Source organism: Parahoeflea alexandrii (assembly GCF_024105735.1).
GTDB lineage: Bacteria > Pseudomonadota > Alphaproteobacteria > Rhizobiales > Rhizobiaceae > Hoeflea > Hoeflea alexandrii.
In genome coordinates this window covers 1,339,972-1,797,442 of the sequence record NZ_JAAAML010000001.1, presented here as the reverse complement: position 1 = coordinate 1,797,442, position 457,471 = coordinate 1,339,972, and the positions used below count along the sequence as shown (strand labels likewise).

Annotated in this window: 434 protein-coding genes, 10 tRNA genes and 1 riboswitch (2 of these 445 running past the window's edge); of the genes, 198 read left to right on the top strand and 246 right to left on the bottom strand. The window is 61.7% G+C overall.

What is annotated here, in order from left to right; all coding sequences use genetic code 11:
* Window positions 1–653, bottom strand: the 5' portion of a protein-coding gene (locus GTW23_RS08355) for an MFS transporter (RefSeq protein ID WP_252915363.1). 556 nt of this gene lie to the left of the window's left edge; 653 of the gene's 1,209 nt are visible here — the first part of the coding sequence; the start codon lies at window positions 651–653; the stop codon falls past the left edge of the window.
* Between the two features lie 247 nt (window positions 654–900).
* Here GTW23_RS08355 and GTW23_RS08350 point away from each other — a divergent pair, with 247 nt between their 5' ends.
* Complete coding sequence (locus GTW23_RS08350; protein ID WP_252915362.1) at window positions 901–1,722, top strand: AraC family transcriptional regulator; 822 nt, start codon at window positions 901–903, stop codon at window positions 1,720–1,722.
* Window positions 1,723–1,948: 226 nt separating this feature from the next.
* Complete coding sequence (locus tag GTW23_RS08345) at window positions 1,949–3,601, top strand: Na/Pi cotransporter family protein (protein ID WP_252915590.1); 1,653 nt, start codon at window positions 1,949–1,951, stop codon at window positions 3,599–3,601.
* A gap of 36 nt (window positions 3,602–3,637) precedes the next feature.
* Here GTW23_RS08345 and GTW23_RS08340 read toward each other — a convergent pair whose 3' ends face one another.
* Complete coding sequence (locus GTW23_RS08340) at window positions 3,638–5,101, bottom strand: NAD(P)H-hydrate dehydratase (protein WP_252915361.1); 1,464 nt, start codon at window positions 5,099–5,101, stop codon at window positions 3,638–3,640.
* 382 nt (window positions 5,102–5,483) lie between these two features.
* On the opposite strand from GTW23_RS08340, the gene GTW23_RS08335 reads away from it, so the two are divergent.
* The gene (locus tag GTW23_RS08335) at window positions 5,484–5,822 is read left to right on the top strand and encodes a P-II family nitrogen regulator (protein WP_152008683.1); all 339 of its coding nucleotides are present in this window, start codon (window positions 5,484–5,486) and stop codon (window positions 5,820–5,822) included.
* A 60-nt stretch (window positions 5,823–5,882) separates the two neighbouring features.
* Window positions 5,883–7,292 (top strand): type I glutamate--ammonia ligase, encoded by a 1,410-nt coding sequence (glnA, locus tag GTW23_RS08330; RefSeq protein WP_152008682.1) that lies wholly within the window; start codon window positions 5,883–5,885, stop codon window positions 7,290–7,292.
* A 99-nt stretch (window positions 7,293–7,391) separates the two neighbouring features.
* Here the strand turns inward: glnA and GTW23_RS08325 are convergent, their stop codons facing one another.
* The 6 genes from GTW23_RS08325 to GTW23_RS08300 all read right to left on the bottom strand — a co-directional run bounded on the left by GTW23_RS08325 (window position 7,392) and on the right by GTW23_RS08300 (window position 13,745).
* On the bottom strand, window positions 7,392–8,435 hold the full coding sequence (locus GTW23_RS08325; RefSeq protein ID WP_252915360.1) for a TAXI family TRAP transporter solute-binding subunit: 1,044 nt from the start codon (window positions 8,433–8,435) through the stop codon (window positions 7,392–7,394).
* Between the two features lie 16 nt (window positions 8,436–8,451).
* On the bottom strand, window positions 8,452–9,495 hold the full coding sequence (locus GTW23_RS08320; protein ID WP_252915359.1) for a coiled-coil domain-containing protein: 1,044 nt from the start codon (window positions 9,493–9,495) through the stop codon (window positions 8,452–8,454).
* Window positions 9,496–9,802: 307 nt separating this feature from the next.
* Window positions 9,803–11,287: an aspartate aminotransferase family protein gene (locus GTW23_RS08315; RefSeq protein WP_382263765.1), complete on the bottom strand. Its 1,485-nt coding sequence runs from the start codon at window positions 11,285–11,287 to the stop codon at window positions 9,803–9,805.
* 24 nt (window positions 11,288–11,311) lie between these two features.
* Window positions 11,312–12,325 (bottom strand): NAD-dependent epimerase/dehydratase family protein, encoded by a 1,014-nt coding sequence (locus GTW23_RS08310; protein WP_252915358.1) that lies wholly within the window; start codon window positions 12,323–12,325, stop codon window positions 11,312–11,314.
* Complete coding sequence (locus GTW23_RS08305) at window positions 12,322–12,768, bottom strand: DMT family transporter (protein ID WP_152008678.1); 447 nt, start codon at window positions 12,766–12,768, stop codon at window positions 12,322–12,324. Before GTW23_RS08305 ends, GTW23_RS08310 begins: the two co-directional genes overlap by 4 nt.
* Before the next feature lie 134 nt (window positions 12,769–12,902).
* Entirely contained in the window at window positions 12,903–13,745 is an 843-nt protein-coding gene (locus tag GTW23_RS08300) for an alpha/beta hydrolase (protein ID WP_252915357.1), read from the bottom strand.
* A 130-nt stretch (window positions 13,746–13,875) separates the two neighbouring features.
* Between GTW23_RS08300 and parE the strand changes: the two genes are divergently transcribed.
* Both parE and GTW23_RS08290 read left to right on the top strand, forming a co-directional pair.
* The gene (parE, locus tag GTW23_RS08295) at window positions 13,876–15,954 is read left to right on the top strand and encodes a DNA topoisomerase IV subunit B (protein WP_252915356.1); all 2,079 of its coding nucleotides are present in this window, start codon (window positions 13,876–13,878) and stop codon (window positions 15,952–15,954) included.
* Window positions 15,955–16,102: 148 nt separating this feature from the next.
* Window positions 16,103–16,486 carry a DUF4189 domain-containing protein gene (locus GTW23_RS08290; RefSeq protein WP_244615157.1) on the top strand — a complete coding sequence of 128 codons (384 nt, stop codon included), beginning with the start codon at window positions 16,103–16,105 and terminating at the stop codon, window positions 16,484–16,486.
* Between the two features lie 12 nt (window positions 16,487–16,498).
* Here GTW23_RS08290 and GTW23_RS08285 read toward each other — a convergent pair whose 3' ends face one another.
* The gene (locus GTW23_RS08285) at window positions 16,499–17,638 is read right to left on the bottom strand and encodes a DUF2336 domain-containing protein (protein WP_152008676.1); all 1,140 of its coding nucleotides are present in this window, start codon (window positions 17,636–17,638) and stop codon (window positions 16,499–16,501) included.
* A gap of 306 nt (window positions 17,639–17,944) precedes the next feature.
* On the opposite strand from GTW23_RS08285, the gene GTW23_RS08280 reads away from it, so the two are divergent.
* On the top strand, window positions 17,945–18,400 hold the full coding sequence (locus GTW23_RS08280; RefSeq protein ID WP_152008675.1) for a MaoC family dehydratase: 456 nt from the start codon (window positions 17,945–17,947) through the stop codon (window positions 18,398–18,400).
* Window positions 18,400–19,299 carry an HpcH/HpaI aldolase/citrate lyase family protein gene (locus GTW23_RS08275; RefSeq protein WP_252915588.1) on the top strand — a complete coding sequence of 300 codons (900 nt, stop codon included), beginning with the start codon at window positions 18,400–18,402 and terminating at the stop codon, window positions 19,297–19,299. Before GTW23_RS08280 ends, GTW23_RS08275 begins: the two co-directional genes overlap by 1 nt.
* Before the next feature lie 6 nt (window positions 19,300–19,305).
* On the opposite strand, the gene GTW23_RS08270 is transcribed toward GTW23_RS08275, so the two are convergent.
* Window positions 19,306–19,920 carry a flavin reductase family protein gene (locus tag GTW23_RS08270; protein ID WP_252915355.1) on the bottom strand — a complete coding sequence of 205 codons (615 nt, stop codon included), beginning with the start codon at window positions 19,918–19,920 and terminating at the stop codon, window positions 19,306–19,308.
* 5 nt (window positions 19,921–19,925) lie between these two features.
* A complete protein-coding gene (locus GTW23_RS08265) occupies window positions 19,926–20,504 on the bottom strand; it encodes a nitroreductase family protein (RefSeq protein ID WP_382264204.1) in 579 nt (192 codons plus the stop codon).
* A 106-nt stretch (window positions 20,505–20,610) separates the two neighbouring features.
* On the opposite strand from GTW23_RS08265, the gene GTW23_RS08260 reads away from it, so the two are divergent.
* Window positions 20,611–21,540 carry a hypothetical protein gene (locus GTW23_RS08260; RefSeq protein WP_252915353.1) on the top strand — a complete coding sequence of 310 codons (930 nt, stop codon included), beginning with the start codon at window positions 20,611–20,613 and terminating at the stop codon, window positions 21,538–21,540.
* On the opposite strand, the gene GTW23_RS08255 is transcribed toward GTW23_RS08260, so the two are convergent.
* The 4 genes from GTW23_RS08255 to GTW23_RS08240 all read right to left on the bottom strand — a co-directional run bounded on the left by GTW23_RS08255 (window position 21,537) and on the right by GTW23_RS08240 (window position 25,444).
* Entirely contained in the window at window positions 21,537–22,382 is an 846-nt protein-coding gene (locus GTW23_RS08255) for a lysophospholipid acyltransferase family protein (protein ID WP_252915352.1), read from the bottom strand. The genes GTW23_RS08260 and GTW23_RS08255 overlap by 4 nt on opposite strands.
* Window positions 22,383–22,485: 103 nt before the next feature.
* Window positions 22,486–24,492, bottom strand: a complete 2,007-nt coding sequence (thrS, locus tag GTW23_RS08250; protein ID WP_252915351.1) for a threonine--tRNA ligase — start codon at window positions 24,490–24,492, stop codon at window positions 22,486–22,488.
* 164 nt (window positions 24,493–24,656) lie between these two features.
* On the bottom strand, window positions 24,657–24,995 hold the full coding sequence (gene yidD / locus GTW23_RS08245) for a membrane protein insertion efficiency factor YidD (protein WP_252915350.1): 339 nt from the start codon (window positions 24,993–24,995) through the stop codon (window positions 24,657–24,659).
* Complete coding sequence (locus GTW23_RS08240; protein WP_252915587.1) at window positions 24,995–25,444, bottom strand: iron-sulfur cluster assembly scaffold protein; 450 nt, start codon at window positions 25,442–25,444, stop codon at window positions 24,995–24,997. The genes yidD and GTW23_RS08240 overlap by 1 nt, the downstream gene beginning before the upstream one ends.
* Before the next feature lie 298 nt (window positions 25,445–25,742).
* Between GTW23_RS08240 and folE the strand changes: the two genes are divergently transcribed.
* From folE to GTW23_RS08225, 3 genes are all read left to right on the top strand, one after another.
* Window positions 25,743–26,345 carry a GTP cyclohydrolase I FolE gene (folE, locus tag GTW23_RS08235; RefSeq protein ID WP_252915349.1) on the top strand — a complete coding sequence of 201 codons (603 nt, stop codon included), beginning with the start codon at window positions 25,743–25,745 and terminating at the stop codon, window positions 26,343–26,345.
* A gap of 27 nt (window positions 26,346–26,372) precedes the next feature.
* Window positions 26,373–26,822, top strand: coding sequence for a phosphoribosyl-AMP cyclohydrolase (gene hisI / locus GTW23_RS08230; protein ID WP_252915348.1), 450 nt, complete (start codon window positions 26,373–26,375; stop codon window positions 26,820–26,822).
* A 112-nt stretch (window positions 26,823–26,934) separates the two neighbouring features.
* Window positions 26,935–27,909: a patatin-like phospholipase family protein gene (locus GTW23_RS08225; protein WP_152008666.1), complete on the top strand. Its 975-nt coding sequence runs from the start codon at window positions 26,935–26,937 to the stop codon at window positions 27,907–27,909.
* 110 nt (window positions 27,910–28,019) lie between these two features.
* Here GTW23_RS08225 and GTW23_RS08220 read toward each other — a convergent pair whose 3' ends face one another.
* Together GTW23_RS08220 and GTW23_RS08215 are read right to left on the bottom strand one after the other, a co-directional pair.
* Window positions 28,020–28,448: a CBS domain-containing protein gene (locus GTW23_RS08220; protein ID WP_152008665.1), complete on the bottom strand. Its 429-nt coding sequence runs from the start codon at window positions 28,446–28,448 to the stop codon at window positions 28,020–28,022.
* Between the two features lie 255 nt (window positions 28,449–28,703).
* Window positions 28,704–29,441 carry a rhomboid family intramembrane serine protease gene (locus GTW23_RS08215; protein WP_252915347.1) on the bottom strand — a complete coding sequence of 246 codons (738 nt, stop codon included), beginning with the start codon at window positions 29,439–29,441 and terminating at the stop codon, window positions 28,704–28,706.
* Window positions 29,442–29,784: 343 nt separating this feature from the next.
* Between GTW23_RS08215 and GTW23_RS08210 the strand changes: the two genes are divergently transcribed.
* From GTW23_RS08210 to GTW23_RS08200, 3 genes are all read left to right on the top strand, one after another.
* Window positions 29,785–30,411 carry a PAS domain-containing protein gene (locus tag GTW23_RS08210; RefSeq protein WP_193217249.1) on the top strand — a complete coding sequence of 209 codons (627 nt, stop codon included), beginning with the start codon at window positions 29,785–29,787 and terminating at the stop codon, window positions 30,409–30,411.
* A gap of 86 nt (window positions 30,412–30,497) precedes the next feature.
* Window positions 30,498–31,109, top strand: coding sequence for a PilZ domain-containing protein (locus GTW23_RS08205; RefSeq protein ID WP_193217248.1), 612 nt, complete (start codon window positions 30,498–30,500; stop codon window positions 31,107–31,109).
* Window positions 31,110–31,537: 428 nt separating this feature from the next.
* The gene (locus tag GTW23_RS08200; RefSeq protein ID WP_244615390.1) at window positions 31,538–32,137 is read left to right on the top strand and encodes a transglutaminase-like cysteine peptidase; all 600 of its coding nucleotides are present in this window, start codon (window positions 31,538–31,540) and stop codon (window positions 32,135–32,137) included.
* 199 nt (window positions 32,138–32,336) lie between these two features.
* Here GTW23_RS08200 and GTW23_RS08195 read toward each other — a convergent pair whose 3' ends face one another.
* On the bottom strand, window positions 32,337–32,864 hold the full coding sequence (locus GTW23_RS08195) for a gamma carbonic anhydrase family protein (RefSeq protein WP_252915346.1): 528 nt from the start codon (window positions 32,862–32,864) through the stop codon (window positions 32,337–32,339).
* A gap of 145 nt (window positions 32,865–33,009) precedes the next feature.
* Complete coding sequence (locus tag GTW23_RS08190) at window positions 33,010–33,345, bottom strand: DUF6949 family protein (RefSeq protein ID WP_252915345.1); 336 nt, start codon at window positions 33,343–33,345, stop codon at window positions 33,010–33,012.
* A gap of 191 nt (window positions 33,346–33,536) precedes the next feature.
* Here GTW23_RS08190 and GTW23_RS08185 point away from each other — a divergent pair, with 191 nt between their 5' ends.
* Window positions 33,537–34,190, top strand: a complete 654-nt coding sequence (locus GTW23_RS08185; RefSeq protein ID WP_152008659.1) for a hypothetical protein — start codon at window positions 33,537–33,539, stop codon at window positions 34,188–34,190.
* Here the strand turns inward: GTW23_RS08185 and GTW23_RS08180 are convergent.
* Together GTW23_RS08180 and cysE are read right to left on the bottom strand one after the other, a co-directional pair.
* Complete coding sequence (locus GTW23_RS08180; protein WP_152008658.1) at window positions 34,183–34,389, bottom strand: DUF3126 family protein; 207 nt, start codon at window positions 34,387–34,389, stop codon at window positions 34,183–34,185. The genes GTW23_RS08185 and GTW23_RS08180 overlap by 8 nt on opposite strands.
* Before the next feature lie 114 nt (window positions 34,390–34,503).
* Window positions 34,504–35,328, bottom strand: a complete 825-nt coding sequence (gene cysE / locus GTW23_RS08175) for a serine O-acetyltransferase (RefSeq protein ID WP_152008657.1) — start codon at window positions 35,326–35,328, stop codon at window positions 34,504–34,506.
* Between the two features lie 187 nt (window positions 35,329–35,515).
* On the opposite strand from cysE, the gene GTW23_RS08170 reads away from it, so the two are divergent.
* Window positions 35,516–36,322, top strand: a complete 807-nt coding sequence (locus GTW23_RS08170; protein ID WP_252915344.1) for an enoyl-CoA hydratase-related protein — start codon at window positions 35,516–35,518, stop codon at window positions 36,320–36,322.
* A gap of 4 nt (window positions 36,323–36,326) precedes the next feature.
* Here GTW23_RS08170 and GTW23_RS08165 read toward each other — a convergent pair whose 3' ends face one another.
* Window positions 36,327–37,217, bottom strand: coding sequence for an alpha/beta fold hydrolase (locus tag GTW23_RS08165; RefSeq protein ID WP_252915343.1), 891 nt, complete (start codon window positions 37,215–37,217; stop codon window positions 36,327–36,329).
* Entirely contained in the window at window positions 37,217–38,008 is a 792-nt protein-coding gene (locus GTW23_RS08160) for an alpha/beta fold hydrolase (RefSeq protein WP_252915342.1), read from the bottom strand. Before GTW23_RS08160 ends, GTW23_RS08165 begins: the two co-directional genes overlap by 1 nt.
* A gap of 178 nt (window positions 38,009–38,186) precedes the next feature.
* On the opposite strand from GTW23_RS08160, the gene GTW23_RS08155 reads away from it, so the two are divergent.
* Both GTW23_RS08155 and GTW23_RS08150 read left to right on the top strand, forming a co-directional pair.
* Window positions 38,187–38,432 (top strand): zinc-finger domain-containing protein, encoded by a 246-nt coding sequence (locus GTW23_RS08155; RefSeq protein WP_152008653.1) that lies wholly within the window; start codon window positions 38,187–38,189, stop codon window positions 38,430–38,432.
* A gap of 165 nt (window positions 38,433–38,597) precedes the next feature.
* Window positions 38,598–39,773 (top strand): FAD-dependent monooxygenase, encoded by a 1,176-nt coding sequence (locus GTW23_RS08150; RefSeq protein ID WP_252915341.1) that lies wholly within the window; start codon window positions 38,598–38,600, stop codon window positions 39,771–39,773.
* On the opposite strand, the gene GTW23_RS08145 is transcribed toward GTW23_RS08150, so the two are convergent.
* From GTW23_RS08145 to GTW23_RS08125, 5 genes are all read right to left on the bottom strand, one after another.
* Window positions 39,752–40,504 (bottom strand): TIGR02117 family protein, encoded by a 753-nt coding sequence (locus GTW23_RS08145; RefSeq protein WP_252915340.1) that lies wholly within the window; start codon window positions 40,502–40,504, stop codon window positions 39,752–39,754. The two genes, GTW23_RS08150 and GTW23_RS08145, sit on opposite strands and share 22 nt — an antisense overlap.
* A gap of 11 nt (window positions 40,505–40,515) precedes the next feature.
* A complete protein-coding gene (locus tag GTW23_RS08140; protein WP_152008650.1) occupies window positions 40,516–41,313 on the bottom strand; it encodes an amino acid ABC transporter ATP-binding protein in 798 nt (265 codons plus the stop codon).
* A gap of 14 nt (window positions 41,314–41,327) precedes the next feature.
* The gene (locus GTW23_RS08135; protein ID WP_152008649.1) at window positions 41,328–42,461 is read right to left on the bottom strand and encodes an amino acid ABC transporter permease; all 1,134 of its coding nucleotides are present in this window, start codon (window positions 42,459–42,461) and stop codon (window positions 41,328–41,330) included.
* A gap of 3 nt (window positions 42,462–42,464) precedes the next feature.
* Window positions 42,465–43,673 carry an amino acid ABC transporter permease gene (locus GTW23_RS08130; RefSeq protein ID WP_152008648.1) on the bottom strand — a complete coding sequence of 403 codons (1,209 nt, stop codon included), beginning with the start codon at window positions 43,671–43,673 and terminating at the stop codon, window positions 42,465–42,467.
* Between the two features lie 137 nt (window positions 43,674–43,810).
* A complete protein-coding gene (locus GTW23_RS08125) occupies window positions 43,811–44,833 on the bottom strand; it encodes an amino acid ABC transporter substrate-binding protein (RefSeq protein ID WP_152008647.1) in 1,023 nt (340 codons plus the stop codon).
* Window positions 44,834–45,184: 351 nt separating this feature from the next.
* Here GTW23_RS08125 and GTW23_RS08120 point away from each other — a divergent pair, with 351 nt between their 5' ends.
* Window positions 45,185–46,372 (top strand): cystathionine beta-lyase, encoded by a 1,188-nt coding sequence (locus GTW23_RS08120; RefSeq protein ID WP_252915339.1) that lies wholly within the window; start codon window positions 45,185–45,187, stop codon window positions 46,370–46,372.
* A 12-nt stretch (window positions 46,373–46,384) separates the two neighbouring features.
* Here GTW23_RS08120 and GTW23_RS08115 read toward each other — a convergent pair whose 3' ends face one another.
* The 8 genes from GTW23_RS08115 to GTW23_RS08080 all read right to left on the bottom strand — a co-directional run bounded on the left by GTW23_RS08115 (window position 46,385) and on the right by GTW23_RS08080 (window position 51,673).
* Window positions 46,385–48,607 (bottom strand): PAS domain S-box protein, encoded by a 2,223-nt coding sequence (locus GTW23_RS08115; protein ID WP_252915338.1) that lies wholly within the window; start codon window positions 48,605–48,607, stop codon window positions 46,385–46,387.
* A gap of 34 nt (window positions 48,608–48,641) precedes the next feature.
* A complete protein-coding gene (locus GTW23_RS08110) occupies window positions 48,642–49,073 on the bottom strand; it encodes a response regulator (RefSeq protein ID WP_252915337.1) in 432 nt (143 codons plus the stop codon).
* Window positions 49,074–49,090: 17 nt separating this feature from the next.
* The gene (locus tag GTW23_RS08105) at window positions 49,091–49,780 is read right to left on the bottom strand and encodes a response regulator transcription factor (RefSeq protein WP_252915336.1); all 690 of its coding nucleotides are present in this window, start codon (window positions 49,778–49,780) and stop codon (window positions 49,091–49,093) included.
* Between the two features lie 169 nt (window positions 49,781–49,949).
* A tRNA-Arg gene (locus tag GTW23_RS08100) sits at window positions 49,950–50,026 on the bottom strand.
* Between the two features lie 42 nt (window positions 50,027–50,068).
* Window positions 50,069–50,374: an ETC complex I subunit gene (locus GTW23_RS08095; protein ID WP_252915335.1), complete on the bottom strand. Its 306-nt coding sequence runs from the start codon at window positions 50,372–50,374 to the stop codon at window positions 50,069–50,071.
* A 90-nt stretch (window positions 50,375–50,464) separates the two neighbouring features.
* Window positions 50,465–50,541, bottom strand: a tRNA-Pro gene (locus tag GTW23_RS08090).
* An 81-nt stretch (window positions 50,542–50,622) separates the two neighbouring features.
* Window positions 50,623–51,090, bottom strand: a complete 468-nt coding sequence (locus tag GTW23_RS08085) for a DUF192 domain-containing protein (RefSeq protein ID WP_252915334.1) — start codon at window positions 51,088–51,090, stop codon at window positions 50,623–50,625.
* A gap of 7 nt (window positions 51,091–51,097) precedes the next feature.
* Window positions 51,098–51,673, bottom strand: coding sequence for a cold-shock protein (locus GTW23_RS08080; RefSeq protein ID WP_152008640.1), 576 nt, complete (start codon window positions 51,671–51,673; stop codon window positions 51,098–51,100).
* A gap of 190 nt (window positions 51,674–51,863) precedes the next feature.
* Between GTW23_RS08080 and GTW23_RS08075 the strand changes: the two genes are divergently transcribed.
* The 3 genes from GTW23_RS08075 (at window position 51,864) to GTW23_RS08065 (ending at window position 53,971) form a co-directional block, all read left to right on the top strand.
* Complete coding sequence (locus tag GTW23_RS08075; RefSeq protein ID WP_152008639.1) at window positions 51,864–52,304, top strand: VOC family protein; 441 nt, start codon at window positions 51,864–51,866, stop codon at window positions 52,302–52,304.
* A gap of 371 nt (window positions 52,305–52,675) precedes the next feature.
* Window positions 52,676–53,743 carry a D-Ala-D-Ala carboxypeptidase family metallohydrolase gene (locus GTW23_RS08070; protein WP_252915333.1) on the top strand — a complete coding sequence of 356 codons (1,068 nt, stop codon included), beginning with the start codon at window positions 52,676–52,678 and terminating at the stop codon, window positions 53,741–53,743.
* Window positions 53,744–53,896: 153 nt separating this feature from the next.
* Window positions 53,897–53,971: transfer RNA gene (locus GTW23_RS08065), tRNA-Glu, on the top strand.
* A 198-nt stretch (window positions 53,972–54,169) separates the two neighbouring features.
* Here the strand turns inward: GTW23_RS08065 and recJ are convergent.
* Both recJ and glpX read right to left on the bottom strand, forming a co-directional pair.
* Window positions 54,170–55,969: a single-stranded-DNA-specific exonuclease RecJ gene (gene recJ, locus GTW23_RS08060; protein WP_252915332.1), complete on the bottom strand. Its 1,800-nt coding sequence runs from the start codon at window positions 55,967–55,969 to the stop codon at window positions 54,170–54,172.
* 185 nt (window positions 55,970–56,154) lie between these two features.
* Window positions 56,155–57,141 (bottom strand): class II fructose-bisphosphatase, encoded by a 987-nt coding sequence (gene glpX, locus GTW23_RS08055; RefSeq protein WP_193217247.1) that lies wholly within the window; start codon window positions 57,139–57,141, stop codon window positions 56,155–56,157.
* A gap of 316 nt (window positions 57,142–57,457) precedes the next feature.
* Here glpX and GTW23_RS08050 point away from each other — a divergent pair, with 316 nt between their 5' ends.
* Window positions 57,458–58,906, top strand: coding sequence for a hypothetical protein (locus tag GTW23_RS08050; RefSeq protein ID WP_252915331.1), 1,449 nt, complete (start codon window positions 57,458–57,460; stop codon window positions 58,904–58,906).
* A 64-nt stretch (window positions 58,907–58,970) separates the two neighbouring features.
* Here the strand turns inward: GTW23_RS08050 and GTW23_RS08045 are convergent, their stop codons facing one another.
* The 3 genes from GTW23_RS08045 to GTW23_RS08035 all read right to left on the bottom strand — a co-directional run bounded on the left by GTW23_RS08045 (window position 58,971) and on the right by GTW23_RS08035 (window position 62,195).
* Window positions 58,971–60,293, bottom strand: a complete 1,323-nt coding sequence (locus tag GTW23_RS08045; protein ID WP_252915330.1) for a homoserine dehydrogenase — start codon at window positions 60,291–60,293, stop codon at window positions 58,971–58,973.
* A gap of 87 nt (window positions 60,294–60,380) precedes the next feature.
* Window positions 60,381–61,601: an LL-diaminopimelate aminotransferase gene (locus GTW23_RS08040; RefSeq protein ID WP_152008634.1), complete on the bottom strand. Its 1,221-nt coding sequence runs from the start codon at window positions 61,599–61,601 to the stop codon at window positions 60,381–60,383.
* 78 nt (window positions 61,602–61,679) lie between these two features.
* Complete coding sequence (locus GTW23_RS08035) at window positions 61,680–62,195, bottom strand: hypothetical protein (protein ID WP_252915329.1); 516 nt, start codon at window positions 62,193–62,195, stop codon at window positions 61,680–61,682.
* A 166-nt stretch (window positions 62,196–62,361) separates the two neighbouring features.
* On the opposite strand from GTW23_RS08035, the gene phaC reads away from it, so the two are divergent.
* The 4 genes from phaC to radC all read left to right on the top strand — a co-directional run bounded on the left by phaC (window position 62,362) and on the right by radC (window position 66,747).
* Window positions 62,362–64,200, top strand: coding sequence for a class I poly(R)-hydroxyalkanoic acid synthase (gene phaC, locus GTW23_RS08030; protein ID WP_382264207.1), 1,839 nt, complete (start codon window positions 62,362–62,364; stop codon window positions 64,198–64,200).
* Window positions 64,201–64,290: 90 nt separating this feature from the next.
* Window positions 64,291–65,013 carry a DNA/RNA nuclease SfsA gene (gene sfsA, locus GTW23_RS08025; protein ID WP_252915327.1) on the top strand — a complete coding sequence of 241 codons (723 nt, stop codon included), beginning with the start codon at window positions 64,291–64,293 and terminating at the stop codon, window positions 65,011–65,013.
* Window positions 65,014–65,059: 46 nt separating this feature from the next.
* Window positions 65,060–65,887, top strand: coding sequence for a type I methionyl aminopeptidase (gene map / locus GTW23_RS08020; RefSeq protein WP_152008630.1), 828 nt, complete (start codon window positions 65,060–65,062; stop codon window positions 65,885–65,887).
* A 50-nt stretch (window positions 65,888–65,937) separates the two neighbouring features.
* Complete coding sequence (gene radC / locus GTW23_RS08015; RefSeq protein WP_252915326.1) at window positions 65,938–66,747, top strand: RadC family protein; 810 nt, start codon at window positions 65,938–65,940, stop codon at window positions 66,745–66,747.
* On the opposite strand, the gene GTW23_RS08010 is transcribed toward radC, so the two are convergent.
* The 5 genes from GTW23_RS08010 to GTW23_RS07990 all read right to left on the bottom strand — a co-directional run bounded on the left by GTW23_RS08010 (window position 66,744) and on the right by GTW23_RS07990 (window position 72,070).
* The gene (locus GTW23_RS08010; RefSeq protein WP_252915325.1) at window positions 66,744–68,321 is read right to left on the bottom strand and encodes a cryptochrome/photolyase family protein; all 1,578 of its coding nucleotides are present in this window, start codon (window positions 68,319–68,321) and stop codon (window positions 66,744–66,746) included. The two genes, radC and GTW23_RS08010, sit on opposite strands and share 4 nt — an antisense overlap.
* A gap of 191 nt (window positions 68,322–68,512) precedes the next feature.
* Window positions 68,513–69,934 carry a trigger factor gene (gene tig / locus GTW23_RS08005; protein ID WP_152008627.1) on the bottom strand — a complete coding sequence of 474 codons (1,422 nt, stop codon included), beginning with the start codon at window positions 69,932–69,934 and terminating at the stop codon, window positions 68,513–68,515.
* Window positions 69,935–70,114: 180 nt separating this feature from the next.
* A tRNA-Leu gene (locus GTW23_RS08000) sits at window positions 70,115–70,199 on the bottom strand.
* Window positions 70,200–70,349: 150 nt separating this feature from the next.
* Complete coding sequence (locus tag GTW23_RS07995) at window positions 70,350–70,961, bottom strand: GDYXXLXY domain-containing protein (RefSeq protein ID WP_252915324.1); 612 nt, start codon at window positions 70,959–70,961, stop codon at window positions 70,350–70,352.
* Window positions 70,958–72,070 carry a DUF2157 domain-containing protein gene (locus GTW23_RS07990; RefSeq protein ID WP_252915323.1) on the bottom strand — a complete coding sequence of 371 codons (1,113 nt, stop codon included), beginning with the start codon at window positions 72,068–72,070 and terminating at the stop codon, window positions 70,958–70,960. The genes GTW23_RS07995 and GTW23_RS07990 overlap by 4 nt, the downstream gene beginning before the upstream one ends.
* Window positions 72,071–72,341: 271 nt before the next feature.
* Here GTW23_RS07990 and GTW23_RS07985 point away from each other — a divergent pair, with 271 nt between their 5' ends.
* The 5 genes from GTW23_RS07985 (at window position 72,342) to GTW23_RS07965 (ending at window position 75,770) form a co-directional block, all read left to right on the top strand.
* Window positions 72,342–72,482: a DUF1127 domain-containing protein gene (locus GTW23_RS07985; RefSeq protein WP_152008625.1), complete on the top strand. Its 141-nt coding sequence runs from the start codon at window positions 72,342–72,344 to the stop codon at window positions 72,480–72,482.
* 438 nt (window positions 72,483–72,920) lie between these two features.
* Window positions 72,921–73,064: a DUF1127 domain-containing protein gene (locus GTW23_RS07980; protein ID WP_152008624.1), complete on the top strand. Its 144-nt coding sequence runs from the start codon at window positions 72,921–72,923 to the stop codon at window positions 73,062–73,064.
* A gap of 304 nt (window positions 73,065–73,368) precedes the next feature.
* Window positions 73,369–73,515 carry a DUF1127 domain-containing protein gene (locus GTW23_RS07975; RefSeq protein ID WP_152008623.1) on the top strand — a complete coding sequence of 49 codons (147 nt, stop codon included), beginning with the start codon at window positions 73,369–73,371 and terminating at the stop codon, window positions 73,513–73,515.
* A 109-nt stretch (window positions 73,516–73,624) separates the two neighbouring features.
* Complete coding sequence (gene trmFO / locus GTW23_RS07970) at window positions 73,625–75,061, top strand: methylenetetrahydrofolate--tRNA-(uracil(54)-C(5))-methyltransferase (FADH(2)-oxidizing) TrmFO (protein ID WP_252915322.1); 1,437 nt, start codon at window positions 73,625–73,627, stop codon at window positions 75,059–75,061.
* A 235-nt stretch (window positions 75,062–75,296) separates the two neighbouring features.
* Entirely contained in the window at window positions 75,297–75,770 is a 474-nt protein-coding gene (locus GTW23_RS07965; protein WP_252915321.1) for a hypothetical protein, read from the top strand.
* Between the two features lie 42 nt (window positions 75,771–75,812).
* Here GTW23_RS07965 and GTW23_RS07960 read toward each other — a convergent pair whose 3' ends face one another.
* From GTW23_RS07960 to yajC, 6 genes are all read right to left on the bottom strand, one after another.
* A complete protein-coding gene (locus GTW23_RS07960; protein ID WP_252915320.1) occupies window positions 75,813–76,790 on the bottom strand; it encodes a sterol desaturase family protein in 978 nt (325 codons plus the stop codon).
* Window positions 76,783–77,241: a hypothetical protein gene (locus GTW23_RS07955; protein ID WP_152008619.1), complete on the bottom strand. Its 459-nt coding sequence runs from the start codon at window positions 77,239–77,241 to the stop codon at window positions 76,783–76,785. The genes GTW23_RS07960 and GTW23_RS07955 overlap by 8 nt, the downstream gene beginning before the upstream one ends.
* A 139-nt stretch (window positions 77,242–77,380) precedes the next feature.
* Window positions 77,381–78,235 carry a phytoene/squalene synthase family protein gene (locus GTW23_RS07950; RefSeq protein WP_252915319.1) on the bottom strand — a complete coding sequence of 285 codons (855 nt, stop codon included), beginning with the start codon at window positions 78,233–78,235 and terminating at the stop codon, window positions 77,381–77,383.
* A gap of 19 nt (window positions 78,236–78,254) precedes the next feature.
* The gene (locus GTW23_RS07945; protein ID WP_193217245.1) at window positions 78,255–78,641 is read right to left on the bottom strand and encodes an Mth938-like domain-containing protein; all 387 of its coding nucleotides are present in this window, start codon (window positions 78,639–78,641) and stop codon (window positions 78,255–78,257) included.
* A 3-nt stretch (window positions 78,642–78,644) separates the two neighbouring features.
* Window positions 78,645–81,215 (bottom strand): protein translocase subunit SecDF, encoded by a 2,571-nt coding sequence (gene secDF / locus GTW23_RS07940; protein WP_252915318.1) that lies wholly within the window; start codon window positions 81,213–81,215, stop codon window positions 78,645–78,647.
* Between the two features lie 94 nt (window positions 81,216–81,309).
* The gene (yajC, locus tag GTW23_RS07935) at window positions 81,310–81,633 is read right to left on the bottom strand and encodes a preprotein translocase subunit YajC (RefSeq protein WP_152008616.1); all 324 of its coding nucleotides are present in this window, start codon (window positions 81,631–81,633) and stop codon (window positions 81,310–81,312) included.
* Window positions 81,634–81,939: 306 nt separating this feature from the next.
* Between yajC and GTW23_RS07930 the strand changes: the two genes are divergently transcribed.
* Window positions 81,940–82,809 carry an ATP-binding protein gene (locus GTW23_RS07930; RefSeq protein ID WP_252915317.1) on the top strand — a complete coding sequence of 290 codons (870 nt, stop codon included), beginning with the start codon at window positions 81,940–81,942 and terminating at the stop codon, window positions 82,807–82,809.
* A 199-nt stretch (window positions 82,810–83,008) separates the two neighbouring features.
* Here GTW23_RS07930 and GTW23_RS07925 read toward each other — a convergent pair whose 3' ends face one another.
* The 14 genes from GTW23_RS07925 to GTW23_RS07860 form a co-directional block, all read right to left on the bottom strand.
* Window positions 83,009–84,736: a peptidoglycan DD-metalloendopeptidase family protein gene (locus GTW23_RS07925; protein ID WP_252915316.1), complete on the bottom strand. Its 1,728-nt coding sequence runs from the start codon at window positions 84,734–84,736 to the stop codon at window positions 83,009–83,011.
* A gap of 105 nt (window positions 84,737–84,841) precedes the next feature.
* The gene (locus GTW23_RS07920; RefSeq protein WP_252915315.1) at window positions 84,842–85,495 is read right to left on the bottom strand and encodes a protein-L-isoaspartate(D-aspartate) O-methyltransferase; all 654 of its coding nucleotides are present in this window, start codon (window positions 85,493–85,495) and stop codon (window positions 84,842–84,844) included.
* A 3-nt stretch (window positions 85,496–85,498) separates the two neighbouring features.
* A complete protein-coding gene (gene surE, locus GTW23_RS07915) occupies window positions 85,499–86,257 on the bottom strand; it encodes a 5'/3'-nucleotidase SurE (protein ID WP_252915314.1) in 759 nt (252 codons plus the stop codon).
* 24 nt (window positions 86,258–86,281) lie between these two features.
* Window positions 86,282–87,565 (bottom strand): serine--tRNA ligase, encoded by a 1,284-nt coding sequence (gene serS / locus GTW23_RS07910; protein ID WP_252915313.1) that lies wholly within the window; start codon window positions 87,563–87,565, stop codon window positions 86,282–86,284.
* A gap of 81 nt (window positions 87,566–87,646) precedes the next feature.
* Complete coding sequence (tatC, locus tag GTW23_RS07905; RefSeq protein ID WP_152008610.1) at window positions 87,647–88,486, bottom strand: twin-arginine translocase subunit TatC; 840 nt, start codon at window positions 88,484–88,486, stop codon at window positions 87,647–87,649.
* Window positions 88,483–89,208 (bottom strand): Sec-independent protein translocase protein TatB, encoded by a 726-nt coding sequence (gene tatB, locus GTW23_RS07900; protein ID WP_252915312.1) that lies wholly within the window; start codon window positions 89,206–89,208, stop codon window positions 88,483–88,485. Before tatB ends, tatC begins: the two co-directional genes overlap by 4 nt.
* A 41-nt stretch (window positions 89,209–89,249) precedes the next feature.
* Window positions 89,250–89,453 carry a twin-arginine translocase TatA/TatE family subunit gene (locus tag GTW23_RS07895; RefSeq protein WP_152008608.1) on the bottom strand — a complete coding sequence of 68 codons (204 nt, stop codon included), beginning with the start codon at window positions 89,451–89,453 and terminating at the stop codon, window positions 89,250–89,252.
* Between the two features lie 38 nt (window positions 89,454–89,491).
* A complete protein-coding gene (locus tag GTW23_RS07890; protein ID WP_290128934.1) occupies window positions 89,492–90,610 on the bottom strand; it encodes an ABC transporter ATP-binding protein in 1,119 nt (372 codons plus the stop codon).
* Window positions 90,611–90,645: 35 nt separating this feature from the next.
* Window positions 90,646–91,332 (bottom strand): SMC-Scp complex subunit ScpB, encoded by a 687-nt coding sequence (gene scpB, locus GTW23_RS07885; RefSeq protein ID WP_244615387.1) that lies wholly within the window; start codon window positions 91,330–91,332, stop codon window positions 90,646–90,648.
* A 68-nt stretch (window positions 91,333–91,400) separates the two neighbouring features.
* Window positions 91,401–92,201 carry a segregation and condensation protein A gene (locus GTW23_RS07880; RefSeq protein ID WP_252915311.1) on the bottom strand — a complete coding sequence of 267 codons (801 nt, stop codon included), beginning with the start codon at window positions 92,199–92,201 and terminating at the stop codon, window positions 91,401–91,403.
* An 87-nt stretch (window positions 92,202–92,288) separates the two neighbouring features.
* On the bottom strand, window positions 92,289–93,305 hold the full coding sequence (gene nagZ / locus GTW23_RS07875; protein ID WP_252915310.1) for a beta-N-acetylhexosaminidase: 1,017 nt from the start codon (window positions 93,303–93,305) through the stop codon (window positions 92,289–92,291).
* A gap of 121 nt (window positions 93,306–93,426) precedes the next feature.
* Window positions 93,427–96,618, bottom strand: coding sequence for an SPOR domain-containing protein (locus tag GTW23_RS07870; RefSeq protein ID WP_252915309.1), 3,192 nt, complete (start codon window positions 96,616–96,618; stop codon window positions 93,427–93,429).
* A 60-nt stretch (window positions 96,619–96,678) separates the two neighbouring features.
* Window positions 96,679–98,439 (bottom strand): arginine--tRNA ligase, encoded by a 1,761-nt coding sequence (gene argS / locus GTW23_RS07865; protein ID WP_252915308.1) that lies wholly within the window; start codon window positions 98,437–98,439, stop codon window positions 96,679–96,681.
* Between the two features lie 63 nt (window positions 98,440–98,502).
* Complete coding sequence (locus GTW23_RS07860; protein WP_252915307.1) at window positions 98,503–99,708, bottom strand: deoxyguanosinetriphosphate triphosphohydrolase; 1,206 nt, start codon at window positions 99,706–99,708, stop codon at window positions 98,503–98,505.
* Between the two features lie 140 nt (window positions 99,709–99,848).
* Between GTW23_RS07860 and erpA the strand changes: the two genes are divergently transcribed.
* The 3 genes from erpA (at window position 99,849) to GTW23_RS07845 (ending at window position 101,379) form a co-directional block, all read left to right on the top strand.
* Window positions 99,849–100,184 (top strand): iron-sulfur cluster insertion protein ErpA, encoded by a 336-nt coding sequence (gene erpA, locus GTW23_RS07855; protein WP_152008601.1) that lies wholly within the window; start codon window positions 99,849–99,851, stop codon window positions 100,182–100,184.
* Window positions 100,185–100,236: 52 nt separating this feature from the next.
* The gene (gene xth / locus GTW23_RS07850) at window positions 100,237–101,019 is read left to right on the top strand and encodes an exodeoxyribonuclease III (protein WP_152008600.1); all 783 of its coding nucleotides are present in this window, start codon (window positions 100,237–100,239) and stop codon (window positions 101,017–101,019) included.
* A gap of 108 nt (window positions 101,020–101,127) precedes the next feature.
* Window positions 101,128–101,379, top strand: a complete 252-nt coding sequence (locus GTW23_RS07845; protein WP_152008599.1) for a hypothetical protein — start codon at window positions 101,128–101,130, stop codon at window positions 101,377–101,379.
* Window positions 101,380–101,478: 99 nt separating this feature from the next.
* Here GTW23_RS07845 and GTW23_RS07840 read toward each other — a convergent pair whose 3' ends face one another.
* The 6 genes from GTW23_RS07840 to GTW23_RS07815 form a co-directional block, all read right to left on the bottom strand.
* Window positions 101,479–102,276, bottom strand: a complete 798-nt coding sequence (locus GTW23_RS07840; protein ID WP_152008598.1) for a tetratricopeptide repeat protein — start codon at window positions 102,274–102,276, stop codon at window positions 101,479–101,481.
* Entirely contained in the window at window positions 102,263–103,987 is a 1,725-nt protein-coding gene (gene ilvD / locus GTW23_RS07835; protein ID WP_152008597.1) for a dihydroxy-acid dehydratase, read from the bottom strand. The genes GTW23_RS07840 and ilvD overlap by 14 nt, the downstream gene beginning before the upstream one ends.
* 360 nt (window positions 103,988–104,347) lie before the next feature.
* Window positions 104,348–107,161, bottom strand: a complete 2,814-nt coding sequence (locus GTW23_RS07830) for a valine--tRNA ligase (protein WP_252915306.1) — start codon at window positions 107,159–107,161, stop codon at window positions 104,348–104,350.
* A gap of 251 nt (window positions 107,162–107,412) precedes the next feature.
* The gene (locus GTW23_RS07825) at window positions 107,413–108,204 is read right to left on the bottom strand and encodes a PopZ family protein (RefSeq protein WP_252915305.1); all 792 of its coding nucleotides are present in this window, start codon (window positions 108,202–108,204) and stop codon (window positions 107,413–107,415) included.
* 182 nt (window positions 108,205–108,386) lie between these two features.
* Window positions 108,387–109,739 carry a TolC family outer membrane protein gene (locus GTW23_RS07820; RefSeq protein ID WP_252915304.1) on the bottom strand — a complete coding sequence of 451 codons (1,353 nt, stop codon included), beginning with the start codon at window positions 109,737–109,739 and terminating at the stop codon, window positions 108,387–108,389.
* A 183-nt stretch (window positions 109,740–109,922) separates the two neighbouring features.
* Window positions 109,923–110,597 (bottom strand): protein-L-isoaspartate O-methyltransferase family protein, encoded by a 675-nt coding sequence (locus tag GTW23_RS07815; RefSeq protein ID WP_252915303.1) that lies wholly within the window; start codon window positions 110,595–110,597, stop codon window positions 109,923–109,925.
* Window positions 110,598–110,799: 202 nt separating this feature from the next.
* On the opposite strand from GTW23_RS07815, the gene GTW23_RS07810 reads away from it, so the two are divergent.
* Window positions 110,800–110,873 (top strand) — tRNA-Cys (locus GTW23_RS07810).
* Between the two features lies 1 nt (window position 110,874).
* Here GTW23_RS07810 and GTW23_RS07805 read toward each other — a convergent pair.
* Entirely contained in the window at window positions 110,875–111,198 is a 324-nt protein-coding gene (locus GTW23_RS07805; RefSeq protein ID WP_252915585.1) for a hypothetical protein, read from the bottom strand.
* 173 nt (window positions 111,199–111,371) lie between these two features.
* Between GTW23_RS07805 and GTW23_RS07800 the strand changes: the two genes are divergently transcribed.
* From GTW23_RS07800 to GTW23_RS07775, 6 genes are all read left to right on the top strand, one after another.
* A tRNA-Asn gene (locus GTW23_RS07800) sits at window positions 111,372–111,446 on the top strand.
* Between the two features lie 179 nt (window positions 111,447–111,625).
* Window positions 111,626–113,086: a cryptochrome/photolyase family protein gene (locus tag GTW23_RS07795; protein WP_252915302.1), complete on the top strand. Its 1,461-nt coding sequence runs from the start codon at window positions 111,626–111,628 to the stop codon at window positions 113,084–113,086.
* The gene (locus tag GTW23_RS07790) at window positions 113,083–114,423 is read left to right on the top strand and encodes an NAD(P)/FAD-dependent oxidoreductase (RefSeq protein ID WP_252915301.1); all 1,341 of its coding nucleotides are present in this window, start codon (window positions 113,083–113,085) and stop codon (window positions 114,421–114,423) included. Before GTW23_RS07795 ends, GTW23_RS07790 begins: the two co-directional genes overlap by 4 nt.
* 2 nt (window positions 114,424–114,425) lie before the next feature.
* Entirely contained in the window at window positions 114,426–115,277 is an 852-nt protein-coding gene (locus GTW23_RS07785; protein WP_252915300.1) for a DUF1365 domain-containing protein, read from the top strand.
* A gap of 37 nt (window positions 115,278–115,314) precedes the next feature.
* Complete coding sequence (locus tag GTW23_RS07780) at window positions 115,315–116,565, top strand: SAM-dependent methyltransferase (RefSeq protein WP_252915299.1); 1,251 nt, start codon at window positions 115,315–115,317, stop codon at window positions 116,563–116,565.
* A gap of 142 nt (window positions 116,566–116,707) precedes the next feature.
* Window positions 116,708–118,066: an MFS transporter gene (locus GTW23_RS07775; protein WP_252915298.1), complete on the top strand. Its 1,359-nt coding sequence runs from the start codon at window positions 116,708–116,710 to the stop codon at window positions 118,064–118,066.
* A gap of 109 nt (window positions 118,067–118,175) precedes the next feature.
* Here the strand turns inward: GTW23_RS07775 and GTW23_RS07770 are convergent, their stop codons facing one another.
* Together GTW23_RS07770 and GTW23_RS07765 are read right to left on the bottom strand one after the other, a co-directional pair.
* A complete protein-coding gene (locus GTW23_RS07770; RefSeq protein ID WP_252915297.1) occupies window positions 118,176–118,985 on the bottom strand; it encodes an SDR family NAD(P)-dependent oxidoreductase in 810 nt (269 codons plus the stop codon).
* An 84-nt stretch (window positions 118,986–119,069) separates the two neighbouring features.
* The gene (locus GTW23_RS07765; protein WP_152008588.1) at window positions 119,070–119,714 is read right to left on the bottom strand and encodes a ChrR family anti-sigma-E factor; all 645 of its coding nucleotides are present in this window, start codon (window positions 119,712–119,714) and stop codon (window positions 119,070–119,072) included.
* A 272-nt stretch (window positions 119,715–119,986) separates the two neighbouring features.
* On the opposite strand from GTW23_RS07765, the gene GTW23_RS07760 reads away from it, so the two are divergent.
* The 6 genes from GTW23_RS07760 to GTW23_RS07735 all read left to right on the top strand — a co-directional run bounded on the left by GTW23_RS07760 (window position 119,987) and on the right by GTW23_RS07735 (window position 124,534).
* Window positions 119,987–121,027: a cysteine synthase A gene (locus GTW23_RS07760; protein ID WP_252915296.1), complete on the top strand. Its 1,041-nt coding sequence runs from the start codon at window positions 119,987–119,989 to the stop codon at window positions 121,025–121,027.
* A 4-nt stretch (window positions 121,028–121,031) separates the two neighbouring features.
* Window positions 121,032–121,757: an alanyl-tRNA editing protein gene (locus GTW23_RS07755; RefSeq protein WP_252915295.1), complete on the top strand. Its 726-nt coding sequence runs from the start codon at window positions 121,032–121,034 to the stop codon at window positions 121,755–121,757.
* Window positions 121,758–121,981: 224 nt separating this feature from the next.
* Window positions 121,982–122,371, top strand: a complete 390-nt coding sequence (locus GTW23_RS07750; protein WP_252915294.1) for a hypothetical protein — start codon at window positions 121,982–121,984, stop codon at window positions 122,369–122,371.
* 179 nt (window positions 122,372–122,550) lie between these two features.
* A complete protein-coding gene (gene sseA / locus GTW23_RS07745) occupies window positions 122,551–123,414 on the top strand; it encodes a 3-mercaptopyruvate sulfurtransferase (protein WP_252915293.1) in 864 nt (287 codons plus the stop codon).
* Window position 123,415: 1 nt separating this feature from the next.
* Window positions 123,416–123,997 (top strand): GNAT family N-acetyltransferase, encoded by a 582-nt coding sequence (locus GTW23_RS07740; protein ID WP_252915292.1) that lies wholly within the window; start codon window positions 123,416–123,418, stop codon window positions 123,995–123,997.
* 66 nt (window positions 123,998–124,063) lie between these two features.
* Complete coding sequence (locus tag GTW23_RS07735; RefSeq protein ID WP_152008582.1) at window positions 124,064–124,534, top strand: DUF1203 domain-containing protein; 471 nt, start codon at window positions 124,064–124,066, stop codon at window positions 124,532–124,534.
* A gap of 70 nt (window positions 124,535–124,604) precedes the next feature.
* On the opposite strand, the gene ald is transcribed toward GTW23_RS07735, so the two are convergent.
* The gene (gene ald, locus GTW23_RS07730) at window positions 124,605–125,723 is read right to left on the bottom strand and encodes an alanine dehydrogenase (RefSeq protein WP_252915291.1); all 1,119 of its coding nucleotides are present in this window, start codon (window positions 125,721–125,723) and stop codon (window positions 124,605–124,607) included.
* Window positions 125,724–125,889: 166 nt separating this feature from the next.
* Here ald and GTW23_RS07725 point away from each other — a divergent pair, with 166 nt between their 5' ends.
* The 3 genes from GTW23_RS07725 to GTW23_RS07715 all read left to right on the top strand — a co-directional run bounded on the left by GTW23_RS07725 (window position 125,890) and on the right by GTW23_RS07715 (window position 127,650).
* A complete protein-coding gene (locus GTW23_RS07725; protein WP_252915290.1) occupies window positions 125,890–126,354 on the top strand; it encodes an Lrp/AsnC family transcriptional regulator in 465 nt (154 codons plus the stop codon).
* 80 nt (window positions 126,355–126,434) lie between these two features.
* Window positions 126,435–127,181 carry a siderophore-interacting protein gene (locus GTW23_RS07720; protein WP_252915289.1) on the top strand — a complete coding sequence of 249 codons (747 nt, stop codon included), beginning with the start codon at window positions 126,435–126,437 and terminating at the stop codon, window positions 127,179–127,181.
* 106 nt (window positions 127,182–127,287) lie between these two features.
* Window positions 127,288–127,650, top strand: coding sequence for a hypothetical protein (locus tag GTW23_RS07715; protein WP_210385778.1), 363 nt, complete (start codon window positions 127,288–127,290; stop codon window positions 127,648–127,650).
* 135 nt (window positions 127,651–127,785) lie between these two features.
* On the opposite strand, the gene GTW23_RS07710 is transcribed toward GTW23_RS07715, so the two are convergent.
* Window positions 127,786–128,082 (bottom strand): HlyU family transcriptional regulator, encoded by a 297-nt coding sequence (locus GTW23_RS07710; protein WP_252915288.1) that lies wholly within the window; start codon window positions 128,080–128,082, stop codon window positions 127,786–127,788.
* Window positions 128,083–128,311: 229 nt separating this feature from the next.
* Between GTW23_RS07710 and GTW23_RS07705 the strand changes: the two genes are divergently transcribed.
* The 3 genes from GTW23_RS07705 to GTW23_RS07695 all read left to right on the top strand — a co-directional run bounded on the left by GTW23_RS07705 (window position 128,312) and on the right by GTW23_RS07695 (window position 131,890).
* Window positions 128,312–130,303, top strand: coding sequence for a bifunctional 2',3'-cyclic-nucleotide 2'-phosphodiesterase/3'-nucleotidase (locus GTW23_RS07705; protein WP_252915287.1), 1,992 nt, complete (start codon window positions 128,312–128,314; stop codon window positions 130,301–130,303).
* 177 nt (window positions 130,304–130,480) lie between these two features.
* Complete coding sequence (locus tag GTW23_RS07700; protein WP_252915286.1) at window positions 130,481–130,798, top strand: PilZ domain-containing protein; 318 nt, start codon at window positions 130,481–130,483, stop codon at window positions 130,796–130,798.
* Between the two features lie 105 nt (window positions 130,799–130,903).
* On the top strand, window positions 130,904–131,890 hold the full coding sequence (locus GTW23_RS07695; protein WP_252915285.1) for an alpha/beta hydrolase: 987 nt from the start codon (window positions 130,904–130,906) through the stop codon (window positions 131,888–131,890).
* A 6-nt stretch (window positions 131,891–131,896) separates the two neighbouring features.
* Here the strand turns inward: GTW23_RS07695 and ilvA are convergent, their stop codons facing one another.
* The gene (gene ilvA / locus GTW23_RS07690) at window positions 131,897–133,171 is read right to left on the bottom strand and encodes a threonine ammonia-lyase IlvA (RefSeq protein WP_252915284.1); all 1,275 of its coding nucleotides are present in this window, start codon (window positions 133,169–133,171) and stop codon (window positions 131,897–131,899) included.
* A 64-nt stretch (window positions 133,172–133,235) separates the two neighbouring features.
* On the opposite strand from ilvA, the gene GTW23_RS07685 reads away from it, so the two are divergent.
* The 3 genes from GTW23_RS07685 (at window position 133,236) to GTW23_RS07675 (ending at window position 137,005) form a co-directional block, all read left to right on the top strand.
* Entirely contained in the window at window positions 133,236–134,690 is a 1,455-nt protein-coding gene (locus GTW23_RS07685) for a TrkH family potassium uptake protein (RefSeq protein ID WP_252915283.1), read from the top strand.
* 86 nt (window positions 134,691–134,776) lie between these two features.
* Window positions 134,777–136,279, top strand: a complete 1,503-nt coding sequence (locus tag GTW23_RS07680) for a methyl-accepting chemotaxis protein (protein ID WP_252915282.1) — start codon at window positions 134,777–134,779, stop codon at window positions 136,277–136,279.
* Window positions 136,280–136,375: 96 nt separating this feature from the next.
* Entirely contained in the window at window positions 136,376–137,005 is a 630-nt protein-coding gene (locus tag GTW23_RS07675) for a hypothetical protein (RefSeq protein ID WP_252915281.1), read from the top strand.
* A gap of 131 nt (window positions 137,006–137,136) precedes the next feature.
* Here the strand turns inward: GTW23_RS07675 and GTW23_RS07670 are convergent.
* Window positions 137,137–137,223, bottom strand: a tRNA-Leu gene (locus GTW23_RS07670).
* A 145-nt stretch (window positions 137,224–137,368) separates the two neighbouring features.
* Window positions 137,369–137,968: an NAD(P)H:quinone oxidoreductase gene (gene wrbA, locus GTW23_RS07665; RefSeq protein ID WP_252915280.1), complete on the bottom strand. Its 600-nt coding sequence runs from the start codon at window positions 137,966–137,968 to the stop codon at window positions 137,369–137,371.
* 189 nt (window positions 137,969–138,157) lie between these two features.
* Here wrbA and GTW23_RS07660 point away from each other — a divergent pair, with 189 nt between their 5' ends.
* Together GTW23_RS07660 and GTW23_RS07655 are read left to right on the top strand one after the other, a co-directional pair.
* Window positions 138,158–138,919, top strand: a complete 762-nt coding sequence (locus GTW23_RS07660; protein WP_252915279.1) for a competence/damage-inducible protein A — start codon at window positions 138,158–138,160, stop codon at window positions 138,917–138,919.
* Between the two features lie 85 nt (window positions 138,920–139,004).
* Window positions 139,005–139,847 (top strand): universal stress protein, encoded by an 843-nt coding sequence (locus GTW23_RS07655; protein WP_152008543.1) that lies wholly within the window; start codon window positions 139,005–139,007, stop codon window positions 139,845–139,847.
* 43 nt (window positions 139,848–139,890) lie between these two features.
* Here GTW23_RS07655 and GTW23_RS07650 read toward each other — a convergent pair whose 3' ends face one another.
* Complete coding sequence (locus GTW23_RS07650; protein ID WP_252915278.1) at window positions 139,891–140,484, bottom strand: LysE family translocator; 594 nt, start codon at window positions 140,482–140,484, stop codon at window positions 139,891–139,893.
* 198 nt (window positions 140,485–140,682) lie between these two features.
* Between GTW23_RS07650 and gpt the strand changes: the two genes are divergently transcribed.
* From gpt to GTW23_RS07615, 7 genes are all read left to right on the top strand, one after another.
* Window positions 140,683–141,180 (top strand): xanthine phosphoribosyltransferase, encoded by a 498-nt coding sequence (gpt, locus tag GTW23_RS07645; protein ID WP_152008541.1) that lies wholly within the window; start codon window positions 140,683–140,685, stop codon window positions 141,178–141,180.
* A 201-nt stretch (window positions 141,181–141,381) separates the two neighbouring features.
* Window positions 141,382–141,717: a hypothetical protein gene (locus tag GTW23_RS07640; protein WP_152008540.1), complete on the top strand. Its 336-nt coding sequence runs from the start codon at window positions 141,382–141,384 to the stop codon at window positions 141,715–141,717.
* Entirely contained in the window at window positions 141,714–143,411 is a 1,698-nt protein-coding gene (locus GTW23_RS07635) for a methyl-accepting chemotaxis protein (RefSeq protein ID WP_252915277.1), read from the top strand. The genes GTW23_RS07640 and GTW23_RS07635 overlap by 4 nt, the downstream gene beginning before the upstream one ends.
* 267 nt (window positions 143,412–143,678) lie before the next feature.
* The gene (locus GTW23_RS07630; RefSeq protein ID WP_252915276.1) at window positions 143,679–144,179 is read left to right on the top strand and encodes an NUDIX hydrolase; all 501 of its coding nucleotides are present in this window, start codon (window positions 143,679–143,681) and stop codon (window positions 144,177–144,179) included.
* 720 nt (window positions 144,180–144,899) lie between these two features.
* On the top strand, window positions 144,900–148,703 hold the full coding sequence (locus GTW23_RS07625) for a vitamin B12-dependent ribonucleotide reductase (RefSeq protein WP_252915275.1): 3,804 nt from the start codon (window positions 144,900–144,902) through the stop codon (window positions 148,701–148,703).
* A gap of 173 nt (window positions 148,704–148,876) precedes the next feature.
* Window positions 148,877–149,230 carry a hypothetical protein gene (locus GTW23_RS07620; RefSeq protein ID WP_252915274.1) on the top strand — a complete coding sequence of 118 codons (354 nt, stop codon included), beginning with the start codon at window positions 148,877–148,879 and terminating at the stop codon, window positions 149,228–149,230.
* 9 nt (window positions 149,231–149,239) lie between these two features.
* Window positions 149,240–149,617 (top strand): hypothetical protein, encoded by a 378-nt coding sequence (locus GTW23_RS07615; RefSeq protein WP_252915273.1) that lies wholly within the window; start codon window positions 149,240–149,242, stop codon window positions 149,615–149,617.
* Window positions 149,618–149,898: 281 nt separating this feature from the next.
* Here GTW23_RS07615 and GTW23_RS07610 read toward each other — a convergent pair whose 3' ends face one another.
* Window positions 149,899–150,276, bottom strand: a complete 378-nt coding sequence (locus tag GTW23_RS07610) for a DUF6481 family protein (protein WP_375588424.1) — start codon at window positions 150,274–150,276, stop codon at window positions 149,899–149,901.
* 328 nt (window positions 150,277–150,604) lie between these two features.
* Here GTW23_RS07610 and GTW23_RS07605 point away from each other — a divergent pair, with 328 nt between their 5' ends.
* Window positions 150,605–151,348, top strand: coding sequence for a metallophosphoesterase (locus GTW23_RS07605; RefSeq protein WP_252915272.1), 744 nt, complete (start codon window positions 150,605–150,607; stop codon window positions 151,346–151,348).
* 96 nt (window positions 151,349–151,444) lie between these two features.
* Here GTW23_RS07605 and GTW23_RS07600 read toward each other — a convergent pair whose 3' ends face one another.
* Window positions 151,445–152,656, bottom strand: coding sequence for a glycerophosphodiester phosphodiesterase family protein (locus GTW23_RS07600; protein WP_382264211.1), 1,212 nt, complete (start codon window positions 152,654–152,656; stop codon window positions 151,445–151,447).
* A gap of 187 nt (window positions 152,657–152,843) precedes the next feature.
* Here GTW23_RS07600 and GTW23_RS07595 point away from each other — a divergent pair, with 187 nt between their 5' ends.
* Complete coding sequence (locus GTW23_RS07595) at window positions 152,844–153,062, top strand: alkylphosphonate utilization protein (protein ID WP_152008534.1); 219 nt, start codon at window positions 152,844–152,846, stop codon at window positions 153,060–153,062.
* Between the two features lie 35 nt (window positions 153,063–153,097).
* On the opposite strand, the gene GTW23_RS07590 is transcribed toward GTW23_RS07595, so the two are convergent.
* From GTW23_RS07590 to GTW23_RS07565, 6 genes are all read right to left on the bottom strand, one after another.
* Window positions 153,098–154,312, bottom strand: coding sequence for a cation:proton antiporter (locus tag GTW23_RS07590; protein ID WP_252915270.1), 1,215 nt, complete (start codon window positions 154,310–154,312; stop codon window positions 153,098–153,100).
* An 85-nt stretch (window positions 154,313–154,397) separates the two neighbouring features.
* Window positions 154,398–155,876 (bottom strand): protein adenylyltransferase SelO, encoded by a 1,479-nt coding sequence (locus GTW23_RS07585; RefSeq protein WP_252915269.1) that lies wholly within the window; start codon window positions 155,874–155,876, stop codon window positions 154,398–154,400.
* 87 nt (window positions 155,877–155,963) lie between these two features.
* Entirely contained in the window at window positions 155,964–156,470 is a 507-nt protein-coding gene (gene msrA, locus GTW23_RS07580) for a peptide-methionine (S)-S-oxide reductase MsrA (RefSeq protein ID WP_252915268.1), read from the bottom strand.
* Window positions 156,471–156,920, bottom strand: coding sequence for a peptide-methionine (R)-S-oxide reductase MsrB (msrB, locus tag GTW23_RS07575; RefSeq protein ID WP_152008531.1), 450 nt, complete (start codon window positions 156,918–156,920; stop codon window positions 156,471–156,473).
* A 151-nt stretch (window positions 156,921–157,071) separates the two neighbouring features.
* Window positions 157,072–161,262 carry a translocation/assembly module TamB domain-containing protein gene (locus tag GTW23_RS07570; RefSeq protein WP_252915267.1) on the bottom strand — a complete coding sequence of 1,397 codons (4,191 nt, stop codon included), beginning with the start codon at window positions 161,260–161,262 and terminating at the stop codon, window positions 157,072–157,074.
* A gap of 1 nt (window position 161,263) precedes the next feature.
* Complete coding sequence (locus GTW23_RS07565; protein ID WP_252915266.1) at window positions 161,264–163,201, bottom strand: autotransporter assembly complex protein TamA; 1,938 nt, start codon at window positions 163,199–163,201, stop codon at window positions 161,264–161,266.
* A gap of 332 nt (window positions 163,202–163,533) precedes the next feature.
* Here GTW23_RS07565 and GTW23_RS07560 point away from each other — a divergent pair, with 332 nt between their 5' ends.
* Window positions 163,534–166,089 (top strand): GcvT family protein, encoded by a 2,556-nt coding sequence (locus GTW23_RS07560; RefSeq protein ID WP_252915265.1) that lies wholly within the window; start codon window positions 163,534–163,536, stop codon window positions 166,087–166,089.
* Between the two features lie 4 nt (window positions 166,090–166,093).
* Window positions 166,094–166,906 (top strand): 2-keto-4-pentenoate hydratase, encoded by an 813-nt coding sequence (locus GTW23_RS07555; RefSeq protein WP_252915264.1) that lies wholly within the window; start codon window positions 166,094–166,096, stop codon window positions 166,904–166,906.
* Between the two features lie 117 nt (window positions 166,907–167,023).
* On the opposite strand, the gene sufA is transcribed toward GTW23_RS07555, so the two are convergent.
* The 7 genes from sufA to GTW23_RS07520 form a co-directional block, all read right to left on the bottom strand.
* Complete coding sequence (gene sufA / locus GTW23_RS07550) at window positions 167,024–167,413, bottom strand: Fe-S cluster assembly scaffold SufA (RefSeq protein WP_152008526.1); 390 nt, start codon at window positions 167,411–167,413, stop codon at window positions 167,024–167,026.
* 108 nt (window positions 167,414–167,521) lie between these two features.
* Window positions 167,522–167,902: an SUF system Fe-S cluster assembly protein gene (locus GTW23_RS07545; RefSeq protein WP_152008525.1), complete on the bottom strand. Its 381-nt coding sequence runs from the start codon at window positions 167,900–167,902 to the stop codon at window positions 167,522–167,524.
* A 103-nt stretch (window positions 167,903–168,005) separates the two neighbouring features.
* Complete coding sequence (locus tag GTW23_RS07540) at window positions 168,006–169,244, bottom strand: cysteine desulfurase (RefSeq protein ID WP_152008524.1); 1,239 nt, start codon at window positions 169,242–169,244, stop codon at window positions 168,006–168,008.
* Entirely contained in the window at window positions 169,237–170,508 is a 1,272-nt protein-coding gene (gene sufD / locus GTW23_RS07535; RefSeq protein WP_252915263.1) for a Fe-S cluster assembly protein SufD, read from the bottom strand. The genes GTW23_RS07540 and sufD overlap by 8 nt, the downstream gene beginning before the upstream one ends.
* Before the next feature lie 43 nt (window positions 170,509–170,551).
* Window positions 170,552–171,307 carry a Fe-S cluster assembly ATPase SufC gene (gene sufC, locus GTW23_RS07530; protein ID WP_152008522.1) on the bottom strand — a complete coding sequence of 252 codons (756 nt, stop codon included), beginning with the start codon at window positions 171,305–171,307 and terminating at the stop codon, window positions 170,552–170,554.
* Between the two features lie 118 nt (window positions 171,308–171,425).
* The gene (gene sufB, locus GTW23_RS07525; protein ID WP_252915262.1) at window positions 171,426–172,895 is read right to left on the bottom strand and encodes a Fe-S cluster assembly protein SufB; all 1,470 of its coding nucleotides are present in this window, start codon (window positions 172,893–172,895) and stop codon (window positions 171,426–171,428) included.
* A gap of 154 nt (window positions 172,896–173,049) precedes the next feature.
* Entirely contained in the window at window positions 173,050–174,222 is a 1,173-nt protein-coding gene (locus tag GTW23_RS07520; RefSeq protein ID WP_252915584.1) for a cysteine desulfurase family protein, read from the bottom strand.
* A gap of 245 nt (window positions 174,223–174,467) precedes the next feature.
* Between GTW23_RS07520 and GTW23_RS07515 the strand changes: the two genes are divergently transcribed.
* Both GTW23_RS07515 and GTW23_RS07510 read left to right on the top strand, forming a co-directional pair.
* Window positions 174,468–175,145 carry an alpha/beta hydrolase gene (locus GTW23_RS07515; RefSeq protein WP_252915261.1) on the top strand — a complete coding sequence of 226 codons (678 nt, stop codon included), beginning with the start codon at window positions 174,468–174,470 and terminating at the stop codon, window positions 175,143–175,145.
* A gap of 448 nt (window positions 175,146–175,593) precedes the next feature.
* The gene (locus tag GTW23_RS07510) at window positions 175,594–176,901 is read left to right on the top strand and encodes an ImmA/IrrE family metallo-endopeptidase (protein ID WP_252915260.1); all 1,308 of its coding nucleotides are present in this window, start codon (window positions 175,594–175,596) and stop codon (window positions 176,899–176,901) included.
* A 185-nt stretch (window positions 176,902–177,086) separates the two neighbouring features.
* Here the strand turns inward: GTW23_RS07510 and GTW23_RS07505 are convergent, their stop codons facing one another.
* The 24 genes from GTW23_RS07505 to GTW23_RS07390 form a co-directional block, all read right to left on the bottom strand.
* Window positions 177,087–177,788 carry an ABC transporter ATP-binding protein gene (locus GTW23_RS07505; protein WP_252915259.1) on the bottom strand — a complete coding sequence of 234 codons (702 nt, stop codon included), beginning with the start codon at window positions 177,786–177,788 and terminating at the stop codon, window positions 177,087–177,089.
* The gene (locus tag GTW23_RS07500) at window positions 177,781–179,070 is read right to left on the bottom strand and encodes a lipoprotein-releasing ABC transporter permease subunit (protein ID WP_252915258.1); all 1,290 of its coding nucleotides are present in this window, start codon (window positions 179,068–179,070) and stop codon (window positions 177,781–177,783) included. The genes GTW23_RS07505 and GTW23_RS07500 overlap by 8 nt, the downstream gene beginning before the upstream one ends.
* 27 nt (window positions 179,071–179,097) lie before the next feature.
* Window positions 179,098–180,441: a proline--tRNA ligase gene (proS, locus tag GTW23_RS07495; RefSeq protein ID WP_252915257.1), complete on the bottom strand. Its 1,344-nt coding sequence runs from the start codon at window positions 180,439–180,441 to the stop codon at window positions 179,098–179,100.
* A 477-nt stretch (window positions 180,442–180,918) separates the two neighbouring features.
* The gene (locus GTW23_RS07490) at window positions 180,919–181,152 is read right to left on the bottom strand and encodes a hypothetical protein (protein WP_152008515.1); all 234 of its coding nucleotides are present in this window, start codon (window positions 181,150–181,152) and stop codon (window positions 180,919–180,921) included.
* A gap of 114 nt (window positions 181,153–181,266) precedes the next feature.
* Window positions 181,267–181,548 carry a DUF1467 family protein gene (locus GTW23_RS07485; RefSeq protein ID WP_152008514.1) on the bottom strand — a complete coding sequence of 94 codons (282 nt, stop codon included), beginning with the start codon at window positions 181,546–181,548 and terminating at the stop codon, window positions 181,267–181,269.
* A 12-nt stretch (window positions 181,549–181,560) separates the two neighbouring features.
* A complete protein-coding gene (gene mce / locus GTW23_RS07480; RefSeq protein WP_152008513.1) occupies window positions 181,561–181,965 on the bottom strand; it encodes a methylmalonyl-CoA epimerase in 405 nt (134 codons plus the stop codon).
* Window positions 181,966–181,975: 10 nt separating this feature from the next.
* Window positions 181,976–183,643 carry a ribonuclease J gene (locus tag GTW23_RS07475; RefSeq protein ID WP_152008512.1) on the bottom strand — a complete coding sequence of 556 codons (1,668 nt, stop codon included), beginning with the start codon at window positions 183,641–183,643 and terminating at the stop codon, window positions 181,976–181,978.
* 134 nt (window positions 183,644–183,777) lie between these two features.
* A complete protein-coding gene (locus GTW23_RS07470; protein ID WP_152008511.1) occupies window positions 183,778–184,521 on the bottom strand; it encodes a biotin--[acetyl-CoA-carboxylase] ligase in 744 nt (247 codons plus the stop codon).
* 18 nt (window positions 184,522–184,539) lie between these two features.
* A complete protein-coding gene (gene nuoN, locus GTW23_RS07465) occupies window positions 184,540–185,982 on the bottom strand; it encodes an NADH-quinone oxidoreductase subunit NuoN (protein WP_152008510.1) in 1,443 nt (480 codons plus the stop codon).
* Between the two features lie 20 nt (window positions 185,983–186,002).
* Window positions 186,003–187,514, bottom strand: a complete 1,512-nt coding sequence (locus tag GTW23_RS07460) for an NADH-quinone oxidoreductase subunit M (RefSeq protein ID WP_152008509.1) — start codon at window positions 187,512–187,514, stop codon at window positions 186,003–186,005.
* Window positions 187,514–189,499 carry an NADH-quinone oxidoreductase subunit L gene (gene nuoL, locus GTW23_RS07455; RefSeq protein ID WP_252915256.1) on the bottom strand — a complete coding sequence of 662 codons (1,986 nt, stop codon included), beginning with the start codon at window positions 189,497–189,499 and terminating at the stop codon, window positions 187,514–187,516. The genes GTW23_RS07460 and nuoL overlap by 1 nt, the downstream gene beginning before the upstream one ends.
* A 7-nt stretch (window positions 189,500–189,506) precedes the next feature.
* Window positions 189,507–189,815 (bottom strand): NADH-quinone oxidoreductase subunit NuoK, encoded by a 309-nt coding sequence (gene nuoK / locus GTW23_RS07450; protein ID WP_152008507.1) that lies wholly within the window; start codon window positions 189,813–189,815, stop codon window positions 189,507–189,509.
* Between the two features lie 26 nt (window positions 189,816–189,841).
* Window positions 189,842–190,456, bottom strand: coding sequence for an NADH-quinone oxidoreductase subunit J (locus GTW23_RS07445; protein ID WP_252915255.1), 615 nt, complete (start codon window positions 190,454–190,456; stop codon window positions 189,842–189,844).
* A gap of 143 nt (window positions 190,457–190,599) precedes the next feature.
* Window positions 190,600–191,085 carry an NADH-quinone oxidoreductase subunit NuoI gene (gene nuoI / locus GTW23_RS07440; RefSeq protein WP_193217239.1) on the bottom strand — a complete coding sequence of 162 codons (486 nt, stop codon included), beginning with the start codon at window positions 191,083–191,085 and terminating at the stop codon, window positions 190,600–190,602.
* Between the two features lie 58 nt (window positions 191,086–191,143).
* Entirely contained in the window at window positions 191,144–192,190 is a 1,047-nt protein-coding gene (gene nuoH, locus GTW23_RS07435) for an NADH-quinone oxidoreductase subunit NuoH (protein WP_252915254.1), read from the bottom strand.
* A 14-nt stretch (window positions 192,191–192,204) separates the two neighbouring features.
* Window positions 192,205–194,286 (bottom strand): NADH-quinone oxidoreductase subunit NuoG, encoded by a 2,082-nt coding sequence (nuoG, locus tag GTW23_RS07430; RefSeq protein ID WP_252915253.1) that lies wholly within the window; start codon window positions 194,284–194,286, stop codon window positions 192,205–192,207.
* Between the two features lie 118 nt (window positions 194,287–194,404).
* Complete coding sequence (locus tag GTW23_RS07425) at window positions 194,405–195,262, bottom strand: NADH-quinone oxidoreductase subunit E (protein WP_252915252.1); 858 nt, start codon at window positions 195,260–195,262, stop codon at window positions 194,405–194,407.
* Between the two features lie 81 nt (window positions 195,263–195,343).
* Entirely contained in the window at window positions 195,344–196,651 is a 1,308-nt protein-coding gene (gene nuoF, locus GTW23_RS07420) for an NADH-quinone oxidoreductase subunit NuoF (RefSeq protein ID WP_152008502.1), read from the bottom strand.
* A gap of 9 nt (window positions 196,652–196,660) precedes the next feature.
* On the bottom strand, window positions 196,661–197,944 hold the full coding sequence (locus GTW23_RS07415) for an NADH-quinone oxidoreductase subunit E (protein WP_252915251.1): 1,284 nt from the start codon (window positions 197,942–197,944) through the stop codon (window positions 196,661–196,663).
* Between the two features lie 84 nt (window positions 197,945–198,028).
* Window positions 198,029–199,219, bottom strand: coding sequence for an NADH-quinone oxidoreductase subunit D (locus GTW23_RS07410; RefSeq protein WP_252915250.1), 1,191 nt, complete (start codon window positions 199,217–199,219; stop codon window positions 198,029–198,031).
* Window positions 199,220–199,230: 11 nt separating this feature from the next.
* Entirely contained in the window at window positions 199,231–199,833 is a 603-nt protein-coding gene (locus GTW23_RS07405; RefSeq protein WP_152008499.1) for an NADH-quinone oxidoreductase subunit C, read from the bottom strand.
* Between the two features lie 11 nt (window positions 199,834–199,844).
* A complete protein-coding gene (locus tag GTW23_RS07400) occupies window positions 199,845–200,420 on the bottom strand; it encodes a NuoB/complex I 20 kDa subunit family protein (protein ID WP_152008498.1) in 576 nt (191 codons plus the stop codon).
* On the bottom strand, window positions 200,411–200,776 hold the full coding sequence (locus GTW23_RS07395; RefSeq protein ID WP_252915249.1) for an NADH-quinone oxidoreductase subunit A: 366 nt from the start codon (window positions 200,774–200,776) through the stop codon (window positions 200,411–200,413). Before GTW23_RS07395 ends, GTW23_RS07400 begins: the two co-directional genes overlap by 10 nt.
* A gap of 537 nt (window positions 200,777–201,313) precedes the next feature.
* Window positions 201,314–201,390, bottom strand: a tRNA-Asp gene (locus GTW23_RS07390).
* A gap of 233 nt (window positions 201,391–201,623) precedes the next feature.
* Between GTW23_RS07390 and GTW23_RS07385 the strand changes: the two genes are divergently transcribed.
* Window positions 201,624–201,699, top strand: a tRNA-Val gene (locus GTW23_RS07385).
* A gap of 42 nt (window positions 201,700–201,741) precedes the next feature.
* On the opposite strand, the gene GTW23_RS07380 is transcribed toward GTW23_RS07385, so the two are convergent.
* Window positions 201,742–202,893, bottom strand: a complete 1,152-nt coding sequence (locus GTW23_RS07380) for an anhydro-N-acetylmuramic acid kinase (protein ID WP_252915248.1) — start codon at window positions 202,891–202,893, stop codon at window positions 201,742–201,744.
* A 218-nt stretch (window positions 202,894–203,111) separates the two neighbouring features.
* Here GTW23_RS07380 and tyrS point away from each other — a divergent pair, with 218 nt between their 5' ends.
* A complete protein-coding gene (tyrS, locus tag GTW23_RS07375; protein ID WP_252915247.1) occupies window positions 203,112–204,365 on the top strand; it encodes a tyrosine--tRNA ligase in 1,254 nt (417 codons plus the stop codon).
* 58 nt (window positions 204,366–204,423) lie between these two features.
* On the opposite strand, the gene GTW23_RS07370 is transcribed toward tyrS, so the two are convergent.
* On the bottom strand, window positions 204,424–207,816 hold the full coding sequence (locus GTW23_RS07370; protein ID WP_252915246.1) for a DUF3971 domain-containing protein: 3,393 nt from the start codon (window positions 207,814–207,816) through the stop codon (window positions 204,424–204,426).
* A gap of 126 nt (window positions 207,817–207,942) precedes the next feature.
* Between GTW23_RS07370 and GTW23_RS07365 the strand changes: the two genes are divergently transcribed.
* The 3 genes from GTW23_RS07365 to GTW23_RS07355 all read left to right on the top strand — a co-directional run bounded on the left by GTW23_RS07365 (window position 207,943) and on the right by GTW23_RS07355 (window position 210,678).
* Window positions 207,943–208,410 carry a peroxiredoxin gene (locus GTW23_RS07365; protein WP_152008493.1) on the top strand — a complete coding sequence of 156 codons (468 nt, stop codon included), beginning with the start codon at window positions 207,943–207,945 and terminating at the stop codon, window positions 208,408–208,410.
* 30 nt (window positions 208,411–208,440) lie between these two features.
* Window positions 208,441–209,271 (top strand): ferritin-like domain-containing protein, encoded by an 831-nt coding sequence (locus GTW23_RS07360; protein ID WP_252915245.1) that lies wholly within the window; start codon window positions 208,441–208,443, stop codon window positions 209,269–209,271.
* A gap of 105 nt (window positions 209,272–209,376) precedes the next feature.
* Entirely contained in the window at window positions 209,377–210,678 is a 1,302-nt protein-coding gene (locus GTW23_RS07355) for a M23 family metallopeptidase (protein ID WP_252915244.1), read from the top strand.
* Between the two features lie 93 nt (window positions 210,679–210,771).
* Here GTW23_RS07355 and GTW23_RS07350 read toward each other — a convergent pair whose 3' ends face one another.
* Window positions 210,772–211,269: a fasciclin domain-containing protein gene (locus GTW23_RS07350; protein WP_252915243.1), complete on the bottom strand. Its 498-nt coding sequence runs from the start codon at window positions 211,267–211,269 to the stop codon at window positions 210,772–210,774.
* Between the two features lie 296 nt (window positions 211,270–211,565).
* On the opposite strand from GTW23_RS07350, the gene GTW23_RS07345 reads away from it, so the two are divergent.
* A complete protein-coding gene (locus GTW23_RS07345; protein WP_252915242.1) occupies window positions 211,566–213,098 on the top strand; it encodes a DEAD/DEAH box helicase in 1,533 nt (510 codons plus the stop codon).
* 101 nt (window positions 213,099–213,199) lie between these two features.
* Here GTW23_RS07345 and GTW23_RS07340 read toward each other — a convergent pair whose 3' ends face one another.
* Window positions 213,200–214,159, bottom strand: a complete 960-nt coding sequence (locus tag GTW23_RS07340) for a LysR family transcriptional regulator (protein ID WP_252915241.1) — start codon at window positions 214,157–214,159, stop codon at window positions 213,200–213,202.
* Window positions 214,160–214,272: 113 nt separating this feature from the next.
* On the opposite strand from GTW23_RS07340, the gene GTW23_RS07335 reads away from it, so the two are divergent.
* On the top strand, window positions 214,273–214,713 hold the full coding sequence (locus GTW23_RS07335; protein WP_252915240.1) for a cupin domain-containing protein: 441 nt from the start codon (window positions 214,273–214,275) through the stop codon (window positions 214,711–214,713).
* Window positions 214,714–214,742: 29 nt separating this feature from the next.
* Window positions 214,743–215,135 (top strand): hypothetical protein, encoded by a 393-nt coding sequence (locus GTW23_RS07330; RefSeq protein WP_252915239.1) that lies wholly within the window; start codon window positions 214,743–214,745, stop codon window positions 215,133–215,135.
* Between the two features lie 70 nt (window positions 215,136–215,205).
* Here the strand turns inward: GTW23_RS07330 and GTW23_RS07325 are convergent, their stop codons facing one another.
* On the bottom strand, window positions 215,206–215,535 hold the full coding sequence (locus GTW23_RS07325; protein ID WP_252915238.1) for a TfoX/Sxy family protein: 330 nt from the start codon (window positions 215,533–215,535) through the stop codon (window positions 215,206–215,208).
* Window positions 215,536–215,631: 96 nt separating this feature from the next.
* Between GTW23_RS07325 and GTW23_RS07320 the strand changes: the two genes are divergently transcribed.
* A complete protein-coding gene (locus tag GTW23_RS07320) occupies window positions 215,632–215,793 on the top strand; it encodes a DUF2256 domain-containing protein (protein WP_252915237.1) in 162 nt (53 codons plus the stop codon).
* A 50-nt stretch (window positions 215,794–215,843) separates the two neighbouring features.
* Here the strand turns inward: GTW23_RS07320 and GTW23_RS07315 are convergent, their stop codons facing one another.
* The 6 genes from GTW23_RS07315 to GTW23_RS07290 form a co-directional block, all read right to left on the bottom strand.
* A complete protein-coding gene (locus GTW23_RS07315) occupies window positions 215,844–217,487 on the bottom strand; it encodes an NTP transferase domain-containing protein (RefSeq protein ID WP_252915236.1) in 1,644 nt (547 codons plus the stop codon).
* 3 nt (window positions 217,488–217,490) lie between these two features.
* Complete coding sequence (locus tag GTW23_RS07310) at window positions 217,491–218,201, bottom strand: XdhC family protein (RefSeq protein ID WP_252915235.1); 711 nt, start codon at window positions 218,199–218,201, stop codon at window positions 217,491–217,493.
* On the bottom strand, window positions 218,201–218,548 hold the full coding sequence (locus tag GTW23_RS07305; RefSeq protein ID WP_252915234.1) for an XdhC family protein: 348 nt from the start codon (window positions 218,546–218,548) through the stop codon (window positions 218,201–218,203). The genes GTW23_RS07310 and GTW23_RS07305 overlap by 1 nt, the downstream gene beginning before the upstream one ends.
* A gap of 77 nt (window positions 218,549–218,625) precedes the next feature.
* Window positions 218,626–219,852: a vWA domain-containing protein gene (locus GTW23_RS07300; RefSeq protein ID WP_252915233.1), complete on the bottom strand. Its 1,227-nt coding sequence runs from the start codon at window positions 219,850–219,852 to the stop codon at window positions 218,626–218,628.
* A 13-nt stretch (window positions 219,853–219,865) separates the two neighbouring features.
* Entirely contained in the window at window positions 219,866–220,792 is a 927-nt protein-coding gene (locus GTW23_RS07295; protein ID WP_252915232.1) for an AAA family ATPase, read from the bottom strand.
* Between the two features lie 42 nt (window positions 220,793–220,834).
* On the bottom strand, window positions 220,835–221,329 hold the full coding sequence (locus tag GTW23_RS07290) for a flavin reductase (RefSeq protein ID WP_324288476.1): 495 nt from the start codon (window positions 221,327–221,329) through the stop codon (window positions 220,835–220,837).
* 178 nt (window positions 221,330–221,507) lie between these two features.
* Here GTW23_RS07290 and GTW23_RS07285 point away from each other — a divergent pair, with 178 nt between their 5' ends.
* The 6 genes from GTW23_RS07285 to GTW23_RS07260 all read left to right on the top strand — a co-directional run bounded on the left by GTW23_RS07285 (window position 221,508) and on the right by GTW23_RS07260 (window position 226,861).
* Window positions 221,508–222,632, top strand: a complete 1,125-nt coding sequence (locus GTW23_RS07285; RefSeq protein ID WP_252915231.1) for an ABC transporter substrate-binding protein — start codon at window positions 221,508–221,510, stop codon at window positions 222,630–222,632.
* Entirely contained in the window at window positions 222,629–223,639 is a 1,011-nt protein-coding gene (locus GTW23_RS07280) for a P1 family peptidase (protein ID WP_252915230.1), read from the top strand. Before GTW23_RS07285 ends, GTW23_RS07280 begins: the two co-directional genes overlap by 4 nt.
* A 146-nt stretch (window positions 223,640–223,785) precedes the next feature.
* Window positions 223,786–224,370 carry a hypothetical protein gene (locus GTW23_RS07275; protein WP_252915229.1) on the top strand — a complete coding sequence of 195 codons (585 nt, stop codon included), beginning with the start codon at window positions 223,786–223,788 and terminating at the stop codon, window positions 224,368–224,370.
* 77 nt (window positions 224,371–224,447) lie between these two features.
* Window positions 224,448–225,776, top strand: coding sequence for an adenylosuccinate lyase (gene purB / locus GTW23_RS07270; RefSeq protein ID WP_252915228.1), 1,329 nt, complete (start codon window positions 224,448–224,450; stop codon window positions 225,774–225,776).
* A 146-nt stretch (window positions 225,777–225,922) separates the two neighbouring features.
* Window positions 225,923–226,153, top strand: coding sequence for a hypothetical protein (locus GTW23_RS07265; RefSeq protein ID WP_252915227.1), 231 nt, complete (start codon window positions 225,923–225,925; stop codon window positions 226,151–226,153).
* 153 nt (window positions 226,154–226,306) lie between these two features.
* Window positions 226,307–226,861: an RBBP9/YdeN family alpha/beta hydrolase gene (locus GTW23_RS07260; protein ID WP_152008475.1), complete on the top strand. Its 555-nt coding sequence runs from the start codon at window positions 226,307–226,309 to the stop codon at window positions 226,859–226,861.
* 16 nt (window positions 226,862–226,877) lie between these two features.
* Here the strand turns inward: GTW23_RS07260 and GTW23_RS07255 are convergent, their stop codons facing one another.
* Together GTW23_RS07255 and GTW23_RS07250 are read right to left on the bottom strand one after the other, a co-directional pair.
* Window positions 226,878–227,639 (bottom strand): HpcH/HpaI aldolase family protein, encoded by a 762-nt coding sequence (locus tag GTW23_RS07255; protein ID WP_252915226.1) that lies wholly within the window; start codon window positions 227,637–227,639, stop codon window positions 226,878–226,880.
* Window positions 227,640–227,757: 118 nt separating this feature from the next.
* Window positions 227,758–228,078 carry a DUF1476 domain-containing protein gene (locus tag GTW23_RS07250; protein ID WP_152008473.1) on the bottom strand — a complete coding sequence of 107 codons (321 nt, stop codon included), beginning with the start codon at window positions 228,076–228,078 and terminating at the stop codon, window positions 227,758–227,760.
* A gap of 225 nt (window positions 228,079–228,303) precedes the next feature.
* On the opposite strand from GTW23_RS07250, the gene purC reads away from it, so the two are divergent.
* Genes purC through GTW23_RS07230 form a run of 4 tightly spaced genes read left to right on the top strand, consistent with a single transcriptional unit; the run spans window position 228,304 to window position 230,669 of the window.
* Window positions 228,304–229,068, top strand: a complete 765-nt coding sequence (gene purC / locus GTW23_RS07245) for a phosphoribosylaminoimidazolesuccinocarboxamide synthase (protein WP_152008472.1) — start codon at window positions 228,304–228,306, stop codon at window positions 229,066–229,068.
* 18 nt (window positions 229,069–229,086) lie between these two features.
* Entirely contained in the window at window positions 229,087–229,329 is a 243-nt protein-coding gene (purS, locus tag GTW23_RS07240; RefSeq protein WP_152008471.1) for a phosphoribosylformylglycinamidine synthase subunit PurS, read from the top strand.
* A gap of 3 nt (window positions 229,330–229,332) precedes the next feature.
* A complete protein-coding gene (purQ, locus tag GTW23_RS07235; RefSeq protein WP_152008470.1) occupies window positions 229,333–230,007 on the top strand; it encodes a phosphoribosylformylglycinamidine synthase subunit PurQ in 675 nt (224 codons plus the stop codon).
* A gap of 8 nt (window positions 230,008–230,015) precedes the next feature.
* On the top strand, window positions 230,016–230,669 hold the full coding sequence (locus GTW23_RS07230) for an alpha/beta fold hydrolase (protein WP_252915225.1): 654 nt from the start codon (window positions 230,016–230,018) through the stop codon (window positions 230,667–230,669).
* A 15-nt stretch (window positions 230,670–230,684) separates the two neighbouring features.
* Here GTW23_RS07230 and GTW23_RS07225 read toward each other — a convergent pair whose 3' ends face one another.
* Window positions 230,685–231,992, bottom strand: coding sequence for a flavin-containing monooxygenase (locus GTW23_RS07225; RefSeq protein WP_252915224.1), 1,308 nt, complete (start codon window positions 231,990–231,992; stop codon window positions 230,685–230,687).
* 184 nt (window positions 231,993–232,176) lie between these two features.
* On the opposite strand from GTW23_RS07225, the gene GTW23_RS07220 reads away from it, so the two are divergent.
* The 4 genes from GTW23_RS07220 to GTW23_RS07205 all read left to right on the top strand — a co-directional run bounded on the left by GTW23_RS07220 (window position 232,177) and on the right by GTW23_RS07205 (window position 235,488).
* Window positions 232,177–232,554 carry a hypothetical protein gene (locus GTW23_RS07220; protein ID WP_152008467.1) on the top strand — a complete coding sequence of 126 codons (378 nt, stop codon included), beginning with the start codon at window positions 232,177–232,179 and terminating at the stop codon, window positions 232,552–232,554.
* A 145-nt stretch (window positions 232,555–232,699) separates the two neighbouring features.
* Window positions 232,700–234,931 (top strand): phosphoribosylformylglycinamidine synthase subunit PurL, encoded by a 2,232-nt coding sequence (gene purL / locus GTW23_RS07215; protein ID WP_252915223.1) that lies wholly within the window; start codon window positions 232,700–232,702, stop codon window positions 234,929–234,931.
* Between the two features lie 21 nt (window positions 234,932–234,952).
* Window positions 234,953–235,186 (top strand): BolA/IbaG family iron-sulfur metabolism protein, encoded by a 234-nt coding sequence (locus tag GTW23_RS07210; RefSeq protein ID WP_152008465.1) that lies wholly within the window; start codon window positions 234,953–234,955, stop codon window positions 235,184–235,186.
* Between the two features lie 8 nt (window positions 235,187–235,194).
* A complete protein-coding gene (locus tag GTW23_RS07205; protein ID WP_252915222.1) occupies window positions 235,195–235,488 on the top strand; it encodes a hypothetical protein in 294 nt (97 codons plus the stop codon).
* Window positions 235,489–235,504: 16 nt separating this feature from the next.
* On the opposite strand, the gene GTW23_RS07200 is transcribed toward GTW23_RS07205, so the two are convergent.
* On the bottom strand, window positions 235,505–236,374 hold the full coding sequence (locus GTW23_RS07200) for a phosphodiester glycosidase family protein (RefSeq protein ID WP_252915221.1): 870 nt from the start codon (window positions 236,372–236,374) through the stop codon (window positions 235,505–235,507).
* 99 nt (window positions 236,375–236,473) lie between these two features.
* Between GTW23_RS07200 and grxD the strand changes: the two genes are divergently transcribed.
* The 5 genes from grxD to GTW23_RS07175 all read left to right on the top strand — a co-directional run bounded on the left by grxD (window position 236,474) and on the right by GTW23_RS07175 (window position 240,256).
* The gene (grxD, locus tag GTW23_RS07195) at window positions 236,474–236,806 is read left to right on the top strand and encodes a Grx4 family monothiol glutaredoxin (protein WP_152008463.1); all 333 of its coding nucleotides are present in this window, start codon (window positions 236,474–236,476) and stop codon (window positions 236,804–236,806) included.
* A 114-nt stretch (window positions 236,807–236,920) separates the two neighbouring features.
* Window positions 236,921–237,403, top strand: coding sequence for a YtoQ family protein (locus tag GTW23_RS07190; RefSeq protein WP_252915220.1), 483 nt, complete (start codon window positions 236,921–236,923; stop codon window positions 237,401–237,403).
* Window positions 237,404–237,580: 177 nt separating this feature from the next.
* A complete protein-coding gene (locus tag GTW23_RS07185) occupies window positions 237,581–238,483 on the top strand; it encodes a PI-PLC domain-containing protein (protein WP_252915219.1) in 903 nt (300 codons plus the stop codon).
* Window positions 238,484–238,510: 27 nt separating this feature from the next.
* Complete coding sequence (locus tag GTW23_RS07180; protein ID WP_252915218.1) at window positions 238,511–239,224, top strand: TIGR02453 family protein; 714 nt, start codon at window positions 238,511–238,513, stop codon at window positions 239,222–239,224.
* A gap of 15 nt (window positions 239,225–239,239) precedes the next feature.
* Entirely contained in the window at window positions 239,240–240,256 is a 1,017-nt protein-coding gene (locus GTW23_RS07175; RefSeq protein WP_252915217.1) for a DUF1176 domain-containing protein, read from the top strand.
* A 23-nt stretch (window positions 240,257–240,279) separates the two neighbouring features.
* On the opposite strand, the gene GTW23_RS07170 is transcribed toward GTW23_RS07175, so the two are convergent.
* Complete coding sequence (locus GTW23_RS07170; protein ID WP_252915216.1) at window positions 240,280–241,311, bottom strand: Gfo/Idh/MocA family protein; 1,032 nt, start codon at window positions 241,309–241,311, stop codon at window positions 240,280–240,282.
* 323 nt (window positions 241,312–241,634) lie between these two features.
* Here GTW23_RS07170 and GTW23_RS07165 point away from each other — a divergent pair, with 323 nt between their 5' ends.
* A complete protein-coding gene (locus tag GTW23_RS07165) occupies window positions 241,635–242,882 on the top strand; it encodes a multidrug effflux MFS transporter (RefSeq protein ID WP_252915215.1) in 1,248 nt (415 codons plus the stop codon).
* A 12-nt stretch (window positions 242,883–242,894) separates the two neighbouring features.
* Here the strand turns inward: GTW23_RS07165 and GTW23_RS07160 are convergent, their stop codons facing one another.
* From GTW23_RS07160 to rpsD, 4 genes are all read right to left on the bottom strand, one after another.
* The gene (locus GTW23_RS07160) at window positions 242,895–243,731 is read right to left on the bottom strand and encodes an inositol monophosphatase family protein (protein WP_252915214.1); all 837 of its coding nucleotides are present in this window, start codon (window positions 243,729–243,731) and stop codon (window positions 242,895–242,897) included.
* Entirely contained in the window at window positions 243,728–244,579 is an 852-nt protein-coding gene (gene ttcA / locus GTW23_RS07155) for a tRNA 2-thiocytidine(32) synthetase TtcA (RefSeq protein WP_252915582.1), read from the bottom strand. The genes GTW23_RS07160 and ttcA overlap by 4 nt, the downstream gene beginning before the upstream one ends.
* Before the next feature lie 122 nt (window positions 244,580–244,701).
* Window positions 244,702–245,631, bottom strand: coding sequence for a glutaminase (locus GTW23_RS07150; RefSeq protein ID WP_252915213.1), 930 nt, complete (start codon window positions 245,629–245,631; stop codon window positions 244,702–244,704).
* A gap of 90 nt (window positions 245,632–245,721) precedes the next feature.
* Window positions 245,722–246,339 (bottom strand): 30S ribosomal protein S4, encoded by a 618-nt coding sequence (gene rpsD / locus GTW23_RS07145; RefSeq protein WP_152008454.1) that lies wholly within the window; start codon window positions 246,337–246,339, stop codon window positions 245,722–245,724.
* A 397-nt stretch (window positions 246,340–246,736) separates the two neighbouring features.
* Here rpsD and pepT point away from each other — a divergent pair, with 397 nt between their 5' ends.
* Entirely contained in the window at window positions 246,737–247,969 is a 1,233-nt protein-coding gene (pepT, locus tag GTW23_RS07140; RefSeq protein WP_252915212.1) for a peptidase T, read from the top strand.
* A 128-nt stretch (window positions 247,970–248,097) separates the two neighbouring features.
* Here pepT and GTW23_RS07135 read toward each other — a convergent pair whose 3' ends face one another.
* The 4 genes from GTW23_RS07135 to GTW23_RS07120 all read right to left on the bottom strand — a co-directional run bounded on the left by GTW23_RS07135 (window position 248,098) and on the right by GTW23_RS07120 (window position 252,137).
* Window positions 248,098–248,490: a GFA family protein gene (locus tag GTW23_RS07135; RefSeq protein ID WP_252915581.1), complete on the bottom strand. Its 393-nt coding sequence runs from the start codon at window positions 248,488–248,490 to the stop codon at window positions 248,098–248,100.
* 374 nt (window positions 248,491–248,864) lie between these two features.
* Entirely contained in the window at window positions 248,865–250,385 is a 1,521-nt protein-coding gene (locus tag GTW23_RS07130; RefSeq protein ID WP_252915211.1) for a helicase HerA domain-containing protein, read from the bottom strand.
* A 139-nt stretch (window positions 250,386–250,524) separates the two neighbouring features.
* Entirely contained in the window at window positions 250,525–251,316 is a 792-nt protein-coding gene (murI, locus tag GTW23_RS07125) for a glutamate racemase (RefSeq protein WP_252915210.1), read from the bottom strand.
* Window positions 251,313–252,137, bottom strand: a complete 825-nt coding sequence (locus GTW23_RS07120) for an RNA methyltransferase (RefSeq protein WP_252915209.1) — start codon at window positions 252,135–252,137, stop codon at window positions 251,313–251,315. Before GTW23_RS07120 ends, murI begins: the two co-directional genes overlap by 4 nt.
* A gap of 326 nt (window positions 252,138–252,463) precedes the next feature.
* Between GTW23_RS07120 and GTW23_RS07115 the strand changes: the two genes are divergently transcribed.
* From GTW23_RS07115 to GTW23_RS07100, 4 genes are read left to right on the top strand one after another with little or no spacing between them, the layout of a single operon-like run.
* A complete protein-coding gene (locus GTW23_RS07115) occupies window positions 252,464–253,675 on the top strand; it encodes an NADP-dependent isocitrate dehydrogenase (protein WP_152008448.1) in 1,212 nt (403 codons plus the stop codon).
* A 3-nt stretch (window positions 253,676–253,678) separates the two neighbouring features.
* On the top strand, window positions 253,679–254,107 hold the full coding sequence (locus GTW23_RS07110; RefSeq protein WP_152008447.1) for a hypothetical protein: 429 nt from the start codon (window positions 253,679–253,681) through the stop codon (window positions 254,105–254,107).
* A complete protein-coding gene (locus GTW23_RS07105) occupies window positions 254,104–254,730 on the top strand; it encodes a DedA family protein (protein WP_152008446.1) in 627 nt (208 codons plus the stop codon). Before GTW23_RS07110 ends, GTW23_RS07105 begins: the two co-directional genes overlap by 4 nt.
* Entirely contained in the window at window positions 254,727–255,338 is a 612-nt protein-coding gene (locus GTW23_RS07100) for a glutathione S-transferase family protein (RefSeq protein WP_252915208.1), read from the top strand. The genes GTW23_RS07105 and GTW23_RS07100 overlap by 4 nt, the downstream gene beginning before the upstream one ends.
* Window positions 255,339–255,379: 41 nt before the next feature.
* On the opposite strand, the gene GTW23_RS07095 is transcribed toward GTW23_RS07100, so the two are convergent.
* The 4 genes from GTW23_RS07095 to recA all read right to left on the bottom strand — a co-directional run bounded on the left by GTW23_RS07095 (window position 255,380) and on the right by recA (window position 261,047).
* Window positions 255,380–256,036, bottom strand: coding sequence for a GyrI-like domain-containing protein (locus tag GTW23_RS07095; RefSeq protein WP_252915207.1), 657 nt, complete (start codon window positions 256,034–256,036; stop codon window positions 255,380–255,382).
* Window positions 256,037–256,060: 24 nt separating this feature from the next.
* Window positions 256,061–256,912, bottom strand: a complete 852-nt coding sequence (locus GTW23_RS07090) for an AraC family transcriptional regulator (protein WP_252915206.1) — start codon at window positions 256,910–256,912, stop codon at window positions 256,061–256,063.
* A gap of 167 nt (window positions 256,913–257,079) precedes the next feature.
* Window positions 257,080–259,737 carry an alanine--tRNA ligase gene (gene alaS / locus GTW23_RS07085; RefSeq protein ID WP_252915205.1) on the bottom strand — a complete coding sequence of 886 codons (2,658 nt, stop codon included), beginning with the start codon at window positions 259,735–259,737 and terminating at the stop codon, window positions 257,080–257,082.
* 212 nt (window positions 259,738–259,949) lie between these two features.
* Window positions 259,950–261,047 (bottom strand): recombinase RecA, encoded by a 1,098-nt coding sequence (recA, locus tag GTW23_RS07080; protein ID WP_152008441.1) that lies wholly within the window; start codon window positions 261,045–261,047, stop codon window positions 259,950–259,952.
* A gap of 243 nt (window positions 261,048–261,290) precedes the next feature.
* Here recA and GTW23_RS07075 point away from each other — a divergent pair, with 243 nt between their 5' ends.
* Genes GTW23_RS07075 through GTW23_RS07065 form a run of 3 tightly spaced genes read left to right on the top strand, consistent with a single transcriptional unit; the run spans window position 261,291 to window position 263,478 of the window.
* Window positions 261,291–262,268, top strand: a complete 978-nt coding sequence (locus GTW23_RS07075) for a carbohydrate kinase family protein (RefSeq protein ID WP_252915204.1) — start codon at window positions 261,291–261,293, stop codon at window positions 262,266–262,268.
* Window positions 262,265–263,188 (top strand): pseudouridine-5'-phosphate glycosidase, encoded by a 924-nt coding sequence (locus GTW23_RS07070; protein WP_252915203.1) that lies wholly within the window; start codon window positions 262,265–262,267, stop codon window positions 263,186–263,188. Before GTW23_RS07075 ends, GTW23_RS07070 begins: the two co-directional genes overlap by 4 nt.
* Window positions 263,189–263,229: 41 nt before the next feature.
* A complete protein-coding gene (locus tag GTW23_RS07065) occupies window positions 263,230–263,478 on the top strand; it encodes a BrnA antitoxin family protein (RefSeq protein ID WP_252915202.1) in 249 nt (82 codons plus the stop codon).
* Window positions 263,479–263,831: 353 nt separating this feature from the next.
* Here the strand turns inward: GTW23_RS07065 and GTW23_RS07060 are convergent, their stop codons facing one another.
* Window positions 263,832–264,479, bottom strand: a complete 648-nt coding sequence (locus GTW23_RS07060; RefSeq protein WP_152008437.1) for a YiaD family glycine zipper/OmpA-like lipoprotein — start codon at window positions 264,477–264,479, stop codon at window positions 263,832–263,834.
* A 206-nt stretch (window positions 264,480–264,685) separates the two neighbouring features.
* Between GTW23_RS07060 and GTW23_RS07055 the strand changes: the two genes are divergently transcribed.
* Entirely contained in the window at window positions 264,686–265,018 is a 333-nt protein-coding gene (locus tag GTW23_RS07055) for a hypothetical protein (RefSeq protein WP_252915201.1), read from the top strand.
* A 102-nt stretch (window positions 265,019–265,120) separates the two neighbouring features.
* Here the strand turns inward: GTW23_RS07055 and GTW23_RS07050 are convergent, their stop codons facing one another.
* Both GTW23_RS07050 and cckA read right to left on the bottom strand, forming a co-directional pair.
* Window positions 265,121–265,777, bottom strand: coding sequence for a hypothetical protein (locus GTW23_RS07050; protein WP_152008435.1), 657 nt, complete (start codon window positions 265,775–265,777; stop codon window positions 265,121–265,123).
* A 365-nt stretch (window positions 265,778–266,142) separates the two neighbouring features.
* Window positions 266,143–268,764, bottom strand: coding sequence for a cell cycle histidine kinase CckA (gene cckA, locus GTW23_RS07045; RefSeq protein WP_252915200.1), 2,622 nt, complete (start codon window positions 268,762–268,764; stop codon window positions 266,143–266,145).
* 292 nt (window positions 268,765–269,056) lie between these two features.
* Here cckA and GTW23_RS07040 point away from each other — a divergent pair, with 292 nt between their 5' ends.
* Together GTW23_RS07040 and GTW23_RS07035 are read left to right on the top strand one after the other, a co-directional pair.
* Window positions 269,057–270,286 carry a flagellar biosynthetic protein FliO gene (locus tag GTW23_RS07040; protein ID WP_252915199.1) on the top strand — a complete coding sequence of 410 codons (1,230 nt, stop codon included), beginning with the start codon at window positions 269,057–269,059 and terminating at the stop codon, window positions 270,284–270,286.
* Window positions 270,287–270,288: 2 nt separating this feature from the next.
* Window positions 270,289–270,804 (top strand): phosphatidylglycerophosphatase A family protein, encoded by a 516-nt coding sequence (locus GTW23_RS07035; protein ID WP_252915198.1) that lies wholly within the window; start codon window positions 270,289–270,291, stop codon window positions 270,802–270,804.
* Between the two features lie 46 nt (window positions 270,805–270,850).
* Here the strand turns inward: GTW23_RS07035 and GTW23_RS07030 are convergent, their stop codons facing one another.
* On the bottom strand, window positions 270,851–272,146 hold the full coding sequence (locus tag GTW23_RS07030) for a hemolysin family protein (RefSeq protein WP_252915197.1): 1,296 nt from the start codon (window positions 272,144–272,146) through the stop codon (window positions 270,851–270,853).
* A gap of 312 nt (window positions 272,147–272,458) precedes the next feature.
* On the bottom strand, window positions 272,459–272,878 hold the full coding sequence (gene dksA, locus GTW23_RS07025; RefSeq protein WP_152008430.1) for an RNA polymerase-binding protein DksA: 420 nt from the start codon (window positions 272,876–272,878) through the stop codon (window positions 272,459–272,461).
* A 292-nt stretch (window positions 272,879–273,170) separates the two neighbouring features.
* On the opposite strand from dksA, the gene GTW23_RS07020 reads away from it, so the two are divergent.
* The 4 genes from GTW23_RS07020 to GTW23_RS07005 all read left to right on the top strand — a co-directional run bounded on the left by GTW23_RS07020 (window position 273,171) and on the right by GTW23_RS07005 (window position 277,063).
* The gene (locus GTW23_RS07020) at window positions 273,171–273,704 is read left to right on the top strand and encodes a SixA phosphatase family protein (RefSeq protein WP_152008429.1); all 534 of its coding nucleotides are present in this window, start codon (window positions 273,171–273,173) and stop codon (window positions 273,702–273,704) included.
* Between the two features lie 131 nt (window positions 273,705–273,835).
* The gene (locus GTW23_RS07015; protein WP_252915196.1) at window positions 273,836–275,308 is read left to right on the top strand and encodes a YcjX family GTP-binding protein; all 1,473 of its coding nucleotides are present in this window, start codon (window positions 273,836–273,838) and stop codon (window positions 275,306–275,308) included.
* Window positions 275,305–276,426 carry a YcjF family protein gene (locus tag GTW23_RS07010; protein ID WP_252915195.1) on the top strand — a complete coding sequence of 374 codons (1,122 nt, stop codon included), beginning with the start codon at window positions 275,305–275,307 and terminating at the stop codon, window positions 276,424–276,426. The genes GTW23_RS07015 and GTW23_RS07010 overlap by 4 nt, the downstream gene beginning before the upstream one ends.
* A gap of 97 nt (window positions 276,427–276,523) precedes the next feature.
* On the top strand, window positions 276,524–277,063 hold the full coding sequence (locus GTW23_RS07005) for a hypothetical protein (protein ID WP_152008426.1): 540 nt from the start codon (window positions 276,524–276,526) through the stop codon (window positions 277,061–277,063).
* A 15-nt stretch (window positions 277,064–277,078) separates the two neighbouring features.
* On the opposite strand, the gene folK is transcribed toward GTW23_RS07005, so the two are convergent.
* From folK to folP, 3 genes are read right to left on the bottom strand one after another with little or no spacing between them, the layout of a single operon-like run.
* A complete protein-coding gene (folK, locus tag GTW23_RS07000) occupies window positions 277,079–277,600 on the bottom strand; it encodes a 2-amino-4-hydroxy-6-hydroxymethyldihydropteridine diphosphokinase (protein ID WP_267661620.1) in 522 nt (173 codons plus the stop codon).
* Window positions 277,593–277,961, bottom strand: coding sequence for a dihydroneopterin aldolase (folB, locus tag GTW23_RS06995; protein WP_252915194.1), 369 nt, complete (start codon window positions 277,959–277,961; stop codon window positions 277,593–277,595). Before folB ends, folK begins: the two co-directional genes overlap by 8 nt.
* The gene (folP, locus tag GTW23_RS06990) at window positions 277,954–278,832 is read right to left on the bottom strand and encodes a dihydropteroate synthase (protein WP_252915193.1); all 879 of its coding nucleotides are present in this window, start codon (window positions 278,830–278,832) and stop codon (window positions 277,954–277,956) included. Before folP ends, folB begins: the two co-directional genes overlap by 8 nt.
* 105 nt (window positions 278,833–278,937) lie before the next feature.
* Between folP and GTW23_RS06985 the strand changes: the two genes are divergently transcribed.
* A complete protein-coding gene (locus GTW23_RS06985) occupies window positions 278,938–279,555 on the top strand; it encodes a DUF922 domain-containing Zn-dependent protease (RefSeq protein ID WP_152008422.1) in 618 nt (205 codons plus the stop codon).
* A gap of 493 nt (window positions 279,556–280,048) precedes the next feature.
* On the opposite strand, the gene GTW23_RS06980 is transcribed toward GTW23_RS06985, so the two are convergent.
* The 3 genes from GTW23_RS06980 to GTW23_RS06970 all read right to left on the bottom strand — a co-directional run bounded on the left by GTW23_RS06980 (window position 280,049) and on the right by GTW23_RS06970 (window position 281,934).
* Window positions 280,049–281,074: an NAD(P)/FAD-dependent oxidoreductase gene (locus GTW23_RS06980; protein ID WP_152008421.1), complete on the bottom strand. Its 1,026-nt coding sequence runs from the start codon at window positions 281,072–281,074 to the stop codon at window positions 280,049–280,051.
* 27 nt (window positions 281,075–281,101) lie between these two features.
* Window positions 281,102–281,422, bottom strand: coding sequence for a 2Fe-2S iron-sulfur cluster-binding protein (locus GTW23_RS06975; RefSeq protein ID WP_252915192.1), 321 nt, complete (start codon window positions 281,420–281,422; stop codon window positions 281,102–281,104).
* 143 nt (window positions 281,423–281,565) lie between these two features.
* A complete protein-coding gene (locus tag GTW23_RS06970) occupies window positions 281,566–281,934 on the bottom strand; it encodes an Hpt domain-containing protein (protein ID WP_152008419.1) in 369 nt (122 codons plus the stop codon).
* A gap of 376 nt (window positions 281,935–282,310) precedes the next feature.
* On the opposite strand from GTW23_RS06970, the gene GTW23_RS06965 reads away from it, so the two are divergent.
* Both GTW23_RS06965 and GTW23_RS06960 read left to right on the top strand, forming a co-directional pair.
* Window positions 282,311–287,368 carry an apolipoprotein A-IV repeat region-like domain-containing protein gene (locus tag GTW23_RS06965; RefSeq protein ID WP_252915191.1) on the top strand — a complete coding sequence of 1,686 codons (5,058 nt, stop codon included), beginning with the start codon at window positions 282,311–282,313 and terminating at the stop codon, window positions 287,366–287,368.
* Between the two features lie 683 nt (window positions 287,369–288,051).
* A complete protein-coding gene (locus GTW23_RS06960; RefSeq protein WP_152008417.1) occupies window positions 288,052–288,330 on the top strand; it encodes a hypothetical protein in 279 nt (92 codons plus the stop codon).
* A 78-nt stretch (window positions 288,331–288,408) separates the two neighbouring features.
* On the opposite strand, the gene GTW23_RS06955 is transcribed toward GTW23_RS06960, so the two are convergent.
* From GTW23_RS06955 to GTW23_RS06940, 4 genes are read right to left on the bottom strand one after another with little or no spacing between them, the layout of a single operon-like run.
* A complete protein-coding gene (locus tag GTW23_RS06955; protein WP_290128927.1) occupies window positions 288,409–289,041 on the bottom strand; it encodes an ABC-type transport auxiliary lipoprotein family protein in 633 nt (210 codons plus the stop codon).
* Window positions 289,042–289,085: 44 nt separating this feature from the next.
* Entirely contained in the window at window positions 289,086–290,456 is a 1,371-nt protein-coding gene (locus GTW23_RS06950; protein WP_152008416.1) for an MlaD family protein, read from the bottom strand.
* Complete coding sequence (locus tag GTW23_RS06945) at window positions 290,456–291,322, bottom strand: ABC transporter ATP-binding protein (RefSeq protein WP_252915189.1); 867 nt, start codon at window positions 291,320–291,322, stop codon at window positions 290,456–290,458. The genes GTW23_RS06950 and GTW23_RS06945 overlap by 1 nt, the downstream gene beginning before the upstream one ends.
* 10 nt (window positions 291,323–291,332) lie before the next feature.
* Window positions 291,333–292,523, bottom strand: a complete 1,191-nt coding sequence (locus tag GTW23_RS06940) for an ABC transporter permease (RefSeq protein WP_252915188.1) — start codon at window positions 292,521–292,523, stop codon at window positions 291,333–291,335.
* A 100-nt stretch (window positions 292,524–292,623) separates the two neighbouring features.
* Between GTW23_RS06940 and dgcA the strand changes: the two genes are divergently transcribed.
* The 3 genes from dgcA to GTW23_RS06925 all read left to right on the top strand — a co-directional run bounded on the left by dgcA (window position 292,624) and on the right by GTW23_RS06925 (window position 297,502).
* Window positions 292,624–293,607 (top strand): N-acetyl-D-Glu racemase DgcA, encoded by a 984-nt coding sequence (gene dgcA, locus GTW23_RS06935; protein ID WP_252915187.1) that lies wholly within the window; start codon window positions 292,624–292,626, stop codon window positions 293,605–293,607.
* A gap of 250 nt (window positions 293,608–293,857) precedes the next feature.
* Entirely contained in the window at window positions 293,858–296,173 is a 2,316-nt protein-coding gene (locus tag GTW23_RS06930) for an NADP-dependent malic enzyme (protein ID WP_252915186.1), read from the top strand.
* A gap of 156 nt (window positions 296,174–296,329) precedes the next feature.
* Entirely contained in the window at window positions 296,330–297,502 is a 1,173-nt protein-coding gene (locus GTW23_RS06925) for a DUF2865 domain-containing protein (protein WP_252915185.1), read from the top strand.
* A 1-nt stretch (window position 297,503) separates the two neighbouring features.
* Here the strand turns inward: GTW23_RS06925 and GTW23_RS06920 are convergent, their stop codons facing one another.
* The 7 genes from GTW23_RS06920 to GTW23_RS06890 form a co-directional block, all read right to left on the bottom strand.
* The gene (locus tag GTW23_RS06920) at window positions 297,504–298,724 is read right to left on the bottom strand and encodes an MFS transporter (RefSeq protein ID WP_152008410.1); all 1,221 of its coding nucleotides are present in this window, start codon (window positions 298,722–298,724) and stop codon (window positions 297,504–297,506) included.
* A complete protein-coding gene (locus GTW23_RS06915; protein ID WP_252915184.1) occupies window positions 298,721–300,412 on the bottom strand; it encodes an NAD+ synthase in 1,692 nt (563 codons plus the stop codon). Before GTW23_RS06915 ends, GTW23_RS06920 begins: the two co-directional genes overlap by 4 nt.
* Before the next feature lie 131 nt (window positions 300,413–300,543).
* The gene (locus GTW23_RS06910; protein ID WP_252915183.1) at window positions 300,544–301,359 is read right to left on the bottom strand and encodes a DODA-type extradiol aromatic ring-opening family dioxygenase; all 816 of its coding nucleotides are present in this window, start codon (window positions 301,357–301,359) and stop codon (window positions 300,544–300,546) included.
* A 1,042-nt stretch (window positions 301,360–302,401) separates the two neighbouring features.
* Entirely contained in the window at window positions 302,402–302,824 is a 423-nt protein-coding gene (locus GTW23_RS06905; RefSeq protein ID WP_152008407.1) for a GFA family protein, read from the bottom strand.
* Window positions 302,825–303,013: 189 nt separating this feature from the next.
* Complete coding sequence (locus tag GTW23_RS06900; RefSeq protein WP_252915182.1) at window positions 303,014–304,516, bottom strand: vWA domain-containing protein; 1,503 nt, start codon at window positions 304,514–304,516, stop codon at window positions 303,014–303,016.
* A 238-nt stretch (window positions 304,517–304,754) separates the two neighbouring features.
* Window positions 304,755–306,128: a class II 3-deoxy-7-phosphoheptulonate synthase gene (locus GTW23_RS06895; protein WP_152008406.1), complete on the bottom strand. Its 1,374-nt coding sequence runs from the start codon at window positions 306,126–306,128 to the stop codon at window positions 304,755–304,757.
* Between the two features lie 169 nt (window positions 306,129–306,297).
* Complete coding sequence (locus tag GTW23_RS06890; RefSeq protein ID WP_252915181.1) at window positions 306,298–307,035, bottom strand: gamma-glutamylcyclotransferase; 738 nt, start codon at window positions 307,033–307,035, stop codon at window positions 306,298–306,300.
* A gap of 69 nt (window positions 307,036–307,104) precedes the next feature.
* Here GTW23_RS06890 and GTW23_RS06885 point away from each other — a divergent pair, with 69 nt between their 5' ends.
* The 3 genes from GTW23_RS06885 to trxC all read left to right on the top strand — a co-directional run bounded on the left by GTW23_RS06885 (window position 307,105) and on the right by trxC (window position 309,670).
* The gene (locus GTW23_RS06885) at window positions 307,105–308,475 is read left to right on the top strand and encodes an aldehyde dehydrogenase family protein (RefSeq protein ID WP_252915180.1); all 1,371 of its coding nucleotides are present in this window, start codon (window positions 307,105–307,107) and stop codon (window positions 308,473–308,475) included.
* Between the two features lie 120 nt (window positions 308,476–308,595).
* Window positions 308,596–309,222: a hypothetical protein gene (locus GTW23_RS06880; protein WP_252915179.1), complete on the top strand. Its 627-nt coding sequence runs from the start codon at window positions 308,596–308,598 to the stop codon at window positions 309,220–309,222.
* Window positions 309,223–309,229: 7 nt separating this feature from the next.
* Window positions 309,230–309,670, top strand: a complete 441-nt coding sequence (gene trxC, locus GTW23_RS06875; RefSeq protein WP_252915178.1) for a thioredoxin TrxC — start codon at window positions 309,230–309,232, stop codon at window positions 309,668–309,670.
* A gap of 181 nt (window positions 309,671–309,851) precedes the next feature.
* Here the strand turns inward: trxC and GTW23_RS06870 are convergent, their stop codons facing one another.
* Window positions 309,852–310,565, bottom strand: coding sequence for a helix-turn-helix transcriptional regulator (locus tag GTW23_RS06870; RefSeq protein WP_252915177.1), 714 nt, complete (start codon window positions 310,563–310,565; stop codon window positions 309,852–309,854).
* Between the two features lie 86 nt (window positions 310,566–310,651).
* Here GTW23_RS06870 and GTW23_RS06865 point away from each other — a divergent pair, with 86 nt between their 5' ends.
* Window positions 310,652–311,047, top strand: coding sequence for a RidA family protein (locus GTW23_RS06865; RefSeq protein WP_252915176.1), 396 nt, complete (start codon window positions 310,652–310,654; stop codon window positions 311,045–311,047).
* A gap of 175 nt (window positions 311,048–311,222) precedes the next feature.
* On the opposite strand, the gene GTW23_RS06860 is transcribed toward GTW23_RS06865, so the two are convergent.
* A complete protein-coding gene (locus GTW23_RS06860; protein ID WP_252915175.1) occupies window positions 311,223–312,035 on the bottom strand; it encodes a hypothetical protein in 813 nt (270 codons plus the stop codon).
* 223 nt (window positions 312,036–312,258) lie between these two features.
* Between GTW23_RS06860 and GTW23_RS06855 the strand changes: the two genes are divergently transcribed.
* A complete protein-coding gene (locus tag GTW23_RS06855) occupies window positions 312,259–313,125 on the top strand; it encodes an alpha/beta hydrolase family protein (RefSeq protein WP_382264215.1) in 867 nt (288 codons plus the stop codon).
* Between the two features lie 6 nt (window positions 313,126–313,131).
* Here GTW23_RS06855 and gor read toward each other — a convergent pair whose 3' ends face one another.
* From gor to rpiA, 3 genes are all read right to left on the bottom strand, one after another.
* A complete protein-coding gene (gene gor, locus GTW23_RS06850) occupies window positions 313,132–314,520 on the bottom strand; it encodes a glutathione-disulfide reductase (protein WP_252915173.1) in 1,389 nt (462 codons plus the stop codon).
* A gap of 207 nt (window positions 314,521–314,727) precedes the next feature.
* The gene (locus GTW23_RS06845) at window positions 314,728–315,264 is read right to left on the bottom strand and encodes a DUF2059 domain-containing protein (RefSeq protein WP_152008398.1); all 537 of its coding nucleotides are present in this window, start codon (window positions 315,262–315,264) and stop codon (window positions 314,728–314,730) included.
* A gap of 18 nt (window positions 315,265–315,282) precedes the next feature.
* On the bottom strand, window positions 315,283–315,981 hold the full coding sequence (rpiA, locus tag GTW23_RS06840; RefSeq protein WP_152008397.1) for a ribose-5-phosphate isomerase RpiA: 699 nt from the start codon (window positions 315,979–315,981) through the stop codon (window positions 315,283–315,285).
* A 270-nt stretch (window positions 315,982–316,251) separates the two neighbouring features.
* Between rpiA and GTW23_RS06835 the strand changes: the two genes are divergently transcribed.
* Entirely contained in the window at window positions 316,252–316,941 is a 690-nt protein-coding gene (locus tag GTW23_RS06835; RefSeq protein ID WP_252915172.1) for an HAD family hydrolase, read from the top strand.
* A 123-nt stretch (window positions 316,942–317,064) separates the two neighbouring features.
* A tRNA-Val gene (locus tag GTW23_RS06830) sits at window positions 317,065–317,139 on the top strand.
* A gap of 97 nt (window positions 317,140–317,236) precedes the next feature.
* On the opposite strand, the gene GTW23_RS06825 is transcribed toward GTW23_RS06830, so the two are convergent.
* Window positions 317,237–317,956 carry a GntR family transcriptional regulator gene (locus GTW23_RS06825; RefSeq protein ID WP_343200295.1) on the bottom strand — a complete coding sequence of 240 codons (720 nt, stop codon included), beginning with the start codon at window positions 317,954–317,956 and terminating at the stop codon, window positions 317,237–317,239.
* A gap of 243 nt (window positions 317,957–318,199) precedes the next feature.
* Here GTW23_RS06825 and GTW23_RS06820 point away from each other — a divergent pair, with 243 nt between their 5' ends.
* The 6 genes from GTW23_RS06820 to GTW23_RS06795 all read left to right on the top strand — a co-directional run bounded on the left by GTW23_RS06820 (window position 318,200) and on the right by GTW23_RS06795 (window position 323,894).
* Window positions 318,200–319,204, top strand: a complete 1,005-nt coding sequence (locus GTW23_RS06820) for an ABC transporter ATP-binding protein (RefSeq protein ID WP_152008395.1) — start codon at window positions 318,200–318,202, stop codon at window positions 319,202–319,204.
* Between the two features lie 49 nt (window positions 319,205–319,253).
* Window positions 319,254–320,546 carry an ABC transporter substrate-binding protein gene (locus GTW23_RS06815; RefSeq protein WP_152008394.1) on the top strand — a complete coding sequence of 431 codons (1,293 nt, stop codon included), beginning with the start codon at window positions 319,254–319,256 and terminating at the stop codon, window positions 320,544–320,546.
* Between the two features lie 72 nt (window positions 320,547–320,618).
* Window positions 320,619–321,485 carry an ABC transporter permease gene (locus GTW23_RS06810; RefSeq protein ID WP_152008393.1) on the top strand — a complete coding sequence of 289 codons (867 nt, stop codon included), beginning with the start codon at window positions 320,619–320,621 and terminating at the stop codon, window positions 321,483–321,485.
* A gap of 1 nt (window position 321,486) precedes the next feature.
* Window positions 321,487–322,329, top strand: a complete 843-nt coding sequence (locus tag GTW23_RS06805; RefSeq protein ID WP_252915171.1) for an ABC transporter permease — start codon at window positions 321,487–321,489, stop codon at window positions 322,327–322,329.
* Window positions 322,330–322,335: 6 nt separating this feature from the next.
* Complete coding sequence (locus GTW23_RS06800; RefSeq protein ID WP_252915170.1) at window positions 322,336–323,016, top strand: aspartate/glutamate racemase family protein; 681 nt, start codon at window positions 322,336–322,338, stop codon at window positions 323,014–323,016.
* A gap of 2 nt (window positions 323,017–323,018) precedes the next feature.
* Window positions 323,019–323,894: a GNAT family N-acetyltransferase gene (locus tag GTW23_RS06795; protein ID WP_252915169.1), complete on the top strand. Its 876-nt coding sequence runs from the start codon at window positions 323,019–323,021 to the stop codon at window positions 323,892–323,894.
* A gap of 36 nt (window positions 323,895–323,930) precedes the next feature.
* Here GTW23_RS06795 and GTW23_RS06790 read toward each other — a convergent pair whose 3' ends face one another.
* The gene (locus GTW23_RS06790; protein ID WP_252915168.1) at window positions 323,931–325,286 is read right to left on the bottom strand and encodes a flavin monoamine oxidase family protein; all 1,356 of its coding nucleotides are present in this window, start codon (window positions 325,284–325,286) and stop codon (window positions 323,931–323,933) included.
* 427 nt (window positions 325,287–325,713) lie between these two features.
* Here GTW23_RS06790 and GTW23_RS06785 point away from each other — a divergent pair, with 427 nt between their 5' ends.
* Both GTW23_RS06785 and GTW23_RS06780 read left to right on the top strand, forming a co-directional pair.
* Window positions 325,714–326,673, top strand: a complete 960-nt coding sequence (locus tag GTW23_RS06785; protein WP_252915167.1) for a DnaJ C-terminal domain-containing protein — start codon at window positions 325,714–325,716, stop codon at window positions 326,671–326,673.
* Window positions 326,670–327,008 (top strand): chaperone modulator CbpM, encoded by a 339-nt coding sequence (locus GTW23_RS06780; RefSeq protein WP_152008387.1) that lies wholly within the window; start codon window positions 326,670–326,672, stop codon window positions 327,006–327,008. The genes GTW23_RS06785 and GTW23_RS06780 overlap by 4 nt, the downstream gene beginning before the upstream one ends.
* 126 nt (window positions 327,009–327,134) lie before the next feature.
* Here GTW23_RS06780 and GTW23_RS06775 read toward each other — a convergent pair whose 3' ends face one another.
* Window positions 327,135–327,800 carry a pyridoxamine 5'-phosphate oxidase family protein gene (locus tag GTW23_RS06775; protein ID WP_252915166.1) on the bottom strand — a complete coding sequence of 222 codons (666 nt, stop codon included), beginning with the start codon at window positions 327,798–327,800 and terminating at the stop codon, window positions 327,135–327,137.
* A gap of 83 nt (window positions 327,801–327,883) precedes the next feature.
* Window positions 327,884–328,906, bottom strand: coding sequence for a carbon-nitrogen hydrolase family protein (locus tag GTW23_RS06770; protein ID WP_252915165.1), 1,023 nt, complete (start codon window positions 328,904–328,906; stop codon window positions 327,884–327,886).
* 133 nt (window positions 328,907–329,039) lie between these two features.
* Here GTW23_RS06770 and GTW23_RS06765 point away from each other — a divergent pair, with 133 nt between their 5' ends.
* The 5 genes from GTW23_RS06765 (at window position 329,040) to GTW23_RS06745 (ending at window position 332,975) form a co-directional block, all read left to right on the top strand.
* Complete coding sequence (locus tag GTW23_RS06765) at window positions 329,040–330,074, top strand: AraC-like ligand-binding domain-containing protein (RefSeq protein ID WP_252915164.1); 1,035 nt, start codon at window positions 329,040–329,042, stop codon at window positions 330,072–330,074.
* A 371-nt stretch (window positions 330,075–330,445) separates the two neighbouring features.
* The gene (locus GTW23_RS06760) at window positions 330,446–331,201 is read left to right on the top strand and encodes a helix-turn-helix transcriptional regulator (protein WP_152008383.1); all 756 of its coding nucleotides are present in this window, start codon (window positions 330,446–330,448) and stop codon (window positions 331,199–331,201) included.
* A 42-nt stretch (window positions 331,202–331,243) separates the two neighbouring features.
* Complete coding sequence (locus GTW23_RS06755; protein WP_152008382.1) at window positions 331,244–331,906, top strand: acyl-homoserine-lactone synthase; 663 nt, start codon at window positions 331,244–331,246, stop codon at window positions 331,904–331,906.
* The gene (locus GTW23_RS06750; protein WP_152008381.1) at window positions 331,903–332,136 is read left to right on the top strand and encodes a hypothetical protein; all 234 of its coding nucleotides are present in this window, start codon (window positions 331,903–331,905) and stop codon (window positions 332,134–332,136) included. Before GTW23_RS06755 ends, GTW23_RS06750 begins: the two co-directional genes overlap by 4 nt.
* 293 nt (window positions 332,137–332,429) lie before the next feature.
* Window positions 332,430–332,975 (top strand): hypothetical protein, encoded by a 546-nt coding sequence (locus tag GTW23_RS06745; protein WP_252915163.1) that lies wholly within the window; start codon window positions 332,430–332,432, stop codon window positions 332,973–332,975.
* A 96-nt stretch (window positions 332,976–333,071) separates the two neighbouring features.
* Here the strand turns inward: GTW23_RS06745 and iolG are convergent, their stop codons facing one another.
* Genes iolG through iolD form a run of 5 tightly spaced genes read right to left on the bottom strand, consistent with a single transcriptional unit; the run spans window position 333,072 to window position 338,697 of the window.
* Complete coding sequence (iolG, locus tag GTW23_RS06740; protein ID WP_252915162.1) at window positions 333,072–334,061, bottom strand: inositol 2-dehydrogenase; 990 nt, start codon at window positions 334,059–334,061, stop codon at window positions 333,072–333,074.
* 24 nt (window positions 334,062–334,085) lie between these two features.
* Entirely contained in the window at window positions 334,086–334,937 is an 852-nt protein-coding gene (locus tag GTW23_RS06735) for a class II fructose-bisphosphate aldolase (protein ID WP_252915161.1), read from the bottom strand.
* On the bottom strand, window positions 334,934–335,776 hold the full coding sequence (locus GTW23_RS06730; protein WP_252915160.1) for a 5-deoxy-glucuronate isomerase: 843 nt from the start codon (window positions 335,774–335,776) through the stop codon (window positions 334,934–334,936). Before GTW23_RS06730 ends, GTW23_RS06735 begins: the two co-directional genes overlap by 4 nt.
* Window positions 335,777–335,805: 29 nt before the next feature.
* Window positions 335,806–336,786 (bottom strand): 5-dehydro-2-deoxygluconokinase, encoded by a 981-nt coding sequence (gene iolC, locus GTW23_RS06725; protein ID WP_252915159.1) that lies wholly within the window; start codon window positions 336,784–336,786, stop codon window positions 335,806–335,808.
* Window positions 336,787–336,831: 45 nt separating this feature from the next.
* Entirely contained in the window at window positions 336,832–338,697 is a 1,866-nt protein-coding gene (gene iolD / locus GTW23_RS06720; protein ID WP_252915158.1) for a 3D-(3,5/4)-trihydroxycyclohexane-1,2-dione acylhydrolase (decyclizing), read from the bottom strand.
* 138 nt (window positions 338,698–338,835) lie between these two features.
* Between iolD and GTW23_RS06715 the strand changes: the two genes are divergently transcribed.
* The 3 genes from GTW23_RS06715 to GTW23_RS06705 are packed head-to-tail and all read left to right on the top strand — an operon-like array spanning window position 338,836 to window position 342,014.
* The gene (locus GTW23_RS06715; protein WP_252915157.1) at window positions 338,836–339,939 is read left to right on the top strand and encodes a Gfo/Idh/MocA family protein; all 1,104 of its coding nucleotides are present in this window, start codon (window positions 338,836–338,838) and stop codon (window positions 339,937–339,939) included.
* 11 nt (window positions 339,940–339,950) lie between these two features.
* Complete coding sequence (locus tag GTW23_RS06710) at window positions 339,951–340,841, top strand: TIM barrel protein (protein ID WP_252915156.1); 891 nt, start codon at window positions 339,951–339,953, stop codon at window positions 340,839–340,841.
* Window positions 340,842–340,856: 15 nt separating this feature from the next.
* Entirely contained in the window at window positions 340,857–342,014 is a 1,158-nt protein-coding gene (locus GTW23_RS06705) for a Gfo/Idh/MocA family protein (RefSeq protein WP_252915155.1), read from the top strand.
* Between the two features lie 200 nt (window positions 342,015–342,214).
* Here GTW23_RS06705 and GTW23_RS06700 read toward each other — a convergent pair whose 3' ends face one another.
* On the bottom strand, window positions 342,215–342,580 hold the full coding sequence (locus tag GTW23_RS06700) for a hypothetical protein (protein ID WP_252915154.1): 366 nt from the start codon (window positions 342,578–342,580) through the stop codon (window positions 342,215–342,217).
* Between the two features lie 248 nt (window positions 342,581–342,828).
* Between GTW23_RS06700 and GTW23_RS06695 the strand changes: the two genes are divergently transcribed.
* From GTW23_RS06695 to GTW23_RS06685, 3 genes are all read left to right on the top strand, one after another.
* Window positions 342,829–343,422 (top strand): TetR/AcrR family transcriptional regulator, encoded by a 594-nt coding sequence (locus GTW23_RS06695; RefSeq protein ID WP_252915153.1) that lies wholly within the window; start codon window positions 342,829–342,831, stop codon window positions 343,420–343,422.
* Window positions 343,423–343,667: 245 nt separating this feature from the next.
* A complete protein-coding gene (locus GTW23_RS06690; RefSeq protein WP_252915152.1) occupies window positions 343,668–344,156 on the top strand; it encodes a CYTH domain-containing protein in 489 nt (162 codons plus the stop codon).
* Window positions 344,153–345,061 (top strand): CHAD domain-containing protein, encoded by a 909-nt coding sequence (locus GTW23_RS06685; RefSeq protein ID WP_252915151.1) that lies wholly within the window; start codon window positions 344,153–344,155, stop codon window positions 345,059–345,061. The genes GTW23_RS06690 and GTW23_RS06685 overlap by 4 nt, the downstream gene beginning before the upstream one ends.
* A 126-nt stretch (window positions 345,062–345,187) precedes the next feature.
* Here the strand turns inward: GTW23_RS06685 and GTW23_RS06680 are convergent, their stop codons facing one another.
* From GTW23_RS06680 to GTW23_RS06670, 3 genes are all read right to left on the bottom strand, one after another.
* Complete coding sequence (locus tag GTW23_RS06680; protein ID WP_252915150.1) at window positions 345,188–345,571, bottom strand: rhodanese-like domain-containing protein; 384 nt, start codon at window positions 345,569–345,571, stop codon at window positions 345,188–345,190.
* Window positions 345,568–346,482, bottom strand: coding sequence for an MBL fold metallo-hydrolase (locus GTW23_RS06675; protein ID WP_343200294.1), 915 nt, complete (start codon window positions 346,480–346,482; stop codon window positions 345,568–345,570). Before GTW23_RS06675 ends, GTW23_RS06680 begins: the two co-directional genes overlap by 4 nt.
* A 95-nt stretch (window positions 346,483–346,577) precedes the next feature.
* Window positions 346,578–347,558 carry a cation diffusion facilitator family transporter gene (locus GTW23_RS06670; protein WP_252915149.1) on the bottom strand — a complete coding sequence of 327 codons (981 nt, stop codon included), beginning with the start codon at window positions 347,556–347,558 and terminating at the stop codon, window positions 346,578–346,580.
* A gap of 197 nt (window positions 347,559–347,755) precedes the next feature.
* Here GTW23_RS06670 and GTW23_RS06665 point away from each other — a divergent pair, with 197 nt between their 5' ends.
* Both GTW23_RS06665 and GTW23_RS06660 read left to right on the top strand, forming a co-directional pair.
* Entirely contained in the window at window positions 347,756–348,511 is a 756-nt protein-coding gene (locus GTW23_RS06665; RefSeq protein WP_252915148.1) for a globin domain-containing protein, read from the top strand.
* A 109-nt stretch (window positions 348,512–348,620) separates the two neighbouring features.
* Complete coding sequence (locus tag GTW23_RS06660) at window positions 348,621–349,238, top strand: DedA family protein (RefSeq protein WP_252915147.1); 618 nt, start codon at window positions 348,621–348,623, stop codon at window positions 349,236–349,238.
* Here GTW23_RS06660 and GTW23_RS06655 read toward each other — a convergent pair.
* Window positions 349,222–350,220 carry a LacI family DNA-binding transcriptional regulator gene (locus GTW23_RS06655; RefSeq protein WP_252915146.1) on the bottom strand — a complete coding sequence of 333 codons (999 nt, stop codon included), beginning with the start codon at window positions 350,218–350,220 and terminating at the stop codon, window positions 349,222–349,224. The genes GTW23_RS06660 and GTW23_RS06655 overlap by 17 nt on opposite strands.
* A 202-nt stretch (window positions 350,221–350,422) precedes the next feature.
* Between GTW23_RS06655 and GTW23_RS06650 the strand changes: the two genes are divergently transcribed.
* From GTW23_RS06650 to GTW23_RS06605, 10 genes are all read left to right on the top strand, one after another.
* On the top strand, window positions 350,423–351,370 hold the full coding sequence (locus GTW23_RS06650) for a sugar ABC transporter substrate-binding protein (protein ID WP_210385830.1): 948 nt from the start codon (window positions 350,423–350,425) through the stop codon (window positions 351,368–351,370).
* 83 nt (window positions 351,371–351,453) lie between these two features.
* Window positions 351,454–352,575, top strand: a complete 1,122-nt coding sequence (locus GTW23_RS06645; protein ID WP_152008359.1) for an ABC transporter permease — start codon at window positions 351,454–351,456, stop codon at window positions 352,573–352,575.
* Window positions 352,576–352,606: 31 nt separating this feature from the next.
* Window positions 352,607–353,365 (top strand): ATP-binding cassette domain-containing protein, encoded by a 759-nt coding sequence (locus GTW23_RS06640; RefSeq protein WP_244615380.1) that lies wholly within the window; start codon window positions 352,607–352,609, stop codon window positions 353,363–353,365.
* Window positions 353,366–353,619: 254 nt separating this feature from the next.
* Entirely contained in the window at window positions 353,620–354,597 is a 978-nt protein-coding gene (gene phnD, locus GTW23_RS06635) for a phosphate/phosphite/phosphonate ABC transporter substrate-binding protein (protein ID WP_152008357.1), read from the top strand.
* A 62-nt stretch (window positions 354,598–354,659) separates the two neighbouring features.
* On the top strand, window positions 354,660–355,460 hold the full coding sequence (gene phnC / locus GTW23_RS06630; RefSeq protein WP_152008356.1) for a phosphonate ABC transporter ATP-binding protein: 801 nt from the start codon (window positions 354,660–354,662) through the stop codon (window positions 355,458–355,460).
* Complete coding sequence (gene phnE, locus GTW23_RS06625) at window positions 355,457–356,272, top strand: phosphonate ABC transporter, permease protein PhnE (protein ID WP_152008355.1); 816 nt, start codon at window positions 355,457–355,459, stop codon at window positions 356,270–356,272. The genes phnC and phnE (GTW23_RS06625) overlap by 4 nt, the downstream gene beginning before the upstream one ends.
* Entirely contained in the window at window positions 356,272–357,090 is an 819-nt protein-coding gene (gene phnE, locus GTW23_RS06620; protein WP_152008354.1) for a phosphonate ABC transporter, permease protein PhnE, read from the top strand. Before phnE (GTW23_RS06625) ends, phnE (GTW23_RS06620) begins: the two co-directional genes overlap by 1 nt.
* Window positions 357,087–358,010 (top strand): HAD-IIA family hydrolase, encoded by a 924-nt coding sequence (locus GTW23_RS06615; RefSeq protein ID WP_252915145.1) that lies wholly within the window; start codon window positions 357,087–357,089, stop codon window positions 358,008–358,010. The genes phnE (GTW23_RS06620) and GTW23_RS06615 overlap by 4 nt, the downstream gene beginning before the upstream one ends.
* Before the next feature lie 143 nt (window positions 358,011–358,153).
* Window positions 358,154–360,544, top strand: coding sequence for a phosphoenolpyruvate synthase (gene ppsA / locus GTW23_RS06610; protein ID WP_252915144.1), 2,391 nt, complete (start codon window positions 358,154–358,156; stop codon window positions 360,542–360,544).
* Between the two features lie 59 nt (window positions 360,545–360,603).
* Complete coding sequence (locus GTW23_RS06605; RefSeq protein WP_252915143.1) at window positions 360,604–361,551, top strand: 1-phosphofructokinase family hexose kinase; 948 nt, start codon at window positions 360,604–360,606, stop codon at window positions 361,549–361,551.
* Window positions 361,552–361,560: 9 nt separating this feature from the next.
* Here the strand turns inward: GTW23_RS06605 and GTW23_RS06600 are convergent, their stop codons facing one another.
* The 3 genes from GTW23_RS06600 to GTW23_RS06590 form a co-directional block, all read right to left on the bottom strand.
* The gene (locus GTW23_RS06600) at window positions 361,561–362,493 is read right to left on the bottom strand and encodes an L-lactate dehydrogenase (RefSeq protein WP_252915142.1); all 933 of its coding nucleotides are present in this window, start codon (window positions 362,491–362,493) and stop codon (window positions 361,561–361,563) included.
* Between the two features lie 223 nt (window positions 362,494–362,716).
* A complete protein-coding gene (locus GTW23_RS06595) occupies window positions 362,717–364,591 on the bottom strand; it encodes a L,D-transpeptidase family protein (protein WP_252915141.1) in 1,875 nt (624 codons plus the stop codon).
* 214 nt (window positions 364,592–364,805) lie between these two features.
* Window positions 364,806–365,666 carry an AraC family transcriptional regulator gene (locus tag GTW23_RS06590; RefSeq protein ID WP_252915140.1) on the bottom strand — a complete coding sequence of 287 codons (861 nt, stop codon included), beginning with the start codon at window positions 365,664–365,666 and terminating at the stop codon, window positions 364,806–364,808.
* A gap of 123 nt (window positions 365,667–365,789) precedes the next feature.
* Here GTW23_RS06590 and GTW23_RS06585 point away from each other — a divergent pair, with 123 nt between their 5' ends.
* Window positions 365,790–366,866 (top strand): sensor histidine kinase, encoded by a 1,077-nt coding sequence (locus tag GTW23_RS06585; RefSeq protein ID WP_252915139.1) that lies wholly within the window; start codon window positions 365,790–365,792, stop codon window positions 366,864–366,866.
* Here GTW23_RS06585 and arsB read toward each other — a convergent pair.
* A complete protein-coding gene (gene arsB / locus GTW23_RS06580) occupies window positions 366,863–367,936 on the bottom strand; it encodes an ACR3 family arsenite efflux transporter (RefSeq protein WP_252915138.1) in 1,074 nt (357 codons plus the stop codon). The two genes, GTW23_RS06585 and arsB, sit on opposite strands and share 4 nt — an antisense overlap.
* Before the next feature lie 224 nt (window positions 367,937–368,160).
* Here arsB and GTW23_RS06575 point away from each other — a divergent pair, with 224 nt between their 5' ends.
* The 3 genes from GTW23_RS06575 to GTW23_RS06565 all read left to right on the top strand — a co-directional run bounded on the left by GTW23_RS06575 (window position 368,161) and on the right by GTW23_RS06565 (window position 371,811).
* Window positions 368,161–369,768 (top strand): fumarate hydratase, encoded by a 1,608-nt coding sequence (locus GTW23_RS06575; RefSeq protein ID WP_252915137.1) that lies wholly within the window; start codon window positions 368,161–368,163, stop codon window positions 369,766–369,768.
* Window positions 369,769–369,911: 143 nt separating this feature from the next.
* Complete coding sequence (locus GTW23_RS06570) at window positions 369,912–370,982, top strand: GGDEF domain-containing protein (RefSeq protein ID WP_152008345.1); 1,071 nt, start codon at window positions 369,912–369,914, stop codon at window positions 370,980–370,982.
* 208 nt (window positions 370,983–371,190) lie between these two features.
* Entirely contained in the window at window positions 371,191–371,811 is a 621-nt protein-coding gene (locus GTW23_RS06565) for a L,D-transpeptidase (protein ID WP_152008344.1), read from the top strand.
* A gap of 57 nt (window positions 371,812–371,868) precedes the next feature.
* Here the strand turns inward: GTW23_RS06565 and GTW23_RS06560 are convergent, their stop codons facing one another.
* Window positions 371,869–372,477 (bottom strand): pyridoxamine 5'-phosphate oxidase family protein, encoded by a 609-nt coding sequence (locus GTW23_RS06560; RefSeq protein ID WP_152008343.1) that lies wholly within the window; start codon window positions 372,475–372,477, stop codon window positions 371,869–371,871.
* Window positions 372,474–373,463, bottom strand: a complete 990-nt coding sequence (locus tag GTW23_RS06555; protein WP_252915136.1) for an alpha/beta fold hydrolase — start codon at window positions 373,461–373,463, stop codon at window positions 372,474–372,476. The genes GTW23_RS06560 and GTW23_RS06555 overlap by 4 nt, the downstream gene beginning before the upstream one ends.
* 46 nt (window positions 373,464–373,509) lie before the next feature.
* Here GTW23_RS06555 and GTW23_RS06550 point away from each other — a divergent pair, with 46 nt between their 5' ends.
* A complete protein-coding gene (locus tag GTW23_RS06550; RefSeq protein WP_152008341.1) occupies window positions 373,510–374,010 on the top strand; it encodes a MarR family winged helix-turn-helix transcriptional regulator in 501 nt (166 codons plus the stop codon).
* Window positions 374,011–374,018: 8 nt separating this feature from the next.
* Here GTW23_RS06550 and GTW23_RS06545 read toward each other — a convergent pair whose 3' ends face one another.
* Complete coding sequence (locus GTW23_RS06545; RefSeq protein WP_152008340.1) at window positions 374,019–374,387, bottom strand: gamma-butyrobetaine hydroxylase family protein; 369 nt, start codon at window positions 374,385–374,387, stop codon at window positions 374,019–374,021.
* A gap of 174 nt (window positions 374,388–374,561) precedes the next feature.
* Between GTW23_RS06545 and moaA the strand changes: the two genes are divergently transcribed.
* From moaA to GTW23_RS06510, 7 genes are all read left to right on the top strand, one after another.
* Window positions 374,562–375,575, top strand: coding sequence for a GTP 3',8-cyclase MoaA (moaA, locus tag GTW23_RS06540; protein WP_152008339.1), 1,014 nt, complete (start codon window positions 374,562–374,564; stop codon window positions 375,573–375,575).
* Between the two features lie 170 nt (window positions 375,576–375,745).
* Window positions 375,746–376,654 (top strand): DMT family transporter, encoded by a 909-nt coding sequence (locus tag GTW23_RS06535; protein WP_252915135.1) that lies wholly within the window; start codon window positions 375,746–375,748, stop codon window positions 376,652–376,654.
* Window positions 376,655–377,111: 457 nt separating this feature from the next.
* Complete coding sequence (locus GTW23_RS06530) at window positions 377,112–378,341, top strand: multidrug effflux MFS transporter (protein WP_152008337.1); 1,230 nt, start codon at window positions 377,112–377,114, stop codon at window positions 378,339–378,341.
* Between the two features lie 248 nt (window positions 378,342–378,589).
* Entirely contained in the window at window positions 378,590–379,387 is a 798-nt protein-coding gene (locus tag GTW23_RS06525) for an ABC transporter substrate-binding protein (protein WP_252915134.1), read from the top strand.
* 104 nt (window positions 379,388–379,491) lie between these two features.
* Window positions 379,492–380,292, top strand: coding sequence for an ABC transporter permease (locus GTW23_RS06520; protein ID WP_252915133.1), 801 nt, complete (start codon window positions 379,492–379,494; stop codon window positions 380,290–380,292).
* Window positions 380,289–381,119, top strand: a complete 831-nt coding sequence (locus GTW23_RS06515) for an ABC transporter permease (RefSeq protein ID WP_252915132.1) — start codon at window positions 380,289–380,291, stop codon at window positions 381,117–381,119. Before GTW23_RS06520 ends, GTW23_RS06515 begins: the two co-directional genes overlap by 4 nt.
* Before the next feature lie 73 nt (window positions 381,120–381,192).
* A complete protein-coding gene (locus tag GTW23_RS06510) occupies window positions 381,193–382,005 on the top strand; it encodes a class I SAM-dependent DNA methyltransferase (protein WP_252915131.1) in 813 nt (270 codons plus the stop codon).
* 189 nt (window positions 382,006–382,194) lie between these two features.
* Here GTW23_RS06510 and GTW23_RS06505 read toward each other — a convergent pair whose 3' ends face one another.
* Both GTW23_RS06505 and GTW23_RS06500 read right to left on the bottom strand, forming a co-directional pair.
* Window positions 382,195–382,911, bottom strand: coding sequence for a hypothetical protein (locus GTW23_RS06505; protein WP_252915130.1), 717 nt, complete (start codon window positions 382,909–382,911; stop codon window positions 382,195–382,197).
* A gap of 184 nt (window positions 382,912–383,095) precedes the next feature.
* Window positions 383,096–383,926, bottom strand: a complete 831-nt coding sequence (locus tag GTW23_RS06500) for an aldo/keto reductase (protein WP_252915129.1) — start codon at window positions 383,924–383,926, stop codon at window positions 383,096–383,098.
* 274 nt (window positions 383,927–384,200) lie between these two features.
* Here GTW23_RS06500 and GTW23_RS06495 point away from each other — a divergent pair, with 274 nt between their 5' ends.
* Window positions 384,201–384,734, top strand: coding sequence for a tetratricopeptide repeat protein (locus GTW23_RS06495; RefSeq protein ID WP_252915128.1), 534 nt, complete (start codon window positions 384,201–384,203; stop codon window positions 384,732–384,734).
* A gap of 119 nt (window positions 384,735–384,853) precedes the next feature.
* Here the strand turns inward: GTW23_RS06495 and GTW23_RS06490 are convergent, their stop codons facing one another.
* Window positions 384,854–387,316: a penicillin acylase family protein gene (locus tag GTW23_RS06490; protein WP_252915127.1), complete on the bottom strand. Its 2,463-nt coding sequence runs from the start codon at window positions 387,314–387,316 to the stop codon at window positions 384,854–384,856.
* Between the two features lie 94 nt (window positions 387,317–387,410).
* On the opposite strand from GTW23_RS06490, the gene GTW23_RS06485 reads away from it, so the two are divergent.
* Both GTW23_RS06485 and GTW23_RS06480 read left to right on the top strand, forming a co-directional pair.
* Entirely contained in the window at window positions 387,411–388,280 is an 870-nt protein-coding gene (locus GTW23_RS06485; protein ID WP_252915126.1) for an NAD(P)-dependent oxidoreductase, read from the top strand.
* 1 nt (window position 388,281) lies between these two features.
* Entirely contained in the window at window positions 388,282–389,031 is a 750-nt protein-coding gene (locus tag GTW23_RS06480; RefSeq protein WP_252915125.1) for a DNA alkylation repair protein, read from the top strand.
* Between the two features lie 32 nt (window positions 389,032–389,063).
* On the opposite strand, the gene GTW23_RS06475 is transcribed toward GTW23_RS06480, so the two are convergent.
* From GTW23_RS06475 to GTW23_RS06455, 5 genes are all read right to left on the bottom strand, one after another.
* On the bottom strand, window positions 389,064–389,519 hold the full coding sequence (locus GTW23_RS06475) for a DUF302 domain-containing protein (protein WP_152008328.1): 456 nt from the start codon (window positions 389,517–389,519) through the stop codon (window positions 389,064–389,066).
* A gap of 160 nt (window positions 389,520–389,679) precedes the next feature.
* Window positions 389,680–390,171: an Lrp/AsnC family transcriptional regulator gene (locus GTW23_RS06470; RefSeq protein WP_252915124.1), complete on the bottom strand. Its 492-nt coding sequence runs from the start codon at window positions 390,169–390,171 to the stop codon at window positions 389,680–389,682.
* A gap of 105 nt (window positions 390,172–390,276) precedes the next feature.
* Window positions 390,277–390,939: a uracil-DNA glycosylase family protein gene (locus GTW23_RS06465; RefSeq protein ID WP_152008326.1), complete on the bottom strand. Its 663-nt coding sequence runs from the start codon at window positions 390,937–390,939 to the stop codon at window positions 390,277–390,279.
* A gap of 7 nt (window positions 390,940–390,946) precedes the next feature.
* The gene (locus tag GTW23_RS06460; protein WP_152008325.1) at window positions 390,947–391,558 is read right to left on the bottom strand and encodes a glutathione S-transferase; all 612 of its coding nucleotides are present in this window, start codon (window positions 391,556–391,558) and stop codon (window positions 390,947–390,949) included.
* 29 nt (window positions 391,559–391,587) lie between these two features.
* Window positions 391,588–392,184: a thermonuclease family protein gene (locus GTW23_RS06455; RefSeq protein ID WP_252915123.1), complete on the bottom strand. Its 597-nt coding sequence runs from the start codon at window positions 392,182–392,184 to the stop codon at window positions 391,588–391,590.
* A 115-nt stretch (window positions 392,185–392,299) separates the two neighbouring features.
* Between GTW23_RS06455 and GTW23_RS06450 the strand changes: the two genes are divergently transcribed.
* The gene (locus GTW23_RS06450) at window positions 392,300–393,847 is read left to right on the top strand and encodes a sensor histidine kinase (RefSeq protein ID WP_382264220.1); all 1,548 of its coding nucleotides are present in this window, start codon (window positions 392,300–392,302) and stop codon (window positions 393,845–393,847) included.
* 30 nt (window positions 393,848–393,877) lie between these two features.
* Here the strand turns inward: GTW23_RS06450 and cobT are convergent, their stop codons facing one another.
* Entirely contained in the window at window positions 393,878–394,894 is a 1,017-nt protein-coding gene (cobT, locus tag GTW23_RS06445) for a nicotinate-nucleotide--dimethylbenzimidazole phosphoribosyltransferase (protein ID WP_152008323.1), read from the bottom strand.
* 129 nt (window positions 394,895–395,023) lie between these two features.
* Between cobT and GTW23_RS06440 the strand changes: the two genes are divergently transcribed.
* The 4 genes from GTW23_RS06440 to GTW23_RS06425 all read left to right on the top strand — a co-directional run bounded on the left by GTW23_RS06440 (window position 395,024) and on the right by GTW23_RS06425 (window position 399,253).
* A complete protein-coding gene (locus GTW23_RS06440; RefSeq protein ID WP_252915122.1) occupies window positions 395,024–395,806 on the top strand; it encodes an adenosylcobinamide-GDP ribazoletransferase in 783 nt (260 codons plus the stop codon).
* Window positions 395,807–395,855: 49 nt separating this feature from the next.
* On the top strand, window positions 395,856–396,083 hold the full coding sequence (locus tag GTW23_RS06435) for a DUF1289 domain-containing protein (protein ID WP_152008321.1): 228 nt from the start codon (window positions 395,856–395,858) through the stop codon (window positions 396,081–396,083).
* A gap of 5 nt (window positions 396,084–396,088) precedes the next feature.
* On the top strand, window positions 396,089–396,778 hold the full coding sequence (locus tag GTW23_RS06430; protein ID WP_152008320.1) for a TIGR02281 family clan AA aspartic protease: 690 nt from the start codon (window positions 396,089–396,091) through the stop codon (window positions 396,776–396,778).
* Window positions 396,779–396,946: 168 nt separating this feature from the next.
* Window positions 396,947–399,253 carry a DUF1217 domain-containing protein gene (locus tag GTW23_RS06425; RefSeq protein ID WP_152008319.1) on the top strand — a complete coding sequence of 769 codons (2,307 nt, stop codon included), beginning with the start codon at window positions 396,947–396,949 and terminating at the stop codon, window positions 399,251–399,253.
* A 67-nt stretch (window positions 399,254–399,320) separates the two neighbouring features.
* On the opposite strand, the gene GTW23_RS06420 is transcribed toward GTW23_RS06425, so the two are convergent.
* Window positions 399,321–400,139 carry a sulfite exporter TauE/SafE family protein gene (locus GTW23_RS06420; protein ID WP_252915121.1) on the bottom strand — a complete coding sequence of 273 codons (819 nt, stop codon included), beginning with the start codon at window positions 400,137–400,139 and terminating at the stop codon, window positions 399,321–399,323.
* A gap of 263 nt (window positions 400,140–400,402) precedes the next feature.
* Window positions 400,403–401,473: an extensin-like domain-containing protein gene (locus GTW23_RS06415; RefSeq protein ID WP_252915120.1), complete on the bottom strand. Its 1,071-nt coding sequence runs from the start codon at window positions 401,471–401,473 to the stop codon at window positions 400,403–400,405.
* A 244-nt stretch (window positions 401,474–401,717) separates the two neighbouring features.
* On the opposite strand from GTW23_RS06415, the gene GTW23_RS06410 reads away from it, so the two are divergent.
* Window positions 401,718–402,095, top strand: coding sequence for an acyl-CoA thioesterase (locus tag GTW23_RS06410; protein ID WP_382263966.1), 378 nt, complete (start codon window positions 401,718–401,720; stop codon window positions 402,093–402,095).
* A 146-nt stretch (window positions 402,096–402,241) separates the two neighbouring features.
* On the opposite strand, the gene GTW23_RS06405 is transcribed toward GTW23_RS06410, so the two are convergent.
* Both GTW23_RS06405 and dusA read right to left on the bottom strand, forming a co-directional pair.
* Complete coding sequence (locus tag GTW23_RS06405; protein WP_252915119.1) at window positions 402,242–403,051, bottom strand: class I SAM-dependent methyltransferase; 810 nt, start codon at window positions 403,049–403,051, stop codon at window positions 402,242–402,244.
* Window positions 403,052–403,091: 40 nt separating this feature from the next.
* Window positions 403,092–404,087: a tRNA dihydrouridine(20/20a) synthase DusA gene (gene dusA / locus GTW23_RS06400; protein WP_152008315.1), complete on the bottom strand. Its 996-nt coding sequence runs from the start codon at window positions 404,085–404,087 to the stop codon at window positions 403,092–403,094.
* A gap of 174 nt (window positions 404,088–404,261) precedes the next feature.
* On the opposite strand from dusA, the gene GTW23_RS06395 reads away from it, so the two are divergent.
* Window positions 404,262–404,531, top strand: a complete 270-nt coding sequence (locus tag GTW23_RS06395) for a hypothetical protein (RefSeq protein ID WP_152008314.1) — start codon at window positions 404,262–404,264, stop codon at window positions 404,529–404,531.
* Between the two features lie 56 nt (window positions 404,532–404,587).
* A complete protein-coding gene (locus GTW23_RS06390; protein ID WP_152008313.1) occupies window positions 404,588–404,854 on the top strand; it encodes a DUF7218 family protein in 267 nt (88 codons plus the stop codon).
* A 94-nt stretch (window positions 404,855–404,948) separates the two neighbouring features.
* Here the strand turns inward: GTW23_RS06390 and GTW23_RS06385 are convergent, their stop codons facing one another.
* Window positions 404,949–405,386 (bottom strand): 6,7-dimethyl-8-ribityllumazine synthase, encoded by a 438-nt coding sequence (locus GTW23_RS06385; RefSeq protein WP_152008312.1) that lies wholly within the window; start codon window positions 405,384–405,386, stop codon window positions 404,949–404,951.
* A 78-nt stretch (window positions 405,387–405,464) separates the two neighbouring features.
* Window positions 405,465–405,594, bottom strand: a riboswitch (FMN riboswitch).
* 180 nt (window positions 405,595–405,774) lie between these two features.
* Between GTW23_RS06385 and GTW23_RS06380 the strand changes: the two genes are divergently transcribed.
* The 3 genes from GTW23_RS06380 (at window position 405,775) to GTW23_RS06370 (ending at window position 407,447) form a co-directional block, all read left to right on the top strand.
* Complete coding sequence (locus GTW23_RS06380) at window positions 405,775–406,344, top strand: type 1 glutamine amidotransferase domain-containing protein (RefSeq protein WP_252915118.1); 570 nt, start codon at window positions 405,775–405,777, stop codon at window positions 406,342–406,344.
* Window positions 406,345–406,445: 101 nt separating this feature from the next.
* A complete protein-coding gene (locus tag GTW23_RS06375) occupies window positions 406,446–406,856 on the top strand; it encodes a host attachment family protein (protein WP_252915117.1) in 411 nt (136 codons plus the stop codon).
* A 165-nt stretch (window positions 406,857–407,021) separates the two neighbouring features.
* A complete protein-coding gene (locus tag GTW23_RS06370) occupies window positions 407,022–407,447 on the top strand; it encodes an acyl-CoA thioesterase (protein ID WP_252915116.1) in 426 nt (141 codons plus the stop codon).
* A 27-nt stretch (window positions 407,448–407,474) separates the two neighbouring features.
* Here GTW23_RS06370 and GTW23_RS06365 read toward each other — a convergent pair whose 3' ends face one another.
* The 22 genes from GTW23_RS06365 to GTW23_RS06260 form a co-directional block, all read right to left on the bottom strand.
* Window positions 407,475–408,419 (bottom strand): branched-chain amino acid ABC transporter permease, encoded by a 945-nt coding sequence (locus tag GTW23_RS06365; protein ID WP_152008308.1) that lies wholly within the window; start codon window positions 408,417–408,419, stop codon window positions 407,475–407,477.
* Window positions 408,419–409,309 (bottom strand): branched-chain amino acid ABC transporter permease, encoded by an 891-nt coding sequence (locus GTW23_RS06360; protein ID WP_152008307.1) that lies wholly within the window; start codon window positions 409,307–409,309, stop codon window positions 408,419–408,421. The genes GTW23_RS06365 and GTW23_RS06360 overlap by 1 nt, the downstream gene beginning before the upstream one ends.
* The gene (locus tag GTW23_RS06355) at window positions 409,306–410,025 is read right to left on the bottom strand and encodes an ABC transporter ATP-binding protein (protein WP_252915115.1); all 720 of its coding nucleotides are present in this window, start codon (window positions 410,023–410,025) and stop codon (window positions 409,306–409,308) included. Before GTW23_RS06355 ends, GTW23_RS06360 begins: the two co-directional genes overlap by 4 nt.
* Window positions 410,022–410,795, bottom strand: coding sequence for an ABC transporter ATP-binding protein (locus GTW23_RS06350; RefSeq protein ID WP_252915114.1), 774 nt, complete (start codon window positions 410,793–410,795; stop codon window positions 410,022–410,024). Before GTW23_RS06350 ends, GTW23_RS06355 begins: the two co-directional genes overlap by 4 nt.
* A gap of 143 nt (window positions 410,796–410,938) precedes the next feature.
* The gene (locus tag GTW23_RS06345) at window positions 410,939–412,141 is read right to left on the bottom strand and encodes an ABC transporter substrate-binding protein (protein ID WP_252915113.1); all 1,203 of its coding nucleotides are present in this window, start codon (window positions 412,139–412,141) and stop codon (window positions 410,939–410,941) included.
* Between the two features lie 68 nt (window positions 412,142–412,209).
* Window positions 412,210–413,301, bottom strand: coding sequence for a cupin domain-containing protein (locus GTW23_RS06340; protein ID WP_252915112.1), 1,092 nt, complete (start codon window positions 413,299–413,301; stop codon window positions 412,210–412,212).
* 143 nt (window positions 413,302–413,444) lie between these two features.
* Window positions 413,445–414,287, bottom strand: a complete 843-nt coding sequence (gene kynA, locus GTW23_RS06335) for a tryptophan 2,3-dioxygenase (RefSeq protein ID WP_252915111.1) — start codon at window positions 414,285–414,287, stop codon at window positions 413,445–413,447.
* A complete protein-coding gene (kynU, locus tag GTW23_RS06330; RefSeq protein WP_252915110.1) occupies window positions 414,284–415,477 on the bottom strand; it encodes a kynureninase in 1,194 nt (397 codons plus the stop codon). Before kynU ends, kynA begins: the two co-directional genes overlap by 4 nt.
* 4 nt (window positions 415,478–415,481) lie before the next feature.
* A complete protein-coding gene (locus GTW23_RS06325) occupies window positions 415,482–415,892 on the bottom strand; it encodes a RidA family protein (RefSeq protein ID WP_152008300.1) in 411 nt (136 codons plus the stop codon).
* A gap of 36 nt (window positions 415,893–415,928) precedes the next feature.
* The gene (locus tag GTW23_RS06320) at window positions 415,929–417,554 is read right to left on the bottom strand and encodes an AMP-binding protein (RefSeq protein WP_252915109.1); all 1,626 of its coding nucleotides are present in this window, start codon (window positions 417,552–417,554) and stop codon (window positions 415,929–415,931) included.
* A gap of 1 nt (window position 417,555) precedes the next feature.
* Window positions 417,556–418,722 carry an acyl-CoA dehydrogenase family protein gene (locus GTW23_RS06315; protein ID WP_252915108.1) on the bottom strand — a complete coding sequence of 389 codons (1,167 nt, stop codon included), beginning with the start codon at window positions 418,720–418,722 and terminating at the stop codon, window positions 417,556–417,558.
* Window positions 418,722–419,525 carry an enoyl-CoA hydratase family protein gene (locus GTW23_RS06310; RefSeq protein WP_252915107.1) on the bottom strand — a complete coding sequence of 268 codons (804 nt, stop codon included), beginning with the start codon at window positions 419,523–419,525 and terminating at the stop codon, window positions 418,722–418,724. The genes GTW23_RS06315 and GTW23_RS06310 overlap by 1 nt, the downstream gene beginning before the upstream one ends.
* Before the next feature lie 4 nt (window positions 419,526–419,529).
* Window positions 419,530–420,000 (bottom strand): MarR family winged helix-turn-helix transcriptional regulator, encoded by a 471-nt coding sequence (locus tag GTW23_RS06305; protein WP_267661667.1) that lies wholly within the window; start codon window positions 419,998–420,000, stop codon window positions 419,530–419,532.
* Window positions 420,001–420,026: 26 nt separating this feature from the next.
* Window positions 420,027–420,788, bottom strand: coding sequence for an SDR family NAD(P)-dependent oxidoreductase (locus GTW23_RS06300; RefSeq protein WP_152008296.1), 762 nt, complete (start codon window positions 420,786–420,788; stop codon window positions 420,027–420,029).
* 2 nt (window positions 420,789–420,790) lie between these two features.
* Window positions 420,791–423,085: a bifunctional salicylyl-CoA 5-hydroxylase/oxidoreductase gene (locus GTW23_RS06295; protein ID WP_252915105.1), complete on the bottom strand. Its 2,295-nt coding sequence runs from the start codon at window positions 423,083–423,085 to the stop codon at window positions 420,791–420,793.
* 274 nt (window positions 423,086–423,359) lie between these two features.
* Window positions 423,360–424,514: an aminotransferase class V-fold PLP-dependent enzyme gene (locus tag GTW23_RS06290; protein ID WP_252915104.1), complete on the bottom strand. Its 1,155-nt coding sequence runs from the start codon at window positions 424,512–424,514 to the stop codon at window positions 423,360–423,362.
* Between the two features lie 83 nt (window positions 424,515–424,597).
* The gene (locus GTW23_RS06285; protein WP_252915103.1) at window positions 424,598–425,437 is read right to left on the bottom strand and encodes an ATP-binding cassette domain-containing protein; all 840 of its coding nucleotides are present in this window, start codon (window positions 425,435–425,437) and stop codon (window positions 424,598–424,600) included.
* Window positions 425,427–426,305 (bottom strand): ABC transporter ATP-binding protein, encoded by an 879-nt coding sequence (locus GTW23_RS06280; protein WP_252915102.1) that lies wholly within the window; start codon window positions 426,303–426,305, stop codon window positions 425,427–425,429. Before GTW23_RS06280 ends, GTW23_RS06285 begins: the two co-directional genes overlap by 11 nt.
* On the bottom strand, window positions 426,302–427,153 hold the full coding sequence (locus GTW23_RS06275; protein ID WP_252915101.1) for an ABC transporter permease: 852 nt from the start codon (window positions 427,151–427,153) through the stop codon (window positions 426,302–426,304). Before GTW23_RS06275 ends, GTW23_RS06280 begins: the two co-directional genes overlap by 4 nt.
* Complete coding sequence (locus GTW23_RS06270; protein ID WP_267661669.1) at window positions 427,146–428,156, bottom strand: ABC transporter permease; 1,011 nt, start codon at window positions 428,154–428,156, stop codon at window positions 427,146–427,148. The genes GTW23_RS06275 and GTW23_RS06270 overlap by 8 nt, the downstream gene beginning before the upstream one ends.
* Before the next feature lie 64 nt (window positions 428,157–428,220).
* Window positions 428,221–429,753 (bottom strand): ABC transporter substrate-binding protein, encoded by a 1,533-nt coding sequence (locus tag GTW23_RS06265; RefSeq protein ID WP_252915100.1) that lies wholly within the window; start codon window positions 429,751–429,753, stop codon window positions 428,221–428,223.
* A 25-nt stretch (window positions 429,754–429,778) separates the two neighbouring features.
* Window positions 429,779–431,353, bottom strand: coding sequence for a phytoene desaturase family protein (locus tag GTW23_RS06260; RefSeq protein WP_252915099.1), 1,575 nt, complete (start codon window positions 431,351–431,353; stop codon window positions 429,779–429,781).
* 131 nt (window positions 431,354–431,484) lie between these two features.
* Between GTW23_RS06260 and GTW23_RS06255 the strand changes: the two genes are divergently transcribed.
* The 6 genes from GTW23_RS06255 (at window position 431,485) to GTW23_RS06230 (ending at window position 438,748) form a co-directional block, all read left to right on the top strand.
* Entirely contained in the window at window positions 431,485–432,276 is a 792-nt protein-coding gene (locus GTW23_RS06255) for a cyclase family protein (RefSeq protein WP_152008289.1), read from the top strand.
* A gap of 28 nt (window positions 432,277–432,304) precedes the next feature.
* On the top strand, window positions 432,305–433,882 hold the full coding sequence (locus GTW23_RS06250; protein ID WP_252915098.1) for a phytoene desaturase family protein: 1,578 nt from the start codon (window positions 432,305–432,307) through the stop codon (window positions 433,880–433,882).
* Entirely contained in the window at window positions 433,879–434,370 is a 492-nt protein-coding gene (locus tag GTW23_RS06245) for a MarR family winged helix-turn-helix transcriptional regulator (protein ID WP_152008287.1), read from the top strand. The genes GTW23_RS06250 and GTW23_RS06245 overlap by 4 nt, the downstream gene beginning before the upstream one ends.
* 18 nt (window positions 434,371–434,388) lie before the next feature.
* Window positions 434,389–436,536, top strand: a complete 2,148-nt coding sequence (locus tag GTW23_RS06240; protein WP_252915097.1) for a thiamine pyrophosphate-dependent enzyme — start codon at window positions 434,389–434,391, stop codon at window positions 436,534–436,536.
* Between the two features lie 3 nt (window positions 436,537–436,539).
* Window positions 436,540–438,123, top strand: a complete 1,584-nt coding sequence (locus GTW23_RS06235; protein WP_252915096.1) for an indolepyruvate oxidoreductase subunit beta family protein — start codon at window positions 436,540–436,542, stop codon at window positions 438,121–438,123.
* Window positions 438,124–438,301: 178 nt separating this feature from the next.
* Complete coding sequence (locus GTW23_RS06230; protein ID WP_152008284.1) at window positions 438,302–438,748, top strand: PACE efflux transporter; 447 nt, start codon at window positions 438,302–438,304, stop codon at window positions 438,746–438,748.
* An 80-nt stretch (window positions 438,749–438,828) separates the two neighbouring features.
* Here the strand turns inward: GTW23_RS06230 and GTW23_RS06225 are convergent, their stop codons facing one another.
* On the bottom strand, window positions 438,829–440,436 hold the full coding sequence (locus GTW23_RS06225) for an ABC transporter substrate-binding protein (RefSeq protein ID WP_152008283.1): 1,608 nt from the start codon (window positions 440,434–440,436) through the stop codon (window positions 438,829–438,831).
* A gap of 422 nt (window positions 440,437–440,858) precedes the next feature.
* Between GTW23_RS06225 and GTW23_RS06220 the strand changes: the two genes are divergently transcribed.
* From GTW23_RS06220 to GTW23_RS06210, 3 genes are read left to right on the top strand one after another with little or no spacing between them, the layout of a single operon-like run.
* On the top strand, window positions 440,859–441,839 hold the full coding sequence (locus GTW23_RS06220) for an ABC transporter permease (protein WP_152008282.1): 981 nt from the start codon (window positions 440,859–440,861) through the stop codon (window positions 441,837–441,839).
* Window positions 441,836–442,750, top strand: coding sequence for an ABC transporter permease (locus tag GTW23_RS06215; RefSeq protein WP_152008281.1), 915 nt, complete (start codon window positions 441,836–441,838; stop codon window positions 442,748–442,750). Before GTW23_RS06220 ends, GTW23_RS06215 begins: the two co-directional genes overlap by 4 nt.
* Window positions 442,747–444,366 (top strand): ABC transporter ATP-binding protein, encoded by a 1,620-nt coding sequence (locus GTW23_RS06210; RefSeq protein WP_152008280.1) that lies wholly within the window; start codon window positions 442,747–442,749, stop codon window positions 444,364–444,366. The genes GTW23_RS06215 and GTW23_RS06210 overlap by 4 nt, the downstream gene beginning before the upstream one ends.
* An 18-nt stretch (window positions 444,367–444,384) precedes the next feature.
* Here GTW23_RS06210 and GTW23_RS06205 read toward each other — a convergent pair whose 3' ends face one another.
* Window positions 444,385–445,104 carry an HAD family hydrolase gene (locus GTW23_RS06205; protein ID WP_152008279.1) on the bottom strand — a complete coding sequence of 240 codons (720 nt, stop codon included), beginning with the start codon at window positions 445,102–445,104 and terminating at the stop codon, window positions 444,385–444,387.
* 71 nt (window positions 445,105–445,175) lie between these two features.
* Here GTW23_RS06205 and GTW23_RS06200 point away from each other — a divergent pair, with 71 nt between their 5' ends.
* On the top strand, window positions 445,176–446,138 hold the full coding sequence (locus GTW23_RS06200; RefSeq protein WP_152008278.1) for an alpha/beta hydrolase: 963 nt from the start codon (window positions 445,176–445,178) through the stop codon (window positions 446,136–446,138).
* A 23-nt stretch (window positions 446,139–446,161) separates the two neighbouring features.
* On the opposite strand, the gene GTW23_RS06195 is transcribed toward GTW23_RS06200, so the two are convergent.
* The 12 genes from GTW23_RS06195 to pgk all read right to left on the bottom strand — a co-directional run.
* Window positions 446,162–448,180, bottom strand: coding sequence for a CocE/NonD family hydrolase (locus GTW23_RS06195; protein ID WP_252915095.1), 2,019 nt, complete (start codon window positions 448,178–448,180; stop codon window positions 446,162–446,164).
* Window positions 448,181–448,330: 150 nt separating this feature from the next.
* Window positions 448,331–449,536: an arginine deiminase family protein gene (locus GTW23_RS06190; protein WP_252915094.1), complete on the bottom strand. Its 1,206-nt coding sequence runs from the start codon at window positions 449,534–449,536 to the stop codon at window positions 448,331–448,333.
* Window positions 449,537–449,690: 154 nt separating this feature from the next.
* Window positions 449,691–450,356 (bottom strand): Crp/Fnr family transcriptional regulator, encoded by a 666-nt coding sequence (locus GTW23_RS06185; RefSeq protein ID WP_193217225.1) that lies wholly within the window; start codon window positions 450,354–450,356, stop codon window positions 449,691–449,693.
* Between the two features lie 263 nt (window positions 450,357–450,619).
* Window positions 450,620–451,291, bottom strand: coding sequence for a phosphoribosyltransferase (locus GTW23_RS06180; RefSeq protein WP_252915093.1), 672 nt, complete (start codon window positions 451,289–451,291; stop codon window positions 450,620–450,622).
* Window positions 451,292–451,398: 107 nt separating this feature from the next.
* Window positions 451,399–452,121 carry a phosphoglycolate phosphatase gene (gene gph, locus GTW23_RS06175; protein ID WP_252915092.1) on the bottom strand — a complete coding sequence of 241 codons (723 nt, stop codon included), beginning with the start codon at window positions 452,119–452,121 and terminating at the stop codon, window positions 451,399–451,401.
* Window positions 452,118–452,675: a thioredoxin family protein gene (locus tag GTW23_RS06170; RefSeq protein WP_252915091.1), complete on the bottom strand. Its 558-nt coding sequence runs from the start codon at window positions 452,673–452,675 to the stop codon at window positions 452,118–452,120. The genes gph and GTW23_RS06170 overlap by 4 nt, the downstream gene beginning before the upstream one ends.
* 34 nt (window positions 452,676–452,709) lie before the next feature.
* Window positions 452,710–453,384 carry a ribulose-phosphate 3-epimerase gene (gene rpe / locus GTW23_RS06165; protein WP_252915090.1) on the bottom strand — a complete coding sequence of 225 codons (675 nt, stop codon included), beginning with the start codon at window positions 453,382–453,384 and terminating at the stop codon, window positions 452,710–452,712.
* Window positions 453,381–454,328 (bottom strand): CbbX protein, encoded by a 948-nt coding sequence (gene cbbX, locus GTW23_RS06160; RefSeq protein WP_252915089.1) that lies wholly within the window; start codon window positions 454,326–454,328, stop codon window positions 453,381–453,383. Before cbbX ends, rpe begins: the two co-directional genes overlap by 4 nt.
* A 59-nt stretch (window positions 454,329–454,387) precedes the next feature.
* Complete coding sequence (locus tag GTW23_RS06155; protein WP_252915088.1) at window positions 454,388–454,780, bottom strand: ribulose bisphosphate carboxylase small subunit; 393 nt, start codon at window positions 454,778–454,780, stop codon at window positions 454,388–454,390.
* Between the two features lie 23 nt (window positions 454,781–454,803).
* The gene (locus GTW23_RS06150; protein WP_252915087.1) at window positions 454,804–456,267 is read right to left on the bottom strand and encodes a form I ribulose bisphosphate carboxylase large subunit; all 1,464 of its coding nucleotides are present in this window, start codon (window positions 456,265–456,267) and stop codon (window positions 454,804–454,806) included.
* A gap of 51 nt (window positions 456,268–456,318) precedes the next feature.
* Window positions 456,319–457,398, bottom strand: a complete 1,080-nt coding sequence (gene fba / locus GTW23_RS06145) for a class II fructose-bisphosphate aldolase (protein WP_252915086.1) — start codon at window positions 457,396–457,398, stop codon at window positions 456,319–456,321.
* Window positions 457,399–457,410: 12 nt separating this feature from the next.
* On the bottom strand, window positions 457,411–457,471 hold the 3' portion of the coding sequence (pgk, locus tag GTW23_RS06140; RefSeq protein WP_252915085.1) for a phosphoglycerate kinase. Its footprint extends 422 nt past the window's final position; only the last 61 of its 483 coding nucleotides appear in the window; its start codon lies off the right edge, out of view; the stop codon is at window positions 457,411–457,413.

Sequence of the window (457,471 nt, the reverse complement as noted above, 5' to 3'; positions counted from 1 at the left end):
TGCACCAGGGCCGTGTCTGCCGCCGGACGTCCGGCAGAAGCCCGGCGATAGGCCGCGTACCAGCGGCTGACCCAGGTCAGGATCACCATCCCGGTCAGGGCCGCCAGCCCGAACCAGGCGACGGAAGCCTGGCCGTTGGGAACGATGATGAAAGCCGCCAGCAGCGGACCACTGGCCGTCCCGATATTGCCGCCCACCTGGAACACCGATTGCGCCGTACCGTGCCTACCGCCCGATGCCAGCCGGGCGATCCGCGACGATTCCGGATGGAACACGGCCGAACCAAGTCCGACCAGCGCCGCTGCGAGCAGCAGCAGCGCATAGTAGCCCGCAGACGACAGCAACAGGAGCCCTACCAGCGTGAACCCGGTTCCAACCGGCAGTGCATAGCCGATCGGCCGCTTGTCGGTGAACGCCCCGATCGCCGGCTGCAGCAACGAGGCTGTGAACTGAAAGGCAAAGGTCAGCAGGCCGATCTGCGTAAAGCTGAGATCATAGTTGATCTTGAGTATCGGGTAGATCGCCGCCAGCACCGACTGCATCGTGTCATTGAGAAAATGGCAGATGCTCAGCGCCACCACCACTGAAAACGCAGCCGGCGTTGCAGCCTTGGTGACTGGACCTGCCCCAGTGGTTTCGGGAACGACACTCATGGTTTTTCCTCGGCATCAGGCCAGGCATCAAAGCAGGGTTGTGACCTGCTGAAGAGCCGCCTCCAAACATCGACGTGACGAACAGCTCTGTCAGACCCGCATCTGACAGGCAGCAACGAACCCCGCGTTACGGTCCCATCCACCACGTCAAAGCCTGACCGGAGCCTTCGTTTTGTCACTGATACATGCCTTGCCTGCAGCCCGCCTTCGTGGTTTGGTCTAGTCTTTACGCATTTGGGCCAAAAACATGTCGCTTTCGAGCATCCCGCGGAACCCCTCGCCCGCCGTCGCATCATCGCAACCCCACCGCGCCGTGGTCGAAGCCTCAATCATGCCGGCCGTCGCCTTCGCGCACCGATTGGATCGCGACGGACATTTCACCGAACACGAACACAGCCGCTCGCAACTCCTGCACCCGATCACCGGTGTCGTCATCGTCAACACCTCAGCCGGACGCTGGATGGTGCCGCCCGACCACGCCTTGTGGATACCCGCTGGTGTCCGCCACGCGGTCGACACGATTGGCCGGGTCGAAATGCAGTCGGCCTATGTCAGGCCCAATGCCGTGGAAGGCCTGCCAGCCCACCTGCATGTCACGGGAATGACGCGGTTGATGCGCAGTCTGCTTGCCGAAACGGTCAGGCTGGGGCCGGATGCGGCCGACCCCCGGGCGCAGCTCATTCAGGAAGCATTGCTGCACGAAATACCGTTGTTGCCCGAGCGGCCACTCGGCCTTCCATTGCCGCGAAGCTCGCGTCTTGCAGCATTGTGCCGCGATTTCGTGGCGCAGCCATCGGCCCGCGTCGAGATTGACGACTGGGCCAGTGAGGCCGGCATGAGCCGACGCAGCTTCACCCGCGTGTTCCGCCAGCAAACCGGGCTTAGCCTTTCCGCCTGGCGCCAGCAGGCCTGCGTCATGGCGGCGCTGCCGCGCCTGAGCGCAGGTGAACCGGTCACTGCGGTTGCGATCGATCTGGGCTACGAAAGCCTGCCCGCCTTCACCACCATGTTCTCCCGCGTTATGGGTGCGCCGCCCAGAACTTATCTCAAGAACCAACGCGCGCATTGAAACCGAACCCGGTTTCAGGCACTGCAGTCCATCCCAAGCGGATATGCGCGCAAAACGGGCGCAGACTGATTGAATCCCCAATAAGTAAGCAAATTGTGACATTTGTGAAAATACGATAATCTGAGTCGCACTCCCGTCAGATCCGGCGCGCATGGACAGCAAGCCTTCGTTGGCTGGATCCGGCATGCCACCGGCTCTGGCGTTTCATTTCAGTCTCAGGTGTTTCATGTCCGGAATGGTCGTTTTCATCAATCTTGCCGGCGCGGTAGCGCTTTTGCTCTGGGCGACACGTATGGTCCGCACCGGTATCGAGCGGGCCTACGGGAACATTCTGCGCGAAAAGCTGCGCCTTGCGATCGGCAACCGGATCACCGCGGCCATAGCAGGCTTTTTCTTTGCGATAGCCCTGCAGAGTGCAACAGCGGTGGCGCTGATCGTCGCGGGCTTCGTTGCCAGCGGCTATGTCTCCACCGCGATCGGCATAGCAACGCTGCTCGGTGCGGATCTCGGATCGGCACTGGTCGTGCGCATCCTGCGTCAGGATCTCTCGCTGCTGATCCCGGTGCTGCTGCTTGCCGGAACCATTGCGTTCCGGGCTAGCGAGTCACGGCAATGGCGCCAGGTCGGGCGGATCCTGTTCGGGCTGGGACTGCTGCTGCTCTCGCTGCGCCTGATCGGAGAGGCATCGATCCCGCTCAAGACCAGTGAGATCCTGCCGGTCATCATAAACTACCTGTCGCGCGACTGGATTACCGCCTTCGTGCTTGCCGGCCTGCTCGCCTGGGCCTTCCATTCGAGCGTTGCCGCCGTGTTGCTGCTTGCGTCCCTGGCGGACCGGGCGTTGATACCACCCGTTCTGATCATTCCGCTGGTGCTCGGCATCAATTTCGGTGCGGCGGTCATCGGTGCTGTGCTGACCCGAGGCGAGCGCATCGATGCGCGGATCGTGCCGTTGGGCAATGTCGCCATCCGCGGGTTCGGCACGCTGCTGGCGCTCGCTGCACAACTCGCTTTCGAACTGGAAAGCAGTTTCTTCTCCGCTCAACCCGGCGATGCCGTGGTGCTCGTGCACCTGGCCGTCAACCTCGCAGTGCTTGTCTTCGGCCTGCCATTCTGCGGTCTCGTCGGCAAGATCCTGAAGGCCTGGCTGACGCCAGTGATCCAGCTTGATGAACAAGAGGCCGAAACCCGCATCACCGCGCTCAACCCGGACCATCTTTCTGATCCGAAGCAGGCAATCGCCAATGCCACCCGCGAGGTGCTGACCGTCTGTGACCGTATAGAACTGATGTTGACCTGGATTTTCGACGTGTTCGACAAGCTCGACAAGCAGAAGATTGCCCGCATCGAGGATCTCGACGATGAGGTCGACGAGACCCATCGCGAGATCAAGTTCTACCTGGCAAAGATCTCGCAGTCCGAACTCGACGACAGGTCCGCGGCGCAGCTGCAGGATTTGCTCGGCGCCACCATCAAGCTTGAGCAGGCCGCCGACATCATCGCCCAGAACATGGTGACGAGGGTGCGCAAGAAGCACGCACGCGATATCGCCTTCTCCGCCGAGGGCTGGCACGAACTCAAGGGCCTGCACAAGGAAGTCATGCGCAATGCGCGGCTCGCCTTCAACCTGTTTGTCAGCCGTGACGTCGACCACGCTCGCCAGCTTGTCGCCCAGAAGGAGGTTGTCCGCACCATGGTGCGCAACAGCGAGGAGAGCCACATGCAAAGGCTGCGCGACGGCAACGACGACAGCTACGACAGCAGCTCGATCCACATCGACACCATGCGAGATCTCAAGGAGATCAACTCGCTGTTCGCATCGATTGCCTACCCGGTTCTGGCCGGAGCCGGAATGCTGCGCAAGAGCCGGCTGCTGTAGCCCCGGGCCGGCACCACCGCCCGGACTCGAAGCGGTTCAAAGGGCCGGAATGTGCGCGGGCAGATCCTCAGCGGTCAGCCCCCTGCCAGCCCGGCGTGCGGCCTCCCCATGCATGGCGACACCGGCGCAGGCAGCTTCGAATACCGGCATGCCCCGCGCCAGCAATCCGCCTATGATCCCGGCGAGCACATCGCCGCTGCCCGCAGTCGCCAGCGAGGCCGGCGCATCCGCATTTACCGCGGCGCGTCCATCGGGAGCCGCGATCACGCTATCCGCGCCCTTGTAGACGACAACCGCATTCTGCGCCCGCGCCGCAGCCCGCGCCCGGTCGATCTTTGACAGCGTTACGTCATCGGCAAGATCGGCGAACAGGCGGCGGAACTCACCCTCATGCGGGGTCAGGACAAGACGTGTCTCACCGGCAAACAACTCCGCCAGTTCCTCGGTCTTTCCGGCGAAAGCAGTCAGTCCATCGGCATCCAGCACAACCGGCTGGCCGGCTTCAGCCAGCAGGGAAGTATAGGCCCGCGCCTTTTCCAGGTCCCCAAATCCCGGCCCGATCACGAACCCAGACAACCGGCTATCACCAAGCCAGTCCGTGAGCTCGGCGACATCCCGAATTGCCCTCTGCATGATGGCGGTCAGGTGGGTGGCCTGGACCATGACCGCACTCGGCTGCGCCGCAACCGTGACAAGCCCGGCGCCACACCGGAGCCCGGCCATGGCCGAAAGCCGCGCGGCTCCGGAGGAAATCAGAGGCCCGGAAAAGACAACCAGGTGCCCGCGCGTGTACTTGTGCTGGGATGCCGCACTGCCAGGCATGTGTGCTGCATAGAGACCTCGATGATTACGCCAGACCGTATCATCACTCGCGATCAATCGTGCCGGTATGCCGATATCGCACAAATGCATCTCACCGCAAAGCTCCCTGCCCGGCATCAGCAGATGCCCAGGCTTCAATGCGGCGAAGGTAACCGTGTGAAGCGCTCGAAAACAGGCGCCGGTCGGCTCTCCCGTGCGCCCGGAAAGTCCCGATGGCAGATCGACCGCGACAACCGGCGTTTTCGCTCGGCCGGCACGCTCGATCAGCGCCTCGACATCGCCACTGACCGGCCGGTCCAGCCCGGCGCCGAACAAGGCATCGACAATCACGTCACCGGCGCGCGGCCGCCAGTCCGCAAACGGGCAGATATCACCGGGAAACAGGGCCCGCGCACGAGCCGCATCGCCTCCGGGCTTTGGCTCCATGCCGAAGCGCTGAACCTCCATTCCGCTGCGCTCAAGAAGCTTTGCAGCGACATGTCCGTCGCCTCCATTGTTGCCCGGCCCGCACAACACGACCGCACGCTGTGCTTGCGGGAAGCGCGCAAGCACGACCGCAGCCACATGGGCGCCAGCGGACCGCATCAGGCCAAAACTGTCGATGCCGCTATCGGCGGCAGCCTTGTCAATTTGGCCCATCGCATCGGGCGAGACCAGAACGGTTCTGTCTATTGCCATGTTGTGTTGGTGACATGGCCTTACGGCAACGGTCAAGACGGCTGCGCCAACGAGGCCGCCAACACACCCCCATCACAATTATGCACACAATATAGGCATTCAGGGTGAAAAACATGCAGATGATGGCGCACAAAAAATCATCAACAATGAAATCCATTTTTGTGCATTTGCTGCAAATCGTGCAAGAACTGAGCCCCCAAAGGCTCGAGGTGACAAATCGAGCCAGCTTTTCCGGGGAATTTGCGTTGAATTTTAATTTCTTCACCCGGATCCGGAGTTTTTTCGACAAAGTGGCACGGCGTGTGCTTTGATAGACGCGAGTGGGTATTTGGCGTCAGTCTAGCTGCCCGCTTTCACAGGACAGAGCGGAGAATTGGTTCTCATGAAAAAGATCGAAGCGATCATCAAGCCGTTCAAGCTTGATGAAGTGAAGGAAGCTCTTCAGGAAGTCGGCCTGCAGGGCATTACTGTCACCGAGGCCAAGGGTTTCGGTCGCCAGAAGGGCCACACTGAACTCTATCGCGGGGCAGAGTACGTCGTAGACTTCCTGCCCAAGGTGAAGGTCGAAATCGTTCTCGCGGACGAAACGGCGGAAGCAGCGATAGATGCAATTCGCAATGCAGCCCAGACCGGCCGCATCGGCGATGGCAAGATCTTCGTTTCCAACATCGAGGAAGTTATCCGCATCCGGACCGGTGAAACCGGCAACGACGCCATCTGACCACTGTGCGCGGCCGCGCGCCGTGCACCCATCGTCATTTATAAACAGGGAATATCGCACATGACGACTGCCACTGAAATCCTCAAGCAAATCAAGGACAACGACGTCAAGTTTGTCGATCTGCGCTTCACCGACCCGAAGGGCAAGATGCAGCACGTGACCATGGACGTGTCCTGCGTCGATGAAGATCTTTTCGCCGATGGCGTTATGTTCGACGGTTCATCGATCCAGGGCTGGAAAGCCATCAATGAATCCGACATGGTTCTGATGCCGGACACCTCGACCGTCCACATGGATCCGTTCTTTGCACAGTCGACCATGGTCATCTTCTGCGACATTCTCGATCCGATCACAGGTGAAGCCTACAATCGCGACCCGCGCACGACCGCCAAGAAGGCTGAAGCCTATCTGCAGGCATCCGGCCTCGGTGATACCGTCTATATCGGTCCTGAGCCTGAGTTCTTCATTTTTGATGACGTCAAGTACAAGGCAGACCCTTACAACACCGGCTTCAAGCTCGACTCGTCGGAACTGCCATCCAACGACGACACCGACTATGAAACCGGCAACATGGGCCACCGCCCGCGCGTCAAGGGTGGCTACTTCCCGGTTCCGCCGGTTGACAGCTGCCAGGACATGCGTTCCGAAATGCTCACCGTTCTGGCCGAAATGGGCCTCGTGGTTGAAAAGCATCACCACGAAGTGGCATCGGCCCAGCACGAACTGTGCATGGTCTTCGACACCCTGACCCGCATGGCCGACAAGACCCAGATCTACAAGTACGGCGTCCACCAGGTTGCCCACGCCTATGGCAAGACAGCAACCTTCATGCCGAAGCCGGTCTTTGGTGACAACGGTTCGGGCATGCACGTGCACCAGTCGATCTGGAAGGGCGGCAAGCCGACTTTCGCCGGCGACGAATACGCTGGTCTGTCTGAAAACTGCCTTTACTACATCGGCGGCATCATCAAGCATGCCAAGGCGATCAATGCCTTCTCGAACCCGTCGACCAACTCCTACAAGCGTCTTGTTCCCGGCTACGAAGCTCCGGTGCTGCTGGCCTACTCGGCTCGCAACCGGTCGGCATCCTGCCGCATTCCGTTCGGCTCTTCGCCGAAGTCCAAGCGCGTTGAAGTCCGCTTCGGTGATCCGACGGCCAACCCGTACCTCGCCTTTGCTGCCATGCTGATGGCCGGCATTGACGGCATCAAGAACAAGATCCATCCCGGCAAGGCCATGGACAAGGATCTCTATGATCTTCCTGCCAAGGAACTCAAGAAGATCCCGACCGTTTCAGGCTCGCTTCGCGAGGCGCTCGAGAACCTCGACAAGGACCGCAAGTTCCTCACCGCCGGCGGCGTTTTCGACGACGACCAGATCGATGCTTTCATCGAGCTGAAGATGGCCGAAGTCATGCGTTTCGAAATGACTCCGCACCCTGTCGAATTCGACATGTACTACTCGGCCTGATCGACCAACACCGGGCCGCCCTGGCGGCCCGGCACAACAAAGCCGGCGAACCTCTTGTGGCTTCGCCGGCTTTTTATTAGATATTACTTATATTTATCGTCAGTTCTTCAGCCGCTGCTTTAGCAGATTGAGATATTCCTCATTGCTGTCCGCGGGTGCGGGCTGGGCCGTCTTGGTGCACTCCGGAGCATAGTCGAGTGCCATGCCTGCCTTGACGCAGGACCCGACCTGCCAGCCTGGCGGCAGCGCCGTCAGATCGACCGATTTCCATTTCGGATGGCCGGTTTCACGCAGTCTTTCCATGTTGTTGAGGACCAGGCTGGAGAAGTCCGATACCGTGGTGCAGCTCTCTCGATGGTAGGCGTTGCGGTTCGGATCGTAATCATACGTCATCAGCACCGCCTTGACCGCGACCAGGTCGACACCCTCCCGCTGAAAACCATAGGTCCCGCCGGGAATGCTGGTCTCGGTGTAGGTCGCCAGCAGCGGCGCCTCCGTTATGGGCAGAAGATGGAACTTCTCCGGGTCGATATCGGCCTTGGCAAACAACGAAGCCGGTGCCCCTGCGACATAAAAGAAGGCATCGATCTCGCCGGCCTGAAGCTTCGGCAGCGCCTGGTCCGGATTGAGCGGCAACCTCTCGGCGTCCTTGACCTGAAGAATGTCGAGGATCAGCGAGGCGGTAAGGAATGTACCGCTGTCCTTGACCCCGATGGCCACTCTCTGTCCCTCGAGATCCCTGATCCCGGAGAGGCCGGACCTCGCCAGAACATGAACCTCCTCATTGTAGAGCGGAAACATGATCCGGACGCCGCGCACCGCATCCTGGATTTCGGCGTCATTGGCCTCGAAGGTCTTGAGATACTCGAGCACATCACTCTGGACGATACCGAACTGGGTGTTGCGCCGCTTGCGCACGCCGACAAAATTTTCCAGCGAGCCTGCGCTTTCCATCACGTTCAGCGTCAATCCGCATTGAGCCCCAAGCGCGGCCATGTCCTGACCGATCCGTATATAGGTTCCGGTCGGCCCGCCGGTCATGATGTTGCGCTCGAATTCCTGGGCATGGCCCGGGCTCGCGGCACACAGCGAAATGCCGGCCGCCAGTGCCAGCCCCCGCAAACCGATGACAAAATCTCTCAAGGGCGTTCTCCTCATCTCAGCAGCTGCTGTTCAGGTCGCGGATCAGATTGCGCAGCGTCAGAATCGGCACCCGGTCGAACAGGCTTTCAAGCGCGCTCGTAACGCATTCGCCGCTGACCAGGCGATCGGCCAATTCCTGCCGTTCCGCCTCGCCCAGTGTTTCAAGGCCGGGCGCGGTGCGCAAGGCCTGGGCAACATCGCCGCGGTCACGCGGATCAAGGGCTGAAGCAGCACCTTGCGCGTCGTGCTCCTCCTGCGGCTGTTCGGGCAAGACATCTGTATTCTCAGCCTGATCGGTGTTTACTGCAGCCTCAACTTCATTGTTGAGCGCTTCAATCGCCAGACGGGCCGCCTCCAACTCTCTCCGCGTTGATGTCAGGCTCTCTTCCAGTTCGACGATCCGCGCTGCCTCGGCGACCTGGTCCTCGGATGCAGCCTTGAGCCGGGCTTCGAGCGCAACCTGATCTGCCTGAAGCGTTTCTGCCTGGCGTTTCAACTGATCCCGCTCCGAAGTCAGCGCCGGCAAGACCTCGCCCTGCAGCCGTTCCAGTTCCGCTTGCAGCCTTTGCCTGTCGGTCTCGGCTTGCCGTTCGAGCGCCTGGCGTTCGGCTTCCAGGGCTTCAAGGCCGGACCTGAACGCCTCGTTCTCCGCAGCCAAACCGTCACGCTCGCGTTCCAGCGCATCCATGGCTCCAATGGTCTCTTCCGGCAATGCTGTCGGGGTGTTGCTGGCGGCGAGTTGCTGTGCCAACGCGTCCAGATCTCCGGCCATCCGCGCAACATCCGCCTTCAACGCTTCGACTTCAGCAGCCCTCGCGGCCTCGGCGGCGCGGGCGTCACTGAGCTCATCTCGGGCCTCGGCCAGCGCCTTGTTGAGTTCGGCTGTCTCAACCTGCGCTGCATCGCTGACGACACTCTGGCCGTCCTGAAGGACCAACGAGGCAGAATAGCCGCCAGCCCCGCCGACCAGAAGGGCAATCAGAACCGCGATCACCGTGCGAGCGCCACCGCGCCTGGCAACAGCCCTGAAATCGTTGTCCCTACCCCACTGGTTTGCCAAATCGCTGCCTTCCCTGCGCAAGCACGTGCCATTTTCTTGCCGGATGCAGCCGAGGCAGCCGCTCATGGCACCGTCTGCAAGCGACACATCCACTGCCGCCAAGAGGTACCGGCAATGCGCCGGACGCGCAAGCAAGGCACCACACTCCCAGGCGGCCGCTAACCCTTGCTTCGTTTTATCTGGTTAGTCAGCACATTCCCCGCAAGACCGGAGCTCTGATTGTCCGCTGCGAAAACACAAAAGGCCGGGACGCGATCACACGCGCCCCGGCCGATTGGGTGACTTCTGAAAGCCTGATGCCAGAGACCTACTTCTTCGCCTGGCTGCCGATGAAATCACGGACGATGCGGACGATGCCGCGGCCGAGCACCGCATCGAGCGCGGTGATGAACTCATCCACATGCTCGCGACCACAGACAAGCGGCGGCTCGAGCCGGATGACGTTGCGGTTGTATTCGGTGAACGCCACTAGCACATTGTGATCGCGCAGCAGTTCGGCGCCGACAAAGCCCGACAGCGACCCCTTCAGCTTGTCGTCCAGCAGCGCCACCATGGGCCTGAGCAATGCCGGCAGGGTCTGGCTGAAGTCCTGGAACTCGAGCCCGACCATGAAGCCGCTGCCCCGCACATCCTTGATGATCTGCGGATACTTGGCTTTCAAGCCGTTCAGCCGTTCGATCAGGTAGGACCCGACCCGCTCGGCATTGCCGATCAGATCCTCGTCATACATGACGTTGAGCCCCTCGATTGCCGTGACACAGGCCTCGCCGATGCCACCAAAGGTGGCCTGGGCATGGATCATCGCGGTCTTCGGCGTGCCATAGGCCTTCATGTAGACCTTGCGGGAAGCGATCATTGCCGCCATCGCGGTCTTTCCGCCGCCGAGCGACTTGGCCAGCGCGGTGACATCCGGCACGACACCGGCCTTCTCGAAGGCAAAGAAGTGCCCGGACCGGCCCATGCCGCACTGGACTTCATCGGCGATCCACAACACGCCATGCTTGTCGCACAGCGCTCTCAGCTCCTGCCAGAATTCCACCGGCGCTTCGATGATGCCGCCGCCGCCCTGGATGGTCTCGAGCACGATGACGCCGATTTCCGGATCCGCTTCGAAAGCATTGCGAATGGCATCGATATCGCCGAAGGGTACCTTCACCGTGTTGCCGGTCAGCTGGAATTCGCCGCGGTAGAGTTCGGAGTCGGTCAGCGACAGCACGCCCTTGGTCTTGCCGTGGAACGAGTTCTGCGCATAGACGATCTTCGGTCGGCCGGGACCGGCGGCGCGTTCGGCCACCTTGATCGCGGCTTCCATGGCCTCCGATCCGGACGAGCCGAGGAACACCATGTCGAGGTCACCGGGTGCAATCGCGGCGAGGTTCTTGGCCAGAGCCGACGCATACTGGCTCATGAAGGCGATCGCGATCTCGTGACGATCCTCGTCCTGGAACTGCTTGCGCGCCTCGATGATGCGCGGGTGATTGTGGCCCAGCGCCAGCGAGCCGAAGCCGCCGAAGAAATCGAGGATCTTCCGGCCGTTCTGGTCGGTATAGTACATCCCCGACGCGGTCTCGATCTTGACCTTGTGGAACCCGAGAAGCTTCATGAAATGAAGCTGGCCGGGATTGATGTGATCCTTGAACAGCTCGGTCATTTCAGCGACCGACATCGCCTTTGCATCCGCCACCGTCAGCAGGTCGGGACGGTTTGTGCGGCCTGCAGGCGCGTGGCTGCCAGCGCCGGCATCAGACAAGGGCGGAGCGTCGACGGCGACGCGTATTGGGGTATCTAGCATGGTTCAGGCTCCTTCGGAACGAGTTCATTCGGCCGGTGCGACCTGGGCGGCAGCGGAAGACCCGCCGCGCGCCTTGGCTGCGCGATATTCGTCATAGGCCGCGATCAGCATGTCTTCATCGCGGTATTGCGGCACCCAGCCGAGCTGACGCTCGCCCTTGGAAACGTCGAGAACGCAGTTCTCGTCGGCAATCAGATACTGTTCCGGATCCATGATCGGCATGTTGACAAGGTCAAACAGGTCCAGCGTCCGCTTCACCGCCCAGCCCGGGGTGGGGATCAGGAACGATTTCGAACCGGCATGCTTGACCAGATCACCGAGGAGCTTGCGCACCGGCGGCGGGTTGATCGAGCCCAGATTATAGGCCTCGTTCGGAACGCCCGCCTTCCAGGCCAGCCGCGCGGCTTCCGCACAGTCGAACACAGAGATGAACTGATACGGGTTTTTGCCCGACCCGATCATCGGTACCGGCAGGCTGGCATCGATCAGCTTGAACAGTTTCTCGAGGATCCCGAGCCGGCCCGGGCCGATGATCAACCTTGGACGGAACAGCGATATCGACATGCCCCGCGTCCGCCAATCGGCTGCCAGAACCTCGGTATCGAGCTTGGACTGGCCGTATTCGCCAAGCGGCGCAACCGGATGGTCCTCGGTCATCGGGAACGTGACGGTGTGCCCGTAGATCATGTCGGTGGTGAAATGCACCAGCTTGCTGGCGCCCGCCTTGTCCATAGCCTCGATGATGTTCTTCGTACCGTCGTAATTGACCGGATAGAAGAACTCATGACGCTTGGAGCGGATCTGCAGCGGCGACAACATCTTGGCCGAAAGGTTGTAGACCATGTCGTCTGCGGCGATCGGCACATTGGCGACCATGTCCGGCCTGGTCACATCGCACTCAACGATCGTGGCATCGCGATAGAATGCCCGGTTGTCGTTGACGATATCGGCGATGATCACCTCTTCGCCATCTGCGAGCAGTTTCTTAGCAAGATGGCGTCCGACAAAGCCGTCGCCGCCGAAGAGAATGTGTTTCATCGCGTGATCTCATTTGCTGCTACGTTGATCTTGGAAAGCTGTGCGGACTGCTGCGCCTCGCCGGCTGTATCGTCCCGACCGGACTGGGCGATCAGCACGGTCCCGACGCAGATGAAGGCGATTCCGGCAATGCGCCAGCTGTTGAGGTCTTCCTTGAAGAGCACAAAGGCAAACACGGCCACGGCCACATAGGCGAGGCTCAGGAAGGGATAGGCAAACGACAGTTCAACCTTGGACAGCACATACAAGTGCGACGCCATCGAGATGACGAAAGTGGCGAGCCCGGCAAAGACCCAGGGGTTGAACAGGATCTGGAAGATCCGCGCGATCATGGTGTCGGCGGTAAAGGAGACAGGCCCCAGAGAAATCATGCCCTGTTTGAGCATCAATTGTGCCGCCGCATTGGTCAGCACAGTAAACAGAATGAAGACGATATATTTCATGTCCCGCTCCAAATTAGGATTGGTGCGGTTCTAGTCGTATTTCCCCAATATCCGGTTGATCGGCGCGGTCAATTTTTCCTTAAATTGAATCTATTCCCGAAATGAACCGTTCTCACCTGCAGTCAGGCAGCGGATCAGCGGCGCCTGAAGACAAATTCGAGCGTCTGTTTCCAGTCCGTCATCCGGATGGGTGTGCCATGCGAACCGGTGTCAAACAGGATGAATTGAGCCGGGTAGCCACCGGCACTGCGCCGGACAGCGTCGAAGACGGACTTCTGGTCCTGCCAGTCATAGACCGTATCGTAACTGCCATGGGTAAAGACCAGGGGCAGTTTCGAGCGCACGGCCAGGCTCCTTGCCAGTGTCATGTCAGGTGCACCGCCGAGTATTGCCATGCCCGCAAGCCGCGGCACCACAGCCGGGTCATTGGCAAGTTTCGAACAGATGATCGATCCCATCGACGCGCAGGCCAGCAGCACCGGAGCCCTCCCCGCCATGATCAGCGCCTTGATATCCCTGGCCCCTGCATCGTCGAAACTCGACACGGTCGGAGACAGGTATGCGCCGCCATTGAGCACCATCAGGTTCTTGAGCCGGTTGAAATTGCCCCCGAAGGTATAGTCATTCATGCCGAGCCGTTGGTCGCCGCCCCGCCCGTGTACGAAAATCACGGCGAGCCGGGCCCGCGCATAGTCACCGGCGACGCCGGTTTCGATCTTGCGGCCATTGGCTTCGTGTACCGCCACCCGGCTGTATTTTCGAACGCCGGTCGCCACATAATTTGATCGTACGCGCCTTTCCGGTTCGCTGTCTCGGCGATGGATGTCGCGCATCTTGTCGTAGTCGACTACGAAGAACGTCCCCTCGTCGGCCACCGATAGGATGCCGGGATAGGCAAACAAGCGGTCCTTGTGCCCTCTGAGGTCGAGTGCCTGGGCGGGAACAATCGCGCCCGGCATCAGCGTCAGGACGAGCAATAACGCGCCGGGCACGACAAGAACGTCGCGCCAAGCCGCAAACCAAATGCTACACAGTCGATTGAAGGAATGGATTCTGGCACACTCCGGCTGATTCGTTTCCACAATCTACATCAGGCATTACGGCGATATGGACGATTCCAACGATCTTTTTTCCACAACTGGCACCGCGGCGGCAACACCCGAGTCAAAATCGGAAGACATAACGCCCAGGCAAGCTCCGGCTGCGGCGCCGAAAGCGGCACGCCCGGCGGTCTCCAAATCCGGAGCGCCGGCCAGCGGCGACGAGTATGATGCCTCCACCATCGAGGTCCTCGAGGGCCTGGAACCGGTGCGGCGGCGTCCGGGCATGTATATCGGCGGCACCGACGAGCGCGCGTTGCACCACCTTTTCGCAGAAGTCATCGACAACTCGATGGATGAAGCCGTCGCCGGACACGCCAATTTCATCGAAGTCGAGCTTGATGCCGAGGGATATCTTTCCGTAACCGACAATGGCCGCGGCATCCCGGTGGAAAACCATCCAAAATTTCCCGGCAAATCCACCCTCGAGGTGATCATGACCGTGCTGCATGCAGGCGGCAAGTTCGACAGCAAGGTCTACGAGACCTCGGGCGGTCTGCACGGTGTCGGCGTTTCCGTGGTAAACGCCCTGTCGGATGACCTTGTGGTCGAAATCGCCCGCAACAAGAAGCTCTACCGCCAGCGGTTCTCCCGCGGAATCCCGCAGGGTGGCCTTGAAGAACTCGGCGATATCCACAACCGGCGTGGCACAAAGGTCCGGTTTCATCCAGATCCGGACATCTTTGGCGCAGGCGCGCGCTTTGATCCCGGCCGGCTCTACCGCATGGCCCGCTCAAAGGCCTATCTCTTCGGTGGAGTGGAGATCCGCTGGGTCTGCGCACCGTCGCTGGTCGAGGGCACGGAAACGCCTGAGAAGGCCGTGTTTCATTTCCCCGGCGGTCTCAAGGATTATCTCGAAGCCTCGCTCGGCAAGGAACACCGGGTTAACCGCGACATCTTCGCAGGCAAAACGGAACGTCCCGGCGGCCATGGCTCGCTCGAATGGGCCATAACCTGGTATGGCGGCGATTCCTCCATCAATTCCTACTGCAACACCATTCCGACGCCGGAGGGCGGAACCCATGAAGCAGGATTGCGGATTGCGCTGACCAAGGGTCTGAAATCCTATGCTGAACTGACCGGCAACAAGCGAGCCGCCGCCATCACCACCGACGACGTGATGATCTCGTCGATAGGCATGCTTTCGGTCTTCATCCGTGAACCGGAATTTGTTGGTCAGACAAAGGACAAGCTCGCAACCGTCGAGGCCCAGAGGATCGTCGAAAACGCCATACGCGATCCATTCGACCATTTCCTTGCAGATTCTCCCGCCGAGGCAGACAAGCTGCTCGAATGGGTCATCGATCGCGCCGATGAACGGGTCCGGCGGCGCAAGGAGAAGGAAGTCAACCGCAAGACCGCGGTACGTAAACTCAGGCTTCCAGGCAAGCTTGCCGATTGCAGCCAGACCAGCTCCGAAGGCGCCGAATTGTTTATCGTCGAGGGCGATTCCGCCGGCGGCTCAGCCAAGCAGGCCCGCAACCGTGCCAACCAGGCAATCCTGCCTCTGCGCGGCAAGATCCTCAACGTCGCCAGCGCCGGACGCGAAAAACTGGGCGCCAACCAGCAGATCGCCGATCTGGTTCAGGCGCTGGGATGCGGCACACGGTCAAAGTACCGCGAGGAAGATCTGCGTTACGATCGCATCATCATCATGACCGATGCGGATGTCGATGGCGCGCACATCGCGTCCCTGCTGATCACCTTTTTCTACCAGGAGATGCCCGAACTGATCCGCCAGGGGCACCTCTATCTCGCCGTTCCGCCGCTCTACAAGCTCACCCAGGGCGCCAAATCGCTCTACGCGCGCGACGATGATCACCGGGTTGAGCTCCTGGAGACGGAATTCACCGGCCGTGGCAAGGTGGAGATCAACCGCTTCAAGGGTCTTGGTGAAATGCTGCCGGCGCAGCTCAAGGAGACCACCATGGATCCGGCCAAGCGAACGCTGCTCAAGGTGGCCGTCGATGCGACCGATCCTGAATCGACCCGTGATGCCGTCGACAACCTGATGGGAACCAAGGCCGATGCCAGGTTCCGTTTCATCCAGGAACATGCAGCTTTCGCCGACAATCTCGACATATAGGCTGATCGCCAGTGCTTTGGAGGCTTGGTCGAGAAAGGTGAACCCTGCTTCTTCATCGGCGATGAACCGAGCATAAGCAGTTGCTTAAAGACGATAATCCTGCTGTAACATCGCCAAGCAATCATGCAATGTTCGGGGGGACAATGATTTGAGCAATCTTGCGATATCCTTTCTTAAGCGCACGATACTGGCCGCCGCGATAGCCATATCGACGGCTGGCGCAGCGGTCGCGGCGGACAAATTCGGGGCCATTGCGTTTTCGAAGTCGACCGGAGCCTACGGGTTTTCCTACGATCATCAATCGCGCCGTGATGCCGAGGCCCGCGCCATGTCCGAGTGCAAGTCACGCAGCCGCGGCTGCATGATCGGCATCTGGTTCAAGAATGCGTGCGGTTCCGTCGCACTTGGAACCAATGGCTGGGGGAGCGCATGGGCAGGCTCACGCGGCAACGCAGAACGCGCAGCTGTCGCCAACTGCTCGAAACACACCGGCAACTGCAGGGTGCTGGCCTGGACCTGCACGGCGCGGTAACCTGATTGCCGCCTACGCGGCCTCGGCCACCAGCGACTGGGCATAGTCGCGCGACTGACTGCGCTGCCAGCTCAGATGCATCGACTCGACAAGCCGCAACAGCTCGGCCACGGACGGCTGCAGTTCTGCGTCCTGCCAATGACGTTGCAGCAATTCGGTGGTGACACGCCCGGTGTCCACGTTTGCGTTGTTGCGCGATGCCGCGCGCCAGATCTGGGTCGCGGTGACAAACACCGGCGCAAGGTCGCCGCCAAGCCCGATCGACCTGTAAAGCGCCCGCATCGCGGTTTCACGTCCATCGACGAGAATGCCTCTTACCCGCGATTCGCTCATTCCTGACAAGGATACCACCGCGCCCGCGAAGAAATCGACATTCCCGGTGCAAAGAGCATGGATGAGAAAGGCGGGGGTCAGGCGTCCGGAGATGCGAAGGTGCTCCACCAGCGCCGGGATCTCGGCCGTGACAACCGTTTCCGCAAGCCTGAGCGTCGCGTTCATGCAGGCCTCTTCGGTGATCTTGCGCCCCCTGCCGCTGCCGATCGCCGCGCGGACAAGATCCGATCCGGCCAGCGCCGCACCCAGACGCTCAACCAGCGACTGACGCACGTCGCAGGGCAGATCCGCACGGTCAAACAGACGCGCCCGGATCTCCGGGTCATCGCCGAACCGCTCGGCGATCCGCCGCAGCGAAATCCGTGCCAGCGACACGTGCGGATTGTCAAGCAGGTCGCCCACGGCCGCGACCTCTCCGACCTCGGCCATTGCGGCCGCAACCGATATGGAAACCGGGCAGCGGAACGCCACGAACCTTTGCAGCGAAGACCGTCCACTTGCAACGATCTCAATCAGGTCATTGTCGCCCAGCACCGGCGAAAGCGCGATGATCCGCCCCGCAACCTCGATCTGGTCGCTGGCAAGCCCAAGCACCACGCTGCGCGGCGCGTGTTCGACCATCGCCAGCCCCTCGGCAAGCGAGAGGCGGACCTTTGGAGAAGGGTCTTCCATCAGCAGCGCCAGGGCGGCCTCCGCCTCGCGGCGTTCCGCCTGGTTCATCTGTCCCTGCGCGTAGGCCCTAGTCAGAGCCTTGGTGGCAAGGCAGCGATCACCGACCTTGGCGGTTTCCGACCACTTCAAAAACGAACTTACGATCATGAATTTGCGACCCCACTCGGTACCAGTTGCTCGACACTAGAGTGAAATGGTTTACGATCGGTTCACCATGATTGTTAAGGCCCCGGCAGTGCGCGGTTGCATGAGCGAGCCTGACCGGCCCTGATACCAAAAGGCCATGAAGCCGCGACAACGGCCCGGGATTTGCGAATCTATTCAACATCATCGCGTTATGTGACCCTGATGCCCCCTCCCGCTGTGGAGCTTCGGGATTCTTAAGCAACTGGAACTTGCGCATCGGTTTCGAACGCGGCATCAATAAAGCTCAGATTGTGTGAGGAGTAAGCCATGCGCGGCATGTATCTTGAGGAATTCGAACCGGGCGCGGTGATTTCCCACACCTTGCGGCGGACCGTCACCGAAATGGACAACATGCTGTTTTCCAACATGACGCTCAATCCGCAGCCGCTGCATATCGATTTTGAATTCTGCAAGACCACCGAGTTTGGCCAGCCGCTGGTCAACTCCCTCTTCACTCTGGGATTGATGATCGGCATTTCCGTCAACGACACGACTGTCGGCACCACAATCGCCAATCTCGGCATGAGCGAAGTCACTTTCCCGCATCCGCTGTTTCATGGCGATACCGTGCGCGTGGAGACAAAGGTTCTCTCGGTGCGCGAATCGAAATCAAAGCCCGATCGCGGCATTGTCGAGATGGAGCATCAGGCCTTCAATCAGCACGACAAACTCGTCGCTCGCTGTGTTCGCCAGGCGATGATGCGCAAGAGGCCTCAGTCATGATGCGGTCTCTGCTGTTCGTACCCGGGGATTCGGAACGGAAGATGGCAAAGGCGGCGGACACAGGTGCCGACGCGCTGATCCTCGATCTTGAGGACTCCGTGTCACAATCGCGCAAGGCCGATGCCCGACAGATCGTGACATCCTTTCTCAACGCCGCCGACCGGAGCGCCGGAACCCCTTGGCTGATCGTGCGCGTCAATGCACTCGATACCGGCATGAGCGATGAAGATCTCGCTGCCGTCATCTCCGCTTCCCCCGATGCGATCCTTCTCCCGAAAGCAGGCTCGGGCGCCGACATCCAGCACCTCAGTGCCCGGATTGCTGTCCATGAAGCCGAAGCCGGCTTGGAAGACGGCAAGATCAAGATACACGCCCTGATGACCGAAACGGCCGGCGGCATGCTGTCCGCAGGCTCCTTCGCCGCCAAGTCAGAGCGGCTTTCGGCGCTGGCCTGGGGCGCGGAGGATCTGGCCGCGGACATCGGTGCATCGTCCAACAAGAATGAAAACGGTGCCTACACCGATGTGTTCCGCATGGCCCGAACCCTGACGATATTGGCAGCCGCCAATGCCCGCGTCGATGCCATCGATACCGTGTTTACGGATTTCCGCGACATGGAAGGCCTGGATGCCGAATGCCGCGCGGCAGTCCGCGACGGCTTTACCGGAAAGATGGCGATCCATCCCGATCAGGTGGCGGTGATCAACAGGGCTTTCACGCCGCCGCCGGAAGATGTTGAGCGTGCGGTCCGGATCCTGGCGCTGTTTGCGGCGGCAGGCCCCGAAGCGGGGGTCCTGTCACTTGACGGAAAGATGATCGACAGGCCGCATCTGCGCCAGGCCGAACGGATTGCGCGCCGGGCGGGACTTGAGCCGCATACCTTGCCCGAGATCAGCTAGACCGGGTCACTTTTTCAAAGGCCAGGGCGGGCGCCGAAGTTCAAAAGTCTGGGAGCCATCGGCGTAGTCCATGTAGCCGAGCCTCGCCAAAGGTGCCACCGCAGCCATGTCGAGCCTGCCGTTGACCAGTGCAGCCTCGTCGATGTGAATGCCAACCACCTGACCGATAACGACGAAGGCATCGCTGTATTGACCATCGAGCGCTTTCGGCTGGAACATTTCAGTCACCTTGCACTCGAGCGCGGCATGAGCCTCGGCCACGAAGGGCGCATTGATCAGCCGCGCTTCGGCCATTTCCAGTCCGGAAAAGCCGAACTCGTTCTCGCCATAGGGAGCATTGGCCGAGGACAAGTTCATCTTCTCGGTCAAGGCGCGGCCGACCATGCTGGTGGTGAAAACGCCGGTCTCCTCGACATTGCGCAGGGTATCCTTGCGCCCGACTGAGGAAAACATGACCATCTTGGGGTTGTCGGAAATCGCGTTGAAGAACGAATAGGGTGCCAGATTGACCGACCCGTCTGCGCCCCTAGAGCCGATCCAGCCGATCGGTCGCGGCGAAACGATTGCCTTGAACGGATCATGCGGCAGGCCGTGAGCATTGTCCTTGGTTTCGTAAAACATGGCTCTCACTCACCTGCGAACGTAACAATGTCGGCAAGCGCCGGCCGTGGCCGTTCTCCCGGATGCATTTTCGGCGTGCCGATATGCATGAAGCCCGCGACCTTTTCACCATCGGCAATTCCGAGCACGCCGTACGCGTCTTCGTCAAAGGCAAACCATTCTGTCAGCCAGTTGGAAGCATAGCCAAGTGCATTGGCCGCCATCACCAGGTTGAGGCACACGGCACCAGCACTCATCACCTGTTCCCATTCAGGTATCTTGACGTGGGGAGCAGCGCGCGAAACCACCGCGATCACCACCGGTGCACGCGTCAGCCGGCTCTTCTCGACCGCGATCATGTCGTCTGCCATGTCCGGCTTCCGCGCCATGGCCATACCCGCGAGTTCCAGCGACATCCGTTCGCGAACGTCACCCGCATAGACGATGAACCGCCACGGTGCGAGCTTGCCGTGATCGGGAACCCGGCTGGCAAGCGTGAGCATTTCCTCGATCTCGCCCCGCGACGGACCCGGCTCGCTCATCTGGAAGGCGGGAATTGAGCGGCGGGTTTCAAGATAGGATTTCAGGGCAGCATTGACCGGCATGTCTTCCTCGTGCATTCAGGTTCGACCGAAAACGGCCATGAATTTGCCATGGCTTTGGGGTCCAAGTGACCTCTCGCATTCAAGAAGTCAACCGGACCGCGCCCGCATGAACAGACTGTCGATTGTTCTACTCTCTGCCCTGTCATTGCTGACGCCACCGTCCGCTGCCAATGCTCAGGATGCCTTCGGCAACAGCGGCGATCCGAAAATCGCGTTGCCGGGACTGACAGAATACGCACCGGCAGATTCCGATGGCGCGGCCGCGGCGGTCCGCAGGACCGTCAGGATGGAAGCGGCACTGACAGAGAACGGCGAACCGCTCAGGCATGGCCTGACCTGGCGGATCTTCCATCCGACGCCCGGCACCGACGGCAAGCTGCCGCTGCTTGCCAGTTCGGAAGGCGGTTCGGCCGAGTTCGAATTCGAGCCCGGCGATTATTTCCTGCACGTGGCCTTCGGACGCGCAGGTGTCACCAAGAAGCTGACAGTGCCAAGGGACGGCCCGATCGAGAAGCAGCACATTGTCATGGAAGCCGGCGGATTGATCCTCAACGCCGTCTCCGGGATCGATGCCCGCATCCCTTCAACCCAGCTTCGCTTCAACATCTACAAGGCCGAAGAAGGCATCGATGGCGAGCAGCAGCTTGTGGTCGAGGACGTCAAGCCGAACACGATCGTCAGGCTCAATGCCGGCACCTATCACATCGTCTCCGAATATGGGTCCGTCAATGCCGTCATCCGCTCCGACATCCGGGTCGAGGCCGGAAAGCTGACCGAGGCGGTCATTCAGCACCGCGCCGCCCAGCTGACCCTCAAGCTGGTGGCCGAACCCGGTGGAGAGGCGATCGCCGACACCGCTTGGTCAATCCTCACATCCGGCGGTGACGTGGTCTCAGAAAGCGTCGGCGCCTTCCCCACCATCGTTCTGGCCGAAGGCGAATACACCGCCATCGCACGCAACAAGGCCAAGGTGCACCAGCGCGACTTTACGGTGGTCGCTGGTCGGAATTCAGACGTGGAAGTCTTGCTGAACTAGGCGATTTCGAGCCGTTTTTCGGGTGCGCGCTGTGGCATTTCGAGTTCGAAAACAGCGTCGTAAAGCCTCCCGAGCAGCTGCTTCCGGTCGGAGATCTTCGCAAGCTCGTCGGCTTCGAGTACTTGGCCCGGATAGGCGACGATCGCCGAGCCGGACAGCCTCCGGAACTCACGCACCAGAAGCGACGTTCGCAACGTCAGCGACACCCGGCTTGCCAGATGGAACAGGGCGCCGCACTGACCCTCGAAATAGACCGGGATCACCGATGCCCGGGCGGCCTGCACCAGGCGTGCGGGAAACATCTTCCAAGGCAAGTCCACCGCACGGCCGAACCCTTTCGGCGCGGTCGCAACGCCACCTGCGGGGAACACGACGATGGTCACGCCTGCCTTGAGCAGTTCCACGGCCTGCTGCCGCGTTGCCATGTTGATGGCCATGGCCTCCCGCGTCTCATCAAATGAAATCGGCAAGGCGAAGGGCGCGATTTCCGGGATTTTCATCAGGTCATTGTTGATCAGCACCCGGAACGGCCTGCCGAGTGCCTCAGCCATGGCCAGAACCGCAATGCCGTCACCGATCCCGTAGGGATGGTTGGCAATGATCACGAGAGGGCCATCGGGCAGATTGCGCGGCGGCCACTCGGACCTGATATCCAGCCGTATGTTGATCAGCTCGAGCATGCGCGAGAAGACATGCCGCCCCTGCGGAACGATCTCCCGGCTCCAGATCTGGTAGAGCCGAAAGTAGCGGTCGCGGCCTGACAGGCCTTCGATCGACCGGATGATCCAGCGTTTGAACCGCGGCTGGTTCTGGTTGGCGTAGCTAAGCTGATCGAGGCGCATGGTGACTCTCGAAGAATGACACGGTCACTCCGAATGCCACGTCTCCATGAAAGTCATGTGACAACCGGCGCGGCATGGTTTTTCCCGCCGCGCCGGAAAGGGGTCAGGCCGCTCGCGACGCCTTCTCTGCGTTCTTGCGCAGAACGTCGGGTGGCGTGGCTTCCTCGGCCAGCTTCGCAATCGCGTCGGCAAGCGTCATCGACGCCTGGTCACGGCTGCCAAGCCGGCGGATATTGACAGTCTGCTCTTCCGCCTCGCGCATGCCGCAAACCAGGATCACCGGCACCTTGGCCAGCGAATGCTCACGGACCTTGTAATTGATCTTCTCATTGCGGAAGTCGGTATCGACCTGAAGCCCCGCATCCCGCAGCTTCTGAGCCACGGTTGCGCCATACTCGTCAGCCTCTGACGTAATCGTCGCCACCACGACCTGCAGAGGCGCAAACCACAGCGGCATGTGGCCGGCATGGCTTTCGATCAGGATACCGAGGAAGCGCTCGAGCGATCCGCAGATCGCGCGGTGCACCATGACCGGCTGCTTCTTTTCCGAATCCGCGCCAATGTAGAAGGCGCCGAAGCGTTCAGGGAGGTTGAAGTCGACCTGGGTCGTGCCACACTGCCAGTCACGGCCGATCGCATCGCGCAGGGTGTATTCGAACTTCGGACCATAGAAGGTCCCCTCGCCCTCATTGATGCCGACCTTGATGCGTCCACCGGATTCGGCTGCCATCTTGTCGAGCACCTTCCTGAGGATATCCTCCGCGTGGTCCCACATCGCGTCGGTGCCAACACGTTTCTCAGGCCGTGTCGCAAGCTTGACGACCACTTCCTCGAAGCCGAAATCACGGTAGACCGACATCATCAGGTCATTGATCTTCAGGCACTCCGCCTCGAGCTGCTCCTCGGTGCAGAACACATGCGCATCATCCTGGGTGAAGGCGCGGACCCGCATCAGCCCGTGCAGCGCGCCCGAAGGTTCGTAGCGGTGCACATTGCCGAATTCGGCCAGCCTGACCGGCAGATCGCGGTAGGATTTCAGCCCGTGCTTGAAGATCTGCACATGGCCGGGGCAATTCATCGGCTTGAGCGCGAAGATCCGGTTGTCGGCCTCCTCGTCGTCTGGATTGGTGAAGGCATGGGCGGATTTCACCGCGAACATGTTTTCCTGGTACCAGCCCCAGTGGCCCGAGGTTTCCCACAGGCTCTTGTCGAGGATTTGCGGTGCATTGACCTCTTCATAGTCGTTCTCGAGCCGCCGCCGCATGTAGGCGACGAGGTTCTGGAACATCTTCCAGCCCTTGGAGTGCCAGAATACGACGCCCGGCCCCTCTTCCTGGAAATGAAACAGATCCATCTCCCGGCCAAGCCGGCGGTGATCGCGCTTCTCGGCTTCTTCCAGCATGTGCAGATAGGCATCGAGTTCCGCCTGCTCGGCCCATGCCGTGCCGTAGATGCGGGTCAGCATTGTGTTGTTGGAATCACCGCGCCAGTAGGCACCCGCGACCTTCATCAGCTTGAAGGCGGTGCCGATCTGACCGGTCGAGGCCATGTGCGGACCGCGGCAGAGGTCGAACCAGTCGCCCTGCTTGTAGATCTTGAGATCCTGGTCAGCAGGTATAGCCTCGATCAGCTCGACCTTGTAGGCCTCGCCCTTGTCCTCGAACACCCGCTTGGCCTCATCGCGCGACCAGACCTCCTTGGTGAAAGGCTTGTTGCGGGCGATGATCTCCTTCATCTTCTTTTCGATCACCGGCAGGTCTTCCGGCGTGAACGGCTGGTTCCTGGCAAAATCGTAATAGAAGCCGTTCTCGATCACCGGACCGATGGTCACCTGGGTGCCCGGAAACAGCTCCTGCACGGCCTCTGCCATCACATGCGCGGTATCATGGCGGATCAGTTCCAGCGCCCGGGGATCGGTGCGGGTGACGATTTCCAGTGCGCCGTCGCGCACCGGGTCGCTCAGATCGGTGAGTTCACCGTCGAGCGCGATCGCAACCGCCTTTTTGGCCAGCGACTTGGATATCGACTCGGCCACCTCGCGGCCGGTCGTGCCGGCAGGGTATTCACGCTTGGAGCCATCGGGAAATGTGAGGGATACGGCGGATGCCATGGCAGTCTCTCCTTGATCCAGTCCCGCCAACGAACGCGGGTGGTTGAGTATGGTGTGTGTGCAGGGCGGCGTTTACGCGATTTGACGGGGGGCATCAAGTATCGGCAACCTGCTTGGCCGGGCATGCGTGGACGAAGCTTCTGCGCGGCACTCGCACAAGTCCATTATTCGTGGGCACACCGGCGACCAAATGCGGCAAACCTCCACGGCGCCCACCACACGAACCGGGGACCGAGAGTTTCAGGCACATTGTCGATGCCGTGGGTGCCTCCTGGGCCGCAGCGACCGACCCTGAACAGCGCCATCCATCCACCGTTCCACAGCCCGTGCCGGGCGATGGCCTCGTAGGCATACTCGGAACAGGTCGGCAGATGGCGGCACGAGTTGCCAATGAACCCGGAGAGCGTGAGTTGATAGAACCGCACCAGCCCGGTGCCAAGCAGCCGTCCCGGCGTTTTCGGCCAGGGGCCGGCCCAATTGCGGCCGGCGGATGTGGCACGCATCAGGCTGCGTCTTCCTTGTCCTTGCGTGCCTCGATCTGGTCGAGGCAGTCGACCACCGCGTCGAATGTCAACAGCGTCGAGGCATGCCGTGCCTTGTAGTCGCGAACAGGTTCGAGGAACTTGAGATCGGCAAACCGCCCTTCCGGTGCCGGGCCGTTTTCCTTCAGCATCCGACGCATGGTTTCGCGTACCTCGCGCAGTTCTGCAGCACTTGCCCCGACAATGTTGCGCGCCATGATCGAGGACGAAGCCTGACCAAGCGCACAGGCCTTTACGTCCTGGGCGAAATCGGCGACCTGATCGCCATCCATCTTCAGCCAGACCTTGACCTTCGAGCCGCAGAGCTTCGAATGGGCCGAGGCTTCGGCATCCGCATCCTCAAGCATGCCGATACGCGGGATGTTACCGGCAAAATCCAGGATCCGGGCATTGTAGACATCGTCAATCATCACTTCGGACCTTTCCTGTATTGCGATCCCGTCGTTCGGCTTGCGACACGAGATGGCGACGGCCATCTCGACGCGCGCCTCATGATGACTATATAGTAACCGTCAGGCGTTCGGCAAAACCTGTTTGCCGGAGCCAAGGGAGACCGTGCCGGAGGGTGAGCGCCCGAAAGCCCCGGAACCCGCTGGACACGAAATTCGGCGTGATCGAGTATCGGGCACCCGATTAAAATGTCCAACTGCGTGGTCCGATCGAATGTGAACAACGTAAAGGGTGCAATTCCCTACGGAGACCACGAGCATGGATGCCATCGTCAACAGCCTGAAGACAAACGACAATCGCCCAACCGAGGCAGAAGCGGAAGAAGCCGTTCGCACGCTGCTGCGCTGGGTTGGTGACGACATCAACCGTGAGGGCCTGCTCGATACCCCGAAGCGCGTGGTCAAGGCCTACAAGGAACTGTTTTCCGGCTACGATCAGGACGCCGAGGAAGAACTCGGCCGTACCTTCGAGGAAGTCGCCGGCTATGACGACATCGTGCTGGTCAAGGACATCCCGTTCTTCTCCCATTGCGAACACCACATGGTACCCATCATCGGCAAGGCGCATGTCGCCTACCTGCCCGACGGTAAGGTTCTCGGCCTGTCGAAAATCGCCCGCGTGATCGAGATCTATGGCCGCCGCCTGCAGATCCAGGAAACCATGACCGCCCAGGTTGCCCATTCCATCGACGACGCCTTGCACCCGCGCGGTGTCGCGGTGATGATCGAGGCCGAGCACATGTGCATGGCCATGCGCGGCATCAAGAAGCAGGGCTCGACAACAATCACCACGACCTTTACAGGCGCTTTCAAGACGGATCCGCACGAACAGGTCCGTTTCATGACACTGATCAGGGGTTGATTGCAGACCCCAGCATGAGGGGTTCCGATGACACCGTCATTCAAGACACCATCAGATGACAAGTCCGTGCTTGAGGAAGGCACGGACATATCTCCCCGTTTCGATGCCATGGGGTTGATCACCGCCGTGGTCGCGGACAGCCGCGACAACGAAATCCTCATGCTCGCGCACATGAATGACGAGGCTCTCAGGCTCACCATCGACACGGGAATCGCCCACTACTGGAGCCGGTCACGAAGCGCGCTGTGGAAGAAGGGCGAGACTTCGGGCAATCTCCAGATGGTCGATGAGATCCGGTTTGACTGCGATCAGGACGCCGTCCTGCTCAAGGTTCGCGTCAGCGGATCAGATGCCACATGCCATACCGGGAGGCGCTCTTGTTTTTACCGGAAAGTCGTCAAGACCGACGGCGAAACCCGGCTGGAAACCGATTCCGCGCCGCTTTTCGACCCAAAGTCTGTGTATACCGATCATTAGGCAAGCTGCGCCATTTTGGGTCAACTGCCCGCATCCTTCATGATTTTGCAACCCATGTCTGATGTCATGACCCTGAACGCGGAGGAGTGTTCGGCAGGGAAGGACCTGGGAAATGCTGAACTGGAACATGAGCCGTACCACAGAGCCAGTGGCTGCCGCTGACAGCGGCGACGTCATGGCCATGACACCGGTAGGTGGGATGCAACACAAGCCTTCGCAAAAACCCAAGATTGCCCTGGCGCTGGGCGGCGGCGCCGCCCGCGGCTGGGCCCATATCGGGGTTCTCCGGGCACTGGATGAAGCCGGCGTCGAAGTCTCGATGATTGCCGGCACCTCCATCGGCGCCCTTGTCGGCGGCTGCTACCTGGCCGGTCGGCTCGATGAACTCGAGAATTTCGCCCGCAGCCTGACCATGCGCCGCATCGCCGGCCTGCTCGATTTCGCCATCGGAGGCGGCGGCCTGTTTGGCGGCATGCGGCTTAACGACCGCATGCAGGAGCACCTGATCGGCGTCAACATCGAGGATATGGACAGGACTTTCGTTGCCGTTGCCGCGGAGCTCAACACCGGCCACGAAGTCTGGATTTCATCGGGGTCGCTGATTACCGGCATTCGCGCCTCTTATGCGCTGCCTGGCATTTTCGAGCCGGTTCGCTGCAACAACCGGATCCTGCTCGACGGCGCACTCGTCAATCCGGTGCCGGTTTCGGTCTGCCGCGCGCACGAGCAGCCGCTGGTGGTCGCAGTCAATCTGCATTACGATCTCTACGGTCGCTCGGCCGTCATCAAGCACACCGCAAGCGACCCGGCGCCCACCTATGATGGCCCGGAACGCCGCCAGAGGGCGCGCGAAAGCCGTGTCGGCATGACTTCGGTTATGGTGCAGGCCTTCAACATCATTCAGGACCGGATTTCCCGGGCACGTCTTGCGGGAGATCCCCCCGATCTTTCGCTGCATCCGAGGCTGTCGGACATCGGTCTGTCGGAATTCCACCGCGCCAGCGAAGCCATTGATCGAGGCTACCAGGAAGCCTCCGCCAAACTCGGCGAAATCATGCGCATGCAAGCAATCCTGGCGCCACTCTGAGCCAACAGCCAGCAACGAGAACCGGACCTCCGGCCTCATTAGAACACTGCGACCGGCTCGGCCCGCTTGCCGCTCCGGTCACGATGGTACCTGGTCCAGTGCTTGCCAGATCAGCCCGCGATGTAGGCCTTGATCTCCTCGGCCTCCCGCTCGACGTCCTCGATCCGCCGCCGGACCACGTCGCCGATCGAGATGATGCCGATCAGCGTTCCGTCCTTTTCGACCGGCAAATGCCTGAACCGGCCATTGGTCATCAGTTCCATCACCTGGTTGACGGTATGATCCTCACCACAGGTCGTCACCTTCGACGTCATGATGGCGGAAATCGGTGCGGTCAGGGCTCCTGCGCCTTTCGATGCAAAGGCACGGACGATATCACGTTCGGAAAGAATGCCTGCGATCTTGCCACCGTCACCGGTCACGACCACAGCGCCGATTTTGTTGTCTGAGAGAAAACGCACAGCCTCCTCGGTGCCCATAGAGGGATTAACGGTAACGACATTGCGTCCCTTCTGGTCAAGTATTTGTTTTACAGTCATTCAATCCTCCTTCCGCCAGATGCCCACTTGGTCCCGGTGCTCCCCCGCACCAGAACCCAAGCATATGGTGCGCTCGAACTCGAGCGTTTGCAAGCCTGCGCAGGTTCCGTCCCGCGTTGCTTGCCGGACACTCTTCGAGCTGTCCCGGAACGGGTCAGGAGATCTCTGCCATCCCCGCGGATCCACGAAAAAGGGCACCTGCGGCAGTGCTTTTCACACCGCCGGGACGACAAGGTTCACAAACCGCCCATGCAATCAATAAGCGTCCGATTGGCTATGGCCGATCGGATCGAACAGGGAAAAGGCCAGAAACCCGAACAGGAAGCCGCCGACATGGGCCTCCCAGGCGATCGCCGAATCGGCAATACCAAAGGAAAATCCCACTGCCGCCAGCAGGTTGATACCGAACCAGACCACGAGAAAACCGAACACTGTCCGGTTGGTCAGCGACTGGGCTATACTCAGGCGCTCATTGAGATGCGCCCGGTCGCGGCGGAAACCGCCCCCATCACCGAATGCAAACCGTGCCGCCGCGCCCATCAGCGCGGAGACCACGCCCGATGCACCGACCATGATGCTCTGGTCGCCCCAGTGGAAAATAAGGAAAAGCGCCGCCGACGCCAACGCGCTCAAAAGCCAGAAGATAACAAACCGGACCGGGCCAATACGGCGGGCGACAACCGCACCGAATGCAGCCAGCCAGAAACAGTTGAGTGCCAGATGCGCGTAGCCGCCGTGAAGCAGGGAATAGGTGATGGGCGACCAGAGATACGGACCCGCCTGCCCGGCCATGGAGACGGCATAGCGCTGCGGGATAAAGGCTGTCTGCAGATAGATTTCGAGCACTGCGGCCCGTGGCAGCAGTGAATCGAGCGCCACCTGTATCGCCACCATCAGCAGAACCATCGCCAGAACAACATTGGGCAGATTGAACACCGGCTCGCGCTTTCGCGATTCCGGGCCGTGGCCCGCTGGATCATTCTTATGGCTCATGCGAAAGCACTCTCTCTTCAGCTCACACCGACGTCACGAGCAGTAGAACCCATGCCCCGCACTGGCAACAGCGGGACAAAAAAAAGCCGTTCGCGCTGTGCGAACGGCTGGTCGAGTCCCCTCGTCCGAATTGTGCTGAAGGACATCCCTTCAAGAACTGATGGCCCAGAATGGCACGCACTCCGGGCAGCCGCAATCCAAACCGAAAATTAACCTTAACGGCGGCGCGGTGGCATGGTTTTCGCTTCGTTAAAGCCAGATCACGCCGTGGAGATCCGGTTGCGCCAGATTGGCACGACACCGGATCAAAATGGCACCTCGAAACGATTGGTGGCGAGCCGACATGAAACACAAGAACAGTTTTGAACTCTTCGAATACTGGACTGAGAAGCGCGGCAAGCGGGCCGCACCGAGCCGGATCGACATCGAACCTGCCGATATCCGCACTCTCCTGCCGAATGTCTTCATTTGCGATCTTGCAGCAGACAACCAGTTGAACTTCCGTCTCGCGGGTACAGCCCTGTGCGCGCTCCATGGCAGAGAACTCAAGGGCTCGTCCTTTGCTTCACTCTGGCTTGCCGACGGCGTTCGCAATGCCGGACGCACCGGCGCTTCCGTCGCAACCGGCGCAACCCCGGCCGTCATGTCACTCGATTGCCTGAGCCAGGGCGGACGAGTGGCGCAGGCAGAGATGCTGCTGCTGCCCATTACCGGTCCCAGCGGCCTCAACGACCGGTTGATCGGCCTTTTGTCGGTCTTTGATGCACCCTACTGGATCGGCCATGAACCTGTGGTCGGCCTGTCGACAACCGGCATCCGTTTCATCGATCAGAGCCGCAATCCGGTCTTTCTGGCAAACCGGCCGGAGGTCAGGATGCAAGCCTCTTCTCCGAATTTTGCCAATGGATTCAATGCAAATCGAAAGAAAGTGGCCCATCTGGTTGTGCTTGACGGCGGGCGTCGCGATTAACGAGTATAATCGACCGGCGCTTACCCATTGTTAACACTGCGCAGATTAACATGAGGGCTCAAATGTCAGGGAATCGACAGGCTCTCATGTTATCCGCAAGCTCCGCATCACAGCCGACCGACGGCAATGACACCGGCGAACAGAAGTTTCACCGGGTGACCATTTCGGTGCAGGGACGGTTCATGCGTGCGGACCACTCCGAGCATGACTGTATCGTCGACGCCATGTCCCCTTTCGACGCTGTCATCCTGAGCAGCTCCCGCCCGGAAACCGGTGAGCGCATCGTTGCCTATGTCGATTACATCGGCCGCATCGAGGGCAAGGTCACCGAGGCCGGGCTTCGCGCCTTCACGATTTCGCTCAACGCCACCGACCGCAAGCGCGACAAACTCTCCGCGCAGCTGACATGGCTTGCAAACAAGCACGAGCTCGGCCTGCCCGAAGACCGCCGCCACGAGCGCGTTTCGCCCAACAATCCGGTTTCCGAAATCCGCCTCGACGACGGCAGGCGATACCCATGCCGCATCATCGACCTGTCTGTTTCCGGCGCAGCCGTGGAAATCGACGTTCGTCCCGCCTTCGGCACCATGGTGCTGCTCGGCAATATGCGCGGGCGGGTGGTGCGCCATTTCCAGGAAGGCATCGCCATGGAATTCATGACGCTTCAGCCCGAGGAAACAATCGACAAACTATCCTAGAGGCCCTCCACTTGGGCGCCCTTATTGAAAGCCGGTCCTGTGACCGGCTTTTTTTGTGCGAACGGTTGAGGGCTGGCCGCCGCCATCTGCCGACGGCTTAGCGCTGGTGAAACACGGCTGCCCGGCTCCACCCCTCACCCTCCAGAGTCGCCACCCTTCCCATCCAGCAACGACGTCCTGACGCCTCATGCATTCGCACGTGTGCGTGATCGCGCGCGGTCAGAACAAACCACACTTGGTTGTCAAAACCTGAACCCGCAGGATCGAATTTTATAATTGTTTTAGATCAATTTTAATACAGATTTATACTTGTTTTAGTCGCATTAGACTCAACTAAGTACTTAATTATACTGTTGTTTTTTGCGTCATGTCAAAACCTGCATGGCATTGTTGTCCCATAACGGGGAAACAAGACAATGCACACACACATGCAAGCACTGGGGAAATTTGCTGCGGCCTGTGGCCTGGCAATCACATTCAGCACCGCCTCCATGGCGACACCGACAAATCTCGTTGCCGCCGGCAACACCAACCCGCCAATCGGACATTACGAGTTCTGCAAGAACTATCCGGATGAATGCACCTCGCTCGGTCGCGATTCAGGCCCGATGGCACTTACCCGAAAGCGATGGGCAACCATGCTCGAGGTCAACACCAGGGTCAATCAGAGCATCCGGCCCGACACCGACCTCAACATATACGGCGTCGAGGAGCTTTGGTCCTATCCGCGCTCGGTCGGAGACTGCGAAGACTACGTGCTGCTCAAGCGCCACATGCTCATGCAACAGGGATTTTCGCCCAAGGATCTGCTGATCACCGTGGTCCTTCAGCCAAATGGCGATGGTCACGCGGTTCTCACCGTCCGCACCGATTACGGTGACTACATTCTCGACAACATGCGCGGTGATGTCCGTTTGTGGTCGGAAACCGGCTACACCTTCATCAAGCGCCAATCACCTGAACACGCGGCCCGATGGACCAAGCTCGGACCAGGATCGGCCTCCAAGGTCGGCGCCATCAACAATTGATCTTGACGTTCCGGACTTAGGGCCTGCGGGGGCCGTCCGGAACAAGCAATCGCAACCGGTTGCTTACAACAGCCGGTTCAGGGTCAGGCTCTGGTCGAGTCCCCATGCTTCCCCGCAACGGCCAGGCCTCGAGCCGACCCCAATGTCCCCTGGGGTCGGCTCCTTCTTTTTCTGCAGAGCCGCAACGGCAGAGTTCGACCTAATCGATCCGCTTCAGACCTTGCGAAAATCGCCTGGCATTTTCAACATAATGCTCGGCCGAGAGTTTCAGCATGGCTTCCGCACTGGCATCTAGCTGTCTCACCACCTTGGCCGGCGACCCCATCACCAGTGAATTGTCAGGAATGACCTTGCCTTCCGTCACCAGCGCTCCCGCGCCGATCAGGCAATTCTCTCCGATCTGGGCTCCATTCAACACGGTGGCCCCCATGCCCACCAGGCTGTTGTTACCGATCGTGCATCCGTGCAGGATCGCCGAATGGCCGATAGTGCAGCCCTTGCCGATCACCAGCGGATATCCCATGTCCGTATGCAACACGCAGTTTTCCTGGATGTTCGACCCCGCACCGACCGTGATCGGTTCATTGTCGCCCCGCAGCACGGCGCCAAACCAGATGCCGGTACCCTCCTGCAGTATGACATTCCCGATCACCTGAGCGCTTTCCGCCACGTAGTAGAATCCATCAGGCAGTTGCGGCTGCTTGCCATCCAGGCTGTAGATCGCCATTCGATACTCCTCTCTAGCGTCACCGATGCCGAAACCCGAACACGCAGGCCTGGAAGCGAAAGCCCCCCTGATGCCATGAACCTGCGTCATTTCGATAGTCTCATACCATGTTAAATCAGGCTGCTCCGCCACCGCTAACATCAGCCTAAGCCAGAAAATAGCCGCTCGCAAAAGCCATCTGCAGAACAAGCACACCGGAACAGATCGACCATCCCGCGGCAACCAGTGCAAGAACGGCATACAATGGGAGCGATACCATGCCTGCCCGCCAGTTTCTGAAACCGTTGATCAGCAGCAACCGGGGACCGACAACAGCGGCAAGCGCCAGCTCCATGCCGACCCGGACCGGATGCGCCCGCATGCCGGCAAACTGCGGCTCACGCCATCCGGCAAGCCGAACAAGCTCGAGCCCAACCCAGGCGGCGGCAAATCCGGTCGCCATGGCGAAAATCGTGGCAAGGAAATCGAGAGAATAAATCATTGGTTAACCATGTCCGGTCCAGTGTTTGCATTCGTCAAGACATCAAGCAAGCGCCATGCCGCAGCGGGATGTTCCACTTTGGCACACATCGAAATCACTGGCACTCCATGTCCGAGACCTCATCCACACTTGAACACGCTCCATTGCTCTCGCCGCGCTTTGTGTGGAGGTTGACCGCGGTGATCGTGGTCATGTGTCTCGTCACCGCTGCAATTGCACTGACGGGCCGGATGATCGGAAAAAGCATTTCCTATGCCGGCAACACGGCCGACCGCACCATTCAGGAGATCGTCATCGGCGATGACGTCATCCACCTTCCATCGAATGTGATCCGGTTCGAAAGCCAAAGGGCGTCAGGCGTCCAGAATGCGGTGGACACCTATTTTTCCTGGCCTGGAATGAATGGCTATAGCGAAGCGCGCCGGGACATCTTCAACCAGACGCGGTCGGCCAACGGGTTGATTTTTGCGCGCATTACCCAGGCGACAATGTCCAGAGACATGTCCGGGCGGTTCGAGCCGATCTACAAGCGCCTGACCGACGGCCCGCCGCTTGCCGGGCCCAACGGCCTCGATTCCTTCCGGCTCCGCCCCGGTGCGGGCTATGCCAACGAACTGATGTATGTGGAGCGCACCGCAGGCCAGCGGCCCTATGCGGTGCGATGCCTGGTCGAGGATCTGACTGGAGCAGACAGCGGGTTTACCACCCAGACCGGTTGCCAGCGTGATATCTTCATTGGCAAGGACCTGTCGGTCACCTACCGGTTTTCGATCGATCTTCTGCCGCATTGGCGTGAGATCGAGCGCGATGTCCGCAACCGCCTCGAGACCGCGCTGGTCAGGTAAGGTCGACGTCGAGAATGGCCATCGAGAAATTGTATGACAGATCTCCGTCTTCATCGTCACGGAAAACGATGCCGAGAAACTCGTCACCGAGATAGACTTCCGCCGAATCATCCTTCCGCGGCCGGGCCTTGATCACCATCTTGTCATTGAAAATGCGCTTGAAATAGGCGTCCAGCTTGATGATTTCGTCCGGTTTCACAGTGCTCTCCTGGGCAATTGGGTTCGACCGGCTTTTGACACGGACCGCGGGCTAAATCAAACCCGCGATCCCGCCAAAGGACAAAAATCCCGCATCAACTGCGCGTGAGCGTGCTCAGTTGCCGCCGTTGAGCATCTGGTCCATCGCCCGCGATGGCTCCGAGCATCCGGCTGTTCCGACGACCCGTGCAGGTACCCCCGCGACAGTGGAATTGGGTGGAACCGGTTTCAGCACGACCGAGCCGGCCGCCACGCGGCTGCAATGGCCGATCTCGATATTGCCAAGCACATTCGCGCCGGCGCCGATCAGCACACCGTCCCTGATCTTCGGATGACGGTCGCCTGTCTCCTTGCCGGTACCGCCGAGCGTGACGCCCTGCAGGATCGACACGTTGTCGCCGATGGTCGCGGTCATGCCGACCACCAGACCGGTGGCATGATCGAGGAACAGCCCCTTGCCGACCTTCGCCGCCGGATGAATGTCGGTCTGGAAGATCTCCGAGGAGCGACTTTGAAGATACAGCGCCAGGTCCACCCTTCCCTTGCCCCACAGCCAGTGGGCCAGACGGTGGGTCTGGATGGCATGGAAGCCCTTGAAATAGAGCACCGGCTGGATGAACCGGGTGCAGGCGGGGTCACGGTCATAGACGGCCTGGATGTCGACCCGCAGCACCGAGCCCCACTCCCGCCAGTCACTGACCATTTCAAGGAAGGTCTGGCGCAGGATGTTGGCTTGAAGATCCTGGTGATCGAGCCGTTCGCAGACACGGTGGATCACTGCTTCCTCAAGCGACGGCTGGTTCAGCACGGTCGAGTAGAGAAACGATGCAAGCAGCGGATCCTGCGCAATTGATCTTTCGGCTTCCAGGCGAATCGAATCCCATATCGGGTCGATCGCCTTGACGGATTCACCCGCCCGCACACCTGATTTCGCTGACATTGCCGCCTCCGGGCCCGCTTCCGGGCTTGTTTGCACCTTCAGCACCAAAGCAGGTTTTTCTTGACCCGCCGGATGCACTGAAGCGCCTTGATAAGGTGTCCAGGACCGATGTTCAAACGAAGAGATTTGAACGTAGCCTTCAATAAAGGATAAGACACATCCGGCAAAAAACAATCGGGCGGATGAAATGGACGTAAACATATCCTTTGCAAACGGCGGAATTGGTGCCGCTGCCAATGAAAGCGGTGTCGGTTTTCTCACCGTCAGCAGGCCGGAAAAACGCAATGCATTGACCGATGCAATGTGGCGGTCGGTACCCGATGCAATCAATTGGCTGGTCGTCGAGCAGCACGTCCGCGTCGTCATCCTGTCCGGTGCCGGAGGCCGTGATTTTTCCGCCGGTGCCGATATCGGTGAATTCGCCACCCTGCGCAAGGACGCTACCACGGCGCGCGACTACGAGGCGGGCAACTCGGCAGCTTTCGCAGCAGTGCGCAACTGCCCGGTGCCCGTTATCGCATCGGTGCGGGGCATCTGTTTTGGCGGCGGTTTCGGCCTTGCAGCAGCAGCGGATCTGAGGCTGGCAGACCATACGGCCCGTTTCGCCATTCCCGCTGCCCGTCTTGGCCTCGCCTACCCGCTGGACGCCGTGCAGGATCTCGTCAGGGCATTGGGGGACCAAGAGGCGCGCCGGGCGCTCTATTCAACCGCCGAACTTTCCGCCGCGCAGGCCTTGGCCTGCGGATGCCTTCTGAAGCTGAGCGAGCCTGACGAGCTTGACAGCGATGCGCTGGCCCTCGCCGCGTCGATTGCCGGGGCAGCGCCCCTTTCCGTTCGCGCCTCAAAGGCTGCGATCGCGGCAGTGCAAAGCAACCATGAAGAAGACTACAAACGTGCGGCTGGTCTTGCAGCGTCGACCTTCGACAGCGCCGACTACGCGGAGGGCCGCCGCGCTTTCATGGAAAAGCGCAAACCCGCCTTCAACGGCCGCTGAGATCTCAGCACCGCCCCTCGAGCTTGTCGAGAAACGCAGAAATTGCGTCATTGAAGGCATCGTTGCGGTCGCCCGCCACCATGTGTCCGGCCCCCGACACATCGACATAATCGGCATGGGGCACCATTTCGCGGAAGGCTCTGACCGCTTCCTCGGTGACCAGCTCGGATTGCTGGCCGCGCACCAAGAGCACCGGGATTTTCAACCCGCATGCCGCTTCGATCAGACGCTGCTGACCGGTTTCCCAACCGTGATTGATGTTGCGTGGGCCATCGATAAAGGCCGGATCCCAGTGCCAGCGGTAGCGGCCGTCGGCGCCCAGCCGGAGGTTCTTTGCCAGACCGTCCAGCGAACGACGCGGCGCCCGGTTCGGCAGATAGGCGGCAATCGCGTCGGCCGCTTCCTCGAGCGTGGCGAAACCTTCGCGCATCCGTTCCGCCATGAAACCCTGAATGCGGCTAACGCCATCGGCATCCATGTGCGGCGTGATATCGACAAGAACCAGACCCGCAAGCAGTCCTTGTCCTCCAAGATGCTCGGCCATCAACCCGGAAATACCACCAAGCGAAGCGCCGACCAGGACCGCTTTCCTGCCGGTCATTTCGGCAATTTCGCGGCTCACCGCAACAGCGTCGGCTGCATAATCATCAAACGCATAACCTTTGTCCTCGACCCAGGCGCTGTCGCCGTGACCACGCTGGTCGAGCGTAAATGCCATGTGGCCCGCATCGGCGATTCGCCGTGCGGCGCCGCCCCAGGCATGGCGTGTCTGTCCGCCACCATGCAGCAGCAGCACCGGATTGCCATGCACTTCACCCCGCGGCTCGTGCACATCGGCAGCCAGCAGATTGTCTGATACACCTTTGAAATTAATTTGTTTTTTCATGTCTTTCATCAAATTGATCCGGCTTCCACGTCACCAAAAAATTCGAGCGCCGCAGCCTTGAAAACCTTGTCACCAACCGCAAGCATGTGGTCGCGGTTGGGAATATCCAGCGCCCTCGCCCGCAGCATCAGGCCCGCAAGGCCTTCGGCTGATCCGGCAATGTCGTCACGGCTCCCGACGCCGATCAGAGTTGGCACGGTGAGCCGGGCAATCTCCTCCCGGCTCACCAGCGTCCGCGAGGTCCGGATGCAGGCGGCCAGCGCCAGCCGGTCGCTCTTGGTCTGCTCGGCAAAGGCCCGGAACATGCGGCCTCGCTCGTCGCTGACATCATCGATTGACGGCGCCAAGAGGGCGTCGGCGATCGGATCCCAGTCCCCGACCCCGTCGATCATGCCGAGCCCCAGACCGCCGAACACCAGCGAATGAACCAGGTCCGGTCGCGCAATTGCCAGGAACGCCGAGATCCGCGCACCCATCGAGTAACCCATCACATGCGCGGATCCAATGCCGAGCGAATCAAGCAGGCCTGCCGCGTCCGCAGCCATGGTTTCGGGATGATAGGCTTCGGCATCGTGCGGCTTGTCGGACTGGCCGTGCCCGCGATTGTCGAGTGCAATGACCCGGAAACCGGCCTGATCGAGCGTCTTGACCCAGCCAGGGAACACCCAGTTTACATGAGCGGTGGAGGCAAATCCGTGAATCAGCAACACCGGAAATCCGTCCGGACTGCCCGCCTCGTACCATGCGATTTCAACATCCCCGGACGTAAACCGCCCGGCCTGCAGCCGATCCAGATTCATGTGAGGCCCCTTTCGCACCCTACCTATCTCAATCCCGTCGCCTTGCAAATGTTCCGGTCTGATGATGACTGCATTGCTCCCCACAAGTATCAGCGCTGTCTTCAATTACCGGCTACACTTTTGCCGGACCAGCGTATAAGGTCCGCTCGAAATCGAGTTCGCCACGACGGAGAGATCTATGGCTGACCACAAAATCCCGCATTTCCAGAATGACGCGGGACACGCCTCTATCGAAATCGGCGTCAAGGAATTCATGTGCGTGGGTGCCAACCCGCCTTTCGATCACCCGCACGAATTTCTCGACATGGGATCGGACAGCGAGAAGGTCTGCCCTTACTGCTCGACCCTCTACAAGTACAATCCGGCTTTGCACGGCGATGACACTCTGCCTGCAGGCTGTTCCTGGGCATACGCCGCAGCCTGAGACCGTTCCGGCCCGGATTGACTGGGTGAGAGCCGCGGACACGGCACCGGGTCAGAACCCCGGGACACAACCCCGGGACACAACATTGCCCGGATTTCCGACCTTCGTTTTCTCAAAGCCTTCAGGTCGAAAGACAGATGCTCTTTGCCGTGTCGGGAGGACGCAGTGACGGTCCGTAACATTCTGATCATCGGCGCGGGTATTGGCGGCCTGACAAGCGCGCTCTCCTTCGCCCGCCCGGGCCACGAAGTTCACCTTGTCGAACAGGCACCGGCCTTGAGCGAAGTCGGCGCCGGCCTCCAGGTTTCGCCCAATGCGAGCCGCATCCTCATTGCACTCGGGCTCGGCGAGGCCTTGCAGCGAGCAATGGTCCACCCGCACGAGATTGTGCTGGCCTCCGGCGGATCGCTGCGCAAGATCACTCATGTCCCCTGTGGCGCGTTTGCCGCCGAGCGGTGGGGTGCGCCTTATGGCGTCATGCATCGTGCCGACCTGCAAACACTGCTGCTAGATGCGGTCAACACCCAGCCCAGCTGCCATCTGCATCTGGGCCAGCGGATCAGTGCGACCGGAATGGGAGACCTTGCCAACCGCCTGGGAATGCCGCGCCCAGATCTTGTCGTCGGCGCCGACGGCGTCTGGTCTGAGATCCGGAAGCTGATCAAGGGGGCGCCGTCGCCACGCTTTTCCGGTCAGGTTGCCTGGCGGTTCAAGGTGCCAGCAGATGTTGCCCGTTCGGTGTTGAACCCGGCCAGTGTCACCGCACTTCTCGGACCCAGAACGCACCTCGTTGCCTACCCGCTAGAGAACGGAAAAACGTTCAACATGGTGGCGATCACCCGAGGCAACGATCCCGGCCAGACCTGGGCCCAGCGCGAACAGCCCGACCGCCGCCAGGATCTGCTCACCGCCTTTTCCGGCTGGCACCGGGATCTGGTCGCAATCCTGCGCCAAGCGCCGGAAATGACGCGCTGGCCGCTTTACGAACTGCCCGACGGCCCCTGGCATGATGGGGCGAGCACCATACTGATCGGCGATGCGGCGCATGCCATGACACCTTTCGCAGCCCAGGGCGCAGCGATGGCCATCGAGGATGGCTATGAACTTGCCCAGGCTTGCAACGGCGTTGAAGGAGAACTGGCCGCCACGCTTCAGGCCTATCAGGCCAAGCGCCGGGCACGTGTGGGCCGCGCCCGTTCCCGCGGTGCCTTCAACCAGTTCGCCTATCATGCCCGCGGTCCGATCCGCCTCGGCCGGGACCTGGTTCTGGCGCTGCGGCAGCCGGAAAACCTGGCAGCCGAACTCGACTGGCTTTACGCCTACCGCGCCACAGGGCTGTAACCGAACCGGTTTGACGTATTGTGCAACCCGAGACTTGTGGTCAGCAAAACCGGCAACGGCGTCCACCATCCGGTCGCCAGTCCCGCCTGCCTGAGCATCCGCGCGGTCCAGACATTGCATCCAACGATTGCATTGAACCGCCCTTCCGCCTCATAAAACCGGTCATAATCTCCGTAGCTGGCGCCCGCAACGAGAACCGGTACGCCATCGGGCGTTCGGATGAAGCTGGCAAGAACCGACTGGAGCAGACGTTGAAAGGATGCCTCGTCGAGTTCGATCGTCCGGACCGTCGGATGGCTTTGGTCGATGTAACCTGCAAGTCCGACATGCATCACCGACCGGTCCAGCGTCAGGGCTCTGAGCACCGGACCGGGTTTGAGATCCGACCATGTCGGCGTTTCGATGTAAAAACTGCGGCCACCCCATCCGGCGATCAGATACTCGACACCTGGTTGGGCCGGGTCAAGCCCGTCGGCCGCCATGAATGCGAAGTCAGCAGCCACCTCACGCGTTACCGGCAACGCCAGATCGGTATGGATCTCGCTGGAAAGCACCAGAACGGTCCGCATGTTGCCGAGAGCTCGGGAATCGGTTGCATCCGCCACAGGGAACAAAGCCGACAAGGGCCTCGGAACAACAGTCCCGAGGCCCAATGAAACGAGTATCAGAAGCGCCGCGGCCAACAGACATCGCCAGACACGGGGCCGGCGAGCGCCGGCGCCCGGTGCCATATCCTTCGACCCTAGTGCAGGATCTGGCTGAGGAACAGCTTGGTCCGCTCATGCTGGGGATTGTCAAAGAACTCGCCCGGCTCGTTCTGCTCGACGATCTGGCCCTGGTCCATGAAGATCACGCGGTTGGCGACCTGGCGCGCAAAACCCATTTCGTGGGTGACGCACAGCATGGTCATGCCTTCTTCGGCAAGACCCACCATGGTGTCGAGCACTTCCTTGATCATTTCCGGATCGAGCGCCGAGGTCGGCTCGTCAAACAGCATGATGCGCGGGTTCATGCACAGCGACCGGGCGATCGCCACACGCTGCTGCTGACCGCCCGAAAGCTGGCCCGGATACTTGTTCGCCTGTTCCGGGATCTTCACCCGTTCCAGGTAGTGCATGGCGATTTCCTCGGCCTTCTTCTTCGGCATCTTGCGCACCCAGATCGGCGCCAGGGTGCAGTTCTCGAGGATGGTCAGGTGCGGAAACAGGTTGAAGTGCTGGAACACCATGCCGACTTCGCGGCGAACCTCGTCGATCTTTTTGAGATCATTGGTCAGCTCGATGCCATCGACGATGATCTTGCCCTTCTGGTGCTCTTCCAGCCGGTTGATGCAGCGGATCATCGTCGATTTGCCCGAGCCGGAAGGCCCGGCAATGACGATGCGCTCGCCGCGCATGACCTTGAGATTGATGTCACGGAGAACATGAAATTCACCGTACCACTTGTTCATGCCGATGAGCTCGATCGCCACATCGGTTTCCGACACGGTCATTTTTGAAGGACCGGCACCTTCTGTTGCTGCTGCGTTGCTGTCAGCCATGGTTGAGTTCCCTTTTATCGTTTGTGGCCAGTATCGAGACGCCGTTCCATATAGGCGGAATAGCGCGACATGCCGAAGCAGAAGATGAAGAAGACGAACGCGGCAAAGACGAAACCGGTCGCCGGCGTTGCAGGTGAAATCCAGTTCTGATCGTTCATGTTCTGCTGAACGATGCCGAGCAGGTCAAACAGCCCAATGATGAGGACAAGGCTTGTGTCCTTGAACAGGCCGATGAACGTGTTGACGATGCCTGGAATGACCAGTTTCAGAGCCTGCGGCATGATCACCAGACGTGTGCCCTGCCAGAAGGTCAGCGCCATCGCGTTGGCTGCCTCGTACTGCCCCTTGGGGATCGCCTGCAGACCACCGCGGATCACCTCGGCCATGTAAGCCGAAGAAAACAGTGCCACGCCGATCAGCGCCCTGAGCAGCTTGTCGAATGTCACACCGTCCGGAAGGAACAGTGGCAACATCACGGAGGACATGAACAGCACCGTGATCAGCGGAACGCCACGCCAGAACTCGATGAAGATCACGCTGAACATCTTGACGATCGGCATCTCCGACCGGCGCCCCAGCGCCAGCAGGATCCCGAGCGGGAAAGACACCACGATACCGACGATCGCCACGACCAGGGTCACCAGCAGACCGCCCCACAGGGCCGTCTCGACCGGTTCAAGCCCGAACTGGCCGGTGAGCAGGATGAAGGCCAGTATCGGGAAGACCACCAGCAGATAAAGCGCGTTCTCACGCTTGTAGGGCACCGAGGGGATGGCGATCGGGACAAGGCCGGCGATCAGCAGAAGCCCGGACAGGTTGACCCGCCAGCGTTCCTCGATCGGATAGCGTCCATAGATGAACTGACCGAACTTGGCCTCGACAAAGGCCCAACAGGCACCGGTTCCTGGCCCAAGGCAGGCTTCGCGGCTGTCACCGGTCCAGACCGCGCTGATAAAGGCCCAGTCGATGATAGGTGGGATTATCCACAGCAGGAAAAGGGCTGTCACGATGGTCAGGATCGTGTCGCGCGTGCTTGCGAAAAGGTTCTCCTTGAGCCAGCCACCGACACCACCGGTCGAAACCGGAGGCGCCATCGTCGGGCTTTCTTCAGAGCGAACATACCGTATTGAAGTTGGGAGTGTTTCCATGGTTCAGCGCTCCACCAGTGCGACACTGGAGTTAAACCAGTTCATGAATGCCGAAGTCAGCAGAGAAAGGGTGAGATAGACCAGCATGGTAATCGAGATCACCTCCACCGCCTGTCCGGTCTGGTTGAGCACCGTACCGCCGAAGATCGACACAAGGTCAGGGTAGCCGATGGCAACTGCCAGCGAAGAGTTCTTGGTCAGGTTCAAGAACTGGCTGGTCAGCGGCGGAATGATGACCCGCATCGCCTGAGGCACCACCACAAGACGGCTGGTCAGGTTTGGCCTGAGACCCAGCGCGAAGGCTGCCTCCGACTGACCATGTGACACAGCCAGGATACCGGCGCGGACGATTTCGGCGATGAACGAAGCCGTGTAGAGCGACAGCCCCAGAAGAAGCGCCATGAACTCGGGCTGGATCACCCAGCCGCCAACCATGTTGAAACCCTGAAGGCTGGCATATTCGAGCGACATCGGCATGCCGGTCACCAGGAAGGTCAGCAGCGGCAGCGCGATCACCAGAGCCAGCCCGGTGAGGAAGACCGGAAACTGCTGGCCGGTAGCCATCTGCCGCTTCTTGGCCCAGCGGCCGATAAAGAACCAGGCGACGACCGCGATGATGAAGGCAAAGAGAATGAACTGGGCCCCGCCCTCCGGGACGATGCGCGGCATGTAGAGCCCGCGGTTGTTGAGGTTGAAAACCACCTCGACGCCAGGCTCCAGTCCAACGGCGCGCGGCGACGGCAGGATGGAAAGCACTGCCTTGTACCAGAACAGCAGCTGCAGCAGCAGCGGGATGTTGCGCAGCGTCTCGACATAGACGGTGGCGAATTTCTGCACCAGATAGTTTTTCGACAGCCTGGCAAGACCGACGATGAAACCGATCACCGTGGCAAGGAAGATACCGATGATGGCCACCACCATCGTGTTCAGCAGACCGACGAAGAAGGCCCGAAGATAGGTGCTGTCATTGGTATAGGGAATGAAGGACTGGCCGATATCGAAACCGGCACGTTCACCGAAAAATCCGAGGCCGGAGGCAATTCCCGCCCGCGCCAGATTGTCAATGGCGTTGCTTACACCCGAATACACCAGAAAGATGACGGCAATGATAAGCAATGCCTGGAATACAAGGCCACGCGCCTTGGGATCATTCATCAACGATACGCGTCCGGCATCGTCAGCGTCAGCTGAGACGCCTGTTTGATGAGCCATGTCTGTCCCCAACTCTTTTCGTCCGGACCTTGTGGCCGGATCGTTTGATTGCCTGCCGTCGTTGCGTCAGGTTCTTGCGGTTCCGGATGGAACCGGAGAAAGCGGGCCCCGAAGAGCCCGCTTTCAGTTTTGGGTGCTTAGCGAAGCGGCGGTGCGTACTGCAGACCACCCTTCGACCACAGCGCATTCACGCCGCGTGCGATACCGAGCGGGGTCGAAGCGCCGACATTGGCTTCAAAGACTTCGCCATAATTGCCGACTTCCTTGATCACGTTGTAGGCCCAGTCGTTGCCAAGGCCGATGCCTTCGCCGAAAGTGCCTTCCTTGCCGAGCAGACGCATGACGTTCGGGTCGGTGGAATTGGCCATTTCATCGACATTGGCCGACGTGATGCCCATTTCTTCGGCGTTCAGCATGGCGTTGTGAACCCACTTGACGATGTTGAACCACTGGTCATCACCCTGGCGAACCACGGGGCCGAGCGGCTCCTTGGAGATCACTTCCGGAAGAACCATGTGCTCGTCGGGAGCCGACAGGCCGAGGCGGATCGAATACAGGCCCGACTGGTCGGTGGTGTAGACGTCGCAACGGTTGGCGTCATAGGCAGCGTTCACTTCTTCAAGCTTCTCGAACACGACCGGGTTGTAGGTCATGTCGTTGGCCTTGAAATAGTCGGTCAGGTTCAGCTCGGTGGTTGTTCCGGTCTGCACGCAGACCGAAGCGCCCGAAAGCTGCAGCGCGGAATTCACGCCGAGCGACTTGCGCACCATGAAGCCCTGGCCGTCATAGTAGTTCACGCCGGCAAAGTTGAGACCCAGCTGGGTGTCACGGCTCATGGTCCAAGTGGTGTTGCGCGAAAGCACATCGATCTCGCCAGACTGCAGAGCGGTGAAACGCTCCTTGGCCGAAAGCGGGCTGAACTTCACAGCGGTTGCGTCGCCGAAGACGGCTGCAGCAATACCGCGGCAAAGGTCAACGTCGATACCCGACCAGTCACCTGCGTCGTTCGGAGCGGAAAAGCCGGCGAGGCCGGTGGAGACGCCGCACTGGACGAATCCCTTTGCCTTGACATCATCGAGAGTCGCGGCGGAAGCAGCAGATGCTCCCATGCCAGCAACGGCAGCGATGCCAACGACAGCCGACAGAATCTTTTTGTTCATTTGATACAACCTTTTTTTCTGTTGCCCTGTTTTGGGTGCGACAAAGGCGGCAGGAGCCATTTACCTGGCTCTCAGCCGTATCTCTTAGCGCCCAAGCATACCATGCCGAAATCCGCCATGGGTCAAGTCTTCCATGGTCGAAAATTGTCAAATCAAACGATTCGCATGATAATTTCGGCCTCGGCGGACAGGCGGAATAAGTCACTCTGACGCAGCACGGCCGCCTCTCCTGACACAAATCGTCGCCCTGAGCGCAGCTGCTGCCGGTTCTTGTGATTGCCGACCACTCACGATAGATCTTTCCGCCTGAAGACACCCCAATGATGCAACTCCCAGGCAGACGGATCCGGCATGAGCAGCAAGAGCAAGACTTCGCAAACGGGCATCAACACGCGGCTGGCCCATACCGGTCATGATCCGCGCAGCTTCCACGGTTTCGTCAATCCTCCGGTGGTCCACGCATCGACCGTCCTCTTCCCCGATTCGGCCACCATGGTCTCCCGTGACCAGAAATACACCTACGGCACCTACGGCACCCCGACCACCGACGCGTTGACATCCGCTATCAACGAACTGGAAGGCTCGGAAGGAACCGTAGCGCTGCCTTCGGGCCTCGCAGCCGTTACCGTTCCTTTCCTGGGCACGCTAAGTGCCGGAGACCACCTGCTCGTCGTCGATTCAGTCTACGCCCCGACGCGCAACTTCTGCCACGGCATGCTGGCCAGGTTCGGCGTTGAAACCAGCTATTACGACCCGGCAATCGGGGCGGATATCGAAAGTCTGATCCGGCCCAATACAAAGCTCGTCCACACCGAAGCGCCTGGCTCCAACACGTTCGAGATGCAGGATATCCCGGCTATTGCCGAGGTTGCGCATGCGCACGGCGCGCTGGTCTCGATGGACAACACATGGGCCACGCCGCTCTTTTTCAAACCGCTCGATCATGGCGTGGACATCTCCATTCACGCCGCCACGAAATACCCGGCCGGTCATTCGGACGTCCTGATCGGCACGGTCTCGGCCAACAAGCAGGCTTGGCCTGCGCTGTGGAAGGCCTTTGCGATGCTGGGCGTTTGCGCCGCACCGGACGACAGCTACATGACCCTGCGCGGATTGCGCACCATGGGGGTCAGGCTGGACCGGCACCAGCAAAGCACCCTGGCGATTGCCCGCGCGCTCGAAAACATGCCTGGCGTTGCCAGGGTGCTGCATCCTGCACTGGAAAGCTTTCCGGGGCACGCGTTGTGGAAGCGCGATTTTTCCGGGTCGTCCGGCATCTTCTCGATCGTTCTCGACGTGGCCGACACCGCCAGGCACCAGGCCAAGGCACATGCTTTCCTTGATGCCCTTGAGATCTTCGGGCTGGGCTACTCCTGGGGTGGTTATGAAAGCCTCGCCGTCCACGCCAACCTGAGCGACAGGACCGTTGCCCTGCCACCCAAGGAGGGTCCGGTGATCAGGCTGCAGATCGGACTTGAGGATGTGGAGGACCTGATGGCTGACATCGAGCGCGGCCTGGACGCTGCTAAAGCCGCCTGATAGCCCGCGCCCTCAAACCGGCAGGGAAACCACGAACCGGGCGCCATTCCGGTACTCCGTATCGAGCACTATGCTTCCGTCATGGCTTTCGGCGATGCGGCGGCAAAGTGCCAGCCCGATTCCCGTGCCCGAATAAAGCTTTTCATCGACATGCAGACGTTGAAACACGCCGAAAATTCTTTCCGACTGCACCGGATCGATTCCGATGCCGTTGTCTTCAACGATGATCTTCACCCCCTCCGGACCGGTTCTGGCATGCACGCGGACAACCACTGCCACCCCCTTCCGGCCATATTTCAGTGAATTGGCGAAAAGGTTTTGAAACATCTGGGTGAGAAGGTTTCGGTCACCGTCAACGGAGATATCCGCTTCGAGTTCGAGCCGTCCCTTGACCTCGATGACGTTGACGGCAAGGTTATCCCAGGCCGCAGCCAACGCCTCGGACAGCCGGAAACTCTCCGGATTGATCTGCTGATAGGCCAGTTGGGAAAACTCAAGCAGATTCGAAATCATCCGCTCCATCGAACTGACTCGATCTGAGATGTAGCCCGAGAACTGTGCCAGCTCATCTGTCTTTCCCGCACTGACATCTTCGGCGATCATGTCTGCGAACAGCCTGATCTGTCTGAGCGGCGCCTTCAGGTCATGCGACACGATCCCGCTGAATTGCTCGAGTGCATCATTGCGCAGCTCGAGCTCCCTGGACTGGTCCGCTATCCTGGTCTGGAATTCCCGGATCTCGGAAATGTCGCGCCCCACCGAGACGAGCTCCACCGGTTCGCCGTCCTCGAACACCATCAGGTTTGACCACTGGTACCAGAAGTGCTTACCCATCGAATCAACCATCGCCTGCTCGCTCGCCTTCAGAGGCCGTTCCTCCGACAGGCTCGATAGATGCGCGATCAGCAATGGCTTGTGTTGCTCCGGCACAAACTCGAGAAATTTCCGCCCGATCATCTCGTCTGCAGAAAGCCCTACAAACCGGGCATAGTGCTCGTTGACATAGGTCAGCGTGGTATCCGGCGTTGCACGGGTAATGAAATCCGGAATGTTCTGCACCAGCGTCTGGAATTCATGCTCCTTGCGCGCCAGCGCCCGCTCGATTTCCCGCCGCTCGGTAATGTCTTCGGCAAAGGACAGGATCACCGGTTCCGGTGTCTCATCCATCAATTCCAGCCGCACCCTGCAGTCATAGGTGCTTCCATCCTTGCGCCGGTGGCAGGTCTCGGTGACCAGCACCTTTGTTTCCCCCGAAACGATCGGGGCAATCTTCTCGGCAATTTCCAGTGGGCTGTGCCCGACATTCAGATCGAGCGGATTGAGGTTGCGCAGTTCCTCCATGCTGTACTGGAGGTTCTCACGCGCCGACTTGTTGGCGCTGATGATCCGGCCGTTCTTGACGGAGATCAGATAGACTTCCTGCTTGACCCCCTCGATGATCAGGCCGAGCTGTTCTGCCTCACTCCTGATCTTGTTCAACGCCGTGATATCGGTTCGAACACCGACCCGGAAATTCTGCTCGGTCACGCGCTCTTCGACCAGCATGATCCTGTCCGGATTGAGATGCTGGACGAAGGGGTCCCCCGGCCGGTTATGCCGTTCCAGCCGCATCCGCAGCCATTCATCCTGTTCTTCAACCGTCTCCCCGGCATCAGGATACTGACCGTGTTCCAGCCCGTAGCGCAACACTGTCTCGAATGTATTGCCAATCCTTATGGCTGGAGCGGACAGTGCGTAGATCTCACGGTAAGCGTCATTGCACAGCACCAGCCGGTCCTGATCGTCATAGACGACAAACCCTTCCGCAATGGCATCCAGAGCGGTGTTCAGTATTGCTTCCGCCCGCAAGCGTTTCGCCCGCGCCTTGTAGACTTCGCTGAGATCGCGGACCAGGGCGACTGAACCGATCGCCTCTCCATCGGCCGTTTCGAGCCGGCTCACAGTCAGTTCGGCCGGAAACACACTGCCGTCCTTGCGTCTGAGGTCAAGGCGTCGGTGTATGGGATCGACCTTCAGGCTCAGGGGATAAACCGCGTTGCGCATCTCCTCTGCATCCACACTGGAGGCATAGAGGCCAACGGCATTCATCCCGACCAGCTCCTCGCGGGTGAAACCAAATTTTTCCGTTGCTGCGGCATTGGCGGCTACGACCTGTCGATTGCCGTCAACGACAAGAACCGGGTCCGGCAAAGTGTCGTAAAGAGCCTTGAGCAGATTCTCTGGGGACAGCTGCATCGGGCTTACAGGTCCCGCACGGCCGGTGACCGGGTCACATGTAGTCTTCGGAGCATGTGTCGGAAAGCTGCTCTTTCGTGTATTCTTCGATGATGAAACTTATGACGGTGCGATCGATCTCGTCCTTGCCAATTTTGAAATCGACGCCGTATTCCCTGATTTGCTCGAAATACTTGCCGCTGATATCCGATGAAATGATTCCGATCGGTCCGATGAACCCGGCCTGTCTGAGCTGCGGCGCGGTTTCCCGGAAATCGTTGTTGGGCACCAGGCGGTTGTCCAGAAACACCATGTCGATCGCGCCGGATTTCACCTTTTCAACGGCTGCCTCGATATCTCCCACATAGTCCAGATCGACTGCCTTGCCCTCGGCTTTCTCGAGTTTGCGCCTGAGCAGAACGTGCTCGGCAGGATCATCATCGACCAGCAACACCCTGACAGGAGTGTCATTCCGTGTGTCACTCATGATTGGCCTCCCGTTTTCTAGGTGATCAGACCGCTGCGGATGGCCGATGCCACCATCTGCGCCCGATTGACGACATGCAGCTTGCGCAGGACCCCGGCAATGTAGGAATTGACCGTGTGCTCGGACAGTCCGAGGATGATCGCGATCTCCGCAGACGTTTTTCCTTCCGACGTCCAGCGGACGATCTGCAACTCCCTGTCGCTCAGGCCGCTGATCGAATCCAGAGACAGGATAACCTCGAAATAGCGTTGGAAGATCAGTGCTGCATCGAGGGCAATCGAAGCAAGAGACTGGTGTTCCACCTCGGGATTGTCTCCGACCATGACCAGTCCATGCCGTTTTCCGCTCGCCCCATGCAACGGCACGATTGCCGCAACGGCTGATCCACTCGGTGTCAGCACCTCGGACGGGGTTTGCGCCAGGTCCAACACGCCGGGTGCCGACGAGCGTTGCAGATACTGCACCACCGGATCGTCCACGCCGATCACCAGGCTGCCAGGATCACAAAACCAGGAAACCGGAAAATTGTGCAGCGCATGGGTGTGTTTGAAGTCAATTCCCTGGTCCTCAGCCGCGATCTCGGCAACGCCGAAATGGGAAAAACCATGACTGTCCGTCAGGGATTTGAACAGCCGGAAGAAATCGATCCGGTTTAAAGCACGTGCAAGCTCAGGACCAAGATGGAGGGCGGTTTCCGTCACCAGCATAATGTCTCTTTCGAATCCGATGTTTCGATAACGCTGCGATAATCAAAGGCAACATCACATGATATGTCATATGTTATACGGCATTTGAGCAAGTGTGAAAATGCCCGCCGCGTGTGTCGTCCGGCTGCAGGTAACAAAATGTCTCTCGAAGCAGTGACAGTCATGCGAATGGCGACCCCTGCAGGATTCGAACCTGCGACCGTCGGCTTAGAAGGCCGGTGCTCTATCCAGCTGAGCTAAGGGGCCGTTACGCTTGACCAGACATTCGATGCGGCCAAACGCCGGTTTCTAGTGGGTCCAGGGCTGGCGGCGGTCAAAGCGGAAATTGTCCGAGTAGGCGACCCGGCGCCGCTTGCTTTCCTTCGGCTCGTCCACCCGGTAGGCAATTCCGTTGCGGGTTGCATAGGCAACCGCCGCATCACGTGTTTCGAACGTCATGCGGATCTGGCTCTTCATGTCGGCGGAGGATGTATAGCCCATCATCGGATCGATACTGCGGGGCTTCTCCTGCTCGAATTCGAGAACCCAGTCGAGGCTCTTGGCCTTGCCCGATTGCATCGCTGTCTTTGCGGGACGATAGATTTTCGCGGTCATGTCCCAATCCCTCTTCATGGCGGTTTCCACCGTAAGAGGCGGAACACGGCGCCCTAATTCATCACGTCCGGAAACCGGATGCGAAAAAAGTGGTCGGAGCGGAGAGATTCGAACTCCCGACCCTCTGGTCCCAAACCAGATGCGCTACCAGGCTGCGCTACGCTCCGATGCCTAAGGCGTGACCCGGATACACCGGAAAGCCATGCCCCGCAACTCCAAATCGTCGCTTATCCGGACATGGCGGCAAATCAGTTGCCGATCACCCGGTGCCGCACCCGGTCACCCACCGAAACACCGGTCTTCGCGGCCGTTCCGGCATTCAATTCGAGCACATACCGGACCGGGCTTCCAGACGGGATGATGGTCTCCGAATAGGGAACCGTGTTCTCTGCTATACGGGCGATCCGCCCGTTCTCCGCGATGAAGAGCATATCAAGCGAGAGCGGCGTGTTTTTCATCCACATCAGAACGTCGCGTGTCTGGTCAAATCTGAACAGCATCCCGTGGTCGGCTGCCATGCTCTGCCGGTTCATCAATCCGGTCGCCCGGTTTTCGGGTGTCAGCGCCAGCTCGACCGTAAAACCGACCGACCCCTTGGAAGTATCGATGAAAAGCCGTTCCGAATCGACGGGAAGCGGACCCGCCACCAAGGCAGCGGGACCGAAACACAGAACCAGGAAAATCAGGAATGCCGCGACCTGCTTGAAGTGGCGCATGGCAGCGTCAGTGGGAATTCGGGATGGGCGCATCGATATCCGGATGGATTTCGGCCGCCATAAGGCCCTTCTCGCCGTCGCCGAACCGCACCAGCACCACCTGGCCAGGCCGCAGCTCCGCCAGCCCGTAGCGCCTGAGCGTCTCCATGTGGATAAAGATGTCTTCCGTCCCCTCGCCCCGGGTCAGGAAGCCGAACCCCTTGGTCCGGTTGAACCACTTGACGATCGCGCGTTCAAGTCCGCTGGACGGCTTGACCTGCACATGGGTGCGGACCGGCGGCAGTTGCGATGGGTGAACCGCCGTCGAAGTGTCCATGGAGATGATTCTGAATGTCTGGTAGCCGCGTTCCCGCTTCTGGATTTCGCAGACAACACGGGTGCCTTCAAGAACGGTTTGATATCCGTCGCGGCGCAGGCAGGTCACGTGCAGAAGAACATCCTCCATTCCGTTGTCCGGAATGATGAAACCGAACCCCTTGGCGACGTCAAACCACTTGATGACGCCGGTAATCTCCATGAGATCCACCGCGTCGCCGCGGGCCTCGGCGTCAGCCTGGTTTTTCTCTGAGGACCTTTCCCCCATCCGGATGCCTCTCCAATACGCGCCACAAACAACTGAAGTGATTCTTGATTAAAACATTAACATTGTATTGCGAGGACAGCGCAAGCCCCGCCTGAAAACTTGTTCATTCATCCCCGCATATCCTTCGGCCATTGCCTCATGGACTTTTCCGCCTATCGTTACGCCCATCAAGAATCATGAGGTAAAGCCAATGCGTTATCTGCACACGATGGTCCGAGTCTCCGACGTCGATGCATCTCTCGACTTCTACTGCAACAAAATGGGACTTGTGGAAATCCGTCGCCATGAAAGCGAAGCCGGCCGTTTCACGCTGATTTTTCTGGCCGCGCCGGAAGACAAGGAGCGCGGGCTGGCCGAACAGGCGCCTCTTCTCGAACTAACCTACAACTGGGATCCGGAAGACTATGACGGCGGCCGTAATTTCGGACATCTCGCCTATGTTGTCGACAATATCTACGACCTGTGTCAGTCGCTGATGGAGAACGGTGTCATCATCAACCGTCCACCGCGTGACGGCCGCATGGCCTTCGTCAAGTCGCCCGACGGAATCTCGATCGAGCTGCTGCAGAAGGGTGACGCTCTTGAGCCCGCCGAACCATGGAAGTCGATGGAGAACAGCGGCACCTGGTAAGGCTCGCCGACAAGATGCCCGGAACTGTCGCTGTGCCGGGTCTTCGCGACGCACAAGGCTCACGCAACGATCGAGCCTTAGCCTTGGCTCAAGGGTCATGCTTTCGCCGTATTTGCGACGCATCGCATGGATTTTGGCGTCCGCGCCGGAATGCCTTATCAATGTGCCTGCATGCTCGTTTACAAAATCGTCGCAAATCGGTAGGCACTTTTTCGGACCTTCGGGTCCGCCACTGCAACAGACCCCGGGGGCTCCAGAGTTTGCAAACAGGCGGGAACAAAACGGGCAACGGGCGCGGCACCTCGCGTGCGTTGCTGTTGGCCGGAGCGGCAGTCATTCTCAGTGGATGCGTGTCGGCAGCTGACCCTGAGATGTTTGCCGTTCAGGGCTTCACACCAGGCACTCCCGGCCTCGCCGACAGCGGCATGATCGTTGATCCCTCCACGCAGATGGCCATGAACGGTGACACCGCGACCCAAACCGCCGGTGGCGTTCCTATGCCGGTCCCCTCGCCCAGTGCATCCGACGCAACAAGCCGCATGCCTGCGCCGACGGATGCAGCGCCCCAGACGGCGCTGTCCCCCGGACAATCGGTTGTCATGGCCAGCACAGAGGTAGACGCGCTCAATCGCGGCATCACGCAAACCCAGACTGCCCAGCCCGTTGCCAATCTCTACACGGCCCCGGCGGCCCCGGTAGCGGTTGAGGCAACGAACACGGCTCTGCAGCCGGCCGCTGAACAGGCTGTGCCTTCCGGTGAAACTGTCGCTGCAGAGGATGACGCGTCAGTCGCCGAACCGCAGCCTCCGGTGCAGGAACTCGCCGTTGTCGCGCCACCCAAGAAGAAGTCGATCTTTGCGCGCATGTTCGCCCCGCAGAAGACTTCGAGCAGCGATGCCCGCGCAGGCACGAAAAAACGTCTCGTATCTCAGAAGCCAGCTCCGGTAACAGTTGCGTCCGCCGGGGCAAGTGCACTTCCAGGCGTCAACGTGGCGAGAGCCCTTGGCACGGAATCGCTGAACGCCCCGACGGATCCCGACTCGGGCCAGATCCAGCTCGCCTCCGCCGCAGGCCTGGCGCGCCTTGCACCGAACGGGCTGCACCTTCAGACCGAGAAGGTGGAAGTTGCCTGTTTCAAGCCTCAGCTTGTCCGCACGCTCAAGAGCATCGAGCGCCATTACGGCCGCCCGGTGATGGTCACTTCCGGATACCGCAGCCCCAAGCACAACCGGCGAATCGGTGGTGCGTCGGGATCGCGCCACACCTCCTGTGAAGCAGCAGACATCCAGGTCGAGGGCGTTTCCAAGTGGCAGTTGGCAAAGTACCTGCGCTCGATGCCGGGCCGGGGTGGCGTCGGCACCTATTGCCATACGGAATCGGTTCATATCGATATTGGAAACAGCCGTGACTGGAACTGGCGCTGCCGTCGCCGCAAGTAAAACCGGGCCGGAAACGGCGAGGCTTTAGCGTCGCCCTCCACCTGACTTCTCCCAAGCCAAAAAATCTTCACACGGATGTCATTTTTTTCTCTCTGAGGCCAATTATCCGCTTGCGGTCCGAAAGCGGTCTGATTATAAGACGCCTCATCGCACGCGCCCTTCGTCTATCGGTTAGGACGCCAGATTTTCATTCTGGAAAGAGGGGTTCGACTCCCCTAGGGCGTGCCACCCTCTTCAAGCACTTAGCTTGAAATTCTCACCTGAAAAATGAACTTGGCCATTGCTCACGGACAGCGGCCGCTGTGCGGTCGTTTCGCTGTCCAGGCTATCTGGCAAGCGCCGTGAAATGGGACCGATCGAGCCGCCTGGAATGGATCTGCGGCGAACCCTGGAGGCGCTGCGCGCAGCATGTCAGCAGGGGCTCTCCTAGCGTGCCGGCGCGGCGTCGGTGACGCGCATCTGGACCCGCCTGACACCCTGCCAGTAATCCGCCGAGAGCGTACCCGCGACATGAAAACTCATGCCCTGCCCGCCAAGCAGCGCGGCTCCCATTTCCGTATCGGCCGCTCGGAATGCGATTCCGTTCAGGCGGCCTCCGTCGGGACCGGCAAAGGACAGCTTGATGTGATTCTGCCCGACCACGCGGGCGTTCTTGAGCGTGTGACCGGGCATCGCAAAGACAGGCTGTGGATGACCGGCACCGTAAGGCCCGGCGCGCTCGATCATGTCGACCAGATCCAGAGTTGCGCCCGACGCGGAAACAGCCCCGTCGATCTTCAGCCGGTGCGTCGATGTCAGCCCCGCCACCGCTTCCTTGGCGCTGTCTTCGAAGAACGCCCGAAGCTCTCCGAGGCGGCTCTGCTCCACGGTCAGTCCCGCAGCCATCGCGTGCCCGCCGCCCTTGACCAGCAGGCCGGTTTCCACCGCCTTGCGAACCAGCCTTCCGAGATCGATCCCAGGCACTGAGCGGCCCGAGCCGGTGCCCTTGCCGTTGCCGTCAAAGGCAATCGCGAAGGCCGGCCGGCGATAACGTTCCTTGAGTCGTGAGGCGAGCAGCCCGACCACGCCCGGGTGCCATCCCTGGCGTTCAGTCACAATGATTGCGGGTCCCTCGCCACTGGCCATTTCGGCCGCAGCTTCCGCGTCGGCTTCCTCCAGCATTGCGGCCTCTATGGCCTGGCGTTCGCGGTTGAGCTCCTCGAGCCGCTCGGCGATCGCTGCCGCTTCGTCGCGATCCTCAAGCGTCAGCAACCGGCTGCCCAGCGCCGCGTCACCAATGCGCCCGCCGGCATTGATCCGCGGACCGATCAGGAAGCCCAGATGATAGGGCGTCAGGGGACCGTTGACACCGGCTCTCTGCGCAAGCGCCGCAAGCCCGATATTGCCCATGCTCCGCGCCGCAAGCAGCCCCTTGACCACAAAGGCACGATTGAGCCCCCTGAGCGGCACCACGTCGCATACTGTCGCCAGAGCGACGAGGTCCAGGGATGCCAGCAGATCAAAGCTGGAAGCGCGGCTGTCGCCCTTGCCGCGCAAAAGCCGCAAGGTGCCCGCCAGCACCATGAACACCACGCCGCAGGCGCACAGGTGCCCGAGACCCGAGAGGTCATCCTCCCGGTTCGGATTGACCAGCGCGCGGGCCACAGGCAGCTCGTTTGCCACCTGGTGATGGTCGATCACCACGACATCCACCCCGCGCCGCGCGGCCTCCGCCAGCGCCTCGTGGCTGGTCGAGCCGCAGTCAACCGTGACGATCAACCCGGCTCCGCGATCGACAAGCTCGCCGATGGCCGTCGGATTGGGTCCGTAGCCTTCGAAGATCCGGTCGGGAATATAGATCTCGCTGACAACACCGAAATGGCGCAGGAAGCGCTGCATCAGCGCGGAGGAAGCAGCCCCGTCGACATCATAGTCGCCAAAGATCGCCACCCGTTCGTTTCGGGCAATTGCCTGGCCGATCCTCTCGGCCGCCTTGTCGCAATCCGTCAGCTTCGAGGGGTCGGGCATCAACGCCTTGATGGTCGGGTCGAGAAAGGCCTTCGCGTCACCGATGGCGATGTCCCGCCCGGCCAGGACGCGCGCGATCACATCCGGCAACCCGGTCGTCTGAGCAATCGAGATCGCCTTGTTCTCGCCAGCCATGTCGAGCCGCGCCACCCATTTCTGGCCGGAAAAGGATTGCTCAACCCCGAGAAAAGCGCGCTCCGATGTGGTCTTGCCTGTCATCCACTCACCAACCTGTTGCCGCCGTGCCGGGTATGCATCGACAGGGCCAAGGACCGCTCATAGCGCAAACCGGCCGGTGCGGCAAAGCAGCCCTGACGGACCCGACAGACAGTTTCGCCCCGTCTTCGGCGGAAGACGGGGCGAAACAATTGAACCATTGAACGCGGAAACCGGAAACGCCGGTTCTAGTCGAACTTGGCCAGGTCCTGATGGCGCGCCTTGATCTCACGCACGGTGCGCGATGAGGAGCGCATGACAATGGTGTGGGTGACGATCGCATCCCGGGCAAACCGTACGCCCTGCAGCAGGTTGCCGTCCGTGACACCGGTGGCAGCAAACAGCACGTCACCGCGCGCCATTTCTTCCATCGTGTAGATCTTGTTGGGATCGGAAATCCCCATCTTGGCGGCGCGAGCCACCTTCTCCTCAGTGTTAAGCTGGAGCCTGCCCTGCATCTGGCCGCCAATGCACCTCAGCGCCGCCGCGGCGAGAACCCCTTCGGGCGCGCCGCCGATACCGAGATAGATGTCGATGCCGGTCTCGTCGGGATCGGTCGTGTGGATCACTCCGGCCACGTCACCGTCGCCGATCAGCCGGATCGCGGCACCGGTGGCCCGCACCTCCTCGATCATGCGCGCATGGCGGGGCCGGTCGAGAATACACGCAGTTACCTGGTCCACGGAAACACCCTTTGCACGGGCGACCGCGTGAATGTTCTCGGTGGCCGAAGCCTCCAGCGCAACCGTGTTGGCCGGATACCCCGGGCCGATGGCGATCTTCTCCATGTAGACGTCCGGCGCGTAAAGCAGGCTGCCTTTTTCCGCAATCGCGATCACGGCCAGCGAATTCGGCAGGTTCTTGGCGCAGATCGTCGTGCCTTCGAGCGGGTCAAGCGCGATGTCCACCTTGGCGCCCTCGCGTGTGCCGACTTCCTCGCCGATATAGAGCATCGGCGCTTCATCGCGCTCACCTTCGCCGATCACCACGGTGCCGTCGATCGGGAGCCGGTTCAGCTCCTGGCGCATGGCGTCAACGGCCACCTGGTCGGCAGCCATTTCATCGCCCCGTCCGCGAAGCCGGGCCGCGGCAACCGCCGCCCGCTCGGTCACGCGCGCAATTTCAAGCGTCAGAATCCGGTCCAGCCCGCTCGTTTCCATCGATGGTTTCGCCATGTTCAGATTTTCCTCAGGGTAAATTCTTGGCCGCTCATACAGCTTTGAAAGCTATCAAGGCAATGTGAACCGCGCATTAAAAGCCGTTGTTTTTTCGAGATAATGGCCTGATCCAACACTAAATCGATTAAAGCGTGCGCTTTCCCGGCCCACCCTTCGGCGCCCGGCGCGCGAACCGGCCGTGGGTCACCGGCGCTTGCCTGCACGGCAACGTCCCTAACCGGTTCATCAATGGTAAAGGTCGATGCGCTGTGGCGGCTTGCACATCGCCTCTCGACTGGTAGACCTGACATCACTCAACCCAGAGGAGAGCCCCATGAACCACCCGATCGCCGGTCTAATCCTTGCCGTGTGCTGTCTCAGCTTCATGACCGAATCAAGGGCAACAGAAGCAGCCGCCCCGTTTGCGGCGAAAACGGTGGCCGAGCGCGACGCGGCCCTGCAGGCTCTTGAAAATGAACGACGGTCTCCCGAAACTGCCATGACACTTGCCACCTGGCAGGCGCTCTCCTCGATCGAGAGATTCGGGCAGGCGCTGCACCGGCACGGCTTCCGCTCTCCTCGTATCACCCTGCTTCCGCTGCTGCGGTTGCCGGTGCCCGAGAACGCGACCCCCGAGACCATGACCTACGAGACATGGCGCAGCACCCTTGCCGAACTCGTCGCCGATCTCGATAAAGCCAAATCCATGCTGGCCGATATCCCGGACGATGCAGAGATCGGTATCGATGTCGACTTGAACGCCTTGCGCTTCGATCTCAATTCAGACGGCCTGCTCGACGAAAGCGAAAGCGTTGCCGTGATCTTCCAGGCGATCAGCGGGCCGCAACGCCGTGGCCGGACGGCTCGCGCCCAGACAAATGACGACACGCAGTCATCGCCCCTTTCGCCGTCCTTCCGGTTTGACCGCGCCGACGGCTACTGGCTTCAGGGCTACGCGAATTTCGTCTCCGCCAACGCACGCATGTGGCTGGCCCACGATTTCAGCAAGACCTTCGACACCTCGTTTCAGATGTTCTTTCCCGGCGCGGGGATGGCCGCAGCAGCGCCTGACCGTGCGGACGTCGCCCGGCAGAAAATCAATGCCCAGATCAGACGCAACCCCTATCTGGGTCTGGAGTTTGCCGAAACGGAAGAAGCAAAACAGAGGTTGTCGCGAGAGATCGAGGCGCTTCCGGCGTCCAGGCAGCAACGCCTGGAGCGGGATGCGAAAATGGCGATGATGCTTTATCAGAGGGAGCTTCGCGGGACGGGCAACGGCGGCCTCAACTCCGAGATTTTTGACGCCATAAGCCTTATCCATACGGTCAATTGGCCGCTTGCAGACGCTGATGCGAGAGCCGGGATCCGTCTCGATCTGCTCGAGATGGTACGTTTGTCCCGCCTGAACTGGCGGTCGATCCAGGCTGAAACGGACAATGAGCGCGAATGGCTGCCGGGTCCACAGCAGCCCGGGCCGCACCCCCTGACAACACTTGAGGTCAGCGGGGAAACCGTCGCGGCATGGCATGATGCGCTGGACCTGTTTGAAAATGCGCTGGAAGGCCGCATACTGCTGCCGCACATCCGGTTTGCGGACCGCGGATTCAACCTGAAAAGGTTCTTCGACGAGCCCACGCCATTCGACTTGGTCCTGACAATCACCGGCCCGGGTGCCCAACCCTACCTGGAGACGGGGTCGGTGGCCTCGAACCGTGATTGGAGAGAGCTCACACGCGCCTTCGGACGGAACGGATTCTGGTCCTACGCGATCTGGTTCAACTAGGCGCGCGACGCTGCGAAGCGCCAGCAGGCCAGCGGCTGAACACCGCCGCTGTTCCGACCTGGTTTCAGCTTTCCCGGGTCCGCTCGATCCGGATCACCTGCGGCTCACCGGAGAGATAGCCTTCGCTCTTGATGGCGTCTACGGCGGCGCGCACCCGGGATTCCGTGGTCGCATGCGTGACCAGGATGACCGTCTGCGGCCCCGCCTCGGCGGCGGAGGGACGTGCCCGCTGGACGATCGATTCCAGTGAGATGTCGTTCTTCGCCATCAAGGTGGCGATGGAGGCGAACACCCCTGCCCGGTCATCCACCTTGAGCGAGATGAAATAGCCGCCTTCATGGCTCTGGATCTGCGCCCGCGTGTAGGGTTCGAGCTTGTCAGCTGGACGGCCAAGCGCCGGCGCATGCTGATGGCCGGGCCGGCTCTTGGCGATGTCGGCGATATCCCCCAGAACCGCTGAAGCCGTGGCATCGCCGCCGGCACCGGGCCCGGAAAGCATCAGTTCGCCCAGAATATCGGCCTCGATCGTCACCGCATTGGTCACGCCTTCGACCTGGGCGATCATCGATCCCTTCGGCACCATGGTCGGGTGCACACGCTGCTCGATGCCGGTCGCCGTGCGCTGCGACACGCCAAGAAGCTTGATCCTGTAGCCAAGCTCATCGGCGGCGTGAATATCGTCAATGGAGATATTGGTGATGCCCTCGATATAGACTTCGTCCGCAGCAATCTGCGTTCCGAACGCAAGGCTGGTCAGGATCGAGAGCTTGTGCGCGGTGTCGTTGCCTTCGATGTCGAAAGCCGGGTCGGCCTCCGCGTAGCCAAGCCGCTGCGCTTCCGCCAGACACTCGGCAAATCCCATGTTGTCGCGCTGCATCCGCGTCAGGATGTAGTTGCAGGTGCCGTTGAGAATGCCGTAGATCCGCGTCACAGCATTGCCGGTCAGCGATTCCCGCATGGCCTTGATCACAGGAATGCCACCGGCAACAGCGGCTTCGAAGTTCAGCAGGACACCGTTGGATTCGGCAAGCAGTGCGAGTTCGACGCCATGCCGCGCCAGCATTGCCTTGTTGGCCGTAACCACGTGACGCCCGGCGGTCAGCGCGGCAGTCGCCGCTGCATGGGCAGGATCGCCCTCCCCGCCGATCAGCTCGACCAGGACATCGATATCGGCGTCGCGCGCCATCACCACCGGATCATCGAACCAGGCCACGCCGTCAAGGTTGAGACCCCGGTCGCGGCTGCGGTCGCGGGCGCACACAGCGGTAATCGAAATTTCGCGACCGCAGATATCGGCCAGCAGATTGTGCCGGCTGGAAACGATCTGGAACAGTGCCGCGCCGACAGTGCCTAGGCCCGCAATGCCGATTTTCAGGGCATCAGTCATATCAAGAACCACCTGTATGGGATTGCCCGCAACGACTGTGCGGGCCAATGAAACTCCCGGCGGGTTTAACGGCGGCAAGCCGGACGGTCAACGCCGGGCGGTCAGGGAAACCACATTCTCGCCGCCGCCATTGGTGGCGGTCGAGAAGAAACGCTTGATGTTGCGGGCCGCCTGGCGGATGCGATGCTCGTTCTCGACCAACGCTATGCGGACATGTTCGTCGCCATGTTCACCGAAGCCGATGCCGGGTGCGACCGCCACGTCGGCCTTCTCCACCAGGAGTTTCGAGAATTCCAGCGACCCCAGGTGCTTGAACTGGTCCGGGATCGGCGCCCAGGCAAACATTGTCGCCGCCGGCGGCGGCACAACCCAACCGGCCTTGCCGAAGCTGTCCACGAGCACGTCGCGACGGCGTTTGTAGACCGAGCGGACTTCGGCAATGTCGGAGCCATCACCATTGAGCGCCGCGGTCGCCGCCACCTGGATCGGAGTGAATGCGCCGTAGTCGAGATAGGATTTGACCCTTGTCAGCGCGGAAATCAGCCGCTCGTTGCCAACCGCGAAGCCCATCCGCCAGCCCGGCATCGAAAAGGTTTTCGACATGGAGGTGAATTCGACGCAGATGTCCATCGCCCCCGGCACCTCGAGAACCGAAGGTGGCGGCATGTCGTCGAAATAGATTTCGGCATAGGCCAGGTCGGAGAGCACGATGATGTCGTGTTTCCTGGCAAAGGCCACGACCTCCTTGTAGAAATCGAGCGTCGCCACATAGCTGGTCGGGTTGGACGGATAATTCAGGATCAGTGCCAGCGGCTTGGGGATCGAATGCCGCACGGCGCGTTCAAGCGCCGCAAAGAAACTGTTGTCCGGCACCACGTCAAGCGAACGGATGACGCCTCCCGACATGATGAACCCGAACGCATGGATCGGATAGGTCGGATTCGGGCACAGGATCACGTCGCCCGGAGCGGTAATCGCCTGGGCCATGTTGGCAAACCCTTCCTTCGACCCCAGCGTGGCGACCACCTGTGTGTCGGGATTGAGTTTGACGCCAAAACGTCTCTGGTAATAATTGGCCTGGGCGCGCCTGAGCCCCGGAATCCCGCGCGAGGTGGAATAGCGGTGGGTACGCGGATCCCGGACCGCCTCACACAATTTGTCGACGATGGCCGTGGGTGTCGGCAGATCGGGATTGCCCATCCCGAGATCGATGATATCGGCGCCCCCGGCCCGCGCCGACGCCTTCAGCCGGTTGACCTGCTCGAAGACATAAGGTGGAAGTCTGCGGACCTTGTGAAATTCTTCCATGGAATTCCCCGGAATTGTGGGCTTGACTGCGCTGTCTGATCGCACGGATTTGCGTCCAAACCAAGTCAAACGCAAGCGCTAATTCTCGATTTCCTGCTGCGTGTCATTGCCATGGTTGGCCGCAAGCGCCCGCAATTGCCTGAGCCGCGCCTCGTATTGGGCCCGCGCATCGGCCGTGGTGGCCCGGTTTCGCAGCAACTCGGTCATCTCGGCTTCCGCCGCCAGCTTGTCCGCTTCGCTCAATTGCACATTTGCCGCGACAGGCTGCCGGCCAAACGTCGGATACCGCCCGCTCCGGCTGGCGCCGGCAGCGACGAAATCGCTGGTTCTCGCCGGAGCGGTCTTTTCGATCGGGACAGGCGAAATAAACCCGGGATTGTTGCGCACCACCCCCGGCGTTGAGCTGCCGCCTCCGGCTGCCTCGCCGGGTGGTGGCGTTGTCGCGTCAGAAACTGTCGTCTCATCCACCGGCACGACATCGGACCGCACGACCTGGGCCTGCCTCGGGGCCGCGTCTTCCAGCGAAGCGGTCTGGCAGCCGGCCACGATAAGGCCGGCGAGGCAGACAAGTGCGGGACGAATTCTCGGTCTCATGATCGTGATTATTCCGGTCTCCACCAAATGGTGGTCATGACATGGACAAAAAAAGCCCGTATCAAGAAAGGATAGATGCCAGTAACGGCACACAAGCAAAGCAAGTAAGCCGATTTAAGGCAGAAGACGGGCCGGAGGCAAGCTCGGGAACTCAGGAGGAGGCGCCATCATGGCGGACAAGGGGAAAACCACGGCCGGAAAAGATGGCGCGGAGACAAGCTCATCTCCTGCGGACGCCTATATTGTCAGGAACCCCGAAGCCTTTGCCCGCAACGTCGCACGCATGCTCGAAGGCCTTGGCAAGGCAGCCTCCGCCTGGGTGGAACCACGCGAAAAGGGCGAGGTCGTCGACACCGTTTCCGAACCCATGGCCGACATGGTCAAGACCTTTTCCAAGGTCGGGGAGTACTGGCTATCCGATCCCAAACGCGCGCTCGAGGCACAAACCTCTCTGCTGACAGGCTATTTCGACATGTGGAGCCAGTCAGTCAAGCGCATGTCCGGCGAAGACGAAAGCCCCAAACCGAAAACCGGCGACAAGCGCTTCTCCGATCCTGATTGGGAGAACAATCCGTTCTTCGAGTTTCTCAAGAACGCCTATTTCATCACATCGGACTGGGCCAACAAGCTTGTCGACGACAGCGAGGGCTTGGACGAGCACACAAGGCACAAGGCCGCCTTCTATGTCCGCCAGATCACCAGCGCGCTGTCGCCGGCCAATTTTCTCGCCACCAATCCCGAGCTCTACAAGGAAATGGTCGCGTCCAATGGCGAAAACCTGGTCAAGGGCATGCAGATGCTTGCCGAGGACATCGCCGCCGGCAAGGGCGAGTTGCGGCTGCGTCAATCCGATGCGTCGAAGTTCAAGGTCGGAGAGAACGTCGCCGTTTCGCCTGGCAAGGTAATCGCCCAGAATGAAGTCTGCCAGATCATCCAGTACGAGCCTTCGACCGAAACCGTTCTCAAACGCCCTCTGCTGATCGTGCCGCCCTGGATCAACAAATTTTACATTCTCGACCTCAACCCCAAGAAGTCTTTCATCAAGTGGGCCGTCGACCAGGGCCATACGGTGTTTGTGATTTCCTGGGTCAATCCCGACCAGCGCCATGCCACCAAGGACTGGGAAGCCTACTCGCGAGAGGGCATTTCCTTTGCGCTCGACACCGTCGAAAAAGCCACCGGCGAGCGCGAGGTCAACGCCATCGGCTATTGCGTCGGCGGAACATTGCTGGCCGCAACCCTTGCCTTGCACGCTCAGGAAAAGGACAGCCGGATCGCCACCGCGACCTTCTTCACCACGCAGACCGACTTCACCTATGCCGGGGATCTGAAGGTCTTTGTCGACGAGGCTCAGATCGCGTCCATCGAATCGGCAATGCAGAAGAACGGCTATCTCGACGGCTCCAAGATGGCGACCGCATTCAACATGCTGCGAGCGTCCGACCTGATCTGGCCCTATGTGGTCAACAACTACCTCAAGGGCAAGGATCCGATGCCCTTCGACCTGCTCTACTGGAATTCGGATGCGACCCGCATGCCCGCGGCCAATCACTCCTACTACCTGCGCAATTGCTATCTCGAGAACAACCTGTCTCAGGGCAAGATGGAGCTCGCCGGCAGAACGTTGAAGCTCGGGGACATCAAGATCCCGATCTACAATCTGGCCGCAAAGGAAGATCACATCGCCCCTGCCCGCTCAGCCTATATCGGCGGCAAGCTGTTGGGCGGCGAAGTCACCTATGTGATGGCCGGATCCGGTCACATCGCCGGCGTCGTCAATCCGCCGGAAGCCGGCAAGTACCAGTTCTGGTCGGATGGCCCGCAGAATGCCGAGTTCGAGGACTGGGTAGCCGGCGCCAGGGAAACACCCGGTTCCTGGTGGCCGCACTGGCACAACTGGATCCGCGAGGGCTCGAATGAAGAGGTTCCGGCACGCAAGCCCGGCGGCAAGAAACTCAAGCCGATCGAGGATGCGCCGGGCTCCTATGTTCGCTCCCGGGTTTGAGCAACCCCACCCGAGCGCGACCAATGAGGGCTTGGCCCGCTAGACCACCCGTGTTTTCAGCACGGCGCGCACTGTGCTAGGTGCCGGAGCATGAAGTTCGACCCGCCCCTGGTGCCCGCCACTCTCATCCGCCGCTACAAGCGCTTCCTCTTCGACGCGGAACTCGAAACCGGAGAAAGGATCACCGGGTCGTGCCCCAACACGGGCTCGATGCGTGGTCTGACAACACCCGGCTCCAGATGTTTCCTCACCCGGCATTCCGGAGGCACCCGCAAATACCCTCACGCGCTTGAACTGGTCGAGGCGGACGGCACGCTGGTAGGCATCAACACCGCGCGCCCCAACCGGCTGGTTGAAGAAGCGATTGACCGGGGCCTGATCAGATCTCTCGAAGGCTACACCGAACGCAAGGCCGAGCAGAAATACGGGATCAATTCGCGCATCGATATTCTGCTGAGCGACCCGTCGAAGGGATTGGCCTATGTCGAGGTCAAGAATGTCCACTTCCGCCGCACCGGCCGCATGGCTGAGTTTCCCGACAGCGTCACCGCACGCGGCGCCAAGCATCTCGAGGAACTCGGCGCCATGGTGGAGGCTGGACACCGCGCCATAATGGTCTATCTCATTCAGCGCAGCGACGTCGACAGCCTCAGCTTGTGCCGCGATCTCGATCCGGCCTATGCCTTAGCCTTCGATCGCGCCATGAAACGCGGGGTTGAAGCTTGCGCCATACGATGCAAGATCACATCTGAGCATATAGATGCTGAAACGATGGTTCCCGTTGAGGAATCCGGTGTAAACAGCGTATCATGAAGCAATACCGGCCCTTGCGGCCGCGACAAGACAGAGTGAGCCTGACATGGTTACCTATATCGATGCCGCTTCGGCCCCGATGAAAAACACCGGCCAGATCCGGCTTTACGGCCCGGAAGGCTTCGAAGGCATGCGCAAGGCGAGCCAGATTACCGCCCGCTGCCTTGATGAACTGGTCAGCCGCGTAGTCCCCGGTGTAACCACCAACGAGATCGACCGTTTCGTCTACGAATTCGGCATGGACCACGGCGCCCTTCCCGCAACACTCAACTACCGCGGCTACACGAAATCCTGCTGCACCTCGATCAACCACGTCGTCTGTCACGGCATTCCCAATGACAAGCCACTGCGCGAAGGCGAGATCGTCAACATCGACGTCACATACGTGCTCGATGGCTGGCATGGCGATTCAAGCCGGATGTACCCCGTCGGCGAGATCAAGCGCGCTGCCGAGCGGCTGCTGGAAATCACCCACAAGACGCTGATGCTGGGTATCGAGGCGGTCAAGCCCGGCGCGCGGACCGGCGCCATCGGCGAAGCGATCCAGAAATACGCCGAAGCCGAACGCTGTTCGGTGGTCCGCGATTTCTGCGGCCATGGCGTTGGAAAGCTGTTTCACGACGCACCCAATATCCTGCACTACGGCCGCGCCGAGGAAGGTCCGGAAATGCGTCCCGGCATGATCTTCACCATCGAGCCGATGATCAATCTGGGCCGTCCCCACGTCAAGGTTCTCTCGGACGGCTGGACAGCCGTGACCCGTGACCGATCACTGACGGCACAGTACGAGCACACGATCGGCGTCACAGAAACCGGATGCGAGATCTTCACCCTCTCGCCAGCCGGTCTGGACCGGCCCGGCCTTCCCGCATGACATCACGCCGTCGCCCAGGTCTGAAGGAGGAGGGACCGGAGGCAGACGGCATGAACGATGAACGTCTTGGAGCTGAGCCTTCCGACGACCTGCCGCAGGACGAACGCACCTACTTCGCCGAGAGCCGCCAGGGCAAGACCCGCGGACAGGCGCTCGGTCCCGGAGCTGACGCCGCACCTGCCGCACGCGACGAGCATTTTCACGGCCACCGCGATCGGCTGCGTCAACGCTTCCGCGACGGCGGCGACCGGGCGCTCGCCGATTACGAACTGCTCGAGCTGCTGCTGTTCAGGCTGATCCCGCGCCGCGACACCAAGCCGGTCGCCAAGGCGCTGCTGGCCCGGTTTGGCTCCCTGGCCGAAGTGCTCGGCGCACCGGCGCACCTGCTTACCGAGATCAAGGGCGTCGGAGAGAGTGTCGCCACCGAGCTCAAGCTCACCGCTGCAATCGCCCACCGCATGCTCAAGGGCGAGCTCAAGGACCGGCAGGTGCTGGCCTCCTGGACGTCAGTGATCGAGTATTGCCGCGCGGCGATGGCGTTCGAGGCCCGCGAGCAGTTTCGGGTGCTGTTCCTCGACAAGAAGAATGCCCTCATCGCCGACGAGGTGCAGCAGACGGGTACAGTCGATCACACACCAGTCTATCCACGCGAGGTGGTCAAGCGCGCGCTCGAACTCTCCGCCACCGCGATTATTCTGGTCCACAATCACCCTTCCGGCGACCCGACCCCGTCACGCGCTGACATCGAGATGACCAAGCTGATCATCGACACCGCCCGCCCGCTTGGGATCACTGTCCATGACCACATCATTATCGGCAAGGACGGCCATGCGAGCCTCAAGGGGCTGAAGCTGATCTAACCGGACGCGGATTCGTCCCATACCCTCATTTCGGAGCTGTCGAAAAACCGTTCGGAATCAGTCCGCACCTCCTCCAGCCGTTCCTTCTTCATCTTGCCGAGCGACCCCATGATGAGTCCCATGCGGTGGTTCTTCTTCAGAACCTTCTCGTTCTCGTACAGGAAATTCCAGTAGAGATAGTTGAACGGACAGGCCTTCTCCCCGCTCTTCTGCTTCACATCGAACCGGCAGGAACCACAATAATCGCTCATCTTGTTGATGTAGGATCCCGAGGCCGCATAGGGCTTGGAGGCGACGAAGCCGCCATCGGCGAACAGGGCCATGCCCACCACATTGGGCATCTCCACCCATTCATAGGCGTCGGAATAGACGATCAGGAACCACTCTTGGACCTCGCGCGGATCAATGCCGGCAATCAGGCAGAAATTGCCGATCACCATCAGCCGCTGGATATGGTGGGCATAGGCGTTGGATCTGGTTTCCGAGATCGCCTGGCTCAGGCAGTTCATAGCTGTTTCGCCGGTCCAGAAAAAACCCGGCAGGGGTCGCGTCGCCTCCAGCGCATTGCTGTTGGCATAGTCAGGCATCTTCAGCCAGTAAACACCGCGAATGAATTCGCGCCAGCCAATGATCTGCCGGATGAAGCCTTCGACCGCGTTGAGCGGCGCGTCTCCGTCCCGATAGGCCTGCTCGGCCTTTTCACAACACTCACGCGGGTCCAGCAGGCCGCAATTGATCAGCGTCGAGAGGTGACTGTGAAACAGCAGCGGCTCGCCCTGTTTCATGGCGTCCTGCCAGTCGCCGAAACAGGGAAGCGCTTCGGCCACGAACCAGTCGAGATAGGCTTTCGCATCCTTGGCCTTCACCGGATAATCGAAGGGTTCGAGATCGCCAAAATGCCCGTCAAACCGGTCGGCGACGAGCTCCATCACTGCGCGCGTGGTCTCGTCGGGTGCAAATTCGGGACGCTTCGGAACCTTGATCGAATCGGGCAGCGACTTGCGGTTCTCGGCGTCATAGTTCCATTCTCCGCCGGTAGGCTCGCCATCGTCCATCAGATATCCGGTCCGCCGCCGCATCTCGCGGTAGAAATACTCCATCCGCAGTGATTTCGGCTGACCGCCATCATCTTTCGTCGCCCAGCTGACGAAGTCTTCATGGCTCGCCAGAAAACGGTTATCGGCCAGGATGTCGAGATCGACGTCAAGTTCCTCGCGCCAGCTCTCGGCCGCCTCGAGCACCCGCATTTCGGACGGCTCCGTCATGACCACGCGGGCCGCGTCATGCCGTTCCACCGCTTCGGCCAGCGCGCTGCCGAAATCGCCAGGACTGTTCTGTGCATCCAGGCACAGATAGTCGACCGTAAAACCTTCGTCCCGGAGATTTTCGGCGAAGTGCCGCATGGCCGAAAACAGGAACGCAATCTTCTTCTTGTGATGTTTGACCGAAGTCGCCTCGGCCATCACCTCCGCCATGAAGATCACATCGGTGTCGGGTCGGGCATCTTCAAGGCTTGAAATCCAGCGCGACAGCTGATCGCCCAGGACAAATCTCAGTACTTTGTCTTTTACCATGAGGTCTCCCGGCTCAGGCCAGAAATGCCGCAACCATCAGCGGCGGGCCTGCCCTACCTACGGTGCAGGATGCGATATGGATTGCCGGGCACGGGACTGGCCGGCATCCGTCTGCCGTCGGCAAATGCTGCCCACAAACGCAAAAACGCCGGAGCAAGCCCCGGCGTTTTTCCGATCTGGGAACGAAGGGCTTACTCGGAAGCCGCTTCATCCTTCTTGGCGGCCTTTTTCTTGGCAGGCGCCTTTTTCTTCGCGGCCGGCTTTTCCGAGGCTTCCGCCTCGTCTTCGGCCATCAGCTCGTCCTTGGTCACCGTCTTGTCGGTCACCTCGATGACGGTCATCAGGTGATCGACGGTCTTTTCTTCGAAGATCGGCGCGCGCAGCGAGGCGACGGCGCCGGGTGTCTTCTGGAAGTATTCGTAGATTTCCTGTTCCTGGCCCGGGAACCTGCGAACCTGTTCGAACAGCGAGCGCTGCAGCTCTTCGTCGCTGACTTCGACACCGGCCTCTTCGCCGATCTTCGACAGAACCAGTCCAAGGCGGACCCGGCGCTCGGCCAGGGCGCGGTACTCTTCCCGCGCGGCTTCCTCGGTGGTGTCCTCGTCGGCGAAGGTCTTGCCGTTGTCGGACAGTTCCTGGTTGATCTGGCGCCAGATGCTTTCGAACTCGGCGTCGACAAGCTTCGACGGCGTATCGAACTTGTGCGCTTCATCGAGCTGATCAAGGATCTGCCGCTTCAGCTTCTGGCGGGTGACCTGACCATACTGATCTTCGATCTGCGACCGCACGATCTCGCGCAGCTTGTCAGCCGACTCCAGGCCCAGCGTCTTGGCCAGTTCGTCGTTGATTTCCAGCTCGCCCGGTGCGGCAATGGCCTTGACCTTGATATCGAAGGTGGCTTCCTTGCCGGCAAGGTGTGCAGCCTGGTATTCGGCAGGGAAGGTCACGGTGATGACCTTCTCGTCACCTTCCTTGAGGCCAACCAGCTGCTCCTCGAAACCCGGAATGAAACGGTTCGAGCCGATCACCAGCTCCGCATCCTGGTCGGCGCCGCCTTCGAAAGGCTCGCCATCGACCTTGCCGAGGTAGTCGATCGTCACCTTGTCGCCGTCGGCGGCCTTGCCCTTCTTGGGCTCGAAGCTGCGGCTGTTTTCGGCAACGCGCAGCACCTGCTCCTCGACTTCTTCGGCAGGAACTTCAACCACTTCACGGACAACCTTCACGCCCGAAAGATCGGCGATATCGAATGCCGGGATCACTTCGTAGGACATGGTGAACTCGAAATCGGCCGCACCGTTGAGGATCTGGTCGGCTTCCTTCTCGTCCTCGGTCATCGAGATCTCGGGCTGGGTCGCCGAGCGTTCGCCCCGCTCTGCAAGGATAGAGGCCGGCTTTTCCTGGATCATTTCATTGACCAGCTGCGCCATGATCGACTTGCCGTAGACCTTCTTCAGATGCGAGATCGGCACCTTGCCGGGGCGGAAGCCCTTGATCTGCATCTTGCCCTTGGCTTCGGCAAGCTTCTCGTTCATCTGCGATGTCATGTCCGCAGCCGGAACGACAATCTTCAATTCGCGCTTCAGCCCTTCGGCAAGCGTTTCGGTTACCTGCATGTTCAAACCTTCATTTCCTCGCGACTGCGACCGTTCGGGTTGGCCCCGCGACTGGGCCGGTTCTCCGGCGTCGCTTGTGGCTTTCTTCATTATAAGCCCCAGACCGGATCAACCGACTGAATGCCTTTCGTGCACGCCCTGCCATCCAACACCATGCGGTGATCGGACCGGACCTTAATCTGGTGCGGGTAGAGAGACTTGAACTCCCACGCCTTGCGGCACCAGAACCTAAATCTGGCGTGTCTACCAATTTCACCATACCCGCTCTTAGGGCCGCAAAACCACGCTCGCGCGAGGCGACCCTGAACGCGGTCGCTCTATATCACCCGATTGCCGGTGATCAAAGGAAAAATCACCCCGAGCGTCAGGGATTTTGAGGCCTATTGTTGCACCGGGCGGTTTTGAAGCCGGCTTTTCAGTACAACGGCTCCTCATATAGGGTCTCGCCGTCGATCATCAGGCGGGAAATTTGTGGCTCTCCATCCTCTGACACGCGAACCGCGACTGTTGTCCGGCCTTCGTTCTGTGCCTTCTCGATCTCGAGCCCCTCGCCTTCGGGAACATAATAGCGTTCGATCCCAAATCTCAGCGGACCAATGGAATTCAGCCCGCCGTCGGGACGAGCGACCGTTATGCGCACTGGCAGCGACCTGAGAACCACGAGTTCCTGCAAAGCCATCACCGAGGGCTTCGAGAAACGAGCAGCCTTGGGGACATAGGCACCATCGCCGCCCGGTGCCAGGATCAGCCACACCGGCGCGGTCGTGTCCTGCGCGGGCCAGCCGCCCTCGATAAGGCCTTTATCTATGGATGAGATGTCGGTGTAGCCCAGACGGACATAATCGCCGCGCATCAGATCGCGCGGATCGACCGGTTCGGTCTTGAGCACGATTTCAGCCCCGTCACGCAGGATTGCGGCACGGCCCTGTATCATCACGACCAAACTTCCGACCAGAACAACGCTGCACACGATCGCTGCCAGCAGCGGATTGAGTTCGCGGCGGAGCAGCCTATCCAGCATGCTCATGACAGGCCCTCCCCGCTCTTGAAGCGCTTTTCAATCTTCATCACGACAAAGGCGACAACGGCCAGCACCACGCCTCCGAAGAACAGAAAGCCGGAGCTGCCCAGAAGTGAGCCCAGGGTTTCGCTGACCACATAGATGGTTTCGCAGGCAAAGGCGAAATAGGCAAAGGTTCGAATCAACCGGTTCTCTCTGCCGGCCATGATGAGGAGGATGACGCTCGCTGCCAGAATGAGCCCGGCCAAGCCCACCTCCCACGCAAGGCTGGCATCATGGAGATCCAGCTGAACCATGCCGAGCCCTGACAAGATCAGAAAGGCGCCATAGGCCGACAGCACCCCGTGCCGCGCCACCACGCCGGCCAGAATCGGAGGCGCAAGCGATCCCATGACAAAGGCTGCAACGCCGATCACCGCCAGCATGTAGCCCGGATTGCTGTCCGTCGTCTCGACAACAACCCAGATGACCCATCCAAGACAGAGTAAAGCGCAAAGATGCCCCGCGACGACGGAGCGCGACCGCCAGGCCGACACCCCGATCGCAATCGCTACCGCCAGCACACTCAGGTATGCAGCCACATTGATCAGGTCGACCGACCGGAAATCGAAGACTGCGGCCTCAGCGAAAAGGTAGCCGAGACCCAAAAACCCTGCACCGATGGCGGCCATCGCCGACGAAAACGCCAGCGATACGACCAGCGCCCCGATGGTCCATGTCAGCATGAAGGCGGCTTCGTCACCACTGAGATGATACATCTGCCCCACCAGGGCGACACCTGCCCCGTAGCACAGCACCGCAAACACAAGTGCCGCTTCCATCACCCAGCGGGCGTTGCGGCGCACGGCAAAGGCCGCCGCCACCAAGGCGCCCACAATAAAGAAGATGATCATTGCCACACGCACGGGCCGGGCGATGGCTTCCCAATTGGCCGCGATGAGCGCCACGACCGCGCCACCCAGCAGCAGGGCAGCCAGTACCGCCAGCACGCTGGAAAGGCTGAAGCCTGTATGGCGACGGTCATGATCCTTGAGCAGCGCCTGGCCTTTCTCCGGCTCAAGCAATCCGGTCCGGATCCAGTGATCGATTTCGCGCGACAGGTATCTCCGAAACATCTGGCGATTCTTCCCTTGCAGCAGCCGGTTTCGAGATTACATCAACGGCCGAACCGCACAACGGCGAGATTTAAGGCACACTGCCCGCTGATTGCGGCCACATTGCACAGCTCTGAGGCAAATAACACTGGATCACCACCCAGTTATGCGTTCTCGGAATGGCTTCCATGACGATATTGCACTGCACAAATCGATTGAATGCCCCTATATTCAAAACATCGGAACGCCACGGTGGTGGACCGGACAACAGCAGGACAAAGGACGATCGACCATGAAACTGATCCAATCCTACGCCAGCTGGCGGAAGTACCGCGAAACCTGCGTCGAGCTGAACCGGCTTTCGGAACGCGAGTTGAGCGATATCGGCATGACGCGGGGCGATATTCCATTCGCCGCACGGCGCGCCCTGTAACAGATTTAGGAATTCGGAGCGGCATCCTCCTCCTCCCAATAGCCGCTTCGATGTGACTGGCGTTCATCCTCCTCCCGAGCGTCAGTCTCCCAAAATGACGCCCACCGGATCCTCCTCCCCCGGTGGGCGTTATTTTTTTGTCCGCATTGCATCATCCCACCAAACATCATCTCCCTTAAAGCCCGCTGGTCAGCGCGCTTATTCGAGCCGCTGCCATTGCGCCCAGCGGCACGGATCGCGCTCACTGATTGCCAAGCCATTTTCCAAGCCATGCAAATTAACGATCATTAACAACCGTTTGTTAAGGCGCAATGCACAAACCGCATGGCTCCTTTGCAATATTTTGCACTGCACAAAACACCCGTTTGCACCTATATCAGGATCAACCAAACACGGCGGCCATTCTTCGGAACGGCACCACATCGAAAGGAAAAGACCATGAACTTCCGTAAGGCTTACAAAGACTGGCGCGAATACCGCAACACCGTCAACGAACTCTCCCGCATGTCCGAGCGCGAACTCAACGACCTCGGCATCTCCCGCGGCGACATCCCCTTCGTTGCACGCCGTCCCGGCCAGTAAACGGCAACAGCCCTGACCGGTCCGATTGACCGGTCATGTCAAACGGCGCCCTGGAAACAGGGCGCTGTTTCTGTTTGAGCGCTTGGTAAAGTCTGCAGCCGTGTCCGGTCACCCCGATCGCGGCAGTGCCCAACTATTGATCATGTCGAAGTATTGACAATCCGATAATCCAGCCATTCCGGGCTTGCATATCAGGGCTGCGATTATTGCGCTGCACAAATGGGCAGCAATCGCCTATATGACAGGCATAAGATTGCTTACATCGTCATCACCGCCCGAACCGGGCGCACCTCAGGAGACTGCCATGAAGATTCTCAGCAGAGCCCGCAACTGGATGAAATCGCGCCAGACTGCACAGGAACTCGCAAACCTTTCCAACGAGACCCTCGCCGACATCGGCCTGACCCGTTTCGACATCGACAACGTGGCCCGCGGTCTGCGCACACGCTGATTGCATACACACTGTCCGTTCGTTACGGCGTCCCTCGGGGCGCCGTTTTCGTTTTGGTCGAACAGAAAACAGCTTTGAGACGGCATCGCGCCCGTGGTAAATGGACGCCATGACCCAGACCAGACCTTCACCCGCCCCGATCCACGTCATTGGCGGCGGACTCGCCGGCTCCGAAGCCGCCTGGCAGATCGCCCGGCGCGGCCTTCCGGTGGTCCTGCATGAAATGCGCCCGGTGCGCGGCACCGACGCACACAAGACCGACAGCCTTGCCGAGCTGGTCTGTTCCAACTCGTTCCGTTCCGATGATGCGGAAAACAACGCCGTCGGCGTCATTCACGCGGAAATGCGCATGGCAGGTTCGCTGATCATGTCCTGTGCTGACGCCAATCAGGTTCCCGCCGGCGGCGCGCTTGCCGTCGACCGTGAAGGCTTTGCCCAGGCCGTAACCGATGCGGTTGAGGCCGAGCCGCTGATCACCATCGCACGCGAGGAAGTCACCGGCCTGCCGCCGGCAGAGTGGGATCAGACCATCATCGCCACCGGACCGCTGACCGCACAGGGGCTCGCGGAAGCCATCAGTGCCGAGACAGGCCAGGACGCGCTGGCCTTTTTCGATGCCATCGCACCGATCATCCATACCGATTCGATCGACATGTCGGTCTGCTGGTTCCAGTCCCGCTACGACAAGGTCGGGCCTGGCGGCTCCGGCAAGGATTACATCAACTGCCCGATGGACAAGGATCAGTATGACGCCTTCATCGACGCACTGATCGCCGGCGACACCACCGGTTTCAAGGAATGGGAAGGCACGCCCTATTTCGACGGCTGCCTGCCGATCGAGATCATGGCCGAGCGGGGCCGCGAGACCCTGCGTCACGGGCCGATGAAGCCGATGGGGCTGACCAATGCGCACCAGCCCGACATCAAGCCCTATGCGGTTGTACAGCTGCGCCAGGACAATGCGCTCGGCACACTTTACAACATGGTCGGTTTCCAGACCAAGCTGAAATACGGAGCCCAGGGCGACATCTTCCGGATGATTCCGGGCCTTGAAAACGCTGAATTTGCAAGGCTCGGCGGCCTGCATCGCAACACCTATCTCAACTCACCGCTGCTGCTTGACGGAACCCTTCAACTCAAGAGCCGGCCCGGGCTTCGCTTTGCCGGGCAGATCACCGGTTGCGAGGGATATGTCGAAAGCGCGGCCATCGGGCTGCTGGCCGGCCGCTTCGCCGCAGCCGAGCGCCTTGGCGACGAACTGTCCGCGCCGCCGCTGACATCTGCCTTCGGCGCACTGCTCAATCACATCACCGGTGGTCACATCATCAGCAACGATGAGCCGGGCAAACGCTCGTTCCAGCCGATGAATGTCAATTTCGGGCTGTTTCCGCCGCTGGAGCCGGGCGCCATAGTTCGCCCGGAAGGTGGCGGCCGCTTCCGCGGCAAGGAAAAGGCCAAGGCAAAGAAACAGGCCATGGCCCGCCGTGCCCTGAATGACTTCGGTGCCTGGCTGGGTCAGTCCGGCGCGCGGCAGGCTGCCGAATAGCGCCCTTCTTCCAATCGAACGATTGACCCACGCCTTCTGGCGTTTCACCATGCCCTTCTTAAACACAGGGGTGGGCGTCATGGGGTTTGAAAGCGGGGCAATCAACGCAAGTACCAAAGGCTTCGCGGCAGCAGCAATGCTTGCCGCTGTTGGCGCGGCGCCAGCTCAGGCTGCAACCGAATGTGCCGATGCGGTCCGAGCCCTGATACAGGGCTCGCCATCGATAGAGATTCCAGTGAGAAGCAGGTCGACCACGACGATGGCCGGTGGTCTGAAAATGGTCAATCTCGGACTGACCGAAGGCAAGAACCACCTGACGATGGACGAAAACGGCGTTCCGGTTTCGCTCTTTCGCGAGGACAAGTTCTACACCACCGCCGACAAGGGCGAGACCTGGACGCTGGTGCAGACCTATTCGCCCGAGGTGATGGCGCAGACCCGCGAGGGACTTGCCTCCCAGGCCGAGAACGCAACCAACATCACCTGCAACTACGGCGTCGACCTGGATGGCAGGTCCGTCAACCACTTCACCGTGGACTACGCTATCTACAACACCGGCACCCCGGTCCACAGCGAGTACTGGGTGGAGCCCGAAACCGGTTTTGCCTGGAAAGCCAGAACAGTCACCGATCCCGGCGGCAACGAAATCATCATCGAACAGGTGAGCGAGCCTGCGCCGGGGGAAAGCCCGCCCGACCCGGACAACTGACCGCCGGGTTTCAGGCTGGTAACGGTGCCATTGCGCGGGCAGCTATTCCGCTGCCGCTACCGGCGTCGATGCACCGGGGCCGGTAGCGCGGCCTGGCAGGCCCGGCATGCCGGCGGCCTCAGGATGCAGTGCTACATAATCGGCCTTGAGCAGTTCCGAGCCTTTTCGCGACCCGTCGTGGCTCCAGCCCGGCGGCGCGAACAGATAGGACAGCCTCTGCCTGATGTTCAAGCCTGGCCGCATCGCATCCCTGAACATGTCGACCCATTCATGAAAGGCGACCCGCACCGGGTTGAACGTGCCGATGTTCTTGACGATGCCGTAGCGCGGCATGTCCTCGTCGAGTTCGGGCACGAAGGTGCCGAACATCCGGTCCCAGATGATCAGCGTGCCGGCATAGTTCGAATCGAGATAGCGCGGATTGGTGGCATGATGCACCCGGTGGTGTGACGGCGTGTTGAAGATCGCCTCGATTGGCTTCCACACCCGGCCAATCGTCTCGGTATGGATCCAGAACTGGTAGACCAGGTTGAGACCGCCGACAAACAGCAACAGCACCGGATGAAACCCGATCAACGCCAGCGGTATCCTCAGGATGAACATGCCGGTGAATGTTCCGGTCCAGCTCTGCCTGAGCGCGGTTGAAAGATTGTAGTGCTGCGAGGAGTGGTGGATGACATGCTCCGCCCAGACCCAGCGGCAACGATGCGCAATCCGGTGGTACCAGTAGTAGCGCAGATCATCGAGCAGGAAGCAAAGCGCTATCACCCACCAGGAGCTGCCGAGGTCAACGAGGCGGAACTGCCAGGCCCACATCAGGACGCCGAAGGCTACGAAGCCGAGCAGCAGGCCCGATGCCACATTGCCCACCCCCATCAGCAAAGAGGTCGTGGTATCGCGTGTCTCATAGTCGCCACGCCCCTTGAGATAGCGGATCACGAAGACCTCTATGAGGATGGCGATCACGAAGAACGGAATCGCCATCTGCGTTACATCGGGAAAATCCTTGAGGTCAGGCATTGCCGTTTTCCTCAGGTGTTTCATGCCCGGGGCTCGCCAGGGCAAATGTGCCGCAAAGCCAGAGCGAGACCTCCGCAGCGTCCTCGGTCGAATCGAAAACATAATCTCCGCCCTTGAGCGTCGATTCGTGGAACTGTACCCGTAGACCAGGCTGCTCCTCGAGAGCTTCCACGCTGACGTCGCCGGGAAGGATCAGCCGTGCCACCTGATGCCGGCCCATACTTTGTATGAAGCCGGTCTTGCCATCCGCCAGCCTCAGGAAGCTGGCATTGCCGTCCTTCGTCATGGTGACGGAGCGGATCGCCTCACCGGGATAGGCGCGGGCGAACTCCATGATGACCTCGCCGTGGTCACGACCGGTCCTCTGGCGCGATCCGCCGGTATAGTGAACCACGCCGATCACCAGCATGACCGCGAAGGCGACGACAACGATCAGGGCTCCAAGACTCATGCATTCCTCCGACTGACGTAGCTTGCGACCGCGTCAACGTCTCGTGACTATGCCGCTCCAGCTAACACTGCGCAAGCCACCATAGAATCCTTGCGCGAGGCGGTTTTCCGCACAAATCGAGCGAGCATCAATGAAAAACTCAGATACTTCCGCGCCGCGCGGCGCTCCAGAGCTGCCACTGCCGCCGCCATTGCGGCAAGCGAACCGAGGTGCTGAGGCAGCCGGCGCCCTCGCGCTCGGCTCTGGCAAAAACCGATTCGGCAAGCGCGACCGGCAGATAGGCCGGGCGGGCGGAAGCCGGAACACCGGTCAGGGCCCGCCTCGCCTTGTCGAGATGCTCGCGACCGAAGCCGGCGAAGGCACGAACCGCATTCGTCACCCTTTCGGTTTCCGTGCCAACCAGGAAAGCCTCGCGATCGAGCCCGGTCGCCGCCAGCAGGTCGCCAGGAATGAAGACCTGTCCCCGCGCCTGGGAAATGGGAAGCATCAGCAGATGCCCTGCCACGGCCTGCGCAACGCCGGCATGGCCACTGGCCGTCGCGCTCAGCGTGGAGGCATCCGGATCGATCAAAAACGCCGACATCTGCAGAAGCGCGGAAGCCGTCTCGCCCGCGTAGCCCTCGTAACTGGTGCGGTCAGGCATCGGATCGTCATAGAGATCGAACACCCGCGCGTCACACATGGCAATCAGCGGAGCGACGGGCATTGCCCGCCGCTCTATTACCTCAACCAGGGCGGAAGCAACCGGATGCGCCCGCGCCTCGCTATCCCTTTGCCCGTAAAGCACATCCCTCCACCACTGCAGACGGACTTCCCCGGGCAGGGCTTCGCGAATCCTGTCACGGATGGATGCGATCTCGGTGTTGAACAAGAACAGCGCCAGCAGGTCGTTGCGAACGGCGTCAGGCATCAGCAACAGCGAGAGGTACCGGTCGATATCCGCCTCGCGAAGCGCTGCCAGCATGCCTGACCGGGAACTGTCAGCCGGCTGCATTGACGAGGCGGCCATCCGCTCAGACAGCGATCAGCGCGACTGCCACCGCGCGTGATTCGGCCAGCATGACATTGTAGGTACGCACTGCGGCCCCCGTGCTCATGGGATCCGAAGATACATTGGCAGCCCGCAATGCCGCTTTCAGATCGACCGGCAAGGGCCGGATCGAGGAGCCGGTGCCAACCAGCAGGAACTCTATGTCCCCGGCTTCATCGAGAACGCGCCGGAACTGCTCCATGTTCAGCGGCATATCCTCCGTCACATCCCAGCCGTGCACGCCAGACGGCAGACACAGGATTGAGCCGCGGTGCGACATCTCCGCAAACCGGAATCCGCCATTGCCATAGGCGTCTATCGGCGGCCTTCCCGGAAAATGCGCCTCGCGGATCTCGATGCCTGACCCCATCCGTCAGGCCCTGCTCTGGCCCGGCATCTCGGGAGGCGTCTCTCCTTCGGTCTCCGCATCCAGCCCGACCCGGAAATTGTCCGCACGGAGCTTGAAAAGGATCAGCACCGGCGCCGCGATGAAGATCGAGGAGTACGTGCCCACAGCGACACCGAAGATCATGGCGAATGTGAACGAGCGGATAACCTCCCCGCCAAAGATGAACAGAGCCAGAAGCGCCAGAAGCGTCGTGACAGAAGTCAGGATGGTTCGCGGCAACATCTGGTTGATCGATAGATCAAGCAGCCCGGTCAACGGCATCTTCTTGTAACGCCTCAGGTTCTCGCGCACACGGTCATAGACGACAACCGTATCGTTGAGCGAATAGCCGACAATCGTCAGCACCGCCGCGATACTCGAAAGGTTGAACTCTATACCCGACAACACGAAGATCCCGATCGTCAGCACCACATCGTGCAGCGTCGCGATAATCGCGCCGAGCGCGAACTGCCACTCGAACCGGAACCAGATGTAGACCAGGATCGCAAGCAGGGACGCGATCACAGCGATCGTGCCGGCCTGGGCCAGCTCGCCCGACACCGTCGGTCCGACAACCTCGACACGGCGGATGTCGTAATCGCCCTCGAGTTCGCCGCGCACCAGGGTGATGACGGTCTGCTCGGCATTCTCGCCGCCGCCCTGCGCCTGAACCCGGATCAGCACTTCACGCGGTGAGCCGAACTCCTGTACCTGGATATCGCCAAGATTGAGCTCGGACATGCGTGCGCGGATATCGGCAACATCGGCATTGCCTTCCTTCGCCTGGACCTCGATCATCGATCCACCCTTGAAGTCGATGCCGTAGTTCATGTTGATCGTGGCAAACAGAACCATTGCACCGACCGAGAGTACGGCCGACAGCATGAAGGTGAACCTGCGCAACTTCATGAACCGGAAGGTGAAATCGCGGATGATGCCATCCAGCGCCCCCCTCGGCATTGATTTTGGCCGCCTGCGCTTGACCCACTCGGCCACCATCCACCGGGTAAAGGTGAAAGCCGTGAACACGGTGGTGACGATACCGACGGCAAGCGTCACCGCGAAGCCGCGCACCGGACCGGTGCCGAGATAGAACAGGATCACGGCTGCGATCAGGGTGGTCACGTTGGCATCCAGAATGGTCGCAAAAGCCTTGGAGAAGCCCGCGTCGATGGCCTGAATCAGTGATCGGCCCGAACGATGCTCCTCGCGGATGCGCTCGTAGATCAGCACGTTGGAATCGACCGCCATACCGACGGTCAGCACAATACCCGCAATACCAGGCAAGGTCAGCGTCGCGCCGATCATGGTCAGCACCGCCATGATCATCACAACGTTGGCAATCAGCGCCAGATTGGCGATGAAGCCAAGCATGCCGTAGGCCACGAACATGAAAAACAGCACCAGGACCGCGCCAATGATACCGGCGATTTCACCGGCGGCCACCGAATCGGCGCCGAGGCCGGGCCCGACGGTCCGCTCTTCGATCACCGTCAGGGTTGCGGGCAATGCACCCGCGCGCAGCAGGATCGCCAGATCGTTGGCACTCTGAACATCGAAATTGCCGGAGATCTGTCCGGTACCGCCGAGAATCGGTTCGCGGATCACCGGTGCCGAAATCACCTGTTCATCGAGCACGATGGCAAAAGGCAAACCGACATTCTGCGTGGTTGCCTGGCCGAACCGCTGCCCACCTTTGGAATCGAAGCGGAAGCTGACGATCGGCTCATTGGTGCGCTGGTCATATCCGGCCTGCGCATCGACCAGGTTTTCACCCGAAACCAGGACAGAACGCTGGATGAGATAGGGAATCGGCGGGTCATCGGTTGTGTAGAGAACTTCCGAATTTGCCGGCGGTCGACCCTGGATGGCTTCCTGCACCGGCATCGTGGTGTCCACCATGCGGAAGGCCAGCTTGGCGGTCTGGTTGAGCAGGCTCTTCAGACGCTCCGGATCGTCAAGACCGGGAACCTGGACGAGGATCCGGTCTGCACCCTGCCGCTGGATGACAGGCTCGGTCGTTCCGAGTTCGTCGATACGCTTGCGCACCACCTCGATCGACTGGGTAACGGCGGACGAAATCCGGTAGGTGATGCCGTCATCGGTCAGAAGAATCCGAAGCTGGCCAGGCTGCATTTCCTCGATTGTGGCCTCGGAAACAGTACCACCGCCGAACAGGCCGGAATTGACCGGCTCGGTCAGCTCGGAAAGAACTGTTTTAGCTTCCTCTATCCGTGCATCGTCGCGGATCCGGACCTGAACCATCTGCCCGGTGCCAGACAATCCGGTGTATCCGATGCCGGCCTCACGCAAAAGCCGCCGCACGTCATCAACCGTGGTTGTCAGGCGATCCTTGATAATGTCCTGCCGCTCCACCTGCAGCAGCATGTAGGAGCCGCCCTGCAGGTCGAGACCGAGAGTGATTTTCTTCGAAGGCGCCCAATCCGGCAGGCTGTCCGCCTGCTGCTGGCTCAGAAGATTGGGGAATGCGAACACCACACTGGCGAGCACGGCTAGCCAGATCAGGGTTGTTTTCCAACGGGAGAAATAAAGCATGGGGCTCTCGGTTCATCCTCGGGGACGAAATGGGGTTAGGTAATCAATGCCGCCGGCAGGCGGACAGGACCGCGATCCTGTCCGCGATTTGCGGTTATTCCTTGACCGGTTCGCCCTTGACCCGAACGTCCGCGATCAGGCTGCGAACGAGGCGTACCTTGACGCCGTCGGCGATTTCAACTTCGAGTTCCGCGTCGTCAATCACCTTTGTGACCTTGCCGACAACACCGCCACCGGTGATCACCTGATCGCCGCGCCGCACGTTCTTGAGCATTTCTTCGCGCTTCTTCATCTGAGTCCGCTGCGGCCGGATGATGAGAAAATACATGATCACGAAGATCAGCAGGAACGGCAGGATCGACATAAGGATCTCGCCGCCACCGCCTGCGGTCTGGGCATAGGCCGGGGTAACAAACATGAAAAACTCCTTGAAGATAAGGCATGGCGGCCTTCACGGGGCCTCCAGCGGTCGAGCGGAATATAGTGGCAAGATGGCCGAATGCAACGCAAACATGGCCCCTTTCCAGCTGATTTCACGCTCAAAACCGCTTTTCGGCTTCTGTCCAGCGTGCTACCCGGTTTTGACAACCAGCCGCCCGCCGCATTTACCGGTGTTAAGCAAGACATAGCCCGCGCCGTGCCTTCCGCAGCCCGTACCGTATCTTGAATGGGCACGACACCGCAAACGCCGACCTACGGGCGCCCTGAGACATGGACCAGCCATATGCAAGATGAAATCGCCCGCCAAATCCTCGCGGAACTCACACGGCTCTCCCGCGCGGTGGAATCCCTGGCGCCGGCAAGATCGGCAGAGAATGATTTCGATGCCGCACAGTGTTTTGTGTGGAACGCAGAGGCTGCTCATCTCGCTCCGGTCGCCAAGCCGAACCGTATCGATATTGGCCTTATCAAGGGCGTAGATCATGTCCGCGACATCCTGGTCGACAACACCCGGCGTTTTGCCCGCGGGCTGCCTGCCAACAATGTCTTGCTGTGGGGCGCGCGCGGCATGGGAAAATCGTCTCTGGTCAAGTCAGCTCATGCCGAACTGGCCGCAGAGGCCGAGACCATCGCACCATTGAAGCTGGTTGAGATCCACCGGGAGGACATCAACAGCCTCCCCGAGCTTATGGCCATTCTCAGACCGGCCACCGCCCGCTTCATCCTGTTTTGCGATGACCTGTCCTTCGACCATGATGACACCGCCTACAAATCGCTCAAGGCAGCTCTTGACGGTGGCATCGAGGGACGGCCCGACAACGTCGTGCTCTACGCCACCTCCAACCGCCGTCACTTGCTGCCGCGTGACATGATGGAGAATGAACGCTCAACAGCGATCAACCCCAGCGAAGCCGTCGAGGAAAAGGTCTCGCTCTCCGACCGGTTCGGACTGTGGCTCGGCTTTCACAAGTGCTCCCAGGAGGACTATCTCGAAATGGTCGACGGCTATGCTCAGCATTTTGGCCTCGAGACCGCTCACGAAGACCTGAAGGCTCAGGCGCTTGAGTGGTCGACCACACGAGGCGCACGCTCCGGTCGCGTAGCCTGGCAATTCATACAGGACCTGGCGGGTAGGAGCGGACATAGGCTCTAAGGCGCACCGCATCGATCCGGCCCCACATTGCGCGGTTCAATCTTTTGTTTTTAAATGTCTTTACCGCGGTGTCGATACAATTCTTGTCCGGCATGCACTGGCGCAGTGCCACCGTTAGCCCGGCAACGAAAAAGCCAGGCAACGAAAAAGGCCGGCACCTTACAGCACCGGCCTTTTTGCGTTTTGCCTGGAGGGGCATCTATTCCAGATACTTCATCGGATCGACCGGTGAGGCGTTCTTGCGGACTTCGAAGTGCAGACGCGGGGTCTTTGCCACGCCTGTCATGCCGGAACTGGCGATCACCTGACCGCGCGCCACCTTGTCGCCACGGTTGACCTGAAGCTGGTCGGCGTGGGCATAGACCGTGACGAGGCCGTCATCGTGCCGGATCAGAACAGTCTTACCGTATTCCTTGAGCCCGTCGCCCGAATAGATCACCACACCATTCTCAGCGGCCTTGATCGGTGTTCCCGTCGGCATCGAGATGTCAATGCCGTCGTTGCGCTTGCCATTTTCGCTCTTGGCAAAGCCGGTGATGACCTGTCCGCGCGCAGGCCAGCGGAACTTGCCGATGCCGGTGGCGGCAGGCGCAACGGCTGCGGTTTCCACCTTGGTCTTTGCCGCGACAGTGTCGGTCGCTGCACTTGCCGGAGGCGTGTAGGCCTTGGGCGCTTTTGCCTCCGGAACCGATGCGGTCGATGAGGGTTCGAGCCCGGCTGAACCGGTTCCAGGTATAGAGAGCGCCTGCCCGATACGGATGTTGGAGCCCGCCACATTGTTGGCAGCCTTCAGCGCATCGACGCTGACACCGTGGTTCCGCGCGATCTTGCTCAGCGTGTCGCCACCCTTGACGACATAAACCCCACCGGCAGCCTGTCCGGTGTTGGAGGCAGTGCCGGAAACGGCCTGGTTCGATGCCGACTGGTTCGACGGGCTGCGCAGGACCGGTGCGCTCGGCAGGACCGCGACGTCACGACCCGGCGACGGCGCAGGTACCGGCAGTCTGTCATGCTTGACCTCGCCGACGAGACCGGAACTGGAATGCGACGCCCGCGTCTTGGGGTTGTTGTCCGGCGCAGACACCGGCGCCTGCCGCGAGTAGACATAGACCGGAATCAGCAACTGCCGCCCGCTCGCCACATTGGAGGCGTCGGTGATGCCGTTTGCCTTCATGATCTCGTTCGCCGGAACTCCATAACGCTTTGACAGGTTATAGATCGTCTCACCCTGGCCCAGCGTGATCCTGGTGGCGCCTGCGGTGGTCCAGCCGGCGCTCTGCGGCGCTGAACCGGTAACGATCGGATCAGGCGCCAGAACCGGATCGGCGTTCTGATAGCGCGGATTGACCGGGACCGAGGAGGAAAGTTGCTGCGGGCGCTCGGGGAAAGCCTGTGCCTGGGGCGCCTGGGGTGCCTGAGCAGCAGGCTGGGACATCGGCTCAAGCAACGGCTGCTGGACCGGCTGCCGCGACGGCAACACGTTGCGCGCAACCGAAGACACGCGCTGCACTCCGTTGGTGATGATGTTCGAGGACGAAGACGCCACCCGCGCCACCGAACCGGGTATGGACCCCGTCGATCCGGGGTCGTATGCCGGCTGTGACGGCGACCGGTAGTCTCCAGGAAAGGCCTGGGACACCGACGCAGGAGCGGCCGGATAGGAGTTGTTCTGGGGAAAGGAATTGCTCTGCGGATAGGCAGGCGCCTGCGGGAAACCCTGCGGTGCCGCGCCTGCACCGATATCACCCATCGGGGCAAGCCGGTCGGCGGACGGCTGCGGTACGGAAGCCGTCGTCAACTGATCCGTGTTTCGATAGGCGAAGCGGCTGGCGTCCGAGCTGCACGCGGCAGCAGAACCCGCCAGGAGCGCAACACCGAGCAAACGGGTTACCGAAGCACCGGAAACAACAGTCTGTCTGAGACGCATAACACTACCCAATCAACGCAAAACCAACTGGGATGATTAAAGCGCGTTAGTGTTACTCATCGGTTAAGCTGGCGAAATTCGATGCTTTTTGTGGCGATTTTGGCGCTACAAGGCGGCGGCCACGCCCGGGATGAATGCCCGGTAGGGCACTTCGAACAGGTCCTCGCGCTCGAAGCGACTGCCGATCTTTGTCAACCGTACCATCCTCGCCTTGCCGTTTTCCTGAAGCATCGGCGCGAGCATCACGCCGCCGGAGGCGAGCTGGTCGACAAACTGGCGTGGCATTGCGTCAAAAGCGCAGGTTGCAATGACCCTGTCGAAACTGCCCTCCCCGTTCATACCCTTGAGCCCATCCGCCTGCCGCGACACAACATTGCCGAGCCCGAGATGGGCAAACCGCTGCTGGGCAAGCTGGATCAGTGTCTTGAAACGGTCCACCGTCACCACTCTCTCGGAAAGCCTTGCTGCAACCGCTGCAAGAAAACCGCTGCCGGTTCCCAGATCGAGAACCCGGTGCCCGGGTTCGATCCCGAGCGCCACGATCAGTCTTGCGACGAGGTCTGCGCTTTCAGCAAATCCACCGCAATCGATCGGCACCAGCCGGTCCTGGTATGCACAATCTGAATAGGCGGCAGACAGGAACAGCGTACGCGGCGTCTGCTCGAGCGCTGTCAACAGCGACTTGTCGGCAAGCCCTTCGGCCCTGAGGCGAAGAAAAAGCCCGGCAAACCCTTCCTTCTCCGCCAGCCGCACATCCATCGTTCAGTTTTCCAGCACGCTGGCGATCTGTTCCTGAACCTCGTGATTTGTCAGATCCAGCTTCAACGGCGTCACCGATATGTAGCCGTTGGAGATCGCCTTGATGTCGCTGTTGGCCTCGGGCGAAAAATCGCGGCGACCGAATTTGAGCCAGAAATAGGGAAAGCCGCGCCCGTCATGGCGTTCTTCGATCGACAGCCCGTGGGTCATTTGTCCCTGGTCTGTGACGATCACCCCCTTGACCTCGTCGGCGGCGCAATTGGGGAAGTTGACATTGAGCAGCGTGCCTGCCGGAAGATCGATCTTCACCAGCTTCTTGAGAAGGTCCGGCGCCAGCGTCTCGACCACATCCCAGGGAACGATCCTGCCATTGACGAAGTTGTAGGCCTGACTGATCGCGATCGAGCGGACGCCGAGCAGCGTGCCTTCCATGGCGCCTGCAACCGTGCCGGAATAGGTCACATCGTCGGCAACATTCTGGCCCGAGTTCACACCGGAAAGCACCAGGTCCGGAGCCTCGTCCATCAGGCTCCTGATGGCCATGATCACACAATCGGTGGGCGTGCCGCGCAACGCGTAGGTCTTGTCGCGGACCTTGCGCAGCCTGAGCGGCTCCGACAAAGTCAGGGAGTGCGCAAGCCCGCTCTGGTCGGTTTCAGGCGCGACGATCCAGACATCATCCGAGAGTGTCCTTGCGATGCGCTCAAGCACCTCCAGTCCCTCGGCGTGGATGCCGTCGTCATTGGTGATGAGTATGCGCATGCCTGCTCTCCTGAATTGAATGCGTTACGCCGCCTTCTCGATCTTCGTGATTCCGCCCATATAGGGCCGCAATACGTCGGGCACGGTGATCGAACCATCGGCGTTCTGATAGTTTTCCATGACCGCGATCAGGGCACGTCCGACGGCCACGCCGGAGCCGTTCAGGGTATGGACAAAGCGCGTGGCCTTGTCTCCGGCCTTCCGGCAGCGTGCGTTCATGCGCCGTGCCTGGAAATCGCCACATACCGAACAGGACGAGATTTCGCGGTAAGCCTTCTGCCCGGGCAGCCAAACCTCGATGTCATAGGTCTTGCGCGCGCCGAACCCCATGTCTCCGGTGCACAGCACAATGGTGCGGAAATGCAGACCCAACCCCTTCAGCACGGCTTCCGCGCTCGCGGTCATCCGCTCGTGCTCCTCCAGCGAGGTTTCAGGCGTGGTCACCGAAACAAGCTCGACCTTGGTGAACTGGTGCTGGCGCAGCATGCCGCGCGTGTCACGTCCCGCCGAACCGGCTTCGGAACGGAAGCAGGCCGTTTGTGCCGCATAGCGCTTCGGCAGCTCTTCCTCGGCAATGATTTCGCCTGCCGCCATGTAGGTCAGCGGCACTTCCGCCGTCGGGATCAGCCACCGGCCATCGGTGGTGCGGAACAGATCGTCGCCAAACTTGGGAAGCTTGTCGGTGCCGTAGGCTGCCGCGTCATTGACCATCAGCGGCGGATTGACTTCCGTGTAACCGTGCTCGCCGGTGTGCAGATCCAGCATGTACTGACCGAGCGCGCGCTCGAGCCGCGCCAGACCGCCCGACAGGATGGTGAACCTTGAGCCTGACATCTTGGCCGCACGTTCGAAATCCATCATGCCCAGCGCTTCGCCGAGTTCGAAATGCTCCCTGGTCTCGAAGCCGAGTTCAGGTTTCGCCCCTGAAACCCGGATCTCGACATTGTCGCTCTCGTCCTTGCCCACCGGCACGTCATCATGCGGAATGTTCGGCAACACCGAAAGCGCGTGCTTGAGCGCATCGTCGAGTTCGCGTTCCCTGGCTTCGCCGGCCTGCAACTCGTCCTTGAGTTTGGCCACCTCCGCCTTCAGACTGTCGGCCGTTACCTGATCCTTGGCCGCCATGGCCTTGCCGATATCCTTGGAGGCAGCATTGCGGCGTTCCTGCAGGGCCTGCAGCGCACCGACATGGCTTCGGCGCGCCTCATCAAGCGCAATCAGCTGTTCCGACTGAGGCTCGGCACCGCGCTTGGCAAGCGCCGCGTCGAGAGCTGCGGGGTTCTCACGTATCCATTTGATGTCAAGCATGGCAGGTTCCGGTACTTAAATGGCAGCGCCAAACCCGCAACCGTGCCGCCAGACGGTACGGTCTGCACATCAATACGGAGCTCAGGCGTCCCCTTCGGGATCAGAGGCTGCCGCCGATTTCTTGTCATCGGCTTCCGCCAAGGCCGCGTTCGCGGCGCGCTGGCGCTCCACGAGTCGGGCGCAATAGATTGCAATCTCGTAAAGAAGGATGGTTGGCAGCGCAAGCCCGATCTGGGAGACCGGGTCCGGCGGCGTCAGGATGGCCGCCGCAATGAAAGCCGCGACGATGGCGTACTTGCGCTTGTCGGCGAGCCCCTGACTGCTTACCAGCCCGACACGGGCGAGCAACGTCGTCACCACGGGCAGCTGGAACACCAGCCCGAAGGCGAAGATCAGCGTCATGATCAACCCGAGATACTCGGAAACCTTGGGAAGCAGCATGATCGAGGCTTCACCGGTGCCGCCTACCTGCTCCATCGACAGGAAGAACCACATCACCATCGGCGTGAAGAAGAAATAGACCAGCGCCGCGCCGAGCAGGAAAAGCAGCGGAGATGCCACCAGAAACGGCAGGAAGGCGCCTCGCTCGTTCTTGTAGAGCCCAGGAGCGACAAACTTGTAGACCTGCGCGGCAATCATCGGAAACGCCAGCACCAGACCGCCGAACATGCCGATCTTGATCTGCGTGAAGAAAAACTCCTGCGGCGCGGTGTAGATCAACTCGATCTTGCGATCCGACATCCCCGCCCAGTCGACCGCCCAGGTAAAGGGCTGAACCAGCATGTTGAACAGCGGTTTTGCAAAGGAGAAACACAACAGGAATGCGATGAAGAAGGCGCCGATCGCCCACATCAGGCGATTGCGCAACTCCAGCAAGTGCGCCAGCAGCGGCTGCGGCTTGTCTTCGATATCGTCGGTCACGCCTTGTCCTCGCCTTGCTTGGGTTTACTGGCGCGAGGCGCAGTTTTCGTCGTTGCAGGTTTGGCGGACGATTTCGCCTTGATACCTGAAGCCGCGGTCTTTGAAGCGGGTTTCGACGCAGCGGCTTTTGTGGCTGCCGGTTTCGCCGTGGACTTAGCAGCGGCAGACTTGGTACCTGCTGGCTTGGCAGCGGCGGGTTTGGCCTTTGTGGCAGACGCAGCTTTGGCAGGCTTGGCCGCGGCGACCTTCTTTGTGTCAGATTTTGTCTTGGCAGCAGCTTGTCCGGCATCGGATTTCGCCGGCGATCCCGCTGTTTTGGCCGGAGCCTCCGCCTTGAACTCCGGCGGACCGTCAGACAGCTTCATGGACGGCTCCGGAGCGGTCATCTTCGGCGGCTCTTTTTCCGCCGAAGATGGTGAGTTCACCGATTTTTCAAGATCCGCCTTGATATCCTTCGCCGTGTCCTTGAGCGGATTTACGGCATCGCGAATGCCCTGCATTGGGTTGAGCTTGCGCGCGTCGTCAAACGTCTTCTTGACGTCATCGAGCTCCGCCTCCCGCAACGCTTCGTCGAACTGCCCGCGAAACTCCGAGGCCATGCCCCGGAGTTTCTTGGTGGTCCGTCCGAAAGCGCGCAGCATTGGCGGCAAGTCCTTCGGACCAACCACGACGATCAGCACAATGGCTACGACCAGAAGCTCTGGCCAACCGATGTCTAACATTCAGGCGTCTCCTCACCCGTCAGGGCAACGGGATAGGGATATTAGCCGCGATCCTTGGCTTCTTCGGCCTTGCTTTCGACTGTCTTGGTTTCGGCTGGCGGAGTTTCTTCCTCGCCCATGCCTTTTTTGAAGCTCTTGATGCCCTTGGCTACATCGCCCATCAGTTCCGGAATCTTGCCGCGACCGAAAAGAAGCAGAACGACGACCAGAACGATTAGCCAATGCCAAATGCTGAATGAACCCATGATACTCTCCTGTATGCACCTACCCTGATTTAGGGTGTTTATCCGTTTCTTTCAAACACCAAAATGTCACGCGCGTTGACAGTGACCGAAACATCGCGGATGCCGCCCCTCAATTGACCTGCGCGGATGCGCGCGTCAATCGGGTTTTCTCCTCCCGCAACCACCACTGTCACCAGTTCCTCCACTCCGAGGAACCGCCGCGCCACAATTCGTGCCGAAACACCGCAAGGCGTTTCCGTAACTTCAACGCCCGGAAGCCTTATGGCAATCGAGACGTTAGCACCATCTCTAAAACCCTTGGCCGCAACCGGTCCAAGCGGGGTTTGTGCGTACTCGTCCGAAACCGTCCCCTCGAAAACGTTGATTTCGGAAAAGAATCCGGCGGCAAACAGGTTGGCGGGGCGATGATAGAGATCTTCCGCTGTACCGACCTGTTCCAGCGCTCCATCCTTGAGCAGGGCGATCCTGTCGCCCATCCGCATCGCTTCCTCGGCATCATGGGTGACCACGATCGCCGTGGCCCGCGCCTCACGCAGGATGGCAAGCGTCTCGGCCCTCACACTGTCCTTGAGCCGGGAATCCAGCCCCGAGAAAGGCTCGTCCATGAGCAGCACCGCCGGACGCGGCGCCAGGGCGCGCGCCAGCGCCACGCGCTGCTGTTCGCCGCCCGACAGGGCATGCGGATAGTTGTCGGCATAATGCACCATGCCGACACGATCGAGCGCGGCAAGCGCTTCCCGCTTGGCGTCCACTGACGAAAGTGCGGTCAGCCCGAACCGGACATTGTCAAGAATTGTCAAATGGGGAAACAGCGCGAAATCCTGAAACATCAGCCCGATGCCGCGCCGTTCAGGCGGCAGATTGATCAAGGGCCCGGCAATCTCGCGGTCGTTGAGCAGCAGCCGTCCGCGGTGCAGCGGTTCGATTCCCGCCGCAAGCCGCAATAACGTCGTCTTGCCCGAGCCTGAAGGACCGAGAAGGCACAGCACCTCGCCCGGTTCTGCCGCCAGCGTCACGCCACGCAGCGTCGGCAGCTCACCATAGGAATGATGAACATCCTCGAAGGCCAGACGCGCGGCAAAGGTAACACCGGCCGTCCTGCGCGCGATCGCCGTTCTTGTCTGCTGTGTAACGATGGTCGCAACCCTTGCAATCAGCCTCAAGCACCCCGGAAAGTTCCGGGGCCGGACGCTTAGTCCTCCGCTTCACCCATCGGTGTCAAGAGACCAAGCTCTTCCAAATCGAGTTGGGTAATCGGATCCTCGTCATCGGTAAGCTCGTCGCCCGATGGCAGAAGCGGCGGCTGGAAGTTCGAGGGCACCCGTCCCGAGAGCAGGCCCGCGCCCTTGAGTTCGTCCATTCCCGGCAGGTCGCGCAGGTCCTCAAGGCCGAAATGATCGAGAAACGCCATCGTCGTGCCATAGGTCACAGGACGGCCCGGCGAACGGCGGCGGCCGCGCATGCGCACCCAGCCGGTCTCCAGCAGCACATCGAGCGTTCCCTTCGAGGTCGCCACGCCACGCACATCCTCGATCTCCGCCCGCGTCACCGGCTGGTGATAGGCGATCGTCGACAAAACCTCCAGGCCGGCCCGCGAGAGCTTCTTGACCTCGGTCTCGTCCCGGCGGATCAGGAAACCGAGATCGGCCGCCGTCCGGAACGCCCAGGCGTCGCCGACACGCACAAGGTTGACCCCGCGCGCCGCATAGCGCTCGGCAAGCCGTTCCATGACCACCCCAACCGGTGTATCTTCGGGCAGCTTGCCCGAGATCAGTTTTTCCGAGACCGGTTCGCTTGAGGCAAACACCAGCGCCTCGGCAATCCGTTCGGCCTCGTGCAGGGCCCGCTCCTTGAGCGCATCAAGTGCGTCCGACCCCATCTCGCCGTCCTCCGCGCCATCCGTCTCTGCCCCGTAGGCGAAAGCTGCGCTGTGGCCTGGATCCATAATCATGCTTTGCTCCCTGCGCTGACGGCACTCTCCGGCGGCCGTCGCATGAAGATTGGCTGGAACGCACCGTCCTGACGGATTTCCAGCCGCCCTTCCCGCACCATTTCAAGACTGGCGGCGAACGAACTGGCAATCGCCGTGGTCCGTTCTTCCGGATCGGACAGATAGCGCAACAGATACTGGTCCAGCGCGGTCCAGTCCTTGAGCTCTCCAATCAGCCGGATCAGGATCACCCGGGCGTCGCTGAGCGACCAGACCCGCCGCCGTGAAATCGTCACCTGGGTGATGGTTTGCCGCTGCTTCTGCGCGGCATAGGCCGTCAGCAGATCGTAGAGGCTTGCCTCAAAGCTCGATTCCTTGTCGATCACCATCGGCTCTGGCGCACCGCGGGCGAAGACATCGCGGCCAAGCCGTTTGCGGTTGACCAGCCGCGTCGCAGCTTCCCGCATCGCTTCGAGCCGTTTCAGCCGGAAGGCCAGCTGTGCCGCCATTTCCTCGCCGCTGGGCTCGTCGCCCTTCGGGCCTTGCGGGATCAAGAGCTTCGACTTGAGATAGGCAAGCCAGGCAGCCATCACCAGATAGTCGGCCGCAAGCTCGAGCCGGAGCGCACGAGCCTTCTCGACAAATTGCAGATATTGCTCGGCAAGCGCCAGGACCGAAATCCGCGCGAGGTCGACCCGCTGGGTGCGCGCCAGATGCAGAAGCAGATCGAGCGGTCCTTCGAAACCGGCGACATCGATCACCAGGGCGGGGTCGCCGGTTGCCCGGTCGGCCTTGGCATCATCCCACATCACGTCCATGGGCGTTTTGCCCTGGGCCGCCCTGCCAGGATTTCCAGCATTCTGCCGGTTGCCGTTGCTCACACCTGCCACCTTTCGCACCAGAGGTTAGGAGGCCGCCATCAACCCCTCGAATTCGTCCCGCAATGCCGCCTCGTCGCTCTTGTCGGGCGCCTTGAACGCCGCCATCACCGCATTTGCACGGCGCAGGCTTTCGCCGGAAAGCGTTGGCGTGACCGACACCACGGCGTCCATTTCGGCGCGATCACCATTGCAGTGCAATGTGACATCGCATCCTCCGGCGAAAATTGCACTGGCCCTTGTGGCGAAATCCCCAGAAAGCGCGTTCATCGACACATCATCGGACATCAACAGCCCGTCAAAACCGATCTCGCCGCGGATCACCTCATCGACCACACGGCGCGAGGTCGTCGCCGGGTTGGCAGGATCTATGTCGGTGAACACCACATGCGCCGACATCGCCATGGCTTCGCCGGCAAGCGCCTTGAACGGAACAAAATCACGGCCTGACAGTTCGGAGCGGCTCGCATCCACATGCGGCAGTTCGTGGTGTGTATCCGCCCCGGCACGGCCATGCCCGGGAATGTGCTTGATCACCGGCAACAGCCCCCCCGCCTTGAGACCTTCGCACGCCGCAGCGCCGAGGACAGAGACCACATCGGGCGTGATGCCATAGGCTCGGCTGCCGATGACCTCATGTCCACCCGGTGACGGCACATCCAGCACCGGCAGGCAGTCGACATTGATCCCGAGCGGATACAGATCGAACGCATGCAGTCGCGACATGATCCAGGTTGCCCGCAGACCTGCCTCCGGGTTCGCATTATAGAGTGCGCCGAGGTCGGCTCCGGATGGATATTGCGGGACCAGCGGCGGTTTGAACCGCTGCACCCGCCCGCCTTCCTGGTCGATCAGCACCGGCGCGTCGGGCCGGCCGATGCTTTCGCGCAGGCTGTTGGTCAGTTCCGCGACCTGATTGAGACTGACGATATTTCGGCCGAAAAGGATGAACCCCCACGGCCTTGTATCTGCAAAAAACGCGGCTTCCGCCGGGCTAAGCTCAGGCCCGGCACACCCGAAAATGACTGCTCTTGATTCGCTCATCGGACAATCCTAGTCCAACCGCCTGGTTTTGACAGCAAGACATGGCCAGATCACCAGAACAGGAAAGGCCGCGCTGCCATAAGCTGCGCGGCCTCCTGTTGGATCACGGTCCCTCTGAAAATCAGCGCGAGACGAAACAGCTTCCACCGGCCGCCTTGTAGCGGCTACACAAGGCATTGGCCTGATCACGTGTGCCTGCAGGCACACGCACCCGGTGAAACACTCCCTTGCCGGGAATGTCCGCACGCTGGATATCCACGCCGCGCCCGCCCAGGACGGAGCTGTAACGATTGGACAGGGTCTGCCAAGAGGCCTGCGCGCCCTCCGCTGTCGGCTGAGATGCAATCTGCACGTAATATCCGCCAGGGTTGGCTGCAGGTGCCACGGCCTGGGGTGCGGCAGCAACTTCGACCGGAGCAGGCGTGACAGCCGCAGGCGCGACCGGAGCAGCGGTTGCCGTCGGCGCTGTGGTGGTTGCGGGTGCGGCACCAACCCGGCCAGCCTGGCTGACGGTGCCAACCACATTGACCGGCTGGTCTGCGGGACGGCCCTGCGGAACCGGAGCATTGGCAACGGGCCGGATCGGCTGGGTCGTGACAACCCGTACCGGCGCCAGCGTGCCTTCAGCCGCCGGTGTCTCGGTTGCGGCGGCCTGCTCCTGCGATCCGGCTTGCGTCTGTGTCGAAGCGGCTGTCTCCGCAGCCTCGCCATCAGCCACCGGTCCGGCCGCAGCAGCATCCTGCGACGAGGCCGCAGCAAGAGCCTGTGGAGCGGCTTCGGAAGTCTGCGGCGCGACTGTTTCAGGCTCGGAAACCTCGCGCGCGACAATGGAACCATCGGGCTTGACGATCATGGTGCGCACCTTGCGCGGTGAAACAACCGGCGCCGGCGCACCGCCTGCAGCGGTCTCCTCGCCATTGGTTTCGGCCGACAGGCGTTCTTCGGACTTGACGGAGAAATCTGTCCTCCCTTCCAGCGGAAGGATTTCAGGATCAAGTGTCCGCTGAACGACATCGACCGGTTCTTCGGCCGAATTCACCAGCGCCGGCTGCCCGGTCGAGGATTCGGATCCGCCGGCGACGCGGTCATAGACAGCCTTGTCCTGGTTGGGCACGGTCACGCCACCGGGATTTTCGGGCAGCACCTTCACCGGCTCCTTGTCGGCGCGGATGATCCGGGGGCCTCCGTCGGCCGTTGTCGAGTCACCGCCGGACAGCATGCTCCAGCCAAACCCGCCAATGCCCGCGACCACGGCCAGCGCCAGCACCGCGATGACCACCATCGGGCCGCGTGAGCGGTTGTCGGCCTCAGCCGGATCATTCTCCGAGGCGTCGGAAAAATCGCCGGTATCCGACAGCCTGTCGCCAATCAGATCCGCGGTTGCTGCGGCAGCGAAATTCGTCCGCTCCGCACCACTGCCAAGCTCGCGTTCGAGCGCGATGTAATCATCTGAAACCTCGTAGCCGCGCGGAGTTGCCGTATCCCGGCTCCATCCTTCGGCTGCGGCAAAGACCGCACCGCCGCCGTCAACCGGAAGACTGTCCGCGCTCGGCTCATTGCGATCGATGATATCGGCAAACTCACGCTCTATCTCGATATCATAATCCGGATCCACCGTTTGCGGCTCCTGATGCTCAAGTTCCGGCACATCGATATCGGGAACAATCTCAACCGCTTCATCCGGTTCGGAAATCAGATCCGCATCGAAATAGTAATCCGAAGATGGCGATCTTCCGGAAGCTTCATTGGCGGTCTCGTCCGCGGCATCGAACCCGGCAAGCCAGTCGCCCTGCCCGGCGGGATTGCCACCCGCATCACCGGTATTCGCAGGCACCGCAGCCGTTGCGGCTTGCGAGGTGGGCGGCTCTTCATCGGGCAGCAGGCCCTGAAACGCCTCGGTCAACTCGTCCCGCTGCGGCGGTTGATCGTCCGTGGGATACGAGGAAAGCCAATCGTCATTTTCAACACCAGCAACGGCTTCGATCTCAGGCTCGATTTCCACCGGCTCCGCCCAGTCGTCGTCGCCGTCGAAGCTGTCAGCCAGGATCTTTTCCAGATCAAACTCCAGATCATCGCCCGCATCCGGTCTCGCAGCGACGGGATCGGCACTGCGCTCGGGCAGGCCGAACATGTCGCCAAGCTCTTCGTCGAGCTCTTCTGCGGCGCCTTCCTCGATGCTTTCGATCGACCAATCATCGGGAGTCTCGCCCGCGGCCGCTGATCGGCCGCTGAACTCGACATCATCGTTGATTGCAGCCAGCAATTCCTCTGCTGCATCATCGAAAACCGTGACATCATCATCAAGCGTGCTGTCATTCAACGCTTCCAGAGCGTTTCCGACATCGAAGGGATCATCAGCGTCTGAAGACTGCGGCGTGGCGTCCGGTACCGGGGTCTGTTGCCCAGTATCGGAAACGCCGCCAACTTCGCCCATCGAGTATTCCTGCTCGAAGACATCGAGTTCTGTCGACAAATACTCTTCGAAGTCCAGAGCCGCTTCCCGGCTCGTAGTGTCGGACCCCGCACCACTGCCCGAACCACTGTCAGCAACGTTCTGCGTCGACACCGTGCCTTGCGGATCCCGCGGATCCTTCGAAGACAACTCGAACCGGGCCATGTCGGCAAGAACCTGATCATCGATCGCATCTGCCGGATATGCCGGCTGGACAATGTCCTCGGCTTCCACGGCAGCTTCGGTCAAATATTGGGGAGTGTCTTCTTCGTAAACGGGCTGCTCGTCGGGCGCAGCTGGCTGTTCTGCTGGCAACTCCTCTGGTTCCGAAGAGACAAACCAATGATCGTCTTCGCCAGCCAACAGGTCAGCCGCGGCACTTTCTTCTGGTTCGGAGGGAAACTCGTTCTCTATCGCCTTGAGCAGGGATTCGGAGGATTGCCCCTCTACGGGCGTGCGGTCCGCACTACTGGCGTCCTGGATTTCATCGCCCTGGAAATCGTCAGGCAGATAAGCGAAGGCATCGTCCGCACCTTCAGCATCATCAGGCCCGGCTTCCGGTTCGATTTCAGGTTCCGGATCCGGCTGAGGCTCGAAAGGCGCTTCGGCGAGAATGACATCAAGGGCTTCATCGGCCTCTATCCGGTCCAGCTCGTCGATGGACGGAGCAAGCGGCACATCGAGCTCGCGCATCAGCTCAGCTTCCAGATCGAATTCACTCGATTGGGAAGCCCCGTCGGTCGTCGCCGTATCGCCGGATGGCCGTTCGTAACCGATGATCCTGGCAAGCTCTGCCAAAGGATCATCGATTTCGGCATCCGGATTCGGGGACCGGGCGTTGTTATCGAATTGATCAGCCATGCATCACTCACATACTCTCGCACACTCTACTGCCAGAGCAATGTGGGGAAAAGGTGTCGTTCAGCGCATTTCTTCGGGTGCGTCGGTTCCTGTAATGGCGAGACCTGACTTCAACACCGACGCTACTGCGTACACCAGACCCAACCTGGCAATTGTCGATTGTCTGTTTTTATCGTTAACAAACCGCAAACCCGGCTCATCCCGGCCCTTGTTCCAGTGCCCGTGCAGCAGACTTGCCAGTTCATAGAGGTAGAAAGCGACCCTGTGTGGCTCCTGGCCGGAAGCGGCAGCCTCAATCATCCGCGGATACTCGCCGAGCTTGGCGATCAGCGCCAGCTCGCTCTCGTGGGCGAGATCGGACATATCGGCCGAAGCCAGCGTTTCTGGCGCCAGATCGAGGTCCGGAAAGGTCTCAAGCGCCTGCCGCATCACCGAGGCACAGCGGGCGTGGGCATATTGAACATAGAAGACCGGGTTGTCCTTGGACTGTTCGGTCACCTTGGCAAAGTCGAAATCGAGCGATTCCGAGCTCTTGCGGTAGAGCATCATGAAACGCACCGAATCCACGCCGACTTCATCCACGACATCGCGCAGCGTGACGAAATCGCCCGAGCGCTTTGACATCCGGACGGGTTCGCCGTTGCGATAGATCTTCACAAGCTGGCACAGCAGCACGGTGAGCTTCGCATCCCCGGCGGACACGGCCCTGGCAACGGCTTCAAGCCGCTTGATGTATCCACCATGATCGGCGCCGAGCACATAGATCATCTCGGTGAAGCCGCGCTCGAACTTGTCGCGGAAATAGGCAACGTCAGCTGCGAAATAGGTATAACTGCCGTCTGACTTGATCAGCGGCCGGTCAATGTCGTCGCCGACCTCGGTGGAGCGGAACAGGGTCTGCTCGCGATCTTCCCAGTCCTCGGGCGACTGGCCCTTGGGCGGCGGCAGCTTGCCCTTGTAGACATGGCCCTTGAAGGTCAGGTCGTTGATGGCGTTGCGGATGGCGCGTTCGCTGTCGGCATGCAGGCTGCGCTCGGAAAAGAACACGTCGTGCTCGACATTGAGCGCCTTGAGGTCAGAGCGGATCATGTCCATCATCGCATCGATGGTCCTGTCCTTGATCAGGGCAATGCGCTCGGCTTCCGGCATCGCCCTGAGCGACGTGCCGAATTCATCGGCGAGGCTCTGCCCGACCGGGACAAGGTAATCGCCGGGATAAAGCCCTGCCGGGATCTCGCCGATCTCCTCGCCAAGTGCCTCGCGGTATCGCAGATAGACCGACTTCGCCAGCACATCGATCTGCGACCCGGCGTCGTTGATGTAGTATTCCTTGGTCACCTGGTAGCCGGCAAACCCCATCAGGTTCGCCAGCGCATCGCCGACAACCGCACCGCGGCAATGGCCGACATGCATCGGCCCGGTCGGATTTGCCGAAACATACTCAACATTGACCTTGCGGTCCGCACCCAGGGTGGAACGCCCGTAATCCGTTCCCTCCCGGATTATCGTTGCGGCCAGCCGGCGCCAGAAGGCAGCAGTCAGCCTGAAATTGAGAAATCCGGGGCCCGCGACGGCCGTTTCGGCAACGTCGGCATCATCGGCAAATTGTGCCGCGATCATGTCGGCCAGTGCGCGCGGGTTCATGCCCAGCGGCTTGGCAAGGACCATGGCCGCATTGGTCGAGATGTCGCCATGTGCGGGATCGCGGGGCGGCTCGACAGCCAATCGCTCGAAGCTGACTTCGCCGCCCTTTTCCTGCACTGCATCAAGCGCTTGCACAGCCTGCTTGATTCTGTTTTCGAAGTCCTTGAACACGTTCATTGTAAAAGTCCGGATATGGCGGGATGCGGGGCGAGACTGCTGCTCGCTCGAGGTGAGCGCTGCCTATCGCAAATCCGGCGTATGGTCAAACAAACGCCGGTGCGCCGCAATGGCGTAAGTGTCCGTCATCCCCGCAAGATAGTCGCGCACCTTTCGCGCACGCTTGTGGACCGGCAAATCCTCGATTCCCGCATGCCGGTGCTTCTCTCCCATCGCCGAAGGATTGGCCATGAAGGCTGAGAACAGATCACGCACGATCAGGGTGGCCGATGCCCTCACCCGCATCACATCCGGATGACGGTAGAGATGGCGATAGAGGAAGGCCTTGATGTGTCGGTCGGCCTCAACGAACTCTTCGGAGAAATGCGCCATCGTCCGTCCCGCATGACGCACATCGTCAGCCGATTGCGGCTTGATCTCTTGAATGTGAGCCTGGGTCACCCCGATCACGTCTTCAACCATACGGGTGATCTGCCGCCGCATCACCTCGTGAATCAGACGAGGTTCCTCAAGACCGGGATATCGATCCCGCACCTCGGCCAGCAAACGCGAAATCAGCGGCAGTTCTTCAAGCATCTCGAGCGTGATCAGCCCAGACCGCAGCCCGTCGTCAATATCATGGGTGTTGTAGGCGATATCGTCGGCAATCGCCGCGACCTGGCTCTCCAGGCTGGAATGGGTAGACAGCCAAAGATCATGGGATGAATTGTAGTGCGCAATCGGCTCGGGCACAGGCTTGCCGCCCTCGACAATCAAAGGGCCGTTATGCTTGACCAGCCCTTCGAGCGTTTCCCAGGTCAGGTTCAACCCGTCGAAATCGGCGTAGCGCTGCTCCAGCTTGGTGACGATACGCAGCGACTGAGCATTGTGATCGAACCCGCCGGCATCCGCCATCAGCTCATCCAGCGCTTCTTCGCCGGTATGGCCAAACGGCGTATGGCCGAAATCATGCACCAGGGCCACGCCTTCGGCCAGATCCTCGTCCAGCTTCAGAGCCCTGGCCAGCGCCCGGGCAATCTGCGCCACTTCGATGGTGTGCGTCAGTCGGGTGCGGTAGTGGTCGCCCTCATGGGCAACGAAGACCTGGGTCTTGTGCTTGAGCCGCCGGAACGCCGTGGTGTGTATGATCCGGTCCCGGTCGCGCTGGAATTCGGACCGGGTCGGACTGACCGGTTCGGCGACCAGCCGGCCGCGGCTCGACCACGGATCAACCGCCCATGGCGCACGCCCACCGGTCCCGAAGCCCAGTTGCTTGATGTCGATTTCCATGCCTATCCCGTCAACAGGCGCCAAACACATGCCCGACTCGCTCCGTCCAAGCATTGACGCCGGGCCAGCGCCTTCATACCTATAGAACAAGTGATTTGAAACATGTCTCTTCCGGACCTTGACCCCGGCAAGGAGGTACCATGACTGAAACAGCCAATGTCACCCTTTCGGATTCAGCCGCCCGCAGGATCCGCGAGATCGTTTCCGCCGAAGCCGGCAAGTCCGCTCTTCGCGTGTCAGTGGAAGGCGGCGGATGCTCCGGATTTTCCTACAAGTTCGATCTCGCCGATCAGCCAGCGGACGATGACATCGTTCTGGAAAAGGACGACGCCAGGGTGCTCATCGACCAGGTGTCGCTTGTCTACATGGCCGGATCGGAGATTGATTTCGTCGACAATCTGATGGGACAGGCGTTCCAGATCAGGAACCCCAACGCCGTCGCCTCCTGCGGCTGCGGCACCAGCTTTTCCATTTGAGCAGCCGTTCAATTCCGCAGTCGGGCGGATCATCTGCTGAAGGACACATGCCTTGAAAATCGTCACCTGGAACATCAATGGCGTCAAGGCGCGTATCGACAATCTGCAGACCTGGCTGAAGGAAAGCGATCCCGACATTGCCTGCCTGCAGGAAATCAAGTCAGTGGATGAAGGCTTTCCCCGGCTGGAACTTGAAGCGCTCGGCTATCACGTTGAAACGCATGGACAAAAGGGCTTCAACGGCGTAGCGATCCTGTCCAAGAAAAGCCCCGATGAAGTCAATCGCGGTCTTCCCGGCGATGACAGCGACGAGCAGGCCCGGTTCATCGAGGCGGTGTTCTCGACCGATGGCGGCGTGCTGCGTGTGGTGTCACTGTATCTTCCCAACGGCAACCCAGTCGACACCGAGAAGTTTCCCTACAAGCTGTCCTGGATGAAGCGTCTGCAGGCGTTCGCCGAAGACCGGCTGGCGCTTGAGGAGCCACTGGTTCTTGCCGGCGACTACAATGTCATTCCCGAGCCCGTCGATTGCCACGACCCCAAGGCTTGGGAGGGGGACGCACTGTTTCGTCCCGAATCCCGCAATGCCTTCAGGCAGCTTGAGAATCTCGGCTTTACCGACGCCTTGCGGGCGGTCAATGACGAAGCGGAAACCTATACGTTCTGGGATTATCAGGCCGGCGCCTGGCCCAAGAACAACGGCATCCGCATCGATCACCTGATGCTCTCGCCCGAGGCGGCCAACCTGCTGAAATCGGCAACAGTGGAAAAACACGTTCGCGGCTGGGAGAAACCTTCGGATCACGTCCCCGTGGCGATCCTGCTGGCAGCCTGATCACCAGCAACGCGCGCTCACCTTGATCCCGGCCCGGCAAGTCTTGCCAAATTTCCGGAACGAGCGCATCATCGAGCTATGAAACAAGCTCTGACACAGCGGATTGCCTTGAGCATCGGTTTTGTGGCCGTTACCTTTTTTACCGCGCCTTCGGCATTTGCCGGCCAGGACTGCGAGTGTGTCGGCAACGGCAAGCGCATCAAGGAAGGCGGCGTGATCTGCCTGCAGATCGGCTCGTCGCAACGCTATCTGGCGCGCTGCGAACGCAACCTCAACAACACCAGCTGGAAGAAGATTTCGGACGGCTGCCCGGTGTCGGAAACGTCACCGTCGCAGATGTCTCCGTGGCAGGCTGGATAGGTTGCCCTGAAAAAAGGCTGACACGTCAACCACCGGCCATAGACACGGTGATCATCGTGAACTGGCACTTAACCGAATGAGCAGCGGTTTGCGGCTGTCCTAGTTCAGGCCCTTCGCCAGCATATCCTGTGCAAGCGCGATCGCGGTACGGCGGTCGGCTTCGCCGGCAAGCGAGAAGGCTCGCTCTTGCATCGACTGGATCCAGGCCTTGTCGGAGGCCGGCGAGCGCTCGAGCGCTGCGGTCATGAACGCCAGGCCGCGCACGGTCTGGCCCTCCTCAAACACCACATTGCCGAGAACCGCGGCGGCTGCCGGATGGCCGCTGACCCGGGCGCGGTTCAGCCATTTCTTGGCCTGCTGGATGTCGTTGGCGCCACCCTGCCCTTCAAGGATCATGCGTCCAAGCCGGTACTGCGCTTCCGGCACGCCAAAAGCGGAAGCAGCCTGGAAATAGAGCTGCCGGGCGGCACCGAGATTGGCCTTGACCGGGCTGCCGGGAATACCTTTCTGGTAATAGGTCGCCAGCGACAGCAGCGCATTGACGAAGTAACCGGTGTCCTGCGATCCCGGTTCCACACCCTGGCGGGCGATATCGTCATAGATCTTGAAAGCCTCGTAGTCGTTTTCGACCACGCCATCGCCATAGGCGTACATGTTCGCAAGCGCCCACCGCGCTCCCGGATGGCCCTTTTCAGCCGCATACCGGTAGGCCTCAACCGCCTCATCCTTGCGGCCGCTCTTGTAAGCTGAAAAGCCAAACTTGAAGAGATCGAACGGTCCCGATTCGCGCGTCACCCCTGCATTCGGATCAAGCGCAAACGCCTGTCCGCCAAAGCCGAGGGCAGCGGCAACAACAACACCAAAAAGACCCGTCCGGGTGCGGCTAGATGTCTGCATAGCAGTGTTTTTCTTTCGCTCCGCCCGGATGGGTGACAGCACCGTAACGCGCCGATCCCACTGTCTGGGCGTATTTCCAAAGCGCGCCTGATGCGTAATCAGTCTCCCGCGCCATCCATTTTTCCCTGCGCGCAGCCAGTTCCTCGTCGGAAAGTTGCACATTCAATGTACCGGCAACCGCATCGATCTCGATGATGTCGCCATCTTGAAGCAGGCCGATCGGCCCGCCTTCGGCGGCTTCCGGGCCGACATGGCCGATGCAGAAACCGCGGGTCGCGCCGGAGAACCGGCCGTCGGTGATCAGAGCTACCTTGTCGCCCATTCCCTGGCCGTAGAGCGCCGCGGTGGTCGACAGCATCTCGCGCATGCCCGGGCCACCCTTGGGGCCCTCATAGCGGATCACCAGAACCTCGCCTTCCTTGTAATTCCGATTTGTGACAGCATTGAAGCAATCTTCCTCGGAATCGAAACACCGTGCCGGACCGGTAAATGCCAGCTTCGACATCCCGGCGACCTTCACGATCGCGCCGTCTTCGGCCAAGTTACCCTTCAGGCCCACAACTCCACCGGTCTTGGTGATCGGCTTGTTGGCCGGATGCACCACGTCCTGATCGTCATTCCAGCGCACATGCTCCATGTTCTCGGCAAGCGTCCGGCCGGTCACGGTCATGCAGTCACCGTGAAGATAGCCATGCTCCAGCATGGTCTTCATCAGCACCGGAATGCCGCCGGCTTCGAACATGTCCTTGGCAACATATTTGCCGCCGGGCTTCAGATTGGCGATGTAGGGCGTGCGCTCGAAGATCCTCGCAACGTCGAAAAGATCGAACTCGATGCCGCATTCATGGGCAAGCGCCGGCAGGTGCAGCGCCGCATTGGTCGACCCCCCGGTGGCCGATACGACGGCCGCGGCATTCTCGAGCGATTTGCGCGTGACGATATCGCGCGGCCGGATCTGCTTGGCGATCAGCTCCATCACCTTCTCGCCTGCCGCGTAGCAGAACTTGTCGCGCATGTCGTAGGCTGCCGGAGCGCCGCAGGAATAAGGCAGAGCCAGTCCGATCGCCTCGGCCACGGTCGCCATGGTGTTGGCGGTAAACTGGGCGCCGCAGGAGCCTGCAGAGGGACAGGCTGCCTGCTCGATCTCAAGCAGGTCCTCGTCCGAAATGTCGCCAACCGAATGCTGGCCGACGGCTTCGAACACGTCTTGGATCGTAATCTGGCGGCCCCGGTAGCTGCCCGGAAGGATCGATCCGCCATACAGGAAGATCGAGGGAACATTGAGCCGGACCATCGACATCATCATGCCCGGCAGCGACTTGTCGCAGCCTGCAAGACCCACAATCGCATCATAGCAGTGGCCGCGCATGGTGAGCTCCACCGAATCGGCAATCAGGTCACGGCTTGCCAGCGACGCCTTCATGCCCTGGTGACCCATGGCGATGCCATCGGTCACGGTGATGGTGCAGAATTCACGTGGTGTGCCCTTGCCGGCGGCAACACCCTTCTTGACGATCTGCGCCTGCCGCATCAGCGAGATATTGCAGGGCGCCGCCTCGTTCCAGCAGGACGCCACGCCGACCAGTGGCTGTGCGATCTCCTCGCTTGACAGTCCCATTGCATAAAGGAACGAGCGATGCGGGGCGCGCTCCGGCCCAACCGTCGTATAACGGCTCGGAAGGCGGGACTTGTCAAACTTCGTGGTGCTCATCATATCCTCAGACGCGTCATGCCGGCAGGGGCGAGCCGCGGGGCTGAAACGGTACCCTGCCCTGCGCCCCGTTTGTGGCGGGAAATGGGCATCTCATACCCCTGCATTTTCATAGCAGAAGCTTTCATGAAATGTGTTGCGGAATCGTCACATTGCGTGATCTCGCGCATCCAAGTGACAAAAAATCGAAAGCTCGAACAGCTACGCCGAGCCGGGCAGAGCCATCGATGCGCCGCCACCAGGCGAAAAGCATCTCAATGACAAGCGAGGCAGGAACATCACGCGCGATGTTCCTGCCTCGCAATAGACAAGGCGGCCCGTTTCCGGACCGCCTTCACTTCTGGACGTTCTGCCTTGCTGTCAGCCCGCCTGGCCAAGTCGCTCGATGGCCGCCGCGAGCTTCTCGTTCTGACCGGTGAGATCGACGAGCTTTTCACGCTCAGCTTCCACCACTTCCGGCTTGGCATTGGCCACGAACTTCTCGTTGGCAAGCTTGCGCTCGATCTTCTCGATGTCATCACGAACCTTGGCGAGCGCCTTTTCAAGCCGCGCCTTTTCCGCATCAAGATCGATAAGATCACCGAGCGGAAGGCAGGCGGTTGCCTCCCCCACCACGATCTGGGCCGAGCCAGACGGCACCGCGGCTTGCAAAATGATGTCGGTCACCCGCGCCAGCCGCTTGATGGCGGGATCATGACGCAACAGCCTTGCTTCCGTGGCCTGGTTGGCGCCGACCATCACCAGCGCCGCTTTGGCCGATGGCGGAACATTCATTTCCGCGCGCACCGATCGCAAACCGGAAACCAGATCGATCAGCCAGTTGATTTCCGAGGCCGCATCCTCATCCGAAAACACCGGCTGCGGCCAGGATGCATGGCAGGCAAGACCGGCGCTCTCACCGGCCAGATGCTCCCAGAGTTCCTCGGTCATGAACGGCATGAACGGATGCAACAGCTTGACGGCTTCCGCCAGCACGTGGGCCGCACAGGCGCGGGCCTCGACCTTGGACGCCTCGTCCTCGCCGTTGAACACCGGCTTGAGCAGTTCCAGGTACCAGTCGCACAGCTGGTTCCAGACAAACCGGTAGAGAGCGCTCGAGGCTTCGTTGAACTTGTAGGCCTCGATCGCGGTTTTCACCTCGTTTGCGGTCCGGGTCAGTTCCGTCAGAATCCAGCGGTTGATCGTCAGCTTCGCGGCAGAGGGATCGAAGGCCGGGTCCAGCACGGCGCCGTTCATGTCGGCAAAACGGGCGGCGTTCCAAAGCTTGGTGCCAAAGTTGCGGTAACCGGCGATCCGAGCAGGATCAAGTTTCACATCGCGGCCCTGTGCCGCCATGATCGCCAGCGTGAAGCGCAAGGCATCTGCGCCATACTCGTCGATCAGGTCCAGCGGATCGATGACATTGCCCTTCGACTTGGACATCTTGGCGCCATCCTTGTCGCGGACCAGCGCATGGACATAGACCGTGTGAAACGGCTCTTCATCCATGAAGTGAAGTCCCATCATCATCATCCGGGCAACCCAGAAGAAGATGATGTCGAAGCCCGTCACCAGAACGTCGGTCTGATAGTAGCGGGCAAGTTCTGGCGTCTTGTCGGGCCAACCCAAGGTCGAGAACGGCCACAGGGCGGAGGAAAACCAGGTATCGAGCACGTCCTCGTCCCGGGTCAGGATCTCTCCCGGCTTGAAGTTCTCAAGCTTTTCCTCGACCCAGGCCTTCCAGGGGCCCTCATGGGCGATGTAGTGCTGGATCGCGGCTTCGAGCGCGGTTTCCTCATCCTTCTCGACAAACACCTGGCCATCGGGTCCATACCAGGCCGGGATCTGGTGCCCCCACCACAATTGCCGGGAAATGCACCATGGCTGGATGTTCTCCATCCACTCGAAATAGGTCTTTTCCCAGTTCTTCGGAACGAAGTTGGTCCGCCCCTCACGCACGCTTTCAATGGCGGGCTTGGCCATTTCGGCAGCGTTGACATACCATTGATCGGTCAGGAACGGCTCGATCGGCACCCCGCCACGGTCGCCATGCGGCACCATGTGGGTGTGCGGCTCGATATGGTCGAGACAGCCGATCTCCTCCATCTTGGAGACGATTTCCTTGCGCGCGGCAAAACGGTCCATGCCGTCAAGCTCCTCGATCACCTCGATGAGCTTGCCCTCGACCTTGAGGCCTTCGAGAAAATCCTCATTGTCCTTGAGCGTCACGCTGCCATCGGCGGTCAGGATGTTGATCGCCTTGAGGTGATGCCGCTTGCCGACCTCGAAATCGTTGAAGTCGTGCGCCGGCGTGATCTTCACCGCGCCGGACCCGGCCGTTTCATCAGCATAGTCGTCGCCGACGATCGGTATGCGCCGTCCAACCAGCGGCAGAACCACCTGCTTGCCGATCAGGTCCTTGTAGCGCACGTCCTCCGGATTGACCGCCACAGCCGTGTCGCCCAGCATGGTTTCGGGCCGGGTCGTGGCGACGATGATATAGTCACGGGTCTCGTAGGTATGGGTTCCGCTTTCCTCGTCGTGGGAAACAGGATGCTCATAGGTCATGCCGTCGGCCAGCGGGTAACGGAAATGCCAGAGATTACCCTTGACCTCGACCTGCTCCACCTCGAGATCGGAAATCGCCGTCAGCAATTTGGGATCCCAGTTGACCAGACGCTTGTCCTTGTAGATCAGCCCTTCCTTGTAGAGGCTGACAAAGACTTCCAGCACGGCCCGCGAAAGCCCCTCATCCATGGTGAAGCGCTCGCGCGACCAGTCACACGATGCGCCAAGCCGCTTGAGCTGGTTGAAGATCATGCCGCCGGACTGGTCTTTCCACTCCCAGATCTTGTCAACGAACGCTTCCCGGCCAATTTCGCGGCGATGGATCTGCTGCTCCGCAAGCTGCCGCTCGACAACCATCTGGGTTGCGATCCCCGCGTGGTCCATCCCGGGCTGCCAGAGAACATTCTCACCCAGCATGCGGTGATAGCGCACAAGGATATCCTGCAGCGTGTTGTTGAGCGCGTGCCCCATGTGCAGAGAGCCGGTGACGTTCGGCGGCGGGATCACGACACAGAATGAATCCTGCTCTGGCTGCGCCCCCGCGCCGGCAGCGAATGCATTCGCCTCCGCCCAACGTGTCGCAATTTTCGGCTCAATAGCCGCGGCGTCATAGGTTTTTTCGAGCATGATCGGGGAACCGTTCGCATCTGTGGGAATAGGACTGTGATAAAGCGGAACCGATTGGCAGTGTCAACACGAGCGGTACTGCCGATGGCGTCATGCAGCAGGCACAAAACCCGCTGCAAAGGACCATCAGGCTCCGCCAGTCAAACTGCGAAGCATCGGACCGCCCCGGGTCGGCGGGGCACGCCCAATGCGTAAAAGGAGGTCTCAGCTCGTAGTCTTGGGCTCACATTTTTTCGTATGAGCACATCGCCTCAGCGGCGATTGCCGCGCGATACCCGCTCGATTTCTTCCCTTACAAGCCGCTCGACCAAGGTCGGCAGATTGTCATCGAGCCACTGCGTCAGCATCGGCCGCAGCATTTCTTCGGCAATCTCGTCAAAGGAGCGTTGCTGGCCGGCAGCAATCGCTGCATCAAGTTCGTTGAACGCCGCCGCAACCTTCTCGCCGGTTTGCAGCGAAACCAGCTGCCCCCCGCCCTGAGGCTCCTCAGCCCTCGCTGAAGCCCCGGACGCCGTTTCGGGTGAGACGGCAACCGCTTCTTTCGTTTCGGGGTGTTCGACTTCTTCCGCCTCGTTTGAAACCGGATTTGGTTCTTCGGCCACAGGCTGAACCGGCGCTTCCAACGGCTCCTCGGACACCAGTGCTTCGCGCAATTCCTCTGCCGCCGCATCCACTACCTCGGGCGCGGGGTCCGCGGCATAGTCTTCTGCGCCCTGATCATGGATTGGTGCCTGATCGGTCTCGGGCATCGTGCGCGCCCGCGCGGCCACTTCGGCCAGCGAAACCGGCTGCGCGCCAGCCGCATCATTCGCCGCTGAACGCTGGCTCTCCACACCGCCAACCGCGGCGCTCGCCTCGGAGGTGTCTGCTTCTGCGTCGTGGGAAACTTCATCGGCGTCGTGCCGGCCGGCCGGGTCGCCGTCGGCGAGACCAAGACCGAGTGGATTGCCATCGGCACCAGGCTCGTTGTTCTCAATGATCCTGCGGATGGAAGCCAGGATTTCTTCCATCGTCGGTTCGCGCTGTGCGCCGGCCTGTCCCATGAATACGCTCCGTTACTCTCGTCGCCAGGCTCATGCCAACCGGCGAATCACCAGCCCAGTCTACGGCATTGATCTGGATTTGAGAATCGCACCGGCCGCCGCTTGCATGTTCATGCACAGGAATTCATGGCGGCCATCGGCTGCAGCAGTGCGCGGCAGCAGCGTGGCTCAAGCGTGGCGGCTCAGCGGCCGTCGACGGTCCGAAGACCGTACCAGCGGTCCTTGGTCGCTTCGTAATGGACTTCAGGCCGGTAGTTGGCAACCTGAAGGCCAAGCTGGTCGATCGTCAGCTTGCCCGTCGAAGCAAGCACGGAGAAGCTTGCAACGATTGCATTTCGTTCCGACTGGGAAATCGCTTCCTTGGCATTGAGCACAGTCTGCTGGGCATTGAGCACGTCAAGCGTCGTGCGCTGTCCGACCCGGCGCTCCTCTACCACGCCGTTCAGGGCAAGATTGGCGGCCGAAAGCTGCGCCCTGTTGGCTTCGATGGTCGCCCGCGCCGCTTCCATCTGCGTCCAGGAGGACACCACAGACTGCTCGATCGACCGACGGGCCGAATCCACCAGAATGCGCTGCTGGCCAAGCTGCTCCTTGGCCTGGCGCACCTGCGCCGAGGCAGCGCCACCCTGGTAGAGCGGCACGGTCAATTTGGCCTGGATCTGGCTGGTGCTCACGCCGCCATCGGCTTCCGCAACCGATCCGGACACCGTCACACCTGGAAGGAACGCGCCCTCCTCGGACTTGACCTTGTACCCGGCTGCATCAACACCAAAGAGAGCGGCAAGCACTGCCGGATGCTCGCGGGTACCCTGCGCCACCGCTGTATCGAGCGATGCAGGCAGCAACTTGCCCGGCAACGGCACCGGCTTGAGGTTCTTCGGCATCGAGCCGACAATCTGGGCATAAACAGCGGCGCTGGACTTGGCCTGTGCCACCGCCGCCGTCAGGCTGGCCTTGGCGCCGGCGAGCTGGGCTTCGGCCAGGCTCACGTCCGTACGCGTGCTCTCTCCAACGTCGAAACGGGCCCGCGCCGCCGAAAACTGCTCCTGAAGGAACGCAATGTTCTGCTTGCGGTAGACGACGATCTGGTTGTCGCGGTTGACGTTGGCATAGGCCTGTACGGTTGCAAGCAGGATATCGATTTCGGTACCGCGAAGGTTCTCGCGACCGGCAAACACCGCAGCTTCGGCCGCCCGCACATTGTTGCGGGTCTGGAATCCGTCAAAAAGGGTTTGCGTGATCGAGACCCCGATGCTGGCCGATTTGGCGACGCGCCCCTCGGTGTTGACAACTGCCGTGGTCGCTTCCGCACCGATGAACGGCCGGTAGCCCGATTTCGCCAGCGCCACCCCCTCGTCGGTTGCGCGCAAGCCGGCACGTGCAGCATTGAGATCGGGATTGTTCTCGTAGGCCTTTGCCATGGCCTGGTAGATTGTCTCTGCGAAAACCGGCTGCGGAGCCAGGGTGACCATGGAAACGACGGCAACACAGGCCAGTGAATTCTTGAGAAATGACACGAGTACATACTCCAGCATGCGCGAAAGCGGTGATCCCGAAGCTGCGCAGGACACCATCATGATGTTCCATCAATATATGATGGCTGGCGCCGCAGGACGCAATCGCGCAGAGTGAATAATCGTTCACTAATCCCCATCAAGTTGCCATCGCGCAACAGCGCGACGATTGGCAGCACCCTTCAAACCCCTTGAGGCAGGAGGCTAGAAGACGAATTCTTCGGCCTTGCGGAAACCTGGCAACGGTTTGACGGAGACGTTGAAAGCTGCCCTGCCCGACACGGCGCCACCCTCCTTGACGAAGAGTCTGGCCTGGGCGGAAAGTCCGACACCGACCGCGGCAACAAGGCGGCCGCCCTCGCGCAACTGGTCGAACAGGGCTGCAGGAACCGTTTCCACCGCGCCGTTGATGAAGATCACATCATAGGGTGCTTCGGCTGCGTAGCCCTTCTCGAGATCGCCGGTCACCACCGCGACATTGTCGTAGCCGCCGTCACTCAGCCTCTCGCTTGCCGCATCTGCAAGTTCCGAATCGCTTTCGACCGCAACCACGGATCCTGCCAGCAGCGACAGAATGGCCGCGGTGTAACCCGAGCCGCACCCGATCTCGAGGACAACCTGGTCACGGTTGATCTGCGCCAGCTGAAGCATCTTTGCCAGCGGCGACGGCTCCATGACATAACGGGCAACGCCGTCGTCTCCGCCTACAGCAATCCGGATATCGTCGTCGATGTAAGCCAGCGGCTTGAGCGGCGTTGGGACAAAGTCCTCACGCGCAACCGTCAGGAAAGCCTTCAAAACGGAATGCGATGTCACATCCGTCGTGCGGATCTGGTTGTCCACCATTTTCTGGCGCGCGTCTTGATAGTCGGTGCCCATCCGGTCTCTCCGATGCATCTGGTCTTGCGCTTCATTAAAGCGCCGCACCGCGAGATTCAAGCTGATCCGGACTGCCGCCCGTCGAATTCAGGGTTTTCAACCGGAGAGGCTCACTAGAAACCGGTACGCGGGCCAAGATCCCCCCTTGCGCCGCTGCGATTCTCCGTCTATTTGCCAGCCGTTCGGTGAGTAACCGGCAAGAGGCCTCGTGGCGGAGTGGTTACGCAGAGGACTGCAAATCCTTGCACCCCGGTTCGATTCCGGGCGAGGCCTCCATTCATTTCCCCTTCTCCTCCTTGTCTGCCGGGCGTCGTGACGCGGCGCCTTCGCGCTGCTCTTTCTTGCCGTTCCGTCGTTCCCTGCGCACCACGAAAGACCTGCGCCAACGCCTGACCAGCGGCAGATCAAGGGAAAGCACCAGCAATCCAAGCGGAAGCATCCAGAATCCAAGCACTGGCAGGAAACCGAGAACTCCGCCAAGAATGAGACCCACGCCCAATGCGATTCGCAGGGACGGGTGTCGCGGCAGGCCAAACAGCCTCGACCCGATCCGGATCTCACCACGGCCGGCATTGAATGTGAAGAACGGTTTTCGGGTCATTGTCACCAGAGCCGTCCAGGGCGGCTGAAGAGGCTGCGGTGAGCCGGGTTGGATGAGCGCAAGAGATGGGCTTTGGAAGACGACTTCGCAAGATCGACACATTTTCTTCAAAAACCGCTTGGCAAATCAGAGAGGCATTTGTTATAGGCCCCCCACGCTGCTTGACGCAGTGATCCCCGGTAGCTCAGTGGTAGAGCAATCGACTGTTAATCGATCGGTCGCTGGTTCGAATCCGGCCCGGGGAGCCAGATTTCCAAAGGCCGCATCCCGCTCGGGACTGCGGCCTTTTTTTGCCGGCTCGCGACAGGCCGCAACTCTTTCGCAATCAAGCATTTTTTCGTGAAACTTTTGATCCGGCTTTTACGTACATCCGTAGAGACATTCAAAAGGCGCGGCGACTTTCGCCAAAACGGAAACAATGCATCGAATGGAACGCGACACAGACCATCTGGAGAGCCCGGCGATTGTCTGGTTTCGCGGTGACCTGCGGCTCTCCGACAACGAGGCGCTGGCTGCCGCTTGCAGCCACGCGTCCCTGATTCCGGTCTACATACGAGAAACCTCGTGCTCGGCACGCCCGCTCGGGGCGGCACGGCAATGGTGGCTCCATCATTCGCTTGCGCGGCTGGCGTCCGACCTCGAGAACCGCGGAACTCCGCTCGTCCTGCTCACCGGCAAGCCCGCTGAGCTGATCCCGCAGCTGGTCAAGGCCACAGGCGCCTCGACAGTGTACTGGAACCGCAGATACGACCCGGCCTTCAGCGATGCCGATGCGGCTCTCAAGGCCGAACTCCAGTCAGACGAGCTTGTGGCGGAAAGCTTTCCCGGTCAGTTGCTGCACGAGCCGACCCGGCTGCGCACGGGATCGGGAACCTACTACAAGGTCTACAGCCCGTTCTGGCGTGCCATCGAATCCGGCATCGAAAACCGGCCGCCGCTTGACGCCCCCGAAAGTCTCAAGGCCTTCCCCGGCATTTCCAGGCTCGAATCGGAAAACCTTGAGGATTGGGGTCTGCTTCCAACCAAGCCCGACTGGTCGGGAGGGCTCAGGGAGACCTGGACGCCCGGGGAAGCGGGCGCCCGACAACGGCTGGCCGACTTCCTGGAAGACCGGCTCAAGGGCTACTCCGAGCGTCGCGATATCCCCGGCGTGGATGCCACATCCGGCCTCTCGCCGCACCTTGCCAACGGCGAAATCTCGCCAGCACAGATCATCGAAGCCATGAGGGACGCGGACACCAGCGCCTCTTCCGATGATCGCACCACGTTTCGCAAGGAAGTCGGCTGGCGTGAGTTCTCCTGGCACCTGCTGGTCAACCAACCGGAACTCGCGAAGAAAAACCACAACTCCAAGTTCGATGACTTCCCCTGGCTCAATGACGACGAGGCGTTGGTTGCGTGGCAGAAGGGGCAGACCGGATATCCCATCGTTGATGCAGGAATGCGCCAGCTCTGGCAGACAGGCTGGATGCACAACCGCATCCGCATGGTGGTTGCGTCCTTTCTCACCAAGCATCTGATGATCGACTGGCGCAAGGGCGAGGAATGGTTCTGGGACACCCTCGTCGATGCCGACGCCGCCTCCAACGCGGCAAGCTGGCAATGGGTCGCAGGTTCCGGCGCCGATGCGGCTCCCTATTTCAGGATCTTCAATCCGGTGCTTCAGGGCGAGAAATTCGATCCTCAAGGAGACTATGTCCGTCGATTTGTGCCCGAACTGGAAAAGATGCCGGCCAAATTCATCCATAAACCGTGGAGCGCGCCCGACAAGGTTCTCAAAACCGCTGGCGTTTCCCTCGGTGACACATACCCTACACCGATTGTCGACCATAAACGGGCGCGAGAGCGCGCGCTGGACGCCTATAAGCAGATCAAGGATGCCGCATGAACGTACACATGAAACCCTTCCCGGCCACCACGAGCCCCAAGCGCCTGAAAGTGGCCGTTGTCGGCTCGGGCATTTCCGGCGCTTCCGCGGCTTGGGCCATGCGCGATCTGCATGACGTCACGCTCTACGAAGCCGAAAAACGGCCGGGCGGGCATACGGCAACGGTCGACATTGACTATGACGGCGCCCCGATCTCGGTGGATACCGGCTTCATCGTCTACAACGAGCTGAACTACCCGAACCTCACCGCGCTGTTCGAGCACCTCGATGTGACAACCCATGACAGCGACATGAGCTTTGCCCTGTCACTGGACTACGGCAAGCTCGAATGGGGTGGCGACAATCTCTCGACGCTGTTCGCCCAGAAACGCAATCTTCTGCGTCCCTCGTTCCTGCTGATGCTGCGTGAGATCCTTCGCTTCAACAAGATCTGTCTGCTCGATCGCGCCGAGGGCCACCTCGCCGCACGCTCGATCGGCGATTATCTCAACTGGCGGGGCTTTTCGCCCGGCTTCATGAACAATTATCTGGTTCCGATGGCGGCAGCCATCTGGTCGACTCCGGCCAAGCGGATGATGGAGTTCCCGGCTACCTATTTCGTCAACTTCTTCGAGAACCACCGGCTCATCTATTCCGAGCGCCCAACCTGGCGCACCGTGACCGGCGGCAGCCGCAACTATCTGACCAAGTTGCTGGCGCCGCTCGGAGACCGCGTCCGCCTCGATGCCGGCGTGGTGTCGGTGCGCCGGAGCGCGGACGGCGTCGACATTCTCGACACCAGCGGCGCGACCATGTCCTATGACCGAGTCATTCTTGCCTGCCACACCGACCAGGCACTGCGCATTCTTGACCGGCCGACCGAACAGGAAACATCAATCCTCAGCGCCATACCCTACAGTCCAAACCGTGTGCTGCTGCACCGTGACGATCGCTTGATGCCGACCCGCAAGAAGGTCTGGGCGTCCTGGAACTACCTGCGCTCCTCCGATCAGCGCAGCGATGCCAATGTAGCCGTCTCCTACTGGATGAACCGGCTGCAGGGCATTGACGCCTCCAAACCGTTGTTCGTCACGCTCAATCCCGACCGGGAGCCGCGGCCCGAGCTGGTTTTCGGCGAATTCAGCTATGACCATCCGCAGTTCGGTTCGGATGCGATGGATGTCCAGGCGCGGCTGCGGCAGATCCAGGGTGACAACAACACTCTGTTTGCCGGCGCCTGGACCGGCTACGGCTTTCACGAGGACGGACTGACCTCAGGCATTCTGGCAGCAGAAGCGCTCGGCGCGGTTCTGCCGTGGCGCAAGGACCCGGCGCAAATCACAGAAGTGGCTGCGTGATCATGAAACATGCCCCACAATCCGCCTCGGCGGATCCGGACGCCGCCAGATCACCGGCATGCCTTTATGCCGGTGATGTCATGCACCAGCGCATGAAACCCGTCGGCCACCGGTTCCGCTACCGGGTCTATTCGCTGCTGATCGATCTCGATCGTCTCGACGAGGCCGACCGGCTTTCGCCGCTGTTCTCGGTCAACCGGGCAAATGTCGCCTCCTTCCACGAGGCTGACCACCTGCGAGGCGCGAAACAGCCGTCCCTGCGCGCCCATGTCAACGCCCTGCTCACCGATGCAGGTCTTGACCGGCCCGCCGCACGCATCGAACTGGCCTGCTATCCGCGCATCTTCGGCCAGGTCTTCAATCCGCTGTCAGTCTACTACGCTTATGACGAGGCCGGAGAGCTGCTGGCGCTGGTTTACGAGGTGCGCAACACGTTTGGCGAAAACCACACCTATGTCTGCAAGCTCGAGCCGGGCGACATGACACCCGCCGGAATACGTCAGAGCCGTTCAAAGCTCTTCTACGTCTCGCCCTTCATCGAGATGCAGGCGCGCTACAATTTCCGTATGAACATTCCGGGCGAGCAGATCAGGTGGCGCATTCTGGAAACAGATCGCTCCGGGCCGCTGCTTGCTGCCACCTACAGTGGCCAGAGACGGGCCCTGACAACACCGTCAATTTTGGGCTGCCTCTTGCAGATTCCACTGCTGACGTGGAAGATTGTCGGTGGCATCCACTACGAGGCGCTCAAATTGTGGCTCAAGGGGGTGCGTTATGTGCCGCGCCCGGCGCCGCCTCCCGCAACGAGTTATCGTGACCGGGAAGAGTTCGAAAGTCAGGCGGCAAGGCCGTGACGAGTGAAACATTGGCGAGACGGAGGAGGCTGCTATCATGAAGACTGAAGCCACCTGGAATGAAACTCAAGCGGTTGAAAAGCTCTCAACCGACAATTTGTCAGCCTATCTTCGGGGGCTGCCGGCCAAGGCCAAGATTGCCTTGCGCGGCCTGCTGCACATGGCACACGGGCGATTGTCAATCCGCATGCCCGACGGCCGTATGGTGCTTATAGAGGGCAGGTCCGAAGGCCCCGATGCAACGCTGATCCTGCACAACTGGAATCTTGCCCATCGTGCCCTCACCGGTGGGACCATCGGGGTTGCCGAGTCCTACATCGACGGCGACTGGGAAAGCCCGGATGTGACGGCCTTTCTCGAGTTGTTTCTGGTCAATGTGGAAGTCGGAGACAATTTGGCCAGCGGCGCGCGCGGCATCGCCCGTGTCGTGGAGCTTATCCGTCACTGGCTCAGATCGAACTCGCGGTCGCAGGCCAGGAAGAACATCTCGGCTCATTATGATCTCGGCAACACCTTCTACTCGAAATGGCTCGACGAGACGATGACCTATTCCTCGGCGCTGTACAGTGACGGCGCCAATGATCTGGCCAGCGCCCAGACGGCAAAATACCGCGCACTTGCCGAGGCCGCGGGCCTCAAGGCCGGCGATCATGTGCTTGAGATCGGCTGCGGCTGGGGTGGTTTTGCGGAGTTCGCCGCAAGCGAAATCGGGTGCCGTGTCACCGGCCTCACCATCTCCAGGGAACAGCTGGCGTTTGCACGCGAGCGCATTGAAAAGGCTGGTCTTTCCGACAAGGTCGACCTTCGGTTCCAGGATTATCGCGACGAAACCGGCAAATATGACGGGATCGTCTCGATCGAGATGTTCGAGGCGGTGGGTGAAAAGTACTGGCCCACCTACTTCTCCAAGGTCCGTCAGTGCCTCAAGCCCGGGGGCAAGGCCGGCCTGCAGATCATCACCATCAAGCCCGACGCCTATGAGGCCTATCGCGCCAATCCCGACTTCATCCAGCGCTACGTCTTCCCCGGCGGCATGCTGCCGACCGAAAACCATCTCAAATCTCTTGGCGAGGCTGCCGAGCTTGAAATGGTCGGGCATCGCGCCTTCGGGCCCGACTACGGCCGCACTCTGGCCGAATGGCGCCAGCGCTTCTGGAATGCCTGGGACGAAATCCAGCCGATGGGCTTCGATCTTCGCTTCAGACGGCTGTGGGAATTTTACATGTACTATTGCGAAGCCGGTTTCCGCTCCGGTCACATCAATGTCCGGCAGGTCGTCTACAGCTGATCACACCGAACACGTCTTGTCACCCCGCTGAAGCGATCTTCGGCGGGGTGAACCATTTCCGGCTTCGCAGCGTATCCAACCATACACCCAACATTTCTCAAGGTCCCGACCGCTAGGGTCCGGCCAAACCCCGGATGAAACATTGGCCGCAAGCTCCGATACTGCCTCCCGTAGCCCGCAGGTGACACCCGAGCGCCTCGCGTTGACCCGGATCGTGGCCTATGCGCTGCCGGCCATTCCGCTGGCGGCACTGACATTGCCGCTCTATGTGCTGGTTCCGACCTTCTACACCGAGACACTCGGCCTTTCGCTGGCTTCGGTCGGCTTCGCGCTGCTGCTGGTGAGGATTTTCGATGCGGTCAACGATCCGCTGATCGGCTGGGCCGCAGACAGGTTCCGGCCCCGCTTCGGCCGCCGCCGCGCGCTTTTCGCGATCAGCCTGCCCCTAACCGCGATCTCGGCCTTCATGCTGTTCTGGCCTCCCGTCGATGCAACCGTGCTGTGGCTGGCGGTCTGGGGCCTGATGCTGTCTCTCGGCTACACCTCCGCCATGATCCCATTTGCGGCCTGGGGCGCCGAACTTGCGACCGACTATCACGGCCGCTCGCGGATCACCGCCTGGCGCGAGGGCCTGATCCTGGTTGGAACCCTGATTGCCATCGCCCTGCCCTTCACGATCGGGTTTGACCAAGCCGACGGCGTCCATGGCCTTGCCGTGCTCGGGCTGACCATCCTGATCGGCCTGCCGCTGTTCGGCGCCCTGGCGGTCTCTCTGACGCCGGAACCGATTGAACATTCGCGGGTCCGCGTCGATCTCAAGTCAGGTCTCTCGCATCTCGTTCGCAACCGGCCATTCGTTCGGCTGATCGTGGCGTTCTTTCTCAACGGATTGGCAAACGGCATACCGGCGACATTGTTTCTCTATTTTGTCTCCGCGCGTCTGGGCCTTCCCGACGCGCGCGGTCCTCTGCTGTTCTTCTATTTTCTGTGCGCTATCGCAGGCGTACCACTGGCGGCATGGGTGGCGCGAAAGGTCGGCAAGCACCGCGCCTGGTGCTACGGCATGCTGGCCGCCTGTGTCGCATTCGCGCCTGCGCCGCTTCTGCCCGAGGGCAGTCTGATCGCTTTTGCCGTCATCTGCGCCCTGACCGGCGTGTTGCTCGGATTTGACCTGACCCTTCCGCCTGCAATTCAGGCGGACGTCATCGATGTCGACACCGCAGCCTCCGGCGAACAACGGTCAGGCACCTATTTCGCTGCCTGGAGTCTGGCAACCAAGCTATCGCTTGCCGGCGGCGTCGGCGTGGTTTTCCCGGCGCTTGCCGCCTTCGGGTTCGACCCGGCTGAAAGCAACGCGACCGGAGAAGGACTGACGGCGCTGGCCGTCGCCTACGCCTGGGTGCCGATTGCCGCGAAGCTCGCCAGCATCGCCATCATGTGGAATTTCCCGCTGGACGAAGAAACCCAACGTTCCTTGCGTCAGCGGATCGAGTCCGCCTGACGCATCATGTAATCACGCGAAACCGACCGACGCGGATAAAATCTCTTGAATTGAATTTCCCGGAGAGCCTCTTGCGCGCCGTACTGCACGCGCTACCGCTCGCCGCAGCTCAGTCAGTGGCCGTTTCGAGCGGCCGCTTTTTCCAGCCGGTCGCCGCGTTCATCAGCCAGAAATAGGCTGGATAAGGCAGGAACTGCAGCGCCTTGAGCACATAGGTGAAGCGGCGTGGAAACGTGATCTCGAAAGATCCGGATTTCAGACCTTGCGCGATGCGCTTGGCCGCCTCCTCCGGCTGCAGCAGAGCCGGCATTTCGAATGCGTTGTCCGCGGTTGCCGGCGTATCGACGAAGCCGGGATTGACCACCTGGATGCTCACGCCGAATTTGTCGAGATCGAATTTCAGGCTTTCCGCCATGTTGATAAGCGCGGCTTTTGTCGCACCATAGGCTGCACTTGTCGGCATGCCGCCATAGCCCGTCACCGACGAGACGATGGCGATCTGACCTCGTCCGCGGGCTTTCATCCGGTCGATGGCCGGAACAAGTCCGTTGACCACGCCGGACAGGTTGACCGCGAATGTCTTGTCAAAATCGCCGACCTTCAGTGTTTCACCATGAACGGGGAGATAGACCCCGGCATTGAACACTGCGAGCGCCAGCCCTTTGCCCTCGGTGTCGATGTGCCCGGCAATTCGGGCCATTGCCTGGCTGTCGGTCACGTCCCCGGGTGCGGCGACGATCCGGCCCTTCAGCTTCTCCGCCTCGCCGGCAAGTTTGGCCAGCGCATCTTCGCTGCGTGCGGTCGCATAAACGGTAAATCCTTCGGCGGCCAGCTTGAGCGCCAGCGCCTTGCCGATGCCGCTGGATGCTCCGGTCACCCAGACGGCTCCATCTGCGGGGCTGGCGGTAAATGTGCTCATCTGGTTCTCCAATCAAAAAGGCCGTCTGGAACTGATACGTTCCAGACGGCCTGTTGGTTCAATAAATTCGAGGCTTGCGCGGCGTCAGCCGATGATATCTCCGATAAGCTGGCGGAACGACCCGGTCAACTTCAGCGGCGCATCCATGACGGCCAATCCGATGCACGGACGACCCATATCGGCATTCGGGCGGTGATCGACACTGTCGTCGGCCACCGAGATATCACCCCGTCCGTAATGCCCGCGCGCATCGCTGAAGGCACCATCCAGCACCAGCGAAATTTCGCTGCCTTCATGCGTGTGGGCCGGCACCGTACGCCCTGGCTTAATCCAGAACAGGTTGACATGGCAGCCTTCGATCTCGCCGATGTCATATTCCTTGAAGCCGGGCATCCGCGTGCGCCACGGTACGTCGTCGGCGTCAAAGCCGACGAAATCGTAAAGCGCCTTGGGAAACACCCGCTCAGAGCCACCGGCGTCGCGTCCAGAAACCTCGGGCGCGGATGATCCAAGCACCGCAGCCAGCATGGCATCGCGGTTGCTGAGAGGAACCGGGTCAATATCCATCAACTCGAGGCCGGCCATTGATTCAAGATTGGCAACCTTGATCCGGTTCTTCGGCTTGAGTTCGAGATGAGCCTCGACGAGAACCCTTGCTGGTGTCGGAAGTGTTCCTGCGACATACCTTGCAAGCAGCGAGTCGATCGTATCGATGTGTTCACGCACCATGCGTATCTAGCTTTCTTTCATTTGCGGCAGCTGCTTTCCACAAGGGACACCACAGCCGTTCCTCAGTACTCCGATTTACCTTCCTTACGCCCACGGACACAATATGGATCACCGGAACATGCCATTTCTCATTTTTGCCGATTGAAGGCAAATTTTCCCTTATCCCCGAGCACCCGGAGTGCCTGTGTCTTGCAACAAAAGCCTTGAGAAGCCAGAACTGGCTGCTTAGTCTCGCCCAGCCTGTACACAAGCAGCCACCACCAGGAAACATCATGCCAGCGATAAATTCCGTTCTCGACGCCATCGGCAACACCCCTCTCATCCGCCTGAAGGCGGCGTCGGAGGCCACCGGCTGCACCATTCTCGGAAAGGCGGAGTTTCTAAATCCCGGCCAGTCGGTCAAGGACAGGGCAGCGCTGGAGATCATCCGCGACGCCGAACGCAAAGGCCTGCTGCGTCCCGGCGGCACGATCGTCGAGGGAACTGCAGGCAACACCGGCATCGGACTGGCCCTGGTTGCCCGCGCCCTGGGCTACAGGACGGTGATCGTCATTCCCGAAACCCAGAGCCAGGAAAAGAAGGACGCGCTGCGCCTGCTCGGCGCCGAACTGGTCGAGGTGCCTGCCGCCCCCTATCGAAATCCCAACAACTACGTGCGGCTGTCGGGCCGGCTGGCGGAACAGATCGCCGCATCCGATCCCAATGGCGCGATCTGGGCCAACCAGTTCGACAATGTCGCCAACCGTCAGGCCCACGTGAAGACCACGGCGCCGGAAATCTGGCGCGACACTGACGGCAAGGTCGATGGTTTCATTTGCGCGGTCGGTTCCGGCGGCACCCTCGCCGGCGTGGCCGAAGGGCTGCGCAGCCACAAACCGTCGGTCAAGATCGGCCTTGCCGATCCCGATGGCGCAGCGCTCTACAATTTCTACACCACCGGCGAAATGAAATCTTCGGGCGGTTCCATCACCGAGGGTATCGGCCAGGGACGAATCACCGCTAACCTCGAGGGCTTCACCCCCGACATGAGCTTCAACATCCCTGATTCGGAAGCCATCCCGCTGGTCTTCGACCTGCTCGAGCATGAAGGTCTGTGCCTTGGCGGCTCATCGGGGATCAATGTCGCCGGCGCCGTTCGCATGGCCCGCGAAATGGGTCCGGGCCATACCATCGTCACCATCCTTTGCGATTACGGCAACCGCTACCAGTCCAAGCTGTTCAATCCGGAGTTCCTCGCGTCCAAGGATCTGCCGGTGCCGGAATGGCTGACCAGAAACAGCGACCTTTCCATCCCCTATGCGAGTGAACAGTAATCAGATGACCGCCCTTTTTCTTGAAGACGCCTATCTCTCAACCGTTGAGGCACTGGTCACTGCGGTTCGCGAAGACGGCGGCATATTGCTCGATCAGACCTGTTTTTACGCAACCTCCGGCGGCCAGCCGGGCGACACCGGCTTCCTTGAGCGCGAAAACGGCGACAGGATCGAGATCGCCGGCACCGTCACCGGCGACACCAAGGCCGAGATCATCCTGATCCCGGCGCCCGGCCAGCCAGCACCTGCGGTGGGCGAGAAGCTGGTTCAGCACATCGACTGGGACCGGCGCTACAATCTGATGCGCATGCACACCGCCTGCCATCTGCTGTCGGTGGTCTGCCCCTACCCGATCACGGGAGCTGCGGTGAGCGAAACCGACAGCCGCATCGATTTCGACATGACCGACACCATCGACAAGGCCGAGGTGACGGCAAGGCTGATGGAGCTGGTCAACGCCAACCATCCGGTCTTCCATCAGTGGATTGCGGAAGAGGATCTTGAAGCCAATCCCGACCTGGTCAAATCCAAGAATGTCCGCCCGCCACGGGGTCAGGGGCGCATTCGCCTGGTCTGCATCGGTGACGGTTCCTCGATTGACAGCCAGCCCTGCGGCGGCACCCATGTTGGTGAAACCGCGGAAGTCGGCGAAATCCACATCGGCAAGATCGAGAAGAAAGGCAAGGAAAACCGCCGTTTCCGCATCCGCTTCGGCCCGCTGCCCGATTGACGGCGGTTCAGCCGGACAATGGCGATCTATCAACAAGCCTTTCGGCGCGGCCATGCGGCGCGATAACGGCAATTGCAAACAATTTGAACCATCGAATTGATAATGCATTAAGCCGCGCCGCGTAAAACATGCGGTGCGTCTCGTGGCAGCTTGTCCTTGCGGCGTGTTCATCCGGTTGCATCAGCCACTTCGGCTGAGGTCCCCAAGCGTCGGAAAGCGCTCGAATGTCCTTGATTCTCGGTAGCACTTATCCCGTCTCCGCCCTTGTGCCCAGCATCATGCCTGCCCCCGCTGCAGGCAGCGACAGCAAGCAGCCCGCACCCAAGCCGAACGAATTGTCTGCAGCAGAACCATCCCGGGTTCTCTCCAACCGCGTCACGGCCTTTCTGACAACCGACCAGACCGCCGCGAGCAAAGGCTCTCGCCCCGATAGTCAGGGAACTCGCGGTCCCGCTCCGCAAGAACCCAAAGTAGGCAGAGAAGCCGAAACAGCGCTCTTGCTGGACAAAGCCGTCGACGACGAGAGCGACATCCCCGCTCATCAATCCGGGAACCTGGCCGGTTCAATCGTTCTTGACGAGGCGAAGATCTATCGCCCCTCCTCACTCTATTGATCCGTTTCGCCAGCTCTGGAGTGATTTTCAGGCCAGGCGATCGGTTGGACTTTTCTGCGATTTTCCACGCTCAAGCGCAGCACCTGTCATTGCGACAGTGCTTGGCCATGGCATAACATGCATGTCGATCCGGCTCCGGTAGCCGCACCCCACGCCACATTGCTTGCAAGGACATATCCATGACCGAACCCACCGACCGGAGCCCGTTTGTGGTCTCCTTTGATTGGCTGGCGCAATCGCTGGGACAAGCGGACCTCAAGATCGTCGATGCCTCATGGTACCTGCCGGCACAGAACCGCAACGGGTCTGCCGAATTCGCAGTCTCGCGCATTCCGGGCGCCGTGTTCTTCGATCAGGACAGCATCGTGGCGGCCGGCTCGGATCTGCCGCATACGATCCCGGACCCGGACGCATTTGCACGCGCCGCCGGCGATCTCGGCCTGAGCAGCACGGACACCATCGTCGTCTATGACGGCCCCGGCATGTTCACCGCACCGCGGGTCTGGTGGCTGTTGCGCATTTTCGGCGCGGCCAACACCTATGTGCTGGACGGCGGCTTCGATGCCTGGAAGGCACAGGGACTGCCGCTTGAAACCGGCGATCACGCCCGACCTTCGCCCGCTGACTTCAATGCTTCTCTCACTTCCGGTGCGATAACCGATTTTTCCTCGATGCGGTCGATCGTCGAACACCGGTCTTCCCAGATTGCCGACGCCCGCGGGCCAGGCCGTTTTGCCGGGGTGGAGCCCGAACCACGCGAAGGCATGCGTTCCGGCCATATGCCCGGTGCGCGCAATGTCCCTTTCTCCAACCTCTCTGAGGGCGGCACACTCAAGCCACTGAGTGAGTTGCGCCGGGTGCTGGAGGGATCGGGGCTCGATCTCGACAAGCCCGTTGTCACCACCTGCGGTTCCGGCGTCACCGCCGCGGTGATCACTCTGGCCCTTCACTCCATAGGGCACCGCGACAACACGCTCTATGATGGCTCCTGGTCGGAGTGGGGCGGTCGTGACGATACGCCGATTGCCACCGGAGACGTCTGACATGGCCAAGGCCGCAAAACCGAAATCGCTCAAGGCGACCGTCACCCATCTCGAAATGAAGCGCAGGCCGCGCACGATTACGCCGTTGCCGGTCAACCTGCACGCAACCCTGATGAAGGCAACGGATATCCCGTTGCATTTCTACCGCTATCTGCAGTGGCAGGTGGGCCGCGAATGGCATTGGGTTGCGCGCCTGCGCATGACAGATGACCAGCTGTCCAAGATCGTTCATGCCAGGACCAGCCGCATTTTCGTTCTCAGCGTCGACGGCGCACCGGCGGGTTTCTTCGAACTGGCCGATCTTGAAGAGTCCACCGTCGAACTCTGCTATTTCGGCCTGATGGAACATGTGCGCAGACGCGGGCTTGGCGAATGGATGCTCGGCCAGGCGCTGACAACCGCGTGGTCGACCACTCCGGCCCGCGTTGTCGTTTCGACCAACACGCTCGATCATCCCGCCGCCCTGCCGCTCTACCAGAAGATGGGGTTCGAGCCGGTCAGTCAGAACCAGGCCATCATAAGGCCGCTGGCAGACGAGGAAATCCTGGCGCTGATGAAGGCGGGTTCCGCAACGCCGGGCTGAAATCGGGTGGCGGGCTTTTTGGCCGCTGCATAGACGTGATGACGCTAAACCAGAAGGAGCGTCGTCATGAACATCAAGTTTGTTGCCCTCGAAACAGAGACAGTCCGCGCACTGCAACGTGGCGGACAAGATGCCAATCAACAGATTCCCCAGCGGGCCATATCAGATGGCGGAGCCATTCCCTGCCGGCATTGCCTCTCGCCTGTCGCCAAGGGAGAGGAATACCTGATCCTGTCACACCGCCCGTTTCCCCGGGCTCAGCCCTATGCCGAGTCCGGACCGATTTTCCTGCATGCGCGCGAATGCGAACGCGCGGCCGACACACACGATGCGGCACCCATGTTTACCTATGGACGCGCCTTCATTCTCCGTGGGTACAGGAACAATGACTGGATCAACTATGACGCAGCGGAGGTCGTGACCCCGGACAAGATCGAGCAGACTGCCAAGCGCCTGCTTGAGCGTGACGACGTCGCCTATGTCCACATGCGTTCATCACAAATGAATTGCTATCAGTGCCGCATCGAGCGTGCCTGATTCAAAAAAACACCCGCCGGTATCTTGCGGCGGGTGTTTCAATACACGTCTGATGGCCCCTGATGCTACGTCAGGCGACCTTGAGGACCTGATCGAGGTCCGCCAGTTCGTACCCGAGCGCATCGGCAACCGGACGGTTGGTGATGCGGCCCTTGTGCACATTGAGGCCGGCGCGCAGGTGACGGTCTTCTGCGATCGCCTTCAGCCCCTTGTCGGCCAGCATCAGGCCGTAATACAGCGTGGCATTGTTGAGGGCATGCGCCGAAGTAATCGGCACCGCGCCGGGCATGTTGGCGACGCAATAATGGATCACGCCGTCGACCTCGTAGGTCGGTTCAGCATGGGTGGTGGCATGGGAGGTCTCGAAGCAGCCGCCCTGGTCAATGGCGACATCAACGATCACCGAGCCCTTCTTCATGCCCGACAGCATGTCGCGGGTCACCAGCTTCGGCGCCGCGGCGCCGGGAATGAGAACCGCGCCAACCACGACATCGGCCGAGAACACTTCCTCTTCCAGCGCCTCGATGGTCGAGTAGCGGGTATGAACCCGGCCGTTGAAAATGTCATCGAGCTGGCGCAGGCGCGGCAGCGAACGGTCGAGAATGGTCACGTCGGCGCCCAGCCCGACAGCCATCTTGGCCGAGTTCAGGCCAACCACGCCACCGCCGATGACCACGATCTTGGCCGGCAGTACGCCGGGGACTCCGCCCAGAAGAATGCCGCGGCCGCCATTGGCCTTCTGCAGCGAGGTTGCACCGGCCTGGATGGCCAGGCGACCGGCCACCTCCGACATCGGCGCCAGCAACGGCAGGCCGCCGCGGTCGTCGGTCACGGTTTCATAGGCAACGGCGGTGCAACCCGAGGCCAGCAGACCCTTGGTCTGCTCCGGATCCGGAGCCAGGTGGAGATAGGTGTAGAGAAGCTGGCCATCGCGCAGCTGTGCCCATTCGGACGGCTGCGGCTCCTTGACCTTGACGACCATGTCGGAGCGCTCGAAGACTTCCCTGGCGCTGCCGACGATCTTGGCGCCTGCCGCCTGGTAGGCCGCATCGTCTTCGCCAATGCCCATGCCCGCCTTGGTCTCAATGATGACCTCGTGGCCATGGGCCACATATTCGCGGACAGCGCCTGGGGTCAGGCCGACGCGATATTCATGGTTCTTGATTTCCTTGGGGCAGCCTACGCGCATTGACATCTCCTCCGAGCGTTGACCGGCGCATCAGGCGCCAGGTCAGGTTTCAATGCGGCCAATAAAAACATTCCCCCCCCGAAATGTCCTTGCAAACTGAGCTTGTCCCTCCCCCCTCGATCGAATATTCTTGCGCAGACAACATCGATATTCGGACATTCCACACATGCATGAGCTCGACGCAATCGATACTGCCATTTTGAAGACGCTTCAAAACGAGGGGCGAATCTCCAACGCGGCACTGGCGGAACGTGTCGGACTGTCGGCATCGGCCTGTTCCCGGCGGCTCGACATTCTGGAAAAATCCGGCGTCATCAAGGGCTATCACGCACGGTTGTCGCACAAGGCGCTCGACTACCGGATGATCGCGATCGTGCACATCTCGCTCTCAGGCCAGTTCGCCAAGACCCTGACGGAATTCGAGGCCGCTGTGAAACGCTGTCCCAACGTTCTGGTCTGCTATCTGATGAGCGGCGAGTATGACTACATCCTGCGCATCGCCGCCCGCGATCTCGAGGACTATGAGCGCATCCACCGCGACTGGCTGTCCGCTCTGCCCCACGTGGTCAAGATCAATTCGAGTTTCGCTCTGCGCGAGGTCATCGACCGCCCCAATGTCGGCCTTGCATGATACATGACTATTTTACTCATGTTATTTTGCGAAAGACCTGCTAGACAGGCTCCCGAAGTTTGAACTCAAGGAGCGCTGACATGGCACGGCCCGAACCAAGACAACTCGTTGTAATCGCCAAGCGGCAGGTAACGCCGAACATGCTGCGCATCACGCTGGGCGGAGCCGGCATGGCTGCTTTCCCGGAAGACCAGGCCAGCGCCTATATCAAGCTCCGAGTGCCGGATGCGTCAGCCGGACGCGAAGTGGTCCGTACTTATACGGTCCGCTCGCACCGTGCAGATGAGATCGACGTCGATTTCGCTCTGCACGAGGAGTGCGGCCCCGCAACCCTCTGGGCGTTGAATGCGCAGGCTGGCGACAGCATCATGGTCGGCGGCCCGGGCCCGCGCAAGCTCGTCCACCCGGAGGCGGACTGGTATCTGCTGGTCGGCGATATGACCGCGCTGCCGGCAATTTCCGGCAATCTCGAATTGCTTCCGGATACGGCAATTGGAACTGCCGTGATCGAGGTCATGGATGAAGCCGATGTCCAGGACCTGCGAAAACCACCGCATCTGACCATCGAGTGGGTGATCAATCCCCGGTCCGGCCATGACAGTGCTCCGCTGATTGAACGCGTCAGATCCGTTGAATGGATCGAAGGACAACCCTCTGTCTGGGCGGCCTGCGAATTTGCAAGCATGCGGCAACTGCGCGAATATTTCCGCACCGAGCGCGGACTTGGCACCGGCCATCTCTACATCTCGAGCTACTGGAAGGCCGGCAGCACGGAGGAAACACACAAGCTCGCCAAACGTGAAGATGCCATCGCTCAAAGCGGCTGAATTGGGGCAGCAGCAAACATTTACCCCTAAAATCTAACTGGACCACAGGATTTCCAACCGCTACGCTTTGCCAAGGGATCACCAAGAGACCTGGGGGAAAACAAGCGTGAAACAGATCAATCTGAGAGCAGCAATCGTCTGCGCGGCAATATGTGCCGCCAGCGGCGCCTGGGCGCAGTCGGGTTCGGAAGGTGTTTTCACCATCCACAACGACACCGAATCCAATGTGCTGACCGGCTTCTACACCAATGACGGAAGCGGCTGGAGTTCTAACTGGCTGTCGGAAGACCTTGATCCTGGCACCGCGGCCTCGGCGGAGTTCACCGCTGAAACGGGGTCCTGCGAACAGACATTTCAGGCCGGATGGCTGGGTGACGACGGTTCGGAAGTCATGGATGAGCCACATTCGATCGACATCTGCGAAGCCAGCAATGTCTATCTCGGCGACAACGAGATCAGTTTCGACTGATCGCTCTCTGATCCGCTCGACAACAAAAGGCGCGAAACCCTAGGTTTCGCGCCTTTTTCCGTTTGAAGGCAACATGGTCGCCGATGGCAACAATCGTTGACGAAACGGCCACAGGCCACAGGTGCGGCATGCAGATTACCGGAACAGCGCCGAACCCTGTTCGTCTATGATCTGGCGCGCCTTGCGGTAAGTGGCCGCTTCAACCTCATCGCGGTTGGTGAAAATGTCAGCGCGGATGAACTTATGCTCCCTGGCCGCCTCTCCTTCGCCCTTGACGATCCGTCCGGCCAGCCGCCACTGCCCGCCTTCCGGCATCGGCTCCGCATAGATCTGGCAGTCCTTGTAGGTTTCGGGCTCATTGGCGGCCACCGGAGGGCTGGATGCGGATTTGCCGCCGAACAAGTTGCGGATGCTGCCCAAAATACCTGCCATGCCATGTTCCTCACTGTCGATACTGCCCGGCTTCAGACTACCCGGTTTTCGCCTCAACGCTCGCTATCCGCGTATCAGTCGCTGCCGCTGAATTAGGTTGCACAAGTGTCACGCCGGGATCACACTCATTCATTATGGCTTGCCGCCATGAATGACGGTAGGCGGCAATTTGAATGCGTGCCGAACACCCGCATGCACCCTTTTTAGGTCATCTGCAGGGAGAAAGTCCATGAAAGACCAACAACTTCTTGAAATGCTGCACCCGATCTCGCGCCGCTCGCTGCTGGGCGGACTTGCCGCCACCGGCGCCCTGGTCATGGTTCACCCATTCACAGCAAGGGCGAATGCCAACCAGGCCCACCTGCGCATCATGGAGACCACCGACCTTCATGTCCACGTCTTCGCCTATGACTATTATGGCGACAAACCCAACGACACCATGGGCCTCGCCCGCACCGCGTCGATCATCGACCAGATCCGTGCAGAGGCTCAGAATTCGATCCTTGTCGACAATGGCGACTTCCTGCAGGGCAATCCGATGGGAGATTACATTGCCTATGAGCGCGGCATGAAAGAGGGCGACATTCACCCGATCATCGCCGCAATGAACGTGCTCGGCTATGACGGCGGAACGCTGGGCAACCACGAGTTCAATTACGGCCTCGATTTCATGTTCAAGGTCTTGGGCGGCGCCAATTTCCCCATGGTCTGCGCCAACCTCACCAAGGGCGCGCTGGCCGAAAACCCGCGCGACGACGACCTTTTCCTCAAGCCCTACATGATCCTCGACCGCACCATCACGGATGGCGCCGGCGCCGAACACAAGATCAGGATCGGCCTCATCGGCTTTGTCCCGCCCCAGATCATGACCTGGGACGCCCGGCACCTCACAGGCAAGGCCGCCACCCGCGACATCGTCAAGGCTGCCGAAGCCTGGGTGCCGCAGATGCGCGAGGAAGGCGCCGACATCGTCATCGCCCTGTCCCACTCCGGCATCGGCCAGCAGCAATGGGCGGAAAACCTCGAGAATGCGTCGGTGCCGCTCGCCGCCGTGCCCGGCATCGACGCCATCGTTACCGGCCACAGCCATCTCGATTTCCCCGGCCCGAAATTCGACGGCTTCGCCGGCGTCGACAATGCCAAGGGCACCGTCTCCGGCAAGCCTGCGGTCATGGGCGGTTTCTGGGGCTCGCATCTCGGCCTGATCGACCTGATGCTCGAGCGCGACGGCAATGCCTGGAAGATCGTCGGTCACAGCTCCGAAGCAAGACCGATCTACGAGCGCGTCGACCGCAAGGTCAAAGCGCTGGTGGGCGACAATCCGGAAGTGCTGGCCGCAGCCAACGCGGATCACGAGGCCACGCTTGCCTATGTCCGGACCGCGGTCGGCAAGACCTCTGCACCGCTGCACTCCTATTTTGCTCTCGTCGCAGACGACCCGTCCGTGCAGATCGTCAGCCAGGCCCAGACCTGGTACATCGCCGACATGCTCAAGGACACCGAATGGAAGGATCTGCCGGTGCTCTCAGCCGCGGCGCCCTTCAAGGCCGGCGGCCGCGGCGGTGCGGACTACTACACTGATGTGCCCGCAGGCGACATCGCCATCAAGAACGTGGCCGACCTCTACCTCTATCCCAACACGGTTCAGGCGGTGGTCATCTCCGGCGCCGAGCTCAAGGACTGGCTGGAAATGTCGGCCGGGATCTTCAACCGGATCGAGCCTGGCGCCAGCGATGCGGAGCTGATCAATGGCGACTTCCCGTCCTACAATTTCGATGTCATTGACGGCGTGACCTACCAGGTCGACCTCACCCAGCCCGCCAAATACACCCCCAAGGGAGAGCTGCAGAATGCCGGCGCCAGCCGGATTCAGGATCTCAGCTTCAACGGGCAGCCCGTTGATCCGGAACAGAAATTCGTGGTTGCCACCAACAATTATCGTGGCGGCGGCGGCGGTAACTTCCCCGGCATCGGTCCCGACAAGGTGGTCTTCCAGGCGCCAGACACAAACCGCGACGTCATCGTGCGCTACATCGTCGAGCAAGGCACCATCAACCCTTCCGCCGACGCCAACTGGAGCTTCGCGCCTGCCGAAGGCACCACCGTTCTGTTCTCGACGGGCCCCAAGGCGAAAGACTTCGTCGGTGACGTCAAGGGCGTCTCCATCGAACCGGCCGGCGAAGGCGCCGACGGCTTTGCCCTCTACCGCATCAAGCTCTGAACCATTTCGAAGGCCTGCCTGTCCCGGCGTTGACCGCGCCGGGACGACCATCGGCGGCGTTCTCTCGGCACCCGCACCTCCCGCTTGTGCGAACAGGCAGTTTCCATCCGCGCCTTAGCAATTTGATTACCGGCAAATGCGAGACTGAACCGTCAGTCAGCCAGGGGGAACTTTGAAATGACCGGATTGACCGGCCGCTCCATCAAGCGGGACAAGACCAGGGTAAAGGCCAGGATCGACTGCATGGGGCAGAAGACCACCGGAGCGGTTATCGACCTGTCGCCGCAGGGCATATGCCTTCAGCTTGATGCCGGTATTCCCATGGCCCGTGGCGACAAGATCGATGTCGAAACCGAGGAAATGGGTCTGCTGGTCGGCACCGTCCGCTGGATAAGGGCGGGTCGCATCGGCGCAGCCCTGGTGTTGACCTCCAACAACCGCGCCAAGGTCGAAAGCTACTACAAGATGTTCCTGCACAATCGTCAGCCGGCCTGACACCGGACCCACAGGGCCTGTCTTGCGGACCAACACGCCGCGATCTAAGTTCAGCTCAGCTAGACATGACACGCGGTCGATGACCCGGCAGGCAGGACCTATCCCATGGCGAAGACCACTACGAGGAGGCGCATTGTGCTCTATCTCCTTGGCCTGCTGATCCTCGCTGGCCTGGCCGCCTTCGCGCTTGGCCCGAGACCCCAGGCAGACACGACGGTCAGCTTCGATGAAGCCACCTTGCCCGTTGATCTCGATGCCTATCTCGCTTCAGCGGAGGCAAGGTTTGAGGATCTGCGCCCCGTCAATGAGCGGCAGATCATCTGGGCCTATCCGGCGTCGCGCGCCCGCACGCCCGTGGCCATCGTCTATATTCACGGCTACTCGGCCAGCCCCGGAGAATTGCGGCCCCTGCCCGACATGGTCGCCCAAAGACTGGGCGCCAACCTCCATTTTGCCCGTCTCAGGGGCCATGGACGCAGCGGCGATGCCATGCTCGAAGGCTCAGTCCACGGCTGGGTCGACGATTTTGCAGAAGCCGTCGCCATCGGCCGCAGGCTGGGGGAACGCGTCGTGATAATGGCGACCTCCACCGGCGCTTCGCTCGCCACCTGGGCGGCTACGCAACCGGCCCTGATGCGCGATGTCGTTGGACTGGTCCAGTTTTCCCCCAATTACGGCATCCAGGCCTCTGGATCGGGCCTGCTGACCATGCCCTGGGCCGAGCAATTGGTGCGATTGATTGTCGGGGAACGCCGCGCTTTCGAACCGCGCAACGAGCTGCACCGGCAATTCTGGACCTACGAATACCCGAGTGCTGCCTTGCTGCCGATGGCGTCCCTGGTCGATCTTGCCAACGCGGTTGATCCCGGCACGATCACCCTTCCCTCGCTCTTCGTCTATTCGCCGCTGGATCAGGTCATCCGGCCGGAACTGGTCAGGGACAAGGCCTCCCGATGGGGCGGTCCGGCCACAACGGTCGAAGTCACTGATTCTGATGATCCGAGCCACCATGTCATCGCCGGCGATGCCCTGTCGCCGTCCACCACAGAAAGACTGGCTGCTGAAACGGCGGAATGGATTTCCGGCCTCTGACATGGTTCAGATGATCAGGTTCGAAATGATCTCGTTGTCCGTGATGTCCTGATAGCTCAGGCCGGCGCCGTCAAAAGCCTTTGTCAGATGCAGGAAGTTTTCGGGCGAGCTGGTCTCGATACCGATCAGGATCGAACCGAAATTGCGTGCCGATTTCTTCAGGTATTCGAACCGGGAAATGTCATCTTCCGGCCCCAGCAGTGTCAGCAGGTCCCTCAGCGCCCCCGGTCGCTGCGGCAGGCGCAGAATGAAATATTTCTTGGTGCCCGCATAGCGCATGGCCCTTTCCTTGACGTCGGGCAGCCGGTCGAAATCGAAATTGCCGCCCGAGACCACTGCCACGACCGACTTGCCCTTCAGGCTTGCCGGATCCATGGCCTCAAGCGCGGCAATTGAAAGAGCGCCGGCCGGTTCAAGCACGATGCCCTCGGTATTGAGGATCCTCGTCATGGTCAGGCAGATCGCGTTCTCGGGAACGGTAAGCACCTGATCGGCGCGAAACCGCTGCAGGATTTCGAAGTTGCGTTCACCGATTTCCGCCACCGCGGCGCCGTCGACGAAATTGTCGATCTTTCCGAGCTTGACCCGGTGACCGGCGGCCAGGCTCTCCTTCAGGCTCGGCGCTCCTTCCGGTTCCACAAGCAGGAACCGGGCAGCATCGAGCCTGCCCTCCAGATAGCGCGCCACACCGGCCGAAAGTCCGCCCCCTCCGACCGGCAGCACGACAAGATCCGGCGCTTCGCCCTCGGGCAACTGCGCTTCGATTTCCGCTCCGACGCTGGCCTGTCCCTCGATGATGTCGTCGTGATCGAACGGCGGCGCCATCAGCGCGCCTTCAGCTGCCGCGAACTCCCGCGCCGCATCGTAGCAGGCGTCGAAAAAGTCACCGGTCAGGCGGATCTCGATGAACTCGCCGCCGAAGACCCGGGTCTTGTCGATCTTCTGCTGCGGTGTCGTCACCGGCATGAACACGACGCCCTTGCGGCCGAAATGCCGGCAGACATAGGCAAAGCCCTGAGCATGGTTTCCGGCCGATGCGCAGACGAACAGCTTCTGCTCCGGATTGGCCACAAGCGCCTTGCGGATGAAATTGAACGCGCCACGGATCTTGTAGGATCTGACCGGCGACAGATCCTCCCGCTTGAGCCAGATCCGCGCGCCAAATCGAGCCGAAAGATGATCATTAAGCTGCAGAGGCGTTTCCGCAAACAGCTCCCGCATCTCGGCAAGAGAGCCGTCGACACAGCGGCGGAAATCATCGGGAGATTGTTTTTCGGTCATCACGGGTCTATGCCACGGGAACCGGCCGGTTGCCAACCTGAACCGGCTTTCGAGAGGGCAAGGGGTGCACGGCAACACTTTCCGATCCGCGATTTTCATTGCGTCCATGGCTGGACTCTATCTTTCGCTTGCCATGCTGGCTCCAGCCGCGGTCGATTTCTATTTCGGCAATCCCGACTGGCAGGTCTTTGCGGTCTCGTCTTTTGCGGTCGGAGCGATCTGCCTGGCATCGGCGGCTGCCAACCGCGGCATCAACGCGCCGTTCTCGCGGCGCCTCGGCTTTCTCGTCGTCAACCTTTTGTGGATCACGCTGTCGGTCACCGGCGCCATTCCGTTCTATCTTGCCTCGCTCGGGCTCGACATGGCCGATGCGTTGTTTGAATCGGTCTCCGCCGTCACCACCACCGGCGCCACGGTCATCTCCGGGCTCGATTCTGCGCCCCCCGGGCTTCTGCTCTGGCGCTCGCTGCTGCAATGGATCGGCGGGATCGGCATTGTCGCCCTTGGCCTGCTGGTACTGCCATACCTCAAGGTCGGCGGCTTCACTGTCTTCAAGATGGAATCCTCCGACACCTCCGAAAAGCCCTTCGCCCGCTTCGCGGTTTTCGTCCGCGCCTTCTTCGCCATCTATATCGGCCTGACCCTGACCTGCGCCATTCTCTACCGGGTGCTCGGCATGAGCGATTTCGACGCCCTCAACCATGCCATGACCACCATGGCCACCGGCGGGTTCTCCACCCATGACGCCTCCTTCGGCGCCTTCACCTCCCCGGGGTTGATATGGACCGGCACCGTCTTCATGGCGATTGCCGGCCTGCCCTTCTCGGTGCTGATCCTGTTTGCCGTACGCGGCCGTCTCGACGCACTGCGCGACCCACAGATCTTCGCCTATGGGGGCATCCTTCTCGTGCTTTCCATCGTCATCGCGCTGAGCCTTCGGCTTTCGCATGACGAGAGCTTCGGCATGGCCCTGACCCATGCGACCTTCAACGTGGTTTCTGTCGTTACCACCACCGGCTACGCCAGCAGCGACTACACGCTGTGGGGCCCGCTGACCGTGGCAATCCTGCTGGTGGCGACCTTTCTTGGCGGCTGCTCAGGATCCACATCGGGCGGCATCAAGGCCTACCGGCTGGTGATCATCGCAAGTTCGATCCGGTCGGGACTGATGCGGCTGATCTATCCCAACAGCGTGCGCCCGGTGCGTTACGGCTCGGTCGCCGTCGAACCCGACATGCAACGCACCGTGTTTCTCTTCGTCTGCGCCTATATCGGCATCTGGGCGCTGGGATCGATCGCCCTGGCCGCGACCGGCCTCGATATCGAAACCGCACTTTCAGGATCGATTACCGCGCTGGCCAATGTCGGCCCGGGCATCGGACCCATCATCGGGCCATCGGGAAACTTCAGCTCGCTCGGTGATCCCGCCAAACTGATCCTGGTCTTCTTGATGTTGCTTGGACGACTGGAGATTCTGGTGGTTCTAGTCCTGCTGCTTCCCGCTTTCTGGCGCGAGTAGACCATCGGATAACCTACAGGGCCGCTAAATTATCCATCGGTTAACCAAAATCTGCTTATCTCTTCAGATCTGGAGGACCGAAACCTATGCAAGCATTGCAAGTTGCCTATGCCGATGAGCCGGAGGTTCGGCACGACGCAGACCCACAGCATGTGGACGTCTTGACGCCTCCCGCAGAAGACCAGGCCAGGCTCGAGCGGGCGATGAACGTCATCGGTTCGCAGATCGGCGAATTGTCCGTCAACATTGCCGACACCAGCGGCATGGTCGGCGATGTCTCGAGTTCAATGTCGCAGCAGGCTGACGAATTCCACGCCCTGACCCGTGACATCTCGATGATCGCCCGGTCCAATCAGACGGTCGCCGAGGCTTCGCGTGGCGCAATCGAGGCTGCCAGAACCACCCAGGCAGGACTCGACACCACAACACAGAGCGTCAACGGCATCCTGGTCAACGCAGTCTCCGACATCAAGTCGATGGCAAGCAACGCCACCGAGATTACCGGCGTGCTCGATTCTGTCTCAAGCCAGATCAAGGAAATCCATTCCTTTTCCGAATCCATCCAGGGCATTGCCACGCAGACCCAGCTGCTTGCCGTCAATGCCGGCATCATGGCAGCCCACGCCGGCGAGGCCGGCCGCGGGTTTGCCGTCGTCGCCGATGCGGTCAAGCAACTGGCCGACAAGACCGGCACGGTCTCGCGCGACATCGTCTCCCGGCTCGAGGCGCTGCGCTCGATCGTCGACAAGCTGCAGAAACAGAACGCCGACAACGAACTGGTGGCCAATGCCGCGCACCAGCGCTCGACCGAGATCGACGGAGAACTGCAGAAATTCACAGGCTTCAGCCAGACGGTTGCCGGCATGATCAGCGAAATCGAACGGATCAGCGACCCGGTCGAGGAAACCACCCGCGCCTGCTCGACCGTGCTCTCCAAGGTCTCCGAACTCGACAAGCAGGTTCACAACAGCGCGGAGATGCTGACCGCGGCCAGCGCCAAGATCGACCGCCTCGTGTCATTTTCCGAAAACGTCATCGGCGAAGTCGCCGAAAGCGGCATTGAAACCGAAGACACCCCGCTCATCCGCCATTGCATCGCCAAGGCCGGCGAAGTCTCCACACTCTTTGAACAGGCCATAAGATCCGGGGCGATGTCGCTCTCCGATCTGTTTGACGAGAACTATACCCCCATCCGTGGGACCGATCCGCTTCAGCACATGACCCGGTTCACCCAGCACACCGACCGGCTGCTGCCGCCGATCCAGGAGGCGATGCTGGAATTCGATCCACGCGTCACCTTCTGCGCGGCGATCGACCGCAACGGATATCTGCCCACCCACAATTATATCTATTCTCAACCGCAGAGCGCGGATCCTGTCTGGAACGCGGGCAATTGCCGCAACCGCCGCATCTTCAACGATCGCACCGGGCTTGCCGCGGGCCGCAACACCAGGCCGTTCCTGCTGCAGACCTACCGCCGCGACATGGGCGGCGGCAATTTCGTGCTGATGAAGGACCTCTCGGCCCCGATCGTGGTCAACGGCCGCCACTGGGGCGGCCTGCGCATAGGCTTCAAGATCGCTGTTTGACCGAGCTTCCGGTTCGGCTATGCCGACCGGGTCGCTTGCGACATCCGTCAGGCAGATGCTATTTGTCACCGTCCCGGACGATAGAGGTGACGTCAGATGCGCTCAATGGCCCTCTCCCTGCTGACAGCAGCATTCCTTGCTGGCTGCCAGTACTCCGCCGAACCCACGATCACCGAGCCGGTGCAGGTCTACGTATCAGACACACGGAAAAACCCTGGCAAGTATCTGCTGTACATTGATGCGTCGGAGCTCAGCCGGAACGTGCGGGCTTCGGATTTCACATGCATCGCCCACACATTCCCGGTCGATCTGCGGGCCGGCTTCAAGACCGCTGTCGAGCTGGCAATGCAACAGCAGTTTGAGACGGTTGAGACCGTTATCGCGCCGGTGAAGCAGTCCGAGTTGCGGGCGCGTCAAGCCGCAGGCGTGATAAAGGTGACCGGCATCACACTCGACGCCGAGCTGACAGCCGTTCCGGGTTTCCTGCGCAACACCATGAACACATCGGTTCTGATGACTGCCGGCCTTACAGTCGACGGCAGCGCCAACGGCAGGCTGCTGGGAACGACGGTTCAAGGTGCGGGCAAGGCGCAAGCCGATGGCGGAATGGCCTGCGAAGGCGGGTCAAGGGCATTTAACGCCTCATCCGAAGCCGCAATCGCGCAAGCAACACGACAAATCGTCGAGGCAATCGCCAACTCGCCGGAAATCCGAAACAACCGCTGATAAGCAATCCCACCGGCCACTTCCCTGCCGGAAGCCTTCAGCTTTGATTGTCGGGCGGGCCCTGTAAATGGAAAACGCCTGGAGCCGGCACGCGGATTCACGCGCTCATGGGCTAGCAGGTCTGGGAAAATTGGTGCGGACGACGGGGCTCGAACCCGTACAGCCTCGCGGCCGAGGGATTTTAAGTCCCTTGCGTCTACCAGTTTCGCCACGTCCGCACGTGAGCTAGTCGGTAGCTGACGATCAGCATGCAGGCAAGGCTTGCAACCCAGTTTGGGTAAAAAACGACAAGTGCCCCGCTGTCACTGACGGCGGGGCACAAACCATCCGGCCTGCAATGGCCCGGGGTCTCGGCCAGTCTGTTCAGGCGACCAGCTTGGCAGCGATCTCGGCGACCCGCTTGCCCTGGAATTCGGCGCCTTCGAGTTCCTGCTCGGAAGGCATCCGCGAACCGTCGGTGTTCGACGTGGTGGTCATGCCGTAGGGCGAGCCGCCGCGCACGACGTCGTTGCCCGACTGGCCCTGGTAGGCGTAGGACAGCGGCACGATGATCATGCCATGGTGCTGCAGTGAAGCCTGCGTGGTCAGGATCGCAAGTTCCGCGCCACCATGCTGGGTGGCGGTCGACGACATCACCGAAGCGACCTTGTTGATCAGTTTGCCTTCCGCCCAGAGCGGCCCCGTCTGGTCGAGGAAGTTCTTTAGCTGCGCCGACATCATGCCGTAGCGGGTCGAAACACCGAAGATGATCGCGTCGTAGTTGGCAAGCTCCAGCGGGTCGGCGATTTCCGCGTCCTGATCGAGCTTGTAGTGAGCCGCCTTGGCAACGTCTTCGGGCACCAGTTCGGGCACGCGTTTGATCGTCACATCGGCGCCGGCGGATGCCGCGCCCTTGGCAGCAGCTTGCGCCATTGTTTCCATGTGGCCCCAGCTCGAATAGTAAAGCACCAGTACCTTCGCCATTTTCATCTCCTTGTCCGTGGTTGCCGCCCGCGGCGGTTCATGCAGACAAGTAAGCGATCTGCTGTTCACATAAACCTCCCGATCACAGCACAGATTGTTCACAATCCAACCCAAGCGACACGGCGATGCTCTCTTGCGCCGGCGCCGGAAACAGGTCTATTCAAACGCGTTTGGCTGAGGAGCAAAATCATGAGCGACACCCGTTCCGTCACCGCAGCAGCGCTCGCCATCGGCGACGAATTGCTGTCCGGCCGCACCCGGGACAAGAACATCGGCCACCTGGCCGAATTGCTCACCGCCACCGGTATAGAGCTGCAGGAAGTCCGCATCGTGCCCGATGAGCAGGACCGGATTGTCGAGGCCCTCAACGCCCTGAGAAGCCGTTATGATTACGTTTTCACCTCAGGCGGCATCGGCCCCACCCATGACGACATCACCGCCGACGCCGTGGCCGCAGCCTTCAGTGTCGAATGCACCCATGATGCGGCTGCGCTCGCCCTGCTCGGCGCGCATTACGCCGAGCGTGGACTGGAGTTCACCGAAGCACGGCGCCGCATGGCGCGGATGCCGGTCGGAGCCAGGCATATCGACAATCCCGTCAGCCGCGCGCCTGGCTTCGTCATCGGCAACGTGCACGTAATGGCCGGCGTACCCTCCGTCTTCCAGGCCATGCTCGACAATGTCCTGCCGACCTTGAACACCGGCGTGAAGATTCTCTCCGACAAGGTCAGCTGCCCTTATGGAGAAGGCGATATCGGTGACCCGTTGAGCGCCATTGCCAAGGCTCATCCAGACGTCAATATCGGCTCCTACCCGCGTTTTTCCGGCGACAGCTTTTCAACCGAAATTGTCATTCGCGGCCGCGATTCGGTTGCCATCCGTGCCGCCAGGCGGGATGTCGAGGCCATGTTGAGCGAAATCACCTCGAAATTGACCAAAAAGGACGTTTGATAAGGATCAATGCGGCAACCTCCCGCGCGACGCATGGTGGCCGGACAGACACCTGCCATTGTGCCTCGACAAAGGAGATCAACCCATGGCCTACCATACGATTCTTGCCGTCTACTCATCCCAGGCCGACGTGGCACCCCTGACCTCCGCCATCGCCGATTTTGCCGCCGGCAGGGATCTGCACCTGATTGGCTGCCATGGAGAGCCGTCGCAGTTTGTTGTCCTCTCTGCCCCCATAGACGTCCCGGATGCAGCGACCATCGCCGCGCTCTATGAGCAGGCCGACCAGCGCATGCGAGATCTCGGTGCGGCTTTCGAGAAAGCCTGTGAAACCGCTGGTCTTTCGCACGAATGGCGGCCGGTTCGTTCCCCCGGTGGCGACAGTGCCGTTTCTGCTCTTGTCAGCGCCCGCTCGGCCGATCTGGTGGTTGTCCGTCAGCCCGACCGGGCCGCAGACGAGGACATGGCCACAAATGTCGAGGCGCTGCTGTTCGAAGGCGGCCGCCCAGTCCTCTTCCTGCCGCCCAACGGCAAGCTTGCCTCGCCGATCCGCCGAGTGCTCATCGCCTGGGACGGCTCACGCGAGGCCGCCCGCGCCACCCATGACGCGCTGCCGCTGCTCAAGGCCGCCGAAGCGGTCGAAGTAGTCATTGTCGATCCCGACAAGCTGCCTGACATCGACGCGCCGCTGGCGGGCACCGACATCGCCAGTTGCCTGTCGCGCCACCACATCCACGTCAATGTCACGACCGTTTCCAAGGGATCGGGCTCGACTGCCGAGGCGATTTCGGCCCAGGTTGCCGCCAGCAATGCCGATCTGGTGGTCATGGGCGCCTACACCCATCAGCGGCTGAGGGAATGGCTGTTTGGCGGCGTTACCCGGGCATTCCTGGAAAGCTCTCCGGTACCGGTGCTGATGTCTCGCTGACCTGCTGCAGGCACCGCGCGGCTCACAAGGGGCGCGCGGTCCGTCATCCGAGCATCATCCAGAATCCGACACCGGCCAGTATGGCGGCAAAGACAAGGTTGAGCCGGCGCGCATGGGCTTCGCTGCGAAACAGCCGGCCCAATCCGTCCCCGGCCACTGTCCACAGCAGGAATGCCAACAGATTGTTGAGCGTGAACACAAGCGATATCACGCCAACCCGCGCGAGCAGGTCGGTGGGTCCCATCGTACCGAACTGCGAGTACATCAACAAGATGATGACATAGGCCTTGGGGTTGAGCAGAAGCAGCCAGACGCCATCAAGAAACCCGGCCTTGCCGCTCTCCATGCCCGCGCCGGTGCTGCCTGATGTCGCCAACTTCCAAGCGAGCCACATCACGTAGACCGATCCGGCCAGCTTCAACCCCACAAACAGGGATGTGCCGGGGTGCACCGCCGACACAAGTCCCAGGCCCAGCAGGCCGGTGACCACCAGCGTGGCGATATGATAACCGGCATTGGCCGGCAAGGTAGCCACGGTCCCGAAACGCGCGCCAAGCGCGGCAAAGAACATGTTGCCGGGCCCCGGGCTGTAAGCCAGCGGAAACAGGAAGGCCATAAGAGCAATAACAAACAGCATGATCAATCATCCCCGTTTTGCAATGAGACGTGATGATTGCGCACGGGTGACGCGGCCGCCACCCGATTCCAGCCGCAGCTTTTGGGGATAGCCGCAGCTCTGCGGCTTGCGCTTGATACCGGATTCCGGCTATTTGCCGCGTTTACTCATGTTGGAACGCAGCCATCGCGGTTGCCAGCTCTCGCAAGGAAGCAAACCATGTCCCTTCCAGACAAAGCATTTCCGGTCTCATGGGACCAGTTTCACCGCGACGCACGCGCGCTCGCATGGCGTCTGAGCGGCACCGGGCAGGAATGGACGGCGATTGTCTGCATCACCCGCGGCGGCCTGGTTCCGGCCGCAATCATTTCGCGGGAACTCGATATCCGCCGCATTGATACGGTGTCCGTCGCCTCCTACCATGACTACATCAGTCAGGGCGAAATGAAGGTGCTCAAGGAGATCAACTCCGACATCCTCGAAACCGAGGGCGAAGGCGTTCTCATAGTCGATGACCTCACCGACACCGGCAAGACCGCGGCAATCGTCCGGGCCATGCTGCCGAAAGCCCATTTTGCCACGGTCTACGCCAAGCCCAAGGGCCGGCCGCTGGTGGATACTTTCGTGACCGAGGTCAGCCAGGACACCTGGATCTACTTCCCCTGGGACATGGGTTTTGCCTATGTCGAACCGATTGCCAAGGATTCCCGCGGTTAAATCGCGCAATGCCTCACTCGAAGAAGCTGTGGCCGCCAGTGACCTGACGGCCTTTTTGTTTTCGCGCTGACGTTAACCGTCTCTTATATAGATCTGTAGCAATATGGGTCACTAGGACACCATCCCCGGCTGGAATGATATCAGCTTGTCAAAGCCTGTGACAGGCATGTACCGCGGCTCACCGGCGTATCATTCACCACCATGCAGCATGCCACACCAGCTTCCAGCAAAACGCTCAGTCAGTACCGTATCGTCGGCATCAATCTTGCCGTGATCCTGTTCGTGCTGTCCGCAGCCGCCATTGTTCCACGCAACGGGCAGGCCCTGGTGATTGTCGCGCCATGGAGTGATCCGGGACGCGTCATCGACGTCATCGGGCGGGCCGGCGGATCTGTGATGAACGGCACCGGCGCGCCCTATGCGGCTATCGCCTATTCCGACGACCCGGGTTTCACCCTTCGCTTGTTCAAATCCGGCGCAATGCTGGTTCTCGACGGCAGTCTCGCTTTCTTTTGCAGGAGTACATCTTCGCTATGAATTACATGAATTCGCTCCGTACCCGGGCAGCCATCGCCATCGTATCGCTGCTGTGGATCAATCTCGGCATGATGGTGCTTCGTTACCTTTGGGGCATGGAAGCAGATCCCGTTGTCGTTCTGGGTGGCGGCGCCGCCATCGCAGGTGTTGCAACGCTTACCTGGTGGCGCGACCGGACCGGCACCGCGACGCAGATATCGACTGCGCTGGCACATGCCGCAAGCGTGGCGCTGCTTGTCTACGCCTTCTCCGGCTCGCCGCTGCAGATCGACATGCACATGTACTTCTTCGCCAGCCTTGCGATCTGTGCGTCATGGGTGAACTGGCAGCCGATTCTGGCTTTTGCCGGCCTGACCGCCGTCCACCATCTTGCACTGTTCTTCCTGATCCCGGCTGCCGTCTTCCCCGGCGAAACGGATTTCAGCCGCGTGGTTCTGCATGCGGTCATCCTGATCCTCGAAGCCGGCGCCCTGGTGGCCCTTGGCCATTCGCTTGCCACCGCCTTCGCCCAGAATGACGAAGCGATGCGTGAAACCGAAGCCGCCAACAAACAGGCCGGCGAAATGTCACGCAAGGCCGAGGCGGCGCAGCAGCAGAACCTTGAGGATGCACGCAGCCGCGAAGCCGAACGCGCAGCCGACACCGAACGCCTTCAGTTCGCCATGCAGTCGCTCGGCCGCGGCCTGCGCCAGCTGGCGCAAGGCGACCTTCGCATTCGCCTGACCGACCGCTTCGACGAGACGCTGGAAGTCCTCAGGAGCGACTTCAACTCCTCCATGGAGTCTCTCGAGCAACTGGTTGCGGAATTGAGCCGCTCTGCCCGCAAGATGAGCGAAGGATCGAATGACGTGTGTTCCGACGCGGAGCGTATCTCGCAGCGCACGGAGCAGCAGGCTGTCTCGCTTGAAGAAACCGCCGCAGCCATCGGCCGCATCACCGAAAACGTCCAGACCGCATCAAAGCGGGCCGGCGAAGCCGGTCGCCTGGTCGACGAGGCAACCAAGAATGCCTCCGTCTCCGAGCAGATCGTCTCCAAGGCCGTCAGCGCCATGACCGAGATCGAGGGCTCGTCCCGACAGATCGGCCAGATCATCACTGTGATCGATGAAATCGCCTTCCAGACAAACTTGCTGGCGCTCAATGCCGGTGTTGAAGCAGCCCGCGCCGGTGAGGCCGGCAAGGGATTTGCCGTGGTTGCCCAGGAAGTCCGCGAACTGGCCCAACGCTCGGCTGGCGCCGCCAAGGAGATCAACGCGCTGATCGAAACGTCCTCGACGCAGGTCAGCAGCGGCGTGACCCTGGTCAACCAGACCGGCGAGGCGCTTCGTTCGATCGGCGAGCAGGTCAAGCACATCAACGACTACATCGCCAAGATTGTCGATACGGCGCGGGAACAGGCGGCCGACATCTCCGAGATCAACTCGGCCGTGGTCAACATGGACCAGACGACCCAGCAGAACACCGCACTGGTGTCCGACACCACCAAGTCGATCCGCGGCCTGGCAACCGATGCCGACGGTCTGGTCGCCAAACTTGCGGTGTTCAGCGTCAACGAGACCAGCACGTCTCGGCCGAGCGCGCCTGCGGCGAGGCCAAAGACGGCTGCCGCGGCTCCCGCGCCCAAGCCCGTGCGGCGCGCGGCCAGCGGCGGTGGCGCAGCAGCTGCGGCCGCAGAACAGTGGGACGAGTTCTGATACCGCATGCCTCCTCTCCCCGTCCCGCCAGACAAGAAACTTGGCCAGACGGATTGAGACACTATATCAGGGACACGGCCAGCGCCGTGTCCCTTTTGCGTTCGCTTGCCATGCATCCGCCAATAGCCCTTTCAGAACACGGCGATGATGCCATGACACACCAGCATGAAGGCGGGCACAGGCCGAAAGAATGGTCGGCCAGGGTCCGATTGTAGCAAAACGGTCAAGATTCCATGCGAAGACCAATCAAGGAGATGATTCGTTCCCATGACTGCATTTGACAGGCTCAAACACCTGCTGGACCTGTTCAGGCTTCCGGACGATGAACCGAATGGTCTCAAACGCAAGACCAGGCGGCAATCGGCAGCAGCGGTTTTCCGCGGCTCGGGCGAAGCGCGGGAACTTCTCCTGGTCACCAGCCGTGACACGGGACGCTGGATCATACCGAAGGGCTGGATCGAGGAAGACGAGGACGGTGGGCAGGCCGCACTGCGGGAAACATGGGAAGAAGCCGGGCTCATCGGCGAGGTGATGCCAGGCGGCCCGGTCGGTCACTACCGCTATGTCAAGCAGCGCACCCGGCGCGGCGATGCCCTGTGCGACGTCGATGTCTACCTCCTCCGGCTTGTCGAGGAAAAGGAACAATGGCCCGAAAAGGGCCAGCGCCGACGCAAGTGGTTCCCCGTCGCCACCGCCATCGGCCTCATCGGGGAGGACGGATTGAAGGACGTCATCCGCGACGCCTTCCAGCTTTTGCGTGCGGCCTGATTCGCGCCTCAGGATCAGTAATCCAAGCGGCTGCAGCCGCGATGACTGCGAACATCTGACTAGATCCCTGCCGATCGCGGCGAGGCATCCCGACACTGACCGCGCGTTACTTGACCTTCCCGCAGTCTTGAGTGTGCAGTTCAAGGATCTCCTAAAGCTTTGATTGTTCGGGCATCCTGCCTGAACTGAGTCGGCCCTGAACAGTCGCCGCACCCCGGCAGGCGTTTCCATCATCTTTCTTGGAGCAATGGGCGACAGGCGCATTTGCGGCCTTGTCCTCGTTTTCCACAATCGCAGTCCACTAGATATGGTGTGCAAGAATCTGGCACAGACAACCCCTTGACGCATTCATACGAGTCGCTGCTTATAGGAAACACGTTGCGGCGGCGGCGCGGCTGGAATGTTTAGAGCCCAGTCAAATCCCGACATTTTCGGTTCAGAGCATCTTTCCCCGTGAGTTTTGCGGTGGTTTGAGGGGCACGCTTTGATGTGCGGAATTGACGGCGATCTGCCATGATGGGGACTGGCATAAATGAGTTGTTAACACTATATTTAGTGTTTACAGCCAACCTACCCACAAGATAGAGCGTTCCCCTGAGCGGGAACACATTGAGTGACCGAGTTGAGCAACTGGCTGTACAATGACTGTGCGGCCTGCGGGGAAGATATTGTCGCGACGCAAGAATGCGTTCGGCTACGAATTTAAAAAAGAGGACGACAATGCGCATTGAACGCCGGTTCACCAAAGAGGGCCAATCTGCCTACGCGGACATCGAATTCCGCAAGGCGACAAGCGAGATCAGGAACCCGGACGGCTCGATCGTCTTCCGCCTCGCCGACATTGATGTCCCGGTACAGTTCAGCCAGGTCGCAGCCGACATCCTGGCGCAGAAATATTTCCGCAAGGCGGGTGTTCCCGCGCGCCTGAAGAAGGTCGAGGAAAACTCGGTCCCTTCATGGCTGTGGCGCTCGGTCGCCGACGAGGAAGCCCTCGCGGAGCTTGCCGAAGACGAACGCTACGGCTCGGAAACCGATGCCCGCCAGGTCTTCGACCGTCTCGCCGGCACCTGGACCTACTGGGGCTGGAAGGGCGGCTATTTCTCCTCCGAGGAAGACGCCCGCGCCTTCATGGACGAGCAGGCCTACATGCTCGCCACCCAGCGCGTTGCCCCGAACTCCCCGCAATGGTTCAACACCGGTCTGCACTGGGCCTACGGCATCGACGGCCCCGGCCAGGGCCATTTCTATGTCGACCCGTTCACCGGCAAGCTGACCAAGTCGAAATCCTCCTACGAACATCCGCAGCCGCACGCCTGCTTCATCCAGTCGGTCGAGGACGATCTCGTCAACGAGAACGGCATCATGGACCTGTGGGTGCGTGAAGCGCGCCTGTTCAAGTATGGCTCGGGCACCGGCTCCAACTTCTCGCATCTCAGGGGCGAAGGCGAGAAGCTGTCGGGCGGCGGCAAGTCGTCGGGCCTGATGAGCTTCCTCAAGATCGGCGACCGAGCCGCCGGCGCCATCAAGTCGGGCGGCACCACCCGCCGCGCGGCCAAGATGGTCGTGGTCGACATCGACCACCCCGATATCGAGGACTACATCAACTGGAAGGTCAAGGAAGAGCAGAAGGTCGCGGCTCTCGTCACCGGCTCGAAGATCGTCGCCGGTCACCTGAAAGCCATCATGAAGGCCTGCATGAACTGCGAGGCTGACAACGACGCCTGTTTCGACCCCAAGCAGAACCCTGCGCTCAAGCGCGAGATCAAGGCTGCCAAGAAGGACCAGGTGCCTGAAAACTACGTCAAGCGCGTCATCCAGTTTGCGCGCCAGGGCTACACCGACATCGAGTTCAAGACCTACGACACCGACTGGGATTCGGAAGCCTACCTGACGGTTTCGGGCCAGAATTCCAACAACTCGGTCTCGATCAAGGACGACTTCCTGCAGGCGGTCGAAGCCGACGGCGAATGGAACCTGACCGCCCGCAAGGACGGCAAGGTGATGAAGACGCTCAAGGCCCGTGACCTCTGGGAATCGATCGGCCATGCCGCCTGGGCCTCGGCCGATCCCGGCCTGCACTACAACACCACCATGAACGACTGGCACACCTGCCCGGCGGCCGGCCCGATCCGCGCTTCCAACCCGTGCTCGGAATACATGTTCCTCGACGACACGGCCTGCAACCTGGCCTCGCTCAATCTGCTGCGCTTCAAGGACAAGGACACCAAGCGCATCAACATTGCCGATTACGAACATGCGGTCCGGCTCTGGACCATCGTGCTTGAAGTCTCGGTGATGATGGCGCAGTTCCCCTCGCACCAGATTGCCGAGCTCTCCTACAAGTACCGCACCCTGGGCCTCGGCTTCGCCAATATCGGCGGCCTCTTGATGACCACCGGCATTCCCTACGACTCCAAGGAAGGCCGCGCCATCTGCGGTGCGCTGACCGCGATCATGACCGGCGTCGCCTATGCCACCTCGGCCGAGATGGCCGGCGAGATAGGCCCCTTTGCCGGCTACAAGGACAACAAGAAGAACATGCTGCGGGTGATCCGCAATCACCGCCGCGCCGCCCATGGCGAGGTCACCGGCTACGAGGACCTGTCGGTCAACCCGGTCGCGCTGATCCATGAGGATTGCCCCGACCAGGACCTGATCGCCCACGCCACGGCAGCCTGGGACAAGGCTCTGAAGCTCGGCGAGAAGCATGGCTACCGCAACGCCCAGGCCACCGTAATTGCCCCCACCGGCACCATCGGCCTGGTGATGGATTGCGACACCACCGGCATCGAGCCCGACTTCGCGCTGGTCAAGTTCAAGAAGCTCGCCGGCGGCGGCTACTTCAAGATCATCAACAACGCGGTGCCCGAAGCCCTGCGCACGCTCGGCTATTCCGAGGCCCAGCTGGCCGAGATCGAAGCCTATGCGGTCGGCCACGGCAACATCAACCAGGCGCCCGGCATCAACCCCGGCTCGCTGAAAGCCAAGGGCTTCACCGACGAGAAGATCGAAGCCATCAACGGCGCCACCAAGGCCGCCTTCGACATCAAGTTCGTCTTCAACAAGTGGACCCTGGGCGAGGACTTCTGCAAATCAGTGCTCGGCTTCACCGACGAGCAGATGAACGATTTCTCCTTCGACATGCTGTCCGCCATGGGCTTTGCAAAGAAGGACATCGAGGCCGCCAACATCCATGTCTGCGGCGCGATGACGCTCGAAGGCGCTCCGCACCTCAAGGTCGAGCATTACCCCGTGTTCGATTGCGCCAACCCGTGCGGCAAGGTCGGCAAGCGCTACCTGTCGGTGGAAAGCCACATCCGCATGATGGCGGCGGCCCAGCCGTTCATCTCCGGCGCGATCTCGAAGACCATCAACATGCCCAACGACGCAACCGTTGATGACTGCAAGAGCGCCTACATGCTCTCCTGGAAGCTGGCGCTGAAGGCCAACGCGCTCTACCGCGACGGCTCCAAGCTCTCGCAGCCGCTCAATTCCTCGCTGATCGAGGATGACGAGGACGAGGATGACGCGATCGAGGCATTGGTGGCCCAGCCCGCCGCCGCCCAGGCCGTCACGGTGACCGAGAAGATCGTCGAGCGCGTGGTCGAGCGGCTTTACCGCGACCGCGAGAAGCTGCCGAACCGCCGCAAGGGTTACACCCAGAAAGCCGTCATCGGCGGCCACAAGGTCTACCTGCGCACCGGCGAATTCGACGACGGCCGTCTCGGCGAGATCTTCATCGACATGCACAAGGAAGGTGCTGCCTTCCGTGCGATGATGAACAACTTCGCCATCGCCATCTCGCTTGGCCTGCAATACGGCGTGCCGCTGGAAGAATATGTGGAGGCCTTCACCTTCACCAAGTTCGAGCCGGCAGGCATGGTGCAGGGCAATGACGCCATCAAGAACGCCACCTCGATCCTCGACTATATCTTCCGCGAGCTGGCCGTCTCCTACCTGGCGCGTCACGACCTTGCCCATGTCGACACCTCCGATTTCACCAACACCGCGCTCGGCAAGGGGATCTCGGAAGGCAAGGCACAGCCCTTCTCCAAGGGCCTGACCCGCGGCGCCTCGCTCAAGGTCGTCACCGGTGCCGGCACGGCGGCCAACGCCGAGCCCAAGGGCCAGGCCGCACCTTCGCCCTCCTCCGGCGCTTCGGTGATCACCGCCTCGTTCTCGTCGAAGACCACCTCGACCAAGGCCTCGGGCAACCTGGCCGTCCGCGCCGAACCGGAAGCCATCGCCTCCGACGGCGCCCTCGCCTTCAAGCGGGAATACGAGGAACGCGCCGAGGAACTGGCCGTCGAGATCGAGATGGACGAAATGTTCTCCGACGACGCCGCCGAGGCAGCGGCAGACGCCAAGGCCGACGCCAAAAAGCTCGAAGCCAACCGCCGCATGCGCTCGATCGCGCAAGGCTATACCGGCAACATGTGCGCCGAGTGCCAGAACTTCACCATGGTGAGGAACGGCACCTGCGAGAAGTGCGACACGTGTGGCTCGACGAGCGGGTGCAGCTGAGGAAATCGCTACTGATATGCCAAAGGAAATGGCGATATAACTGACTTCCGAGTGTGCTAGGCAATGTAACCTTTGCCTAGCACACTGTTGCTTGACGTTTGATACACGCTATCATAGAAAAAATGCGGGACGTCAATCAGATTTATACAAAGGGGAGCGCAGTGACCATTGGGATGAAAGACGATTTCGCAGCAGAAGCTTTCTTTAAAGACTTGGTTTCCAAGCGTGCTCGAGCAGAGTTTGCAGATAAGACCAGAATTGAAGCGGCCAACACCGCGGCGGAGAAAATCGTTGAACAGATTGAAATTGAGAAAATTAATGCCGGAGTTAACAATTCAGGAGGCGAATCACGTAATACTCTGAAAAAGGATCGACCCAGCAATCGCCGAAAAGTGGTGAAGAAGGCAGCAAGAGACATCGCTACTGGACTGATCGATGCAATAGCGAAAGAAGGCAATCATTTGAATACCGTCCGTAGACGGATTGATGATTGGTGCAGGAGAAGAATTAACAGAATTAAGCTATAGGAGACTACAATGGCAATTCTTCCAAAAGAAGCGCTAGAGTATCAAAGAGCTTTGTTCGAGTTGCCAAGGTTTTTGTTTACAGGAATAACCATATTTACAACCGCTGCATCTTTTTTAATTAGATCAATAGATGAAGACGCATCAATGAGCGGCTTCTTATACACCATGTATATTATAGGGATTGCACTAACACTTCTAGCCTTCGCATTTGGATACGCTGTTATCTCAGGTACAGTTGAATCTATGCGATCATCAAACAGCTCAGATGAAGCAGAAGTATCCGTAGATCGCATATTGCGAAACGAGTACTATTGGCTATCTTGGAGCGGTGGCGGAGCTCTTGTTTTTTGGGTGATTTTGATAATAGGTATAGTATTTCTCGGATAGAATTCTCAACTTTTCAGCGCATTATAAAGAATAGAATCTCCTAATTTTATGCTTGTCAGCCCGAAAGTGGTTCAGGAACTGGCCACCGCGAAACTTACTCGGTAGCAGACTCTTCCGGCTCTGCGGACGCTCGCGGGCCGTGATGACGGATCAGGTTCAACACGACAGCCGAACAGATGTGCAAAGAAGCAGCGCAATCCCCTCACCTGCAATTTCTGGCACTTGGCCTTCGACCAAGTCGCAGATTTTGTTGGTGAGGGGGTAAAGTCTCTCGGCCAACCTCAGCGTCGCGCCTTGCGGGCGGCGTAGCGCTGATCGCGCTTTTCCTTCATCGCCGCCATGTCGGCGACGGCTCGTTCGGCGCGGGCGGCTTCTTCTGCCTCGCGGGCAATGGCTTCGGCATGTTCGGCTTCATAGGCGGCAGCGGCGTCGGCAGCATCCTGCGCAGCCTTGCGCTCCTGCTCTTCAAGCTTTGCCCGCGCGCGTTCGGCCTGGCGCTCTTCGCGCGCCTTGGCCACCGCGGCGCGTTCGGCGCGCTTGGCAATGACTTCGGGATCATCCGCCTTCGGCGCCGCCTTCATTTTCTCCAGAAGCTTCTTCTTGGCTTCCATGGCATCCTGACGGCGGTCGGTGAAGGCAGTGCGTAGTGAGTTTTTCAAACGAAATTCATCCTGGGTTGAGATCAATGCCGCGTGGGCAAGCCGCCGGATGCGGCGATCAGCCCCGTGTTTGAACGCTGAGGCGCGTTTGCACAACCCCATCTCCCCCGATTGGCCCGGACTTTTTGACACAACGGTGCCTTTCGGAGGAAAAACCGCCCCCGATTGACCGGTTCCGGCCAGACCACGCCTGCCACGCTCGCAATCAAGGCTTTGAGCAGTCGGTCTTGACGAGCCCCACCCGGCGGGTCAGACAATTGTCCCTCCGGCTGCGACCAGACACTGGCGCGGTCACCGGCACCTCGGACGACACAGCAAAGGTTCCCGAATGTCGCTCACCTATGCCATCGGAGATGTCCACGGTCGGCGCGACCTGCTGCAAGCCCTGCTCGAAGCCATCCGCACGGATGCGGGTGATCGCCGGTTTCGCATCATCTTCCTGGGCGATCTCATCGATCGCGGCCCGGAAAGCCGGCAATGCCTCGATCTGGCAATTGCCACGCTCGAGGCGCATCCCGGTTCGCGGCTGATCCTCGGCAATCACGAGGAATTTCTGCTCAGCTTCCTCAATGCCGCCCACGACCGAGAAACGATAATGCACCGCTGGCTGATGAATGGGGGCGATGAGACCCTGCGCTCCTACGGGTTTGAGAACATCGACGACGTCGACGGCGCCGTCCGACAACTGGCCATCGCTCATCCCGGCCATGTCGCAGCCCTGCGTGCGGCGGACTGGATGGTGGAAACCGACGACCACGTCTTCGTCCACGGCGGCATAGACCCCAATCTTGCGCTTGCCGATCAGGACCCGGTGACCACCCGCTGGATCCGCGAGAAATTCCTTGGTTTCACCGGGCCGCTCCCCAAGACCGTTGTCCACGGCCACACCATCACCGCCTCTGCGTTGCCCGAACTCCACGCCAACCGCATCGCCATCGACACCGGCGCGGTCAACACCGGCCATCTCACCTGTGCGGTGTTCGACGCGGATGCGCCGCCACGGTTTCTCGCCACCGACGATCATGGCCGAAACATCGAAGTCGGCGAGGTCCGCCCGCTTGACTGCCGCTGAGACCGTGCCCGCCATTCTGCGCACTGGCAAGGCATCAAGAAGATGGCCACGCCTTTCCGGCGTGGCCATCTTCGCATCAGCGGTACCTGTGAAGGATTACTTCAGGCCGGTGCAACTCGCGTAATAGCTCACCGTCGCCGGCCAGTCGGAGAACATGCCGACAATGCCGACCTGGCGCGCCAGCACGTCGAGCACCTCGTACATCTGCCCGTCATTGTTGATCACGTCGCCCACCGACTGATAGTACCAGCCGCCGCCGGTGTTGAGCGGGCCCGACCTTTCGAACGACCAGGCGATGATGTTCAGTCCGGCCTTCTTCGCCTCCAACGCATAGGGCGACGGCACCATCTTGCCATCCGTAAGCGTCAGCAGCATCCAGATCGGCGGCGCGATGTAGTTGACGCCCTGGTCGGCAAGCTGCTGCATGGAGGGCTTGAACGTTTCCGGCTTGCGGAAATCAAACCCGTCTTCGCTGTAACGGCCATCGAGATAGACCGCCTGGGCGCCGAATTCCGGCTCGTTCTCGATCCAGTAGAGCACATCATCGAGATTGAACGACTGCGGCCAGACATCGGATGCGGGGATGCCGGCATCCTTGTACTCGTCGATCATCTTCTGCGCATAGTCGGCCTGGCTGAAGCCGTCATAGGGCATCTCCACTGAGGGAGATTTCAGCTCCGGCGTGAACTTGCCGCCGAGCGAGGCGATCAGCGCGATTGATTCGCGGTGGGTCAACACCGTGCCGCCGGCCGCCGCATAAAGGTCGGTCCGCCACTCCGCGGTACCGTTAATGTAATCCTCGACGGTCTCGGCCTGGCTGTTGGCTGCGTCCATCTTGCCATTGAGCGTCTTGAACTCCGAAAGGGTGATGTCGGAGGCGCGACACTCGGCAGAAGCCTTGCCGCCAGCCGCAGGCGTGAAGCCCTTGGTGCATTTTTGGGCCAGGTCGGTCGCCAGGATATTGGTCGTGGTGTGCAGATCGTTCTGAGCGTGGCGGCAGACCAGTTCCTTGTCCTTGGTGAACGTCACGTCGCACTCGATGATGCCCGCGCCCATCTTCGCGGCCGCCATGTAGGATTCCCGTGTGTGCTCGGGGAACTGCAGCGGCGCGCCGCGATGGCCGATCGAGAACAGCGTTGTCGACACCGGCTTGCCGTCACAGGCGAGCAGCTCGTCCTTGAGCGCCCCTTCGGCCATCTTGTCGATCAGGAAGGCGGGACGCGGTCCCAGTTCGATATCCGCCGCCGGCGCGGCACCGGCCAGTGTGGCCGAGACAAGAATGGCGCCGGCAACAAGCCTGTACAACATCGTCATGATCAATCTCCATGTGCAATGACGCCCCCTTAAACCGTCATTGCGACAGCCACGTGTCAGCCGGACAACGGTCTGGTTCGTAGTGCGAAACCGCACCCGGGCGCCAACCCGCCTGCCGGCCCTTCCCCTGGGCGCATCGAAACGCTACACCGGCCGCCAACCCCTGCGAAAGGCAAATCTGATGAGCGACGAAACCCGGGATTCCAATGGCGCGGTGCTGGCCGACGGAGACAATGTCACCGTGATCAAGGATCTCAAGGTCAAGGGCACCTCCTCGACCATCAAGCGCGGCACGCTGGTCAAGGGCATCAGGCTCACCGGCAATCCCGACGAGGTCGAGTGCCGGGTCGAAAAGATCAAGGGTCTGGTGCTCCGCACCGAGTTTCTGAAAAAGGCCTGAGCCTCGCAAACACTCCCTCGCAGCCCGGCCGGAACTCAACGTCCCGAGACTCTGCCGATCCACCGGGCCAGCGGCGTCGAACTCAGCCCGTGAACGATGATCGACAGCGCCACCGTCATCGATACGCAGGCAAGCAGTTCGGCCTCGTTGGCAAACTCGAACTCGTCGATGATCACCAACGTGAACAGGATCGAGGCCAGCCCGCGCGGCCCGAACCAGCCGAGAAACAGCTTTTCGCGCGTCTTCAGCCCCGAGCCCAGAAGCGACAGCCAGATTGCGCCCACCCGCACGACGGTGAGGAACAGCACCGCTATCAGCACGGTCTTCATCGAGGCATGCGCCAGTCCATCGGGCAGGAGAAGCGCACCGAACACCAGGAAGGCGGACATGGTCAGGATGAGTCCCGCCCCTTCCATGAATTCGCGCACGAAGCGGATATTGTGCCTGTAGCTGTTGCCGAAGATCATGCCCGCAACGAACGCCGCGATGAATCCGTTGCCGCCGATGACCGTGGCCAGCACATAGGCCGCAAAGGCCGCTGCCAGGAACACCACCCCTTCCGCCGATGCGGCAATCAGCCGGCGCGCCTGCGCCACATCCATCAGCCGCGCCACCACCCATCCCGTGAAAATCCCGGCCAGCGGGCCAAGCACGATCTGCAGCACCGCCTTGAGCGCCAGCCCGTCGGTCGCAGCATTCGCCATGCCGGCGGAGGCGAGGATCGCGCCCAGCAGCACGAAGGGCAGCACCAGCCCATCATTCAGTCCGCTTTCCACATTGATGGTTTCGCTTAGCTTTTCAGGGACATTGGCGCTGGTGACAACGCTCTGGCCCAGAGCGGCGTCGGTCGGCGTCAACACCGCGGCCGTCAGCAGCGCCATCGCGACCCCGCCCTCCGGGCTGACCAGGAAGGTGACAAGCGTGCCAAGTCCGATCGAGAGCGGCAGGCCGATCAGCAGCATCCGGGCAGGCAATCGCCAGCTTTGCCTGAGTTGCGAGAACTGCACGTGCGATGCGTCGGAAAACAGCACCAGCACCAGGGTGACTTCGGCGAGCAGCCGTTTGCCCTCGTCGAGCACTTCCGGCGGCGCGGCCGTCCGCAACGGTTCCGACAGCGCGAAGCCCAGACACATGAAGATGATCGGCAGCGTCAGCAGCGAGCGGTCAACGGCGCGGGTGACCAGCGAATAGGCGATGAAGGCACACAGGATGCCAAGCACCACCAGATCGAAATGCATGTTCTGGTTCATTCAATCCGCCTCGAGCCACCCTTCTCAGGCCCGACTATGGCCCGGCGCGGGATGATTATCCACCACCCAGGCCCCTCGGCCCGGATCAGGTGCCGCAATAAGTGGTGTAGGGGCCGAAGTCCGAGGGCGCCCCCAGCGCGAAGACCTCCAGCCCCTTGCGCTCCGTGAACGGGTCGGCAAGCACCTCGACCAGCCGCTCGAATGGCGCCAGGTCGCCCTTTGTCGCCGAATCGAGCGCCGCCTCGACCATGTGGTTGCGCGGAATATAGACCGGGTTAACCCGGTTCATGGCCGCCCTCTTCTCATCATCCGTCCTGTCTTCGCGCGCCAGCCGTGCCTGCCACAGCGGCAGCCAGACATCGAAACCGGCCGGATTGTCGAAGAGCGAACGGGGAGCAGCTGCCTCGCCCGAAACAGCGAGCGAGAGGCTGCGGAAAACGCGGGTGAAATCGGCGCCTTGGGTTTCCAGCACCGCAAGCAGCCCGACGGCAAGATCAATGTCGTCCGGCTGTTCGCGCGTAAGGCCCAGCTTGGCGCGCATGCCGGAAAGCCAGGCGCGCTCATAGGCAAGCGGAAAGCCGTTGACCACATCGCTGGCGCGCTTGACCGCGTCGTCGCTGTCCTCGGGATTGATCAGGTCGAGCAGGGTTTCCGCGAGCCGCGCCAGGTTCCACTGCGCGATCTTCGGCTGGTTGCCATATGCATAGCGGCCATGGCTGTCGATCGAGCTGAACACCATCGCCGGATCGTAGCCGTCGATGAAGGCGCACGGACCATAATCAATGGTCTCGCCGGATATCGTCATGTTGTCGGTGTTCATCACCCCGTGCACGAAACCGAGGTTCATCCACTGGGCGATCAGCGAAGCCTGGCGGTCGCGCACCGCTTCAAGCAGGCCGAGATAACGCTCAGGCTGTCCCGCAAGCTCGGGATAGTGCCGGGCGATGGCATAGTCCGCCAGTTGCCTCAGCCGCTCGGTTTCGCCGCGCGCCGCGAAGAACTGGAACGTGCCGACCCGCAGATGGCTCGACGCCACCCGCGCCAGCACGGCACCCGGCGCGGGTCCGTCCTGCCGCATGATCTCCTCGCCGGTGGCAACCGCCGCCAGCGCCCGCGTCGTTGGAACCCCGAGCGCATGCATCGCCTCGCCGATGATGTATTCGCGCAGCACAGGTCCAAGCACCGCCTTGCCATCACCGCCGCGTGAGAACGGTGTCCGCCCCGATCCCTTGAGATGGATGTCGCGGCGCCTGCCCTGCCTGTCGATCACCTCGCCCAGAAGCAGCGCCCGCCCATCGCCCAGCTGCGGTGAAAACCCGCCGAACTGGTGCCCGGCATAGGCCATGGCCAGCGGCTCGGCGCCCTCGGGGGCTTCATGACCTGCAAAGATCGCGGCGCCGGCGTCGCTCTCGAGTACTTCCGCATCAAGGCCCAGTTCCTCCGCCAGCGCCCGGTTGAAACGAATCATCCGCGGCGCGGGCACCTCGGCCCCCTTCCAGGGCACGTAAAACCCCTCAAGGTCGCGCGCGTAGGTGTTGTCGAACTGGAAGCCGGCGATGCTCATGGTGAAGTCCCTTTGTTTGCTGGTTCCGAAAACGCAAGCGACCGGCTGATGCCGGTCGCTGCATTTTCCATGGAGATCCGGCTGCCGCTATTCAGCCGCATCCCGCTTCGGCAGCACCCAGTCAGGCCGCACGAAATGGCAGGTGTATCCGTGCGGAATCCGCTCGAGGTAATCCTGATGCTCGGGCTCGGCTTCCCAGAAGTCACCGACAGGCTCGACTTCCGTGACTACCCTGCCCGGCCAGAGCCCCGAGGCATTCACGTCGGCGATGGTGTCGAGCGCGGTCTGGCGCTGCTGATCGTCGGTGTAGTAAATCGCGGAGCGGTAGGACATGCCACGGTCATTGCCCTGCCGGTTGGGCGTGGTCGGATCATGGATCTGGAAGAAGAACTCCAGAAGCTGCCTGTAGCTGATCCGGTTTGGATCATAGATGATCTCGATACCCTCGGCATGGGTACCGTGGTTGCGGTAGGTGGCGTTCTTCACATCACCACCGGTATAGCCGACCCGGGTCTTCTCGACGCCTGGCATCTTGCGGATCAGATCCTGCATGCCCCAGAAACATCCGCCGGCAAGTACTGCACGTTCGCTCATCTAGATATCCTCCACCTGGTCGAGATAGTCGCCATATCCTTCAGCCACCATGTCGGCTTTGGGTACGAACCGCAAGGATGCGGAATTGATGCAGTAGCGCAACCCGCCCCGGTCCCTGGGGCCGTCTGGGAACACGTGCCCGAGATGGCTGTCTCCATGCTTGGAGCGCACCTCCGTTCGGATCATGCCGTGGGTGGAATCGCGCAATTCCGTCACGTGAGCAGGTTCGATCGGCTTGGTGAAGCTCGGCCAGCCGCAGCCGCTCTCGAACTTGTCAGAGGATGCAAAGAGCGGCTCTCCGGAGACGATGTCGACATAGATGCCGACCGCCTTGTTGTCATTGTATTCGCCGGTAAAGGGCCGCTCGGTTCCGTTCTGCTGCGTCACCCGAAACTGCTCGGGTGTCAGTCGGGCAATGGCTTCATCGGTCTTGGCAAAAGCTTTGGTCATGCCGGTTTCCTCCTTCAAGGCGCATGGTGTCAGAAAGAGAGATGGGCCACACCGGCCCGGTTTTCAATCGGCCCATGTGGATCCGCCGATGGCTTTTCTCTCACTGGGGGTCAACTTGTGGTGAGGCAGGGCCAATCCGGCCATATCCCGTCTAGTATTCGCGCTCGTAGAAGATGCCGCCCTTGGTTTCACCGCCCGAACTGGCCTCGCCGCGCAATTTGATCCCGCGGCCGATGTCGAGGTCGATACGGGCCTTGCCCGATCCAGCAGACGATCCACTCTCGATTCCGAGGTAGGTGCGGTCGTTGAGATACTTGCCGACCCCGAGCGACGTGTCGCCGGTTTCCTCATCGGTGCGCACATCGATATCGTCGACACCGGTTGCCCTGCGCAGTCTTTCAAGCACACCACCGCCTTGCACCGCACCGGTCAACTGCGCGGCCGCTTCGGCAAGCTGGGCGATCTGCAGCGGTGACAGGCTGCTGATCGAGCGGCCGAAGATCAGCTGCGCGAGCACTTCGTCCTCAGGCAGCTCCGGGCTCGAGCTGAAAGTGAATCTCGGAGCATCCGCAGGCCCGGTGACGAGCACGGTGACCGTGGTGCTGCCCGCCTGGCTCGAGGCCGCAAGATCGAGAATGGGAACCACGGAGCCGGCAAACCCCAGCGAGCCGCGGGTGAACTCGAGCCGTTTGCCCAGAACGCTCAGCCGGCCACGCACCAGATCGAAGCCGCCTGCGGCAATGGGTGAGCCGGTGGTTCCAGTCAGGCGCAGCGATCCGCCCAATTCGACATCCATGCCCCTGCCGCGGATGAAAATGCGGCTGGCCTGCACCCTGATATCAAGTCCCAGCCCGCCAGATGAGCTACCTTGGCTGTCGCCGGAGAGGCGCTCGGCCTGGGATTGAATGTCGGCCGAAGCATTCTTGTGGGTCACGTCAAGGCTTGCGATCGAACTCGGCAGCGTGTCGGGTACCGTGATCGTGGTTTCGTCCAGCAGCACTGTTCCGCCAAGTTGGGGCAGAGCGGTCAAGGGACCCGACAGAGTCAGATTAGCATCGAAACGAGTGGCCACCATCTGGCCATCGGCATAGCGCCCACGCTCGACTTTCAGATTGAGATCGGCGGGAAAATTGCCTGCCGGATCGATCGCAACGGTCCCGGATCCACTGATCCGCCCGCCCGACGACAATTCCCCGGACAACGATCGAATCGAAGCCTGGTTGGGAGTAAGAGCAATGTCTGCGGCCAGGTTGTCGATGGCGATCCCGGACCGGCCATCAACCAGACGACTGCCCGACGTTGTGATCGCGCCGGAAATTTCCGGTGCGCCGACAGAGCCGCTGACGGAAATGTTTGCCTGGGCCGTCCCCGTTAGCGCCAGTCCCTGCTTGGCGATCGCGCCCGAGAGCAGCGAGAATGGAACGCTGCCATTTATCTGCGCCGAGATCGCCCGCGCGCCCGAGGTGGACAGCCCGCCGGTGGCTGTGAAGGCCAGACCGCCGCCGCTTGCCCGCGCCTCAAACCGAAGCCGGTCGGCCTCAAAGCCCCCCGCGGCACTGATCGACAAGGGCACATCAGCCACCGACGACGCAGCGGCGGCCCGCACCTCGCCAGCGTTGAGATCGTACTGCACCACCGGTGCGGAGGCCGTGCCGCGTACCCGGAGATCGCCGGAGAGAGCGCCTGAGAGCCCCGCTCCCGGCGCAACCGCATTGACCGAGGTCAGCGGCAGACCGGCGAGCGCCACGTCGATCGCCAGGGTTTCGCCAGCCGAGCCGGTCACCGAAACCCGGCCGCCGCCGGGAGAAAGCACCAGCCGTTCGATCTCCGCCACACCGTCGCGCACCACGACCCGTGCAGGTTCGAGCAGATTGATCGCCAGGCCTTGCCACGCGGTCCGCGCGGTTTCGACTTCGAGTTCCGTTCCTGCTTCGCTCTGCCGTACCCGCGCATTGACCGACACCGGAAGCCCGGCGGCCTGCGCCTTGCCTTCGATGACGGTCCAGGATTGAGCCTGGGTGAACGAGGCCGTGAGGTTTGACACGTCGGTCCCGCCGGCACTCAGGCTGGCCACATCCAGCGTTCCCTCGGGCTTGGGAGCGCCCAACAGGTCGGCGACGGTGAGATTGAGCCGCGCATCGCGCAGCAGGAACGCTTCACCCGACAGCTCCGGAAAGCCCAGACCGATTTCGGCAAACGACTGTTCGTCGCGAACCTTAAATCTGATCGACCCGCCGCCGTTTCCCTTGATCGCCTGCAGCGCCAGCGCCGAGAGCGACCCGATATCTTTCAAATCGAGATCGATAACGCCTTCCGGGCGATAGGCCTCATCCAGCACCAGCGATCCGGAAATCAGATTGTCGGCGACCTGCAATCGCAACGGACTGACCCGCACCACGCCGTCCGATTGCCCGATCACCAGGCTGCCGTTGACCGGCCGGCCTTCCAGCGCACCGGTCAGTTCGACATCGGCTTGCGGCGATGCGGGGTCGGCCACTCCTTTGGCCGTGAGCACCAGTTCGGAAAGATCGCGGCTCTGAACTTTCAACTGCTTGCCGGTCAGGCTCAGTTCGAATGCCGGTGCGGAGGAAGGACCGGAAAGACTGGCCGTCAGTTCCAGTCCGCCGGATATCGCCGCATCGGCGCCCGCGAGTTTCGACAGACTTGCGTTGATGTCGCCGGCTACTTCCCCCTCGGAGGAAAGCGCAACCGAGCCCGAGAGTGCGACAAACTCCGACGACGCCTCGAACTCCTCCACGGAGAGGTCACCGCCCTCCTCCAGTGCGAGGTTCGCGGAAAAACCGGTGTCCGGCCCCAGAAATCCCGGCGCCTGCTCGGACAATACGGCGTTCCTGATCGTGCCCGAAAGCCTCGCCGCCAATCCGCCTGCACCGTCGAAGGCAAGATCCTCAATCGTCAGCGCCGCCACGCCCGTGCGCACCTCGATCGCATCGCTGGAGATCGCTCCGTCTTCCTCAAGTACCAAGGGGCCGGAGAGTGTGAGACCACCTGCCACGGCTCGCGCCGCGATGTCATTGCTCGATCCGATCGCATCGATGGCCAGCTTGATCGAACCCGTACCGCTGCGGCTGTCCATTGAAAACCGGTCGAAATCCGCAACAGCGGAGATGCCGCTGATATCGAAATCGGCTCCGGCGACCTCGCCCGCGGTGATTTCAAGACGCACTGCGGCTTCGTCCGCATTGCCGTTCACCTGGATCGTTGCCTCCGGCTCGGTCAGACTGATCCGGGCGGCCTCTTCGCCGAACACAAGCGGTGCGGCGCCGGGTCGCGATACCACCGAGGCCGAGAGGTCGACTTCGCCCTCCCGCGCCACCCGGCCGCGCCCTTGGGCGGTCAGTTGCGATGACGAGAATGTAAAGATGTCGATCACAGCGCCGTTGCGGTCCGGCTCAAGCAGGCCCTCAAGCACAAGCTCGCTCTGACCTGAGAGCAATTGACCAACAGACGGCGGCAGGAAACGGTCAAATGTACCGATGGCCTCAAGCGATACCGCATCGCCGGCTTCGCCGGAGACCATCTGCAGATGGGCTTCGGCAACGATTTCGTCGTTGACGGTGCCTGAAGCGTTGAGCCGCCAGTCCGCAAGCGAGCCCTGCGAGGTTGCGGAGAGGCTGATGGCGTCGTCGGGCGCAAGATTGAGCAGATGCGCCATCACCCCGCCGGCTGGCTCGGACAGCTTCGCAGACACGTTGAAACGGTCTTCCGCCTCAAGATAGTCGGCATCCACCGTCAGCTCGCCGCCGACCCCGTCGATGCGCTTGACCACAAGATCGGCAAGCGCGGACGACAGCGACGCGTCCACGCGCGCACTGCCGCGTGCTTCGAACCGGGCCACACGGCCGGCAACCGGTTCACCGACCAGGATATCCGGCGCGGTAAACCGCTTGATGTCGAACGCCAGCGGCAGTTGCAAGGCTCCGCCTTCCGACTGGCTCTCGGCGCTCTTGGGTAACTGCGCCAGCTCGACTGCCTCGATGGTCAGGTCATCCACCGCCAGGCCGGCATTCAACAATGCCAGCGGCGACCAATCGATCCGGATACCCTTGAGCAGCAGCCAGGGCTCGCCTTCCGCGTCGCTGAGCATGACATGACCGATCCGGGTCGATCCGGACAACAGTCCCTCGATCCTGTCGATCTCGACGCTCTGGCCGGGACCGGAACCGAGACGGTTCAAGGTCAGCGCGATCATCCGCCCACCCGGGCTCGTGGCGAAGATGAATATCAACCCGGCCAGAAGGATCAGGATGACAATGGCAAGCCATCGCGCCGCGCGCCGGATCAGACCCGGCCGGGAGCTTTTGCGTTCGTCGACCGTCATGTCAGAATGCCTGCCCGATCCCGGCATAAATCCCGTAATCGGGATCCGTCGCATCCTTGTTCAAGGGAACTGCGACGTCGACCCGCAGCGGGCCAAACGGTGTCGAATAGCGCACGCCGATCCCCGCTCCCGCCTTGAATTTCGCACCGGAGAATGTCTCGCTGGCGCTGACCAGCCCCGCATCCACGAACGGCACAAGCCCGATCGTGTCGGTCACGCCGATGCGCACTTCGGCCGATGTCTCAATCAGGGAACGGCCGCCCGTGGGCTGCCCCGCAGCGTTGACCGGACCGATGTCCTGATAGCCGTAGCCGCGCACAGAGCCTCCGCCGCCCGCATAGAACCGGCGGTTGGCCGGAACCGAGGCGAGGCTCGCGCCGTAAATGGTGCCCGCGGCGACGCGCCCGGCCAGCACGAATCGCTTGTCGGCATCAAGCGCCCGATAAGCCGAGGCTTCGGCCCGCAGTTTGACGAAAGTTGCGCCGCCATTGATTTCGTAAGTCGGCTCGACCAGCAGCGACAGCCGTGTGCCGGACGTCGGGTTGAGCTTGCTGTCGCGGGTATCGCGCACATATTCGAGCGGCAGCGCCACTGTGATGGTTTCGAGGTCGACATTGAAGCTGTCAGTCAACCTGGCATACTCGACATTGACGCCGGCCGAGACAGTCTGCTGCGGCGTCAATTCGTAAGTGATCCCTGCCGCTGCCTCGACGGAGAAGCGCCGGTAGGCGTCGGGATTTTCCTGCTCGACTTCAAGGCGGGAGACGAACTTCGAGGCGGGACCGAGCACCCCAGGCTTCTCGAACAGCGCGGCACCGCGCCATGTCATGTCCTTTGCCTGTCCGGTTGTGCCCAGGCTGCTGACGGATCCCTCAATCCTCAGTTTCTCGGCGCGTCCGAAAAGGTTCCGGTGGCCCCAATAGGCTTCCAGCCCGCCACCATCTGTGGACGAGTATGTGGCGCCAACCCCGAGATAGCGATGCTTGCGCTCGGCAACCGTCACCTCGACCGGCACCGATCCGTCGCCCGAAAGGCTTTCACTGCCGCGCACGGTCACACTCGAGAACACCTCGAGCGCCCGCAACCTTTTTTCGGCGGCTGCAAGCTCTTCGGGATCATACTGCTCGCCCTGGCGGATGCCCGCCATACGGGCGATGAATTGGGAATCGACACTTTCCGCCCCATCCACAGCGGTCTGCCCGAACGGAGCGACCGGACCCGCTTCGAGTTCGAGAGAGACATCGAGCAGACCCCGGGCGTGATCGGCGACAACTTCGCGGCCGGAAACCTTTGCGAACGGATGCCCATCCCTCTCCAGTTCCAGCACAAGCGCCTGTTCGGAGTCGAGGATGACGGTGGACTTGGCAAGCTGACCAGGCGCCAGCCCCTGTTCGCCGGCGGAATAGGCGCGTCCGTCGGCGTCACGAACCGAGACATCGCCGAATCGGAACTGCTTGCCGGGATCGACGAGAATACGAACCGGAACGGGTCCACTGCCCCCCAGGCTTGCGTCGGGCGGAAGGTCGGCAAGCCGCCTTCCGTCAAGCAGGATGCGGACTTCACCGGCATATCGGGCGTTTTCATAAAGCGCGGCGATCAGCTGCTCGAAGTCACCATTGGCACGCTGGATCAGTCCGATCGATCCCGAGACCGGCCGATCGGCTCCCTGTACGAGCTGCGACGCGGCTTCCAGCTCGCTGCGCAAGTCCCCGTCAGGATCATTACCGGTTACTTCAAGAGTTACCGAATAGGAAAGCGGATCAACCACTTCCACCGCTTCGGCGGTGTCGTTTTCAAACAACTTGAAGCCGAACAACTCGAACGCCTCGACCCGCTCGGCGGCCAGACTGACAGCGCCCGACATGAGCAAGACAGCCGGAAGGGTTCGCAGCCACGAGGAGCCGCGCGCCCGGGATCTGATGTCCTGCACGTTTGTCATCGTCACCAATCTAGCAGTCCACAATGAACGGTTACTGAACATTATGGCCCGAAGTCGAAGTCTTAGCTAACCACATGGGATCCTTATATAGAACATACGACCGGTTTGTCGCCCTCTCAGGTTAAGCCACGCCCAAAGATTTCGCGTCTGCCAAGCGACACGCCATTGACGCGGGATCGCGCAGGGCGCGGTGCTGTGAAACGCCCTGTCATTCAATGCAACCGGGCTGGCCGCCGGACCGTAGACGTCTTTGTTGCCTCATGTCGCTTTTCCCTCTTGTGCGCACCGGACCTATTTCGCAATCTGCCGCCGGATCGAGCCGGGAGAAACCGATGAAATCGCATGTCAGGGCAGTTGTAATCGGTGGCGGCGTCGTTGGATGCTCCGTGCTCTATCACCTGGCAAAGGCCGGATGGACCGACGTCATGCTGATCGAGCGCTCGGAACTGACCTCGGGATCGTCATGGCATGCCGCCGGCGGCTTCCACACTTTGAATGGCGACCCCAACGTCGCCAAGCTGCAGGCCTACACGGTTAGCCTCTACGACGAACTGGAAAAGCTCTCCGGCCAGTCCTGCGGCCTGCACCTGACCGGCGGCGTGATGATGGCCGACACCCCCGAGCGCATGGATTTCCTGCGCCTGGTGCACGCCAAGGGTCGCTATCTCGGCATGGAGACCGAACTGATCACCCCGTCCGAAGCCAAGGCAATGTTCCCGTTGATGGACGAAAGCAATTTCGTCGGCGCGCTCTGGGATCCGGTCGAAGGCCATCTCGATCCCTCCGGCACCACCCACGCCTACGCCAAGGCGGCGAAGAAACTCGGCGCGGAAATCGTGCTCCGCAATCGTGTCATCGAACTGACCCAGGAGGCCGACGGCACCTGGAACGTCATCACCGAGCAGGGTACGGTCAAGGCCGACCACGTGGTCAATGCCGGCGGATTGTGGGCGCGCGAAGTCGGCCGCATGGTCGGCCTCGAACTGCCGCTTCTGGCCATGGAGCACATGTATCTGCTGACCGAGGAGATGCCCGAGGTTCTGGAGTTCAATGCCAAGACCGGCCGCGAACTGGTTGGCGTCATTGACTTCAAGGGCGAGATCTACACAAGGCAGGAGCGCACGGGGATCCTGCTCGGCACCTACGAGAAGGCCTGCAAGCCCTGGTCGCCGGTCAACACGCCGTGGGATTTCGGCCATGAGCTGCTGGCGCCCGATCTCGACCGCATCGCCCCGTCGCTGGAAGTCGGCTTCAGGCATTTCCCGGCGATGGAAAACGCCGGCATCAAGCAGGTGATCAACGGCCCCTTCACCTTCGCGCCGGACGGCAATCCGCTGGTGGGCCCGGTGCCGGGACTTACCAACTACTGGACCGCCTGCGCCGTCATGGCCGGGTTCTCCCAGGGCGGCGGCGTTGGTCTGGCGCTGTCGAACTGGATGGTCAACGGCGATCCCGGCGCCGATATCTGGGGCATGGATGTCGCCCGCTTCGGCGAATGGTCGACGCTGCGCTACACCAACGCCAAGGTGCGCGAAAACTATTCGCGCCGCTTCTCGATCCGCTTCCCCAACGAGGAACTGCCCGCCGCCCGGCCGCAGCAGACCACGGCCCTTTACGACGTCATGGTGCGCGACAATCACGCGGTGATGGGCGACAGCTGGGGGCTGGAAACACCTCTCTGGTTCGCCCCGAGCGCAGAGGAGGCACACGACGTACTCTCCTTCCACCGCTCGAATGATTTCAAGCACATTGGCGATGAAGTCCGCGCGGTGCGCGAGCGCGTCGGCGTCACCGAGATTGCCAACTTCGCCAAGTACCGTGTCTCCGGCAAGGGCGCCGAGGCCTGGCTGTCGCAGCTGATGACCAACACCATGCCCAAGCAGGGCCGCATCGTGCTGACCCCGATGCTCAACGAGTTCGGCAAGCTGATCGGCGATTTCACCATCGCCAAAGCGGGCGACGAGGACTTCATGGTCTGGGGATCGTCGGCGGCGCAGCGCTACCACATGCGCTGGTTCGAAAAGCACCTGCCGAAGGACGGCTCGATCCGCGTTCACCGCTACGATCTCACGCTGGTTGGCCTGTCGATCGCCGGCCCCCGCGCGCGCGACGTGCTGGCCAAGCTAACCGACGACGATGTCTCCAACTCAGCCTTTCGCTTCATGGATTTCCGCCAGATGGATGTCGGCGGCGCGCCCTGCATGGTGGGCCGCGTCACCTATACCGGCGATCTCGGCTACGAGATTTGGATGGAGCCCTGCTACCAGCAGGCGGTCTACCGCGGCATCAAGGCGGCGGGCGAGGAATACGGCATCGTCGATTTCGGCATGCGCGCGCTTTTATCGATGCGGCTCGAGAAGAACTTCCCGACCTGGTTCCGCGAGTTGCGACCGATCTACGGCCCCTATGAGGCCGGCATGGAGCGCTTCATCAAGCTCTCGAAGAACGACTTCATCGGCCGCGAGGCCGCCGCCAAGGAACATGCGGACGGCCCAAGGCTGATGCGCACCTCGTTCCTGGTTGATGCGGCTGACGCCGACGTGATGGGCGACGAGCCGGTGTGGGCGAAAGTCGGCGACACCGACTACGGCACCGTCGAAGCCCCGCACGGTTACGGCGCCCCGCGGTTTGATGCGGATGGCATCGAAATCGCCAAGCCCGAAGGCGGTACCTTGCGCGATGGTCAATGGCGCGTCGTCGGCTGGATCACCTCGGGCGGCTATGCCCACACCATCGGCAACTCGATGGCCCAGGGCTACATCCCGGCGGCGTTGGCGACCAACGGCGATGCGGGCATGTTCGAAATCGAGATCATGGGTATCCGCCGCCCGGCCCGCATCGCGCTCGAAGCGCCGTTTGATCCGATGGGCGAGAAAATGCGGAGCTGAACCGATGACGCAATTCGAGAACGAAAACCGGGCGCAGGACATCCTCAAGGCCCGCCGCGACAGGCGGCAGATCGCCTGTACCGGGCCGGGAGAACTCCCGATGGACGCAGCCTACCGGATCAGCCGGCGGATCAGGGATCTGCGCACGGATGATGGGGAGCGTGTCGTCGGGCGGAAGCTCGGCTTCACCAACCGCACCATCTGGGATGAATACAACGTCCACGCCCCGATCTGGGGTTACATGTACGACACCACCTTCCACGACGTCTCGTCGGCGGAGACCCCGTTTTCACTCGCTCCTTTCTGCGAGCCGCGGATTGAACCCGAAATCGCCTTCGCGTTCACGCGCGCCCCCCGGGCCGGAGCAAGCGACGACGAACTGCTCAGCGCTATTGCCTGGTACGCGCACGGCTTTGAGATCGTCGATTCGCTCTACAAGGACTGGAAATTCGAAGCGGCCGACACGGTGGCCGCCTTCGGCCTGCACGGTGCCTACCTGTGCGGACCGCGCCGGCAAGTGGCGGATGAAGATGCTGCTCTGCTGCGGTCGGCTTTGCAAAGCTTTCAGATCGAACTCGCGCGCGATGGCGAACCGGTCGACACCGGCCTCGGTTCAGATGTTCTTGGCAGCCCGTTGTCGGCGCTCCGCCATGCCATCGAGGTGATTGCAGATGATCCCGACGCCGACCCGATACGCGCCGGTGAAATCGTCACCACCGGTACGGTGACCCGGGCGTTCCCGGTCAAGCCGGGCCAGACATGGTCATCAACAGTCAGTGGCCTTCCGCTCGACGGCCTGCGTATCACGTTCGCATAGCGCATCGCGCACGCAACAGAAAAATCGCTTGAAGCAAACACAAAAAAACCCGCGAAGTCAGCGACTTGCGGGAATTTCAGGACTCAGTGTCAAAAGCACTTGAATCGATCTCTCAAATCAATCGGTGCGCACCACCGGATTGCCGGCTTCCGCCAGCCTGGCTAGATCGGCGGGCTTGAGTTCCACCGATTCCCCGCAGCCGCAGGCCGAGGTCTGGTTCGGGTTGTTGAACACGAAGCCCGAGCGCAGCTTGGTGACTTCGTAATCCATCTCGGTGCCGAGTAGGTAGAGCACCGCTTCGGGCGCCACGAACACGGTGGCGCCGTCGCGCTCGATACGGTCGTCCTTCTCATTCACTACGGTCGCCATGTCGATGGCGTATTCCATCCCGGCACATCCGCCCTTCTTGATGCTCACGCGGATCCCCGCGGCATTGTCGGATGTCTTCACGATCGTCTTGACCCGCTCGGCAGCGGCCGGGGTCAAGGTCATTACGGCAAAACCCATCACGGTCTCCTTCGGCTACACGGGTTCAAGGCCCGCAGCTTCGTTCCATGAATGTAGTGTGGATCAGTCAACTTAACAAGCGACCAAGATCGCGGTCCGAGTTTTCTCTCAGTACCAGCCGACCGCAACTTGCGCCTCTTCGCTCATCCGATCCGGTGTCCAGGGCGGATCAAATGTCATCGACACGTCAACGCCCGAGATGCCCTCGACCGTGTTGACGGCGTTCTCGACCCAGCCCGGCATTTCGCCGGCCACCGGACAGCCAGGTGCAGTCAGCGTCATCTGGATCTTGACCATCCGGTCGTCCTCGATGTCGATCTTGTAGATCAGACCGAGCTCATAGATGTCGGCCGGAATTTCCGGGTCGTAGACGGTCTTCAGTGCCGAGATGATATCGTCGCTCAGCCGCGCCAGTTCCTCGCGCGGGATCGCCGAGTCCGCCACGTTTGGGTCGGCGGTTGAAGTGTCCGTTTCGGATGCGTCGCTCATTGGCTTTGCTCCTTCAAGAGTTTGTCCGGGAAAGTGGAAACCGGTATTCCCGAAAAGACAAACGAAAACAAGAAACCTTGACCTTGTCTGATTGAGACCAGGTCTAGGAGAAAAACGCCCGGGCCTTTTCGAGTGCTTCAACCAGCACATCGATCTCCGCGCGGGTATTGTACAGCCCCATCGAGGCCCGGCAAGTCGAGGTTGCGCCGAACCGCTTGAGCAGCGGCTGGGCGCAATGGGTCCCTGCCCTGACGGCAACGCCCGAGCGGTCGATCAGCATCGAGACATCATGGGCATGGATGCCCTCGATCTCGAAGGCGAAGATCGCGCCTTTGCCAGGAGCGGTGCCGATCAGCCGGAGCGCGTTCACCGCCGAGAGCCGTTGCTGCGCATAGGACGTGAGGTCGGCTTCATGTGCCGCGATCCGGTCACGGCCGAGCTTTTCCATGTAGTCGAGCGACGCGCCAAGCCCGATCGCCTGGACGATCGGCGGCGTACCGGCTTCAAACCGGTGCGGCGGATCATTGTAGGTGACGCTGTCTTCGCTGACATCGACGATCATCTCGCCGCCGCCCATGAAAGGTTGCATGGCGTTGAGGGCGTCTGTCTTGCCGTAAAGCACGCCGATCCCCGACGGACCATAGAGCTTGTGACCGGTCATCACATACCAGTCGCAATCGATGTCCTGGACATCGACCGGCATGTGCACCGCCGCCTGACTGCCGTCGACCAGCACCTTGACGCCGCGCTCATGCGCGATGCGGCAGACTTCCTTGACGTCAACAACCGTGCCCAGCACGTTCGACATGTGGGCGATCGCCACCAGCTTGGTGCGGTCGGTCAGCGCCTTGCGGAAATCATCGAGATCGAAATTGCCCTGGTCGTCGACGCCGACCCAGATGATTTTTGCACCCTGGCGTTCGCGCAGGAAATGCCACGGTACGATGTTGGAGTGGTGCTCCATGATGGTGATGACGATCTCGTCGCCCTCGCCGATGAAGGGCTGGCCATAGCCATAGGCAACGGTATTGATCGCCTCGGTGGTCGACTTGGTGAACACCACATTGTCGACCGATGGCGCGTTGAGGAACCGCTTGACGATCTCGCGCGCATTCTCATAGGCGTCGGTGGCCGCATTGGAGAGGTAATGCAGCCCGCGATGTACATTGGCGTACTCGTTCGCATAGGCATGGCTGACCGCGTCAATCATCGCCTGCGGTTTCTGTGCCGAGGCGCCATTGTCGAGATAGACCAGCGGCTTGTCATGAACCTTGCGTGACAGGATCGGGAAATCCCGGCGCACCGCTTCAACATCGTAGGTCTGATTCAGAATCTCAGCCATGATCGTTAAGCCATTGTTCAATCAAGGTTTCCAACGCCTCAACAAGCTCCTCATTGTCGAGTTCGTCAATCAGTTCATCGACGAAGCCGTTGACCAGCAGCCCGCGCGCCGACTTTTCGCTGATACCGCGCGCCATCAGGTAGAACAGGTGATTGTGGTCGATATCGATCACCGTCGCGCCATGCGCGCAAACCACGTCGTCGGCAAAGATCTCCAGTTCCGGCTTGGCGGCAAATTCACCGTCATCGGACAGAAGCAGCGTATTGCACGCCATCTGCGCGTCGGTCTTCTGGGCGATCTGAGCCACCCGGATCTGACCCTGGAACACACCGCGCGCCCGGTTCAGCACCACGTTGCGGACGATCTCGGAGGACGTGGTGTTGGGCACGTTATGGCCCAGCGTCAGCGTCACGTCGGTGTGGCTTTCGCCCGCCAGCAGGTTGACGCAGCGCAGGTCCAGATGCGCGCCCTCGCCCGCTGCCTCGACATGCAGCTCCTGGCGCACCAGCTTGCCGCCGGCATTGATCACGTAGAGCTTCAGTTTCGCATCGGCGCCGAGCCGCGCATTGAGCTGGCCCAGATGCTGGTCCGCGTCGCCGCAGCCCTGCAGGATGATCCAGGTCACCTCTGCGCCATCCGCAAGCTCCAGCGAGGAGACCGCCGTCGACAGCCCGGCGTCGGACGTGTCGGCGAGATACCGCTCGATCACCGTCGCACCTGCCTTCGCGCCGAATGAGGCCGCGTACCGGCTGTGCACCTGGCCGCCGGACTGGACCGACTGGATCTCGATGATTTCGTCGATCACCGTGTCGGCAGCGACCGTGAAACTGTAGCCGTCCTGAACAAAGGCGCCGTTGAACTGCCCGATCAGGTCATCGGATCCGCGCGCCGTCAGGCTTTTCGCGGCCGCTCCCGAGACCAGCAGGTCCATGAAGGGCTCGAGTTCCAGGCCTTCGGGCGCGCTCGGCTCCCCGCTCTGGCCCTGGACCATCGGCAGCACCAGGCTGCCGCGAACCAGCGGCTCGGCCAGCGTGGCCGATCCCTTGCCCGGCTTCGGCAGATCGCGCATCAGGTTGCGCAAATCGGTGTAGTGCCAGCTTTCGATCCTCCGTGTCGGAAGACCCGACGTGCTGATGTCGCTGAGCAGCTTGTCCCGCGCGGCGGTCACCGGCGCATCGCCCGGCAGTTGACCGATCATTTCGGCGAAACTGTCGACGATCGCCTGTTCTGCTGCGGTATGGGGCGGCTTTGTCTGCATGTTCATGCCTGTCTCTCCTGGCCTTGCGGCCCGTCTGTCCCGCGTCGCCTCAAGCGGCGGCTTCGATGATCCCGGCATAGCCATTGGCTTCGAGATCGAGCGCCAGGTCCTTGGTCCCGGACTTGATCACCTGGCCCTTGTAGAGCACGTGCACCGTGTCGGGCACGATGTGCTCGAGCAGGCGCTGGTAGTGGGTGATGACGATGACCGCGCGATCGGGCGAACGAAGCGCGTTGACACCGTCCGAGACGATCTTCAGCGCGTCGATGTCGAGGCCGGAATCGGTCTCGTCAAGAACGCAAAGCTGCGGCGCCAGCAGTTTCATCTGCAGGATCTCGGCGCGCTTCTTCTCGCCGCCCGAGAACCCGACATTGAGCGGACGCTTGAGCATGTCCGGATTGATTTCGAGGCTGGCGGCAGCCTCCTTGACCAGCTTGATGAAGTCCGGCGTCTTCAGCTCTTCCTCGCCGCGCGCCTTGCGCTGCTCGTTCATCGCCACCTTGAGGAACTGCATGGTGGCCACACCCGGGATCTCCACCGGGTACTGGAACGCGAGGAAAATGCCCTTGGCGGCGCGCTCGGACGGGTCCAGTTCGAGAATGCTCTCGCCATTGTAGAGGATGTCACCCTCGGTGACCTCGTAATCGTCGCGGCCCGCGAGAATGTAGGACAGCGTCGACTTGCCCGAGCCGTTCGGCCCCATGATGGCGGCCACTTCGCCGGCCTTGACCGTCAGGTTGAGGCCGCGAATGATTTCCGTGCCGTCTTCGGCGATACGGGCGTGAAGGTTCTTGATTTCCAGCATGTCTGATTCCGATACCTAGATAATTTCAAGCCACTTGTTTCAGCGGCGATACAAACTGCGAAGCTGCCGCCGGGTGCCTGACCTTGCCGGCTGGCACCCGCGGATCAGCCAATGGCCATCACCCCACGCTGCCTTCGAGCGAGATGCCGATCAGCTTCTGCGCTTCAACGGCAAACTCCATCGGCAGTTCCTGGATGACGTCCTTGACGAAGCCGTTGACGATCAGCGCGATGGCTTCTTCCTCGGGAATGCCGCGAGCCAGGCAGTAGAACAGCTGGTCTTCCGAGATCTTCGAGGTCGTGGCTTCGTGCTCGAACTGGGCGGTCGAGTTCTTGGCTTCGATATAGGGCACCGTATGCGCGCCGCAGTCATTGCCGATCAGCAGCGAGTCGCACTGGGTGAAGTTGCGGGCATTCGTTGCCTTGCGGTGGGCCGAAACCTGGCCGCGATAGGTGTTGGACGAATGGCCGGCGGAGATGCCCTTGGAGATGATCCGGCTCGAGGTGTTCTTGCCGAGATGAATCATCTTGGTGCCACTGTCGATCTGCTGGTAGCCGTTCGACACCGCGATCGAGTAGAACTCGCCACGGCTGTCGTCGCCGCGCAGGATGCAGGACGGATATTTCCAGGTGATCGCCGATCCGGTCTCGACCTGGGTCCAGGAGATCTTCGATCGGTCGCCGCGGCAATCGCCGCGCTTGGTGACGAAATTGTAGATCCCGCCCTTGCCGTCCTTGTCGCCGGGGTACCAGTTCTGCACCGTCGAGTACTTGATCTCGGCGTCGTCCATGGCAATCAGCTCGACCACGGCCGCATGCAGCTGGTTCTCGTCGCGCTGCGGCGCGGTGCAGCCCTCGAGATAGGACACATAGGCCCCTTCTTCGGCGATGATCAGCGTGCGCTCGAACTGGCCGGTGTTCTTCTCGTTGATGCGGAAATAGGTCGACAGCTCCATCGGGCAGCGAACGCCCTTGGGCACGTAAACGAAGGATCCGTCGGTGAACACCGCCGCGTTGAGCGTGGCGTAGTAGTTGTCGGTCACCGGCACCACGGTGCCGAGATACTTCTTCACCAGTTCGGGATGCTCGCGCATGGCTTCGGAGATCGACATGAAGATCACGCCGGCCTTGGACAGCTCTTCCTTGAAGGTGGTGACCACCGAGACCGAATCGAACACCGCGTCGACGGCGATCTTCGAATGCTGCACGCCGGCCAGGATTTCCTGTTCGCGCAGCGGAATGCCGAGCTTCTCGTAGACGCGGAGCAGTTCCGGATCGACATCGTCGATCGACTTCGGCCCGGTGATGCCCTTGGGCGCAGAGTAATAGTGAATGTCCTGGAAATCGATCTTCGGATAGTCGACACGCGCCCAGGTCGGCTCGTCCAGCGTCAGCCAGCGCTTGAACGCATCCAGCCGCCACTCGAGCATCCATTCCGGCTCGTTCTTCTTGGCCGAGATCATCCGGATGGTGTCTTCGTTGAGACCCTTCGGTGCGGTATCGCTCTCGATGACGGTCTCGAAACCGTATTTGTACTGGTCAACGTCGATCTGACGGACCTGATCGATGGTCTCCTGCACAGCAGGCATGGCGCTCTCCAATCTCGCCGGGTCAAGGCCGGCAGCTTGTTAACGTCGTGTGATGTGCCATTCACGGCTCACCACTATGTAGGGCGGGACGGCTGTCCACGCTATGTCATTCGCGAAATATTCTGGCTCGCGAAACGAATTCTATCGTGCCGCATCACGCGGCCACGGCGGCTCCCATTCGGGCAAGCCGACGTGTGTTAATCGCTTTGAACGCTTCAAGGAACCGCTCAATGTCATTTTCCGTGTGCGCGCTGCCCAGGCTGACGCGTATCGCGCCGAGATCGGCATCGGCACCCATCGCGCTCAGCACGTGGCTCAAGCCGATCTTTCCCGACGAACAGGCAGCGCCTGCGGACACCGCGACACCTTCCATGTCAAACGCGATCTGCGCCGTCTCCGCCTTCAGGCCGGGAAGCGAAAAGAAACTGGTGTTGGCAAGACGGTCCACCGCCGCGCCATGCAGGATCACGTCGGGCGCCTGGTCGCGCAAACCGGCCTCGAGCCCGTCGCGCAAGGCCGCGATCCGGCCGATCTCGCCCAGCCCCTCGAGCGCGGCATCGGCCGCGGCACCGAAGCCCGCGATGCTGACTAGGTTCTCGGTTCCGCCGCGATGGCCCTTTTCCTGACCGCCGCCGCGCAGGAGCGGCGCTGGCATCAGGATTTCGCCGGCACTGACAAGCGCCCCGATCCCCTTCGGCCCGCCGATCTTGTGACCCGACAGGATCAGGAAGTCGGCCCCGAGCACTTCAAGCGACAGCGGCAGACGGCCTGCGCCCTGCACCGCGTCGACAACCATCAGCCCGTGATGCGCCTTGACGATATCGGCGGCTTGCCGGACAGGCTGGATCACACCGGTCTCGTTGTTGGCAAGCTGCAGCCCGAGCATCGCCTGCCCGCTTGTCTGGTCATGTGCGGCGAGAGCTTCTTCCAGCGCTTCGAGATCGAGCCGCCCGTCACGGTCGACCGGAAGCACCGTGATCTCATCTGCTGCGAACCGGCCGCCGGCGAGAATGGCAGGATGCTCGACAGCCGAAACGAACAGCCGCGACACCCGCACCGGAGAACGGCCCATCCGGAAATCCGGTGTCAGAACATGGTTGGCGGCTTCCGTCGCGCCAGAGCAGAAAACAACCTGTGCGGCAGGAACACCGCAAAGCCTTGCCACGGCCTGGCGGGCATTGCTGACCACCGCCCGGGCCTTTCGGCCCTCGGCATGCACCGAGGACGGGTTTCCGGGCAGGTCCATCGCATCGACCATCGCCGACCGCGCCTCGTCAAGAAGCGGAGCCGTCGCGTTGTAATCGAAGTAAAGACGCTCCCTGGCCATCATTCCCGTTGCCTGTCTTCAACGCCGGCCACCATGGCAGGCGCATTTTTCTTGAATTTTCAGTGTCCGATGCCGTAAGACACACAGACTTTCAGCGACACCGCTGCAGTTTCGAACGATTCTAAACTAGGTTCTAGGGAGCCGCCCTGCCCCAGTCAAGGGCGCGGAAGCGATATCCACCCGCCCGCCGGCATCGCAACCTCGGACGGCAGGCCGCGCGAACCAAGCCCACGCATGGAGTATCAATGCCTGAAGTCATTTTCAACGGACCCGCCGGTCGTCTCGAAGGCCGCTATCAGCCGGGCAAGGAAAAGAACGCGCCGATCGCCATCGTGCTGCATCCGCACCCGCAGTTCGGCGGCACCATGAACAACCAGATCGTCTACCAGCTGTTCTACATGTTCCAGCAGCGCGGGTTTACGACGCTCAGATTCAATTTCCGCTCGATCGGCCGCAGCCAGGGCGATTTCGACCACGGCGCCGGCGAACTTTCCGATGCCGCCGCAGCACTCGACTGGGTGCAGAGCCTGCATCCGGATTCAAAGAGCTGCTGGGTGGCAGGCTATTCCTTCGGCGCCTGGATCGGCATGCAGCTTCTGATGCGCCGCCCCGAGATCGAGGGCTTCTTCTCGATCGCGCCGCAGCCCAACACCTATGACTTCTCGTTCCTCGCCCCCTGCCCGTCCTCGGGCCTGATCATCCATGGCGACGCCGACAAGGTGGCGCCCGAAAAGGACGTCAACGGCCTGGTCGAGAAGCTCAAGCTGCAGAAGGGCATCCTCATCACCCAGAAGACCATGCAAGGCGCCAACCACTTCTTCACCGGCAAGGTCGACGAACTGATGGAAGAATGCGAAGACTACCTGGATCGCCGTCTTGCGGGCGAACTGGTGCCGGAGACGGCGGCCAAGCGGCTGCGCTGAGTGTTTCAACGAGGATGAATGCGAGAGGCACGGCGGGGAAACCCGCCGTGCTTTTTTGTGTGCGGATTAGGTAGGGGAATGTGGTGATGGGTCGGGACTTGATTATCGTTGACGAATGGATGTGAGCTCGACGCTTATCCTACGTACGCCTGACGACGCCTTAAGCCTGGAATCGGCGAGGAACAGGCTTTCGCTGTAGTACACATCAAGATCAGCACAACAGGCCTTTGAGATATCCGCGCGGTCGATGGCAAAGACCGATCCGAGCCCAAAGAGGATACGGTCATCAAGCGCTTCGGGTGCAGGCTAGTTGCTCCATACGGATAAAAAAAGAAGGTCGCGACTGGGACACGGCGACATTCACCGAAGGTACCTGTTACGCTTTGTTGCTTGCACGGGCGAAATGGATGCCTATCCTTCACTAGTTGCAAAAGCCGAAGGGCAAGCCATGAACACCACCGAGAAGGGAAATAGGCTAGAAGACAAGCTTTATGACTACCTGCTTGATCAATTCAAACGCAATGAACTGGTTTTTGATATCTATCCGGCTAACTGCTGCACAGTTCGCAAGAAACCTAACTACTACTGCAGAGACCGTGAAGCGGATGTCAATTTTGACGTTGTAGTGGAAGTCCGCCGACAAGGAGGCGCCGACCCTCATGTGTATGTGGTATTTGAATGCAAGAACCACCAAAGATCAGTCGAGGATAGAAATCTCAGAGTTTTCTCTGACCAAGTCAGAAGCGTATTTGGGCAAGCTGCCAAGCCCCTCGTGGTCATCTCATCCAGATTGCAGTCTGGCGCTGAGAGTTTTACGAAAAATAGAGGTATCGGAATTGTAAAGTTCGACGAAAATGGAATCGACGTGGTTGTCGATCGGGCAGTTGGAGCGTGGCCAGAGAACCGATTCATTCAAAACCAAATTTTTACCGGCAACCGGAAGCCAAAGACGCTCAAGTTTGCCGCTTGCATCAATGGTCGCTATTTCGGTTCGCTTGATCAGATGCTGCGCAGTTTTGAATCAAGTTCGACTGACGAACAAGCTGACAATACTGATCAAACGGCTAGTTACGTAGCATTCTTGCCAGATATAAAAATCCAAGATGCCGCCCAAAACGCATTGTCTCTTATTAGTTATAGCTGCGGCGAAGTTGATGTCGAGCAAATCTGCAGAGTGTTGAATCTGAAATTAGCGTATTCGGAACGAACGCTTCAGGACGCAGATGGCGATACAATCCTAGGGTCTGCTAATTTCGGCAATAGGTCGATAGAAATCAATCAACATGGCAACCGACACCGAGAGAGGTTCACAGTTGCCCATGAAATTGGTCACTTTGTCCTACGGCACGATAAGTACCTTCGGTCGGAGTACATTGTAGAGCAAGACATTTATGAGGAGGTGAAGAAAGACGAAGCCTTCAATTATGAGCGACTTGAGTATCAGGCCAATCTATTCGCTTCAATGTTGCTACTGCCTGAGGCGCAATTTCTAGAAGCAGTAGCCGCACTAAGGAATAAGTTCGAGACTTATGGCAGAGCCTTTGGATATATTTTCGTTGACGACCAGCCTTGTAACTACCTTCCCTACAATCGAATGTTAGCTGAGTTGTCGGACCAATTTGGAACTTCGAAGCAGGCCATTGAAATCAAGCTCAAGCGAGCGAACCTCCTCACAGACCACCGCAGTCGAAGACAACAAAACCACTCTCTAGGTCAGGTTCTAAGTCATCTACGAAATCCCTTTGGCTCACAATGATTCGCTTCTAATCGAAAAACACCGCGGCTTTGGGAAAAAGAACCGAACTACTGCAAGCTCACTTCCAGCGCATTGCAGCCATTCATGACGAACGGCGCATCCGTCAAAGAGCATACCTTTAGGGCATTCGCTGCGGCCATCGCGAGCGCCGGCTAAGAGCCAGACAGCACCACCAGCCGCCCCCCCTAAACCTCCACCACCTTGCCGTCATGCAGCGTCACCCGGCGGTTCATCAGGCTGGCGAGGTCGTGGTTGTGGGTGGCGATGACGGCGGAGAGGCCCGACTGGCGCACCAGCGCATCGAGCGCCTCGAACACGTAGCCGGCGGTTTCCGGGTCGAGATTGCCGGTGGGTTCGTCCGCAAGCAACACCAGCGGCGCGTTGGCCACCGCGCGGGCGATCGCCACGCGCTGCTGCTCGCCGCCTGACAGTTCGGCCGGCCGGTGGTCAGCACGGTGGCCGATGCGCATGTAGTCGAGCAATTGCTCGGCACGTTCCCTGGCGTCGGCTTTGGGCAAGCCGGAAATCAGCTGCGGCATCATGATGTTTTCAAGCGCCGAAAATTCCGGCAGCAGATGATGAAACTGGTAGACGAAGCCGATCTCCGAGCGGCGGATCGCCGTCCGGCGGTCGTCCGGCAGCCCTGCACAGGATACGCCATTGACCAGCACGTCGCCCTCGTCGGGATGCTCGAGCAGGCCGGCCAGGTGCAGCAGCGTCGATTTGCCGGTGCCTGAGGGTGCCACCAGCGCAACCGTTTCGCCGGCGTGAAGCGTGAAGTCCGCGCCATCGAGGATCGAGATCTGGTTCTCGCCCTGCAGGAAGTGGCGCCCCACCCCGGACAGCTGGAGAACCGGGTGCGAGCCTGTGCCCATGCGATCACTCATAACGCAGCGCCTGAACCGGATCGAGCCTCGACGCCCGCCAGGACGGGATCAGGGTCGCGATGAAGGACAGAACCAGCGCCACCACCAGCACGATGATGGTTTCGCCCGAATCCATGTCGGCGGGCAACTGGCTGAGGAAATAGAGTTCCGGGTTGAACAGCGTGGTGCCCGACAGCCAGGAGAAGAACTGCCTTATGCTTTCGACGTTGAGACAGACCACGACGCCCAGAAGAAATCCGGCGATGGTGCCGGTCACGCCGATCGCGGCCCCGGTCATGAAGAAGATCCGCATCACCGATCCCGATGTCGCGCCCATGGTCCTCAGAATCGCGATGTCGCGCCCCTTGTCCTTGACCAGCATGATCAGCCCCGACACGATGTTGAGCGCGGCCACCAGGATGATCAGCGTCAGGATCATGAACATGACGTTGCGCTCGACCTGCAACGCCGAGAAGAAGGTCTGGTTGCGCTGCCGCCAGTCGGTGATGAACACCTGCCGTTCCGCCGCCGCCTCGACCAGCGGCCGCAAGCTGTCGATATCGTCGGGCTTGTCGACGAACAGCTCGATCGACTGAACCATGCCTTCGGCATTGAAATAGAGCTGCGCCTCCTCGAGCGGCATGTAGATGATCGAGGCGTCATACTCCGACATGCCGACCTCGAAGATGCCGGAGATCGGATAGGCCTTGACCCGCGGATTGACGCCAAACGGCGTCACGTCGCCTTCCGGCGCCACCAGCGTGATCATGTCGCCGGCGCCGAGCCCCAGCGACTGCGCCATGCGCGAGCCCACAAGCACGCCCTCCCCGGCAGTAAAGCCAACCAGGTCACCGCTGCGGATATTGTCGGACACGATCTTCATCGATTGCAGGTCCTCGGCGCGGATGCCGCGCACCAGAGCGCCTGTCCCTGCCCCGCCAACGCCCGAGGCGAGCGTCTGGCCCTCGACCAGCGGGATGGCGTTCAGCACCCCGTCGACCGCCTTGAAGCGGGTTGCCAGCGCCGCGTAATCGTCGAGCGGCCGGTCGATCGGCTGAACCACCATATGCCCGTTGATGCCCAGGATTCGGGTGATCAGTTCGCCGCGAAACCCGTTCATCACCGCCATCACGATGATCAGAGTGGCAACGCCGAGCATGATGCCAACGAAGGAAAACCCGGCAATCACCGAAATGAACGCTTCCTTCCGCCGTGAGCGCAGGTAGCGCCAGGCGACCATGCGCTCGAAGGTCGAGAACGGCCTGGCGGCGGCGGGAGCAATTGCGGCGTCTGGTTCGGTCATAGGCGTTTCCTTTGCCCCATGCTTGACCTAGCGGGCTTGCGCGAGGCGGTTGATGGCAGCCTCGATCGAAAGCGTTTCGCGCTCGCCGGTTGCCCGAATCTTGATTTCGACATTGCCATCGGCGACAGCCCGCGGGCCCGCGATCACCTGGATCGGCAGGCCGATCAGGTCGGCGGTCGCGAACTTGGCGCCGGCGCGTTCGTCGGTATCGTCGTAAAGCACCTCGAGCCCGGCATTCTCGAGCGCGCTCTCGAGCTTCTCGCAGGCCGCGTCGCAGGCAGCATCCCCGGGCTTCATGTTGATCAGGCCGATGTCGAACGGCGCCACGCCCTTGGGCCAGATGATGCCGTTGTCGTCATGCGAGGCCTCGATGATGGCGCCGAGCAACCGCGACGGCCCGATGCCGTAGGAGCCCATGGAAACGAAGTGCTGCTTGCCGTCGGGCCCCTGCACATAGGCGTTCATCGGTTCGGAATACTTGGTGCCGAAATGGAAGATGTGGCCGACCTCGATGCCGCGGGCGGAAACACGGGAATCCTCGCTCAAGCCGTCCCAGGCCTGGCGCGCCCAGTCTTCCTTCTCCATGATCTCGTCGGTGGCGGCAAACGGCGTCGTCCACTTGTCAACGATTGACGCCACCGCCGCGTCGTCATCATAGTTCATGTCCGCGCCGGGCACGGCAAAAGCCTCGAAATCGCGGTGGCAGAACACCTGGCTTTCGCCGGTTTCGGCCAGAACGATGAATTCATGGCTGAGGCTGCCGCCGATCGGCCCGGTGTCGGCACGCATCGGGATAGATTTGAGCCCGCAGCGCTCGAAGGTCCTGAGGTAGGAGACGAACATCCGGTTGTAGGCGGCCTTCGACGCCTCGTAGTCGAGATCGAACGAATAGGCGTCCTTCATCAGGAACTCGCGCCCGCGCATCACCCCGAAGCGGGGCCGGCGCTCGTCGCGGAACTTCCACTGGATATGATAGAGGTTGAGCGGCAGGTTCTTGTAGGACTTGACGTAGGACCGGAAGATGTCGGTGACCATTTCCTCATTGGTCGGCCCGTAGAGCATCTCACGGTCGTTGCGGTCGTTGATGCGCAGCATTTCCTGGCCGTAATCGTCATAGCGGCCGCTTTCCCGCCAGAGATCGGCCGGCTGAACCGTCGGCATCAGGATCTCGATGGCGCCGGCCCGGTTCTGTTCTTCCCGGACAATGTTGCAGACCTTGTCGAGAACCCGCTTGCCCAGCGGCAGCCAGGAATAGACCCCCGCCGACTGCTGCTTGATCATGCCGGCACGCGCCATGAGGCGGTGCGAGACGATTTCCGCATCCTTGGGATTTTCCTTCAGAATCGGCAGGAAGTATTTTGACAGGCGCATGGGATGATCCGGTTTGGCTTCAAGCCTTGAGGGCTGAATCGGGCAAAATGAGGGTTGTCATGACGAGCATGGTGACTCATGCGTACATAGCCGCTTCGTCAAGCAATGAAAACCCGTACAGCAAGGCTGTACGGGCACGATTCGGTATAGCTCGAGGATATATTTCACCACCGCCACGTCACTGTCACAAAACGCGTGACAAGCCGTCTTTGTTGAGCTAAATAAAGCTCACTAAAGAGGCATATCCCACTGGGAACTGCCCAATTCGCGGTCAAAGTCTTGGGAGGATAGGATCTCAGGCGCGCTTTGTTCGCAGCCCCCGGGCAACCGGGAAACAGATCACGCGACACCTGAACAACAAGGCTTCATGCCTTGTTTTTTTTTGGCTTGATCACCGTTCAGATACACGCGGCGGCACAACAACAGTACGGCCCCGGCACTACAAGTACCGGAACCGCTGCAGGCTCTGCCGGTTTGTCAATCGGGTTTACGGGCGCCCTTGCCGAGTTCTCTCTTGGCGCGGACGTCCTTGTCCATCTTCTCGAGGCTGTCGACCACGCTCTTGTCTGGCTCCTGCTTGGCGTCCGGGACAGCGTGGCGCTGATTGCGCACATTGGCCTGGTCATCGCCTTGCAGGGAGTTGTCACCCATCTTGTCCTGGGCAAGATCGTTTTCGTTGAGCCGCGACGTCTTGTTGAGGGTCTTCGACATGAACATCTCCTTGAAACTGTTGCATTCACTCGTCAACGGCACGAGGGAGGCAAAGTTCCATTGGGAGTCGGGCAAACGAACCGGCGAAAGCGCCGCCGAAACAGAGACCGCGGGTCAGTTGCCGGCAGGCCTGAAATCCGGCGACAGCGCGATAAGATCGTCGAGCGAATAACCGCCGATCACGGTGACAACAAAATAGGTGCCGAAGACCAGTGCCGAGATCAGCGTTGTGCGCCAGAAGATCGGTGCGAACCGGAAATTGGCAGGCGCGCTGTGGGCGGTGCCAAGCGTGATCTCACCTTCATCCGCCTGGCTGCGTGCGGAAAACGGCAGAACGGTGAACAGCACCACCCACCAGATGATGAAGTAGATTGCAAACGCTGTTCCAAATCCCATCAGAAACGCTCCTCAGACCTGCTCGAGTTCGATCAGGGTGCCGTTGAAATCCTTCGGGTGAAGAAACAGCACCGGCTTGTTGTGGGCGCCGGTCTTCGGCTCACCGCTGCCCAGAACCCGTGCGCCTTCGTTTCTGAGCCGGTCACGCGCCGCCAGGATGTCTTCCACCTCGTAACAGACATGATGCATGCCGCCCGAAGGGTTCTTTTCCAGAAACGCCGCGATCGGAGATCCTTCACCCAGCGGCTCCAGAAGCTCGATCTTGGTGTTGGGCAGCTCGATGAACACCACCGTGACGCCATGTTCGGGCAATGCCTGCGGTTCGGTCACTTCGGCCCCGAGCATGGTCCGGTACTGGGCGGCCGCTGCCGCAAGGTCCGGCACCGCAATCGCAACATGGTTCAGGCGTCCAAGCATCTTTGTCCTCTTACACCTTGGTGACGAACACCGTCACGACGGGTTTCTTGCCCCATACCTCGTTTGCGGCGGCGCGAACAGAGCGGCGAATTGCCTCGCGTACCCCATCGGTGTCCTTGCGCCGTCCGCGCGGAATGCTTTCGACCGCGCCCAGGACGGAATCATAGAGGATGTCCTCCATGTCGTCCCCCTCGGCATCGAAGGCCGGCAGACCGATGGCCGAGACCACCGGGTCACGCTGAAACTCGAAGCGGTGATCGAGGACGACATTGACCGACACGTGGCCGGCAAACGAGAGCTTTCGGCGCTCCGAAATGCCCATCTCGTCATAATCACCGATCAGCTGGCCATCCTTGTAGATGCGGCCATGATGGGCTTCACCGATGACTTCCGGATTGCCCGGCGCCAGACGCAGGATCGAGCCGTTGCGCACCCGCGGGGTAATCTCGATTCCCGATGCCCGGGCCAATTCGGCCTGGGCGGTCAGATGCGCCGCCTCGCCGTGAACCGGCACCAGGATCCTGGGCTTGACCCATTCATACATCTGCACCAGTTCCGAGCGCCGTGGATGGCCCGAGACGTGCACCAGCGCATCGGAATCGGTGATAATCTTGATGCCCTGGTCGATCAGGCCATTCTTGATCTCGAGGATCCCTTTCTCATTGCCCGGGATGGTGCGCGAGGAGAACACAACAGTGTCGCCGGAAGCCAGGGCAACATTGCGCATTTCGTCGCGTGAGAGCTTGGCAAGTGCTGCCCGCGGCTCGCCCTGGCTGCCGGTCAGGATCACCACCACCTTGTCGCGGGGAATATAGCCATACTCGTCTTCGGCCAGGAATTCGGGAATTCCCTCCATCATGCCGAGTTCGGTGGCGACATTGACCACCCGCTTGATCGAGCTTCCGAGCAGCAGGACTTCGCGGCCGGCATCGCGTGCCGCTTCCGCGATCGAGCGGATACGGCCAACATTGGAAGAGAAGGTGGTGATTGCCACCCGGCCTTCCGCCTGCTCGATGACCTCGCGCAGCCCCTGGCTGATTTCCTTCTCGGACGGCGACACGCCGTCGCGCATGGCATTAGTGGAATCGCACATCATCGCGAGGATCCCCTCCTCGCCCAACTGCCGGAACCTGTTCTCGTCAGTCAGCGGTCCAAGCGATGGCGTGAGGTCGATCTTCCAGTCACCGGTGTGAATGAGATTGCCCAGCGGCGTCCGGATCGCCAGCGAAAACGGCTCGGGGATCGAGTGGTTGACCGCAACCGGCTCGATCTCGAAGGGGCCGACGGTGAACCGCTCGCCCGCCTTGAACAGCGTGATCGGCACCTCCGCGCGGGTTCGTTCATAGGCCCGCTTGGCCTCAAGCATACCTGCGGTGAAGGCCGACGCATAGACAGGAACATTCAGACGCGGCCAGATCTGCGCCAGTCCGCCATAGTGGTCTTCATGCGCATGCGTGATGATGATCGCCTTGAGCTGCTTGCCCAGGCTCTTGACGAAATCCACATCGGGCAGCACCAGATCGACACCCGGAAGCTCCGGTCCCGGAAACGTCACGCCGCAGTCAACCATGATCCATTCGCGCTGTTTTGGTGAACCATAGCCGTAAAGCGCGAGATTCATGCCGATTTCGCCAACGCCGCCAAGCGGTACGAACACGAGATCCTGGTCTTTTGACATCAACTATCCTTGTCTGGTCATTGGCTGCGGCGCCCGGCATCAGGATTGACGCATGCAGGCAGCGGCAGGATTTGTGGTCTATGTATGGTTTTCATCTGGAGCCGGAACCGGATCAAGGTGAAAAACATGCCTTGTTACGAGAAAAACACATCACCTGAGGCGATTGTTTGTCTGTTCCCGTCCGGCAATGCAAGCATCAACCTGCCTTCGATATCTATTCCATCAAACAGACCACTGATTTGCCGGTCAGGCAAATTCACGGTCACCGGCTCCCCGATGCCCTGCGCGCGTTCGATCCAGGCATCGCGGATAGCTGCCACCCCCCGTCCCTGGTCCCATAGGCTCAGCACGCTGTCCATGGTGACAACCAGCTGCGCAAACAGGTCTTGCGGGGTTACCGCACTTCCCTGCTCCGCCAGACAGGTGGTCGGATAAAGCCCCGCTTCCGGGCGGTGGGCGACATTGATGCCGCAACCTATGACCACTGCCCTGCGTCCATCGGGCATCTGTTCGGCTTCGATCAGGATACCGGAGGTCTTGCGGCCGCCAATCAGCAGATCGTTCGGCCACTTGATCCTGAGCGCCTTCGCGGCCTCGGCCGGCAACGCCGAGGACACCGCCGCCTCAACCGCAACGGTGACCGCAAGCGGCAGGCTCGCCAACGCCGCCCATGGCGCCGGGTCAATCAGCAAGAGTGAGGAATAGAGATTGCCGGGTTCCGAAACCCAACTTCTGCCACGACGCGCGCGGCCACCGGTCTGGCGCACCGCCGTAATCCACAGATTGCCCTCATCACCGGAGCGGGCCCTGTCCATGCATTCGAGATTGGTCGACGCGACGTCTCCAAGCTCGATATGCCGGAAATCAGGCCCCCTCATGCAGCCTTCCGCCGCATGCTAGAAGAACGTCTTCGCGGCAACGTCGGCGGCAAGGCCCAGAGGGTTGGAGACAAGCACATAGAACATGACGAACAGGCCGGAAATCCCGAACACCAGCCTCAGTTCACCCGCAACCGGGGCAAACGAGCCGCTGGGCTGATCAAACCACATGATCTTGACGATCCGAAGATAGTAATAGGCACCCACGACCGAGGCCAGCACACCAATGATGGCCAGACCATAGAGCTTGGCCTCGATTGCCGCGACAAAGACGAAATACTTGCCGAAGAAACCTGCCAGCGGCGGAATGCCCGCAAGCGAGAACATCAGGATGGTCAGCATCAGCGCCATGAACGGGTTGGTCGACGACAGCCCGGCCAGATCGTCGATCTGCTCGACATTGCCATCTTCCTTGCGCCGCATGGCGAGAATGCAGGCAAACGTGCCGAGCGTCATGACCATATAGATCAGCATGTAAAGAATGACGCCGCGTACACCGGCCTGGCTGCCGGCCGCAAGACCAACCAGGGCAAAGCCCATATGGGCGATCGAGGAATAGGCCATCAGCCGCTTGATGTTCTTCTGGCCGATTGCCGCGAAGGCACCCAGCACCATCGAGGCAATCGAGATAAACACCACGATCTGCTGCCAGTCGAGCGTCACCGGCTCGAAGGCAACGATGACGATACGAACGAACAGCGCCATCGCCGCGACCTTGGGCGCAGCCGCAAAGAACGCGGTGACCGGCGTCGGCGCACCCTCATAGACGTCGGGCGTCCACATGTGGAACGGCACCGCGGAGATCTTGAAGGCGACGCCTGCAAGCAGGAACACCAGACCGAAGATAAGGCCGAGAGACCGCTCGCCGCCGGAAATCGCGGCCGCAATCTCGTCGAAACCGGTGTGTCCGGTATAGCCGTAGACAAGCGATGCGCCGTAAAGCAGCATGCCCGAGGACAGTGCGCCAAGCACGAAATACTTCAGGCCGGCTTCGGTCGAACGCTGGCTGTCGCGGTTGATCGCCGCGACGACGTAGAGTGCAAGCGACTGCAGCTCGAGCCCCATGTAGAGCGCGATCATGTCATTGGCGGAGATCATCAGCAGCATGCCGAGTGTCGCCAGCACGAACAGCACCGGAAGCTCGAACTTGTCGATCCGCTCCGCCTTGGCATGACCGACCGTCATCACCATCGCGGTGATCGATCCGATCAGCACCAGCACCTTCATGAACTTCGCGAACGGATCGGACAGGAAGGCGCCATTGTAGGCTTCCCCGTTCTCGGTCACCAGCACCAGCACAAGGCCGGCCATGATCAGGAGCGCCACCGCCAGTCCGTTGACCAGCGTCACCGACTTCTCGCCGGAGAACACACCGACCATCAGAAGCGCCATGGCGCCCAGGGCAAGCATGAGTTCGGGCACGGAAAGCAGAAGGCTGGAAGTGAGTATCTCTGACGTCATGGTCCTGCAGTCTCCGTAGCTCAGTTAACCGACAGCGCGAGATCGCGCGCTGCCTGCAGCGAAGCCGTGTAGTTGTTGATCAGTGCGTCAACCGAGGCTGCCGTCACATCAAAGATCGGCGCCGGATAGACCCCGAAGAGGATAGTCAGCGCGATCAGCGGATAGAGGATCGCCTTCTCGCGGCCCGACAGGTCCAGCATGGCCTTGAGGCTTTCCTTCTCCAGCGATCCGAAGACGACGCGGCGGTAGAGCCACAATGCGTAGCCGGCCGACAGGATCACCCCGGTCGCGGCAAACAGCGCCACCCAGCTGTTGACCTGGAACACACCCATCAGCGTCAGGAATTCACCGACGAAGCCGGAGGTGCCGGGAAGACCGACATTGGCCATGGTGAAGATCATGAACGCAACCGCGTATTTCGGCATGTTGTTGACCAGACCGCCATAGGCGGCGATCTCGCGGGTGTGCAGCCGGTCGTAAACCACGCCGACGCACAGGAACAACGCACCCGATACCAGACCATGGCTCAGCATCTGGAAGATCGCCCCTTGCACGCCCTGCTCGTTGGCGGCGAAGATGCCCATGGTCACGTAGCCCATATGCGCCACCGAGGAGTAGGCGATCAGCTTCTTGATGTCTTCCTGCATCAGCGCCACCAGCGAGGTGTAGATGATCGCAACAACGGACAGCGTGAAGATGAACGGCGCGAAATCGGCCGAGGCGAGCGGGAACATCGGCAGCGAGAACCTCAGGAAGCCGTAGCCGCCGAGTTTCAAGAGAATGCCGGCCAGGATCACCGATCCAGCGGTCGGCGCCTCGACGTGCGCATCGGGAAGCCAGGTGTGCACCGGCCACATCGGCATCTTCACAGCAAACGAGGCGAAAAACGCCAGCCACAGCCATGTCTGCATTTCCGCCGGGAAGTTGTGCGCCAGCAGCATACGGATATCGGTCGTGCCCGCATCCCAGTACATCGCCATGATCGCCAGCAGCATCAGCACCGAACCGGCGAGCGTGTAGAGGAAGAACTTGAAGCTCGCATAGACCCGGCGCTTGCCGCCCCACACACCGATGATGATGAACATCGGGATCAGGCCTGCTTCGAAGAACACGTAGAACAGCACGATATCGAGCGCGCAGAACACGCCGATCATCATCGTCTCGAGCACCAGGAAGGCGATCATGTATTCCCGCACGCGCGTCTGGATCGAATTCCAGCTGGCAAGGATGCACAGCGGCATCAGGAAGGTGGTGAGGATGACGAACAGCATCGAAATGCCGTCAACGCCCATCGCGTAGGAGAACATCGAGCCCGGAAGATCGATGCTTTCCACCATCTGGAACCCGGGGTCGGTTACATCGAAGCTCGCCCAGATCAACAGCGACATCACGAAGGTCGCGGTCGTGCCCAAAAGTGCGACCTGACGGATGTTGCGCCGGCCGATCTCGGTATCATCCTTGATCGGCAGCAGGAACAGCACGCAGATCAGCGGTATGAAGGTGACAACTGACAGAAGAGGCCAATCGGTCATCAGAATGCACTCCCGAGCATCATCCATGTGACAAGCGCTGCAATTCCGATCAGCATCACGAAGGCGTAGTGGTAGAGGTATCCGGTCTGCAGCCGGATAACCCGGCCGGTGATGTCCTGCACCCGCGCGGCGATGCCGTTGGGGCCGTAACCGTCGATGACGCGCATGTCACCCTGCTTCCACAGGAATGAGCCGAGCCACTTCGCAGGGCGGACAAAGATGAAATCGTAAAGCTCGTCAAAATACCATTTGTTGAGCAGGAACCGGTAAAGGGCCTGATGGTCCTCGGCCAGCTGCTTGGGTGTCTCCGGCGAGCGGATGTAGAAATACCAGGCGGTCACAAGGCCCAGCAGCATGGCCACGAACGGGCTCAGCTTCACCCACAGCGGCACATGGTGGAATTCCTCGAGAATCTGGTTCTCAGCGCCGGTGAACAGCGCGCCCTTCCAGAAAGCCTCGTAGTGATCACCGAAGAAGAAATCCTTGAACACCACGCCGGAAAGCAGCGCACCAACGGCCAGGATAAACAGTGGCACCAGCATCACCGGGGGCGATTCATGGGCGTGATGCATCACGTCCGACGAAGCGCGCGGCTTGCCGTGGAAGGTCATGAAGATCAGGCGCCAGGAATAGAAGCTCGTGAACAGCGCAGCGATCACAAGCAACCCGAAGGCGATGCCGGCGGCGGAGTTGTGCGCCACGTAGGCCGATTCGATGATGATGTCCTTGGAGAAGAAGCCGGCGGTTCCGATCAGCGTGCCGGGAATGCCGACGCCGGTCAGAGCGATGGTGCCGATGATCATCATCCAGTAGGTCATCGGGATCTTCTTGCGCAACCCGCCCATGCGCCGCATGTCCTGCTCGTCGGAGACGGCATGGATCACCGAACCGGCGCCAAGGAACAACAGAGCCTTGAAGAAGGCATGGGTGAACAGGTGGAAGATCGCACCGCCATAGGCGCCAATGCCGAGCGCCACGAACATGTAGCCGAGCTGCGAGCAGGTCGAATAGGCAATCACCCGCTTGATGTCATTCTGCACCAGGCCGACGGTGGCGGCAAAGAACGCCGTGATCGCACCGATCCAGGTCACCACGGTGAGCGCATCCGGTGCGTGTTCGAACACGGGCGACATGCGCGCGACAAGAAACACGCCCGCGGTCACCATGGTCGCGGCATGGATCAGCGCCGACACGGGTGTCGGGCCTTCCATGGCGTCAGGCAGCCAGGTGTGCAGCAGGAACTGGGCCGACTTGCCCATCGCGCCCATGAACAGAAGCAGGCAGACGCCGGTCAGAGCATGCGCCTTGTCGAGATGCATGCCGAACAGGTTGAGAACCGTCTCGCCGCCCTCGGCGCCTTCCGCCGGCAGATAGTCTGCAACACCGGCAAAGATCGCATCGAACGAGGATGAGCCAAACAGCACGAACAGGCCGAAGATGCCAAGCAGGAAGCCGAAGTCACCGACGCGGTTGACGATGAACGCCTTCATTGCCGCGGCATTGGCCGACGGCTTCTTGTACCAGAAGCCGATCAGCAGGTAGGAGGCCACGCCCACGCCTTCCCAGCCGAAGAACATCTGCAAGAGATTGTCCGAGGTCACCAGCATCAGCATGGCGAAGGTGAAGAACGACAGGTAGGCAAAGAACCGCGGGCGGTGCGGGTCATGATGCATGTAGCCGATCGAATAGACGTGAACCAGGCAGGACACCGTGTTGACGACAACCAGCATCACCGCGGTCAGCGTGTCGATCCTGAGTGCCCAGTCGACACTGAACCCGCCCGAATCCATCCAGCGCATGATCGGCACGCGAATGGTTTCGCTGTCGCCCATGGCAACCGTGAAGAAGGCCACCCAGGACAGGAGCGCGGCGACGATCAGGAACAGCGTGGTCACGTATTCCGAGGCCTTGGCGCCGATGGCGCGGCCACCGAAACCCGCAATCAGCGCGCCGATGAGGGGAAGAAAGACGATAGCGTGGTACATGGCTCTCTCAGCCCTTCATCATGTTGACGTCTTCCACGGCAATGGAGCCGCGGTTCCGGTAGAAGACGACGAGAATGGCAAGACCGATCGCCGCTTCCGCCGCGGCAACCGTCAGGATCAGCAACGCGAACACCTGCCCGACGATATCGTTGAGATGCATCGAGAACGCCACCATGTTCAGGTTCACGGCAAGCAGGATCAACTCGATCGACATCAGGATGACGATCACGTTCTTGCGGTTCAGGAATATCCCGAAAACGCCAAGCGTGAACAGGATCGCGCTGACAGTCAGGTAATGGGAGAGTCCGATTTCCATGCGATTATTCCTTCACGTCCCCGCGTTCAAATGCCCTGGCCGGGCTTGACCTTGACCACCTCGATGGCGGTCTCCGGTGTCCGGGCGACCTGCTGGTTGATGTCTTGCCGCTTGATGTGTTCCCGATGCCTGAGCGTCAGCACGATGGCGCCGATCATGGCCACCAGCAGCACCATGCCGGCGATCTGGAAGAAGAAGATGTAGTCGGTGTAGAGCACGTCGCCGAGCGCCTGGGTGTTGCTTCGCTCGCTCAGTGCCGGGATCGGACTGGACCCGCTGCCGGCCGCTGCCGGATGAAAGGCGTTACCGGCAAGCACGATGATCAGCTCGGCCGCCAGAATGATGCCGACAAGCGCGCCGACGGGCGCGTATTCGAGTGCACCGGACTTCATCTCGGCGAAGTCCACGTCGAGCATCATGACGACGAACAGGAACAGTACCGCGACCGCGCCGACATAGACCACCAGCAGGATCATCGCCAGGAACTCGGCGCCTGTAAGCAGGAACAATCCGGCCGCGTTGAAGAAGGTGAGGATCAGGAACAACACGGAATGCACCGGATTGCGCGCTGCGATCACCATGAAGGCGGAAGCCACTGCCACGAAGGCAAACAAATAGAAAAACAGAGCCTGCAGACCCATGATCGGCGCCTTTTCGTCTTTCCCCCGAGTGACAGGAACCATTTGTTCCCGCCCCGAATGGAGGCAGATGGACCGAAGCCGGCCCCTGCCCCCCGCATGTGAATTCAGGACGGCGCGCCCCGATGGTGCGCCGTTCCGGTGTCTTACCTGTAGGGCGAATCGATCGCGATGTTGCGAGCGATTTCCCGTTCCCAGCGGTCGCCATTGGCGAGCAGCCGGTCCTTGTCGTAGTAGAGCTCTTCGCGCGTTTCCGTCGCGAACTCGAAGTTCGGCCCCTCGACGATCGCATCGACCGGGCAGGCTTCCTGGCAGAAGCCGCAATAGATGCACTTGACCATGTCGATGTCGTAGCGAACCGTGCGGCGGGTGCCGTCATTGCGTCGCGGACCGGCCTCGATGGTGATCGCCTGCGCCGGGCAGATGGCCTCGCACAGCTTGCAGGCGATACAGCGTTCCTCGCCGTTCGGATACCGTCGCAGCGCATGTTCACCGCGGAAACGCGGGCTGACAGGCCCCTTTTCGTTCGGGTAGTTCACGGTCGCCTTCGGCGCGAAGAAATAGCGCATCGACAGGAAGAACGCGCCGACGAATTCCTTCAGGAACAGCGATTTTGCGGCTTGAGCCAACATGGTCAGTCTCCGCTCTTGATAGGCTTGATCAGCCGGATGGAAAAACAGGTGGTCAGGATCACGGCGCGGTTCCCGTCAGCTTGAGAACGAAGGCCACGATCACCAGCATGCCCAGCGAAATCGGCAGGAACACCTTCCAGCCAAGCCGCATCAGCTGGTCGTAGCGGTAGCGCGGTACGAAGGCCTTGACCATCGAGAACATGAAGAACACGAGGCAGGCCTTGAGCACGAACCAGACGATGCCGGGGACCCAGTTGAGGAACCACACATCTAGCGGCGGCAGCCAGCCGCCCAGGAACAGGATCGTGGTCAGCGCGCACATCAGCACGATCGCTGCATACTCGCCGAGCATGAACATCATGTAGGGCGTCGAGCCGTATTCGACCATGAAGCCCGCCACCAGTTCCGATTCCGCTTCCGGCAGATCGAAGGGCGGACGGTTGGTCTCGGCCAGCGCCGAAATGAAGAAGATGATGAACAGCGGGAACAGTGCGAACCAGTGCCAGTCGAACAGCGAATTCGGCAGCCCCATCCGGGTTCCGATGCCGTCGGCCTGCGCCATTACGATATCGGTGAGGTTGAGCGAACCGACGCAGAGCAGCACGGCGACGATGACGAAGCCGATCGAGACCTCGTAGGACACCATCTGCGCCGCCGAGCGAAGCGCGCCGAGGAACGGATATTTCGAGTTCGAGGCCCAGCCGCCCATGATGATCGCGTAGACTTCAAGCGAGGAGATCGCGAAAACGAACAGGATGCCGACATTGATGTCTGCAATCACCCAGCCGGCATCGAAGGGAATGACCGCCCAGGCCGCCAGCGCCAGCGTCACCGCCACCAGCGGGGCGAGCAGGAACACCGCCTTGTTGGCACCCGATGGAATCACCGGTTCCTTGAAGACGAACTTCAGAAGGTCGGCGAAGGACTGGAACAGACCCCACGGGCCAACAACGTTCGGGCCGCGGCGCAACTGCACGGCAGCCCAGATCTTCCGGTCGGCGTAGAGGATGTAGGCGATGAACAGCAGCAGCGCCACCATCACCAGCAGCGACTGCGCCAGAATGATGGCCCCGGGCCAGACATAAGATGTGATGAAACCGTCCATGGTGTTTCCCGCCCCTATTCCGCCGCCACTGCCTTGGCGGTCTTCGCCAAGGCCGAGCACTCAGCCATCACCGCAGAAGCGCGTGCGATCGGGTTGGTCAAATAGAAGTCTTTGACCGCGGACGCAAACGCCGATTTGTTCATCCGGCCCGCTTTCTTCGCAATTGCGGCAATTGCACTGCTGTCACCGGTGGAAATCATGTCGATTTCCGCGAAATGCGGGTACTCGGCATAAAGCGCGGCCCTGAGCGCGACGAGCGAATCATAGGGCAGCTTCTCGCCCAGAACGTCCGAAAGCGCCCTGAGAATGGCCCAGTCTTCGCGCGCCTCGCCCGGCGCGAAGGCGGCGCGGCTGCCAAGCTGAACCCGGCCTTCGGTGTTGACATAGGTCCCGGACTTTTCCGTGTAGGTCGCAGCCGGCAGGATCACGTCGGCATGGTGCGCGCCATTGTCGCCATGGGTACCGATATAGACGGTGAAGCCCGCGGTCTTCCTGGTGAAGTCGAGTTCGTCCGCGCCGAGCAGGAACAGAACGTCGGTGCCGGTCAGCATGGCTGCGGCATCGAGGCCGCCCTCACCCGGCACCAGGCCGAGATCGAGGCCGCCGACGCGCGCTGCCGCCGTGTGCAGCACCGCAAAACCGTTCCAGTCGCCCTTCACCGCCCCGACCGCATCGGCGAGCTTGGCGGCGTTAGCGAGAACACCCGCGCCGTCGCCGCGCGCCAGCGCGCCCTGGCCGATGATGATCATCGGCTTCTTGGCGCGCTTCAGCTTGGCCGCAAACTTGTTGGTGCCGTCGACCAGTTCCTTCAGCGTTTCCGGGCCGGCGCCGAGATACTCGTGAGCATAGCGCAGATCGGCCTGCTCGCCTATCAGACCGATCGGCAGCTCGCCCATGCGCCAGCGCTTGCGGATCCGGGCATTCAGGATCGCAGCTTCGCGGCGCGGGTTCGACCCGATGATCAGGATCGCGTCCGCATCCTCGATGCCTTCGATGGTCGGATTGAAGATGTAGCTCGAGCGGCCAAGTGACGGGTCAAGTGCAGCGCCATCCTGGCGGCAATCGATGTTGGTCGAGCCGAGCGAGCTGATCAGCGCCTTGAGCGCATACATTTCTTCAACTGCCGCCAGGTCGCCGGCAATCGCGCCAATGCGCTCCGGCTTGGCGGCAGCAACAGCCGTCGCGATGGCGCCGAAGGCCTCGCCCCAGCTTGCTGCTTCCAGCCGGCCGTTGCGGCGCACATATGGGCGGTCGAGGCGTTGCGTGCGCAAGCCGTCCCAGATGAACCGGGTCTTGTCGGAAATCCATTCCTCGTTGATCGCCTCGTTGACGCGCGGCATCACCCGCATCACTTCGCGGCCGCGGGTATCGACCCGGATCGCCGAGCCGCAGGCGTCCATCACGTCGATCGATTCGGTCTTGTTCAATTCCCACGGACGCGCCTGGAAAGCATAGGGCCGCGAGGTCAGCGCGCCGACCGGGCAGAGATCGATGACGTTGCCCTGCAGTTCAGAGCTCATCGCATGCTCGAGATAGGTGGTGATCTCGGCATCTTCGCCACGGCCGATCAGGCCAAGCTCGGAAATGCCGGCCACTTCGGTGGTGAAACGGACACAGCGCGTGCAGTGGATGCAGCGGTTCATGATCGTCTTGACCAGCGGTCCGATATACTTGTCTTCGACGGCGCGCTTGTTCTCGGCATAGCGCGAATTGTCCATGCCGAAGGCCATGGCCTGGTCCTGCAGATCGCACTCGCCGCCCTGGTCGCAGATCGGGCAATCAAGCGGATGGTTGATGAGCAGGAACTCCATCACCCCTTCGCGCGCCTTCTTGACCATCGGCGTGTTGGTGAACACTTCCGGCGTTTCGCCGTTCGGGCCGGGCCGAAGGTCGCGCACGCCCATGGCGCAGGAGGCTGCGGGCTTGGGCGGTCCGCCCTTCACCTCGACCAGGCACATCCGGCAATTGCCGGCAATCGACAGCCGTTCGTGGAAACAGAACCGCGGCACTTCCGCGCCGGCCTCCTCACACGCCTGCAGCAGCGTGTAGTGATCCGGCACTTCGATCTCGTTTCCATCAACCTTGATCTTGGCCATGCAAGCAGTCCTACCTTTGCGAACGGTCGGAGCGACCGCGTACCATCCCTCACCGGGACCTGATTGTGTTTTGCCGGGCGGCAGTCAGACCGCCCCGCTTTGCATTCCTGTTTGGCGGTTACCCGCCCTTTGCCAGCGCACCGGCCTGTTTAATCCAGTTGTCGCGGCCGATCCTGCCGCTGAACTGCAGATAATCGTCGACCCAGGCCGCCTCTTCCGGCTGCCATGCGGCGATCTGGTCAAAAGTCCAGATCCCCAGACCGTTGAGCACCTGCTCGAGTTTCGGCCCCACACCTGAGATCAACTTCAGATCGTCCGGGGTCTCCGGCTTCTCGATTTCTGCCGGACGGCGGAAATCTTCAGGCTCAAGCGTCGGCGCGGGTGCTGGCTTTGCCGGGGTATCAACGACGGCCACGCTTTCGCTGGCCACACCTGCAGCAACCTCGGCATCCGACTTCAGCTTCTCCACCGCTGCAACGGTGACGGGCTTGGTCTCAGCGGCTTCGACTTTGGCCTTGGCTAATGCGGCCTTGGCCGGAGCCGGCTTGGCATTGGCCGGCTTTGCCGCAGTTGGCTTTGCCTTCGCCTTGCTCTTGGCAGGCACCGGCTTGGCTGCAGGCGTCAAGGTGACCACATCGGCAGTCTTGGCCCTTGCCGCCGGTTGCACCTCCACTGCCTCGCTCTCATCTTCTTCGGGCGCAATGTCCTCGGCCAGCGTCGGCACGATCCAGCTCAGATCAGGGTGGTTGCCAAGCAACGAAGACTGGTTCTGCATCGCCGCCTGCATGGCGCCCATCATCATGCCGGCCATCTGGCCCGCCATGCCGAAACCGATGGCGGTGGCTGCCGCCGCCGCACCCAACGGATAGACCATCAGCGGCGAGACGGGCATCTCGTCGAGCTTGGTCCAGTCGGTCATGGATTGCATCGGTTTCATCATTTCATTCATGTCTGCGGGAAAAGAAAACATCGACATCAGTTTCTCCTTAGTCGGTTGTTGGCTCTTGTCCCTCGTGACGTTTCCTTGTCTTTCCGGGCCCGGCTAGGTGCGGGCCTCTTATTCCGCCGCTTCCAGCCGCGTGTTGCGGCTTTGCACGGCATTGCGTGTGTACTGGTCGATCCGCGCTTCCATCTCGGGACGGAAATGCCGGATCAGGCCCTGGATCGGCCAGGCTGCTGCGTCACCAAGCGCACAGATGGTGTGACCCTCGATCTGCTTGGTAACATCAAACAGCATGTCGATTTCGCGTTTCTGGGCGTTGCCTTTGACCATGCGGTCCATCACCCGCATCATCCAGCCGGTGCCCTCGCGGCACGGCGTGCACTGGCCGCAGCTCTCATGCTTGTAGAAGGCCGACAGCCGCCAGATCGCTTTGACGATATCCGTCGACTTGTCCATGACGATCACTGCCGCCGTGCCGAGGCCCGACTTGAGGTCGCGCAGGCTGTCGAAATCCATCGGCGTGTCGATGATGTCGGCGCCCGGCACGCATGGCACCGAGGAGCCGCCCGGAATCACCGCCAGCAGATTGTCCCAGCCGCCGCGAATGCCGCCGCAATGGGTATCGATCAGCTCGCGGAACGGGATCGACATCGCCTCTTCGACCGTGCAGGGCGTGTTGACGTGGCCGGACACGCAAAACAGCTTGGTGCCGGTGTTGTTGGGCCGGCCGATCCCGGAAAACCAGGCGCCGCCACGGCGCAGGATCGTGGGCGCCACCGCAACGGATTCAACGTTGTTGACCGTTGTCGGGCAGCCATAGAGACCCATGTTGGCCGGGAATGGCGGCTTCAGCCGCGGCTGGCCCTTCTTGCCTTCGAGGCTTTCGAGCAGCGCTGTTTCCTCACCGCAGATATAGGCGCCGGCGCCATGATGGACATAGATGTCCATGTCGTAGCCAAGCTTGTTGTTCTTGCCCAGAAGGCCCGCGTCGTAGCACTCGTCAATCGCCGTCTGCAATGCTTCGCGTTCGCGCATGTATTCGCCGCGGACATAGATGTAGGTCGCATGCGCGCCCATGGCGAAGCCGGCAATCACGCAGCCCTCGATCAGCGTATGCGGATCGTGGCGCATGATGTCGCGGTCCTTGCAGGTGCCGGGCTCGGACTCGTCTGCATTGATGACGAGATAGTGCGGGCGCCCGTCGCTTTCCTTGGGCATGAACGACCATTTCAGGCCGGTCGGAAACCCTGCCCCGCCTCGGCCGCGCAGGCCGGAAGCCTTCATCTCGTTGATGATCCAGTCACGACCCTTTTCCAGGATCTGCTTGGTGCCGTCCCAGTGGCCGCGCGCCATCGCGCCTTTCAACGACTTGTCGTAGACGCCGTAGATATTGGTAAAGATCCGGTCTTTGTCATCTAACATCATTCACCTCTATCGCGGCTTCTTGCCGAAGACCTTGATGTACTCGGCCTCGCCACCCTTGGCCAGCGCCTTAGCCTGCTTGAGCCAGTCCTCGCGCTCGATGCGGCCCTTGAACTTCAGATACCCGTCGACCCATTCGCGTTCGGCCTTCTTCCACGACGCAACTTGCGCGAACGTGTAGATGCCGAGCGAATGTAGGATGCCCTCGATTTTCGGACCGACGCCCGAGATCATCTTCAGATCGTCCGGCTGGGCCGGCTTGGCGATACCCGCGGGACGATTCTTGTCTTCCGGTGCCGCGGCGGGAGCCGCTTTCGCAGTGCCCTTCGCAGTCGCCGCAACGGCCATCGTCGCATTGCCCTTGGTCACCGGCTTGGCGGTCTTTCTCGCAGGCGCAACAGATTTGGCCGTTGAAGCCAGGTCCGAGGAGGAATTGCCCTTGGCAGCCGTCGCACCGGCGCTCTTTGTCTTCGCCGTTGCCGATTCCTTGCGCGCAGAACTCATCTTCGGCGCTTCGCTTGCCGTGGCAGCGGTCTTCGCATCAGCCTTCACATTCGCCTTGGCCTTGGCGGGTGACTTTGTCTCGGTTTCCGTCGCAGCCGATTTCGGGCGCCCGGCCTTGGTCGCGGCGGGCGATTTGGCCTTCGCCGGTGCCTTGGAACCGCCCTTGCTTCCCGGCTTGATTTCCTCGGTCAGGCTGGTCAGCCCGCCCTCAGGCGCCGAGAAGGTGCGCTTGACCTGTGGCCCCGGCGTCACGTCCTCGGGACGCCCCGCTTCGAAGCGGTCGATGATATAGGCCAGCCGCTCGGGCGACAGGTCTTCGTAGGAATCCTTGAAGATCATAACCATCGGCGCATTGACGCAAGCCCCCTGGCACTCGACCTCCTCCCACGACAGCGTGCCGCTCTCGTTGAGATGGAACGGCTCCGGGTGGATCTTGCTGCGGCAGACTTCCATCAGCGCTTCCGAACCGCGCAGCATGCACGGCGTGGTGCCGCACACCTGAACGTGAGCGCGGGTGCCCACCGGCTTGAGCTGGAACTGGGTGTAGAAGGTCGCCACTTCGAGCGCCCGGATGTAGGGCATGCCCAGCATGTCGGCAATCGTCTCGATCGCCCGCTTGGTCACCCAGCCGTCCTGTTCCTGCGCCAGCATCAGCAGCGGAATCACCGCCGACTGGGCGCGCTCCTTGGGATACTTCTTGATCCACACCTTTGCCTGCGCGGAAAATTCGCGGTTGAAGGCGAATTCCGCTGGCTGGACATTATCTTCGGCAAGTCGACGAACGGACATGATGTACTCTTTTGTCTTATTTCCGGCCTAGTGGATCTCGCCGAGCGGCGACCTGGTCATGAACCTGAAACCTCTGAGTCACGCTCACCGGTCAACCTCCCCGAACACGATGTCGAGCGAACCGAGCGCAGCCGACACATCAGCCAGCTGGTGGCCGCGGCAGACGAAATCCATCGCCTGCAGATGCGCATAGCCGGGCGCGCGGATCTTGCAGCGGTAAGGCTTGTTCGATCCATCTGACACCAGATAGACACCGAACTCGCCCTTCGGCGCCTCGACGGCTGCGTAGACCGATCCTTCCGGAACCCGGTAGCCTTCGGTGTAGAGCTTGAAGTGGTGAATCAGCGCTTCCATGGACCGCTTCATCTCGCCGCGCTTGGGCGGCACGATCTTGCCGTCAGTGGCAGACACAGGGCCAATCTTTTCCTTGCCAAGCAGCTGTTCGACGCACTGCTTCATGATCTTCACCGATTCACGCATTTCCTGCATGCGGATCAGGTAACGGTCGTAGCAGTCACCATTCTTGCCGATCGGGATATCGAAATCGAGTTCCGAATAGCATTCATAGGGCTGCGAACGGCGCAGATCCCAGGCGGCACCCGAGCCGCGCACCATCACGCCCGAGAAGCCCCAGGCCCAGGCGTCATCGAGCTTGACGACGGCGATGTCGACATTGCGCTGCTTGAAGATGCGGTTGTCGGTGAGAAGACCCTCGATGTCATCGCAGGTCTGCAGGAACGGATCGCACCACTTGCCGATATCCTCGACCAGTTCATGCGGCAGGTCCTGGTGAACGCCGCCGGGACGGAAATAGGCCGCATGCAGCCGCGCGCCGCAGGCACGCTCGTAAAACACCATCAGCTTCTCACGCTCTTCGAAGCCCCAGAGCGGCGGCGTCAGCGCGCCCACGTCAAGGGCCTGCGTGGTGATGTTGAGAAGATGCGACAGGATCCGGCCGATCTCCGAGTAGAGCACCCGGATCAACTGCCCGCGCTTGGGTACGGTCACGCCCGCGAGCTTTTCCACGGCCAGCGCGAAGGCATGCTCCTGGTTCATCGGCGCGACGTAGTCGAGCCGGTCGAAATAGGGAATGGCCTGCAGATAGGTCTTGGCTTCGATCAGCTTTTCGGTGCCGCGGTGCAGAAGACCGATATGCGGGTCCACGCGCTCGACAATCTCGCCATCGAGTTCCAGCACCAGCCGGAGCACGCCGTGCGCCGCCGGATGCTGCGGACCGAAGTTGATGTTGAAGTTACGGACGTTGTGTTCGTTCATGGTTCCCGTCCTCAACCCTTGGCTTTTTCGTCGCCCGGAAGCACGTAGTCGGTGCCTTCCCAGGGGGAGAGAAAATCGAAATTGCGGAATTCCTGCCTCAGCTCGACCGGCTCGTAGACGACCCGCTTGACTTCATCGTCGTAGCGCACCTCGACAAAGCCGGTCAGCGGGAAGTCCTTCCTGAGCGGGTGGCCTTCGAAACCGTAGTCGGTGAGGATGCGGCGCAGGTCGGGGTGGCCGGTAAACAGGATGCCATAGAGATCATAGGCTTCGCGCTCGAACCAGTCCGCGCCCGGAAACACCGGCGTCAGCGACGGCACCGGAACATCCTCCGACGTCATGACCTTGACCCGGATGCGGAAATTCTGGCGTGGCGAAAGCAGGTGATAGACCACGTCGAAACGATCCGCCCGCCCAGGCCAGTCGACGCCGCAGATATCGATGAAGCTGACGAACTGGCACTGCGCGTCATCGCGCAGGAAGGTCATCAGCTCGATCAGATTTCCCGGCACCGCAATCAGCGTCAGCTCGTCATAGGCGAGTTCGGCCCGGTCAATCAGATTGCCTTTGACCTCCACGAGATAGTCGGAAAGATCCTTGAGGGCTTGGCTCATCTTCCGCTCTCCTATCGCTCGATCGTGCCGGTGCGGCGGATCTTCTTCTGCAGAAGCAGAACCCCGTACAACAGCGCTTCGGCCGTGGGCGGGCATCCGGGAACATAGATGTCAACCGGGACCACCCGGTCGCAGCCGCGCACCACCGAGTAGGAGTAGTGATAGTAGCCGCCGCCATTAGCGCAGGAGCCCATCGAGATCACGTAGCGCGGCTCCGGCATCTGGTCGTAGACCTTCCTGAGCGCTGGCGCCATCTTGTTGGTCAGCGTTCCGGCAACGATCATCACGTCCGACTGGCGCGGTGAGGCGCGCGGCGCAAATCCGAATCGCTCTGCGTCATAGCGCGGCATCGACATCTGCATCATTTCGACCGCGCAACAGGCGAGACCGAAGGTCATCCACATCAGCGAACCGGTCCGCGACCAGTTGATCAGCTCGTCTGTAGATGTAACCAGAAAGCCCTTGTCGGCCAGCTCGTTATTGATCTCGCCGAAAAACGCGTCGTCGCTGCCAACCGGCTTGCCGGTATTGGGATCGATGATTCCCTTGGGCGCAGGCGCCACCAATGGTGCGTTGCTCACTCCCATTCGAGCGCTCCCTTCTTCCATTCGTACACAAAGCCGACCGTCAGCACGCCGAGGAACGCCATCATCGACCAGAAACCGATCCAGCCGATATCGCCGAACGACACCGCCCACGGAAACAGGAATGCAACCTCGAGGTCGAAGATGATGAACAGGATCGAGACCAGGTAGAACCGCACGTCGAATTTCATGCGGGCATCATCGAATGCATTGAAGCCGCACTCATAGGCCGACAGCTTTTCCGGATCGGGATTCTTGTAGGCGATCACGAATGGCGCGATCAGCAAAGCCAGACCGATAACCAAAGCCAGACCGATGAAGATAGCAATCGGCACATAAGCGCCCAGAAGTTCCGTCATGACGTCCGTTCCTGTATCCGTCACAGTCGAAGCCCCTGCCTTTCCCGAAGGTCTGGAGCCGGCCCCTCACCTGTGCGGCTGATCATGTTGCAACGCGGCGTGGTTAGCGCAGCCCGCCAAGCGGCGCAAGAGCACAAGAAACATTTGATCAGATAGTGTGAGCTTTCGCCACCCAATGTTTCGCCGCACCCCTTTGCACTCACCGTTTTTTCCGTTTCGCTTGCTGCATCGGTGGATTTCGGGGCTTGAAGAGAATCAGTGCCAACACGGCTTTTCCGGCTCAGGCACCTTGCGGAAACGACACGCGACCCAAGCTGCCCTGTGCGTCTTCGCCTTTCTGGAAAACCGTCCTGGCGTCTTTCTCCATAAGTGCGGCTGAAGCAAAGCGGCAAGGTCGTGGTGGACGCAGCAACAGGCGCGGCATGTCGCTGCGGTGCAGACTTTCAACGTGATGATCCTGCAATCCGCCCGGAAACGAAAAAAGCCCGGCAAAGCCGGGCCTTTTCGCAAATGTGTCCACCCCTCCAAGAAGAGAAGTGGCGCGAGTGACGGGGCTCGAACCCGCGACCTCCGGCGTGACAGGCCGGCACTCTAACCAACTGAGCTACACCCGCGCATTTGTTCCGGAACAGTGGGTGACCGCCGTTCCGTGAGCGGTGAATTACGGCGTTCGCACAAAGGTGTCAAGCGTCGAATGCGAAGGAAAAACGACAAAGTTCAAACTAGGCGAAAACAGTCCCCGGAAGTTCAGGCGTTCCGGGGCCTGTTCACAAAATCATGGTTCCGCAGCTACATTTTTTCTTGCGGATCGCAAGCGAACCCCCTAAAGCATGCGCCACCGATCTGGGGGCGATTAGCTCAGTTGGTAGAGCGCTTCGTTTACACCGAAGATGTCGGGAGTTCGAGTCTCTCATCGCCCACCATTCGGCCTTACCTTTGATGACAATCTCATATGCCAGGCAGGGTCAGTCCTGGGCCGTGGCTTTCGCCTGCGCCAGCACGCCGCCGGTTGCGGGTTTTTTCACGCCGGTGGTCCCGGGATAGGTGATAGGCAATCCCCTCAGCGAGCGCACCGCGAGCCAGGCCCAGGCCTCCGCTTCCATCGAATCGCCGTTCAGCCCAGCCTCCTCGGCCTTGATCACCTGGCCGGTGTGCCGCAGCGCCACGGTCAGATCCTCGACGACCTGCTGGTTATGGCGCCCGCCGCCGGTCAGGATCCAGAGTTTCGGCTTCTCCGGCAGATGCGCCTGTGCCTTGGCGATGGCCGCGGCAGTCACAAAGGCCAGCGTGCGCGCGCCATCCTCGAGTCCGGCCTCGTCGTCGTCTGGCAGTTGGAAATCGTTGCGGTCCAGCGACACCCGCTCCCGGGCCGTGAAGAACGGCGACGAAAGATAGCGGTTGGCAAGCCCCGACAGCACCCGGCCTTCAGAGGCGATGGCGCCGCCCGAATCGTAGGGAATGCCGGCATGGCGGCTCATCCATTGGTCGATCAGCGTGTTGCCGGGGCCGCTGTCGAACGCGCGCAGGTCTCCATTAGCGCCGATATAGGTGATGTTGGAAATGCCGCCGATATTGACGAAGACGACGGGCGTCTCACCGGCCCATTCAGCCGGAAGACCAGCGGCAAGCGCCCGGTGATAGGCCGGCACCAGCGGCGCGCCCTGCCCGCCGAGCTCCATGTCATTGGCCCGCAGATCGTAAACGACATCGATACCGAGCCGTTCCGCCAGCCGCGCGCCGTCCCCCAGTTGCACGGTCAATCCCTCGAGCGGGCGATGCAGCACGGTCTGGCCGTGGAATCCGACGACATCGATGTTGCTGGCCGCGAGCCCCTCGCGCGCCAGAAACGCCTCGACTGCCAAAGCATGCCGTTCCGTCAGTTCCGTCTCGAGTTCAGCAAGATCCCCCGGACGCTCGTGCCGCTCGCGGATTGCCTTTGCCGTGCCAAGCGCCTGCTCGAGCTGCTTGCGGAAGGCCGCATCATAGGGGGCGAAGGACGATCCGCCGCGCATCACGTTTCCGTCGCCGTCGGTATCGAGCATGGCGAGATCGATGCCGTCCATCGAGGTGCCGCTCATCAGTCCGATTGCCCGTTTCACAGTCGCGTGTGGTGCCATCACCCTCATCCTCGATGCCGTGGCTGTTCCGTGTCACGCAGAATCAGCCGTCTTCTGAGGCTGGTTTTTACACGCCCGGGCGAGACGCGTCAGCAGCCGCAGTGACCGGGTTCAGTTGAATGCGCCCGCTGCTAGTGCTAAAGGCCCGCCCGGGCGTTCCTCACCCCGTGACGCCTGATCTGTTTTCCGGAATTGCCGACAACCCCAAGGACAGTGTTATGTCAGCCTTCAAGTCCGATTTTCTCCGCACGCTTTCAGAACGCGGGTTCATTCACCAGCTCTCCGACGAGACTGGCCTGGATGACCTGTTCGCAAAGGAAACCGTGACGGCCTATATCGGCTATGACCCGACGGCCTCCAGTCTTCATGTCGGACACCTCACACAGACCATGATGCTGCACTGGCTGCAGGCGACCGGTCATCGGCCGATCTCGCTGATGGGCGGCGGCACCGGCATGGTCGGCGACCCGTCCTTCAAGGAGGAGGCCCGCAAGCTGATGACCGTCGAGATGATCGAGGACAACATCGCCTCGCTCAAGCACTGCTTCGGCAACTACCTCGATTACGATCGCGCCGACAATCCTGCCCTGATGATCAACAATGCCGACTGGCTGCGCGGGCTGAACTACCTTGAGTTCCTGCGCGATGTCGGCCGGCATTTCTCCGTCAACCGGATGCTGGCGTTTGACAGCGTCAAGACCCGGCTCGACCGGGATCAGTCGCTGTCGTTCCTCGAATTCAACTACATGATCCTCCAGGCCTATGATTTCGTCGAGCTCAACAAGCGCTACGGCTGCCGCGTGCAGATGGGCGGGTCCGACCAGTGGGGCAACATCATCAACGGCATTGATCTCGGCCATCGCATGGGCTGCCCGCAGCTCTACGCCCTGACCTCGCCGCTCTTGACCACCTCGTCGGGCGCCAAGATGGGCAAGACCGCCAATGGCGCGGTCTGGCTCAATGCCGACCTGCTTCCGGTCTATGATTTCTGGCAGTTCTGGCGCAACACGGAAGATGCCGATGTCGGCCGGTTCCTCAAGCTCTACACCACCCTTCCGATGGACGAGATCGCCCGTCTCGAGGCGCTTGAAGGCGCGGAGATGAACGAGGCCAAGAAAGCCCTGGCAACCGAGGTCACAGCGATGCTGCATGGCCGGTCGGCGGCAGAGGAAGCGGCCGAAACCGCCCGCAAGACCTTCGAGGAAGGTGCCATTTCCGAAAATCTGCCGACCATCACGGTCTCCGCCTCCGAGCTTGATGCGGGCATCGGCCTGCTGGCGCTGTTTGTCCGCGCCGGCCTGGCCGGCTCGAACGGCGAAGCCCGCCGCCATGTCCAGGGCGGCGCCATCAGGCTCAATGACGTGTCGATCACGGACGACAAGACACTCGTCGATGCCGGCTATCTCAATGATGACGGCGTCATCAAGCTCTCGCTTGGCAAGAAGAAGCACGTGCTGGTCCGCCCGCAGTAGCCGGAGGCTACCACCGCCACCGGACAAGGCCGCCAACCTCGGGATCTGGCGGCCTTTTTCATGGCCGGAATTCGAAAATCGAACGGAACACGCCGGGCGCGATCACCGAGAGTGGATTGACTTCCAGCAGCGGCGAAGCGGCCATGCCGGTCAGGCGGAAGGTAATGCCGATCAGCCCGCGATCGCGGCCATTGCCCAAGAGCACGCCGATGATCGGCAGTTCGCTGAACAGCCGGTTGACCCCGTAGGCAGGCATGAAGGTGCCGGTCAGGTCGATGCGCCCCTTGCTGTCATGGACCTTTCCCTGGAACGACGCGCCGATCTGCGGGCCGCGGACAACACCTTCGCTGATCAGAAGTTCTCCGTTGCCGGAGACGAGCCGTGCGCTGGCGATCTCGAACCGCGCCACCGACACATCTATATCCGCCTTGACCGCATCCCTGAGGCTCCGTCCGTCCTGCTTGCTCGGCGTGGACACAAGCGAGCCGAGCCGTGGCTCGCCCACGACCTGGAAATTCCTCAGATCGAGGGTTCCGCGCCGCAACGGACCACCCTCGCGCTTCAGCCTGACATTGAGCAGTCCGCCCTGAATCCGCGAATAGATCCCGGCAAACCGCGAAAACGCACCAGCATCACCGCTGGTGATCTGGATCGTTTCTCCCGATGCTCCGCCGGAAATGGCGATCACCACGGCCTGGCCACTTTTGGTCGCCGCCTTGAAATCGAGCAGGTCGATCCGGTCGCCCTGTCCCTTGTAGCTGACGGTCCCCGACGAAAGCTGCTCGTCGGAATAGCCATGGAGGGTCGCGACACTGCCCGACACTTCCACCGGCACCTTGTTGCCTCCCGTTCCCTGGCTGGCGGATTCTGCCGCCTTTGCCAGCGTGATGACCGGCCTCAGGTCGATCGATGCGCCGCTCACCTTGATCTGGTAGCCCTTGCCCTTGCGGTCGATAACTGCCTGGTAGTTGTCACGCGGCGACAGGCCGATCCGGTCGAAACGGGCGGAAGCGAGTTGACCCTTTTTCAGGGAAACCTCGCCCGAGGCCGCAAAGCCGTCGCCCGATAATTTCAGATCAGAAAGCGTCATCGCATCGCCATCGGCCTGCAAGACGAAGTCGAGCTTGGCGTCGACGCCCTCATCTTTCACCCAGCCTATGCCGGGAATGGTGAGTTTGGCGGCTTTCAGGTCAAGGCTGACAAGCTGGCGGCCTTCGGTGTCGGGATCGACTTCCAGTGAAAACCCGACAGGCCCGGAAAACAGTGCGCCACTGCCGGGCGCGATCTTCTCACGGTCTTCAGGGCTCAGCGTTCCGGACAGCCGGCGTTGCACCGCGATCTGGGACGCCTCGCCCACCGGCTGCACGATATCGAGGCTCATCTGCGCCCCGTCGACCTGCGCATCGGCTTTCAGCGTGGCTTTCTCCGGCGTGACCGACAGGGTGCCGTCCATGCTGCTCAGCATTCTGCCTTCGACCGGCTTGGCGATGTCCACACCGGTCATGTCAAGATTGACGGTCCAGTCCGGCGGCGGTGGAGACTGCTCCCGGATCAATCCGAATCTTGCCGTTACCGTCGATTCGATTTCCCCGCTCAGCTCGGACGGCTGCAAACCGATCCGGTCAAGCGCATTGATCGGGTGATAGGTGATCAGTTCGGCAACGGCGTCGGCCTTTCCCTGCACTGCCATCGACAGTTCGGCCATCAGCGGCTGCTTGTCGGCTTCCGGGATAGAGAACACCGCGTCATTGATGTCCACCGTGCGCCCGGTCGGGAAGAACGCGGTGGCCGATTCGATCGTGACGCTGATTTCAGAGCCGCGAAGCCGCATGTGGCCGGTCGTGTCGCGCAAGGGCGGGATGTCGCCAGCGACGTTCATCCGGGCCCGCTCGATATCAAAATCGATCTGCAACTGGTTTTCGTCAAACGTCACATCACCATAGGGCTTGTAGTGTCCGGCAGGCGCGGCCAGCTGAATGCGCGCATTGCTCACCGTGCCGCCGTAGAGATTTTCAAGCACCCACTGCCTGGCCCGCTTGCCGACCCAGTAGGGCCAAAGCTGCTTGACCGCGGCAGTCGACATCCGCTCTGCCTGGGCGACCAGATTGATTTCCGGGGATATGCCTTCGACAAAACGCCAGGAGGCCGAACCGAACATTGCGCCCTGCGCCGACGCAACCGTCAGCTCATCGGCGACAAGCCGCCTGTTGGCAGCGTCAAACCAGCCGAAAGCCTTGCCCGCGAAAGGAATCGGTGCCTCGTCGGAATCACCGGGAGCGGCAAGTCCCCTGTCGATGACGAAATCGAAGGCGATCCCTTCGCCGCCGAGATTGTCGAGCCGGTCACTGTCGATCAGCCCGCCGGTAAACGGGATGTTGGTTTCGCCGATCCGGAAAATCGAGGGCAAGATCTCGATCTTGTTTGCTGCCGGCATGTAAGCCAGGTTGACGCTGGCATCGCGGATATCCGCCTCGACCCCGCCCATCGTCATTGTCCCATCCACCGCGGCCACCTTGATCGAGAGCGCCGTCTTTCGCCTTTCGGTCGCCCGTCCCGCGGTGAAGGTGATCTCGAGTGGCGCCTTCATCCCGTTCTGCCGGTCGCTCGGCCCCTCCGTCAGAAAGTCAATCGCCAGCCCGCCGATCTCGCCGGTCACTTTGGTCAGTTCGGTTTCATTGGGCCGTGCGCTGGCTGAGCCGTTGACCGAGATCCGCCGCCCGGACTGTTCGATTTCCGCTTCGATCTGGTAACGCTTGGCGTCCATGCGGCGCACCAGCGCACTTTCCACCACCACGGGGTCACCGACGCCGGAAATGCGTATGTCCGAAAACCGGAACGCCCCGGCCTCGACGGCATTGACCTGAACGGCCACGCGGTTGAGCGCATCGAACAGCTGCTCGATCATCGCGTCGGTGCCATCCACCCGGAACCCGGCAAGGTCGGTCAGGTTGAAGCCATTACCCTGCGGTGCGGCCAGCTCAACACCGCCGATTTCCACCGATGAAATGGAGATTCTGCCGGACAGCAGCGCCAGCGGATCGAGCGCGATCAGGGCACTCTCGGCGCGGCTTGCGGGTGTCGTGCCGTCCAGCCGTTCCACCACCACGTCCCGCGCCAGAAGCGCAAGCTGCCCGCGCCCGGTAAGCCTGATCCCGGCACTTTGCAGCTCCGCCCGGTTGTCAGGCCCGACCGCGCGCGCCAGGGCCATCTGTGCCCGGTCGCGGATAAACCCGTCGGCCACGCCGGTTTCAAGGGCTGCCAGCAGCCCGCCGGCGAGTACCGCGAGCAACAGCACGAGTCCGAACACCCAGCGAAGTGTCGTCCCGCTCCAGTGCCGCGGATGATGCCCGCGCACCAGAATCGCGTCCTTGCACTGCGCCGACGGATACTCGTGCAACCCGGTAATGTCGCGTCTCTTGAACAGAACCTTGTCTATCGGCTTATCCGGCATGGGCGTTGGAACGATATCTTTCTATTATGGCGGTGATTCCGCTGGACTGTCGGTTGGCCGTTTATATATCCCCGGAAGGCAGGGTCACCTGCGAAAACGCGACTGAACCGGCGAAAGGGTTTGATAGTGAACGAATTGCTTGAAGGCGCACCGGCGCCAAATATGAATTTGCCACGCGATGGCGGCGGAAACGTGTCGCTGGCGGAATTGGCCGGCAAGAAAGTGGTACTCTATTTTTACCCGAAAGACGATACCAGCGGCTGCACGACCGAGGCACTCGACTTCACCGCACTCGCGGACGATTTCGCCGCCACCGGCGCCGCGGTCGTCGGCGTCTCGCCCGACCCCGTAAAGGCGCACGACAAGTTTGTCGCCAAGCACAATTTGGGCGTCATCCTGGCCTCGGACGAAGAAAAGACCGTTCTCGAGGCCTACGGCGTCTGGAAGGAAAAGAGCATGTACGGCCGCCAGTATATGGGCGTCGAGCGCTCCACCTTCCTCATCAACGCCAATGGCGAGATCGCCAGGATCTGGCGCAAGGTCAAGGTCAAGGGGCACGCTCAGGAAGTGCTCGAGGCGGCCAGAGCGCTTTGATCTCATCAGAACATCAGGATCCGGATTGAAGTGACAGCACAAGCCCACACCATACTGTCCCTGCGCGACGGCGCCGCGCAGGCGATCAGGGCTGCGGACCTGGTTGAGAAAACCGCTCTCGCTCAGGACGTCGCCAGGCGCTGGCATGCGCGACGGCTGTCGCTTCGCTCACCGCTCGACACGCTGGCTCCGGTGCGGCCCGGCCGCCCGGAAAGGCCGGAGCTTGTGCCGCCCACCAAGGTGGTCCGGCGCTCGCTCAATTCGCGCCGCGGCCGGATCGCGCTTCTGCATGCCATCGCCCATATCGAGCTTAACGCGGTGGACCTTGCACTCGACATCGTTGCCCGGTTCGCCGCCGCTCCCATGCCGCAGAGCTTTTTCGACGGGTGGATGCAGGTGGCATTCGAGGAAGCCAAGCATTTCAACCTGGTCAGAGAGCGGCTGCAGGCGCTGGATGCGGATTACGGCGACATGCCGGCCCATGACGGGCTGTGGCAGGCCGCCCACGACACCCGTAACGACCTGACTGCGCGTCTTGCGGTGGTGCCGCTCATCCTCGAGGCCCGCGGGCTTGATGTCACCCCTTCCCTGCGCGCCAAGATGCGCGAGGTCGGAGACCATGACACCGCCGCTGTCCTTGATGTGATCTACGAGGACGAGAAGAAACACGTCGCCGTCGGCGCAAAGTGGTTCCGCTTCATCTGCGCCCGCGAAGGCAAGGATCCGGCCGAAACCTTCCGCCTCCTGGTGCGGGCCAATTTCCGCGGAGGCCTGAAGCCTCCCTTCAACGATCTGGCCCGCGCCGCTGCAGGGCTGACCCCCACCTTTTACCGGGCTCTGTCGAGCCAGAACATGTCCTGATCCGATTGAATTTGCCTGTCGCGGCTTCAATTCAAAGCTTTATTAACCTTAACAGGCTGTAATCCCCTCGAACAATCAACGGCAACCCGTTCTGAGGATTATCGCGTGTCGCAGAGGCAGGACAGCCGCGTATTTGGCAAGAGGCCAAAGCATTCCCACACCATCATTTTCGCCAGCGGCGAAACCATCCGGCACATCACGGTTCGTCCCTGGATGGCTGGCTTGCTGATGTCCGTGCTCGGGGTGATGGCAATCGGCTATCTCGCTGCCACATCCTATCTGGTGCTGCGCGATGATCTGATCGGCGCGTCGATGGCGCGCCAGGCCCGCATGCAGCATGCCTATGAGGACCGGATCGCTGCCCTGCGCTCGCAGGTCGACCGGGTCACCAGCCGGCAGCTTCTCGACCAGCAACTGATGGAGGAGAAGGTCGCCGAACTGATCGCCCGCCAGAACGCACTCAGCAACCGCCATGGCAAGCTCGGCCCGCTTCTCGACCGCGCCGGAGCCGCGGCTGGCCAGGTGCCGGTTCCGATTGTCAAGCCGAAGGACCAGGCCTCGCTGCCTGCCGTTTCGGCGAAAACCGCGCGTCTTGCAGCGCTCGCTGCCCAGCCCACGATCGTCTCGGATCCGGCGGAAAAGCACGTCAATCCGCTGGCATTTGCGCCTGTCTCCAAGCCAGCGGGGCAGGAATCCGTCGGCGAACGCGCAGACCGGATCTTCTCAAGCGTCACGCTGTCGCTCAAGTCGATCGAGCGTGAACAGATCGAAAAGATGCAGGGCCTGGCCATCGACGCCTTCGAAACCGCTTCGGAGATCGGCGAGATACTCAAATCCACCGGCCTGCCGGTACCGGCCTATGACGACAACGCAGTCGGCGGTCCGTTTGTCAGGCCCAATGATCCCAATGCCTTCGAGGCAACGCTTGACGATCTCGACCAGGCACTCGGCCGGCTCGACACAGTGCGGCGTCATGCCCGGAAACTGCCGATAGGCATGCCTGCGCCCGGACGCGAGATCACATCCCGCTTCGGCAACCGCCGCGATCCCTTCCTCGGCCGGCTCGCCTTCCACGGCGGGATTGATTTTCGCACCCCGACCGGAACCCCGATCTATTCCACCGGCTCGGGCACCGTGGTGCATGCGGGCCGCAATGGCGGCTACGGCAAAATGGTGGAAATCGACCACGGCAACGGCCTGACCACCCGCTATGCCCACCTCTCCGCCGTCGAGGTTCGCGAGGGCGACCGCGTCGGCATCGGCGCCCGTATCGGAAAATCCGGCTCGACCGGACGGTCCACCGGCCCTCACCTGCACTATGAAGTCCGCCGCAACGGCAATGCCATCGACCCGATGCGTTTTCTCAAGGCCGCACAGAAGCTCAAGCCGCTGCTCGTCTCCAACTGACCGGGCGGTTCGGCCGCTCCGTCGGGGACGCGTCCCTGAGACACGAAAAAGGGCCGCAAAAGCGGCCCTTCTCGATTCCATCCGGTGTTCTGATTACAGAACGCCTTCAGGCACCAGCACCTTGTCGATGACGTGAATGACGCCATTCGAGGTATCGATGTCGGCGGTTACCACCTTGGCATCGTTGACCATTGCGCCGTTGTCGAGGTCAATGGTGACCATCGAGCCCTGAACGGTTGCAGGGGTCGAATCGTCGACGAGATCGGTCGACATCACCTTGCCGGGCACCACGTGGTAGGTCAGCACGGCAACCAGCTTGTCCTTGTTTTCCGGCTTCAGCAGGTCATCGACGGTCATTCCGAGTGCGGCAAATGCCTCATCGGTCGGTGCGAAGACCGTGAACGGGCCATCGCCTTTCAGTGTATCGACAAGACCTGCTGCCTGAACGGCTGCAACCAGGGTCTGAAAGCTGCCGGCTTCGACGGCCGTGTCGACGATGTCCTTCTTGTCCGAATGCGAAGCGGCCATGGCGGCACCACCGGCAAGACCAAATGCGATGACGGCTGCTGCGATAGTCTTTGTCAGTTTCATAAGTAAACTCCGTTGTGAGGTGTAGCCCCCCGACGCGACCTTTCACGCAGGCCGGCGTGCATTGGTTCACCGCCTCACCCCGTCAGAAGGGGTGAAAATGAAAACGCGCCTTCACCGTTTATCGAGCCTTGAAAAAAACAGCCGGCGCCCAAGCGCCCTAGAGCACCTGCACCGCGCTTATCCGGGCTTTTCCTTGACTTAATGCACTGCAGCGACTATTCGGAAGCCTATGGGACCGCGACAGACCCCGCGCTCCCGCGCATCGCCGCAAACTCCGAAACGGAAAACGCTCCCAATTGACCACTTTTGCTGATCTTGGCTTAAGCCAAAAAGTACTGTCCGCCGTAACTGACGCCGGCTACTCGACGCCAACACCGATCCAGGCAGGCGCGATCCCGCCAGCCCTTGAAAGGCGCGATATTCTAGGCATCGCCCAGACCGGAACCGGCAAGACCGCATCCTTCGTCCTGCCGATGCTGACCATGCTGGAACGAGGCCGCGCCCGGGCGCGGATGCCGCGCACTCTGATCCTCGAGCCGACCCGCGAACTTGCGGCCCAGGTGCACGAGAATTTCGAGAAATACGGCAAGAACCACCGTCTCAACATCGTTCTGCTGATCGGCGGCGTTTCCTTTGACGAACAGGATCGCAAGCTTGAGCGCGGCGCCGATGTGCTGATTGCCACGCCCGGCCGCCTTCTCGACCACACGGAACGCGGCAAGCTCCTGATGACCGGCGTTGAGCTTCTGGTGATCGACGAAGCCGACAGAATGCTCGACATGGGCTTCATTCCCGACATCGAGCGCATCGTCAAGTTCATCCCGTTCACCCGGCAGACGCTGTTCTTCTCGGCCACCATGCCGCCGGAAATCCAGAAGCTGGCCGACAAGTTTCTGCAGAACCCTGCACGCATCGAGGTGGCCCCGCCCTCCTCGACCGCAGCCACTGTCGAACAGCGGCTCGTGGCCTGCGGCAGCAAGGATTTCGAAAAACGCGAACGCCTGCGCGATCTGATCCGCTCCCAGTCGGAACTGACCAACGCGATCATCTTCTGCAACCGCAAGAAAGATGTTGCCGATCTCTACAAATCACTTGAGAAGCACGGCTTCTCCGTCGGCGCGCTTCATGGCGACATGGACCAGCGCTCGCGCACCAACATGTTGCAGGGCTTCAAGGACAACGAGATCACCCTGCTTGTGGCCTCCGATGTCGCGGCCCGCGGTCTCGACATTCCGGCGGTCAGCCACGTCTTCAATTTCGACGTCCCCATCCACGCAGAGGACTATGTCCACCGGATCGGCCGCACCGGTCGAGCCGGACGCGCAGGCGCCGCATTCACGCTGGTTTCGCGCCGCGATGCGAAATATATCGACGCCATCACCAAGCTGATCGACCGCGAGATCAGCTGGCTGGACGGCCAGCAGGCGATCGAGAACGCCGACCCGGCCGATGACAAGCCGGCTCGCGGCCGCCGCGGCGAAAGCAAGTCGCCGGCACGCAAGACCGCACGCGGAGAAAAACGCGCAAGGGAGGACGCAGTCGAACCCGCAGCAGTGGCCGAGAGAGCTGCCGAAACGGTCGAAGCCGACAAGCCCGTCGAGATGGCAACAGCCCCCAAGGAAGCGCCCCGTAAGGATCGCGAGGAGCGGCAGCCACGCCAGGAACGCGAAAGCCGTGCGGCGCCGCAACGGACCCCGGAACCGGCCAATGCCAACAATGACCGCAATCGCGGCCGCAACCGCCGTGGCGGTCGGGACAATGATGATCGCGAGCCCACTCCGGTCGGCTTCGGCGACGAAATCCCGGCCTTCATGATGATCGGCAGCTGATCTCACGATCCGCTTCTAACCATCCAGACAAACAGCCGCCAGCGTCCTAGCCGGCGGCTTTTTTGTCTGGGGCCTGGCATGAGAGACTTCAGGAAACTGCATCAATCGATGTGTTTAGCCTGCGGGTCAGCGTCGTCGAGTGGTGCCAGGATTTCAGCGATCCGGTCACGCAGCCAGCTGTGGCCGGGAGACGAGGTCGATCGCCGGTGCCAGACCATTGTGATCTGTGCCAGGTCGACAGGCATCGGTGCCGCATAGATCAACAAACCGGCCCCGGGCGCAACTTGCAGCGCCAGCTGATGCGGAACAAGCGCGATCAGGTCGGACTGGCTGACCGCACGGTATACCCCGGAAAAGACCGGCAGGGTCATGGCGACGCGGCGTTGTCGGCCGACCCGCGCCAGCGCCGCATCGCCCATGCCCTTGAGATTGCCCTCCGGCGAAAACAGCACGTGGCCGAGATCGCAGAACAGATCGATCGGCACGGTGTCCCCCGGACCCAGGCCTGCACGCTGAAGCCGGGAATTGCCCTGGCGCGCGATGACGGAAAAATTCGACCGGAACACAGGGCGTTGCTCCGCCCAGTCCGGCAGAGCAATAGCCGGGATCAGGGCGATGTCGACCTCGTAGCGCTCGATCGTGTCGATGTGGCTGTCGGGCACAAGATCGACAAGCTGCACCCGGACGCCCGGCGCCTGGCTGGAGACAAGCTCGGCAAGACGCGGCATCAGCATCTCGGCGAAGAAATCGCTACCAGAAATCCTGAAATTCGCCGATGCCGTGAGCGGATCGAAGACCCTCGGTTTCTCGAACATCAATTCGATGCCATCGAGGATGTTGCGCAAGGGCAACTCCAGTGATCTGGCGTAATCTGTTGGTTCCAGCCCCTGCCCCCGCCTGAAAAACAGCTCATCCTTCAGCGCCGTGCGCAAACGCGATAGAGAGGCGGAGACTGCCGGCTGCGACAAGCCGATCCTGCGCCCCGCCTTGACGGTGGAACCTTCACGAAGAAGCGCATCAAGCACCCTCAACAGGTTCAGATCAAACGCAGATAAATTCATCAGACGAATACCTATCATATCAAAATACGATTTCACGAATAGGTATAGCCGATCTAACATCGGTTCAATCGAATGCGCGTTCGTTTCTTTCCACACCTGAACCGGAGGAAACGATGAGACCGAACATCCTGGGCGCTGATGCCATTGAATGGCTTGGCGTTCACTACAAGACCATCCTCAGACATAAAGAGACCGGCGGCGCGATGTCCGTGGTGGATTCGGTGTCACCGCCGAATTCAGGGCCACCGCGCCACATCCATCATGATGCCGACGAGACCTTCGTCATCTTGTCCGGAGATATCCTGTTCTGGCTGGAGGGCGACGAGTTCACCAGGGGGCCCGGCCAGACCATGTTCGTACCCCGCGGAAAACAGCACACGTTCCGCGTCGTCAGCGACGCGCCCGCCCGCCATCTGGTCATCCTGACGCCTGGCGGTTTCGAAGGGTTCTTCGCGGAGATGGCTGACAACAACTACCGCATTCCCGAAGACATGCCGGCGATAGCCGATTGCGCAGCCCGTTATCAGCTCAGCTTCACCGGCCCGGCGCTGTAACCAGAGATAAACCAATGAGGAGCAGACCCATGAAAACCATCGCCAGCAGATTTTTTGCCACTGGAGCCATTTTCGCGCTGTGCGGCATGGCGTGGGGGATCGTCATGTCCGCCACCCAGGACCACACACTGTCCCCCGCGCACGGCCATCTCAACCTGATCGGGTTCGTGATCATGTCGGTGTCCGGCACGTTCTATGCGCTCAGTCCGGGCGCTGCTGCATCGAAGCTTGCCGGCGTCCACTACTGGCTGAGCCTTGCGGCGGTGCTCGCAATCGTGCCCGGGATCGTCATGGCGATTTCAGGCTCGGGCGAGGCACTCGCCAAGATCGGATCCGTGCTGACGCTTTCTGCAATGGCGCTGTTCGCTTTCCAGGTCATGCGTCATGGAATCGGAGGCGGCCCGCTGCGGGAAACGGCCTAGAGCATAAGTACCGGCACCGCCGTGCGCGCCTGCTGTCACCCGTCAACCGCGCACGGCTCACGAGTTCAAGTCATTGAACACCCTGTTTTCTGGCGCGAAGCGCTGCCTGCCAGGCGAGACCCACCCATTTCGCCAGCTCCTCCGGATCGTCGAGCGCCTGGTCGGGGATCGACCAGTAGGGCATCGCCACCGGCTTGCTCTTGCCGTCATAGATCCACTGGCTGGCGCCGGCATCGGCAAAGTCCGGTGCACTTTCCGCATCGGCCTTGAGCAGAACCTCGCCACTGACTTCCAGCGCCAGGATCCGGCCCTGATGATAAATCCCCTTGCCGCCGAACATGCGCCTGATCGTCACCTCGCCGAGGCTGTCAAACATGTCCCGGATCAGATCATTGTCCACACCAGCACTCCCGTTCCAACTGATCGGGCCCACTGTGCTGCGCATTTTTCCAGGCGGCAAGCTTGTCATCCCCCAAGACCGGACCATATCGCTCGAATGGGCAAGACCGTCACGAAATCGAACCTGCCGCAGAAGCTGTGCACGACGTGCAGACGCCCGTTCACCTGGCGGAAGAAATGGGCGCGGGCCTGGGACGAGGTCAAGTATTGCTCGAACCGCTGCCGCAACGATGCACGGCGTTCTGGGCGCCCCGGCTGAACCCGGGCCATGCAAACATGCAAACCGTGCTCAGCGGCCGAAACACCCACTCACCCGGTCGGCAAGGTGTTTTCAGTCACGCCGCCGGCCTCTCGAACTGCTTCGGGCGTGTCCACATCCAGCCGCGCCGCGGCACCGATCTCTACATCGATCACCGGCCAGACCCCGCTTTCGATCAACGCGCGGGCGCCGACATCGCCCGTAAGCTCCATCGCCTCGGCAAAGGTGCTTGCCGGCAGGATGACCGGATTGCCGCGCCGCTCGCCGTCACAGGCGCGCACGATGGCGCGGCCCCTATGGTCGGCAAACGCCTCGATCAGGCGGTCCAGGTGCGCGGCGGTCAGCGCCGGCATGTCGCCAAGCAGGACAAGCGCGCCATCACACTCGCTGCCAAGTGCGGCCAGCCCGGTTTTGAGCGACGACGCCATGCCGGTTTCATAGTCCCCATTGTGTACCAGGCTGACATCGAGGCCCTTGAGGCTCGCTTCGATGTCGGCGCTGCGATGCCCGGTCACAACCACCGTTTCCGCTGCCTTCGAGGACAGCGCCGTACCGGCCATGCGGCGGATCAGAGTTTCGCCGTCAAACTCGGCCAGCAGCTTGTGCCCGGCCTGTTCGCCCATGCGGCTTGCCCGGCCCGCCGCAAGCAGCACCACGCCGACTGACGCGCGCGCCATACGTCCGCTTGCGGAGGCATTCGTCTGCCGTGGCTGCGGTCGGGTCGGAATTTCCTTGAGCAGACCGCCAACGCCCATCCGAGCGATGTCCATCGATGTCGGTGTCTCTCCCGCCAGGATCCGCGCCAGCACCCAGTCGAACCCGTTCTCCTTGGGACTTCGGGCGCATCCGGGCGCGCCGATGACAGGAACGGCGCCGACCGAGCCCAGCACCAGAAGGTTGCCGGGATCGACCGGCATGCCCACCCGTTCCACGTGCCCGCCGGCCTTCCAGATCGCTGCGGGAATGACATCCTGCGGATCGGTCACCGCCGAGGCGCCGAAGACAATGATCATCTCGTGCACACTCGCCATGCGGACGATCTCGCCCGCGACCGCATCGGCATCATGCGCAACCCGTCTTTCCTCCGCGAGGCTTGAGCCGCTGAGCGCCAGCCGGGCCACAAGCAGTCCTCTGGTCTTGTCCATCACCGACGCCTTGAGCGAGGGCAGCACGGTCGAGATCAGCCCGGCACGGACCGGGCGGAACGGCAAGAGATGCGCCAGACCCGGCGCCGCAATCGCTGCTTTGGCCCGGTCGAGGGAATTGCCGGTCACGGCCAGCGGAATGATCTTGATCGTTGCCACCATTTCTCCGGCCTGGACCGCGGTATGATCGGCAAGGCAGGCAAAGGTGATGGCGGGATCGATCGCATTGAAGGCGTTGACGAGTCCCTTGTCGGCGCGAAAAAGACCGGCGCAATCGGTATGAAGATTGACCCGCCCGGTCGACGCATTTGCCGCACGGATGCCGGGTACCGAGAAAGCCCGCGACAAGGCTTCGGCGCTGGCATCTTCCCCGACATCGCCCGCCTCCAGCCGCGCCACGATCACCGTGTCGATGCCACCCTGCCTGATCTGTTCCAGGTTATCGGCAGTGAGCACGTGCCCCTTCTTCAACCGCATGCGGCCGAGCGCCAGCGAATGTGCCAGCACCGCACCCTCGGCCTCCAACAGAGCAACCGGGCCGAACTTCATGCCTCAGACTTTCTCCGCTTGCGCCAACGTGTGCGGTGACGGTTTGCGCAGCGCCGCAATCACCTGCCCGAGGATCGCCACGGCGATCTCTTCCGGGCTCTGCGCTCCGATATCAAGCCCGATGGGCGCATCGATCCGGCCGATTTCGGCCTCACCAAGACCAGCATCGCTCAGTCGCTCCACGCGCCTTGCATGGGTCTTGCGCGAGCCGAGCGCACCCACGTAGAACGCACCGGCCTTCAGTGCCGAGATCAGCGGCCAGTCGTCGATCTTCGGATCATGGGTCACCGCCACAAGCGCCGTGAACGGGTCGATCGGCCGGTCCTTGAGTGCGTCCTCCGGCCAGTCGGCGACAAGGTCCACATTCTCGAACCGCTCGGGCGTGGCAAAGGCCGTACGCGGATCGATCACCCGGACATCGAAGCCCGCCATCGCCGCCATCGGTGCCAGCGCCTGCGAGATGTGCACCGCGCCGATGATCACCATCCGCGGCGACGGCACATGCACATTGAGAAAGAAGCGCTGTCCTTCCGCCTCCACCACTCCGGCCTTGCCGGTCCGGAACGCCTTTTCTACGGCCTCGCCGAGTTCTCCGGCAATCGGATCGCCCTTCATCATCAGCCGGTTGCGACCGTCAGCAAGGTCAGTGAGCATGATGGCGGCCTGCCGGTCGCGCCGCGCAGCATTGAGTTTCCTGAGCAGATGCGGATCCATCAGCCGACCCGCTCCACATAGACCTGGATCTTGCCGCCGCAGGACAGGCCGACCCGCCAGGCGGTTTCGTCGGCCACGCCGAATTCGAGCATTTTCGGCTCACCGCAGGCAATCACTTCGGCGGCTTCCGAAATCACCGCACCTTCAACGCAGCCACCGGAAACCGATCCGCTGAAATTGCCCTCCGCGTCGATCACCAGATGACTGCCGACCGGCCGAGGCGCCGAGCCCCAGGTCTCGATCACCGTCGCCACGGCAACGTCACGCCCGTCCAGCATCCAGCGTTCGGCCACCATTAGCGGATCGAGCTGATCTTCCGCGGCCTGCGAAATGATTTGAGATGTCATGCCAGCCTCCGTCCTCTGTCACTCAATCAAATATGGCCACCACCACCGGGTGAATACAAGGGCGAATACAAGAGTGCTCAGAGATAGCGCCGGGGATCGGCCTTCGCCGCATTGCGTTCGCCCAGCGCCGAGACAAGATCCGCCATCGCATTGATATTGTGCACCGGCCGGAATTCGTCGACATGATCGAGCATGGTGCGCACGCCGCGGGCGCGGGCTTCAAAACCATCAAAGCGCAGCAGCGGATTGAGCCAGATCAGCCGGCGGCAAGACCGGTGCAGCCGGTCGATCTCGGCATCCAGTTCCTCGATGGAATCGCGCTCAAGCCCGTCGGTGATCAGGATCACCACCGCACCCTGCCCCAGAACCCGGCGCGACCATTGCCGGTTGAACAGCCTCAGGGCCTCGCCGATGCGGGTGCCGCCCGACCAGTCCTTCACTGCGCCGGTGCACTGGTCCACCGCATCGTCGGGATCCTTGTTGCGCATCTGCCGTGTGATGTTGGTGAGCCGCGTGCCGAACAGGAAGGTATGAACGCCGCGCCGCTTCTCGCTGATCACATGCATGAAATGCAGGAAGATCCGGGTGTACTGGCTCATCGATCCGGAGATGTCGGCAATGATCACCAGCGGTGGATGCACCTTCCGGCGCTTGCGGAAGCGCGGCAGGATCAGGTCGCCGCCGGTCCGCATCGCCGCGCGCATGGTCGCCCGCGGATCAATCTTGCGCGCCTTTGCCGCAGACTTGTAACGCCGCGTCTCGACCTGGTCGAAGGGCAGCGTCAGTTCGGCAATGGCGCGTTTGGCGTCCGCCAGTTCGACCGCCGTCATCTGGGCGAAATCCTGCTGCCGCAACACTTCGTTTCCCGACATCGTCTCGCGCGCATCGATGTCGATCATCGGCTTGTCTTCGGGCGGGCGCTGCTTCTCGTGCCCTTCGAACAGCGCCTGGCTGACCCGTGTCTCGCCGGCCTTCAGCTTCTCCCGCTGCTTGTTCTCCATCGCCACCGGCGAAAACAGCGCAATCATCTTCTCGACAAGGTCGCGTGTCCGCCAGAACAGCCGGAAGGCCTGGTCGAAGACCTCGTGGTCCTCGCGCCGCTTGACAAATACCGAGTGCAGCACCCAGTAGAATTCCTCGCGGCTGCCGATGCCGGCGATCTGCACGGCTTCCACCGCATCGCGCACCGCTGCAGGGCCAACCTTGAGGCCCGCCTTGCGCAGCACCCGCGCGAAATAGACGATGTTGTTGACGATGCGGCCGTCGCCGCCCTTGAAATTGATCGCGTTGCCGGGTTCGGCCATCAGATTGCCGCCATCAGATCGATTGCGCCAGCTCGGCCTTCACCTCGGCCAGCAGTTCCCGGCCGGCGCTGCCGTCGATGCGGGCGATGTCGTCCTGGTATTTCAGCAGCGTTCCGAGCGTATCGGAGACGGTCTCGGGATCGAGCGCCAGCCGGTCGAGCTCGGTAAGCGCCGTCGCCCAGTCGATGGTCTCGGCCACGCCGGGGCTCTTGAACAGGTCCATCTGCCGGAGCTTCTGCACATAGGCGACCACCTGCCGCGAAAGCTCCTCGTGGCATCCCGGCACTTTCAGCCGGACAATCTCGAGCTCGACATCGGCTGCGGGATAGTCGACCCAGTGATACAGGCAGCGCCGCTTCAGCGCATCATGAATCTCGCGTGTGCGGTTGGTGGTAATGATCACGATCGGCGGCTCTTGCGCCTTGATCGTGCCAAGCTCGGGGATCGTCACCTGGTAGTCCGACAGGATTTCCAGCAGGAACGCCTCGAAGGCTTCGTCCGTCCGGTCAAGCTCGTCAATCAGGAACACCGGCGCGCGGCCGCCTGTTCCCTCGAGCGCCTGCAGCACGGGCCGCCGGATCAGGTGTTTTTCGGAGAAGATGGTGCGCTCGATCGCCCCCCGGTCGTCCTCGCCGGTGGCTTCCGCCAGCCGGATCTCGAGCATCTGCGCCGGGTAGTTCCACTCATAGACCGCCGAGGAGACATCGAGCCCCTCATAACACTGCAGCCGGATCAGCGGCCGGTCGAGCGCCTTGGACAGCACCTTGGCAATCTCGGTCTTGCCGACGCCGGCCTCGCCTTCGAGAAACAAGGGCCGCTGCATCTTCAGGCTGAGAAACAGCACCGTCGCCAGCGCCTTGCTGGCGACATAGTCCTGGCTCGACAGCAGGGCCATGGTTTCATCAATCGAGATTGGCAGCGGGTTGGTGATCGACATCATGGCTCCGGCTTGAGGCTTGGGCGTGTCCCGTCGGGCAGGAAGCTAAACAGAATGGTATCCGCGGTCCAGATACAAAAGCGCCGGTCCTGCGGGCCCTGTGCGCAATCCCGTCACCTCGCCGAACAAAACCGTGTGAGTGGCCACGATTTTCGCCTCGATGAGACGGCAATCGAACACCGCTGCGGCTCCGACGAGTGTCGGCGCGCCGGTGGTGATCGTATCCCATTGTGCCCGCGCAAACCGCTCGTCGACGGTCAGATCCTCGAGACCGGAAAACGCCATGGCCAGATCCTCGTGACCGCTCATCAGCGAGTTGAGCGCAAACACGCCTGATTCGGCAAAGATCTCGTTGTGCGGGTTCGAATGATTCAGGCAGACCAGCAGCGTGCCGGGATTGTCCGACACCGAGCAGGCGGCAGTCACGGTCACACCGCGGCGCACGCCCTCATGCGCGGTCGTGGCGATCTGCACGTGCCCGGCATAGCGCGCCATGGCGTCGCGATAGTCCCTGGAATCTATAGTCTGCCGTTTCAACACGCCTGCGCCTCGGTTTCGGGATCGGTTCTGCAACGATGCAGCTTGCGACCATACATAAAGTGCATGCACGAATTTGAAACCCGCCGCCCACGACTTTTTCTCCCCCGACCCCGTCAGATCAGACCCAAGCGACGGATTTTGCTTTGATCCGCCGGGATCGCCGGGCTAAATACCGCCCATGTTGATCCGTCTTGCACTTTCACCCCTGCCGCTTCTCATGGCTCTGCTCATCGCCGCCGCTCCGGTGCGGGCGGACTCGCTGCATGTCGGGCTGGTGATCCCCCAGGAAGGCCAGTTCAAACCGCTTGGTGATCATGTCCGTGAAGCCTTCGAGATCTGGGAGACCGGGCATCCCGAGATCTTCGCCGACCTGGTCGAGGGCGATGACGGCTGTAGCGAAGAGGCCGGCACCGACGCCGCCGCGGCAATGATCGAGGCCGGCGTCAACGTTGTCGTGGGCTTTCTGTGCACCGAGAGCCTGGCGGCCGCCCTGCCGCTATTGTCGGCGGAAGACATCCCGGTCATGACGCTGACCGTGCGCGCCGACATCATCGCCGAGGAAGCGGGGCGGCTGGGCTGGAATTTCTTCCGCCTCGCTCCGCGCGCCGGCTCCGAGGCCGAGATCGCCGCCGACGCCATCCTCAGGCTCTGGGCCGACAAGTCCTTCGCCCTGATCGAGGACGGCGCCATTTCGGGACGGGAACTGGTCGAGGCAATCCGGGTCATTCTCGAAAACCGTGGGCTCAAGCCGAATTTCGTCGACAACTACCGCCCCGGCCAGGCCACCCAGCCGAGCCTCTTGCGTCGCCTCAAGGCCGCCGGCGTCTCCCGCGTCTTCGTCGGTGGGGAACGCTCCGACATGGCGGTCATTGCCATGGAAGCCGACCGCCAGGGTGTACCGCTTGAATTCATGGGTGGTGATCAGCTCAATGCGCCGCAGGGAGAACTCCCGCTGCCCGACGGCACGATCGCCGTGCTCGCTGCCGGCGCCACGCCCGGGCCGGAAGCGGAAGCCGCGCGGGCCGCTTTTGAAGAACGCGGCCTGATCGCGGAAGGGTTGCGCATTCCGGCCTATGCGGCAGCCGAGATCCTCGGCGCCATCGCAACCCGCATGGATTACAGCCAGACCGGGCTCGGCGAAGCCCTGCGTTCGACCACCTTTTCCACGGCGCTGGGACCGGTCACCTTCGACCAGAACGGCGAACGCCGCGAACCGGGATTCGTGCTGGCGATCTGGCGCGACGGCGCCTTTCATCGGCTCAGTCTCGAAGACATGGCGCGCATTGCCGGAGAAAGCCGATGAAGACGACCGGCCCGAAAAACCTGATCACCGACGTTGCAGGGCTGCGCGTCGGCAATGCCAGCGATCGCAAGCTCAATTCCGGCGTTACGGCGATTGTCTGCGACCCGCCGGCAACCGCCGCCGTTCAGGTGCTCGGCGGCGCGCCGGGCACCCGCGAAACCGATCTGCTCGAACCCCACAACACGGTCGAGACCGTCAACGGCATCGTCCTGTCCGGCGGCTCGGCCTTCGGTCTCGATGCCGCCAGCGGTGCCCAGGCCTGCCTGCGCCAAGAGGGCAAGGGATTCGAAGTCGGCCCGCACCGTATTCCGCTGGTTCCTGCGGCCATCCTGTTCGACCTGATCAATGGCGGCGACAAGGATTGGGGAACCTATCCGCCCTACCGCGAACTCGGCTATCAGGCCACCGAGGCCGCATCCGGGGATTTCGATCTCGGCTCGGCGGGCGCGGGCACCGGTGCGCTGACGGCGACCTTCAAGGGCGGCCTCGGATCCGCATCGACCCTCGTGGCTGACGGTATCACCATTGGCGCGCTGGTTGCCGCCAATCCGATGGGCTCGGCAACGATCGGAGACACCCGCCATTTCTGGGCAGCACCCTTCGAAATCGGCGACGAGTTCGGTGGTCTTGGCATGCCCTCCCCTCTGCCCGCTGAGACCAGCGAGCTGAAGATCAAGTTCCGTGACATGAACCGCGGCATCTCCAACACCACCATTGCCGTCATCGCCACCGACGCCAGCCTCACCAAGGCCGAAGCCAAGCGCCTGGCGATTGCCGCCCATGCGGGTTTCGCGCGCGCCATCTGGCCGAGCCACACGCCGTTTGACGGCGACCTGGTATTTGCGCTCGCCACCGGTGCCTCCGGCCGCAAGCCGACCCCTGACGAATTCATCGACCTGTGCGCGGCGGCGGCCTCGACCATGAGCCGCGCCATCGCCCGCGGCGTCTTTGCGGCCACGCCCGACGAGCGCGACCTGATGCCCGCCTGGACAACCGCCAAGGCTTGAACCGGCTTGCGGTTGCCCGCCCGCCCCGGCAATGCTAGGCGGTGCTGTCTTGAAGCCCGAGATCTGCTCATGCCGTCAGCGCCTCGCAAAGTGCCCGTTCTGAAAGCCCGAGCGCTGCGGATTTTTACCGGAACCCGAAACAGTCCATGACCAACCCCGTCAAACGCCACAAGGGACCGCGACCCAGACCGGCCAACGACAATTCCAATCTGCGGGACCGGTTTCTGGCGGCAAGACCGCACTGGCGTGACGTCGTCTACGGCGCGATCGGCTGGGGTGCGGCCATGGCAGTCTCGGCGCAGGGCTGGCTGTGGCTGTCGGTGGGGGCCCTCACCAGCAATTACTGGAGCCTCACCCTACTGGCTTTCTGCGGCGGGATGCTCGCCTGGCCCTTCGCACTTGCCACGTTCCGCTTCGTCGCCTTCGGGCGAAGCCGTGAGGCCGCCTTTGCGGCCGCCTTCATATGCCTGACCGTTTTCACCATCGGCGCCACTTCGCTGATATTCGCCATCATCTACCGCAATTTTTATGCGCAATGGCACGGCGACCCGTTTACCAGGCTCTGGGTCATCCAGCTTGTCTTCACCACGGCGGCGGCGCTCTACCAGTTCGCCGTCCAGGGGCTGCGCCTCTATCTTCCTTTGGGCGTGATCTTCCTGTTCGGCGCCTCCTGGCTGCTCGCCACCCGCAACATGCCCTCCAAACCGCGGAAAACCGTTACCAACGTCTAGCCGCTTGAGATCCCGCGTTTGATTTCGCCCGAAAATGGTCTAGACCCGCCGCAACGCCAACCTTTACGGAACTTGCCATGATACCTCGTTACTCCCGCCCGGAAATGGTCGCAGTCTGGTCGCCGGAATCGAAGTTCCGGATCTGGTTCGAGATCGAGGCCCATGCCTGCGATGCACTGGCCGAACTCGGCGTCATTCCGAAAGAGGCCGCGCAGACCATCTGGGAAAAGGGCGGCAACGCCACCTTCGACATCGACCGCATCGATGAAATCGAGCGCGAAACCAAGCACGACGTCATCGCCTTCCTTACCCACCTGGCTGAGATTGTCGGCCCCGATGCCCGCTTCGTCCATCAGGGCATGACTTCCTCCGATGTCCTCGACACCTGCTTCAACGTCCAGCTGGTCAAGGCCACCGACCTTCTGCTCGCCGACATGGATGCGCTCCTCGCCGCCATCAAGCGTCGCGCCATCGAGCACAAGGACACCGTCTGCATCGGTCGCTCGCACGGCATCCACGCCGAACCCGTGACCTTCGGGCTGAAGATGGCCGAGGCCTATGCCGAGTTCGACCGCTGCCGTACCCGCCTTGTCAACGCACGCGAGGAAATCGCCACCTGCGCCATATCCGGCGCTGTCGGCACCTTCGCCAACATCGATCCGCGCGTCGAAGAACACGTTGCCAAGGCCATGGGCCTGACCGCCGAGCCGGTCTCGACCCAGGTCATCCCGCGCGACCGCCACGCAATGTATTTCGCCACGCTCGGCGTCATCGCCTCCTCGATCGAGCGGGTCGCCACCGAAATCCGCCACCTGCAGCGCACCGAGGTTCTGGAAGCCGAGGAGTATTTCTCCAAGGGCCAGAAGGGCTCGTCGGCGATGCCGCACAAGCGCAATCCGGTACTGACCGAAAACCTCACCGGCCTGTCGCGCCTGGTCCGCATGGCCGTGACACCGGCGTTGGAAAACGTCGCGCTCTGGCACGAGCGCGATATCTCGCACTCCTCGGTCGAGCGCATGATCGGCCCCGACACCACCGTGACGCTCGATTTCGCGCTGGCCCGCCTGACCGGCGTCATCGACAAGCTGATGGTCTATCCCGAGCGCATGGTCGGCAACATGGACCGGCTTGGCGGCCTGGTGCATTCGCAGCGGATTCTCCTGGCGCTGACCCAGGCAGGATCGTCGCGCGAGGACGCTTACCGGCTGGTCCAGCGCAATGCCATGAAGGTCTGGAACAGCTACCAGACTTCAGGCGATTCCGAGGTCGACTTCCTCACCGAATTGCTCAATGACGAGGACGTGCGCAAGTATCTCTCGGAAACCGAAATCCGCGACCGCTTCGATCTTGGCTATCACACCAAGCATGTCGACACGATCTTCGCACGGGTGTTCAAGGACAGCTGATCCTCTCCCCCCGGCAGTTCACCTGAGACATAAATGACACGCATTCATCCGAAGTGATTGCGTGTCACCATACTGCCCTGCTGTTGCCCCCATCTTGCCGCGGTTACCGCCCAGTCTGGCGTTCATCCGACACATTGGAGGATCCCATGCAGGACCACCCGCCCCTTCCCGGCAACGGCTATCACCGCCGCGACGACGGCGCCGAACAGTATCAGACCCACGACAGCGGCATCAGCCTCTGGATTGCGGCCGCAACCGTGATCATCTCGCTTGGCGTCCTGCTGGTCTTCTCCCAGGGGCAACTGAAAAATGGCGGCGGACCGTTTGTGATCACCCCACCGACGGAAATCAGCGCCTACCCTGCAAGCGGCCTTTAGGCGGTCGCATGGCCAGTCAAGGCCGTAAAATGCCCGGCCCGGAGCCCACGCCGGTCGTCGAATGTGGCACGAAAGCCAGTTTCAACCACCCGCAGACCATCTCGGCCCGCTGCACCGGTTGACATTTGACCCGCCCTCGCCCACCTCGGCGGCATGAAAGTAGCAGAAGCAGACATCCTCATTGTACCGGGCTACACAAATTCCGGTCCCGACCACTGGCAATCCCGCTGGCAAGGCCGCCTGTCGACAGCCCGCCGCGTCGAACAGGACGCCTGGGCCAAGCCGGTCCGCGAAGACTGGACCGCGCGCTTCGCCGAAGCCGTCAACGAAGCAACCAGGCCGGTGGTGGTGATTGCCCATTCGCTGGGCGTGGCAACGGCGCTGCAGGCATTGCCACAGTGCAACAAAAAGATTGCCGGCGCCTTCCTGGTGGCGCCCCCCGAAGTCAACAACCCGAGAGTCCGGCCAAAGCACCTGATGACCTTCGGCCCTTACAAGGAAGAGCCGCTGGAGTTCCCGTCGATCGTGGTGGCCAGCCGCAACGATCCCTTCGGATCCTTCGAACATGCCGGCGACATGGCCAATGCCTGGGGGTCGATGCTGATCGACGCCGGCGAAGCCGGTCACATCAACGCCGAATCGGGCCATGGCCCCTGGCCGGAAGGCATCATGGTATTCGCCAACTTCCTGACCCGGCTGCAGCCTTAGGGCAGCTGGACGGCGGTCAGCCCCGCGCCTTGTCCAGCATCACCGCGGCACCGGCATGAATGATCGCAGGATCCGTATTCAAGGCCGCCAGCCGGTAACCCATCTTGCCGAAGCGCGGTACATCGGCCGGATCGACGGCAAAGATCGCCGCTGCCTTGCCGGCCCGGTGAGCCCGGTTGCCGATCTCGGCAATCACGTCCTGAAGCTCTTCGTTTTGCGGATCGACACCCGCCCCGTCCGACCACGAGATCGAAAGATCCGACGGTCCGACAAAGATTCCGTCGATCCCGTCGGTTGCAAGAATCCCGTCAAGCGCTGCGAATGCGGCGCGGGTTTCGATCATTGCCAGCGCCAGGGTCTCGCTGTTGGCCGACCTGAAATAGCTCTCGGGCGAATGCCCCGAATGCAGCTGCAGCGCTCTCATCGGTCCCCATGAGCGTTCGCCCACCGGCGGGTATTTCATCGCGGCCGCGAACGCCTCTGCATCGGAAACCGAATTGATCATCGGCGCGATGACCGCCTCGAAGCCCATGTCGAGCGCCCGGCTGGCAAGATCGTTCCGCCCCACCGGTATGCGCATGATCGCAGGCTTGCCCGCGGCAAAGATCGCCTTCGCGGAGGCAAAGGCAGTCGTTTCTGTATGGGCGCCGTGCTGCATGTCGACGGTGACGGTGTCGAACGGGCAGCGGGCCAGTGCGCCCGCCATTTCCTCGGACGGCGAGGTCGACCAGGCGGTGATCAGCATCCTGTCCTGATCAAGCTTGTCTCGCAGTTGCATTGCCGGCTCCTCCCGAATCGCTGTCACGCCCGCTGGTGGCGGTTTGTTTCCTTCAATCCAACAAAAAACCGCCCCCGGCAAGCCGCGGGCGGTTTGAAGATAAGACGACAGAAAAGCCTTAGCTGTTCTGGATCTGCTCGACGGCGACCGCGAGAAGCTCATCCATCCTGCGGCGCAGCTGATGATCGGACTGGTCCACACCGGCCGCATCGAAATCAGCGCGCACCTTGCGGAACACGTCCTCGTCGCCCGCTTCCTCGAAGTCGGCCATGACAACAGACTTGGCATAGGTTTCCGCCTCGTCGCCGCTCTTGCCGAGCAATTCGGCCGCCCAGAGGCCCAGAAGCTTGTTCCGGCGGGCTTCCGCCTTGAACTTCAACTCCTCGTCATGGGCAAATTTGTTTTCAAATGCGTTTTCGCGGTCTTTCATACTGCTCATGAGCTGGCTCCCGGCGGTGAATCGATAATCCCTATATGGGGGTTTGGTCCATAAAACAAAAGACCGCCGAAAGTGCAATGTAAACTCGTCTCATGCCGTGCAATTCGGGGGACATTGCCGACAACAGCGTTGTGAAAGCCTGGACAATCCGCTAAAGCACGGCTCAAAATCGACCCTATGCCGAGTTGCCGCGGCTTCAGCCGGCTCAACTGACAGAGATGCTCCATGACCCGTCGCCGCCGTATCTACGAAGGCAAGGCCAAGATTCTTTATGAAGGCCCAGAACCAGGCACGCTGATCCAGTTCTTCAAGGACGACGCCACCGCGTTCAACAAGAAGAAGCACGACGTGGTTGACGGCAAGGGCGTGCTCAACAATCGCATCTCCGAATACATATTCTCGCATCTCAACCGGATCGGCATCCCGACGCACTTCATCAAGCGCATCAACATGCGCGAGCAGCTGATCAAGGAAGTCGAGATCATCCCGCTGGAGATCGTCGTGCGCAACGTTGCCGCCGGCTCGCTCGCCAAGCGCCTCGGCATCGAGGAAGGCACCGTGCTGCCGCGCTCGATCATCGAATTCTACTACAAGGCCGATGCGCTCGACGACCCGATGGTTTCCGAAGAGCACGTCACCGCCTTCGGCTGGGCCAGCCCCCAGGAAATCGACGACATCATGGCGCTTGCCATCCGCGTCAACGACTTCCTCACCGGCCTGTTCCTCGGCGTCGGCATCCAGCTGGTCGATTTCAAGATCGAATGCGGACGCCTGTTCGAAGGCGACATGATGCGCATTGTCGTCGCCGACGAGATCTCGCCCGATTCCTGCCGCCTCTGGGACGTCAACACCAACCAGAAGCTCGACAAGGACGTCTTCCGCCGCGATCTGGGCAATCTGGTCGAGGCCTACCAGGAAGTCGCCCGCCGGCTTGGCATCATGAACGAGAACGAGCCGAACCGCCCGACCGGGCCGGTTCTGGTCAAGTAAGCCTCAGGAGTTGGGTCAATGATCAAGGCACGCGTCACGGTAACGCTCAAGAACGGCGTTCTCGACCCGCAGGGCAAGGCCATCGAGCATGCGCTCGGCGGTCTCGGCTTCTCCGGCGTTGATTCCGTCCGCCAGGGCAAGGTCTTCGATGTGGTTCTTGAAACATCCGACCGCGCCAAGGCCGAGGCCGAACTCAAGGCCATGGGCGAAAAACTGCTCGCCAATACGGTGATCGAGGATTTCGCGGTCGAGGTGCTCTGAGCCATGAAAGCCGCCGTCATCCTGCTTCCCGGCCTCAACCGCGACCGCGACATGATCGCGGCGCTGACCAAGATTTCGGGCCAGGCCCCGCAAACGATCTGGCAGACCGAGACTTCGATCGATGACGACGTCGATCTGATCGTCATCCCGGGCGGCTTTTCCTATGGCGATTATCTCCGCTGCGGCGCCATTGCCGCGCGCATGCCGGTGATGCAGGCGGTGCGCGAGAAGGCCGAAAAGGGCACCCGCGTCATCGGCGTGTGCAACGGCTTCCAGATCCTGCTTGAAGCCGGCCTTCTGCCCGGCGCGCTGATGCGCAACGCCTCGCTTAAATTCGTCTGCCGCGAGGTCAAGCTCGAAGTCACCAACGCGAAGACCGCGTTCACGCAAGGCTATAGCCAGGGCCAGGTCATCCGCTGCCCGGTGGCCCATCACGACGGCAACTATTTCACCGATCCCGGAACGCTTGCCGACCTCGAAGCCAGCAATCAGGTCGCGTTCCGCTACACCGCCGACACCAACCCCAACGGATCGCTCAACAACATCGCCGGCATCGTCAACAAGGCGGGCAACGTGCTGGGCATGATGCCGCATCCTGAAAACCTGATCGAACCCGCGCATGGCGGCAGCGACGGTCGCGCCCTGTTCGAGTCCGCGCTGGGACTGGTCGACGCTTGAGGCGGGTTATGGCGATCGGCGTTCCTACCACAGGATCTCATCCCCGCTCGCGAAGGGCCGCAATCTGGCTGCTGGCAGCCCTGGTTCTGGTCACGCTGACAGGTGCGCCTCGCGCTGAAGCGGCAAGCAAGACAACTGCCACAACGACCCAGGTCTATTTTATTCGCGGTTTCATGGGCGTGTTTTCGACCGGTTTCGATACGATGGCAAAGACCCTTGCCAAATCCGGGGTCACCGCCAAGGTCTACGGACACCTCAGCGGCGCCGCCATTCGCTCCGCCATTGTCGAGGAGTACGCCGGTTCGAAGCGAAACAAGCCCGTCATCCTTGTCGGACATTCCTTCGGCGGCAATGCCGCGTTACAGGTTGCCGCGGGCTTGCGCAGGGACAACATCCCGGTCGCCCTGGTTGTCACCGTGGATCCGACCCGCGGCGGCCCACTTTCAACCAATGTCGGGCGCTATGTGAATTTCTTCTTCTCCGGCAATGGCCTGGGATCCCGTCTCAAGTCCGCCCCCGGCGTGCCGCAGTCGCGCATCACCAATATCGACATGGGCGAGCGCGACGAAGTAGCCGGAGCCGGTGACGACCACTGGACCGTCACCCACAACGCCGTCATACAGTCCGAAATCCTCAAACTGGTCAAACGCGCCGCCCGTTGAGGCAAAGCGCGATGCTTACCCGCGCAGTTCTTTCAGAACCGCTTCCAACTCGCCTTGGTATTCGTAGGTTTCGACCTGTACGGCATGCCGTGGGCTGGCCTTGTACCGCAAGGCATCGCGCCGGTTGTCCCGCTCAATCAGCATGGCCATGTCACTTGGCCGCTGCCATTTGCCCGAGATCTCGGAAGCCGCGATCTTGGCCTGCAGATCGGCAAGCACCCAGATACATCCGACCGGTTGAATGAGGCCGATGAAGAACAGTCCGGGCACGTCCGCCATCATCATCTTGAGGTAGAGCGGCACCTGCTGCGCCTCGCTCCAGTCCGGACAGACACGGGAAAGGTAGGTCGTACCAAGCCGGTAGCCGGTGGCCCAGATGATGGTGTCGAACTCGTCACTCGCGCCATCGCTGAACTTCACCATGCGGTTGTTGGCAGAACTGATTCCGCGCCGCATGGTTACCGTGCCATGGCGGATCCTGTCGAGAACATCCGTGTTGAGGGTCGGATGCTGCCTCAGCACCCTGCCCTGTGGCTCCTGCAGCCCGTACCGGTCATAAGGCCCGACCGCCAACCTGACCCCGAGCTTGAGAAGCGTGTCCCTGAGCCATCGCGATTGGATTTTGCGCAACTTTGAGAATTGAACATCCACCGGGCGTCCGGCGATCAGTTTCGGCACGATGACTTGCGGGCTGCGTATGCTCAGACTGACATGATCAGCGACCCGGCTGAGTGCTGCCGCAATATCGCAGGCCGAGTTTCCTCCCCCGACAACAAGCACCTTCTTGCCTTCGAAGCCGCGAGCCGTCTTGTAGCGCCCGGCATGAAGCTGTTCGCCCGAAAAATCCCCTGCAAGGTCCGGAACAAACGGCTCCCTGTGGTGGCCCGAGCAGATGATCAGGTAATCAGCCGTCTGGGTGTGCCGCCCAGAAGCATCTTCATAGGCGATCACCCATCCACCCCCATCTCGGGCGCTCACATCTGCGACCCTTGAGTTCAGCCGGATGTGGCTGCCGAGATCGAAATGGGATTCGTAGGCGCGCATGTAAGCGAGGATTTGCCGGTTCGACGGATAATCGGGATAGTCCTCCGGCATCGGAAAATCCGGAAATTGCGACAATCGTCTTGAACTGATCGTATGTGCGTTTTCATAGACGCTCGGTCGGTCCGGATCATCGCTGAAAACCCAGATACCGCCGCTCTCGCCCTGCGCTTCATGGCAGACGATATCGGTGATACCCGCCTCGACAAGGTTCTTCACCGTCGTCAGTCCGGTCGGACCCGCCCCGACCACGCAAACCCGGACATGATCCGCTCTGCTCATCCCACCTGTACTCACACTTATGTCCCCTTGCCGTGCGTCTTACCAGCAGGTATCCCCCGCGACAATGTCTACGCCGCCCGGCTCAGAGCGATAGAACCCAACCAAGAACCGCTGTCACGCGCAGGAATCGTGCTATTGCAGCAGCATAACTGACTTCCATCCCTGAAGCCGCCCGGAGACCTTGATGAAACTGAGTAAGACCCTGCTTGTCCCGGCTGTTGGGTTCGTCCTGTCCGCCTGTGCGCCTGCGTCAGGCCCGCCGGCGGGAATGAGCAGCAATGCAATTGCTGTCGCGACCCTGCAGAAGGTCAACAGCCAGGCCCATGCCTGCTGGCTCAAGGATGGCGACTTCGCCGCCTACGGGATTGTCCCCGAACTCGACACCACCAGCACGCCGCGCCTGTTGATCATCCCGCGCGGCAAGCCACAGTCCCTGCCCCAGGCGGTCATCATTGCTTCCGCCGGCAATGCTCAGTTCTACGGCCCGCTCTCCACCTCGCCGCTGGCCGGCCGGATCAATGGCGACATTTCGCGCTGGGCGTCAGGCGGCACCGGCTGCTGACCGGTGCCGGCCGGGCGGATTGGCATCGGCCATGTCCACAGTTTAGCGCTTTCTTTCGGCCCAAATCCCAATTTACAGGTGCCAACCGGCCCGTCATTGCGCTATAGCCACAGGCACGCTGAGGACAAGAAGGGCGACCACCGCCATGAGCATTCCAAACATCATTCCCATCACAGAAGACCTGATTGCCGCTCACGGGCTCAAGCCCGATGAGTACCAGCGCATTCTCGATCTGATCGGGCGTGAACCGACCTTCACCGAACTTGGCATCTTCTCGGCGATGTGGAACGAGCACTGCTCCTACAAATCCTCCAAGAGGTGGCTCCGCACCCTGCCGACCACCGGCCCGCGGGTCATTCAGGGCCCGGGCGAGAACGCCGGCGTGGTTGATATCGGCGATGGCGACTGCGTCGTCTTCAAGATGGAAAGCCACAACCATCCCTCCTACATCGAGCCCTACCAGGGGGCGGCCACCGGCGTCGGCGGCATCCTCCGCGATGTCTTCACCATGGGCGCGCGGCCAATCGCGGCGATGAACGCGCTCCGCTTCGGCGCGCCCGATCATCCAAAGACCCGCCACCTGGTCTCGGGCGTCGTCGCCGGTGTCGGCGGCTATGGCAATTCCTTCGGCGTGCCCACCGTCGGCGGCGAGGTCGAGTTCGACCCGCGCTACAACGGCAACTGCCTGGTCAATGCCTTTGCCGCGGGCATCGCCAGGACCGACGCGATCTTCCTGTCGGAAGCAAAGGGCGTCGGCCTGCCGGTGGTCTATCTCGGTGCAAAGACCGGCCGCGACGGCGTCGGCGGCGCCACCATGGCCTCTGCCGAGTTCGACGAATCCATCGAGGAAAAGCGCCCCACCGTCCAGGTCGGCGACCCGTTCACCGAAAAATGCCTGCTTGAGGCCTGCCTCGAGCTGATGCAGACCGGCGCGGTCATCGCCATCCAGGACATGGGTGCCGCAGGCCTCACCTGCTCGGCGGTCGAGATGGGCGCCAAGGGCGATCTCGGTATCGAGCTCGATCTCGACCGCGTGCCGGTGCGCGAAGAGAACATGAGCGCCTACGAAATGATGCTCTCGGAAAGCCAGGAGCGCATGCTCATGGTGCTTGAGCCGTCCAAGGAAGAGGTTGCCAAGGCGATCTTCGTCAAGTGGGGCCTCGACTTCGCCATTGTCGGCAAGACCACCGATGATCTGCGCTTCCGCATTCTGCACCAGGGCGATGAGGTCGCCAACCTGCCGATCAAGGAACTGGGCGACGAAGCCCCCGAATATGACCGCGAATGGCGCGAGATCGGCGGCCTGTCGCCGCTCGACATCACCGAAGTCGAAGAGCCCGAGGACTACGGCCAGTCGCTGCTCGACCTTCTGGGCTCGGCCAACAACGCCTCAAGGCGCTGGGTCTGGGAGCAGTACGACACGCTGATCCAGGGCAATTCGCTGCAAATCCCCGGCGGCGACGCCGGCGTGGTCCGTGTCGAGGGCCACGACACCAAGGCGCTGGCCTTCTCTTCCGATGTCACGCCCCGCTATGTCGAGGCCAACCCCTACGAGGGCGGCAAGCAGGCCGTCGCCGAATGCTGGCGCAACCTCACCGCCACCGGCGCCGAACCGCTTGCCTCGACCGACAACCTCAATTTCGGCAATCCGGAACGGCCCGAGATCATGGGCCAGCTGGTGATGGCCATCCAGGGCATCGGCGAGGCCTGCACGGCGCTCGGCTTCCCCATCGTTTCCGGCAATGTCTCGCTCTACAACGAGACCAATGGCGAGGCGATCCTGCCCACGCCCACCATTGGCGGCGTCGGCCTGATCGACGACTGGAACCACATGGCCCGCATCGGCGGTGCCAATGCCGGTGATGCCGTCATTCTGATCGGCGGCGATTGCAGCCATCTCGGCCAGTCGGCCTGGATGCGCGATTGCCTCGGCCGTGCCGAAGGCGCGCCACCAACGGTGGATCTGATGGAAGAGCGCCGCAACGGCGATTTCATCCGCTCCGCCATCCGCAACGGCCAGGTCACCTCTTGCCACGACATTTCCTCGGGCGGCCTCGCCACCACGCTGGCCGAAATGGCCATGGCTTCCGATCTCGGCATGAAACTTGACCTCTCCTCAAGCCACGGACCCGCCCATGCACTTTTGTTCGGCGAGGACCAGGCCCGCTATGTCATCACCGTCCCTTCCGATCTGTCGGGATACATCATGGCCAGCGCCGAGGGAGCGGGTGTTCCCTTCCGCCACCTGGGCACGATGTCCGGTGACAGCCTGACCATCGGTGGCCTGCTCTCGCTGCCGGTATCCACATTGCGCGCCACCCATGAATCGTGGTTTCCTGCCTTTATGGATGTTCCCGAAACCCTTGCCGCCGAATAGCCCAATCAGGAGCCGACCCACATGCCAATGAATGCAGGCGATATCGAAAAACTCATCAAGACCGGGATTCCTGACGCCAAGGTAACGATCCGTGACCTGGCTGGCGACGGTGATCACTATGCGGCGGAGGTTGTCTCCGAGAGTTTTCGCGGCAAGAGCCGGGTGCAGCAGCACCAAATGGTTTACAACGCGCTTGAAGGAAACATGGGCGGCGTTCTGCACGCATTGGCGCTGCAGACCAGCGTGCCCGACTGAGCCAATCCATGGCTGGGTTTCTCGACGGCCTGATCAGCGAGATTATCGACGGTGTGGTTGACGGCATGGCCAAGGGCGCCGTCACGCGCAAGCGCCGCCGCTCCACCACACGCCGCACGACAACCCGCCGGAAAACCACGTCGCGGCGCAAGCGCTCGACCACCACATCGACAATCGAGAAAATCCTGGTCGAGGCGCTGACCGGCAAGAAGCCCGCGCCCAAGCGCACCAGGATCCGCCGCACAAAGAGCCGCAAGACGCGCACCACAAGGCGGAAATCGACGGCTCGCAAGCCTGCATAGACCGACCGTCAGAGATCTAGTGGTCCGCTTTCGCGAACACCGCCACCACCGGCCCCGCCGGTTCGCCTGCATCGATTTCCATATGGATGCTGAGGGCCAGGCTCGAGACCGCACCGTCGAAGAACAGCGCGTTGTCACATCTCGCGACATCCCGAAACAGCCGCGCGAAGGAACCGAGGCTGACCCGATCGCGGGTGATCGCCAGCACGATTTTTCCGTCAGCCCTCACGCCGACACCGTTGCGGATGTATTTCGAGGTACCGTCAGGCAGGAAGCGCGGATGCATGGCGCCGTCGATCAGAAGCATGGGCCCAGACTGGGTCGCAAATTCCGGCGCGATACCGGCAGCCAGATAGGCATCGGTTTCCATCACCCCGGCGCTGCCGTCCTCGCGGACAAAGAACACCCCGTTGGGCTTGAGAAAGAAATTGCCGAACCCGTCATCTTCATTGAGCGGCGCAATCTCCACACCGTTTTCGACATAAAGCCCCACCGGCGTCATGTCGGCGTGATACATACCGGCATTCATCGCCATGATCGGTGTTTGCCCGCCGGCCGCCAGCGCCGTCACCGCCTTCTCCACGCTGCCCAGAACAGCGCCATCCGGCCCGCGATAGGCAAGCCGGACCGAATGAACGGAGGGATCGGCAACACACAGGATCGATCGCGCACCCTCGAACACGGTTTCTTCGCAGATATCGGGCATGTCGGTCACCGTCTCAGTCCTTCCTTGCGGGCTCTTCTCCATTGCACCTTCCGGCAGGCTTCGCTGCGGCAGGACCAGCCCGGACGGCTCGCTTTGGCCACCCACAACATTCCACACAGCCCAGCCGCCCCAAAGGGCCAGCAGGATCAGGACTAGATAACCGGCGCCACGTATCCACATCTCATCACTTATAGGGCTCCCCTTCTTGTCTTGTCATGCCGCCCGCGTTATCTGAAAGGCAAGAACTATCGTGGCCACACGCTTTGAAAGGATCCAACGATGTCCGGCATCAATGATTTCATCGACAACGAAGTGAAAAACAACGACGTGGTGCTGTTCATGAAGGGCACCCCGCAGTTTCCGCAATGCGGCTTCTCCGGTCAGGTCGTGCAGATTCTCGATTACCTCGGCGTTCCCTACAAGGGCGTCAACGTTTTGGCCGACGATGCGCTCAGGAACGGAATCAAGGAATATTCCAACTGGCCGACCATCCCCCAGCTCTACGTCAAGGGCGAGTTCATCGGCGGCTGCGACATCATCCGCGAGATGTTTCAGTCAAGCGAGCTGCAGCAGCACATGACCGACGCCGGCGTGCCGGTCAAAGCCGCCTGAGACTGACGACAGGACGACACGGCAAGAGGCGGATTTTCCGCCTCTTTTCGTTTCAGGGGCAGAAGGCAATCGAGGACCTCTGCCAAGACATGCAAGACACGACTGGAGACGATCATGACCTGGACCATTTATCTCTCGGGCGAAATCCACACCGACTGGCGCGAGCAGATCGAGGCTGGCGCCAAGGCGGCCGGACTGCCGGTGACATTCTCGGGCCCGGTCACCCATCACGAGGCTTCCGACGATGTCGGCGTCGCCATCCTCGGCGCAGAGCCTGACAAGTTCTGGCACGATCACAAGGGCGCGCAGATCAACGCCATCCGCACCCGCACGCTGTTGCAGAAGGCCGACATCGTTGTCGTCCGCTTCGGCGAAAAATACAAACAGTGGAACGCCGCCTTTGACGCGGGCTTTGCGAGCGCCCTCGGCAAGCCGCTGATCATCCTGCACCAGGACGAGCACGCACACGCGCTCAAGGAAGTCGATGCCGCAGCCCTTGCCGTCGCCAAGTTTCCTGACCAGGTGGTTTCGATCCTCAGCTACGTGATCGACGGGGAGTTATCCGGCTACACCGGTGTCAAGGACGCCGCGCAGTAAGCCGCCAATTGCGATGGCCGACAGCAGGAACTCTTGATGGCCGCGGCTGAAGCCCCGTCACTCTCACGCTCCAGCACCGTACATTTTGTCAAACCCGCAAAGGTCGCTGCAGAACGTTGACTCCCTGCATGATTTTCATCCTAGATCGATTCCGATTTGGAGAATTGAGCAGTAAAGTTGGCACGTCAGGATTTCGAATTGAGCAAAGAACCCGACCCGCCTCGACCAGAAGCCCGGGATTCGCGGATGGCTTTGGTGGTCACCTCATCATCGCTGTTCAGGCTCACGCTTACGGTCGGGCTTGCCGTCGTCATCTCGATCGCTGCGGTCACCCTGCGTGCCAATAACCAACACAACCACTGCGAAACCTATCTCGAAGCCCCTGCTGAAGTGACCCTTGTTGCCCACGCCGGCGGCGGCTTGCCGGAGGGAGACTATTCGAATTCGAAAGAGGCGCTTGATCAATCGGCGGCAAACGGCCTTCGCCTTTTCGAACTGGACTTCAACTGGACCGCGGATGACGAGCTTGCAATCGTCCATGATTGGAACCGTGAATACCGATACTGGCATCATCTGGACTGGACCGATTGGCTGGCATCCCATTTTGTTGCACCTTCATCCGCAAGATTTCACGCCAGCACTCCCAAATACGGCCTGACCAGGCTGTCCCTGGAAACTTTGTTCGAATGGCTACGGGCCAATCCGGGCAGGATCATCACCGATATCAAGGGCGGCAACATCGAAGGCCTCGCCCTTATTGCCAGCCTGGCCGGACCATTGCAGAACCGCTTCGTGCCTCAGATATACTCGGCTGCGGAGTACCAGGCGGTGCGGCAAATGGGGTATGAAGACATCATCCTGACAACCTATCGGCTGTCTCTTTCTCCGGAATCGCTTCGAGAGATTGACGAGCTTGATCTCTTCGCCGTGACCGTGCCCGAAAAACAGGTTGAGGCCGCAGCAGATATCATCTCGAAAAACCGGATCTTCACTCATACAATCAACACGCCGATCAATTTGACGGCGGCAGGCTATTACACCGATTGTCTGATTCCGGCAGAAACACGCAACGGTGTCTGAAAGCGCAATCCACGAGGACGGGCATCAATGACAGACACCACTTACACAGGTTTCGGCGACAAGGCCCTGCCCTTCCTCAAGGCGCTCGGCTTTCACCAGAACCGCGAATGGTTTCACGAGAACAAGCCCATCTTCGAGGAGCATCTCAACGAGCCGCGCGGACGGCTGATTGACGATCTGGCTGCGCGGCTCGCGGAAAAGAAGATCCCGCTCACCTGCTCCCGCAAGACCTCAACCTTCCGCATCAACCGCGACGTCCGTTTTGCCAAGGAAAAACACCCCTACAACACCCATGTCAGCGCGGTCATCACCCGCTCGGGCACCAAGAAGGACCAGGGGCTGCTCTATTTCCACGTCTCTCCGGACGACAGTTTTCTCGCCGTCGGCTTCTATTCGATGGAATCCGATGAATTGCGCGCCTTCCGCGAGGCCATCGTTGCACGCAAGGATCAGTTCGACACGGCGCTGAATCCGCTCACCGCTCTCGGGTTTGTCTTCGACCAGGAAAACAGCCTCAAGCGCACCCCGCGCGGTTTTGAGGACATCACCGATCCGGCGATCATCGATCTGCTTCGGCTGAGGCACCTGACCCTGTCGCGGCGTTTCTCCCCGGACAGGCTCGAAGGCACGGCGCTGCTCGATGACCTCACCGAACTTGCCATCGCGGCGCAGCCGTTCCTGAATTTCGGCTGGCGCGTCATCGACCCGGTGCGCGCCGCCCGCGACGAACCCAACCGCTAGGAAAGAAACACGGCCATGCACCTCAAATCCCTGTTCGGCCTGCTGGCCTTCGCCGTTGCCCTGCTGCCGGTTCCGACCGCCGCCGACGATGCCAACGAGATCGACCTCAAGCTGTTTGGCGAGAACGTGATTCAGGGCTGGGATGGATGCCGCTTCGCGCTTTGGCAGAACAACCGCGATCCGTCGGAAGACCGATACGCCTATGTGTTCTTCGCGCCGATCCCCGATGGCGAGGCGCTGCCGGGATGGGTCAAGATCGGCGACGATGTCATCGAGATCTCCCGGCTCGACATCGGCTCGGCCGACACCGGCATGCTCGAGCCGTTCCGCCTCTATCGCGACCCGGACGCCAGGCTGACGGTGATGATGGAGATCCTTGAGCAGACCCGCACCGATGACGGCATCGAGGTCACCGACGGACGCCTGACCTTCCTCAGGAACGACAAGTTCCCCTTTGCCATAAGGGTCAAGGGCCTGAATGGCTGCCCCGGCGCCGGTGCCGATGAGGCGGCAATGGCGCCGGCCTCGTCTGGTCTCAGCCTCGGTGCGCCGGTCGGCTATGACAGCCTCTCGGCTGTCCCCGCGCCGGTGCTTCGCGCCATTGCCGCCGATGCGCCTCAGTGCGAGCCGCAAGCCACCGCTGGCTATTCCTCCGCCTATGCCATCAACACCGAAGTGACCTTGTGGGAAGTACCGTGCAATCTCTACGCCGCCAGCGGATCAAGCGTGTTTGCGGTGACATGGGCCGGCTATCCCGATCACGCGACCATTCTCCCGTTCCCCGCTCCACCCGGCATGGGCATGAATGATGACGCCGAACTGTTGAACGCGAGTGTCGATCCGGCCAGCGGCAGCGTCACCTCCTATTCGCTCGACAGTGGCGGCGATTGCGGCTCCTTCAGCCGGTTCCAGCTGGTCGATGCCGAGGGCGAAACGGTCGAATTCGTGCTGCGCGAATTCCGCGAGAAGACGCTATGTGACGGCGTTCAGTCCGATCCGGCAGGCTTTCCGCTGGTTTATCAGAATCCTTGAGCCGGCCTGGCGGCGGCCGGGCATCACCCGAGCTGCACCATGGCACCCTGTTGCGATGACTGTGTGATCGCATCGATCAACGCATGGACCTTGAGCGCCTCGCGCCCGGTGATCGCAGGAGGACGGTTGTCGCGGATTGCACCGGCGAAATCCTCAATCACCGCCCTGTGCCAGTCGCACGGAAACGCCATCGGATCGGCCCCGCCGCCGGTTGCCGCCGGTTCCCCGGTCTCCTCTCGCCGTCCATCGCGCCAGGAAACCGTCAGCTGTCCTGCCCTGAGCACCGCCGTGCCAAGCGCACCATCAAGCGTGATCGTTTCCTCCGAACCCGGATAGCTCGCCGTCGTCGCCATGATCGTGCCAACCGCGCCGGACGCAAAGCGGACGCCTGCGGTAGCGAAATCCTCCGCTTCCATCCGGTGCAGGCGCGTAGTGGCGCACATCGCCTGAACAGAGACCACCGGTCCGGCAAGATGCAGCATCAGGTCAAGCGGATGGATGGCCTGGCTGATCAGAACACCGCCGCCATCGCGCGCATAGGTGCCGCGCCCCGGCTGGTCGTAGTAATCCTGGCCGCGCCACCAGGGCACCACGACCCGCACCAGCCCGATCTCGCCGAGGGCGCCATCTTCCATCAGGGTGCGCAAATGCCGGACTCCGGCGCGAAACCTGTGCTGCAGCACAATGCCCAGATGCACACCATGACGCTCGCATGTCTCCACCAGGCCTCGAGCGGCTGATACCGTCCGCTCAACCGGCTTTTCCATCAGGATATGCTTGCCGGCCTTAGCCATCATCCCGACAATCTCGGCCCGCTGGTCCGGTGGGGTGGCAAGGATGATGCCATCCACGCCGGGATCGGTTGCAATCTGCTCCAGACTGTCAAAAACCTGATAGCCGCGGCCTTCAGCGACACTCTCCGCTTTCGCCCGGCTGCGGTTGAAAATACCCGCAACATCAATGCCCTTTCCCGGATCCGACAGGGCTTCAAGATGTGGTTTGGCCGCCATGCCGAGACCGATCAGGGCAAGGCGCACAGGCCGCTCTCCATTCATTCCCCGCATCTCCCTTTCTGGCAGAGTTTCTGATCCGGCCGCACCCGGTGTCCCGGACAAGCCTAGCCATGTTGTGTCGTCGCTGAAAGACCATCCGCCGTGACTGCACCGTTTCGCCGAACTCTCATGAAATTCCGAGGCTTGCCGGATCGGAAAACCGGGTTTAAGAACGAAACCGGCACAAGCCAGAACGGCCTGCCTTCTGATCTCAGGACCGGTCAAGTCCAGGCAAATGGTGCGCCGAGCGGCGTCCATTGCAAAGACAGCTTCGAAAATCAACCGGGCGCTTTAACGCGCTCTGGTTCCGATAGGACAGCATCCCCATGCACGGAACAACGGCAACCGCCGTCAGCCCACCTGCGACCATCGGCGGAATTGGCCGCCCGCAATTCATCGCCATCATCGCTTCGCTGATGGCGCTCAATGCGGTGGCCATCGACATCATGTTGCCCGCGTTCCCCAACATCGCCGGCAGTTATGGAATCACCGATGCCAACCGGATTCAGCACATCCTGCTGTCCTATGTGATCGGCTTCGGCCTGGCGCAGCTGTTTTTTGGGCCGGTGTCCGATCGCTACGGCCGTCGCGCTCCCCTGTTCATCGGTATCGGGCTCTATGCCGTGTGCGCGGTCGCCGGGGCCTTCGCGCCGAGTTTCGAGTTTCTCCTGATTTCACGGTTTCTGCAGGGCGTCGGCGCAGCTGCAACCCGCGTCATTGCCATTTCCGTTGTCCGTGACACCCATTCGGGCCGCGGCATGGCGGCCACCATGTCGCTGGTCATGATGGTCTTCATGGTCGTCCCGGTTTTCGCCCCGATGATCGGACAGGTGATCATTCTGGCCGGCGACTGGCACCTCATCTTCATTTTCATGGCATTTGTCTCTCTCGCGGTTGGCATGTGGGCGCTGTTTCGCCTTCCCGAGACCCTGCATGAGCAGAACCGCCGCCCGCTGACCGTGAAGAGCATCAGCCAGGCCTTCGCCATCGTGCTGTCGAACCGGATCGCGCTGTTCTACACGCTGGCGACGAGCTTCTACTTCGGTTCGCTTTTCGGCTTCCTCAATGTGGCCCAGCCGATCTATGTCGACATCTATGGTCTGGGATCCTACTTTCCGATCGCTTTCGCGGCGGTGGCCGTTGTCATGGCCGGCTCATCATTCATCAATTCACGGCTTGTTGGACGCTTTGGCCAGCGCCGTCTGTCCCATGGTGCGCTGCTCGCCTATTTCGGCTTTTCGCTGCTGCTTGCGGGGCTGACCGCGATGGGCCCGATCCCGTTCTGGCTGTTCTTCGGAATCTCCATGCTGATGATGCCGTTGTTCGGCTTTGTCGGCTCCAATTTCAATTCGATCGCCATGGAGCCGCTCGGCGCCATTGCCGGCACCGCGTCGTCGACGCTGGGCTTTGCCCAGACCGTCGGCGGTGGACTTGTCGGCGCGCTGATCGGCCAGGCCTATGACGGCACGGTGTTCCCGCTGGCAGCCGGCTACGCCCTGGTCTCCGCAGTGGCGGTGGTGATGGTGCTCATCGCCGAGAAAGGCCGGCTGTTCGGCGTCGGAACGCCGGACTGATGTGAATCAGGATCAGCCCCGCCAAAGCGCCTCACGCACCATGTTCCAGCTGTCGATGTCGGTGGTCGCAAGCACGCCGCCATCGGTGTGTTCGGGCCGGTAGATGCTGCCATCGAAACGGCGGACATAGCCGCCTGCTTCCGTGGTGATCAGGCTGCCCGCCAGATGGTCCCAGGGCATCAGCTTGTTGTAGAGCGCAAAATGGATATGGCCGCCGGCAAGCAGCCGGTATTCCTGCGCGGCACAGCGATAGGCGACGCTGCCCAGGCAAAGCGCCTGGTTGCGCGCCAGAGTACTGCGCTCGGGCTCGGGCATGTATTGCCAGGAGGCCGAGCCGATCATCCGGTTGACCGCCCCGGCCGGCTCGGCAACCTGAAGCGCGGTTTCGCGGCCATCGAGCCGGCGCAGGATCGCGCCGCTGCCCTTCTCGGCCATGATCCAGTCCTTGCCAACCGGATCGTGTATGATACCTGCGATGGTCTCGCCGGCTTCGACGACCGCCAGCATGACCCCAAACGGGGCCACCCCTGAAGCGAAGTTGAAGGTACCGTCGATCGGATCGACCACGAAAGCCAGCCCCTCGGCCCTGCTCCAGCCCTCGAGCAGCGCCGGATTTTCTGAAACGGCCTCCTCGCCGATTACCACGGCGCTGTCAAATCGCTGCAGCAGCGCATCGGTGATCACCCGTTCCGCGTTGACATCGGCCTCGGTGACCAGATCGGCGGCAGAGGTCTTCTCATGAACCGCGCCATCACCGAGATTGCGGAACCGCGGCATGATTTCCGCCGTGCCCACATCCAGCAGCAGAGCCGCCAGCCAGTCCATGTCCCCTGAACTCAGAGTGCTCATGTATCCACCTTCCTGGATTGAACGGTAAGTCCCGCAAAATCGAACAGCGATCTGTCCAGCAGATGGGAAGGCCGCGTGTTGGAGAGCGCCCGGATCATCGAATCCTTGCGGCCGGGCATCCGCCGCTCGATGTCGCCGATCATCAGCTTCATGGCATTGCGCTGCAAGCCATCCTGCGATCCGCACAGGTCGCACGGAATGATCGGAAACTTCAGCGCTTCGGCAAAGCGCGCCAGATCCTCTTCCGCGCAATAGGCCATGGGGCGGAGCACCATCACGTCGCCGTCATCGTTGAGCAGCTTCGGCGGCATCGCTTCCAGCCGTCCGCCATGGAAGAAATTGAGAAAGAAGGTCTCGAGAATGTCGTCGCGATGATGGCCAAGCACCAGCGCCTCGCAGCCTTCCTCGCGCGCGATGCGGTAGAGATTGCCGCGCCTCAGCCGCGAGCACAGCGCGCAATAGGTGGCCCCTTCGGGAACCTTCGAGGTCACCACCGAATAGGTGTCGCGGTACTCGATCCGGTGCGGCACGCCATGGGCAGTAAGATAATCGGGCAGGATGCGTTTCGGGAAATTCGGCTGCCCCTGGTCGAGATTGCAGGCGATGAGATCAACCGGCAGCATGCCGCGCCATTGCAGGTCCATCAGGAGCGCCAAGAGCCCGTAGGAATCCTTGCCGCCAGAAAGCGCCACCAGCCAGCGCGGCCGCTTGCCGGTCCCGCCCGCAGCCGGCCCGACCATGGAGAAATCCTCGATCGCCTGGCGCACATTGCGGATCAGCCGCTTGCGCAGCTTGTTGAAAGACACGCTTGACGGAGCCTCTGCATAAAGCGACGGCCCGGCCTCCATTGCGTCCGCAAGCGCAGGCGCGGCCTCCCGCTCCGGTGACGGATCGGTGCCGGTGTCCTGCACGTTTGGGGTCTGAAGTGTCTCGTTCATGCCACCGGGCATGATGGCTTTGCGCAGCTCCGTCAAGCCCCGAACACCGACCAATCCATCCGCCGGGCCAATTGTTCCAGCGCCGCCGTTCCGAGTTTGGAATTGCCGACCCTGTCGAGCCCCGGCGACCAGACCGCGATCGAGGCCTTGCCGGGCGCGATCGCCAGAATACCGCCGCCGACACCGCTCTTGCCCGGCAGGCCGACGCGAAAGGCAAATTCACCCGATCCGTCGTAATGGCCGCAGGTCAGCATGATGGCGTTGATGCGCCGTGCGCGCTGTTCCGAAACCACCTGCGCGCCGGTCACCGGGTCACGCCCCTGGCTGGCCAGAAACAGCCCCGCGCGCGCAAGCTGCCGGCAGTTCATCACCAGCGCGCACTGGTGGAAATAGACGCCCAGAACATGGTCGACCGGATGATCGATATTGCCGAAGGACCGCATGAAATGCGCCAGCGACGCGTTGCGGTCTCCATGCGCGGTTTCCGAGCGCGCCACATGTTCGTCGATCAGAATGGAATCATCATCGGCAAGATGGCGGATGAACTGGATGATCTCGCCGATCGCCTCCTTCGGCTGATGCCCGGCCATGATCAGGTCAACCACGGCGATGGCGCCTGCGTTGATGAACGGATTGCGCGGCCGGCCCTTTTCCTGCTCCAGCTGAACGATCGAGTTGAACGGGTTGCCAGATGGCTCGCGCCCGACGCTGCTCCACACCGAATCGCCGAGCTTTCCCAGCGCCAGAGCAAGGGTGAACACCTTCGACACGCTCTGAATGGAAAAACCGGTCGCCGAATCGCCCGCCGAGTGGACGGTTCCATCCGGCAGGGTGACGGCAATGCCAAACTGCTTCGCATCGACCTTGGCAAGTTCGGGAATATATTGCGCCACCACGCCGCAATCTTCGACACTGGCGGCCTCGGCGGCAATCTCGTCTAGAACCTCTTGCAGATCAGTCATCGGCGATCTCCGGAGCTGGACCTTCATGTCTTCGCATACAAAAAAGCCGCCCCGAAGGGCGGCCTTGATCTGACGCGACCCGGAAAGGGATCAGCGCGAATAGAATTCGACGACCAGGTTCGGTTCCATCACGACGGCGTAAGGAACGTCCGACAGGGCCGGCACGCGAACGTATGTGGCAGCCATCTTGTGGTGATCGGCTTCGACGTATTCGGGAACGTCACGCTCGGCCAGCTGCGAGGCTTCGATGACGAAGGCCAGCTGCTTGGACTTTTCCTTGACCGCAACCACATCGCCCGGCTTGCAGCGGTACGAACCGATGTTGACGCGCTTGCCGTTGACGGTGACATGGCCGTGGTTAACGAACTGGCGGGCAGCAAAGATCGTGGCGACGAACTTGGCGCGGTAGACGATGGCGTCCAGACGCGATTCCAACAGGCCGATCAGGTTCTCGGGCGTATCGCCCTTCATCCGGTTGGCTTCGTCGTAGATCTTGCGGAACTGCTTTTCCGAGATATCGCCGTAATAGCCCTTCAGCTTCTGCTTGGCGCGCAGCTGCACGCCGAAGTCGGAAAGCTTGCTCTTGCGGCGCTGGCCGTGCTGTCCGGGGCCGTATTCGCGGCGGTTGACCGGGGACTTCGGACGGCCCCAGATGTTTTCGCCCATACGGCGATCAAGTTTGTATTTTGCCGATTCGCGCTTGCTCATCGCATTTCCTCTCAAAAGGTTACACCGGTCTGTTGTCAAACCGGATGAAGGAAACGCGCCCTCCTCTGGCCCCCGTTTTCGAGACCTGACAGGACGGTTCACGCACGCATTGTGACAAACCGTCCACGGGACACGTAAGAAAACGCGAGGGCATGAACCCTCGCGCTGGCCGGGTCTCTAGAACATCGTGCCGTGGCTGTCAACGCTTGCAGCAAAAGGCAGATGCCGCAAAACGGATTGCCGGCATGCGCCCGATCCGGCGCAGGCATCCCTGCCTGCATCCCCGGTCATCAATGGATGGCGGCGACGGCAGCGCAATGCCGCGTCAAGCCGATGTTCCCCAAGCCCGCAAGGATCGGTATAGCAGGGCATGCCCCAATTGGAATCGGATTCTCCCATGACAGACACCGTTCTCGACCGCCTGCTCCGCTACGTCGTCATCGACACCCAGTCAGATCCGGAATCGCACGCGCAGCCCTCGACGGAAAAGCAGAAGGATCTCGGCCGCGTTCTGGTCGAGGAGTTGCTGGCTCTCGGACTCTCCGACGCCCACATGGACGAGCACGGCAATGTCTATGCGACGCTTGACGCCAACACGGACAAGGACGTTCCGGTCATCTGCTTCTGCTCGCACATGGACACCGCCCCCGATTTCACCGGCACCAACGTCAAGCCCAATATCGTCAGCAACTACCAGGGCGGCGATATCCAGCTCACCGGCGACACAACCCGCATCATCAAGGTCTCAGAGCATCCCGACCTCAAGCACCAGATCGGCCACGACATCGTCACCACCGACGGCACCACCCTGCTCGGCGCCGACGACAAGGCCGGCATCGCCGAGATCATGACCGCCGCCGCCACTCTGATCGCCAACCCGGAGATCCGGCACGGCACCATCAGGATCCTGTTCACCACCGACGAGGAAATCGGCCGCGGTGCCGACAAGGTCGATATTGCCAAGCTTGGCGCAGCCTTCGCCTACACGCTAGACGGTGGCCGCATCGGCGAGATCGACGACGAGACCTTCTCCGCCGATGGCGTCGACATCGAGATCTCGGGCGTCGCCCAGCACCCGGGCACCTCCAAGGGCGTGATGGAGAACGCCATCAAGATCGCCTCAGACATCGTCGCACGGCTGCCCAGGGATCTGGCGCCCGAAACAACCGACGGCCGCCTGGGCTTCATCCATCCGACCGACATATCCGGATCAATGGACGCGGCACATGTGAAGTTCATCATTCGTGATTTCGTCAACGAGGGCCTCACCCAAAAGGAAGACCTGCTCAGATCCATCGCGGAAGACGTGATGAAAGCCTATCCCGGCTCGACCATGCGCTTCACCGTTACCGAGCAGTACCGCAATATGAAGCAAGTGCTCGACCGCAATCCCGAGATCGTCGGCAATCTCATCGAAGCCGTCCGCCGCGTTGGCCTCGAGCCGGTGACCAGTTCGATCCGCGGCGGCACCGACGGCTCGCGGCTCTCCTTCATGGGCCTGCCCTGCCCCAACATCTACACCGGCGGCCACTCCTACCACTCGCCGCTCGAATGGATCAGCGTTCAGGACATGGAGAAGTCGGTGGAGACGATCGTCGAACTGGTCAAGGTCTGGGAGGAGCGGGCGTGAAACACAGTTGACTGTGGACTGCCGCTCCTGGTCACAATCCGGCTCAACAGCCTGGTAGCGGGAAACCCGCCATTGTTGTCATCACAGTTGTTCCCCGGCGCCAGATCAGACAGGAAAATCATGCAAGCCTATTTGCTGTGAACCTTGATGCCCCACCATTTCGGGCGACTTCCAGTGTAGGAATGTGCCACGGGAACAAGATCACTTCGGCCGGGTTTGTCAAAGCAGCCCACCAGCAAGGCAATCGTGGGCTGATCATCAATAGCGCCTAGAGTGCTGCCGCATACTTGGCAAAAAGCGCGACTGGAGTAGTCCGATGATCGGTACACCGACGGAGGACCTCCCGGCCCGGTCCACGACACCGCGTCCTTTGGAAAATCCACCCAGACCGAGGTAGGGCACCCGGTATGACGCTGGCACATCTTGCACGAGCAGGTGTGAGGGTTTGACGCTGGCGCTCGAGCTTCGAAACGGATCGCGCCGCAAAGACACCCACCAAGATGTATTGACCTGCTTGCCATCATCACCTCTTTAGGCTGCATACTGAAGATCACTCGCCAATGAGCTCATTGCTCACCCCCATGATCAAGCAAGGATTGTGTCCTTACGTCAATGCGACACCTCGTTGTTTCCGGGTGAATGAAACACGGGCCAGAACCGCAGGTTCAGGAATTTCAACCTGAACGGCGAGCAAGCAACAGAATGCGGGCCCGACTCAAACTCCAGAAAAATTCATCCGACCGGGCTCACCCGCCAGGCCACACACGAAAACCCGGAAACGGCCTTCTATCCAATTCTGACTTGTGAAGGGCGCTTCTGGGCAGCGGTGGTGGGGCCGTTTTCACAGCGGTACTCCACACCTCGTCTCCCACAAAGCGAGGAAAACAGTGCCTGATTACTCCGCCGCCTGTGCCGCGTTCTCGTCCGGCGCATCCGCGGCTCCCGGCGCTGTCTCCGCCTGCAGCTCCGGGATCCCGACGATGCGTTTTCCCGAATGATCGGCGTGCACGATGATCAGCTCCTGCTCCTCGAAATAGCCGAGCAGCCTGCGCGCGCGCCGCGCCGAGTGGGTGCCGTAGGCCCGCGCAATGCGGGCGTCGGACGGGCACGGCTCGGCCCGGATCGCGGCCACCGCCAGCATCAGGAACACGCCCTGCAGATCCTCAGACACCTGCGCCGAGAGCCTCAGCGCCGTGGCCCAGGCCTCGCCGGCCGAAGTCTCGACGTCGACGCCCGAGCGGGCGATGGCGACACGGCGGCGGAATTCGGCAAGCGGCATCGGCGAGCCGGTCACCCGCCGCATCCTCAGCCGCACCAGGAAATCCTGGTAGAGCGCGGCATCGGTCCGGTAGCCGGACTCCGGATCGGCGAGGATTTCCGAGAGCACCGCGGCCACCCGCTCCTCGCGCTCTTCCGCCGACAGGCCGCCGGCGCTTGCCGCCTCCCCGCCAGACCGCGCCATCGGCTGATCCTGCAAGGGCGTGGCGCGCGACAATTCGGCCAGGATATCGGTGGTCGGCCGCGGCGCCGGACGCGCCCGGCGTGCGGGTGGCCGGGTGAGTTCTTCCGGATCGGGGGTGAAGATCAGATCTTCGACGTCTTCGACGGTTTCCGGCATCGGCATCAGCTTCGGGCTCGAGGATCGCGCCTGGGTTTCCACCGCACCGATGGCGATCGGCAGCGGCCGCCGCGAAAGCGCCGGGCCGAGGCCGACAAAATTGCCGCGCTGCAGGTCGCGGAACATTTCCGCCTGGCGCCGGTCCATGCCCAGGAGATCGGCAGCACGGGCCATGTCGATGTCGAGAAAGGTCCGGCCCATCAGGAAGTTGGAGGCCTCCGCCGCCACGTTCTTGGCCAGTTTCGCCAGCCGCTGGGTGGCGATGACGCCGGCCAGCCCGCGTTTTCTGCCGCGGCACATCAAATTGGTCATCGCGCCGAGCGACATCTTGCGCGCGTCCTCGGAAACATCGCCGCCGACGGCGGGCGCAAACATCTGCGCCTCGTCCACCACCACCAGCACCGGATACCAGAACTCGTGCTCGGCATCGAACATGGCGTTGAGAAAAACGGCCGCGGCGCGCATCTGCTGCTCGACATCGAGCCCTTCGAGCGACAAGACACAGGAGACCCGGTGCCGCCTTATCCGGCTGGCGATGCCGGCAAGCTCGCCCTCGCTGCGCTCGCCCTCGACCACCAGGTGGCCATACTTTTCAGACAGCGTGACGAAATCGCCTTCGGGATCGATGATCACCTGCTGCACCCATTGCGCCGATTGCTCGAGCAGGCGCCTGAGCAGATGCGACTTTCCCGAGCCCGAATTGCCCTGCACCAGGAGACGGGTCGCCAGCAGCTCTTCGATGTCGAGCTTGGCTGGCTGTCCGCCCGTCAAGCTTCCCATGTCAATTCCGACCTGCACCTTGGCTTTACTCCGTGAACGCGACGCGACAGTTCTGCGATTCGGCCACCACCAGGCCACCGCATTCCCTAACAGAATTTGCCGGTCCTGCCGCCGCTGATACGTGAAATACACAGGATTTCGTGCCCGGCGGACGGCCTCAGCCGGCGGTCAATCCAAACCCGTGCATCAGTCTGAGCGCGCTGTAATCGGGCTTGCCCGAGGTGAATACCACGCTGTCGCGCGCGTCGGGCAGCGCGTGGCCGCCCGGCATGGTCTCGACGATCGCGAGCGCCCGCCGGGCGATGGCTTCCGCCGGATCGATCCAGTCCACCGGCCATGGCGCGAGCTTGCGCATGCGGTTGACCAGGAACGGGAAATGCGTGCAGGCAAGCACCACGATGTCGGTCTTTTGCCCGTCCTTCTCGACGAAACAAGGCTCGATCTCGGCCTTCACCGCCGCTTCGTCGACAAAGCCCTTGCGCATGTAGGTCTCGGCCAGTTCGGCGAGGTTTTCCGATCCCACCAGCCGCACATGCACGGTGTCGGCATAGTCACGGATCAGGTCCCGCGTATACTGCCGTTTCACCGTGCCGGGCGTCGCCAGCACCGAGACCAGGCCCGAGCGGGTCCGTTCCGCGGCCGGCTTGATCGCAGGCACCGTGCCGACAAACGGCAGGTCCGGATAGGCCTGCCTCAGCGAGGGCATGACGATGGTCGATGCGGTGTTGCAGGCAATCAGCGCCAGGGCCGGGTTGTGACGCTCGATCAGGCCAGCGAAAAGGCCGACGATCCGGTCGTTGAGCGCGCCTTCTTCCCAGCGTCCATAGGGAAAGCCGGCATCATCGGCGACATAGACGAATCGCCTTCCCGGCATGATCACCCGGGCCTCGCGCAACACGCTCAATCCGCCAATACCGCTGTCAAAGACCAGAACCGGCCGCTCGCTCATTCCTCGTTACCCCGCCCTTCGTCCAGAGGCTCACTGCCCGCGCCGGGCACGCGCTGTCCAGGGCGAGCAAACCTGTCAAATGAGGCGAAAAGACCGCGCAGCACGGCAATTTCATCGCTGGAAAACCCCGGCCGCGTCAGCACGGCGCGCAAGTTGTCGACCGCCTTCATCTTCTTGGTCTCGGAGCGGAAATAGCCGCGCGCCTCAAGCCCCTCCTCGATCTGGTCGAACAGGCCAAACAGATCCGCCTTCGGCGCCGGCTCCACCTCGGGCGTGGAAAACGCGGTCTCGTGCGGGCTCGAAAGCCCAGATTTCATCCATTCATACGACATCAGCAGCACGGCCTGGGCGATGTTGAGCGAGGCGTAGGCCGGGTTGACCGGAAAGGTGACGATTTCGTCGGCAAGCCCCACCTCCCAGTTGCGCAGCCCGATGCGCTCGCGCCCGAACAGGATCCCGGTCTTCTCGCCGTCATTCTCCCGCCCGCGCAGCACTTCGCCCGCCTCCACCGGCCCGCGCACCGGCTTGTGCCCGTCGCGCGGCCGCGCCGTGGTGGCATAGACAAAGTTCAGGTCCGCAACGGCTGCTTCCAGCGTCTCGTACACCACTGCCGCGGCAATCACGTGATCGGCCTTCGCCGCAGCACTCACCGCCTTGTCATTGGGCCAGCCGTCGCGCGGATTGACGATCCTGAGATTGGACAGGCCGAAATTGGCCATGGCGCGCGCCACCATGCCGATGTTCTCGCCCAGCTGCGGCTCCACCAGGATGATCGCCGGCCCGCCGGTCATCAGTTCACGATTTCGGTCGGTTCCGGCCACTAGCTTGCTCCCAGCCAGGCGCAACGCAGAAACAACGCCGCCCGGCCGGGATACCGGGACCAGCGGGGGTAAGGCATATTGGTTTTCACGAGCACAGATCTTCCATTACCAATCCGGACATGCCTAGAGCCCGACGTCTGCACAGTCAATCTGAACGGTAGGTTCGAAAGCTGTCGCGCCGGCGCGATATCAGGCTTTGGTCGCGATCCCGCCTGAACGGCCGGCCTGCATGTTGTGCGCCCGCAACTGTTTTGTTATGAGAAGCGCCAACTGAACGGGCGGTTTTCTGCCGCCCCCCGACAACCCTCTCAAAAGGTCAAATAAGAATGGCAAAGATCAAGGTTGCAAACCCCGTGGTCGATCTCGACGGCGATGAGATGACACGCATCATCTGGCAGTTCATCAAGGAAAAGCTGATCCTGCCCTACCTCGATCTGCCGATCGACTATTACGACCTTTCGGTCGAGTATCGCGACGAGACCAACGACCAAGTCACGATCGACGCCGCCAACGCCATCAAGAAGCACGGCGTCGGCATCAAGTGCGCCACCATCACCCCCGATGAAGCCCGCGTCGAGGAATTCGGCCTCAAGAAGATGTGGCGTTCGCCCAACGGCACCATCCGCAACATCCTTGGCGGCGTCATCTTCCGCGAGCCGATCATCATGAAGAACGTGCCGCGCCTGGTTCCGGGCTGGACCAAGCCGATTATCGTCGGCCGTCATGCTTTCGGCGACCAGTACCGCGCCACCGATTTCAAGTTCCCCGGCAAGGGCAAGCTGTCGATCAAGTTCGTCGGCGATGACGGCGAGACCATCGAGCACGAAGTCTATGACGCACCATCCTCCGGCGTCGCCATGGCGATGTACAACCTTGATGATTCGATCCGCGATTTCGCCCGCGCCTCATTGAACTATGCGCTGATGCGCGGCGTGCCGTGCTACCTGTCGACCAAGAACACCATCCTCAAGGCCTATGACGGCCGCTTCAAGGATCTGTTCCAGGAAGTCTTCGATGCAGAATTCAAGGCTCAGTACGACGAAGCCAAGATCTGGTACGAGCACCGCCTGATCGACGACATGGTCGCTTCCGCGCTGAAATGGTCCGGCGGCTACGTCTGGGCCTGCAAGAACTATGATGGCGACGTGCAGTCCGACATCGTTGCCCAGGGCTTCGGCTCGCTCGGTCTCATGACCTCGGTCCTGATGACGCCGGATGGCAAGACGGTGGAAGCCGAAGCCGCCCACGGCACCGTGACCCGTCACTACCGCCAGCACCAGAAGGGTGAGGAAACCTCGACCAACTCGATCGCCTCGATCTTCGCCTGGACCCGTGGCCTGGCCCACCGCGCCAAGCTCGACGACAATGCCGAGCTCGCCACCTTCGCCGAAACGCTGGAAAAGGTCTGCATCCAGACCGTCGAATCGGGCTTCATGACCAAGGACCTGGCGCTGCTGATCGGTCCCGACCAGCCATGGCTCTCGACCACCGGCTTCCTCGACAAGATCGACGAGAACCTGCAGAAGGCCATGGGCTGATCCATGGCCACCGGACCTGCCGTCACGCTCAAGCGGTTGTGGCGGCAAAACCGGTGGCTCACGATTGCCTTTGCATTGACATTGACGCTGGCGCTGGTGTTCATCATCCGCGCCGGCGTTTTTCTTGTCTACTGGCAGCAGCATCAGGACGAACCGATCGAAGGCTGGATGACCGTCCGCTATGTCGCCCGCTCCTACCGGGTTGACCCGAAACTGGTTCACGATGCCATCGGCCTGCCGCAAACAGGCCCGGACCGCCGCCCGCTGATCAGGATCGCCAACGACCAGCGTCAGTCGCTCGACGCCCTGACCGACAGGATCATCGAGGCCATCAGGCTCGATCGCGCCATCCGCGGCGTTCCCGATGCCGGCCTCAACGCTGCCCGCCCGCCGCTGCCACGCGCCTCTGCGCCATCCGATCCCCAGCCATGACCGCAACCCTGCTGGAGTTCCTCACCAGCTATGGCCTCCCCGCAGCCGCCCTGCTGCTGGCCATCGGGCAAATGGGTGTGCCGCTGCCCACATCCCTGGCGTTGCTCACACTGGGGGCACTGGCCGCCAATGGCGACACCGGCCTGGCAAACGCCTTCATCTGGGCGCTGGGCGGGACCGTCCTGGGTGATCAGGGAGGCTATCTGGCGGGGCGCTTCGTCATCCTTTCCGCCGAGGGCCGCCCCGGCTTTCGCGGCAGAATGGCCAGAAAGGCGCGCTCCGCAGAGCCGCATCTCGCCAGATGGGGCGGAAGCGGCGTGTTCTTCACCCGTTGGCTGTTCACGCCGCTCGGCCCGGCCATCAACATCGCCAGCGGCATTGCCGGCCTCTCCTGGCCGCGTTTTTCTTTCTGGGGCGTTGCCGGTGAAGTTGTCTGGGTGTCGATCTACATTGCACTGGGTTACAGTTTCGGTTCGAACATCGAGACCCTGGCCGGTATTTTGGGCAACCTTTCAATGGCGCTCGCCATGCTGGCTCTGGCAGCCTTTCTCGGCTGGCGGTTGTTGCATGCCGTTCGCGCAACGCAGACCAGGGCACACGAGGATCGGGACGAAGAGCGATGAAATCTCCGGGCGATCGGGTAATTCCTGTCCTGTATGGCGCGAGCTACAGCGTCTACACGCGCATCTGCCTTTCCACGTTCGGGATGAAGGCTGTGCCCTTCCGGTTCGAAGCCCTCGATGTGTTTGCCGGGGACGGCCCCGCCCGGGCCCGCCTTGCGGGGCACCCGTTCGGCAAGATCCCTATCCTGCATCATGGCGATCTCACCCTTTACGAGACGCTCGCGATCACCCGCTACATTGATGATCGCTTCGAAGGCCCGCCGCTGCAACCCGATGATGCGGCCGGTCGCGCCCGCATGAACCAGTTCATTTCGATCGTCGACACCCAGGTCTACCCGGTCCTTGTCTGGGGACTCTACGTGCCGAAATCGGAAGGCAGGAAACCGAAGCCCGGGACGCTGGGCAAAGGCCGCGCTGTTCTCGCAGCACTTGAAACGCTTGCCGGGCCTGAATGGCTGTGCGGCGCCAGGCCGACGCTCGCCGATGCCTATCTCGCCGCCTGCATGGACTACATCATCGACAGCGCCGCCGGAAACGACATGGCCAGCCATGCGCCGCGATTGATGAACTGGTGGCAACGCGCCCAGGCACTGGAGCCAAAGGCCTGATACTGCGGCATGCCGCTGCCGAACAACCGCCGGAAGCCCGTCTACCTCTCCTGCTCGGCCGCCAGCGCGCGCACAGGCTGACGCAACAGCGTCCTGATCTTTTCCGGCGCCACCTTTCGCGGATCGTTGAGATAGATCTCGTGGTGCAGCCCGGCAGGCTGATAGCCATGTTCGGGCATGAACCGGTCGTGCAGATCGATCAGCAGCGGCGCCTCGTCGACATAAGGGCCGAAATAGAGCCGCTGCAGCGAACGTCCCTCCTCGTAGGCGTTCAAAGCCACAGCCTTAATCGCGCCCCTGGAGGCTTCGGCCTCGGCACCCTTGATCTTGCCCAGCACCGTCGCACGGACGGCCTCGAGATCCGCATCCGTGATCCAGTCCGGCTGCCGGATCATCATCCGCCATTTCCACGCCGCCCGGTCGCCTGCCCTGTACGCCTGCATGTCATCGGCCCACCACAGCCCCTCGAGCGGGCCGACCACGCAATCGCGGTCATGAACCGATTTCGACCGGAACTTCAGCCCGTAGGACAGGCTGTAGAGTGCGGAAACGGCCGCGGTGTAGCCGGGCGAGCACTGCGGATCGCCCTGCCCTTCGGCACTTAGAAACTGCCATTCGGGAACATCGACCAGTTCCCACCGGTCGGTCCTACCCGTGTAGAATGTCCTGTCGGTTTTCTTGAAATCGATCTTGTCCATGTCAGCCTCTCCAACCGCCACGCTTCAGCCGAGCTGCATGTGGATTTCAGTGAGCAATTCGGTGGGCGCGGCATCGAGCGGCGTGTTCAGATAGCGCTCCACCGCCGGGGCCGGACCGGCGCTTTCGCCGCTCGCCGCCAGCCAGGGCCCGAAGAACCAGTGATAGGCCTTGGCCAGTTCCGCATAGGGACCCTTGTGGGTGAGCACCGCATAGCGGCCTGCCGGCAGCACGCAGGTTTCCACCCCGTCCGGTGGCACAGAACCGGGCTTCAGCGCCATGCCGGCCAGCGACCTGAGCGCTTCGGGCGGGGTGATGTCGGGATCGGAGAAATAGACCGCGGCCATGCCCGCTGATTTCTCCCAGCCGCCTGTCCCCGCCATGTGCGAGCCGAACCTCTCGAAGGCCGCGCCAACTTCGATATAGGGTCCGGTGTGGGCAAGCCCTGCGATCACCACCGGTTCGTGCTCTTCTATGCGGACATCATACATGTCTTCGGTCTCCCGCCAGTCAGGATTGTCATAGCGCCGGTGACCGCCCTCGGCGCGATAGCGAAGCGGTGGCAGACCGAAATCGGATTTGAAGGCCTGGGAGAAAGCGCGCGGATTGGTGTATCCCGACCTCTCCGCGATCTCTTCGATCGGCAAAGTGCCGTTGACCAGGTCCGAGGCTGCACGGTGCAACCTCAGCCGTCTGACCGTCTGCCACACGGTTTCCCCGGTCAGTCCGCGATAGGTGCGGTGCCAGTGAAAGCGGGACAGGCAGGCGATGTCGGCAAGGTCGTCGAGATTGAGCGGCCCATCGAGATTGGCGCGGATATGTGACCGCACCCGCTCGAGCCGTTCGCGATAATCCCTGATACCTTGCGTCGTCGCCATGCCTCTCCCTCCGTCGGTCGACAGAGTAACAGCACACCGCGACCGCACAAATCTTGCTGAATTGCTTACCCCGGCACCGGCTGATGATTCCTGCAAACGCAAAACGCCCGGGACAGTCCCGGGCGTTTGACGAAATCAAATATTCAAGAACCGGCCGCGCAGGCAGCCTATCCGATGGCGGCCGCCACTGCGTCTACCGCCGCGCTGGCCTTGGTCCCATCCGGGCCACCGGCCTGGGCCATGTCGGGCCGTCCGCCACCGCCCTTGCCGCCGATGGCTTCGGAGCCAGCACGCACCAGATCGACCGCCGACAGTCGCGATGTCAGATCCTCTGTGACGCCGACCACAATACTGGCCTTGCCGTCTTCGCTGACTGCGACAAAGGCCGCCACGCCGGATCCAAGCGACGCCTTGGCGGCATCGACCAGCCCCTTGAGCTCCTTCGGCGCCACACCGGTAACCACCTTGCCGAGATACTTCACGCCACCAATGTCGCGGCTTTCATCGCCGCCCGCGGCACCGCCGCCGCCCAGCGCCAGCTTCTTGCGTGCTTCGGTAAGCTCGCGCTCGAGCTTCCTGCGCTCGTCCATCAGCGCTTCGATCCGCGAGGGAACGTCTCCAGGCTGCACCTTGAGCAGCGATGCCGCCTGCCTGAGCTTCTCGTCCTGCTCGCTCAGGTGCTGGCGCGCGGCATCGCCAGTCAATGCCTCGATGCGGCGCACCCCGGCGCTTACCGCGCTGTCCGACAAGACCCGCACCAGGCCGATCTCGCCGGTGGCGGCGACGTGGGTGCCGCCGCACAGCTCGACCGAGTAAGGACGGTTGGCCTTGACCCCGCGCATGGCCGTGCCCATCGACACCACCCGCACCTCGTCGCCGTATTTCTCGCCGAACAATGCCATGGCGCCCTCGGCAATGGCGTCATCGACCGCCATCAGCCGCGTTGTCACCGCGCTGTTCTGAAGGATGATCTCGTTGGCCATGGTCTCGACCTCGGCCAGTTCCTCCGCTGTCATCGGCTTGGGGTGAGAGACATCGAACCTCAGCCGCTCGGGCGCAACCAGCGATCCCTTCTGCGCCACATGGGTGCCAAGCACCTCCCGGAGCGCTTCGTGCAGAAGATGCGTGGCCGAATGATTGGCGCGGATCTTCGCCCGCCGGGAATGATCGACGGCCAGTTGCGCCACCGCACCCGTCGTCACGGCGCCCGAAACCACCTTCGCCCGGTGCACGAACAGGCCTTCGCCGCGCTTCTGCGTGTCGCTGACTTCGAGCTGGTAGCCTTCGCCCGAAATTTTGCCCTGGTCGCCCATCTGGCCGCCGGACTCACCATAAAACGGCGTCTGGTTGACCACGACATCGACCAGGTCACCGGCTTGCGCCGTGTCCACCTGCTTGCCGTCACGGACCAGCGCCTGGATGACGCCCTCTGCGGTCTCGGTATCATAGCCGAGGAAATCGGTGGCGCCGGCCTTGTCCTTGATCTCGAACCAGATCGTTTCGGTCGCCGCATCACCCGAGCCCGACCAGTGCTTGCGCGCCTCGGCCTTCTGCCGCTCCATCGCCTCGCTGAAACCCGCCGTGTCGACATCGACACCGCGCTGCCGGAGCGCATCCTGGGTCAGGTCGAGCGGAAAGCCATAGGTATCATAGAGCTTGAAGGCGGTCTCGCCATCGAGCCTGTCGCCCTCGCCAAGCTCGGCGCTGGCCTCGTCAAGCAGGCTGAGCCCGCGTTCCAGCGTCTTGCGGAAGCGGGTTTCCTCAAGCTTCAGCGTCTCCGAAATCAGCGCTTCGGCACGCTGCAGCTCCGGATAGGCGCGGCCCATCTCGGCCACCAGCGTCGGCAGCAGCCGGAACATCAGAGGATCGCGCGCACCGAGAAGCTGCGCATGGCGCATGGCCCGGCGCATGATCCGGCGGAGCACATAGCCGCGGCCCTCATTGGACGGCAGCACCCCGTCGGCAATCAGGAACGAAGCCGAACGCAGATGGTCGGCAATCACCCGGTGGCTGGCTCGGTTCTTGCCCTCGGCGGGGACGCCGGTGGCATCCTCCGAGGCAGAAATCAGCCGGCGGAACAGATCGATGTCGTAATTGTCGTGCTGCCCCTGCAACAGCGCCGCAATGCGCTCAAGCCCCATGCCGGTATCGATCGACGGCCGCGGCAGGTCGACCCGCTCATCGGTCGTGATCTGCTCGAACTGCATGAAAACCAGGTTCCAGATCTCGATGAAGCGGTCACCGTCTTCATCCGCCGAACCGGGAGGTCCGCCCCAGATATGATCGCCGTGATCGTAGAAGATCTCGGAACAGGGACCGCATGGCCCGGTATCACCCATCGCCCAGAAATTGTCATTGGTCGGGATCCGGATGATCCGGCTTTCGGGAATTCCGGCGATCTTGCGCCACAGATCGAAAGCATCGTCATCGGTGTGGTAGACCGTGACCAGCAGCCGCTCCTTGTTGATCGCGAAATCCCTGGTCAGAAGGTTCCAAGCAAGCTCGATCGCGCGCTCCTTGAAATAGTCGCCAAAGGAGAAATTGCCGAGCATCTCGAAGAACGTGTGATGGCGCGCGGTGTAGCCGACATTGTCGAGGTCGTTGTGCTTGCCGCCGGCACGCACGCATTTCTGCGAGGTCGCCGCCGTCGAATAGGGACGGTGTTCGAGTCCCGTAAAGACATTCTTGAACTGCACCATGCCCGCATTGGTAAACATCAGTGTCGGGTCATTGCGCGGCACCAGCGGGCTTGAGGCCACAACTTCATGCCCGTTTGTCTTGAAATAGTCGAGAAACGCCGACCGGATTTCGTTCACCCCACTCATGATCAACCCTTTGTCTGATAGGCAGGCAGTCCCGGAAACCGTGCCAGATGACCGTTCCGGAGTCCGCATCGCGACTTGCGGACCGCCGCTTTTATCGTTCGCCCGGATGCCTGTCCAGACGCCAGCCGCCGCACGCTCAACGGAAAACCGGCCGCAGGCCCTTCAAGGGACCGGCGACCGGCTCAAAACAGCGCGATGGCTGCGAAAACGGCCTACATTTCGGCCGCACCATCGCTGTCGTCGTTATCCTCGCCGCCACTGCGGCCATCCTCGAGGAACTTCTCGGCGATCAGCCCGGCGTTCTGTCGGAGCGCCAGTTCGATCTCGTCGGCCAGCACAGGGTTGTCGCGCAGGAACTGCTTGGCGTTCTCGCGCCCCTGCCCCAGCCGCTGGCTGTTGTAGGAGAACCAGGCGCCGGATTTCTCGACGATGCCGGCCTTGACGCCGAGATCGACCAGTTCGCCCATTTTCGACACGCCCTCGCCATACATGATGTCGAACTCGACCTGCTTGAAGGGCGGCGCCATCTTGTTCTTGACCACCTTGACCCGGGTCTGGTTGCCGACCACCTCGTCGCGGTCCTTGACCGAACCGATGCGGCGGATGTCGAGGCGCACCGAGGCGTAGAATTTCAGCGCATTGCCGCCGGTGGTGGTTTCGGGCGAGCCGAACATCACGCCGATCTTCATGCGGATCTGGTTGATGAAGATCACCATGCAGTTCGACCGCGAGATCGAGGCGGTGAGCTTCCTGAGCGCCTGGCTCATCAACCGCGCCTGCAGGCCGGGAAGGCTGTCGCCCATCTCGCCCTCGATTTCAGCCCGCGGCGTCAGCGCCGCCACCGAATCGACCACCAGAACATCAAGGGCGCCCGAGCGGACCAGCGTGTCGGTGATTTCAAGCGCCTGCTCGCCATTGTCGGGCTGCGAAATCAGCAGGCTCTCGAGATCGACACCGAGCTTGCGGGCATAGACCGGGTCGAGCGCATGCTCGGCGTCAATGAAGCCACAGATCCCGCCCTTCTTCTGGGCTTCCGCGATGGTCTGCAGCGCCAGTGTGGTCTTGCCCGAGCTTTCAGGCCCGAAAATCTCGATCACGCGGCCACGCGGCAGGCCGCCGATGCCGAGCGCGATGTCGAGCCCCAGCGAGCCGGTCGGAACCGTCTCGATCTCGACCACGCCCTCATTGGCGCCGAGCTTCATGATCGAGCCCTTGCCGAATGAACGTTCGATCTGGGAAAGTGCGGCGTCGAGCGCCTTGCTTTTGTCCACGGATTTTTCCTCTACCAGCCGCAAAGAGTTCTGTGCCATTCGGTCCACCTTTAGGTTATCGTGCCATCGCAAGCAATGAATGCTCGTTTGTCCAATTTGTACCCTATTTGTTCCGACTTCGCAAGGCCCCATCAAGGCGCTGAAATACAATGACAAATCCCTTCATGTTCTTTTTTTGTTTTTCAACTGCGGAGAGAGCTGCCGCAGGCGGGGCGGCGGTCAATCACCATTGCTTGCGGCGCGGGGCGATTCGCCCTGGCGCGGCTCTGGGGGGACATTGAGATGGCGCGCATTCTGGCAATCGGCGGTGCCCATATCGACCGCAAGGGCTGGCTTTCGGCCCCGCACCAGCCCGGCGCCTCCAATCCCGGCCGCTGGGAGACCGAGGCCGGCGGCGGCGCCTTCAACGCGGCGCGCAACCTGGCCCGGCTCGGCCACCAGGTCACCCTCGTCGCCCCCCGCGGCGGTGATGCGGCTGCCGACATGGTCGCCCGCGCGGCCGACGAGGCGGGCATCGAGGATTGCCCGCTGACCTTTATCGACCGCGCCACGCCGAGCTACTCGGCGATCCTCGAGCCAGACGGCAATCTGGTCACGGCACTGGCCGACATGGCGCTCTACGATCTCATCCCGGCGCGCCGGCTGCTGACGTCGCGGCTGCGCAAGCGCCTCACTGACGCCGATCTGCTGCTGATGGATTCCAACCTTCCGGCAAGCGCCCTCACCGCGATGGCCGAGGTCGCGTCTGAGCGCAGCCTGCCGCTGGCCGTCATTGCCGTTTCCCCGGCCAAGGTGGTGCGCTGGAAGCCAAGCCTGTCGAAGATCAGCTGTCTCGCCATGAATGCCGCCGAGGCCGCAGCCTTGACCGGCGCGCCGGCGCAATCGCCCGATGACTGGCAGGCGATGCTTTCTGCGAGCGGGCTGAAAGGCGGCCTTGTCACCGCCGGCGCGGGCCCGGTGGCGGCCTTTGCCTCCCTGCCCTCTACCACCGCATCCAGCGTATTGGTGCCGCCACCGCTCGACGATGTCCGTGATGTGGTCGGCGCCGGAGATGCCCTCGCCTCGGGCTATCTCGACGGCTGGCTGGCAGGAGACACAATCGGCGACAGCCTCACCCGTGGCATCGCGCTGGCCCGGCTGACGGCATCGGTGCGCGGACCCGTGCGGCAGGATTTGTCACGCGAGCTGCTTGCGCAAGCGCTCAAGACCATGCCAAAGCCAGCCCAATTCCCGTTGCCCGCCTCAGGAGCACCCGCATGAAAGCCCCCCTCACCATCGAAACCACGCCGGAAGTGAAGGCCGCCCTGTCGGCGGGCCGTCCGGTGGTGGCGCTCGAATCCACCATCATCACCCACGGCATGCCCTGGCCCGGCAACCGCGACATGGCGCTCGAGGTCGAGGCCGTTATCCGAGCGGAAGGCGCCGTGCCCGCCACCATCGCCGTCATCGACGGCCGCCTGCATGCGGGCCTCGACGAGGCCGCCATCACCGCGCTCGCCCAGGCGAAAGATGTGATGAAACTCTCGCGCGCCGACTTTGCCTATGCGCTGGCCGAAGGCCGCACCGGCGCGACCACGGTTGCTGCCACCATGATCGCGGCCCATCTCGCCGGCATTTCGGTCTTTGCCACCGGCGGCATCGGCGGCGTGCACCAGGGCGCTGCGGAAAGTTTCGATATCTCCGCCGATCTCGACGAGCTCGGCCGCACCCCGGTCATCGTCGTCTCCGCCGGCGCCAAGGCCATTCTCGACATTCCCAAGACACTTGAAGCACTCGAGACCCGCGGCGTGCCGGTGGTGGCTTTCGGCCAGGACGCCATGCCCGCCTTCTGGTCGCGCGAGTCCGGCCTCAACGCCCCGCTCAGGCTCGACACGCCGCAGGCCATTGCCCGTTTCGAGGCAACGCGCCGGGCGCTGGGCCACCATGGCGGCATGCTGATCGCCAACCCGGTGCCGGTGGAGGACGAAATCGCGGCGAGCGAAATGAACCGGCACATCGCAGCAGCACTGGCCACGGCGAAGGCCAGGGGCATAGAGGGCAAGGCGGTCACACCGTTCCTGCTCGGCGAGATCCTGAACCTGACCGATGGCGAGAGCCTCAAGACCAACATCGCGCTGGTGCTGGGCAATGCCCGCCTCGCCGCCCGCATCGCCGGTGAATTGACCGCCGCAACCGCCTGACCGCCAGCCTGCGCCTGCTATCAATACGAGAGGACCTTGCCATGAAGCCACCCCGCCGCACCGGCAGCGCCTTCGAACGCGCCGAAGCCGCCTTCAAGTCCGCAACCACCAAGCCGGTTGAGGCAGCGTCCAGGCCCGCGCCCAAGACCATCGGCGTGCCTGAAGGCAAGGAGATGGTCTCGATCCGCCTCGACCGCGCCGTGCTTGAGCATTTCCAGGAAGACGGCCCCGGCTGGCAGGACCGCATCAACGCGGCACTTCGCACCGCCGCGAGGCTGGAAGGGGAATAGGGTTCGGCGTCCGGCGATTAGTTGGCCCGCTCCCGGAATTCCGTCATCCCGGACTTGAGCCAGACAAGCGAAGTGAGGTCGCAGACAGCGGGATCCGGTGACCCGACGCCTGTCGGGTCGAAAGACTGATTCAGCCCAGGGAGTTGGGCTGGCTGGATTCCGGAACAGGTCCGGAATGACGGGGGATGATTGCCTTTGCGCGCCCTGACAATCCCCTTGCAGCCCCCATGAGTTCCGCGACAACCGCTATCGCACCATCAGCAAATCCCTCAGCCCCCAGCCCGACACAAAAAGACCCGGCCGCTTGCGCAGCCGGGTCCGGTGTCGCCTCAAACGATCTGGTGCGTCGCTGATCAGCTCAGCGGCGAGATCTGGATTGTCACGCGGCGGTTGGCGGCGCGGCCGGCCTCCGTGCCGTTGTCGGCGATCGGCTGGCTTTCGCCAAACCCTTGCGTGAAGAAGCGGCGCGGGTCGTTGCCCTGCGAGATCAGGTAGCTCGTTACCGACTGCGCCCGCTGCTGCGACAGTGTCAGGTTGTAGCTGTCCGACCCGGTCGAGTCGGTGTGCCCGGCGACGTCGACCAGCGAACGGTTGAACTTCTGCAGCACCAGCGCCACCGAATTCAGCGTGTCGTAGAACTGCGGCTTGACCGCCGACTGGTCGGTATCAAAAGTGATGTTGGAGGGCATGTTGAGCACGATCTTGTCGCCGACGCGGGTCACCGACACGCCGGTGCCCTGCAGCTGTGCGCGAAGCTGGGCTTCCTGCTGGTCCATGTAGCCGCCCACGGCGCCGCCGGCGAGCGCGCCGATGCCGGCACCGATCAGCGCGTTGCGGCGGTCGTCGCCGCCGGCCAGCGTGCCCAGCGCCGCGCCGCCGAGCGCGCCAAGCGCCGCGCCGCCGGCCAGGTTGGAAACCTTCTGCTGACCGGTATAGGGATCGGTCGTGCAGCCGGAGACGAAGACGGCGGCAAGCGCCGCGATCAAAAGTTTGGATTTCATGGTGGCCCCTCTTGGCGAAACTCGAAAATCGGACTTTAGCGGAAAATGCGGCAGGATGATGAATATTCTGTCACCGCAAAATTAACCCTGTGCCGGGCCGTCAGTATCTCGGATCCTGGCAGATCTTCTTGCCGCAGGCTTGACCCGTCCGCCCCGGCTGGCGCAGATGGCGCGGATTGATCCCCGTAGATGCGATTCCGCCCCCAATGATTGACCTTCGACCCGACGTGGTGTTTGTGATTGACGGCAGCCTCTGGCGCGATTTTCTGGCGCTGCGCGATGAGTGCGGCGATGCTCTCACCAATCGATTTTACGAGGAATGTGTCTGGCGCACGCGCCGCGCCATTCGCGCGGGCGATCCGAAGCTGGCGCTGCACTGGCAGCGCGTGCGGCGCTTCGCCGAAGCCTACAGCGTCTCCTGGGTGAGCGCGGTCGAGGTCGACGGCGAGCTGATCCGCGAGGTGCCCAAATCCTCCGCCCTGCGCTATCCGGAAGACAACGCGCTCAAACGCATCGAGATCGGTGCGGAGCTGGCGTGACGCCGTTCTGGCCATCGCCGATCCCAGCATCATAGCCGCGATTGTCGGAATCCATCGACAGAATGGCCAGGAACAGTTCAGGCGAGATACTCGTGGTCATGATCAATTGCTCCTGAGATATCCGATTTCGGGCGGCAGCGTATTGGTGAATGGATTTTTTGGATCTGTTCGGTAGGCGGAAAGATTGTCCAACCACCCCAGCACCGCCTCCACCCGGCCCATGGTCACCGGCTCGTCGGTGATCGCAAGCGTGATCGAGGAGAGCGCATAGCCGGGGCCGAACTGGGCTGCGAGATCGTCGGGATCGACGCGTTGAACGCTCGCCGGGTCATTGATGTCGGCGAAGGTGACCAACAGCGGGTAAGCCTCGACCGGAAGGACAAGCGGCTCCTTCAGTCCGAGAATGGCCCGGCTGTTGTCCTTCATGCTGGCGCCGCGGCCATCCTTGTTGCGGAACTGGTAGAGCAGCTTGCTGTCCATGCCCTTGAGCAGCGTAAACAGATAGCGCCCGTTGCCGAGCTTCACCACGGGAGCTTCCCCCGTCAGATTGAAGCCGCCGCCCTTGGCATCGCCTACGATAAAGGGAATGCCGCCGCTCCACGAGACTTCCATGACGCTTGCGCCGGACACTTCGCCATTCGGGGTTGCGACCGTGACTGTCACCTTCTGCTGCCAGCTGACATCATTGCCGCAGCCGGCCAGCCCCGCGACGGCCAAGGCCAGTACCAAACCCGTCCAAAACCCGCGCCAGTCACTCATGCGTACTGCCCTCCACTCTCGTCATCCTCGGCCTCCGAGCAAAACAAGCGAAGCGCCGTCGTTGCCTCCGAGGATCCATTCCGTGATCCTCCGGTATACCGTTTGTCTGGAGAGATATCGGAATGGATCCCAGGGTCGGAGCCCTGGGATGACGAATGAAGTTGATGCGCCCAGAATCGACGATGTAGCCCGCGCTTGGCCTGTGTCTCCGTCGCTTCTGACTCATCGCACCCCCGCCCTCTGCAACCCAGAGACGAGCACCGTTTGCCATTGCGCACAACCCGAAATTCTATTGAGCCTGCTGGTATGCTTGACGGTCCGTTAGCACCGGCCCGCTCGAAGCGCCCGCAGATTTGCGCCCCGCCTCAGGCGTCCAGCATCTCGCGCACCGCCGTTGCCAACTGCTTGAGCGAGAACGGCTTGGCGAGGAAGCCGAACTTGGCGTCGGCGGGCAGGTTTTTCGCGAACGCGTCCTCGGCATAGCCTGAGACAAAGATGAACTTCATGTCGGGGTAATCCTTGCGCAGCTCGGTCAGAAGCGTCGGCCCGTCCATCTCCGGCATCACAACGTCGGAGACGACGATGTCGACCTTGCCCTCGAGCTCCTGCAGCACTTCCAGCGCCTCGACGCCGGTGCCCGCCTCGTGCACTTCGTAGCCGCGGGCCTCGAGCATGCGCTTGCCGCCGCGCCTGACCGCTTCCTCGTCCTCGACCAGCAGCACCACGGCCGAGCCGCCGGTGAGGTCTTCGGGTCCGTCCGAACCCGCCTTTGCGGCTGCGCCAGGCGTACCCTCGGCAGCGGCGCGGCCGGCGGCGGCCTCGGCTTCGGCCAAAGCTGCCGCCTTCTCAGCCTCGTCCTCAACGTGGCGCGGCAGGTAGATGCGGAAAATGGTGCCCTGGCCCACTTCGGATTCGGGATAGATATAGCCTCCCGACTGCTTGACGATGCCGTAAACCATCGACAGCCCCAGCCCGGTGCCCTTGCCGACATCCTTGGTGGTGAAGAACGGCTCGAAAACCTTTTCCATCACCTCCGGCGCGATTCCCGTGCCCTGGTCGGCGACCTCGATCAGCACATAGTCGCCGACCTCCATGCCGCGGTGGTTGAGGCCTTCGACCTCGTCGGCCTCGACATTGCGGGTCCTGACCGTGATCGTGCCACCCTCGGGCATGGCGTCACGGGCATTGACGGCGAGGTTGATCAGCACCTGCTCGAACTGGCCCAGATCGGTCTTGACCGGCCAAAGGTCGCGGCCAAATTCGAGATCGAGCTTGACATTGGTGCCGGTCAGCCGGTCGACCAGCATTCGAAGGTCCCCGATCACATCTGTCATCGACAACACCGTCGGCCGCATCGTCTGCTTGCGCGAGAACGCCAGGAGCTGCCGCACCAGCACCGCGGCACGGTTGGCGTTACGCTTGATCTCGATGAGGTCGGCAAAGCTCGAATCCGCGGGCCTCAGCGACATCAGCAGGTGGTCTGCCGACAGCAGGATCGCCGTCAGCACGTTGTTGAAGTCGTGCGCGATACCGCCGGCGAGCGTTCCCACGGCATTCATCTTCTGGGTTTGCGCCATCTGCGCTTCCAGCGCCTTCTGCTCGGTGGTCTCCACCGCGTAGATGATCGCGGTCTCTTCCGGCGCTTCTTCCGAATGTTCGATCACCGCGTTGACGTAGAAGCGGAAATGCCGCTCCTCGTTGTCGGCGCGGCGGCTGTCGATCGGCGCGATGTCGCCCTGCTTGTCGGCCGCCTGGGAAAGCGCGTCCTGAAAACTCTTGCGGTCATCCTCGCGCAGCACGGTCTCAAACAGCGAGCCGCGCTCCATGTCGTCGCGCGTCACCAGGCCGTGAAACATCTGCAGGAACGGTCCGTTGGTCCTCAGGATCTTACCGTCGCCGTCGACCGAGGCGATCGCCATCGGCGTGTTGTTGAAGAAACGGGTAAAGCGCATCTCGGCGCTTGCCGCATCGTGCACGCCCGAGCCGCCCTCTTCGCGGCTGATGACGATGGTCCGGCTTTCGCCCGGCGCGCCGTCGCGGGTGGCCGAAACCCGGTGCACCAGCCGCACCGGCAGGCTCTGGCCGTTGGATTTCAAAAGATCGAGATCAAGCTGCGCGGTGCGGTTGAGGCCCGGTTCGGCCTGCACCGATTCGACCAGCGCCATGCCGGCGCCGGCAACGAGATCGCGCAGCATCACCTTGCCCGGCAGGAACGAGGTCAGGTCGATGCCGAGCCAGTCGGCCAGCGTCGCGTTGAGATAGACGATCTCGCCGTCGCGGCCCGCCGAGAAGAAGCCGACCGGCGCATGATCGAGATAGTTGATGGCGTTCTGCAGCTCCTTGAACACCATTTCCTGCTCGGTGCGCTCATGGCTGATATCGGACAATTGCCACGCCATCAGCGTGACGTCCTTTTCACCCGAGGCGACCGGCCGGCCGCGCAGCCGGTACCAGTGGCCCGCATCGGTGCTCTCCTGGCCGGAGCCCAGCGGCTGCGGCATGCGGAACTCTTCCTGCCCCTCCCGGCCCTCGCGCATGGCGTTGGTCAGCCGGTAGACGGCTTCGGCCGATTCCCGGTGCCGCGACAGGATCGCCTCGATCGACTGTACGTCGCTCGCACTGGTCGAGCCGGTCAGCCGCCCGTAGGCGTGGTTGGCATAGATCACGCGGCCCTTCTGGTCGGTGACCAGCGTGCCTTCTGGATGGGTGTCGATGAAGGCGCGGGCCAGCGGGTCGGCGGTGGTCTTCGGCATGATGTCGACGAAGCCGATCACCGTGGAGACCAGGAAGAAGATGCCGACCACGGCGAGCACGCCGAGAATGCCGAGCATCAGCTCGTTGTTGAGCTTGTCCTTGAACAGGAAGAAGGTGACCGACGCGCCGATCATCACCAGCGCGAGGAAGATCAGCCTCGACACCGAGCGTGGTTTTGCGCTTCGGTCTACAAGCGCCGCCGGGTTGCCGGCCGCAGGTGTCGTCTCGGTCATGAATCGCTCTTTCGCCCCGCCACGGATCCGTCCGGTTTGAATCACATTCCGCCGCTGATGGAAAGCCCAAACACGGCTGCTTGCGGTTTGGCCGCCCAGTTTGCCGGAGAATCCGACGCCGCCCGGCGACCGCGAGGCATACCCTCGCCACATTTCACACCATATTGGATAAATCCCGCGCGCCGCTTGTGGACCGGGTGCAAAACAAGTCAAATACATTCTGGTCACGATCAGATCCGGAAAACGACCCGGATTTCATCGCCAAATCTGGACTGAAACAGGAGGACACCGGATGCCGGACAATCTTTTGGGCGGCCAGGGTGCAACTCTGCTGACCGCCATCATCATCGTCGCCGTGGCGCTTCTGGCCCTGGTCGGGGTGTTCTGGCTGATCCGCAACCGCGCCGCCTCGACCTTCATCCGCGGCGGCAAGAACCGCCAGCCGCGCCTGGCCGTGCTCGATGCCACAGCGGTCGACACACGCCGCCGGCTGGTGCTGATCCGGCGCGACGATGTCGAGCATCTGGTCATGATCGGCGGACCGACCGACATCGTCATCGAAAGCCGCATCACCCCGCACGACGACATCCAATCCGCGCAGGCAGCCCAGCCGCGCCAGCAGCGGGCAGCACCGCCTGCGCCGGAACCGGCGCGCCCTGCCCGCGCCGCTGCCCCGGTCCAGGCCGCGCCGCAACCACCCGAACGGCAGGCCCGCTCGGCCGACACCGCCGCCCCGACGCCGCCCCAGGCCCGGCAGCAGCCGGTTTCGGCGCCACTGGCGGCAGCATCCGCAGGCGCCGCCGCTGCCCCGGCAGACAGCGCCCGCAGCGAGGCGGCGGACCTGCTGGAAACCGCCCGGAACAGGGTTTTCGAGGAGCCGTCCTTTGAGGACGCCGGCCTTGATGAGGACCTGTCAGCCGCCCCGAAACCGGCGCCGGCTGCACAAGCCCGGCAACAGCCCGCACCCGCTTCGCGTCCCGAGGTTTCCCAGGCCGCATCGCCGGGCGCAAGACTGGGCGCCGGACCGGGCGCCGCAGCCGCCGACCCGATCCAGGCCAAGGCCGTCGATGTGCTTGACACCGTCAGGACCCGGGTCTTCGAAGAACCGAGTTTTGACGAGAGCGCCTTTGACGAACTGACCTCCGCGCCACAGCCGGACCCTGCCCGCGCCACCCGCCCCCCTCCCTCGGCGCCTGTCGCTCCGGCAGCTTCTGCACCTGCGGCGGCATTGGCGGCAACCGGGTCAGGCATGGCAACCAGCCGCCCGGCTCCGGCGGCCGAGCAGCCTGCCGCGGCCTCTTCCGACTTCGAGACCGTCCTCGCCGCGGAACTGTCGCAGGACCTGACGATCGAGCCCGCACAGGACAGCCTCATCACCGCGCATTACAGCGAGCACCAGCTCGACCCCGAGGAAGCCGAACTGCTCGAAGCCCCGGAAGTCCAGCCGGAAACACAGGAATCAAGGGACTCGCTCGAGGCCGAGATGGAACGGCTGCTTGGCGACCTGTCGCGCAAGACCTGAGAGTGGAACTGCTCGCCTCCATAGAACGGCTTGACCCGCCCGGCGCAGGTATGGTGCCGGACTGGATCTGGCTTGCCGCAACCTGGTTCGGCGCTGGGCTGCTGGCGCCGTTCCGGGCCGGGCTCGCCGTCTTCGCGGTGCTTCCGATGCTGGCGCTGGCAATCGCGCTTCCAAGATACGTCCTGCCGGTCCTCGCCGTTGCGATCTTCCTCGCCGGCGTTCATGTGGCAACGGAGATCGAACTGGCGACCGGCGACAAGGACGACCGCCGGATCGTGATTGACGAGGTCGCCGCATTCGTCCTCGGAGCCGCCATCATTCGCCAGGCCGGATGGAAAATGCTTGTGCCGTTCGCGGCCATCTTCCTGTTTCTGGATCGGCTCAAGCCCTGGCCGATGGCCTATGTCGAACAACTGCCCTCGGGCTGGGGCGTGATGGCGGATGACCTTGTGCCGGCAGTGGTCCTCGGCGTGCTGTTCATGGGCGTTCAGACCCTGATCAGACGACGGACGACCTGAACCGGGCCTCGGCGCAGCAGACCGATGTTAAAGTGCGCAAGCCCGTTCAAGCCACGTTGGGGGAATCCGGAGCCTTGCTGACCAGCAGCTTGTCAATGCGGCGGCCATCAAGATCGATGATCTCGAAGCGCCAGCCTTTCGCCGTGAAGCTTTCGCCGAGCGCAGGCAGGCGCTTCATTTCGTCGATGGCGAAGCCGGCCACCGTCTCGTAGTCGAAATCCTTGTCGAGCGAGAACCCCATTTCATCGGCAAACTCGTCAATTGGCATCCAGCCCGAGACGAGAAAAGAGCCGTCTTCCCGCTCCAGCATGGCGGCCTCCTCGGTGGTGTCCTCACGAAACACCCCGGTGATCGCCTCCAGCACATCGCCCGACGAAATGACCCCTTCAAAATGGCCGTATTCGTCATAGACCAGCACCATGTGCGAAGGTGACTTGCGCAGCGACCCGATCACATCCATCGCTCCCGACCGGTCGGACACCACCGGCGCGTCGCGCATCAGGCTGCGAACGTCAAGATTGGCGCCCTGCAGGAAGGCGTCCAGCGCATCCTTGACGAAGATGACACCGATGATCTCGTCCGTGGGCCCGTTCCGAACCGGAAGGCGGGTCCGGTTCGAGTTGCGCAACTGCTCGCGGATATCGGCCGGATCATCCTCGATGTCGATGACCTCCACCTCGCGGCGCGGCGTCATCAGACCGCGCGCCGTGCGATCGGCAAGCCGCATGACGCCCGATATCATTTCCGATTCCGCTGTTTCGATCACACCGGCGCTCTGCGCCTCGGCCAGCACCGAACGGACCTCCTCGTCGGTCATCCTCTGGTTTGTTTCACCCTTTTGGCCCAGAAGCGCCAGAACCGCCTTCCCCGAGGCGTTCAGCAGCCAGACCAGAGGCAGGGCGACCCTCGACAGCATCGCCATCGCCGGCGCGACCTTCGCCGCCACGGCTTCCGGCGCCCGCAAGGCGATCTGCTTGGGCACCAACTCGCCCACGATCAGCGACAGATAGGTGATGGCCAGGACGACCGAACCGACGCCAAGGGCATCCGCCATCACGTCCGTCAGACCCCGGGCTTCGAGCCAGTCCGCCAACCGCGCGCCCAGCGTCGCACCCGAAAACGCGCCGGACAGGACGCCGACCAGCGTGATGCCGATCTGCACCGTGGACAGGAACCGTCCCGGATCCTCCGCCAGGCGAAGCGCCGTGGCGGCTCCCGTGCTGCCCTGGTCGGCGAGCAGCTTCAAGCGAACGGGGCGCGAGGAGACGACAGCCAGCTCCGACATGGCGAGAACGCCATTGATCAGGATAAGGACGATGACGATAGCGATTTCGATAAACACGCGAGGTCCATTGATTGGGTCTGGATGTCCGGCAACGCAACAGCGCCGGACTCCGGGATGCCGATGAGCCGGCCAATCCTCCCATCCTTGCATGGGAATGATTACTCACCAGGCGCAAGGACGTCGACCCCGTCGATATAAGATGCCCACCCCGATGTGAGCAATGCGTCCGTGAAAATTCTGTCGCTGGCGCCTGCCGAGCTCGGAGACCTCCCAGGCTTCAAAGCTCATCGCGAGAAAAGGCAGCCCAAAAACGCCAAAACCGGCCAGAAGGCCGGTTTTGCAGTCCTGTCCCGATCCATCGCAACCCGATTACTCGTCGCGGTAGACCTTCTCCCGCCGCTCGTGGCGTTCCTGCGCCTCGATCGACAAGGTGGCGATCGGCCGGGCGTCAAGCCGTTTCAGGCTGATCGGCTCGCCGGTTTCCTCGCAGTAACCGTAGGTTCCGTCGTCGATGCGCGCCAGAGCCGCATCGATCTTGCCGATCAGTTTGCGTTGACGGTCGCGCGCCCGCAATTCAATGGCGCGATCCGTCTCGGACGATGCGCGATCGGCCACATCAGGGTGGTTGGCACTTTCCTCCGCGAGATGGTCAAGCGTCTCGCGAGCCTCCTTGAGAATGTCATTCCGCCAGTCAATCAGCTTGGCCCGGAAATAGGCCTTCTGCTTGGCGTTCATGAAATCCTCGTCATCCGAGGGCACATAAGAGGAAAAATCGAAGTCTTCACTCATGACGATTCTCCCGGCTAAGCCATTCCGGGGGGTGTATAGCCAGACGGGGGCATTGGTACAAGCGGTAAAGTAGCGTTTCACGGCAATTTCATTGAACTGTCAAACTGTGCCAATGCGATGAAAAAAACCAGCTTTTACGCCTGAAAAGCCCCGAAATCCGGTCGCGATTCGGTGAAATCGAGCCAACTGACGCGAGCGGTCGGGCTACATCCGGCCAGACGCGATGAATGCTGCAGTGCACTTTGTGCTTTTGGTCAATTGAAGCACCGCCGCAAATAGCTACATTCACAAGATGAGCCCGGCACCCGATACGAATCTGCGTGTTTTCCTGGTCCGCCACGCCCACGCGGCATGGGGGCTTCCGGGCATGCGCGATTTCGACCGGCCGCTGGACGAGCGGGGCCGCGAGGAAGCCGCCCGCCTCGCCGCCGCCATCTCGGTCAACGGATTTGAACCCGATCTCGTACACTGCTCCAACGCCCGCCGCTGTATGGAGACATTCGAGATCCTGAATGCCAGCACGGGTGCCAATCTGAAGGTCGAGTACTCCGACGCGCTCTATGCGGCCAATCATGACGCCTATCTCGACCTGATCGCCGCGGCCGGCAACGACACCATCCGCTCACTGATGATCATCGGCCACAATCCGATGCTTGAGGACACCGCCCAGGCCCTGCTGCAGGACGATCCGGCAAGCTTCGAGACAGCGCTTGGCTCTGGCTTTCCCACCGCCGGGCTGCTGATCGTCGATTGCGGGCAAAGGGGCGTCAACGCCGTGCGCGGCGGCGCGAGCTTCGTCGGCCGGCTCTCCCCGGTCGACGCCTGACGGTCGAGGCCTGCCCCGGCTTTCACCGCTCCCGAGCGTCCCAACGCGGCAGCATCGCAATTGCCTTGCGTGCTTTTAATCGACCGGGCCATCTCCTATATCGATAAAAGCAATTCGGAGCAGTTTCCAACGTGTCATCGCCCATAACCAGTTTCACCGACGAGGCCCTGATTGCCTTTGACACGCTCGCGGACCGGGCAAGCAATCTGATCCAGCCAACGCTGAGACTGGGCGTTACCGGGTTGTCCCGGGCCGGCAAGACCGTTTTCATCACGGCACTTGTGCACAACCTGCTGCATGGCGGCCGCCTGCCGATGTTCGAGGCTGCCCATTCCGGCAGGCTGGCGCGCTCCTTTCTCGAGCCCCAGCCCGACGACGCGGTGCCGCGGTTTCAATACGAGGATCACGCCGCCCGCATGATCAGCGATCGCATCTGGCCCGACTCCACCCGCGCCATCTCGGAATTGCGGCTGGTCGTCGAGTATGAATCGGCCAGCGGCTGGAACCGTTTCTTTTCCGGCGGCCGTCTGTGCCTCGACATCGTCGACTATCCCGGCGAATGGCTGCTTGACCTGCCTTTGCTGGGCCAGGATTTCGCCGCCTTCTCGCTCAATGCCGCCTCGCTGGCCCGGTCCCCGGTGCGCGCCGATCTGGCTGCGCCCTGGCTCGAGAAGGCCGGCACCATCGATCCGCACAAACCCGCCGACGAGGCCGATGCGCGTGAGCTGGCCCGTCTCTTCACCAACTATCTCAGGGCCTGCAAGCAGGACGAACGGGCACTGTCGACGCTTCCACCGGGCCGGTTCCTGATGCCGGGCGATCTCGACGGATCACCTGCACTGACCTTCGCACCGCTGCCCAACCTGCCGGACACGCCCGCGCCAAAAGGCTCGCTGATGGCGATGATGGAGCGGCGCTACGAGAGCTACAAGTCTGTCGTCGTCAAACCGTTCTTCCGTGAGCACGTTGCCCGCCTCGACCGGCAAATCGTGCTGATCGACGCCATGCAGGCGATGAATGCCGGCCATGAGGCGGTCATCGATCTCGAGCGCGCGCTGTCGGATGTGCTGTCCTGCTTCCGCCCCGGCAGCGGCAGCCTGCTGACCAGCCTGGTCTCGCGCCGCATCGACAAGGTGCTGATCGCGGCCACCAAGGCCGATCACCTGCATCATGAAAGCCACGACCGGCTCGAAGCCATCGCCCGCCGCATCGTCGAGCGCGCCTCGAGCCATATCGGGTCGTCAGGCGCCGATATCGAGGTGCTGGCCATGGCGGCGGTCCGGGCCACCCGGGAGGCCACGGTCAGGCAGGATGGCGAAGAGCTTCCCGTCATCGTCGGCACTCCGCTTGACGGCGAGCGCATCAGCGGCGAGCTGTTCGACGGCAAGCGCAAAACGGCCATTTTTCCCGGTGACTTGCCAAAGAACCCTGATGCATTTTTCAAGGCGGTCGATGCAGCATCCAAACCACCGCTGCCCGACATCAACATCGTCCGTTTCCGCCCGCCACTGATCGAGGAAACCGAAAACGGCATCAAGCTGTCCTTGCCGCATATTCGCCTCGACCGGGCCTTGGACTATCTCCTGGGAGACCGCCTGGCATGACCACCGGCAATGACGCCAATTCCCCCACCCGCAAGCCACGGTCCTTCAGGGTGGATGAGCCGGAAGGCAAGACAGCTTCCGCACCATCCGGCGAAGAGCCCCGGACAAAGCAAAAACCGCGCAAGCCTGCGGCCATCCCCGTCACGGTTTCCATGACGATGGAGGAAGACGACCCGTTCCTGTCGCAGCCGGAAGAGCTTGACGGCCTGACCCCGCCACCCGCAAAACCCCGCCGCCGCCGGATGACACCGGGCAAGATCCTTCTGGCCAGCCTCGGCTTCCTTCTGGCCCTGGCCTTGGGCATCTGGACGGACGCTCTGATCCGCGACCTGTTCGAGCGCATTCCCTGGCTCGGCTGGGCCGCGATTGCGGCAGCAGCCATTGCCGCCGTGGCGCTGCTGGCGCTGATCATCCGTGAGATCATCGGCATCCGCCGCCTGGCCAAGGTCGCGCATCTGCGTGAGGCCGTCGCGGCAAAGTCCCGGTCGGCGACACCGAAGGAGGCCCGCGCGCTTGCAGGCGAAGTCTCGGCGCTGATCGCCGTCAATCCGCTCTCGGCTCGGGGCCGGAAGAACCTCGAGGCGCTCGATGACGAGATCATTGACGGCCCGCACTATCTGGCCTTTGCCGAACGCGAGCTGATGACGCCTCTCGACCGCCAGGCCCGGCAACTCACCGTCAACGCGGCCCGCCGGGTGTCCGTCGTCACCGCGGTCAGCCCGCGCGCCTTCGTCGATCTCGCCTATGTCGGCTTCGAGGCCATCCGCCTGATCCGCGCCATGGCCGAGCTTTACGGTGGACGGCCGGGCGCCATCGGCATGATCCGTCTGTTCCGCGATGTCATCGCCCATCTGGCCGTGACCGGCGCCATCGCCGCCGGCGACAGCCTGATCCAGCAGGTGGTCGGCCATGGCATGGCGGCGAAGCTCTCTGCCCGGCTTGGCGAAGGCGTGATCAACGGGCTGATGACAGCCAGAATCGGCATCTCGGCGATGGACCTGTGCCGCCCGATGCCGTTTGCAGCACTCAAGCGCCCCGGCATCGGTGACTTCATGTCGGACATCGCGGGCTTTGCCGGCAAGTCGGCGGGCAGCGGAAAAAGCACCGACGGGCTATGAATTTCCCCGAAACTGTGGATTAATCGGCGCCGATTACGGTCCATTAACCATTCTGGGTCACTTTCAGACCTCGTCTCCAGCCGCAACAGGTGTGACCATGTTCTCCAAGTTTCGCATCATCCCGCTTTGTCTTGCGGCAATCATCCTCTCCCCCGCCTCGCCCTCTGTCGCACGCGACAAGGATACGGTCTTCTTCGAATCCGTGGCCGGCGAGTGGAAGGGCCCGGGCGAAATCGTCGCCGGGAAATACAAGGGGACGAAATTCGTCTGCAATCTGAGCGGCGACCCGGTTCAGGGCAGCGCCGCGGGCATTTCGCTTGACGGTCACTGCCGTGTCGGCGTCTTCAACCAGAAAATGTCGGCGCTGATCACCCGCAAGGGCAAGACCTATACCGGCCGCTTTCTTGACGGCTCCGCCGGCGACGGCCTCGACATCGTTTCGGGCAAGATCAGCCGCGACCGCGCCGTCATGGCGATCAACCGCAAAACGCTCGACGGCGCCATGATCGCCCGCCTCCACGACGAGGAAACCATGAACGTCACCATTTCCGTCAAGGTCGGACAGGAAATGGTCCCGGTGATCGGCATGACCCTCAAGCGCGGCGCCCGCAAAGTTGCCTCCGGCATCCTGCGCTGAAGCCAGCCTGCCGGCCTAAGCCTCGTCCCGCCACCAGTCGCCGGTGCGGGTCAGCGCCTCGATCCCTTCGGAATCCACCTCGCTCGACCAGTCGGCCACGCTCTGCAGATTGACCACGGCCCGCGGCGCGATGTCGGCCAGCGGCACCATCACGAAGGCGCGCTCGGTCATCCGCGGATGCGGGACCGTCAGATCGGTATGGTCTGAGAGAAAATCGCCATGCAGCAGAACGTCGAGATCGATCGTCCGCGGCCCCCAGCGGTCGGTCCGCACACGGTCAAGCTGCAATTCGATATCAAGGCATACCCTGAGCAACTCGTGCGGATCGAGGGTCGTCTCCACCAGCGCGCAGGCGTTGTGGAACCATTCCTGGTCGGTCTTGCCCCAGGGCGGCGTCCGGTAAAGCCGTGACACGGTGCGGATCGAAACGTCGTCGCGCGCATCAAGCAGCTTGAGCGCCCGCGCCATGGTCCGGCGCGGATTGCCGATGTTGCCGCCGAGCCCGATCGCCGCAATGACCTTCTTCACCTCAGGCACGATGCTCGACCGTCACTTCAACATGGTCGAGGATGCCCGGAACCGCAGCGCTCGGCTTGCGCACCGTGATCCGGGCCAGACGGATCTGTGCAAACCGCGCCGTCAGCGCCCTAGCGATGTCCATCGCCAGCGCCTCGATAAGGTAGCGCCGCTTGCCGGTGACGATGTCCTCGATCACCTTGAACGCGATACCGTAATGTACCGTGCCCTCGATGTCGTCGGTTTGAAGCGAATCGCCCGGATCGACTTCCAGCTCGGCGTCGACGAAGAAGCGCTGGCCGAGGAACTCCTCCTCGTCATGCACGCCGTGGCGGGCGAAGAATGCGCAATTGGCAAGGCGGATTGTGTAACTGTCAGCCATGGCCGGGTTCCTTTTTGCGGCTGCTTTGAACCATCGCGTCGGCGACCGCAAGCCCGTCCTTGTTGAATGCCACATTGTGTACCCGAAACATCGCGGCACCGGCGAGCCTGAGCGCGACGCTGGTCGCAACGGTCCCGACATCGCGGTCCGCTGCCTCTCGCCCCGTCAGCCCGCCGATGAAGCGCTTGCGCGAGGTCCCCGCAAGCAGCGGCAGGCCGAGCGCATGCAGTTCCGCAAACCGCGCCATCAGTTCGAGATTGTCATCCGCGTCCTTGCCAAAGCCGAACCCCGGATCAAGCAGGATCCTGTCGTCTTCGATCCCCGCCTTCCGCGCAATCTCCAGCGACGTGGCGAACCAGAAGAACTGGTCTTCGACGAGATCGGGCAGACACTCACGTTCGCGGCCGGTATGCATGATCGCCACCGCGGCGCCGGCCTCGGCGGCAACCTGCGCCATCGCGGGCTCGCGCTGCAGCCCCCAGACATCGTTGATCATGTGCGCCCCGGCGGCGAGCGCCAGCCGCGCGGTCTCGGCGCGCCAGGTGTCGACCGAAATCAGCACATCGTCATGCCCGGCCAGCGCCTCGATCACCGGCAGCACCCTGCGCTGCTCTTCCAGTGCGCTTACAGGATCTGCGCCGGGCCGGGTCGATTCGCCACCGATATCGACGATATCGGCCCCCTCCCCGACCATCGCCAGCGCCGCCTCGACGGCGACGCGCGGATCAGCGTGCAGCCCTCCATCGGAGAATGAATCCGGCGTCACGTTGACAATGCCCATCACTCGCGCCCGGGGACCAAGGCCGATCACCCGGTCGCGGCCAAGGCGCAGAATGTTCGGGTCAAACACGGAGTCCGGCGGCAGTTGCATGGGGAAGGATCCTGTCACCTGTGGCAAATTGGCTTGCGCTTCCTGTTGCATGAGCCCGCTCCATGACGCAAGTTCGGGCTTCGTGTTTGTTAACGGGAGTCTGCAATGCGCCGCCTGGGCACCACTGTCACCGCCCTGACATTGCTGTGCGCATCCGCCATCGCGGTGGCGTCTGCACCGCTGATCAAGAAGACCTATTCCTACTTCAACATCTCCGGGCTGACCGGGGCCGATCTCGAGCGCGAACTGTCCAAACACGGACCGATGCTGGCGGAAACCGGCATCCGCCATCCCGGGGCCACCAAGATCAAACTCGGCGGATCGGTCGACTACAGGAATTCAGACGGCAGATGCCGCGTGCTCGACGCCAAGGTGACGCTCGAGACCCATCTCACCCTGCCGCGTTGGACTGACCGCAATCGCGCCAACCGCGAAACCGTGCTGGTCTGGGACACGCTGTCGTCCGACATCAAGCGCCACGAGGAGCGCCACGCCGAAATCGCCCGGCAGTATGCCCGCAAGCTCGAAAAGACGCTTGAAGCGCTGCATCCCGAGCGCAACTGCCAGCGGATGGAAGCCAAGGTCGACGCGACCAGCAAGCGGATCATCGAGGAACACGCCGCCGACCAGCAGAGGTTCGACCGGGTCGAAGCCGCAAGCTTCGAACGCCGCATGCTCAGAATGCTGCGTTTCAAGGCAGCCAAGCAGAACAACCGCAGCTGACCCCTGGTTCGCGGCAAGAAGCACCCGGTTTGCCGGCGGTCCGGCATCGACGCCTGAAGCGGACAGGAATCCCCCCGCTTCCATAAGGGAAGCTTTTCGGCATCAACAATCGGCAAAGTGAAACGACGCGCGCAAGAGCTGTCTGGCACAGCAAAGGCGCGTTTGCGGCAACTCTCGCTCAACTAAGCTTCGCCGAAGACCAAACAGTTCCACTATATGGACTAAGATTAACGCTGAACATCTCGCCAACTAAGGCGCACCCCAAGTTTCCACCGGGCATTACTTCCAATATTCGCACAAGCTTCATTGTATAAGAGTGTGCTTAAGGGGCAGTTTTCAGCATTTGATTCGGGTTCCCCGGCGCATGGATGTCACCTGACGGTCCTCCCTCGTCAGGTTTGATACCTGAGCGCCCATTGGCCCCGCTTTGCCGTAACGGGAAAGCGGGGCTCTTTTTGCGGTTTTTCCGGGAATGCTGCGCTGGGCCTGTGTCTTACTGGACGCCGAGCTTCTTCTGCAGGCTGGTCGACGATGTGGTGTACTGGAACACCATCTTCTCGCCCGGATGCGCCAGCCGCTTGACCGCCTGGGTCATCAGCGCGGCTTCGTGGAAGCCCGACAGGATCAGCTTGAGCTTGCCCGGATACCAGTTGATGTCGCCGATGGCGAACACGCCGGGAATGCTGGTCTCGAATTTCTCGGTGTCGACCTTGATCAGGTTTTCATGCTGGTTGAGGCCCCAGTCGGCAATCGGACCGAGCTTCATGGTCAACCCGAAGAACGGCAGCATCCGGTTGCAGGCAACCTCGACCTCTCCGTCGGGTCCCTTGATCGTGGCGCCCTCAAGCTGGCCGTTCTCGCCCTTCAGCCCGGTTACCTGGCCGACTTCGAACTTGATCTTGCCCTCTTCGCGCATCGCGAACATCTTGTTGACGCTGTCGGGAGCCGCGCGGAATTCGGGCCGGCGGTGCACCAGCGTCACCGATTTGGCCACCGGCTGCAGGTTCAGCGTCCAGTCGAGCGCCGAATCGCCGCCGCCGACGATCAGCAGATCCTTGTCGCGAAACTCTTCCATCCGGCGGACCGAATAGAACACGCTCTTGCCTTCATAGGCCTCGATGCCCGGCACCGGCGGCCGTTTCGGCTGGAACGATCCGCCGCCGGCCGCAATCACCACCGCATGCGCATGGAACAATTCGCCCTCGTCGGTCTCGACTTCAAACCGGCCGTTTTCCAGCTTGCGGAAGCCGGTCACCATCCGGTTGAAATGGAACTGCGGCGAAAACGGCGCAATCTGCTCCATCAGCTTCGAGGTCAGTTCCTGACCGGAAATCTCCGGCCATGCCGGAATGTCGTAGATCGGTTTTTCCGGGTAGAGCTCGGCGCACTGACCGCCCGGCCGGTCCAGAATGTCAATCAGATGGCACTTGAGGTCATAAAGGCCAAGTTCAAACACGGCAAACAGGCCAACCGGCCCGGCGCCAATAATCACGACATCGGTTTCAATCGGGGAAGTCATCGCAAAAATCCGGAAATCAGAGAAAAATCAGGCCTGCCGCTCGGGCACATGCACCACCAGACCGTCGAGTTCGTCACGCACCTTGATCTGGCACGAGAGCCGCGAGGTCGGACGCACATCGAAGGCGAAGTCCAGCATGTCTTCTTCCATCGCCTCGGGCGCGCCCACGGTCTCGGCCCAGACGTCATCGACATAGACATGGCAGGTCGCGCAGGCGCACGCCCCGCCACACTCGGCTTCGATGCCTGGAACAGAGTTGCGGATCGCGTTCTCCATCACAGTCGAGCCGTTCTCGGCATCAACATCGAAACGCGTTCCGTCAAAAGCGACGAGGGTGATCTTGGTCATTGCGGCCTCTGGCATAGTCTCGGGAGTAGGAGGCTTTCATACACGCTGGACTGTGTGAGGCAAGAATGAAAACCGCGCTGCGACAGTGATTCGCGGCATGGTATTCCAAAAAGCGGATTTCCCGGATGCAATCGGCCGGCGCCTCAGCGCATCAGTCCGACGATGAAGCTGTCAGCCTCGACCACCGCCTTGGTGAATGCGGCAATGGCGGCGGAATTGCCGGGTTCGGCTTCGATGGTGGCGGAGCAGCGCGCCACTTCGAATGCGCCCACGCCCTTGGCTGCGCCTGCAATCTTGTGTGCCAGTTCGGAGCGCGCGGCTTCCTTCATGTCACCAATCTGGGTCACTGCCTGGCGGGCCTGGCGGGCAAACAGCGCCAGCACTTCGGTTTCCAGCGCCTTGTCGCCACCGGTCTGACGCGCCAGATGGACGAGATCAATCGGCCGGCCGCCCGAGGGGCGCGGCGGGTGGGCGATTTCCTGGACTTCAAACGCGATACCGAGTGCCGCCATGGCGGTTTTTCCTTTCCTTCGACAACAGTTAAGTGAGTTTGGCGTCAACAGTCTCTAGAACCGGTAAACACGGGAGCGCCCCGGCTCCAAAAACTTGCCGGGATGGTTAACGACGCGTAAATGTGGCGTTTCATTGACGTTTGTGGCTCTTTTTGAGACACGCAATCGTTAAAAACCAGTGGATGCAGGGGCCATCCCACCGGTTTCATTTGTGAATTCGAGCCGTGTATGCCACTTAATTGATAGTTTAAGAGGCCGGAAAGCTGTTTTTCGGATCTCGTCGCGTGCCCGGACAGAGCGTGTTTTACCGCACCGGGGCCGCGAACAATGACGGGGCATGCGCAAACCCCGTTTGGAGTAATGAGGCTTGAGTGGCATGAGTAAGACACCAGCGGACAAGAGCATAGAAGACCAGACGTTCGAAGCGCTTGAAGATGCGCTGAAAATCGATCTGAACGACGACGGCCTGGGTGTTCTCGACGACGTTTCCCTGGACGAACTGGAAGACAAGGTCTCCAGCGCGGCCCGCGAACTCAAGAGTGCTGGAGCCACGCAACGCCAGTCAGCGCAATCGGCGAAGACTGCGCCGGGCGAAAACACTGCGCCCAAGACCCCCACCCCGCCGTTCACGCCGGCAGGCCCGATGGCCCCGGCCAACGACGACAGCCGCAAGAACACCGCCGGTTTGCTGCGCGCGCTCGAAAGCCGTTCAAGCCGCGGCGCGATCCGCAACGCCGCCCTGCTCTCGCTGCTGTGGGCCGTGGGCGTGCTCGGACTGGCAAACCTGCTCTACGCCCCGGCGATCTGGCAGATCCGCTCCGTCTCCGATCTGCTGGCAATGCCGGCGGCCATCGGCTTCCTGGTCGCAATCATCATTCCGATCCTCGTCTTCTTCGCGTTCTCGATCATGATGGCGCGCGCCCGCGAGATGCGCTCTGCCGCCCGCTCGATGGCAGAGGTTGCCCTGCGCCTCGCCGAGCCGGAAAACATTGCCGGCGACCGCATCCTGACCGTCGGCCAGGCCGTCCGCCGCGAAGTCTCCGCCATGAACGAGGGCATCGAGCGCACCATTGCCCGCGCATCGGAACTCGAGACCCTGGTCCATTCCGAGGTCAACGCGCTTGAACGCAGTTATTCCGACAACGAGATGCGCGTGCGCAGCCTGGTGCAGGAACTTGGCAGCGAGCGTGATGCGATCGTCAGCCACGCCGAGCGCATCCGCGCCTCCATCGCCGGCGCGCACGAGCAGCTCAAGGAAGAGCTGACCACGGCCAGCGAGGAAATCGCCACCCGGATCTCGACCTCCGGAGAGGCTTTCGCCCAGCTCATGGAAACCCGCGCCGCTGCCCTTCAGGAGCGGACCACCCAGACCAGCCGCGAGCTGGAGCAGCTGCTCGACGGCCGCACGGAAGCGCTCGTCACCACGCTCAAGACCTCCGGCGGCGAACTCACCGACGAATTCGACACCCGTCTGGAAATGCTCAACGTCCAGCTCAATCATCGCGGCAAGGCGCTGCTGGCCGAGTTCGAGACCCGGGCATCGACGCTCGACGCCAACACCGAGAAGCTCAACGCGGCTCTTGGCGAGCGCGCCCGCCAGCTCAACGAAACCCTCATCGCCCGCACCCGCGAAATCTCCGACAGCCTGTTTTCTGGCCAGCAGGCGATCTCCGCCGGTCTCGAGGAAACGCTGGCAGCCCTCAATTCCTCGCTCGACGAGAAGGGCTCGACCTTCAGCCAGGCGCTCAAGTCGAGCGCCGACGACGCGATCATGGACCTCGATCTGCGCTCCGGCTTCTTCGAGGAAAAGCTCGAATCCACCATCGGCCGCATCACCACGGTGTTCGACGAGCGTGTCGGCGAATTCACCTCCGCCTTCGACAGCCGCGCCGGCAATCTGGACACCAAGCTGTCAGAAAGCCTGTCGCAGATCAACGAGACGCTCAATGGCGGCACCAACGCCATGGACGGCATCCTCTCGGCCAGCCTCGAGCGCATCGGCGCCACCCTGGCGGACCGCAGCCAGGCGCTGGAAGCAACCCTCGGCACCGGGGCCGAACGGATCGAGAATTCGGCATCGGCAGTCTCCGAGCGCATTGAAGCCACCAGCGCAAGCGCAGCCGAGCGCCTTGAAGCCAGTGCCGAAGGCCTGGCCCAGCGGATCGAAGCATCGACCGGCAGCGCCACCGAACGGCTTGAGACAACGGCCACAAGCGCCGCCGATCGGGTTGAAACCACGGCCGCAAACCTTGCGGAACGGGTCGAAACGGCATCGAAGAGCACTGCCGAACAACTCGAAGCCACGGCCACGAGCCTCACCGAGCGCATGGACACGACTGTTCTCGATCGCACCATCGCACTGGAAATGGCGCTGGCAAGCGGCGCCGAGCGTATCGAGGCCTCGACGAGCAACGCGGCGGAACGGGTGGAAACCTCCACCAGCAGCGTTGCCGAGCGGGTGGAAACGTCGACCCGCAATGTCACCGAGCAGATCGACAGTACACTGGCAAGCCGCACCGAAGCTCTTGAAAGGGCTCTGGAAGCCGGCGCCGAGCGCATTGACAGCAGCTTGAGCGAGCGCTCCACCGCATTGTTCGGCTCGATCGCTGAACACGCCGACGCGCTGGATCTCCGGCTCGCCGAGCGCGCCAACTCCTTCGGGACCGCCATCACCCAGTCGACAGAGGCAATGGACGGGCTGCTCAACGAGCGGACAAGCGCAGTGCAGGCAAGCCTGTCGGAAGCCTCGGAGCGTCTGGCGGCCACGCTCGATGTCGAAGGCCAGCGCTTCGCGGAACTCTCGAACGCGGCATCCGAACGGGTCGACGCCAGCTTCCTCAAGGGCACCGACCATATCAACGAACGCCTGACGACAATGAACAACATGCTCGGGATCGGCCTCGATTCCGTGTCCAAGACCATCGAAGGCAAGGCAACCGGCCTCGCGGCGAAACTGCGCGAAGCCGTGGCTCAGGCCGCCACCGAACTCGACGCCGAGGCCCTCAAGGCGGGCGACGCGCTGCAGTCGGTCGGCACCGGATTTGCCGGGCGCATGGATGAACAGGCCCGCAACTTCGTCGAGCGGCTCGACAGCCACGTCGATGAGCGCACCGCCGATCTGGCGGCCCACGCCGAGAACATCGCCAACCGCATTTCCAACGGCGCAACCGAACTGCGCAGCGAAGCCAGCCGCATCAGCGAACTGGTCGAGCGCGTCGGCGAGACCGTCGGCAAGCAGGCAGACGCCATTTCCGGCACGCTGGACGCCACCGAGAGCCGCTTCACCGCCCAGGCCGAAGCCCTGGCTTCGCGGCTGGAAAAGGAAACTGGCGCCATCTCGAACCGGCTTGGACAGACCGCCAGCGAGCTGGTCTCGACCCTCGACGAGAAGACCAGCACGATCGATGCCCGCCTTGCCGAATCCGGCAAGAAACTGGTCGACCAGACCGGCTCGCTGGGCACGGCGCTCGACCAGAAGGCGGTCTCCATCATCCAGCGGCTGGTGGAAGCCGAGCAGGCAATGGACGTCCGCGCCACATCGGTCCACTCGACCCTCGACGAGCGCACCCGCGAGCTCAATTCGATGCTGGCAAGCCGCTCCGCCGAACTGTCCCGCGTCATCGACGAGCAGGCACGCCCGCTGGTCGACCGCTATGCCGCAAGCGGCGAGGAGTTCGCCAACCGCCTGACGGAAGTCACCCAGAACTCGACCGATCGCCTGCGTGCCGAAAACGCAGCCCTGATCAACGCCATCACCAATCGCACCAGCGAGACCCTGTCGGCCCTCGAAACCGTCAACCAGAGCCTGAGCAGCAGTGTCGGCTCGCTGCTTGACCGTCTGGGCAGCAGCAACGAGGAAATCTCGAGCGTCGTGGCCAAGGCCGCAAGCACGCTGGGCGAGGCCAACACGCAGTTGAGCCAGACCTCCGGCGAGATCTCCTCGTCGACAGAAAAGGCGGCCGAGCTCTTGTCCGGGTCGGCCCGCCTGCTCGACGGCAAGGTCGAACGGCTCACCGACATTTCCAGCCGCACCCTCAACCAGGTGGGCGCCATTGCCGGTCGGTTCGACGATCATTCCAAGGTGCTCGCTTCCGCCTCCGACCTTCTCGGAGCGGCGCAATCCAACCTCGCCACCACGCTCGAGGAACGCCGCGAGGCGCTGCAGGCGCTGTCACTGGGACTGGTCAACCGTTCCGAACAGATCGAAGCCACGATGCACTCGCTCGAAGAGATCATCGAGAAGGCCTTCGACGGTGCCGAGGAACTTTCCAGGCGCTCCGCGATGCGGCTTGAAGGCGGCCTGCGCAATGCCGCTGAAAATGCCGGCAAGCTGATGGGCGAGACCGAAGAACGGGCACATGTTGCCGCCGGACTGATGCGCGAAAGCATGCGCGAGGCCGTCGAGGACGCCGACAAGCTGCTCGGCAAGACCGAAAACCGCGCCCACTCGGCGGCCGGCACTGTCCGCCACACCGTTGGCGAGGCCGTCTCCGAGGCCGACAAGCTGCTCAGCCAGACCGAAAGCCGGGCGCAGGCCGCGGCCGGAACAATGCGCGAAAGCGTTCGCGAAGCCATCGAGGACGCGATCTCGCGCTTCTCGGGCGCCACCGAGGAGATCCGCCAGTCCGCTTCCAGCATCCGCAAGGAACTGGAAGACACCAGGGGCGAACTCAAGCGCGGCGCCTTTGACCTTCCCGAGGAAACCCGCGAAAGCGCCGCGGCAATGCGCCGTGCGGTCGCAGACCAGATCAAGGCGCTGCAGGAACTCTCGCAGATCGTCGGCCAGTCCAGCTACCGCGCCGAAGTCAGCGAACCCGCTCCACGCCCTGCCCCGCGCGCGGCAGCCCCGCAGCCTGCTCCCGCACCGGCGCCTCAACGCGCGCAGCGGCGTGATCCGGCGCCCGCGCCGCGCCCCGAGCCTCAGGCCCAGCGCGCTCCGTTGCGCGGCAGCCTCGAGCCCGCCGGAGCCGCGCCCGCCAAGAGCGAAGGCTGGGTCAGCGACCTGCTGCGCGGTGCCTCCCGCGAGGAGAACACCCCTGCACCGGCGCCGGTGGCCAGCAAGACGCCCGAGCGCAATCCGCGCCATGTCGTCGAATCGCTCAACTCGCTGTCGGTCGACATCGCCCGCGCGATCGACCACGACGCCTCGGTTGACCTGTGGCGCCGCTACCAGCGCGGCGAGCGCGACGTCTTCACCCGAAGGCTCTACACGCTCAAGGGTCAGCAGACCTTCGAGGAGATCAAGAACAAGTATGGCCGCGAACCGGAATTCCGCGATGCCGTCGACCGCTACATCGCCGATTTCGAGAAGCTGCTGTCCGATGTTGCCCGCAACGACCGCGACAACATGATGACCCAGACCTATCTCACGTCCGATACCGGCAAGGTCTACACCATGCTGGCCCACGCCAGCGGCCGTTTCGGACGGGACTGACACCCGGATAAGTCAGACGATCTCAGCGACCGGACAGACACCAAGAACCCCGCCACCGAGCGGGGTTTTTTCTGTTGAGGGCCGCAACGAGATTGCCATTCGCCAAGTGGTTTGCGCGCGGATTTGTCACCTCAGAAGCACGGATCACACTCGATGTGGTGTCTGTACCCAGGATGTTCGAGGAGTGTCAGAGCGCCATAGGCGAAACCCAGCCAGAGTATGGGAAGGAACAAGACCAACACGATCGATACTGCGGCCAACTGCCCCTGGATACCTAGCCTCGTCGAACCGCATTTGAGAACCGCGAAAAGAACCCCCGCCGCAATCGCAATTGTCAGGACGGGCACCCAAAGCACATGGGCATAGATTTCCAGAACCAGATGGAATGGTGTGTCAGTGTGAACCTGCATCGTGGGGGGCTTCCGTCTGCAATCTGTTCAAAACGGGATCATCCCGAAAAAACCTTCGCAGGCATGAATGATCCTGGCGAGAGCAGCGGTTGCCGGAGCCCCGTGCTGCCAATCCGGAACGGCGACGGGCAGTGTCATTTTGTCTCGCCCCTATCCCCCCAAATGCGGCGTTTTGCCTTCGTGCAGGCCTTCATCCGCCGTGCAAGAAACCTACATCCCGGTTACACCTATTGCGCTGGGCGCTTCACGGTACGGAAAGCAAGGAACACAATCATGGCTCTGGCAATACTGGCTTACGCGGCAATCATCGGTCTTCTCGGCTGGGCGGCCTGGAACAGCGGCGTAACCGAAAAGGCGATGTTCGTCGTCAATGTTGTTTTCCTGTGGATAAGCGCCATCTGGTTTTTCGGCTATCCGGCACTGATCGGCCCGGCCGTACTCGCAGCGATCGCCTATCTGGCGCTACTGGTGGTCATGACCTCGTCAGATCTGCGGGTTCCCGTCACCGTCCCGGCGCGTCAGCGGCCGGACTACCCGCACGACGAAAGCTGATTGCGCGACGATCTTCGAGGATGGAACAGCGGTCGGTGGTGGTGATCGCAGCGTGATTGCGGCGCCCGGCAATGCCGGTCAGATCCGCGACAGGGTCCAGCTGACGATATCCTGGACCACTGTCTCGAAGGCCCGGTCAAGCGACTGCACGTAAGCCGCATTGCCGCTTCCGGTGACCGGCGTGCTGGCGCTGAAGACCCGCGTCGCCACCACCACGCCATTGCGGTCATTGAGCACCTTGACCGACAATTCGACCACGGCGCGTTCGCCCCGGTCCGCCTTGATCTCGAAAGCGCGGATGGCAGTGATGATCTTGAAGTCGATCGCCAGGCCGTCTCCGGGCCGGCCGACACCGCCGACCTGGCCCGAATTCTCGAACGCCTGAACCAGCTTGTCCTGCACGATGCTGGGCAAGCGGTCCGACCATTGCGAGTTGGCGAGATACTGAATTGCCGACGGTGTCGGGCGGATGACGATCTGCTCGCTGTCGAGCGCCTTGAGCGCGGTCGGTTCGCCGATCAGGATCTGTCTGTTCCTGGCGCGCTGACCGGTAACCGCCGGTGCCGCAGACAACCCGTAGGTGTCGGGCGGAGGACTGGACACAAGCCCGCCGCCGGCGCAACCCGACAGACCCGCGGCCAATGCCAGCGCAACTATCCATCGACCCGCTCTCACGCTTACGCCACTCCCCTGGGCCGCGACCCGGCCCATAAGCATTTCGTTAACCATTGTCTTGCGACGTGAAACCCGAAGAGTCAACGCCGGTTCCGTCCGTCATACTGCTTGACCGTGTCGCCGCCAAAGATCAACCGCTGCGGGTCCTGCTCGATGGTCGAGATCGAACGCTCGATCCGCTGGATCGAGCGGCGCGCATCATTGACCAGCGCCTCGACATTGCGCAGCCCCGAGCCGGAGAACCGCTGCAAGTTGTCAGCGATCGGGCCGACCCGGGCATTGAGCGAATCCGCCACGTCACGGAAGGATTTCAGCGTCGCTTCGGCATCCGCGATCAGCGACGAGGCGTCCCCCTCGCCAAGGAAATTGTCGAGCTTGGCAAGCACCCCGTCAACCCGCGTCGACGCCGCGTTGAGCCTGCCGGTGAGCTGCTTCACATCGGTGATGATGAGGTCGTAATCTTCCTTGCGGGCACTGAAGGTTTCCACCACGCCACGCGCATCGGCGAGCGCCTTGCGCGCATCCGCGCTGGCGAGCGCGATGTCGTCCATCGACTGGCCGACCTTGGCCGGATCGATGCTGGCGATGATCGTGTCGACCTTGTCGAGGGATTCGCCTGCATCCGCAGCCAGTCGCTCAAGCGACCCTGCGGCCTGGCTGAAGCTCTCGAGCGTCCTGGTGATCTCCCCCGACGCGCTGGCGACATCCGAGGTCACCTTGTCGACATTGGCGAGGATCCTGTCGATCTTCTGAGGATCGATCGAGGTGATGAGGTTCTCTGCCGAGGCCAGCGTGCTGTCGATCCGGCCCGAAACGGACTTCACCGTCTGCGACAGATCGGCAACGCTTTGCAGGAAATCGTCAATGCCATCGGCATTGTCACGCAGGGCAGCGGTGAAGACCTCGGTGTTCTTGAGTGTCTCGGTCAGCGGCGACCGGGCATCCTTGACGAACCCTTCGACCTCGCCGATCACCCGGTTTGCGCGGTTGAGAATGTCGTCGGCGGTAGCCAGCAGGTTGGTGACACCCGACGGATCGGCGTCGATGACAGCGACCTGTCCCAGCTCCCGCGCCCGCGTCAGGATATTCGGATTGCCGGGCGAACCGCCCTGCAGTTCGATATAGGCCGATCCCGTCAGGCCCTGGATTTCGAGCGCCGCGCGGGTGTCGGTGTAGACCGGCGCGTCGGCCCGGATCGTGGTTTCCGCAATGACGAAATCGGGGCTGTCCGGATCGATGCTGATGTTTCGGATCACGCCGTAGGGAATGCCGTTGAAGCGGACCGGCGAGCCGTTCGACAGACCGTTGGCGGAACCGGGAATGCGCACGATCATCGGCGCCGTCTCGCCGGTATTGCCGAATTTCGCCATCCAGTAGACGAAGCCGAACGCCGAGAGCATCACCACCAGGGTGAAGAAGCCGACAATGGCGTAATTAGCCCGCGTTTCCATCAGTTTGCTTCGCTTTCCTGGCCGCTTTCAAGCGTGACGCCGGTTTCCTGGGGTGGACTGGAGCGTTCCTGCGATGTCCGGTCAGGGATCATCCGCGCCCGCTTGCCCTTGAAGTAGGACTGGATCCACGGGTCGTCAAATGAAAGCATGTCCTCGATCGTTCCTTCCGCGATCACCCGCTTCTGTCCCAGCACCGCGATGCGGTCACAGACCGAGAACAGGCTGTCGAGATCATGGGTCACCATGTAGACCGTCAACCCCAGCGTGTCACGCAACTGCGCGATCAGCTCATCAAACTCCGCCGCGCCGATCGGATCAAGCCCGGATGTTGGTTCATCCAGAAAAACCAGGTCCGGATCGAGCGCAAGCGCCCGCGCGAGGGCGGCGCGCTTGATCATGCCGCCGGAAAGCTCGGAGGGGTACTTGTCTGCCGCATCCGGCGCGAGCCCCACCATCGCCACCTTGAGTTCGGCCAGTTCATCCATCAGCGACTGCGGCAGGTCCAGATACTCGCGCATCGGAACCTGGATGTTCTCACGCACGGTCAGCGCCGAAAACAGCGCCCCGTGCTGGAATAGCACACCGAGACGCATGTCGAGCTCGATCTTCTTGGCCTCGTCGACCTTGTCGTAATCCTCGCCGAGAATCCGGATCACACCGCTTTGGCGCGGGATCAGACGCAAAATCGAGCGCATCAAGACCGACTTGCCGGTTCCCGAGCCGCCGACGAAGCCCAGGATCTCGCCGCGATAGACATCGAGATCGAGCTTGTCGAGCACCACGTTGCTGCCGAAGGCCACGGTGACATCATGCGCCGACAGGATGACTTCGCGTTTGCCAGGTTCTTTCTCGCTGCTTTGGATCATCCGGTCGGCCTCAGAAATCAATGGCAGCGTAGAACATGGCAAACAGGCCATCGACCAGGATGACCACGAAGATCGACTTGACCACTGAAGCGGTTACTCGCCGGCCCAGCGATTCGGCGCTGCCGCCGACCTTCATGCCCTCGACCGAGGCAACGATGCCGATGATCAGCGCCATGAACGGCGCCTTGATCATGCCCGATGTGACGGTCGACATGTCGATCGCCTCGCGCAACCGGGTGACGAACACGTCCGGCGTGATACCCGAATAGCTCCACGACACCGCAGCCGCGCCTGCAAGGGCGGCGAAATTCGCCACGATCGTCAGCAGCGGAAGCGCCACGGTAAGCGCCACCAGGCGCGGGAACACCAGCACGCCGACGGGGTTGAGCCCCATCACCTTGAGCGCGTCGACCTCCTCGCGCATCTTCATCGAGCCGATCTCTGCGGTGATCGCGCTGCCGGAGCGACCGGCGATCATGATCGCGGTCAGAAGCACGCCGATTTCCCGCAGTTGCAGGATGCCGACCAGGTCGACAACGAAGACTTCCGCGCCAAAATAGCGAAGCTGGAACGCGCCCTGCTGGGCAATGATCGCCCCGATGAGGAAGCTCATCAGCATGATGATCGGCACCGCCCGAACACCCATATGATCGATCTGGGTGACAATCGCCGCGGGCGAGATGCCTGCCGAGCGGTTGAGCTTGAGTTGCGCACCGCGGACGGCCGAGCCGAGAATGTAGAGCGAGGCGATGAAATCGTCGTAGAGCTCGTACATCGCCTTGCCGACCGGCGAGAACATGCGCTCAAACCTCGGCGGCAGATCCTTGGGCCCTGCCTGAGGCTCATCGACCAGATCGGGAATGGCCTCGATCAGTTCGGACACCTGTTCCGACGCGCCGGTCAGGCGCACATCGGCTCCGCGCGAGCGCGCCGCCAGCATGGTCTTGCGCACCAGCCAGGCGCCGGCAGTGTCGAAATTTCCCAGTTCGCTCAGATCGATTTCCAGCGGCTTGCCCGACAGTTTGCCCTGGATTTCCAGCATCTTGCCGCACACGCCGGAGATCGCCGCATGCCGCCAGTCGCCGGCAAGCACAAGCCGTTCCACGCCGTTCGAGACATCATGCTCGATCCGCGCAGGCTGGCTTTTCAGGCCGACCTTGGGGGCTTCGGCCCTTGTATCTTCTTGCTGTTTGGTCAACATGATCCACACATAGCGGCTCGTTCCGGACCTGTCACCGCACAGGCTCCGGAATAGCGCCCATCCCGACCGTTCATCGACCCTTTTTTCAGGACCCGTTGCAATGCCCCGACACCTCAGCGCCCGGATCGACAGTTTTCCGCTCAAGCGAGCCTTCAACATATCGCGCGGCGCCAAGACCGCTGCCGATGTCGTGACCTGCACGCTGACCGAAAACGGCGTCAGCGGCCACGGCGAATGTGTGCCCTACAAGCGCTACGGCGAAACAGTCGAAGGTGTGCTCAAGGCGATCGAGGCGCTGGCCGGAGCGGTCTCGGCGGGCATGACCCGGCAGGAGCTGCAGACCGCGATCAAGCCCGGAGCTGCCCGCAACGCCGTCGATTGCGCCATGTGGGATCTCGAGGCCAAGCTCACCGGAAAGCGGGTCTCTGCCAGCGCCTGCCGGATCCTGCCGCGCCCGGTTCCCACCGCCGTCACGATCTCGCTCGGCGATCCCGCCGACATGGCCGACGAGGCCCGCGCCCACTCTTCGCAGAAGCTGCTCAAGGTCAAGGTCGGCACTTCCGATGACCGCGCCCGCATGCATGCGGTGGCCAGTGCTGCGCGCGACGCGGAGATCATTCTCGACGCCAATGAAGGCTGGGATGAAAGCAACATCCGCGAACATCTTCTGCTTGCCGCCGAACTTCACATCGGGCTGATCGAGCAGCCCTTGCCGGCGGGCAAGGACGAGCTTCTGGCCCATATCCCTCACCCGGTCCCCATCTGCGCCGATGAAAGCGTCCACACCATCGACGACCTGCAGGCGCTTTCGGACCGTTATGACGCGATCAACATCAAGCTCGACAAGACCGGCGGCCTGACCGAGGCGCTGGCCATGCGCGACCGCGCCCGCGAGCTGGGGTTTGGCGTGATGGTCGGTTGCATGGTCGGCACCTCGCTTGCCATGGCGCCGGCGGTGCTGCTTGCCCAGGATGCGGACTGGGTCGATCTCGACGGCCCCCTGCTGATGGCCAGGGACCGCTCCCCGGGCCTGGTCTATTCCGGTTCGCTGGTCTCTCCGCCCTCGCCGGACCTCTGGGGCTAGCCGCGCGCCGTTGCGGCGGTCCCGATCGACCATCAAACAGGTTCCATTTGGCCGCGATCGGTTCTAGAACGGAATGAACCGTTCAAACGGTTTATCGAGGGGGAAACCGATGAATCCTGACAGGCTCGCCGCAATTTGCGCCGGAATCAGCTTAAATGCCGGTTCCTGCCCCTCAAGGCGTCTGTTCCCGATCCCGGCACATTGACCGCCTGATCCCTGTTCCACGACCACATACAAAGAAGAGCCGCAGATGACCTCAACAGACAACAAGCGCGCCGCCGATCCCAAACCTTCAAGCGGTGAACTCGACGAGAACGCGCTGTTCTATCATCGCTATCCGCGGCCGGGAAAACTCGAGATCCAGGCCACAAAGCCGCTTGGCAACCAGCGCGACCTGGCGCTGGCCTATTCGCCCGGCGTTGCCGCACCCTGCCTCGCCATTCGCGACAATCCGGACGCCGCTGCCGCCTATACCGCGCGCTCCAATCTGGTCGCAGTGGTTTCCAACGGCACCGCTGTCCTTGGCCTCGGCAATATCGGGCCGCTTGCCTCCAAGCCGGTGATGGAAGGCAAGGCGGTGCTGTTCAAGAAGTTTGCCGGCATCGACGTCTTCGACATCGAGATCGATGCGCCCGACGTAGACCGCATGGTCAGCGTGATTTCCGCACTCGAACCAACATTCGGCGGCATCAATCTCGAGGACATCAAGTCTCCCGAATGCTTCGAGGTCGAACAGCAGCTGCGCGAGATCATGGATATCCCGGTCTTCCATGACGACCAGCACGGCACCGCCATCATCGTCGCCGCCTGCATTCTCAACGGCCTGGAGCTTGCAGGAAAGAACATCGAGGATGCCAAGATCGTCACCTCCGGCGCGGGCGCTGCGGCACTGGCCTGCCTCAACCTGCTGGTGGCGCTCGGCGCCAAACGCGAGAACATCTGGGTGCACGACATCGACGGACTTGTCTACGAAGGCCGCGAAGTGGCGATGGACCAGTGGAAATCGGTCTATGCGCAGAAATCCGACAACCGGGTGCTGACCGAATCGATCGGCGGCGCCGACGTGTTTCTGGGTCTCTCCGCCGCGGGTGTGCTCAAGCCCGAAATGCTGGCCACGATGGCTGACCGGCCGCTGATCATGGCGCTTGCCAACCCGTCGCCGGAGATCATGCCGGACGAGGCCCGGGCCGCCCGCCCCGACGCGATGATCTGCACCGGGCGCTCGGATTTCCCCAACCAGGTCAACAATGTCCTGTGCTTTCCCTACATCTTCCGCGGCGCGCTTGATTGCGGCGCGCGCACCATCAATGAAGAGATGAAGATGGCTGCCGTCCGCGCCATCGCGGCGCTTGCGCGGGAAGAACCCTCCGACATCGCAGCCCGGGCCTATTCGGGAGAAACCCCGGTGTTCGGCCCCGAATATCTCATTCCCTCGCCCTTCGACCAGCGGCTGATCCTCAGGATCGCCCCGGCCGTGGCCGAGGCGGCGGCCAAATCCGGCGTCGCCCGGCGGCCGATCGCCGACATGGACGCCTATGTCGACCAGCTCAACCGCTTCGTCTTCCGCTCCGGCCTGATCATGAAGCCGCTGTTCACCGCTGCCAAGTCCGCCACGAAAAAGCGCGTGATCTTCGCCGAGGGCGAGGACGAGCGGGTTCTGCGCGCAGCCCAGGTGCTGCTCGAGGAAGAGATCGCCGAGCCGATCCTGATCGGCCGGCCGGGCATCATCGAGACCCGCCTACAGCGGTTTGGCCTCAGGATCCGGCCCGGCGCCGATTTCACGGTGATCAACCCCGAAGATGATCCGCGCTTCCGCGACTATGTGGACGAATATTTCTCGATTGTCGGACGCAGGGGCGTGATTCCGGAAGCCGCCCGCACGATCGTGCGCACCAATGCCACCGTGATCGGCTCGCTGGCGGTCCGGCGCGGTGAAGCCGATGCGCTGATCTGCGGCCTCGAAGGCCGCTACACCAAGCACCTGCGCGATGTTTCGCAGATCATCGGCAAGCGCGAGGGTGTGATTGATTTCTCCGCGCTCAGCCTGCTGATCTCCCAGCGCGGCGCCACCTTCTTCACCGACACCTATGTGTCGTTCGATCCGAGCGCCGAGGAGATAGCCGAAACCACGATCATGGCCGCCCAGGAGATCCGCCGCTTCGGCATTGCGCCGAAGGCTGCACTGGTCTCGCATTCGAATTTCGGCTCGCGCGATTCAGGCAGCGCCGACAAGATGCGACGCGCGCTTTCGATCATCCGCTCGCTGGCCCCGGAGCTGGAGGTCGACGGCGAGATGCACGGCGATTCAGCCATATCCGAGGTGCTGCGCCGCCGGGTGATGCCCGACAGCACGCTCACCGGCGAGGCCAACTTGCTGGTCTTCCCCAATCTCGATGCCGCGAACATCGCGCTCGGCGTGGTCAAGACCATGACCGAGGCGCTGCATGTCGGCCCGATCCTGCTCGGCCCGGCCCTGCCCGCACACATCCTGTCTCCGTCGGTCACCTCGCGCGGCGTCGTCAATATGGCCACACTCGCTGTGGTCGAGGCGTCCTCGGCCGACTGAACCATCAAGACGCGGCTCCCGGCTCTGCAATCCCGGTTAAGGTAAACAACCGGATGTGATTGGAGCAGTCGCCCTCTGGCGCTAGTATAAAACTGTTAGGGTATCTGAGGTATGCCTTGGGTGACTGACGGTGTTTTATATGTGTTGGAGTTGATCATGCGTCGCGTCTGGTTTCGCAGTTCCCTGGCCATGCTGGTGCTTGCCCTTGCCGGCACCGGAGCGGCGGAAGCTTCTGCGGTGTGCTCACGGCTCAAGACACAGCTCGAAAACGTCTCCTCGGGCCCGGGATTCTCCGAAAAGTACCAGCGCTATGCCCAGGCCGCCGAGCAGCAGTCGCGCCAGATCGACCAGGTTGAAGCTGACCTCGTCCGGTTTCGCTGCTCCTCGGGCAGTTTCATCGTGATGGGCGGACAAAACGCCAAGGCCTGCGCCAAGCTCGGCGCCGCCCACGCCAAGATGCGCGCCAATCTCGGCTCGCTCGAGCGCAAGCGCGACTCCTATGCGACCCGTGACGACCGGACCGCCAAGCGCCGGATCCTTGCCGCGCTCGATGCCAATGATTGCGACGGCAACCGCGCCGCTATCCGCGCTGCAGAACTCAAGGGCAAGATGGCCGCACTGAAGGCCAAGTCCCGCCGCAGCCCCGGCCTGGTTGCCGTACTCGGCAATGGTGACGGGGCTGGCAGCGACACATCGCGCGCCCGCGCCGCGGCCGGCCGCATCGTTGTCGAACCCAGATCGACCCGCGGCGGCAATTACCGCACCCTGTGTGTGCGCAGTTGCGACGGCTTCTTCTTTCCGGTCTCCTCGGCAGCCGCCCCGTCCGATTTCGCCCGTGACGAGCGCACCTGCCAGATGATGTGCCCCGGCACCAAGACCGCGCTCTATTTCCACGACGCCCAGGGCCAGGAGAGCGAGGACATGATTTCCGCCCGCACCCGCGAACCCTATACGGAAATGGAAAACGCCTTTGCCTATCGCAATGCGAGCGCACCGATGAGCAAGGCTTGCGGCTGCAACATGCGCGCCTTCTACAACGAAATGCAGCGCCGCGAGGCGATTCTCAACGGCACCGCCGACAACGAAGGGTCGGTGACCACCTGGGTGCGTCCGTTCAAACGGCCCGATCCCGGCGAGGATCCCGAATCTCTTCTCAACGCCGAGATGCGGCTGACTTCGGAGGATGTCGCAGCCGTGCTTGCAGCCTCGACCGCCGAGCGGCCGCTGACCCCAGACCGTCAGGACGTGCGCGTTGTCGGTCCGGTGTTCCTGCCCGACCAGTCCGAACAGCTGGATCTGAAGGCACGCCCGCCCTCGCTGATCCGCTAATTCATGCCCGGCCAGTCTGCTGGCGCGCCAGCGCTCTACGGCTGACCAGCGTCATGATCACGATCACGGCCACGCTGTAGGCGCCCATCGCCGCGATCTGTCCCGGGTAGGATATCCCCGCATCGATCAGCGCCCCGGTCAGGCCCGGCCCCATCGCCGTGGCAAAGACCATGAAGGCGACAATCAGCGAGCGAATGCCGCCAAGGTGCTTCGAGCCGTAGAGTTCCGGCCAGAGCGCGCCGAACAGGGTTGATGAGAAGCCGTAGGAGATCCCCATCAGCGCCATGAATGCATAGGCGCCCCACGGCGCATCGGTCGATGCCAGCACGAAGCAGCTGAGCGACAGCGGCACCAGGAAGGACGGCAGCAGCCGGATCGCCGAAAACCGGTCGACCAGTTGTCCGGCGATCAGTGCGAACAGGATGGTCATTGACGACATGATCGCAAACGAGGCCGCGAACACGCTCGGCTCCCAGCCACGCAATTCCGACAGGTAGACCTGGTGGAAGAAGATGGTGGTGCCGATGAACGGCGGAGCGAGCACGCCCGACAGCGACGCCCAGAACAACGGATCGCGCACGACCTCCGCACGGGTCCAGTCGCGCACCGCCGGACGGCCCGGATCCAACACCACCGATTGCGGTGTGCGTTCGACCTTGAGCAGGCCATAGATCACAGGCAGTGCAACGACAAGCAGCACGCCCGCGGCCAGCAGCCATGACCCGCGCCAGCCGACCAGCGCCGCAACGCCGACGAAGCTGATCGGAAACACGGCCTCGCCGAGATTGACGCCGATGGCGGTGAGCGAGATCGCCCGGCCGCGCTGAGCCGCGAACCAGCGTCCCATCGCGGTCATGGCGATATGGGTGAACATGCCCTGCCCGAACAGCCTGAGCAGGTAGATCGCCAGCACCAGCAGAGCCAGCGATCTTGACCAGGCCATCAGGATGCAGGCAATCGCCAGCACCGGGGCCGCCAGGAGCACGGTCGAAGCGACAGAGATCCTGTCGACGATCTTGCCGATCTGCGGCAGCGTCGCTGCACTCGCCAGCGTCGCCAGCATGTAGATCGTGCCGAAGCCACCATGGCTCAGGCCATACTCCGCGCGGATATCCCCCGCCGACAGCGAGATGAAATAGGTCTGCCCGAACGAGGAAAAGAACGTCAGCAGGAACCCGCCGGCGACCCAGCGGGCATTGTCGCGCAGGAAGGTGAAAATCATCCCCGGTCTCGGAACCGGTTTGTGATCGGGTAGCGCCGGTCGCGGCCGAAATTCTTTCGGGTGATCTTGACGCCGGGCGCCGACTGGCGGCGCTTGTATTCGGCGATGTACAAGAGATGCTCGATCCGGTGGACGGTGGCGACATCATGGCCGCGCGCGACGATCTCCTCGACACCCATCTCGTGCTCGACCAGGCATTCGACAATATCGTCGAGCACGGGATAAGGCGGCAGCGAATCCTGGTCGGTCTGGTCGGGCCTGAGTTCGGCTGAGGGCGCTTTGTCGATGATGTTGACCGGGATCACCTCGCCTGACGGTCCGAGCGCACCCGGCGGAACATGCGCATTGCGCCAGCGCGATAGCCCGTAGACCTGCATCTTGTAGAGGTCCTTGATCGGGTTGAAGCCGCCATTCATGTCGCCGTAGAGCGTGGCGTAGCCGACGCTCATCTCGCTCTTGTTGCCGGTGGTTACCACCATCGAACCAAACTTGTTGGAGATCGCCATCAGGATGACGCCGCGCGCCCGGCTCTGCAGGTTCTCCTCGGTCACCCCCTCGTCGGTGCCCTCGAACATGTCGCCCAGCGCCTCGAGAAAGCCCTGCACCGGCTGTTCGATCGCCACGGTGTCATAACGGCAGCCGAGCGCCCGGGCGCAGGCCTCGGCATCGGTAAACGAACTCTCAGACGTGTAGCGGTAGGGCAGCATCACGGTGCGGACCCGCTCCTCGCCGAGAGCATCTACGGCGAGCGCCGCGCAGATTGCAGAATCGATGCCGCCCGACAGGCCCAGCACCACATTGCGGAAGCCGTTCTTGTTGACGTAGTCCCGCAAGCCCAGCATGCAGGCCCGGTAATCGGCTTCCTCGCGCTCCGGGATCACCGAAACCGGCCCGTTGCTGCAGGTCCACTGCCCGTCCGGCTGCCGCTTGAAAGTGACGATGGAAACGGTTTCCTCGAACTGGCTCATCTGGAAGGCCAGGCTCTTGTCGGCATTCATGCCGAAGCTGGCGCCATCGAAGACCAGTTCGTCCTGGCCGCCGACCTGGTTGGCGTAGATCATCGGCAGACCGCTCTCGATCACCTGGCGCAGCACCACCTGATGCCGGATGTCGACCTTGCCGCGGTAGTAGGGCGAGCCATTCGGCACCAGCAGGATTTCCGCACCGCTTTCACTCAGCGTCTCGCAGACGCCGAGATCGCCCCAGATATCCTCGCACACAGGAATGCCGATGCGCACGCCGCGGATCGCCACCGGCCCGGGCATCTCGCCGACGTGAAACACGCGTTTTTCATCGAATTCGCCGTAATTGGGCAGATCCACCTTGTCGCGGCTGGCGATAATCCTGCCGCCGTCGAGCACCGCAGCCGAGTTGAACCGCCTGTCGCCCTCGGTGCGCGGATAGCCCATGATCACCGCCGGGCCGCCATCCGCGGTGTCCAGCGCAAGCGCTTCCACAGCCTTCAGGCAGGCTTTCAGGAACGCCGGCTTGAGCACAAGGTCCTCCGGCGGATAACCGGCGATGAACAGCTCGGTGAACAGCACCAGGTCCGCGCCGTGGCGGGCCGCGTCGGCCCGGGCTTCGCGCGCCTTGGCAAGATTGCCGGCGATATCGCCGACAGTCGGGTTGAGCTGCGCGACGGCGATGCGGATGGTGCCGGACGTGGATGATGCTTCGGTCTGGGTCATGGATTTGGTGTTATCCCAACTCGCAGCGCTTGAAAATCATTCAATCCCGATTGCAGCGCCTTCGCCGCAGTTTTTTGCCCCACCCGCACGGGCTTGCTGAACACCCGGCAGGCAATGCGCCGGCCATGGGATCAAAGCGCCACGGGATCAAAGCGCCACATGGTCATGGCCAGCACGCCGAATTCCGCGCTGTCATGAACCCGGCTGGCGCGGGCGCCCTCGCCTGCGGCCCCCAGGGCGACATAGAGCGGCAACAGGTGCTCGTCGGTGGGATGATTCCTTGCGGCGAACGGGGCTTCCTTGCGGTAATCGATCAGCGCGTCGACATCGTTCTTCGCCAGCCGCTCATTCATCCAGCCGGTAAACTCCTGCACCCATCCGGGCACATCGGCCTCGCGTACGCCGGCGCGCAAGAGCTTGAACGCCTCGCCGAGATTGTGGGTGAACGAACCGGACCCGATCACCAGCACGCCCTCCGCGCCAAGCTCCGCCAGAGCCTGGCCGAGCCGGAAATGATGGTCCGGCCCCTTGTTGGGATCAACCGAAACCGACACCACCGGGATATCGGCATCGGGATAGGCCAGCTTCAGCGGCACCCAGACGCCGTGATCAAAGCCGCGACGGTCGACCGCCTGCGCCGGAAACCCTGCCGCTTGCAGATCATCCGTGATCCGCCGCGCCAGTTCAGGCTCGCCCGGCGCCGGGTATTGCATGGCGTAAAGTTCCGGCGCGAAGCCGCCGAAATCATGGATGGTTTCGGGATCCGGGTCAGCCGAGACGGCAACCCCGCCGGACACTTCGAAATGGGCGCTGGCGACGACGATGGCCCGCGGCCGCGGCAGATCGGCGGCCATCTGCCTGAGCCAGGCGGCGGCCTGCGTGTCGGCAATCGCCGTGTCGGGCGAGCCGTGGGAAATGAACAGGGCGGGAAATGCTGTTTTGCTCATGGTCTTTCTCCTTGCCACCAAGATAGGCCGTCTCAACTGTTCATAAAAGATGCCGTTTTGATCACTCATCGTTCGGCATATGAAGACAGCCTTTACCGTCTTCGCGCCATGTCACGGCGGAACGCCCGTATGGTGCAGCACCACCGGGATGAGAAAGTGCAAGTCCGGAGGGCCGCGCGCAGGCTGTGCCGTTCGGAAAAGGTTTGGTGTGCATGCCCCGCTTTCGCGGTAGCATGCGGGGTGGCGCAGATTGCGCGCGGGCCCGAATATCGCCGGATGGTGTCCGCATCCGACAGGCAGTTGCGTGCCGCTTGTTCGCCGCCCGGACACGGGCAGCCTTGAGCGACGGGTGGCATCGTCCGGCACGGGTTGGGCCTTGCGTTTATGATCCGGGAACGCCAGGGCGGCTGACACTGCGCCAGACGCCCTTCCCGCATCCGCAAGGCGGCCCGCCACAGGCCCGTTTCCACCCGCGCCCCGACAGCCGGCCGGCGCTGGCCGGCACAAGGGGCAAAGGTTTCTCCGGTGGCTGGCTTGGCCGATCCTCCCGTTGGACATCCCATATGGTCACCCGTTCAGGCTGATCCTGCTGCCAGCGGAACCCGCCGGTGCACCGCCTCCTCCTTCGTCCTGCCGCACGTTACGGCAGCCACCTGGAGGCCTTCCTCCCGCCTGGACCGCAACGTTCGCAATCCATCCGGTGACGGGAGCGAGGCCATGATCGCATGGGGTTTGACAGGTGTGGATGAAATGGGGTTGAGAGCGCGGCAGACACCCTCCCCCCCTAGGTGGGGGAGACTTCGAAGCGGTGGCTGTAGGCCAGAAATCGGAGAATCCGATTTCAGTGAACGAAGGCCTGAGCGCGACGCCACGCGAAGGCTGTATCAGCACCTTGGCTTCAGCCAAGTGCTCGAAATTTCAAGAGAGGGGGTCGGTTTCGGAGACGGGACCGCCCCCTCACCTGAAAAATCTACGACTTGGCGCTATCGCGCCAAGACCGTGATTTTTCTTCCTCTCCCACAGGGGGAGAGGAACAAGACCCTCACTCCGCCACCAGCAACCCGGCAGAGCCTTTCTCGTATTGCGGCAGGCCATCCGCGATCTCGTAGAAATCGCCCTTGTCGGCACAAAAGATGTGCTTGGTCATTTTGAGCCCCGACGGCTCGTCAAAGCTGCCCGCCAGCACCGAGATGAACGGATCGGACTGGTGCTTCCAGAACAATGCCGAGCCGCAGGTCGAACAGAAGCCGCGCCTGGCGAAATCCGACGCCTGGTACCAGGTGATCGCGTCCCCGCCCTCGATCTCGATATTCTCGTCGGCCACATTGGTAGCAGCGAAATAGAGCCCGGACTGACGCCGGCACTGCGAGCAATGGCAGGCGATGACATCGCGGAGCTGACCGCGGGTGCGAAAACGCACAGCCCCGCAATTGCACCGTCCGGTGCGGATTTGATCGTCTGACATGCGGGCCTCCGGGGACTGTGATTCAGGTCGGAGGCGATACAAGCACGCAGGCACCCTGTCATTCTACTGACATTTGCGACATGCAAGGCCGCGACTTGAAGCCGAGGGCTCCAACACAGTGAAGGCCAATGGCGGGCATTGGCCCGGCCGCTGTTCGGAGCGGCCGGGAACGCGACGCAAAGCGACCGTCTACTCCACCGGAGCAAGCGACACGTCGGCGGATGCGCCGGGGCTGACGGTGATGGTGCGGCGCGCGATCACGCGGCGGTCGCCCTTCATGCCCTCGATGACGTAGCGCAGGTCGTAGCTGCCGGGTTCAGCCGGCGCGGTCAGGCTGCCTTCCGTGAAGGGCGCATCCGGTTCACCGAGATAGAAATAGCCGATTTCGCCGCTGAATTCGGAGAAACCCGGCGTGACGATGTCGACCCAGTGACGCGAATTCTGCGGCCCGCGCGCACGCACCGGGAACTCTGCTCCCGGCGCCACCTCTTCCGCTGCCTCGATCTCCGCCCTGCCCTCGATCACGTTGAGCGGCACCGACAGTCCGACCGCGCGTGCGCTCTCGCCCTGCACCACGTAGCGCAGCTGGTACTCGCCGGCCGTGATTGGCGCCATCAGCTCTGCCGGATTGCCGTCTCGGGTCCATGCATAGGAGGGTTCGTTCTCCGTTGCAGTCGAGCCCTTCTCCATGATGTCGATGTAATTCTCTTCGCCTTCCGGTCCGCGCCAGTTGACGCGGAAGCTCTCGCCCACCTGAACAGTGAGCGGCCCGTCGAGAACGAAATCGCCTTCAACCACCTTGATCGGGCGGCTTGCCACCACCGGTTCGGCAGCATCGGGCGCGATATAGCGGATGACATAGTCGCCGGGTTCCGGCGGCATCCGCAGCATCACGGTGTCGCTGTCACCAAGCTCGACCCAGGAGGCCCACTCGAAGGCGGGCGCACCCAATGGCGCGACATCGATATAGTCGCGTTCGCTGCGCGTCGCGGTCCAGGTGACCTCCACGGCCGAGGTGATGGCGGCACTGTCGGCGGCATCGAGCGTGGCCTCTGGCTGAACCGGTTCCGGTTCAGGTGCGGCGGGCGTTGCCGCCGGAGCGGCGGTCTTGATCGCCTGATCGAGCGCCTTGCCCAGCCCCTCCCGGTCGGAAGCATCGAAGTAGGAACCGCCGGTGTTGCGCGCCAGGCAAGACAGTTCGAGCCCTTCCTGACGCGTCAGGCCGAAACCGACGACATGGGCGGTGAACTCGACGCCGGACTGCTCGAGTTCCTTTCCGAGCGCGCAAGGATCAGCGTTGCAGGTCTCGATGCCATCGGTCACCAGAACCACAGTGGCAGGGTTTTCTGTGAAGCGGAGCTCTTCGGCGGCGCGGCGCACGGCGTCGGACAGCGGCGTCCGCCCCTGGAAGCGCATGGTATTGACTGCCTGCGAAATAGCATCGGCCGTTCCCGCCGCCGGCGGAACCATGATCTCGATGTCGCTGCAGTCTCCTCGCGTCCTGTGACCGTAGGCAACAAGCCCGATTTCCCGCTCCTGAGGAAGGCCCTTGAGCACCTCCGCAACAGTCTCCCGGGCGATCTCGAGCTTAGGGACGCCATTGATCTGGCCCCACATCGACCCGGAGCCATCCATGACGATGATGGTTCTGGCTCCTGCAGACGCATCTTGGGCAAAGGATGTTTCAGCCAATTGCGGAGCAACAAGGGAGAGAACAAATGCAAGACCAAACCTGCCGACAAACCTTCCAGACAACATACACCTCGAACCAATGAAACAAACAACAAGAGACCTGTTGTTTTTACCGGCCAATTTTGCAGTGTTCAAATCGTTTCTGGCATCGCGCAGGAACTGCACGACCCGAAACGCAAAACGCCGGGGACTTGCCCCGGCGTTCTTGCATTCATGTCAGTCGGTTGCGACCCGAACCTTACCCGTTCACAACCTGCTTTTCCTCGTCCCGGCCGCCCTTCATGCGTTCGGCGACGAGGAAGGCGAGTTCGAGCGCCTGGTCGGCGTTGAGACGCGGGTCGCAATGGGTGTGGTAGCGGTCCTGCAGGTCTTCGCCCGACAGTGCACGGGCACCGCCGGTGCATTCGGTGACGTTCTTGCCGGTCATCTCGATATGGATGCCGCCGGGATGGGTGCCCTCGGCGCGGTGGATCTGGAAGAAACTGTCCACCTCCGACAGGATCCGCTCGAACGGACGGGTCTTGTAGTTGTTGAGCGTGATCGTGTTGCCGTGCATCGGATCGCACGACCACACAACCTTGCGGCCCTCGCGCTCAACGGCGCGGATGAGCTTGGGCAGGTGATCGGCCACCTTGTCGTGCCCGAAGCGCGCGATCAGGGTGAGCCGGCCGGCCTGGTTGGCAGGGTTGAGAATGTCGATCAGCGTCAGCAGTTCGTCCGGATCGAGCGACGGGCCGCATTTGAGGCCGATCGGGTTCTTGATGCCGCGGGCATATTCGACATGGGCGTGGTCGGTCTGGCGGGTACGGTCACCGATCCAGATCATGTGGCCCGACGTGGCGTAATGATCGCCCGAGGTGGAATCGATGCGGGTCATGGCTTCCTCGTAGCCAAGCAGCAACGCTTCGTGGCTGGTGAAGAAATCGGTCTCGCGCAGGCTCGGGTGATTTTCACCGGAGATGCCGATGGCCTTCATGAAGTCCATGGTCTCGGAGATCCGGTCGGCGAGCTTGCGGTAGCGCTCGGCCTGCGGGCTGTCCTTGACGAAGCCGAGCATCCACTGGTGCACATTGTCGAGATTGGCGTAGCCGCCCTGGGCAAAGGCGCGCAGCAGGTTGAGCGTCGCCGCCGACTGCCGGTAGGCCATGATCTGGCGTTCCGGATTGGGGATGCGGTCGGCCTCATTGAACTCGATGCCATTGATGATGTCGCCCCGGTAGCTCGGCAGCTCGACGTCGCCCTGCTTCTCGATATTGGACGAGCGCGGCTTGGCGAACTGGCCGGCAATGCGGCCGATTTTCACGACCGGCTGCTGCGCGCCGAAAGTCAGCACCACGGCCATCTGCAGGAAGACGCGGAAGAAGTCGCGAATATTGTCGGCCTCGTGCTCGGCGAAGCTCTCGGCGCAATCACCGCCCTGGAGCAGAAAGCCCCTGCCTTCGGCGACATCGGCAAGCGCCGAGGTCAGCCGGCGGGCCTCACCCGCAAAAACCAGCGGCGGAAACTTGGCCAGCCGGGCCTCGGTCACCTTCAGTGCCTCTGCATCCGGATAATCCGGGACCTGCTGGATCGGTTTGTTGCGCCAGCTTGATGGGGTCCAGTTCTGTGCCATGTCGTTCACCGTGTTGGCCGGGCTCATGCCCGGCGGTTTAAACGGGCGATCCGCCCGCGGGTTGGCCGGGCGCATACCCGGCTGTTTTGCGGGCAACATGCCCGCCGATCCGTCGATTTCACCGGGCTTATAGCGATCAATTGGGCGGCTGCAAACCCGGCAATGCGAATCAGCGCTCCGGACCGCTCCCGCGGCGGCCGAGAGCCAGATCAAACAGCTCGGTTTCACTGGCCGTCAGGCTCACCGCGCGGGGATAGAGCGGGCGGTCGCGGTCCTCGTGGATCGGCAGGTGAAACGCCTCGGTCTCCGCCACGAAACGATGCACCCCCTCCTCCCCGAACTCGCGGAGAAACCCCTGCATCACCGCATCGAGATAGGACCTCAGGATCGGCGACGGGCCGCCGGCCTCGGGATGCTCCACCCTCGCCTCGTAGACATGCAGCCGCGTGCCGGAACCGAGCCTCAACCCGGTCTCCCGTTCCGCGCGCTCTGCATCGAAGCTCAGCTCCGCAAGCGTGATGTCACGCCGGTGATAGCGGAATTCGCGGGTGTCGATGACCGGCAGGTTGACGGCAAGATCAATGATCAGGACGCCGTCGATCGATGCCTTTTCAGCGCGATGCGCGGTCAACAGCGAGGGCACCACATCGCCGGCAAGCGCGGTCTCGGCCATGGTGTCCGCCTCCATCAGCGGCCGCGGCCGCCAGGTCCGCCGCCAGCCATTGAGCCGCGCCGGGATGGCCGCAAGGATCTCGGTCCGCAGCGTCACCCGGTTGACCAGCGAGCCGTAGCCGAAATAACCGACGATTTCGCCCGGCCCGGCGGGTGCGGCGCGACGCTGCGGCGAAGGGTCGGTCCGCGGTTTGCCTCGCAACCCGGCCTGCAGCGGCTCTTCAATCTTGGACATCGTGATCGCGTCTTCCTACATAAAAGCTATAGCCATGAAGCACAGTCTACTCACAAACGGGCAAAGATCATGACCAACCCATCAGAGCGCATCGCCAGCCTCCGCGCCAGTTTCGACAGCGGCAAGACCCGCCCGGAAGAGTGGCGGCGGTCGCAACTCAAGCGCCTGCAGGCCATGATCGAGGAAAACGAGGAGGCCTTCAACGAGGCGCTGCATGCGGATCTCGGCAAGTCCGGCTTTGAAGCGCGCATGACCGAGACCGGCACCGTGCTTGCCGAGATTGGCCACACCCTGTCCCATCTCAAGGCCTGGATGCGGCCCGACAAGGTCTCGACACCGCTGTCCAACCAGCCGGGACACAGCCAGGTGGTGCATGAACCGCTTGGTGTGGTGCTGATCATCGCGCCGTGGAACTATCCGGTCAATCTGGTGCTGACGCCGCTGATCGGCGCGATTGCCGCGGGCAACTGCGCCGCCATCAAGCCTTCGGAGGTCTCGGCCCGGACATCCGAACTGCTGGCGCGGCTGATACCCGCCTATCTCGACCCGGACGCGTTCCAGGTCTTCGAAGGCGGCGCGGATGTATCGACCGCGCTGCTTGAACAGCGTTTCGACCACATCTTCTTCACCGGCAGCGAGGCAATCGGCAGGATCGTCATGACGGCGGCGGCCAAACATCTCACGCCGGTGACGCTGGAGCTGGGTGGCAAGAGCCCCTGCATCATTCATGAGGACTGCGACCTTGCGACCGCGGCCCGGCGCGTCGCCTGGGGCAAGTTCCTCAATGCCGGCCAGACCTGCATCGCGCCCGATTACATCCTTGTGCAGGAAGGCGTCGCGGATGCCTTTGTCGAACAGCTTGGCAAGGTGACCGCCGAGTTTTTCGGCGACGATCCCAAGTTGAGCCCGGATTACCCGCGGATCATCAACGAGCGGCATTTCGACCGGGTCAGCGGGCTGATCTCCGATGGCGACATCACCATGGGCGGCGAAACCGACCGCTCGGAGAAATACATCGCGCCCACCGTTCTCACCGGCGTGCAACCCGAGGCAGCCGTCATGCGCGAGGAGATTTTCGGCCCGGTGCTGCCGGTGATGACCTACCGCGCAATCGACGATGCGATCCGGTTCATCACCTCCCGCCCCAAGCCGCTGGCGCTGTATCTGTTCGCCAAGTCCGGCGACATCCACCGCGAGGTGATCGAGCGGACCAGTTCGGGCGGCGCCTGCATCAACGATGTGGTCATGCATCTCGCAGTCCCCGACCTGCCCTTCGGCGGCGTCGGCGCCAGCGGCATGGGCGCCTATCACGGTCGCGCCTCCTTCGACACCTTCAGCCACGCACGGGCGGTGCTGACCAAGAGCGAGCATTTCGACGTGCCGCTGCGCTACCCGCCCTTCTCGGAGCGCAAGCTCACCTGGCTCAAGCGGCTGCAGTAGAAGCACGGGGTCACCGAGCCTGCACCAGCGGTGTTCCCGGCGGTCTTGACGCATATCAAGGTTACAAATTCAAATCTTGCTATGAATAGGTTCAGCCTAACGTTGAGCGGAGTGAAGACCATGACCGGACAGTCTGCCTATTCCAACACCACCGAAGCCGTCGGCATTTTCCATACCGCGGAAGATCTGCAGGCCGCGGTCGATGATCTGCTGAGCCAGGGCTTCGACCGGATGGACCTGAGCATTCTGGCATCGGAAAGGGCGATCGAAGACAAGCTGCACCAAGCCTATGTGCCGGCGCGCGAGCTCGAGGACCGCGTCGAGGTACCGACCACCGCCTTCGTCTCAACCGAATCCGTCGGCGACGCCATGGGCGCCGTCATCGGCGTCCTGGTCTATGTGCCGGCGATGATCGGCGGGGCGGCGGTCGTCGCCTCCGGCGGCGCACTGGCTGCGGCCGCCACCGCGGCGCTGATTGCGGGTGGCATCGGCGGCTCCATCGGCACCGTGCTGGCGGGTCTTATCGGCGCGACCCAGGCGAGGGAAATGGAAACGCATCTTATGTCCGGCGGCCTGCTGCTCTGGGTCCGCACCCGCGATGAACAACACGAACAGCGGGCGCTCGCCATCCTCGCAGGCCACAAGGGCGAGGGCGTGCACCTGCACACCCTGCCCTCGCTGGTGGGCTCAGGCATGAGCAAGCCGGTCGAGGATGTCGTCGACCTGGACGCAGCCAAGGTTGAATGAACCGGACATGACAGACCTGACCCACCTCACCTGCCCCTCCTGCCAGGCCAAGAACCGGATCCCGGCGGCCAAGCTCGGCGCCCGGCCCAGCTGCGGCGTCTGCAAGGCGCAGCTCATGCCCGACACGCCGTTCGAGCTCGACGAGGCGCAGCTCAACAAGCACCTGAAGAACGACGAGGTGCCGCTGCTGGTCGATTTCTGGGCGCCCTGGTGCGGGCCCTGCCGGATGATGGCACCACAGTTTGCCGACGCCGCCAAACAGATGTCGCCAAAAGTGCGGTTCGCCAAGCTCGACACCGAGCAGCACCAGGCCGTCGGCTCCCGCTACCAGATCCGCGGCATCCCGCTGATCATCCTGTTCGATCATGGCCGCGAAGTCGCCCGCCAGCCCGGCGCCATGGACGCGCGGTCGATTGTAAGCTGGGTCAGCCAGCACCTGAAGCGGTGACGACATCCCGGCGAGGCCGTCAGACAAATGACTTGGGTGCTCTATGAGAAAGGCTGGTTGTTGAATTGCGGCTACGCTTTCGGCCCAATGCTGACCTTGGTGCGTTTAGCGGCGGAAGGCAGCTTCGAGCCCGGAGTGTCCGATATTGTGTCCTTCCCTCATGACCTGCTTTACTTTGCGGTTACAATTCGCTGTAGGGGCAAACATCATCTTCGAAAGGCACATGGCGGCGGCGAAACTGGGTTTCGGTCACCGCTTCTATGCGGCTAATCCTGTCCATTCTGAAATGGCGGAAGTCCTCACGCGAGGGGTCCCAGCCTACGAGGTACCAAAGGGGTGGCAAGATCAGCATGGCTTGCGGCTCGACCTCGCGTCGGGTCTTACGGCCCTTTGCGTCGCGATAGTCAAAACGAACAAATTGGCGTCTCAGAAAAGCCGTTTCAAACGCGGGTAGCAGTTCCGGCTCCATTTTCCCCATGTCCGACAGGTCCTGTAGCGGCGACAGCGGGCCAATGTGCAGACACTCCAGGAAACTGCGCAGGTCCTTGATCTTGTCCGAGGGCAAGGCTTTTTCGATCTTGGCAAGACCCGCGTCGGCAAGTTCAGAGAACGGCAGGTTTCCGGCGGCCCGCGTGGCGGCAACACTGATCAACAGGGCGAAGACCTCTGGGACCGAAAGTTTGGCGTTGGTTTGGACCGACTGCGGATCAAGCTGAAGACCACCACCGCGGCCGACATCAGAATGGATCACATAGCCTTCTTCCCGCAGGGCGCTGATGTCGCGCAATACGGTTCGGCGAGAGGTGCCAACTTCCATCGCAAGCGCTTCAACCGTGGATGTGCCGTTGCGGCGCAGGCTGCGCACGATGGCGTCGTGTCTGAGTCTCACATTCATATCGCCACCATAACACAAATAGTGACAGGATTTGGCACTGTTTTATCCTATTCCGAATACATCAACGCAGAGAAGGAGATTGCGACATGAAACGGACAGCAGTGAACCCCTGGGACTGGTCGATCAAGCTGGGCTACAATCAGGCCGAGGTGATCGAAGGCGCGACGCGGCAAGTGATCTGCGCGGGTCAAACCGCGGTGGATAGCGATGGCGCTCCGCAACATCCCGGCGACATGCGTGCGCAGATTAGCCTCGCCCTCGACAATCTTGAAGCGGTGCTGAAAGGCGCGGGAATGGACCTCAGTAATGTGGTCAAGTTGGGTATCTATGCCATTGACGTAGATGATGCGCTGAAGAATTTTGACCTGCTGGGCATGCGTTTCGGTCCCCATCGGGTTGCCCCGCCGATGACCCTCCTGGGCGTGACGCGCCTCGCGATCCCTGGACTGCTTTTCGAGATTGAAGCGACTGCAGCGGCCTGACCAAAAGCAATGCGGCCATTGGATTGAGACATGTCAATGGCCGCATTTCCAAATTGGGGTCATTGCTGGAAATTGCCGCCAAAGTCTGCTCCTCAGAGGTGGGCGCGCGGCCCGCCCTGGCTGCCAAGACCATCATTCAGGCGCATGAACCGGCGTCTCAACACCATGAATCGAATTACCTGAATCTGTCCGCAAGCCGCTGAAAAGGCGCAATGAACCGCTGCAGCAAAGAGGGGCGCCTCTGACCCGGCCAATCCACCGGCGCCTCCGGCGGGCCGAAATCCCTGTCGGCGCCCGCGGCCCGCAAGGCCGCCTCGAAGATCTCGCAGTTGCGGGCGATCTCCTCGCCGATCATCTTGGCGTCGCCGTTGACGATGTCGCGGGCGGCGGCGTAGTCGAGCCCGGCGTCAGAGCAGAAATCCGCAAGCTTGCAGGGCCGGAACCAGCCCTCGATCATGCCGGAATAGGCCACGTGGGCGGAGACCACCGGATCGAGGATCAGGTCGTAGTTTTCGCCCAGCCCGACCGACACCCCGAAGCGGCGTTTGAGTCCCTCCTCCGCGCCGAGATAGTTGCGCCGGTGGGTGAGCTGGATGTCGCCGCCGCCAACCGGGTGGCGTCCGGTCTCGTCGGCCATCCAGTAGGGCTCTCTCACCCATTTTAGCCGTCCCGCGTTAAAAGCCTTCTGAAGCCGCTCGGCCGAGGTCGCCCGATCCGGCGCAAAGGCCTCGAGCACCGGCTCCATCCGCCCGCCGGTCTCGCGGTAAATCTGCCCCAGTGCTGCGGCGAGATAGGTCAGCGGATGATCGGCGGCATACCATCTGGCCCAGACATCGAGCTTGACCCCAAGCCCTTCCCGCTGCGCGGCCGTCATCCCGTTCGGGAACAGGCGCGGATCGGTTTCGGTCAGGTGATGAAAGAAGGCGGCGCGGTTCATGGCGCGACGATGAACGGTTCCGAGCCGATGCTCAAGTGGGTTTCCCGGCATGAGCGGGTGTCCTTGCATGAGGGATTGCCGGGCTTGTCCGAATGCCTCGCCCTCCCCGCCGGGGGCGGCCACGAAGCCGGTCAGGGAAAAGGATGCAAACGACGCCACAGGTAATTGACGTGAACGTAAACGTTAGACAGAGTGACGGCAGCGCCACAGGAGGTCCAGCGCCATGCCATCACCAACCGGTCAGCCAGCCGCTGCGTTAGAGCAAGCCGCGACGATGGAACATTCCGCCAGCGTAGAAATCATCCGCTTCGAGGCGGACGACGGCCATCCGCTCGAGGGCACGCTGACAACAGGGACCGGCGACGGACCGCTGGCGCTGATTTCCGCCGCCACCGCGGTCAAGCGCGGTTTCTACCAGAAATTCGCCGAAAGCCTCGTCACCCGGCACGGGTTTCGCGCAGCCCTCACTTATGATTACCGCGGCACCGGCGGCTCTGTGAGCAGAAACGTCAACCCACGCCATATCTCGATGGCCGACTGGGGCATGAAGGATTTTCCCGCCGCACTCGCCCGGCTCGAAAGCGTGGCGCCGGGCCATCCGGTCGTCGGCGTCGGCCAGTCCTATGGCGGCCAGGCGCTGGGGCTCGGCAATGTGTCCGAACGCTTCGAGCGCTACCTGATGGTGGCGACGATTTCGGGTTATTGGCGCAATCTCGGCGGCGGCCTGAAACTCTACGCGCTGATGAACTGTGTCGCCAACCCGGTTGCCAAGGTGCTGGGCCAGGTGCCGTCCGGAATGGGCCTCGGCTCCGGCCTGCCCGGCGGCGTGTTTGCGGACTGGACCAGATGGTGCAGCAGGCCGGACTACTTCTTCTCCGAGCCTCGCTTTGACGCCAAAACCCTGTTCGCTTCGGTGCGGACGCCGATCCTGGCCATAGGTGCTGCCGACGATCCCTGGGGGACGCCGGCGGCGCGCGACGCCATCATGCGCCATTTCGTCAACGCGCCGGTCGAAACCAGATGGCTCGACCCCGAAACCGCAGGCGGTCCGATCGGCCATCTCGATTTCTTCCGCTCGCGCTTCAGCGAGACGCTCTGGCCGGAGCCGATCGCCTGGCTGAAGGGTGAGGAAAACGGCTGACGAAAGTCAGACCCGTTCGCCGTTCTTCACCCGGTAGCTCGGCTTGTACATGGTCACGAGTTCTTCCGACGCGGTCGGATGCACCGCCATGGTCCGGTCGAAATCATCCTTGGTGCAGCCGGCCTTGAGCACGATACCGAGAATCTGCGCCAGTTCGCCCGCATCATGGCCAAGAATATGGGCGCCGAGTACCTTGCGGTCCTCGGCATTGACCACGAGCTTCATCACGGTCTTTTCCTTGCGGCCCGACAGCGTCGCCTTCATCGGGCGGAATTCGGCCCGGTAGATTTCCAGTTCATCATACCTGCTGGATGCCTCGTCCTCCGACAGGCCGACCGTGCCGATTTCCGGCTGCGAGAACACCGCCGTGGCGATCAGGTCGTGGTCCGGCGAGGTCGGCCGGTCATGATAGAGCGTGTCGATCAGGCACATCGCCTCGTGGATGGCCACCGGGGTCAGCTCGACCCGGTTGGTCACGTCGCCGACGGCATAGATACTTTCGACATTCGTGCGCGAATACTCATCAACGATGATCTCGCCCTTGTGGCCTGTTTCAACGCCCGCCGCCTTGAGCCCGAGGCCGTCGGTGTTGGGATCGCGGCCCAGCGCCAGCATCACCTGGTCTGCCACCAGCGCCTTGCCGTTGCTGGTGTGGGCGACAAGACGCCCATCCGGGCCCCGCTCTATCTTGGAGAAGACCTCGTGGCACAGGATGCGGATGCCCTTTTCCTCCATCGCCGAATGCAGGCCGCGGCGCATGTCCATGTCGAAGCGCGACAGGATTTCCTTGCCGCGGTAGATCAGCGTGGTGTCGACGCCGAGCCCGTGGAAGATGTTGGCGAACTCGACCGCGATGTAACCGCCGCCGGCGATCAGAATGGCCTTCGGCAACGCCTCGAGGTGAAACGCCTCGTTGGAGTGGATGCAAAGCTCGTGGCCAGGCAGCGACGCGTGCGGATTGGGCTTGCCGCCAACTGCGATGAGAATGTGACGGGCGGTCACCTCCTGCCCGGTTGCCTTGATCAGGACGGAATTGGGTCCGGTCAGCTCCGCCCGCGAGGCAATGATCTCCGCCCCGGCGTTTTCAAGCCCGTGACGGTAGAGCCCCTCCAGCCGGTCGATCTCGCGATCCTTGTTGGCAATCAGTGTCTGCCAGTCGAAGCTGGTCTCTCCGACCCGAAAGCCATATCCGTGGGCGTCCTCGAAATGCTCGTTGAACTGCGAGGCGTAGACGAACAGCTTCTTGGGAACACAGCCGCGAATGACGCAGGTCCCGCCGAAACGGTACTCTTCGGCGATCGCCACGCGCTTGCCCAGGCCCGCCGCCAGACGTGCCGCGCGAACGCCGCCGGATCCGCCACCAATGACAAACAGGTCGAAATCGAACTCGCTCATGTGCGGATATCCTTATTGGGGCGTTGTCAAAAGGCTCATCGCCTTTGCGGGACGATGCGGGATCTCTGATGTCCCGGCGGCAGTCGCCTTTTTAGCCAAGACCGGCCAAGATAAAAGCCCGGGCTCTCGCCCGGGCTGTGAAATCGATACGCCAACACGGCAATGTGATCGCGCGCGACGCTGCTGGCGGCCGCACGATATCGCCGATTACTGGTTGTCGTTGGAGAGCTTCGGGCGCTCGCCGACCTTCTCTTCCAATGCCGCGCCGACATTGTTTGCAAGGTCGCGGGCAACGCCGGAGGCCCAGATATCGGCCGATTTGACCAGTTCGCGCGTCACCAGCGGACCGGTCTCGATCAGCTTCTTGCCTGCCGGAGAATTGTAGAAGTCGGCGATTGCGGTCAGTTCGTCCTTGCTGAAAGACTTGGCGTAGATCTGCGCCGCTTCCCTTTCCAGATCACCCCGACGCGGCACGATTTTCAGCGCCTCCTCGTCGACGGTGGTGCTGATCACTTCCTGAAGGTCCGCATTGGTTCGAATCATGTTGACTTTCAGTTCCTCGGCAGCGCCGGGAATGATCGCGTCGAACTGGTTGGTGGATCCCAGGGCATCGATGGCGGCCCGGGCGGCGGCAATGTGATCGTCGCTCAGTTCCTGCGCAATGGCCGAATGGCCGGCCACGGCGAGACCGGAGATCACAATCATGCCCGCGCCGAAGCGCTTTAGACCGGTGAGGATAGTCATGTTCGGTTTCACTCCTGTTTAATCCTTCGCGAGCAGGGTGCGCGCGCCGCTTTGCGAAGCGATGATCGCGGCATCCGCCATTTTGAGAAACAATCCGTGTTCGACGACACCGGGAATGGCGACGAGCCCGTTTGCGAGCGCTTCTGCATCCGGAATGCGGCCAAAAGATGCATCAAGGATGAAATGGCCGCCATCGGTAAGATAGGGGCCGTCCTTGTCGGGGCGCTGCACGATATCGCCGGTCAGGCCCAGCCGCGACGCCAACCGTTCGACCGCAAGCCGTGTCGCCGTCATGCCGAACGGAGCAACCTCGACCGGCAGCGGAAACTGGCCGAGTGTGTCGACCAGCTTTGTCTCGTCGGCGATCACGATCATCCGGGCCGAAGCAGAGGCGACGATCTTCTCGCGCAGCAGCGCACCGCCGCCCCCCTTGATCAGGCCGAGCGAACCATCCACCTCGTCAGCGCCATCAATGGTCAGGTCGAGTTCGGGCAGGTCATCAAGCGAATAGAGCGGCACTCCCAGCTCGACGCAGAGCCGCGCCGTGCGTTCGGATGTCGGCACGCCCTGGACATTGAAGCCTTCGGCGACCTTTTCCGCAAGAAGACGGACGAATTCATCCGCGGTCGAACCTGTCCCGATACCGAGCCGCATTCCGTCCTCGACATGTTCGAGGGCTGCCTGTGCTGCTGCGATCTTGAGTTGCCGGGCGTCCATGCCTGTCTGCCATTGTTGTTGATACCGGCCCGCCTGTTAGCATGGAAGCATGGCAAGGCAAAGCCCGTGATGGCGCTCCTCGACCCCGGCGCGGTGGCCAGCGCCGTATTCGGCGGAATCGGGCGGCCTTTTCAGCAAGGCCGGCTTGGTTTTCCACTGAAAACGTCAGATCGGCAGGCCAAACCGCCGATTGCGGAGGTAACGCCTGCCTGATAAGCCAGCACCGCGTTGCCAGTCCGGCGCCGCCTGTCCCCTTGCCCCGGAGCATTCATGACTTCTTCCCTGGTTATTTTCGACCTCGATGGCACCTTGATCCACACCGCTCCGGACCTGATGGCGAGCCTCAATCACGTGCTCGCGCTGGACGGTCTTGCCCCGGTGACCTTCGAGGACATGACATGGCTGGTCGGTCAGGGCGCGAAAGTGATGATCGAACGCGCCTGGTCGCATCACGGTTACGCCTTCGCACCCGAGAAGCTCGAAACCGCCTTCGATGCCTTCCTGGTGCACTATGCCGCGGAAATGCCGGGGCACTCGCAGCCCTATCCCGGCCTGCTCGCAGCACTCGACCGGCTGGAAGCCAGCGGCATGAAGCTCGCCGTGTGCACCAACAAGACCGAGGCGCTGGCGCGGCGCCTGCTCGACAGCCTCGGCCTGACCGGGCGCTTTGCCGCAATCACCGGCGGCGACACCTTCGCGGTCAGAAAACCCCATGGCGAGCATGTTCTCGGCACCATCGAGATGGCCGGCGCCCTGCCCGCCAACGCGGTGATGATCGGCGACAGCATCAACGACATCCTCGCCGCACAGAACGCCGCGGTACCGGCGATCGCGGTTCCCTTCGGCTATTCAGACAAGCCGGTGTCGGACTTCAACCCGGACATCATCATCAACCATTTCGACGAACTCGACGCGGACATGGTCCGCTCCCTGATCGAGAGCCGGCACACGGCCGGCTGAAAGGCGGCCTGCTCGGCTTTTGCCAAAAACCGCGACACCCGCGGATCTGCCGCTTGACGCCTGCCCCGCGCTACGCTTATACCGCCGATCAACCGTTCGCGCCGCACCTTGCGGGCCGGCGACGGGCGCGTAGCTCAGCGGGAGAGCACTGCCTTCACACGGCAGGGGTCACAGGTTCAATCCCTGTCGCGCCCACCATTTATTTCCTGATACCTGGCAAGCCCGATCCCTTTGTGATCGGCCGCGTCGCCGTCATTGCCAACTGACCGAATGCCCACTCCAGGCTTGATTGGCTCTAGAGTTTCAAGGCATCCGCCAGCGAGAGCGGTGATCTGTTCACATCACTCAAATTCAGCCCCGAATGCAAGTCAACGATATGGCTGCGCATGATCTCTTCGGCGGCTGCCGGGTCACGGTGTTCGAAAGCTTTCATCAAGGCATGGTGGGAATGGCTCTCACAGGTCGTGTCAGCCCTGCGCCAGTAGAGTGCGATGATCAGCGACGACCGGGAAATCAGCGCGCGGATAAAGTCGGTAAAAACCTCATGCCCGGCGATTTCGGCGATCTTGAGATGGTACCCGCCTGAAAGCGACAACGCCCGGCCCTTGTCCCCTGACGCCGTCGCCGCATGTTCATCTTCGATATGGCTCGCCAGAATTTCAAGCATCTGATCGGTCATGCGCTTGGCGGCCATCGCCGCGACCCGGGGCTCGATCAGCCCGCGCGCCTCGAAAACCTCGTGCGCTTCCTTCGGTGTCGGGCTGGCGATGAACGCGCCGCGGTTCTTTTCGATGGAGACCAGTTGGGAGTGGGCCAGGGCCTGCAGCGCGGAGCGGACAATGGTGCGGCTGACCCCGAAGATCTCGCCGACTTCATCCTCGGACAATTTGGTGCCCGGTGCGATCTTGTGTTCAAAGATCGCACGCTGAAGGCCGGCGACCACCATATCCGACCGGCTTGCCGGGCCTGCCTGGCCGTGCGCCTCGCCTTGGACTGTGCGTAGAGCTTTGGTCACCGCTGAATGCCTGAAAGAGCTGAAGTTCTTGACCTGTGTTCATAGAATTTGCCGCCCGATTTGGCAATGCAATATTGTATACGATAATTAATCATATTGTATAAAATATTGGCTACAATTTAGGCAGACGATGAAACGTGCGTCGGACGCACAAAATTATAGTTCAAGAAATCAATGACTTGAAAATTCCGCGAGTCTGGCACGGCGCTTGCTCACCCTGTGTGGAAGGCAAGGAACCAGACCATGATGGACAAATCCGCAGCAGAGCTGATCTCGATAACAAAATCCTATGGGCAATCGATTGCCGTCGACGACATCACATTAAGGATTCCCGGAACGTCCTACACCTGCCTTCTGGGGCCCTCGGGTTGTGGAAAGTCATCCACCCTGCGGATGATCGCCGGGCATGAAACCGTCACCCGGGGTGACATTCTGCTGGGTGGCAAGAACATCACCGATCTGCCGCCGGCCGGCCGCGGCACCGCGATGATGTTTCAGAATTATGCGCTGTTCCCGCATCTCAGCGTCGCCGACAATGTGGCCTTCAGCCTGAAGATGAAGGGCGTAGAGAAATCCGCGCGTCACGTCGAGGCGATGAAGCTTCTGGAACTTGTGGACATGGTGGGCTTTGCCGCTCGACTGCCGGCGCAACTCTCGGGCGGTCAGCAGCAGCGCGTGGCGCTTGCCCGGGCGCTGATCACCAATCCATCTATCCTGCTGCTTGACGAGCCCTTGTCTGCACTCGATCCATTCCTGCGGCTGCGCATGCGCTCCGAGCTCAAGCGGTTGCAGCGTGAGCTGGGGATTTCCTTCATTCACGTCACCCATTCCCAGGACGAGGCGCTGTCCCTTGCCGACCAGGTCATTGTCATGAACAAAGGCCGGATCGAACAGGTCGGCAGCGCCCAGGACGTGTTCAACAAGCCGCAGACGCAGTTCGTGGCCCAGTTCATGGGCGGACACAACGTGATGCGCGATGGCCAATCCTATCTCGCCATCCGCGCGGACAAGGTCCAGATCAGCAAGACCAGCTCGAAGGACGGCGCCGGGCTCTCCGCTGTCGTCCGCGAGATCGAGTATCTGGGCACCACCTTCTCCGTCGGCCTCGACGAAGCCGATGCGACGCAAGCGTCAAGCCCGATAAGCGTCACCATTTCCGATGCCCTCTTTTCCCAAGAACCTTTGGAGATTGGCCAGACGGTCTTTCTCAACTGGAAGCCCGGCGACACACACCGCCTGGCGAGCTGACCCTTACCAACCACCACCAACATGCCAATCACCAGCAAGGAGAATGAACATGACCGAGACGCCAAACTCCAAATCCATCAGCCGACGTTCAGTGCTCAAGGGCACCGCCGCCGTTGCGGGTGCCGCAATCGGCTCGGGTGTTGTGACCGGGTTTCCGACAATCTGGGCGCAGAACATCAAGGACGTGACGCTCCGCCAGTTCGGCACCGGCGTGTCCAACCTCAACGACGTCGCCATCAAGGTAAAGGAAGACCTGGGCTTCACCCTGGAAATGACCGCGCTTGATTCCGACAGCGTGACCCAGCGCGCCGCCACCCAGCCAAAGAGCTTCGACATTGCCGACATCGAGTACTGGATCTGCAAGAAGGTCTGGCCGACAGGCAACCTTCAGGCGATGGATACGTCCAAGATCAAGAATTTCGACAAGATCGCGCCAATCTTCACCACCGGCAAGCTGACGCCCGAGAGCACCGTTGCCCAGGGCACCGCACCGAGCACGGTCGGCTTTGTCGACGGCAAGGACGGCACAGCCTTCGCCAAGGACGTCACCGGCTGGATGACGCTGATCCCGACAATCTACAATGCCGATACGCTGGGGATCCGTCCGGACCTGATCGGCCGCCCGATCGACACCTGGGCCGAGCTCCTGAACCCCGAGTTCAAGGGCAAGGCCTCGATCCTCGACATCTCGTCGATCGGCATCATGGATATGGCCATGGTCTGCGAGGCCATGGGCGAGATCAAGTATGCCGACAAGGGCAACATGACCCGCGAAGAGATCGACAAGACCATCGCCATCTTCACCGAGGCCAAGAAGGCCGGCCAGTTCCGCGCCTTCTGGAAGAGCTTCGACGAGAGCGTCAACCTGATGGCGTCGGGCGAAGTCGTCATTCAGTCGATGTGGTCGCCCGCAATCACGGCGGTGAAGGCCAAAGGCATCGAGTGTGTCTATCAGCCGCTGAAGGAAGGCTACCGCTCCTGGGGCGGCGGCATCGGCCTGTCAGCCAACCTCTCGGGCCTCGAGCTCGAAGCCGCCTATGAATACATCAACTGGTACCTCTCTGGCTGGGTCGGCGGTTACCTCATGCGTCAGGGCTACTACTCGGCCGTTCCGGAAACCTCGAAACTGTTCATGTCCGAGAACGAGTGGGGCTACTGGTACGAAGGCAAGCCCGCGACAGGGGACATCACCAGCCCGACCGGCGACAAGCTGGCCGCTGCCGGCGACGTTCGCGACGGCGGCTCCTACGAGGCCCGCATGGGCGCCGTTGCCTGCTGGAACGCCGTCATGGACGAAAACCAGTACATGGTCGGCAAGTGGAACGAGTTCATCGCCGCCTGACGCCAGCCGGTATGGCAACTCCCCGCGCCTATTTCCGGCGCGGGGTTTCATCCCCCGAATGTCAGGTGATCAATGTCTTCCAAGCGATCCATTTCCAATGATCTGACCGGCTGGCTGATGGCGTCGCCGCTGGCCCTCGTGCTCGCGCTTTTCCTGGTGCTGCCGATCGCCATGATTGTCGTGGTCAGCTTCTGGGGCGCCACGGAATTCTCGATCTATCCGGCCTTCAAACTCGACAATTACCAGTTCCTGTTCGGCTCGGCGGTGACCTACTCGGTCTTTCTCAAGACCTTCATGTTCACTCTCATCTCCTGGGCGTTGTGCCTGGCGATCGGTTTCACGGTTGCCTATTTTCTCGCCTTCCATATCCGCACCCAGACCTGGCAGATCGTGCTGTTCCTGGTGTGCACGGTGCCGTTTCTGACATCCAACATCATCCGAATGATCTCCTGGGTGCCGTTTCTCGGCCGCAACGGCATCGCCAATCAGACGCTGATCTCGATGGGCATCATCGACGAGCCCCTGGAATGGCTGCTGTTTTCCGACTTCGCCGTGGTGCTGGCCTTTGTCCATCTCTACACGCTGTTCATGGTGGTCCCGATCTTCAACACCATGATGCGCATCGACAAATCGCTGCTGGAAGCTGCCCGCGATGCCGGCGCCACCGGGTTTCAGACGCTGACCAATGTCATCCTGCCGCTGACCAAGCCCGGAATCATGATCGGCTCGATCTTCGTGGTCACGCTGGTGATGGGCGATTTCATCACCGTGCGGTTCATGAGCGGGTCGCAATCGGCCAATGTCGGCCGCCTCATCTCCAATGACGTGGCCCTTCTGCGATATCCGTCCGCCGCCGCCACTTCCGTTGTGCTGCTGATCACCGTGCTGATCGTGATCGGCATCATGCTGCGCTTCGTCAACATCCGGAAGGAGCTCTGATATGTCGGAACAGCGCGGTCGATCATTTTATGTGCTGGCGGCTTTCTTCGCCCTCTTCATCCTGTTTCTCTACGGCCCGACGATCACCATCGCCATTCTCTCGTTTCAAGGCCCCAAGGGCGGACTGACGTTTCCGATGAATGGTGTCTCGCTGCACTGGTTTTACGATCTGTTCGAGCAGCAGGCCGTGGGCGACATCTGGGGCTCGTTCCGGCGGTCGCTGGGGCTTGGTCTGATGGTGATGGTCACCACCGTTGTTGTTTCCGTGATGGGCGGTCTCGCCTTCCGCAAGCGCTTCCTCGGCTCCGGCGTGCTGTTCTATATGGTCATCACCAGCCTGATCATTCCCTCGATCCTGATTTCGCTCGGCGTTGGCCTGATCTTCAACCAGCTGGATCTCGACGTGCACTGGACAACCTCGGGCTTCGGTTCGCAACTGACATGGACCCTGCCGTTCGGGCTGTTGATCATGTTCGCGGTGTTCAACCGCTTCGACAAGACCTACGAGGAAGCCGCCCGGGATCTCGGCGCGACGTCATGGCAGACGATCCGCCATGTGGTGCTGCCGATCATCGCCCCGAGCCTGATCGGCGTCGCCCTGTTCGGCTTCACCCTTTCCTATGACGAGTTTGCCCGCACACTCCTCACTGCTGGGTCCTACAATACCCTGCCGCTCGAGATCTTCGGCATGACCACCAACGTCACCTCGCCGGTGCTCTATGCGCTCGGCACGCTGACGACGGTTTTCTCGCTTGTTGTCATTGCCGTTTTCATTCTGAGCGCCTGGGTGCTCAACCGCAGGCGCGCCAGCAGCGGAAATGATTCCGGAAACGGTCTTGTGTAACCAGCCATGCGAATCCTGATCATCAATCCCAACACCACGACCACCATGACCGAGGCCATTGGAACAGCCGCGGCAAAGGCCGCTTCAGCCGGAACGACCATCCTTGCAGTCAATCCAGACCAGGGTCCGGCCTCCATCCAGGGAGCCGAAGACGGCGAAGCTGCACTTCCCGGCCTCTACGCCGTCTTCGACAGGCACATGAGCGCCGGGCATTCCTTTGATGCGGTCATCATCGCCTGCTTTGATGACACCGGACTGTGCGAATTGCGCGCCCGCTGCGAGGTGCCGCTGACCGGGATCGGAGAAGCGGCCTACTTGCTGGCGGCCGAAAAGGCCACGCCATTCTCGGTGGTCACAACCCTTGCGGTCTCCATTCCGGTGCTGGAGCACAACATCAGAGCCTACGGCCTGTTGCCCCAGTGCGCCCGTGTTCGCGCCAGCGAAATTCCGGTTCTCGATCTCGAACAGCACCCTGATCGGGCGCTGGCCCGCATCGGCGCTGAAATCGCGGATGCGATCAGGACGGATCGGTGCGGCTCCATCGTGCTGGGATGCGCCGGCATGGCGGATATGGCGCTGATCCTCGAAAACACCTATTCTCTGCCGGTTATTGAAGGTGTCAGCGCGGCGGTTGCCTGGTGTGAACGTGAGGTCACCGCGCGGATGGCAAAGACGGATATGGCCTGATCATGGATCCAGAACCGCAGGGCGGGTTTAGAGTGCGCAGTGCAACGCCGGAGGCATTCGCGGTGGCCAAAGGCTGGGCACGCGATGAGGGCTGGAACCCCGGCATTGCAGATCTCGAGGCTTTTTTCGCAGCCGACACGTCCGGCTTCCTGTTGGGCTATGCGAATGACAGGCCAGTGTCCTCGATCTCAGTGGTGAAGTATGGCGAGACCCAGGGCTTTTTGGGCTTTTACATCGTTCACCCCGATGCCCGGGGCAAAGGCTTCGGCATGGCTACCTGGAGCGCGGGAATGGCCTATCTCGGCAAACGCACCGTCGGGCTCGACGGCGTTGTCGCACAGCAGGAAAACTACACGAAAAGTGGCTTCCAGCTCGTCGGCCGCAACATCCGCTTCACCGGCGTGCCGATACCGACTGAACTGCCGGGATCAGCGGTGACGGTCGAAGCGGCTTTGGATCAACATGCCGGCCAGATAGAAACACTCGACCGGGTCTGTTTCGGTTCGCCAAGGCCGGGTTTCCTCAAGGCCTGGATCTATGCAGCATCTGAGGCGGGCCGCAAAACGCTTGTGGCGTTCGATAGCGGCGCTTTGAGCGGCTATGCGACGATCCGCAAATGTGTCGAGGGTTACAAAATCGGGCCGTTGTTCGCGCAAACCCGGCACGCTGCCGAAGCGTTGCTTAAAGCCTGCTGCGCAGAGGCCGAGCGCGGGGCATCAATCACGCTCGATGTGCCGGAGACCAACAATCAGGCGATGGGAATGGCTCAAAGCGCGGGCCTGACCCCGGTGTTTGAAACCGCCCGAATGTATCGCGGGTCTGCCCCGGAGCTGCCCTGGGCCAGCATCTATGGCGTCACCAGCTTCGAGCTTGGTTGAAACCAGCAACCTCTGCCCGCACGCATGGGACTAGAGCTAACCAGCCAGCCGGTCCTCGATGATCTGCGCCGCGTTGAGGCCGCTCTGATAGGCGCCGTGCACGGTGGCGTGATACTCGAAATTCGTGTGTTCGCCGGCCAGCAGGACGGTATCGGCGATCGGTGTGGCCAGATTGTCGAAATGCGCAGGCTTCGAGCCGACCGCACTGTAGGAATAGGCGCCCAGGCTGTTCGGGTTGGTCGACCACCGGGTGACCAGATGCGCAACAGGATCCGGGGAGCCGGCCCCGAACATCGACCTTACGGCGTCCATGCAATCGGCAACCATGTCTGCATCGCTCATCGCCTCGACCTTGCGGGCATAGTCGCCGACACACAGCCCCAGCAGGATGTTCTCCTCGCTGAAGGTGCGGTAGTTGAGAAAATAGTTCCAGCGCCCCCGCGTCTCGGTCATCAGTCCGAAATACTGAACATCGTCGGGCCAGAAGGCTTCGTCGAACTTCAGCGCCAGTTTCGTCACATTGCCCATGCCGATGCTCTCGATGCCGCGACGGTGGGCTTTCGGCAGCGGCGGATCGAACCGGATCGCGCCAGCCTTCAGCACCCCCAGCGGCACCGTACAGATGACGAAACTGGATTCGAATTCTCCCGCATCTGTGGAAACCAGCGCCCCCTCGCCCTTCTCGTAGGATATTGCGGTGACCCTTGTGTTCAGCCGGATATCCAGATCGCGCGCCAGGTGCTTGACGATGCTGTCATATCCCCTGGTCAGCACCACGTCTTCGCCCGGGTAAACACCGTCTTCATCGAAATAGTACGCGGACAGCTTTTCGATCGGTCCGCCGGTGGAGAATTCGGTATAGGCCGACGTCATCCAGCCGAGTATGGGGTCGGACTTAAGCTTGCCCCCCATCCGCGAAATCGCCTTGGAAAGCGCCATGTCGTCGTCGAGCTCGTCATCAATGGCCGCATAGAGCTTCTCGAGCCGCCGGTAGCCCGCCTCGATGTCACCCGCAGAGACCGGGTCACCATTGGCCGCAAAGACCTGGTAGCTCTCGTCGTCGGTCACGAACGGCCCTGCATCCACCGCCTCGGCAAGCGCCGAGACCGGATTGCCGTCAGGCCCGTGAATCCAGCCCGCGCCGACCTCGAACGGCGCATCGAGCGACCAGTCCGTCTTCACCCGTCCACCGGCGATGGCATCCGCTTCCAGTACGATGGTCTCGTAGCCAAGGTCGACCAGGCGCCGGGCAGCCGCCAGCCCGGCGATCCCGGCGCCGATGACGATGACGTCGACATCGGCAATCGCGGCACGCGACCGCCGCGGCACAAGCAGAGGCAGCACAGCCGTGCCAAGAAGCCCGGTCTTGAGGAGGTGACGGCGCGAGATCATGGGCGTTGTCCTGTGCTGGGTCTTGTGCTGAGTCCTGTTCTGGGTCCTGTGCTGGCGGGACTTGCCGGATGGTATCGCCTGACGGAGCACGTGGCTAGCTGTGTCCGACACGAGCCCCCGCGTTCGCAGCAAGAGCGGCAGGCCCGGCTCTTCAAGACTGGTCCTTCAAGACTGGCCATTTAAGTCTTGCCCTTCAAAACGAGCCCTGCCGTTCCCATCTGTGCCGCATAGACAGCGACCTTGGCAGCGGCAGCTGGAGCGGCTTGATCAGGCTCAATGCATCCCGCCTGCAGGCAATGCTAGCAAGGATGTGCAGGTCGTCTTTGCGTCGGTCGACATGCTGACGGGAAGGCCGTCCAATGCAAGAGCCATGGCCGCGCTGCCGCGATGATGTCAAGGATTGCCGATTGAAGCTGGAGCGAACCGCATGAAGAACCCCTACGAGGTCCTCGGGCTGAAAAAGGGGGCAAGCGATCAGGAGATCAAGCTTGCCTTCAAGAAGCTCGCCAAGAAGTACCATCCCGACCTGCATCCCGACGACAAGCAGGCCGAGGCCAGGTTCAAGGAGATTTCTGCGGCCCATGAATTTCTCAAGGACAAGGACCGCCGCCGCCGTTTCGATGCCGGCGAGATCGATGCCTCGGGCGCCGAACAGTACCAGCAGCAGTATTATCGCGACCATGCCGGCCCGCGGGCCTCGGGCTTCCACGCCGGCCAGGACGGCTTTGCCAGCAACGAGGATCTCGAGGAGTTTCTCGCCCGCGCTTTCGGTGGCATGGGCGGTGGCATGGGCGGCGGTATGGGCGGCGGTATCGGCGGTCGCAGCCGAGGCCAGGCCGGGATGAAAGCGCCGGGACAAGATGTCAGCTACACCTTGCGGGTTTCTTTTCTCGACGCGGCCAGGGGCGGCGTGAACACGCTGCAGCTTCCCGACGGCAAGACCCTCAAGGTCACGATCCCCGAGGGCGCCGAGGATCGCCAGACCCTTCGTCTGAAGGGCCAGGGCATGCAAGGCTATGGCGGCGGCCCTGCCGGTGACGCTTATATCGAGCTGCACATCGAGCCCGATGCACATTTCGTGCGCAAGGATGACAACATTCATCTCGATGTTCCGGTGACACTGAAGGAAGCCGTCCTGGGAGCAAAAATCGAGGTTCCGACTCTGACCGGCCATGTCAGCCTGACCGTGCCGAAGGGATCGAATTCCGGAACCAAGCTCAGGCTCAAGGACCGCGGCATCAAGAACCGCAAGACCGGGGTGAGAGGTCATCTCTATGTCAGCCTCAAGGTGGTTCTGCCCGAGGGCGACGAGCCGGAGCTGTCGGCGTTCCTTGAAGGCTGGACACCCAGGCAAGCCCAAAATCCGCGCAAGGAGATGCTGTCATGAAAAACCTGGAAGAGGTGATTGCGCTCATCCCCGAGCTTCATCGCGACGATCTTGAGCGATGGATGCGTGGCGCTCTTGTCGAGGTCGCAGAGCAGTCGGGAACCGCGAGCTTCAGCGAGATCCAGTTCGCCCGGATCCGGCTGATCTGCACGCTGCGCTACGACATGGATGTCGAGGAAGAGACTCTGCCGGTGGTTCTCGATCTGCTCGACCAGCTGCACGACACCAGACAGCGCCTGTACACGCTCAGCCACGCCGTGCTGGCCCAGGACGAAGACGTCAAGGCTGCCGTTCTTGAGGCCCTGGCGCAAACCAGGCGGTCCCGCCGCGGGTAAGCGCCAGGGCGCAAACTCCGGTCGCTCACGGCCACCCCGGGGAGCCGACGCTTTGCAGTGCAGCACCGGCCCCCGTCTGAGCCCTCCCGCCAACCAGCGCAGACCTCATCACGTTACGTCCGGCTGTCAGGATGTGCCGTCCATCAGTTTCTCGACATAACCGTCAAAGCTGATGATGCCGCCTTCCGCCGCCGCACGGCCCACGTCCCTGGCGGGAAGCGCGTCCTGCACCAGATCGATCCGTTTCCAGCTCGGGAACGGCTGTTCGCCCTTCGCGTCCGGAACATAGGGGCTCGGCGCAATCCGCGTATGCGTGTGGATGTAGCGCGCGCAATTGAGAAAACAGGCCGTCACATCCACCCGCACCAGCATGTTGGCGCCGGGATAGCCGGCAAGTTCCGGATCGTCTGCCGAAAGCGTGGCAGTGCCCTGAACCCGGACCCGGTTCGGCGTTTCCATGTCGATGAACAGCAGACCCACCTTGCCGGCTTCCGATATGTTGCCCATCGACTTGAACATGCCGTTGCCGTCGTAATTGGGAAACACCAGGGTCCGGGAATCGAGAACCCTGACCAGCCCCGGCGCACCGCCCTTGTAGCTTACCGTCGGCTCGCCTTCCGCACTGACCGTCGAGAGAAAGAAGAAATCCCGGCTCTCGATGAAGGGCACGTGCGGGGGCTCGATTTCGTCGCGGACGATCGCCTGGACCACCACATCGGCGAGCTTGACGCTGTCATGCCGGGCCTGCAGCTGGCGTTGCGCATCGGTGTAGAACTCGTTGCTTGTAAGCATCTCGACAATCCTTTTGATGTGGAGGCGCCCCCTGCCCTCAATGTTCCGGACCTTGCGTGCCGGGGAGACAGAGGGCCTGGCGCTTATTCGGCAGCAGCTTGCTGAACCACGCCGAGCTGTTCCTCGGCCGCGTCAGCAATCGCCCGCGCCGCCTCGTTGTCGAAGGCCATCACCACCGGGCTCGGTTTCTGGTTGAACATCAGCCGGAACACGTCGGGGCGCGAGTAATGCCCGCACGGATCACCCGCCGCCTTGGCGATCGAGATCATGTTGAGATCGATCTCGGCGATCACCAGCCCTTCCTCATGCTCGTCCAGCACATTGCCCATAGGCGAGCCGTCGGGCCCGAAGATGCGCGCAAAACCACCACCTGTGGTCAGGAACTGCTGCTTCATCGGATTGTCGCAAAGCATGTCGACCATCTCCTGGCTCACCGTCGCGCAGGCGGCAATGACGAAGCACTGGCCCTCGGCGGCGTACATCTGGCTCGCCGCGGTGTTGAGCTCTGACCCGAGCGCATAGGCACCGCCCTTGTAGAGGCTGAAGCTCGGCCATGAGGCGACATGGATCTGCTCGTTCTGGGAGTACAGCGCGTATTTGTTCAAGGGCTGAAGATGCTCCCAGCAGCACAGCGCACCGACCCGGCCGAGATCCGTCTGCCGCACCACCATGTCGGAGCCGTCGCCTTCGCCAAACACGGTGCGCTCGACATGGGTCGGCTTGAGTTTGCGCCGCCGCGAGATGATCTCGCCATCGGCGCCATAATGCCACTGGGCAAGGTAGAGCGTGCCGTTGTGCTTTTCGGACAAGCCCATGACGACCTGGATGTTGTTGTCGCGCGCGGCCTTGGCGAGCCGCTTGTCGTGCGCGCTGCCGCGTTCGACCGAGTTGAGATTGTAGGGAATGACATAGGGCATGGTCACAGCCGGCGCATCGAGCCAGATCCACCACGGATAGCCTGGCAGCCAGGTTTCCGGAAAACCGATCAGCTTCGCGCCCTCAGCCGCCGCCTGCTCGATCAGTCCGACCGCCTTGTCGATACCCGCATCCAGATTGAGAAAGGCCGGAGCGGCCTGCACTGCTGCAACTTTGAAAGATCCTGACATTTCCAGTGTTCCCTTGTTTTGATTATGCGTCGCAGATCACCCTGCCACCGCCGGGACTGCGATGCTTTGCAGTTTGGGCGCGTGGACTTGTGATTCCGGGCAGCGGTGAAAAACCGCTTGATTTTCGACGGGAATGGTCAATCCTCAAGACAAGACAAAGGAGGCTGTACTGATCGAGACCGGCATCCACCTGAGCACGTCGAGCGTGCATCAACGCGACAGATTTGCATTCTGGCGCGAGGCTGTTTGTGACGCCTATGTCCAGCTCGAGTGCATTTCGGAAAGCCGAAGCGACTTTACCGGAGAAATCCGGCTCAATCGCATGCCGCGCATATCAACCTCCATAGTCTCCGGCAGCCAGCAATTGGTGCGCCGCCGCAGGCACGACATCGCAAAGGCCACCGACGAGTGGTTTCTGCTCAGCATCCAGCTGGAACGGAACGGGCTGATCCAGCAGTGCGGACGAATGGCCGAACTTGGCCAGGGCGATTTCGCCCTTTACAGCTCCATCGACCCCTATGATCTGTCTCTGCCCGACGGGTTCCGCCAACTGGTGGTTCAGATACCCCGCCTCGAATTGCTGCAAAGATTGCCCAATGCAGACCTCCTGACCGGTCTGACCGTGAGCGGGGCATCAGAGATCGGCGGGCTTGTCCGCGACAGTGTGCTGCGCCTGATTGGTGCCCAGGTGACGGCAAATCCAGCCACCCGCCGTTGTCTCGAAGACAGCATCATAGACCTGTGCGCCACTGGACTGACGACATTGCGCGGTGCGGAGGCGGTCCGAACGGCGACAGAGAACCGGCTCATCCACCAGGCTGACACCATCATTGCACAGCGGATCCGCGATCCTGATCTGGATCGCGCGGAGATTGCCGCGGCCCTGTCGGTTTCAGTGCGCCGCCTAAGCGAAGTGTTTCAGGCGGAAGGCACATCGGTCGCCTCGAAGATCCGGCTACTGCGCCTCGCCGGCGTTGCCTCCGATCTGCGCAATCCGCTTTTTGCCGGCTGGACTGTGAGCGCCATCGCCATGCGCTGGGGCCTGAACAACATGCAGCATTTCTCGCGCATCTTCAGGGAACACTACGGCATATCTCCGCGAGAATATCGCGCCGCCGGGCCGGACGGCAGTGTCCAGTCAGCAAGGCTTGCGGGAAAGCCGGAATAGAGCGCAAAATCCTGAAACTTGTTCATGGCCGCAGCACTGGTCCGGCCGCAAAAACTCTTTGCAGCGCAATCCCCGGAACGACCGGACAATACCAGATACAGATCACCGCACCCAGAACCGACCGCAAACCCACCATGTATCAACCTGATATATCTGAAATACTTCTATATCGATACATGGGTCGCAAACGACATCTTCGGCAACCGTGGCGCACAAATTAGTTAGAAATCAAACTTTATACAGCATTGTACGTTAGATGAATGACCTGTTGCATGACAATGATATTTGCACCACTTAATTTTAAGGGTTAGTTTATCCAGATGATGAGCTGATTCAATCGGCGCAAAGGCCTTTTCAATTCGGGTATTTAGATGGGTGTGCAGGATACGAAAGTCTTCGAATTTATCGAGCGCGTCGACAATCACATCCTGATTGACGACCTGCTCGATGATCTGCTGCAGGTGGTTGGCGATTACGGCTTCCAGCACATGATCTATACCGGCCTGCCGGTCGGCAACAACGCGATCGACCCTCTGGTCAAGACCAACCGCTTTCCCCAGGACTGGTGGGATCGCTATGTCGAGCGTGATTATGCCGGCACCGACTCGGTCTGTCAGCAGGTCTATTCGACCATGTCTCCTTTTGCCTGGCATGAGGTCGACCAGAGATTTGCGCAACGCGACGGCGCGGCCCAGGTGGCAGGCGAAGCCGCAGAGCACGGTCTGGCAGACGGCTACATCGTGCCGGTGTTTTCAAGGGATGAATGGCTTTCGGCCATCTCGTTCGGCGCAGCGACCAGGCTGAGGCTGAGCTCGCGAGAACGCGGGGCTCTCAACCTGATGGCAGTCTACACCTCCTCGGCAATCGAGCGACGCCAGCAGAGGCGGCCGGGCCGCGGCAGACTGTCTTCCCGCGAGCGCGAAGTCCTGTTGTGGACCTCGGCGGGCAAATCCTGCTGGGACGTCTCGGTCATTCTCGGTATCAGTGAAAAGACGGTGCGCTTTCACACCGCCCAGATCCGCATGAAGCTCAACGCCACCAACACGACCCACGCGGTTGCACGTGCACTTCAACAAGGCGAGATCACCCTGGGTCAACTGGCCGAATCGCTAGGCGACGCTCGCTAGCCACGAGGACTACCTTTCCCCCAGGAGCAAAGGGGAAAGAAGATGATTGAAGCTCATGTTGTCAACACACGGAACAAGCATCTCTACGAACGCGAGTTCGAGGAGTTCCTTCGCCGCCGCCACGACTACTATGCGGTAGCCAATCGCTGGGTGCCAATCAGCGACGATGGGCTGGAACTCGATCCATTCGACACGCCGGACTCGACCTATCTGCTCGGCATGCTCGAAGGCCGGGTGGTCACCTCCGCGCGGCTGATGCCGACCACGGTCCCGAATCTGGTGTCGGAAGAATTTCCGCACATGTGCGAAAACATCGGCCTGCCCCGCAGCCCCGAATGGGCTGACTGGACCCGCACCTACGTATTGCCCGAGTATCGCGGCGTTGGTGCCACTGGCATCCTCGGGCAGATGTTCTGTGCGGTGATGGAATATTGCCTTGACGAAGGGGTGACCCATACCGGCGGTGTTCTGCAACAGTTCCTGCTCAAGCGCTGGCTCGATCTGGGATGGAAAGTCATACCGGCGGGCATGCCGCGCATCCTGTCGGGTGACTGGTGCCTTGTCGCCTATGTCGAAGTCAGCGAGGTCGCGCTGCAATCGGGCAGGATCCACGCCGGTATCGAACGGTCGCTGATTGTCCGCAGGGGTGCGCAACTGCCTTTCATCACGCAGGATCAGGCCTCTCGGGCCGGGGCTTTCTCATGAGCGACAAGCCGGCTGGAATCGACCAGACGATTACACTGCTGAAAATCCAGGCGCTTCTGGCCAGCGCCTATGAGCTCTCGCGCAGCACCGGCGAAGATCAGCCACGCTCCGACACGCGCTTCCTCTCCTACCTGATCAAGATGGCGCGTATGGAGGTCACGGCCTGCTTCGACACCGCCAACTCGCCGCACAGCGACCCGGATGCGCGCGACAGCCACAGCCGCATCTGATCCCGGCTGCGCCGGTAATCGCAATCGCATCATCGGCGCACCATCATGCCGGCTCCGGCTTTATCCGCCGCGCGGCTTTCACCTTTCCTTAAATCCATTCGGTTAACCTTAAACTGCGAGACCCCTCAAGGGGCGGCATGATGCACTCTCGCGCGCCAACCCGATCGCTCCCGATCCCGGCATGTTAATCAACATTGCAGACCGCGTTCGCATGGAACCGCAGCCCGTAAGGGCGCGACACGTCCTTGCGCCGGTTCAGGTCAACATTTTTGTTATCGTGTAAGGAGTTCGTCGTGGCTGCCCAGAAATCAGAAAAAACCAAGGCTCAGAACGGCAAAGGCGGCTTGATGGGCTTGGTTGCGAAACTCCTCGGGGTCGTGGCGATCTCGCTCGGAACGCTGTTTTTCGCGGCCATGTTCGACATCGGTCACGCAGGGCTTATTCACACCCTGGCAGGCCCCGCGGCCATACTCGTTCCGCTGTTCGCGGTTCTTTCGATCGGTGCAATGTTCCTGACGCCGAAATCCACCGCCGATCTCGATGAGCAGGAAGCCCAGATCGCCGCGCTGTCGGAATTCCAGTCAAAGATGAAGTCGCAGATCCTCACCCTTCAGAACCAGATGGATTCGATGAACGGCCAGGACGTCGAGGCTCTGCGCGCCCGCAACAAGGAACTGCAGGAAGAGCTCGACGCGATCCACCAGGCCGAGCGCGAAAAGATGGATGTCGAGGTCGATGCGCTGCGTCAGCGCAACGAGGAACTCGAAGCCCAGATCAAGCAATGGGCACTCGACACCGTCACCAAGAACATCTCCGGTGACGCCGCCAAGGCTGCCTGATCCGGATTTCCCGGTCAGAGCCGGTTTGAATAGCTCTCAGCGTGTTGAGCTCCCGGCAAAAAGTCAGCCGGGAGCGTTTCTGATTGTGACGTCCCGTCAGCCCAGCCTGACCGGGACCCCGGTTTCAAGTGACATGGCAGCCGCATCGGCGATCATCTGGGCTGCCAGCCCGTCGCGGATTCCGGGTGACGGCGCCATGCCCGAGGCCGCGCACTCCACGAAGTGGATCATCTCGGCCACATAGGCCCCTGCATAGCGTTCGAGGAAGAAATGCTGCGCCGGCGCCGAGCGGAACCCGTTGCCGCTGGCGATCTCGACATTGTTTTCAGGCACATTGTTGGCCTTGATCAGCCCGAGCGAACCGTGCACCTCGGCCCTCTGGTCATAGCCGTAGGTGGCGCGGCGCGAGTTAGAGATCTGGCAGATCCTGCCCGAGGCGGTGGTCAGCACGGCAACGGCGGTATCGACGTCGCCGGCCTCACCGATCGCCGGGTCGACCAGCGCCGAACCGGTGGCGTAGACCTGAACCACCTCCTCGCCGAGCAGGAACCGCGCCATGTCAAAATCATGGATCATCATGTCGCGGAACAGACCGCCAGAGCTCTTGATGTAGCTGACCGGCGGCGGCGAAGGATCACGCGACAGGATGGTGACGAGTTCGACGTCGCCGACCTCGCCGGCAGCGATACGGGCGCGCATGGTCGCGAAGCCGGGATCGAAGCGGCGGTTGAACCCGGTCAGGAACGGCACGCCCGTAGCCTCGACGATCGTGATCAGCTGACGGATCCGGTCGGCGGACATGTCGACCGGCTTTTCACAGAAGATCGCCTTGCCGACCTTCGCGCTCTTATCGATCAGATCGAAATGCGTGTCAGTCGGCGTTCCGATCACCACCGCGTCGATATCCGGGCTGGCGATGATCTCATCCGTACTCATCACCCGGGCGCCGGTCTTTTCGGCAAGCGCGCTGGCCGCCGCGGGAAACGCATCAGCGACGGCGGCCACCCGCGCACCATCCACGTGGCTGACGCTGCTGGCATGAACCTGGCCGATGCGGCCGCAACCCAGAATTCCAATATTGAGCATGTCCGTCTTTTCCTGTTGCGCCGGCTAAAATTGCGCCGGTTCGGGTTGGGTTGGGCCAAGCGCACGGATCACCTGCCGTGCCACAGCTGTCACCGGGTCGTGGGTCTCTTTCAGAATCGTCACCCGGTCGAAGCGATCCGGATCACGGTTGACCGCCTCGCGCAGGGCCGCGCCAAAGGCCATGCGGAGTTCGGTGCCGATGTTGAACTTGCAGATCCGCGACCCACGCGCCAGCGCCGTGCGCTGGGCAACCGGCACACCGGAGCCGCCATGGATGACCAGCGGAACCGCGGTCAGCGCCTCGATGGCGCGGATGCGCGGCTCGTCCAGTCCGCCCTGCCTGTCCTGTTGCAGATGCACATTGCCGACCGAGATCGCCATGGCGTCGACCCCGGTTTCGCGCGCAAACTTTGCGGCTTCCTCGGGATCGGTGCCGGCCGAATTCTCGCCGCCGGAATAGCCGACGAAACCGATCTCGCCCTCGCAGGAAATGCCGGCCTCGTGCGCCATTTCGGCGATCCGCGCGGTCTCCTCGATGTTCTGCTCGAGCGGCTTGCGCGAGCCGTCAAACATCAGCGAGGTGAAGCCGCTGTCGAGCGCTTCCCTGCAGTCCTCGAAGGTGTAGCCGTGATCGAGATGGGCCACCACCGGCACGCTGGCATTCTCGGCCAGGTACCGGAACATCTTGCCCAGCACCGGCAGTGGCGTATGCGCCCGGCAGGAGGGCCCGGCCTGCAGGATCACCGGCAGGTTTTCGGCTTCCGCGGCCGCCACATAGGCGCGCATGTCTTCCCAGCCGAGCGTGACCAGGCCGGCGACCGCATATCCACCCTTCAGCGCCGGTTGGAGCACCTCGGCGAGTGTTGCAATGCTCATTTGAACTTCGCGACCATGTCCTTGATGCCCGGGATCGTCTCGATCTGGTAGGCATGGGTGGGCTGGAAATACTGGATCAGCGAGCGCTGGCTCAACCCGCCCAGAATGGTGAAATAATACATCTCGTAGCCCGGCAGCACGCAGCACGGGTGGTAGCCCTTGTCGAGGCAGATCGTCGAGCCGTCGACGATGTGATAGGCGTCGCCCGGCTTGTTGTCTTCGCGCTGCAGCATCTGCACGCCGGAGCCGTGATTGGGCCGGAAGCGGAAATTGTAGGTCTCGTCATGCCGGGTCTCGTCGGGCAGACGGTCGGTGTCGTGCTTGTGGCTCGGAAAACCCGACCAGCCGCCCTGCCCGACGGTGAACAATTCGCTGACCAAGAGCCGGCCAACCTTGCCATGCTGCTTCTGGCCGAGAATGTGCTTGATCTTGCGGTGGGTCTTGGTGTCGTCGGAGCCGTACTGCACAAGATCGAGCCCGTCGGCGCGCACATCGAAGGGTTCCAGCACCTTGTCGTATTTCGCACCGGCGATGAAGGTCTCGGTCTGATTCGACACGCAGACAATCGTCACCTTCGCGCCGACGGGCACATAGACACCCTCCGGTTCGCCGTCCCAGACATCGACGCCGCGGTTTCCCAGCCTGGCGAAGGACACGCCCTCGACGCTGACATCGACGCTGCCGGTGGCAGGCACGATGCAGGTCTCGTAGCCGGGCACCTGGTATTCGAACGCCTCGCCCTTCCTGAGCTTGACGATGTTGAAATAGTTGAGCGGAACACAGGCGTTCTCGACATCCACAATGGGTTTGTTGGCGTTGTCATAGGGCGCGATATGCATGGTTCTGGTCCTTTCAGACGATATGGGGCTCAGACAGGCGTCGGGCCGGGATGGGATGCGAGGAAGGCCTCGAGCTGCTCAGTGTCGGGCATGGCCGGGGCGCAGCCGGGCCGTGAGACGACGATTGCAGCGCAGGCCGAGCCGCGCAGCACGGCGTCGCGCATGTCGCGGCCTTCCGACAGCGAGGCCAGGAGGCCCGCCATGAAACTGTCGCCCGCGCCGGTGGGTTTGAGCGCGTCCACCGGATAGATGCCAGTGCGGATCTCCTGGCCGTCAAAAAACGTGATCGCGCCTTCGGGGCCCATCTTGTAGACCACGATCGCGGCGCTCGAACCGGCAAGGTCTCGCGCCTTGGAAAGCCCCATCTCGATGCCGCCGGCCATGAAGCCGAATTCCTCATCATTGCCGACGATGACATCGGCCAGGCTGCCCGCGCGCGACAGCACCTCTTCGGCGACCTGCGGCGAGGGCCACGAATAGGGCCGGTAATCGACGTCGAAGATGATCGGCAGCCCGCTAGCCCGCGCCAGTTCGAAGGCCCGGAACGCGGCCGTGCGCGAAGGCTCGGCCGCAAACACCGTTCCGGCGGTGATCAGCGCGCCGTAGCTGGCGTAGTCAACCGCCTCGACATTCGCGATGTCCATCTGGAAGTCGGCGGCGTTGTTGCGGTAGATGACGCTCTGGTGCTCCTCGACCCGGGTCTCGTAGACCGCAAGCGAGGTCCGGTATTCCCCGGTGACCGTCTTCACGTGGCCGCGGTCGATGCCGTAGTGATCGAGCTGACCCAGACAATACCAGCCGACCGCATCGTCGGACACTTTGGTCACCAGCGCGGCCTTGCAGCCGAACTTTACCAGGCCCGCCGCAATGTTGGCGCTGGAACCGCCCATCGCCACCATCATCGAACTTGCGTCCCGGGTGCGGGTGCCCGCTGGATCGGGCGACAGATCCATGCCGACCCGGCCGATGACGAGGAAGTTCCGCGCTCTGATGCCCTCGAGAACGTTCATCTCCGTCGCCCCCGCAAGGATTGGGTCTGAAAGCTCTTCATCGCCTCAGATACCCTTGCGCTGCTTGACGCGGGTGGATTCCTGCTCCTTGTGCGCGGCTTCCACCTTCGGGTTGTCCGTCACGTGGGGCGTGCCGACTTCCCACCAGGCATGGCCTTGCGCGGTCCAGCCGTCATAGGCATCGACCTTCATGACGATGACATGGGTCTTCGGGCTCGCCTTGGCGCGCTTGAATGCCTCGCCCAGTTCGGCCGGGCTGGAGACCGTTTCGGCAATCGCGCCCATCGCCGCCGCATGCGCCTCGAAATCGACAGCGAAGGGCTCGGCAACCGTCGGGCAATCGGCGATCAAATTGTTGAAGCTCTCATTGCCGGTGTTGTTCTGCAGCTTGTTGATGACGGCAAAGCCGCCATTGTCGAGCACCAGAATGATCAGCTTGCGGTCGCTCAGCACCGAGGAATAGATGTCGGAATTCATCAAGAGATACGAGCCGTCGCCGACAAAGACGATGGTGTCCTTGTCCGGCTCGCGCTCGAACTGCGCAATGCGCGCCCCCCAGCCGCCGGCGATCTCGTAGCCCATGCAGGAAAAGCCGAACTCGACGTCGACGGTGCCGATATCGAGCGTGCGCCAGTTGGCGGTGACTTCCGCCGGCAGCCCGCCCGCGGCGGTGACCACCCGGTCGCGGGCATCGCACAGCGCGTTGACCACGCCGATCGCCTGCGCATAGGAATTTGGCCGGTTTCCATGCGCCACATTGCCCGCGACATAGGCGTCCCAGGCCTTGCGCTGGTCCTGCGCGAAACCGGTCCAGTCCGCCGGACTTGTGTAGCCGCCAAGCGCCGCATCGAGCGCTTCGATCGCAAGTTTCGCATCCCCCACAACGGGCAGTGACAGGTGCTTGGACGCATCGTGCCGCGCGGCATTGAGGGATACGAGCTTCGCCGCCTTGTCGAAGGCGGTCCAGGAGCCGGTGGTGAAATCCTGCAGCCGCGTGCCGATGGCGATGATCACGTCGGCCTTTTCTGCAATCGCGTTGGCGCTGTCCGAACCGGTGACGCCGACGGGGCCGATGTTGAGCGGATGATCATTGAGCAGGTTCGCACGCCCGGCGATGGTCTCGATCACCGGGATCTGCCGCACTTCGGCGAAGGCAGTCAGCTCCTTGACCGCGCGCGAATACTGCACCCCGCCGCCGGCGATGATCACCGGTCGCTTTGCCGAAGCGATTGCCGCCGCGGCATCGGCGATTTCCGCCGCATCCGGCGCCTGCCGGCGGATGCGATGGACTTTCTTTTCAAACAGCTCGACCGGGTAGTCATAGGCCCAGCCCTGCACATCCTGCGGCAGGCCGAGGAACGCCGGGCCGCAATCGGCCGGATCGAGCATGGTGGCGATCGCCGCGGGCAGCGACTGGATGATCTGCGCCGGATGGGTGATCCGGTCCCAGTAGCGGCTCACCGCCTTGAAGGCGTCGTTCAGCCCCATGGCCGGATTGCCGAAATGCTCGAGCTGCTGCAGCACCGGGTCGGGCAGCCGCGTCAAAAAGATATCACCGCAGAGCATCAGCATCGGCAACCGGTTGGCGTGCGCCAGCGCCGCCGCTGTCAGGAGATTGGCCGTCCCCGGCCCCGCCGACGCGGTGCAGAACATGAAGCGCTGCCTGAGCCACTGCTTGGCATAGCCGGCGGCGGCAAAGCCCATGCTCTGCTCGTTCTGGCCGCGATAGAGCGGCAGCGCCTCGCGATGGTCATACAGCGCCTCGCCCAGGCAGGTGACATTGCCATGGCCGAAAATGCCGAAGCCGCCGCCGCACAGGCGCATCTCCTCGCCATCGATCTCGATGAACTGACTGGCCAGATACCTGATGATGGCCTGCGCTGTCGTCAGCCGAACGGTCCCGTCATTCATGAGCGCTGCAACCTCCCGATGGCAGCGGCAGATTCTCCGGATTGTTTCCGGTTCCCAAAATGCCGCTTGCGAAACTCCGATTCCGAGGATACTTATTTTGCAACCGGTTGCAAACTGAATTTCAAAACAGAGGCTGATATGGGAGAGATCGGCATCGGAATCGTCGGCGGAGGCTACATGGGCAAGGCCCATGCGGTGGCGATGACGGCTGTCGGCGCGGTGTTCGACACCGGCCTGCGGCCAAGGCTTGAGATGGTCTCCGCAGGTTCGCCCGACTCGGCCGAACGCTACCGCAGAGCCTACGGTTTCCGGCGCGCGGCGCGCGACTGGCAGGAGCTGGTGGCCGATCCGAAGGTCGAGGCCGTGATCATCGCCTCGCCGCAATCCACCCATCGCGTCATTGCCGAGGCCACCTTCGCGCTTGGCAAGCCGGTGCTGTGTGAAAAACCCATGGGCGCCACGCTCGACGACAGCCGCGCCATGGTGGAAGCGGCGGAGGCAAGCGGTGCGGCCAACATGGTCGGCTTCAACTATATCCGCACGCCAGCAAGCCGGTTCGCCCGGCAATTGATCGCCGAAGGCGCGATTGGCGACATCACCTGGTTCCGCGGCGAGCATACCGAGGATTTCTATGCAGACCCGCAAGCCCCGGCGAGCTGGCGCACCGACGGTCGCGCCAATGGCACCATGGGCGACCTTGCCCCGCACATGATCAACGCAGCCCTGGCGCTCGCCGGCCCGATCCGCGCGTTGATCGCAGAGATCGAGACCGTTCACGCCACCCGGCCCGGCGGCAAGGTCGGCAATGATGACCAGGGCCAGATGATGTGCCGCTTTGAAAATGGCGCGATGGGACAGATGCATTTCAGCCGCATCGCCACCGGCCGCAAGATGGGCTACGCCTACGAGATTACCGGCACGAAGGGCGCGATCCGCTTCGACCAGGAAGACCAGAATGCGCTCTGGCTCTACCGGATGGAAGAGCCGGAAGCCGTGCGCGGCTTCCGCAAGATCCTGACAGGCCCCGCACATCCCGACTACCTGCCGTTCTGCCAGGGCCCCGGCCACGGCACCGGCTACCAGGACCAGATTACAATCGAGGCACGGGATTTCCTTCGCGCCATCGAGACCGGCGAGCCGGTCTGGCCGACATTCCGCGACGGGCTCGCGGTCAACGAAATCGTGGCGGCGGCCTTCGCTTCGTCACGGACAAAAACCTGGCAAACCATCCAAACGCTCTGAGGCTTTAGGACATGACCATCCAAATCGGCAATGCGCCCTGCTCCTGGGGCGTTGAGTTTCCAAACGATCCGCGCAACCCGGCCTGGCGCACGGTGCTCTCCCAATGCGCGGAAGCCGGTTACACCGGCATCGAGCTCGGGCCCGTGGGCTTCATGCCCGAGGACCCGGCGATCCTTGCCGAGGCGCTTGACCAGCACGGGCTGGAGCTGATCGGCGGCGTGGTGTTCCGCGCCTTCCACGATCCGGCGCAATGGGACGACGTGATGGACGGCGCGGTCAGGACCTGCAAGGCGCTTCATGCCCATGGCGCAAAGCACCTGGTGCTGATCGATTCGATCTCGCCGCGCCGCGCGCCGACCGCCGGCCGCGCCGGCGAGGCCGAGCAGATGGACCAGGCCGAATGGTCGGCCTTTCGCGACCGCATCGCCACCGTGGCGAAGATGGGCGCGGAAGACTACGGCCTCACCGTCGGCATCCATGCCCACGCGGCGGGCTTCATCGATTTCGAACCGGAACTCGAGCGCCTGCTCGACGAGGTCGACGAAACGGTGCTGAAGATCTGTTTCGACACCGGCCATCACTCCTATGCGGGCTTTGATCCGGTGAGATTCATGAAACGCCATATCGGCCGCATTTCCTACATGCATTTCAAGGACATCGATCCGGATGTGAAAGCGAAGGCGATTGCCAACCGCACCGGTTTCTATGATGCCTGCGGCCAGGGCATCTTCTGCAATCTCGGCCAGGGCGACGTCGATTTCCCGGCGGTGCGGCAGATCCTGCTCGACCACGGTTTCGAGGGCTGGTGCACGGTGGAGCAGGATTGCGATCCGCTGCTCGACCCCGACACGCTGGGCGACGCCACAGCCAACCGCGCCTATCTCAAATCCATCGGCTTCTGAGCGGGGGACCTGGCCATGACACGACTCAAATGGGGCATGATCGGCGGCGGCGAAGGCAGCCAGATCGGCCCGGCGCACCGGCTCGGCGCCGGTCTTGACGGCGAATTCGAGTTTTCAGCCGGCGCGCTCGACCACCGGCCCGACGCCGGCCGCGATTATGGCCAGCGGCTTGGACTGGACGAGACCCGCGCCTATGGCGACTGGCGTGAGATGCTTGAGGGCGAGCGCACCCGCGATGACCGCATCGACCTGGTCACCGTCGCCACGCCGAACGCCACCCACTACGAGATCACCAAGGCCTTTCTCGAGGCGGGCTTTCACGTGCTCTGCGAAAAGCCGATGACCATGACGATTGAACAGGGCGAGGATATCGTCCGCACCGCCCGCGCCACCGGAAAGATCTGCGCGGTCAATTACGGCTACACCGGCTATTCACTGGTCCGCCACATGAAGGCGATGGTCGCGCGCGGCGATCTGGGCAAGATCCGGCTGGTCAAGGCCGAGTTCGCCCATGGACACCATGCCGATGCAGCCGACGCCGACAATCCGCGCGTGCGCTGGCGCTACGATCCGTCCCAGGCCGGCGTCTCGGCGCAGTTCGCCGATTGCGGCATCCACGCGCTGCACATGGCAAGTTTCGTCACCGGCCAGGAAGTCGAAAAACTCTCCGCCGACATTGTCTCCTGTATTTCGAGCCGAGAGCTCGAAGACGATGCCATGGTCAATTTCCGCATGGACGGCGGAGCAGTGGGGCGGCTTTGGACCTCGTCCATCGCCATCGGCCGCCAGCACGGGCTGACGTTGCAGGTGTTCGGCGAAAGCGGAGGGCTCCGCTGGGCCCAGGAACAACCCAACCAGCTTTACTGGATGCCGCTTGGCGGCAGACTGCAGGTGATTGAGCGGGGTGAAGTCAACCTCTCTCCCGAGGCCGACCGCACCAGCCGCGTCACCATCGGCCACGCCGAAGGCATGCCGCTGGCCTTCGCCAATATCTACAAGGATCTGGCCGAAGCCATCCGCGCCGGGAAAGAAGGCCGGGCGATGGACACTGCCGCCAATCTCTACCCCCGCGCCGAGGACGGACTGCGCTCGATGGCTGCCGTCTTCGCGGTGGCCGAGTCCGGCAAGGCGGACGGGATCTGGGTCGACGCTCGGCCGCCGATGTTCAGGTAGCGGGCAAGGCCGGCAGAGTGCAAAGAATGCTGCCGGCCGGCAAGCGCGTTCGCCAACCGGTGGGCTGACATGGGTATGGCTCAGCCCGATCAGCCTGTGTATGAGCGGCGCGGTACTTGGCTGACGCTGTGACAGGTGAGATGAGCGACACCCGACCTTTACGGCGCTTCAGAGTGGCAGGGCGCAGAGCCAGCGGTGCATCAGGGCCGTTTTGTTGACAGGAAGAACAAGGCCGCGAGACCTGCCTCGCCCATGGCCGACAGGATCATCTGCGGGCCTGATGTACCGCTGAAGTAGCTCCAGAAACCGGTCAGCGCAGCACCGCCGAAGGCGACCGCCGCGCCAAAGCAGATCGCATCGCGAAGTGCGCTCTTTTCGGCATCGCGCGCGAGCCAGAAGATAACGGCAAGGCCAAGGAACAATACGGAGGCGCGACGGCCCATGAAGGCGGCCCCTGCGTCGGCACTGGCACCATAAAGCATGACGAAAGTCGTCGGAACGAAGAAGCACAACAGGAACAAGCCTGCGCACATCGCGGTGCCGATTGTAGCTGTCAGTTTGAACATCGAAGGTTTCCTCTTGAAAGACGATTGGAGATCGGGACGGCTAGTAAGGCTGCATGTTCGCCAGCCGTTTGACGGCCGGGGTAAAGAAGGTTTGCACCTCGGATGGATCGCGCTTCGACATGACTTCTCCAGTCGCGCAAACGCCCTTTTTCGGGACGATTGGCCGTTGGCTCAAAGAGAATACTTATTCTTTTTGTAGCGTGAGAGCAAATGTTGTCAAGCGCCCGGCCAAACGATAAGGGTTGCCGATGCCCCGCATTTCCGAACGAAGACGCCAGCAGCAAAAGGACCGTATTCTCACGGCCGCGCGCCTTTGCTTTCAGGCCAATGGCATTCAAAACACTTCCATGGCCGACATTATTCAGACATCCGGAATGTCGGCGGGAGCGGTCTATACATATTTCGACAGCAAGGAGCAGTTGGTCCGTGCCAGCATCCAGCAGTCCCAGGATCTGTTGTCTTTGGTTGCCGCATCGGCCTCGAAAGCAAACGGCGATACATCCATCGCTGACGTGATCGGGTCCCTGTGGGCCGCGCTCTCCGCAATCGAAAGCGACGACGGTGTGGATTTCAAAAGGCTGGCGGCCGTCGGCCTGGAACAAGCGCGCCACGACCCTGTCGCACACGAGATGCTGCAGAAACGATACACAGAATTGATTGCGCAACTTGGGGTATCGACATCTTCGGAATCCAATGGTCTATCCAGGGAGCAGGCGGCCAGCTTCATCTTTGTCTTTCTGTGGGGCTTGAACGTCACGGAAGGGCTTTTTGGAGCGACGACAAAGGTGACCACCGACGCGCTTGAGGGGCTGGTAACGTTGGCGAAGAAACGCGATACCTGACACACCCTATGCGGTCCGGGGTCAAATTTCCCGCGTTTCACACGAATGGCTATCATGAGTGCGGCGTCCCGAGGGTCCCATCCCCCACTCCAGCAAACGATCCCCAATGGGGAGCGGAATGGCTGGCGGCTGAAGCCCGGCCTCCAGCGTCCGGATCGCTTGGCGTGTCGGGTAACCTTCCGGTCCCGCGAGCAGGGCTTACTGCTGCGGTTGCATGTGACAGTCGTTTCCGCCAAAAATACCTTATGGCCCTTGAGATCGAACGCAAATTCCTCGTGGAAAACGACGGCTGGCGCAATGCCGTCGAGAGCTCGAAGGCCATCGTCCAGGCCTATGTCGCTATCGACGGTGGCACCTCGATGCGGGTGCGCATCTCCGATGAGACGCAGGCGGAACTGACGGTCAAGGTCGGCGTTTCGGACATGACCCGGCACGAGTTCGAATACCTGATCCCGGTTGCCGATGCGCATGCCATGGCGCAAGCCAGCCGCGGGCGGCTGATCGAAAAAACCCGCCATGTCCTGACCATCGACGGTTTCGTCTGGGAGATCGATGTCTATGCAGGCCAGCTTGCCGGGCTGGTGACAGCCGAGGTGGAGATGCGCTCGGAGAGCGACGATCCGGTCCTGCCCTCCTGGCTGGGGCGCGAGGTCACCGGCGACCCGGCCTGGTCGAACGCCATGCTGGCGATGAATGGCTGGCCGGTAGGCGGGCCTGGGGATGAGCGCCCGTGAGTTACCGCATCAGGCCCGGCAAGCCCCTGACCGGTGAAGTGGTCCGCATCGCCCAAATCCAGTATGAGCGCGCCATCCATGTTTTGCGCCGCCAGCCCGACGGCCCCTATCAGGCCATTCACGACGCCCGCAAGCGCTTCAAGCGGCTCAGGGGCCTGTTCCGGCTGGTCCGTGCCGCCGCACCCGATTTCTTTGCCCGTGAAAATGCCCGGCTGCGCGACATGGCGGCCACATTGTCCGAGGTGCGCGATGCAACGGCACTGGTCGAGGCACTCGACCATCTGCTCGCCTCGGGCGCGGCAGGCGAGAGCCGGCCGGCTCTCAAGGCAATCCGCGCCCGGCTGGCCGCGCGCCGTGACCGGATTGCCACCGCTGCAGTTGACCTCGACGCCAGGATCACCGCGGCCATCGCCATCTGCCAGGACGGCATTGGAGCCCTCGCCGATCTGCAGCTTCCCGCCAGGCGGAAGAAGGCCATCGCCCTGCTGGCAGGGGGCACCGCAAAGAACTACGGCAAGGCGGTCTCCGCCCTGGAAAGGGCCATCGAAAGCGGCGATCCGGAAGACTGGCACGACCTTCGCAAGCGTATCAAGTATCACCGCATGCATATCCAGTTATTGAGCCTCGCCTGGCCCGGCGAGATGGCCCTGCGTGCACGGATTGCCGACATCGCCGGCGAAGCGCTCGGCGACGACCATGACCTCGACGCCCTTAAAACGCTGATCGCCACGGACCCTGAGGCGATCGGCAGCGAAGCCGAGATCGCCGTTCTGCGCGCCTGCATGATTGCCCGTTCGGCACGCCTGCACGATCAGGTCCGAGACATCGTCAAGAACCTGCTCGGGGACAGCCCGGGCGCGCTCGAAGCCCACATATCCGCGCTGTGGCGGGACGCGGCGGGCTGAGCATGGCCGCATGGCCGACAAAATCCGGCAAGGCAACCGGCCGCTCGAAGGGCAGACAACCGCCTACGGCCGCTGCGGAAAACCCGCAGCGGCCGTTTCATGATCGAACGACCTGTTGCCGGATGCTCAGCCGGACTTCTTCATGTGCTTGGGTGCACCCGTGGTCATGTCGGTGCCGGTGTAGGTCAGACCGGCCTCCTTCCAGGCGCCAAAGCCACCCTCCATGTGGGCGATCCGGTCGATGCCAGCATTCAGGCACATTTCCGCGACTTTTTTCGAACGCACGCCCGATCCGCAATGAAACACGATGCGTTTCTCGCCCTGCCCCGGCATGTGCACCGCCTGGAAGGCCTGCATCGGAGCCAGCAGCGCGCCGTCGATCCGCTCGAAACTGTATTCCTGCGGCGTGCGCACGTCGATCAACACGATCTCGTCGCGTTCGAAGGCTTCCGCAACCTCCTGCGGGGTCCAGTTTTCCAGAGTGCCCTTGTTGGTCTCTTCGGTTTTCATGCTGTCTCCTTGGGAAAACGGTTCAGTGGAATCTTCAGGTAGCGTTTGCCATCGCTCTCGGGCTCGGGAGCCCGCCCGGCCCTGAGGTTCATCTGCAGCACGTGCAGCATCCGGTCCGGCAGGGCAAGCGTCTTGTCGCGGGCGTCACGTTGCTTGACGTAGTTTTGCTTCGATGTTCCGCCACCGATATGGGCGTTTGAGGTATGCTGTTCGGCAACCGTCGATTCCCAGGCTGGTTCGGTGCGGCTGTCGGTGCCGTAGTCATGGCCGACAAACAGCCGCGTCTCGTCATCGAGCGCAAGGATGGATTGCAGGCTGTCATAGAGCTGGCCGGCCGAGCCACCGGGAAAATCGGCCCGTGCGGTCCCCACATCGGGCTGCATGAACGTGTCATTGACGAAGGCCGCGTCGCTGCCCACGACATAGGTCACCGATCCAAGCGTGTGTCCCGGCGTCAGCATGACCCGAACCGGCAGCTTTCCGATCTTGAAGGTTTCGCCATCGCCAAACAGTCGATCAAAATCCCGCTCGGGCCGAAAGGCGTCGGGCAAATGATAGAGCTTGCGCCACAGCTCGGCGATGTCCCGGACCTTCTCGCCGATCGCGTTGACCGCGCCGAGACGTTGTTTGAGATACCAGGAGGCCATGAGATGGTCCGCATGCGGATGGGTATCCAGAATCCATGAAATGTCGATATTGGTGTCACGGGCATATTCAATGATCTTGCTGACACCCTGGGGATCGATTGATGCATGCGCAGGATCAAAGCCCATGACGGCATCGATCAGCGCGCCCTTTCCGGTTTGCGGATCTGAAACCAGATACTGAATGCTGCCGGTGTCATCATCATAAAAACCGACGACGTCTGCCGAACCTGTTCCGCGCGAGTGGCTTTGCTTGTGTGGACTCAACTCTGCCTCCTTCATATCTGCATTTGACAATGTGTCAGCAGGAGGAAAGTTCCGGATTTGATCAGGCAATACGTCCTGCGGGTCCGGCCAGTGGCTCAGTCCCCGTGGTCATGAGCATGCCCGTGGTTGTGCCCGTGTCGGTGCTCCCGGCTTTCCGGCTCCGGTCCGTCGCCGATCACCTCCGCGCCCACGCAGGCATGTTTCGAGCATTCCAGTTCCAGTGTCGTGTGGCCGATTTCGAAATCGGCTTTCAGCTTCTCTTTCACCGCCAGCTTGATTGCGTCGGCATCGTCCCAGCGGCCGGAATCGATTACCAGATGCGCATCGAGAGCCGCGCGGTGCTCCTGCATCTGCCACAGGTGCACATGATGGATGCCGGTCACGCCATCGATGGCCTCGACGGACTTTAGCACCGCGCCGGTATCCAGGTCCGTGGGAGAACCGAGCATCAGGATGCGGATGACACCGCCGATCTCGGAGAACGACATCCAAAGGATATAGCCGGCGATCGCCAGCGTGACGAGCGGATCGATGATCTGCCAGTCATAGAGAATGATCAGGGTGCCGGCGAAGATCACCGCCACCGAGCCGAGCGCATCGGCGACATTGTGCAGGAAGGCGGCTCGAATGTTGACGCTGTCCTTTGACAGCGACCAGGTCAGAAGCGCGGTGACCACATCGACCACAAGCGCCACCCCGGCGATGATCACAACCAGCCAGCCATCGACGCCGGATGGTTCGATGAAGCGCATCACCGCCTCGTAGATGAGATAGAACCCGATCACGATCAGCGTCGTGTAGTTGATCAGCGCCGCCACCACCTCGGCCCGGCCATAGCCGAATGTCATGCTGCCGTCGGCGGGCCGCCGCGCGATCTTGCGGGCGAAGAAGGCAATGACAAGCGACATCGCGTCGGAGAGGTTGTGGATGGCGTCGGCGATCATGGCGAGGCTACCCGAGACGATGCCGCCGATGATCTGCGCCACCGTCAGCCCCAGATTGACGACGACCGCCCAGGCCACCCGCGCGTCGCCTGCGCCGGGATCCATGTGATGATGATGGTGATGGCCTGCCATGATGGAATTCCGCCCTTGCCTTAAAATTCGCCGCTCCCGGCCTAAACCCTCCAGCAGATGGAAGGGCAAGCAAAAAAGCCATCCCCGGCCAATTGTCCTGGAACAGACCGTCAAGACCGAATTGTATTGACCCGGCGCGCCGCCTAGATAGACCCGGAAACTGAACCGAAAATCAAGGCAGCACGAGGACGCAGCGCGTGAGCCGATACAGCTATCCGGCATTTCCCACAAGACATGGCTACATGACCGAGAAGATCCAGCGTGACTACATAACGTCTGCCATCGCCCGCGGGCTGCTTCCCGAGGATTCACACCGCATGGCGCAGATCCTCTCGCTCGAAGCCCCCGACGATCTCTCGAAGCCGATCCAGTTCTGGCAGCTCTTCTCCGTGCTCGGACCGGACAGGATCGTCCGCATCGTCGAGAATTTCTACACCCGGGTCTTTGCCGACGAGGACTGGTTTGTCTCCGTCTTTGCCCGCGTCGGTGGGGTAAACCACCACATCAACACCCAAGCCTCGATGTGGGTCGACGTGATGGGCGGCGGCCCGTATTATCACGGCGCCGACTTCAGGCTGAGCTTCCATCACACCCACAATGCCATCCAGCTGATGAACGACAAGGGCGCGGCGCGCTGGACCGCGCTGATGGTCAACACGCTTGAGGACTGCCAGGCCCACATGACCGACGATCCGAGAGTGAGGCCGGCGCTCAACACCTTTCTCGATCATTTCATGGGCAAATATGCCGAGGAGTTCGCTTTTGCCAACACCAGCGTGTTCGGAGACCTCAACCCGCCGGTCAAGCGCAAGATCAACTTCATGAAGATGACCAGCGAGGCGATCGAGGCTCTGAGCGAAGACGAACTCCGTACAGCACTCGAGGAAAATGGTGTCGATACAGAACCCTATCCGGGCAAGCGGGATCTTGTCGAAAAGGCAATGATGCTGTGACCTGTCATAGGGCGAGCCGAGCGTTTCCACCCGATCATGCTTGTCCCCTTGAGGCCGTGCCCTAATTCCCGGTCACGGCAACACGTTCGCCCGGAGAAAGACTGCACTCATGGAAACCATCCTGGCGCTGGTGCGCGACTACGGTACGGCGGTCTACCTGCTGCTGTTTGCCTATTGCGCGCTCAAGAGCGGCTCCCTGCCGCTGTTTGCCGGTTATGCCGCGCAAACCGGAGCTCTCGATGTGGCAACCCTTGCCGCGGCGACCTTTGCCGGCGGCTATCTGGGCGATGAAGCCCGCTTCTCGCTTGCCCGGCGCTACGGCCACAGGCTTTCCACCGGACGCCCCAGGATCGCGCGGCTGATCGCCCGGGGAACAGACCTGCTTGACCGCTATGGCCTGATCTATCTGTTTCTCTATCGCTATCCGAAAGGCATGCGCACCATCGGCGCCCTGCCCGTGGGACTGACCACGATGCGCTGGCAGAGCTTCACCGCGCTCAACGCCGCATCGGCAGCTCTTTGGACCGGGCTTCTGGTCGGTGCCGGTTTTGTCTTCGGCAAGACGCTAGAACAGGCGGTGGCATCGAACTGGGCGGCAGCCAGTGTGCTGCTGCTGCTGGCCTTCGCCGGGTTGACCGGATGGCTGTGGTGGCGCGCGTCCCGGATGGCGCCGTCCCACCCCGCACCGGCACACCCGCCGGCAGCTGACATCAATCGACCGGCCTGAGCGTGCCGCGCTCGATCACCTTGCACGGAAACAGCCGGGCTTCCGGGTAGCGCTCGGGATTTTCCAGCATCGAGACAATCAGTTCGATCGAGGAATCGATGATCTGGCTGATCGGCTGGCGGATGGTGGTCAGGTTGATGTTCTCCCAGCCCGCCATCTCCATGTCGTTGAGCCCGATGATGCCGATGTCGCCGGGCACCTTCAGCCCGCTGTCTGATATGGCGCTGAGCGCGCCGATAGAAAGAACGTCATCGCCGCAGAAATAGGCTTGTGCCGGCGTGTCCTTCAGGCGCGCAAGCATCTCCGCCCGGCCGGCGTTGAACGAATAGGCTTGCGCGAAGGAGTGCCGAAGCGAAATGCCGGAGTGCTGCGCGAGCTCTTCCATGAAACCGCGAAACCGGTCCTGGGTCGAGGTTGCGGATTCCGGCCCGCCGAGAAAGGCCACGTCGCGGTAGCCGCGCCGGACCAGTTCGCGCGCCGCCATCCGCCCGCATTCGGCGTTGTCGATGCCGACCACATGCACTTCCGGCGAGCTGGCATAGCGGCCGAAACTGTGCACCACCGGCACGCCGGCATCGCGGAACGCCTTGGCGAACCCCGGCGGCAGCGTCGATGAGGCCACCACCACGCCGTCGACCGAATACTGCCTGAGCATCCGGATCGAGTTGGCGGGATCGGTTTCATCCGACAAATTGACCAGGAGCGGTCGCAAGCCTCGTTCCTGCAGGCCGCGGGTGAACAGATCAAACACCTCGAGAAAGATCGGGTTGTGAAAATTGTTCGAGACCAGGCCGATCAGCTTGGTCCGACCGGTGGTCAGGCTCGAGGCCAGCGCGTTGGGACTGTAACCGAGTTCAGTGGCGGCCTTCTCGACCTTCTTGCGCATTTTCAGCGAAACCGATGCGCCATCGGTGAAGGTGCGCGAGACCGCCGCACGCGACACCCCTGCCCTTTCGGCGACATCCTTCAGCGTTGGCGGCATTGAGCAGCGTCTCCATTCTGCGGCCCGCACACGGTCGGACCTTCCCTCATTACTGCCCAGAATGCCTCGCGAAAGCAAGAATTTCGGTTTCCATTTTGCAACCGGTTGCAAAATGGGTTGATTCGTGGTTTCCTGATCATCGAGAGACGGCGGGAGGCCGGACTTTCCATTCATTCGACGAAAACTCTGGGAGGAGATCATGATGTCATTGACCAAGAAGCTCGCATTGGCCGTTGCGGTGTTCGCAGCACCGGTGCTGAGCGCCGCCACGGCGTCCGCCGAAGGCGAGCGCTACGTGCTCGTCAGCCACGCCCCCGACAGCGACAGCTGGTGGAACACCATCAAGAACGGCATCGCGTTGGCCGGCAAGCAGATGAATGTGGAAGTCGAGTACCGCAATCCGCCCACCGGCGACCTCGCCGACATGGCCCGCATCATCGAACAGGCAGCGGCTTCCAGCCCCAACGGCATCATCACCACCCTGGCCGATTACGACGTGCTGTCCGGTCCGATCAAGGCAGCTGTCGATTCCGGTGTCGATGTCATCATCATGAACTCCGGCACCCCGGACCAGGCCCGCGAAGTCGGCGCGCTGATGTATGTCGGTCAGCCCGAATATGACGCCGGCCATGCAGCCGGCCTGCGCGCCAAGGGCGACGGCGTCGGCTCTTTCCTGTGCGTCAACCACTACATCTCCTCGCCGTCCTCGACCGAGCGCTGCCAGGGCTTTGCCGACGGGCTCGGCGTGGAACTGGGCAACCAGATGATCGATTCCGGTCAGGATCCGGCTGAAATCAAGAACCGCGTGCTGGCCTACCTCAATTCCAACCCGGACACCGACGCCGTTCTGACGCTTGGCCCGACAAGCGCCGACCCGACGCTGCTGGCGCTTGAGGAAAACGGCATGGCCGGTCAGATCTACTTCGGTACCTTCGACCTCGGCGCCAACATCGTCGAAGGCATCAAGGCCGGAACCATCAACTGGGGCATCGACCAGCAGCCGTTCCTGCAGGCCTATCTGCCTGTGGTGGTGCTGACCAACTACCACCGGTACGGCGTGCTGCCGGGCAACAACATCAATTCCGGCCCCGGCTTCGTCACCGCCGACGGACTTGAAATGGTTGAGAAATACGCGGGCGAATACCGCTAATGGTTCCTCCCCGGCAGTGGCGCCCCTGTGCGCCGCTGCCATTTCTTGCAGTTTCCCATTCAAATCAACGTCTGTGAGGCCTCATGTCCGATACGGCTGACGCACCCGCAAGCGACGAACGCATCAAGCAGACATCGGCCCTGCGCAAAGCCCTGATCCGGCCTGAACTGGGCGGCATCTGCGGCACGGTGATCGTGTTCGTGCTTTTCGCAATCTTTGCCGGAGACAGCGGCATGTTCTCCTCGCAAGGGGTTCTCAACTGGTCCGTCGTCTCCGCCCAGTTCATGATCATCGCCGTGGGCGCCTGCCTGCTGATGATCGCCGGCGAATTCGACCTCTCGGTCGGTTCGATGATTGGCTTTGCCGGGATGATGATCGCGATCTTCACGATCACACTGGGCTGGCCGGTCTGGCAGGCGATCCTGATCACGTTTGCCTTGTGTATTGCCATCGGCGCGCTCAACGGCATCATCGTCGTGCGCACCGGCCTGCCGAGCTTCATCGTCACGCTGGCGTTCCTGTTCATCCTGCGCGGCTTCACGATCTATTTGCCGCAGTTGATCGAGCGCAAGACCATCATCGGCGGCATCGACAAGGCGGCCGAAGGTGACTGGCTGGCCGCTCTCTTTGGCGGCAAGATCCTCACAGGACTGTTCACCTGGCTCGGTGACGCAGGGATCATTGCGGTGTTCGAGCGCGGCAACCGCGCAGGTGAGCCGGTCGTCGACGGCATTCCGATGCTGATTGTCTGGGCGCTCATGCTGGTGGTTTTCGGACACTTCCTGCTCACCCGAACCAAATTCGGCAACTGGATCTTTGCCTCTGGCGGCGACGCCCAGGCTGCGCGCTATGTCGGCGTTCCCGTCAACCGCGTGAAGATCCTGATGTTCATGTTCACTGCCTTCTGCGCCTGCGTTTTCGCCACCTGCCAGGTGATGGAGTTCGGCTCCGCCGGCGCCGATCGCGGCCTGCTTAAGGAATTCGAGGCGATCATCGCCGTCGTCATCGGCGGCGCGCTGCTGACCGGCGGCTACGGCTCGGTCATCGGTGCGGCCCTGGGCGCCCTGATCTTCGGCGTGGTCCAGCAGGGCCTGTTCTTTGCCAATGTCGAAAGCTCGCTGTTCCGGGTGTTCCTCGGCGTCATCCTGCTGTTCGCCGTGGTGCTCAACACCTATATAAGACGCATGATCACGGGGGAGAGATGAGATGAACCCGGAACACGCTCCCCTGATTGAAATGAAGAACATCGAGAAGCATTTCGGCTCTGTGATCGCATTGAACGGCGTCTCGCTGGAGATCTATCCAGGCGAATGCCATTGTCTGCTCGGCGACAACGGCGCCGGCAAGTCAACCTTCATCAAGACCATGTCCGGGGTCCACAAGCCGACCCGCGGCGAGATCCTGTTCGAAGGCAAGCCGATGCATTTCGAAGACCCGCGCGACGCGATCTCGGCAGGAATCGCCACGGTCTATCAGGATCTGGCCATGATCCCGCTGATGTCGGTGAGCCGCAATTTCTTCATGGGCAACGAACCCGAAAAGAAATTCGGCCCTTTCAAGCTGTTCGACCATGCCTATGCCAACGAGATCACCATGCAGGAAATGCGCAAGATGGGCATCAACCTGCGCGGGCCGGACCAGGCGGTGGGCACGCTGTCAGGCGGCGAACGCCAGACCGTGGCGATTGCAAGGGCCGTGCATTTCGGCGCCAAGGTGCTGATCCTCGACGAACCGACCTCGGCGCTCGGCGTGCGCCAGACCGCAAACGTGCTCGCCACCATCGACAAGGTGCGCAAGGACGGCATTGCCGTGGTGTTCATCACACACAATGTCCGTCATGCGCTGGCCGTTGGCGACCGCTTCACCGTGCTCAACCGCGGCAAGACGCTGGGAACCGCCCAGCGCGGGCAGATCACCCCCGACGAGTTGCAGGACCTGATGGCGGGCGGCCAGGAAATGGTGGCGCTGGAGAGCTCGCTTGGCGGCACCGTCTGACGTCACGCTCTGACTTTCCACAGGAACAGGACGGCGCGGCGGCAGGCCGCGCCTTTTCGTTACAGGTCCGTTTTTGTTTCGTTTTCTTCGATTTTCTGTCGCAAAACTGTCACGTTTTGGCTCGTATTCGCGAAACGCGATCAGCTTCAGTCCTGTTAATTCAAACAGATGACCTGTCATAATCGCTTGCCATTTCGCCGCTGACCCAGAATAGTCAGCGCGGGAGAAACGAAATGCCATTTGGGAGGAAGATCATGACCTTGAAATCACTGCTTTTGAGCACCATCGCCGGTGTTGCCCTGACAATCGCGGCGCCGCTGGCCGCATCCGCTGCCGATTGCGAGCGCGGAACGCTCGATGAACGCTATTGCGACGTTGACGGCGACATGATCGCCGACATTCCGACCGATGCGGCCGAGCTCATCGATCCGGACACTCTGATTTTCGCCTACACGCCGGTGGAGGATCCTGCCGTCTACAAGGAAGCCTGGTCCGACTTCCTGACCCACCTCGACAAGATCACGGGCAAGAAGTCGGTGTTCTTCCCTGTCCAGTCGAACGCCGCCCAGATCGAAGCCATGCGCTCGGGCCGCCTGCACATCGCAGGCTTCAACACCGGCTCCAACCCGCTTGCGGTCAACTGCGCCGGCTTCCGCCCCTTCACCATCATGGCCTCGGAAGATGGCGGCTTCGGCTACGAGATGGAGATCATCACCTATCCGGGTTCCGGCGTGGAAAAGGTCGAGGACATCAAGGGCAAGACCATGGCCTTCACCTCGGAGACCTCGAACTCCGGCTTCAAGGCGCCGTCGGCACTGCTGAAAGCCGAGTACGGCATGGTCGCCGGCACCGATTTCGAGCCTGCCTTCTCCGGCAAGCACGACAACTCGATCCTCGGCGTCGCCAACAAGGATTATCCGGCTGCTGCCATCGCCAACTCGGTGATGAGCCGGATGATCGAGCGTGAGGTGATCACCGCCGATCAGGTCAAGTCGATCTACAAGTCGCAGACCTTCCCGACGACGGGCTTCGGCGTTGTCTACAACCTCAAGCCCGAGCTTCAGGAAAAGATCAAGGAAGCCTTCTTCACCTTCCCTTGGGAAGGATCCTCGCTGAAGAAGGAGTTCGAGAAGTCCAACGAAGGCCAGTTCCTCGAAATGAACTACAAGGATTTCTGGGAAGTCGTTCGCAAGATCGATGCGGCCAATGGTGTTGAATACACCTGCGGGTAATCCCCTTCCCTCTGGCGCCGCGCGTTTTCGCGCGGCGCCGTTCTGTTTCATGACGGGGCCCCATGCTCGAACTCAAGAACCTGTCCAAGACCTATCGCACCGGCGACAAGGCACTCCAGAACGTCACGCTGACCGTGCCGAAAGGCCAGGTCATGGCGCTGATCGGTCCATCCGGCGCCGGCAAGTCGACGCTGATCCGCTGCATCAACCGGCTGGTTGAGCCGACATCAGGCAGCGTCATCCTCGACGGCACCGATGTCACCGCTCTCGGTTCCGGGGCACTGCGCAAGATGCGGCGCAAGATGGGCATGATTTTCCAGCAATACGCCCTCGTCGAGCGCCTCACCGTGATGGAGAACGTACTCTCAGGACGCCTCGGCTATGTCGGTTTCTGGCGCTCCTATTTCCGCAAATATCCGCAAGCCGATGTCGACGAGGCGTTTCGCCTGCTCGACCGGGTCGGCCTGCTGGCCATGGCCGACAAGCGTGCCGACGAACTGTCCGGCGGCCAGCGCCAGCGCGTCGGCATCGCCCGCGCGCTCATCCAGAATCCGCGTCTGCTGCTGGTCGATGAGCCGACTGCCTCGCTCGATCCGAAGACCTCGCGCCAGATCATGCGCCTGATCTGCGAACTCTGCGCCGAACGCGATCTCGCCGCCGTCATCAACATCCACGACGTGGCTTTGGCGCAGATGTTCGTCGAGCGCATCGTCGGCCTCAAGGCGGGTGAACTCGCCTTTGACGGCAAGCCGGTCGAAATGACCGAGGACGTGCTGACCAACATCTACGGCGAAGAGGACTGGCACGCGACCATACGCGAAGTCGACGATGAAGATGCGGAAGCTGAGGAACCCGTTGCATGAGCGCGGTCCTGCTTGAAGACAGGCTCGGCACCACCTGGAAGAAGCCGCCGCTGATCTCCAATCCGACGCTGCGCTGGGGTCTTTTCATCGCAGCCGCGGTCTATCTCGTGCTGGCCACTGCCTCGATCGACGTCAACTGGTCCCGCGTCGCCGAGGGCCTGAGCCGCGGCTGGGCCTTCATCGCCTCGTTCTTCAATCCCGATTTCGTCTCGCGCGGCACCGATATCCGCGACGGCATACTTGAAAGTGTTATCATCACTGTTGCTTCGACCGTGGTCGGCATCCTGATCTCGATTCCGATCGGGCTTGGGGCCGCGCGAAACATCGCGCCATTGCCGGTCTATCTGATCTGCCGCGGCATTGTTGCACTGTCGCGGGCACTCAACGAGATCATCGTCGCCATCCTGCTGGTGGCGATCTTCGGTTTCGGCCCGCTCGCGGGCTTCCTCACCCTGTCGTTTGCCACGATCGGCTTCCTCGCCAAGCTCCTGGCCGAGGACATCGAGGAGATGGACAAGGTACAGGCGGAAGCCATCCGCGCCACCGGCTCGACATGGATGCAATGGATCAATTACGGGGTCCAGCCGCAGGTGATGCCCCGGCTGATCGGCCTGTCGATGTACCGCCTCGACATCAATTTCCGCGAATCCGCGGTTCTCGGGCTGGTCGGCGCCGGCGGCATCGGCGCCACGCTCAACACCGCCTTCGACCGCTACGAGTTCGACACGGCGGCAGCGATCCTGCTGATCATCATCGTCACCGTCATGGTGCTGGAATACCTCTCCGGCATCATCAGGGCAAAGGTGCAGTAATGCCGGTTTCACAAAACGCGAGCGGCGCGAAAATCTGGCAATTGCGCAACCGCAACCAGACGCTTGCGCGCTGGGCCGCCTACCTCGCAGGCGTGGCCGTCTTCATGTGGTGCTGGCAGCGCATATCAGATGCCACCACATGGTTCTTCGTCTGGGATGCCCCGCGCATTGCCGCCGACATCGGCGGTCGCGCCTGGCCGCCGCGCTGGTCGTACATGGACAAGCTCTGGGGCCCGCTCTGGGACACGCTCAACATGGCGACGCTGGGCACCCTGCTCGCCTTGGTGATGGCGGTGCCGGTGGCCTTTCTGGCAGCCCGCAACACCACGCCGAGCGCCACGTTCATCCGGCCGATCGCACTGTTCATCATCGTTGCCACGCGCTCGATCAACTCGCTGATCTGGGCGCTGCTGCTGGTCGCCGTCATCGGCCCCGGCGTCTTCGCCGGGCTTCTCGCCATCGCCTTCCGCTCGATCGGATTCTGCGCCAAGCTGCTCTACGAGGCGATCGAGGAGATCGACCCCACCCAGGTCGAGGCGATCACCGCCACCGGCGCCAGCCGCTGGCAGGTGATGGCCTATGGCATCGTGCCGCAGATCATGCCTGCATTTGCCGGCATCAGCGTCTTCCGCTGGGACATCAATATCCGCGAATCCACCGTTCTCGGCCTCGTCGGCGCCGGCGGCATCGGCCTGCAGTTGCAGTCCTCGCTCAACACGCTGGCCTGGCCGCAGGTGACGCTGATCCTGATTGTCATTCTGGCAGCCGTCGTGATAGGCGAATGGGTCTCGGCCAAGGTGCGTGGAGCCATCATTTGAGTACAGGATCAGAGGTCATCAGCGACCAGGGCGCCGCGTGGGCCTTCCGGGAGTATGAATCCGTGCGCCACCGCCTGCCGGCAGTGCGCCGGCAGGCCGAGTTCGTGCGCGCCGACGACCTCGACGCGATCGCCGACCGGTTCGATGTGTTCCTGCTCGACGCCTTCGGCGTGCTCAACATCGGCGAGACCGCCATTCCCGGCGTCGTCGACCGCGTCAACGGACTGCGCGCACGCGGCAAGCAGGTGATGGTCGTCACCAATGCCGCAGGCTACCCCTCTTCCGTGCTTCATGCCCGCTACGAGCGTCTGGGCTACAGCTTCGCCACCGAGGACGTGGTCTCGAGCCGCATGGCCCTGCTCCGGGGGCTTGAAACCCACCCGGAGCTGAAATGGGGCATGGCGGCGCAGCCGAAATTCGGCCGCGAGGAACTTCCGGACGGCGCAGATTTTCTCGAGGATGACGCGGCCGCCTATGCCGGCGCCGAAGGCTTCCTCATGTTCGGCGCATCGGCCTGGAGCGAGCCCCGCCAGGCGCTGCTCGAACAGGCGTTGAAAGACAGCCCGCGCCAGGTGCTGGTCGGCAATCCCGATCTGGTCGCACCCGTGGAGAACGGCCTGTCGCGCGAACCGGGCCATTACGCCCACCGCCTCGCCAACGCCACCGGCATCGAGCCGGTGTTCTTCGGCAAGCCGTTTCCGGCGATCTTCGACATGACCCGCGAACGCATCCGTCCCGGTGTCCCCGACGAGCGGGTGCTGATGGTCGGCGACACGCTGCACACCGACATTCTCGGCGGCAACGCAGCGGGCTTCCGCACCGCGCTGATCGCGGGCTACGGATTTTTCGACGGCGAGGATCCCGCCGCGGCGATCGCGGAATCAGGCATCATTCCGGATTTCATTCTCGACCGGCCCTGATGCTCCGGCCGGCTTCCGCCGCCGTCATGGTCCGATTTCAATCGTTTTGCATCCTGTCTTGACGCACATCAAGGCGGGGCAAAATCCTGCACCTATAGTTGCCTCTCGTTCTGACTGTTTCAATCAGCCTCCGGGAGAGCCTCATGTCCGCAGCCAACAAGAATGTCATCTGGTTTGAAGATCTGTCGCGCGGCGATGTCGGTCTGGTGGGCGGCAAGAACTCGTCACTGGGCGAAATGGTGCAGCAACTGGGCGAGAAGGGTATCGACGTTCCGCCCGGCTTCGCCACCACGTCTGATGCCTTCCGCGCCTTCATCAAGGCCAACAATCTCAATGAGGTGATCGCCGAGGCGATGGAGATGCTCGATTCGGGCAAGCGCACACTGGCCGAAACCGGCAAGGCTGTGCGCGCCGCAATCGTTGCCGGCGACTGGCCGGACGACATCCGCGAGGCGATCCTGTCGGCCTACCGGGAACTGTCCGAACGCACCGGCAACACAGACCTCTCCGTCGCGGTGCGCTCGTCCGCCACCGCCGAGGACTTGCCGGACGCGAGTTTCGCCGGCCAGCAGGAAACCTATCTCAATGTGCGCGGCGAAGCCGCGCTGTTGTCGACATGCCGGCGCTGCTACGCCTCGCTGTTTACCGACCGGGCGATCACCTACCGCAAGCTCAAGGGCTTCGACCACAACCAGGTGGCGCTGTCGATCGGCGTCCAGCTCATGGTGCGCTCCGACATCGGCGGTTCCGGCGTGATGTTCTCCATCGACACCGAATCCGGCTTCGACAAGGTGGTTCTGATCAACGCTGCCTGGGGCCTGGGCGAGAACGTCGTCCAGGGTGCTGTCACGCCCGACGAATACGAAGTCTTCAAGCCCTTGCTTGAAACGCCGGGCCTGAAGCCGATTGTCGAGAAGACCTGCGGCGCCAAGGAGATCAAGATGATCTACGCGGGTGCAGCGGGCGGCGAGACCAAGAACGTGCCGACGTCGAAGGCCGAACGCCAGGCCTATGTGCTCTCCGACGAGGAAATCCTCAATCTGGCCCGCCAGGCTGCGACCATCGAGAAGCATTACGGCCAGCCGATGGACATGGAGTGGGCCAAGGACGGCGAGACCGGCAGGCTCTACATCGTCCAGGCCCGGCCCGAGACGGTGCAGTCGCGCGCCGATGTCACAGCCCTGAAAAACTACACCATCAAGAAGACCGGCAAGACCCTGCTGACCGGGCTCAGCGTCGGCGCCGCGGTCAAGGCCGGTCGCGTCTGTCTGATCGAAAACGTCAAAGACATCGACAAGTTCGTCGACGGCGCGATCCTGGTGACCTCGACCACCGACCCCGACTGGGTGCCGATCATGAAGCGCGCGACGGCCATCGTCACCGATCACGGCGGCCGCACCTCGCACGCGGCCATCGTCAGCCGCGAACTCGGGCTCCCGGCCATCGTCGGCACAGGCAACGCAACCCATATCCTGCATGACCAGCAGGAAGTCACCATCTCCTGCGCCGGCGGCGAGGAAGGCGCAGTCTACGAGGGCATCGCCGAATACGAGGTCGAGGACGTGCGCCTCGACAATGTGCCGGAGACCAGGACGAAGATCATGCTCAATCTTGCCGATCCATCGGCTGCCTTCCGCTGGTGGCGGCTTCCGGCCGACGGCGTCGGTCTGGCGCGGATGGAATTCGTCGTCAATTCCGCCGTCCAGGTGCACCCGATGGCGCTGGTGCATTTCGATACGCTCAAGGACGAAGAGGCCAAGGCGGAGATCGCCAAGCTCACCCGCCGCTACGAGAACAAGGGCGACTACTTCGTCGAGACCCTGGCGCGCGGCCTCTCGCGCATTGCAGCCGTCGCCTACCCGAAGCCGGTGATCGTGCGGATGAGCGATTTCAAGACCAATGAATATGCCGAACTGCTCGGCGGACGCCCATTCGAGCCCAACGAGGAAAACCCGATGATCGGGTTCAGGGGGGCCTCGCGCTACTATTCCGACGCCTACCGCGACGGCTTCGCGCTCGAATGCAGGGCGATCAAGATGCTGCGCGAGGAGATGGGCTTTGACAATGTGGTCGTCATGATCCCGTTCTGCCGCTCGCCAGATGAGGCCGACAAGGTGCTCGCAGTGATGGCCGACAATGGCCTCAAGCGCGGCGAGAACGGGCTGCAGGTCTATGTCATGGGCGAGATCCCGTCCAATGTCATCCGCGCCGCCGAATTCGCCGACCGCTTCGACGGCTTCTCCATCGGCTCGAATGATTTGACCCAGCTGACGCTTGGCGTCGACCGCGATTCGGGCGAACTGGCGAACCTGTTCAGCGAATCTGACCCGGCGGTGATCTGGATGATCGAGACGCTTGTCGCCCGCGCCCACGAGGCGGGAGCGAAAGTCGGGCTCTGCGGCCAGGCGCCGTCCAACAACCCGGCCTTCGCCAAGATCCTTGTCAAGGCCGGCATCGATACCATCTCGGTGACGCCCGACAGTTTCGTGGCGGTCAAGACCAACGTCGCTGAGGCGGAAAAAGCCGGGAATTGATCGCCCTCCTCGTCCGACGAGATTGAAACCGCCCTGCCCTCTGTGTGATGGTTCGCGCCATGTCTGACATCCTGACCATCACGCTCAACCCTGCCTATGACGTGTCGACCTCGGTCGGCACGGTGACGCCCGGGCCGAAACTGCGCTGCGAACCTGCGACTTACGATCCCGGCGGCGGCGGCGTGAATGTCAGCCGCGCCATCTCCCGGCTCGGCGGCGTGTCCACCGCCTTCGTGGCGCTCGGCGGCCAGACCGGGGCGATGTTCCATGCGCTGCTCGACGCCGAGGATTTCGAGGTTGCGCAGTTCGAGATCGAGGGCAACACCCGCCAGTCGCTCGCCGTCATCGAGACCTCGACCAGGCAGCAATATCGCTTTCAGCTGCCCGGCCCGGACTGGCGGCCGAAACAGACCGCGGCAATGCTCGAGCATTTGCGGTCACACCTGACCCGGGGCCGCATCGTTGTGATGTCCGGCAGCCTGCCGCCGGGGGTTCCCGCCGACATCGCCTCAACCGTCAACAAGCTGGCGGTTGAACGCGGATCGCGGCTGATCCTCGACACCTCGGGTGCAGCCCTTGTCGCCGCTGCCGCCAACCCCGGCCCGCCCTTTGCCTTGCTCCGGATGGATGGAGCGGAAGCCACCGAGGTTTCAGGCCGCACATTCACCTCACCCGCCGAACTGGCCGATTACGGGCTCGAACTGGTGCGTGGCGGCGTGGCGGAGCAACTGGTGATGTCGATGGGCGCCACCGGCACCGTCGGCGTGTCAGCCACCGAACGGTTCTTCTGCCGCCCGCCGAAGCTCGAAACACTCAGCGCCATCGGCGCCGGCGACAGCATGGTCGCGGCCATCGCGCTCGAGCTGTCGCAAGGCATGAGCCTCAGGGACGCCGTCCGCCACGGCGTTGCCGCCGCCGGGTCGGCCGTGCTGACACCGGCCACCGAACTGTGCTCGAAGGCAACCGCTGACGAGATACTGGGCCAGGTGGTGACCGAGGAAATCTGAGCACGAAATCTAAAGGCTGAGTCTGGACGAAAACGCCGAGATCACCTCGGCGCTGCGCTTGAGCGCCGCGCGTTCGGTCTCGTCCAGATCCGGCATCAGCGTGGCGATGATGCCTTCGCGGCCAACGATACGCGGCAGCGACAGCGGCACATCCCTGACGCCCTCGATGTCCACGTTGACCTGGGAGACGCTCAGCACCGTGCGCTCATCATCGGTGATCGACTGGACAATGCGAGCAAGCCCGGCGCCGATGCCATACCAGGTCGCGCCCTTGCCCTTGATGATGGTGTAGGCAGCGCCACGCACCTCTTCGGCGATGCGGGTCCGGGTGGCCTGATCAAGTGGGCGGCCGATCTGTTCGGCAAAGGAAACGATCGGGACGCTGCCGGCCATGGCGCTCGACCAGACCGCCAACTCGCTGTCGCCATGCTCGCCCAGCACATAGGCATGCACGGAATTGGGCGCAATACCGAGATGATCGCCCAGCAGGCTCCTCAGCCGCGCCGTGTCGAGAATGGTGCCCGATCCGATCACCCGCTCGGGCGGCAGACCCGAGATCTGCCGGGCGGCAAATGTCATGACATCCACCGGATTGGTGGCGATCAGCAGGATCGCATCCGGCGCCGCTTCCATGACGCCGCCGATCACGCTGCGGAACACCTCGACATTGCGTTCGAGCAGCGCCAGCCGGTCTTCTCCGGGCTTCTGGCTGACACCGGCAGCAATGATCACCACGGCGGCATCACCAAGGTCCGCATAGTCACCGGCGCGGATGGCAACAGTGGTGGCAAACGGCACGGCGTGGGCGATGTCCTGAGCCTGTGCGCGGGCGAGAGCCGCATCGGCATCCACCAGCACGATCTGTGTGCCGACACCCATCAGCGCCATGGCATAGCCCGCGGCGCTGCCCACCATCCCGGTTCCAACGATTCCGATCTTCATCTGCTCTTTGCTCCGAAGCTTGTCCCGCGCACATCCTTGCGCCTGACGACCTTCCTAGCAAATCCGATCCCCCCGCAATGTGACACGGGTCAAATCGGTTTTCTGCAATACATGGCGGCAGCCACCGCAAAGGCACAGCCGCGAACCAGCGGGTGGCCGCAGCTTCGAGCCCGCATGCGGGTCAACGCTGGGCAGCCCTGCCTGAAAGCGCGGGCGCCCGGTTTCAGGATCCGCGAGCAGATTCCGTGGCGTCGATTGCCTTGCGCAGATAGCTGTCGCGGGCATAGACGTCTGCGAAATACTCGACCTTGCCGGCATCATCAGGCCACGCGGTAAAATAGGCCACGTGGACAGGAATCTGCGTCGACAGCTGCACCTGCTTGTTCTGCCCGCCGGCAATGTGACCACCGATGGCGTCGACAGAGGTGCCAAGCACCTTGGCAGCCATGGCGCGAGGATCCTGCAGGCGGATGCAGCCATGGCTGTAAGCACGGGTATCACGCTGGAACAGCGATTTCGACGGCGTGTCATGCATGTAGATGGCGTGGCTGTTGGGGAACAGGATCTTCAGTTCACCCAGCGCGTTGCCGTCGCTCGGCGGCTGGCGCACGCCGATATTGCTGCCGCGACCGACCGTCGACCAGTTGATGTTGCTCGATGACACACGCTTGCCGCCGGCGGTCACCTCGTAGCCGAGACGGTCGAGATAGGACGGATCGGCCCGAAGCTTCGGCACCATCTCGTTGAAGATGATCGACTGCGGAACACCCCAGTAGGGATTGAACTCGACCAGTTCGATCGTGTCGTCGAAGAAATAGGTCTGGTTGGATTTTGTGCCGACAACGACCCGCATCGACAGGTCGGCCTTGCCATTCTCGACATAGGTCGCGGTGTAGGCCGGCTGGTTGATGAACACCCGCCGCGAAGCCAGCACGCCCGGCAGCCAGCGCGCCCGCTCCATGGCCAGTCGCACCTTCTCGATCTTGTCGGCATTGGTGATGCCGACCATCGCACGGCGCGTTGCAGGGCCGACAACGCCGTCGGGCTTAAGCCCGGCTTCCTTCTGGAACGCCTTGACCAGCGCAACCAGTTCCTCGTCATACTCGGGCTTGCCCGCATAGCTCGCAAACAGCAGCGCATTGTCGGTCTTCAGCGCATCGCTGCCCTTCATCAGGAGTGCCGCCATCACATTGGCTAGCTCCGGATTGGACTGTCCCGGCTTGAGCAGCACATCGGGCGCGATTTCGATGCGCGCGCCCTCATCGAGATCCTGAAGCCGCTTGAGCTCCGCCGTAAGCGCCTCGAAATGCGCCCCTTGCGGATTCTGCGCCAGCAGCGCCTCGTCGGGATCTGAAGCCTTGGACAGCGCTTCAAGCTGCTTGACGAGATCCGGCGCCTTGCGCTTGAAATCATGGTAGCCGGAGATCCGGTTGGGATCGACCCGCCCGCGGGTCGCGTCAAGCATGTAGCTGGCGACCGCGACAGACAGCTTCATTTCAAACGCCATCAGCTCCTTCTGACGCTCGGTGCCCTGGGTCACGTCGAAGCCATCCGCCGGAACCTCGACCTTGTAATCATCGGCCGACAGACCGACCTCGTCGGCGGCATTGAGCACATCGATCACCGCCCGGGCGCGGTCAGTGATCGCGGTTCCCGCAACCCACATATAGGCGGGATGGGTTGAATAATGTTCGACAACCGCTTCAGCGGCTTCCGGCAGGGCGCTGACAGAAAGGTCTGCGAGAGCCGGACGGCCTTCCTCGAACGGATCGATCCCGAGCGGTGCCAGCCCCATGTCATCGATGGCACCGGTCACCACCGGGTCGGCGATCTTGCCGAAATCGACCTTGACCAATGTGTCGGGCTTGTAGGTACGATAGCTCGGCCCGCTGATCCGGACCGGTTTGACCTGCCGCGCCGCAGCGGCATCCTGGCGCGCTTGTTCGCGAGCCGCCTGCTCCCGCTTGCGCTGCGCCGGGCTCTTGAACAAGGCATCGAGCAGCCCCTGTGCCTGTACCGGAGGTGTTGTCGCAACCACGCCAGTAAATGAAACCGCGATGGCGATCAGCGCCACACCTGCACGTATCTTGATGCTCATACCCAACCCAGATTGTTGTGCGCGAGCCAGCAGCCACGCGCGTTCATGCCCAGTCCTCAGTCAGCGAAGACCCTAACAAATCGCGCCTTCCATGGAAAGAACGGAGGCTGACATCAACGCATCAAAAAAACTTGTCCGGACCGGCGCACCGATCAGCGGCCCGGACATGCCTCCGGTTGCGATCATCTGTTCCGGCTTTGCCCTTGCACTGGGATCATCGAGACTGCTTGGCGAAATCGGACGGATTCATGCCGGTACGGGCCTTGAAGGCTTTCTGGAAATACGAAGAATCGCGAAAACCCACGGCAGCCGCGATCTGTTCCACGCTCAAGCGGCGCTCAGCAAGGAGAACCCGCGCCGATTCGATGCGTTGCCTGAGCACGTATTGATAGGGGCTTTCACCAGTTTCGGCCTTGAAAGCCCTGTTGAAGTGAAACCGGCTCAATCCAGCCTGTGCCGCAAGATCTTCCAGGCTGATCGGATTGGCCAGATTCGCTTCGACATACTCGACAACCCTTGCCAGGGCGCGGCGCGGCAAAGCGGGCTTTCGAGCCGGCTGGTCGATCTGGTTCTTGTGCAGGGTCAGCACCGTCATCAGCCCAAGGGTTTCGGCGTAGAGGTCGTCCGCACCGTCCCCCTGTTCAAGCAGCCTGGTAAACCTGTGCAGACAGGCCGAGAGCTCGGGATCGCGAAAATACAGCCGTACATCCCAATCATCGGGGAACCGTTGATCGAGCTCCTCATGCAATTCGCCCGGATTGAAATAGATCGCGCTGTACGAATTTTGCCTTTGCGTGAGCTCAGACCAGCCCTCAACCTCGGCTCCTGCCGGGACATAGGTCAGCAAGCCGCGAAGATCTTTTCTTTTCTCCTCCCTGCCGCCTCCAGCACGAATGCCACCATCCTTGAGCAGGATGTCATGAATTGCGCAGAAATGGAGATCGCTTTGCCACTGGTAGGCGAAGCGGTCGCCTTGGGCAGGGATGACATGTTCGACCGAAATCCCCGGCCAGGCGCGATGCCGACGGACCGCCTCGCTTTGCGAGTTCTTGAGATCGAAGCGCTGGCCGGTCAAAATTCACCGCCAAAAAAGTTGCGCAAAATCGGCGTATATTGCTAGAACAACCTTCATTGCAACCTCTCATTTTACAACGCTCAGCCGACAATCGTCAGCCATTTCCGAACAGAATTGAGTCCGATGGAAGACAGACTAAAAGGATATCCCGAACAAACAAGCGTCCTGCGTGTCTTGTTCACCCTGCCTGCCTTCCGAAACGCAGTGCATGGACCGACCTCGTCAAGCATGCTGGTCGGCCAGATCGCGGCGCTCGCCATGACCTCCATCGCCCTGGCTCTGCGGTTCTACCTCGACCCGTTGCTGCCGCCGGGCTTTCCCTATCTCACCTTTTTTCCAACCGTCGTGATCACCGGTTTCGTTTGGGGCATTTTTCCCGCCATTACCGCCAGCGTCCTTTCAGGTCTGGCGTCCTGGTACTGGTTCATAGAGCCATCGGGCAGTTTTGCACTCAACGGACCCGCCGCCACCGCACTCGTCTTTTATGTCTTCGTCGTCGCCACGGACATAGGGCTCCTGTTTCTCGCGCTTCGCGCCCTGGGCGCGCAGATTCGCTCACACGAAGCACTCACCACGGCCCTGGAGTTGCAGAAACTTGTTTCCCAGGAGGTCGACCATCGGCTGAAGAACCTGATGGCCACCATCAATGGCCTGATCTCGATGCTGCAGAAACATGCTTCGACACCCAAGGAGCTCGGCGATCAGCTGCGGCAGAGGATCGACGCTCTGAGCCACTCGATCGCATTGCTCCGCGGAGCGGTGGAAGGGGAACGCATCTCCTTGCGCAAGGCAATCGAGTCGGCGCTTGAGCCCCTCGGCCTGACCGAATCGGATCGGCTGGCTATCAAAGGGCCGGATTTGACGATCAGTCCGAACGGACTCATCCCGCTCAACCTCATCCTGCACGAACTCGGGACAAATTCGGTCAAGCATGGTGCGTTCAGCAACCAATCGGGACGGCTCAGCCTGTCGTGGGATGTGGTTACCCGTGAAGACGACAGGTCGATGCTGTCATTTGTCTGGGTGGAAAGGGCCGGTCCGGACGTAAGCCCGCCCGAGCGGACCGGTTTCGGGACCGAACTGCTGGACCGGATGAGCCGGTCGCTCGGGGGCTCATGCGAGTTCGATTTTGATGGCGAGGGGCTGACGGCACGGCTTTCGATGCAGTCGCTCCACGTGCTTGAAGGCGATAGTGCCTAGCTGCCGGATTGGCCCGGCGGCACGGCGGCGGACCGGCGGGCGAGTGCTGAACTCGTGTCGTACCAGCCTTTCGACCGGTTCACGACCCAGACCAGCGAAAGCATCACCGGCACTTCGATGAGTACCCCGACAACGGTGGCCAGCGCCGCCCCCGAATTGAATCCGAACAGGCTGATCGCCACGGCAACGGCAAGTTCGAAGAAATTGCTGGCGCCAATGAGCGCGGAAGGCCCTGCGATGACGTGGGTCTCGCCCACAACGCGGTTTGCGAAATAGCCGATGCCGAAGATCAGGTAGGTCTGGATGATGATCGGGACGGACAAGAGCACAATGATCAGCGGCTGGGCAAGGATCGCCTGGCCCTGGAACGCGAACAGCACAACGAGCGTGACCAGCAGCGCAAGGATCGACAGCGGCTGCAGTTTCGAAAGAAGCCCCTGAAGCGCAGCCTCGCCACCCGACGCCAGAAGCCTGCTGCGCAGGAACTGCGCAATGGCCACCGGAACGACGATATACAGCGCCACTGACAGCATCAGGGTTTCCCAAGGAACCGTGATCGCCGAGATACCAAGCAGAACCGCCACGATCGGGGCAAAGGCAAACACCATCACCAGGTCATTGACGGTTACCTGGCTCAGTGTGAACAACGGATCGCCCTTCGTCAGGTTGCTCCAGACGAAGACCATCGCCGTGCACGGCGCGGCGCCGAGCAGGATGAGGCCGGCGATGTAGCTGTTGATCTGGTCAGCAGGCAGATAGGGAAGAAACAGCCAGCCGATGAAGAACCAGGCCATGACCGCCATGGTGAACGGCTTGATTGCCCAGTTGACGATCAGCGTGACCGAGATTCCGCGCCAGTGCCGGCTGACCTGTCCCAGCGAGGCGAAGTCGATCTTGACCAGCATCGGGATGATCATCAGCCAGATCAGCACCGCCACCGGCAGGTTGACATTCGCAATCTCGGCCGATCCGATGGCCTGGAAGAAGGACGGAAAGACATAGCCGAGGCCAATGCCCGCCACGATGCAAAGGGCAACCCAGACCGTCAGGTAGCGCTCGAATGTCGACATGTCTTTCTCCTGGTCATGAACTTCGCCGGCTGCGCACGATGAACGAGGCCCTGTAAGCCCGGATTCGCAAAAAACCGACAGATTATTAATTTCCATAAATCATGATATCTCGAAGCATACAAGACGTCCGATCCCGCACCTATGGCGCAATTGCAATTCACCGGCCTTCATCTTAAGACCGGGCCTCAATCAAAGCGACAAACAGGCGACCGGAAAGGTATCCCGTGGCAAACGATCTCTTCCCCCTTGGACCCGACACCACCCCCTGGAAGAAACTGACCGACAAGCATGTCGGCGTCGAGGAATTCCGTGGCCAGGAGATCCTGACGGTCGATGTGGACGGTTTGCGCCTTCTTGCCGAAGCGGCCTTCGGCGACATCAACCATTTGCTCAGGCCCGGTCATCTCAAGCAGCTGGCAGCGATCCTGGACGATCCGGAAGCCACCGAGAACGATCGTTTCGTCGCTTTCGACCTTCTCAAGAACGCCAACATCGCGGCCGGCGGCGTGCTGCCGATGTGTCAGGATACGGGAACCGCGATCATCATGGCCAAGAAGGGCCGCAAGGTCTGGACCGAGGGCGGCGATTACGAGGCACTGGCCGGCGGCGTGATGGACGCCTATGAGCGCCGCAACCTGCGCTACTCGCAGCTCGCTCCGCTTTCCATGTTCGAGGAGAAGAACACCAAGACCAACCTCCCCGCCCAGATCGACATCTATGAGGAAGGCGAGGACAGCTACGACTTCCTGTTCGTCGCCAAGGGCGGCGGTTCGGCCAACAAGACGTTTCTGTACCAGGGCACGCCATCGCTGCTCACCCATGAGCGGATGGTCGAGTTCCTGCGCGAAAAGATCCTGACCCTGGGCACCGCCGCCTGCCCGCCCTACCACCTGGCAATCGTCATCGGCGGCACTAGCGCGGAGATGAACCTCAAGACCGTCAAGCTCGCCTCGACCAAATATCTTGACGAGCTGCCGACCGAGGGCTCGGAATCAGGCCACGCATTCCGCGATCTGGAGATGGAAGCCGAAGTCCACAAGATGACGCAGCAGATGGGCGTCGGCGCGCAGTTCGGCGGCAAGTATTTCTGTCACGATGTCCGCGTCATCCGCCTGCCCCGCCACGGCGCCTCGCTGCCCATCGGCCTCGGCGTCTCCTGCTCGGCCGACCGCCAGGCCAAGGGCAAGATCACCAGAGACGGCATCTTCCTCGAGCAGCTTGAGACCGATCCGTCGAAATACCTGCCGGAGATCGATGAGGAAAAGCTCTCCGAACACGTGGTCAAGATCGATCTCAACCAGCCGATGGCGGACATTCTGGCCGAGCTGTCGAGGCACCCGATCAAGACGCAACTGTCGCTCACCGGTTCGATCATCGTCGCCCGCGACCTGGCGCACTCGAAAATCCGCGCCCGGCTGGAAGCGGGCGAAGAGATGCCCGATTATCTCAAGAACCACCCGGTCTACTATGCCGGCCCAGCCAAGACGCCGGAAGGCTATGCCTCGGGCTCCTTCGGCCCGACAACCGCAGGCCGGATGGATTCCTATGTCGATCAGTTCCAGTCCTTCGGCGGCTCAATGGTCATGCTCGCCAAGGGCAACCGCTCCCGCTCGGTGCGCGAAGCCTGTGCCCGGCATGGCGGCTTCTACCTCGGTTCGATCGGCGGCCCGGCGGCCCGCCTGGCCCAGGACTGCATCAAGAATGTCGAGGTCGTCGAGTACCCTGAGCTCGGCATGGAGGCGATCTGGCGGATCGAGGTGGAGAATTTCCCGGCGTTCATTGTCATCGACAACAAGGGCAACGATTTCTTCAAGGAATTGAATTTAGGCTGAAATCACGAAAGAGTTCGGAGATTAGCACATTAGACATTGGTGCAACGGAGGTGTCTGACTTCGTTGCCATTAACATTTCCCCAAGATTTAACCCGTAAGAATATCGGTAGTCAGAGCTATGAAAGCCACTTTGGGGACGAAAGATGACGGTAGCGCCTACGAACAAGGTCCATTCAATGGACACGGCCACTTTGGTGCTCGCCACCATGCGCCGTCGTGGTATTGCCGGCCTGCCGCGCAACTACGAGCTGGTCTACGAAGCCCTCAACGCATCCAATCCGACCCTGACAAGGCAGTTTGAAGCGCTCGGACGCAACCCAAGCCAGGAAGAACTCGATGTTCTTGGCAAGAAGGTGTTGCCCCATCACCATCGCGCCGCCGTTGTCGAAGGCGCGCACGACAGGATTTCCGGAGAACTCGACGGTATGCTGCGCCTGCTCAAGCAGGAACAGTCATCCATGGAGAGCTATTCGAAACTGCTTGGCGAAGCTTACAACCGCATTTCCAGCAAGAGCATGGCAAGCGCCGAGATCCTCAACAACGTGATCAGCGTTCTCACCAATGCCACCGGCGACAACATGGAAAAGGGCAAGGTCGTCGTCGAGCACATGGTCGAGCGCGCGCGCGAGATGGAACAGGTCAAGCTTGAACTCGACGAGTACAAGCGCATTGCCAACACCGATCCGCTGACCCGGCTTGCCAACCGCCGCGCCTTTGACGAGGTCCTCGCCAACATTTACAACGAACAGCGCGATGCGATGTATTACGCGTTGATTGTTGCCGACATCGATCATTTCAAGAAGTTCAACGACACTTACGGTCACCCGGTCGGCGACAGGGTCCTGGGCGTGGTTGCTGCGGTGATGAAAAGCACGCTGCGCAAGGATGTCTTCATCTCGCGCACGGGCGGCGAGGAATTCGCGGTCATTCTCCAGGGAACCAGCCTCGAGATCACCCTCGAAATCGCCGAGCGCCTGCGCAAGGCGGTCGAATCAACGCCGTTGCGCAACCAGAAAACTGGTGTGAATTACGGCCCCATTACGCTGTCTCTCGGAATATGCATGGCCACCGACGCCGACAGCGCCGAGGAACTCTACAACAAGGCCGACGTTGCGCTCTATACCGCCAAGCACAGCGGCCGCAACAGGTCGCAGCTCTACAAGCCGGAACTCAACCAGGAGTTCGAGAAAAACTGGGCCATATACAAAACCTGAAGTTTTACTCCGCCATACTGGACATGGCCTGTATTCACCGGGCCGGAACATCAAGAGATTTTGGCGCAACCGAACCGCTGCATGCTGGACAGCCCGTGGCGAAGCAGTTACCCATAACAATTGAGGGTCGGGTCTTGTCAGTGGGCAGGCGCGAGCCTGGCAGACCGAACCGTCCCGCAACATTTCAACGACAGCCCTGGATCGTGACATGATACGCCTGATTTCCTCCGCTTTTCTCGCCCTGTGCCTGATGGCGCCCGCTGCCGTGCAGGCCCAGCCGGCCGGCCAGACTTCATCGGAATCCAAAACCCTCCTGCAGATTCTTTTTCCGCCATCGGAAAACTACAACAAGTACCGTCGCTCGGATAAGTCGCCGATCAAGCGCAAGGTGATCTCCTTCAAGGAAAACCATCCCGAGGGCACGATCATCATCGACACGTCAGACCGGCGCCTCTACCACGTCACCGGCAAGGGCAAGGCCATGGCCTACGGCATCGGTGTCGGCCGCGACGGCTTCACGTGGCAGGGCAAGAACAAGATCACCCGCAAGGCTGAATGGCCGGGCTGGACCCCGCCACAGGTCATGCGCGATCGCGTAAAGCGCCAGGAAGGCCGCGTGCTGCCGGCCTATATGCCCGGCGGCCCCGACAACCCGCTCGGTGCCCGCGCCATGTATATCGGCTCGACCATCTACCGCATTCACGGCACCAATCAGCCCTGGACCATCGGTCAGGCGATGTCGTCGGGCTGCATCCGCATGGCAAACGAGGACGTCGAACACCTCTACGACCAGGTCAAGGTCGGAACCAGGGTGATTGTCCGGAACTGATCGGGCCGCCACACCGTCCAGCAATGCAAGAACCGGCCTCTCAGGCCGGTTTTTTTATCACCACAAGCTATTCTTCGCCCGCTCCGGCCATTCCCGGTCGTAGGCGCGGCCGTCAAAATCCTGCTTGAGCTCGCGCATCAGCGCTCCGGGCGTCGGCAACCCGGACGCATCAGGCCAGGCTTCCTGCTCCCAGAGCCTGGCCCTCATCAGTGCCCGCGCACACTGGAAGTAGATCTCCCCGACGGTAATGACGATCACCGAGCGCGGCGGCTTTCCCTCCATGGCAAGGCTGGCGAGCAGCGCCGGCTCAACCGATATCTCGGCGGTACCGTTGACCCTCAGCGTGCTGTTGGATCCGGGAATCAGGAACAGCAACGCAACCCGGCTGTCGCGCACGATATTGCGCAGAGAATCAATACGGTTGTTGCCGCGCCTGTCGGGCAGCAACATCGTCCGGTCATCCCTGATCGAGATAACCTGGCCCGGATCACCCCGCGGCGAGCAATCGAGGCCTTCCGGGCCGCAGGTGGCAAGCGCAACGACCGGCGAAGCTTCGACAAGTCTGCGGTAGCCTTCGGTCAGCCGGTGGCTGACCTTGATCCGAGAGGCCTCCGAGCTCTCTCCGTAGATCGCCTCGAGTTCAGCCACCGTCCTGACAACGCTCATGCGAGCCTCCGTTTGCTCCCCTGTTCAGCGGGCGGTGCCACTCTATTCGCTTCGCGCTCACATGGAAGCGGCAGGCCGACGATTTCCCCCGCACCTGCGCCCTGTTGCAGAAATTCGACAACCGCCTGTGTGACCGGAGGAGCAGCGACGATGCGGCGATGCCCGAAACCGTTCGTCTTCATCAGCCGGACATGCGGTCCGAGCCGGGCGATGGCTTCCGCATTGGCAAATGCTACTTCCTTGTCGTCCTCGGCGTGGATCACCAGTGTCCGGATCGGCAGGTCGTGCATCATCCTTTCAACCTGGAACTCGGACAATGGCCGGCCGGCAAACCTCAAAACCTGACGTTCAAAGGCCCGCTGTGCCGCAGCACCAAGACCAAGCAGCCTGCCGGCCCACCTGAACACATCGGCCATGTCCGAGGGGGCTGCGATGGTGACGATACGGTCGGGCCGCCGTTGCGGCACATGCAGGATCGACCCCGCCGCCGCCGCCATCACCGAAGGGCCGCCGAAGGAATGGCCGACAAACGCATCGAACGGTCCATGCTGCCGCCAGGCGGCATCGATCGCCTCCACCGCTTTGCCCAGATGAAGCGTGCGACCGGTCGACGCCCCGTGCCCCGGAAGATCAAGGCAGACCGCGGTATGGCCCGCGGCAACAAGCGCATCGGCAAGCGCAATCATGTGATCGCTGCGGGATCTGTAACCATGCACGAGGAGCACCTTCTGCCCCCCGGCGCGGCAGGGATCCGGCCGGAATACATGGGTGGCAATGACGCTGCCGGGAATGACGAGACGGACGGTTTCGCTCTCATCCATGCGCGCCCTGGCCAGTTCCAGCGCCTTGCGTTCCTTGTCGCTCTGCGGCTTGGTCGATCTGGTGCGCGTGAACAGCCAGAACGCCATTTCGCCTGCCCGGTCGGGCGATTGTGCGGCGACAAGACCGAGCAGCGCACGGGTGACCTTTTCAACGAGAGATGCCATAGTGGGATTTCCAGATTGGTTCAACTATGAACAGAATTGTACAACCATGAACAAAAAGCAACCCCTTCCCTGGGACAACCCGCGTTTTCACAACTGGATCGCTGTGGCCCGCGCCTGCCAGGTGATGGGACTGAGCCTTGCGCGCGCGCTTCAGCCGCTCGACATCAAGCCGCCGCACCTCGACATTCTGGTCAATCTGTTCCGCACGCCGGGTATCTCGCAGCAAGATCTGGCCGACAAGCTGCTGGTGGGCCGCTCCAACCTGTCGATGCTGTTGCCGCAACTTGAAAAACGCGGGCTTCTGGTCCGGCGCAGCGACCCCCAGGACCGGCGCGTGCTGCGGCTGGAACTGACGCCTTCGGGAACCGATCTGACGCTTGAGGCAATTGCCATCCAGACAGACCTGATCGACCGGACCATGAAGACAGCAAGCACGGAGGAGTGCAACCTCGTTGGCGAAGTGATGACCCGCATCATCCACGAGCTGACCCGACCAGACGGTGCAATTGAGGCCCGGACGGAAGAAGCCGAGCGCAAGAAGGCCTGATCCAGCCCTTACCGGGTCCGTGTCATGCCCTTGTCGGCAAGTTCAGCGATATACTCCGCCCAGCGCTCTTCCTTCGCCTCGCCAATCTCCGACAGGAAATTCCAGGTGAAGATGCCGCTGTCATGACCATCGTCGAACACCAGCCGCACGGCATAATTGCCCACCGGCAACACCTTCGTGATGGTCACGTCGGACTTGCCGCCCACAGTCACCCGTTGCGCCGGAGAGTGCCCCTGTACTTCCGCCGACGGGGATCGGACCCGCAGCAACTCGGCCTCTATCGCATAGGACCTATCGTCGGTGAATTGGACCGTCAGCATGCGACGGTCGGGAGAGACCCGCAATTGCTTGGGCCAAGCCGTTTCATGAACGCTCATCGGTCGCTGTCCTCAAATTCTTCGCATTTGTGGCTGATCTAGAACCGATCCGGCCTGATCACAAGCCAAAGCCGTCAAAACACAGCGTACTGGCGCCAATCCGTTTGCTCCGCCCCCTTGACGCACCGGCGGAGGATGACGACATTGCACACCACAAGTGAAGGATCATCCGCCATGGAAGACACCGCAGCGCCGATCATGATCGACCCCTTTGGGCGGACGGTGAACTATCTCCGGGTTTCGGTCACCGACCGTTGCGATTTCCGCTGCACCTATTGCATGGCGGAAAACATGACCTTTCTGCCCAAGAAGGATCTTCTCACGCTTGAAGAGCTTGATCGGGTCTGCACCGTTTTTGTCGAGAAGGGCGTGCGCCGCATCCGCCTGACCGGCGGCGAACCGCTGGTGCGCAAGAACATCATGGAGTTCGTTCGCCAAGTCGGACGCCACATCGACGCCGGCCGCATGGATGAGCTGACGCTGACCACCAATGGCTCGCAGCTCACGCGCTTCGCCTCCGAACTCCATGATTGCGGCGTTCGCCGCATCAATGTCTCGATCGACACGCTGGATCCGGACAAGTTCGCCAAGATCACCCGATGGGGAGATCTCGGCAAGGTTCTCGACGGTGTTCGCGCGGCCCAGGCAGCGGGTCTGAAGATCAAGATCAACGCCGTGGCGCTCAAGGGCTTCAACGACACCGAGATTCCCGAAATGCTCAAATGGGCGCATGGCCAGGGCATGGACATGACGGTGATCGAGACCATGCCGATGGGCGAGATCGACGAGGACCGCACCGACCAGTACATGCCGCTGTCGCTGCTCAGGAGCAATCTCGCCAAACAGTTCACGCTTGAGGATATCCCGTTCCGCACCGGCGGCCCTGCCCGCTATGTGACGGTCAAGGAAACCGGCGGCAAGCTCGGCTTCATTACCCCGATGACCCACAATTTCTGCGAAAGCTGCAACCGGGTGCGCCTGACCTGCACCGGCACGCTCTACATGTGCCTCGGCCAGAACGATGCCGCAGATCTGCGCGCCCCCCTGCGCGCTTCCGAAGGTAATGAGCTGCTGTCGGCCGCCATCGATGAAGCCATCAGCCGCAAGCCCAAGGGCCACGATTTCATCATCGACCGGACCACAAAGCAGCCGGCGGTCTCGCGCCACATGAGCGTCACCGGTGGCTAGGCTCACCGATCACTGCTTGGCGCCGCTCGGCGTTGGACCGACAGATCCCAGCCCCTGATCGATCAATTTCCGTGATGGACCGGTCATTGACGGCAGCTGTCTCGACTTTCCCAACGATGCTAGGGTGAGGCTCGAGCCAGCGATTCCTGCCGGCCAGTTCCGGAAATCACATGGCACTTTCCTCCAATTTGCGCGGTGCGTTGTTCATGTCCCTGTCGATGGCCGGGTTCACGTTCAACGATTCGATCGTCAAGCTCCTTACCGATCACATCAATGTCGGACAGGTGATGTTCCTGCGCGGCGTCGTTGCCACGGTACTGATCTATCTTCTGGCCCGCCAGCGCCGCGCCCTGCGTCCAGTACGCGTACTCGCCGATCGCTGGGTCGGCCTGCGCGTGGTTGGCGAGGTGGGCGGCACCCTCACCTTCCTCATCGGCCTGTCCCATATCCCGCTCGCCAATGCCTCGGCAATCCTGCAGGCGCTGCCGCTGGCGGTGACCATGGGAGCAGCCGTGTTCCTGTCCGAACCGGTCGGATGGAGGCGATGGGGCGCCATTCTTGCCGGGTTTGCCGGTGTCTTGATCATCGTCCGCCCGGGACTGGACGGGTTCTCGCCCTATGCGCTGATGATCGTCGGCACGGTCCTATTCGCGGCCGCGCGCGACCTTGCCACGCGCAAGATCAATGCCGCGATCCCCTCGCTGTTCCTGTCAACGATAACGGCGGCTGCCGTGGCTGTCGCCGGCCTCTTCATGACCTGGCCGATGGGCGGTTGGCGGCCGGTCAGCGCGGCCGATTTCGGACTGATCAGCCTCGCGGCATGCCTTCTGCTGGTCGGATACCAGTTCATCATCATGTCGATGCGCGAGGGCGAGATCTCGTTCATCGCCCCGTTCCGCTACACCAGCTTCATCTGGGCCCTGCTCCTGGGAATGGTGGTGTTCGGCGAATATCCCGATGCCTACATGATCACCGGCGGCGTGATCGTCATCGGATCAGGTCTTTACACGCTTTATCGCGAGCGCGTCAGGGGCACGGCCAAACCCGCCGCCCGTTCCGCGCCCCGCCATTCGCCATGATGAGCGTTCATCCTGTACCTGAAATCGACTTCGGGCAATCGGGCTCATCGCCATTGCCGGCCGTGCCTCCTTCGGCGGAACTGTTGACATTGCCGGCCCGAGGCGTACTTGCAGAGGACGTCACGCCGGACCGGGAAGCTGCTTCCTTGTCCAGATCAACGAGCAACTTGACATGCATACATTCGCCCCACGCAGCGTTGCAGAATGGACATTGGTCTACTTCGCTGTTGCCGGACATGCGGCTCCACCCAATCGCAACACAGCTCCCATCAACAACAAACACCCTAGGAATCTACTGCTTTCAAGACTTTCCTTCAGAATCACAAAGTAAATTTTATTGGTCCTGCATGCAACAGCGTCAAAACAGTTCTCCCGGCGGTAAAAATCCGCGCGATCAGGCACCGTTCCTGTCTCAATTCGTTTGCATCGCGATCAACAAGGACACACAACACACGCAATGACCAGAACAGTATTCCTTGATCGTTCGACTCCGCCGCACATTGCCACCCTCGTGGTGATCGCCGGGCTCAGTGCGTTGAACATGAACCTCATTCTGCCGTCCCTGCCCGGCATCGCTTCCTATTATGAGGCGGACTATGCACTGGTGCAGCTGGCAGTATCCGGTTACCTCGCCGTCACGGGCCTGCTGCAGCTGATCATCGGCCCGCTGTCGGACCGGTACGGCCGGCGCCCGGTGATGATCGCGAGCCTGAGCATCTTTCTCATTGCCACCGCCCTGACCCCGTTTGCCCCGACCATCGAGGCTTTCCTGATAATCCGCATGGTTCAGGCCGGCGTCGTGTCGGGAATGGTTCTTTCGCGCGCCATCGTGCGGGACATCGTCGGCACCGAAAAGGCAGCGTCGATGATCGGCTATGTCACCATGGGCATGACGCTGGCGCCGATGATCGGGCCGGCCCTGGGCGGCATCATGGAGGAACTGTTCGGCTGGCAATCCGTGTTCGGGTTGCTGTTCCTGTTCGGGGTGATCGCATTCGTGATGCTCCTGACCGATCTGGGCGAGACCAACCACAACCGCTCCGCCAGCATGCTCAAGCAGTTCGGTGCCTACCCCGAACTCATCCGCTCGCGCCGCTTCTGGGGCTATGCACTGACAGCCACCTTCGCGTCCGGCGCATTCTTCTCGTTTCTCGGCGGCGGTCCTTTCGTGGCAACCGCCATCCTCGACTTGCCGCCCTCCCAGCTCGGCCTCTATTTCGTGTTCATCGCCCTGGGATACATGACCGGCAATTTCCTCTCCGGGCGCTTCGCCAGCCAGATCGGCATCAACCGGATGATGGTCACCGGATGCATCATCGCAACGCTTGGCATGAGCCTTTCGCTGACGCTTTTCCTCGCAGGCCTCTGGCATCCGCTGTCCTTTTTCGGACCGATGCTGCTTGTCGGCCTCGGCAACGGCATCACCCTGCCAAGCGCCAATGCCGGCATCGTCAGTGTCCGCCCGCATCTGGCGGGATCCGCATCGGGTCTTGGCGGGGCCATGATGATTGGCGGCGGCGCAGCCCTGTCGGCGCTTGCCGGAGCGATCCTCTCCGCCGAAACAGGTCCCTACCCGTTGATCATCGTCATGCTGGTTTCCTGTATCTTCAGCGTCTTTGCCACGCTCTACGTGATCCGGGTCGAAAACAGCCTTTCGGACGATGCAAAGATCACACGCGTGTCCTGAAAACCGCCCACCGGTTCAGTCGTTGACCGGCCGCCGGCCTGATGGTCCTCGATCAATTCCGGCTCCGGCCGGGCAGTGATTGACAGCTCGGCAAAACTTACGCGAAACGGATTTGGGTAACCTGGGATTTCCTGTTGCAATCATCTGCTAAACAATGGGAATATTCCCCATAGCGCGGTGAGCATCACCAGCGATCAACGGAAAGCGGCGGTCAACAAGCCGCTATCCCGCCAACAGAGAGGACACCTATGTCAATTTCCAGACGCTTTACCCTCGCAGTCTCCGCTGCAGCCCTTGCCCTTTCCATGAGCGCTGCGGCCCAGGCAGCCAGCCACGGCGGCATGAAGAAGGTCATCATCGGCACCGAGGGCGCATACCCTCCCTTCAACAATCTTGAATCGGACGGCAGCCTCGTCGGCTTCGACATCGACATCGCCAACGCCCTGTGCGCCGAGATGAAGGTCGAGTGCGAATTCGTCACCCAGGATTGGGACGGCATCATTCCCGCCCTGCTCGCCGGCAAGTTCGACGCCATCATTGCCTCGATGTCGATCACCGAGGAGCGCAAGGAGAAGGTCGATTTCACCAACAAGTACTACAACACGCCCCCGGCCGTCGCCGTGCCAAAGGACAGCCCGATCACCGAAGCCACCGATGCCGGCCTTGCCGGCAAGATGATCGGCGCCCAGTCCTCGACCACGCATTCCAACTATGCCGAGGAAAAGCTGCCGTCGGCCGAGCTCAAGCTCTACCCGACTCCGGACGAGTACAAGCTCGACATCGATTCCGGCCGCATCGACGCGGTCATCGACGATGTCATCGTGCTGACCGAATGGCTCAAGTCGGACGCCGGCACCTGCTGCAAGCTGCTCGGCACCCTGACCCCTGATCCGGTCATCAACGGCGAAGGCGCCGGCATCGCCATCCGCAAGGGCGAGACCGAACTGCGCGACATGTTCAACGAGGCCATTGCCGCCATCCGCGCCAACGGCACCTACAAGGAAATCAACGACAAGTATTTTGACGTTGATGTCTATGGCGACTAAGCCGCAAAAGCTTCTCTGAGGCATCAGGGGGCGGCGGGCAGCAATGTTCGCCGCCCTGCACCACACCAGAACCGCCGGAAAGGCGGCAAGGGTCAGGGGACAGCATGGAACCGACGGCATCGCTGGGAGAGCAGCTGTATTGGCTTGCATCGCTGTTTGACCCGTTCTGCGGCCCGCTCGGCTTTCTCAACCTGCTGCCCGACGGCTCGCTCTTGTCCTGCGGGGACACGGGCTGGGGTGACGAGGTGGCAAGAGGCTTTTTCGTTACCATTACGCTGGCTCTGTGCACGCTTCCGATCGGGCTGATCATCGGGCTTTTCCTGGCTCTGGCCAAGCAGACCGAAGTCCGTTCGCTTCGGGCGGCGGCGAACATTTACACCACTATTTTCCGCGGCCTGCCCGAACTCCTGACGATCTTCATGATCTATTTCGGCCTGCAGATCGCAGTCCGCGAAGTAGCCATCGCGCTGGGTTTCGAGCGCGGCTTCGACATCAACTCCTTCATTGCCGGCACCATTGCACTGTCGTTGGTTTTCTCCGCCTATGCCTCGGAGGTCCTGTCGTCCGCCTTCAAGGCAATCCCCAAGGGCCAGTACGAGGCGGGACATGCGCTCGGCCTGCGCCCGGGCAAGACCATGCGGCTCATCATCCTGCCGCAGCTGGTCCGTATCGCTCTGCCCGGTCTCGGCAACCTCTGGATGATCCTGATCAAGGATACGGCGCTGATATCGGTGATCGGGCTTGGCGACACGCTGCGACAGACCGGCATCGCCGCCAAGGTCACCAAGGAAGCCTTCTTTTTCTATGGCATCGCCTGCCTGCTGTTCCTGGCCCTGGCGATGGCCTCATCCGTGGTGTTCTCCAAGATCGAGACCCGCGTGCGGCGTTCGGGGGTGAGCCGATGAGCATCGCCAACGACCTGATCCCGCCGCAGCCGCCACCGCCTGTCACGGCCTTCCGCTGGACCGGACTGCGCATCCTCGGGGCGTCCCTGCTCGGCCTCTGGATCCTGGCGGGCATCGCCCTGGTGCTCTGGCTGATCGACGCCTGGGACATCGACAAGGTAAACACCTATGGCCCGAAGTTCCTCTCGGGCCTCGGCACCACGCTGACCCTCGTCGGCATCTCGATCACGCTCGGAGCGGTGTTGTCGGTTCCGGTCGCCTTCGGCCGGATGTCGTCGAACCGCATCCTGTCGTCGCTCGCCTACGGCTATGTCTATTTCTTCCGCGGCACTCCGCTGATTGCACAGCTTTTCCTGATCTACTACGGCTTCGGCACTTTCCGCGATCAGCTTGAGGCAGTCGGGCTTTGGGTATTCTTCCGCGACGCCTGGAACTGCGCGCTGTTCGCCTTCACGCTCAACACCGCCGCCTATCAGGCCGAGATCCTGCGTGGCGCCATCGAGAGTGTCACCCGCGGCCAGCATGAGGGCGCAGCCGCCCTGGGCCTGACCCGGTTCCAGACCTTCTACAAGATCATCCTGCCCCAGGCGATGATCGTGGCACTGAGGCCCTATGGCAACGAGATCATCCTGATGATCAAGGGCTCGGCGATTGTCGCCATCGTCACCGTCTTCGACCTGATGGGCGAAACCCGCCGCGCCTATTCCCGCACCTTCGATTTCCAGACCTATATCTGGGCCGCTGTGTTCTACCTGGTCATCGTCGAGGCCCTGCGCAACATCTGGGAAAAGCTCGAGCAGCGCCTGACCCGCCACCTCAAGCGCTAGCCGGGCCATTCGCCGCTTGCCGCGACCGCACCTTTGTATAAAAGGGGCGCGAAACCAGATGTGGAGCCTCCAGATGGCCAGAACAGACGACGATGCTTTGGCGGAAGCCTATAACCGCGCACTTGCGCTGGAGAAATCCGGCGAGTTCGATCTCGCCGCAGCGGCCTACGCCGAGGTTCTGGCGCTCGATCCCGATGATCACGGCGGTGCCGCGGTAAGGCTCGCCTCGATGAAGCGCGGCGAGATCCCCGTGCGCGCACCCGAAGCCTATGTCGCCACCCTGTTCGACCAGCATGCCGATGTCTTCGACAAGGTTCTGGTCGAGGACCTGGGCTACCATGTGCCGCTCTTGCTCAGGCAGCGCCTGATCGAACTCGGCCTCACCAGCTTCGACCGGATGCTCGATCTCGGCTGCGGCACCGGCCTGACCGGCGGCGCGCTCGAAGACATGGTCGATGACGCTACCGGCCTCGATCTCGCCGAGAACATGGTCGAGATCGCCCATGAGAAGGGCCTCTACGACACGCTCTACGTGGCCGACGCTGTCGACTATCTCGAGGACAATGACGACGAGCCGTTCGATCTCATCGCCGCGACCGACGTGTTGCCCTATCTCGGCGCACTTGAGCCGCTGTTCGAGGCAGCAGCGAAAAACGCCACGCGAGGCGCACTGTTCTGCTTCTCGAGCGAGACCCTGCCCGACGCCGATTTCGAGGGCCGCCCCTACACGGTTGGCCGCTTCCAGCGCTTCGCCCACACCGAGTCCTATGTCCGCGAGGCACTCACCGCTGCGGGCTTCGAGACGCTGGAGGCCGGCGACATCATTGTCCGCCACGAACAGGGCCTGCCGATTGCAGGCCATCTTTTCATCGCGCGGATGAGATAGGGCATCCTGATCGGGCGGCGGCAGAGTTCCGGCCCTTAGAGGCAGGCCTGTTCATCAACGATGATCTGATGACTGCTGTGCAGCTTTTCTAAAGTTCATTACGGTACCGCCAATCGCCGCTTCCAAATTTGTATTGGCATGCTCAGCATTTCAAAATTCAATTGTTACATGAGGTTGCATTCTCAATTTTCAACCAATCAGCTTAGCTAAAGCGGCACTAGCACCTGCGATTTTCGCAACGTCAGGAAGCACTTCGACAAGAGATTTCCATGACCGCCTAAGTAGAGACTTACGTGGCTCCGAACGTGACAATTCTTCATTGAATTGGTCCAACAACTCTCCAGCCTCTTTATTTTGCGATTTCTCAACAACCGCCGAGAGAGCGCCAACAAATGAAGCCAAATTTTCGTCCGACCGAATTCTCAGATTGTTCAGCGTATTATTTACAATTGACCTGTTGATTATCTGAGATTCTCTTATGTCTTTGAACACATCACCCACATGCATTCTCCCATAATTTATAATTGGTGAAATGTAGCCGTCGTTCAACGATTGATATTGACCCGCCATCTCCGAAAAATCAGATTTTGTTACCTCAATAGCCTTGCGGAGTTTTTTGAGTAGATCTTCGCCTGTCTGCCCGTCGGCAGCTTCTCGTAGAACGGAAACAATATCATTCAGGTTGTCTTCAAGCCTGGATATCATCAGCTCCAGAAGCGCTTTCCCGTCATCGTTCAAAAAGTGATCGTTAGCCCTGATATCAATGCATGCCGTGGCTATTGGGGCCCAGCCTACCTGAGGTTCAAAGCATTGCTTCCCGTCAAATGCAGCAACTAAGTCGACCTCCAAGAAGGTTCGTATTTGAGAAATCGCAGTCTCAATTTTGTTACGGGCTACAGAATTCATCAATCTCTACCCCACACAAGCGACATTCCAATTTCCACTAAATACATAACCCAACGCACTAAATATTATCCTTTATATCCCACACATTTTATCGAGATCAACAAAAGATATTGGCTACGTGAGAACCACAATCAATTCATTTTGCCACTTCACGGTTCTTGTATAACGCCCTATTCGGAAGTGACTACTTCATCTTGAACACAGAGGGATCGGGGCCATTGCGCAGGCCGACATCGAGACCCTCGATAGCCTTCATTTCGTCGTCGGTCAGCGTGAAGTCGAACACGTTGAGGTTCTCCGCCTGACGGCCCGGATTGACCGAGCGGGCGATCGCAGCATGGCCGAGCTGCATGTGCCAGCGCAGGATCACCTGTGCCGGGCTCTTTCCGGTACGCGCTGCAGCCGTCGCGATCGGCTTGGCCTCGAACGAGCGTGCATTGCCAAGAGGAGTCCAGGCTTGCGTTACAATCTTGTGCGCATCGCAGACCGCACGCAGGTCGGGCTGCTGCAGGAGCGGATTGATTTCGATCTGGTTGAGCACCGGCGTCTCGCCGGTTTCCGCGATCAGCCGGGCCAGATGGTCGGCATTGAAGTTCGACACGCCGATCGAGCGCATCAGGCCCTCGTTGCGCATTTCGATCATCGCCTTCCAGGTTTCGATATAGAGATCCTGGCTCGGCACCGGCCAGTGTATCAGAACCAGGTCGAGCTGATCGACACCGATCCTCTTCAGGCTTCGCTCGACCGAAGCCCGGGCCTTGTCGCGCCCCTGATCACGGTTCCAGATCTTGGTGGTGACGAAGATCTCCTCGCGCGGCACGCCAGAACTCCTGAGGCCTTCGCCAAGACCGGCTTCGTTACCGTAGATGAAAGCTCCGTCGATCAGCCGGTAACCGGTCTTGATGGCGCTGGCGACGGCGGCCGCAGTCTCGTCCTGCGGGATCTGCCAGATACCAAACCCGAGCTGCGGAATTGCGTGTCCGTCATGAAAAGCAATGTTTTTCTGGTCAGTCATTCTCGATCCTTGATGTGAAAAAGGCGGTGCGACTGCAGCGTCGTTCCAGCCTGTCACTTAAGCACCTCGCGCACCGCCGCAACCCCAGCCCACAAACTTTACCAAGAGAAGGGGGCGGCAGGGCTGTGTCGAATTTTGGCCCGCTGTAACGTAGCGCAAGCAATTCCGGCCGGATCGCATTCAGATTCCGGCGATCACAGAAGCGTGATCTCTTGAAATTATCCAGCGGGCGGCAACGTATGACTCATGTCAACGCACTCGGAAGGAACCTACAATGCGCCGTCTTCTCTTCGCAGCAGCACTCATGATGCCGACCGCGGTCTTTGCCGCCGGAACCACAGACACATCTCCCCCGAAGCCGACAGAGACCACCAAAGTCTGCAAGGATGGCAAGATCTGGGACAAGAAAACCAAATCCTGCGTCAACGCAAAGGAGAGCCGGCTGGATGACGACACGCGTTACTCCGCGGTACGTGAACTCGCCTATGCCGGCAAGTATGACGACGCGCTCACAGTGCTTGCGGCAATGTCGGATCAGAATGAGAGCCGTGTGCTGACTTACTATGGGTTCACCCATCGCAAGGCCGGACGTGTCGAACTTGGGATGCAATACTATCAGGCCGCATTGAAGAGCAATCCGGACAATCTGCTTGCACGGTCCTATATGGGCCAGGGTCTGGTGGCCGCAGGCGACGTCAAGGGCGCCAGCGTGCAACTGGCGGAGATCGAAGCCCGTGGCGGTAAGTGGGATTGGCCTGGCCTCGCGCTGCGTCAGGCAATCCAGTCAGGCAAGACCTACAGCTACTGATACTCGTCGCTGCAGCAAGCCGCGACCCGGCAACGGAGTGGTTTCTCTCCTCGTCCGGGTCGCATCTCTTCGGTCGCAATAAAGGGCCGTGGCTATGACGGAGCCTTGCCGGATCAGCCTTACCCCGGGCTGAGGCTCCATACCCCCACCGGATCGGCCACGTCCGTGGCCGGGATCTCGATCGAGTTCACATCGGCCCAGATCGGCGCGAAATCGTTGTAATGGCCAGAGAACACATTGCCTGATTGTCCGGTCGTCTGGATGTAGGTGGAGCGGTCGAGATCGGCCATGTCGAAGATGCCGCGATAGCTGGCCGCATTGGTGTTGGCATAGGGATCCTTGTCGTCCTGGACCTGGGTGCGTCCGCGGTCCAGCGTGAACGGCCCGCCGCCGCTTTCCACCTCGACATTGAAGAACCGCCTGAGCAGGCTCACTTCGCCGAACGGGCGGTGCGCGCCCTTGGCGTAATGCGCCTGACCCCAGCGCCATGTGCCCGGATCCTCGCCATACCGTTCGGAAAGTTCTGCAACCGCAGCCCCGAAGGCGTCTGTGACGATCTGCTCGCAGCTTTCCTCGTCCGTGGTGGATTTGACATCGCACCAGTTGCGCGCGGTCTGGCCGTCGAGCAGCCGCTCGACCACCTTGCCGCGGATCTTGAACCAGTCCCTGAACATAAAACCCAGATCGTCTTCAAACGTCATCATCATGGTGTGACGAACCCAGGCCATGAACAGGAGCGGCTCCATCTTGTCGCGCGCCATGGTCTCGTCCCAGGAGGCAAGCCGGGCAACAAGCGCCTGATTGTCTTGAGACAGGGACTTGCCCTCCAATGCCTTGAGCATGCGCGGCTTCAGACTGGCAAAGGCCGGAGAGAAGATATCGGCCTGCATCTGCCGCGACATCGCCGGCGTGTGCTTCTCGCCGGATCCGTTGAACAGCGTCTCGATGCGGTTCTGACGGTAAGGTTCTTCCCAGTCGAAGGTCAGATGAAGCGGATACTCCGGCCCGACAATCTTGGTGTTGGCCGTGGCGATCAGCCCGCTGTCCGGGTTGGTCTGCCGCGGCAGATCCCTGTAGGGCGCATAGCCACGCCAGTCATAGATCGCGTTCCATCCCGGCGCCGGCGCACGGCCCATCAGCCGGTTGGCAGGATCGCGCCGCGGCACCCGCCCCGCAGCAACAAAACCGATATTGCCGGACCTGTCAGCCACCACCATCGACTGCATCGGCGTCAGGAAAGCGTCGAACCCGTTCTGGAAATCCTCGACCGTGCGCATGCTGTAAAGCCGCGGCCCGACCATGGCCGTGGTGTCGTCATGCGCAAGCGCCACCCATTGCAGCGCCGCAACGGTGTTCTGGGGCAACAACCTGTCGAAATGCTTGTAGGTCGCCGGGAAGACAGGTCCGTGGCGGGTCCAGCGCCGGGTGAAGCTCTGGTCTTCACCACCCTTGACCTTGATGACTTCCTCTTTCTGCCCGAACGGCGCCCAACCGGTGGGCGTCAGATACTCGTCCGGATTGTCGGGATTGACCCGCTCGACAAACACGTCCTGCGCATCGGTCGCCGTGTTGGTGAACCCCCAGGCGATGTCGTTGCCCCGTCCCAGCAGCACGAAGGGCGTGCCCGGCAGCGAAACTCCGATCAGGCGCCTTGGTTCGTCGAACTCCCCTGTCACCTCCAGATGCGCAAGGTACCAGATCGACGGCGCCATCAGGCCAAGATGCGGATCATTGGCAACGATCGGCAGTCCCGACTGGGTCCGCTCACCCGAAACAACCCAATTGTTGGAAGCGCCCGTCGCCAGAACGCCATCGATGTCGTCAAAGACTGCCGATGCATCGGCCGTGGTCGCGGGCTCGCCGATCGGCGCCGGATCAAGACCAAGCAGCGCCGTCAGATCCGGCATCTCCGGCGGAGTGTCGACATCGAGGTAAGGCAGCAGATCGCGGATTTCCGCCTCGCTCAGCCCGATCCGGTGAAAACCGAGACGCAGCGCTTCTTCGCCAAGGTTCTCTGCGAGCGAAACCGACATCATCTTGATCGCGGTCAGCGTATCCACCGGCCGCCAGGGCTCCGGCTTGTAGCCGAGGATCACATATTCGGGCGGCAGCCGGGAGGAAAACACCTGTGGGTTCCGCTCGATCCAGGCGTTGACGCCGCGCGCATAACCCTCGAGCATCACCATCGTGTCCGCGTCCATGACGGCAAGCGAAGCTTCCGCTGCCTCGCTGATCGCCATGGTCCTGAGCCAGATATCGGTGCTGACCGTGGCGCCGCCAAACAGTTCGGACAGGCGCCCCTGCCCGGCCATGCGGCTGACTTCCATCTGCCAGAGCCGGTCCTGTGCATGCGCAAATCCGAGGCCGGCTGCGACATCGCCCCGGGTCGCGGCCTTGATGTGCGGCACGCCGTTAACGTCCCGCGTGATCGTCACCTCGCCGCCCAGTCCGGCAATTTGCATGGCCCCGTCGGAGGGCGCTTGCGAGCGCGAAGCCCACAGCATTCCCGCGCCCAGAGCCATTACCGCCAGCGGAACCAGCAGAAGAATGAGCTTGATAAGCCCTTTGACGATGCGCATCATTGGTTTATGTCCCTCCCAGGAACCGGCGGCCTGCCTTACGTATCGCGCAATCAGGTCAGCCGTAAAGCGCATTTGTGACAAAAGGATAGGCGAAATGGCAACAGTTTCCTTCATCGGACTTGGCGTGATGGGCTACCCCATGGCGGGACACCTCAAGACCAAGGGCGGCCACGAACTTAGGGTTTACAACCGCACTGCGGAGAAAGCCCGCAAGTGGGCCGATGAGTTTGGCGGCACCGCCTGCGACACTCCGGCCGAGGCTGCCAAGGGCGCCGATTTCGTCTTCACATGCGTCGGCAACGACGATGACCTGCGCGCCGTGACGCTTGGCCCGGACGGGGTTCTCAGCGGCATCAAGAATGGCGCCATCCTGATCGACAACACCACGGCTTCCGCCGAAGTGGCGCGTGAGCTGGCCGAAGCCTGCGCCGCCAAGGGCTGCGGCTTTCTCGATGCGCCGGTGTCCGGCGGCCAGGCCGGGGCCGACAACGGCGTGTTGACCGTCATGGTCGGCGGCGACGAGGCGACGTTCGAAAAGGCAAGCCCCGTCATCGACGCCTATGCCCGAATGGTCGGCCTGATGGGCCCGGTCGGCAGCGGCCAGCTGACCAAGATGATCAACCAGATCTGCATCGCGGGCCTGGTTCAGGGTCTGGCCGAAGGCATTCACTTTGGCAAGAAGGCCGGTCTCGACATCGAGAAGGTGGTTGATGTCATCTCCAAGGGGGCTGCGGGTTCCTGGCAGATGGAAAACCGCCACAAGACCATGAATGTCGGCAAGTACGATTACGGCTTCGCTGTCGACTGGATGCGCAAGGATCTCGACATCGTGCTCAACGAGGCCAAGCGCAATGGCGCGACGCTGCCGGTAACGGCATTGGTCGACCAGTTCTACGCCGATGTCCAGGCGATGGGCGGCAACCGCTGGGACACCTCCTCGCTGCTGGCCCGCCTGGAAAAATGACATGGCGCCCCGCCGGCCTCCCGAAAACGCCGACTACAGCCTGCCCGACATCCTGGCGTGGCTAGAGGCGCACGGGTCGGCTCACAACATTGCCGGCATGGCGCGCTTCGGCATCAACACCGAAAAGGCCTATGGCGTCGGCAACACCGCGCTGAGGCCATTCGGAAAGACGCTGGGGCGCAATCATGAGCGCGCGCTGGACCTCTGGCGGACCGGCATTCGCGAAGCCCGGCTGCTGGCCCTCTTTACCGAGGAGCCGGCCCGGGTCAGCCCGGATCAGGCCCGCGAGATGACCGGCGACTTCGACAGCTGGGAAATTGTCGACCACGCGTCGGATCTGTTCGTCGCCGCCGGCCATCTCGATGAACTGGTGCCGGAGTTCGCCGCCGACGACCGCGAATTCGTCCGCCGCACCGCCTTCGCCATGATCGCCTGGGCCGCGGTGCACCTGAAGAAACGCGACGACGCGGATTTCATCGCGCTTCTACCAATGATTGAAATCCACGCCACCGATCCGCGCAATTTCGTCAAGAAGGCTGTCAACTGGGCGCTCCGGCAGATCGGGAAACGCAGCATGGACTGCCACGGACCAGCGCTCGCTCTGGCGGAAAAGCTCGCCTCATCTCAAGACAAGACGGCGCGCTGGATCGGCAAGGACGCGGTCAGGGAACTGTCCGACCCCAAGCGCATTGCCATGATCGGCCAGAAGAAGACCGCCGCCAACAGACAGCGAATACTGGGCAAACTGTAAGGCCCGCAACTTCTCAGCAGCCTGATCTGCTGTCAGAAGCCCTCAGCAGCAGACGTCACGATCTCATCGAGCAAGACATTGACCTGATCGCGCTCACCACCTGCCGGCAACAACCGATGGCCGACCACGACCGTGCCCGGATTGGCTTCCGCTTCATAGACAAACACCACATAGGGGCAGTAGGCGATGTCGCCGATCTCGGCTTCCATTACCTGGCGCGACACCACCGCCGAGCAGAAGGTGAAGAATTCAGCATCCTTGTAGAGCGCCTTGCCGGCCTCCACATCGGACGCGGTGCGCTTGAGCATATCGCCGATGAAACCGTGATAATCGATCTTGAAACCGCGGTTGACGATGGCGTTCTCGATGCCCGAGGCAACATCGGCGAAGACTGCTTCGGTCTCGACGGTCCTGACATCGTCACCCGCAGCATGGGCCGATGCGGCAAAGCAGGAAAGAGCAATGGTTGCAGCAAGTAGCGTTCTCATGTGACACCTCCGGTCAGGGGACACCCCCAAACATATCGAGTTTTCACTATATACCAAGAAGGCGAAGACCGCGACTGATTTGATCGCAGGTTGCCCAGACCGCTACTTTCCTCCCGAACCAAAAGATGATTTTGGGCGCAATCAGGCGCCGGCAGGTCGATTACGAGTTCGACTCAGACTTTTCCTTGGCGAGTTGAATATAGTCGAGCGGCAACTGCGTGGTGTACTTGATCTGCTCCATGGCGAAGGACGACGATACGTCGCGGATCTCGATCTTGGCGATCAGCCGCTTGTAGAATGCGTCATAGGCGGCGATGTCGGGCACCACCACGCGCAGCAGGTAATCGACGTCGCCGCTCATCCGGTAGAACTCGACCACCTCCGGAAACTCGGTGATCACCTCCGAAAACCGCTTGAGCCATTCATTCGAGTGCGAGTTTGTGCGGATCGAGACGAAAACCGTCACCTTGGCATTGACGGCAGCAGGCTCGAGCAGCGCCACACGCCGCTTGATCACGCCGTCTTCCTCGAGTTTCTGGATTCGCCGCCAGCAGGGCGTGGTCGAAAGCCCTACCTTCTTGGCGATTTCAGCCACCGCCAGCGTGGCGTCCTCCTGGAGGAGGCGTAGTATCTTGCGGTCGAGGCGGTCCATGAAAATCTCCGGAAACAGGAATAAACACCCTGATACTCCGTCTCTTGCCCCTTCACAAAGAAGATTTTACCTCTCAAAGACAAATCGATAGTTTATCGTTTCTGTTTATGGCGAGATCTCCCGTTTCACGATCTGTTTGAGCTCCGGCAGCAGCTCCGTCTCGAACCAAGGGTTCTTGCGGATCCAGCCGCTGTTGCGCCAGGACGGATGCGGCAGCGGCAGCACGGCGCATCCGGCACCGCTCTCGGCCATGATGGATCTCCAGTTGCGCACCGTTTCCGTCAGCGATTTCTGCCTGAGCCTGCCCAGATGCCAGGCCTGCGCATACTGACCGATCACCAGGATGAGCTTGAGTTGCGGCATGTGCTCCATCACCATGCCCCGCCAAGCGGGCGCGCATTCACGCCGTGGCGGCAGGTCGCCGCCCTTCGCGTCCTGGCCCGGAAAACAGAACCCCATTGGCACGATGGCGAAGTTGTCTCGATCATAGAACTGCGCTTCGTCCACACCGAGCCAGTCGCGCAGCCGGTCACCGGAGGGGTCGGTAAACGGCCGGCCGCTCCGGTGCACCCGTGTCCCCGGCGCCTGGCCGGCGATCAGGATCGGCGCCCTGGACGAGGCTACACAGACCGGGCGCGGCTCGTGCGGCAGCGCATTGGTAGAACCGCCGAGAGGGGCATCCCGGCAGATCCTGCAGGATGCGATGTCGGCAAGCAGTGCGTCGAGCGCCGCCTGCCTGTCCCCGGAACCGTCGGCGGCACCGCTCATTGGCCAGTCAGGCCTTGGCGCTCGGCCGCGAAGACACTGCCTGGTACCAGCGCATCACATTGCTCAGATGTTCCGGACGCTCGATCTTCGCCGGTTTCATGAAGTCCATTCCGATCATCCCGGTGATGTCGGCAATCGTGTAGCGATCGCCGGCGATGAACTCGCGATCAGCCAGTTCAGTGTCCAGCATTTCCAGAAATTTCAAAGCCTTGGGCCGGTTGACCTCACCCCATTCGGGAAGTTGTGGCACTTCCCACTCCTTCATCGCCGGATGCGTATGCCGGAAAGCGTTGGCGACCGCACCAAGGAATATCAGTTCCACCCGGCGGTTCCACATCTCGACGATGGCCTTGTCCTTGGCATCCGTGCCCATCAGCGGCGGTTCGGGATGCAGTTCCTCGAAGTAACGGCAAATCGCCACCGTTTCCGAAATCGCCGTGCCGTCATCCAGCTCAAGCACAGGGAGGCGTTGCAGCGGGTTGAGCCTGGTGACTTCCTCGGACTTGTGGCCCAGTTGCCCCATGTCCACCGGCACCTTTTCGACCTCGATCCCCTTTTCCGCCAGAAACACGGTTACCCGGCGCGGATTTGGCGCCCGCCCGCCATCATAAAGTTTCATGCAATTTCCTCTCCCAAACAAAGATCCGATCAGACACCAAACAGCCGTCGCAGGAAAGCCGTCAGCGTTGACAATCCCGCATGAAAATCTTCGTCGAGCCCGCCATGAACGGCGCGCCACGCTTTCGGCTGTTCAAATTCACCGGCCCAGAGCCCTGCCCGCGCCGACCTCGCTTCCGCTTCCGCCAATACATAGTCCCCGAAAGCCACCGCGTGGCCGGACCGCACCATGGCCGCGTTGAGATCGATGCCGCCTGACCGGCATCGCACCAGATCCCGGCCGTAGCGATCAATGCCTTCACCCTTGCAGTCGACCGGCGTGCTCCCGACAAGACTTCTCAGGTGGGCTGCCGATTCCAGACCACAGCCATAGTCCAGCCCGTCCCTCAGACAGCGCTGCTTGAGCTCGGGTGCATCGATACCCTTGAGCCGCAGCCGCCGCGCTCCCATAGCCAGACTGTCGCCATCGACAACGCGCACGGACCCCGAAATCTCGGTTGCTGCGAACTCTTCCATGCGGGCGGCAAAGAAGGCTGCGCCGGCAAACAGCAGCACGGCAACGCAGATATCGAGGATCCTGCGCCAGCGCGGCCGCCGTTTTCCTGATCGCCGTCCGGGGAATCTCATTGGGAGAGATGATCCTATTCATCCATTGGATTCAAGACGATTGATCCGGTTGAGATTCAAAATGCAAACAGGTTCTTAAACTTTGACGACTAGATTTTCAGCCCAAACCGGAGAAATCGGAACCGCTGTGTCGACGCCTCAGACCATGACCGACAAGAACATTGTCGATCGTTCGCGCATTCACAAGAACGCGGCGGTGATGAAAACCGTGCGTGCCACCCGCGAACAGTTGCAGTATGGCCGTGAGCGTTCGCCCTTCTTCGACCATGAGATGCTCCGTCTCCACATCAACGCAGTGCTGCAGGGCGCCGCCGCACCGGCTGTTCTGGTGATCCTGGCCGCGGTCGGCGGTCTCTGGTTTGACGAAGCGCTGTGGTTGCTGGGCTGGGCGCTGATGACGCTGGTGGTCTATGCCGGACAGATTCTCATCGCCCGACGCGCCTCGCGCGAACACTCCAGCCAGGAGAACTTCGGTCGGTGGCGCAAGCGCTTTCTTGCCGCCTATACGGTTATCGGCCTGACCTGGGCCCTGTTTGCCTTTCAGAACTGCACCACCTGTCAGGGTGACACGTTCGTGTTCTACAAGGCGGCTGTGTTGCTGATTGCGCTCGCCGCAACCGCGATGACCACATTCGCCTTGCGCTATGCGTTCTACTTCGCGGCCATTCCCGCCATCCTCGCGCTTGCGGCCCGTGCCTCGATCAGCCACGATGCGGCAGACCTCTCCGCTTTTGCCATGATTGCCGCAGCAGCCCTGTTCTTTGCCTTCATGTCGCAGCGCCTCTACAGCACCAACCTGAAGATGCTCAGCTACCAGACCGAGAAGGACGACCTCATTGCGGAACTCGAGGTCGCCAATTCCGTCTCCGACGAAGCCCGCCGCCGTGCCGAGGAATCCAATCTCGCCAAATCACGCTTCCTGGCCTCGATGAGCCATGAACTGCGAACCCCGCTCAACGCCATCCTCGGCTTCTCCGAGGTCATGTCCGGCGAGGTGCTCGGCCCGATCGAGAATGCCAGCTACAAGGAATATGTCGGCGACATCCACCGTTCCGGCCAGCATCTTCTCAATCTGATCAACGAGATCCTCGACCTGTCGCGAATTGAAGCAGGTCGCTACGAGCTCAACGAGAATGCCCTGTCTCTTGCCGATATCGCCGAGGACTGCATAGGCCTGGTGCAGCTCAAGGCGCGCAGCAAGAACATCCGCATCATCGAGGCGTTCGAGGAAAACCTGCCGATGGTATGGGCGGACGAGAAATCCATGCGCCAGGTGGTGCTCAATCTTCTCTCCAATGCGGTCAAGTTCACCCCGTCCGGAGGGGAAATCCGCGTCAAGCTCGGCTGGACCGCCGGTGGCGGTCAGTACCTGGCGATCAAGGACAACGGCCCCGGCATTGCCGAGGAAGAAATCCCGGTGGTGCTTTCCGCCTTCGGCCAGGGCTCGGTCGCCATCAAGAGCGCGGAACAGGGCACCGGCCTCGGCCTGCCCATCGTCCAGGCAATCCTCGCCAAGCATGGCGGCGAATTCGTGCTGAAATCGAAACTGCGCGAAGGCACCGAAGGCATCGCCATCCTGCCACGCAACCGCGTGCTTGAAAGCATGGCGCCGGTGGAAGGCGTCCCCGGCGGAGCAGTCAAGAAGAAGCGGGCCTTCGCCTGAACTTCCGCCTCTTGCCTGACTGACGGAGCTTCACTCCTTGCCGGCAACTCCTGCCTGGGAGAAGGTTGCCATGCCTGAATGGCATTGGGCCGCCGACTTGACGATGCCGGCGGCCAGTGCGGCGCCTGTCCCCTCGCCCAGGCGCATGCCAAGTGCCAGCAGCGGCGTCTTTCCGAGCTTTTCGATGGCCGCCATATGGCCCGGTTCGGCCGAGACATGCCCGATAAGGCAATGATCCAGCGCAGAAGGGTTGGCCGCATGCAGCACCGCAGCCGCCGCGGTCGCCACATAACCGTCGATAAGCACCGGGATGCGTTCCATCCGCGCCGCGAGGATCGCCCCGGCCATGGCCGCGATCTCGCGCCCGCCCAGCCGGCGCAGCACTTCGAACGGATCATCGAGATGGCTCTTGTGCAGCGCCACCGCGGTTTCAACGACCGCGATCTTGCGCGCCAGCACCTCGCCTTCAGCGCCGGTGCCCGGACCGACCCAGTCGACCGCAGATCCGCCATAGAGCGCGTAGAAGATCGCCGCTGCAATGGTTGTGTTGCCGATGCCCATTTCACCGATGCACAGAAGATCGGTGCCACCGGCGATCGCCTCCATGCCGAACGCCATCGTCGCAGCACAGGTGCGCTCGTCCATCGCCGCTTCGACCGAGATGTCACCGGTCGGCACTTCCAGCGCAAGGTCGAAGATCTTCAGGCCAAGGTCATTGGCAACACAGATCTGGTTGATCGCGGCGCCGCCGGCGGCGAAATTTTCCACCATCTGCGCCGTCACCGAGGGCGGGAACGGCGACACGCCCTGCGCGGTGACGCCGTGATTGCCGGCGAAGATCGCCACCAGCGGGCGCGTCACCTGTGGCGAGCGTCCGGTCCAGGCGGCCAGCCAGAATGCGATTTCCTCGAGCCGACCCAGCGAACCTGCCGGCTTGGTCAGTTGCGAATCACGCTCGCGCGCCACCGCCAGCGCGGAGCTGTCCGGGCCCGGCAGATTGCGCAGGAGTTCGCGAAAATCATCAAAAGGCAAACCGCTGGCACTCATTTTATTCTCCAAGACTTTTCTGCGCATGACGCGCGACGTGGCCCGGTGTAATTGTCAAATCGCCCAAGGACAATAACGTTCGCGACATCCGGGGTCTTGCCCCGGACAATGCCGCCCGCCGGAGAGCCCATGCAGATCAGCGACTACATCGACGACCTCGTCCGCGCCACCGGCTTCCTCAGTCGCCTGCCGATGCCGGCCCGCCATTTCCAGGGCCATGACGGGTCGTTGAGCCGGGCGTCAGGCATGGCCCCGATGGCAGGCATCGTGATTGCCCTGTGCCCGGGTCTCGTGGCGCTGCTGCTTTCGGCCGCGGACGCCAATGCGGCGCTGACGGCAATCCTGTGCCTCATGGTCCTGATTGGCGTGACCGGGGCGCTGCACGAGGACGGGCTCGCAGATTGCGCCGACGCACTGGGCGCGCGGGGCGGACGGGACAAGATGCTCGACATCATGAAGGACAGCCGCATCGGAACCTACGGGGTGCTTGCGCTGCTGCTGAGCTTTTCGCTGCGCGCCGTGGCACTGACCGTCATCCTGTCGGTCGCTGGCGGATGGGGTGCATTCTTCGTGCTGCTGGCGGTTGCATCTGCCTCCCGTGCAGCCATGGTATGGCACTGGAACACGCTGCCATCGGCACGCTCGAACGGCGTCGCCGCAGCAGTCGGCGCGCCGGAAGAAGGCGCTGCGACGCTGGCACTTGTCTCCGGCACCGTCGTTTTCGTGGCTCTGGTCACATTTGCAGCGGGCATCGTCGCCGCGCTGTTCGGTCTGGCCCTTCTGGCGGCGGCAGCACGCCAGTGGACCACGATGGTCCGCTCCCGGCTGGGCGGGCACACCGGCGACACGATCGGTGCGACCCAGCAGATCAGCGAGACAGTCTGCCTGACGACCCTTGCCCTTTTGCTGTGAACGACCGATATAAAACACTGACTGTTGTACCAAACGAGCGAAACCACCGATGAGCATAGAATCGCCCTGCATCCTGGTATGCTCGATCGACATGAAGAGCGGGTTTTGTTTTGGCTGCGGTCGAACCCGCGACGAGATTGCCGGCTGGATGAACTATTCCCCCGAGTCCAGACGCCAGTTGATGGCGGAGTTGCCGGCCCGGCTCGAAACGGTCGAGCGCAAGCCCCGCCGTGAAACCAGGCGCCAGCGCATTGCGCGCGAGCGCCAGGACAGTTGAGAAGGATGGTTTTCGTTCTCGCGCTGATCGGCGCCGCCCTCGCCGTCCTGATTTTCAATCATGAAACGGGTTTCAGCTTCGGCCTGCCAAACACCGACCTCGCCAGCCTCGTCTATCTCGGCCTGATCGCCTCGGTCATCGGCGCAGGCGTGGTCGGCGCTCACCGCAACATCGGCGAGATGGTCAAGAACCTGCTGATCTGGGTGGTGATGATCCTCGGGCTTGCCACCGGCTGGCTCTACCAGGACCAGGCCAAGGAGGCCGTGCTGCGCGTCGCCGGGGGCCTGGCGCCGGGACGGCCGGTCACTGTTTCCGACGAGAAAGGCCAGGCGGTGCTGATCCGCAAGTCACTCAACGGCCATTTCGAGGCGGCAGGCGACGTCAACGGCCAGCCGGTGAACTTCCTGATCGACACCGGCGCAACGTCGATCGCCCTGTCGCACCGGGATGCGCTCAGCATCGGCTTCACCGAGGGTGAGTTGAACTACTCGCTCATCATCAACACCGCCAACGGCCAGGCCCGCGCGGCTCCGGTGCGGCTTGACAGCGTCGCGATCGGCACCGTCGAACGACGCGGGCTTCGCGCCACCGTGGCCGAGCCCGGCCGTCTCGACCAGAGCCTGTTGGGAATGAACTTTATCTCTTCCTTAACCGCTTTCGAGATGCGGCGGGACGAAGTCATCCTGCGCGACTAGTATCATCTTGATGAGAAATGCCGGCCTGGTTCAGGCTGCAGCCCGTCCGACCGGCGGAAAGCCTCGGGCAAGCGACCGGTGACACTGTGACAGACGTTCCATCGCTGCGCGGTGGAAACCCGATTGTTCAAATATTGCTGCATTTGTTTCCCGGTCACAGGTCGCGCCATGATAACGAGTTTTCAATCCTACCAGTTCTACACAAAGGACATCAACGAGACCCTGCGCCGTGCTGCGGCGGACGCGGTCACCAGCCGGGAACTGCAATACTACCGCGACAACATCGGCTCGATCACCAGCATTGACGAGTTCCTCGGCGACGACCGGATCTACGCCTATGCGATGAAAGCCTATGGCCTGGAAGAGATGACCTACGCCAAGGCCTTCATCCGGAAGGTGCTGGAAAGCGATCTGACCGACACCGACAGCTTTGCCAACCTGCTGACAGATACCAAGTACCGCACGCTGGCGGCGGCCTATGATTTCGGCAGCACCGTGACATCCGAAATCATCCAGACCACCAGCCAGATCGACAACCTGATCGATACCTACGAGCAGTCCATCGAGGACAATGACGGTCAGTTGAAGGCAGACACCGCCTACTTCACCGCCGTCTCGCAGACATTCACCACTGTCGACGATCTCTTCAGGGACACGCGGGCGCGGGACTACGTTTTCACCACCTTCGGAATCGATCCCTCGACCTTCGACTACAACACGATCAGAAGCGTCATCACCAGCGACATCAGCGATGCCAACAGTTACGTGAATTCCGTGATTGCGCCGCAGGTCAATGACTGGCTTGTTCTCGTCGACGATCTCAACACGCAACTCGCCGACCCGGCCAATACTCCGGCGCAGAAAGACAAGATCAACTACCTGATTGCCCAGTACTCCAAAGCCATCGCCAAGGCCGACAATTTCTACAATCTGGCGGCCGCATTCAACTTCAAGGCTGACGGCACGCTGGATGCCGGCGTCGACGCGATGAGCGCCGCCCAGCTGAAAATGGTCACCGAATCCTACGTTCTCTCGCAGCCGAGACTGACGACCACCGGCGCCCTGCTCAACAAGCAGTATTACGAGGACACGATTTCGACCGTCACCACGATCGACGAGCTTCTGAACAATTCGCGCCTCAGCATCATGTTGTTGACCGCCTACGGCATTCCCCTGACCACCAGCCGTGCCGATGTGAAATGGGCGCTGGAACAGGACACCTCCGACCTCAATGGCGAGATTTACACCAAGAGCGAGGGAATGATCGCTCTGGCCAAGGCCTTCAATTTCGAAGCCGATGGCAGCATCACTCCTGGTCTGGATATTCAGGACAGCGATCAGCTCTTCTTGACCATGGCCAATTACATCGACAAGTACAATGATGCCGATGAGGAGGCCGACCAGGCCGCGATCGCCAAGTACAAGCTCTATATCGGGCTGACCAAGAACCTCGATGACTTCCTCTCTGCCGAACCGGCAGCGGTGACCATTCGCGAATTTGCGCTGAAAGCCTTCAACATCGCACCCGAAGAGGTCTCCACCTTCAAGCTCAAGCAGATCTTCACCAGCGACCCCTATGATCCCGAGAGCTATGTCAACCAGATGAAGGACGACCGGTTTGTGCAACTGGTCAAGGCCTACAACTTTGCCGCCGACGGCAGCATCGGCTCACCGCGTTATGCACAGTCCGAAAACGAGATCACCCGGATCAGCAAGGCCTACTACACTGCCGTCACCAGGCTGGATTCGAGCGAATCCTCCAAGGCTGCGGCTGAAGCCGAAGCGGTCTACTACCGCACCCAGCTGCAGTCGCTGGAAACCGTTGATCAACTGCTCGCCGATGTCCGCCTGAAAAACGTACTGCTTGTCGCTGAGGGCCTGAGGCCGGTCGATGTCAGCAACGAGATGCTCAGGGCCGTGCTGACCTCGGATCTCGATGATCCCGACAGTTTTGCCAACCAGCAAAGCGATATCGGATTTCAGAAGGTTGCCGGCTCCTTCAATTTCGATGCCGACGGCTTCATCCGCAGCGAGTCCGGCCGCAGCGTCCAGAATGAGCGCGGCCTGGTTGAAACCCAGCGGCTATACCTGACACAGGCGATCGAAGAAGAAGCAGGCCAGGAAAGCCTCGGTGCCCGTCTGGCGCTCTATTTCGAACGCATGGCGCCCACTGTGACCAGCAACTTTGAAATCCTGGCCGACGATGCCCTGGCGCAATTTGTCCGTACAGCGTTCTCCATATCCGAAGAGACGGCAAGCAGCGACATCGACAAGCAGAAAGCCATGCTGGACAGGTACCTCGATGTGGACGACCTGCTCGATCCGGAAAAGCTGGAATCCCTTATTCAGCGTTTCCTGGCGCTTTACGATCTCGACAATGGTGCGCCGGACCCACTGCTTACGATCATGAACGGCAGCACCTCGATCAACTTCGAGACGGTGGCGACACTGGCGCAATTGCGCGCCAGCTTCTGATCCTGACACTGTCGCAGCCGCCTGAGCATGGCATCCGACGATGGCACCGATCTCCGGGACTTGACGGTCAGCTCAGGCTGTAGAGGAACCGCGCTGCGACCGAAAGCATGAAGATCCCGAACCCGATCTCCAGTTGCCGCTTGTTCAGCGCATGGGCAAAGCGAACGCCCAGCGGTGCAACCACAAGCGTGATCGGGATAATCAGTGCCGCGACCACCCAGTTGATGTAACCGGTCGAAAACGGCGGCAGGCCACCAGCCCCCCATCCCGCCCAGATGTAGCCGAACAGACCGGGGATGGCGATCAGCACGCCAACGCCTGCGGAGGTGGCGACCGCCCGGTGAACCGGGCTGCCGTAGAGCGTCATGAAGGTGTTGTTGAGAACGCCGCCGCCGATCCCCATCAATCCCGAAAGCAGCCCGATCAGCCAGCCAACGACAGCCCTTACCGGATTGGAAGGCAACACGGTTCCAAGCCGCCAATGCTGCCGGTTGAGCAGCATGCGCACCCCGACGAGAATGGCGATCAGGGCAAAGATCGCCCGCAATCCGGCGCTCGAAACCGACGCAGCGACCACTGCTGCCGAAAAGACCCCGAGTGGCACCGGCAGCAGCCAGCTCCTCAGCAGATCCTGATCCACGGCGCCGCGTTTCCTGTGCGCCAGGAACGAGCGGATCGACGTGGGCACGATGATTGCCAGAGACGTGCCGACGGAAAGGTGCATGCGAACGGCATCATCAATGTGCAGCAACCCGAACAGCTGGTAGAACACCGGCACCAGGATCGCCCCACCCCCGATCCCGAAAAGGCCTGCAAGCAAACCTGCCACGGCCCCAGCTCCGGCCAGCGCAGCCGCAAACCAGATCAAATCCCCCACTGCCGGCATTGACGATGTTCCTTGTACACGCTTTGCGGCGGCTGCCGCAGCATCTCGCCTGCCGGCTTACCCCAACGGATAGCCGTCATCAAACCGAGACATAGATCAGGCACTCTCCCCCTGCGACCGGCGTACACAATTCCGGCCGCATGAACTTCATGGGCCGGTTCCCCGCACGCAACCCGGCCGCGTCTGGAGTTCCCCGATCCGGGTTGACGCCCCATCCCCCGGCAACGGGCTGAAGGCTGGCACGTCCAGCCTTCTTTTTTACCTCAGTCGCAGTGTCGGTAGCCTGCCTTGCGCGTTCTCAGGTCGAAATGGAAGTGGTCCTTGTGGTGGATATCGCTGCCCGGACCAAGCACTGTGGTGAAATACTTGCAGCTGTCGTGCCTGATCGTCTTGAGCAGGCTCTTCTCGCGGAAGGAAAAGAAGCCGGGCTTGCGCACGGCAATCGCCTGGCCGTTGTTGAGCGTGATCTTGCCGACATCGATCGCATTGCCGCTGGCATGCTCGGACATCGGGGCCCCGCGTTTGGAGTTCATGGTCCTGCACGAATAGGAGGAGAGCTGGCGGATCGAACTAACGCCGGAGAGATAGCGGAGCCGCGCCGCAGGCGCGAGTTCGTTCTTGACCCATTGCGCAAACGCGTCCGTAATCTGGCAGTTGAGCTTCGCCGCCGGCTTGATCTCGATACCGCCCGAAAGCTCGGTGACCTCGATCGGATAGGGGATCGAGCAGCCCTTGCCGCTGTTGATGGCCGGAAGGTCGCGGAAGGTCACGCCCAGGCGTTTCAGCCGGTTGCGGCAGGCCTTCTCCGAAGCCGGCATGCCTCCGGCCCATTGCGGTGCGTTCATCGGATCGGTGACCCGCGGCATCAACCCGGCCACCTGCACCTGGGCATTTTCGGTGCGGTCGTTCTGCAGCGAACCGTCGGATCCGCTGCTGGAGGGATAGCCCGAAGCGGTGACCAGTTGCGGGTTGTCGGTGCCGATGCCCGTAACGATCGGCTGATCGCCGCCACTCTCGGGAAGGGCCGAAGTCATCTGTCTCGCGTCGACGCCGTCAGAGACCGGATAGGCAAGAACATTCTGCATCGGCGCATCCGGACTGTTGGGCACGGCACTGTCGGAGACGTCGGCAAACATGGCCGGCGCAAGCGGCGCGCTGGTCATTGCTGGGGCAACCGGTTCGCTCAGGATGACCGGCGCAGACGGCTCGATTGCCAGGAGATCACCCGGAGGCGCCATGTCGCCCGAACACCCGGCAGCAAACAGCGCGGTTGTCAGCGCCAGTCCGGCTCTGGAAAGCCGGCAATGGCGGTATCTGGATACGCGGGACAACATGGCTTACTCCGGAGATACGCAAAACTAACCATGACACTCTCACACAACAGTAAAGGAAGACTGATCCCCGGCGTTAACGGCTGGGGCAATATTGCGGCAATTGGTCGATCCACGGCCCCGACTGCGGGGACGATGGCAACCGTGGAGGTCGGATCACCCGGCCGTCTTCCCCATGTTCTCGCCGACTCTCCCTTCAAAACAATGCGGCGCCGGGTTAAAGCTTCAGTCAAATGAGGAGATGACCATGATCAGCCCGACCGGTGAATTGACTTTGCGGACCCTTGCCATGCCGGCCGATGCCAACGCCGCCGGCGACATTTTCGGCGGATGGGTGATGGCCCAGATGGACCTTGCCTGCGGCATCCGCGCCGCAGAGCGGGCCCGTGGCCGTGTGGTCACCGCCGCCGTCAATGAGATGTCCTTCGCCATGCCGGTCAAGATCGGTGACACGCTGTGCATCTACACCGACATCGTCAAGGTTGGCCGCACCTCGATGACGCTCCTGGTCGAGGCCTGGGCGCAGCGCTATCTCTCGCCGCAGATGGACAAGGTCACCAACGCCCTGTTTGTCATGGTGGCGCTGGACGCAAACAACAAGCCGACACCACTACCGGCCGAGTGATCCGGCAAACCAAAGCCCAGCAGCACGGCTTGAATCAGCTTATCAGCCATGCGATTCAATCCGGCAACTCGCTTGCCTAACTCATTGAAAAAAGACAATCGCAGCTCTGGCGGCAACCTTGGTCCAGCGGACACAAAGAGCATTCATCAGCTGGCTTTCGCTGCAGCACCATCCCCAGCACTGGCCGCTTCCGCCTGGTGCATCTCGTAAAGGTACAATCGCGTCTTGCGCCGGTCGGCGAGCTCCCAGATCTCCGAAGCCTCGACACCGGGCACTGCGAAACTGTTCGAGACCAGCAGGCTGCCGGGCTTCATTTCCCGTCTCGCCTTTTCAAACAGCTGCGGCATCGGTTCAGGCGACAGAAACGCATAAACAATGTCTTCACCGGACAGGTCGGTTGACCAGATATCCTGGCGCACAATCTCACCCCGCCGCTGGATTTTCGACAGGAGGGCAGAAACCAGCCAGACCATCGGCGCAGATTCGACGCCGGTCGCATGCCGCCCCTCCCCGTCCAGCGCCCGCACGACACCGCCAAGACCCGAACCGAGATCGATGAAGCGCCGGGCGCCGCGTTGATGCACCAGCGACAGCAGAGCTTCGGTGGTGAGCCGGTTGGTCAGATACAGCGGTACGCGCTCCCGCGCGGTGTTGGAAAAGAAGAGATAGAGCACGACAAACCCGACACCGAATGGCCAGGCCGGTAGTTCGCCAGCATTGAGCGCCAGCGCCAGCGCAGCCGGAAAGCACAGGCAGATCCAGACCCACCAGACCGGCAGGCCCAGCAGCCTGGTCACCAAGGCGGCCGCCACGCTCTGGACAACCAGCCCGAGCCAGAACAGGCTCTGCGCATCGAGCACACCCGCCAGCCCGGCGCTGATCGCGATCACCGTGACGCCGGCTGCGACCTGCGCAATGACCGCGCCGATGATCGGGTAGCTGCGAATTGCCCTCATGCCGGATCCTGTCGATTGGACCGCCTGCCGTGCCCCATCGTCAGGCCGCGGCTGTCAGATCGCTGAAGTCGATTGCGTCGAACGCGGCCGCGATTACCTCGGGGCCCGCACCGGGACGAACCGCGTCCGCCGACAGGATCTGGCGGAAACGGCGCGCCCCGCGCACACCCTGGAACAGCCCGACCATGTGCCGGGTGACGTGAACAACCCGGCCACCGGCCACAAGATGCTTCTCGGCGTGTGCCATCATGGCTGCGCAAACCGCAGCCCAGTCGGTATCAGCCACATCCATCCCGTAGATCTGCCGGTCCACCCCACCGAGCAAAGAGGCATTGTGGTAAGCGGCCCTGCCGAGCATCACGCCATCGACATGATTGAGATGCTCAACGGCCTGATTCAAATCCGTAACACCACCGTTTATCCCTATGAAGAGATTGGGATAATCCTGCTTCAATCGGTAAACTCGATCATAGTCGAGCGGCGGAATGTCACGGTTTTCCTTGGGCGAGAGCCCCTCGAGCCAGGCCTTGCGTGCATGCACCCAGATCGCGTCGACGCCCGCATTCGCAACCGCGCCGGCGAGGTCCGAGAGGGCAACCTCCGGATCCTGCTCATCGACCCCGATGCGGCATTTGACTGTCACCGGCACACTCGCGACAGCCTTCATCGCTGCCACGCAGCGCGCCACCAGATCGGGCTCGCGCATCAGGCAGGCGCCAAAGGCGCCGGACTGCACCCGGTCGGACGGACAGCCCACATTGAGATTGATTTCGTCATAGCCAAAATCACTCGCAATCCGCACCGCCTCGGCCAGCTTGTCCGGCTCCGAGCCGCCCACCTGCAACGCCACCGGATGTTCACACGCATCATAGCCGATCAGCCTTTCGCGATCGCCATGGATGATGCCATCGGCAACCACCATCTCGGTGTAGAGCAACGCCTCACGCGTGAGCTGACGATGGAGAAACCGGCAATGCCGGTCCGTCCAGTCCATCATCGGCGCGACCGCAAATCGATGTGACGGATAGGTGCTCATATCGTCCTTTTGATCGGATCAAGAAAAGGCTGGATTTTCCGGCCAAACATTCTGGCCTGCGTATAGCGCAATTTTCCCAGGTGCGAAACTCCGGCCTCGGTAGCCTTGCGACCGGCCTGGTGGAACAAGTCCCGGCACTTCTGCGTTGACCACCAAACAGCAACGGAGATCTTCATGCCGACAGACAAGAACGGATCGCCCATAGACCCCGTCGACGCCCAGATCGGCGGCGACGGGGACATCGACGGCATCGCCCAGACGCTGACCGCCGACGATATCAACGCTGTGCTGATGTCGCCACAGCCGGCCGAACAGCGGCTTGAAAGCCTCAAGGCGATGCGCGCTGAAATAGAAGCACGATCCCATGCCGACTTCGGAAACGACATGGGACCGTTGCTCGACGACATTGATGCCGCCATCGCCCAACTGTCATCCCGGGCCTGAACCCGGTTCGATCAACCAGCCCGGTTCGATCAACTCGTTTGCAAGGAGCAATATCCATGGCCAGCAATTCGCACGGAGCTTCCGTCAAGGACGACGACACATACGAGGCATTGCGCGACGACGGCGCCTCCAAGGAAAAGGCTGCCCGCATCGCCAACGCCCAGGCCAATGACAGCCAGAAGCCATCGGTCAAGGGTGGCAAGGCTTCACCCTACGATGAGTGGACCAAGGACGACCTGTATCAGCGTGCCCAGGACCTTGATCTCGACGGCCGCTCCTCAATGAGCAAGGACGAACTGATCACCGCACTGCGCAACAACTGAAGACGCGATCAACCCTCCGGCCCGCCCAGGCAGGCCAGAAAACCCCGCTCGGATTGCCCCCTCCGTAGCGGGGTTTTCGAATCCACGAACCCATTCAGACCTTCAGGCTTGCGACCTGCGCCACGGCATCCGCCGCTTCGCGGCCCTTCTGCACAAAGTGGGTTGTGAAAAAGGCTTCGTGTTCGCCCTTGGGCTGGAAATGATGCGGGGTCAGGGACACAGAGAACACCGGAACTTCCGTCTTGAGCTGGACATCCATCAGCCCGGTGACGACCGCCTGGGCGACGAAATCATGCCGGTAGATGCCGCCGTCGACCACCAGGGCGGCAGCCACGATCGCGTCATAGTCGCCCGTTTTTGCCAGCTTCTGCGCCAGGAGTGGCATCTCGAACGCACCGGGCACGTCGAAGGGACGGACTTCGGCGTCAGGAGCCAGCTCCGCCATGCGCTGCCTGAAGCCCACAAGCGCCTGGTCGACGATATCGGCATGCCAGCGAGCCTTGATGAAAGCAATTTTGAGGGATTTTGTCATTGCTCGGATCCTTTCAATAATGACAAGATCCCAGAGCGCACAAGCGCTTGGAACGGGTCTTTCGACCCGCTGCCTCACGCCCATTCTCTACCATCCGGACTGTAACCGTCGGCCCTGGAGTTTCACCAGTGTCTGCTGACCCACCCGAAGGTGGCGCTCGCGGGCTGTAACCGCCGGTGGGGAATTCCGCCCCGCCCTGAGAATAGGGTGGTGGTAATTTGTCAGCTGACCGGAGTCAATTCGTTCCAATCCGCGACTGGCTCAGACCCTCGGACCAGTCCCGTGACACTGCGTTCACCGCACCGAACCCAGGCTATCGGGAAATGTCGGAACTCAAGCCGCGGGCATGCGTTGACTGCTCGTAAGTTTCACGACCAAGGAGCAAACCATGCCCACAATGGAAAATGCGAAGATCCTCATCATGTCGACCCACGGCTTTGAGCAGTCAGAACTGGAATATCCGCTCGAACACCTCAAGAAGGCCGGCGCTACCGTTCACGTCGCCACCCTCGACGGCAAGCCGATCAGGGGTTGGGATGAGAAAGACTGGGGCAATACCGTCGACGCCGATCTGAAGATATCGGACGTCAATGTCGATGACTACATCGCTCTTGTGCTGCCCGGCGGCCAGATCAACCCGGACCTCCTGCGCGTCGAAAAGGATGCCGTGCAACTTGTCCGCGACTTCGTCACCAACGACAAGATTGTCGCCGCCATCTGCCATGCCCCGTGGCTGCTGATCGAGGCCGGCGTCATCAAGGGCCGCGAGGCAACCTCCTACCACTCGATCCGCACCGACATGGAAAATGCCGGCGCCAAGTGGGAAGACAGCGAGATCGCGATCGACAACGGCATCATCACCAGCCGTTCGCCCAAGGATCTCGAGGCCTTCGTCAACAAGATCATCGAGGAAGTCCGCGAAGGCGAGCATCATCGCGATTCCGCCAACGCTGCCTGACCTATACCGGGGTGGCCACCTCTGTGGCTGCCCCGGGCCAGCCCGTTCAGCATCCAACCGGTGTCCACTGGGCTGAACATCCACCACCCGAGGGAGATTGCATGACCCACCTGCCCGTTCCACACAAGACCCTCATCGTTGTCGGCACCGGAGAGGGCGCCAAGTTCTACCGGAATGCCGGCAAGAACGGCGATCTCAAGCTGCAGCATTCGAAAGATCTCGAACCCGGCGACCTCGCCGATCAGGGTCCCGCCGGCAAACAACCGCCGGATATGTCAGCCAAGGAATCGATGGAAGCGACATTTGCGAAAATCCTGGCAAACCACCTTTATGCGCTTGCCCAGTCGCACAAGTTCGACGACCTCATCCTGGTCCTCGATCCCGACACGCTCGGTGAAACCCGCCCGAGCCTGCATGTCAGCGTGACGGACAAGATCATGCTGGAATTGCCCAAGACTTTGGTCAACAGCCCAACCGACGAAATCGAGAAGTCGATCATGGCCGCGCTTTGATCGCCAGTCTGACTTCCGGCCGGGCCCCACACCCGGCCGGTTTCACGACTGCCCTTCTCCGCTCCTTTTCGAGATAGCTTGCGATTACCTTTCAAACCTATGGGGAGTTGCCTCATGGCCTCATGCATGCGAAATCCGGGAGGGATTTACGTTCAAGGGGGGATCATGACTGTCAGCTTTACCACAGATCGCATGCTGCATTTCGGCGACTGCGACATTTCCGGCACCGCTTATTATCCGTCCTATCTCAACCTGCTCAATGGCGTGAACGAGGAGTTCTGGGCGGCGATCGGCTACCCCTGGCACGAAATCATCTGGAAGGAACGCTGGGGCACGCCGACGGTGCATCTGAGCTGCGATTTCTCCAAGCCCTCTTTTTTCGGCGACAAGCTGACCTTCGAGCTGACTGTCACCAAGGTCGGCAGATCATCAATGACCGTGGAGCACACCGTGCTGTGTGGCGAGGAGGAGCGCTGGACGAGCAAGCAGGTGCTGGCGGCGAGCCATCTCGACGAACACACCTCCATGCCCTGGCCGGACGACGTCCGCGCCAAGCTGCTCTCGTTCCTGCCAGCCGATCCCGCAGAGTGATCTGCGGGACTGTGCCGGCAGTTCAGGTCAATCGGATCTGATTTTCGGCGATTTCTCCGGGATCAGCCCGGAGCGGAACTTCTGCAGCACGAACTGCAAGAGCAGGCCGACCAGCAGCATGCGGATATAGGATGAGCGCGTAATCCATTCCGGCGGCAAGCGGCTGGTGATGATCTCGGTCGCCGACCAGATGAACCAGATCGCAAGCGCACCAACGATGGCGCCCTTGTTGTTGCCGGATCCTCCGGCCATCAGCATCACCCAGACCAGGAACGTCACCAGCAGCGGCTCGGTTGCCGACGGTGACAGGAACTTGAAGTAATGTGCCGACAGGGCGCCGGCGAGGCCCATGATGGCGCAACCGATGACGAAGGTCTGCAACCGGAACCAGTCGACATCCTTGCCCGCGGCGCGCGCCGAATCCTCATTGTCGCGGATCGCCCGCAAGGTCCGCCCCCAGGGACTGACGTAAAGCCTCTGGCACAGGATGTAGACGGCGAGCACGCAGAGCCACACCATCGCCAGATAGAGAAGATCGGCCTCCCTGCCCTGCACCAGATCGCCGAACGGACGCGGCACCCCGGCAATGCCGAGGCTGCCGTTTGTCAGCCAGGATTCGTTGACGATCACCAGCCGCAGGATCTCGGCGATGCCGACCGAGGCCATCGCCAGGTAATCGCTCTTCAGCCGAACGCAGATCTTGGCCACCACCCAGCCGGTCACCCCGGCGACGATCATCGCCGCCACAAGTCCGAACGGGATCGGCAGCTCGAAACCACCCAGATGCTTGGTGGAGACAGCCGTAGTGACGATCGCCGAAGTATAGGCGCCGACCGCGAAGAACCCGGCGATGCCGGCATTGAACAGACCACCCATGCCCCATTGCACATTGAGCGCGAGACAGAGCACGGCATAGATGCCGCCGGCGATCAGCACGCTGACCAGGTAGAAGAAAAGGCCGGTGAGTTCCATTACAGAAGCCTCCCCTTGAACAGGCCCTGCGGCCGGAACAGCAAAAGCGCCACCATGATGAAGAAGGCGACCGCGGATTTGTAGGAAGGCGAGATCAGCGGCTCGTCGCTGAGCCAGGTAAATGTCGCGGTTTCCTCGGCAATGCCGATGATCAGCCCGCCGGCAATCGCGCCCATCGGCTTGCCGATGCCGCCGAGCACGGCCGCGGCGAACATCGCCAGCAGCAGGTTCCAGCCGAGATTCGGATGCATCGAGGTATCCATCCCGGCAAACACGCCCGCGGTTGCGGCAAGTGCGGCGCCGATCACCCAGGTCCAGCGCACCACGCGCTCGGTATCAAGCCCTGCAACGGCTGCCAGTTCCGGCTCGTCGGAAACCGCGCGCATGGCCCGGCCAAGCTTCGACCGGGTCAGGAAGAAGTGCAGCGCAACGGCGATGATCAGTGTCAGGATGATAACCTGCAGATGCAGTTCCGAAATCCTGAACGTGTCGAAGAACACCATTGGCGGCCGAACGCCGGAAACGAACACCTGGTTGCCGGAACTCCAGAACAGCTGCGCCAACGAGCGGAAGATCAGTGCCACACCGAAGGAGGCGATCACCGTGTAGATGGTCGGCAGCTTTCTCAGCGGCTTGTAGAAGAACTCATCCACCGCCAGCGCCGCCCCGATGGCCAGCGCCATGCCGACCGGCAACAAGAGCAGCGGATGCAGCGGAATGAACCAGACCGCGGTCAGCACGCCGTAGCCGCCGATGGTCATCAGGTCGCCATGGGCGAAATGGGCAAACCGTAAAATCCCGAAGATCATCGAGATGCCGACCGCGCCAAGCGCATAGACGCTGCCGATGGTCAGTCCCGGAACCAGATAGAGGTTGATAAAGTCGATCACGCTGCTGCACCCCCGAGGAAGGAGCGCCGCACCGCATCGTCGTTGAGCAGCGCCTCCCCCGTTCCTGAAACGAAATTCTTGCCGCTGACCAGCACATGGCCATTGTCGGCGATCCTGAGCGCCTGCTTGGCGTTCTGCTCGACCATCAGGATGGTCACGCCGCGCTTGCGGATGTCGAGCAGCAGATCGAAGATGATCTCGAGATAGGCCGGCGAAAGACCCGCGGTCGGCTCGTCGAGCAGCAGCAGCTTCGGCTCGCTCATCAGCGCCCGGCCCATCGCCACCATCTGCCGCTGGCCACCCGAGAGTTCACCCGCCGCCTGGTCAAGCTTGCCCCTGAGGTCGGGAAACAGCGACAGCACGTTCTCGCGCACCTTTTCCTTGTCCTTTGGCGGCGCGGCATAGGTGCCGACATCGAGGTTCTCGTCGACGGTGAGCGTCGGAAACACGTTGCGGCTCTGCGGCACCATGGAAATGCCCAATGGCACCAACTGCGCCGTCCTCAGACCGGTGATCTCCTTGCCGGCAAAGCTGATTTCGCCCTCCGAACGTGCGGTCAGGGCGAAGATGGTCTTGAGCAGTGTCGACTTGCCGGCACCGTTCGGCCCGATGATGACGGAGATCTCGTGTTCGGCCACATCGAGATTGACCCCCTCGATGATCGGCACACCGCCATAGCCGGCAGTAAGCCCTGCAACCGACAGCAAAGCGCTCATGACTGAGCCTCGTATTTTCCGCCACCGAAATAGGCTTCGATGACACGTGCATCCTGGCGCACATCATCGACCGAGCCACGGGTCAGAAGCGTGCCCTGCGCCATGACGATGACCTCGTCGCAAAGTTTCGAGACATAATCGAGATCGTGCTCGATCAGGCAGAAGGTCAGCCCCTGCTCCTTGTTCAAGAGCAGGATCTTGTCGGAAATCTTGGCCAGCAGGGTGCGGTTGATGCCGGCGCCGATCTCGTCGAGCAGGATGATCTTGGGCTTGCGCATCAGCGCCCGGCCGAGTTCCAGCAGTTTCTTCTGGCCGCCCGAGAGGTTGCCGGCCTTCTCGTCCTTGACATGGTCGATCTCGAGAAAGGTCACCATGTCGCGTGCCGCGCGGTATGTCGCCTCTTCTTCGGCGGCAAACCGGCCGCGCCGGAAAATGACGTTGAACACGTTCTCGCCGATTGGGGTGGCGGCGGCGGCCATGAAGTTCTCGATCACCGTCAGTTGAGAGAATTCATGCGGGATCTGGAAGGTCCTCGCCAGACCGCGCGCCGCGCGCTGATGCGGCTTGAGCCCGGTGATGTCCTTGCCCTCGAGCAGGATACGACCGCCGGCCAGTCCCACATGCCCCGCAATCGCATTGAACATCGTGGTCTTGCCGGCGCCATTCGGCCCGATAAGCCCGGTGATACGCCCGGACGGTATGTCGAAGCTGACGTCATCGACGACATTGGGGCCGCCGTAACTCACCTTCACATGTTCAACTGATATCATTTGCGCCCCATAGTGCGGTTTTGTTCAACCGCCGGCGAGCCTTTCCGAGCAGGTCCTTGCCCGACGGATGGCTCGCGCTTTGTTTATGCCCCTCCCCGCGGGTCGCAGGGAGGGGCTTAAGTTTCAGGCCGGTTCAGGCAGAATCACTCGACGATGGCAACCTGCTTATAGACAGTGCCGTCAACGACGAACTTGCCGATAAATCCGGCCACATCGCCGTTTTCGTCGAAGTCGTAGCTGCCGCCGGCACCATCGTAATCGATGTCCTTGCCTTCGGCGATTAGTGCCTTGGCCTTGGCCCACTCACCAGGACCAACTTTTTCGCCTGGAGCCGAGGCGACGGCGCGCAGTGCTTCGGCCATCTTTGTGCGGTCGGCGGAACCGGCCTGCTCGACGGCGAGCAGCGCCAGGAAGGTGGCATCATAGGTCTGGTCGACAAACGGCTTGTCGGCTGGCTCGTTGTAGGCCGCGGTGTAGAGTTCGTGCAACTTGGCCTGGTTCGGGTTGTCGGCAGGAGAGGTCGGCGCCGAGAAGAACGAGGTCGCCAGCGCTTCCGCGCCAATATCGGAGATCAGGGCTTCATCGCGAAGACCGTCGGTGCCGATGAACCTTGTGAACAACCCGCCTTCGATCGCCTGCTTGACGATCTTCCCGCCGGAATCACCGGCATAGGCGACCACCACCAGCGCGTCGCCGCCGGCTTTCGACAGCGTTGCCAGTTCGGAACGGTAGGAGTTCTTCTTTTCCTCATGCTTGACTTCGGCCACGACTTCGCCGCCGAGCGCCTTGTAGGCCTCGACAAAGGTGCCGCCGATGCCGACGCCGTAGTCATTGTTGACGAAGGTTACGGCGACCTTGGTCAGACCTTCATCCATCACCATCTTGGCCAGCACCTGACCCTGGAAGTTGTCGGACGGCACGATGCGGTAGAGCAGGTCATTGTCCTGGATGCCGGTCATCGCCGGCGAAGTGGCAGTTGGCGAAATCTGCACCACGCCGGCCGGAATGCCTGCGGCTTCGGCCGAGGCGATCGTCGTGCCCGACATCAGCGCACCCATGATGATCGGCACATTCTCGACGTTGATCAGCTTGCCGGCGGCATCGACCGCGCCCTGCGAGGAGCCGGTGGTGTCGCCATAAACCGCCACGGCCTGACCGTCGAGCAGTCCGCCCTGTTCGTTGACCTGGCTGAAAGCCAGATTGGCCGCGTTCTGCAGCGGCGGAATGAAGCTCGCGATCGGACCGGTGATGTCCATCAGGACTCCGACTTTGGTGTCGGCTGCGAGAGTTGACGCGCTCGACGCGAGCAACGCCGCAATCGCCAATGCATATGTTGTTTTTTTCATTGTTCTGCTCCCATTGAATTTGTGTGCCCTATGCTATGTGAGCGCCTCGCGGGCTTGATCAAAAACGCTCAGATTTCTTCAACGACCTGTGTTTCAAACGATCCGGGAAGCGAGACTTCCAGCAGTTGCAGATCGCCGCTCGGGTCACTGTAGCGCGTTGCCATCCGCGGTGGAATGACAAAAGCATCGCCTTTTTCAAGACGATAAGGCTCCTTGCCCTCGCCTTCCAGCACCATGGTTCCCGACATGACAAAATTGAACAGGATGTCGCCCTCGTGCCGGGTCCAGACCGGCGAATGCACTCCCGAAGGCCGCGCCACCATGACCGACGCGACACCCTTGGTGTTCTCGTTGATGGTCGTGTCGCGGGCTTCAAAACCGGGAATCCGGAACGGTGTGAAGATGCCGTCCTTGACAAGGCTGTGGACGAAGCGTTGGCCGTCCCATTCCCGGTCCGGCCGCTCATGCGGTGTCGGCAGTTCCATCGTGTGATCGATTTCGGTGACATGTTCGGCCGGAACGCCGATCTCGATCACCTCTATCCCGTCCGCCGCATGCAGCACCTTGTGGCGGATCTGCGGTGGCTGGATGAAGCAGTCGCCGGCATGCAGCCGGCGGGTTCCGCCCTGATCCTCATAAAGCACGTCGACCCAGCCATTAATGCAGAAGATCAGCTGGAAACCCACCTTGTGGAAATGCACCATGTCGGGCACCGGGCCGTCAGGTACCCGGATATGCGAGGCGATCATCGCGCCGCCGAGCCGGGTCGGGATCAGGTCGCGGTATTCCATCCCGGCACGGCCTATAATCCAGGGCGCCTGGTCGGCCAGCCTGCGAACCACGAAAGCGTGTTCGGTCCGTGGCAAAACCATCGGCGGATTGAGTTCGTCGATCTCGATACGGGTGCCGTTCGGCGCGACCAGTTCGCGCTTGCCATCGGCAAAACCGTCCGGATCATCGGTCAGGATGCGCAACGTTCCCGGCGCTTCCGGCGCGCCCTTCTCGATCCGGATCCTCAATCCATGACCCGAAAGAACCGCCACTTCCGGGTCATCCGCCGGATAGATCATGTCGAGACGCATCTTCAGCGTCTTGGTGTAGAATGGCAGGTCGTCCCTGAGTTCCGAAGTCGGCAACCTGATTTCTGCGCGCGTATCCAACCTGCTCTCCCAATTTCAGGCAAACCGTCATGGTGGTGGTTTCGGGATCAGCCTAGCCCGCCCACCAGAGGCAGTCCAAGACTTTCGAACCGAATGGATATTTCAAGGCTGAAATATCTCTCCCGGGCTGCCCCGACCGCTGTCTACAACTCGGTCCGCACACGCCAGAGTTCGGGGAAAAGCTCGACATCAAGCATCCGCTTGAGATAGCTCGTACCGCCGGTGCCGCCGGTGCCGCGCTTGAGCCCGATCACCCGTTCCACGGTGGTCACATGGTTGAAGCGCCAGCGCCGGAAATAGTCCTCGAGATCCACCAGCTTCTCGGCAACCTCGTAGAGCGCCCAATATTTTTCCGGCGCCTCGTAGATCATTTTCCAACCCTCGGTCACCCCGTCATGCAGCGCGTGGGTCTGCCGCACGTCGCGGGAAAGCACCTCTTCGGGCATGGCGATGCCACGCCGTGCCGCGAGCCGGATCGCCTCGTCGTACAGGCTCGGTTCGCTGAGCTCCGCCTCGAGTTTTGCAGACACACCGGGAACATGCGCATGCGGCCGCATCATCGCGTGATTGCGGTTGCCGAGCGCGAATTCGATCATCCGGTACTGATAGGACTGGAAACCCGAAGATTGCCCCAGCTTGCGCCGGAAATGGGTGTAATCGCTCGGCGTCATGGTCCTGAGCACGTCCCAGGCCGAATTGAGTTGTTCGAATATCCGCGACACCCGCGCCAGGGTCTTCATCGCCGGCTGCAGCTGATCGGCGCGGATTGCCGCCCGCGCCGCGACGATCTCGTGGATCGCCAGCCGCATCCACAATTCCGATGTCTGGTGCTGAACGATGAACAGCATCTCGTCATGCGCATCGGTTCGCGGATTCTGCGCCGAGAGGACCTTGTCGAGACAGAGATAATCGCCATAGGACATGCGCCCGTCGAAATTCATCTCCGCACCCTCGGCGGAAGGATCGTAGTCCCGGGGCTCGCTCATGTAACGGCTTTCCGTTGCTTGAATTCGGGGCGATCCCATTCGCCGGTGGCGATGATCTCGCAGAGCACCGCTGCCGCATGGCTGACGTCTTCGGCCGTGTTGTACAATGGGCAAAATCCGAACCGCATGATGTCCGGCGCCCGGAAATCGCCGATGATGCCGCGCGCGATCAGCGCCTGCATCGCCGCATAGCCTTCGTGAAAACGGAAAGAGACCTGGCTGCCACGCGCCTGCGGGTCGCGCGGACTGGCGAGCTCCACATCCTTGCAACCGGTTTCGACCTCCGAGATGAACTGCTCGGAAAGCTCGATCGAGCGCGCGCGGATATCGGTCATGTCGACGCCGTCAAAGGCGTCGAGCGCCGCGTCGAGCACGGCCATCTGGATCACCGGCGGGGTGCCGACCCGCATCCGGCTGATACCCTCGCCCGGACGGTAGTCGAGATCGAAGGCGAACGGCGCCTGGTGCCCGAGCCAGCCCGACAGCGCAGGGCGCACCTGGTCGATCAGGTCGGGGCGGACATGGATAAACCCGGGCGCGCCCGGGCCGCCATTGAGATACTTGTAGGTGCAGCCCACCGCGATATCGGCATTGCAGCCGGTGAGATCGACCGGCAGCGCGCCGGCGGAATGCGCCAGGTCCCAGATCATGATGGCGCCGGCGGCGTGTGCCTTGTCGGTGATCGCCTTCATGTCGTGCACCCGGCCGGTGCGGTAATCGACATGGGTCAGCATGACCGCGGCCACGTCCTCGGTGATATTCTCCGCCACTGCTTCCGGATCGACGACCTTGAGCTCGTGCCCCTGCTTGAGGCTCTTGAGCAGACCGTCCGCCATGTAGAGGTCGGACGGAAAATTGCCGTTGTCGGACAGTACGATCTTGCGGCCCGGACGCATCTCCACCGCAGAAGCCACGGCCTGGTAGACCTTGATCGACAGTGTGTCGCCGACCACCGTGCTTCCGGCCGGTGCGCCGATCAAACGGCCGATCCGGTCCCCCAGACGCCCGGGCAGATCCATCCACCGGGCCTTGTTCCAGCCGGTGATCAGCATCGGACCCCATTCCTCGGCCATTGTCGCGCGGGCGCGTTCGACCGCCGACTTCGGCAGGGGGCCGAGCGAATTGCCGTCGAGATAGGTGATCCCCTCCGGCAGGTCGAACAGATCCCGCCGCGTCTGGAAGCTGCTCATGGTCTCACGCGTCCTTTGCCGATTTGCCGATTTCCGCTGTCGCCTCGATCTCGATCATCGCCTCGTCCTCGATCAGCCCGGCAACGACGATCACCGACATCGACGGAAAATGCCGGCCCATGACCTTCCGGTAGGCGGCACCGACATCCTTCTGCCGCGCCATGTATTCCTTCTTGTCGGTGATGAACCAGGTCAACCGCACGATATCCGTGACTTCACCTCCGGCCGCGTGAACGATCGCAACAATATTGGCCAGCGTCTGCTCGAGCTGGCCGACGAAATCGTGGTGTTCGAACACCTGATCCTTGTTCCAGCCAATCTGGCCGCCTGTGTACAGCCGGGAGCCGTCGACCAGCATGCCGTTCGCATAGCCCTTCGGCTTTTCCCAATCCGGCGGATTGATGGCTTCTATCATTTTGAAAATCCTCGTTTATGTCCTGGGAAACTGGGCTCAGGCGTCGCCGGTGCGAAGCCGGAAGCGCTGGATCTTGCCGGTCTGGGTCTTGGGCAGCGCGTCGACGAAGACGACCGACCGGGGATACTTGTAAGGGGCGATGACGGCCTTCACGTGATCCTGCAACCGCTTGGTGGTTACCTCGTCGGCGGCGACACCGGCCTTGAGCACGACATGCGCCTGCACGATCTGCCCCCTCGCCTCATCGGCGACGCCGATCACCGCGCACTCGGCGACATCCGCATGTGCCAGAAGTGCCGCCTCGACCTCCGGGCCGGCAATGTTGTAACCGGCGGAAATGATCATGTCGTCACTGCGCGCGGCGAAATGGAAGAAGCCGTCGGCATCCTGTGTGAACGAATCCCCGGTGAGGTTCCATCCGTCGCGGACATATTTCTGCTGCTGCTCCGGATCGGCAAGGTAGCGGCAGCCGGTCGGCCCGCGCACCGCCAGCCGTCCAACCTCGCCGCGTGGGACTTCGTTCATGTCGCCATCGACGATCCGCGCCTCGTAACCCGTGACCGGAAGCCCGGTGCAGGCAGGTTGCGAGTTCTCGAACCGGTTGGAGATGAAGATATGCAGCATCTCGGTGGCACCAATCCCGTCAAGCATCGGCTTGCCGGTCTTGGCCATCCATTGCTCATAGACTGGCCCCGGCAACGTCTCTCCGGCGGAAACGGCTGCGCGCAACGAGGACAGGTCCGCCCCCTCCTCCATCGCCGCCAGCATGGCGCGATAGGCGGTCGGCGCGGTGAAACAGACAGTTGCCCTATGGGCCTGGATGATCTCCACCATGTTCGCCGGCGTCGCCTGCTCGAGCAGGGCCGCAGCCGCGCCGAAGCGCAGCGGGAACACCGCCAGCCCGCCAAGACCAAACGTAAACGCCAGCGGCGGCGAACCAATAAACACATCCTCGGGCGTGACGCCAAGCACTTCCCTGGCGTAGCCGTCGGCGATGATCAGCATGTCGCGATGAAAATGCATCGTCGCCTTCGGCATGCCGGTCGTGCCGGAGGTAAAGCCAAGCAGCGCCACGTCGTCGCGGCCGGTCTTCACCGTCTCGAAGCGCACCGGCTTGGACAGCGCCAGCCGGTCGAGCTCCGCATCGTGATTTGCGGTGCCGTCAAAGCCCACCACCTTGGTGAGGAACCGGTTTTCCTTGGCGCAGGCCACCATCTCGTCCATCAGCCGCGTGTCGCACAGCGCCAGCGAGATCTCCGCCTTGTCGGCTATCTTGGAGAGTTCGACAGCGCGCAGCATCGGCATGGTGTTGACGACCACGGCACCCGCTTTCGTCGCCGCCAGCCAGACGGCCACCATTGCCGGATTGTTGGCCGAGCGGATGAGAACCCGGTTGCCCGGCTTGACGCCGTAATCCTCGACCAGCACATGGGCGATGCGGTTGGTCCAGTCGGTCAGTTCCTTGTAGGTCCTGATCCGGCCATTGCCGATCAGCGCGGTGTGATCGCCGAACCCCTTGGCCACCATCGCATCTGTCAGCTCGTAGCCGCAATTGAGCCATTCCGGATACTCGAACCCGTCAAGCCGCATCTGAGGCCATTGATCGGCCGGCGGCAGGTTGTCGCGTGTGAAGCTGTCGATATGGCCCGATGGTCCCAGCACGTTACACTCCCTTGGAATTCGCCAGTGTCTGCCGCGCGATCACGACCTTCTGAACGTCTGACGCGCCCTCATAGATCCTCAGCGCCCGGATCTCGCGATAGAGGCTCTCGACGATGTGGCCCTTGCGCACGCCGTCGCCGCCATGCAGCTGCACCGCCTTGTCGATCACGTCCTGGGCATGATCAGTGGCGTAAAGCTTTGCCATCGCCGCCTCGCGGCTGACGCGCGGCGCACCCTGGTCCTTAAGCCAGGCGGCCCGGTAGACCAGCAGTGCCGAGGCATCGACATCGAGCGCCATGTCGGCGATGTGGCCCTGCACCATCTGCAGATCGCTCATCGGCGCGCCGAACAGCTCGCGTTCGCTGACGCGGTCGAGGCTTTCATCGAGCGCCCGGCGGGCAAAGCCCAGAGCGGCCGCGGCAACAGTGGAGCGGAACACGTCGAGCACAGACATGGCGATGCGGAACCCGTCGCCCGGATTGCCGATCATCGCCGATGCCGGGATCCGGCAATCGTTGAAGGCGAGCCGCGCCAGCGGATGCGGCGCCACCACTTCCAGCCGTTCGGCGATCTCGAGCCCCGGCGTGTCGGCAGGCACGATGAACACGGACAGCCCCTTGGCGCCCGGCGCCTCTCCGGTACGTGCGAACACGCAGTAGACATCGGCGATGCCGCCGTTGGAAATCCAGGTTTTCTCGCCGTTGAGAACATAGTCGTCGCCGTCGCGGACCGCCGTCATTGCCATGTTGGCGACATCCGATCCCGATGCCGGTTCCGACAGTGCAAAGGCGGACAGCGCCTTGCCCGCACGGGTCTTGGTCAGCCACTCGGTCTTCTGGTCCGGCCTGCCGAACAGCGAAATGCAGCCGGTGCCAAGCCCCTGCATGGCAAAGGCGAAATCGGCCAGCCCGTCGTGCCGGGCCAGCGTCTCGCGCAGGATGCACAGGCTGCGCACATCGATCTTCGACCTCTCGTCTTCCGGATCCACCGCGGAGAGCTTGAGCCAGCCGGCATCGCCCAGCGCCTTGACCAGCGCCTTGCAGGTCTCGTCGACATTGGAATGGTCGAGATCGGCCAGTTCCTTCCTGGCCCACGCATCGACGCGATCGGCCAAGTCACGATGGGCCTCATCGAAGAACGGCCATTGGAGAAAACTGCGGTCAGACATCAGTTGCCCTCGAACACGGGTTTCTGTTTGGCGGCAAAGGCTTCATAGGCGCGGCGGAAATCCTGGGTCTGCATGCAGATCGCCTGAGCCTGTGCCTCGGCCTCGATCGCCTGCTCGATGCCCATGTTCCATTCCTGCGCCAGCATGGTCTTGGTCATCATGTTGGCGAATGTCGGCCCGTCGGCGATCCGTTTTGCCATCTTTCGCGCCTCGTCCTCGATGTCGGACGCGGCCACGACACGATTGTAAAAGCCCCAGCGTTCGCCTTCCTCGGCGCTCATCGCGCGTCCGGTGTAAAGAAGATCGGCAGCCCTGCCCTGGCCGATGATCCGCGGCAGGATCGCGCAAGCGCCCATATCGCAACCCGCAAGGCCAACCCGGTTGAACAGGAATGCGGTCTTGGCTTCCGGTGTTGCCATGCGCAGATCGGAGCACATGGCGATGATCGCACCGGCCCCGGCGCAGACCCCGTCGACAGCCGCAATCACGGGCTTGCCGCAGCCGATGATGGCCTTGACCAGGTCACCGGTCATGCGGGTGAACTCCATCAGACCCTTCATGTCCTTGTCGAGAAGCGGACCGATGATCTCGAACACGTCTCCGCCCGAGCAGAAATTGCCGCCGTTGGATCCGAAGATCACCACCTTGACATCATCACGGTAGACCAGACCGCGAAACCAGTCGCGCAGTTCGGCGTAGCTTTCAAAGGTCAGCGGGTTCTTCTTCTCCGGACGGTCCAGCGAAACCTCGGCAATGCCGTCGGTCAGGGTCAGTCGGAAATTGACGGGGGCGTCAGTCGGCATGGGTTCAGTCCTCTCCCTTGGTACTCTTGCGGGCGATGCATTCGAGCTGATCGGACAGATGCTGCACCTCGGAGACATTGATGCCGTCGAGAAGGCTGTCGATCCAGGTTTCGTGGCTTGCCGCCATCGCTTCGAACTGCTCTCGGCCCGCCTTGGTCAGCCGCACGGTTGTCGCGCGCCGGTCATTGTCCACCGGTATCCGGACCAGGATTCCGTCATCGACCAGCCGGTCAACAATACCCGTGACATTGCCGTTCGAAACCCTGAGCACGCTCGACAGTTCGCTCATTTTCAGGCCCTGCTCGACGCGGTACAGCGCCGCCATCACGTCGAAACGCGGCAGCGTCGTATCAAAGCCGGTGCGGAAATTCTCGCGCAACTCGGCCTCGACATGCTTGGTCGCCTTGAGCAGCTTCAGCCAGAGCCGCAGCCTCGCCTTTGACGCCGCTGGGTCCTTGATGCCGGTGTCGGCCATGCCCGACCTGCTTGCCAGTTTGTCGCTCATGTTTCTCCCCCCGATAGCGAGATTGCCTGACCGGTCACGGAAGCCGCCGCATCACTGCAGAGCCACAACACCGTCTCGGCGATTTCCTCCGGCTGTATGAACCGCCCCTGCGGATTGACATCGCGCAGCGACGCCTCCGCCTCCTCACGCGATCGTCCGGTTTTTTCCACAATGTTGTCAATTGAGCGATGCAACATCGGCGTCTCGGTGAAACCCGGACAGATGGCATTGACCGTCACGCCGGTCCTGGCGAACTCCTGCGCCAGGCTGCGGACGAGGCCGACAACGCCGTGCTTGGCCGCGCAATAGGCGCTGACATAGGCATAGCCCTTCAACCCGGCTGTGGAGGCAATGGCGATCAAGCGGCCGGGCTGCGCCCGATTCATCTTCACAAATGACGCCTGAAACGTATTGAAAACACCGGTCAAATTGACATCCAGCGTGGCACGGAACAAGGCCGCATCAGTGCGCTGGAACGGCGCGCTCTCAGCCGACCCGGCATTGGCGATGACAATCGTCGGCGCCCCGTTCTTCTCGACGGCTTCGGCAATCGCGGCCGCCATGGCGTCCGCATCCGTCACATCGGCGGAAACCGCTATGATCCGGTCATCCTGCGCCGCCAGCACCTCAAGCGGCGCCAGCCGCCGGCCGATCGCGGTGACCCGCGCCCCCTTGCCCGCAAGCGCCAGCGCGATCGCCTCTCCGGCGCCCGATCCGGCACCGGTGACGATCGCATGATGTCCCATCAGCTCGGCCATGGTCAGACCTTGCCGAGCATCACGTCGTTGCGTTCCGCCAGCCGCCACATCTGGTCGCGGCCGGGATGATACGGATCAGGCCATTTCTCGTCATGGTCGCCAAGCGCGCTCGCCGCATGCAGCGTCCAGTAGGGATTGGAGAGATGCGGACGGGCAAGGCAGACCAGGTCGGCACGTCCAGCCATCAGGATCGAGTTCACATGGTCGGGCTCGTAGATGTTGCCAACGGCCATGGTCGCCATTTGCGCTTCATTGCGGATCCGGTCGGCAAAAGGTGTCTGGAACATGCGTCCATAGACCGGCCTTGCGAGCTTCGAGGTCTGGCCCGCCGAAACGTCACAGATGTCAACGCCGGCTTCCTTGAGCATGCGGGCGATATCGACCGCGTCCTGCGGGGTGACGCCATCCCCCTCAACCCAGTCGCTGGCCGAGATACGCACGGAGATCGGCTTGTGCTGCGGCCAGGCTTCGCGCACCGCGTGATAGACCTCCAGCGGATAGCGCATGCGGTTCTCGAGGCTGCCGCCATATTCGTCGCTACGCCGGTTGGTCAGCGGCGTGATGAAGGACGACAGCAGATAGCCATGCGCCATGTGCAGCTCGATCATGTCGAAACCGGCGCGCTCGGCCATTTCGGCGGCGGCGACAAACTGGTCGCGCACCTGATCCATGTCCTCGCGGGTCATCGCCTTGGGTGCCTGATTGTCGGACGACCAGGCAACATCGGAGGCCGACATCAGCGGCCAGTTGCCCTCCTTCAGCGGCGCATCCATGATTTCCCAGCCGAGCTGGGTTGATCCCTTTGCCCCGGAATGGCCGATCTGCATGCAGACCTTGGCTTCGCTTTCGGCATGGATGAAATCGGCGATCCGCTTCCAGGCTGCTTCATGTTCCGGGGCATAAAGCCCGGGACAGCCCGGCGTGATCCGGCCTTCAGGCGATACGCAGGTCATCTCGGTGTAGACCAGGCCTGCGCCGCCCTTGGCGCGCTCGCCGTAGTGAACCAGGTGCCAGTCGGTCGGGCATCCGTCGACGGCCTTGTACTGCGCCATCGGCGACACCACGATCCGGTTCTTGAGCTCCATGTCGCGCAATTTGTAGGGTGCGAACATCGGCCGCCGAACCGGGGCCTGGGAGGAGACCTCGGCCTGGGTCTGGAACCAGCGCTCGGCATCCTCCAGCCATTCCGCATCGCGCATGCGCAGGTTTTCGTGGCTGATGCGCTGCGAACGGGTCAGAAGCGAATAGTTGAACTGCACCGGATCGAGGTGGAAATAGCGCTCGATTTCCTCGAACCACTCCATCGAGTTGCGCGCCGCCGACTGCAGCCGCAGCACTTCCAGTCGCCGCTCGTCCTCGTATTTGTCGAAAGCCTTCTGCAGCGTTGGTTCGGAGTGCAGGTAATTGGCCAGCGCGATGGCGCTTTCCAGCGCCAGCTTGGTGCCCGACCCGATGGAAAAATGCGCCGTTGCCGCAGCATCGCCCATCAGCACGATGTTTTCATGGCTCCAGCGCGCGCACAGCACCCGCGGGAACCGGATCCAGGCCGACCCGCGGATGTGGTTGGCATTGGTCATCAGGCTGTGGCCGCCAAGATGCTTCGCAAAGATCTCCTCGCAGGTGGCTATCGTTTCCTGCTGGCTCATCTCGCCGAAGCCATAAGCCTGGAATGTCTCCTCGGTGCATTCGACGATGAATGTCGCGGTCTCGTCGTCGAACTGGTAGGCATGCGCCCAGATCCATCCCTTGTCGGTTTCCTCGAAGATGAAGGTGAAGGCATCATCGAACTTCTGATGCGTGCCCAGCCAGACGAACTGGCACTTTCGCACATCGATCTCGGGCTGGAACTTGTCGGCGAATTCGGTGCGCGTGTGCGAGTTCAAACCATCCGACGCCACCACCAGGTCGAACTCCTTGGCATATTCGGAGGCACTGGCCACATTGGTCTCAAAGCGAAGCTCGACATTCAGTTCTCTGGCCCGCGCCTGAAGCAGCAGAAGCAGTTGCTTGCGGCCGATTCCGCAAAAACCGTGACCGGTGGATACCGTCTTGGTATCCTTGAACAGAACCGCGATGTCATCCCAATAGGCAAAGTGCGCCCGGATCGATTCCGCGCTGACCGCATCATTCTCCGCCAGATTGTCGAGCGTCTCGTCGGACAGCACGACCCCCCAGCCGAACGTGTCATCAGGCTTGTTGCGCTCGATGACAACAATCTCGTGCGAAGGATCGCGCAGCTTCATCGAGATCGCGAAATAGAGACCGGCAGGACCACCACCAAGACAAGCAATTCTCATTTTTCGCACCTCCAGACCGGTTTTCACTGACAGCAATCCTACGCCTGAAGAATTATATTTCAAGCATAAAATTTTAAGACTGAAACAAAATGGGATGTCGGGAGCTCACTGGGCCGTGCGCAACAACGGACGCCCGTTTTGCCGGCTCCGCCGCCGCTCGCGAGAAAGCGGGGGACGGGACCCGGCCGGGCCACATGCTCTTAATTCAGGTAGCGGGAATTTTCGGCAGGTCAATGCGCTCCGAATGGAGCGGACGCCTTGCCCTGCTGCCACTTCAACTCTGACTCAGGGCAGCTGTCAGCCGTCCGATGCCGTCATCGGTCGTCAGGAAGCCCGGCGAGCATCTCAGAATGGCGCCGCGCGCGTCTGCAAACACGGAGACTGATCGCAGGTGCGCAAGCAACGCCTGCGCAGCGTCCGCGTCGGACAAGCGGATCATGACGCTGCCACCGCGCCTGGCTGCATCCCGCGGCGAGGCCAGCTCAAGACCGGCCGCGTCGGCAGCGGCGATGATCGCGTCACACTGGGCCCGGTTCTTTGCAAGCTGTTGGCCCCAGTCCTGCGCCGCATGCCATTCAAGTGCAGGCACCGAAGCCACGCAAGCCATCACCGACGGCGTACCATTGTCGAAACGGCGGATATCCGGCGCATAGGCAAACGCGTTGATGTCCCAGGAGAATATGTTGTCCTGACTGAACCAGCCTCTCAGGCTGGGCTGGCAGCGCGCGATCACATCGGGCATCACCTGCAGGATGCCGCCACCGGGCGATCCACACATCCATTTCAGGCTGGTCGAGATCGCAAAATCCGCGGCCACCGCCATGCAGTCATAGTCGAACAGTCCCGCAGCCTGGGTGATGTCGACCCCGATGAGCGATCCCTGCTTGCGGCCATGCGCCACAAGCGCCTCGAGATTGCAGCGGTTTGACGAGGTGGAGCTGACCCAGGTCAAGAGCGCCAGCCCCACTTCCGGACCCCAGGCGGCGATGACATCCTCATCCTCGACCCAGTTTGCACCTTCACGCAGTTGCACGGTGCGCAGCTCGAAACCATATCGTTCGGCAAGACCTGTGAGCAGGAAATGCAAGCTCGGAAAACAATCGCCCGCCACCAGCACTACCCTGCCCTCAAGATCCTCGCGCGGCAGCGCCATGATCAGCGCCGCCAGCCCCGAGGTCACGTTCTCGGTCGTTGTCAGTGACGCAGACGGCGCCTTCAGGAGTTGACTCCACAGATCGATGAACCGCTGCCGTTGCCCCAGCGCGTAGCCCCACTGCTCGTCATTGGGCGCGCCCCAGCATTCGGCAAAAGCAGTCAATGAGGCCGCCATATCCCTGGCCTTGCCGGGATACTGCCCGATGGAATGATAAAGCAGATAGCCGTCGCCCTCGGCGCGCCCGTTCTCTGTCCGGCCTGTCTGGTCTGTCATTTCAGTCTCCCCGGACCACGCCGTCCCGGCGTTCCCTGGCCCATTGCGATGGTTTGCATCATCATGTTTCGCTTCTGGCCGGTCTACCAGCCTGCCTGCCGCGGATCGGGCAGAGGAATGGCGTCGAGCAACTCGCGCGTATAGGCCGCCTGCGGCGCATCGAACACGCTGTCGGCATCGCCATACTCGACGATATTGCCCCGTTGCAGCACCATCACATGATCGCACAGCCGCCGGATCACCGACAAATCGTGGCTGATGAAGGCGAGCGTCAGTCCCAGTTCCTTGACCAGGTTGGCCAGCACATTGAGCACCTGCGCCTGCGACGACACATCCAGCCCCGAGACGATCTCGTCGGCCAGGATGAATTCCGGTTTCAGCGCGATGGCGCGCGCGATCCCGACCCTTTGGCGTTGTCCACCCGACAACTCGTGCGGATACCGGCTCCGAAACCCGCGCGGCAGGCCGACATGATCGAGCGCATCGTCAACGCGCCCGGTTACATTGTCAAACCCGTGCATCTGCAGCGGATCGGCGATGATCGCGCCGACCCGCCGGCGCGGGTTGAGCGACGACATCGGATCCTGGAAGATCATCTGCATGCGCCGCCGGGTCGGCCTGAGCGCATCCTCGCTGAGATGGGTGATGTCACGGCCATCGAACTCGATTGCGCCCGCCGTCGGCTCGATCAACCTGAGCAGCGCACGGCCAAGCGTCGACTTGCCTGACCCCGAGCCGCCGACGATGCCGAGAACCGAACCGCGGCTGATGTCGAGATCGATGCCGTTGAGGATGCGGATCATCGGCGCCTTGCCAAACAGCGGTTTGGCCGCCATGTCCGGCAGGGCTACTTCGAGGGAGCGGGCCGAAAACAGGATGTTATCCTTCGGAGCCGCATTGGCCATGCCGTTCTTATCGACCATGACGCCACTCCTTGTCGGCGGCCAGGACCTCGGCTGCCACCGCCTCGATCACGGATTCATCGACGGGCAGCAGCGACGCATCCGGATCGGTGTATTTCGGCGTCGCCGCCAGCAATGCCCGGGAATAGGCATGTTTCGGACCTTTGAAAAAGTCCGGAACGCTCGAGTTTTCGACGATCTTGCCGCCATAAAGCACCGACAGCCGCTGGCAGACCTTGGAGACGACCCCGAGATCATGGGTGACGAACACCATCGCGGTGGAATGCCGTTCCTGCAACTCGCGGATCAGCCGCAGGATCTGCTTCTGCACGGTGACGTCCAGCGCCGTTGTCGGCTCGTCGGCGATGACCAGCTTCGGGTTGGCGGCAAAGGCCGAGGCAATCAGCACGCGCTGGCGCATGCCGCCTGACAATTCATGCGGATAGCTGCCCATCACCCGCTCGGGATTGTCGATATGCACCTCGTTGAGCAGTTCCATGGCCCGAACCCGGGCATCCGCCTTGCTCCAGCCAAGGATATCCACCAGCCGGCTGGTGATCTGCGGCTCGATCCGCCGCGACGGATTGAGCGCGGTCAGCGGATCCTGCGGGATCAGCGCCGCGGTGGCGCCGATAAAGCGCCGCCGGTCCGCCGGTTTCATCTTCTGCAGATCCTGCCCGTCAATGAGGATCTCGCCCTCGATGATCGAGATGGCCGATGGCAGGATGCCGAGAATGGCCTTGCCGATCATGCTCTTGCCGGCGCCGCTCTCGCCAACCAGGCCGAGCACCTCGCCGGTGTCGATGGAGAACGAGACCGATCTGAGCACCCGCTGGTCAAAGCCGTGCAGTGCCGCGGACAGATTTTTGACGGTGAGAAACGCGCTCATCGCAGCACCGGATCGAAGCGGTCCTTGAGCCCTTCGCCGAACTGGCTGAAGGAAAGGACGGTCAGAAACAGGACAGCCAGCGGGAACGCCAGCACCCACCAGGCCTGGTAGATCGAGGTGCGGCCCTCGGCGATCATTCCGCCCCAGGTCGGCGCATCGGTGGAGATCGACAAATTGACGAAGGACAGGATCGCCTCGACGATCACGGCGATGCCCATTTCCAGCGTCAGCAGCGCGACAATGGTCGGCAGCACGTTGGGCAGGATTTCGCGCCACAGGATATCGCGCCGCGGCCGACCCGCGACGATGGCGCTCGAGACATAATCCATCGCCGACTGGTTCATCGCCTCCGCCCGCACCACCCGGCAGAACCGGGTCCAGTCAATGACCACGATGGCGATGATGATCGAGGTGAGCCCGGTGCCGAGCACGGCGATCAGCAGGATCGCGAACAGCACCGGCGGGAAAGCCATCCAGATGTCGACCAGCCGCGAGATCAACACATCGACCCAGCCGCGCATGTATCCCGCAAGCAGGCCGAGCATCGATCCGACGATGGCCGTCGCAAGGCCGGCCACCAGCGCCACGGAAAAAGCAATCCGCGCGCCGTGAATGAGGCGCGAGAGCACGTCGCGACCGAGACTGTCGGTCCCCAGCAGATAGGCCGGATCCGAGCCGTTCATCCAGAACGGCGGCAGCCGCCCTGCAAACAGGTCCTGCGCCAGAGGATCGTGCGGGCTGATCATCGGTGCGAACAGCGCGAGCAGCGCCATGACGCCGAGCCAGGTGCCCGACAGCCACAGTCGCGCGCCGAGCCGCCGCTTGATGGAACCGCGGCCGTCAAGCATGACGAAGCCTCGGATTGAGAAGGGCATAGGTCATGTCGACAACCAGGTTGATGATGGTGAACAGCAGCGCGAAGACGATGACGATGCCCTGGATCAGCGGCAGGTCGCGGTTGATCACCGCATCGATCGCCATGTTGCCGAGCCCCTCGTAGGAAAAAAGCCGCTCGATGATCACCGTACCGCCGATCAGGAAAGTGAACTGCACGCCGATCAGCGTCAGCGTCGGCAGAACCGCGTTGGGCAGCGCTTCGGACAGGATCACATGGTTCTCGCTATAGCCCTTGGTCCGCGACAGCGTGACGTAATCGAGATGCATGGTTTCCTTGAGCGACTGCTTGAGCAGCTGGCTGATGATTGCCGCAAGCGGGATCGCCAGCGCTAAGGCCGGCATGAACATGTGCTTGAGCAGGTCCCACCACAGATCAAAGCGCAGCCGCACGATGCTTTCAAACACATAGAATTGCGTGACGAACGGCAGATCGAGCGACGGCGAGATCCGCCCCGAAATGTGAAACACCGGCATCAGCACGCCAAACAGCACGATCAGGATCAGCGCCCAGAGGAAATCCGGGATCGACAGCCCGACGCCGTTGGCAACATCGATCGCCGTTTCGGTGCGGGTCTCACGGTGCCGCACCCCGGTCAGCGCCATCGCGCCGCCGATCACGACGGCGATGACAAGCGCGAAGATCGCCAGTTCCAGCGTCGCGGGCAGCCGTCCGAGCACCAGCGGCATCACCGGCTGTCTGAGCGAGATCGATGTGCCGAAATCGCCGTGAAAGACCCCGGTCAGCCAGATCCAGAATTGCTCAAGAATCGTTTTGTCGAGCCCGTAATGGGCGGTCAGACGGGCAATGTCCTCTTCCGATGCGCCGGGAGGCAGCATCATGGCGATCGGGTTTCCCGGCACCACGCGGATGACGAAGAACACCACCACCGCCGCCCCGATCAGCGTAACCGACATGGTCGCAAGGCGTAGGAGAATTGCGCGCAACAGTTTCAAGAGAAGATGTCCTGCAAGAAGGGGCCGCCACCCTCAGGCGGCGGCCCGTACATGTGAAAGAGGCTTACGAAGCCCGCTTCATAAGATGCGGCAGCAGCGCGCCCGAGGCATGCGGCGTCACCGCCACGCCATCGGCGTGAAGGATCGGCTGTACATACTGCAACAGCGGGATCACCAGTGCATTGTCGGCAATGTACTTGTCGACGGACTTCCAGCCTTCGATACGCTTTTCCTCGTCGGCTTCGCCCCAGAGCGGCCCGATCATGCCGATCAGATCCTCGCCGTCCCACACCGAGTGCGGCGACGGGCCGAACATGGCAAAGCCGGTCGACGTCGTCGGATCAGCAACCGAGTTGCCCCAGTTGTAGAACGCGGCGGGCGCCAACTGATCGGCTGCGCGCAGCTCGTAGTGCTTGGCGATCTCGTAGACTTCGATTTCCGCCTCGATGCCGATCTTGCGCCACAGGCCGACGATCGCCTGGATCATTTCATAATCCTTCGGCTTGAAGCCGCGCGTCGTCTGGATCTTGAACTTCACCGGGTTTTCCGGCGAATAGCCGGAAGCCGCCAGCAGTTCCTTGGCCTTCTCGGGGTCGTAAGGAACCTTGATCGAGGCGTCATAGGCCGAGTACTCCGGCGTCTGCAGCGTGTCGATGGCAACACCGTAGCCCGACAGCAACCGGTCGATGATGAGCTGCTTGTCGATCGACATCGCGGCCGCCATGCGCACGTTCGGATCAAGCATCGCATCGATGTCGTTGAGGAAGATCATGCCAATATCGGAGATCGGAGCATCGGTGCCGGCGATACCGCTGCCGCCCTTGAGACGGTCATATTCCTCGTAGGGCATTTCCAGCGTGACATGCGCATTGCCCGATTCGATTTCGGCCACGCGCGAGGCGGCGTCGGTCACGAACTTGATGGTCACCGTCTCGAAGTCCGGCTTGCCGCCCCAGTAATTCGGGTTGGCCTTCAGACGCACGAACGCGTTGCGCTCGAACTTGTCGACCATGTAGGGGCCGGTGCCGATCGGAGCGGCTTCGAAGCCTTCGGCGCCGACCTTCTCGTAATAGGCCTTGGGCAGCACATAGCCGGTCAGGAAGTACATCCACTTGAAGATCGTCGGCTCGAAGCGGGCGACGTCAGCCGTCACAACATTGCCTTCGGCCTTGATATTGGCGAGCGTCGACCAGATGAACTGGATCGGGTTGCCGGTCTTCTCGTCGGCAGCGCGGGTCAGCGACCAGGCGACATCCTCGGCGGTGAACGGCGAACCGTCATGCCATGTGACGCCCTCGCGGACCGTCATCATGATCTTGGTCTTGTCGTCGTTCCAGCCCCATTCGGTCAGCAGGCCGGGTGCCGGCGACAGATCCGGCTGCTGCAGGATGAACTGGTCGAAGACCGACTGGTAGATGCCCTGGATGGTCGGGTTGACCGCCGACGGACCAACGGTCGGATCCCAGGACGGCAGGTTGACGTTGTAGGCAATGACAAGTTCTTCGATGCCCTGGGCAAGCGACGGTCCGGCAAAGGCGGTGATCGCCATTGCCGCTGCCGTGCCCTTGAGCACCGTGCGACGCGAAATCTGTTTCATGCTGTTCTCCCTGTTTTTTGGGTGTTCATTTCCCGCCCAGTTTCTGGGCGAGCATATAGCCTGCACCCGCCCCGGTGCCCGCACCCGGCCAGACACTGGCGCCGGTGAGATGCAGGCCCTCGACGGGGGTTTTTCCCGTGGCGTGGCCGAGAGCCGGCCGGAACAGGAAATTCTGTGAAAGATGATGGCTGCCAGCCACCTGGTCGCCTCCGACCAGGTTCGGGTTGTCGGCTTCCAGATCGAGCGGGGACACCACCGCACGGCCAGTGATCTTCTGCCGGATTCCCGGCGCATGCCGCTCGATGATATCGAGAGCCCGCTCGGCATAGATCTCCTTGACCCGTGTCCAGTCGGTTTCCGTGATCTTTCCGGCCGCATCGCCGCGGATTTCTCCAGGCACCATGCGCACCTGAACCCACAGCACGTGCTTGCCGTCGGGCGCCCGGCTCGGATCGACCGTCGTCGGCTGGCCCACCACCAGCACCGGTTCGTCGGGCAGAAGGCCTGCGACCGCCTGCTGGTAGGTGCGCGCCATCTGGTCGAGCGACGGCGCGATGTGCACATAGGCGAAAGATTTCAGCTCATCGCTCGCGGTCCAGTCCGGCAGGCCATCGAGCGCCAGGTGGATCATCATGGTTCCCGGCGCATGAACAAAGCCGGTCATCTTGCGGTCGAACCCGGCATCCCCGGATTGGCCATCGATCAGCGACATCAGCCCGCTGGGCGCCACATTGGCGATCACCGCCTTGTTGGCCTTGATCCTGGAACCGTCAGCAAGCTCGATTCCCGTCGCCTTGCTGCCTTCCCGAACGACCCGCGTCACCTGACTGCCGCAATGAACTTCGCCGCCTGACGCCTCGATCTTCGACACCAGCGCCCGCGTCACCGTGTCGGCGCCGCCCTTGCCGATGACCATGCCGAAATTCTGGTTGGCCATCGATTCAAGATACGGAAACACCGCGCCGCCGGCCATGTCGGGGGCGAAATCGAGATGCATGCCCCACGCTGCCATGGTCGCGCGCACATGCTCGGACTCAAAGGTCTCCGACAGCCACTTGCGTGGCGACGAGAGCAGCATGCGCACCAGATCGGCCGTCCATGCGAAGCCCTTGCGAAACAGCGCCTTGGCCAGCAGTTTGCCTTGTACATGCATTTGCATGGGATTTCCGAGCAGCGCAAAAACATATTCCGCCGTCCCGGGGAACTCGGCGCACAGCCGGTCCCAGGCCTTGGCGTCAGCCTCGGAGAAAGCGGCGATGCGGGCCCGCGTCTCCCCTGCCCCCGTGCTGACACCCATCCACCGGCCATCATCGAAAACGCTGGCAAAACAATGCGTAGCAGGCGCGAACTCAAGCCCACGACTTACCAGATCCTCTCCGTAAGCCTTGAAAAAGCCGGATCCGCCAAAGAGGCTGAGGTTCATTGCGGCCCAGTCATGGCGGAAGCCCGACTCGGTCAGCTCCAGCGTCTTGACCGCGCCACCCGGTACCGCCGCCTGCTCGAACACACCGACCCGCCAGCCTTTGGCGCCCAGGTGAACCGCGCAGGCAAGACTGTTGATCCCAGCGCCAACAATTATCGCGTCATAGTCACTTTGCACGGCAGTCGTTCCCCATTCGCGATTTATAATTGCAAATGCATATTATTTTGTCTAGCATCTATTTATCGCAGAACGGCGGCCTGCAACCGGGCCGCACATACAAACAGGGCACCGCCAGAGGAGGGTCAGTCATGAACGCTGCAGAAACACTGGGTAATCTCGCCGCAATGCTAATCGAGGGTAAGGTTGAGGTCGTCGACCTGTCAGGCCGGCTTGGCCCCGACACTCCCCTGCTCCAGTTGCCCGAAGATTTCGCCAAGAACACACCCAAGATCGAGATCCACAAGATCTCCGAATACGACAGCGACGGCCCCTTCTTTGCCTGGAACTGGCTCAAGCTCGGCGAACACTCCGGCACCCACTTCGATGCGCCGCATCACTGGATCACCGGCAAGGACTTTGCCGACGGCTACACCGACAGCATTCCGCCACAGAACTTCGTGGCGCCGGTCAACGTGATCGATTGCTCAGCTGAAGTGGCCAAGAATCCCGACTTCCTGCTCGATGCAGCCGGCGTCAAGGCATGGGAAGCCAAACATGGCGAGATCAAAGCCGGGGAATGGGTGGTAATGCGCTCTGACTGGGATTCCCGCGCAGGCGATGAGGCAGCCTACCTCAACGCGGATGAAACCGGACCGCACTCACCTGGCCCGACCGTTGATTGCATCCAGTACATCCTGTCAAAGGGTGTCATTGGCTGGGGCAACCAGTGCATCGGGACCGATGCCGGCCAGGCAGGCGGAATGGAACCGCCCTACCCGGCGCACAACCTGCTGCATGCGGCCAACAAATACGGCCTCGCCTCGCTCGCCAATCTCGACAAGCTTCCTCCAAAAGGCGCAATCCTGATCGCTGCGCCACTCAAGATCGTCAAAGGCACCGGCAGCCCGATCCGCGCCATGGCTTTGGTCGCTCGCAACTGAGGCAAACCCTACGCCGGAGACCAGCACGATGGCAGATCATGACCACATCATCGTGGGCAGCGGCATCAACGCGCTCGTTGCCGCGGCCATGCTTTCCTCAAAGGGAAAACGCGTGCTGGTGCTCGAACGCGGCGACCGCTTCGGCGGTTGCATGCGCACCGAGGAAATCACCCTGCCGGGGTTCCACCATGACGTCATGGCGGCAACCTTCGTGCTCTTCCTTACCTCCCCCGCCCATGCCGCGCTCGGATCCGACCTGGCGCGGCATGGTTTGGAGTTCTGCCATACCCCGCAGCCGACAGCGGTGCTCAGGCCGGACGGCACATCTCTGGTCCTGACCACCGACCGGGCGGCCAATATCAAGACATTCAATGCTCTCGCGCCGGGCGATGGCGACCGGCACGGCGCTGATGTTGGCACGATCGAGGCCGATGCACCCTTCCTCTTCGCCCTGCTCGGCGGTGAATTGTGGAGCTGGCCAACCGCCAGATTGCTAATCCAGCAAGCCTGGAAGCGCGGACTTCGTGGCCTCGCCGCCTGGATGGGAGAGGCGCTGCGCCCGATCCGCGCCTGGCTCGAGAGCAATTACACTTCCGATCTCGTCCAGGCGCTCTGGGCGCCCTGGGCGCTGCACACCGGACTGACGACCGAATCCGCCTATGGCGGCCAGATGGGCAAGGTCATCGCCTTCGCGCTGGAAGCAGCCGGCGCTCCCGTGGTCCGGGGCGGCGCCGGTCAGGCCGTTGAAGCCTTCAGGCGGCTGATCGAGGAAAACGGCGGCGAACTGCGCAACGGCGCCGATGTAGACAGGATCCTTGTCCGCAATGGCAAGGCTTGCGGCGTCAGGCTTGCCGACGGCAGCGAACTCTCGGCTTCCCATGTCATCTGTTCCGTCGCGCCCGGCCAGCTCTACAACCGGCTTCTGCGCGATGAGACCGCCGATCTCCCGGACAGCACCACCTCCGGCCTGAACCAGTTTCGCCACGGCCGCGGCAATTTCCAGCTGCACTATGCGATTGACGGTCCGATCAAATGGAAGTCGGAAGGTCTTGAGGATGTCGCCCTCATCCATCTGGCCGAGAGTATCGATTCCGTATCCAAATCCTCCAACGAGGCCGAGCGCGGCATGCTGCCGGTCACCCCGACAATCTGTGTCGGTCAGCCGCATCGCCTCGATCCGTCCCGTTGCCCCGAGGGCAAGTCGATCCTCTGGCTGCAGATCCCCGATGCGCCGCGCACCATAAAGGGCGATGCCGCAGGCGAGATCGAAACCGATGGCGGCTGGACCGAGGCCACGCGAGAAGCCTTCGCCAACCGCATCGAGGCCATTCTCGCACGCCACATCGACGGGTTTGCCGACAGTGTCCTCGCGCGCAAGGCCTATTCGCCTGTGGATCTGGAAAGCATGAACATCAATCTGGTTGGCGGCGACCCCTATGGCGGTTCATGTGCGCTTGACCAGTTCTTCATCTGGCGGCCTTTCCCGCACTCGACGAACAACGCAACGGCGATCGCCAACCTGCACCATATCGGCGCTTCGACCCATCCCGGCCCCGGCCTCGGCGGCGGCTCGGGCTTCCTGCTTGCCAAGAGGTTGGGCGGATGAACGAGATCAAGACGCCCCCCTCCGGCAAGGCCGAGCCGCTGCAGCGGCTTGGTGAAATCGGCCTGTCCAATTTCGCCCCCTACCTGATGAACCGCATCATGGGCCGCTACAATGCGGATCTGCGGCAGGAGATGACCGGACTTGGACTGACCACGCCGAAAATGCGCGCGCTTGCCGTTCTCTCGGTCATCGATGATCTGCCGATCAGCGAGCTTGCGGTCTATGCCGTGGTGGAGCAGTCGACATTGAGCCGTTCTCTCGAGCAGCTGGCATCAGATGGTCTCGTCCGCCGTGATCCGGATCCGAGCGACAGCAGGGTTACACGCATCGGCATCACCGAGACCGGCCGTGCCGCCCTTGATCAGCTCTGGCCCTCAATGGCGCGCATCTACGCTCAGATGTTCAAGGACATCCCGGACGAAGAACGCCAGGCCTTCGTCACCACCTTGCAGAAAATGCTCAAGAACATCCGCAAGCACGATTTCTAATGACGGGAAAGACACAGCATGGCTGAACGTTCATTCGCCAAGGAAGTGCAGAAACTCAAGGTCGGTGAAGGTGAAACCTTCTCTGGCGAGGGCATTCTGGCATTGACCAAAGCGCTTCTTGAAGCCGGGGTTGGCTATGTCGGCGGCTACCAGGGCGCGCCGATCAGCCATCTGATGGACGTGCTCGCCGATGCCGAGGAGATCCTCACCGAGCTCGGCGTGCGCTACGAGGCCAATGCCTCCGAGGCTGCCGCGGCGGCAATGCTTGCAGCCTCGGTGCATTATCCGATCCGCGGTGCGGTCACCTTCAAGGGACCGGTCGGCGTCAATGTCGCCTCCGACGCGCTGGCGAACCTGTCTTCCTCCGGCGTCACCGGCGGGGCGCTGGTGATCATCGGAGAGGATTACGGCGAAGGCTCCTCTATCATGCAGGAGCGCAGCCATGCCTTCGCGATGAAATCGCAGATGTGGCTGCTTGATCCGCGCCCCAACCTGCCCTCCATCGTCCAGTCCGTCCACCAGGGGTTCGAGCTGTCGGAAGCCAGCAACACGCCTGTGATGCTGATGGTCCGCATCCGCTCCTGCCACGTCACCGGCAGTTTCGAGGCGAAGAACAACAAGCGTCCGCCGTTTACCGTCAAGGACGCGCTGGCCAATCCGCGCAGCGATTATGCCCGCGTCGTGCTGCCTCCGATGTCCTACATGCAGGAACACGACAAGATCAACAACCGCTGGCCGGCGGCGCAGAAATACATCGTGGAGAACAAGCTCAACGAGATGTTCGGCCCGAAGCAAGCCCCCGTCGGCATCGTCCTGCAGGGCGGCATGTACAATGGCGTGATCCGCGCTCTGCAGCGCCTCGGCCTCGCCGACATCCATGGCGATACCGAGATCCCACTCTACGTGCTCAACGTCACCTACCCGCTGGTCAACGACGAATTCTTTGAGTTCTGCGAAGGCAAGTCCTCAGTCCTGGTGGTCGAGGAAGGCCAACCGGAGTTCATCGAGCAGGCGCTGGGGTCGGCGCTCTACCGGGCCGGAAAGAGCATCAGCCTGCACGGCAAGGACATGCTGCCGATGGCGGGCGAATATACCGGCCAGGTGATGCTCGACGGCATCGAGGCCTTCCTCAAGAAGGCAGCGCCCGAACTGCTGCCCGCCCGCCTGCGCGCGCCCAACTCCGAAGAGAAGCCGGCACTTCCCGATCTCTCCAAGACCGTGCCGATCCGCCCGCCCGGGTTCTGCACCGGCTGTCCGGAACGGCCGATCTTCGCCGCACTCAAGATGACCGAGCAGGAATTCGGCAAGCACCAGATCGCCGGCGACATCGGCTGCCACCTGTTTGCCAGCCTGCCGCCATTCGAAATCGGCGGTTCGACCATGGGCTATGGTCTGGGCCCGGCCTCGAACGCGGCTTTTGACGGCGGCGGCGAGAAACGTTCGATCTCCATTCTTGGCGATGGCGGCTTCTGGCACAACGGCCTGTCCTCCTCGATCGGCAACGCCGTCTACAACAAGTCCGACGGCGTCATCGTCATCGTCGACAATTTCTACTCCGCCGCCACCGGCGGCCAGGACATCCTGTCATCACGCGCCGACAACCCCTCCAAGGCCACCGGCCACCCGATCGCCGATGCGGTCAGGGGCGTCGGCGTCAAATGGGTGCGCCAGCTCGACCGCACCTATGACGTGCCGAAGATGCGCGAGATCCTGAAAGAGGCGCTAACAACCGACCATGTTGGCCCCAAGGTCATCGTCGCCTCTTCTGAATGCATGCTCAACAGGCAGCGCCGCGAAAAGCCGTTGATGAACAAGGCGATCAAGGAAGGCCGCCGGGTCGAAAAACCGCGCTTCGGCGTCGACGAGGACATCTGCACCGGCGATCACGCCTGCATCCGTCTGTCGGGCTGCCCGTCGCTGTCCTTGAAGAAACTCGACGATCCGCTCAGGGATGACCCGGTCGCCAGCATCGACCAGAGCTGCGTCGGCTGCGGCAATTGCGGCGAAGTCGCCGATGCCGCCGTGCTGTGCCCGTCGTTCTTCCGCGCCGATGTGGTTCACAATCCGGGCTGGTTCGAACGCACACTGGGCTCTTTCACCAGCCGGACCATCGCCTGGCTGCAAAATCGTCGCTCGCGCGGCCGCATCGAATTCGTCCGGACCTGAACCATGGCAAGCAAAACCCAGACAGCACTCAAATCCAAGGCCCATGACCCGGCGCTCGATCAGATCATCAAGCTGGCGATCATGGCCGTCGGCGGCCAGGGCGGCGGGGTGCTGACCAACTGGATCGAGGATTGCGCCCATCGCAACGGCTACGTGGTGCAGGCGACCTCGGTGGCGGGTGTGGCCCAGCGCACAGGCGCGACGATCTATTACATGGAGATGGCGCCGGCGCAGGAACGGGCGCCGGTATTCTCGCTTCTGCCGGCTGCCGGCGACGTCGACATCCTGGTCGCCGCCGAGATGATGGAAGCCGGCCGCGCCATCATGCGCGGTTTCGTCACCCCTGACCGCACGACATTGATCGCATCCTCGCATCGCGCGCTGGCCGTCTCCGAAAAGACCGTGCCTGGCGATGGCATCGCCAATTCCGAGGAAGTGATCGCTGCAGCAGAAATCGCCGCGCAGCGCTTCATTGCCTTCGACATGGAAAAGATGGCAGTCGACGCAGGCTCGATGATCTCGGCCAGCCTGTTCGGCGCGCTCGCCGGTTCCGGCGCCCTTCCCTTCGAGCGCGAGAGTTTCGAGGCCGCGATCAAGGCTTCCGGCCGTGGTGTGGAAGCCAGTCTTCGCGCCTTCGCAGCCGGTTTCGAGGCCGCTGCCGGCGGCAAGATCGAACGTCCCCAGGCCGGCCAGGCAAAACTCCCCGCCGCCAACGCGCCGGCCGGACCGAAACATCTCGTCGAGCAATGGTCAAAGCTCGAGGCACGTGCTGCCGCCATGCCCGAGGCCGCGCGCGACATGGCCCTCACCGGTCTGCGCGCGGTGGTGGATTTCCAGGACCTCGATTATGGCGCCGAGTATCTCGACCGGCTCGAGCATGTGCTCGCCCAGGACGACCCGGCCAAGGGGCACGAGCTGACCCGGGAAGCGGCGAAATACATTGCCAAGGCAATGGCCTATGACGACGTCTTCCGCGTCGCCGATCTCAAGACCCGCGGCAGCCGTTTCGCCCGGGTTCGCACCGAGATCGCCCCGGCAAAGGGCGCGCAGATGAAACTGACAGAATTCATGCATCCGCGCGCCGAGGAGATCGTCGGCATGATGCCGTCCGGCCTCGGACGCCGGTTGTCCAACAGCCAGGGCGGCATGCGTCTGATCGACCGGCTGTTCAACAGGGGCCGCAGGCTCAGAACCGACAGGCTGCTGCCCTTTGCCCAGCTCTATGTGCTTGGCGGCCTGCGCAAATACCGCCGCGGTACCTTGCGTCACGCCATCGAGAAGGAACACATGGAAGCCTGGCTCGACAAGGCCCTGACCTACCGAAAGATCGACTATGCGCTCGGTGTCGAGACCCTGCGCAACCGCCGCCTGGTCAAGGGCTACTCCGACACCCATGCGCGCGGCCTGTCGAAATTCGACCGGGTGATGGATGGCGTGGCCCTGCTCGCCGGCCGGGACGATGCCGCCCACTGGTGCAGGCTCTTGCGCGAGGCAGCGCTCGCCGATGAAAAGGGCGACCAGCTCGAAGGCGCGCTCAAGACTGTACGCTCCTTTGCGGGCCAGGCAGAAACCGCAATGCAGAACTGAGCCCTTTGGCCCGGGAAAGGCCGGTTTCTTGCCCTGCATCAACGCCGTGCCAAGTTTGCCTGCCACCGCAGGCCTTGCGGAAAATCACACCCGGACTTACATAGGCCGCATCAGCGAGGACGACCTCCCCATTCAGGAAAAACCGCCGGGACGACCCGGCAATCCATGAGGGACTCCCATGCGAACAGTCAGGGACAGACTTCGTCACGCGCTGAGTTTTGAAATCATAGCTCTTTTCATCGTCATACCGGTCGGCGCCCGGGTGTTCGATGTTCCGCTTGGCAGCATCGGCATTGTCGCGATCGTCAGCGCCACCATCGCCACGATCTGGAACTACCTCTACAATCTGATGTTCGATCATGCGCTTCTGCGGCTGGTTGGCCGCGTGCAGAAGTCCCTGCCGATCCGAATCATTCATGCGCTGCTCTTTGAAGCGGGACTGCTTCTGATCCTTCTGCCCTTCATCGCCTGGTATCTGCAGGTCAGTCTGACAGATGCCTTTCTGATGGATGTGTCCTTCGCGGTTTTCTACCTGGTTTACGCCTTTGTCTTCAACTGGGTTTACGATCTCGTCTTTCCCCTGCCGCGGGCTACGGCGGCACAGGATACGCAAACGCGGATCTGAACCCGAGCACCGCCGAACAAACGAGAACGGCCGCGGATTGCTCCGCGGCCGTTTGCATCTTTGTCAGGTGACGCCTGGGATCAGGCAAACCACCAGCGCTCGGCAACCTTGTTGCCATCGCTCTGCCAGTTGGCTGCCACGGCATCATCATGGGCAAGGCCCTTGCCATGGGCGTGGATGAAGCTCGCCCACATGCCGACGATGGCACCGCCATCATCCTGCAGCAGCTTCTGGGCTTCCCAGTACTGCTCCTTGCGCGTGGCTTGGTCGGTTTCGGAGCGGGCCATAACCACCAGCTCGTTGAACTTCTCGGCCGACTCGCCGGTTTTCCAAGCGGTGTCGTTCCACTCGGTATCCGATGTGTAGGCTGCCGAATACATCCAGTCCTGGGTCGGGCGACCGCCCCAGTAGCAGGCGCACCAGGGCTTCTTGTTCCACACATTGGACCAGTAGCCGTCGCTCGGCTCGCGCACCAGTTCGATGTCGATCCCGGCTTCCTTTGCCGAGGCTGCAACCAGCTGGGCCGCATCGACGGCGCCCGGGAAGGCGGCATCGGAGACCGAGAGCTGGATCGCACCGGAATGGCCCGACTTCTTGTAATGGAACGCGGCCTTTTCAGCGTCGAACTCGTGCACCGGCAACTCGGTGTTGAAGAACGGCATCGAGGCATTAACCGGCACGTCATTGCCGGGTTCACCGTTGCCAAGCAGGATCTTGTCGACCAGTTCCTGGCGCTTGATCGCGTACTTGAGCGCCATGCGCAGGTCGTAATTGTCAAACGGGGCAGAATTCACCCGCATCGGGAAAGTGTAGTGCTGCGTGCCGGTGGTCTTGAGGATATCGAGCGTCGGCACCCGCCCAAGCAGGGTCACGGTCTTCGGGTCGACATTGTCGATGAAATCGACGTCGCCGTTCATGATCGCGTTCTGGCGGGCTGTAGTGTCGGACAGGGTGATCATCTCGACTTCATCGAAATGGGCACGGCCTTCCTTGAAGTAGTTCGGGTTGCGCTTCATCTGGATCCGCACGCCCGGCTCGTAGCTCTCTACAATGTAGCCGCCGGTTCCCACCGGGCTGTTCGGATCAGAGATCGCGCCGTCTACCGATGGCATGATCATGATGTGATAGTCGGAGACGATGTAGGGGAAGTCGGCATTGCCACCGTCGAGTTCGAAGATCACCCGGTTGTCGCCGTCCTTCTTGATCTCCTTGATCGCCGAAAGCAGCCCCTTGGCGGCGGACTTCGAGTTTTCGTCGCGATGATAATTAAACGTCGCGATCACATCGTCGGCGGTCATTGTCTTGCCATTGTGGAACTCGACGCCCTGCCGCAGGTCGAATGCCCAGGTTTTCGCACCGTTCGAGGGTTCGAAGCCCGATGCGAGTTCAGGGATCAGCGTGCCGTCATTGTTGACTTCCGTGAGATGGTTGCCGCGCGCATAGACAATAGCCTGCGTCATGCCGTTTTCCGACGTGCCTGCATCCAGAGCATCCGTGGTCGAGCCATAGGACGAACCCATGCGAATCTTGCCACCCTTCTTCGGCGTCGCAGCCAGCACGTCGGTCGCAAGCGTAAGCGCCGAAGGAACAGCAAGGCCGGCTGCAATGGCGGCCCTGATGAACTGCCGGCGGCCAATCTGACCTTCGCTGAGCCAGCGGGCCTGTTTTTTCAGATACTCTTCTTTCATGGTACGTCTCCGTTTGGTTCCCATAATTTTTGATTGGCGGCGTGGCACAGATCGCCCCGCCACTGAGGTTTTGCCTATCCTCCCCTGCTGCACCGGATTGTCAACTGAGCAGCAAGCCTCGGTGATAGTTTGCTATACCCCATCGACACCGGAAAATGTAGGGCAAAGACGCACTTAACCAACTCCATCGGAAATACGCATGGCGAAGCAACGCACCCGATACACGCTATGCGGGCTCTCCCGGTGGCACGTTTCGACCGCTTGGTTGCGTGTAACACCGGCATAAACCCATGACCCGGTTTACAACTGCCCTGCACTGGACAACAATGTGAACCAAGGCTGGCCGGAGGGGGGCTCATCACTCCGGTCGCTTTCACGAGATGGCAACAAGACCATCGGAAATTCGGGGAAGGAAAGCGCACTTGAATGCAGTGCTGTCGACCATACTGAAACGACTGGGGCTGGGCATCGCCACGCTTTTCGTCGTTTCAGCCATCATATTCAGTTCGATTTCAATGCTGCCCGGCGATTTCAGCGAAGCCGTGCTCGGCCAGGCCGCAACCAAGGAAACCGTGACCGCATTCCGCAAGGAACTGGGCTTGGACAAGCCCGCGCCCGTCCGTTACTTCGAATGGGTCGGCTCCGTACTTCAGGGCGATTTCGGAACGTCCTTTTCAGGCCGCAACGCATCCGGACAGGACCGCTCGCGCCAGGTGGTCGATCTTGTCATGCCGCGCCTTTGGAACACCTTGTTCCTGGCAGGGGTCACGGCCCTGATCGCGGTTCCGCTGGCTCTTTTCCTTGGCCTGACAGCCGCGCTTTACCGCAACACCGCCTATGACCGTGTTGTCAATGCCGCGACGCTGACGACCATCTCGACACCGGAATTCTTCGTTGCCTATATCCTGATCCTGTTCTTCGCCTCTCTATGGCCCGTGTTTCCCTCGCTTGCCAATATCGATGCCTCCACCGCCTTGGGCGAAAGGCTATACCGGGTTGCGCTTCCGGCGCTGACGCTGACGCTGGTGATTGTCGCACACATGATGCGCATGACCCGTGCCGCCATCATCAACCTGCTGGCCAGCCCCTATATCGAAATGGCAAGGCTGAAAGGTGCTTCACGGTCCGAAATCATTCTCAAGCATGCCCTGCCTAACGCCTGGGCACCGATCGCCACCGTGATTGCCTTCAACCTCGCCTACCTGGTGGTGGGCGTGGTCGTGGTTGAAGTGGTCTTCGTCTATCCGGGCATAGGCCAGTTGATGGTCGACGCCGTGACCAGCCGCGACATTCCAGTGGTGCAGGCCTGTGCGCTGATTTTTGCGGCGACCTATATCCTCCTGAACCTGACCGCCGACATCATCGGCATCGTCACCAACCCGCGATTGTTGCACCCCAGATGAGCGAGCAGCCCGAAACCTACGCCGCCGCTGCCGAAGTCGGTGCGGTCAGAAAGCGCCGCACCCGTCTTGAGCGGTTCAGCTTGCTGATGAAATCGGCCCCGCCCAGCGCCTGGTTCGGCATGATCGTGGTCGCGCTTTACATCCTCGTGGCCATTTTTGCCGATGTCATCGCCCCCTATGGCGAGGCGGAGATCCATCCGGTTCCCTTCGCCCCCTGGAGCGATGAGTTCATCTTCGGAACCGACCAGATCGGCCGTGACGTGCTCACGCGGCTGATCTATGGCGCCCGCAACACCATGGGCATTGCGCTGGCCACCACCTTCCTGTCGTTCCTTATCGGCGGCGGCCTTGGTCTTGTGGCGGCGATCAACCGCAGCTGGCTCGATCAGGGGCTCAGCCGGTTCGTTGACGTGCTGATGGCCATCCCCAGCCTGATCTTCGCGCTGATGCTGCTGTCGATCTTCGGCTCGACCATCACCAGCCTAATCCTGATCATCGCGGTTCTCGATTCCACCCGCGTCTTCCGCCTCACCCGCTCCGTCGCCGTCAACGTCGCGGTGATGGACTATGTCGAGGCCGCGCGCCTGCGCGGCGAAGGCCTGGGCTGGGTGATGCGGCGGGAAATCCTGCCCAACATCATGCCCCCGCTGGTCGCGGAATTCGGCCTGCGCTTCTGCTTCGTGTTCCTCACCATCGCGGCGCTGTCGTTTCTCGGCGTCGGCATTCAGCCGCCGACCGCGGATTGGGGGTCCATGGTCCGCGCCAATGCCTCGCTGATCCAGTTTGCAAAATACGACATGACAGCAGCCATCACGCCACTGCTGCCGGCAGCCGCCATCGCGCTGCTCACCGTGGCCGTCAACTTCATCGTTGACTGGTTCCTGCAGAAAACCAGCGGGCTTCGCGAATGACCGACAACCACGAACCCAATCATGACATTCTGCTCAAGATGCGCGACATCCGCATCGATGGCTTTTCCGACGAGCAGTGGCATCCCATCATCAAGGGCGTCGACCTGACCCTTCGCCGCGGCGAGATCATGGGACTGATCGGCGAATCGGGGGCCGGAAAATCGACGCTTGGCAAGGCCGCGATGGGCTACACCCAACCCGGCTGCAAGCTGACCGGCGGTTCGATCCTGTTTGACGGCATCGATCTGGCAAAAGCCAGCGACAGGGAAAAGCGCAGGCTCTGGGGCACGCGCATCGCCTATGTCGCCCAATCGGCCGCAGCCTCCTTCAATCCCGCCCATCGCCTGATCGACCAGACCGTGGAAGCGGCCAACCGGCGCGGGATCAGGCCCGACGCGGACTCGCGCACCGACGCGGTCGAGCTGTTCAGGGCCCTGCAATTGCCCAATCCCGAGACCATCGGCAGCCGTTATCCGCACCAGGTTTCCGGGGGTCAGCTGCAGCGGGTCATGACGGCCATGGCGATGTCGCCGCGCCCCGACCTGATCATATTCGACGAACCGACCACCGCCCTTGATGTGACCACCCAGGTCGAAGTGCTCTCGGCGATGCGCAACATCGTTGAGGAGTTCAACACTGCGGCAATCTACATCACCCACGACCTTGCCGTGGTTGCCCAGATGGCTGATTTCATCAAGGTGTTGCGCTACGGCGAGGAGGTCGAGCAGGCACCCACCCGCAAGATGCTGACCCAGCCCGAAGAAGCCTACACAAAATCGCTATGGTCTGTGCGGGCGCTGGAAAAGCCGGAAGTCAAGGGAGAGGACATCGTTCTCTCGATCAATCACGTCGACGCGGCCTACGGCCCGGTCAAGGTATTGCACGACGTCAACATTTCGATCCCGCGCGGGCGAACCGTTGCTGTGGTCGGCGAATCCGGATCGGGCAAATCGACAACCGCGCGGGTGATTACAGGACTGCTGCCACCATCGGCCGGAGAAGTCGTCTTCAACGGCGAACCCTTGCCCGCGGCACTCAAGGACCGCAGCAAGGACCAGTTGCAGAAGATCCAGATGATCTACCAGATGGCGGATACGGCCATGAACCCGCGGCAGACCGTCGAGGAAATCATCGGACGGCCGCTCGAATTCTATCTCGGGCTCACCGGCAAGGCTCGCGAAGCCAGGGTGATCAAACTGCTGGAGATGATCGAACTGGACGACAGTTTCATGGACCGGCTGCCTTCGGAACTGTCCGGCGGACAGAAACAGCGCATCTGCATTGCCCGTGCACTTGCTGCAAACCCGGAAGTCATCATCTGCGACGAAGTCACCTCCGCGCTCGATCAGATCGTTCAGGAAGGCATTCTGCAACTGCTGTTGCGGCTGCAAAAGCAGTACAACATCACCTATCTCTTCATCACCCATGACATTGCCACGGTGAAGGCGATTTCCGACGAGATCGTGGTGATGCTGCAGGGCAAGGTGGTCGAACAGGGGCTCAAGAGCGAAATCCTCGCGCCGCCGTTTCCGGACTACACCGAACTCCTGCTGTCTTCGGTCCCGGAAATGGATCCCGACTGGCTCACCAATCTTCTGGCAGATCGCAACACCTGATTCGCTTGAGCACGTGGTTTAGCGTGCTGCCATAAGTGCAGGAAGATCGGCAACCGACCCGATCAGAACATCCGCCAGCGCCTCGAGGGTCTGGCGTGTGCCGGTTCCCGAGAGCACCCCGATGGCGGCACCCGCGGCGGCAGCCCGCGCCATCTCCATGTCATGGCCGTTGTCGCCAACCATGGCGATCTGGGAAGGATGCAAGCCCAGATGCATGGCAAAGGCCAGCAGCATGCCCGGTTCGGGTTTCGGCCCATGGCCGCTGTCATAGCCCGCGATAAACCCAACTTCGGAGGTCAGATCAAGCACGTCGACGGTGCGCCGGATGCTGGCCTCCCCGTCGCTCGAGGCAATCCCGATTGCCATGCCGGAACCGGCGAGGCTTTGCATCAATGCTTTGAGATCGCAGATCGGCCAGGGCGATTCCGCGCCCTCGACAAAGGTCTTGTCGAGAAGCTGCATCAGCTCTTCGGGCTCGAAGGGGCTGCCGTGTACAACCATGTGCGCGGCGATTTCCCTGGCATTGGCGGCAGCAAACATGCTGTCTGCCCTGGTCTTGCCGGACACCGGATCCATGCCGCATTCGACAAGCAGGCGTTCAGCCAGCGCTGGGTCGCCGTCGGCCGCAATCAGCGCGCCCTTGCGGTTGGTATCGGCCCAGGTCCGGTCAAAATCGACCAGTGTGCCATCCTTGTCGAACAGGATTGCCTTGATCTCGTGTCCCAGTTTGAATGTCATGATGCTTTTCCTGTTTGACACGAGCAGTGCCTCGCGATTGCATGTACGTCAACACCAAGGTGATCTCGAACATGAAGGACACATCCTTGCGCCCAGCCCCATACGACAGCTTGCTTGACGAAGAGACCTGGGCCTTCGTCGACAAATCGGTCGCCTTCTACCCCGAAAACGCGACCAGCCTCGATTATCAGGGCCAGCGCGACGTCTACGACGCGCTGTGCAAGGCCTTCGATGCGGGCCGTCCCTCCGGCGTATCGGTTCGCGATCATTCCCTCCCGGGGGCGGTCTCGCCAATCTTCGTACGCGAATACAGGCCGGCCAGCGCCACTCCGCAAGCAACCGTGCTGTATCTTCATGGCGGCGGCTTCATCCTTGGCGGGTTGGAGAGCCATGACAGCATCTGCGCCGAAATCTGTGACCGCACCGGATATGAAGTCGTGGCCGTCGACTACCGCCTGGCGCCCGAACACCTGCATCCGGCCCAGTTCGAGGATTCACTGGCTGCATTCCGGTTCATTGCCCGTAACCGTCGCCATCCCGTGATCCTCGCCGGTGACAGCGCCGGCGGCAATCTGGCTGCTGCGGTCTCTTGGGCGACGCGCGGTGAAGCGCATGTTCCCGCCGGACAGCTCCTGATCTACCCGGCACTGGGCGCGGATACATCCAGGGGCAGCTTTGTCACCCACATGAACGCGCCCATGCTGACCACCGCCGACATGCTCTATTATGACGAGTTGCGTTCGGGCGGTTCTTCTCCGACCGGAGATCCCCGCTTCACCCCGCTCGCCGCGGCCGATTTCACCGCAATGCCGCCAACCCTGGTCTTCACCGCTGAATGCGATCCGCTGGCAGGCGATGGCCCCGACTATTGCAACCGCCTGACCGCAGCTGGAGGCAAGGCGATCTGCTTTGAAGAGACCGGGCTCGTCCATGGCTACCTGCGCGCCCGGCACTCGGTCGGCCGCGCCCGAGACAGTTTCGACCGGATGATAACGGGCTTGAAGGCACTCGCCGCGAGCGAATGGGCCTATTGAGCACGGTCGACGGCGCTGCCGGCTTAGACAAACCGGCGTGGGATCCGTTCGTTCCATTCCTTGTCGAACATCACGGTGTCGTTCTCCGTCGCCGTCAGCCTGCCGGTTATGTGGAACCAGTCGCTGTCGCAGCGCATCTCCATTTCCGCGATCGTCCTGGTCCACCAGCTGTCGCGTCCCCCGGTCTGCTCCCAGCGGATATGCGCCGTTGCCGACAGCGGGTCGTCCGGCTGGATCGACCAGCGCTCATGCGTCTTGCTGCCGGAGATCAGACCATGCTGCAGATCCCTGTTCTCCCCCGCATCGTTGAGGATAGACGTGGTGATAACACCGGTCTCGGGATCGATCTCGGTGGTCCGCGTCGAGGCGGACGGCCGCAGGTTCTCATGCCGCCAGGGTTCGGCGCCAACCGGCTTTTCAAAGCTGCATTCATCCCTCTCGGCCAGCACGCTGCGGCAGGGAAGTTCAAGCATCCCCGCTTCAAGAGTTATCGTTGCGTTTTCCGGCGCGGGCCAGATGAACGGCCAGTAGCTGGTCGAAACCGCGATCCGCAACCGGTGCCCGGCAGGCAAGCGGTAGGCGATCTGGTCGAGCGTTACGGTCGCCTCGAAAGTCTCACCCGGAGTCAGCCGTTCCGGTGCCTCGGCGGAGGTCCGGTGCGTGAGATTGAGAACGCCCATGGTGATCAGCGCCGATGTCCCGTCCGGACGCAGGTCGCAAAGCCGCACCGCCACTTGCGCCAACGGCTTGTCGGACCTGGCGCGGATCACAAGCCGGGGCACGCCGACGATGTCGAGCGTCTCCTCAAGCACAGCGCCGTCGAAGCACGCGGATCTCAGATCATCCGCTGTTTGTTCATCGGGCAGTTCCGGCCCATAGGCGAACGGGAAATACTCGCCCGTCTGGCTGCCACAATCCACCGGTGAGCAGATTGCAACAGCCTTGCTTATGGCGCCCTGCCCGAGGCTGCCGTCACCGAGAGCAAACTCTTTCGAAACGATCCCCGCCGCCGGCCATTCGGCTTCGGCAATCCATCGTCCCGGCCGTTCATCCACCCAGCGCTCCGGCGCGATGCTGTCCATCAGCCAGGCCCGGTAGGCCGGCAGGTTTTCTGCGCCATTGTCGATGCCCTTGAGCCAATGGTCCCACCAGCGTCTGGCTTCCTGCAGGAAACCGATGCGCGGCTCGGGTCCGGCGTAGTGGGGATACTTGTGGATCCACGGACCGACGATGCCCTTGACCGGGGCCTCGAGATTCTCCACGAGGTTCGAGATCGTGTTGCGGTAACCGTCATGCCAGCCGCCAATCGACAGCACCGCCGCCTCGATTGCAGCATAATCCTCGCAGATCGAGCCATGTTTCCAGTAGTCGTCCCGCGTCTGCCGCGAGATCCATTCCCGCGCCAGGAACGGCATTTCCCGCAAACGGTTGAGCCACATTTCGCGCCACCCCGGCCCCATCAGCAGCGGGTCCGGCGGTCGCGACGAATAGGACAGCATGTTGGCCGCCCAGCCGAAATTCTCGCCCAGCAGGCAGCCACCCTTGAAATGGATGTCATCGGCAAAGCGGTCGGCCGTCGAGCAGATGGTGATGATCGCCTTCAGCGCCGGAGGCCTCAGTGCCGCAACCTGCAGCGAATTGAAGCCGCCCCAGGAAATTCCCATCATCCCGGCGGTCCCCGAGCACCAGGGCTGGCTCACCGCCCATGCGATCACGTCGCAGGCATCCTGCAATTCCTGCGGCGTGTATTCATCTTCCATCACGCCTTCGGAATCGCCGTTGCCGCGCATGTCGAGCCGGATACAGGCATAGCCCTGTCCCGCCATCCATGGATGGGTCAGGCTGTCACGAACGATCGTGCCGTCGCGTTTGCGGTAAGGAAGATGCTCCAGAATGACCGGAACCGGGTCGTCTTCCGCATCTTTCGGCATCCAGATCCGGGCCGACAACCGGCAGCCGTCGGGCATCTCGATCGACTGGTCCTCGATCTCGATGATCTCGCGCGCAAACCCGGTTTCGGTCTCCGGCATGAATGACACCATGACATGTCTCCCCGACAGTTGAACAGGCTCGAACCTGTCATGCCGGAACCGCGCTGCGCAATGGCCTTGGCGGCAGATTGTGGAAAACGGATTGAACCGATGGAGGTACGCAAAACTGCTCCGCCTGCTCCTTTCAGCACCGGTGCATTGTCAGGTGGCATGCAGCGGGCTTACCAGCCCGCGCGGGCCTTTTCCTTCGGGTGAAAGCGCACCGCCGGAAATCGCGGCAACGATCTCGATACCATGCTGCTCAAGCACGCGAAATGCGTCTTGATGCTCCTCAAAGGCGATGATGCGGCCCGGAGACAGGACAATTGGCGCAAGCCGCCTCAGCCCCTGCGATACAGGAGGCTGCTGATGCCGGACGTCAATAAGGTCCAGTTCCTTGACGCCCAATCCCTGCGCCAGCGCGTCGAGGAACGGCAATCTGCAAGGTTCGATCCCGAGCGGCGCGCCGGGATTGGCCGATCGGACCAGAAACGAGTTCGCACGGCCAAGCAGGTTCTCGTCGACCAGCATGCAATCGCGGCTGAGCGGCAAAAAACAGTCATCGAGACACGCGCAATCCGTCCCGGTCAGATCAAGCCAGAACACGGCGCCACTGCAGTCCTGGCGAAACAGCGATGCTGCCAACAGCGACAGCGCCTGCACGCTTGTGTTGGCTGTGATCGCTCCGACCCAGATCCTGTCACCTGGCATGGCGATGTCATTGCCACTGACCGGCGGGCACGACCGGTCGGCCCCATCGGCGCTCAGCCAGAACTCGAACCGGGACTGGTCAAACAGCGGCGCGAAGTTGAGCACGGTCGCAAGGGTGATCGTATTGGCTCTGGCGCTCCGCCCTTTCGGTTGGGCAAGCACCACTCCGCCATCAATCACGCGGAACCGTTCGCGCAAATGCATGACCCCGTCGAGTGGCGGCAGCAACCAGTGGGAATTCTCGTCAAAGCTTGGACCCACACGCTCAAATCCCGAAGGCAGATCGCCCGTCTTCATCCCCTCCATGAGACAACGCGTGAGTGTTTCGGCAGGCTGCTCGCTCAGCCACGAGATGATATCGCAACCCGCATTGCCCAGTTCATGATCGGCTCCGGTCATCCGCCGCTCGAGAATCCAGTCCCGTGCATCCGCAAAGCCCAGGGCCGAGCGCAGGAGCACATCCATGCGCCTGACGGACACGCCCGCTGCTTCCAGTTCCCGCACCATTCGCTGATGTTGCCGTGAAGCCGGATCCACTCCTCTTTCACCGCCCCAGCCCATGCCGGCTTCAGGGCTGCACATCGGTCCCTGGACCAGAACGTCGCGCAGAACGCCGATATCATTGATGACGGAAACTGGTGTGCCGGAACGGGTCATGATTTTCCCACCTCCAGGCGCATTGGCGCTGGTTGATGAAACCATGCTCCGTCTAAAGCGATACCCGCACATTGACGTTCGTCAATGCGGGAACCTCGCCTGTCCATGCTTGACGGCAAGCGCGCGGAACCGCGCCACATTCGATCCGTATCGCTCAGTAAGAGGCGATCCGGTTGAGATCTTCCCGGGTTTCGCCCGAGTGGCTGATGAGCGCGTTGGCGTCAATCAGTTCGAAATGCTTGGCATTGATGATGCGGATTACCTTTGCCCGCGCCAGGGTCTGTATGTTGCGACTGAGCGTCTCGGGTGTCGTTCCGAGATAATCGGCGATATCCCTGCGGCTCAGCGGGATATGCACGACCGATGGCGATGCATCGCCGCCTTCCCGATGCTGGTTTCTCGACCGTCGCGAGAACACATAGAGCAGTGTTGCCACGCGTTGCATCGTGGTGTGACCATTGGTGATCGCAGCCCACTCCCGGACCGCATCGAGTTCGTCGAGCTTGGCCTTGAGCATCTCGTGTTCAACGGTGGGATGGTCCGCGAGAAACCGCTCGAAGCCGGAACGGTTCATGGCGCACAGCGTCACATCTGTAACCGCCTCGTAGGAGAATTGCGATTCCTCGGCAAAAAGGCGCCCGAAAAAGTCCGATGGAAACAGAAGCCCGACAATATGGTCGTCGCCACTGGCCGATGCACTCGAGAGTTTGACAACACCCTCGACGATATTGCCGACAATGTCGCTGACCTCTCCCTGCCCCTGGATGACGGTGCCGCGCACAAACTTGCGGACATGCGATATGCGGTTGAGTTGCGCCATCGCGTCTGCTGACGCAGCGCTGCAGACAGACCGGTTGTGAATCGGGCAATTCGTGCATTTGCCGCACGAACAGGCAAGATCAACGGCATTGTCCATATGCACATTCCTGCTCGACCGGGGCCCAGGTCCACAGGCGGCCTGATCGCATGAAGAAACACCGGGCCACCTGGGGTTCGCGGCGCAGTCAATCGCACTGCCGGTAAGGCGTCAAGGACTAACCCGTGCGACCTTTGATTGAAAAACCGCCGTCGCGACTACGCCGATCAGTGTAAGCGATGATCACAGGCGCCATTCGCTTGTTCGAGAATTCGAACCACCTCCTGATCGTCGACCTGCCGGAAATCCCGGTAATGCGCCCCAACGGCCCGAAAGGAAGACGGAATTTCCAGACAAATCACATCCTCGGCCAGTGCATGCAACTTCTCCAGAACATCGACTGGCGCCACCGGCAGTGCAACGATCAACCGCATGGCGCCGCGTTCGCGCAACACCCGGAGGGCGATGCGCAATGTGGCTCCTGTGGCAGCGCCATCGTCAACGACGATCACCGGTCTGCCTTTGACTGCAAGGGTCGGTCGGACCGCGAAGTAAAGCCGCTTCCGGCGCTCAAGCTCGGGCAGGACCTCCCGCGCCAGATCGCGAACCTCTTCTTCATCGAGCCCGAGTTGGTCACAAATCTCCCGGTTGATCGTCACTTGCATCGTCTCACCATCGCTGATCGCACCAATGGCGACCTCCGGATATCCCGGCGCACCGACCTTTCGCACCAGCAGAATATCGAGCGGCAGATCCAGTGCCTCGGCAACCTGCTCAGCCACCGGCACCCCGCCACTCGGCAGCGCCACCACGAGCGCCATCTTGTGGTCGAAACCGGACAATTGCCGGGCGAGCTCCCGGGCAAGTTTCTGACCGGCGTCGTTTCGGTCCGCAAACATCGCCTTCTCCCCACGCGTGAAGTCGAGCATCAACCGTGGCAGGATAGCGCATCAGATCGTTCCGCCATTGACCGCCATCAAGACCGCAATGGCAGCCCGCCCCAAAATCAGCCCTGTGCAAGCGCGGCCGGCCTGAGCGCTTCGATTGCGGCAGGAAGATCGAGCAGGCTGGAAATCACTCGGTCCGCACCGAGTTCGTCGGCGGGCACATTGGTGTAGCCGCCATGCACCGCCACGCTAGCCATGTTGGCGGCCTTTGCCGCGCCGATGTCGGCCGGACTGTCGCCCACCATCAAGGCTCGGCTGGCCGCAACTCCCATAACCGAAAGTGCGTGATGCAGCATGTCGGGCTCGGGCTTGCGCGCCGGCCCGGTATCGCCGCCGACCACCACATCCACCTGCCCGTCGATCCCGAAATGCCTCAGGATTTCGTGGGTAAAGGCTTCCGGCTTGTTGGTGACCACCCCAATCCTGACGCCTGCCCGATGATAGCTCGAAATCAGTTCCACCGCGCCTGGCATGGCGACCGTGTGCCGGGTCAGGTGCTTGCCGTAGATCCCCATCATCCGGTCGGTTGCAGCATTCAGCGCATCGCCTTCATACTGCGTCCCTACCGATGCATAGGCCCGCTCTACAAGCTTCTTGACCCCGTTGCCGATCATGCCGCGAACCGCGTCCACGCTGACCACCGGCAGGTCATCGCCCGACAGCAGCTCATTCACCGCAGCGGCAATATCGGGCACGGAATCGATCAGCGTTCCATCCAGATCGAAAAGGATTGCCTCGGGCCAGCCGGACGGGACACTCTTGTTAACCGACGCATCACTCACGCATTTTCCTTCCACTTGATCGAACACCCCATCGAGGCGATCTGGTCGTCCGGCCCCTTGCCGGTCTCCGCCACATGGCGCATCGCCTCGTAGAGGTCACGCCTGAGATCCTCAGGTCCGGACTGCTTGCGCGACGCGTCGAGCCGCCCGCGATATTGCAGTTCCATCTGGGCATTGAAGCCGAAAAAATCCGGCGTGCAGACCGCACCCCAGGCAAGCGCCACGGACTGGTCTTCATCATAGAGATACGGGAACGAAAATCGATGCGCTCCGGCAAAGAGCTTCATGTTTTCAAATGAATCTTCGGGATAGGCCTCGACGTCATTGGACGAGATCGCCACGAAGCCGATGCCGATGTCGGCCAGGTCCTCGGCGTCGCGCACGATCCGGTCGATCACCGCCTTGACGTAGGGGCAATGGTTGCAGATGAAGGCCACCACCAGCCCATTCTCACCGGCCTGATCAAGAACATTACGGGCCTGTCCGTCGACGCCGATCAATCGGGCGTCACTCGGTTTCCATCCAAAATCACACAAGGGGGGAATTGCGGCCATTGGACGTCTCCTCGATCAGTTCCGGTAACAAGTCTTAGCGCAGCGCGCCATCGGATGCCGCGCGAATGGCTTCGATATTGGTCTTATACGCTGTTTGTGTCCCTCCTTTGAACACAGCGGAACCTGCAACCAGCACATTGGCGCCGGCAGCAGCCACCAGCGGCGCGGTTTCGGGCGTCACGCCGCCATCGATCTCGATGTCGATCGGCCGGTCGCCGATCATGCTCTTCACCCGCGCCACCTTGTCGACCACCGCCGGGATGAACTGCTGTCCGCCGAACCCCGGATTGACCGTCATAAACAGGATCAGGTCGACCCGGTCGAGCACGTAGGCAAGCACGCTTTCCGGCGTCGACGGGTTAAGCGAGACCCCGGCCTTCTTGCCGAGATCCCGGATCGCCTGCAGCGACCGGTCGAGATGTTTTGTCGCCTCGGCATGAACCGTGATGATGTCGCAACCGGCATCGGCGAAGGCCGCAAGGAACAGATCGCACGGCTCGATCATCAAATGGCAGTCGAAGATCCTGTCGGTGCGGTTGCGCACCGCCTTGATGATCGGAGGACCGAAGGTGATGTTGGGCACATAATGCCCGTCCATCACGTCGAGATGGATCCAGTCTGCGCCGGCTTCAACTACGGCCTCGATCTCGTCACCCAGCCGCGAAAAATCAGCCGACAGCACCGAGGGCGCGATGATGGTCTTTGTCATGCCCCCTCCTCCGCTTGACCGTCCGGGATGCCCATGGTGAACACCCGGCTGACCTTCAGGTCCTCCGCCGTGATGGTCGACAGTTCCTCAGCGGTCACCGGCCCGGTGGCGGTCGAGAACAGCCGGTTGGCCTGCCTCAGCCGCGCCCGGTCGAGAGCGTTGCGGATCGAGCGGGCATTGGCGAAATGCGGCTGCTGCCGCCTGAGCCGGATATAGCGCTGCATCAGACCGTGGGCTTCCTCGTCAAAATGATAGGTCTGCTGCTTGAGCATGCCGTCGGCGATCTGGAGCAGTTCCGCCTCGCTGTAGTCGGGAAATTCGATGTGATGGGCGATGCGCGACCGGAACCCGGGATTGCTTTCGAAGAACTTGTCCATCCTGTCGGCATAGCCTGCGAGGATCACCACCAGGTCCTCGCGGTTGTTCTCCATCACCTGCAGCAGGATCTCGATCGCTTCCTGGCCGTAGTCACGCTCGTTGTCGGGCCGGTAGAGATAATAGGCCTCGTCGATGAACAGCACCCCGCCCATCGCCCTCTTCAGGATCTCCTTGGTCTTCGGCGCGGTGTGGCCGATATATTGGCCGACCAGATCATCGCGCGTCACCGACACCAGGTGGCCCTTGCGGACATAGCCGAGCCGGTGAAGGATATTGGCCATCCTCAGCGCCACGGTGGTCTTTCCGGTGCCGGGATTGCCGGCGAAATTCATGTGCAGCGTCGGCGTCTCGTGGCTGAGCCCCATCGCCTTGCGGGCCCGCTCGACGATCAGCATCGCGGCGATCTCGCGGATCCGCTGCTTGACCGGCTTGAGCCCGATCAGCTCGCGGTCGAGTTCGGCCAGCACCTCGGCGACACCGGATTTGTTGTATTCCTCGCGCAGGTCGATTGCAGTCGGCAAGGCCTCTGCTTCATCAGGCGCAATCAGGTCGGCTGCATCTGCCATCATGGTCTCCTCAACGATTGCCGCCGGCCCCGTGATGCGGGCCGGCGGGTGATTTCAGATCAGCGCCGCGCCACGTCCCAGGCATAGGTCTGGCTGCGCGAGTGCACATCGGTGCGGGTCATGTGCAGTTTCGGCTCATCCTTTGGCCGGTTGACGATGAAGCTCATCATCACCGTCTCGAACCCGCGCGAGGAATCAAACGCGTTGATCCTTATGTAGCTGTCGCAATGCGCCTTGCGGCACTCGTCGAGTTCCATCATCGCGCCCTTGGGATCCTTGAGATCGAACATCGGGTGCCCCCACATCTCCCAGTAGGTGTTCCTGGGATGCGGATCGTCGGTGTACTCGATGCCGACGGCCCATTCGCGGCCCAGACAATACTCGATCTGGGCGGAAATCTGCTCGTCGCTGAGGTCGGGCAGAAAGGAAAAGCAGCCTTGGGTGATACGCATGTCTGTGTCCTCCTCGATCGGGCTTACATGGAGACCGACGCGGTCGGCACGAAGTCCGACGTGTCTGTCGATGTGTAGTTGAAGGTGATGTTGCCCCAGGTCTCGAGCGCGGCTTCGAGCGGCTTGCACCACTTGGCGGCAGCGCGAAGGATATCCGGACCCTCGTTGGCGATATCACGGCCTTCGTTGCGGGCGAGCACCATCGCCTCGAGCGCAACCCGGTTGGCCGTGGCCCCGGCCTGGATGCCCATCGGATGACCGATGGTGCCGCCGCCGAACTGCAGCACCACGTCGTCGCCGAACAGGTCGAGCAACTGGTGCATCTGCCCGGCATGGATGCCGCCCGAGGCGACCGGCATGACCTTCTTGATGTCGGCCCAGTCCTGCTCGAAGAAGATGCCGCGCTGCAGGTCGACCTCGTTGCGGGTTTCGCGGCAGACATTGTAGTAGCCCTGAACGGTCAGCGGATCGCCCTCGAGCTTGCCCACCGCAGTGCCGCAATGCAGGTGATCGACACCGGCGAGCCGCAGCCACTTTGCAATCACCCTAAACGAGATGCCGTGGTTCTTCTGCCGCGTGTAGGTGCCGTGGCCGGCGCGGTGCATGTGCAGGATCATGTCGTTCTGCCGGCACCATTCCGAGATCGACTGGATCGCCGTCCAGCCGACGATCAGGTCGACCATGACGATGACCGAGCCCAGTTCCTTGGCGAACTCGGCGCGCCGGTACATCTCTTCCATCGTTCCGGCGGTGATGTTGAGATAATGGCCCTTGATCTCGCCGGTCTCGGCGGTCGCCTTGTTGACCGCTTCCATGCAGTAGAGGAACCGGTCGCGCCAGTGCATGAACGGCTGCGAGTTGATGTTCTCGTCGTCCTTCATGAAGTCGAGACCGCCCTTGAGCCCCTCATAGACCACGCGGCCGTAGTTCTTGCCCGACAGGCCGAGTTTCGGCTTGGTGGTGGCGCCGAGCAGCGGCTTGCCGAACTTGTCGAGTCGCTCGCGCTCGACCACGATGCCTGTGGGCGGGCCCTTGAAGGTCTTGCAGTAGGCGACCGGGAACCGCATGTCCTCGAGCCGTGCCGCCTTGAGCGGCTTGAACGAGAACACGTTGCCGATGATCGACGCCGTCAGATTGGCGATCGAGCCTTCCTCGAACAGAATCAGGTCATAGGCGACATAGCAGAAGTACTGGCCCGGCGTGCCGGGAACCGGATCCACCCGGTAGGCCTTGGCGCGGTACTGGTCGCAGGCCGTCAGGCGGTCGGTCCAGACCACGGTCCAGGTCGCCGTAGAACTTTCGCCGGCGACCGCGGCGGCCGCCTCGATCGGATCGACGCCTTCCTGCGGCGTGATCCGGAACAGCGCGATCAGATCGGTGTCCTTGGGCTCGTAATGGCCATCCCAGTAGCCCATCTGCGCATATTTGAGCACGCCCGCCTTGTAGCGTTCCTTGCCCTTGATCTCGGTTTTTGCGTCCGTATTCATGGCGTTGACCTCTCTTCTTGAATCTCTCCGTCAGGAGCTTGAATCGGTTTCTCAGGCAGCCTTGGCTGTGGTGGCTTGCGGATCGAGCGCGCCGCTGGCATAGCGTGCCGCCATGTCGTCCATCGCGATCACCCTGATCTTCGACGCCTGTCCGGCTGTACCAAACGCCTCGAACCGGTCGCGGCAGAGATCCCGCATTGCGTCCATGGCGGGCTTCAGGAACTTGCGCGGATCGAACTCGCTGGCCTTGGAAGTGGCGATCTTGCGGAACTGCCCGGTCATCGCCATGCGGCAATCGGTGTCGATATTGACCTTGCGCACGCCGTGCCGGATGCCCCGGACGATCTCCTCGACCGGAACGCCGAAAGTCTGCGGCATCTCGCCGCCAAACTCGTTGATGATGTCCTGCAGCTCCTGCGGCACAGAGGAAGAACCGTGCATCACCAGATGGGTGTTTGGGATCTTGCGGTGGATCGCCTCGATCACACCCATCGCCAGGATGTCGCCGTCGGGCTTGCGCGAGAACTTGTAGGCGCCGTGCGAGGTGCCGCAGGCGATCGCCAGCGCGTCTACCCTGGTGCGAAGCACGAAATCGAGCGCCTGGTCCGGATCGGTCAGCAGCTGGTCATGCGAGAGCTTTCCCTCGGCGCCCGAGCCGTCCTCGGCCTCCGCCTCGCCGGTCTCGAGCGATCCCAGAACACCCAGCTCGCCTTCCACCGATGCTCCGACCCAGTGCGCCATCCGCGCCACCCGTTCGGTGATCGTCACGTTGTAATCGTAGGACGCCGGCGTCTTCATGTCGGCTTCGAGCGACCCGTCCATCATCACCGAGGTGAAGCCGTGGCGGATCGCGCTCATGCAGGTGGCTTCGTTGTTGCCGTGGTCCTGGTGCATGCAGATCGGGATATCCGGATACATCTCGGTCAGCGCGTCGATCATTTTCGACAGCATGATGTCGCCGGCATAGGAACGCGCGCCGCGCGAGGCCTGAATGATCACCGGCGCATTGCACGCCTTGGCCGCCTCCATGATGGCGAGCCCCTGCTCCATGTTGTTGATGTTGAAAGCCGGCACGCCGTAGCCTTGGTCGGCGGCGTGATCGAGCAGTTGACGAAGGGTGATACGGGCCATTGGGATCTCCTGTCAGGCTGAAGGGGCGAAAATCGGCGTCGTCGGTTCGGGCAGCAGTTTCGCAAGCTCCCTG

Coding starts and splice junctions, on each gene's coding strand:
- GTW23_RS08350 (WP_252915362.1), top strand. CDS start 901: ATGTCGCTTTCGAGCATCCCGCGGAACCCCTCGCCCGCCGTCGCATCA.
- GTW23_RS08345 (WP_252915590.1), top strand. CDS start 1,949: ATGTCCGGAATGGTCGTTTTCATCAATCTTGCCGGCGCGGTAGCGCTT.
- GTW23_RS08340 (WP_252915361.1), bottom strand. CDS start 5,101: ATGGCAATAGACAGAACCGTTCTGGTCTCGCCCGATGCGATGGGCCAA.
- GTW23_RS08335 (WP_152008683.1), top strand. CDS start 5,484: ATGAAAAAGATCGAAGCGATCATCAAGCCGTTCAAGCTTGATGAAGTG.
- glnA (WP_152008682.1), top strand. CDS start 5,883: ATGACGACTGCCACTGAAATCCTCAAGCAAATCAAGGACAACGACGTC.
- GTW23_RS08315 (WP_382263765.1), bottom strand. CDS start 11,287: ATGCTAGATACCCCAATACGCGTCGCCGTCGACGCTCCGCCCTTGTCT.
- GTW23_RS08310 (WP_252915358.1), bottom strand. CDS start 12,325: ATGAAACACATTCTCTTCGGCGGCGACGGCTTTGTCGGACGCCATCTT.
- GTW23_RS08305 (WP_152008678.1), bottom strand. CDS start 12,768: ATGAAATATATCGTCTTCATTCTGTTTACTGTGCTGACCAATGCGGCG.
- parE (WP_252915356.1), top strand. CDS start 13,876: ATGGACGATTCCAACGATCTTTTTTCCACAACTGGCACCGCGGCGGCA.
- GTW23_RS08285 (WP_152008676.1), bottom strand. CDS start 17,638: ATGATCGTAAGTTCGTTTTTGAAGTGGTCGGAAACCGCCAAGGTCGGT.
- GTW23_RS08280 (WP_152008675.1), top strand. CDS start 17,945: ATGCGCGGCATGTATCTTGAGGAATTCGAACCGGGCGCGGTGATTTCC.
- GTW23_RS08275 (WP_252915588.1), top strand. CDS start 18,400: ATGCGGTCTCTGCTGTTCGTACCCGGGGATTCGGAACGGAAGATGGCA.
- GTW23_RS08270 (WP_252915355.1), bottom strand. CDS start 19,920: ATGTTTTACGAAACCAAGGACAATGCTCACGGCCTGCCGCATGATCCG.
- GTW23_RS08265 (WP_382264204.1), bottom strand. CDS start 20,504: ATGCCGGTCAATGCTGCCCTGAAATCCTATCTTGAAACCCGCCGCTCA.
- GTW23_RS08260 (WP_252915353.1), top strand. CDS start 20,611: ATGAACAGACTGTCGATTGTTCTACTCTCTGCCCTGTCATTGCTGACG.
- GTW23_RS08255 (WP_252915352.1), bottom strand. CDS start 22,382: ATGCGCCTCGATCAGCTTAGCTACGCCAACCAGAACCAGCCGCGGTTC.
- thrS (WP_252915351.1), bottom strand. CDS start 24,492: ATGGCATCCGCCGTATCCCTCACATTTCCCGATGGCTCCAAGCGTGAA.
- yidD (WP_252915350.1), bottom strand. CDS start 24,995: ATGCGTGCCACATCCGCCGGCCGCAATTGGGCCGGCCCCTGGCCGAAA.
- GTW23_RS08240 (WP_252915587.1), bottom strand. CDS start 25,444: ATGATTGACGATGTCTACAATGCCCGGATCCTGGATTTTGCCGGTAAC.
- folE (WP_252915349.1), top strand. CDS start 25,743: ATGGATGCCATCGTCAACAGCCTGAAGACAAACGACAATCGCCCAACC.
- hisI (WP_252915348.1), top strand. CDS start 26,373: ATGACACCGTCATTCAAGACACCATCAGATGACAAGTCCGTGCTTGAG.
- GTW23_RS08225 (WP_152008666.1), top strand. CDS start 26,935: ATGCTGAACTGGAACATGAGCCGTACCACAGAGCCAGTGGCTGCCGCT.
- GTW23_RS08220 (WP_152008665.1), bottom strand. CDS start 28,448: ATGACTGTAAAACAAATACTTGACCAGAAGGGACGCAATGTCGTTACC.
- GTW23_RS08215 (WP_252915347.1), bottom strand. CDS start 29,441: ATGAGCCATAAGAATGATCCAGCGGGCCACGGCCCGGAATCGCGAAAG.
- GTW23_RS08210 (WP_193217249.1), top strand. CDS start 29,785: ATGAAACACAAGAACAGTTTTGAACTCTTCGAATACTGGACTGAGAAG.
- GTW23_RS08205 (WP_193217248.1), top strand. CDS start 30,498: ATGTTATCCGCAAGCTCCGCATCACAGCCGACCGACGGCAATGACACC.
- GTW23_RS08200 (WP_244615390.1), top strand. CDS start 31,538: ATGCAAGCACTGGGGAAATTTGCTGCGGCCTGTGGCCTGGCAATCACA.
- GTW23_RS08195 (WP_252915346.1), bottom strand. CDS start 32,864: ATGGCGATCTACAGCCTGGATGGCAAGCAGCCGCAACTGCCTGATGGA.
- GTW23_RS08190 (WP_252915345.1), bottom strand. CDS start 33,345: ATGATTTATTCTCTCGATTTCCTTGCCACGATTTTCGCCATGGCGACC.
- GTW23_RS08185 (WP_152008659.1), top strand. CDS start 33,537: ATGTGTCTCGTCACCGCTGCAATTGCACTGACGGGCCGGATGATCGGA.
- cysE (WP_152008657.1), bottom strand. CDS start 35,328: ATGTCAGCGAAATCAGGTGTGCGGGCGGGTGAATCCGTCAAGGCGATC.
- GTW23_RS08170 (WP_252915344.1), top strand. CDS start 35,516: ATGGACGTAAACATATCCTTTGCAAACGGCGGAATTGGTGCCGCTGCC.
- GTW23_RS08165 (WP_252915343.1), bottom strand. CDS start 37,217: ATGAAAGACATGAAAAAACAAATTAATTTCAAAGGTGTATCAGACAAT.
- GTW23_RS08160 (WP_252915342.1), bottom strand. CDS start 38,008: ATGAATCTGGATCGGCTGCAGGCCGGGCGGTTTACGTCCGGGGATGTT.
- GTW23_RS08155 (WP_152008653.1), top strand. CDS start 38,187: ATGGCTGACCACAAAATCCCGCATTTCCAGAATGACGCGGGACACGCC.
- GTW23_RS08145 (WP_252915340.1), bottom strand. CDS start 40,504: ATGGCACCGGGCGCCGGCGCTCGCCGGCCCCGTGTCTGGCGATGTCTG.
- GTW23_RS08140 (WP_152008650.1), bottom strand. CDS start 41,313: ATGGCTGACAGCAACGCAGCAGCAACAGAAGGTGCCGGTCCTTCAAAA.
- GTW23_RS08135 (WP_152008649.1), bottom strand. CDS start 42,461: ATGGAAACACTCCCAACTTCAATACGGTATGTTCGCTCTGAAGAAAGC.
- GTW23_RS08130 (WP_152008648.1), bottom strand. CDS start 43,673: ATGGCTCATCAAACAGGCGTCTCAGCTGACGCTGACGATGCCGGACGC.
- GTW23_RS08125 (WP_152008647.1), bottom strand. CDS start 44,833: ATGAACAAAAAGATTCTGTCGGCTGTCGTTGGCATCGCTGCCGTTGCT.
- GTW23_RS08120 (WP_252915339.1), top strand. CDS start 45,185: ATGAGCAGCAAGAGCAAGACTTCGCAAACGGGCATCAACACGCGGCTG.
- GTW23_RS08115 (WP_252915338.1), bottom strand. CDS start 48,607: ATGCAGCTGTCCCCAGAGAATCTGCTCAAGGCTCTTTACGACACTTTG.
- GTW23_RS08110 (WP_252915337.1), bottom strand. CDS start 49,073: ATGAGTGACACACGGAATGACACTCCTGTCAGGGTGTTGCTGGTCGAT.
- GTW23_RS08105 (WP_252915336.1), bottom strand. CDS start 49,780: ATGCTGGTGACGGAAACCGCCCTCCATCTTGGTCCTGAGCTTGCACGT.
- GTW23_RS08095 (WP_252915335.1), bottom strand. CDS start 50,374: ATGACCGCGAAAATCTATCGTCCCGCAAAGACAGCGATGCAATCGGGC.
- GTW23_RS08085 (WP_252915334.1), bottom strand. CDS start 51,090: ATGCGCCACTTCAAGCAGGTCGCGGCATTCCTGATTTTCCTGGTTCTG.
- GTW23_RS08080 (WP_152008640.1), bottom strand. CDS start 51,673: ATGGGGGAAAGGTCCTCAGAGAAAAACCAGGCTGACGCCGAGGCCCGC.
- GTW23_RS08075 (WP_152008639.1), top strand. CDS start 51,864: ATGCGTTATCTGCACACGATGGTCCGAGTCTCCGACGTCGATGCATCT.
- GTW23_RS08070 (WP_252915333.1), top strand. CDS start 52,676: ATGTTTGCCGTTCAGGGCTTCACACCAGGCACTCCCGGCCTCGCCGAC.
- recJ (WP_252915332.1), bottom strand. CDS start 55,969: ATGACAGGCAAGACCACATCGGAGCGCGCTTTTCTCGGGGTTGAGCAA.
- glpX (WP_193217247.1), bottom strand. CDS start 57,141: ATGGCGAAACCATCGATGGAAACGAGCGGGCTGGACCGGATTCTGACG.
- GTW23_RS08050 (WP_252915331.1), top strand. CDS start 57,458: ATGAACCACCCGATCGCCGGTCTAATCCTTGCCGTGTGCTGTCTCAGC.
- GTW23_RS08045 (WP_252915330.1), bottom strand. CDS start 60,293: ATGACTGATGCCCTGAAAATCGGCATTGCGGGCCTAGGCACTGTCGGC.
- GTW23_RS08040 (WP_152008634.1), bottom strand. CDS start 61,601: ATGGAAGAATTTCACAAGGTCCGCAGACTTCCACCTTATGTCTTCGAG.
- GTW23_RS08035 (WP_252915329.1), bottom strand. CDS start 62,195: ATGAGACCGAGAATTCGTCCCGCACTTGTCTGCCTCGCCGGCCTTATC.
- sfsA (WP_252915327.1), top strand. CDS start 64,291: ATGAAGTTCGACCCGCCCCTGGTGCCCGCCACTCTCATCCGCCGCTAC.
- map (WP_152008630.1), top strand. CDS start 65,060: ATGGTTACCTATATCGATGCCGCTTCGGCCCCGATGAAAAACACCGGC.
- radC (WP_252915326.1), top strand. CDS start 65,938: ATGAACGATGAACGTCTTGGAGCTGAGCCTTCCGACGACCTGCCGCAG.
- GTW23_RS08010 (WP_252915325.1), bottom strand. CDS start 68,321: ATGGTAAAAGACAAAGTACTGAGATTTGTCCTGGGCGATCAGCTGTCG.
- tig (WP_152008627.1), bottom strand. CDS start 69,934: ATGCAGGTAACCGAAACGCTTGCCGAAGGGCTGAAGCGCGAATTGAAG.
- GTW23_RS07995 (WP_252915324.1), bottom strand. CDS start 70,961: ATGAGCATGCTGGATAGGCTGCTCCGCCGCGAACTCAATCCGCTGCTG.
- GTW23_RS07990 (WP_252915323.1), bottom strand. CDS start 72,070: ATGTTTCGGAGATACCTGTCGCGCGAAATCGATCACTGGATCCGGACC.
- GTW23_RS07985 (WP_152008625.1), top strand. CDS start 72,342: ATGAAACTGATCCAATCCTACGCCAGCTGGCGGAAGTACCGCGAAACC.
- GTW23_RS07980 (WP_152008624.1), top strand. CDS start 72,921: ATGAACTTCCGTAAGGCTTACAAAGACTGGCGCGAATACCGCAACACC.
- GTW23_RS07975 (WP_152008623.1), top strand. CDS start 73,369: ATGAAGATTCTCAGCAGAGCCCGCAACTGGATGAAATCGCGCCAGACT.
- trmFO (WP_252915322.1), top strand. CDS start 73,625: ATGACCCAGACCAGACCTTCACCCGCCCCGATCCACGTCATTGGCGGC.
- GTW23_RS07960 (WP_252915320.1), bottom strand. CDS start 76,790: ATGCCTGACCTCAAGGATTTTCCCGATGTAACGCAGATGGCGATTCCG.
- GTW23_RS07955 (WP_152008619.1), bottom strand. CDS start 77,241: ATGAGTCTTGGAGCCCTGATCGTTGTCGTCGCCTTCGCGGTCATGCTG.
- GTW23_RS07950 (WP_252915319.1), bottom strand. CDS start 78,235: ATGCAGCCGGCTGACAGTTCCCGGTCAGGCATGCTGGCAGCGCTTCGC.
- GTW23_RS07945 (WP_193217245.1), bottom strand. CDS start 78,641: ATGGGGTCAGGCATCGAGATCCGCGAGGCGCATTTTCCGGGAAGGCCG.
- secDF (WP_252915318.1), bottom strand. CDS start 81,215: ATGCTTTATTTCTCCCGTTGGAAAACAACCCTGATCTGGCTAGCCGTG.
- yajC (WP_152008616.1), bottom strand. CDS start 81,633: ATGTTTGTTACCCCGGCCTATGCCCAGACCGCAGGCGGTGGCGGCGAG.
- GTW23_RS07930 (WP_252915317.1), top strand. CDS start 81,940: ATGCAAGATGAAATCGCCCGCCAAATCCTCGCGGAACTCACACGGCTC.
- GTW23_RS07925 (WP_252915316.1), bottom strand. CDS start 84,736: ATGCGTCTCAGACAGACTGTTGTTTCCGGTGCTTCGGTAACCCGTTTG.
- GTW23_RS07920 (WP_252915315.1), bottom strand. CDS start 85,495: ATGGATGTGCGGCTGGCGGAGAAGGAAGGGTTTGCCGGGCTTTTTCTT.
- surE (WP_252915314.1), bottom strand. CDS start 86,257: ATGCGCATACTCATCACCAATGACGACGGCATCCACGCCGAGGGACTG.
- serS (WP_252915313.1), bottom strand. CDS start 87,565: ATGCTTGACATCAAATGGATACGTGAGAACCCCGCAGCTCTCGACGCG.
- tatB (WP_252915312.1), bottom strand. CDS start 89,208: ATGTTAGACATCGGTTGGCCAGAGCTTCTGGTCGTAGCCATTGTGCTG.
- GTW23_RS07895 (WP_152008608.1), bottom strand. CDS start 89,453: ATGGGTTCATTCAGCATTTGGCATTGGCTAATCGTTCTGGTCGTCGTT.
- scpB (WP_244615387.1), bottom strand. CDS start 91,332: ATGGGGTCGGACGCACTTGATGCGCTCAAGGAGCGGGCCCTGCACGAG.
- GTW23_RS07880 (WP_252915311.1), bottom strand. CDS start 92,201: ATGGACGTGATGTGGGATGATGCCAAGGCCGACCGGGCAACCGGCGAC.
- nagZ (WP_252915310.1), bottom strand. CDS start 93,305: ATGAGCGAATCAAGAGCAGTCATTTTCGGGTGTGCCGGGCCTGAGCTT.
- GTW23_RS07870 (WP_252915309.1), bottom strand. CDS start 96,618: ATGGCTGATCAATTCGATAACAACGCCCGGTCCCCGAATCCGGATGCC.
- argS (WP_252915308.1), bottom strand. CDS start 98,439: ATGAACGTGTTCAAGGACTTCGAAAACAGAATCAAGCAGGCTGTGCAA.
- GTW23_RS07860 (WP_252915307.1), bottom strand. CDS start 99,708: ATGGAAATCGACATCAAGCAACTGGGCTTCGGGACCGGTGGGCGTGCG.
- erpA (WP_152008601.1), top strand. CDS start 99,849: ATGACTGAAACAGCCAATGTCACCCTTTCGGATTCAGCCGCCCGCAGG.
- GTW23_RS07840 (WP_152008598.1), bottom strand. CDS start 102,276: ATGCAGACATCTAGCCGCACCCGGACGGGTCTTTTTGGTGTTGTTGTT.
- ilvD (WP_152008597.1), bottom strand. CDS start 103,987: ATGAGCACCACGAAGTTTGACAAGTCCCGCCTTCCGAGCCGTTATACG.
- GTW23_RS07830 (WP_252915306.1), bottom strand. CDS start 107,161: ATGCTCGAAAAAACCTATGACGCCGCGGCTATTGAGCCGAAAATTGCG.
- GTW23_RS07825 (WP_252915305.1), bottom strand. CDS start 108,204: ATGGGACAGGCCGGCGCACAGCGCGAACCGACGATGGAAGAAATCCTG.
- GTW23_RS07820 (WP_252915304.1), bottom strand. CDS start 109,739: ATGCTGGAGTATGTACTCGTGTCATTTCTCAAGAATTCACTGGCCTGT.
- GTW23_RS07815 (WP_252915303.1), bottom strand. CDS start 110,597: ATGGGCACCGACTATCAAGACGCGCGCCAGAAAATGGTGGACAACCAG.
- GTW23_RS07805 (WP_252915585.1), bottom strand. CDS start 111,198: ATGACCCGAAAACCGTTCTTCACATTCAATGCCGGCCGTGGTGAGATC.
- GTW23_RS07795 (WP_252915302.1), top strand. CDS start 111,626: ATGGAACGCGACACAGACCATCTGGAGAGCCCGGCGATTGTCTGGTTT.
- GTW23_RS07790 (WP_252915301.1), top strand. CDS start 113,083: ATGAACGTACACATGAAACCCTTCCCGGCCACCACGAGCCCCAAGCGC.
- GTW23_RS07785 (WP_252915300.1), top strand. CDS start 114,426: ATGAAACATGCCCCACAATCCGCCTCGGCGGATCCGGACGCCGCCAGA.
- GTW23_RS07780 (WP_252915299.1), top strand. CDS start 115,315: ATGAAGACTGAAGCCACCTGGAATGAAACTCAAGCGGTTGAAAAGCTC.
- GTW23_RS07770 (WP_252915297.1), bottom strand. CDS start 118,985: ATGAGCACATTTACCGCCAGCCCCGCAGATGGAGCCGTCTGGGTGACC.
- GTW23_RS07765 (WP_152008588.1), bottom strand. CDS start 119,714: ATGGTGCGTGAACACATCGATACGATCGACTCGCTGCTTGCAAGGTAT.
- GTW23_RS07760 (WP_252915296.1), top strand. CDS start 119,987: ATGCCAGCGATAAATTCCGTTCTCGACGCCATCGGCAACACCCCTCTC.
- GTW23_RS07755 (WP_252915295.1), top strand. CDS start 121,032: ATGACCGCCCTTTTTCTTGAAGACGCCTATCTCTCAACCGTTGAGGCA.
- GTW23_RS07750 (WP_252915294.1), top strand. CDS start 121,982: ATGTCCTTGATTCTCGGTAGCACTTATCCCGTCTCCGCCCTTGTGCCC.
- sseA (WP_252915293.1), top strand. CDS start 122,551: ATGACCGAACCCACCGACCGGAGCCCGTTTGTGGTCTCCTTTGATTGG.
- GTW23_RS07740 (WP_252915292.1), top strand. CDS start 123,416: ATGGCCAAGGCCGCAAAACCGAAATCGCTCAAGGCGACCGTCACCCAT.
- GTW23_RS07735 (WP_152008582.1), top strand. CDS start 124,064: ATGAACATCAAGTTTGTTGCCCTCGAAACAGAGACAGTCCGCGCACTG.
- ald (WP_252915291.1), bottom strand. CDS start 125,723: ATGCGCGTAGGCTGCCCCAAGGAAATCAAGAACCATGAATATCGCGTC.
- GTW23_RS07725 (WP_252915290.1), top strand. CDS start 125,890: ATGCATGAGCTCGACGCAATCGATACTGCCATTTTGAAGACGCTTCAA.
- GTW23_RS07720 (WP_252915289.1), top strand. CDS start 126,435: ATGGCACGGCCCGAACCAAGACAACTCGTTGTAATCGCCAAGCGGCAG.
- GTW23_RS07710 (WP_252915288.1), bottom strand. CDS start 128,082: ATGGCAGGTATTTTGGGCAGCATCCGCAACTTGTTCGGCGGCAAATCC.
- GTW23_RS07705 (WP_252915287.1), top strand. CDS start 128,312: ATGAAAGACCAACAACTTCTTGAAATGCTGCACCCGATCTCGCGCCGC.
- GTW23_RS07700 (WP_252915286.1), top strand. CDS start 130,481: ATGACCGGATTGACCGGCCGCTCCATCAAGCGGGACAAGACCAGGGTA.
- GTW23_RS07695 (WP_252915285.1), top strand. CDS start 130,904: ATGGCGAAGACCACTACGAGGAGGCGCATTGTGCTCTATCTCCTTGGC.
- ilvA (WP_252915284.1), bottom strand. CDS start 133,171: ATGACCGAAAAACAATCTCCCGATGATTTCCGCCGCTGTGTCGACGGC.
- GTW23_RS07680 (WP_252915282.1), top strand. CDS start 134,777: ATGCAAGCATTGCAAGTTGCCTATGCCGATGAGCCGGAGGTTCGGCAC.
- GTW23_RS07675 (WP_252915281.1), top strand. CDS start 136,376: ATGCGCTCAATGGCCCTCTCCCTGCTGACAGCAGCATTCCTTGCTGGC.
- wrbA (WP_252915280.1), bottom strand. CDS start 137,968: ATGGCGAAGGTACTGGTGCTTTACTATTCGAGCTGGGGCCACATGGAA.
- GTW23_RS07660 (WP_252915279.1), top strand. CDS start 138,158: ATGAGCGACACCCGTTCCGTCACCGCAGCAGCGCTCGCCATCGGCGAC.
- GTW23_RS07655 (WP_152008543.1), top strand. CDS start 139,005: ATGGCCTACCATACGATTCTTGCCGTCTACTCATCCCAGGCCGACGTG.
- GTW23_RS07650 (WP_252915278.1), bottom strand. CDS start 140,484: ATGCTGTTTGTTATTGCTCTTATGGCCTTCCTGTTTCCGCTGGCTTAC.
- gpt (WP_152008541.1), top strand. CDS start 140,683: ATGTCCCTTCCAGACAAAGCATTTCCGGTCTCATGGGACCAGTTTCAC.
- GTW23_RS07640 (WP_152008540.1), top strand. CDS start 141,382: ATGCAGCATGCCACACCAGCTTCCAGCAAAACGCTCAGTCAGTACCGT.
- GTW23_RS07635 (WP_252915277.1), top strand. CDS start 141,714: ATGAATTACATGAATTCGCTCCGTACCCGGGCAGCCATCGCCATCGTA.
- GTW23_RS07630 (WP_252915276.1), top strand. CDS start 143,679: ATGACTGCATTTGACAGGCTCAAACACCTGCTGGACCTGTTCAGGCTT.
- GTW23_RS07625 (WP_252915275.1), top strand. CDS start 144,900: ATGCGCATTGAACGCCGGTTCACCAAAGAGGGCCAATCTGCCTACGCG.
- GTW23_RS07620 (WP_252915274.1), top strand. CDS start 148,877: ATGAAAGACGATTTCGCAGCAGAAGCTTTCTTTAAAGACTTGGTTTCC.
- GTW23_RS07615 (WP_252915273.1), top strand. CDS start 149,240: ATGGCAATTCTTCCAAAAGAAGCGCTAGAGTATCAAAGAGCTTTGTTC.
- GTW23_RS07605 (WP_252915272.1), top strand. CDS start 150,605: ATGTCGCTCACCTATGCCATCGGAGATGTCCACGGTCGGCGCGACCTG.
- GTW23_RS07600 (WP_382264211.1), bottom strand. CDS start 152,656: ATGTTGTACAGGCTTGTTGCCGGCGCCATTCTTGTCTCGGCCACACTG.
- GTW23_RS07595 (WP_152008534.1), top strand. CDS start 152,844: ATGAGCGACGAAACCCGGGATTCCAATGGCGCGGTGCTGGCCGACGGA.
- GTW23_RS07590 (WP_252915270.1), bottom strand. CDS start 154,312: ATGAACCAGAACATGCATTTCGATCTGGTGGTGCTTGGCATCCTGTGT.
- GTW23_RS07585 (WP_252915269.1), bottom strand. CDS start 155,876: ATGAGCATCGCCGGCTTCCAGTTCGACAACACCTACGCGCGCGACCTT.
- msrA (WP_252915268.1), bottom strand. CDS start 156,470: ATGAGCGAACGTGCAGTACTTGCCGGCGGATGTTTCTGGGGCATGCAG.
- msrB (WP_152008531.1), bottom strand. CDS start 156,920: ATGACCAAAGCTTTTGCCAAGACCGATGAAGCCATTGCCCGACTGACA.
- GTW23_RS07570 (WP_252915267.1), bottom strand. CDS start 161,262: ATGACGGTCGACGAACGCAAAAGCTCCCGGCCGGGTCTGATCCGGCGC.
- GTW23_RS07565 (WP_252915266.1), bottom strand. CDS start 163,201: ATGACAAACGTGCAGGACATCAGATCCCGGGCGCGCGGCTCCTCGTGG.
- GTW23_RS07560 (WP_252915265.1), top strand. CDS start 163,534: ATGAAATCGCATGTCAGGGCAGTTGTAATCGGTGGCGGCGTCGTTGGA.
- GTW23_RS07555 (WP_252915264.1), top strand. CDS start 166,094: ATGACGCAATTCGAGAACGAAAACCGGGCGCAGGACATCCTCAAGGCC.
- sufA (WP_152008526.1), bottom strand. CDS start 167,413: ATGGGTTTTGCCGTAATGACCTTGACCCCGGCCGCTGCCGAGCGGGTC.
- GTW23_RS07545 (WP_152008525.1), bottom strand. CDS start 167,902: ATGAGCGACGCATCCGAAACGGACACTTCAACCGCCGACCCAAACGTG.
- GTW23_RS07540 (WP_152008524.1), bottom strand. CDS start 169,244: ATGGCTGAGATTCTGAATCAGACCTACGATGTTGAAGCGGTGCGCCGG.
- sufD (WP_252915263.1), bottom strand. CDS start 170,508: ATGAACATGCAGACAAAGCCGCCCCATACCGCAGCAGAACAGGCGATC.
- sufC (WP_152008522.1), bottom strand. CDS start 171,307: ATGCTGGAAATCAAGAACCTTCACGCCCGTATCGCCGAAGACGGCACG.
- sufB (WP_252915262.1), bottom strand. CDS start 172,895: ATGCCTGCTGTGCAGGAGACCATCGATCAGGTCCGTCAGATCGACGTT.
- GTW23_RS07520 (WP_252915584.1), bottom strand. CDS start 174,222: ATGGCCAGGGAGCGTCTTTACTTCGATTACAACGCGACGGCTCCGCTT.
- GTW23_RS07515 (WP_252915261.1), top strand. CDS start 174,468: ATGCCTGAAGTCATTTTCAACGGACCCGCCGGTCGTCTCGAAGGCCGC.
- GTW23_RS07510 (WP_252915260.1), top strand. CDS start 175,594: ATGAACACCACCGAGAAGGGAAATAGGCTAGAAGACAAGCTTTATGAC.
- GTW23_RS07505 (WP_252915259.1), bottom strand. CDS start 177,788: ATGAGTGATCGCATGGGCACAGGCTCGCACCCGGTTCTCCAGCTGTCC.
- GTW23_RS07500 (WP_252915258.1), bottom strand. CDS start 179,070: ATGACCGAACCAGACGCCGCAATTGCTCCCGCCGCCGCCAGGCCGTTC.
- proS (WP_252915257.1), bottom strand. CDS start 180,441: ATGCGCCTGTCAAAATACTTCCTGCCGATTCTGAAGGAAAATCCCAAG.
- GTW23_RS07490 (WP_152008515.1), bottom strand. CDS start 181,152: ATGTCGAAGACCCTCAACAAGACGTCGCGGCTCAACGAAAACGATCTT.
- GTW23_RS07485 (WP_152008514.1), bottom strand. CDS start 181,548: ATGGGATTTGGAACAGCGTTTGCAATCTACTTCATCATCTGGTGGGTG.
- mce (WP_152008513.1), bottom strand. CDS start 181,965: ATGCTTGGACGCCTGAACCATGTTGCGATTGCGGTGCCGGACCTTGCG.
- GTW23_RS07475 (WP_152008512.1), bottom strand. CDS start 183,643: ATGTCAAAAGACCAGGATCTCGTGTTCGTACCGCTTGGCGGCGTTGGC.
- GTW23_RS07470 (WP_152008511.1), bottom strand. CDS start 184,521: ATGAGGGGGCCTGATTTCCGGCATATCGAGCTTGGAGACGTCGCGTCG.
- nuoN (WP_152008510.1), bottom strand. CDS start 185,982: ATGACGTCAGAGATACTCACTTCCAGCCTTCTGCTTTCCGTGCCCGAA.
- GTW23_RS07460 (WP_152008509.1), bottom strand. CDS start 187,514: ATGACCGATTGGCCTCTTCTGTCAGTTGTCACCTTCATACCGCTGATC.
- nuoL (WP_252915256.1), bottom strand. CDS start 189,499: ATGTACCACGCTATCGTCTTTCTTCCCCTCATCGGCGCGCTGATTGCG.
- nuoK (WP_152008507.1), bottom strand. CDS start 189,815: ATGGAAATCGGACTCTCCCATTACCTGACTGTCAGCGCGATCCTGTTC.
- GTW23_RS07445 (WP_252915255.1), bottom strand. CDS start 190,456: ATGGGTCTGCAGGCTCTGTTTTTCTATTTGTTTGCCTTCGTGGCAGTG.
- nuoI (WP_193217239.1), bottom strand. CDS start 191,085: ATGTTGGCTCAAGCCGCAAAATCGCTGTTCCTGAAGGAATTCGTCGGC.
- nuoH (WP_252915254.1), bottom strand. CDS start 192,190: ATGGACGGTTTCATCACATCTTATGTCTGGCCCGGGGCCATCATTCTG.
- nuoG (WP_252915253.1), bottom strand. CDS start 194,286: ATGGCCAAGATCAAGGTTGATGGAAACGAGATCGAAGTGCCGGATCAC.
- GTW23_RS07425 (WP_252915252.1), bottom strand. CDS start 195,262: ATGTCGATGTTTTCTTTTCCCGCAGACATGAATGAAATGATGAAACCG.
- nuoF (WP_152008502.1), bottom strand. CDS start 196,651: ATGTTAGATGACAAAGACCGGATCTTTACCAATATCTACGGCGTCTAC.
- GTW23_RS07415 (WP_252915251.1), bottom strand. CDS start 197,944: ATGTCCGTTCGTCGACTTGCCGAAGATAATGTCCAGCCAGCGGAATTC.
- GTW23_RS07410 (WP_252915250.1), bottom strand. CDS start 199,219: ATGAACGAACACAACGTCCGTAACTTCAACATCAACTTCGGTCCGCAG.
- GTW23_RS07405 (WP_152008499.1), bottom strand. CDS start 199,833: ATGAGCCAAGCCCTCAAGGATCTTTCCGACTATCTCGTGGAGGTCAAA.
- GTW23_RS07400 (WP_152008498.1), bottom strand. CDS start 200,420: ATGGGAGTGAGCAACGCACCATTGGTGGCGCCTGCGCCCAAGGGAATC.
- GTW23_RS07395 (WP_252915249.1), bottom strand. CDS start 200,776: ATGACGGAACTTCTGGGCGCTTATGTGCCGATTGCTATCTTCATCGGT.
- GTW23_RS07380 (WP_252915248.1), bottom strand. CDS start 202,893: ATGGCACCACACGCGACTGTGAAACGGGCAATCGGACTGATGAGCGGC.
- tyrS (WP_252915247.1), top strand. CDS start 203,112: ATGTCAGCCTTCAAGTCCGATTTTCTCCGCACGCTTTCAGAACGCGGG.
- GTW23_RS07370 (WP_252915246.1), bottom strand. CDS start 207,816: ATGCCGGATAAGCCGATAGACAAGGTTCTGTTCAAGAGACGCGACATT.
- GTW23_RS07350 (WP_252915243.1), bottom strand. CDS start 211,269: ATGAAACTGACAAAGACTATCGCAGCAGCCGTCATCGCATTTGGTCTT.
- GTW23_RS07340 (WP_252915241.1), bottom strand. CDS start 214,159: ATGAATTTATCTGCGTTTGATCTGAACCTGTTGAGGGTGCTTGATGCG.
- GTW23_RS07335 (WP_252915240.1), top strand. CDS start 214,273: ATGAGACCGAACATCCTGGGCGCTGATGCCATTGAATGGCTTGGCGTT.
- GTW23_RS07330 (WP_252915239.1), top strand. CDS start 214,743: ATGAAAACCATCGCCAGCAGATTTTTTGCCACTGGAGCCATTTTCGCG.
- GTW23_RS07320 (WP_252915237.1), top strand. CDS start 215,632: ATGGGCAAGACCGTCACGAAATCGAACCTGCCGCAGAAGCTGTGCACG.
- GTW23_RS07315 (WP_252915236.1), bottom strand. CDS start 217,487: ATGAAGTTCGGCCCGGTTGCTCTGTTGGAGGCCGAGGGTGCGGTGCTG.
- GTW23_RS07310 (WP_252915235.1), bottom strand. CDS start 218,201: ATGGATCCGCATCTGCTCAGGAAACTCAATGCTGCGCGGCGCGACCGG.
- GTW23_RS07305 (WP_252915234.1), bottom strand. CDS start 218,548: ATGACATCTCAAATCATTTCGCAGGCCGCGGAAGATCAGCTCGATCCG.
- GTW23_RS07300 (WP_252915233.1), bottom strand. CDS start 219,852: ATGGCCGAACCCGGCAACGCGATCAATTTCAAGGGCGGCGACGGCCGC.
- GTW23_RS07295 (WP_252915232.1), bottom strand. CDS start 220,792: ATGATGTCGATCACCAACCCGCTGCCAATCTCGATTGATGAAACCATG.
- GTW23_RS07285 (WP_252915231.1), top strand. CDS start 221,508: ATGTTGATCCGTCTTGCACTTTCACCCCTGCCGCTTCTCATGGCTCTG.
- GTW23_RS07280 (WP_252915230.1), top strand. CDS start 222,629: ATGAAGACGACCGGCCCGAAAAACCTGATCACCGACGTTGCAGGGCTG.
- GTW23_RS07275 (WP_252915229.1), top strand. CDS start 223,786: ATGACCAACCCCGTCAAACGCCACAAGGGACCGCGACCCAGACCGGCC.
- purB (WP_252915228.1), top strand. CDS start 224,448: ATGATACCTCGTTACTCCCGCCCGGAAATGGTCGCAGTCTGGTCGCCG.
- GTW23_RS07265 (WP_252915227.1), top strand. CDS start 225,923: ATGCAGGACCACCCGCCCCTTCCCGGCAACGGCTATCACCGCCGCGAC.
- GTW23_RS07260 (WP_152008475.1), top strand. CDS start 226,307: ATGAAAGTAGCAGAAGCAGACATCCTCATTGTACCGGGCTACACAAAT.
- GTW23_RS07255 (WP_252915226.1), bottom strand. CDS start 227,639: ATGCAACTGCGAGACAAGCTTGATCAGGACAGGATGCTGATCACCGCC.
- GTW23_RS07250 (WP_152008473.1), bottom strand. CDS start 228,078: ATGAGCAGTATGAAAGACCGCGAAAACGCATTTGAAAACAAATTTGCC.
- purC (WP_152008472.1), top strand. CDS start 228,304: ATGACCCGTCGCCGCCGTATCTACGAAGGCAAGGCCAAGATTCTTTAT.
- purS (WP_152008471.1), top strand. CDS start 229,087: ATGATCAAGGCACGCGTCACGGTAACGCTCAAGAACGGCGTTCTCGAC.
- purQ (WP_152008470.1), top strand. CDS start 229,333: ATGAAAGCCGCCGTCATCCTGCTTCCCGGCCTCAACCGCGACCGCGAC.
- GTW23_RS07230 (WP_252915225.1), top strand. CDS start 230,016: ATGGCGATCGGCGTTCCTACCACAGGATCTCATCCCCGCTCGCGAAGG.
- GTW23_RS07225 (WP_252915224.1), bottom strand. CDS start 231,992: ATGAGCAGAGCGGATCATGTCCGGGTTTGCGTGGTCGGGGCGGGTCCG.
- GTW23_RS07220 (WP_152008467.1), top strand. CDS start 232,177: ATGAAACTGAGTAAGACCCTGCTTGTCCCGGCTGTTGGGTTCGTCCTG.
- purL (WP_252915223.1), top strand. CDS start 232,700: ATGAGCATTCCAAACATCATTCCCATCACAGAAGACCTGATTGCCGCT.
- GTW23_RS07210 (WP_152008465.1), top strand. CDS start 234,953: ATGCCAATGAATGCAGGCGATATCGAAAAACTCATCAAGACCGGGATT.
- GTW23_RS07205 (WP_252915222.1), top strand. CDS start 235,195: ATGGCTGGGTTTCTCGACGGCCTGATCAGCGAGATTATCGACGGTGTG.
- GTW23_RS07200 (WP_252915221.1), bottom strand. CDS start 236,374: ATGTGGATACGTGGCGCCGGTTATCTAGTCCTGATCCTGCTGGCCCTT.
- grxD (WP_152008463.1), top strand. CDS start 236,474: ATGTCCGGCATCAATGATTTCATCGACAACGAAGTGAAAAACAACGAC.
- GTW23_RS07190 (WP_252915220.1), top strand. CDS start 236,921: ATGACCTGGACCATTTATCTCTCGGGCGAAATCCACACCGACTGGCGC.
- GTW23_RS07180 (WP_252915218.1), top strand. CDS start 238,511: ATGACAGACACCACTTACACAGGTTTCGGCGACAAGGCCCTGCCCTTC.
- GTW23_RS07175 (WP_252915217.1), top strand. CDS start 239,240: ATGCACCTCAAATCCCTGTTCGGCCTGCTGGCCTTCGCCGTTGCCCTG.
- GTW23_RS07170 (WP_252915216.1), bottom strand. CDS start 241,311: ATGAATGGAGAGCGGCCTGTGCGCCTTGCCCTGATCGGTCTCGGCATG.
- GTW23_RS07165 (WP_252915215.1), top strand. CDS start 241,635: ATGCACGGAACAACGGCAACCGCCGTCAGCCCACCTGCGACCATCGGC.
- GTW23_RS07160 (WP_252915214.1), bottom strand. CDS start 243,731: ATGAGCACTCTGAGTTCAGGGGACATGGACTGGCTGGCGGCTCTGCTG.
- ttcA (WP_252915582.1), bottom strand. CDS start 244,579: ATGGAGGCCGGGCCGTCGCTTTATGCAGAGGCTCCGTCAAGCGTGTCT.
- GTW23_RS07150 (WP_252915213.1), bottom strand. CDS start 245,631: ATGACTGATCTGCAAGAGGTTCTAGACGAGATTGCCGCCGAGGCCGCC.
- rpsD (WP_152008454.1), bottom strand. CDS start 246,339: ATGAGCAAGCGCGAATCGGCAAAATACAAACTTGATCGCCGTATGGGC.
- pepT (WP_252915212.1), top strand. CDS start 246,737: ATGACAGACACCGTTCTCGACCGCCTGCTCCGCTACGTCGTCATCGAC.
- GTW23_RS07135 (WP_252915581.1), bottom strand. CDS start 248,490: ATGGCAAGCAGGTCAATACATCTTGGTGGGTGTCTTTGCGGCGCGATC.
- murI (WP_252915210.1), bottom strand. CDS start 251,316: ATGAGCGAGCGGCCGGTTCTGGTCTTTGACAGCGGTATTGGCGGATTG.
- GTW23_RS07115 (WP_152008448.1), top strand. CDS start 252,464: ATGGCAAAGATCAAGGTTGCAAACCCCGTGGTCGATCTCGACGGCGAT.
- GTW23_RS07110 (WP_152008447.1), top strand. CDS start 253,679: ATGGCCACCGGACCTGCCGTCACGCTCAAGCGGTTGTGGCGGCAAAAC.
- GTW23_RS07105 (WP_152008446.1), top strand. CDS start 254,104: ATGACCGCAACCCTGCTGGAGTTCCTCACCAGCTATGGCCTCCCCGCA.
- GTW23_RS07100 (WP_252915208.1), top strand. CDS start 254,727: ATGAAATCTCCGGGCGATCGGGTAATTCCTGTCCTGTATGGCGCGAGC.
- GTW23_RS07095 (WP_252915207.1), bottom strand. CDS start 256,036: ATGGACAAGATCGATTTCAAGAAAACCGACAGGACATTCTACACGGGT.
- GTW23_RS07090 (WP_252915206.1), bottom strand. CDS start 256,912: ATGGCGACGACGCAAGGTATCAGGGATTATCGCGAACGGCTCGAGCGG.
- alaS (WP_252915205.1), bottom strand. CDS start 259,737: ATGAGTGGGGTGAACGAAATCCGGTCGGCGTTTCTCGACTATTTCAAG.
- recA (WP_152008441.1), bottom strand. CDS start 261,047: ATGGCACAGAACTCTTTGCGGCTGGTAGAGGAAAAATCCGTGGACAAA.
- GTW23_RS07075 (WP_252915204.1), top strand. CDS start 261,291: ATGGCGCGCATTCTGGCAATCGGCGGTGCCCATATCGACCGCAAGGGC.
- GTW23_RS07070 (WP_252915203.1), top strand. CDS start 262,265: ATGAAAGCCCCCCTCACCATCGAAACCACGCCGGAAGTGAAGGCCGCC.
- GTW23_RS07065 (WP_252915202.1), top strand. CDS start 263,230: ATGAAGCCACCCCGCCGCACCGGCAGCGCCTTCGAACGCGCCGAAGCC.
- GTW23_RS07060 (WP_152008437.1), bottom strand. CDS start 264,479: ATGAAATCCAAACTTTTGATCGCGGCGCTTGCCGCCGTCTTCGTCTCC.
- GTW23_RS07055 (WP_252915201.1), top strand. CDS start 264,686: ATGATTGACCTTCGACCCGACGTGGTGTTTGTGATTGACGGCAGCCTC.
- GTW23_RS07050 (WP_152008435.1), bottom strand. CDS start 265,777: ATGAGTGACTGGCGCGGGTTTTGGACGGGTTTGGTACTGGCCTTGGCC.
- cckA (WP_252915200.1), bottom strand. CDS start 268,764: ATGACCGAGACGACACCTGCGGCCGGCAACCCGGCGGCGCTTGTAGAC.
- GTW23_RS07040 (WP_252915199.1), top strand. CDS start 269,057: ATGCCGGACAATCTTTTGGGCGGCCAGGGTGCAACTCTGCTGACCGCC.
- dksA (WP_152008430.1), bottom strand. CDS start 272,878: ATGAGTGAAGACTTCGATTTTTCCTCTTATGTGCCCTCGGATGACGAG.
- GTW23_RS07020 (WP_152008429.1), top strand. CDS start 273,171: ATGAGCCCGGCACCCGATACGAATCTGCGTGTTTTCCTGGTCCGCCAC.
- GTW23_RS07010 (WP_252915195.1), top strand. CDS start 275,305: ATGACCACCGGCAATGACGCCAATTCCCCCACCCGCAAGCCACGGTCC.
- GTW23_RS07005 (WP_152008426.1), top strand. CDS start 276,524: ATGTTCTCCAAGTTTCGCATCATCCCGCTTTGTCTTGCGGCAATCATC.
- folB (WP_252915194.1), bottom strand. CDS start 277,961: ATGGCTGACAGTTACACAATCCGCCTTGCCAATTGCGCATTCTTCGCC.
- folP (WP_252915193.1), bottom strand. CDS start 278,832: ATGCAACTGCCGCCGGACTCCGTGTTTGACCCGAACATTCTGCGCCTT.
- GTW23_RS06985 (WP_152008422.1), top strand. CDS start 278,938: ATGCGCCGCCTGGGCACCACTGTCACCGCCCTGACATTGCTGTGCGCA.
- GTW23_RS06980 (WP_152008421.1), bottom strand. CDS start 281,074: ATGACTTCCCCGATTGAAACCGATGTCGTGATTATTGGCGCCGGGCCG.
- GTW23_RS06975 (WP_252915192.1), bottom strand. CDS start 281,422: ATGACCAAGATCACCCTCGTCGCTTTTGACGGAACGCGTTTCGATGTT.
- GTW23_RS06970 (WP_152008419.1), bottom strand. CDS start 281,934: ATGGCGGCACTCGGTATCGCGTTTGAAGTCCAGGAAATCGCCCACCCG.
- GTW23_RS06965 (WP_252915191.1), top strand. CDS start 282,311: ATGAGTAAGACACCAGCGGACAAGAGCATAGAAGACCAGACGTTCGAA.
- GTW23_RS06960 (WP_152008417.1), top strand. CDS start 288,052: ATGGCTCTGGCAATACTGGCTTACGCGGCAATCATCGGTCTTCTCGGC.
- GTW23_RS06955 (WP_290128927.1), bottom strand. CDS start 289,041: ATGGGCCGGGTCGCGGCCCAGGGGAGTGGCGTAAGCGTGAGAGCGGGT.
- GTW23_RS06950 (WP_152008416.1), bottom strand. CDS start 290,456: ATGGAAACGCGGGCTAATTACGCCATTGTCGGCTTCTTCACCCTGGTG.
- GTW23_RS06945 (WP_252915189.1), bottom strand. CDS start 291,322: ATGATCCAAAGCAGCGAGAAAGAACCTGGCAAACGCGAAGTCATCCTG.
- GTW23_RS06940 (WP_252915188.1), bottom strand. CDS start 292,523: ATGTTGACCAAACAGCAAGAAGATACAAGGGCCGAAGCCCCCAAGGTC.
- dgcA (WP_252915187.1), top strand. CDS start 292,624: ATGCCCCGACACCTCAGCGCCCGGATCGACAGTTTTCCGCTCAAGCGA.
- GTW23_RS06930 (WP_252915186.1), top strand. CDS start 293,858: ATGACCTCAACAGACAACAAGCGCGCCGCCGATCCCAAACCTTCAAGC.
- GTW23_RS06925 (WP_252915185.1), top strand. CDS start 296,330: ATGCGTCGCGTCTGGTTTCGCAGTTCCCTGGCCATGCTGGTGCTTGCC.
- GTW23_RS06920 (WP_152008410.1), bottom strand. CDS start 298,724: ATGATTTTCACCTTCCTGCGCGACAATGCCCGCTGGGTCGCCGGCGGG.
- GTW23_RS06915 (WP_252915184.1), bottom strand. CDS start 300,412: ATGACCCAGACCGAAGCATCATCCACGTCCGGCACCATCCGCATCGCC.
- GTW23_RS06910 (WP_252915183.1), bottom strand. CDS start 301,359: ATGAGCAAAACAGCATTTCCCGCCCTGTTCATTTCCCACGGCTCGCCC.
- GTW23_RS06905 (WP_152008407.1), bottom strand. CDS start 302,824: ATGTCAGACGATCAAATCCGCACCGGACGGTGCAATTGCGGGGCTGTG.
- GTW23_RS06895 (WP_152008406.1), bottom strand. CDS start 306,128: ATGGCACAGAACTGGACCCCATCAAGCTGGCGCAACAAACCGATCCAG.
- GTW23_RS06890 (WP_252915181.1), bottom strand. CDS start 307,035: ATGTCCAAGATTGAAGAGCCGCTGCAGGCCGGGTTGCGAGGCAAACCG.
- GTW23_RS06885 (WP_252915180.1), top strand. CDS start 307,105: ATGACCAACCCATCAGAGCGCATCGCCAGCCTCCGCGCCAGTTTCGAC.
- GTW23_RS06880 (WP_252915179.1), top strand. CDS start 308,596: ATGACCGGACAGTCTGCCTATTCCAACACCACCGAAGCCGTCGGCATT.
- trxC (WP_252915178.1), top strand. CDS start 309,230: ATGACAGACCTGACCCACCTCACCTGCCCCTCCTGCCAGGCCAAGAAC.
- GTW23_RS06870 (WP_252915177.1), bottom strand. CDS start 310,565: ATGAATGTGAGACTCAGACACGACGCCATCGTGCGCAGCCTGCGCCGC.
- GTW23_RS06865 (WP_252915176.1), top strand. CDS start 310,652: ATGAAACGGACAGCAGTGAACCCCTGGGACTGGTCGATCAAGCTGGGC.
- GTW23_RS06860 (WP_252915175.1), bottom strand. CDS start 312,035: ATGCCGGGAAACCCACTTGAGCATCGGCTCGGAACCGTTCATCGTCGC.
- GTW23_RS06855 (WP_382264215.1), top strand. CDS start 312,259: ATGGAACATTCCGCCAGCGTAGAAATCATCCGCTTCGAGGCGGACGAC.
- gor (WP_252915173.1), bottom strand. CDS start 314,520: ATGAGCGAGTTCGATTTCGACCTGTTTGTCATTGGTGGCGGATCCGGC.
- GTW23_RS06845 (WP_152008398.1), bottom strand. CDS start 315,264: ATGACTATCCTCACCGGTCTAAAGCGCTTCGGCGCGGGCATGATTGTG.
- rpiA (WP_152008397.1), bottom strand. CDS start 315,981: ATGGACGCCCGGCAACTCAAGATCGCAGCAGCACAGGCAGCCCTCGAA.
- GTW23_RS06835 (WP_252915172.1), top strand. CDS start 316,252: ATGACTTCTTCCCTGGTTATTTTCGACCTCGATGGCACCTTGATCCAC.
- GTW23_RS06820 (WP_152008395.1), top strand. CDS start 318,200: ATGATGGACAAATCCGCAGCAGAGCTGATCTCGATAACAAAATCCTAT.
- GTW23_RS06815 (WP_152008394.1), top strand. CDS start 319,254: ATGACCGAGACGCCAAACTCCAAATCCATCAGCCGACGTTCAGTGCTC.
- GTW23_RS06810 (WP_152008393.1), top strand. CDS start 320,619: ATGTCTTCCAAGCGATCCATTTCCAATGATCTGACCGGCTGGCTGATG.
- GTW23_RS06805 (WP_252915171.1), top strand. CDS start 321,487: ATGTCGGAACAGCGCGGTCGATCATTTTATGTGCTGGCGGCTTTCTTC.
- GTW23_RS06800 (WP_252915170.1), top strand. CDS start 322,336: ATGCGAATCCTGATCATCAATCCCAACACCACGACCACCATGACCGAG.
- GTW23_RS06795 (WP_252915169.1), top strand. CDS start 323,019: ATGGATCCAGAACCGCAGGGCGGGTTTAGAGTGCGCAGTGCAACGCCG.
- GTW23_RS06790 (WP_252915168.1), bottom strand. CDS start 325,286: ATGATCTCGCGCCGTCACCTCCTCAAGACCGGGCTTCTTGGCACGGCT.
- GTW23_RS06785 (WP_252915167.1), top strand. CDS start 325,714: ATGAAGAACCCCTACGAGGTCCTCGGGCTGAAAAAGGGGGCAAGCGAT.
- GTW23_RS06780 (WP_152008387.1), top strand. CDS start 326,670: ATGAAAAACCTGGAAGAGGTGATTGCGCTCATCCCCGAGCTTCATCGC.
- GTW23_RS06775 (WP_252915166.1), bottom strand. CDS start 327,800: ATGCTTACAAGCAACGAGTTCTACACCGATGCGCAACGCCAGCTGCAG.
- GTW23_RS06770 (WP_252915165.1), bottom strand. CDS start 328,906: ATGTCAGGATCTTTCAAAGTTGCAGCAGTGCAGGCCGCTCCGGCCTTT.
- GTW23_RS06765 (WP_252915164.1), top strand. CDS start 329,040: ATGGTCAATCCTCAAGACAAGACAAAGGAGGCTGTACTGATCGAGACC.
- GTW23_RS06760 (WP_152008383.1), top strand. CDS start 330,446: ATGGGTGTGCAGGATACGAAAGTCTTCGAATTTATCGAGCGCGTCGAC.
- GTW23_RS06755 (WP_152008382.1), top strand. CDS start 331,244: ATGATTGAAGCTCATGTTGTCAACACACGGAACAAGCATCTCTACGAA.
- GTW23_RS06750 (WP_152008381.1), top strand. CDS start 331,903: ATGAGCGACAAGCCGGCTGGAATCGACCAGACGATTACACTGCTGAAA.
- iolG (WP_252915162.1), bottom strand. CDS start 334,061: ATGCTCAATATTGGAATTCTGGGTTGCGGCCGCATCGGCCAGGTTCAT.
- GTW23_RS06735 (WP_252915161.1), bottom strand. CDS start 334,937: ATGAGCATTGCAACACTCGCCGAGGTGCTCCAACCGGCGCTGAAGGGT.
- GTW23_RS06730 (WP_252915160.1), bottom strand. CDS start 335,776: ATGCATATCGCGCCCTATGACAACGCCAACAAACCCATTGTGGATGTC.
- iolC (WP_252915159.1), bottom strand. CDS start 336,786: ATGAACGTTCTCGAGGGCATCAGAGCGCGGAACTTCCTCGTCATCGGC.
- iolD (WP_252915158.1), bottom strand. CDS start 338,697: ATGAATGACGGGACCGTTCGGCTGACGACAGCGCAGGCCATCATCAGG.
- GTW23_RS06715 (WP_252915157.1), top strand. CDS start 338,836: ATGGGAGAGATCGGCATCGGAATCGTCGGCGGAGGCTACATGGGCAAG.
- GTW23_RS06710 (WP_252915156.1), top strand. CDS start 339,951: ATGACCATCCAAATCGGCAATGCGCCCTGCTCCTGGGGCGTTGAGTTT.
- GTW23_RS06705 (WP_252915155.1), top strand. CDS start 340,857: ATGACACGACTCAAATGGGGCATGATCGGCGGCGGCGAAGGCAGCCAG.
- GTW23_RS06700 (WP_252915154.1), bottom strand. CDS start 342,580: ATGTTCAAACTGACAGCTACAATCGGCACCGCGATGTGCGCAGGCTTG.
- GTW23_RS06695 (WP_252915153.1), top strand. CDS start 342,829: ATGCCCCGCATTTCCGAACGAAGACGCCAGCAGCAAAAGGACCGTATT.
- GTW23_RS06690 (WP_252915152.1), top strand. CDS start 343,668: ATGGCCCTTGAGATCGAACGCAAATTCCTCGTGGAAAACGACGGCTGG.
- GTW23_RS06680 (WP_252915150.1), bottom strand. CDS start 345,571: ATGAAAACCGAAGAGACCAACAAGGGCACTCTGGAAAACTGGACCCCG.
- GTW23_RS06670 (WP_252915149.1), bottom strand. CDS start 347,558: ATGGCAGGCCATCACCATCATCATCACATGGATCCCGGCGCAGGCGAC.
- GTW23_RS06660 (WP_252915147.1), top strand. CDS start 348,621: ATGGAAACCATCCTGGCGCTGGTGCGCGACTACGGTACGGCGGTCTAC.
- GTW23_RS06655 (WP_252915146.1), bottom strand. CDS start 350,220: ATGCCGCCAACGCTGAAGGATGTCGCCGAAAGGGCAGGGGTGTCGCGT.
- GTW23_RS06650 (WP_210385830.1), top strand. CDS start 350,423: ATGTCATTGACCAAGAAGCTCGCATTGGCCGTTGCGGTGTTCGCAGCA.
- GTW23_RS06645 (WP_152008359.1), top strand. CDS start 351,454: ATGTCCGATACGGCTGACGCACCCGCAAGCGACGAACGCATCAAGCAG.
- GTW23_RS06640 (WP_244615380.1), top strand. CDS start 352,607: ATGAAGAACATCGAGAAGCATTTCGGCTCTGTGATCGCATTGAACGGC.
- phnD (WP_152008357.1), top strand. CDS start 353,620: ATGACCTTGAAATCACTGCTTTTGAGCACCATCGCCGGTGTTGCCCTG.
- phnC (WP_152008356.1), top strand. CDS start 354,660: ATGCTCGAACTCAAGAACCTGTCCAAGACCTATCGCACCGGCGACAAG.
- phnE (WP_152008355.1), top strand. CDS start 355,457: ATGAGCGCGGTCCTGCTTGAAGACAGGCTCGGCACCACCTGGAAGAAG.
- phnE (WP_152008354.1), top strand. CDS start 356,272: ATGCCGGTTTCACAAAACGCGAGCGGCGCGAAAATCTGGCAATTGCGC.
- ppsA (WP_252915144.1), top strand. CDS start 358,154: ATGTCCGCAGCCAACAAGAATGTCATCTGGTTTGAAGATCTGTCGCGC.
- GTW23_RS06605 (WP_252915143.1), top strand. CDS start 360,604: ATGTCTGACATCCTGACCATCACGCTCAACCCTGCCTATGACGTGTCG.
- GTW23_RS06600 (WP_252915142.1), bottom strand. CDS start 362,493: ATGAAGATCGGAATCGTTGGAACCGGGATGGTGGGCAGCGCCGCGGGC.
- GTW23_RS06595 (WP_252915141.1), bottom strand. CDS start 364,591: ATGAGCATCAAGATACGTGCAGGTGTGGCGCTGATCGCCATCGCGGTT.
- GTW23_RS06585 (WP_252915139.1), top strand. CDS start 365,790: ATGGAAGACAGACTAAAAGGATATCCCGAACAAACAAGCGTCCTGCGT.
- arsB (WP_252915138.1), bottom strand. CDS start 367,936: ATGTCGACATTCGAGCGCTACCTGACGGTCTGGGTTGCCCTTTGCATC.
- GTW23_RS06570 (WP_152008345.1), top strand. CDS start 369,912: ATGACGGTAGCGCCTACGAACAAGGTCCATTCAATGGACACGGCCACT.
- GTW23_RS06565 (WP_152008344.1), top strand. CDS start 371,191: ATGATACGCCTGATTTCCTCCGCTTTTCTCGCCCTGTGCCTGATGGCG.
- GTW23_RS06560 (WP_152008343.1), bottom strand. CDS start 372,477: ATGAGCGTTGTCAGGACGGTGGCTGAACTCGAGGCGATCTACGGAGAG.
- GTW23_RS06555 (WP_252915136.1), bottom strand. CDS start 373,463: ATGGCATCTCTCGTTGAAAAGGTCACCCGTGCGCTGCTCGGTCTTGTC.
- GTW23_RS06550 (WP_152008341.1), top strand. CDS start 373,510: ATGAACAAAAAGCAACCCCTTCCCTGGGACAACCCGCGTTTTCACAAC.
- GTW23_RS06545 (WP_152008340.1), bottom strand. CDS start 374,387: ATGAGCGTTCATGAAACGGCTTGGCCCAAGCAATTGCGGGTCTCTCCC.
- moaA (WP_152008339.1), top strand. CDS start 374,562: ATGGAAGACACCGCAGCGCCGATCATGATCGACCCCTTTGGGCGGACG.
- GTW23_RS06535 (WP_252915135.1), top strand. CDS start 375,746: ATGGCACTTTCCTCCAATTTGCGCGGTGCGTTGTTCATGTCCCTGTCG.
- GTW23_RS06530 (WP_152008337.1), top strand. CDS start 377,112: ATGACCAGAACAGTATTCCTTGATCGTTCGACTCCGCCGCACATTGCC.
- GTW23_RS06525 (WP_252915134.1), top strand. CDS start 378,590: ATGTCAATTTCCAGACGCTTTACCCTCGCAGTCTCCGCTGCAGCCCTT.
- GTW23_RS06520 (WP_252915133.1), top strand. CDS start 379,492: ATGGAACCGACGGCATCGCTGGGAGAGCAGCTGTATTGGCTTGCATCG.
- GTW23_RS06515 (WP_252915132.1), top strand. CDS start 380,289: ATGAGCATCGCCAACGACCTGATCCCGCCGCAGCCGCCACCGCCTGTC.
- GTW23_RS06510 (WP_252915131.1), top strand. CDS start 381,193: ATGGCCAGAACAGACGACGATGCTTTGGCGGAAGCCTATAACCGCGCA.
- GTW23_RS06505 (WP_252915130.1), bottom strand. CDS start 382,911: ATGAATTCTGTAGCCCGTAACAAAATTGAGACTGCGATTTCTCAAATA.
- GTW23_RS06500 (WP_252915129.1), bottom strand. CDS start 383,926: ATGACTGACCAGAAAAACATTGCTTTTCATGACGGACACGCAATTCCG.
- GTW23_RS06495 (WP_252915128.1), top strand. CDS start 384,201: ATGCGCCGTCTTCTCTTCGCAGCAGCACTCATGATGCCGACCGCGGTC.
- GTW23_RS06490 (WP_252915127.1), bottom strand. CDS start 387,316: ATGATGCGCATCGTCAAAGGGCTTATCAAGCTCATTCTTCTGCTGGTT.
- GTW23_RS06485 (WP_252915126.1), top strand. CDS start 387,411: ATGGCAACAGTTTCCTTCATCGGACTTGGCGTGATGGGCTACCCCATG.
- GTW23_RS06480 (WP_252915125.1), top strand. CDS start 388,282: ATGGCGCCCCGCCGGCCTCCCGAAAACGCCGACTACAGCCTGCCCGAC.
- GTW23_RS06475 (WP_152008328.1), bottom strand. CDS start 389,519: ATGAGAACGCTACTTGCTGCAACCATTGCTCTTTCCTGCTTTGCCGCA.
- GTW23_RS06470 (WP_252915124.1), bottom strand. CDS start 390,171: ATGGACCGCCTCGACCGCAAGATACTACGCCTCCTCCAGGAGGACGCC.
- GTW23_RS06465 (WP_152008326.1), bottom strand. CDS start 390,939: ATGAGCGGTGCCGCCGACGGTTCCGGGGACAGGCAGGCGGCGCTCGAC.
- GTW23_RS06460 (WP_152008325.1), bottom strand. CDS start 391,558: ATGAAACTTTATGATGGCGGGCGGGCGCCAAATCCGCGCCGGGTAACC.
- GTW23_RS06455 (WP_252915123.1), bottom strand. CDS start 392,184: ATGAGATTCCCCGGACGGCGATCAGGAAAACGGCGGCCGCGCTGGCGC.
- cobT (WP_152008323.1), bottom strand. CDS start 394,894: ATGAGTGCCAGCGGTTTGCCTTTTGATGATTTTCGCGAACTCCTGCGC.
- GTW23_RS06440 (WP_252915122.1), top strand. CDS start 395,024: ATGCAGATCAGCGACTACATCGACGACCTCGTCCGCGCCACCGGCTTC.
- GTW23_RS06435 (WP_152008321.1), top strand. CDS start 395,856: ATGAGCATAGAATCGCCCTGCATCCTGGTATGCTCGATCGACATGAAG.
- GTW23_RS06430 (WP_152008320.1), top strand. CDS start 396,089: ATGGTTTTCGTTCTCGCGCTGATCGGCGCCGCCCTCGCCGTCCTGATT.
- GTW23_RS06425 (WP_152008319.1), top strand. CDS start 396,947: ATGATAACGAGTTTTCAATCCTACCAGTTCTACACAAAGGACATCAAC.
- GTW23_RS06420 (WP_252915121.1), bottom strand. CDS start 400,139: ATGCCGGCAGTGGGGGATTTGATCTGGTTTGCGGCTGCGCTGGCCGGA.
- GTW23_RS06415 (WP_252915120.1), bottom strand. CDS start 401,473: ATGTTGTCCCGCGTATCCAGATACCGCCATTGCCGGCTTTCCAGAGCC.
- GTW23_RS06410 (WP_382263966.1), top strand. CDS start 401,718: ATGATCAGCCCGACCGGTGAATTGACTTTGCGGACCCTTGCCATGCCG.
- GTW23_RS06405 (WP_252915119.1), bottom strand. CDS start 403,051: ATGAGGGCAATTCGCAGCTACCCGATCATCGGCGCGGTCATTGCGCAG.
- dusA (WP_152008315.1), bottom strand. CDS start 404,087: ATGAGCACCTATCCGTCACATCGATTTGCGGTCGCGCCGATGATGGAC.
- GTW23_RS06395 (WP_152008314.1), top strand. CDS start 404,262: ATGCCGACAGACAAGAACGGATCGCCCATAGACCCCGTCGACGCCCAG.
- GTW23_RS06390 (WP_152008313.1), top strand. CDS start 404,588: ATGGCCAGCAATTCGCACGGAGCTTCCGTCAAGGACGACGACACATAC.
- GTW23_RS06385 (WP_152008312.1), bottom strand. CDS start 405,386: ATGACAAAATCCCTCAAAATTGCTTTCATCAAGGCTCGCTGGCATGCC.
- GTW23_RS06380 (WP_252915118.1), top strand. CDS start 405,775: ATGCCCACAATGGAAAATGCGAAGATCCTCATCATGTCGACCCACGGC.
- GTW23_RS06375 (WP_252915117.1), top strand. CDS start 406,446: ATGACCCACCTGCCCGTTCCACACAAGACCCTCATCGTTGTCGGCACC.
- GTW23_RS06370 (WP_252915116.1), top strand. CDS start 407,022: ATGACTGTCAGCTTTACCACAGATCGCATGCTGCATTTCGGCGACTGC.
- GTW23_RS06365 (WP_152008308.1), bottom strand. CDS start 408,419: ATGGAACTCACCGGCCTTTTCTTCTACCTGGTCAGCGTGCTGATCGCC.
- GTW23_RS06355 (WP_252915115.1), bottom strand. CDS start 410,025: ATGAGCGCTTTGCTGTCGGTTGCAGGGCTTACTGCCGGCTATGGCGGT.
- GTW23_RS06350 (WP_252915114.1), bottom strand. CDS start 410,795: ATGATATCAGTTGAACATGTGAAGGTGAGTTACGGCGGCCCCAATGTC.
- GTW23_RS06345 (WP_252915113.1), bottom strand. CDS start 412,141: ATGAAAAAAACAACATATGCATTGGCGATTGCGGCGTTGCTCGCGTCG.
- kynA (WP_252915111.1), bottom strand. CDS start 414,287: ATGAGCGAGCCCCGGGACTACGATCCTTCCGCCGAGGGTGCGGAGATG.
- kynU (WP_252915110.1), bottom strand. CDS start 415,477: ATGAGCAGCTTCCAGACGCGGCGGGATCTGTTCGACCTGCCGGAGGGG.
- GTW23_RS06325 (WP_152008300.1), bottom strand. CDS start 415,892: ATGATAGAAGCCATCAATCCGCCGGATTGGGAAAAGCCGAAGGGCTAT.
- GTW23_RS06315 (WP_252915108.1), bottom strand. CDS start 418,722: ATGTCTGACCGCAGTTTTCTCCAATGGCCGTTCTTCGATGAGGCCCAT.
- GTW23_RS06310 (WP_252915107.1), bottom strand. CDS start 419,525: ATGCCGACTGACGCCCCCGTCAATTTCCGACTGACCCTGACCGACGGC.
- GTW23_RS06305 (WP_267661667.1), bottom strand. CDS start 420,000: ATGGCCGACACCGGCATCAAGGACCCAGCGGCGTCAAAGGCGAGGCTG.
- GTW23_RS06300 (WP_152008296.1), bottom strand. CDS start 420,788: ATGGCCGAGCTGATGGGACATCATGCGATCGTCACCGGTGCCGGATCG.
- GTW23_RS06295 (WP_252915105.1), bottom strand. CDS start 423,085: ATGAGAATTGCTTGTCTTGGTGGTGGTCCTGCCGGTCTCTATTTCGCG.
- GTW23_RS06290 (WP_252915104.1), bottom strand. CDS start 424,514: ATGACAGACCAGACAGGCCGGACAGAGAACGGGCGCGCCGAGGGCGAC.
- GTW23_RS06285 (WP_252915103.1), bottom strand. CDS start 425,437: ATGGTCGATAAGAACGGCATGGCCAATGCGGCTCCGAAGGATAACATC.
- GTW23_RS06280 (WP_252915102.1), bottom strand. CDS start 426,305: ATGAGCGCGTTTCTCACCGTCAAAAATCTGTCCGCGGCACTGCACGGC.
- GTW23_RS06275 (WP_252915101.1), bottom strand. CDS start 427,153: ATGCTTGACGGCCGCGGTTCCATCAAGCGGCGGCTCGGCGCGCGACTG.
- GTW23_RS06265 (WP_252915100.1), bottom strand. CDS start 429,753: ATGAAACAGATTTCGCGTCGCACGGTGCTCAAGGGCACGGCAGCGGCA.
- GTW23_RS06255 (WP_152008289.1), top strand. CDS start 431,485: ATGAACGCTGCAGAAACACTGGGTAATCTCGCCGCAATGCTAATCGAG.
- GTW23_RS06250 (WP_252915098.1), top strand. CDS start 432,305: ATGGCAGATCATGACCACATCATCGTGGGCAGCGGCATCAACGCGCTC.
- GTW23_RS06245 (WP_152008287.1), top strand. CDS start 433,879: ATGAACGAGATCAAGACGCCCCCCTCCGGCAAGGCCGAGCCGCTGCAG.
- GTW23_RS06240 (WP_252915097.1), top strand. CDS start 434,389: ATGGCTGAACGTTCATTCGCCAAGGAAGTGCAGAAACTCAAGGTCGGT.
- GTW23_RS06235 (WP_252915096.1), top strand. CDS start 436,540: ATGGCAAGCAAAACCCAGACAGCACTCAAATCCAAGGCCCATGACCCG.
- GTW23_RS06230 (WP_152008284.1), top strand. CDS start 438,302: ATGCGAACAGTCAGGGACAGACTTCGTCACGCGCTGAGTTTTGAAATC.
- GTW23_RS06225 (WP_152008283.1), bottom strand. CDS start 440,436: ATGAAAGAAGAGTATCTGAAAAAACAGGCCCGCTGGCTCAGCGAAGGT.
- GTW23_RS06215 (WP_152008281.1), top strand. CDS start 441,836: ATGAGCGAGCAGCCCGAAACCTACGCCGCCGCTGCCGAAGTCGGTGCG.
- GTW23_RS06210 (WP_152008280.1), top strand. CDS start 442,747: ATGACCGACAACCACGAACCCAATCATGACATTCTGCTCAAGATGCGC.
- GTW23_RS06205 (WP_152008279.1), bottom strand. CDS start 445,104: ATGACATTCAAACTGGGACACGAGATCAAGGCAATCCTGTTCGACAAG.
- GTW23_RS06200 (WP_152008278.1), top strand. CDS start 445,176: ATGAAGGACACATCCTTGCGCCCAGCCCCATACGACAGCTTGCTTGAC.
- GTW23_RS06195 (WP_252915095.1), bottom strand. CDS start 448,180: ATGGTGTCATTCATGCCGGAGACCGAAACCGGGTTTGCGCGCGAGATC.
- GTW23_RS06190 (WP_252915094.1), bottom strand. CDS start 449,536: ATGACCCGTTCCGGCACACCAGTTTCCGTCATCAATGATATCGGCGTT.
- GTW23_RS06185 (WP_193217225.1), bottom strand. CDS start 450,356: ATGGCGCAACTCAACCGCATATCGCATGTCCGCAAGTTTGTGCGCGGC.
- GTW23_RS06180 (WP_252915093.1), bottom strand. CDS start 451,291: ATGTTTGCGGACCGAAACGACGCCGGTCAGAAACTTGCCCGGGAGCTC.
- GTW23_RS06170 (WP_252915091.1), bottom strand. CDS start 452,675: ATGGCCGCAATTCCCCCCTTGTGTGATTTTGGATGGAAACCGAGTGAC.
- rpe (WP_252915090.1), bottom strand. CDS start 453,384: ATGACAAAGACCATCATCGCGCCCTCGGTGCTGTCGGCTGATTTTTCG.
- cbbX (WP_252915089.1), bottom strand. CDS start 454,328: ATGGCAGATGCAGCCGACCTGATTGCGCCTGATGAAGCAGAGGCCTTG.
- GTW23_RS06155 (WP_252915088.1), bottom strand. CDS start 454,780: ATGCGTATCACCCAAGGCTGCTTTTCCTTTCTGCCCGACCTCAGCGAC.
- GTW23_RS06150 (WP_252915087.1), bottom strand. CDS start 456,267: ATGAATACGGACGCAAAAACCGAGATCAAGGGCAAGGAACGCTACAAG.
- fba (WP_252915086.1), bottom strand. CDS start 457,398: ATGGCCCGTATCACCCTTCGTCAACTGCTCGATCACGCCGCCGACCAA.